This window comes from Micromonospora inositola, from assembly GCF_900090285.1.
Classification (GTDB): domain Bacteria; phylum Actinomycetota; class Actinomycetes; order Mycobacteriales; family Micromonosporaceae; genus Micromonospora; species Micromonospora inositola.
In genome coordinates this window covers 6,065,896-6,523,202 of sequence record NZ_LT607754.1, presented here as the reverse complement: position 1 = coordinate 6,523,202, position 457,307 = coordinate 6,065,896, and the positions used below count along the sequence as shown (strand labels likewise).

At 70.9% G+C, this 457,307-nt stretch carries 404 protein-coding genes, 10 pseudogenes and 1 riboswitch (1 of these 415 running past the window's edge); of the genes and pseudogenes, 226 read left to right on the top strand and 188 right to left on the bottom strand.

The window, feature by feature from the left end; genetic code table 11:
- The 3 genes from GA0070613_RS30940 to GA0070613_RS30930 all read left to right on the top strand — a co-directional run.
- A protein-coding gene (locus GA0070613_RS30940) for an IS30 family transposase (protein WP_089014945.1) crosses the window boundary here: on the top strand, nt 1-1,241 show its 3' portion. 160 nt of this gene lie to the left of the window's left edge; 1,241 of the gene's 1,401 nt are visible here — the last part of the coding sequence; the start codon falls outside the window, past its left edge; it ends in the stop codon at nt 1,239-1,241.
- Nucleotides 1,222-1,542, top strand: coding sequence for an integrase core domain-containing protein (locus GA0070613_RS30935; protein WP_089015505.1), 321 nt, complete (start codon nt 1,222-1,224; stop codon nt 1,540-1,542). The genes GA0070613_RS30940 and GA0070613_RS30935 overlap by 20 nt, the downstream gene beginning before the upstream one ends.
- A gap of 332 nt (nt 1,543-1,874) precedes the next feature.
- Nucleotides 1,875-2,258, top strand: a complete 384-nt coding sequence (locus tag GA0070613_RS30930) for a hypothetical protein (RefSeq protein ID WP_146228237.1) — start codon at nt 1,875-1,877, stop codon at nt 2,256-2,258.
- Nucleotides 2,259-3,503: 1,245 nt separating this feature from the next.
- Here the strand turns inward: GA0070613_RS30930 and GA0070613_RS30920 are convergent.
- Both GA0070613_RS30920 and GA0070613_RS30915 read right to left on the bottom strand, forming a co-directional pair.
- Nucleotides 3,504-3,926, bottom strand: a complete 423-nt coding sequence (locus GA0070613_RS30920; protein WP_089015502.1) for a hypothetical protein — start codon at nt 3,924-3,926, stop codon at nt 3,504-3,506.
- Between the two features lie 7 nt (nt 3,927-3,933).
- Nucleotides 3,934-4,749, bottom strand: a complete 816-nt coding sequence (locus GA0070613_RS30915; protein WP_157746606.1) for an AlbA family DNA-binding domain-containing protein — start codon at nt 4,747-4,749, stop codon at nt 3,934-3,936.
- A gap of 640 nt (nt 4,750-5,389) precedes the next feature.
- Between GA0070613_RS30915 and GA0070613_RS30910 the strand changes: the two genes are divergently transcribed.
- From GA0070613_RS30910 to GA0070613_RS30895, 4 genes are all read left to right on the top strand, one after another.
- Nucleotides 5,390-6,082, top strand: coding sequence for a DUF6218 family protein (locus tag GA0070613_RS30910; protein WP_089015500.1), 693 nt, complete (start codon nt 5,390-5,392; stop codon nt 6,080-6,082).
- A gap of 9 nt (nt 6,083-6,091) precedes the next feature.
- The gene (locus tag GA0070613_RS30905) at nt 6,092-7,315 is read left to right on the top strand and encodes an exonuclease domain-containing protein (RefSeq protein WP_089015499.1); all 1,224 of its coding nucleotides are present in this window, start codon (nt 6,092-6,094) and stop codon (nt 7,313-7,315) included.
- Nucleotides 7,316-7,608: 293 nt separating this feature from the next.
- Nucleotides 7,609-8,610 carry a protein NO VEIN domain-containing protein gene (locus GA0070613_RS30900; RefSeq protein ID WP_089015498.1) on the top strand — a complete coding sequence of 334 codons (1,002 nt, stop codon included), beginning with the start codon at nt 7,609-7,611 and terminating at the stop codon, nt 8,608-8,610.
- Nucleotides 8,611-8,737: 127 nt separating this feature from the next.
- Nucleotides 8,738-9,316 (top strand): SLATT domain-containing protein, encoded by a 579-nt coding sequence (locus tag GA0070613_RS30895; protein WP_157746605.1) that lies wholly within the window; start codon nt 8,738-8,740, stop codon nt 9,314-9,316.
- A gap of 586 nt (nt 9,317-9,902) precedes the next feature.
- Here GA0070613_RS30895 and GA0070613_RS34245 read toward each other — a convergent pair.
- Nucleotides 9,903-11,018 (bottom strand): NUDIX hydrolase, encoded by a 1,116-nt coding sequence (locus GA0070613_RS34245; RefSeq protein WP_331716710.1) that lies wholly within the window; start codon nt 11,016-11,018, stop codon nt 9,903-9,905.
- Complete coding sequence (locus tag GA0070613_RS30885) at nt 11,015-11,236, bottom strand: hypothetical protein (protein ID WP_089015497.1); 222 nt, start codon at nt 11,234-11,236, stop codon at nt 11,015-11,017. Before GA0070613_RS30885 ends, GA0070613_RS34245 begins: the two co-directional genes overlap by 4 nt.
- Nucleotides 11,237-11,801: 565 nt before the next feature.
- Between GA0070613_RS30885 and GA0070613_RS30880 the strand changes: the two genes are divergently transcribed.
- The 3 genes from GA0070613_RS30880 to GA0070613_RS30870 all read left to right on the top strand — a co-directional run bounded on the left by GA0070613_RS30880 (nt 11,802) and on the right by GA0070613_RS30870 (nt 13,598).
- The gene (locus tag GA0070613_RS30880; protein WP_089016301.1) at nt 11,802-12,515 is read left to right on the top strand and encodes an IS6 family transposase; all 714 of its coding nucleotides are present in this window, start codon (nt 11,802-11,804) and stop codon (nt 12,513-12,515) included.
- A gap of 270 nt (nt 12,516-12,785) precedes the next feature.
- Nucleotides 12,786-13,199 (top strand): cupin domain-containing protein, encoded by a 414-nt coding sequence (locus GA0070613_RS30875; protein ID WP_197699018.1) that lies wholly within the window; start codon nt 12,786-12,788, stop codon nt 13,197-13,199.
- A gap of 180 nt (nt 13,200-13,379) precedes the next feature.
- Nucleotides 13,380-13,598 carry a hypothetical protein gene (locus GA0070613_RS30870; protein ID WP_089015496.1) on the top strand — a complete coding sequence of 73 codons (219 nt, stop codon included), beginning with the start codon at nt 13,380-13,382 and terminating at the stop codon, nt 13,596-13,598.
- Between the two features lie 124 nt (nt 13,599-13,722).
- Here the strand turns inward: GA0070613_RS30870 and GA0070613_RS30865 are convergent.
- Nucleotides 13,723-14,279: pseudogene (locus GA0070613_RS30865) on the bottom strand (dihydrofolate reductase family protein).
- Between the two features lie 355 nt (nt 14,280-14,634).
- Here GA0070613_RS30865 and GA0070613_RS32560 point away from each other — a divergent pair.
- Nucleotides 14,635-14,766, top strand: a pseudogene (locus GA0070613_RS32560) (transposase); the annotation flags it as partial.
- A 393-nt stretch (nt 14,767-15,159) separates the two neighbouring features.
- On the opposite strand, the gene GA0070613_RS32555 reads toward GA0070613_RS32560, so the two are convergent.
- Together GA0070613_RS32555 and GA0070613_RS30850 are read right to left on the bottom strand one after the other, a co-directional pair.
- Nucleotides 15,160-15,495, bottom strand: coding sequence for a carboxylesterase family protein (locus GA0070613_RS32555; RefSeq protein WP_231929594.1), 336 nt, complete (start codon nt 15,493-15,495; stop codon nt 15,160-15,162).
- A gap of 179 nt (nt 15,496-15,674) precedes the next feature.
- Nucleotides 15,675-16,502, bottom strand: coding sequence for a helix-turn-helix transcriptional regulator (locus GA0070613_RS30850; RefSeq protein WP_231929593.1), 828 nt, complete (start codon nt 16,500-16,502; stop codon nt 15,675-15,677).
- Between the two features lie 85 nt (nt 16,503-16,587).
- Between GA0070613_RS30850 and GA0070613_RS30845 the strand changes: the two genes are divergently transcribed.
- On the top strand, nt 16,588-17,598 hold the full coding sequence (locus GA0070613_RS30845; protein ID WP_089015492.1) for an aldo/keto reductase: 1,011 nt from the start codon (nt 16,588-16,590) through the stop codon (nt 17,596-17,598).
- On the opposite strand, the gene GA0070613_RS30840 is transcribed toward GA0070613_RS30845, so the two are convergent.
- Nucleotides 17,501-19,294 carry a low temperature requirement protein A gene (locus GA0070613_RS30840; RefSeq protein ID WP_157746604.1) on the bottom strand — a complete coding sequence of 598 codons (1,794 nt, stop codon included), beginning with the start codon at nt 19,292-19,294 and terminating at the stop codon, nt 17,501-17,503. The genes GA0070613_RS30845 and GA0070613_RS30840 overlap by 98 nt on opposite strands.
- Before the next feature lie 129 nt (nt 19,295-19,423).
- Between GA0070613_RS30840 and GA0070613_RS34580 the strand changes: the two genes are divergently transcribed.
- Both GA0070613_RS34580 and GA0070613_RS30830 read left to right on the top strand, forming a co-directional pair.
- Entirely contained in the window at nt 19,424-19,624 is a 201-nt protein-coding gene (locus GA0070613_RS34580) for a transposase (RefSeq protein ID WP_089015490.1), read from the top strand.
- Between the two features lie 1,094 nt (nt 19,625-20,718).
- Nucleotides 20,719-21,891, top strand: a complete 1,173-nt coding sequence (locus GA0070613_RS30830) for a glycosyl hydrolase family 28-related protein (protein WP_157746603.1) — start codon at nt 20,719-20,721, stop codon at nt 21,889-21,891.
- 363 nt (nt 21,892-22,254) lie between these two features.
- Here GA0070613_RS30830 and GA0070613_RS30825 read toward each other — a convergent pair whose 3' ends face one another.
- The gene (locus GA0070613_RS30825; RefSeq protein ID WP_157746602.1) at nt 22,255-22,986 is read right to left on the bottom strand and encodes a LamG-like jellyroll fold domain-containing protein; all 732 of its coding nucleotides are present in this window, start codon (nt 22,984-22,986) and stop codon (nt 22,255-22,257) included.
- 104 nt (nt 22,987-23,090) lie between these two features.
- Here GA0070613_RS30825 and GA0070613_RS30820 point away from each other — a divergent pair, with 104 nt between their 5' ends.
- Nucleotides 23,091-23,453 carry a LysR substrate-binding domain-containing protein gene (locus GA0070613_RS30820; protein WP_231929592.1) on the top strand — a complete coding sequence of 121 codons (363 nt, stop codon included), beginning with the start codon at nt 23,091-23,093 and terminating at the stop codon, nt 23,451-23,453.
- 39 nt (nt 23,454-23,492) lie between these two features.
- Here the strand turns inward: GA0070613_RS30820 and GA0070613_RS30815 are convergent, their stop codons facing one another.
- Nucleotides 23,493-23,792, bottom strand: coding sequence for a GRAM domain-containing protein (locus GA0070613_RS30815; RefSeq protein WP_197699017.1), 300 nt, complete (start codon nt 23,790-23,792; stop codon nt 23,493-23,495).
- A gap of 400 nt (nt 23,793-24,192) precedes the next feature.
- On the opposite strand from GA0070613_RS30815, the gene GA0070613_RS30810 reads away from it, so the two are divergent.
- The 3 genes from GA0070613_RS30810 to GA0070613_RS32550 all read left to right on the top strand — a co-directional run bounded on the left by GA0070613_RS30810 (nt 24,193) and on the right by GA0070613_RS32550 (nt 35,343).
- The gene (locus GA0070613_RS30810; protein ID WP_408631024.1) at nt 24,193-28,104 is read left to right on the top strand and encodes a LamG-like jellyroll fold domain-containing protein; all 3,912 of its coding nucleotides are present in this window, start codon (nt 24,193-24,195) and stop codon (nt 28,102-28,104) included.
- Nucleotides 28,105-28,315: 211 nt separating this feature from the next.
- Nucleotides 28,316-34,894, top strand: a complete 6,579-nt coding sequence (locus tag GA0070613_RS30805) for an RHS repeat-associated core domain-containing protein (protein ID WP_408630968.1) — start codon at nt 28,316-28,318, stop codon at nt 34,892-34,894.
- A gap of 92 nt (nt 34,895-34,986) precedes the next feature.
- The gene (locus GA0070613_RS32550; RefSeq protein ID WP_157746601.1) at nt 34,987-35,343 is read left to right on the top strand and encodes a hypothetical protein; all 357 of its coding nucleotides are present in this window, start codon (nt 34,987-34,989) and stop codon (nt 35,341-35,343) included.
- Between the two features lie 283 nt (nt 35,344-35,626).
- On the opposite strand, the gene GA0070613_RS30795 is transcribed toward GA0070613_RS32550, so the two are convergent.
- Complete coding sequence (locus tag GA0070613_RS30795) at nt 35,627-36,940, bottom strand: ISL3 family transposase (protein WP_089015482.1); 1,314 nt, start codon at nt 36,938-36,940, stop codon at nt 35,627-35,629.
- A gap of 145 nt (nt 36,941-37,085) precedes the next feature.
- Between GA0070613_RS30795 and GA0070613_RS32545 the strand changes: the two genes are divergently transcribed.
- From GA0070613_RS32545 to GA0070613_RS30785, 3 genes are all read left to right on the top strand, one after another.
- Nucleotides 37,086-37,532, top strand: coding sequence for a VOC family protein (locus GA0070613_RS32545; RefSeq protein ID WP_157746600.1), 447 nt, complete (start codon nt 37,086-37,088; stop codon nt 37,530-37,532).
- 94 nt (nt 37,533-37,626) lie between these two features.
- The gene (locus GA0070613_RS30790; RefSeq protein WP_089015481.1) at nt 37,627-38,295 is read left to right on the top strand and encodes an HAD family hydrolase; all 669 of its coding nucleotides are present in this window, start codon (nt 37,627-37,629) and stop codon (nt 38,293-38,295) included.
- Between the two features lie 35 nt (nt 38,296-38,330).
- Nucleotides 38,331-38,576, top strand: coding sequence for a VOC family protein (locus tag GA0070613_RS30785; protein WP_089015480.1), 246 nt, complete (start codon nt 38,331-38,333; stop codon nt 38,574-38,576).
- Between the two features lie 435 nt (nt 38,577-39,011).
- Here the strand turns inward: GA0070613_RS30785 and GA0070613_RS30780 are convergent, their stop codons facing one another.
- A complete protein-coding gene (locus tag GA0070613_RS30780; RefSeq protein ID WP_157746599.1) occupies nt 39,012-39,329 on the bottom strand; it encodes an integrase core domain-containing protein in 318 nt (105 codons plus the stop codon).
- 52 nt (nt 39,330-39,381) lie between these two features.
- Here GA0070613_RS30780 and GA0070613_RS30775 point away from each other — a divergent pair.
- From GA0070613_RS30775 to GA0070613_RS30765, 3 genes and pseudogenes are all read left to right on the top strand, one after another.
- Nucleotides 39,382-40,159, top strand: a pseudogene (locus GA0070613_RS30775) (transposase); the annotation flags it as partial.
- A gap of 768 nt (nt 40,160-40,927) precedes the next feature.
- Nucleotides 40,928-41,380, top strand: coding sequence for a hypothetical protein (locus GA0070613_RS30770; RefSeq protein ID WP_172875931.1), 453 nt, complete (start codon nt 40,928-40,930; stop codon nt 41,378-41,380).
- Between the two features lie 423 nt (nt 41,381-41,803).
- Nucleotides 41,804-42,709, top strand: coding sequence for a septum formation family protein (locus GA0070613_RS30765; protein ID WP_089016298.1), 906 nt, complete (start codon nt 41,804-41,806; stop codon nt 42,707-42,709).
- Between the two features lie 199 nt (nt 42,710-42,908).
- On the opposite strand, the gene GA0070613_RS30760 is transcribed toward GA0070613_RS30765, so the two are convergent.
- Nucleotides 42,909-43,217 (bottom strand): hypothetical protein, encoded by a 309-nt coding sequence (locus tag GA0070613_RS30760; RefSeq protein ID WP_089015478.1) that lies wholly within the window; start codon nt 43,215-43,217, stop codon nt 42,909-42,911.
- Between the two features lie 714 nt (nt 43,218-43,931).
- Between GA0070613_RS30760 and GA0070613_RS30755 the strand changes: the two genes are divergently transcribed.
- Nucleotides 43,932-44,594 (top strand): HIRAN domain-containing protein, encoded by a 663-nt coding sequence (locus GA0070613_RS30755; protein ID WP_089015477.1) that lies wholly within the window; start codon nt 43,932-43,934, stop codon nt 44,592-44,594.
- A 185-nt stretch (nt 44,595-44,779) separates the two neighbouring features.
- Here the strand turns inward: GA0070613_RS30755 and GA0070613_RS30750 are convergent, their stop codons facing one another.
- From GA0070613_RS30750 to GA0070613_RS30725, 5 genes are all read right to left on the bottom strand, one after another.
- Nucleotides 44,780-45,106, bottom strand: a complete 327-nt coding sequence (locus GA0070613_RS30750) for a hypothetical protein (RefSeq protein WP_089015476.1) — start codon at nt 45,104-45,106, stop codon at nt 44,780-44,782.
- A gap of 308 nt (nt 45,107-45,414) precedes the next feature.
- Entirely contained in the window at nt 45,415-45,600 is a 186-nt protein-coding gene (locus GA0070613_RS30745; RefSeq protein WP_089015475.1) for an SHOCT domain-containing protein, read from the bottom strand.
- A gap of 30 nt (nt 45,601-45,630) precedes the next feature.
- Nucleotides 45,631-46,443, bottom strand: a complete 813-nt coding sequence (locus GA0070613_RS30740) for an IS5 family transposase (protein ID WP_089015443.1) — start codon at nt 46,441-46,443, stop codon at nt 45,631-45,633.
- 152 nt (nt 46,444-46,595) lie between these two features.
- Nucleotides 46,596-46,958 (bottom strand): DUF4429 domain-containing protein, encoded by a 363-nt coding sequence (locus GA0070613_RS30735; RefSeq protein ID WP_089015474.1) that lies wholly within the window; start codon nt 46,956-46,958, stop codon nt 46,596-46,598.
- A gap of 504 nt (nt 46,959-47,462) precedes the next feature.
- Entirely contained in the window at nt 47,463-48,662 is a 1,200-nt protein-coding gene (locus GA0070613_RS30725) for a low temperature requirement protein A (RefSeq protein ID WP_157746597.1), read from the bottom strand.
- A gap of 403 nt (nt 48,663-49,065) precedes the next feature.
- Here GA0070613_RS30725 and GA0070613_RS32540 point away from each other — a divergent pair, with 403 nt between their 5' ends.
- The gene (locus tag GA0070613_RS32540; protein ID WP_157746596.1) at nt 49,066-49,476 is read left to right on the top strand and encodes a hypothetical protein; all 411 of its coding nucleotides are present in this window, start codon (nt 49,066-49,068) and stop codon (nt 49,474-49,476) included.
- A gap of 466 nt (nt 49,477-49,942) precedes the next feature.
- Here the strand turns inward: GA0070613_RS32540 and GA0070613_RS30720 are convergent, their stop codons facing one another.
- A complete protein-coding gene (locus tag GA0070613_RS30720; RefSeq protein WP_157746595.1) occupies nt 49,943-51,598 on the bottom strand; it encodes an XRE family transcriptional regulator in 1,656 nt (551 codons plus the stop codon).
- Nucleotides 51,599-51,646: 48 nt separating this feature from the next.
- Entirely contained in the window at nt 51,647-52,888 is a 1,242-nt protein-coding gene (locus GA0070613_RS30715) for an IS701 family transposase (protein ID WP_157746638.1), read from the bottom strand.
- A 317-nt stretch (nt 52,889-53,205) separates the two neighbouring features.
- Here GA0070613_RS30715 and GA0070613_RS32535 point away from each other — a divergent pair, with 317 nt between their 5' ends.
- On the top strand, nt 53,206-53,577 hold the full coding sequence (locus GA0070613_RS32535; protein ID WP_157746594.1) for a hypothetical protein: 372 nt from the start codon (nt 53,206-53,208) through the stop codon (nt 53,575-53,577).
- A gap of 773 nt (nt 53,578-54,350) precedes the next feature.
- Nucleotides 54,351-55,138 (top strand): IS5 family transposase gene (locus GA0070613_RS30705; RefSeq protein WP_197699092.1). Its coding sequence is split into 2 segments (ribosomal slippage): nt 54,351-54,684 and nt 54,684-55,138, totalling 789 coding nucleotides; the frame shifts between segments, so codons are not numbered across the junction.
- Between the two features lie 150 nt (nt 55,139-55,288).
- Here GA0070613_RS30705 and GA0070613_RS30700 read toward each other — a convergent pair.
- Nucleotides 55,289-56,088, bottom strand: a protein-coding gene (locus GA0070613_RS30700) for an IS5 family transposase (protein ID WP_172876011.1) whose coding sequence is annotated in 2 segments (ribosomal slippage) — nt 55,289-55,743 and nt 55,743-56,088 — 801 coding nt in all. Because the reading frame shifts where the segments join, the coding sequence is not laid out codon by codon here.
- An 89-nt stretch (nt 56,089-56,177) separates the two neighbouring features.
- Here GA0070613_RS30700 and GA0070613_RS30695 point away from each other — a divergent pair.
- On the top strand, nt 56,178-57,053 hold the full coding sequence (locus GA0070613_RS30695) for an IS5 family transposase (protein WP_197699148.1): 876 nt from the start codon (nt 56,178-56,180) through the stop codon (nt 57,051-57,053).
- Nucleotides 57,054-57,073: 20 nt separating this feature from the next.
- Here the strand turns inward: GA0070613_RS30695 and GA0070613_RS30690 are convergent, their stop codons facing one another.
- Nucleotides 57,074-57,991, bottom strand: a complete 918-nt coding sequence (locus GA0070613_RS30690; RefSeq protein WP_089015469.1) for an NADP-dependent oxidoreductase — start codon at nt 57,989-57,991, stop codon at nt 57,074-57,076.
- A gap of 360 nt (nt 57,992-58,351) precedes the next feature.
- Between GA0070613_RS30690 and GA0070613_RS34630 the strand changes: the two are divergent.
- The 3 genes and pseudogenes from GA0070613_RS34630 to GA0070613_RS30675 form a co-directional block, all read left to right on the top strand.
- A pseudogene (locus GA0070613_RS34630) lies at nt 58,352-58,660 on the top strand (IS701 family transposase); the annotation flags it as partial.
- 205 nt (nt 58,661-58,865) lie between these two features.
- Nucleotides 58,866-60,047 carry a low temperature requirement protein A gene (locus GA0070613_RS30680; RefSeq protein WP_089015468.1) on the top strand — a complete coding sequence of 394 codons (1,182 nt, stop codon included), beginning with the start codon at nt 58,866-58,868 and terminating at the stop codon, nt 60,045-60,047.
- A gap of 446 nt (nt 60,048-60,493) precedes the next feature.
- Nucleotides 60,494-61,150, top strand: a complete 657-nt coding sequence (locus GA0070613_RS30675; RefSeq protein ID WP_089015467.1) for a TetR/AcrR family transcriptional regulator — start codon at nt 60,494-60,496, stop codon at nt 61,148-61,150.
- On the opposite strand, the gene GA0070613_RS34575 is transcribed toward GA0070613_RS30675, so the two are convergent.
- A complete protein-coding gene (locus tag GA0070613_RS34575; protein ID WP_089015466.1) occupies nt 61,107-61,496 on the bottom strand; it encodes an Ada metal-binding domain-containing protein in 390 nt (129 codons plus the stop codon). The genes GA0070613_RS30675 and GA0070613_RS34575 overlap by 44 nt on opposite strands.
- 398 nt (nt 61,497-61,894) lie before the next feature.
- Here GA0070613_RS34575 and GA0070613_RS33895 point away from each other — a divergent pair, with 398 nt between their 5' ends.
- Complete coding sequence (locus tag GA0070613_RS33895) at nt 61,895-62,104, top strand: OsmC family protein (RefSeq protein WP_231929588.1); 210 nt, start codon at nt 61,895-61,897, stop codon at nt 62,102-62,104.
- Between the two features lie 384 nt (nt 62,105-62,488).
- Here the strand turns inward: GA0070613_RS33895 and GA0070613_RS30660 are convergent, their stop codons facing one another.
- Entirely contained in the window at nt 62,489-62,974 is a 486-nt protein-coding gene (locus tag GA0070613_RS30660; protein ID WP_089015465.1) for an SPL family radical SAM protein, read from the bottom strand.
- A gap of 26 nt (nt 62,975-63,000) precedes the next feature.
- On the opposite strand from GA0070613_RS30660, the gene GA0070613_RS30655 reads away from it, so the two are divergent.
- The 4 genes from GA0070613_RS30655 (at nt 63,001) to GA0070613_RS30645 (ending at nt 66,458) form a co-directional block, all read left to right on the top strand.
- The gene (locus GA0070613_RS30655; RefSeq protein ID WP_089015464.1) at nt 63,001-63,249 is read left to right on the top strand and encodes an MFS transporter; all 249 of its coding nucleotides are present in this window, start codon (nt 63,001-63,003) and stop codon (nt 63,247-63,249) included.
- An 80-nt stretch (nt 63,250-63,329) separates the two neighbouring features.
- A complete protein-coding gene (nhaA, locus tag GA0070613_RS30650) occupies nt 63,330-65,222 on the top strand; it encodes a Na+/H+ antiporter NhaA (RefSeq protein ID WP_231929587.1) in 1,893 nt (630 codons plus the stop codon).
- Between the two features lie 169 nt (nt 65,223-65,391).
- Nucleotides 65,392-65,721, top strand: coding sequence for a hypothetical protein (locus GA0070613_RS33890; protein ID WP_231929586.1), 330 nt, complete (start codon nt 65,392-65,394; stop codon nt 65,719-65,721).
- Between the two features lie 8 nt (nt 65,722-65,729).
- Entirely contained in the window at nt 65,730-66,458 is a 729-nt protein-coding gene (locus GA0070613_RS30645) for an integrase core domain-containing protein (RefSeq protein ID WP_231929585.1), read from the top strand.
- Here GA0070613_RS30645 and GA0070613_RS32530 read toward each other — a convergent pair.
- From GA0070613_RS32530 to GA0070613_RS30625, 4 genes are all read right to left on the bottom strand, one after another.
- A complete protein-coding gene (locus GA0070613_RS32530; protein ID WP_157746593.1) occupies nt 66,433-67,401 on the bottom strand; it encodes a hypothetical protein in 969 nt (322 codons plus the stop codon). The two genes, GA0070613_RS30645 and GA0070613_RS32530, sit on opposite strands and share 26 nt — an antisense overlap.
- A gap of 341 nt (nt 67,402-67,742) precedes the next feature.
- On the bottom strand, nt 67,743-68,138 hold the full coding sequence (locus tag GA0070613_RS30635; RefSeq protein WP_197699016.1) for an MmcQ/YjbR family DNA-binding protein: 396 nt from the start codon (nt 68,136-68,138) through the stop codon (nt 67,743-67,745).
- A 122-nt stretch (nt 68,139-68,260) separates the two neighbouring features.
- The gene (locus tag GA0070613_RS30630) at nt 68,261-68,911 is read right to left on the bottom strand and encodes a nitroreductase family protein (RefSeq protein WP_089015462.1); all 651 of its coding nucleotides are present in this window, start codon (nt 68,909-68,911) and stop codon (nt 68,261-68,263) included.
- A gap of 43 nt (nt 68,912-68,954) precedes the next feature.
- The gene (locus GA0070613_RS30625) at nt 68,955-69,497 is read right to left on the bottom strand and encodes a carboxymuconolactone decarboxylase family protein (RefSeq protein WP_089015461.1); all 543 of its coding nucleotides are present in this window, start codon (nt 69,495-69,497) and stop codon (nt 68,955-68,957) included.
- Between the two features lie 262 nt (nt 69,498-69,759).
- Here GA0070613_RS30625 and GA0070613_RS30620 point away from each other — a divergent pair, with 262 nt between their 5' ends.
- Both GA0070613_RS30620 and GA0070613_RS30615 read left to right on the top strand, forming a co-directional pair.
- Nucleotides 69,760-70,404: a TetR/AcrR family transcriptional regulator gene (locus GA0070613_RS30620; RefSeq protein ID WP_089015460.1), complete on the top strand. Its 645-nt coding sequence runs from the start codon at nt 69,760-69,762 to the stop codon at nt 70,402-70,404.
- Nucleotides 70,405-71,269: 865 nt separating this feature from the next.
- Entirely contained in the window at nt 71,270-71,983 is a 714-nt protein-coding gene (locus GA0070613_RS30615; RefSeq protein WP_089016295.1) for an IS6 family transposase, read from the top strand.
- Between the two features lie 121 nt (nt 71,984-72,104).
- Here the strand turns inward: GA0070613_RS30615 and GA0070613_RS30610 are convergent, their stop codons facing one another.
- The 3 genes from GA0070613_RS30610 to GA0070613_RS30600 all read right to left on the bottom strand — a co-directional run bounded on the left by GA0070613_RS30610 (nt 72,105) and on the right by GA0070613_RS30600 (nt 75,692).
- Complete coding sequence (locus GA0070613_RS30610; RefSeq protein ID WP_089016294.1) at nt 72,105-73,781, bottom strand: esterase/lipase family protein; 1,677 nt, start codon at nt 73,779-73,781, stop codon at nt 72,105-72,107.
- A gap of 187 nt (nt 73,782-73,968) precedes the next feature.
- Complete coding sequence (locus tag GA0070613_RS30605) at nt 73,969-74,907, bottom strand: NADP-dependent oxidoreductase (RefSeq protein WP_089015459.1); 939 nt, start codon at nt 74,905-74,907, stop codon at nt 73,969-73,971.
- Nucleotides 74,908-75,053: 146 nt separating this feature from the next.
- Nucleotides 75,054-75,692 (bottom strand): HD domain-containing protein, encoded by a 639-nt coding sequence (locus tag GA0070613_RS30600; protein WP_089015458.1) that lies wholly within the window; start codon nt 75,690-75,692, stop codon nt 75,054-75,056.
- A gap of 544 nt (nt 75,693-76,236) precedes the next feature.
- On the opposite strand from GA0070613_RS30600, the gene GA0070613_RS30595 reads away from it, so the two are divergent.
- The gene (locus GA0070613_RS30595) at nt 76,237-77,211 is read left to right on the top strand and encodes a GlxA family transcriptional regulator (protein WP_231929584.1); all 975 of its coding nucleotides are present in this window, start codon (nt 76,237-76,239) and stop codon (nt 77,209-77,211) included.
- Nucleotides 77,212-77,478: 267 nt separating this feature from the next.
- Here the strand turns inward: GA0070613_RS30595 and GA0070613_RS30590 are convergent, their stop codons facing one another.
- A complete protein-coding gene (locus GA0070613_RS30590) occupies nt 77,479-77,991 on the bottom strand; it encodes a tetratricopeptide repeat protein (RefSeq protein ID WP_231929583.1) in 513 nt (170 codons plus the stop codon).
- Between the two features lie 133 nt (nt 77,992-78,124).
- On the opposite strand from GA0070613_RS30590, the gene GA0070613_RS34240 reads away from it, so the two are divergent.
- Nucleotides 78,125-79,108 (top strand): ArsR/SmtB family transcription factor, encoded by a 984-nt coding sequence (locus GA0070613_RS34240; protein ID WP_089015455.1) that lies wholly within the window; start codon nt 78,125-78,127, stop codon nt 79,106-79,108.
- Between the two features lie 968 nt (nt 79,109-80,076).
- Here GA0070613_RS34240 and GA0070613_RS30580 read toward each other — a convergent pair.
- On the bottom strand, nt 80,077-80,736 hold the full coding sequence (locus GA0070613_RS30580) for an HAD family hydrolase (protein WP_197699015.1): 660 nt from the start codon (nt 80,734-80,736) through the stop codon (nt 80,077-80,079).
- A 135-nt stretch (nt 80,737-80,871) separates the two neighbouring features.
- Nucleotides 80,872-81,189, bottom strand: coding sequence for a cold-shock protein (locus GA0070613_RS30575; RefSeq protein WP_089015453.1), 318 nt, complete (start codon nt 81,187-81,189; stop codon nt 80,872-80,874).
- Nucleotides 81,190-81,382: 193 nt separating this feature from the next.
- On the opposite strand from GA0070613_RS30575, the gene GA0070613_RS30570 reads away from it, so the two are divergent.
- The 4 genes from GA0070613_RS30570 (at nt 81,383) to GA0070613_RS30555 (ending at nt 84,673) form a co-directional block, all read left to right on the top strand.
- Complete coding sequence (locus tag GA0070613_RS30570) at nt 81,383-81,646, top strand: DUF1883 domain-containing protein (protein WP_089015452.1); 264 nt, start codon at nt 81,383-81,385, stop codon at nt 81,644-81,646.
- A 349-nt stretch (nt 81,647-81,995) separates the two neighbouring features.
- Nucleotides 81,996-82,658: a Type 1 glutamine amidotransferase-like domain-containing protein gene (locus tag GA0070613_RS30565; RefSeq protein ID WP_089015451.1), complete on the top strand. Its 663-nt coding sequence runs from the start codon at nt 81,996-81,998 to the stop codon at nt 82,656-82,658.
- Between the two features lie 239 nt (nt 82,659-82,897).
- Nucleotides 82,898-83,803 (top strand): NAD-dependent epimerase/dehydratase family protein, encoded by a 906-nt coding sequence (locus GA0070613_RS30560; protein WP_197698976.1) that lies wholly within the window; start codon nt 82,898-82,900, stop codon nt 83,801-83,803.
- A gap of 9 nt (nt 83,804-83,812) precedes the next feature.
- Complete coding sequence (locus GA0070613_RS30555; RefSeq protein ID WP_089015450.1) at nt 83,813-84,673, top strand: RNA polymerase sigma-70 factor; 861 nt, start codon at nt 83,813-83,815, stop codon at nt 84,671-84,673.
- A 228-nt stretch (nt 84,674-84,901) separates the two neighbouring features.
- On the opposite strand, the gene GA0070613_RS32525 is transcribed toward GA0070613_RS30555, so the two are convergent.
- Nucleotides 84,902-86,065 carry a hypothetical protein gene (locus tag GA0070613_RS32525; protein ID WP_157746592.1) on the bottom strand — a complete coding sequence of 388 codons (1,164 nt, stop codon included), beginning with the start codon at nt 86,063-86,065 and terminating at the stop codon, nt 84,902-84,904.
- Between the two features lie 917 nt (nt 86,066-86,982).
- Here GA0070613_RS32525 and GA0070613_RS30550 point away from each other — a divergent pair.
- The 5 genes from GA0070613_RS30550 to GA0070613_RS30530 all read left to right on the top strand — a co-directional run bounded on the left by GA0070613_RS30550 (nt 86,983) and on the right by GA0070613_RS30530 (nt 92,345).
- On the top strand, nt 86,983-87,462 hold the full coding sequence (locus tag GA0070613_RS30550; RefSeq protein ID WP_089015449.1) for a hypothetical protein: 480 nt from the start codon (nt 86,983-86,985) through the stop codon (nt 87,460-87,462).
- 159 nt (nt 87,463-87,621) lie between these two features.
- Nucleotides 87,622-89,562, top strand: a complete 1,941-nt coding sequence (locus GA0070613_RS30545; RefSeq protein ID WP_172875930.1) for a sensor histidine kinase — start codon at nt 87,622-87,624, stop codon at nt 89,560-89,562.
- Nucleotides 89,559-90,221, top strand: a complete 663-nt coding sequence (locus tag GA0070613_RS30540) for a response regulator transcription factor (protein ID WP_089015447.1) — start codon at nt 89,559-89,561, stop codon at nt 90,219-90,221. Before GA0070613_RS30545 ends, GA0070613_RS30540 begins: the two co-directional genes overlap by 4 nt.
- A 369-nt stretch (nt 90,222-90,590) precedes the next feature.
- Complete coding sequence (locus GA0070613_RS30535; protein ID WP_089015446.1) at nt 90,591-91,484, top strand: IS982 family transposase; 894 nt, start codon at nt 90,591-90,593, stop codon at nt 91,482-91,484.
- 81 nt (nt 91,485-91,565) lie between these two features.
- Nucleotides 91,566-92,345 carry a transposase family protein gene (locus GA0070613_RS30530; RefSeq protein ID WP_089016293.1) on the top strand — a complete coding sequence of 260 codons (780 nt, stop codon included), beginning with the start codon at nt 91,566-91,568 and terminating at the stop codon, nt 92,343-92,345.
- Nucleotides 92,346-93,382: 1,037 nt separating this feature from the next.
- On the opposite strand, the pseudogene GA0070613_RS30520 reads toward GA0070613_RS30530, so the two are convergent.
- Nucleotides 93,383-93,559, bottom strand: a pseudogene (locus tag GA0070613_RS30520) (IS3-like element ISMyma3 family transposase); the annotation flags it as partial.
- Between the two features lie 430 nt (nt 93,560-93,989).
- Nucleotides 93,990-94,802, bottom strand: a complete 813-nt coding sequence (locus GA0070613_RS30515) for an IS5 family transposase (RefSeq protein ID WP_089015443.1) — start codon at nt 94,800-94,802, stop codon at nt 93,990-93,992.
- 1,362 nt (nt 94,803-96,164) lie between these two features.
- Between GA0070613_RS30515 and GA0070613_RS30505 the strand changes: the two genes are divergently transcribed.
- Together GA0070613_RS30505 and GA0070613_RS30500 are read left to right on the top strand one after the other, a co-directional pair.
- A complete protein-coding gene (locus GA0070613_RS30505; RefSeq protein WP_089015442.1) occupies nt 96,165-96,665 on the top strand; it encodes an inorganic diphosphatase in 501 nt (166 codons plus the stop codon).
- A 164-nt stretch (nt 96,666-96,829) separates the two neighbouring features.
- On the top strand, nt 96,830-97,936 hold the full coding sequence (locus GA0070613_RS30500; protein ID WP_231929581.1) for a fatty acid desaturase family protein: 1,107 nt from the start codon (nt 96,830-96,832) through the stop codon (nt 97,934-97,936).
- A 48-nt stretch (nt 97,937-97,984) separates the two neighbouring features.
- Here GA0070613_RS30500 and GA0070613_RS30495 read toward each other — a convergent pair whose 3' ends face one another.
- Complete coding sequence (locus GA0070613_RS30495; protein WP_089015440.1) at nt 97,985-99,148, bottom strand: low temperature requirement protein A; 1,164 nt, start codon at nt 99,146-99,148, stop codon at nt 97,985-97,987.
- A 289-nt stretch (nt 99,149-99,437) separates the two neighbouring features.
- On the opposite strand from GA0070613_RS30495, the gene GA0070613_RS30490 reads away from it, so the two are divergent.
- A complete protein-coding gene (locus tag GA0070613_RS30490) occupies nt 99,438-99,857 on the top strand; it encodes a sigma-70 family RNA polymerase sigma factor (RefSeq protein WP_089015439.1) in 420 nt (139 codons plus the stop codon).
- A gap of 163 nt (nt 99,858-100,020) precedes the next feature.
- Here the strand turns inward: GA0070613_RS30490 and GA0070613_RS30485 are convergent.
- The 3 genes and pseudogenes from GA0070613_RS30485 to GA0070613_RS30475 form a co-directional block, all read right to left on the bottom strand.
- Nucleotides 100,021-100,428, bottom strand: a pseudogene (locus tag GA0070613_RS30485) (slipin family protein); the annotation flags it as partial.
- A 128-nt stretch (nt 100,429-100,556) separates the two neighbouring features.
- The gene (locus GA0070613_RS30480; RefSeq protein WP_157746589.1) at nt 100,557-101,120 is read right to left on the bottom strand and encodes a DUF5994 family protein; all 564 of its coding nucleotides are present in this window, start codon (nt 101,118-101,120) and stop codon (nt 100,557-100,559) included.
- 3 nt (nt 101,121-101,123) lie between these two features.
- Complete coding sequence (locus tag GA0070613_RS30475; RefSeq protein ID WP_089015437.1) at nt 101,124-101,561, bottom strand: LapA family protein; 438 nt, start codon at nt 101,559-101,561, stop codon at nt 101,124-101,126.
- Between the two features lie 550 nt (nt 101,562-102,111).
- Here GA0070613_RS30475 and GA0070613_RS30470 point away from each other — a divergent pair.
- The 9 genes and pseudogenes from GA0070613_RS30470 (at nt 102,112) to GA0070613_RS30425 (ending at nt 110,870) form a co-directional block, all read left to right on the top strand.
- Nucleotides 102,112-102,834 (top strand): GAF and ANTAR domain-containing protein, encoded by a 723-nt coding sequence (locus GA0070613_RS30470; protein WP_089015436.1) that lies wholly within the window; start codon nt 102,112-102,114, stop codon nt 102,832-102,834.
- Nucleotides 102,835-102,929: 95 nt separating this feature from the next.
- Nucleotides 102,930-103,658 carry a GAF and ANTAR domain-containing protein gene (locus GA0070613_RS30465; RefSeq protein ID WP_089015435.1) on the top strand — a complete coding sequence of 243 codons (729 nt, stop codon included), beginning with the start codon at nt 102,930-102,932 and terminating at the stop codon, nt 103,656-103,658.
- 255 nt (nt 103,659-103,913) lie between these two features.
- Nucleotides 103,914-104,138 (top strand): annotated as a pseudogene (locus GA0070613_RS30460) (sigma-70 family RNA polymerase sigma factor); the annotation flags it as partial.
- A 487-nt stretch (nt 104,139-104,625) separates the two neighbouring features.
- On the top strand, nt 104,626-104,799 hold the full coding sequence (locus GA0070613_RS32865) for a hypothetical protein (protein ID WP_231929580.1): 174 nt from the start codon (nt 104,626-104,628) through the stop codon (nt 104,797-104,799).
- Nucleotides 104,796-105,809: a glycosyltransferase family 4 protein gene (locus GA0070613_RS30445; protein WP_089015431.1), complete on the top strand. Its 1,014-nt coding sequence runs from the start codon at nt 104,796-104,798 to the stop codon at nt 105,807-105,809. The genes GA0070613_RS32865 and GA0070613_RS30445 overlap by 4 nt, the downstream gene beginning before the upstream one ends.
- Before the next feature lie 197 nt (nt 105,810-106,006).
- Complete coding sequence (locus GA0070613_RS30440) at nt 106,007-107,143, top strand: glycosyltransferase (RefSeq protein ID WP_089015430.1); 1,137 nt, start codon at nt 106,007-106,009, stop codon at nt 107,141-107,143.
- Nucleotides 107,143-108,204: a glycosyltransferase gene (locus GA0070613_RS30435; RefSeq protein ID WP_408631023.1), complete on the top strand. Its 1,062-nt coding sequence runs from the start codon at nt 107,143-107,145 to the stop codon at nt 108,202-108,204. The genes GA0070613_RS30440 and GA0070613_RS30435 overlap by 1 nt, the downstream gene beginning before the upstream one ends.
- Nucleotides 108,201-109,691 (top strand): glycoside hydrolase family 130 protein, encoded by a 1,491-nt coding sequence (locus tag GA0070613_RS30430; RefSeq protein WP_089015429.1) that lies wholly within the window; start codon nt 108,201-108,203, stop codon nt 109,689-109,691. The genes GA0070613_RS30435 and GA0070613_RS30430 overlap by 4 nt, the downstream gene beginning before the upstream one ends.
- Nucleotides 109,692-110,297: 606 nt before the next feature.
- On the top strand, nt 110,298-110,870 hold the full coding sequence (locus GA0070613_RS30425; protein WP_089015428.1) for a methyltransferase family protein: 573 nt from the start codon (nt 110,298-110,300) through the stop codon (nt 110,868-110,870).
- A gap of 425 nt (nt 110,871-111,295) precedes the next feature.
- Here the strand turns inward: GA0070613_RS30425 and GA0070613_RS30420 are convergent, their stop codons facing one another.
- Nucleotides 111,296-112,012 (bottom strand): TMEM175 family protein, encoded by a 717-nt coding sequence (locus tag GA0070613_RS30420; RefSeq protein ID WP_197699014.1) that lies wholly within the window; start codon nt 112,010-112,012, stop codon nt 111,296-111,298.
- Between the two features lie 351 nt (nt 112,013-112,363).
- Between GA0070613_RS30420 and GA0070613_RS30415 the strand changes: the two genes are divergently transcribed.
- The 3 genes from GA0070613_RS30415 to GA0070613_RS30405 all read left to right on the top strand — a co-directional run bounded on the left by GA0070613_RS30415 (nt 112,364) and on the right by GA0070613_RS30405 (nt 116,287).
- Nucleotides 112,364-113,341, top strand: coding sequence for a HEAT repeat domain-containing protein (locus tag GA0070613_RS30415; protein WP_089015427.1), 978 nt, complete (start codon nt 112,364-112,366; stop codon nt 113,339-113,341).
- A gap of 397 nt (nt 113,342-113,738) precedes the next feature.
- On the top strand, nt 113,739-114,452 hold the full coding sequence (locus GA0070613_RS30410) for a GNAT family N-acetyltransferase (RefSeq protein ID WP_089015426.1): 714 nt from the start codon (nt 113,739-113,741) through the stop codon (nt 114,450-114,452).
- Between the two features lie 938 nt (nt 114,453-115,390).
- Nucleotides 115,391-116,287 (top strand): alpha/beta fold hydrolase, encoded by an 897-nt coding sequence (locus tag GA0070613_RS30405; RefSeq protein WP_089015425.1) that lies wholly within the window; start codon nt 115,391-115,393, stop codon nt 116,285-116,287.
- 689 nt (nt 116,288-116,976) lie between these two features.
- Here GA0070613_RS30405 and GA0070613_RS30400 read toward each other — a convergent pair.
- Nucleotides 116,977-117,444: a hypothetical protein gene (locus GA0070613_RS30400; protein WP_089015424.1), complete on the bottom strand. Its 468-nt coding sequence runs from the start codon at nt 117,442-117,444 to the stop codon at nt 116,977-116,979.
- Nucleotides 117,445-117,773: 329 nt separating this feature from the next.
- Complete coding sequence (locus tag GA0070613_RS30395) at nt 117,774-118,103, bottom strand: hypothetical protein (RefSeq protein ID WP_157746588.1); 330 nt, start codon at nt 118,101-118,103, stop codon at nt 117,774-117,776.
- Between the two features lie 350 nt (nt 118,104-118,453).
- Here GA0070613_RS30395 and GA0070613_RS30390 point away from each other — a divergent pair, with 350 nt between their 5' ends.
- On the top strand, nt 118,454-119,656 hold the full coding sequence (locus GA0070613_RS30390) for a D-alanyl-D-alanine carboxypeptidase family protein (RefSeq protein ID WP_231929579.1): 1,203 nt from the start codon (nt 118,454-118,456) through the stop codon (nt 119,654-119,656).
- A 380-nt stretch (nt 119,657-120,036) separates the two neighbouring features.
- Here GA0070613_RS30390 and GA0070613_RS30385 read toward each other — a convergent pair whose 3' ends face one another.
- Nucleotides 120,037-120,303, bottom strand: coding sequence for a hypothetical protein (locus tag GA0070613_RS30385; RefSeq protein ID WP_231929578.1), 267 nt, complete (start codon nt 120,301-120,303; stop codon nt 120,037-120,039).
- Between the two features lie 148 nt (nt 120,304-120,451).
- Here GA0070613_RS30385 and GA0070613_RS30380 point away from each other — a divergent pair, with 148 nt between their 5' ends.
- Nucleotides 120,452-121,231 carry a class I SAM-dependent methyltransferase gene (locus GA0070613_RS30380; RefSeq protein WP_231929577.1) on the top strand — a complete coding sequence of 260 codons (780 nt, stop codon included), beginning with the start codon at nt 120,452-120,454 and terminating at the stop codon, nt 121,229-121,231.
- 169 nt (nt 121,232-121,400) lie between these two features.
- On the opposite strand, the gene GA0070613_RS30375 is transcribed toward GA0070613_RS30380, so the two are convergent.
- Both GA0070613_RS30375 and GA0070613_RS30370 read right to left on the bottom strand, forming a co-directional pair.
- Nucleotides 121,401-121,751: a VOC family protein gene (locus GA0070613_RS30375; protein WP_089015420.1), complete on the bottom strand. Its 351-nt coding sequence runs from the start codon at nt 121,749-121,751 to the stop codon at nt 121,401-121,403.
- A gap of 64 nt (nt 121,752-121,815) precedes the next feature.
- Nucleotides 121,816-122,148, bottom strand: coding sequence for a hypothetical protein (locus GA0070613_RS30370; RefSeq protein ID WP_197699013.1), 333 nt, complete (start codon nt 122,146-122,148; stop codon nt 121,816-121,818).
- A gap of 118 nt (nt 122,149-122,266) precedes the next feature.
- Between GA0070613_RS30370 and GA0070613_RS30365 the strand changes: the two genes are divergently transcribed.
- The gene (locus tag GA0070613_RS30365; RefSeq protein WP_157746587.1) at nt 122,267-123,217 is read left to right on the top strand and encodes a hypothetical protein; all 951 of its coding nucleotides are present in this window, start codon (nt 122,267-122,269) and stop codon (nt 123,215-123,217) included.
- A 184-nt stretch (nt 123,218-123,401) separates the two neighbouring features.
- Here the strand turns inward: GA0070613_RS30365 and GA0070613_RS30360 are convergent, their stop codons facing one another.
- Complete coding sequence (locus GA0070613_RS30360) at nt 123,402-124,469, bottom strand: serine hydrolase (protein WP_157746586.1); 1,068 nt, start codon at nt 124,467-124,469, stop codon at nt 123,402-123,404.
- Nucleotides 124,470-125,018: 549 nt separating this feature from the next.
- On the opposite strand from GA0070613_RS30360, the gene GA0070613_RS30355 reads away from it, so the two are divergent.
- From GA0070613_RS30355 to helR, 5 genes are all read left to right on the top strand, one after another.
- The gene (locus GA0070613_RS30355) at nt 125,019-125,420 is read left to right on the top strand and encodes a PPOX class F420-dependent oxidoreductase (RefSeq protein WP_231929576.1); all 402 of its coding nucleotides are present in this window, start codon (nt 125,019-125,021) and stop codon (nt 125,418-125,420) included.
- A 91-nt stretch (nt 125,421-125,511) separates the two neighbouring features.
- Entirely contained in the window at nt 125,512-125,787 is a 276-nt protein-coding gene (locus GA0070613_RS30350; RefSeq protein ID WP_197699012.1) for a hypothetical protein, read from the top strand.
- Complete coding sequence (locus tag GA0070613_RS32520; RefSeq protein ID WP_157746585.1) at nt 125,784-125,930, top strand: hypothetical protein; 147 nt, start codon at nt 125,784-125,786, stop codon at nt 125,928-125,930. The genes GA0070613_RS30350 and GA0070613_RS32520 overlap by 4 nt, the downstream gene beginning before the upstream one ends.
- The gene (locus GA0070613_RS30345) at nt 125,930-127,084 is read left to right on the top strand and encodes an MFS transporter (RefSeq protein WP_408630967.1); all 1,155 of its coding nucleotides are present in this window, start codon (nt 125,930-125,932) and stop codon (nt 127,082-127,084) included. The genes GA0070613_RS32520 and GA0070613_RS30345 overlap by 1 nt, the downstream gene beginning before the upstream one ends.
- Nucleotides 127,026-129,203, top strand: coding sequence for an RNA polymerase recycling motor ATPase HelR (helR, locus tag GA0070613_RS30340; RefSeq protein WP_089015417.1), 2,178 nt, complete (start codon nt 127,026-127,028; stop codon nt 129,201-129,203). The genes GA0070613_RS30345 and helR overlap by 59 nt, the downstream gene beginning before the upstream one ends.
- Here helR and GA0070613_RS30335 read toward each other — a convergent pair.
- The 3 genes from GA0070613_RS30335 to GA0070613_RS30325 form a co-directional block, all read right to left on the bottom strand.
- Nucleotides 129,149-129,610 carry an enoyl-CoA hydratase/isomerase family protein gene (locus GA0070613_RS30335; protein WP_157746584.1) on the bottom strand — a complete coding sequence of 154 codons (462 nt, stop codon included), beginning with the start codon at nt 129,608-129,610 and terminating at the stop codon, nt 129,149-129,151. The genes helR and GA0070613_RS30335 overlap by 55 nt on opposite strands.
- A gap of 200 nt (nt 129,611-129,810) precedes the next feature.
- Complete coding sequence (locus tag GA0070613_RS30330) at nt 129,811-130,119, bottom strand: hypothetical protein (RefSeq protein ID WP_157746583.1); 309 nt, start codon at nt 130,117-130,119, stop codon at nt 129,811-129,813.
- Nucleotides 130,109-131,911 (bottom strand): multicopper oxidase family protein, encoded by a 1,803-nt coding sequence (locus GA0070613_RS30325; protein WP_231929575.1) that lies wholly within the window; start codon nt 131,909-131,911, stop codon nt 130,109-130,111. Before GA0070613_RS30325 ends, GA0070613_RS30330 begins: the two co-directional genes overlap by 11 nt.
- A 16-nt stretch (nt 131,912-131,927) precedes the next feature.
- Here GA0070613_RS30325 and GA0070613_RS33875 point away from each other — a divergent pair, with 16 nt between their 5' ends.
- A complete protein-coding gene (locus tag GA0070613_RS33875; RefSeq protein ID WP_231929574.1) occupies nt 131,928-132,140 on the top strand; it encodes a hypothetical protein in 213 nt (70 codons plus the stop codon).
- Nucleotides 132,141-132,147: 7 nt separating this feature from the next.
- Here GA0070613_RS33875 and GA0070613_RS30320 read toward each other — a convergent pair whose 3' ends face one another.
- Together GA0070613_RS30320 and GA0070613_RS30315 are read right to left on the bottom strand one after the other, a co-directional pair.
- Nucleotides 132,148-132,630: a DUF6220 domain-containing protein gene (locus GA0070613_RS30320; protein WP_089015413.1), complete on the bottom strand. Its 483-nt coding sequence runs from the start codon at nt 132,628-132,630 to the stop codon at nt 132,148-132,150.
- A 66-nt stretch (nt 132,631-132,696) separates the two neighbouring features.
- Nucleotides 132,697-134,979 (bottom strand): MMPL family transporter, encoded by a 2,283-nt coding sequence (locus GA0070613_RS30315; protein ID WP_089015412.1) that lies wholly within the window; start codon nt 134,977-134,979, stop codon nt 132,697-132,699.
- Between the two features lie 142 nt (nt 134,980-135,121).
- Here GA0070613_RS30315 and GA0070613_RS30310 point away from each other — a divergent pair, with 142 nt between their 5' ends.
- From GA0070613_RS30310 to GA0070613_RS30300, 3 genes are all read left to right on the top strand, one after another.
- Nucleotides 135,122-136,360 carry a sensor histidine kinase gene (locus GA0070613_RS30310; RefSeq protein ID WP_089015411.1) on the top strand — a complete coding sequence of 413 codons (1,239 nt, stop codon included), beginning with the start codon at nt 135,122-135,124 and terminating at the stop codon, nt 136,358-136,360.
- The gene (locus GA0070613_RS30305; RefSeq protein ID WP_089015410.1) at nt 136,357-137,058 is read left to right on the top strand and encodes a response regulator; all 702 of its coding nucleotides are present in this window, start codon (nt 136,357-136,359) and stop codon (nt 137,056-137,058) included. Before GA0070613_RS30310 ends, GA0070613_RS30305 begins: the two co-directional genes overlap by 4 nt.
- 162 nt (nt 137,059-137,220) lie before the next feature.
- Nucleotides 137,221-137,691, top strand: a complete 471-nt coding sequence (locus GA0070613_RS30300) for a UPF0158 family protein (protein ID WP_089015409.1) — start codon at nt 137,221-137,223, stop codon at nt 137,689-137,691.
- A 230-nt stretch (nt 137,692-137,921) separates the two neighbouring features.
- Here GA0070613_RS30300 and GA0070613_RS34095 read toward each other — a convergent pair whose 3' ends face one another.
- Nucleotides 137,922-138,542 carry a TetR/AcrR family transcriptional regulator gene (locus GA0070613_RS34095; protein ID WP_089015408.1) on the bottom strand — a complete coding sequence of 207 codons (621 nt, stop codon included), beginning with the start codon at nt 138,540-138,542 and terminating at the stop codon, nt 137,922-137,924.
- 76 nt (nt 138,543-138,618) lie between these two features.
- Here GA0070613_RS34095 and GA0070613_RS32515 point away from each other — a divergent pair, with 76 nt between their 5' ends.
- Complete coding sequence (locus GA0070613_RS32515; protein ID WP_157746582.1) at nt 138,619-139,341, top strand: hypothetical protein; 723 nt, start codon at nt 138,619-138,621, stop codon at nt 139,339-139,341.
- 433 nt (nt 139,342-139,774) lie between these two features.
- On the opposite strand, the gene GA0070613_RS30280 is transcribed toward GA0070613_RS32515, so the two are convergent.
- Nucleotides 139,775-140,125 (bottom strand): DoxX family protein, encoded by a 351-nt coding sequence (locus tag GA0070613_RS30280; protein ID WP_089015405.1) that lies wholly within the window; start codon nt 140,123-140,125, stop codon nt 139,775-139,777.
- Between the two features lie 727 nt (nt 140,126-140,852).
- On the opposite strand from GA0070613_RS30280, the gene GA0070613_RS30275 reads away from it, so the two are divergent.
- Together GA0070613_RS30275 and GA0070613_RS30270 are read left to right on the top strand one after the other, a co-directional pair.
- Entirely contained in the window at nt 140,853-141,920 is a 1,068-nt protein-coding gene (locus GA0070613_RS30275) for a hypothetical protein (protein WP_089015404.1), read from the top strand.
- 410 nt (nt 141,921-142,330) lie between these two features.
- Nucleotides 142,331-142,516, top strand: a complete 186-nt coding sequence (locus GA0070613_RS30270) for a hypothetical protein (RefSeq protein ID WP_089015403.1) — start codon at nt 142,331-142,333, stop codon at nt 142,514-142,516.
- An 83-nt stretch (nt 142,517-142,599) separates the two neighbouring features.
- Here the strand turns inward: GA0070613_RS30270 and GA0070613_RS32510 are convergent, their stop codons facing one another.
- On the bottom strand, nt 142,600-142,812 hold the full coding sequence (locus GA0070613_RS32510; RefSeq protein ID WP_157746581.1) for a hypothetical protein: 213 nt from the start codon (nt 142,810-142,812) through the stop codon (nt 142,600-142,602).
- 500 nt (nt 142,813-143,312) lie between these two features.
- Here GA0070613_RS32510 and GA0070613_RS30265 point away from each other — a divergent pair, with 500 nt between their 5' ends.
- On the top strand, nt 143,313-143,738 hold the full coding sequence (locus GA0070613_RS30265; RefSeq protein WP_089015402.1) for a VOC family protein: 426 nt from the start codon (nt 143,313-143,315) through the stop codon (nt 143,736-143,738).
- Between the two features lie 344 nt (nt 143,739-144,082).
- Here GA0070613_RS30265 and GA0070613_RS30260 read toward each other — a convergent pair whose 3' ends face one another.
- Nucleotides 144,083-145,000, bottom strand: a complete 918-nt coding sequence (locus tag GA0070613_RS30260) for a LysR family transcriptional regulator (RefSeq protein ID WP_089015401.1) — start codon at nt 144,998-145,000, stop codon at nt 144,083-144,085.
- A 73-nt stretch (nt 145,001-145,073) separates the two neighbouring features.
- On the opposite strand from GA0070613_RS30260, the gene dapA reads away from it, so the two are divergent.
- The gene (dapA, locus tag GA0070613_RS30255; RefSeq protein ID WP_089015400.1) at nt 145,074-145,982 is read left to right on the top strand and encodes a 4-hydroxy-tetrahydrodipicolinate synthase; all 909 of its coding nucleotides are present in this window, start codon (nt 145,074-145,076) and stop codon (nt 145,980-145,982) included.
- A 134-nt stretch (nt 145,983-146,116) separates the two neighbouring features.
- On the opposite strand, the gene GA0070613_RS30250 is transcribed toward dapA, so the two are convergent.
- From GA0070613_RS30250 to GA0070613_RS30240, 3 genes are all read right to left on the bottom strand, one after another.
- Complete coding sequence (locus tag GA0070613_RS30250) at nt 146,117-146,830, bottom strand: protein phosphatase 2C domain-containing protein (protein ID WP_231929573.1); 714 nt, start codon at nt 146,828-146,830, stop codon at nt 146,117-146,119.
- A gap of 303 nt (nt 146,831-147,133) precedes the next feature.
- Nucleotides 147,134-147,376 carry an aldo/keto reductase gene (locus GA0070613_RS30245; protein ID WP_089015398.1) on the bottom strand — a complete coding sequence of 81 codons (243 nt, stop codon included), beginning with the start codon at nt 147,374-147,376 and terminating at the stop codon, nt 147,134-147,136.
- Entirely contained in the window at nt 147,373-147,741 is a 369-nt protein-coding gene (locus GA0070613_RS30240) for an aldo/keto reductase (RefSeq protein ID WP_269459021.1), read from the bottom strand. Before GA0070613_RS30240 ends, GA0070613_RS30245 begins: the two co-directional genes overlap by 4 nt.
- Nucleotides 147,742-148,122: 381 nt before the next feature.
- Between GA0070613_RS30240 and GA0070613_RS30235 the strand changes: the two genes are divergently transcribed.
- Nucleotides 148,123-148,308 carry a ribonuclease gene (locus GA0070613_RS30235; protein WP_089016290.1) on the top strand — a complete coding sequence of 62 codons (186 nt, stop codon included), beginning with the start codon at nt 148,123-148,125 and terminating at the stop codon, nt 148,306-148,308.
- A 411-nt stretch (nt 148,309-148,719) separates the two neighbouring features.
- Here the strand turns inward: GA0070613_RS30235 and GA0070613_RS30230 are convergent, their stop codons facing one another.
- The 7 genes from GA0070613_RS30230 to GA0070613_RS30200 all read right to left on the bottom strand — a co-directional run bounded on the left by GA0070613_RS30230 (nt 148,720) and on the right by GA0070613_RS30200 (nt 157,130).
- Complete coding sequence (locus GA0070613_RS30230) at nt 148,720-149,328, bottom strand: hypothetical protein (protein WP_089015396.1); 609 nt, start codon at nt 149,326-149,328, stop codon at nt 148,720-148,722.
- 325 nt (nt 149,329-149,653) lie between these two features.
- The gene (locus tag GA0070613_RS30225) at nt 149,654-150,598 is read right to left on the bottom strand and encodes an FAD-dependent oxidoreductase (RefSeq protein WP_089015395.1); all 945 of its coding nucleotides are present in this window, start codon (nt 150,596-150,598) and stop codon (nt 149,654-149,656) included.
- Between the two features lie 210 nt (nt 150,599-150,808).
- Nucleotides 150,809-152,056: a MalY/PatB family protein gene (locus GA0070613_RS30220; RefSeq protein ID WP_089015394.1), complete on the bottom strand. Its 1,248-nt coding sequence runs from the start codon at nt 152,054-152,056 to the stop codon at nt 150,809-150,811.
- 150 nt (nt 152,057-152,206) lie between these two features.
- Nucleotides 152,207-152,545, bottom strand: coding sequence for a hypothetical protein (locus tag GA0070613_RS32505; RefSeq protein ID WP_157746580.1), 339 nt, complete (start codon nt 152,543-152,545; stop codon nt 152,207-152,209).
- A 221-nt stretch (nt 152,546-152,766) separates the two neighbouring features.
- A complete protein-coding gene (locus GA0070613_RS30210) occupies nt 152,767-153,879 on the bottom strand; it encodes an alpha/beta hydrolase (RefSeq protein WP_089015392.1) in 1,113 nt (370 codons plus the stop codon).
- A 173-nt stretch (nt 153,880-154,052) separates the two neighbouring features.
- Nucleotides 154,053-154,997, bottom strand: a complete 945-nt coding sequence (locus tag GA0070613_RS30205; RefSeq protein ID WP_089015391.1) for a sugar phosphate isomerase/epimerase family protein — start codon at nt 154,995-154,997, stop codon at nt 154,053-154,055.
- A 21-nt stretch (nt 154,998-155,018) separates the two neighbouring features.
- Nucleotides 155,019-157,130 carry a PQQ-dependent sugar dehydrogenase gene (locus GA0070613_RS30200; RefSeq protein WP_089015390.1) on the bottom strand — a complete coding sequence of 704 codons (2,112 nt, stop codon included), beginning with the start codon at nt 157,128-157,130 and terminating at the stop codon, nt 155,019-155,021.
- 802 nt (nt 157,131-157,932) lie between these two features.
- Between GA0070613_RS30200 and GA0070613_RS30195 the strand changes: the two genes are divergently transcribed.
- The 3 genes from GA0070613_RS30195 (at nt 157,933) to GA0070613_RS30185 (ending at nt 161,508) form a co-directional block, all read left to right on the top strand.
- Nucleotides 157,933-159,210 (top strand): ROK family transcriptional regulator, encoded by a 1,278-nt coding sequence (locus tag GA0070613_RS30195; RefSeq protein ID WP_231929572.1) that lies wholly within the window; start codon nt 157,933-157,935, stop codon nt 159,208-159,210.
- A gap of 136 nt (nt 159,211-159,346) precedes the next feature.
- Nucleotides 159,347-160,132 carry a ThuA domain-containing protein gene (locus tag GA0070613_RS30190; RefSeq protein WP_089015388.1) on the top strand — a complete coding sequence of 262 codons (786 nt, stop codon included), beginning with the start codon at nt 159,347-159,349 and terminating at the stop codon, nt 160,130-160,132.
- Between the two features lie 302 nt (nt 160,133-160,434).
- Nucleotides 160,435-161,508 carry a L,D-transpeptidase gene (locus tag GA0070613_RS30185; protein ID WP_231929571.1) on the top strand — a complete coding sequence of 358 codons (1,074 nt, stop codon included), beginning with the start codon at nt 160,435-160,437 and terminating at the stop codon, nt 161,506-161,508.
- A gap of 21 nt (nt 161,509-161,529) precedes the next feature.
- On the opposite strand, the gene GA0070613_RS32500 is transcribed toward GA0070613_RS30185, so the two are convergent.
- On the bottom strand, nt 161,530-161,745 hold the full coding sequence (locus GA0070613_RS32500; protein ID WP_157746579.1) for a hypothetical protein: 216 nt from the start codon (nt 161,743-161,745) through the stop codon (nt 161,530-161,532).
- 439 nt (nt 161,746-162,184) lie between these two features.
- Between GA0070613_RS32500 and GA0070613_RS32495 the strand changes: the two genes are divergently transcribed.
- The 11 genes from GA0070613_RS32495 (at nt 162,185) to GA0070613_RS30140 (ending at nt 180,027) form a co-directional block, all read left to right on the top strand.
- Complete coding sequence (locus tag GA0070613_RS32495) at nt 162,185-162,445, top strand: hypothetical protein (RefSeq protein ID WP_157746578.1); 261 nt, start codon at nt 162,185-162,187, stop codon at nt 162,443-162,445.
- An 827-nt stretch (nt 162,446-163,272) separates the two neighbouring features.
- On the top strand, nt 163,273-163,566 hold the full coding sequence (locus GA0070613_RS32490) for a hypothetical protein (protein WP_157746577.1): 294 nt from the start codon (nt 163,273-163,275) through the stop codon (nt 163,564-163,566).
- A 67-nt stretch (nt 163,567-163,633) separates the two neighbouring features.
- Nucleotides 163,634-164,302 (top strand): response regulator transcription factor, encoded by a 669-nt coding sequence (locus GA0070613_RS30180; protein WP_089015387.1) that lies wholly within the window; start codon nt 163,634-163,636, stop codon nt 164,300-164,302.
- Nucleotides 164,274-165,365, top strand: coding sequence for a sensor histidine kinase (locus GA0070613_RS30175; RefSeq protein ID WP_089015386.1), 1,092 nt, complete (start codon nt 164,274-164,276; stop codon nt 165,363-165,365). The genes GA0070613_RS30180 and GA0070613_RS30175 overlap by 29 nt, the downstream gene beginning before the upstream one ends.
- A 431-nt stretch (nt 165,366-165,796) precedes the next feature.
- Nucleotides 165,797-170,944: a peptidase associated/transthyretin-like domain-containing protein gene (locus tag GA0070613_RS30170; RefSeq protein ID WP_172875929.1), complete on the top strand. Its 5,148-nt coding sequence runs from the start codon at nt 165,797-165,799 to the stop codon at nt 170,942-170,944.
- 58 nt (nt 170,945-171,002) lie between these two features.
- Nucleotides 171,003-172,259 (top strand): multicopper oxidase domain-containing protein, encoded by a 1,257-nt coding sequence (locus GA0070613_RS30165; protein WP_172875928.1) that lies wholly within the window; start codon nt 171,003-171,005, stop codon nt 172,257-172,259.
- Between the two features lie 36 nt (nt 172,260-172,295).
- Nucleotides 172,296-174,305, top strand: a complete 2,010-nt coding sequence (locus GA0070613_RS30160) for a multicopper oxidase domain-containing protein (RefSeq protein WP_157746576.1) — start codon at nt 172,296-172,298, stop codon at nt 174,303-174,305.
- Between the two features lie 29 nt (nt 174,306-174,334).
- A complete protein-coding gene (locus GA0070613_RS32485) occupies nt 174,335-175,315 on the top strand; it encodes a multicopper oxidase domain-containing protein (RefSeq protein ID WP_157746575.1) in 981 nt (326 codons plus the stop codon).
- 14 nt (nt 175,316-175,329) lie between these two features.
- Nucleotides 175,330-175,875 (top strand): hypothetical protein, encoded by a 546-nt coding sequence (locus GA0070613_RS30150; RefSeq protein ID WP_089015382.1) that lies wholly within the window; start codon nt 175,330-175,332, stop codon nt 175,873-175,875.
- Entirely contained in the window at nt 175,859-177,757 is a 1,899-nt protein-coding gene (locus GA0070613_RS30145; protein ID WP_089015381.1) for a copper resistance CopC/CopD family protein, read from the top strand. Before GA0070613_RS30150 ends, GA0070613_RS30145 begins: the two co-directional genes overlap by 17 nt.
- Nucleotides 177,754-180,027: a S8 family serine peptidase gene (locus tag GA0070613_RS30140; protein ID WP_089015380.1), complete on the top strand. Its 2,274-nt coding sequence runs from the start codon at nt 177,754-177,756 to the stop codon at nt 180,025-180,027. The genes GA0070613_RS30145 and GA0070613_RS30140 overlap by 4 nt, the downstream gene beginning before the upstream one ends.
- A 219-nt stretch (nt 180,028-180,246) precedes the next feature.
- Here GA0070613_RS30140 and GA0070613_RS30135 read toward each other — a convergent pair whose 3' ends face one another.
- Both GA0070613_RS30135 and GA0070613_RS32480 read right to left on the bottom strand, forming a co-directional pair.
- Entirely contained in the window at nt 180,247-180,855 is a 609-nt protein-coding gene (locus tag GA0070613_RS30135; RefSeq protein WP_089015379.1) for an SGNH/GDSL hydrolase family protein, read from the bottom strand.
- Nucleotides 180,852-181,454: a hypothetical protein gene (locus GA0070613_RS32480; protein WP_157746574.1), complete on the bottom strand. Its 603-nt coding sequence runs from the start codon at nt 181,452-181,454 to the stop codon at nt 180,852-180,854. The genes GA0070613_RS30135 and GA0070613_RS32480 overlap by 4 nt, the downstream gene beginning before the upstream one ends.
- A gap of 150 nt (nt 181,455-181,604) precedes the next feature.
- Here GA0070613_RS32480 and GA0070613_RS32475 point away from each other — a divergent pair, with 150 nt between their 5' ends.
- The 3 genes from GA0070613_RS32475 to GA0070613_RS30125 all read left to right on the top strand — a co-directional run bounded on the left by GA0070613_RS32475 (nt 181,605) and on the right by GA0070613_RS30125 (nt 185,806).
- Nucleotides 181,605-181,754, top strand: coding sequence for a hypothetical protein (locus tag GA0070613_RS32475; protein WP_197699011.1), 150 nt, complete (start codon nt 181,605-181,607; stop codon nt 181,752-181,754).
- Nucleotides 181,754-184,219 carry a glycosyl hydrolase family 95 catalytic domain-containing protein gene (locus GA0070613_RS30130; RefSeq protein WP_089015378.1) on the top strand — a complete coding sequence of 822 codons (2,466 nt, stop codon included), beginning with the start codon at nt 181,754-181,756 and terminating at the stop codon, nt 184,217-184,219. Before GA0070613_RS32475 ends, GA0070613_RS30130 begins: the two co-directional genes overlap by 1 nt.
- Nucleotides 184,220-184,633: 414 nt before the next feature.
- The gene (locus GA0070613_RS30125; protein ID WP_089015377.1) at nt 184,634-185,806 is read left to right on the top strand and encodes an ROK family transcriptional regulator; all 1,173 of its coding nucleotides are present in this window, start codon (nt 184,634-184,636) and stop codon (nt 185,804-185,806) included.
- 38 nt (nt 185,807-185,844) lie between these two features.
- Here the strand turns inward: GA0070613_RS30125 and GA0070613_RS34235 are convergent, their stop codons facing one another.
- The 3 genes from GA0070613_RS34235 to GA0070613_RS30115 are packed head-to-tail and all read right to left on the bottom strand — an operon-like array spanning nt 185,845 to nt 187,428.
- Nucleotides 185,845-185,931: a hypothetical protein gene (locus GA0070613_RS34235; protein ID WP_331716743.1), complete on the bottom strand. Its 87-nt coding sequence runs from the start codon at nt 185,929-185,931 to the stop codon at nt 185,845-185,847.
- A 22-nt stretch (nt 185,932-185,953) separates the two neighbouring features.
- Complete coding sequence (locus tag GA0070613_RS30120; RefSeq protein ID WP_089016287.1) at nt 185,954-186,325, bottom strand: heterodisulfide reductase-related iron-sulfur binding cluster; 372 nt, start codon at nt 186,323-186,325, stop codon at nt 185,954-185,956.
- The gene (locus tag GA0070613_RS30115) at nt 186,274-187,428 is read right to left on the bottom strand and encodes an ROK family transcriptional regulator (protein ID WP_089015376.1); all 1,155 of its coding nucleotides are present in this window, start codon (nt 187,426-187,428) and stop codon (nt 186,274-186,276) included. The genes GA0070613_RS30120 and GA0070613_RS30115 overlap by 52 nt, the downstream gene beginning before the upstream one ends.
- A 133-nt stretch (nt 187,429-187,561) precedes the next feature.
- On the opposite strand from GA0070613_RS30115, the gene GA0070613_RS30110 reads away from it, so the two are divergent.
- Nucleotides 187,562-188,518, top strand: coding sequence for an acetylxylan esterase (locus GA0070613_RS30110; RefSeq protein ID WP_089015375.1), 957 nt, complete (start codon nt 187,562-187,564; stop codon nt 188,516-188,518).
- A gap of 68 nt (nt 188,519-188,586) precedes the next feature.
- Here the strand turns inward: GA0070613_RS30110 and GA0070613_RS30105 are convergent, their stop codons facing one another.
- Nucleotides 188,587-190,680 (bottom strand): alpha-galactosidase, encoded by a 2,094-nt coding sequence (locus tag GA0070613_RS30105; RefSeq protein ID WP_089015374.1) that lies wholly within the window; start codon nt 190,678-190,680, stop codon nt 188,587-188,589.
- 278 nt (nt 190,681-190,958) lie between these two features.
- Here GA0070613_RS30105 and GA0070613_RS32465 point away from each other — a divergent pair, with 278 nt between their 5' ends.
- The 14 genes from GA0070613_RS32465 (at nt 190,959) to GA0070613_RS30040 (ending at nt 210,231) form a co-directional block, all read left to right on the top strand.
- Entirely contained in the window at nt 190,959-191,129 is a 171-nt protein-coding gene (locus GA0070613_RS32465) for a hypothetical protein (RefSeq protein WP_157746573.1), read from the top strand.
- Entirely contained in the window at nt 191,129-192,139 is a 1,011-nt protein-coding gene (locus GA0070613_RS30100) for an ABC transporter permease (protein WP_089015373.1), read from the top strand. The genes GA0070613_RS32465 and GA0070613_RS30100 overlap by 1 nt, the downstream gene beginning before the upstream one ends.
- A complete protein-coding gene (locus tag GA0070613_RS30095; RefSeq protein ID WP_231929570.1) occupies nt 192,136-193,074 on the top strand; it encodes a carbohydrate ABC transporter permease in 939 nt (312 codons plus the stop codon). Before GA0070613_RS30100 ends, GA0070613_RS30095 begins: the two co-directional genes overlap by 4 nt.
- Before the next feature lie 31 nt (nt 193,075-193,105).
- The gene (locus tag GA0070613_RS30090) at nt 193,106-194,770 is read left to right on the top strand and encodes a type 2 periplasmic-binding domain-containing protein (protein ID WP_089015371.1); all 1,665 of its coding nucleotides are present in this window, start codon (nt 193,106-193,108) and stop codon (nt 194,768-194,770) included.
- A 112-nt stretch (nt 194,771-194,882) separates the two neighbouring features.
- The gene (locus GA0070613_RS30085) at nt 194,883-195,980 is read left to right on the top strand and encodes a mandelate racemase/muconate lactonizing enzyme family protein (RefSeq protein WP_089016286.1); all 1,098 of its coding nucleotides are present in this window, start codon (nt 194,883-194,885) and stop codon (nt 195,978-195,980) included.
- Nucleotides 195,981-196,032: 52 nt separating this feature from the next.
- On the top strand, nt 196,033-197,010 hold the full coding sequence (locus tag GA0070613_RS30080) for an aldo/keto reductase (RefSeq protein WP_089015370.1): 978 nt from the start codon (nt 196,033-196,035) through the stop codon (nt 197,008-197,010).
- Nucleotides 197,007-197,855 carry an amidohydrolase family protein gene (locus tag GA0070613_RS30075; protein WP_231929569.1) on the top strand — a complete coding sequence of 283 codons (849 nt, stop codon included), beginning with the start codon at nt 197,007-197,009 and terminating at the stop codon, nt 197,853-197,855. The genes GA0070613_RS30080 and GA0070613_RS30075 overlap by 4 nt, the downstream gene beginning before the upstream one ends.
- The gene (locus GA0070613_RS30070; RefSeq protein WP_089015368.1) at nt 197,852-198,691 is read left to right on the top strand and encodes a fumarylacetoacetate hydrolase family protein; all 840 of its coding nucleotides are present in this window, start codon (nt 197,852-197,854) and stop codon (nt 198,689-198,691) included. Before GA0070613_RS30075 ends, GA0070613_RS30070 begins: the two co-directional genes overlap by 4 nt.
- Nucleotides 198,691-200,049, top strand: a complete 1,359-nt coding sequence (locus tag GA0070613_RS30065; RefSeq protein WP_089015367.1) for an enolase C-terminal domain-like protein — start codon at nt 198,691-198,693, stop codon at nt 200,047-200,049. Before GA0070613_RS30070 ends, GA0070613_RS30065 begins: the two co-directional genes overlap by 1 nt.
- Before the next feature lie 16 nt (nt 200,050-200,065).
- A complete protein-coding gene (locus GA0070613_RS30060; RefSeq protein WP_231929568.1) occupies nt 200,066-200,797 on the top strand; it encodes an SDR family NAD(P)-dependent oxidoreductase in 732 nt (243 codons plus the stop codon).
- Nucleotides 200,798-200,839: 42 nt separating this feature from the next.
- Nucleotides 200,840-203,731, top strand: a complete 2,892-nt coding sequence (locus tag GA0070613_RS30055) for a glycoside hydrolase family 2 TIM barrel-domain containing protein (protein ID WP_089015365.1) — start codon at nt 200,840-200,842, stop codon at nt 203,729-203,731.
- Nucleotides 203,732-204,411: 680 nt separating this feature from the next.
- Nucleotides 204,412-205,209 carry a right-handed parallel beta-helix repeat-containing protein gene (locus GA0070613_RS30050; protein ID WP_157746572.1) on the top strand — a complete coding sequence of 266 codons (798 nt, stop codon included), beginning with the start codon at nt 204,412-204,414 and terminating at the stop codon, nt 205,207-205,209.
- A gap of 235 nt (nt 205,210-205,444) precedes the next feature.
- Complete coding sequence (locus GA0070613_RS30045; RefSeq protein ID WP_197699010.1) at nt 205,445-207,409, top strand: alpha-galactosidase D; 1,965 nt, start codon at nt 205,445-205,447, stop codon at nt 207,407-207,409.
- A 293-nt stretch (nt 207,410-207,702) separates the two neighbouring features.
- Nucleotides 207,703-210,231, top strand: a complete 2,529-nt coding sequence (locus GA0070613_RS30040) for an alkaline phosphatase D family protein (RefSeq protein ID WP_089015363.1) — start codon at nt 207,703-207,705, stop codon at nt 210,229-210,231.
- Between the two features lie 137 nt (nt 210,232-210,368).
- On the opposite strand, the gene katG is transcribed toward GA0070613_RS30040, so the two are convergent.
- Nucleotides 210,369-212,585 carry a catalase/peroxidase HPI gene (gene katG, locus GA0070613_RS30035; protein WP_089015362.1) on the bottom strand — a complete coding sequence of 739 codons (2,217 nt, stop codon included), beginning with the start codon at nt 212,583-212,585 and terminating at the stop codon, nt 210,369-210,371.
- A gap of 34 nt (nt 212,586-212,619) precedes the next feature.
- Nucleotides 212,620-213,027 (bottom strand): Fur family transcriptional regulator, encoded by a 408-nt coding sequence (locus GA0070613_RS30030; protein WP_269459069.1) that lies wholly within the window; start codon nt 213,025-213,027, stop codon nt 212,620-212,622.
- A gap of 304 nt (nt 213,028-213,331) precedes the next feature.
- On the opposite strand from GA0070613_RS30030, the gene GA0070613_RS30025 reads away from it, so the two are divergent.
- Both GA0070613_RS30025 and GA0070613_RS30020 read left to right on the top strand, forming a co-directional pair.
- Nucleotides 213,332-214,507: a low temperature requirement protein A gene (locus GA0070613_RS30025; RefSeq protein WP_157746571.1), complete on the top strand. Its 1,176-nt coding sequence runs from the start codon at nt 213,332-213,334 to the stop codon at nt 214,505-214,507.
- Nucleotides 214,508-214,710: 203 nt separating this feature from the next.
- Nucleotides 214,711-216,303 carry an FAD-dependent monooxygenase gene (locus GA0070613_RS30020; RefSeq protein ID WP_089015359.1) on the top strand — a complete coding sequence of 531 codons (1,593 nt, stop codon included), beginning with the start codon at nt 214,711-214,713 and terminating at the stop codon, nt 216,301-216,303.
- A 13-nt stretch (nt 216,304-216,316) separates the two neighbouring features.
- Here GA0070613_RS30020 and GA0070613_RS30015 read toward each other — a convergent pair whose 3' ends face one another.
- Nucleotides 216,317-217,549, bottom strand: coding sequence for an RNA-guided endonuclease InsQ/TnpB family protein (locus tag GA0070613_RS30015; protein ID WP_089015358.1), 1,233 nt, complete (start codon nt 217,547-217,549; stop codon nt 216,317-216,319).
- Nucleotides 217,550-217,572: 23 nt separating this feature from the next.
- Between GA0070613_RS30015 and tnpA the strand changes: the two genes are divergently transcribed.
- The 3 genes from tnpA to prfH all read left to right on the top strand — a co-directional run bounded on the left by tnpA (nt 217,573) and on the right by prfH (nt 220,159).
- On the top strand, nt 217,573-217,989 hold the full coding sequence (gene tnpA / locus GA0070613_RS30010; protein WP_089015357.1) for an IS200/IS605 family transposase: 417 nt from the start codon (nt 217,573-217,575) through the stop codon (nt 217,987-217,989).
- A 380-nt stretch (nt 217,990-218,369) separates the two neighbouring features.
- Complete coding sequence (locus tag GA0070613_RS30005; protein WP_089015356.1) at nt 218,370-219,518, top strand: RNA ligase RtcB family protein; 1,149 nt, start codon at nt 218,370-218,372, stop codon at nt 219,516-219,518.
- Nucleotides 219,515-220,159 carry a peptide chain release factor H gene (gene prfH, locus GA0070613_RS30000; protein ID WP_089015355.1) on the top strand — a complete coding sequence of 215 codons (645 nt, stop codon included), beginning with the start codon at nt 219,515-219,517 and terminating at the stop codon, nt 220,157-220,159. The genes GA0070613_RS30005 and prfH overlap by 4 nt, the downstream gene beginning before the upstream one ends.
- Before the next feature lie 41 nt (nt 220,160-220,200).
- Here prfH and GA0070613_RS29995 read toward each other — a convergent pair whose 3' ends face one another.
- Both GA0070613_RS29995 and GA0070613_RS29990 read right to left on the bottom strand, forming a co-directional pair.
- On the bottom strand, nt 220,201-220,656 hold the full coding sequence (locus tag GA0070613_RS29995) for a hypothetical protein (protein WP_089015354.1): 456 nt from the start codon (nt 220,654-220,656) through the stop codon (nt 220,201-220,203).
- Nucleotides 220,657-220,834: 178 nt separating this feature from the next.
- Complete coding sequence (locus GA0070613_RS29990; protein ID WP_089016284.1) at nt 220,835-222,040, bottom strand: ROK family transcriptional regulator; 1,206 nt, start codon at nt 222,038-222,040, stop codon at nt 220,835-220,837.
- An 89-nt stretch (nt 222,041-222,129) separates the two neighbouring features.
- Between GA0070613_RS29990 and GA0070613_RS29985 the strand changes: the two genes are divergently transcribed.
- Nucleotides 222,130-223,428 carry a DUF1479 domain-containing protein gene (locus tag GA0070613_RS29985; protein WP_089015353.1) on the top strand — a complete coding sequence of 433 codons (1,299 nt, stop codon included), beginning with the start codon at nt 222,130-222,132 and terminating at the stop codon, nt 223,426-223,428.
- A gap of 71 nt (nt 223,429-223,499) precedes the next feature.
- Here the strand turns inward: GA0070613_RS29985 and GA0070613_RS29980 are convergent, their stop codons facing one another.
- From GA0070613_RS29980 to GA0070613_RS32860, 5 genes are all read right to left on the bottom strand, one after another.
- Complete coding sequence (locus tag GA0070613_RS29980) at nt 223,500-224,726, bottom strand: MFS transporter (RefSeq protein ID WP_089015352.1); 1,227 nt, start codon at nt 224,724-224,726, stop codon at nt 223,500-223,502.
- A gap of 106 nt (nt 224,727-224,832) precedes the next feature.
- The gene (locus GA0070613_RS29975; protein WP_089015351.1) at nt 224,833-225,459 is read right to left on the bottom strand and encodes a response regulator; all 627 of its coding nucleotides are present in this window, start codon (nt 225,457-225,459) and stop codon (nt 224,833-224,835) included.
- Nucleotides 225,456-226,739 (bottom strand): sensor histidine kinase, encoded by a 1,284-nt coding sequence (locus GA0070613_RS29970; protein ID WP_089015350.1) that lies wholly within the window; start codon nt 226,737-226,739, stop codon nt 225,456-225,458. Before GA0070613_RS29970 ends, GA0070613_RS29975 begins: the two co-directional genes overlap by 4 nt.
- Before the next feature lie 99 nt (nt 226,740-226,838).
- Nucleotides 226,839-227,768, bottom strand: a complete 930-nt coding sequence (locus GA0070613_RS29965) for a hypothetical protein (protein WP_089015349.1) — start codon at nt 227,766-227,768, stop codon at nt 226,839-226,841.
- A gap of 166 nt (nt 227,769-227,934) precedes the next feature.
- Nucleotides 227,935-228,135 carry an aldo/keto reductase gene (locus GA0070613_RS32860; protein WP_089015348.1) on the bottom strand — a complete coding sequence of 67 codons (201 nt, stop codon included), beginning with the start codon at nt 228,133-228,135 and terminating at the stop codon, nt 227,935-227,937.
- Nucleotides 228,136-228,392: 257 nt separating this feature from the next.
- Between GA0070613_RS32860 and GA0070613_RS29955 the strand changes: the two genes are divergently transcribed.
- The 5 genes from GA0070613_RS29955 (at nt 228,393) to GA0070613_RS29935 (ending at nt 235,699) form a co-directional block, all read left to right on the top strand.
- Nucleotides 228,393-229,913 (top strand): glycosyltransferase family 39 protein, encoded by a 1,521-nt coding sequence (locus GA0070613_RS29955; RefSeq protein ID WP_089015347.1) that lies wholly within the window; start codon nt 228,393-228,395, stop codon nt 229,911-229,913.
- 391 nt (nt 229,914-230,304) lie between these two features.
- Nucleotides 230,305-231,954 carry a glycosyltransferase family 2 protein gene (locus GA0070613_RS29950; RefSeq protein ID WP_231929567.1) on the top strand — a complete coding sequence of 550 codons (1,650 nt, stop codon included), beginning with the start codon at nt 230,305-230,307 and terminating at the stop codon, nt 231,952-231,954.
- Between the two features lie 23 nt (nt 231,955-231,977).
- On the top strand, nt 231,978-233,084 hold the full coding sequence (locus GA0070613_RS29945) for a glycoside hydrolase family 26 protein (protein WP_231929566.1): 1,107 nt from the start codon (nt 231,978-231,980) through the stop codon (nt 233,082-233,084).
- Between the two features lie 212 nt (nt 233,085-233,296).
- Nucleotides 233,297-234,400, top strand: a complete 1,104-nt coding sequence (locus tag GA0070613_RS29940; RefSeq protein WP_231929565.1) for a glycoside hydrolase family 26 protein — start codon at nt 233,297-233,299, stop codon at nt 234,398-234,400.
- 144 nt (nt 234,401-234,544) lie between these two features.
- Complete coding sequence (locus GA0070613_RS29935; protein WP_231929896.1) at nt 234,545-235,699, top strand: glycoside hydrolase family 26 protein; 1,155 nt, start codon at nt 234,545-234,547, stop codon at nt 235,697-235,699.
- Nucleotides 235,700-235,721: 22 nt separating this feature from the next.
- On the opposite strand, the gene GA0070613_RS29930 is transcribed toward GA0070613_RS29935, so the two are convergent.
- A complete protein-coding gene (locus GA0070613_RS29930) occupies nt 235,722-236,303 on the bottom strand; it encodes a TetR/AcrR family transcriptional regulator (RefSeq protein ID WP_089015342.1) in 582 nt (193 codons plus the stop codon).
- Nucleotides 236,304-236,514: 211 nt separating this feature from the next.
- On the opposite strand from GA0070613_RS29930, the gene GA0070613_RS29925 reads away from it, so the two are divergent.
- A complete protein-coding gene (locus GA0070613_RS29925; protein WP_089015341.1) occupies nt 236,515-237,969 on the top strand; it encodes an MFS transporter in 1,455 nt (484 codons plus the stop codon).
- A 27-nt stretch (nt 237,970-237,996) separates the two neighbouring features.
- Here the strand turns inward: GA0070613_RS29925 and GA0070613_RS29920 are convergent, their stop codons facing one another.
- Complete coding sequence (locus tag GA0070613_RS29920) at nt 237,997-239,070, bottom strand: CapA family protein (protein ID WP_157746569.1); 1,074 nt, start codon at nt 239,068-239,070, stop codon at nt 237,997-237,999.
- 51 nt (nt 239,071-239,121) lie between these two features.
- Nucleotides 239,122-239,208, bottom strand: a pseudogene (locus tag GA0070613_RS34625) (class III lanthionine synthetase LanKC N-terminal domain-containing protein); the annotation flags it as partial.
- Between the two features lie 242 nt (nt 239,209-239,450).
- Here GA0070613_RS34625 and GA0070613_RS29915 point away from each other — a divergent pair.
- The 7 genes from GA0070613_RS29915 (at nt 239,451) to GA0070613_RS29885 (ending at nt 246,878) form a co-directional block, all read left to right on the top strand.
- Nucleotides 239,451-240,185 carry an FkbM family methyltransferase gene (locus GA0070613_RS29915; protein ID WP_089015339.1) on the top strand — a complete coding sequence of 245 codons (735 nt, stop codon included), beginning with the start codon at nt 239,451-239,453 and terminating at the stop codon, nt 240,183-240,185.
- Nucleotides 240,186-240,343: 158 nt separating this feature from the next.
- Nucleotides 240,344-240,907 carry an alpha-ketoglutarate-dependent dioxygenase AlkB gene (locus tag GA0070613_RS29910; protein WP_089015338.1) on the top strand — a complete coding sequence of 188 codons (564 nt, stop codon included), beginning with the start codon at nt 240,344-240,346 and terminating at the stop codon, nt 240,905-240,907.
- A 124-nt stretch (nt 240,908-241,031) separates the two neighbouring features.
- Nucleotides 241,032-241,727 carry an SDR family NAD(P)-dependent oxidoreductase gene (locus GA0070613_RS29905; protein ID WP_089015337.1) on the top strand — a complete coding sequence of 232 codons (696 nt, stop codon included), beginning with the start codon at nt 241,032-241,034 and terminating at the stop codon, nt 241,725-241,727.
- Entirely contained in the window at nt 241,721-243,355 is a 1,635-nt protein-coding gene (locus GA0070613_RS29900; RefSeq protein WP_089015336.1) for an MFS transporter, read from the top strand. Before GA0070613_RS29905 ends, GA0070613_RS29900 begins: the two co-directional genes overlap by 7 nt.
- 308 nt (nt 243,356-243,663) lie before the next feature.
- Complete coding sequence (locus GA0070613_RS29895) at nt 243,664-244,614, top strand: SRPBCC family protein (RefSeq protein ID WP_231929564.1); 951 nt, start codon at nt 243,664-243,666, stop codon at nt 244,612-244,614.
- Nucleotides 244,615-244,621: 7 nt separating this feature from the next.
- The gene (locus tag GA0070613_RS29890) at nt 244,622-245,797 is read left to right on the top strand and encodes a zinc-dependent alcohol dehydrogenase (protein ID WP_089015334.1); all 1,176 of its coding nucleotides are present in this window, start codon (nt 244,622-244,624) and stop codon (nt 245,795-245,797) included.
- Nucleotides 245,798-246,128: 331 nt separating this feature from the next.
- Nucleotides 246,129-246,878: a hypothetical protein gene (locus GA0070613_RS29885; RefSeq protein ID WP_157746568.1), complete on the top strand. Its 750-nt coding sequence runs from the start codon at nt 246,129-246,131 to the stop codon at nt 246,876-246,878.
- A 157-nt stretch (nt 246,879-247,035) separates the two neighbouring features.
- Here GA0070613_RS29885 and GA0070613_RS29880 read toward each other — a convergent pair whose 3' ends face one another.
- Nucleotides 247,036-247,914 (bottom strand): alpha/beta fold hydrolase, encoded by an 879-nt coding sequence (locus GA0070613_RS29880; protein WP_172875926.1) that lies wholly within the window; start codon nt 247,912-247,914, stop codon nt 247,036-247,038.
- Nucleotides 247,915-248,047: 133 nt separating this feature from the next.
- Here GA0070613_RS29880 and GA0070613_RS29875 point away from each other — a divergent pair, with 133 nt between their 5' ends.
- Together GA0070613_RS29875 and GA0070613_RS29870 are read left to right on the top strand one after the other, a co-directional pair.
- Complete coding sequence (locus GA0070613_RS29875; RefSeq protein WP_089015331.1) at nt 248,048-251,461, top strand: BTAD domain-containing putative transcriptional regulator; 3,414 nt, start codon at nt 248,048-248,050, stop codon at nt 251,459-251,461.
- Nucleotides 251,462-251,595: 134 nt separating this feature from the next.
- Nucleotides 251,596-252,924, top strand: coding sequence for an MFS transporter (locus GA0070613_RS29870; protein WP_231929563.1), 1,329 nt, complete (start codon nt 251,596-251,598; stop codon nt 252,922-252,924).
- A gap of 106 nt (nt 252,925-253,030) precedes the next feature.
- Here the strand turns inward: GA0070613_RS29870 and GA0070613_RS29865 are convergent, their stop codons facing one another.
- Both GA0070613_RS29865 and GA0070613_RS29860 read right to left on the bottom strand, forming a co-directional pair.
- A complete protein-coding gene (locus GA0070613_RS29865) occupies nt 253,031-254,446 on the bottom strand; it encodes a coiled-coil domain-containing protein (protein ID WP_231929562.1) in 1,416 nt (471 codons plus the stop codon).
- Nucleotides 254,447-254,599: 153 nt separating this feature from the next.
- Nucleotides 254,600-255,874, bottom strand: coding sequence for an MFS transporter (locus tag GA0070613_RS29860; RefSeq protein ID WP_089016283.1), 1,275 nt, complete (start codon nt 255,872-255,874; stop codon nt 254,600-254,602).
- 121 nt (nt 255,875-255,995) lie between these two features.
- Here GA0070613_RS29860 and GA0070613_RS29855 point away from each other — a divergent pair, with 121 nt between their 5' ends.
- From GA0070613_RS29855 to GA0070613_RS29845, 3 genes are read left to right on the top strand one after another with little or no spacing between them, the layout of a single operon-like run.
- Entirely contained in the window at nt 255,996-256,808 is an 813-nt protein-coding gene (locus GA0070613_RS29855; protein ID WP_089015329.1) for a (Fe-S)-binding protein, read from the top strand.
- On the top strand, nt 256,805-258,259 hold the full coding sequence (locus tag GA0070613_RS29850; RefSeq protein ID WP_089015328.1) for a lactate utilization protein B: 1,455 nt from the start codon (nt 256,805-256,807) through the stop codon (nt 258,257-258,259). Before GA0070613_RS29855 ends, GA0070613_RS29850 begins: the two co-directional genes overlap by 4 nt.
- Entirely contained in the window at nt 258,256-258,882 is a 627-nt protein-coding gene (locus tag GA0070613_RS29845; RefSeq protein WP_089016282.1) for a LutC/YkgG family protein, read from the top strand. Before GA0070613_RS29850 ends, GA0070613_RS29845 begins: the two co-directional genes overlap by 4 nt.
- A 90-nt stretch (nt 258,883-258,972) precedes the next feature.
- Here GA0070613_RS29845 and GA0070613_RS29840 read toward each other — a convergent pair whose 3' ends face one another.
- The 3 genes from GA0070613_RS29840 to GA0070613_RS29825 all read right to left on the bottom strand — a co-directional run bounded on the left by GA0070613_RS29840 (nt 258,973) and on the right by GA0070613_RS29825 (nt 261,550).
- The gene (locus tag GA0070613_RS29840; RefSeq protein WP_089015327.1) at nt 258,973-259,935 is read right to left on the bottom strand and encodes a sensor histidine kinase; all 963 of its coding nucleotides are present in this window, start codon (nt 259,933-259,935) and stop codon (nt 258,973-258,975) included.
- Nucleotides 259,935-260,762, bottom strand: a complete 828-nt coding sequence (locus tag GA0070613_RS29835) for an MEDS domain-containing protein (RefSeq protein WP_089015326.1) — start codon at nt 260,760-260,762, stop codon at nt 259,935-259,937. Before GA0070613_RS29835 ends, GA0070613_RS29840 begins: the two co-directional genes overlap by 1 nt.
- A 272-nt stretch (nt 260,763-261,034) precedes the next feature.
- Nucleotides 261,035-261,550: a 2'-5' RNA ligase family protein gene (locus tag GA0070613_RS29825; RefSeq protein WP_089015325.1), complete on the bottom strand. Its 516-nt coding sequence runs from the start codon at nt 261,548-261,550 to the stop codon at nt 261,035-261,037.
- An 81-nt stretch (nt 261,551-261,631) separates the two neighbouring features.
- Here GA0070613_RS29825 and GA0070613_RS29820 point away from each other — a divergent pair, with 81 nt between their 5' ends.
- From GA0070613_RS29820 to GA0070613_RS29810, 3 genes are all read left to right on the top strand, one after another.
- On the top strand, nt 261,632-262,141 hold the full coding sequence (locus tag GA0070613_RS29820; protein WP_089015324.1) for a mycothiol transferase: 510 nt from the start codon (nt 261,632-261,634) through the stop codon (nt 262,139-262,141).
- Between the two features lie 127 nt (nt 262,142-262,268).
- Nucleotides 262,269-262,646: an SCP2 sterol-binding domain-containing protein gene (locus GA0070613_RS29815; protein WP_089015323.1), complete on the top strand. Its 378-nt coding sequence runs from the start codon at nt 262,269-262,271 to the stop codon at nt 262,644-262,646.
- Complete coding sequence (locus GA0070613_RS29810; RefSeq protein WP_089015322.1) at nt 262,643-264,700, top strand: amylo-alpha-1,6-glucosidase; 2,058 nt, start codon at nt 262,643-262,645, stop codon at nt 264,698-264,700. Before GA0070613_RS29815 ends, GA0070613_RS29810 begins: the two co-directional genes overlap by 4 nt.
- Nucleotides 264,701-264,740: 40 nt before the next feature.
- On the opposite strand, the gene GA0070613_RS29805 is transcribed toward GA0070613_RS29810, so the two are convergent.
- The 3 genes from GA0070613_RS29805 to GA0070613_RS29795 form a co-directional block, all read right to left on the bottom strand.
- Complete coding sequence (locus GA0070613_RS29805) at nt 264,741-265,484, bottom strand: Pr6Pr family membrane protein (protein ID WP_089015321.1); 744 nt, start codon at nt 265,482-265,484, stop codon at nt 264,741-264,743.
- Nucleotides 265,485-265,563: 79 nt separating this feature from the next.
- The gene (locus GA0070613_RS29800) at nt 265,564-266,343 is read right to left on the bottom strand and encodes a hypothetical protein (RefSeq protein WP_089015320.1); all 780 of its coding nucleotides are present in this window, start codon (nt 266,341-266,343) and stop codon (nt 265,564-265,566) included.
- A 114-nt stretch (nt 266,344-266,457) separates the two neighbouring features.
- The gene (locus tag GA0070613_RS29795) at nt 266,458-266,964 is read right to left on the bottom strand and encodes a DinB family protein (RefSeq protein ID WP_089015319.1); all 507 of its coding nucleotides are present in this window, start codon (nt 266,962-266,964) and stop codon (nt 266,458-266,460) included.
- 133 nt (nt 266,965-267,097) lie between these two features.
- On the opposite strand from GA0070613_RS29795, the gene GA0070613_RS29790 reads away from it, so the two are divergent.
- Nucleotides 267,098-267,997: a DUF72 domain-containing protein gene (locus GA0070613_RS29790; RefSeq protein ID WP_089015318.1), complete on the top strand. Its 900-nt coding sequence runs from the start codon at nt 267,098-267,100 to the stop codon at nt 267,995-267,997.
- Nucleotides 267,998-268,069: 72 nt separating this feature from the next.
- On the top strand, nt 268,070-268,276 hold the full coding sequence (locus tag GA0070613_RS29785) for a GTPase activator (protein WP_089015317.1): 207 nt from the start codon (nt 268,070-268,072) through the stop codon (nt 268,274-268,276).
- Between the two features lie 71 nt (nt 268,277-268,347).
- On the opposite strand, the gene GA0070613_RS29780 is transcribed toward GA0070613_RS29785, so the two are convergent.
- The 5 genes from GA0070613_RS29780 to GA0070613_RS29760 form a co-directional block, all read right to left on the bottom strand.
- A complete protein-coding gene (locus GA0070613_RS29780) occupies nt 268,348-268,743 on the bottom strand; it encodes a hypothetical protein (protein ID WP_089016281.1) in 396 nt (131 codons plus the stop codon).
- Between the two features lie 151 nt (nt 268,744-268,894).
- A complete protein-coding gene (locus GA0070613_RS29775) occupies nt 268,895-269,524 on the bottom strand; it encodes a hypothetical protein (protein WP_089015316.1) in 630 nt (209 codons plus the stop codon).
- Nucleotides 269,525-269,660: 136 nt separating this feature from the next.
- On the bottom strand, nt 269,661-270,524 hold the full coding sequence (locus GA0070613_RS29770) for an alpha/beta hydrolase family protein (RefSeq protein ID WP_089015315.1): 864 nt from the start codon (nt 270,522-270,524) through the stop codon (nt 269,661-269,663).
- Between the two features lie 102 nt (nt 270,525-270,626).
- Nucleotides 270,627-271,844: a glycosyltransferase gene (locus GA0070613_RS29765; RefSeq protein ID WP_089015314.1), complete on the bottom strand. Its 1,218-nt coding sequence runs from the start codon at nt 271,842-271,844 to the stop codon at nt 270,627-270,629.
- Between the two features lie 353 nt (nt 271,845-272,197).
- Nucleotides 272,198-273,409: a globin domain-containing protein gene (locus GA0070613_RS29760; protein ID WP_231929561.1), complete on the bottom strand. Its 1,212-nt coding sequence runs from the start codon at nt 273,407-273,409 to the stop codon at nt 272,198-272,200.
- A 160-nt stretch (nt 273,410-273,569) separates the two neighbouring features.
- Here GA0070613_RS29760 and GA0070613_RS29755 point away from each other — a divergent pair, with 160 nt between their 5' ends.
- The 4 genes from GA0070613_RS29755 (at nt 273,570) to GA0070613_RS29740 (ending at nt 279,582) form a co-directional block, all read left to right on the top strand.
- Nucleotides 273,570-274,007, top strand: a complete 438-nt coding sequence (locus tag GA0070613_RS29755; RefSeq protein WP_089015312.1) for an RrF2 family transcriptional regulator — start codon at nt 273,570-273,572, stop codon at nt 274,005-274,007.
- A 52-nt stretch (nt 274,008-274,059) separates the two neighbouring features.
- Nucleotides 274,060-274,692 carry a class I SAM-dependent methyltransferase gene (locus tag GA0070613_RS29750; RefSeq protein WP_089015311.1) on the top strand — a complete coding sequence of 211 codons (633 nt, stop codon included), beginning with the start codon at nt 274,060-274,062 and terminating at the stop codon, nt 274,690-274,692.
- Between the two features lie 199 nt (nt 274,693-274,891).
- Nucleotides 274,892-277,060: a DNA gyrase/topoisomerase IV subunit B gene (locus GA0070613_RS29745; protein ID WP_408631022.1), complete on the top strand. Its 2,169-nt coding sequence runs from the start codon at nt 274,892-274,894 to the stop codon at nt 277,058-277,060.
- Between the two features lie 32 nt (nt 277,061-277,092).
- Complete coding sequence (locus tag GA0070613_RS29740) at nt 277,093-279,582, top strand: DNA gyrase/topoisomerase IV subunit A (RefSeq protein ID WP_089015309.1); 2,490 nt, start codon at nt 277,093-277,095, stop codon at nt 279,580-279,582.
- A 79-nt stretch (nt 279,583-279,661) separates the two neighbouring features.
- Here GA0070613_RS29740 and GA0070613_RS29735 read toward each other — a convergent pair whose 3' ends face one another.
- Nucleotides 279,662-281,005 carry a uracil-xanthine permease family protein gene (locus tag GA0070613_RS29735; RefSeq protein ID WP_089015308.1) on the bottom strand — a complete coding sequence of 448 codons (1,344 nt, stop codon included), beginning with the start codon at nt 281,003-281,005 and terminating at the stop codon, nt 279,662-279,664.
- Nucleotides 281,006-281,100: 95 nt separating this feature from the next.
- On the bottom strand, nt 281,101-281,736 hold the full coding sequence (locus GA0070613_RS29730; RefSeq protein ID WP_089015307.1) for an alpha-ketoglutarate-dependent dioxygenase AlkB: 636 nt from the start codon (nt 281,734-281,736) through the stop codon (nt 281,101-281,103).
- Between the two features lie 228 nt (nt 281,737-281,964).
- Here GA0070613_RS29730 and GA0070613_RS29725 point away from each other — a divergent pair, with 228 nt between their 5' ends.
- The 5 genes from GA0070613_RS29725 (at nt 281,965) to GA0070613_RS29705 (ending at nt 287,090) form a co-directional block, all read left to right on the top strand.
- On the top strand, nt 281,965-283,167 hold the full coding sequence (locus GA0070613_RS29725) for an acyltransferase family protein (protein WP_089015306.1): 1,203 nt from the start codon (nt 281,965-281,967) through the stop codon (nt 283,165-283,167).
- Between the two features lie 177 nt (nt 283,168-283,344).
- A complete protein-coding gene (locus GA0070613_RS29720) occupies nt 283,345-283,791 on the top strand; it encodes a hypothetical protein (RefSeq protein WP_157746567.1) in 447 nt (148 codons plus the stop codon).
- A gap of 152 nt (nt 283,792-283,943) precedes the next feature.
- On the top strand, nt 283,944-284,735 hold the full coding sequence (locus tag GA0070613_RS29715; protein WP_089016280.1) for a hypothetical protein: 792 nt from the start codon (nt 283,944-283,946) through the stop codon (nt 284,733-284,735).
- A gap of 288 nt (nt 284,736-285,023) precedes the next feature.
- A riboswitch (cyclic di-AMP (ydaO/yuaA leader) is annotated at nt 285,024-285,165 on the top strand.
- 229 nt (nt 285,166-285,394) lie between these two features.
- A complete protein-coding gene (locus tag GA0070613_RS29710; RefSeq protein ID WP_089015304.1) occupies nt 285,395-286,216 on the top strand; it encodes a C39 family peptidase in 822 nt (273 codons plus the stop codon).
- A gap of 121 nt (nt 286,217-286,337) precedes the next feature.
- Complete coding sequence (locus GA0070613_RS29705) at nt 286,338-287,090, top strand: alpha/beta fold hydrolase (protein WP_089015303.1); 753 nt, start codon at nt 286,338-286,340, stop codon at nt 287,088-287,090.
- Between the two features lie 24 nt (nt 287,091-287,114).
- On the opposite strand, the gene GA0070613_RS29700 is transcribed toward GA0070613_RS29705, so the two are convergent.
- From GA0070613_RS29700 to GA0070613_RS29685, 4 genes are all read right to left on the bottom strand, one after another.
- On the bottom strand, nt 287,115-288,818 hold the full coding sequence (locus GA0070613_RS29700) for a CDP-glycerol glycerophosphotransferase family protein (protein ID WP_089015302.1): 1,704 nt from the start codon (nt 288,816-288,818) through the stop codon (nt 287,115-287,117).
- A 29-nt stretch (nt 288,819-288,847) separates the two neighbouring features.
- A complete protein-coding gene (locus GA0070613_RS29695; protein WP_089015301.1) occupies nt 288,848-290,356 on the bottom strand; it encodes a bifunctional cytidylyltransferase/SDR family oxidoreductase in 1,509 nt (502 codons plus the stop codon).
- 118 nt (nt 290,357-290,474) lie between these two features.
- Nucleotides 290,475-291,290, bottom strand: coding sequence for an ABC transporter ATP-binding protein (locus GA0070613_RS29690; protein WP_089015300.1), 816 nt, complete (start codon nt 291,288-291,290; stop codon nt 290,475-290,477).
- On the bottom strand, nt 291,283-292,179 hold the full coding sequence (locus tag GA0070613_RS29685) for an ABC transporter permease (protein ID WP_089015299.1): 897 nt from the start codon (nt 292,177-292,179) through the stop codon (nt 291,283-291,285). Before GA0070613_RS29685 ends, GA0070613_RS29690 begins: the two co-directional genes overlap by 8 nt.
- Before the next feature lie 191 nt (nt 292,180-292,370).
- Here GA0070613_RS29685 and GA0070613_RS29680 point away from each other — a divergent pair, with 191 nt between their 5' ends.
- The 4 genes from GA0070613_RS29680 (at nt 292,371) to GA0070613_RS29665 (ending at nt 297,942) form a co-directional block, all read left to right on the top strand.
- Nucleotides 292,371-293,006 (top strand): TetR/AcrR family transcriptional regulator, encoded by a 636-nt coding sequence (locus tag GA0070613_RS29680; RefSeq protein ID WP_172876038.1) that lies wholly within the window; start codon nt 292,371-292,373, stop codon nt 293,004-293,006.
- Nucleotides 293,007-293,091: 85 nt separating this feature from the next.
- Entirely contained in the window at nt 293,092-294,201 is a 1,110-nt protein-coding gene (locus GA0070613_RS29675; RefSeq protein WP_089015298.1) for a DegT/DnrJ/EryC1/StrS family aminotransferase, read from the top strand.
- Nucleotides 294,198-295,226: a Gfo/Idh/MocA family protein gene (locus GA0070613_RS29670; protein ID WP_089015297.1), complete on the top strand. Its 1,029-nt coding sequence runs from the start codon at nt 294,198-294,200 to the stop codon at nt 295,224-295,226. Before GA0070613_RS29675 ends, GA0070613_RS29670 begins: the two co-directional genes overlap by 4 nt.
- 88 nt (nt 295,227-295,314) lie before the next feature.
- On the top strand, nt 295,315-297,942 hold the full coding sequence (locus GA0070613_RS29665; RefSeq protein WP_089015296.1) for a glycosyltransferase family 4 protein: 2,628 nt from the start codon (nt 295,315-295,317) through the stop codon (nt 297,940-297,942).
- Nucleotides 297,943-298,021: 79 nt separating this feature from the next.
- Here the strand turns inward: GA0070613_RS29665 and GA0070613_RS29660 are convergent, their stop codons facing one another.
- The 6 genes from GA0070613_RS29660 to GA0070613_RS29635 form a co-directional block, all read right to left on the bottom strand.
- On the bottom strand, nt 298,022-298,555 hold the full coding sequence (locus tag GA0070613_RS29660) for a hypothetical protein (RefSeq protein ID WP_157746566.1): 534 nt from the start codon (nt 298,553-298,555) through the stop codon (nt 298,022-298,024).
- Entirely contained in the window at nt 298,552-299,781 is a 1,230-nt protein-coding gene (locus tag GA0070613_RS29655) for a glycosyltransferase (RefSeq protein WP_231929560.1), read from the bottom strand. Before GA0070613_RS29655 ends, GA0070613_RS29660 begins: the two co-directional genes overlap by 4 nt.
- A 35-nt stretch (nt 299,782-299,816) precedes the next feature.
- Complete coding sequence (gene wecB / locus GA0070613_RS29650) at nt 299,817-300,902, bottom strand: non-hydrolyzing UDP-N-acetylglucosamine 2-epimerase (protein WP_089015294.1); 1,086 nt, start codon at nt 300,900-300,902, stop codon at nt 299,817-299,819.
- 111 nt (nt 300,903-301,013) lie between these two features.
- Complete coding sequence (locus GA0070613_RS29645) at nt 301,014-301,769, bottom strand: hypothetical protein (protein ID WP_089015293.1); 756 nt, start codon at nt 301,767-301,769, stop codon at nt 301,014-301,016.
- A 10-nt stretch (nt 301,770-301,779) separates the two neighbouring features.
- Nucleotides 301,780-302,421 (bottom strand): class I SAM-dependent methyltransferase, encoded by a 642-nt coding sequence (locus GA0070613_RS29640; RefSeq protein WP_089015292.1) that lies wholly within the window; start codon nt 302,419-302,421, stop codon nt 301,780-301,782.
- Nucleotides 302,422-302,450: 29 nt separating this feature from the next.
- Entirely contained in the window at nt 302,451-303,572 is a 1,122-nt protein-coding gene (locus tag GA0070613_RS29635; protein ID WP_089015291.1) for an acyltransferase, read from the bottom strand.
- A 200-nt stretch (nt 303,573-303,772) separates the two neighbouring features.
- Here GA0070613_RS29635 and GA0070613_RS29630 point away from each other — a divergent pair, with 200 nt between their 5' ends.
- The 5 genes from GA0070613_RS29630 to GA0070613_RS29610 all read left to right on the top strand — a co-directional run bounded on the left by GA0070613_RS29630 (nt 303,773) and on the right by GA0070613_RS29610 (nt 311,870).
- A complete protein-coding gene (locus tag GA0070613_RS29630) occupies nt 303,773-305,338 on the top strand; it encodes a glycosyltransferase family 4 protein (RefSeq protein WP_089016277.1) in 1,566 nt (521 codons plus the stop codon).
- On the top strand, nt 305,335-306,891 hold the full coding sequence (locus GA0070613_RS29625) for a glycosyltransferase family 2 protein (protein WP_089015290.1): 1,557 nt from the start codon (nt 305,335-305,337) through the stop codon (nt 306,889-306,891). Before GA0070613_RS29630 ends, GA0070613_RS29625 begins: the two co-directional genes overlap by 4 nt.
- A 5-nt stretch (nt 306,892-306,896) precedes the next feature.
- Nucleotides 306,897-308,180, top strand: a complete 1,284-nt coding sequence (locus GA0070613_RS29620; RefSeq protein WP_089015289.1) for a nucleotide sugar dehydrogenase — start codon at nt 306,897-306,899, stop codon at nt 308,178-308,180.
- A gap of 295 nt (nt 308,181-308,475) precedes the next feature.
- Nucleotides 308,476-309,675, top strand: coding sequence for a glycosyltransferase (locus tag GA0070613_RS29615; protein ID WP_231929559.1), 1,200 nt, complete (start codon nt 308,476-308,478; stop codon nt 309,673-309,675).
- Nucleotides 309,672-311,870, top strand: coding sequence for a glycosyltransferase (locus tag GA0070613_RS29610; protein ID WP_089015287.1), 2,199 nt, complete (start codon nt 309,672-309,674; stop codon nt 311,868-311,870). Before GA0070613_RS29615 ends, GA0070613_RS29610 begins: the two co-directional genes overlap by 4 nt.
- Before the next feature lie 52 nt (nt 311,871-311,922).
- Here the strand turns inward: GA0070613_RS29610 and GA0070613_RS29605 are convergent, their stop codons facing one another.
- Nucleotides 311,923-312,462, bottom strand: coding sequence for an acyltransferase (locus tag GA0070613_RS29605; RefSeq protein WP_089015286.1), 540 nt, complete (start codon nt 312,460-312,462; stop codon nt 311,923-311,925).
- A gap of 162 nt (nt 312,463-312,624) precedes the next feature.
- Nucleotides 312,625-312,963 carry a DUF952 domain-containing protein gene (locus GA0070613_RS29600; RefSeq protein WP_089015285.1) on the bottom strand — a complete coding sequence of 113 codons (339 nt, stop codon included), beginning with the start codon at nt 312,961-312,963 and terminating at the stop codon, nt 312,625-312,627.
- 103 nt (nt 312,964-313,066) lie between these two features.
- Here GA0070613_RS29600 and GA0070613_RS29595 point away from each other — a divergent pair, with 103 nt between their 5' ends.
- The 3 genes from GA0070613_RS29595 (at nt 313,067) to GA0070613_RS29585 (ending at nt 315,656) form a co-directional block, all read left to right on the top strand.
- On the top strand, nt 313,067-313,378 hold the full coding sequence (locus tag GA0070613_RS29595; protein ID WP_089016276.1) for a hypothetical protein: 312 nt from the start codon (nt 313,067-313,069) through the stop codon (nt 313,376-313,378).
- A 172-nt stretch (nt 313,379-313,550) separates the two neighbouring features.
- Nucleotides 313,551-314,207 carry a response regulator transcription factor gene (locus GA0070613_RS29590; RefSeq protein ID WP_089015284.1) on the top strand — a complete coding sequence of 219 codons (657 nt, stop codon included), beginning with the start codon at nt 313,551-313,553 and terminating at the stop codon, nt 314,205-314,207.
- A gap of 9 nt (nt 314,208-314,216) precedes the next feature.
- Nucleotides 314,217-315,656 carry a sensor histidine kinase gene (locus GA0070613_RS29585; RefSeq protein WP_089015283.1) on the top strand — a complete coding sequence of 480 codons (1,440 nt, stop codon included), beginning with the start codon at nt 314,217-314,219 and terminating at the stop codon, nt 315,654-315,656.
- On the opposite strand, the gene GA0070613_RS29580 is transcribed toward GA0070613_RS29585, so the two are convergent.
- From GA0070613_RS29580 to GA0070613_RS29565, 4 genes are all read right to left on the bottom strand, one after another.
- Nucleotides 315,653-316,612 carry a TAXI family TRAP transporter solute-binding subunit gene (locus tag GA0070613_RS29580; RefSeq protein WP_269459020.1) on the bottom strand — a complete coding sequence of 320 codons (960 nt, stop codon included), beginning with the start codon at nt 316,610-316,612 and terminating at the stop codon, nt 315,653-315,655. The two genes, GA0070613_RS29585 and GA0070613_RS29580, sit on opposite strands and share 4 nt — an antisense overlap.
- 126 nt (nt 316,613-316,738) lie before the next feature.
- The gene (locus tag GA0070613_RS29575) at nt 316,739-317,401 is read right to left on the bottom strand and encodes a hypothetical protein (RefSeq protein WP_089015281.1); all 663 of its coding nucleotides are present in this window, start codon (nt 317,399-317,401) and stop codon (nt 316,739-316,741) included.
- 95 nt (nt 317,402-317,496) lie between these two features.
- Nucleotides 317,497-318,294 (bottom strand): peroxide stress protein YaaA, encoded by a 798-nt coding sequence (yaaA, locus tag GA0070613_RS29570; RefSeq protein WP_089015280.1) that lies wholly within the window; start codon nt 318,292-318,294, stop codon nt 317,497-317,499.
- A gap of 22 nt (nt 318,295-318,316) precedes the next feature.
- Nucleotides 318,317-319,930: an ArnT family glycosyltransferase gene (locus GA0070613_RS29565; protein WP_172875924.1), complete on the bottom strand. Its 1,614-nt coding sequence runs from the start codon at nt 319,928-319,930 to the stop codon at nt 318,317-318,319.
- 122 nt (nt 319,931-320,052) lie between these two features.
- Between GA0070613_RS29565 and GA0070613_RS29560 the strand changes: the two genes are divergently transcribed.
- A complete protein-coding gene (locus tag GA0070613_RS29560) occupies nt 320,053-321,093 on the top strand; it encodes an App1 family protein (protein ID WP_089016275.1) in 1,041 nt (346 codons plus the stop codon).
- Between the two features lie 394 nt (nt 321,094-321,487).
- On the opposite strand, the gene GA0070613_RS29550 is transcribed toward GA0070613_RS29560, so the two are convergent.
- The 4 genes from GA0070613_RS29550 to glgA all read right to left on the bottom strand — a co-directional run bounded on the left by GA0070613_RS29550 (nt 321,488) and on the right by glgA (nt 328,486).
- Nucleotides 321,488-322,975: a M48 family metallopeptidase gene (locus GA0070613_RS29550; RefSeq protein ID WP_089015278.1), complete on the bottom strand. Its 1,488-nt coding sequence runs from the start codon at nt 322,973-322,975 to the stop codon at nt 321,488-321,490.
- Between the two features lie 77 nt (nt 322,976-323,052).
- Entirely contained in the window at nt 323,053-325,155 is a 2,103-nt protein-coding gene (glgB, locus tag GA0070613_RS29545; RefSeq protein ID WP_089015277.1) for a 1,4-alpha-glucan branching protein GlgB, read from the bottom strand.
- Nucleotides 325,143-327,239 carry an alpha-1,4-glucan--maltose-1-phosphate maltosyltransferase gene (locus GA0070613_RS29540; protein WP_089015276.1) on the bottom strand — a complete coding sequence of 699 codons (2,097 nt, stop codon included), beginning with the start codon at nt 327,237-327,239 and terminating at the stop codon, nt 325,143-325,145. Before GA0070613_RS29540 ends, glgB begins: the two co-directional genes overlap by 13 nt.
- Nucleotides 327,240-327,277: 38 nt before the next feature.
- A complete protein-coding gene (gene glgA, locus GA0070613_RS29535; RefSeq protein ID WP_089015275.1) occupies nt 327,278-328,486 on the bottom strand; it encodes a glycogen synthase in 1,209 nt (402 codons plus the stop codon).
- Between the two features lie 72 nt (nt 328,487-328,558).
- On the opposite strand from glgA, the gene glgC reads away from it, so the two are divergent.
- Together glgC and pgm are read left to right on the top strand one after the other, a co-directional pair.
- A complete protein-coding gene (gene glgC / locus GA0070613_RS29530) occupies nt 328,559-329,791 on the top strand; it encodes a glucose-1-phosphate adenylyltransferase (RefSeq protein ID WP_089015274.1) in 1,233 nt (410 codons plus the stop codon).
- A 49-nt stretch (nt 329,792-329,840) separates the two neighbouring features.
- The gene (gene pgm, locus GA0070613_RS29525) at nt 329,841-331,484 is read left to right on the top strand and encodes a phosphoglucomutase (alpha-D-glucose-1,6-bisphosphate-dependent) (protein WP_089015273.1); all 1,644 of its coding nucleotides are present in this window, start codon (nt 329,841-329,843) and stop codon (nt 331,482-331,484) included.
- 20 nt (nt 331,485-331,504) lie between these two features.
- On the opposite strand, the gene GA0070613_RS29520 is transcribed toward pgm, so the two are convergent.
- The 9 genes from GA0070613_RS29520 to GA0070613_RS29480 all read right to left on the bottom strand — a co-directional run bounded on the left by GA0070613_RS29520 (nt 331,505) and on the right by GA0070613_RS29480 (nt 343,864).
- Nucleotides 331,505-332,428, bottom strand: coding sequence for an NAD(+)/NADH kinase (locus GA0070613_RS29520; RefSeq protein WP_089015272.1), 924 nt, complete (start codon nt 332,426-332,428; stop codon nt 331,505-331,507).
- A gap of 92 nt (nt 332,429-332,520) precedes the next feature.
- The gene (locus GA0070613_RS29515; RefSeq protein ID WP_089015271.1) at nt 332,521-335,631 is read right to left on the bottom strand and encodes a M14 family metallopeptidase; all 3,111 of its coding nucleotides are present in this window, start codon (nt 335,629-335,631) and stop codon (nt 332,521-332,523) included.
- A gap of 146 nt (nt 335,632-335,777) precedes the next feature.
- The gene (locus tag GA0070613_RS29510) at nt 335,778-336,968 is read right to left on the bottom strand and encodes a glycosyltransferase family 4 protein (RefSeq protein WP_089015270.1); all 1,191 of its coding nucleotides are present in this window, start codon (nt 336,966-336,968) and stop codon (nt 335,778-335,780) included.
- On the bottom strand, nt 336,965-338,164 hold the full coding sequence (locus GA0070613_RS29505; RefSeq protein WP_157746565.1) for an O-antigen ligase family protein: 1,200 nt from the start codon (nt 338,162-338,164) through the stop codon (nt 336,965-336,967). The genes GA0070613_RS29510 and GA0070613_RS29505 overlap by 4 nt, the downstream gene beginning before the upstream one ends.
- A gap of 179 nt (nt 338,165-338,343) precedes the next feature.
- Complete coding sequence (locus GA0070613_RS29500) at nt 338,344-339,690, bottom strand: lipopolysaccharide biosynthesis protein (RefSeq protein WP_157746564.1); 1,347 nt, start codon at nt 339,688-339,690, stop codon at nt 338,344-338,346.
- Nucleotides 339,687-340,346, bottom strand: coding sequence for a sugar transferase (locus GA0070613_RS29495; RefSeq protein ID WP_089015267.1), 660 nt, complete (start codon nt 340,344-340,346; stop codon nt 339,687-339,689). Before GA0070613_RS29495 ends, GA0070613_RS29500 begins: the two co-directional genes overlap by 4 nt.
- Before the next feature lie 152 nt (nt 340,347-340,498).
- A complete protein-coding gene (locus GA0070613_RS29490) occupies nt 340,499-341,569 on the bottom strand; it encodes an aspartate aminotransferase family protein (RefSeq protein ID WP_089015266.1) in 1,071 nt (356 codons plus the stop codon).
- The gene (locus tag GA0070613_RS29485) at nt 341,566-342,654 is read right to left on the bottom strand and encodes a lipid II:glycine glycyltransferase FemX (protein ID WP_089015265.1); all 1,089 of its coding nucleotides are present in this window, start codon (nt 342,652-342,654) and stop codon (nt 341,566-341,568) included. The genes GA0070613_RS29490 and GA0070613_RS29485 overlap by 4 nt, the downstream gene beginning before the upstream one ends.
- Before the next feature lie 22 nt (nt 342,655-342,676).
- The gene (locus GA0070613_RS29480; RefSeq protein WP_089015264.1) at nt 342,677-343,864 is read right to left on the bottom strand and encodes an aminotransferase class I/II-fold pyridoxal phosphate-dependent enzyme; all 1,188 of its coding nucleotides are present in this window, start codon (nt 343,862-343,864) and stop codon (nt 342,677-342,679) included.
- Between the two features lie 249 nt (nt 343,865-344,113).
- Between GA0070613_RS29480 and GA0070613_RS29475 the strand changes: the two genes are divergently transcribed.
- Nucleotides 344,114-345,088: a DUF389 domain-containing protein gene (locus GA0070613_RS29475; RefSeq protein ID WP_089015263.1), complete on the top strand. Its 975-nt coding sequence runs from the start codon at nt 344,114-344,116 to the stop codon at nt 345,086-345,088.
- Here the strand turns inward: GA0070613_RS29475 and GA0070613_RS29470 are convergent.
- Complete coding sequence (locus GA0070613_RS29470; protein WP_172875923.1) at nt 345,051-345,482, bottom strand: hypothetical protein; 432 nt, start codon at nt 345,480-345,482, stop codon at nt 345,051-345,053. The genes GA0070613_RS29475 and GA0070613_RS29470 overlap by 38 nt on opposite strands.
- A gap of 231 nt (nt 345,483-345,713) precedes the next feature.
- On the opposite strand from GA0070613_RS29470, the gene GA0070613_RS29465 reads away from it, so the two are divergent.
- Nucleotides 345,714-346,682 (top strand): LCP family protein, encoded by a 969-nt coding sequence (locus GA0070613_RS29465; protein ID WP_231929558.1) that lies wholly within the window; start codon nt 345,714-345,716, stop codon nt 346,680-346,682.
- 174 nt (nt 346,683-346,856) lie between these two features.
- Here the strand turns inward: GA0070613_RS29465 and GA0070613_RS29460 are convergent.
- The 4 genes and pseudogenes from GA0070613_RS29460 to GA0070613_RS29450 form a co-directional block, all read right to left on the bottom strand.
- Nucleotides 346,857-347,153 (bottom strand): annotated as a pseudogene (locus GA0070613_RS29460) (RNA-binding transcriptional accessory protein); the annotation flags it as partial.
- A 162-nt stretch (nt 347,154-347,315) separates the two neighbouring features.
- The gene (locus GA0070613_RS29455) at nt 347,316-349,187 is read right to left on the bottom strand and encodes a polysaccharide biosynthesis protein (protein WP_089015262.1); all 1,872 of its coding nucleotides are present in this window, start codon (nt 349,185-349,187) and stop codon (nt 347,316-347,318) included.
- Between the two features lie 252 nt (nt 349,188-349,439).
- A complete protein-coding gene (locus GA0070613_RS32455; RefSeq protein ID WP_172875922.1) occupies nt 349,440-349,622 on the bottom strand; it encodes a sugar transferase in 183 nt (60 codons plus the stop codon).
- Nucleotides 349,623-349,718: 96 nt separating this feature from the next.
- Nucleotides 349,719-352,124 (bottom strand): Tex family protein, encoded by a 2,406-nt coding sequence (locus tag GA0070613_RS29450; protein ID WP_231929557.1) that lies wholly within the window; start codon nt 352,122-352,124, stop codon nt 349,719-349,721.
- 97 nt (nt 352,125-352,221) lie between these two features.
- Here GA0070613_RS29450 and GA0070613_RS29445 point away from each other — a divergent pair, with 97 nt between their 5' ends.
- The gene (locus GA0070613_RS29445) at nt 352,222-353,733 is read left to right on the top strand and encodes a deoxyguanosinetriphosphate triphosphohydrolase family protein (protein WP_089016271.1); all 1,512 of its coding nucleotides are present in this window, start codon (nt 352,222-352,224) and stop codon (nt 353,731-353,733) included.
- Between the two features lie 24 nt (nt 353,734-353,757).
- Here the strand turns inward: GA0070613_RS29445 and GA0070613_RS29440 are convergent, their stop codons facing one another.
- From GA0070613_RS29440 to GA0070613_RS29420, 5 genes are all read right to left on the bottom strand, one after another.
- On the bottom strand, nt 353,758-354,900 hold the full coding sequence (locus tag GA0070613_RS29440; protein WP_089015261.1) for an MBL fold metallo-hydrolase: 1,143 nt from the start codon (nt 354,898-354,900) through the stop codon (nt 353,758-353,760).
- A 49-nt stretch (nt 354,901-354,949) separates the two neighbouring features.
- A complete protein-coding gene (locus tag GA0070613_RS29435) occupies nt 354,950-355,489 on the bottom strand; it encodes a hypothetical protein (RefSeq protein ID WP_172875921.1) in 540 nt (179 codons plus the stop codon).
- 321 nt (nt 355,490-355,810) lie between these two features.
- The gene (locus GA0070613_RS29430; protein WP_089015259.1) at nt 355,811-356,572 is read right to left on the bottom strand and encodes a succinate dehydrogenase/fumarate reductase iron-sulfur subunit; all 762 of its coding nucleotides are present in this window, start codon (nt 356,570-356,572) and stop codon (nt 355,811-355,813) included.
- The gene (locus GA0070613_RS29425; protein ID WP_089015258.1) at nt 356,569-358,506 is read right to left on the bottom strand and encodes a fumarate reductase/succinate dehydrogenase flavoprotein subunit; all 1,938 of its coding nucleotides are present in this window, start codon (nt 358,504-358,506) and stop codon (nt 356,569-356,571) included. Before GA0070613_RS29425 ends, GA0070613_RS29430 begins: the two co-directional genes overlap by 4 nt.
- A 1-nt stretch (nt 358,507) precedes the next feature.
- Entirely contained in the window at nt 358,508-359,239 is a 732-nt protein-coding gene (locus GA0070613_RS29420) for a succinate dehydrogenase cytochrome b subunit (RefSeq protein WP_172875920.1), read from the bottom strand.
- A 35-nt stretch (nt 359,240-359,274) separates the two neighbouring features.
- Between GA0070613_RS29420 and GA0070613_RS29415 the strand changes: the two genes are divergently transcribed.
- Nucleotides 359,275-360,204 carry a LysR family transcriptional regulator gene (locus GA0070613_RS29415; RefSeq protein WP_089015257.1) on the top strand — a complete coding sequence of 310 codons (930 nt, stop codon included), beginning with the start codon at nt 359,275-359,277 and terminating at the stop codon, nt 360,202-360,204.
- A gap of 156 nt (nt 360,205-360,360) precedes the next feature.
- On the opposite strand, the gene GA0070613_RS29410 is transcribed toward GA0070613_RS29415, so the two are convergent.
- A complete protein-coding gene (locus GA0070613_RS29410) occupies nt 360,361-361,926 on the bottom strand; it encodes a Rieske 2Fe-2S domain-containing protein (RefSeq protein ID WP_089015256.1) in 1,566 nt (521 codons plus the stop codon).
- 371 nt (nt 361,927-362,297) lie between these two features.
- On the opposite strand from GA0070613_RS29410, the gene GA0070613_RS29405 reads away from it, so the two are divergent.
- A complete protein-coding gene (locus GA0070613_RS29405; protein ID WP_089015255.1) occupies nt 362,298-363,551 on the top strand; it encodes an MFS transporter in 1,254 nt (417 codons plus the stop codon).
- On the opposite strand, the gene hrpA is transcribed toward GA0070613_RS29405, so the two are convergent.
- Nucleotides 363,518-367,558: an ATP-dependent RNA helicase HrpA gene (hrpA, locus tag GA0070613_RS29400; RefSeq protein ID WP_089015254.1), complete on the bottom strand. Its 4,041-nt coding sequence runs from the start codon at nt 367,556-367,558 to the stop codon at nt 363,518-363,520. The genes GA0070613_RS29405 and hrpA overlap by 34 nt on opposite strands.
- Before the next feature lie 160 nt (nt 367,559-367,718).
- On the opposite strand from hrpA, the gene GA0070613_RS29395 reads away from it, so the two are divergent.
- Nucleotides 367,719-368,186: a cytidine deaminase family protein gene (locus GA0070613_RS29395; protein ID WP_231929556.1), complete on the top strand. Its 468-nt coding sequence runs from the start codon at nt 367,719-367,721 to the stop codon at nt 368,184-368,186.
- Between the two features lie 6 nt (nt 368,187-368,192).
- On the opposite strand, the gene GA0070613_RS29390 is transcribed toward GA0070613_RS29395, so the two are convergent.
- Nucleotides 368,193-368,552 carry a YciI family protein gene (locus GA0070613_RS29390; RefSeq protein WP_089015252.1) on the bottom strand — a complete coding sequence of 120 codons (360 nt, stop codon included), beginning with the start codon at nt 368,550-368,552 and terminating at the stop codon, nt 368,193-368,195.
- 191 nt (nt 368,553-368,743) lie between these two features.
- Between GA0070613_RS29390 and GA0070613_RS29385 the strand changes: the two genes are divergently transcribed.
- From GA0070613_RS29385 to GA0070613_RS29370, 4 genes are read left to right on the top strand one after another with little or no spacing between them, the layout of a single operon-like run.
- The gene (locus tag GA0070613_RS29385) at nt 368,744-369,790 is read left to right on the top strand and encodes a FecCD family ABC transporter permease (RefSeq protein ID WP_089015251.1); all 1,047 of its coding nucleotides are present in this window, start codon (nt 368,744-368,746) and stop codon (nt 369,788-369,790) included.
- Entirely contained in the window at nt 369,787-370,851 is a 1,065-nt protein-coding gene (locus GA0070613_RS29380; protein ID WP_231929555.1) for a FecCD family ABC transporter permease, read from the top strand. Before GA0070613_RS29385 ends, GA0070613_RS29380 begins: the two co-directional genes overlap by 4 nt.
- A gap of 26 nt (nt 370,852-370,877) precedes the next feature.
- Nucleotides 370,878-371,747, top strand: coding sequence for an ABC transporter ATP-binding protein (locus GA0070613_RS29375; protein WP_089015250.1), 870 nt, complete (start codon nt 370,878-370,880; stop codon nt 371,745-371,747).
- Nucleotides 371,747-372,691, top strand: coding sequence for an ABC transporter substrate-binding protein (locus GA0070613_RS29370; protein WP_089015249.1), 945 nt, complete (start codon nt 371,747-371,749; stop codon nt 372,689-372,691). The genes GA0070613_RS29375 and GA0070613_RS29370 overlap by 1 nt, the downstream gene beginning before the upstream one ends.
- A 166-nt stretch (nt 372,692-372,857) precedes the next feature.
- Here GA0070613_RS29370 and GA0070613_RS29365 read toward each other — a convergent pair whose 3' ends face one another.
- The 3 genes from GA0070613_RS29365 to trmB form a co-directional block, all read right to left on the bottom strand.
- The gene (locus GA0070613_RS29365) at nt 372,858-373,502 is read right to left on the bottom strand and encodes a hypothetical protein (RefSeq protein ID WP_089015248.1); all 645 of its coding nucleotides are present in this window, start codon (nt 373,500-373,502) and stop codon (nt 372,858-372,860) included.
- 120 nt (nt 373,503-373,622) lie between these two features.
- On the bottom strand, nt 373,623-376,136 hold the full coding sequence (locus GA0070613_RS29360) for a DEAD/DEAH box helicase (RefSeq protein ID WP_089015247.1): 2,514 nt from the start codon (nt 376,134-376,136) through the stop codon (nt 373,623-373,625).
- Between the two features lie 134 nt (nt 376,137-376,270).
- Nucleotides 376,271-377,005, bottom strand: a complete 735-nt coding sequence (gene trmB / locus GA0070613_RS29355; protein WP_089015246.1) for a tRNA (guanosine(46)-N7)-methyltransferase TrmB — start codon at nt 377,003-377,005, stop codon at nt 376,271-376,273.
- 129 nt (nt 377,006-377,134) lie between these two features.
- On the opposite strand from trmB, the gene GA0070613_RS29350 reads away from it, so the two are divergent.
- Both GA0070613_RS29350 and GA0070613_RS29345 read left to right on the top strand, forming a co-directional pair.
- Nucleotides 377,135-377,710, top strand: coding sequence for a hypothetical protein (locus GA0070613_RS29350; protein ID WP_089015245.1), 576 nt, complete (start codon nt 377,135-377,137; stop codon nt 377,708-377,710).
- 7 nt (nt 377,711-377,717) lie between these two features.
- Nucleotides 377,718-378,398, top strand: coding sequence for a class F sortase (locus GA0070613_RS29345; RefSeq protein WP_089016268.1), 681 nt, complete (start codon nt 377,718-377,720; stop codon nt 378,396-378,398).
- 6 nt (nt 378,399-378,404) lie between these two features.
- Here the strand turns inward: GA0070613_RS29345 and GA0070613_RS29340 are convergent, their stop codons facing one another.
- From GA0070613_RS29340 to GA0070613_RS29330, 3 genes are all read right to left on the bottom strand, one after another.
- Nucleotides 378,405-378,731: an antibiotic biosynthesis monooxygenase family protein gene (locus tag GA0070613_RS29340; RefSeq protein WP_089015244.1), complete on the bottom strand. Its 327-nt coding sequence runs from the start codon at nt 378,729-378,731 to the stop codon at nt 378,405-378,407.
- Nucleotides 378,732-378,790: 59 nt separating this feature from the next.
- On the bottom strand, nt 378,791-379,588 hold the full coding sequence (locus GA0070613_RS29335) for an exodeoxyribonuclease III (RefSeq protein WP_089015243.1): 798 nt from the start codon (nt 379,586-379,588) through the stop codon (nt 378,791-378,793).
- A 147-nt stretch (nt 379,589-379,735) separates the two neighbouring features.
- Complete coding sequence (locus tag GA0070613_RS29330) at nt 379,736-380,656, bottom strand: proteasome assembly chaperone family protein (RefSeq protein WP_089015242.1); 921 nt, start codon at nt 380,654-380,656, stop codon at nt 379,736-379,738.
- A gap of 433 nt (nt 380,657-381,089) precedes the next feature.
- On the opposite strand from GA0070613_RS29330, the gene GA0070613_RS29325 reads away from it, so the two are divergent.
- From GA0070613_RS29325 to GA0070613_RS29320, 3 genes are all read left to right on the top strand, one after another.
- Entirely contained in the window at nt 381,090-381,977 is an 888-nt protein-coding gene (locus GA0070613_RS29325; RefSeq protein WP_089015241.1) for a peptidase M23, read from the top strand.
- A gap of 112 nt (nt 381,978-382,089) precedes the next feature.
- Entirely contained in the window at nt 382,090-382,236 is a 147-nt protein-coding gene (locus GA0070613_RS32855) for a hypothetical protein (RefSeq protein WP_172875919.1), read from the top strand.
- Nucleotides 382,237-382,274: 38 nt separating this feature from the next.
- On the top strand, nt 382,275-383,012 hold the full coding sequence (locus GA0070613_RS29320) for an EcsC family protein (protein WP_089015240.1): 738 nt from the start codon (nt 382,275-382,277) through the stop codon (nt 383,010-383,012).
- A gap of 84 nt (nt 383,013-383,096) precedes the next feature.
- On the opposite strand, the gene GA0070613_RS29315 is transcribed toward GA0070613_RS29320, so the two are convergent.
- Nucleotides 383,097-383,936, bottom strand: a complete 840-nt coding sequence (locus GA0070613_RS29315) for a GDSL-type esterase/lipase family protein (RefSeq protein WP_089015239.1) — start codon at nt 383,934-383,936, stop codon at nt 383,097-383,099.
- 116 nt (nt 383,937-384,052) lie between these two features.
- Entirely contained in the window at nt 384,053-384,655 is a 603-nt protein-coding gene (locus tag GA0070613_RS29310; RefSeq protein WP_089015238.1) for an antibiotic biosynthesis monooxygenase, read from the bottom strand.
- A gap of 172 nt (nt 384,656-384,827) precedes the next feature.
- Between GA0070613_RS29310 and GA0070613_RS29305 the strand changes: the two genes are divergently transcribed.
- The 5 genes from GA0070613_RS29305 to GA0070613_RS29285 are packed head-to-tail and all read left to right on the top strand — an operon-like array spanning nt 384,828 to nt 389,427.
- Nucleotides 384,828-385,091: a DUF6343 family protein gene (locus GA0070613_RS29305; RefSeq protein WP_089015237.1), complete on the top strand. Its 264-nt coding sequence runs from the start codon at nt 384,828-384,830 to the stop codon at nt 385,089-385,091.
- Nucleotides 385,092-385,103: 12 nt separating this feature from the next.
- Complete coding sequence (locus tag GA0070613_RS29300) at nt 385,104-386,516, top strand: NADP-dependent succinic semialdehyde dehydrogenase (protein WP_089015236.1); 1,413 nt, start codon at nt 385,104-385,106, stop codon at nt 386,514-386,516.
- A gap of 41 nt (nt 386,517-386,557) precedes the next feature.
- Nucleotides 386,558-387,535 carry a TIGR03885 family FMN-dependent LLM class oxidoreductase gene (locus tag GA0070613_RS29295; protein ID WP_089015235.1) on the top strand — a complete coding sequence of 326 codons (978 nt, stop codon included), beginning with the start codon at nt 386,558-386,560 and terminating at the stop codon, nt 387,533-387,535.
- A gap of 25 nt (nt 387,536-387,560) precedes the next feature.
- A complete protein-coding gene (locus GA0070613_RS29290; protein WP_089015234.1) occupies nt 387,561-389,141 on the top strand; it encodes a Na+/H+ antiporter in 1,581 nt (526 codons plus the stop codon).
- A gap of 28 nt (nt 389,142-389,169) precedes the next feature.
- Nucleotides 389,170-389,427 (top strand): UBP-type zinc finger domain-containing protein, encoded by a 258-nt coding sequence (locus GA0070613_RS29285; RefSeq protein WP_089015233.1) that lies wholly within the window; start codon nt 389,170-389,172, stop codon nt 389,425-389,427.
- A 172-nt stretch (nt 389,428-389,599) separates the two neighbouring features.
- Here GA0070613_RS29285 and GA0070613_RS29280 read toward each other — a convergent pair whose 3' ends face one another.
- From GA0070613_RS29280 to GA0070613_RS29270, 3 genes are read right to left on the bottom strand one after another with little or no spacing between them, the layout of a single operon-like run.
- A complete protein-coding gene (locus tag GA0070613_RS29280) occupies nt 389,600-390,133 on the bottom strand; it encodes a GNAT family N-acetyltransferase (protein WP_089015232.1) in 534 nt (177 codons plus the stop codon).
- Between the two features lie 13 nt (nt 390,134-390,146).
- Entirely contained in the window at nt 390,147-391,466 is a 1,320-nt protein-coding gene (locus GA0070613_RS29275) for an MFS transporter (protein WP_089015231.1), read from the bottom strand.
- A 57-nt stretch (nt 391,467-391,523) separates the two neighbouring features.
- Nucleotides 391,524-392,132, bottom strand: a complete 609-nt coding sequence (locus tag GA0070613_RS29270; RefSeq protein ID WP_089015230.1) for an HAD family hydrolase — start codon at nt 392,130-392,132, stop codon at nt 391,524-391,526.
- A 71-nt stretch (nt 392,133-392,203) separates the two neighbouring features.
- Between GA0070613_RS29270 and GA0070613_RS33860 the strand changes: the two genes are divergently transcribed.
- The 3 genes from GA0070613_RS33860 (at nt 392,204) to GA0070613_RS29255 (ending at nt 394,397) form a co-directional block, all read left to right on the top strand.
- A complete protein-coding gene (locus GA0070613_RS33860) occupies nt 392,204-392,542 on the top strand; it encodes a GNAT family protein (RefSeq protein WP_231929554.1) in 339 nt (112 codons plus the stop codon).
- Entirely contained in the window at nt 392,503-392,715 is a 213-nt protein-coding gene (locus GA0070613_RS33855; RefSeq protein WP_231929553.1) for a hypothetical protein, read from the top strand. The genes GA0070613_RS33860 and GA0070613_RS33855 overlap by 40 nt, the downstream gene beginning before the upstream one ends.
- Nucleotides 392,716-393,671: 956 nt before the next feature.
- Nucleotides 393,672-394,397: a PP2C family protein-serine/threonine phosphatase gene (locus GA0070613_RS29255; protein WP_089015228.1), complete on the top strand. Its 726-nt coding sequence runs from the start codon at nt 393,672-393,674 to the stop codon at nt 394,395-394,397.
- Nucleotides 394,398-394,401: 4 nt separating this feature from the next.
- On the opposite strand, the gene hrpB is transcribed toward GA0070613_RS29255, so the two are convergent.
- From hrpB to GA0070613_RS29240, 3 genes are read right to left on the bottom strand one after another with little or no spacing between them, the layout of a single operon-like run.
- Nucleotides 394,402-396,981: an ATP-dependent helicase HrpB gene (gene hrpB / locus GA0070613_RS29250; RefSeq protein ID WP_089015227.1), complete on the bottom strand. Its 2,580-nt coding sequence runs from the start codon at nt 396,979-396,981 to the stop codon at nt 394,402-394,404.
- Nucleotides 396,982-397,004: 23 nt separating this feature from the next.
- A complete protein-coding gene (locus tag GA0070613_RS29245) occupies nt 397,005-397,205 on the bottom strand; it encodes a DUF397 domain-containing protein (RefSeq protein ID WP_089015226.1) in 201 nt (66 codons plus the stop codon).
- A gap of 40 nt (nt 397,206-397,245) precedes the next feature.
- Nucleotides 397,246-398,088 (bottom strand): helix-turn-helix domain-containing protein, encoded by an 843-nt coding sequence (locus tag GA0070613_RS29240; RefSeq protein WP_089015225.1) that lies wholly within the window; start codon nt 398,086-398,088, stop codon nt 397,246-397,248.
- Nucleotides 398,089-398,226: 138 nt separating this feature from the next.
- On the opposite strand from GA0070613_RS29240, the gene GA0070613_RS29235 reads away from it, so the two are divergent.
- The 4 genes from GA0070613_RS29235 (at nt 398,227) to GA0070613_RS29220 (ending at nt 401,834) form a co-directional block, all read left to right on the top strand.
- Nucleotides 398,227-398,853 (top strand): GOLPH3/VPS74 family protein, encoded by a 627-nt coding sequence (locus GA0070613_RS29235; protein WP_089015224.1) that lies wholly within the window; start codon nt 398,227-398,229, stop codon nt 398,851-398,853.
- A gap of 41 nt (nt 398,854-398,894) precedes the next feature.
- Nucleotides 398,895-400,418 carry an APC family permease gene (locus GA0070613_RS29230; protein ID WP_089015223.1) on the top strand — a complete coding sequence of 508 codons (1,524 nt, stop codon included), beginning with the start codon at nt 398,895-398,897 and terminating at the stop codon, nt 400,416-400,418.
- The gene (locus tag GA0070613_RS29225; RefSeq protein ID WP_089015222.1) at nt 400,415-401,005 is read left to right on the top strand and encodes a GNAT family N-acetyltransferase; all 591 of its coding nucleotides are present in this window, start codon (nt 400,415-400,417) and stop codon (nt 401,003-401,005) included. The genes GA0070613_RS29230 and GA0070613_RS29225 overlap by 4 nt, the downstream gene beginning before the upstream one ends.
- Nucleotides 401,006-401,102: 97 nt before the next feature.
- On the top strand, nt 401,103-401,834 hold the full coding sequence (locus GA0070613_RS29220; protein ID WP_089015221.1) for a class I SAM-dependent methyltransferase: 732 nt from the start codon (nt 401,103-401,105) through the stop codon (nt 401,832-401,834).
- Between the two features lie 89 nt (nt 401,835-401,923).
- Here GA0070613_RS29220 and GA0070613_RS29215 read toward each other — a convergent pair whose 3' ends face one another.
- Entirely contained in the window at nt 401,924-402,748 is an 825-nt protein-coding gene (locus GA0070613_RS29215; protein WP_089015220.1) for a SigB/SigF/SigG family RNA polymerase sigma factor, read from the bottom strand.
- A 376-nt stretch (nt 402,749-403,124) separates the two neighbouring features.
- Here GA0070613_RS29215 and GA0070613_RS29210 point away from each other — a divergent pair, with 376 nt between their 5' ends.
- Nucleotides 403,125-403,868, top strand: a complete 744-nt coding sequence (locus tag GA0070613_RS29210; protein ID WP_089015219.1) for a hypothetical protein — start codon at nt 403,125-403,127, stop codon at nt 403,866-403,868.
- Here the strand turns inward: GA0070613_RS29210 and GA0070613_RS29205 are convergent.
- Nucleotides 403,817-405,406 carry a phospholipase D family protein gene (locus tag GA0070613_RS29205; RefSeq protein ID WP_089015218.1) on the bottom strand — a complete coding sequence of 530 codons (1,590 nt, stop codon included), beginning with the start codon at nt 405,404-405,406 and terminating at the stop codon, nt 403,817-403,819. The genes GA0070613_RS29210 and GA0070613_RS29205 overlap by 52 nt on opposite strands.
- Nucleotides 405,407-405,540: 134 nt before the next feature.
- On the opposite strand from GA0070613_RS29205, the gene GA0070613_RS34090 reads away from it, so the two are divergent.
- Nucleotides 405,541-405,669 carry a hypothetical protein gene (locus GA0070613_RS34090; RefSeq protein ID WP_269459019.1) on the top strand — a complete coding sequence of 43 codons (129 nt, stop codon included), beginning with the start codon at nt 405,541-405,543 and terminating at the stop codon, nt 405,667-405,669.
- 52 nt (nt 405,670-405,721) lie between these two features.
- On the opposite strand, the gene GA0070613_RS29200 is transcribed toward GA0070613_RS34090, so the two are convergent.
- Both GA0070613_RS29200 and GA0070613_RS29195 read right to left on the bottom strand, forming a co-directional pair.
- Nucleotides 405,722-406,708, bottom strand: coding sequence for a pirin family protein (locus GA0070613_RS29200; protein ID WP_089015217.1), 987 nt, complete (start codon nt 406,706-406,708; stop codon nt 405,722-405,724).
- A 10-nt stretch (nt 406,709-406,718) separates the two neighbouring features.
- Nucleotides 406,719-407,201, bottom strand: a complete 483-nt coding sequence (locus GA0070613_RS29195; protein WP_089015216.1) for a MarR family winged helix-turn-helix transcriptional regulator — start codon at nt 407,199-407,201, stop codon at nt 406,719-406,721.
- A 160-nt stretch (nt 407,202-407,361) separates the two neighbouring features.
- On the opposite strand from GA0070613_RS29195, the gene GA0070613_RS29190 reads away from it, so the two are divergent.
- Together GA0070613_RS29190 and GA0070613_RS29185 are read left to right on the top strand one after the other, a co-directional pair.
- Nucleotides 407,362-407,925, top strand: a complete 564-nt coding sequence (locus GA0070613_RS29190; protein ID WP_089015215.1) for a GNAT family N-acetyltransferase — start codon at nt 407,362-407,364, stop codon at nt 407,923-407,925.
- Complete coding sequence (locus GA0070613_RS29185) at nt 407,918-408,505, top strand: DUF1684 domain-containing protein (protein ID WP_089015214.1); 588 nt, start codon at nt 407,918-407,920, stop codon at nt 408,503-408,505. Before GA0070613_RS29190 ends, GA0070613_RS29185 begins: the two co-directional genes overlap by 8 nt.
- Nucleotides 408,506-408,548: 43 nt before the next feature.
- Here the strand turns inward: GA0070613_RS29185 and GA0070613_RS29180 are convergent, their stop codons facing one another.
- The gene (locus GA0070613_RS29180) at nt 408,549-409,136 is read right to left on the bottom strand and encodes a general stress protein (RefSeq protein WP_089015213.1); all 588 of its coding nucleotides are present in this window, start codon (nt 409,134-409,136) and stop codon (nt 408,549-408,551) included.
- A 166-nt stretch (nt 409,137-409,302) separates the two neighbouring features.
- On the opposite strand from GA0070613_RS29180, the gene GA0070613_RS29175 reads away from it, so the two are divergent.
- The 3 genes from GA0070613_RS29175 (at nt 409,303) to GA0070613_RS29165 (ending at nt 412,533) form a co-directional block, all read left to right on the top strand.
- Nucleotides 409,303-411,135 carry a glycoside hydrolase family 15 protein gene (locus GA0070613_RS29175; protein ID WP_172875918.1) on the top strand — a complete coding sequence of 611 codons (1,833 nt, stop codon included), beginning with the start codon at nt 409,303-409,305 and terminating at the stop codon, nt 411,133-411,135.
- Between the two features lie 11 nt (nt 411,136-411,146).
- Nucleotides 411,147-411,926 carry a glucose 1-dehydrogenase gene (locus GA0070613_RS29170; protein ID WP_089015211.1) on the top strand — a complete coding sequence of 260 codons (780 nt, stop codon included), beginning with the start codon at nt 411,147-411,149 and terminating at the stop codon, nt 411,924-411,926.
- 103 nt (nt 411,927-412,029) lie between these two features.
- A complete protein-coding gene (locus GA0070613_RS29165; RefSeq protein ID WP_089015210.1) occupies nt 412,030-412,533 on the top strand; it encodes a metallophosphoesterase family protein in 504 nt (167 codons plus the stop codon).
- 189 nt (nt 412,534-412,722) lie between these two features.
- On the opposite strand, the gene GA0070613_RS29160 is transcribed toward GA0070613_RS29165, so the two are convergent.
- The 3 genes from GA0070613_RS29160 to GA0070613_RS29150 form a co-directional block, all read right to left on the bottom strand.
- The gene (locus GA0070613_RS29160; RefSeq protein ID WP_089015209.1) at nt 412,723-414,018 is read right to left on the bottom strand and encodes a cation:proton antiporter; all 1,296 of its coding nucleotides are present in this window, start codon (nt 414,016-414,018) and stop codon (nt 412,723-412,725) included.
- A 184-nt stretch (nt 414,019-414,202) separates the two neighbouring features.
- Nucleotides 414,203-414,880 (bottom strand): HAD family hydrolase, encoded by a 678-nt coding sequence (locus tag GA0070613_RS29155; RefSeq protein WP_089015208.1) that lies wholly within the window; start codon nt 414,878-414,880, stop codon nt 414,203-414,205.
- A gap of 41 nt (nt 414,881-414,921) precedes the next feature.
- Complete coding sequence (locus GA0070613_RS29150) at nt 414,922-417,060, bottom strand: SpoIIE family protein phosphatase (RefSeq protein ID WP_089015207.1); 2,139 nt, start codon at nt 417,058-417,060, stop codon at nt 414,922-414,924.
- A gap of 202 nt (nt 417,061-417,262) precedes the next feature.
- Here GA0070613_RS29150 and GA0070613_RS29145 point away from each other — a divergent pair, with 202 nt between their 5' ends.
- Complete coding sequence (locus GA0070613_RS29145) at nt 417,263-418,144, top strand: mechanosensitive ion channel family protein (RefSeq protein ID WP_089015206.1); 882 nt, start codon at nt 417,263-417,265, stop codon at nt 418,142-418,144.
- A 57-nt stretch (nt 418,145-418,201) separates the two neighbouring features.
- On the opposite strand, the gene GA0070613_RS29140 is transcribed toward GA0070613_RS29145, so the two are convergent.
- Nucleotides 418,202-418,564, bottom strand: coding sequence for a DUF6401 family natural product biosynthesis protein (locus tag GA0070613_RS29140; protein ID WP_089015205.1), 363 nt, complete (start codon nt 418,562-418,564; stop codon nt 418,202-418,204).
- Between the two features lie 165 nt (nt 418,565-418,729).
- Here GA0070613_RS29140 and GA0070613_RS29135 point away from each other — a divergent pair, with 165 nt between their 5' ends.
- Nucleotides 418,730-419,179, top strand: coding sequence for a hypothetical protein (locus GA0070613_RS29135; protein ID WP_089015204.1), 450 nt, complete (start codon nt 418,730-418,732; stop codon nt 419,177-419,179).
- Here GA0070613_RS29135 and GA0070613_RS29130 read toward each other — a convergent pair.
- Nucleotides 419,176-419,388 carry a hypothetical protein gene (locus tag GA0070613_RS29130; RefSeq protein WP_089015203.1) on the bottom strand — a complete coding sequence of 71 codons (213 nt, stop codon included), beginning with the start codon at nt 419,386-419,388 and terminating at the stop codon, nt 419,176-419,178. The two genes, GA0070613_RS29135 and GA0070613_RS29130, sit on opposite strands and share 4 nt — an antisense overlap.
- A 160-nt stretch (nt 419,389-419,548) precedes the next feature.
- On the opposite strand from GA0070613_RS29130, the gene GA0070613_RS29125 reads away from it, so the two are divergent.
- On the top strand, nt 419,549-420,793 hold the full coding sequence (locus tag GA0070613_RS29125; protein WP_089015202.1) for an MFS transporter: 1,245 nt from the start codon (nt 419,549-419,551) through the stop codon (nt 420,791-420,793).
- Nucleotides 420,794-420,799: 6 nt separating this feature from the next.
- On the opposite strand, the gene GA0070613_RS29120 is transcribed toward GA0070613_RS29125, so the two are convergent.
- The 4 genes from GA0070613_RS29120 to GA0070613_RS29105 all read right to left on the bottom strand — a co-directional run bounded on the left by GA0070613_RS29120 (nt 420,800) and on the right by GA0070613_RS29105 (nt 423,199).
- Nucleotides 420,800-421,060 carry a hypothetical protein gene (locus tag GA0070613_RS29120; protein WP_089016267.1) on the bottom strand — a complete coding sequence of 87 codons (261 nt, stop codon included), beginning with the start codon at nt 421,058-421,060 and terminating at the stop codon, nt 420,800-420,802.
- A 165-nt stretch (nt 421,061-421,225) separates the two neighbouring features.
- Nucleotides 421,226-421,687, bottom strand: a complete 462-nt coding sequence (locus GA0070613_RS29115; protein WP_089015201.1) for an SRPBCC family protein — start codon at nt 421,685-421,687, stop codon at nt 421,226-421,228.
- Nucleotides 421,688-421,739: 52 nt separating this feature from the next.
- Nucleotides 421,740-422,156 carry a DUF2795 domain-containing protein gene (locus tag GA0070613_RS29110; protein WP_089015200.1) on the bottom strand — a complete coding sequence of 139 codons (417 nt, stop codon included), beginning with the start codon at nt 422,154-422,156 and terminating at the stop codon, nt 421,740-421,742.
- A gap of 65 nt (nt 422,157-422,221) precedes the next feature.
- Nucleotides 422,222-423,199 carry a YihY/virulence factor BrkB family protein gene (locus tag GA0070613_RS29105; RefSeq protein ID WP_089015199.1) on the bottom strand — a complete coding sequence of 326 codons (978 nt, stop codon included), beginning with the start codon at nt 423,197-423,199 and terminating at the stop codon, nt 422,222-422,224.
- Between the two features lie 151 nt (nt 423,200-423,350).
- Between GA0070613_RS29105 and GA0070613_RS29100 the strand changes: the two genes are divergently transcribed.
- On the top strand, nt 423,351-423,755 hold the full coding sequence (locus GA0070613_RS29100; RefSeq protein WP_089015198.1) for a ChaB family protein: 405 nt from the start codon (nt 423,351-423,353) through the stop codon (nt 423,753-423,755).
- 53 nt (nt 423,756-423,808) lie between these two features.
- Here the strand turns inward: GA0070613_RS29100 and GA0070613_RS29095 are convergent, their stop codons facing one another.
- Complete coding sequence (locus GA0070613_RS29095; protein WP_089015197.1) at nt 423,809-425,242, bottom strand: aldehyde dehydrogenase family protein; 1,434 nt, start codon at nt 425,240-425,242, stop codon at nt 423,809-423,811.
- Nucleotides 425,243-425,314: 72 nt separating this feature from the next.
- Between GA0070613_RS29095 and GA0070613_RS29090 the strand changes: the two genes are divergently transcribed.
- On the top strand, nt 425,315-426,919 hold the full coding sequence (locus GA0070613_RS29090; protein ID WP_089015196.1) for a phytoene desaturase family protein: 1,605 nt from the start codon (nt 425,315-425,317) through the stop codon (nt 426,917-426,919).
- A gap of 168 nt (nt 426,920-427,087) precedes the next feature.
- On the opposite strand, the gene GA0070613_RS29085 is transcribed toward GA0070613_RS29090, so the two are convergent.
- Nucleotides 427,088-427,855: a polyprenol monophosphomannose synthase gene (locus tag GA0070613_RS29085; protein WP_089015195.1), complete on the bottom strand. Its 768-nt coding sequence runs from the start codon at nt 427,853-427,855 to the stop codon at nt 427,088-427,090.
- Nucleotides 427,856-428,172: 317 nt separating this feature from the next.
- The gene (locus tag GA0070613_RS29080; RefSeq protein ID WP_331716708.1) at nt 428,173-428,610 is read right to left on the bottom strand and encodes an SRPBCC family protein; all 438 of its coding nucleotides are present in this window, start codon (nt 428,608-428,610) and stop codon (nt 428,173-428,175) included.
- A 205-nt stretch (nt 428,611-428,815) separates the two neighbouring features.
- Between GA0070613_RS29080 and GA0070613_RS29075 the strand changes: the two genes are divergently transcribed.
- Genes GA0070613_RS29075 through GA0070613_RS29040 form a run of 8 tightly spaced genes read left to right on the top strand, consistent with a single transcriptional unit; the run spans nt 428,816 to nt 437,576 of the window.
- On the top strand, nt 428,816-430,531 hold the full coding sequence (locus GA0070613_RS29075) for an HAD-IIIA family hydrolase (protein WP_089015193.1): 1,716 nt from the start codon (nt 428,816-428,818) through the stop codon (nt 430,529-430,531).
- Nucleotides 430,528-431,502 (top strand): glycosyltransferase, encoded by a 975-nt coding sequence (locus tag GA0070613_RS29070; protein WP_089015192.1) that lies wholly within the window; start codon nt 430,528-430,530, stop codon nt 431,500-431,502. The genes GA0070613_RS29075 and GA0070613_RS29070 overlap by 4 nt, the downstream gene beginning before the upstream one ends.
- Nucleotides 431,487-432,704 carry a glycosyltransferase gene (locus GA0070613_RS29065; protein ID WP_089015191.1) on the top strand — a complete coding sequence of 406 codons (1,218 nt, stop codon included), beginning with the start codon at nt 431,487-431,489 and terminating at the stop codon, nt 432,702-432,704. Before GA0070613_RS29070 ends, GA0070613_RS29065 begins: the two co-directional genes overlap by 16 nt.
- Entirely contained in the window at nt 432,704-433,429 is a 726-nt protein-coding gene (locus GA0070613_RS29060; RefSeq protein ID WP_089015190.1) for a D-sedoheptulose-7-phosphate isomerase, read from the top strand. The genes GA0070613_RS29065 and GA0070613_RS29060 overlap by 1 nt, the downstream gene beginning before the upstream one ends.
- Complete coding sequence (locus GA0070613_RS29055) at nt 433,426-434,946, top strand: PfkB family carbohydrate kinase (RefSeq protein WP_089015189.1); 1,521 nt, start codon at nt 433,426-433,428, stop codon at nt 434,944-434,946. Before GA0070613_RS29060 ends, GA0070613_RS29055 begins: the two co-directional genes overlap by 4 nt.
- Nucleotides 434,943-435,644, top strand: a complete 702-nt coding sequence (locus GA0070613_RS29050) for an SDR family oxidoreductase (RefSeq protein WP_089015188.1) — start codon at nt 434,943-434,945, stop codon at nt 435,642-435,644. The genes GA0070613_RS29055 and GA0070613_RS29050 overlap by 4 nt, the downstream gene beginning before the upstream one ends.
- Nucleotides 435,641-436,609: a glycosyltransferase family 9 protein gene (locus tag GA0070613_RS29045; RefSeq protein WP_089015187.1), complete on the top strand. Its 969-nt coding sequence runs from the start codon at nt 435,641-435,643 to the stop codon at nt 436,607-436,609. The genes GA0070613_RS29050 and GA0070613_RS29045 overlap by 4 nt, the downstream gene beginning before the upstream one ends.
- Nucleotides 436,593-437,576: a DNA topoisomerase IB gene (locus GA0070613_RS29040; RefSeq protein WP_089015186.1), complete on the top strand. Its 984-nt coding sequence runs from the start codon at nt 436,593-436,595 to the stop codon at nt 437,574-437,576. Before GA0070613_RS29045 ends, GA0070613_RS29040 begins: the two co-directional genes overlap by 17 nt.
- Nucleotides 437,577-437,843: 267 nt before the next feature.
- On the opposite strand, the gene GA0070613_RS29035 is transcribed toward GA0070613_RS29040, so the two are convergent.
- The 4 genes from GA0070613_RS29035 to GA0070613_RS34085 all read right to left on the bottom strand — a co-directional run bounded on the left by GA0070613_RS29035 (nt 437,844) and on the right by GA0070613_RS34085 (nt 441,616).
- Nucleotides 437,844-438,347 carry a hypothetical protein gene (locus tag GA0070613_RS29035; protein ID WP_089015185.1) on the bottom strand — a complete coding sequence of 168 codons (504 nt, stop codon included), beginning with the start codon at nt 438,345-438,347 and terminating at the stop codon, nt 437,844-437,846.
- A 69-nt stretch (nt 438,348-438,416) separates the two neighbouring features.
- Nucleotides 438,417-440,048: a RecQ family ATP-dependent DNA helicase gene (locus GA0070613_RS29030; RefSeq protein WP_089015184.1), complete on the bottom strand. Its 1,632-nt coding sequence runs from the start codon at nt 440,046-440,048 to the stop codon at nt 438,417-438,419.
- Nucleotides 440,049-440,447: 399 nt separating this feature from the next.
- Entirely contained in the window at nt 440,448-441,398 is a 951-nt protein-coding gene (locus GA0070613_RS29025) for a TIGR03557 family F420-dependent LLM class oxidoreductase (protein ID WP_089015183.1), read from the bottom strand.
- A 95-nt stretch (nt 441,399-441,493) separates the two neighbouring features.
- Entirely contained in the window at nt 441,494-441,616 is a 123-nt protein-coding gene (locus GA0070613_RS34085) for a hypothetical protein (RefSeq protein WP_269459018.1), read from the bottom strand.
- Between the two features lie 138 nt (nt 441,617-441,754).
- Between GA0070613_RS34085 and GA0070613_RS29020 the strand changes: the two genes are divergently transcribed.
- On the top strand, nt 441,755-443,263 hold the full coding sequence (locus tag GA0070613_RS29020; RefSeq protein ID WP_089015182.1) for a glycoside hydrolase family 3 protein: 1,509 nt from the start codon (nt 441,755-441,757) through the stop codon (nt 443,261-443,263).
- 18 nt (nt 443,264-443,281) lie between these two features.
- Here the strand turns inward: GA0070613_RS29020 and GA0070613_RS29015 are convergent, their stop codons facing one another.
- A complete protein-coding gene (locus GA0070613_RS29015; protein WP_089015181.1) occupies nt 443,282-443,569 on the bottom strand; it encodes a GNAT family N-acetyltransferase in 288 nt (95 codons plus the stop codon).
- Nucleotides 443,566-444,792: a cysteine desulfurase-like protein gene (locus tag GA0070613_RS29010; protein ID WP_089015180.1), complete on the bottom strand. Its 1,227-nt coding sequence runs from the start codon at nt 444,790-444,792 to the stop codon at nt 443,566-443,568. The genes GA0070613_RS29015 and GA0070613_RS29010 overlap by 4 nt, the downstream gene beginning before the upstream one ends.
- A gap of 76 nt (nt 444,793-444,868) precedes the next feature.
- Between GA0070613_RS29010 and GA0070613_RS29005 the strand changes: the two genes are divergently transcribed.
- The 7 genes and pseudogenes from GA0070613_RS29005 to GA0070613_RS28975 all read left to right on the top strand — a co-directional run bounded on the left by GA0070613_RS29005 (nt 444,869) and on the right by GA0070613_RS28975 (nt 449,358).
- Entirely contained in the window at nt 444,869-445,234 is a 366-nt protein-coding gene (locus GA0070613_RS29005; RefSeq protein WP_089016266.1) for a hypothetical protein, read from the top strand.
- Between the two features lie 60 nt (nt 445,235-445,294).
- Complete coding sequence (locus GA0070613_RS29000; RefSeq protein ID WP_089015179.1) at nt 445,295-446,116, top strand: DUF1206 domain-containing protein; 822 nt, start codon at nt 445,295-445,297, stop codon at nt 446,114-446,116.
- Nucleotides 446,117-446,195: 79 nt separating this feature from the next.
- Nucleotides 446,196-447,392, top strand: a complete 1,197-nt coding sequence (locus GA0070613_RS28995) for a mechanosensitive ion channel family protein (protein ID WP_089015178.1) — start codon at nt 446,196-446,198, stop codon at nt 447,390-447,392.
- Nucleotides 447,393-447,726: 334 nt separating this feature from the next.
- Nucleotides 447,727-448,161, top strand: a complete 435-nt coding sequence (locus GA0070613_RS28990; RefSeq protein ID WP_089015177.1) for a phage holin family protein — start codon at nt 447,727-447,729, stop codon at nt 448,159-448,161.
- Nucleotides 448,158-448,349, top strand: a pseudogene (locus tag GA0070613_RS33850) (DUF3618 domain-containing protein); the annotation flags it as partial. The gene GA0070613_RS28990 and the pseudogene GA0070613_RS33850, both read left to right, overlap by 4 nt.
- 245 nt (nt 448,350-448,594) lie before the next feature.
- Entirely contained in the window at nt 448,595-448,867 is a 273-nt protein-coding gene (locus tag GA0070613_RS28980) for a DUF4235 domain-containing protein (RefSeq protein ID WP_089016265.1), read from the top strand.
- Between the two features lie 287 nt (nt 448,868-449,154).
- Nucleotides 449,155-449,358 (top strand): cold-shock protein, encoded by a 204-nt coding sequence (locus GA0070613_RS28975; protein ID WP_011905669.1) that lies wholly within the window; start codon nt 449,155-449,157, stop codon nt 449,356-449,358.
- 127 nt (nt 449,359-449,485) lie between these two features.
- Here the strand turns inward: GA0070613_RS28975 and GA0070613_RS28970 are convergent, their stop codons facing one another.
- Both GA0070613_RS28970 and GA0070613_RS28965 read right to left on the bottom strand, forming a co-directional pair.
- The gene (locus tag GA0070613_RS28970) at nt 449,486-449,683 is read right to left on the bottom strand and encodes a hypothetical protein (protein ID WP_089015175.1); all 198 of its coding nucleotides are present in this window, start codon (nt 449,681-449,683) and stop codon (nt 449,486-449,488) included.
- 73 nt (nt 449,684-449,756) lie between these two features.
- Complete coding sequence (locus tag GA0070613_RS28965; RefSeq protein ID WP_089015174.1) at nt 449,757-450,749, bottom strand: aldo/keto reductase; 993 nt, start codon at nt 450,747-450,749, stop codon at nt 449,757-449,759.
- Between the two features lie 86 nt (nt 450,750-450,835).
- Here GA0070613_RS28965 and GA0070613_RS28960 point away from each other — a divergent pair, with 86 nt between their 5' ends.
- Both GA0070613_RS28960 and GA0070613_RS28955 read left to right on the top strand, forming a co-directional pair.
- The gene (locus GA0070613_RS28960) at nt 450,836-451,630 is read left to right on the top strand and encodes a trans-aconitate 2-methyltransferase (RefSeq protein WP_089015173.1); all 795 of its coding nucleotides are present in this window, start codon (nt 450,836-450,838) and stop codon (nt 451,628-451,630) included.
- On the top strand, nt 451,627-452,652 hold the full coding sequence (locus GA0070613_RS28955; protein WP_089015172.1) for an adenosine deaminase: 1,026 nt from the start codon (nt 451,627-451,629) through the stop codon (nt 452,650-452,652). Before GA0070613_RS28960 ends, GA0070613_RS28955 begins: the two co-directional genes overlap by 4 nt.
- Here the strand turns inward: GA0070613_RS28955 and GA0070613_RS28950 are convergent.
- From GA0070613_RS28950 to GA0070613_RS28940, 3 genes are all read right to left on the bottom strand, one after another.
- Nucleotides 452,609-452,896, bottom strand: a complete 288-nt coding sequence (locus GA0070613_RS28950; RefSeq protein ID WP_089015171.1) for a hypothetical protein — start codon at nt 452,894-452,896, stop codon at nt 452,609-452,611. The two genes, GA0070613_RS28955 and GA0070613_RS28950, sit on opposite strands and share 44 nt — an antisense overlap.
- 242 nt (nt 452,897-453,138) lie before the next feature.
- A complete protein-coding gene (locus GA0070613_RS28945; RefSeq protein WP_089015170.1) occupies nt 453,139-454,530 on the bottom strand; it encodes a HAMP domain-containing sensor histidine kinase in 1,392 nt (463 codons plus the stop codon).
- Nucleotides 454,531-454,559: 29 nt separating this feature from the next.
- Nucleotides 454,560-455,249: a response regulator transcription factor gene (locus tag GA0070613_RS28940; protein ID WP_089015169.1), complete on the bottom strand. Its 690-nt coding sequence runs from the start codon at nt 455,247-455,249 to the stop codon at nt 454,560-454,562.
- A gap of 73 nt (nt 455,250-455,322) precedes the next feature.
- Here GA0070613_RS28940 and GA0070613_RS28935 point away from each other — a divergent pair, with 73 nt between their 5' ends.
- Nucleotides 455,323-456,246, top strand: a complete 924-nt coding sequence (locus GA0070613_RS28935; RefSeq protein ID WP_089015168.1) for an ADP-ribosylglycohydrolase family protein — start codon at nt 455,323-455,325, stop codon at nt 456,244-456,246.
- A gap of 41 nt (nt 456,247-456,287) precedes the next feature.
- Here GA0070613_RS28935 and GA0070613_RS28930 read toward each other — a convergent pair whose 3' ends face one another.
- Entirely contained in the window at nt 456,288-457,235 is a 948-nt protein-coding gene (locus GA0070613_RS28930; protein WP_231929552.1) for a DUF1775 domain-containing protein, read from the bottom strand.
- Nucleotides 457,236-457,307 lie beyond the last annotated feature (72 nt).

The window sequence follows — 457,307 nt, the reverse complement described above, 5'->3', positions numbered from 1 at the left end:
CGTCGCCGGTTGGGTTCCGGTGGTTCCGGCACGCTGGCGGCGTGAATCCTGCGTTGCCGCCGACGGTGTCAGGCCGCTATCTGTCGTTCAGCGAACGAGAGGACATCGCTCTGTCGCGAGCGCAAGGCATGGGCGTTCGTGAGATCGCACGCCAGCTTGGCCGAGACCCGTCGACGATCTCGCGGGAGTTGCGGCGCAACGCCTCGACCAGGACGTACCGGTTGGACTACAAGGCTTCGACCGCGCAGTGGCATGCGGAACGTCGAGCCCGCCGGCCGAAGACCGCGAAGCTGCTGGCCAATGAGCGGCTCCGAGAGTACGTCCAGCAAAGGCTTGCGGGTGCGATCCGGACAGCGGATGGCCGACTGGTCACCGGCCCGCAGGGCCCGCAGTGGAAGGGCCGGAACAAGCCCCACCGGGCCGATCGGGCATGGACAACCGGGTGGAGCCCGGAGCAGATCTCCCGCAGGCTCAGGGCCGAGTTCTCGGAGGATGAGTCCATGCGCATCAGCCATGAGGCGATCTACCAGGCGCTCTATGTCCAGAGCCGTGGTGCCCTCAAGCGCGAACTCGTCACCTGCTTGCGGACCGGTCGCGCGCTTCGGGTTCCCCGAGCCCGCGCGAAGCAACGCGCATGGGCGCACGTCACAAGCGACACGCTGATCAGTGAACGGCCCGCTGAAGTCGCGGACCGTGCCGTCCCCGGGCACTGGGAAGGGGATCTGATCATCGGGTTGCAGCGCTCCGCGATCGGGACACTGGTCGAGCGGACGACGAGGTTCACGATGCTAGTCCACCTGCCTCGTGAGGCCGGCTGGGGTGTGATCCCGCGGACGAAGAACGGTCCTGCTCTCGCCGGCTATGGGGCGATCACGATGAGCAAAGCCCTCGCCGAGACGATCACCCAACTGCCCGAGCAGCTGCGCCGGTCGCTGACGTGGGACCGCGGCAAGGAGTTGTCTGCGCACGCACGCTTCACGGTCGAAACCGGCGTCCCGGTGTTCTTCGCCGACCCCCACAGCCCCTGGCAACGCGGCACCAACGAGAACACCAACGGGCTGCTGCGGCAGTACTTCCCGAAAGGCACCGACCTATCCAGATGGAGCGCCGACGAGATCAACGCCGTCGCCCACGCCCTCAACAGCCGACCCCGGAAAACCCTCGACTGGAAGACTCCAGCCGAAGCCCTCGACGAACACCTACGATCGCTCCAACAACCCGGTGTTGCGACCACCGGTTGAATCCGCCGAGTACACCTCGGCCGAGTTCGCCCGGGCCTGCGCCCGATGGAAGGTGCGCCAGTCGATGGGCCGGGTCGGGTCGTGCTTCGACAACGCCGTCGCCGAGGCCACCTTCTCCACCATCAAGGTCGAGTACATACACCGCCGCATGTTCCGCACGCGCACCGAGGCGCGACTGAAGATCGCCACCTGGATCACCGACTTCTACAACCAGCGCCGCCGGCACTCCGTCTGCGACTGGCGGTCCCCCATCGACTACGAACGATCAACGGCCAGCGCCCTGGAGGCCCAGGCCGCATAACGGAACCCTCCACGATTCCAGGGGATTGACAGTCTCAACGAAGTCTCGGGCGAAGAGGGTCCCGAAATGGCCAAAGATGGTCGACCGCGCGGACGATAGCGCGACCAACGCGAATTGTCGATCATGGCGAAGCCGCGCGGCCTCTGCGTGGTAAGTCACGTCGAGGAGTCCTGTTGTATCGTTCTCAGCTCGCCACAACCAGCGCCGTCGCTGCTCTGGCCCTCGCTCTGGCAGGCTGTGGCAACAGCCAGCCTCCAGCCGCTGCAGGGCCGTCGACGGTTGCGAGTGCCACCACGCCAGCCCCCCCCGTGAGCCCCAGCGAGAAGCCGGCGATGGGCGCCAAGGACGTGGTCGAGGCCCTCACCGCTGCTGGGCTTCCGCTGTCGAACATCGCCGAGCAGGATGAGGACACTGATCCCAATGACAAGCTCGGCCGCCCTGGCCAGTACACGTCCCGTGCATCAGCGGACGTGCCGGGAGGCGACAAGGACGCCGAGAAGTACGGCATCGACCGCGGCCTGGTGGTCGAGGTGTTCGCGACGGCAGGGGACGCCGATGCCCGATCGACGTTCATTCAGGACGCCCTGAAAGGCGCACAAATCCTCGGCACCGAGTACCACTATCGACCGGCGGACGGGCGGGTCCTTGTGCGGCTGACCGGGAAGGTGAAGCCGTCGCAGGCGAAGAAGTTCGAGGACGCAGTCGCGAAGTTGTGACCGCAGCCGGCGGACAGGTCCAGCCCGTCTCCCCGACGGGACCGCACCTGCTCGCCCCTCTAAAAGATCGATAGCAGCGGTAACAGACATCCCATGAGAGCTGAGGTCGAGCAGCGACGCCACCCTCCCGCCTTCGTCTCACTTGTCGTCTCGTTCGTGACCGTGCGGGGGCGACCGTAAACGAACGACTGGTCGAGTTCGCCTTGGTAGCGAACCGCCCCGGTCAAGCGCGTACGGGGACGAGCAGACTTGGAAAGCGTGCTTGGCGGAAGGGCAGTCGACAGCAACGCCGACAGCAACGGTGCCGAACGGCAGCGCACAGACGTGCGCTGGGCATGGACGAAGCCCCGAGCGTGGGGCCGTTGCTGGACGCGTGCGGATGCGACGCACAGATCTTGTAAACGAGATGTCGCGGGTCGAGCCGAGAGCCGTCCGGGGTATGGCGACGCGGATGCGACACAGGGGCCGCCAACTAAGATCCGGTAGCCACGCCGGGAGGGGTCAGATGGAGACATGGCGAGTCCTGGCGGGTGCCGCCCTATGCCTGGCTATGAGCCTCGTAGGTGTCGGCCTGGCCACCAACTTTCGCGGCATGACGGAGTGGCACGTACGGCGGTCGATGTCCACCGCGAGCGGGCTACGGCAAGTTCCGCACGAGGAGCGTATAGCGCGCTTCATCCTGCTGGAACGGGTGATGGGCGTAGCCTTCGCTGTGGTCGGCCTTATGTGCCTGGTTGTTCTCGTCTACAACATCTTGGCCGGTTGGCCGATGCGGTTGGTGAAGTAGGCAGCCTTGATGTCAGCCGCCGGCCAGTCGATCGGCACTCCGTCTCGTGTTCGCTTTCGTCATGACCACATGGCATGGATTCGGCGCAGCCGAGCGCGAGTAGCGGCGAAGAGGCCGGTCCGGATCACGTTAAGCTTCCCCGTGGTCGATGGGCACGTGTCCCGCGCCATGTGCCAGCGATGATCGCAGAGGAGTCGGGGATCTGCCGAGCAGCCAAGTAAGCAGCCAAACCGGCGAGCAAGAGCGGACGTTCGCGGACGCCGACGCCACGTCGAGCACGAGCATCAGGCGGTGGACCAGCGCCCGGGGACCGACTCGTAATGCGTAGGTCGTGGTCGACCGCAGCGGCGGCAGCAACCGAGAGTCGTTGCGCCAGGTAAGACGGGGCCTCAGCCGTCACGACAGCCCCGCGGCGACAGTCATCGCCCGGTGTGCGTCTCTTAATCCGGTGGCGTGCTTCAGAGAAGGAGTTGCTGGTAGCCGTGTGCGCCCGTCCCGAGCCCGCGCAGCAGTCGGCGGACAAGCCGATGGGTCACGGCACCGGGCTGGGCGAGCAGTTCCGAGGTGACCACCTCTGTGGACTCGAGGTAGCGCTCGGCGCTGTAGGGAACGTAGCCGCCCCCAAACCTGTTGAGGGCAGCGCTGGTCATCTTGCCAGTGAGGTTTGTGAGACCCAGGGCGAACATCCACCGGCCGCTGTAGCCGTGCTCTCGCCCAATCTGGCCGGCTAATTCCACGATTCCCCGAGTGAACAGCGCCGCTACCGAATCGAGCACGAACTGTTGGTCTTGTCCCCTGGAAAAGTCGGAGCCGCGGCCGCAGAACAAGATCAACCGCCCATCGTCACCGATCTCCAGGTCGACGATGTTCTCCTCCTTCACGTCGGCGTCAGGATTCCGGCCGCCCGCCGAACATTCTGTAGGACCGGAATCCCCAGCCGGCGGCACGTGGTTCCTCAGATTCCAGGTAACCCCAGTGCGGGGAGGCAGGCGTACCGAGTTTGTGGTTCAGGCCGCGAACCATATCGCCCAGCGCTCGGTTTTCGATTGCTTCGGCAAGCAAATCCGGTGGCGTAGCCAGGGGTCGCGCTACTACATAAATGTGGCTAAGTTTGCGGAGTTGCGGTGGCACGGGGTCCCGTGCGATCTCCTGCTCGATGAGCTGTTCGGCGCTGAGCTGTCGCATGGTCCGTACGGCATGCAGACGGGCCACCTCTGGGTCAGTCAACTTGCGGCGCGTCGTGTCGCCTCGGCCGTAGTAGCGACCGTCGACCATGTGTGGCGATGCAGGGCTGGGCGGAATCTCCACAAGTAGGAGGCCACGGCTCCGGTCGTTGGGGTCGATCGGCAAGGGGTGGCACGCCACGTAGAGGGGTGGGTCGCAGCGTGAGCGGGCGATTTCGTCGATCCGTTCGGCCTGCCCGGCGAGGTCGATGGGGGCCAACGAGAGAGTCTGGGATGCTTTGTCCTCGCTCACTCCGTAGATCAGCGCCCCGCCGTCATTGGCGTACGACGCAAGGTCGCAGGCGATCTCCTTGTTGTGTGAGGAACCGCCGAGCGTGAGCTTGACGTCGAGCCAGTGTCGCTCGGTCAACGTGCCGTTGTCGATCGCTGCCTGGACGTCGGCGGCAGTGCGTGGCTGCCAGCGTGGCAGTTGGGGGCCGAGGTACAACGGCAGCGGCAGGGTGGTCATCGGTTCTGTCACGGAGTAGATGGTGAACCACAGGTACGACGGAAGGTTCGCGCCCAAACATCCGACAACTACTCGGGGAGCAGCACCGCGTCATCGTAGGTCGGCGGCCCCCCTCGCCCATGGCATCGGCCTGTCGGCAAGCTTTGGTGCCCCTCGACAGCTTGCGCCGGCATCTCCCCGACGGGGGTCACCCTCCCGAGCAGGGAGCCGGCAGCGGACGCGACCTGATATCAGTTGTTGACATCAACGGTGGCGACCGAGGCTGGACGAGTGCGGATGGATCTCGCCTCGGCCCCGCACCCCGTGGACGTCAGCGGACGCTACGACTCTTGCCGAAAGCGCCTTACAAGCGAGTGGTCGTCCGTCGTGAGCTGACTCGTGACTAGACCACGGCGCGCTCGCACGGTGGGTGGGGCATGGCAAGCGGTCCTTGAGAGGCAGCCGATTGGCAACGCCAACGCGCTGCTCACCGGTCGTAGGCCAATCCCGATCGCTTCCGAGGCAAGCGGAAGTGGAGAGTGGACGCCAGTGCGAACGTGAAGTGCGGTCTGGGCAAGAAACCCGTCCAGTTGACCGACCCCGGATGTCACCGACGGCCGCTACGGTGATCATCCCGCTGTCAACTATTGAGGACCTGCAAGGAGCTTCTGCCGTGGAGGCATCCGAGAACGAGCTCTCAGTACCGGTCGACTATGTGCCCGGCGCGCGCGGCCACGGGGTTCTTGCCGTCGGTCCGGATAGCGGCGGCGGCGACGCCTTGGCCGTGTGGCGCCTCAGCCCGACCGGTCGCGCCGGTGGGGCGTGGGTGGTGCGCTTCGACGAAATCGAACGGGACCCCGAGCAGCTGCGCCGCATCATGTCGATGTTGCAGGACCGATGCCTGGTCGACTGGGACAGAGACATCCCTATCGGCGTCCTGGCCAGGATCGCCGAGGTCGTGCCGGCCGATCAGCTCACCGCCCTCCAGGGCAACATCCTCACCATCCCCGAGCTGCTGGCCGAGATCAGCGAACACAGGTCCACCTACACCGCGGCGGTCGAGCAGCACAGGGCGAGCACCAGGTCGAAGCTCGCTCCGCTTGCGTGGCCCACCGAGATGCCAGACCAGCAGGACCTCGCCGCCTGGGCCGCACGGGCTGATTGCACGGCTGCCTCACCGGTCGCGGCGACGGCTCTGGCGCTGACCGCCGCCATTGCCAGTACCGCCCAGCTTTGGCAGGCCACCGAGCAGGCGCGTTACCGCCGGGTCTACCTGCGCTCGCTGGGTGACCCGCAGCCGCTGCCGCCGCGGTGGTTGGCGAGACTGCGCGAGGCCGTCGCCAGCACCTCGTTGGTCTCGGCGTAGGGGAGCGACGTGTACGCAGTCATCGACCTCGAAACCACCGGCCTTCGCACCAGCTGGCACGACAAGATCGTCGAAGTGGCCGTTGTCCACGTCGACAAGAACGGTCGGATCACCGACGAGTGGTGCAGCCTGGTCAACCCGGAACGGGACCTCGGGCCACAAGCCATCCACGGCATCTCTGCTGCGGAGGCACGGCGGGCACCCCGCTTCGAGCAGGTTGCTGGCCACCTCGCCGGCAGGCTGCGCGGCCGGGTCCTAGTCGCCCACAACCTGACCTTCGACGCGCCGTTCCTGCACGCCGAGTACCAGCGCGCGGGGATCCAAGCACCGATCGACCAGGCCGCTGGTCTCTGCACGATGCGGCTGGCCTCGCACTTCCTGCCCTCGGCTGGTCGCAGCCTGCACGACTGCTGTCGTGCGGCTGGGCTGCCGCCGTTCCAGGCGCACTCAGCGCTGCATGACGCCCGCGCCGCCGCCCAACTCCTCGCTTACTACCTCACAGCAGCTGGCAGCCCGCCCCCGTGGGCAGCTGTAGTAACGGCGGCTGCGGGACTTACATGGCCGTCGTTTGCCGCTCATCCGGTGGTGGCAGTTCAACGGCGCGCCGCAGGCCAGCGGGAACAGCACTTCCTGGCCCGACTGGTCGACCGGCTGCCCCGGCTGCACGAGCCGCAGGGCGACGCCTACCTGGACCTGCTCGACCAGGCGCTCCTTGACCGGCACATCTCTGCCACGGAGGCCGACGCGCTCGTTGCCACAGCGGAGACCTTCGGGCTCGCCCGCGTTGACGTCGAGCACCTGCACCGGACCTACCTGGCGAGCCTGGCTGAGATCGCGCTTGAAGACGGCATCCTGACGCCCGATGAGCGCCACGACCTGGACGAGGTGGCCGGGTTGCTCGGCCTCCAACAATCCGACGTCGACCAAGCTTTGGCCGCCGCAGCTACAAGCATCCCGCAGCAGCGCCGGCCCGACACGTGGCGGCTTCAACCCGGGGACACAGTCGTCTTCACTGGCGCCATGGAGCCTCCGCGGTGGGAGTGGGAAGAGCAAGCCAGAGCTGCCGGCCTCCAAGTGGGCAACACCGTCACGAAGAAGACGCGGCTCCTAGTCGCGGCAGACCCAGACACGATGTCAGGCAAGGCAAAGAAGGCCCACCAGTACGCCATCCCGATCGTCCATCCCACCGCCTACCAGAAACTACTGGCCGGACTCACCGCTGCCGTCTTCTAGTTACCCAGACCAGGAGAGGCAGCCACGAGGCAGCGCGAAGGCCAAGAACGGGCGGTAGGAGACCGTACCGGGCGGCACCGAAGCCTTGCTCTGCGGCCTAAGACGGCATCCGAAGGCATCAAACGCAGCTCCGTGCCCGCGTTCACACCGAAGCGTCCGGGGGGTTTCGCGCCCCGTCACCCCCCGCTTTCCGAACTCGCGCAGGCGCTGCTCACGCGGTTGCGAAGATCCGGTAGACATGTGGCGTGGCTATCAATGAGTGGTGGCATGGCGAACCAGCCGAGCGTTACTGGATGGAGATCACCGATCGCACGGACCTGGGTGCCGACCTCCATGCTCCCCAAGTCGACGATGCTGGACGCGAATACTGGTCATACGCCCTGGTGACCGCTGTTCAGCCCGGAGACATTGTCCTCCACTGGCACAAGTCTCTCCTTGGCACGCCGGGTGTCGTAGCCTACTCAACCGCCGCCGAGGGACCGACCGCCGACGAGATCCTCTGGGCCTCACAGGGCACCTACGGCCGAACCCGTCCTCTCGCCGGCCCAGAACCATCGTGGCGCTACGCCCTAACCGGCTACACCCCACTGGCACGCCCAGTTACCCAGGATGCCTTTCGAAAGGCGGAGCCTAAGCTCCGCAAGATCAAAAAGCACTTGGAGGAAAGACATGCGGGAAGCCTGTACTTTCCCTTTGCCTTCTCCGACAAGCGCCCGGTTCGGGCGGCGCAGGGCTACCTAGTAAAGCTGCCGGCTGCAGTCATCTCGGCGGTCCCCGAACTGAAGCAGATCCCTCTGACAAGGCGGCGGGTCCCGACTCAACGGTCGAGCTCGTCCGACCTCGCGGCCGTCGCCCGGAAGCGACGAGGAGCGGGATACCTACGCGACGAGGTGGTCCGGCTGGCGCTTGAACGGCATGCTGTCGACTGGGTGCTAGAGCACTACAGCAACCACGGCTATGACGTGAAGGACGTGGGCAGCACGGAGTCGTACGACGTGCTGGCCCTATCCGGGCGGCGTGAGCTTCACATCGAGGTCAAGGGATCCTCAGGTGATGCTGACACGGTCGAGCTCACGGCCAACGAAGTAGAACATGCTTCCGTGGCGAGTACACACCTCGTAGTGGTGGACCTCATCGATTGGCGACGGTTGCCGGACGGCACCGTCGAGACCTCAGGCGGGCGCGTGCGGGTCTGGGAGAAGTGGACACCGGCGAAGATGTCGTTGAAGCCGTCGCGATTCCGGTATCGCCTACCGGCCGGAAGCGATCACCTCTACAGCTCGACCGACACATGAACCTGCGGCACGTGCTTGACGCGTGGGGACCGCTCGGGGGCCACACGGCATCAGCGCGGTCGCACTGACGTCGGTGTGTCCGACATCTGACCTTGTCACCTTTCGTCTCGCCGGGCACCGTGACCTTGTGAACCCACAGGACGCGGAGCCCCGTGAGGCGAGAAGCGCAGAGGATGGCCAAGAACTTCTTCTTCGGTGGCGCGTCGGCATACGCACGCTGCATATCGGCCACAACCTCGCTGGAGAAGCGTTCGACAAGTGGGCCCGCGTGACGGGGGTGGCCTCAGCCGTTATCGGCTCTATCGTCGGTACCGCCATCTTTGCGTCGTTGGCAGCTTCTACGCGTGTTGAGATCCGGATCGCCACTGGCGTTGCGAGTCTTGTTGCGGCCGGCTTAAGTACTGCCCAGCTGATATGGAACTATCCCCAGCTGGCTCAGCGGCACAAGTGCGCTGCAGTGAAGTACGGGACGCTACGTCGGAGAACTGAGGAGATCCTCGCGGGCCCGCCAGCTTCGTCCGCAACGCTACAAGACGTATCTCGAATCTGGGAACAGGTCGAGGACATTGCGCCGCCGCTCCCGGAACGCTTCCGGCGCCGTGCCCGGTACATGATGGATGTGGCAGACCGAAAGATGATCGGACCTCAACCGGCGGCGAAGACGGGACCACCGAACAACCGGCCAGCTAACCTCCCGAAGCCCTGACCCTTAGCCGGCCGACACACGAGTTGCCCGGGCGGAGATCCGGCCCGCAACCAAGCCGTGGCCGTCCATGAGGTTGGGGACCAGATGGGGACCACACGGCGTGCACGATGCCGAACCCAGCACAGCAGCCGGCACGTAGTTCAAGGAAGTCGATTCGGGTTGACGTGCGGCAGCGCCCGACGCAACGTCCTGGGGGTCAAAGGGGCCATCGGCTTGCCAGTCGGGACGACGTCGAGTGCTTGGAGCGGCAGCTGCCGCGGACTCGACCGCTGTCATGCGACAGAGGCAGCCAGGAAGCAGCGAGAGGGCCGGCGGCGGGCGGTAGAAGACGACACAAGACAGCAACGAAGCCTTGCTCATCGGCGCAAGACGGCATCGGATGACATGCAACGATGCGTCGTGCCTGCGTTCGCACCGAAGCGTCTGGGTTAGTCGAAGCAAGAATTACGGCCATTGCTCAAGCGCCCGGTCGCCTCTCGGCCTTATCGGGGCCGCCGATGAACCAGCAACAAACTGTTTTGTCCGGAGAAGCACGGGTTGGCTCACCGGCCATCATCCGCCCCGCCGGCATGGCGTACCGTCGCTGTCACCCCTGGCTCGGCCGCAGCATTGGCGGATAGAGGATTTGAGCAGGGCCGCGCCGAAACAACTCGGCTGGTCGGCCAGGCTGTTTCGTCCGTTTCCTGCCGGTGTCTACGAGGAAGCCCTCCGTGCCTCTTACCTTCCGATGGAAGTTCTGAGGATTGAGTCCGATTCCCCAAACCGCCTCGTAGACCTGCCGGAGCTCGCCGATCGTGAACTCCTTCGGACAGAAGGCTGCTGCGATAGTGGTGTACTCCAACAACCTGCGGGCATGCTCAAGCGTCTGCAACAGGATCTGCTCATGGTCAAAGGCGAGGCGAGTGCCGAGTGACTCCTCGATTTCGACCCAGTCCGCACGCGACGCGTCCGTGCCACCCGTGACTTCTGGCAGGTTCGGGGCGATCGCGAGGAAGACCGTTGTCACGATCCGTCCTCGAGGATCGCGGTCGGGCATTGAGTACGTGTGCACCTGCTGCAGCGGGAGTTTCGAACTGTCTAACCCAGACTCTTCTGCGAGTTCCCGCCTTGCCGTGTCCTCCAAGGATTCCCCCGGCCGGACAAAGCCACCAGGGAGCGCCAGCATCCCGCGGTACGGCTCCTTCCCGCGAACGACCAGCAGGACGTTAAGACGCTGCTCACGGATCGTAAGGATGACTAGGTCCGCAGTCGGCAGCGCCGCGACCCGTGGACGTCTAACGGTCTGGACCCTCAGGCCACCTTCGACGACAGCAGCTACCAGATCCCGAGGGTTCAGTACCGTTCCGGCAGGCACCTGAATCGGCAGGTCCATTGGCCTCTCGGCGAAGTAGACCGCCATGCCGCGCTCGTGGACTCGCCCTAACTCATACGCCGTGGTGCGGCCAATGTATCCGCCGGGATTTACCACGTACACAAAGTCCGAGGAGAAGATCTTCTCGAAGGTCGCGGCTTGGATGTGGTGGTCCAAGGACAACGGCTGGTCGGACTCGAAGCGGACGAAGTTTCGCCCCGGATTCGTAATCCGTGAAATCGGCGGCGACTTCACCGTGACACCGGCGGCGGTGAAGATCTCGGCGGCTGCCACGACCTCGGCATAGTGCTGCCGGAAGCTACCCACGAGCGACACCGACGGCGGAATCACGAGCCCACCTCACGCTTGTGGTGCGACTCAGTAGGGGCCGACGTAGACTCTCGGAGCCGGCGCACGAGTTCGGCCGCTGCGAGGCTCGTCCCGGTAACCACCGCGGTGATCACTGCGGGGTCGTACCGCTTGAGGACCATCAGTACCGCGAGCCCGAAGACGATCGCGATCGCGACCAGGCCGACTGCGCTCGGGCCGATCCACTGCTTTGCTCTCATGCGCAAGATGGTGGCATCTCAAACATGCGAAGCGCCGATCCGCATATCGCCGGCGTGACGAAAACCGGTCCTGTTTTCGCAGGTCGAAGGGCACTCGAAGCCATAGCGTCAGCCTGACGCAAAGCCGGGCTCGCGTTGCGGCGCCGGGAGCGTCAACCTGCAGCGGTTGAGGGAGATGTGGCCATTGGCCGCCATAGTTGCGACCGGGCCGGTCGCAGTGTGGCTGAGGTCCCGCTGCCCACGACGGGGATTGGGCGGCGGTGGCAGCAACCGGGGCCGATGCGCCGTCCGGCCAGCACGACCGCTAAGCCACCTGACCAGGTCCAAGCCAGGCAAGGGCGAACGAGAGCATGACCGCCAGCCGGTCGTCCTCATCGACAGATCCGGTGAGCGCCGGTGTAGCAGCGTCTGTAGCAACCGTGACGGACAACGACGCACGATCACGTGCTTGTGGCGCGCCGAAGCGAGGCGGGCTGGGCGCAGGTGGATGCGGACTGCGGGTTGCCCAGAACGGGTCTGTTGCATTGCCCGTGCCCAGGGATCGAGGCAGGTTTGACGGGTGCAGCTGTCGAGTCCTGGTCGTCCCTGGTCGCCGCCGAAGTCGGCGTTCACCGGGTTCCGGTTTCCCGCAGAGGTGATCGTCGTCGCGGTGCGCTGGTACCTGCGTTACAACCTGTCCTACCGGGACGTGGAGGAACTCCTGGCTGAGCGCGGTGTCGAGGTCGACCACGTCGCCGTGTTCCGGTGGGTGCAACGGTTCACCCCATTGCTGGCCGACGCGGCCCGGTTCGCTCGCCACTCGCCCGGTGACCGGTGGTTCGTCGACGAGACGTACGTGAAGGTCAACGGGGTTTGGCGGTACGTCTACCGGGCGGTCGACCAGCACGGGCAGGTCATCGACGTGCTCGTCTCGGCCCGCCGTGATGCCGCCGCGGCCCGGCGGTTCTTCCAGCGTGCATTGCGGATGCTGAAGGTGACGCCCAGCGAGGTGGTCACCGACGCCGCCCCGGTCTACCCAGCGGTGCTCGACGCCCTGATCCCCTCGGCCTGGCACCATGTCGAGCGGCACGCGAACAATCCGATCGAGGCCGATCACAGCCAGCTCAAGCACCGGTTACGACCGATGCGTGGGCTCCGGACCGACCCAACGGCACAGGTGATCATCGCCGGACACGCGTTCATGCAGAATGTCCGCCGCGGACACTACGAACTCGGGCTCGACAGTCAGCCCAAGCTCCGAGTCGTTTCGGCGTTCAGTGAACTCGCCCGGGTGATCTGACCGCGGACCCGACCCGGGCGTGCCGCGTCTCCCGATCAGATAATGCAACGGCACCAGGCCCTCCTCTTCTCCTCGTCCGGTCGAGGTCGGCCGGAGACGCAGCGCGAGGCGCGCCAGCCTCTCGGCTCCGACGGGGGACAATCCGGCAAGAACCGAACCAGCATTACGGACCAGCAGTACCGTCGCACCCGTACCGGATTTTCAGCGCCGGTCACATGATCATGTTGACTCGGGATCCATCTTGTGAGCGCACGCCGGAGGGGCGAGGGAATGGACAAGTTCGGGACGGTCTCAGCGGACGGGGCGGATCCCGTTCCCGACGAACTGAGGAGCTTGTTCAACAAGCCGGACAACGTACGGGTCCAGATGCTCCCGAATGAGCTGCCAGACTGGGGATCGTTGGCGGTGCATTTCGGCGCCGGAGCGAGGACCGTGCCGCACCTGCACCGCAACGGTCAGCACCTGATCGTCACCGACGGCGTCGGCGTGGTCGCCGACGAGCAAGGCGTGCATGTGGTCCGAGCGGGGGACGTCATCAGCAACCCACCTGGGACGTGGCACTGGCACGGTGCGACTCCGAGCACAGCGATGACTCATGTCACCGTCGAGACTCCCGGTGACTTCGACCTCGACGTGGAACGTCGGGACTGGGAAGAGAACTACTCTCCTGATCTCGGCAAGTGACCAGACGTCGTCCACATGCGCCAGCTTGATCGGCCCGAATCCCCAACTTCGGTCGCGCCGTCTCCAGTTCGCGTGCATCCGTTTGCTTCCCCGTGACTGCCCGGGCACGGGCTCGGTGGCGCACCAACCATCCGCCTGACTGGTGCGGTCGCCTAGGTCAGACCTATCGACGGACGGATCATGGCGGTCGAGGCCGCGGCCGAGGGACTGTTACCCGACGTCGTCAGGGTGCCGCAAACGGGCATGCATGTCGGCGCAAGCGACGTCCCGGCACCCGCCGTGGAACACCTCTACGGCCGGGTCGGTGAGTTGGCCGGCGAGGTGGTGTACCAGTACCGCGGGATGTCGTCCGTCGGCGGCGAGCTGATACCCGACCCGCACGCCGGTCCCGCACGCTGACCTCTTCGTCCCGAACTGTCGGCGGCTTGATCCGATTAGGTTCCGCGCGACGTCATCCGGCCCGTTGGGACCGCTCAGGCCTGGTTCGGCGTGGTCCGTTGCTGTACTTGGCTGCTGTGCTCATCTAGCCGACCCGGTATCGCAGGTAGACCGCGCCGTTGCCGAACCGGCGCTCGTCCAGCAGTTCCAGCTCAAGGTGGAGACCAGCGGGTAACGCGCGCGTCCCACCGCCCACCACGACGGGATTGAGGAAGAGGTGGCACTCGTCCACCAGGCCGGCCGCGAGCGCGTGCGCCGCGAGCCCCGGACCCCCGACGGTGACGTCCCGCCCCGCGGTTTTTTCAGCCGGCGGACTGCGTCCGGGTCGAACTCCCGCTCGAGCCGGGTCCGCGCGCTGGAAACCGCGTCCAGCGTCGACGAGTAGACGACCTTGTCGGCCGCCTGCCAGATCCGCGCGTAGTCACGCACGACGGCCGGCTGGTCGTGGCCGGTGAAGGCGGTCTCCCAGTAGACCATCGTCTCGTACATCCGGCGCCCGTAAAGGTAGGTGCCGACCGGCCGTTCCTTGTCGTTGACGAAGGCGTGCACCTCCTCGTCGGGCGCCGCCCAGTCGAAGTCGCCGTTGCCGTCAGCGGTGAAGCCGTCGAGCGAGGCGATCGCCGAGTAGATGAGGTTGGCCATTGCGCAATCGTGCCACTGCCCACCGCGTTCAACTACTACAAGCGCGACCAGACCGGGACGGCCGCTACCAAACCCGGGGCGGTTGATTCGCTGCCGTACCGGCCCTGATCGCGGCGACAGCGATCCCGGTCAGGGCCGCTGACCTGCGGAGGAGTGGGCCGCCAGGGACTCGAACCCTGAACCCCTCTGGCTTGGCGTTGATCATCCCAGACCGGGCGGATCGGCGTGCTGAGCTGGGCGATGCCTCTCGTTGCCTTAGCTTGTTCTTTAACCTCCGGTGTCCGGGCGGGGGGGGTCTCGAGGGCATCGAGGAGTTCCTCGAGACGCAATACGTGGGCATCGCGCCCTGAGCGGGGCGGCCAAGACCTTCGCGCAGGCGTTGATGTCCGCCGAGGCGGACGCGATCTGCGGCGCGGCGTACGGGCAGCGCAGCGACGAGCGGGTCAACTCCCGCAACGGCTGCCGGGCGAGGGAGTGGGACACCCGGCCGGCACGATCGACGCACAGGTCAGGCGGCATGTTCGTACTGGTGGAGGATGCCGCCGAGCCGATCACGTCGGCGTATGTCGAGATGGGGGATCTTGTGTGGATCGGCGATCGGCGCGGGTAGCGAGCGGAGCGGATGTGCGTTCGCAATGCCCTGGTGGGGGCGGTGCCCATTGTAGAACTGTTCGAACTCGTGCAGGGCGTGGAGCAGGTGGCGCTGATTCCAGATCACGCGGCGAACCGTCTTGCACAGATCAGTCTGCCCTTTGCGATCAGCACCGTTGCGGCTCCGCTGGGGGTTTTGGGGATCTTTTGGGGAATGCCCTCCTGCTTTCGGGCGCAGTCGTCATCGTCGCCAAGGCAGCCCGTTAACAAATGGCCAGCGTCGACGGCCTCAGTGCATCGCGTTCCAGAGCCCACACCGGTGAGCACGGCTGAAGTCGGTCGGGACAATGCCTCCTGGGTCTGCGGCCAACGAAAGTAGCCGTCCATTGCCTCCATACGCACGCCAGGTGGGCAGGCCCGCCCCATTGGGGTCGCCGGTGGCGGCGAAGTTGGTCCAGTAGGTGATCATCTGATGGGAGAGTTGCTGTTCTTGCGGGTTCAGCGACGGCGCCCCGCCGGGTCCGTTGAACGCCCCGTCGAACAGGTACGTGCACGCGACCCGCCGGCACCACGAGCCGGTGCGGCAGATCGTCGGGGACTTCCTCGGCATCGATGCGTTGACCACGGGGGCACCCGTCGGGTAGCGAGGTCCACCCGACGGAAGCGGGCGGCGGGGTCGGTGGCCCGCCGCCCGCTCGGGCACCACCGACGCCCTGATCGGCGTGGTCGGCGCTGATCGGTCGCGGCGACGCGTAAGGGCGGGGCCGGGCGGGCACGATCTCCGGCCGGATGATCAACGGAAGGTCAGATACGACCCGCCCCGCTCGAACTCGCGAGCCTGCCAAGTCGCTCGGCGGTAACCGAGGAAGACGCGGCGGTATAGGTGATCAGCGAGTATTCGGGTTCACCGGAGATCACCAGGCGCTCGTACCAGAGCTCGAGATCTCCGGCGAGGGGGTGATGGATTCGCTTGGCGCCGTGGAGTTTCTCTCGGACGCCATAGTCCGCCCAGGCCGCGCGGAACTCGGCGCTCTTGATGCAGAGCTCTCCGATCAGCGAGGTCAGGCCAGGATCGTTCGGGTATCGGCCGGCCAGCAGGCGCAGGTGTGCGACGACGATGTCGGCGTCGGCATGCCAGTCGGGGAAGAAGGTGCGCGCGTGAGGATCAAGGAAGAAATACCGAGCGCGGTCGCGTGAGGCGGGTTCGTCCGTCAGTTCGAACAACGCCTTCCCTAATGCGTTTGCGGTCACGATGAACATCCGGTGGTCGACGACGATCGCGGGCGTGTTCGGCATGCTCTCGAGAAGCAAGCGGATGCCGGCTCGTACCGGGTGACGCTGCGCCACGCCCGCTTTTCGGGACGGCCGAGCGAGGTCGTACAAGTGCGCCCGTTCGTCGGCACTCAGACGAAGCGCCCGACCCACGGCGTCGAGAACCGATTCAGACACATACTGACTGCGTCCTTGTTCGACCCGGACGTAATAGTCGGTGCTTACGCCCGAGAGCAGGGCGACTTCCTCGCGTCGCAAGCCGGGGACGCGTCGCCGGCCATGAGTGACCAGACCGACGTCCTCGGGGGATATCCGGGCACGGCACGACCGGAGGAACTCTCCGATCGCCGACCTGCCCATGCGTTCAAGCATAGGTCGGGCGCCAGGCCGAGCCTGGTTCTGTCAGACCCAGGTTGGCTGGTCAGGCACAACTTAGGGTGGAAACATGACACACACAGTGATCGAGCAAGTACGCCTTGGCGGCGAAGGGCCGCTGGTCGGAATACAGGGATTCGGCGCGATGGGCATCGGAACGTCGTATTACGGGCAAACCGATGAGGCCGAGGCCCGCGCCACCCTGGACCGCGCACTTGAGTTGGGGATCACTCTCTTCGACACCGCAAACGCCTATGGTGGCGGTGCCAACGAGGAGTTCCTCGGCCCTTTCGTTGCCGCGAATCGCGAACGCGTCGTGATCGCGACGAAATTCGGTCTGGGTTCCGAGCGGCTACCCGCGGGCCATATCGACAACAGCCCCGCCTACATCCGTGCGGCGATCGATGACAGCCTGCGCCGCCTGCGCATCGAGCAGGTCGACCTCTACTACATGCACCGTCGTGACGAGCAGATCCCGATCGAAGACACGGTGGGCGTCATGGCGGATCTCGTCGCCGCAGGCAAGGTCGCACACCTCGGGCTAAGTGAGGTCACCGCTGATGAGCTCCGAGCGGCAGCGTCCGTGCATCGCATCGCCGCTGTGGAGTCGGAATGGTCCCTCTTCAGCCGCGACATCGAGAATCGAGTGGTGCCAGCCGCGGCGGAGCTCGGCGTCGCGCTCGTGCCCTACTCCCCTCTGGGGCGAGGGATCCTCACCGGTGCGCTCGCCGCCGCGACCACGCTGGATGCGGACGACGTGCGCCGCAACCTGCCCCGCTTCGCCGGGAACAACGACGACGCGAACCGTCGACTCCTCGATCCGTTGCGGACGATCGCGACATCACGGCAGGCCACGTTGGCGCAGATCGCGCTCGCCTGGCTCCACGCACAGGCCGACGTGTTTGGGCTTCCGGTGGTTCCCATCCCGGGGACTCGCAGCCGCACGCGGCTGGAAGAGAACACCGGAGCGACACGCATCCACCTCACCCCAGACGAACTCGACCAGCTTGACCGCATCGCCGATCAGGTCGTCGGCGATCGCTACGCGGACATGAAATTCGCATCCGGAGGCCGCGAGTAAGGAACCAACCGTGCAATGTTGGAGAGCGTCCGGGAGCTTGGTGCGGTGAGGATGTCACGGACCGGTGACGTCGGCGTGTGATGGCGGTGGATGAGGCGAACTCCTGATAGATCGATGGATGTCTAAGTCGGTGATCACCAGGAGTTCGCTGTGTCATTGTCACCCGTGGTCGCGATATGGGACTTACCAGCATCCAAATACTTGGGCGAGGATCATGGTGATATCGGGAAGCCCCGATGCGAAGGTCATCACGACGGGCCGGGGGTCCGCGCGGGGCGACCGCGCGGGGGGCACCGGAACCTTGCCTGCGTTTGGACACCGCCTCGTTGCTGACAAGGACGACGAGGAACGCGGTGAGCAGGCCGAGAGCGACCAGGCCGGGCAGGAACCGGCCGGCGGGAAGTAACAGCAGCACCGCACCGGGGGCGAGGAGTTGTCCCGGTGGCACGGATCGGATGCTGAGGCTTAGAAACGTTGCCCTGCCCGCGAGGTACAGGGCGGTCCCGCCGAACAGTGCGACGGCCGGGGTCCAGTCCAGGCGCAAGTCGGCGGTGTCGTGGGACTGATCGTGTGCCAAGCGGGCGAGCACCTGCTCGACCCCCAGTGCCAGGTAGATGGTCCCGGCGATCAGCGGGAAATGGGCAACACTGTAGGCGTTGGCGGCCAGCCGGCCGCGTCGTAGGCCGGACTCCATCCTCAGCGCCTCTCCGGCGGTCGCCGCGTTCTCGGAGTACAGCCGGTACAGGCATACCGTGACGGCGAGAGTGAGTAGCGCGGCGAGCAAGATCGGTCGACGGATCATCTCAGCCCCGACCCCGGCGCCGACCGAGACCAGGGATTCGCCGAGCGCGATGATCAACACGAGGCTGTGCCGCTCCATGAAGTGGCCCGGGCTGCGTACCGGCCACCCGCTCAGAATGGAGGCGACCACCCCGCCGGCTAAGTCGACGGCGAGCGCTGCTGTCCAGAACAGGATCTGCGCGGCGCCGCCGAATACGGCACCGAGGACGAGTGGAATCCAGGACAGCGCGGTGGAGAGGGCGTAGAGGCGAATGGTCCTGCGCGTCCGTCGGTCGCCCGCCGCCGCCCAGTAGTAAAGGGCCAGATGAATCACCCTCACCACGATGTAGGCCAGCACCAGGATCAGCCGCGGTTCCGACGTTCCCGAACCGGATCCCCAGACGTTGGGGATGACAAGAGCGGCGAGGAAGACGGCCGCCATGGCGACAGTGGTACCGGCACGCATCGGCCCGACATCAGTTCGGGCATAGTTTCCCAGCCAGGAGTAGACCAACCAGGAGATCCATAACAGCAGGAGGACGAGGAATCCCTGTGCCAGGGTCACCGGCGCAGGCCGCGCGCTCATGAACGCGGTGACCCTGATGAGAGCGAAGACGAACACCAGATCGAAGAAGATCTCGAACAAAGTCGTTCGATGTGTCTCTTCGGTCACCACCGGCCGCGACCGGAAGATCTGCCCCATCACCTCATCTTCATCGTTCGCCGCGCCGCGCTTGCGGCAATTCACGTAACCTTGAGCTGATGTTCTCCGGGTTGGATGAGTTGTCGGCTCCGCGTGAAACCGGCTCTGACACACATTTTGTGCGTGGTCATGGCTCGCGTTGGGCGGCAGGCCCGGTGCCCGGCTCGCGCAACGGATGGCGGTGCCGGTCTCCTGGATGACGTTGATCCGCATCATCCGCCGCCTACCAGACTCACCGCCGGTCGCACCAACGGTCCTCGGGGTGGAGGGCCCTGCCCCCTGATCTTGGACACCTGAGACTCGGATCTTGATGGTCCGGGTTGAGAGGAGTCCTGGAACAGGATGGTGATGAAGCACTACCCGCCGGAGTTCAAGGCCGACGCGGTGGCGTTGTACCGCTCGCGACCGGGCGCGACGATCGCGCAGATCGCCGATGACCTCGGTGTCAACCGGGAGACCTTGCGTAGCAGGGTCCGCCTTGACGACCAGCGGCGCGGGGGCGCGGGGGCCACGCGGGGATCGGCTTCGTCACCGCCTCGGTAAGCGGCTACGTCGGGCAGCAGCTCCCACAGCAGTCGCTCGTCACGGTGGACTACGACGGTGCCCCAGAAGCCCATCCCCGACTCCGATCCAGCTTCTCCCGGCGAAGGCGCCCGTGCGTCAACGTTCGCCGATCATGCCGAACCGGCATCCGCTCATGGCCGCCGACAGAGCTTCACGTCCCATCCAGGCCGCCAGCCGGGCAGGAGGATCGGGGAGCGAGATGGGAGCAGACGGGTGCACTCAACGGCAGTCAACTGCATCCAACGGCACCGAACAGCACTCAATGGCACCCGCGTCCACCTGCGGTTCTGCGTCTCCGCAGGTCAGAGTCGGTGCAGCGTCCTGCTTCACACCGGAGCGCTCAACGGCGCCGAGCGGACTCCAACGGTCCTCAATGTCCGCTGGTAGGGGAGTATCTGCAGGTCACAGCGGTAAGGAGTTCCGACCGGCCGACACCTTGCAGGGTGGGTGCAGATTGGGAGCACCTCGCCGAAGTGGTCACCGCGTCCGAAGTGTTCACCCACACGCGATGGCCGATGGTGCCCTGACCAGCGACGATGCGGGCAGCCTGGCGGTTGTGACCTCCCAGAGAAGACCGAAGTGGTCACACTGCTGTCCCTGCGGAGCCGACTCGCGTCGGCGGCCCGGACGACCGCTTGGGCGGCCGATCAGGGAAGCCGTCGGATCGGTGTCCGTCTTTGCGAGCGGCGGTCTAAGCTTCGGGACGCGTCCCGCGAAATGAGACTTCAATCCCACATGTGCTGCGTTGATCAGGGCTTTCTGCTCGGTGACCTCTTCGGCGGACCCGAAGTGGTCAACGCCCTTATGACGCGGATAGCGGTTGCTGCGCGGCAGGGGTCCCGTGAGTCCGCTCGCGGGGCAGACGGTTCGCCGATCGAATGCAATGATGGCCCGCGATGCAGCGCGGGACCCGCCGCTGCCACGGGGGATCGTCACTGACGGAGAGACTGCCCGCAGCCCGGCGCACGCTGGGCTGCTGGTCTGCCCGTCCGCTTCCTTCGTGCGTCGCTGGGCACTGCCGCGGCGCCTCGTCCCTCCAGGGGGCCGAGGGCCGACGCCCCTCAGGAGGAAGCATGCAGGACAAGCGTTCCGACCGGCGCCATTTGCTCCGGGCTGCGGCGGTCACGGCGGGCGCCGCCGTCGCCGCGCCGGCGCTGGGCGGCATCACGCCCGCCCAGGCCGCCGCTCTCGCGTCCACCGGCGCGATCCCGTGGGTCGGTCCGGCAGGCTCTGGCGCCACGTATGAGGTGGACCCGACCGTCGGCGCCCAGGATGCCATCAACGCTGCGCTGGGCAGCACCAGCCAGCGAGCCGTCTTCGTCGCGCCGGGCACTTACACCGTCAAGGCGCCGGTGATGCTGTACGACAAGCAGGCCCTGATCGGTGCCGGTCCGCTGGTCACGATGCTGCGCGCCGGTTCGGGCTTCAGCGGGTCGGCCCTGGTCTCCACTCCGTCCGGCACCTTCACCGGCTCCCGCCAGTGCGTGACCGACATCGGCCTCGACGCGGCGAACCTGGTGGCCAACGGGATCAACCTCCAGATGAACAGCACGCCGTCCACGTACGGGCCGGATCCGGCGCCGTGGGTGACCCGGGTCTTCGTCACCCGGACCACCGGCGACGGCATCTACCTCGGTGGCACGTATGCCGGCGGGCAGCGCGAGTTCAAGCTGACCGACTGTCGCGTGGAGGACTCGGGCGGCTGGGCCTACAACCTCCAGTCCTCCGATGGCTTCGTCAGCGGCTGCTCGTCGCAGGGCTGCTCGGGCGGCGGCTACCTGATCAGCGGCGGCAACATCAAGGTCTGGGGCAGCAAGGCGTACGGCACCGGCGCCCCGGGGGCGCCGAAGCCAGCGTTCCGACTCGAATCCGCCCGCGCCACGGTCGTGGGCTGCGAGGCCCAGGACACCGTGGGCAACGGATTCGAGATCGTCGCCGCGAACTGCACGGTTTCCGGTTGCACCGCCGACTCCACCGGGGTCGGCAGCACCGGCACCGACGACAACTCGGCGGGCTTCTACGTCGCCACGTCCGCGCTGAGCCTAGAGGGCAGCGCCTTTCAGCGGAGCGGCGGCGGCGCCTCCTGGCTCGTCTCCGGAGCCGGGATGCGGTGCGCGCTGTACCTGGCCAGCGGCGCCGACTACCTCTCGGTGCGGCTGGTCACCGGCGCGGGCCGGGCAGCGCCATTCCAGCGCCTGATCAGCGGCACGGCCGGCACACACTCGTCGGTCTCGGTCCTCGGCTGACAGTAGGATGTGCGAGAGAGTCCTCCCGGCCTGGTCTGACCCTTCGGCTGACCGACTATGGGTCTTCAACGGGATCCGTCGACCGGGCTGGAAGGACTGCTCGTGCACTCACCGGACCGGGTGGTTATGACTTCATAGGGTCTTTGGCCTGGTGTTCTACACCAGGCCAAAGCCGTTTCGTGTCGCCTGCCGTGATCGGTGCTCGCTCGGGGTTCGGGAGTGGCCTGCCCTGGATACACGCGCCGGATCCCCACCACGGCCTCATCGCGCACTTCCCCTTGGGAGCCGCTGCACGCCGTCAAGGTCCTCTTGACGCCGAACGGTGGGCGGGCGCTGGGCCCGCCGACCGAGCACAACGAAACCTCAACCGACGCTGAAGAGGGCGTTGTCCATCTCCCCGCGGAACTGGTCGTTGTTGGTCAGGCCGGGGCCCTTGGCACCAATGTTGACCTTCGCGGTGCTGGTGATGTCCATGGTGGCGCCGGCCCCGGTCTTCACCACCTGGCCGCCGACGATCAGGCTCAGCACGTCACCGCGCCGCTTGCACTGGACGAACGTCCAGCCCTGGTCGGCGATGGCGGCGTCCGCAGTGAGCAGTAGTGAGGTTGCTCCGCTGGCACCAGTGCCGGCGATGCGGCAGCCCGGCGTGCCGTTGTCGAGCTGGAGCTTCCACTGGGCCGGGTCGGCGAAGAAACCCTTCTGCATCAGGTTGGCCCCACTGGTCACCTGGCTCGAGGCGATCTTCACCAGCGCGCTGACCGTGAAGTCCTGGGTACCGGGGTTGAGGTTGGCGGCGTCCGGCACCTGGATTACGGCGCTGCCGGAGGCGGGGAAGGCGATCGCCGGGCTGGCGCCGGTGCCGTTGGGGCGGGTCGCCCGGGAGATGCTGCCCGGGTCGCTCACCGCGATGCACCCCGAGTCGCCGGGGGTGGCGACATCGGCGAAGCAGCCGGACGTCCACGGCCCGGGCTCGACCTGCCCGCTTGGTGTGGCATCGAAGTCGAGCCGCAGCTGCTCGGTTGCTGCATACGCGGGCGCGGTGTCCACCAGCACGGCGGCGGTGAGAGCGGTGACACCCAGGGCGAATGTGGACATAGCGCGACCCATGAAGGTCCTCCGGAGATTGGGCCGCGAGCCCCGGTACGGTCGCAGCGTCCCAACATGATCATCGCGCCTGCGACCGCTGTCAATGTCTGGAAGTGGACGACCTTGTCCGGCAGACCGACGGCGGCTTTCTCGCCTCACGACCCAAGCATTCAGTCACTCTCTGTGAGGAGGCCCTGCTGCGGGCCACCCTGCCGGCGGGGTTCACGCCGCGCGTCGACATCGTGGCGGCCGAGTGGACCGGCAAGCTCGGCTGCGTCGCGGCCGGGTTGGGGGTCGCCTTGGTGCCCGCGCTCGCCGTCCGGGCCACTCCGCCCGACCTCGCCCTGCTCCGCCTGCACCGCGACGACGTCTCGGCCCGGCGGGTCTTCGCCGCCACCGTGGCCGGGCGGAGCCGGCCGCCCGCGGTGCAGCGGTTCCTCGTCCACCTGCGGGACGCGGCAGCCGGGTTGAAGTGACCCGGCCGCGGCCCGGGACGAGTCCGGTCGGGGCGGTGACTACGAGGTCAGTTCGGCGATCCGGTCGATCCACCGGTCGCGTTTGCGCACCACGAACCGGTACTCGGTGCCCGACCGGGTGGTCACCGCCAGCCCGTTCGGTACCAGTCCCATGTTGCGGTAGCGACGCGTGCCGGCGATGTCCGAGAGCGGGATGTCGAGAGGTGCGGTCTGCAGGTTCAGCGCGTGCGCCCGGAATGACAGATATCGATCGGTGAGGGTCAGTCGGCCACCCACGGACTCCGCTCCGCGCCAGAGGTTCGCCATGGCTCGGAGCACCACCTTGTCGTCGCTGGTCATCGACATCCTTCTGGTCGTCGAGCGGTAGCGGAAGCTGAATGATATGGCCCGGCCCGGGTGGTGGTGGGGCGCGGACTGACGGGCCTGCGCAGGGTGGACGCCGGATATCCCGGCGGCATTCGGGACGGGTGTGGCTTGATCAGCTGTAAGCGGGCGATTGGCAGGATCGGCACCTTTCGGCGTTCCGGTACACAAGCGGGCTGTCTGTGATTCAAGTCACATCTGCTGCTCAGTGCTTCACCTTCCGTGATGCGCCCAGGTCGACCGACTTAAAGCATGTCGATTAGTCGATGTAACAAGATCTGGCGTTCGGTGAAGGTGTCTGCAAGGGACAGCGGTGGAACCGGCGCACTCCCTATCGTCCCTGCCACTACTTCTCGGAAGATCGATTGGGTGGGCCGTGAGCCGTCGATGGCGTCGTGGGCTAGCTGGATGGGTGGCGGCTTCCGTGGCCGTCACCGCGATTGCGGTACCGGGGTCGGGTCCTGCTGCGGCAGCCCCGGCGTGTACCGGTGTGGCGGGTTCGGAAGCGGGGGCGTTGGCGCTGGCCGCCTCCTGCGGTGAGCCCGTGGTGGTGGACGGCACGCGCACCGAACTGGCGCAGGTGGTCGCGCAGCCGGACGGCCGCCTGCGGTACGAGGCGTCGGTGGTCCCGCAGCGCACCCGCAAGGCCGGCCGCTGGGCGGACGTCGACCTCGATCTTGCCCGCGACGGGGACGGGTCCTGGCGGCCGTCGGTGTCGGTGGCCGACGTGACGTTCTCCGGCGGCGGCACGGGTCCGCTGGTGACGCTGCGCCGCAGCGGCAGGACGATGACGATGTCGTGGCCGGGTGGACCGCTGCCGGTCCCCACCGTCTCGGGTGACTCGGCCACCTACGCCGACGTGCTCGCCGACGTCGACCTCGTGGTGCGCGCCACGCCGACCGGCTTCACCCATGCGCTGAAGGTCAAGTCGGCGAAGGCGGCGGCGAACCCAGCGGTGCGCGAGGTGCGGTTCGGCCTCGGCGGCGACGCCGCGGTGAGCGCCGGCCCGGACGGCCGGCTGCGCGCGATGGTCGGCAGGAACGTGCTCGCCTCGTCGGAGTCGGCGGTCATGTGGGACTCGCGGACGAGCACGGGAGGCGCCGGGTCGGCGGCCCTGCGGGCGGGGGAGGCCGCCTCGCGGTCCACCGCCGCGGCCGCCGGTGATGCGGCGCGGCTCGCCGCGGTGGCCGTGGAGGTCGCCGGCCGCGATCTCGTGCTGCGCCCGGACGCGAAGCTGCTGAACGCGCCGGACGCCGTGTTCCCGCTCTTCGTCGACCCCGCCTGGTCGGTGTACAAGACGAAGTGGGCGTACGCCACCAACAACGGCTCCTCGAACACCGACTACACCGTGGCGCGGGTCGGCCTGAACCCGGACACCGGAGCGCTGTACCGGTCGTTCTTCGAGTTCCCGACGACCGCGAACGGTGTGTCGCTGAAGGGTAAGCACATCGAGTCGGCGTATGTGCAGATGAACCTGGATCACTCGTGGTCGTGCGGCAGCACGGTCGCCTCCATGTACCTGACGCCGGCGATCAACGCGACGCCGAAGGCCAGCTGGTCGAGCATGAGCCTGTCCAAGTTCCTGGATGACGCGTCGGGTCATGCGAACGAGGCCGGGGGCTGCTCCTCCATCCAGCCCGACATGATCATGAACTTCTCCGGCACGACGGTGACCAGCCAGGTTCAGGCCGCCGCGACCGGTAACTGGAACACGTTCACCGTCGGCTTCACCGCGCGTGCCGCGGACGGGTCGGGTGAGTCGACCCAGGATCGGTGGAAGAAGTTCCACCCGGGCGACGCGAAGCTGATCGTCGACTACGACACCAAGCCCGGTGCGCCCAACGGCCTCCAGGTGGCCCAGGTGGCCTGCCCCACTTCCGGCATCCTGACCGTGGGCACGCTGAGCCCGACCTTCTCGGCGGTGTTCCCGGACGGCGACCCGTCGGACTCGCTGACGGCCTCCTGGGAATGGATCGAGGTGCCCAGCGGCGGCATCAGCACCGTCACCGACACGTACCCGACCCGGAAGACCCCACCGCCGGCCAAGAGCGGCATCAGTCCGAACACCCGGACGACCAGCGCCGCGGTATCGGTCGTCAGCGGCAAGACCTACGCCTTCCGTGCGAGGGGCACCGACAAGAGCCCGTACAACATCACCGGCTCCTGGTCGGTGTGGTGCCAGTTCGCCGCCGACACCACCCGGCCGCCGGTGACGGCCCGGATGGTCACCGTGCCCGCCGGGCCGGGCATGACGGGCCGGGTCCGGATCGAGTCGACGGCGACCGACGTCACCAAGTTCCGGTACGGCTGGGACGCCGCGACGAAGGAGGTGGCGGCCCAGGGCACCAGCCCGAAGTACGCCGAGGTCGACCTGACCGCCCTGAGCTTCGGCACCAATGTGCTCTATGTGAAGGCCATCGACGGCACGTTGAACGAGGGCAACGGGTCGGTCGAGTTCAACGTCCGGCACCCCTCCGGACCGATCGCCAAGTGGGGCCTGGAGACGTACCCGGGCATCAACCAGGCGGCCGCGTTGGCCGACGGTGAACCCGCCCCGGTCAACTCCCCGCTGACCGCGACGAACGTCAGCTGGCCCAGCAACGTACGCATGGTCGGTGGGCAGACCGCCACCTTCAACGGCACCTCGTCGGCGGCGACCACACCAAGCCTGGTGTCCACCACCGGATCGTTCAGCGTGGCCGCCTGGGTGCGGCTGACGGCGATGCCGACCGCCGACACGGTCGCGTTGACCCAGGACGGTACCGACGCCGCCGGGTTCCTGCTGGGTACCCGGATGGTCGGCTCGCCGGCTGTCGCCAAGTGGTCGTTCTCGATGAAGGACAGCTCGGCTCAGTCCAGCACCACGCGGGCCGCGACCAAGAGCATCGCGTCGACGGAACTCGGCCAGTGGATGCACCTGGCGGGCGTCTACGACAAGCCGGCCGGGAAGATCCGCCTCTACGTCAACGGTGAACTCGCCATGGAGTCGGCCGGGCCGAGCACGCCGTGGCAGGCCACCGGTGTCTTCGCGGTGGGGCGCGGCTTCGTCGGCGGGGCTGAGGACAAGTGGTGGAACGGCTCCATCGCCGATGTACAGGCCTTCGATCGGGTGCTGGTGCCGCACGACTTCACCGGCCAGCTCGCCACCGAGCCCGGATCGAGCGGGTTCAACGAGCCCGGCATCGTGTCCCCGGTGCGGGTGGGCGACTGGGACTTCGAGGCGGCGGTGTCCTGCTACACCGCTGACTTCACGGACACCTGCGAGGCGCCGGACTCGGTGACCGCGTGGGGTCGTTGGTTGGCGCTGACCAAGGGCTCCGAGGTGGCTGCGGGGTACGGCGGCGGCCAGGGTCTCTGGTTGGACTACCAGTACTTCCCGGACGACGGTTACAACGAGGCCACGCAGGAGTACGGGCGCAGCGCGATCAAGCTGGACCCCAACGACGACGACGGCAACGGGATCACCGAGTGGCAGGACACGCCGGTGGTGCGCACCGACGATTCGTTCACCATGTCGGCGTGGGTGATGCTGGGCCTGGACGGGATGCGGACTGCGTTGTCCCAGCGGGGTGTGCACGAGAGTGCCGCCTGGTTGAAGTTCAAGTCCGATACCGGCCAGTGGCAGTTCGTTGTCAGTGACGAGGACGTGACGACGACGTCCACGGCGAGTGTGCAGTCCGAGAATCCCGCCGCCAGTGGGGTCTGGACACACCTGGCCGGTGTGTACGACGCCGGCCGCAAGGAGATTCGCCTCTACGTCAACGGCGTCCTGGAAGGCACTCAACCCCTCACCTTCACGCCGATGGCGTCGAACGGGCCGCTGCTGGTGGGCCGCACGTGGTGGCACGACCAAATGGTGGACCAGTGGGTCGGCGGCATCGACGACGTCGCCGTGTTCCAGGGCGCGATGACCGACACCGCCGTCTTCGACTGGTACAACTCGCAGGTTCCGTCCACCCCTGGCACGAACATCCTGGCCGAGGGCGAGAGCCTCACTGCTGGTCAGTATCTGCGGTCGGATGTCGGTAACTACCAACTACTGATGCAGGACGACGGCAACCTCGTGCTCAGCCAGGCGGGCTTCCCGATCTGGGACACCGGGACCTGGGGCAATCCTGGGGCGTACACCCGGTTCCAGACGGACGGAAACGTGGTCGTCTACAGCAGCGATAGCACACCGCTGTGGGACACCAAGACCTGGGCCACAGCGGCGAGCCAACTGGTGCTGCGCGACGACGGCGACCTGGTTCTGCTCGATCCAGGCGGAACGGTCCTCTGGCGCCGGTGACCCGGCGGTAGGCCTTTCTCCTGCTCGGCCCGGCTCCCGCCGGGCCGAGCAGGAGGACCCAACGCAGCCTCAGTCCGGCAACGGCCGGTCGCCTCCTTTCGAATGTTCAAGCTTTGTAGCGGTTGTCGGAGAGGAACAGCTCATGTCGGCACGGTCTGTGCGCGGCCTACGGCGGGTGCGTCGGAGTCTTCTTGGTACGGGTGGTCGGCGGTTGACGCTGGTCGGTTCGGTGGTCGCGTCGTTGGTGCTGTCGCTGGTGCCGTACGTGCCGGCGCAGGCGGCGCCGCCCCGCCGGCCGTCGAAGCCGCCGGCGGAGAAGTTGGACCATGACGGCGGCCCGGTCGCCGCTGGTAAGGCATGGCAGCAGAACCGGGTGAAGTCCGGTCCCACGCAGGCCCCCGAGTGGCCCGCGGCGGCGGCCGCCCGGGTCGACCTCGCTCCGGCCAGAGCGCGTACGGCCAGGAGCCGGGGCGTGCAGGCAGGCTCCCTGCCGGTCTGGGTCGACCGGGGCACCGGCAAGGCCGGCGAGCGGCTCTCCCAGCTCGACGTGAAGATCGTGGACCGGGCAAGCCTCCCGCAGGCATGGCGCGACGGCCTGGTGCTTAAGGTGACCGCCCCGCAGGGCGCACCGACCGGCGTGGCGAAGGTGTCGGTCGACTACGACTCCTTCCGGTACGCCGCAGGCGGCTCGTGGGCGTCGCGCCTGCGATTGTGGCAGGTGCCGGAATGCGCGATGACCACCCCAGCCAGCCCGAGCTGCCGGTCGGTGCCGCTGCGCACCGCCAACGACACCGCCGCAGGGGTCGCCACCGCCGACGTGAGCGTCACGTCCGCCCCCGCCGCAGCGGCGGGATCCGGATCCCTCCTGATGCTGGCCGCCGGGTCTTCCGGATCGGACGGTGATTTCGGCGCGACCGGCCTCGCCCCCTCGTCCACCTGGTCGAGCGGCGGTAGCGCCGGTGACTTCTCGTGGAGCTACCCGCTGCGCATCCCGCCGGCGACCGGCCCGGCCCCGTCGATCGCCCTGAGCTACTCCTCCTCCGCAGTGGATGGTCGGTCGGAGGTCACGAACAACCAGCCGTCGTGGATCGGTGAGGGCTTCGACTACTCGTCCGGCTACATCGAGCGGCGGTACGTGCCCTGCGCGGACGATCTGAAGAACGGGGCGAACAACACCGCGAGCAGCGGGGACCAGTGTTGGCGCTCGGACAACGCGACCATGAGCCTCAACGGGCAGGGCGGTGAACTGGTCTTCCAGGCGGGGAAGGGTTGGCACTCCCGCGCCGAGGACGGGTCGAAGATCGAGAAGCTGACGGGTGCGACCAACGGCGACGCGGGTGACCCGAACTACGGCGATGTCGGCGAGTACTGGAAGGTGACCACCACCGACGGCACCCAGTACTTCTTCGGCCTGCACAACCTGCCGGGCGAGACGACCGGCACGAACTCCACCCTGACGATGCCGGTGTTCGGCAACCACACGGGCGAGCCGTGCCACCAGAGCACCTTCACCGGGTCGGACTGTGTGCAGGCGTGGCGGTGGAACCTCGACTACGTCGTGGACGTGCGCGGCAACACGATGTCGTTCTGGTACGGCAAGGAAACCAACAAGTACGCCCGTAACGCCACCGACTCCGACGACGTGACCTACGACCGGGCCGGATACCTGACCCGTATCGACTACGGCACCTACGACCGGACGCTCGCAACGCACGGCGTCACCGAGCGCAACACCACCCCGTACGCGCAGGTCGTGTTCGACACGGACTTCCGCTGCTTCTCCAACTGCGGCACCGAAGCCGCGCCGGTGACCGCCAACTGGAAAGACACTCCCTGGGATCAGGAGTGCAAAGCGTCGGCGACCTCCTGCCCCCAGCAGTACTCGCCCACGTTCTGGACCGCCAAGCGGCTGAAGAAGGTCACCACGAGGGTGTGGGACACGACCAAGCCGACGCCTGCCTGGCAGGACGTGGAGTCGTGGACGTTGTCGCACACGTTCTCGGCCACGGCGGACTCCACACACGAGGGTCTGTGGCTGGACCGGATCGACCACGCGGGCCTGGTCGACGGCACCATCAACCTGCCGCCGGTGACGTTCGGGGCGGAGTCCCTGCCTAACCGGGTCTACACCGAGCACGGCACCACCGACAACTGGCTGCGGATCTCCAGCATCGTCACCGAGACCGGCGCCCAGATCAAGGTCGACTACTCGCGGCCCGAGTGCACCGCGGCCATCGTCGACACTCTGGCCCCGCACACCAACACGAGGCGCTGCTACCCGGTGAAGGTGCCGGATCCGGCCGACCCGACCGGCCAGGCGCTAATCACCGAGTGGTGGCACAAATACCGGGTCGAGCACGTGGCCGAGGACGACGTGCAGCTCCAGGGCGGGCACCAGTCGCCGACCAAGCACACGTGGTACGAGTACGTCGGCTCCCCGGCGTGGCACTTCGACGACGATGACGGTCTGACCAGGCCCGACCGCAAGACGTGGGGACAGTGGCGCGGCTACGCCCAAGTCAAGACCCGGGTCGGCGACGACGGGAATCCGCAGACCCTGGCCGTCACGACCTTCATGCGCGGTATGCACGGTGACAAGCTCAGCCCGACGGGCGGTACCCGCAACGTGACCGTGCCCGCATCGCTGGGTTCGGAGACCGTGTACGACGAGGACCAGTTCGCCGGCCAGGTCCGGGAGCAGGTCGTCTACAACGGTGTCGACACCAAGCCGGTGTCGAAGACGGTGAACGTGCCGTGGCGATCGAGTGCGACCGCGAGCCGCACGATCAACGGCGATCTCGTGGAGGCGCGGTTCGTCAACACCCAGACGACCTACGGGGCCACCGCACTGGGGGTGGACGGCTCCCGAGGCTGGCGTACCTCGCGAGGAACGACGAGTTTCGACAACACCTACGGCACCTTGAACTGGTCGCAGGACGACGGTGACATCTCGAAGACCGGTGACGAGAAGTGCGTCACCTACACCTACAACCGTAACCTCGGCAAGAACCTCACGCAGTTGGTCAAGCAGACAACGACCACCGCCCTGGCCTGCGGCACGAGCCCAACCAGCGCCGATGACGTCATCTCCGACGCCCGGACCTACTACGACGACGCGACGAGCGTCGACGCCACACCGAAGTTCGGCTCCACCACCAAGACCGAGCAGCTCAAGGACTGGATCGCCGGCACCGGCACGGTGTGGCAGACGACCTCCCAGGCCACCTACGACTACGCCGGCCGGCAACAAACCTCGACCGACATCAAGGGCAACGTCACCACCACCGCGTACACCCCGGCTGTGGGTGGACCGGTCACCAAGGTGACCAGCACCAACCAGCTGAGCTGGCAGTCCGTGGTGGAGTCGAACCCCTACTGGGGCTCGGCCACGAAGGCCACCGACCCCAACGGCAAGATCACCTCAGAGGTGGACTACGACGCGCTCGGCCGCGTCGTGAAGGTGTGGACGCAGGGCTGGACCAGAGCAGCCAACCCGACCCAACCGTCGGCCCAGTACGCCTACACGTTCGCCCCGAACCGGGACAACTACCCGTACGTCACGACGCAGAGCTTGAACCCGGACGGCAACTACCTCACCTCGTACCAGATTCTCGACGGGCTGCTGCGTCCGCGGCAGACCCAGTCGCTGTCCGCAGGAGGCAGCGGCGATCGGGTGGTCACCGACACCATCTACGACGAGTACGGGCGCGCCGCGGCCAGCTACGGCGTCCACGCCGAGCTGGGGGCGCCGTCCGGCGCGCTGTGGTGGGAACCGGAGTGGTCCCTGCCCGCCGTGTCCAAGGTCGTCTTCGACCAGGCGTCCCGGCCCACGAACGGCATCCTCCTCGCCGGTGACAACATCACGAACCTGGTCGAGAAGTCGCGTACGGTCACCAGCTACGAAGGCGACCTGACCAAGGTCACCCCGCCGGACGGCGGCACGCCCACCACCACGGTCACCGACATCGAGGGCCGCACCGTCGCGCTGCGGCAGCACACCACGACCTCCGGCGTCAACGGCGCCTACCTGGAGACCACCTACGCCTTCAACCGCAAGGGCCAGCCGACGAAGACCACCGACTCGGCCGGCAACGAGTGGGTCAACGAGTACGACGTCAAGGGCCGCCTCTGGCGGACCACCGACCCGGACAAGGGCACCACGACCAGCACCTTCTACGACGACGACGCGTTGCAGAAGACCGTCGACGCCCGCGGTGAGACGCTGTGGTACGTCTACGACCAGCTCGGTCGCAAGACCCAGCTCCGCGACGACTCGGCAACCGGCCGCCTGCGTGCCGAGTGGAAGTACGACACCCTCTACAGCGGGCAGGGCGGGTTCAAGGGCCAGCTGACCCAGTCCATCCGCTACGAGTACGACTCGGCCGGCACGGCGAGCGCCTACAAGTGGCAGGTCCGCAACTTCAACGAGCGCTACCAACCCAGGGGCGTCAACTACGTGATCCCGCCGGTCGAGACCGGCCTCAACGCCACCTACATCTACGCCTACGAGTACTCCCAGTTCACTGGAGCGCCGACGTCGATCTCGTACCCGGCCGGCGGCGGCCTGGTCACCGAGCAACTGACCACTGACTACGACGCCACGACCGGTATGCCGGTCCGGTTGGACACCAGCCTGACCGGCTCCGCGGGCACCATCGCGACCGCCACCTACACCGCCTACGGCGAGCGCAAGAGCTCGATCTACCAGGTTCCTGGCAGCAGCAACTTCGCCCAGGACATCGTCTACCGGGACGAGGCGACCCGCCGGGTCGACCGGGTCACCGTCGAGCGCTCGACGGTCGACGGCACGGTCGCGGACCGGAACTACGACTACAAGGCGGCCGGCAGCATCAAGTCGATCGCCGACACCCCCGAGGTCGGTCAGGCGGACGTCCAGTGTTTCCGCGACGACGCCCTGGGGCGCCTGAAGACCGCGTGGACCCCGAAGACCGGGGTTTCCTGCGACACCGATCCCATCCTCGAAAACCTGGGCGGGCCGGCACCCTACTGGCAGGACTGGACCGTCGACGACACCGGTACCCGGCGTATCGAAACCAGCCACACCAGCAGCGGAGAAACCACCCGCAACTACCTCGTGCCGGACGGCGGCCAGAATGTCGTGCGGCCGCACGCCGTCACCCAGATGAGCACTGACGCCCCCGGGCAGCCGACGGTGGTCGCCAAGTACGAGTACGACGCGACCGGCAACACCACCTGCCGACCGTCGGGCACCACCGCGAACGACTGCGGCACCGCAAAGACGGGCAGCCAGACGCTGACCTGGGACGCCGAAGGTGAACTCGCCACCGTCAGCAACGCCGGGAACGCCATCGAGACCAACATCTACGACGCCGACGGTGTCCGGCTCATCCGCCGCGACGTCAGCGGCACCACCCTCTACCTGCCCGGGCAGGAGATCCGCCGGGAAGGCACGGTCAACACCGGCACCCGCTACTACAACTTCGCGGGCGTCACCTGCGCCAGCCGCAAGGCGGGCTCGGCGGCCACCGACCTGACCTGGCTGTACGACGACCACCAGGGCACCCAACAGATCGCCATCAACGCCGGCACCCAGAACATGACCATCCGCCGGCAAACCCCCTATGGAGGGTCCCGGGACTCGAACACCGCCTGGGTCAACGGCAAGGGCTTCGTCGGCGGCGACGTCGACCCCACCAACCTCGTCAACATCGGTGCCCGGCAGTACGACCAGGTGCTCGGACGGTTCATCTCCGTGGACCCGGTCATGGACCTGTCCGACCCCCAGCAGTGGAACGCCTACTCGTACGCCAACAACTCACCCATCACGCTGAGCGACCCCACCGGCCGCAACCCCTTCGACGCGCAGTGGGACGGCCCGCCGCCGTCGAAACACTCCCAGCAGAACATGGAGAACGCCTACGGCACTCCCGAATACAACTCCTCCACCCGGCCACCGTCGCCCGAGGACATCGTCGCCGCTCAGCAGGCCCACCAGCGCCAGGAGGCCGAGCACAAGCAGCGCGAATGCCAGGCCAGCTTCTGGTGCCGCCACGCCGGAGCGGTCGGCGCGGTCGCCGGAATCGCCGTCGGTGTCATCGTGGGTGGAGCCTGTACGGCTGCCAGCTTCGGCGTTGGTGCCGTCGGATGTGCGGCAATCGGCGGGTTCCTCGGCGGAGCAGTCGGCTCCCTCACCACCAATCTGCTCGACGCCGACGAGGAAAGCGGGTGGCAACTGACCGGCGAGGCCCTGGTGGGTGGACTGTTCGGAGCAGCACTCGGTGCAGGTGGTGCCCTTCTCGGCGCTGCAGCCTTCGGCGCCGGAGTAGCGATCACATCGGGGATGGGGCTGAAGGCTGCTGGCCAGATGGCGATGGCGGGAATGCGCTCCAGCCTCGCGGGTACCGGCGGTGGCATCGGAGCTCTCCGAAATGGGGCTAACGATACATATCTCGGACGTCGGTTGATGGGGCGCCCGATGGAGCCATGGCGCGGCAACCGTGCTCTGCACCGTCAGCTCGGAGGTAGATCTCCGGAACCTAACGCGACCGTTCGAGACCTCCTTGATATGACGCCAGGAAATGGATCCATCTCCTACAAGGCAGCCAGTGCGGGAGGCCGTTCGGACGCGGACCTTATGGCCTCTGTCTTCAGCCCGCGGGACGGACAGTACATCGCGACGTGGGCGGGTCGGCCAGGTGTGATAGGACAAGGTAACCACAGGGCCATGCAGTTGATCGAGCGCGCGGGGAACCCGAACAACAGGGAAATTCAGTGGGATACTCGAATATTTATTCACCACGTGGGGTAGTGATGAAGATAACAAGAAGGTCTAGCCGTTTTAGATGGCCAAAGATCGAGGTTTACGGTTTTCGCTCCCGTGGCGATATAAAGCTCCTCTCAGTGCAGGAATTGGAGCGGCTTACAGCTCTGGCCACCGCCAATCCGAAATGGAGCGCCAATGGTCGCCCTGAATGGCTCCAGAAGCAGCGAAATCAGATAAAGACCTTGGTGCTAACGGTCTTCGGCTCAGAGGGACGGTCCGTTTACCGATGTCTGGTCATGGCCATCCTCGACGATAAGTCCAAATGCAACTTCACCCTCGATGTTTCCGTCGACGACTTTGACCGTCTGCCGGATGCGCCACTGGAAGAGGTCGTTGCTCTGGCCCACAGGTACCTTGCCGGCTTCCCACCACTCGAGCTCGACCCAGCCCAGAAGGAGTCGTGGCGTCGGTCGATGAAAAGTTCCGATGGCTAAGCTCTTGAGCGTGCATTCAAAACCCGGTGCCCATGCTCGCTAGATGTACTGCCCAGGGAGGTTGGTTGAGTCGCGTGACGACACGGTCTGAATCTGCGTGATGACGAAGGCCTCCGGGTATGGAGTGGAGCTGCCGAGAACCGCTCCGCCAACCTGGAGGCCTTTGTGTCACACGCTGACGCCGCCTTGACTCTTCGCGCACGTCCTCGCCCGGCGCGCCTGATCGTGGATGAGGGGAGCCGGTCGCTCGCACCGCGGAGCGCGCTATGAGGGCTCTACGAAGTTAGCGGGGGCTGAGGTGCCCCCTGGCTCGGCGAGTGGTGGCGCAGCGGGTGCGTAATCGCTGGTTGGCGGGGTTGCGGAAGCCGTAGGCGTCGCGGGCGACGGTTTTGATGACCCGGTTGGTGCCTTCGGAGCCGGCGTTGGTGATGCCGGTGTGGATGAATGCCAGGATTTCTGGCCACCAGGTTTCGACCGTGGTGGCGAGTCGTTCCAGCTCGGGCAGGCCGGATTGGGCGCATCGGTGGTAGAACCGGAATAGCAGATCGGCGATGTCTTCGCGGTTGGGGTGGGTGCGGGCCAGGGCGAGTAGATCGAGCAGGTCCTCCTTGGCGTTCCAGGCGGCCAGGATCGGCGTGCCGATGCGTGGGGGCAGGTCCTTGAGTTCTCCTTCCAGGTCGGCGACGTGGTCGCCGTGCATTCGGGATGCGTTGCGGGTCAACCGGTTCCGTAGTTCCCATTCCCGGTTGCCCTTGCGCCCTCGCCGGCCGCGGACCTGTACGGTGACCCGCCGGCGGATCTCGGTGACGGTCTGATTGGCCAACTGCACGATGTGGAAGTGGTCGGCGACCAGGACAGCGCCCGGCAGGGCTTGACGCACCGCCGACTTGAAGATGGTGCACATGTCGATGGCCACGAAGCGTACCGCGTCGCGCCACGCCTGGGTGCGCTCGGCCAGCCAGTCGCAGACGACCGCAGCGTTGCGGCCTTCGACCTGACCGAGCAGGCCCTGCCCGCCGGACAGATCCACAAATCCGACGTGCCACCGGTCGACGGTCGTCTGCCACGTCCCGGTGGTCTCGTCCCACACCCATTTCGGACGGCCCCGGCGGATCTCGTCGATGCCCAGTACCTGCACCGGGTCGGGCTGGGCGGGCAGCACCGCTGCGGCGTGGGTGGCGAACGCCGCCGCTGCCACCGGCCAGGACACATGGTGGTCCCGCGCGGACTGCACGATCGTGCGACCGCCGTCAGCGATTGCCGCACCGGCCGAGGTCCGCAAGCGCAACGTGAGCCGCTTACGCGCCGGAACCTGCGCGACCGTCTCGGTGAACGACTTGCGTGGACAGCCCGATTCGTCGCAGCGCCACCGGTGCTTGCGCCACACCAGCCGCGGGTGGCGTCCGCCCACCGCGAGGTCTCGTGGCCGGGTCACCCGCCAGCCTTTCGACCGACGTGCGCGGGTACCGCAGTGCGGACACCGGCGGGCCTGATCGTCGGCGGTGACCAGATACACCACCGGCCCATCCGGCCCATCCTCAACCCTGGTGACCGCCAGACCTGCCAGGCCCAGCAACCGGGACGTATCCTCGTTCATGCCCGTGGCTCTTCTGTTGTGACCAGCTTGCTTCGACAACAAGATGGTCATGGAGAGTCACGGGTATCTCAACAGGACAGTCCGCTCCGGACGACCACAACGGACGATCGAACCCCTATCGACCCGAATAGCCTTGAGTCAACGGATGAGCGATGGCCGTCCGCGAGGACTGCGGCTGCCCGCGGTCTGGATTACGGTCGCAGGCATGATTCCCGGCATACACATCGTGTTCGACTGCGCCGATCCGGACCGGCTGGCTCGTTTCTGGATGGTGGCGCTACCTGGCTACGACTTCCCGCACGGCCCTCCGGACGGCTTCGCCGCATGGGAGCAGTGGGCGGATGCGAACGAGGTCCCCCAGGAGCAGCGCAACGCCGGCCGGACCCTGGTTGACAAGCAGGGCCACCGACCAGACATCTTCTTCCTCCGAGTTCCGGAGGGGAAAGCCGCTGAACCAAGAACCGGTCGCCGAATGCATATCGATGTCATGCCGACCGACGGGACACGCGATGAGGAGGTCGTGCGGCTGAAGGGCTCGGGCGCGACCCGAGTACGAGGATCATCGCAAGCCCCAACGGCCCCGGTTGGGTGACCAGGGCCGACCCGGAGGGCAACCTGTTCTGCGTCGAGCGCAGTCAGAAGCATCATGGCCCACGTCAATCGTCCCGCTGATCTAGGGTGACCTGGTGCCTTCGAAACCCGTGACAACCGTCCTGTTCGACTTCGCTTGGACCCTGTTCGCCAGAGACCCCAACCGCTGGGTCGGCAGCGCGGCGGCCTTAGTCGGCCGGGAGGTGGCCGTCGGTGAGGCGCAGCGCATCGCCGCGGATTTCGCTGAGTTGTTGCGGACAACGGCTACGGACCCTGCTCACATCGCCCGGGACTTGGACCCACAGGTGTGGGACCGGGCGATTCTGGCTGTCCTGCAGCAAATCCGTGGGGTGGACCTGCCGTTTGCGCGAGCCCTGCACGAAACGCACGCCGAAGCACTCGAGCCGTACGCGGACACGTCATCCACTCTCGCCGCCCTGAGCGCCCGCGATATTCGCCTTGGCGTGGTCAGTAACGTCGGCTGGGACATTCGCAAATGCTTTGCGAGGCACGGGCTTGACCGCTACATCGATGCATTCATACTTTCCTACGAGGTCGGCTTCGTCAAACCCGATGTACGGATCTGGCGCACCGCACTCGACGCCCTGGCGGCACAGCCAGATCGAACGCTGATGGTCGGTGACCATCCCAGCGGCGACGGCGGTTCCGTGACCGCCGGGGTACCGGCCCTGGTACTGCCGATGGTGAGTTCGCCAGCCCAGCTTCGCGGATTCGATCACGTGCTGACGTTGGCCGGAATTTGAAGCTGGTTCGGTTCTTGGTTTGTCGAGGTTGCCCTATGCACTTCGGGAAAGATGTCCGATTCTTCCAGTATGAAGTCGAATCGAAGATCACAAAGAACCGAGTCCACCTCGACGTGAAGGCCGGCGGCCCGCCACCGGACGCCGAGCGCCGGGCACGGATCGAGGCGGTCGGGAACCGGCTGATGGCTGCTGGTGGGTCCATCTACCGGCGGGTTGACAATGAGGAGGGCTTCTGGCTCGTCATGCAGGACCCGGAGGGCAACGAGTTCTGCGTTAACTGATCCGAAAGCCACACCACGAACGATCACCGCATGGCACGGACATCCTCACACCGCGTCCGAAGCTGGCGGCCGCGAAACTCGTCCCCCACCAAGTTCGTAGAGCCGCTATGAGGTGTTCTGGCCGACGGCGAAGTGCCGGGCAGTGCGGTTCTGGCATGGTACACGCCGGACAAGCACGCGCCCCAGCGGCGGCATGGCCGCTACGGGTGGCGCGGCGGGGCCTCCGACCAGACGGGGTAGACGCGGCTGAGCACGCTTTTCAAGATCACGCCAGTGAAACGGAGCCTATCGGCACCGACGGCGTAGCCGGCCCGATTGTCGGTACTACCAATGCCTTCTGGGGCCGCCCTGCCGTCACCCTTGGCGGAATGCCCGCTCTCAGGGCGGGCAGGTGCCAATACGCTCTGTCAATCTCCTGGAACCGTGGAGGGTTGTTTAAGCTGCCTGGGCCCGGCGGGCTTCGGCGACGAAGTGTTCGTAGTCGATGGGTGACATGCCGTCGCAGGCGCTGTGACGTCTGCGGGTGTTGTAGAAGCCGACGATCCAGGTGACGATCTTGAGTCGGGCCTCGGCGCGGGTGTGGAACCGCTGCCGGTGGATGTACTCGACCTTGATGGTGGAGTTGAACGCCTCGGCGGCGGCGTTGTCCAGGGCGCAGCCGACGCGACCCATCGACTGCAGGATGCCCAACCGCCGGCACGCCTTGGTGTATTCGGCGGCGGTGTATTCGGCGAATTCAACCGGTCGTCGCAACACCTCGATCGTGCGGGAGGATGTTGTGGCGCAAGGAAGGGCGCGTGAGGCGATTCTGGCTGGTCGGCCGCCGCTTCGTCACCTGGGCGGCCCCCGGTCAATCGGCGTGAGGAACGGCAACGGTTCTGGCGGCTGATCGCCGAGGGCTGTCGAGCGAGGACGCCGCTGTCGCGTGTGATGTGTCGATGCCGTTGGGGCCGCGGTGGTTCCGTGAGGGTGACGGCATGCCGTCGATCAGCCTGGACCCGCCGTCTGGCCGCTACCTGTCGTTCGCCGAGCGTGAGGAGACCGCCGTGCTGCGCGCCCAGGAGCGCGGAGTGCGGGAGATCGCCCGCCATCTGGGGCGGTCCCCGGCGACGATTTCGCGGGAGCTGCGGCGTAACGCGGCCACTCGTTGCGGCCGGTTGGACTACCGGGCCTCGGTCGCGCAGTGGCACGCCGACCGCCAAGCGCGTCGGCCGAAGGTGAGCAAGCTCGCCGCGAATGACCGGCTGCGGCAGTATGTGCAGGAGCGGCTGGCTGGCACGGTCCGCGCTCCGGACGGCAGCGGGGTTGAAGGACCGCAGGTCCGCTGGATCGGGCGTCGTCATGGGCGTCGTCAGGACCGGCGCTGGGCGACGTCATGGAGTCCGGAGCAGATCGCCAACCGGCTCCCGGTCGACTTCCCCGAGGACGAGACGATGCGGATCTCGCACGAGGGCATCTACCAGGCCCTATACATGCAGGGCCGCGGAGCGCTACGCCGTGAGCTGACGGCCTGTCTGCGCACCGGCCGTGCGCTGCGAGGGCCCCGGGCCAGGACCCGGGGACGCGGGAAGAAGTTCGTCACCGAACTTAAACAACCCTCCACGCTTCCAAGGGACTGACAGGTTGAGCCCGTGATCGGGGAGCGGATTGGGAGCAGCGGGATGCGCTGAACGGCGCTGAACTGCGTTCAACGGCGCTCAACTGCACTCAACGGCGTCCGCGTCCACCTGCGGCTTTACGCTTTTCCAGGTCAGACGCATTGCAGCGTCCCGGTTCACACCGGAGTGCTCAGCGGTTTTGCGCAGCAGTCGACAGCAATCTATGTCGCCTGGCAGGGGAGTATGCGCAGGTCAGGGCGGTAAGGAGCCGCTGGATGGCCTGGCCTTGCAAGTGGGAGTAGATTGGGTGCAGGTTGGCGAAGTGGTCACCGCGCCCGAAGGGCTCACCGACACCGGACAGGGACGACGGCTTTGACCTGCGGTGATGCGGTCGAGCGGTGCGGCGTGACCTCCCAGAGAAGACCGAAGTGGTCAGGTTTCGCTGCTCCCCGCCTGGCTGGTGCCGGCTGTCGGCCTGGGGCCTGCCAACGCCGATCACGAGGGCCATACCGCATCGACGTACGGCTCTGGGCGCCGTCGTGATGGCGTCGGTATGGATCCCGCGAGTTGAGACCCGAATCCCACCGGCAAACCTCTGAGCAGGGCTTCCTGCTCGGTGACCTCTTCGGCGGATCCGAAGGCGTATGCCATGCTGGCTTCCGAGTGTCAGGCGGGCGACGACCTCCGCTCACTGCTGATGGGCGGTCGGTGCGCCGAGGAGATTATGCCGGTCGGTCCACAGACATTGTCTGGATGGAGCTGCGTCCCGAACTCTGCCCGCCGGTGGCCCCGGAGCAACGCATCGCCGACCTATCTACCGCCATAGCGACCATCGCGAAGCTGCTGGAGCGCGGCGAGTCGGCCGACTCGGCAATCGCCGCGTTCAACGCCGGCACCGGCCACGCCTACACCGCCTACGACTTCCGCATCTACTGGAAGTCTCGTAACGTCGAGGACTTTGCGATCGAGGCCGCCCGATCCGCTTCGCCGAAGGTCGAGAACGTCACCCGCGACGAGCTGTTCGAGATCGTCCGCCGGATACAGCGCGCCGACGACGGCACCGACTACTACGTTCGCCTGCTGCACAGCCACGTCCTGCACCCACGAGTCAGCAGTCTGATCTTCTTTCCACCACCGGAGCTGGTCGATGCGTCCCCGGAGGACATCGTCGACGCCGCCTTGAGCTATCAACCCATCGCGCTGTGACAACGCCGCTTGCCGTCTCGATGGCTTGTCCTCGGCGAGCCGGCGTGCACTCATGCCGCCGGCCCATGGCCGCCGTCTTGGCCATCGGTCACGCTGAGGGACAAGACGCTCGTGCTGCACCTTGGAAAATGCGGCGAAGTAGAGCGTTAGGTGCCGGGGACGCTACGGCCGCCCCGCCGGGGATCGGGAAGCACGTGGGGAGCAGCCAGGTAAGTGGCTGCAGCGTCTTGCGCGGGGCGGGAGTGGTCAGCATGCGGTGTGACGAAAGACCGGGACCGCCCCTGAGCCGTTGGCCGTCGGGGTCGTCACGGGCCGCCCGCGCCCTCTCAGCGCCTGGCCTCCGCCGGATGTCGCACGACGGACGGGGACCCTGGCGATGCCTCCGGGTGGCATATGCTGCGCCGGCACGACGGGGAGGGTGACATGCGACGGTGGCGGGTACGGGTGGCGGTGGCCGCCCTGGCCGGGGTGACGGCGATGGCGGGGTGCGGGGCACCGGCCGGGCTGGACGGCGACCTGACCGACGACTGGCGGCCCGCCGCGGCGGCCGTGCAGTTCACCCCGAAGGTGGGCGACTGCCACGTGATTCCCGAACCGTCGAGTTACCTGACCAGCTACCAGCCGGTCGACTGCACGCGGCAGCACCTGCTGGAGACCTTTTACCTGGGCACCTTCACCGGCGCGGTAGCCGAACGGGAAACCCCGCCGCCGGTGGGCTCGGCGGTGCTGCGACCAGCGTTCGCCGAATGCGACGCGAAGGCGACCGCGTTCGTCGGTGGCGACTGGCGGGGCGCTCGCCTGACGGTGCAGGTCGCGCCCCCGTCCCCGGGCGGATGGCAGGGTGGCAGTCGCTGGTTCCGGTGCGACATCTTTGAGCTGGACACGGCCGACGGCGGCTCCGCGCAACGGCATCCGGACGACCACCCCGTGCAGCACACCGGCAGCCTGCGGGACGCACTGAAGGGCCCGTCACCGCTGGCCTTCGGGTGCCTGAACGAGGACCGGTACGGCGCCTTCGAGCAGACCGCCTGCGCCCGGCCGCACACGTTCGAGTACGTCGGCTCGTGGACGGCGCCCGACACCTCGTACGCGGACGCGAGCCGTGACGAGGACGGCGTGCACGCGAAGTGCCGGGCCCTCGTGGCCCGGTACGCGAAGGTCCCGGTCGACGGCGTGCTGCGCTACCGGACGGGCACCTCGTACCTGGTGCCGGCCGCGGAGGCGTGGGCGCGCGGTGACCGGGGGATCCGCTGCTTCTACTGGTCGGGGGGTCCGAAGGTGACCCACTCGATCAAGGGCGGTGGCACGAAGGCGCTGCCAGTCCGCTGAACGCGGTGCGCCGGCGGAGGCGGGCGGGGCAATCGGGTGAGCCGGGCCGGTCTGGCCGTCCACCATCGACCGGTGCCCCATCATCGCGCTCGGTCGCAGCGGCCTGCCGTCCGGCGTGGGGGTGTTTCGCGCTCGAATCCTCAGCACCGGCACCTGAGCCTGCACGGACCCCTTGCCGCAGATGCTTCTTTAGCTGAGGTCATAGCAGCGCGTCGGCCGTGTGGTCAGCCGGCTCGAACAGACGCCGGATTGCCTGCTGAAGGCCAAAAGTCTCGCTGGCCAACCTGAACACCTCGTCCTTGAGCCGCCGCCGAAACCCGCCAGAGGCAGGCGGAGTCCGGTCCTCGAACGAATGCTTGTTCAGGTCCTCGAGGACTTCGTAGAGACGCATGAGGGCCTGCCTGGTCTCGCCCACCACCACAAGAGCTTGCTCCTTGGTGACCACCTTTGCGTCGAGCTCCGACGCGAGAGCGCCCAGCTCGTCGGCCTGCAGCTCCGCACACTTCACCGCCCAGACGCAGTGGGCCGCACGCCATACTCCGGTCGCGGCCCGCCGGAATCCCAGAGCGTGTCGCGCATCTCCACAGCCAAGGACGATCGCAGCAGGTCAACGCTGACGGCGCTCCAGGTCATCGGGCAGCGTTGGTTGCCTGGGGGTCAAGGAGTTCCTGACGCCGACGACCGCCGCGTCGTGTTCGTTGGCCACCAGCACCCACCCGACCCTTGGGATATGCGGGATCCGATCCATCCTGACCGCCTACCACCACTTCGGATACCACCGCAGCACCTTTTCGGCGGGCTCTGGATCTTTCTGGACGCGCGCCCATTCCGGTCGGCGGAAGCCACGCGACCACTGAATGGCGAGCAGACCTGCGCCCGTGAGCAACCAGACTCCCAAGTCCCATCTGAACCACAGCCCGACGCCCGCCGTGAGGTAGAGCAGCCAGCCGACGACCGCCGACAGTCTCCGGAGGCGAGGGTGGGTCATGAAACAACCTTAGGGCCGGCTCGCCAACCATGCTGTGTCCTGGCAGCCGAACCCGCCGCTTTGCTGGACGTGGTGCGTGGGATGCACTGCCGGTCAGGCGGCGTCCTCGGCGTCGTCCGGGGCGCCCACGCCATCCGGCGCGGCTTGCGGGGGACGATGACGCGACCGTCGGGTATCCGACGCGGCCGGGGACTCGGGGTAGAGGACCGGCGCCTCGGCTGACAATGTGTGCCGATGGGTTTCATGGACAGGCTGCTCCGGAGGACAAGCCGGCTGGACGAGGCGAGCGGGGAAGCCACGCAGCGGACGACGCCAGTCCAAGCCATATCGAGTCAGACGGGAGAGGGCGAGGGCCTACCGGATCGGTGGTATGCGCCGCAGGACGGCAGCCGTGATCGGTTCGTCGGTGCGGACGGCCTGCCGACGCTGCGTCTGATCCCCTACCGGGACATGGGCGGCGAGTACGTCCTGCGGCTCTGCGAGGACGATACCGGCCTACTCGTCGGACCGACGGATCGCCGACTGCCTCGCGCTGGCATCTACATTTCCCAGCTACGCGGTGAAGCTCACCACCAGGCCGAGTGCCGGGCGGGCAACTTCCACCCCGGCGACCCCGTAAGGCTCGTCCGCGAGCCGGAAAACCCCTACGACCCAAACGCGGTGGCGGTGTACGACGCCACAGGGCAGTACATGGCCGCGTATGTCAACAAGCAAAAGGCCCGGACGCTGGCGAGGCTGATCGACTCGGGCACCGAGGTAGAGGCAATCTCAATCCGCGGTACCCGCCCCGGCGTCGGGTGTGATCAGGTGGCCGTTCTAGCGGCGAGCCCCGATGTTTTGCGGCACTTGCTGAGCCAGCGTCCGGCGGGCGCGCCCCGGCCCGCGCACGAGCGGTGAACCTCCATCGGATGAGGTGCCAGGTGTCAATGACGGCGCAGCGGCATCCGGACTTGCCGAGCAGCCAAGCAAGCAGCCAAACCGGCGAGCAATAGCGAACGATCGCGGACCTGGACACCATGTTGAGCAGGAGGACCAGGCGGCGGACCAGCGCCTTGGAGCCGACTCGTAATGCGCAGGTCGAGTCAGCTGGCCTCCGGAGCCAGGCGGTAGCTGCTACAGATGCCGAGCAATAGAGCGGCCCTGATCTCGAACGACTCGTCGGTGCCGTCCAACTCCAGGTCGACCAACACCTGGTCGTCCGTGCCCGCGAAGTGCATCTCGACGCGCGGCTGCCCGTCTAGGACGAGCGTGAACCAGAGGTCGTTGTTGGCGTCGGAGTCCTCGACTCCCGCGGTGAGCCCGCTCTCGTCGAGCCGGCACCGCACAAGGTCAGCGATCGTCTCGACGAACGGCAGCAGATTCGCGCGCCAGATCCACCCATGCATCGTGCCGCGCGGCTCGGTCAGCATCCGTGCAGGCTAAATTTTCGGCGCGGAGCGGCGCAAGGAAGCAGCGAATAGGCAGCGAGACGACCACCAGCGGACGGCAGGAGACGACGCAAGGCAGCAGACGCCGCATGCTCCGAGGCGTAGGACGACACCGGATGTGATCCGACGACGTCCCGTACCCGCGTTCGGGATGAAGAGGTCAGCCAGAGAGCCACGTTCACCCCTCCGAGATCCGAAAGACGGGACCCGGACCTCGCGGGCGTGGCGCCGTTGGAAATCCGGGTCCGTTGGGTCGCAGTCCGCTTCGTGTCCGGGCTACAACATCACCTTCAGCCGAGCAGCCGGGCCTTCTGCTGCTCGAACTCCTGGGGAGACAGCAGTCCCTGATCCCGTAGCGCGGCGAGTTTTGCCAACTCGTCGGCGACCGACACTGGTGCGGCCGTTTGTGACGGCGCGTTGTGGCGGGCAGCGATTGCCTGCTCGATCACAGCGCGCAGCCGCTCGAACTCGGGCATCTGCTTCTTAGAGCCTGGTAAATAATGGTTTCAGGTGGGTTGGTGGCGGGCGAGGCGGCGGGTCATGACGATGATCATGGCCCATTGGACCATCGCGGCGTGGTGGTCGGGTAGCCGTTCGTAGTCGCGGACGGTGCGTCGGCACCGGTTGATCCAGGAGAACGTGCGCTCGACCGCCCACCTGCGGTGCAGGAGGACGAACGTGGTCTGCCCGGCGAGTTTCGCGACGATGCGTACGGTCAGGGTGAGGTGGGCGGTGGCCCAGTCGACGAGCCGGCCGGCGTAGCCGCTGTCGGCCCAGGTCACGCTGATGGTGGGGAAGCAGGCACGTAGCGCCCGTAGCAGGGGTCGGGCGGCGTCGCGGTCCTGCACCTGCGCGCCGGTGACCAGGACCGCCAGCAGCAGTCCGCAGGTGTCCACGGCGATGTGGCGTTTGCGGCCGTTGACCTTCTTCCCCGCGTCATAGCCACGCCCGCCCCGGCCGACGGTCTCCGCGCCCCGTACCGACTGGGAGTCGACCAGCGCGGCGGTCGGCTGCCGGTTGCGGCCCTCGACCTGTTCGCGGACCTGTTCCCGCAGGCTGTTGTGCATCCGGTTCAACGTTCCGTCGCGGGTCCAGGCCGTGAAGTAGTGGTAGACCAGCTTGTGGTGGGGGAAATCGGCGGGCAGCGCATCCCACTGGCAGCCGGTCCGGTCGAGGTAACGGATCGCGTCCACCACGTCCCGGCGGGGGTAGATGATCGGCCGGCCGCGTCCGGTCCCGGCCGGCACGTGCGGGGCCAGGACGGCCCATTCGGCATCCGTGGTGTCGGACGGGTAGTGCCGTGGCCGGGCGGTCGGCAGGTGATCGGCGAGGCTGGCCGGGGCGGTAGATGCGGCGACACCGGCGACAAGGTATACAGACAGGGTTGGGCCTTCGGTCGTGCTGGTTTAGTCGCCTTTGCTCGTACCGAAGGCCCTTCCCCATGTCACGCCGCCACGCCGGCCCGGCGGAATCATCGATCTCTTGCCCGGCCATCCAGCCGACCCAAACCCTTATTTACCAGGCTCTTAGTGAAGACCACGGAGTTCTCGTCTCGAGCCGCATCGGTTGTCTGCTTACCGAACGCCGACCGAGACCCGCCCTGCCCGGGGATCTCGAACTGAATGAATCCGTTGACCAGGCCGCCTGCAGGTTTCCACTGCACACTGCTGACCGAGCCGAGTGGTATCCGCTTCTCGCCCTTGCCCACTGAGGCGCGGGCGAGGAAGCCCTTGCGGGTGATGGTGATGTAGGTGCCGTCGAAGTGAACCTGCCCGGTGTGGCCGTTGGCGGTCACCGCGGCTGGCTGGGCGTGGGGTGCATATGTCACGGTCATGAGTGTTGCTTGAATTGTCCTACGTGACACCCGGGCGATCGGAGGACCACCCATCAACCGGGCAGAGGTATCGACACCGCGGCGGCGTCCGAGTGAGCAAGGCTTGCCCGATCAAGCTCGTCCAGCCGCTGGGTGCTCAGCCCTGTCGCAGGCGGTGGCCTCGTCGTAGGTGGTGCCTGTTTTGAGGCAGCCGTAGAGGATGCCGACGAGGCGGTTGCCGAGTTCCGATAGGCGGGAGGGCGTGTCGCACGTGGCGTCTACTCTGCTTGCCAGCGAGTGACGCCTGAGGCGAGGGGACGCGAAACCAGCTTGGCGACGTTGCGCGACACCGGCTCTTCTCGCATGGCATCTTGCAGGGCGTTCCGGAGCACCGCGTGCACGAGCTGGATCTAACGGGTACTCGGATAGCGCTCGCAGCAGCGGCCGACGGAACAGCACCGCCGGTCAACCGGACGGATCCTGTCGCGGCCGTTAGTGCAGCAGAGGTGGGGCAACGGGCACGCGTCAGCGGGGCGGCGAGGCCTGCTCCAGTGGGCCTCCGTGGGCTCGGATCGCGTCCGAGACGGCGACGCCGAGCAGGACGGCGGCAGCTGCTGCGGCGACCCCGAGTGGCGGCAGGCCGACCATCACCGGCGCTATGGCCGCGAGGACGAGGATCCCGATCGGCCGTGGCCGGGACACGCGGGCGAAGGCCACGTGCTCGAATACTGAGCGCCCGGCGAGGTAGAGCGCGGGCCCGCCGAGCATGGCGGCGACCCAGGCCGGTTTGGCGTGTCCGGATGGATCTATGAGGACGAGTTCGGAACCGGCTGAGGTGGCGACGATGCCGAGCGCCATGAGCAGGTGGGAGAGCTCGGCCGACCGACCGAGCCGGCCAGGATCGGCGGATGCCGCGATGGCCTCGCCCAAGATCTGGCCGGCTCGGTAGAAGTAGATCCGCCACAGCAACACCGTGGTGACGAACAACAGTACAAGGGCCAATGTTCGTTCAGCCACGATCGGACCGTGTAGAAAAGCCGTTCCGGCGGTCAGGATCGTCTCACCAAGCGCGACGATGATGAGCAGCCAGTAGCGTTCGGCCAGGTACTCGCCCGCGACGGCCCACGGGGACACCTGCGAGCGCCCCAGCCGCGGTACCGGCCAGCCGAGTGTGCCGCCCAGGTAGTCGATCGCCAAGGCCAGCAGCCACAGCAAATTGCGCGTCAGCTCTGGTGCGAAAGCTCCGGCGAGCCACGGTACGGCTGACGCGCCGAACCAGACGAGCGCCAGCATGTTGACGCGGCGCAGATCGTGGCCCCGCATGGTGAGTACGAAGAAGAGGGTGCGGCCCACCTGGATCGCGGCGTACGTGCTCGCGAAGAGCAGGCCGGTCTCACTGAGAGCCCCGGATATCGCGACCGCCAGTAACAGGCTCCCGAACATCGTCGCGAGGACAACGAACTGGATCGCCGGCTGAAACGGGTCGAATCTGCTGGTCATCCACGCCGTCTGGGTCCAGATCCACCAGATGGCCAGGAACAGCAGCAGAGTCTCGCCGTTTTCCGAAAGGGAAGTGGTCAACGTCTCGGCGACGCGGCCCCTGGTGTAGTCCAGCACCAACTCGTTCACGACCCGGGTGAGCGCGAAGACGTACACCAGATCGAAGAACAGTTCCAAGAAGATCGGCCGCTGCGGACTCTCACCCTTGCGCAGCAGGTTGGCCACTCTGTTCGTCGTCACCGGCCCGCCCGCTTCGTCGGCTTGTCACTGAAGCAGTCGTACCACGTCGCCGCGCCGCCCACGGATAAGACGCACCACCCGATGGCTGAAGGGCCTGACCGCCGGCGAGGGCTGCTGAGGCGCCCAGCGTCGTGCTCTCCCAACCAGGCAACGGCCAGCTGACCGACGTGCTATGCGCGTTCCGGTGGATAGGTGGCTTGTCAAGATCCGGAACATGCGCGGAATGATCAAGCGCCGTGCTGGCGGCCTGGCGGGCGGATGCCCTGGTGGAGTGATAGTCCGCCCAGCGGGCGCTACACCTTTCCTAAACCGTGTGCCGTCTGCCCGGGTTCCAGCGGTTCGTCGACGGCGTCTACCAACAGCGATGGGTTCGGTCTAGGGTCGGCGCATGACCGAGGCAAAGAAGCCGCGGTGGCCGCATGCGAGCGTCTTCGTGCTCGTCGACGAGCACGGCAAGGTAGTCGTTTCGTTTGACCGGTCGCCTGACTCTCAGAAGGAGAGCTTGGAGCTTCCGCACCAGGCCGACAGACTCGTCGCGTTGCACGCCGCCGTCATCAAGGCTGCACGAGCCCTCACGGGTGCCAAGAGCGATGAGGAAGCCGTGCCGAAGCTCCTGGAGTATGCAAAGGAAGAAGAGCGGAAGCGCCTCCAGCCTCCAACTGCTGTCCCAACACCGCCGTCAGGCACCTGGCGGGCCAGTCCTCAAAGGAACGTCGGACGCGAGTATCCGGTTGGGTCGGACAGTAGTCGTCGGGAAATCCCTAGCGGGCTCCCTGATAGCAAGCGTCGGCGGCATTGAGACCGTAGCCGGCCAACGAGCAGCCGACCAAGCAGGCAACCAACGACCACTGGCAGACGGCCGGGGGCGTGATCAGCAACAACCGTCTGTCGAGCACCAAGGCAACCAGCAGTCGGGAACCGACTCGTAATGCCCGGGCCGCAACCTGGGGGCTAGCGATGGACTGGCGTGATCATCGGGCACAGGCCGGGCACAACTGACGCCGACAAGGGCTGGCAACCGCTGTAAGGCAACGAGAGACCTCGCCCAGGTCAGGACGTCGATCGGCCCGATCTGAGCTGATCCACCGCCGGCCGGGGGGATTCAGGGTTCGAGTCCCCGGCGGCGCACCAGCAGTACATCTCAGGCCCGGATCGACAGGAGTTGGCGACCCCTTTCTGGCCCCTCGCAGGCACGGGACGCAGCGCGGGCCAGACAGCTGCTGTCCTCACGAGACGGTCAGCCCGATGCGCCCGCCGTTGGGGCGCTAACGATTTGCGCCCTCGTACACCCACCTCGGCAGGTTGAGCCACCAGCCTGCGGCGACTCGGGCGGGAGAGGGGATACCAGGGTGCGCGTGGACGAGTCGGAGCAGGGGGATGTTGCGTGTGATGCCGAGGCCGTAGATCAGTCCGTCCAACGCAGAGGCGCTCGTCCTGCTCCCGGTACTCCGCCAGACTCGGAGATGGTGTTCGATCGCAGTCGTCCAGTAGCGGTCGGGGCTGCTACCGCCGATGTGTCCGATCGTTGAGGCCGCCGCGAGGGTGACAACGGACGGCAGACCGGCCGCGATGGTCAATCTCTCGACTAGGGGGCGCTGCTCGCCGCTTCCCAGGATCCGGAGTGCTTCGAGCAGGGTGCGGGCTAGGTTGGTGCCGCCGGTCCCGACCTGGCTTTGGAGCTCAACTGCCAGGGCGGTCGCCAGCGGTGAACGGTACGGCGTGCCGAACAGGAGGATCGCCGCGTACAGCCGTACGTCGAAGACAGGACTGAACAACATCTCCCGGACCAAGGTCGGTAGCAGCGTGTCCGGAAAGCGGGGAGCCTCCCTGGCCATGCCGGCCACCGAGGTGTTGGCGATCCGCTCTGCCAAGGCCCACTGCGAGTCGGTCCCAAGCGGTGGGTGGTATGGCCCGCGGGCCGGGTAGGCTGCGTGGCGCAGCCGCAGGCGAGCGTCGGTTGGCAGATCCGCCGGGATCCGACGGAGCAGCTCGGTTGCGAGCCGGCGGGTGTCCTCGTAGTGAACGGGGTCGGCGGCGAAGTTGTTGACGATTGGTACCAGTCGTCGTACCTGGGACTCGGTGAAGTGCCCGTAGCGCAGCTTACGGACGCAGGCGAGGAGAGCGCCGTACTGGGAGCGGTCGTTGGTGGGATGGACGAGCTGTGCCATTACGTGTGCGGCAGCATCGGGGTGGGGGCTGCTGTCTAGTGCGCTGACCGTCTCGACGAACACTTGGTTGGTGCGGTCGGCCGCGAGGCTGGCGCAGGCCGCGACCGCGGGTTGCTGTCCGAGCGGATGGGCGAGCAGGCGGTTGAGCGCCTCGTAGCGCTGGGCCCAGGCCACGCCGTCGGCCACGATCATCTCGGCCAGGAGTCGCTCCGCCAAATGGGCCCACGTGGATCGGGGCAGAATCACCTGGCCGGCCCCGCCGAGCAGGGCCGTCAGCTCGTCCCATTGCACCCCGGTCACCACGTCGTCGGACTGCACGGCCTCCACCAGCTCTTCCATCCGGTCGACACTTTCCGGAACATCCCGGAACGGCTGCCTCTGTAGCAGGGGCGCGGCGCCGGAGACCGCGGCGGAGTAGCGGTAAACGGTGTCGATCAGCACGACGAGCCGATGCGCCGGCAACTGCAGGAGTTCCTCGTACCGCCGAACCGCCAGGTAGGGCACACGGACAGCAGCTGTTTCCCAGCGGGAGATCCGGTAGACGCTCGTCCGCTCAGGCCAGCAGCCGCCATGGAAGTCGGCGGCGAATTCCGACTCGCGCTGCCAACGCTCGTCGCCGCTGTAAAGGCGGTTGACCCGGAGCAGCCAGCCGACCCGGTGCTGCTGCTCCGACCATCCGGCGCGTGCCGGCGTCGGCCTCGGCGGGCGGTACGGCCGACCACGACGACCCCCGGAACCGCTCTGGGCATCCATTGGCCATTTATTGCACTCAGGGGCTAGTACTCCAGCCGGAGATCGTGATCACGGTTCGGTGAGGGCTTGTCGGGCGTAGTGGCTGGCTTTGGCTCGGGCTTGGTGGCGCCGTCGCCAGATCGACCACTTGAGCTGGTCAGCGTGGCGTCGGCTGGGTTCGATGACCAGGGCGTTGAACAGGCGATGGAGTTCGTTGACGGTCAGTGGGATCAGCCCGGACGGGCTCGGTTGGGTTCGGCGAGCGGTGGCGGTGGCAAGGAAGGCGTGGGCGAGGATCGCCAGGGTGGTCCATCGGTGCCAGGAGGTCCAGCGCCGGTTCTGGTGTTGGTCCAGGCCGAGGGCGGTCTTCGCGGTCTGGAACGACTCTTCAATCTTCCAGCGGCGGCCGGCCACGGACACCAGCGCGCCCAGTGGCGCGGGCTCGGGTGACCAGCAGCGGTAGAAGGCCAGCTCACCGGTGCGGCGGTGGCGGCGGATCAGCAGCCAGTGGTGGCCGGCGTGTGCGTCGGCGTGCGCGGGCAACGGCATCCAGGCCCAGTCGTAGTAGCGGTGCCCCTTGGCGCCGGCACCGGCCGAGACGCGCTGCCAGGCGGTACGGGTCAGGCCGGCGGCGAGGTGGTCGACCCGCCGGCTGCCGATGCCGGTGATCACCTGATGGGAGCAGGCCACCGCGAGGACGTAGCCGAGGCGGTGACCGCGTAGCGCGGCGGCCAGCCGCGGGTCACCGCCGTAGGCCTCATCGCCGGCCACCCATCGACACGGCAGGCCGGCGGCGACAGCCTCGTCGATCATCCGTGCCGCCAGCTGCGGCTTGGTGGCGAACCTGATCTCGTCGGGGACACCTGCCTCGCTCCTGCGTGACGGGTTCTCACACCACACCTTGGGTAGGTAGAGCGCCGCGTCGATCAGGGCGTGCCCGGCCTCGGTGGCGTAGACCAGATGCACCGCCAGCTGACAGTTCTCGATCTTCCCGGCGGTGCCCGAGTACTGGCGCTGCACCCCGACGGTGTGATGGCCCTTCTTCAGATCTCCTGTCTCGTCTACGACCAGAACCGCGTCGGGGTCACCCAGGTGCTCCGCGACGAACCCCCGCACGTCCGCGCGGACCTGCTCGTCGTCCCACTTCGCCCGGGCGAGCAGGTCCTGCATCCCGTCCGGCGAGGCGTCCCCGGCGTGCTCGGCGATTGTCCAACAGTTCTTCCGCGGCAGCGGCGCCAACAAGCCCCGCACGAAGTCCCGCACCCGCCGACGCGGCTCCGGCCTGCGGAAACGCGATCCCACGGTCAACATCAGGTCGTCGAACAACACACGCCACCGCTGGGCGTCTACCCTGTAAGCCGCAGCCACCGCCGCGTCATGGTCAGTCCACACAACCGTCCATGCTCGACGGTGGCTGCACCCACTCCAGCCCCGGGGGAACCTCGCCCCGACTCAGATCAACATCTCCGGCTGGAGTACTAGACGTGCAATCAGTCGTCCGCATCCGCCAGCTCATCCGATCATCGACGGTGACGAAAGCGTCCATACAACTTAGGCCCGATGGACTGGGCGCACCTAGGGAGGAAGGACGACTACGTCGGCATCAATGGCCTGAAAGAGGAGGAAGCATGGGAGTCAATGCGAAGCGTCGAATCGGTACGGCGCTCATCGGCCTGGGAGCCTTGGCCGGCAGTGTTCTCGCTGCCAGTCCGGCCCAGGCAGCACCGGACGGGTGGGTTTACGTCGTGATCGGCAACTGGAACTGCCCAAATGGGGGCACAATTACGCAGATCACGGGGGCGGTTTGGACAACTTGGACCTATCGCCAGATGTGGAGTGGCGGAGACGCTGGCGACAACATCATCTACCCGAAGGTGGAGCTCAAGGTCTCGAATACCTTCGACGGACGCGCCTTCTGCGCCAAGGGAACAGCAAGCCAGTGGATCAACGTCTATCGAGACTTCACGCCTAGCTACACGAAGCAGACCATCTGGCTCTGATGGTGCCCTGGCCTGGTCGATGCCGATCGCGTCGACCAGGCCCCTTATGTTTCACGACATCAGCACATCAGGACGCCTGCGACAAACGGGCGCGCACGGACCCGGTTCAGAAGCCGCACTGTCGGCCCGACCGGCGCGACAGGATCCGGAACATGCCCCTCAACCAAAGTCGTAGGGATCCCGAGCAGCCAGTGCCTCAGCCTCCGACAGCCCAAGGCGGCTGGCGACCCGCCTCCGCATCCGGACTTGCGCGCGCGTTCGTGGCCGGAACTTCGGCTCCCGCGAACACCCGCACACCTCGAAACCCTCGTAGCGCAATCCCGCCCCGAGAACTGCCGCAACCGCGGCCCACCCAGAGTCGTTCCGGCGACGGGGCGCCGCGAAGTCGTGCCCAGCAAAGACCATCGGCTGTCGACACGACGTACATGGGTGCTCCGCACCGTCCCAGGCGTACTTGTGACTACGACGGCACGACACGCACACGTAGTGGACCTTGTAAGTGATCTCGGAGTACCGGCACACGTCCGCATGTTAGCGGCGTGCCGGGTGCGCGGCGGGAGAAGCTGACGACAGCAACGGCGACAGCAACCGAGGCGCATGAGGCCAGCCACAGGCGGGAGTTGCCAGTCGCGGCAGCCGAGGCGGCACGCCGTCAGTCATCGTTCGGCCTGTGCCTCTTAGAACTCCTATCAGAATGATCTAGGGGTCTTCTGTCCCTCATAGACGATCAACTACAGTGCTCGGTCGTGAGGCGAGGTGAGCAGCCGCCGTGGATCGTGTCGGACGGGCTGTGGCAGCGCGTCGAGCCGTTGCTGCCCCAGATCGAGCGACGACAGCGTTATCCCGGCCGTAGGCGGATCCCGGATCGGCAGGTGCTGTGCGGGATCCTGTTCGTGCTCTACACGGCGATCCCGTGGGAGTTTCTGCCTCAGGAACTCGGGTTCGGCTCAGGCATGACGTGCTGGCGGCGCCTGGCCGAGTGGCACGCCGCCGGCGTGTGGCAGCGTCTGCACGAGGTCCTGCTCGCCGAGTTGCACGCCGCCGGCAAGCTCGACTGGTCCAAGGCGGTGATCGACGCATCCCACGTACGGGCGCTCAAGGGTGGCCCAAAACCGGTCCGAGCCCGGTCGACCGCGCCAGGACCGGCTCGAAACACCATGTGATCACCGAAGGCGCGGGCATCCCGCTGGCCGTCAGCCTCACCGGCGGCAACCGGCACGACGTCACCCAACTACACACTCTCATCGAGGCCATCCCACCCGTGCGCGGCAGACGCGGACGGCCCCGCCGCCGACCCGACCGGCTCTACGCCGACCGCGGCTACGACTACGACACCCACCGCCGCGCCGTCCGGGCCAAGGGGATCACCCCACACATCGCCCGCCGCGGCACCGAACACGGCTCCGGCCTGGGCGTGCACCGGTGGGTCGTCGAACAAACCATCGCACTGCTGCACTGGTTCCGCCGGCTGCGCGTGCGGTGGGAAATCCGCGACGACATCCACGAAGCGTTCATGAGTCTGGCCTGCGCGATCATCTGCTACCGCAGACTCTTCAGATGATCATTCTGTTAGGAGTTCTAAGAGCCTGGCAAATAAGGGTTTCAGGCCATCGCTGGGCGTAACGAAGATCGACTACGGCGGTGGGGCCGGCGTGGTGGCGTGACATGAGGAAGGGCCTCCGGTACGAGCAAAGGCGACTAAGGACGCGTCTCATTTGGTGAGGCGGCGGTAGCAGATCAGGGTGCTGGCGATGGTGGCAAAGGCTTCGAAGTGATCGCCCTTGCGGTCATAGCGGCGAACGAGGCGCCGGTAGCGCATCAGCCAGGACATGCAGGCTTCAACGACCCAGCGGTGCCGGCCCAGACGCGTGGAGGACTCGATGCCCTTACGGGCGATGCGTACCTTGATCCCCCGTCGCCGGACCTCGCGGCGCAGCTCGCGGGCGTCGTACGCCTTGTCGGCGTGCAACTTGTCTGGCCGCCACCGGCGGCGCCCGTTGGGTGTGCGGATCGCCGGGACGCTGTCGAGCATGGGCAGCAGCAGTTGGCTGTCGTGGACGTTCGCGGCGGTGACCAGCACGGCCAGGGGCAGCCCCTTCCGGTCGCAGATGACGTGGAGTTTGCTGCCTGGTTTGCCGCGGTCGACCGGGTTTGGGCCAGTCAGATCGCCCCTTTTTCCGCCCGCACACTGATCGAGTCGACCACCGCCCTCGACCAGTCGATCCGCCGGTCGGCGCCGAGCCGGTCCAGGGTCGCCTCGTGCAGCCGGAGCCAGAACCCGGCCGCGGTCCACTCGGTGAACCTGCGGTGCGCGGTGGCCCTGGTGACACCGAACGACGCCTCAGGCAGCTTCCACCAGGAACAACCCGCCTGGGTCACGTACACGATCGCGGCCAGCACCGCCCGGTCATCCACCCGCCGGCGACCACCACCCTGCCGACGAACCGGCGCGGGCGGGATCAACGGCGCCGCTATCTCCCAGAGATCATCCGGCGCCCAGGTGCGGATCATGGCCTCGTCCACGGGAGCAAATCATGCCCCCAGGCCAACGACCATCCAAATGAGACGCGCCCTAAACCAGCACGACCGAAGGCCCAACCCTGTCTGTATACCTTGTCGCCGGTGTCGCCGCATCTACCGCCCCGGCCAGCCTCGCCGATCACCTGCCGACCGCCCGGCCACGGCACTACCCGTCCGACACCACGGATGCCGAATGGGCCGTCCTGGCCCCGCACGTGCCGGCCGGGACCGGACGCGGCCGGCCGATCATCTACCCCCGCCGGGACGTGGTGGACGCGATCCGTTACCTCGACCGGACCGGCTGCCAGTGGGATGCGCTGCCCGCCGATTTCCCCCACTACAAGCTGGTCTACCACTACTTCACGGCCTGGACCCGCGACGGAACGTTGAACCGGATGCACAACAGTCTGCGGGAACAGGTCCGCGAACAGGTCGAGGGCCGCAACCGGCAGCCGACTGCCGCACTGGTCGACTCCCAGTCGGTACGGGGCGCGGAGACCGTCGGCCGGGGCGGGCGTGGCTATGACGCGGGGAAGAAGGTCAACGGCCGCAAACGTCACATCGCCGTGGACACCTGCGGCCTGCTCCTCGCTGTCCTGGTCACCGCCGCCGGCGTGCAGGACCGCGACGGCGCCCGCCCGCTGCTGTGGGCGCTGCGCACCTGCTTCCCCGCCATCCGGCTGACCTGGGCCGACAGCGGCTACGCCGGCCGGCTCGTCGACTGGGCCACCGCCCACCTCGCCCTGACCGTACGCATCGTCGCGAAACTCGCCGGGCAGACCACGTTCGTCCTCCTGCACCGCAGGTGGGCGGTCGAGCGCACGTTCTCCTGGATCAACCGGTGCCGACGCACTGTCCGCGGCTACGAACGGCTACCCGACCACCACGCCGCGATGGTCCAATGGGCCATGATCATCGTCATGACCCGCCGCCTCGCTCGCCATCAACCCACCTGAAACCCTTATTTACCAGGCTCTTAGGAGCGAACGCGGATGATCGTCTTCCCGGTGATCCGCTCGGTCGGATTGAAGGCGGCGACGGCGTCGTCGAGGGTCGCGACGTTGCCGATGTTCGTCCGCAGCCGGCCATCCCTGATCCGCTGGACGATCTCACCCAGTTCGGCGCGATCGGACACGACGACGAAGTCGACCGCCAGGCCGTCCGCGGGCCGCGCCTCGGGCGGCCCGACGACGGACACCAGCGTTCCCCCGGCTCGAATCAGGCCTGCGGACCGCTTCCCGATGTCGCCGCCGATGACATCGAAAACCAGATCGACTCCGCCGACGTCTTCGAGGACGTCGTTCTCGAGGTCGACGAACTCCTGCGCGCCGAAGTCGAGCGCCTTCTGACGGTCGGCAGCGCGTCCGGTGCCGATGACGTAGGCGCCGAACTCACGCGCGAGCTGCGTCACCATCGAACCGACTGCGCCGGCCGCGCCGTGCACGAGGACGCTCTGCCCCGCCTGAAGGCGGCCGTGCTCGAACAGTCCCTGCCATGCGGTCAAACCCGAGATCGGCAGGCTCGCGCCCACCGTGAAGTCGACGTCGCCGGGCAGCGGCGCGAGGTTGCGTACCTCGACGGCCACATACTCCGCCAGGGTGCCGTCGCGATTCCAGTCCGTGAGGCCGAACACCCGCTGTCCCACGGACAGTCCCGTCGTGCCATAGCCGAAAGCGGTGACCACTCCGGCCAGCTCGTGCCCAGGGATCGACGGCGTCCGGTCACGGCCGAGGCGATCGGTCCAGGTCGAGGGCCACGCCATCTCAGTCGGGACGAATCCCGACGCATGAACCTGAACGACGACGTCGTTCAGCGCCGGTTCCGGCTCAGGCCGCTCCACCAGCCTCATCCCGGCCGTTCCCGCAGCCTTGTCCGTCACCACGATCGCTTTCATGGGAATTGTCTCCTCGGTCATTTGTCTCTTTGGTGGAAATGTTGCAGGGATGGAAAGCCCGTTTCGACATCTAATGCCAGGGGCCACAGGACGCAGCCGGCCGATCTGGACAGCGCCGGCCCGCCACGTGCATCGATGGGCGCGTGTCGCTCACGGACGAACGCGGATGATCGTCTTCCCAGTCGGACGCCCCGAAGCTAGTCGCGCTGGAACTGGTCTGTCAAGTCCACTCTTGAGGTCAAGCCGGCACTACAGTGGCGGCGACCTACCCCAGGCCACCTACCCTAACGACGGCACCCAGCCGGCCACTTCCGGACATCTTTTACGGACTCAATGGTCCATAAAAGGTAGAGCCCGCACGCCGGTGTCCCCGTCGGTTGGGTGACCGGCGACGAGGTCTACGTCGCCGACCCCGGCCTGCGCGCTGACCTGGAACGCCGCGGGATCGGCTATGTCCTGGCGGTCGGCTGCGACCGACGAATGCACGTCAACGCGGCCGCACCCTCATCCGCGTTGACGACCTCGCCGACCGGATTCCCCCCGCGAGTGGCAACTACACAGTTGAGGCCGGGAGCGAAAGGACCCCGTGACTACCTGTGGGCCTGGGTCACCACCGCCACCCACCCCGATGAGCACCGATGGCTGCTCATCCGCCGCAACACGGTCACCAAGCCAGCCGAAAGATCAAGTGACGTTGGAGTACTAATCCGATCCAGGGGCGACGGATGGAAGGAACTCACCGCCTCGACCGTCGCCCGTCCGTGTAACGCGGGTCGCTCGATCCAGTCCACGGCAGCACGTCCGCGGTCACCGCCGCTGTCACATGTCAGAATACTCCCAAACCTGGAGCAGAGCTGGCAGAACGGGCGAGCCGATGACGACGAGCAGAGCGGCCGAGCTGCTGCGGAAAGCCGGGGATCCACAGCGGGCTACGTTCCTGGAACTCTTCTTCGACCTGGTGTTTGTCCTCGCGCTCGCTCAGCTCTCGCGCGGCCTGGCCGAGGATCTCGGGTGGAGCGGTGCCTTCCGGACGCTGGTGCTGTTGGGGGCCATGTGGTGGGTCTGGTCCAGCACCGCGTGGCTAACCGACCGGACGGACCCGCAACAACCGGCAATCCAGGCACTGGTCATCGCGACCATGGTCGGCACCCTGGTGATGGCGGCCGCGGTGCCCGAGGCATTCGGCGACACGGGCCTGATCTTCGCGGGCGCCTACGTCGCCATCCAGCTCGGCCGCGGGCTCGTCCTCGTGGCCTTTCTGCGTGGCCACGAGCTGCAGCGCATCGGCGTGCGCGGGCTGTTCTGGTACGGCCTGTCGGCGCTGCCGTGGATCGCGGGGGCGCTCGTGCACGGTACGGCGCGTGGCGCGTTGTGGGCACTCGCGGTGGTCCTTGACCACACGGCAGGCAGAATCGGCTTCCCCACCCCGGGGGCGGGCCGTACGCCCGGCCAAGACCTTGTGATCTCGGGCGAGCACATTGCCGAGCGCCACCGGCAGCTCTTCATCATCGCGCTCGGCGAGCTGATCCTGGTTACCGGACTGGCGCTGAGCAGCAGCGGCTTCGCGCCTGATGAAACCGCAGCGTTCGCAGTGTCGATCGCGACCACCGTGCTGCTGTGGCGGATCTACATCTACCGCTCTGGGCAAGTCCTGGCGGAAGCGATTGCCGTGTCCGCCGACCCGATCCGCCTCGCCCGATCGACGTCATACGCCCACCTGACCATGGTGGCCGGCGTGGTCGCTGCAGCCGTCGGCGCCGAACTTGTCATCGCCCATCCACTCGGGCACACCCCACCGGCCTGGATCGCCGTCATCCTCGGCGGACCCGCGCTGTACCTGGCCGGGCGCGCCCGCTTCGAGCACGCGGTATTCGGCCGCGTGTCCCGGTCCCGACTGATCGGCGTCCTTGCCCTGGCCGCCCTGACACCGGCGATGCTCCCCCTGCCGCCAGTCGTGGTCGCCGCCGCTGCTGCCCTCGTCCTGACCGGGATCGCCATATCCGACGCAGCCCGCGCCCGCAGACGCCCGCCCGAGCCGCCGTCACCACCCGGCTAGCCGGACGTGTCACCCATGTCTTGAGACTGTTCTGTCACGCAGGTCCTGAGACCCGACACCGTGCATGCCGGCGAACTGTGAGGACTTTCAGTACGTTCCTCAAGGCGGCCCTTGACGGGCCGCACCCGCCGCCGCGGATCAGCTGCGGGTGATGCGTGTGACGTGCAGACGCACGTCACACGAGCGTTGACACACGCTGACCTCCGGCGCGCCGCTCACGACGCATCGCCGAGCAACTCCTGAGCAGCAGCTTGCGCGCGGCGAGGGCCAAATAGTCCAGGAAAACTCGCCCTATCGATGATCTCGCGGACATACCACCCGTTCAATCAAGCGGGCGGCGCATGCGTTCGTCCCTCACCATCACGCGAATGCGACATAACGCCGGATGGACTCCAAGGTCCCATTCTCCATGGACTATCTGGCGCGCCGCTGGATACACTTGACCGATGACCGACGACCAGGTGGTTGCGCCGACGAAGCAGCGGAGGATCAGTCAACGGGGCATCGCGACCCGAGAGCGGATCCTCGAGGCGGCGAACCGGCTGATGTTCGTGCGCGGAGTGAACGCGACGACCCTTGACGACGTTCGCGAGGCAAGCCAGACGAGCAAGTCTCAGCTTTACCACCACTTCGCCGACAAGCAGGAGCTCGTGCGCGCGTTGGTCAAATATCGAGGCGCGCTTGTGCTTCAGCGCGAGCGCGGAGGGCTCGAACGACTGAGATCGTTCTCAGGGCTGGTCCGGTGGCGTAACGCGCTGGTCCAGGCCAACTCGCTGAACAACGGCAGATACGGGTGCGGCCTCGGGTCGATGGCTGTCGAGCTGTCCGATCAAGATGAGCAGGCTCGATCGATGCTGTCGGAGACGTTTGCGGCATGGGGAAAGCTGATCAGTGATGGTCTGCACCGGATGCGGGACAGCGGTGCACTGCGTCAGGACGCCGACCCGGAGAAGTTGGCCACGGGGTTGATGGCAGCCTTGCAAGGCGGCTACTTGCTGGCGAACGCCGCGCACAACGTCGCACCCATGGAAGTTGCTCTGGACATGGCGCTGGAACACATCAAATCGTTCCTCTTGGAGCCGTCCGGCGAGCCGACCCGTTAATTGAGCCCTTTTCATCGTGATCAGGCTGGTCACGGCGTGTGCGAGCAGGGTTGACCACGCCGTCTTCGATGAGCGCTCCAGCACGCCCGACGAGCGTCGACTGGCCAGGCGCCGGCCGGGCCGGGGGCGCTGCGTCGGGGGAGGAACGCTTGCAGGCTCGGTATCCAGCGAGCTGGGCGCTGGCCGCTGTCGGGTGAAAGTCGACGTTTTCCGTGCGAGGGGTCTTGGCGCGACACGATGGCCGACAGTAGGTGCCGGTCGTCTTCACCGCGGTGAGAAAGCTGCCATCGAGTCGTTCCTCGCGTCGTTGGATCGCCTCGTACTGCGACTGCGGATCACTGAGCATCGATGTTCCTCATGTTGTCCGGATTTGAGTCCGCCCGAGTCGCGGGAGGCGACGACGATCGCCGCCCTGATGCGTCAACGACGGCATATCCTGGCCTTACCGGACTGATGAGTCCATCTCTGGGTTGGCGCTGAGCGAGTTCAGCTGGGGGGTGCCTTGGTCCTAGCCGCCTCTCAGTGTGCAGCTCAAAACACCCGGAGGTGATGGCTCACGAGGGCCGAGCGGTTCTGGCAACGAGCGATCAACTGGACTATCCAGTCCGCGAAGGCTAGCCTCCGGAGGTACTCGGTCACGGGGTGATACGCCCGGCCACAGCCCCCGCTCAGACTGCGGCTCGGCTGCTGCTGGATCCGCGTATCTGGACCGTCACTACCAGGATCTACAGGAAGGCGCGGCTGATGGAAACCGATCGGGATCGTGTCGTCGCATCCGCCCGAGCTGTCCTTTCGGCCAGTGAGCGCCGGCGCACGGACATGACCACCCGCGGCTTCACGTTCGTCGCCGATGAACCGCACAACGGCGCACTCGGCGAAGGCCCGACGCCGACGGAGTACCTGTTGATGGCGCTCGCGTCGTGCTCAGACGCTGCGGCAGTACGTCGACTATAAGTACGACACCGCCGGTGACATCACCGTCGAGATCGACTACCACGAACCCGAGCAGGAAGGCGCAGAGCGTTACCTGCAGCGCACGATCACGCTGAGCGAAGAACCTGACCCCGACGACTTGAAGGTGATGCATGACATTGCCGAGAAGTCCCCGGTGACCCTGCTGATTCAGTTCGCATGGAGCGTGAGGACCGAGTTCGTCGGGCCGCGCTGAAATCAGGCCGCTTGCTGCTCGGCGATCACGGCCGAGCAGCAAGCGCTTGTCGTTCCGCCCCAGGCGGCGACAGTGTTTCCGTCGACCGCGACAGCTTGAACGCGATGCGACGCCTTGCCTGCGGCGCAGGTCCTGGTCCTGGCGGATGGCCGGTGACTCGTGCCGGCAGCTCAGAACAGAGTCGGTGCGGTCGGCTCGGTGACGGTGGAGCGTCTGCCGAGCAGGGCGAAGTTGTCGGAGGTCGTGTCGTCGGGGATCGGCAGCCCGTGGCGCTGCAATGCCTGGTTCACCCGTGCCCGGACGAGGTCGCGGTAATGACGGGGCGTGCGCGAGCCGTGCGCGTAGAATTCGGCGTACGTGGAGAGCAGTTCGGGATGCTGGCGGCGCAGCCAGGCGAAGAACAGGTCTTTGACGCTGCGCATCAGGTACAGCGGTGTCGGGAGAATGTTGCCTGCCCCTGCGTCGGCCAGGGTGGCGATCAACTCGTCGATCTGCTCGGTGCTGTCTGTCAGTTCGGGCAGGATCGGCGCGACGAACACGGTGGGGGTGAGGCCGGCGTCGCGCATGGCTCGCAGTGTGATCGGCCGGGCCGCGGTGGACGGTGCGCCGGGTTCGAGCGAGCGTTGCAGTGCCTCGTCGAGGAAGGCGATGGACATGCCGAGCTCGACGTTGACGCGCTGAGCTGCGACAGCGAGCTGATCCAGGTCGCGGCCTGGCCGCGCTGATCCTGCTGGCCGGCGCGCTCGGCGACCGCTACGGCCGCAGGCGAATCTTCCTCGTGGGTATCGCCGGGTTCACCATCGCGTCGATCATGTGCGCGGTCGTCCCGACCATGAGCTCACTGATAGTCGCCCGCATCCTGCAGGGCATCGGCGGGCCTCGTCGCTCTCTCCGCAGCCGGCCACAGCTGGGGCCGCGCGATCAGTACTGAACCGAGGGGTCGCGTGCCCGCATTGCGGCACGTGAGCTAGCTATCCATGCTGGCCCGGCCAGCGCGTCGGAAGGTGACGTGTGACCGAAACCAAGATGAGCGGCCGAACGATCTGGAAGCGGAATCTAGCGGCACCGCTGCGAGCCTTTCTGCGAACTGAGTCCGGCAGCGCCGGCGTGCTCGTGGCCGCCATCGTCGCCGCACTGCTCTGGGCCAACATCGACCTCGGCTCCTACGAAGCCGTCTGGCGCACCCAACTGTCCCTGCGCCTCGGGCACCTCGAGCTCTCCCGCGACCTGCACACCTGGATCAACAGCGGCTTGATGACGTTGTTCTTCCTGGTCGTCGGCCTTGAGGCGCGGCGCGAGTTCGACCTCGGCGACCTACGCGACCGGCGACGTTTCGTGCTGCCCAGCGTGGCCGGCGTGATCGGCATGCTGATCCCGGTGCTGATCTTCCTGGTGATCAACCACGGCGGGCCGGGCGCGCATGGCTGGGGCGTGGCTATGTCGACCGACACCGCCCTCGCGTTGGGCCTGCTGGCACTGCTCGGCCGGGGCGTGCCCGACCGGGTCCGGATCTTCCTGCTCACCGTGTTCGTGGTCGACGACTTGATCGCACTCATCGTCATCGCCCTGGTCTACAGCGACGACATCAAGATGATGCCCATCGTGGTGGCCGTAGCGGCGTTCGCGGTCATGCTGGCCATCCGCGCAGCCGGCGTCCGACGTGGCTCGGCGTACGTGCCGGTCGCCATCGTGATGTGGGGCGCGCTCCTGGTCAGCGGAGTCGACCCGGTGGTGGCCGGACTGGCCATCGGGTTGACCGCGTTCGCGTACTCTCCCGGCCGCGCTGAGCTCGAGCAGGTCAGCGGGCTGTTCCTGTCGTTTCGTGAACAGCCGACGCCCAAGCTCGCGCGTACGGCTTCGATCGGCCTCGCGAATACGCTATCGCCCAACGACCGCCTTCAGCGCATCTACCACCCTTGGTCCAGCTACGTCATCGTGCCGCTGTTCGGCCTGGCCAACGCTGGCATCAGCATCGACGGTCCGTTCCTGGCCCAGGCGTTCGCGTCGCCTGTCACCTGGGGCGTGCTGCTCGGGTATGTCGTCGGCAAGCCGCTCGCCGTGATCGGCACCTCGGTCGGGCTCACCTGGATCTCACACGGCCGCATCCGTCCGGCCGTGGGCTGGGCGGGCGTGCTCGGCAGCGGCACGATCGCCGGTGTCAGCTTCACGGTGTCGCTGCTGATCGCCAGCCTGGCCTTCACCGGCGACCAACTGGCCGAGGCCAAAGTCGGGGTGCTCAGCGCCGCGATCGTATCCTCAGCGCTGACCTGGACCGCGTTCCGCGTCACCAACATGCTGCCCAAGGACAAGCGCACCCGGGCGCTCTTCGGCGACATGACGGAGCTGATCGACCTCATCCCAGACGTCGACGAGAAGCAGGACCACGTCCGCGGCCCAGCCGGTGCGTCGGTAACGCTGGTGCAGTACGGCGACTTCCAGTGCCCGTACTGCGGGAAGGCCGAGCCAGTCGTCCGGCAGTTGCTGGGCCACGCCGACCTGCGTTTCGTGTGGCGTCACCTGCCTCTGTCAGACGTGCACCCGCAAGCCCGGCTAGCAGCCGAGGCCGCCGAAGCAGCGGCCGCTCAGGGCAAGTTCTGGCAGATGCACGACCTGCTGCTCGACCACCAGGACAAGCTGAATCTCAGTGATCTAATCAAATACGCCGGCGACCTCGGTCTGGATCAGAAACGCTTCCACGACGATCTGATAAGCCAGGCCCACTCCGGCCGCATCGAAAGCGACATCGACTCGGCCGACAACAGCGGAGTGTCCGGCACCCCGACGTTCTTCATCAACGGCCGCCGCCACTACGGTGCCTACGACATCACGACCTTGACCGCCGCCATTCGTATCGCCCGAGCCCGGGCCCGCCTCGGCCGCGAGGCACAAGCGACCCGTAAATAAGCGCGTTCCGTTGACTCGACAGCACGCCGGTCGGCCGGCAGATCCTGCCGCGCGAACTCTTGCCTTGACGCGAAGCGGATGACGGCGAAGCCTGTCGGGTGCCAAAACCCGCTTACCGTGGTTGATCAGGCGCAATGGCCTGCACTGCTGTCGGGCAGGATCGTTGCTCGTGTACCTACGCATGCTCTACCTCGTGTTCTGCCGCATCGTCGAGTGGCTGACCCTGCTCACCGAGACCAGTGCGGCCAAGGACGTGGAGATCCTGGTCCTCCGCCACGAGAACGCAGTGCTACGCCGGGCCAACCCGAGGCCGCGGTTGGACTGGGCCGACCGGGCTACGCTCAGCGCCCTGATCAGGCTCCTCCCCCGCGCTCTGAAGATGCACCGGCTCGTCACTCCCGCCACGGTCCTTGCCTGCATCGCCGGCTGGTCGCCCGGCACTGGACCTACCCAAACCGGCCGGGGCGCCCATCGATCGACCCGGCCATCGCCGCTCTGATTGAGCAGATGGCCCGGGATAATCCCGGCTGGGGCTACCAGCGCATCCAGGGTGAGCTGCTCGGCCTTGGCTACCGCGTCGGCGCGTCCACCATCCGGCGGATCCTCCGACGCTGCGGGGTACCACCAGTGCCGCTGCGACGTGACCACACCACCTGGCGGCGGTTCCTGTCTGCCCAGGCGTCGACCCTGCTCGCCTGCGATTTCTTTCACGTGGACTGCGCGCTCACCCTCAAGCGCCTGTACGTGTTCTTCGTGCTCGAGGTCGGCAGCCGATACGTCCACATTCTCGGCGTCACCGCCAATCCGGACGGGCCGTGGACAGCGCAGCAAGCCCGCAATCTGCTCATCGACCTCGGCGAACGGGCCGCGCAGTTCAGATTCCTCATCCGCGATCGGGCCGGGCAGTTCGCCGCCGCCTTCGACGCCGTGCTGGCCGACGCCGGCATCACCGTATGCAAGATCCCACCACGTAGCCCACGAGCCAACGCCTACGCCGAAAGGTTCGTCCTCACCGCCCGCAGCGAGGTCACCGACCGCATACTCATCTTCGGCGAACGACACCTACGCCAAACACTCGGCGAATACGCCCGCCACTACAACGGGCGACGGCCACATCGAGCCCTGGCGCTGCAGCCCCCACGATCCGACCGACCCGCCGTCGACCTGACACACGAGCGGATCAAGCGCCGACCCGTCCTCGCAGGGCTCATCAACGAGTACGAACGAGCAGCATAGAAGTCCAGCTCACCACCGGTGACAGCGTTTTGGAACCCCACACGGTGGGGGCGGTTCTTGGCGCCGAAGATGGTGCGTACCGCGGGCACGTCCAGGCGGGAGCGGGTGCGGTCGACCACCCGGTCGAACAGGTGCTGCATCCGCGCGCCGGAGCGGAACAGCAGATTACGGCTGTACTCCACCTGGTAGATCGAGTAGGCGTAGCTGAAGCCGGATCGGCGTTGTTCGTCGGCGTCAAGAGCGAAGCACAGGCACGCGGTGTAGATCCACCGGTCGCAGACCTGGCCCAGGCCCCTACAGCCGCATCCTGCGACAAGGCATCTGCGACCCGGGCCAGGCCCGCCGGGTCGGCAACCATGGTGAAGCAGTTGCCGTCCTTGCCGGAGGCTATCCCCGCCCGGCGCGCCTGGCAGGCCACGTACTCGTGGCCGTTGAGGATGACCTGCGCGCCGAACGGCGGATGCCCCGACATCTTGATCGTCACATGGCCCCAGTCGGGATCCATGATGTGGAAGGAGTAGTGGTTGACGTACTCGCTCTTCTTCTCCAGATTCGTGATCACCCCGCTCGCTGACCGTTTCACCTTCCACACCGTGGCCGGGGCCTTGGCGACCAAGACCAGGAACACCCCCGGCCCGGTGAGCTCATGGGTGGCCAGGTACTGCTCGGCGATGCGGTGCTTACGCTCGCCGGCCTTACAGAAGATGACCGGCACCCCGTGGGCCGCGCCCCACGCTTTGACCCGCCGCGCCAACCGGCCGGCCATCCGCATCAGATGAGTGTCATCGAGCTGGTCATCAGACCCGTGCAGCCGCCGCCACCACGTACGAATCCCACCCGGACCGTGTCCCAGCGGGTAGTAGGCGTTGAGCACGATCCGGTCCACACAGTCGTAGGAACCCGTTACCAGGTCCGCGTACCGCGCACTGAACTCATCGATCACTCTCACACCGTACGGACCGCCTGGCCGGCACCGCACCTACCCGCCAGGCGAAGCTGCCCCGAAGGGGCCACTGATGTTGGGCGAAGTCCCAAGATCGGCATAGGTTTCTGGCTTGTCGAAGGTCAGGCACCGAAGATCGGAACACGGCGTGCGTTTGACCAGGGTATTTCATCGGCAGGTGGGGTTCGATCGGGCGGTCGTCGAGGACGTGTGCATCGATGAGGACGCCGACGGTGAGGTCCTCGTCGTTGCGGCCGGCCACGTAAGGGCGCCATGCGCCGGTGCGGGCGCTGCTCGGATGAGGGGCAACAGCGCTCTGGGCGCGGTCGGCGTCAGCGTGATCAGTCGGCGGAGGGCGGGACGCGGAACGAAGCGGGATTGACGGGTCGGCTCTGCTTCGGCAGGCCGGCGACGACGAGGAGGTACGACTCGGTCACGAGATTGTCGACAAGCGCGGGCTCGACGTCCGCACCCGCCCGCACCGTGATCCAGTGCTTCTTGTTCATGTGGTAGCCGGGCGAGATGCTCGCGTGAGCTGCGCGGAGCGCCTCCGCGTCGGATGGATCCGCTTTCAGGATCACGACGGGCTCGCCGGGCATGGACGTCTGCAGCATGAACACCTTGCCGCCGACTTTCCATACCTCCCAGTCGCCGGTGAACTGGTGTGTGTGCTCGGAGCCGGGAAGCTCGGCGGCGCGGGCCGCGGCTCGATCCTGCACTGCCTTATCCATCTGCATCTTGACCTCCTCGAAGTCCTTAGGGGGTCGATTGCCCTGCGTCCGTCGAGGAGGTGCGGACGTCGGGCAACCGAGTCGAAGTGAACGGGGCCGGCACCGCGGTCCGATGTCCGCCCCGTCCGTCACATGTGCGTGAAGATCTTCTCCGCGTCGAACCGCGAGACCGGCTGGCGGGAGACCCGAGCCTCGTCGGGGTAGCCGAGCACCAGAAGCAGCGTGGTCGTGTAGTCGGTGTCGGTCAGGTCGAAGGCCGCGTCCACGGTCGTGCGGTCGAAGCCCTCCATCGGCGTCGCGTCCACCCCGAGGGATGCGGCGGCCATCATCGTGGCGCCGACGACGAGGTAGGTGTTCTTCTCAAGCCAGTGGAGCACGTTCCCGCCATAGTTCTTTGTCTGGATCTCCACGAAGTTGGAGGCGCCCGCCTCCCATCCCTTCTGGATCTCCGGGTCGGCGAAGCGCCTGTCGGCGCGCTCCTTCTCGAAGATCTCCTGCAGGTGCGTGTCGGGGATGTCCTTGCGCGTCGTGAAGATGATGGCGTGCGACGCGTTGCGCACCTTCTCCGCGTTGTCCGCGAAGCGGCCGACCAGTGCGTCCGCGAGCTTGTCCTTGCCATCCTGCGTCTCCAGCACGTGGAAACGGTTCGGCTGGATGTTGATCGTCGTCGGCGAGGTGCGCAGGTAACGCAGCAGCTGCTGGAACGTCTCCTCCGGGATCCTCTTGCTCGGGTCGAAGTAGCGGGTGAGGTGCTTCGTGATCAGCTTGTCGAGATTCAACGTCGCGCTTTCTTTTCGTTTGAACGGCGGGTGGAGAGGAAAGTCAGGCCGACTGGTGGTCGGCGCCGGGGACGTCGACGACGGCGTCGCTGACGTTGTTGAGGTAGTTCGTGAGCAGGGTGACGACCACGATCGTGACGATCGCCTGGATCTCCGGGTCGATATACCCGACCTCGCGGATCGCTGCGAGGTCCTCGTCGCTGACCTGGCCACGCGTCTCGATCACGTGCTGCGCGAACTTCGCGACGGCGGCGCGCTTCGGGTCGCTGGACGTGCCCGTGCGGGCGAGCTCAATCTCCTCCGCCGACATACCGCCGAGGTTCGACGAGATGAAACCGTGGAGTGCCTGGCAGTAGTGGCAGCCGTTCGACTGGGAGACCGCGAGGGCGATCGTGTGGCGCGTCTTCGCGTCCAGGAGCTTCGCGATGCTGCCCTGCAGGCCCATCACGATCTCGAGCACGGTCGGGTTCGCGGCGAGCGTGGTGAACATGCTGGGCGCGAAGCCGAACTGCTTCGCGATGGCGTCGAGGGCGCCCTGCGTCTTCGCGTCGATGTCGGCGGGCGCGGGAGCGGTCAGGCGAGACATGGCGATGAACCTCCGCGTGACGTTACTGGACGATTTCGTCCACTCGCTTGAGTGAACACCATCGAAAATGGGCTGTCAAGCCCAGTTTGTGTTACGTTGATGACATGCAGGTGAACAGCGGGGATGTCGGCGGGCGCGGGAGCGGTCAGGCGAGACATGGTGATGAACCTCCGCGTGACGTTACTGGACGATTTCGTCCACTCGCTTGAGTGAACACCATCAAAAATGGGTTGCCAAGCCCAGTTTGTGTTATGTTGATGACATGCAGGTGAACAACGGGGCGGATGCAGCCCAGAAGCTCACTCCCAAGGGCCAGGCCACGCGCGAGCGAATACTGGAGCACGCGGCCGCGTTGATCTACGGCAAAGGGGTCCACGCAACCAACAACGAGCTCGTCCGCCGCGCTGCAGGCGTGAGTGGATCGCAGCTGAGTCACTACTTCCCCACCAAGGAGAGCCTCGTCCTGGCGGTCATCGACTGGCATGCCGACAGCGTCCTCGGCTTCCATCGCAGCGAACGGTTTGCCAGCTTCGACACCGTCGAGGCGTTCCAGGACTGGACGGACTTCTACGTCCTCTCGGGGCGTCCGTTCGAGGACGGCTGCAGCCTCGGCTCGCTCGCGAGCGAGATCGTCAAGACCGATCTCGACGTGCACGACCGGCTCGCGGAGGTGTTCGCGCAGTGGCGCGAGATATTCCGCGTCGGGCTCGATCGCATGCGGCAACTCGGCCGCATCGACGCGTCCGCCGACCCCGCGCGGCTCGCCGACATGTTCCTCGCGGCGTATCAAGGCGGCATGCTCCTCGCTCAGGTCGCCCGGGACATCGGCCCCCTGCAGGACGCGCTCTCTGCGGCGGTTGACCATCTGCGGACGTTCGTGACGTCTGACGACCAGCACATGGGCTGACGCGGCGCATCCGAGCCTCGGGTGTCGGAGCGCGGAAGAAGGTCTGGCGAGCTGGTAAGACGACCACGTCGGGCGACGCGAAAGGGCGTCCGCTCTGTTAGCAGAACCGGACGGCTCGCCGACATCCAGCCTCACGAACTCATGGGCTCGACGTGATGGCTGATTGCCGGCCCTGACGTGAAGGAGGTGCCGTCCTACCTGGAATGATCTGGGTTGCCTAGATCGAGAATCTTCCAGAAGGGCGCATGCCACTTACGCTCGGTGCCGTCGGGTGAGACACACTGTCGCCACTCGATAGCGAGGTCGACGGGCCCTATGTGGCCGCAAGGTAGAGCAGGCCAGCGCCGACGCCCTGATCGAGCATCCCCCGAGGCTTCCCAACGCAGGTAAACGGGGAGGCCGATTGAACGCGCCTCCCCAGTGGCGACTTCTTCTCGATCCACAGCGAGTCCACATTTGAGCCAGGAGCCCTGCGAGCTCGCGTTCCCGATCTTCCCGGCAGTGGCGGCCTTCGTCGCTCCACCAGCAGGCCCACCCCGCCTGCCTGCTGGTGGCCGGTGGACGGGATTCGGCATCAACAACGCCCCTGCTCCCAAACTGCTCCCAATTTAAGGGGCAACAGGGGAGAAGCCCGTTACCGGTGGTTCCGGCGACGGGCTTCCTACCTGCATGTATCTATGGTGGGCGATACTGGGATCGAACCAGTGACCTCTTCGGTGTGAACTCTCGGCGAGCGGGTCGGATCGGTCTTGATGCGAGGTCATACGGCCTGCTGGCGCGCTTCTCGGCTCGGTTCGGCTGGCACGGCTGCTGGGTCTGTTGCATTGCCCGTGTCCTGGGATCGAGGCAGGTTTGACGGGTGCAGCTGTCGAGTCCTGGTCGTCCCTGGTCGCCTCGGAAGTCGGCGTTCACCGGGTTCCGGTTTCCCGCAGAGGTGATCGTCGTCGCGGTGCGCTGGTACTTGCGTTACAACCTGTCCTACCGGGACGTGGGGGAACTCCTGGCTGAGCGCGGTGTCGAGGTCGACCACGTCACCGTGTTCCGGTGGGTGCAACGGTTCACCCCGCTGCTGGCCGACGCCGCCCGGTTCGCTCGCCACTCGCCTGGTGACCGGTGGTTCGTCGACGAGACGTACGTGAAGGTCAACGGGGTTTGGCGGTACGTCTACCGGGCGGTCGACCAGCACGGGCAGGTCATCGACGTGCTCGTCTCGGCCCGCCGTGATGCCGCCGCGGCCCGGCGGTTCTTCCAGCGGGCATTGCGGATGCTGAAGGTGACGCCCAGCGAGGTGGTCACCGACGCCGCCCCGGTCTACCCCGCTGTGCTCGACGACCTGATCCCCTCGGCCTGGCACCATGTCGAGCGGCACGCGAACAATCCGATCGAGGCCGATCACAGCCAGCTCAAGCACCGGTTACGACCGATGCGTGGGCTCCGGACCGACCCAACGGCACAGGTGATCATCGCCGGACACGCGTTCATGCAGAATGTCCGCCGCGGACACTACGAACTCGGGCTCGACAGTCAGCCCAAGCTCCGAGTCGTTTCGGCGTTCAGTGAACTCGCCCGGGTGATCTGACCGCGGACCCGACCCGGGCGTGCCGCGTCTCCCGATCAGATAATGCAACGGCACCGTGAGAGTTCCTGCGTGAGCCATCGGTCGAGCGGCAGGATCAGTGCCTCTTCTCGCCCGGATGTCCTCAGGGCTGAAGGCATACGTCTGCCTCGTAGTTGCGGGTTGACCGGCCGGCAACGGTATGCCATACCGGGTTCAGCGCTACCTTCAGCGCCGGTGCTTGCCAGGCCCCGCCCGCCCGCTGGAGGACCGAATAGTCCCACCGGCGGTGCTCATGCCGCTGTCCGTCGTTGAGAAAGCTGATCACCCGCTGTTGGGTAACGGGGTCGTTGAGCCGCAGACCATGGAGGCCGGGCACGTGTACCACCGGAGTCTCGGTTTGGAGTCCGGGCGGGTTCGTGGCGGCATCGAGGGTCGGCACGAAGGCGATCATCTGGACTCCCTCGATCGGGCAGATCACCTGCTTTCCGCGAAACAGCGGCGCGTTGTCCATGAATGATCGGATGAATGGCTGATCGGGGCTGTTCGGTCGATCCCCGACCGCGCCGAGGGCGGCGAAGATGGCCCGCAATTGCCAGCCGGTGGCGATTCCCCAGCCCGTGTTTGCCTGTGGGGGCGGGTAGTAAATCCTTCCCGAGCGCAGCAGCGGGCTGACCATTACGACCATGTCGATGTGCGGGTGCGGCATCGTCGTCAGGTAGTAGCGGGTGATGAGTGTGCCTTCGCTATCGGCTAGCAGCGCCACTTTCTGACCGGTACGGCGGTGGACCTGGTCCACCTGAACGGCGAGCAGTTGGGCGCTGGTAACCAATGACTGGTGCGTGGCGAGCGCGTTGTAGGGCCTTGGCCGGCCGTTCGGGTCCAGGCCATTGTAGGAGTACCGCATGATCGGCGGGGTGAAGCCGCTGGGCTGCCCGCCGTAATGTGAGTCGTAACCGGCCAGGAAGATCACGGGACGCTTCGTCCGAGCCTCCACCTTGGCGAGCGCAGGCGGCTCGCTCGGGCTCTGGTCAATGCCCGGTCGGGCAATGCTGCCGATGGTGAACATCGGTCCGATGACGACGGCGAAGGCGATCGGGGTGATCGGGGTCCTTCGCCACCGTACCGTCTCGTGCGCCAGCACGATACGCACCGCGCGTTCCCACAGGATTCCGTTGGCCCCTCCAGCGAGTGCAGCCGCCGCGATCCTCCAGCCTCCCGGAACGACCGCGACCAGCGCGCTGCCCGCAGTCAGGGTGACGAAGTTGAGGACGGACAACGCGACCGTGCCGGCCGGTGGCAGGCCGCGCCACCAGCCCCGAACGATCCCGCCCCGCTGCAGGAACGGTGCCAGAATCAGCATCGGAGCAATTTCGCCGAACAGAAACCAGGTCAACGAGACGGCCGCGACGACGACCGACAGTGCCGCCCACGGAGAGAGTACTGCCCCGACCAGGGCCGCGAACCCCACATTGCGGGCGGCCAGCCGCGGCAGCGACGGCCGCGGCATGTTCGACGGCCAGGCCAGGGCGATCAACACGGTGCAGAACAGCCCACGCATCACGATCGCGGCTATCGACTCGCCGACAAACCCGGCCCAAGATCGGTGATACACCAGCACCCAGCGCAGGTCGTGGAACGTGCCGTACGGCCAGAGTGCGCTGGCCTGCGGGGAGATGTTAACGGTGGCGGTGAGGCCCGACTGACGCACCAGAGCGGCCTCTACCCCGGGTGGCACCGCGCACAAAACGACCAGCAGGAGCAGCCGCCCTGACCTGGACTGCGTCGCGAAAGTCCCCCAAGTTCGGATCACCCGTTCCATCATTGCCGGCGCTACCCACCGGATGCTGAAGAATGCGCAATGCGGCGCCCGATTTTCCCCGAGTTCTGCAGTTTGTAGTTAGGGTCGTGTGTCCACGCCCGGAGCGTGTTGCTCGGTCGCAGGGGCGCATCCGACGACCGCGGCAGCCGTGCCGGCGATCAGCACGCCGCTGGCATTCGCACACTGATCACGAGTGCTGCGTTCCTTGTTCTTCCGCGACCTGAATGATCGTCTTGCCGGGCGTGCGGCGGTGGCGGGCGAACGCGGAGGCCGTTTCGGAAAGCGGTCGCACGGCGCCGACGATGGGGTTGAGCCGTCCGGTCCGGAGGCGCTGGGCGAGGTCGGTCAGACGGGCGCGATCAGGTTCGACGACGAAGAAGATGGCTCGCCCGTCCTTGGGCTGCACGGTAGGTGGCATGGCGATGGTGACGAGGGTGCCGCCCGGGCGTACCAGGTCGGTCGATCGCTCGAGGATGTCGCCGCCGATGGCGTCGAACACCACGTCCACCTCGCCGACGTGCTGCAAATCGTCGGCGTCCAGGTCGAGGAAGGTCTGCGCGCCGAGGCCGAGCGCGACATCACGGTCGTCGGCTCGGCCGGTGCCGATCACGCGGGCGCCCACCTCCCGCGCGAGTTGAACGGCGATCGAGCCGACGCCGCCCGCGGCGCCGTGAATGAGGACGGTCTGGCCGGTCGTGAGGTGGGCGTGGTCGAACAGTCCCTGCCATGCGGTCAGTCCGGAAATGGGCAGCGCGGCGGCCACGGTGTGGTCGATGTCGGCCGCGAGGGGGGCGAGGTTGCGAGCCTCCACCGCGGTGTATTCGGCCAGGGATCCGTTGCGGGTCCAGTCGGTCAGTCCGAACACCCGCTGGCCCACGGTGAGGCCGGTGGTTCCGTAGCCGAGCTCGACCACAACTCCGGACAGCTCGTGCCCGGGGATGCTGGGTGTCCGGTCGCGACCGGCGCGATCGGACCACGTTCCCGGCCAGTCAAGCTCTCCGGGGGTGAAGCCTGCGGCGTGCACGCGCACGATGACGTCGTTTTCCGCAGCGTGGGGGTAAGGCATGTCGGTCGGGGTGAGCCCGCTGACACCCGCGTCACGGTCTCGCACGGTGATCGCTCGCATGCTCGAATCCTTTCCAAGAAAGTTCGTCGGTATGGGGTGGTTGTGGGGGCTCAGCACGGGGTCCGCTCGTGGCGCGCGTGGTGCCGGCCCCGGCCGCGGAGGTCGCGGATCGCCCGTCGTCGGTGCGCTGGTGAGCCTGGGTCCAATCAGCTAGGCCAGGGCGAACCGACGATGCGCTCGACCGTCGTCACGCGCTGGAAGCCGGGGATGAAGTGTTCGAGCACGTCGGAGTTCACGGTGCCGTTCGTGGTTTCGGGGCGGTTCTTCAGCCCGTCGACGTAGGCTCGCAGAAACTCGTTCTTGAAGTCCCCTCGTGGATGGACGGCGAGGATTTCGCCCAGCTGATCGTGTTCCAGTCCGTCTAGGCCGAAGCCGAGCACGTCGGTCAAGACACCGAGGTACGTGGTCGCGATTTCCGGGGCCATCCGGTCGGGGATGCCCGGCGTGGTGTGCAGCGCGATCGCCGTCCAAACGGTCTCGGCGGCGGCCGTCGAGAATCCCCGGTCCAGGAGGAACTTGCGCGCGTGGTCGGCGCCATCGACTTCGAAGCGCTGCTCGACGTCGGAAAAGGGAGTCAGGAGGCCGGTGTCGTGGAACATGGCCGCCAGATAGAGCAGCTCCGGGTCCGGTTTCACGCCAAGCTTGTGAGCGTGAATCAGGCTGAAGAAGAAGACCCGTCGGGAGTGGTGGTAGATGAGGGGGCTGGTCGTCTCCTGGATGCGCCTGGTCGCTTCGGCGACCGCCGCTGTCTCAGGAATCTCCAACCCCGCGATGACCTCTGGCATGATCTCTGACCTTCCGGGAAATGTGTGCGGGCCGTGTTTCCGACCTACATGCTGCCCACCGATCGTCGTACGGCGCCGCCTTCGTCCGGCCAGGAATCACTTATATCCGGACAGGGCGAAATCGCAGTCGTGTGCTCCACCAAGCGCGGCACCACGTCCCGCAGCCGGGTCCAGCGCGTGGCCTGCGACTTCGCGTCGTCCGTCACGGCCCGTTCCACGCGACGCCTGGTGTCGGGTTCATCGCGTGAGTCAACCGGGCATCGGTTGCGGCACGAGGATTTCGTAGACCAGCCTTTGCAACGGCTCCGGCGTTTCTTGAACAAAACCGCTGTGCCCGTAATCAGCCGAAGATCACGGAGAGTTCGTTTACATGCAATAGTCGTAACGTGAGCAACCCCGCCCACGAGGATCCGCGTCATCTCCGGTAATGGCGTGCTACCAATAAACGGTGTCCATGCCTCCTGTTTCGCCGACCCAACGGCGGTCAGTGCCGCCGGGGTCCGGCCGCTCACCGCGCGGATCCGGCTCCGAAGGGACCGGAGTGGTGAACGCTGGCGCCCATCGCGTCGCGATCTTCGTCTACGACGGAGTGACGTTGCTGGACGTCGCCGGTCCCGCGGAGGTGTTCAAGGAGGCGAACCGGTTCGGTGCCGACTACCGGATCGTGCTGCTGTCGCCGGCCGGTGCGGACGTCACGTCGAACCTCGGGGTCCGGATCGCGGTCGACGGCGCCGTCTCCTCGGAGCCGGCTTTCGACACGTTACTGGTGGCCGGGTCCGACCTCTATCCGCGCGCCCGTGTCCCCGCCGACCTGGCGGACGCCGCACGGATACCGGCGGCTGTGGCCGGCCGGGTCGCGTCGATCTGCACCGGGGCGTTCGTCCTCGCCGCCGCCGGCGTCCTCGACGGCAAGCGCGCGACCACGCACTGGCAGGTCGCGCACGAGCTTGCCGCCCGGTATCCGACGTGCCGCGTCGAGCCCGACGCGATCTACGTTCGCGATGGCACCACGTACACGTCGGCAGGGGTGACGGCCGGTATCGATCTGGCGCTCGCTCTCGTCGAAGACGACCACGGGCCCGACCTGGCGCGCGACGTCGCACGCGCCTTGGTGGTGTACATGCAGCGTGCGGGCGGCCAGTCCCAGTTCTCGGCACCGCTGCAAGGACCGCCGCCCCGCTCGCCGGCTCTCCGCAAAATCACCGACTTGGTGACGGCGAACCCCCGCGGGGACCACTCGCTCGGTGAACTCGCGAAACACCTCAACGTGAGCACCCGGCACCTCACCCGGCTTTTCCACGACGAGCTGTCCACGACACCGGCCCGCTACGTTGAAAACATCCGATTCGACATGGCCAGGGCACTGCTCGACCAAGGACACACCGCGACGCAGGCCGCGACCCTCGCCGGGTTCCCCAGCTACGAAAGCATGCGACGGGTTTTCGCCAGGAAGCTGTCGACCAGCCCCGCCGCCTACCAACGCCGGTTCAGCACGGCCCGCCGCGCCAACGCGGGTTAGTACTCCAATTGCAGTTGAGGGAGCTGGTGTCTTCGCTGGTAGTGGCAGATCTGGGCGCGGTATTGGCGGCTCCGCCGAAGCCGTTTGCTGGTCCCGCCATCTGCGACTCGGATCCCACCCGCAACGTCATGACCAGCGCTTCCTGCATGGTGATCTCTTCGGCGGACCCGAAGGCGTCACGGTTCGTGGGTGTCCTTCGCAGCGGAGGTGTCCTCATCTAGCCGAGATGAGGATGTGTACGGTCAGTCAGCTGCCGCATCCGTGCAGCTACGCCGGGTCCCCCTCGACGAGCAGCCGGGCATAATTGCCCATCGACCGCTGGTAACGCGCCAGGTGCGGGGCGAGTGCGCCCAGCGCCAGCGCGACGGCCTCCCGGTCGCGCCCGACGTCGACCAGCGCCAGAGCCAGGAACCCCGCGACCGCGTCGTCGAGCTCGTCGCTACCGGCGTCCCGTTCGGCCGTCAGGAGCGCCACGCTCTCCCCGGCGCGACCGAGGTTGCGCAGCGAGCTGGACATCTGGATGATCGTCCGGCGCCGCCGCAGCCCGGTGAGCCCAGCCTGCAGTGCCTGCCGGTAGAGCGGGACAGCCAGATCGGAGTGCCCGGTCGAGTCCCACGCGCAGGCGCGCTCGAACAGGCCGACCGCGCTGTCGGCGGGTAGTTCAGCGGCGAGCTCGCCGATCCGACTGACGAAGTCGTCCTCGGCGAAGCTGTCCATCGTCGCCCACGCCTCGGCGACCCGCCGCTCCCAGTCGGCGCTGATCTCGCTCTGGCTGGTCACGTCATGCATGGTGATCTCCCTCGTTGCGGGCGGCCGGTCGGCTCGCGCCCGCCCATCCTGGGAGAGTCGCTAGACTCGAACCACTGATTCGGTTACAACCGAATCTCTCAGACTCTGCGGGGAGGAGCCAGCCATCGCGGCAACCCTCCGATTCAGCACCGCCGACCTGCTGCGCTGCCGCTTCGCAATCTCGCCGGCCTTCGAGACGCTGTCGGCGATCCGGCTCACCCTGCCGGCGGAGTCCCCCGGGCAGCACCGGCGCTGGCTGGACACGGTCGCCGGCCAGGTCGCCGGAATCGACCTGCGGCCGATCACCCTGCTGCAGCCCCGACGCGGCTACACCCCGGACTTCCTGGCCCCGCCCCCAGCCGGGCCGCTCGCAACCTTCGAGGACGATCTGGCCCGGATCGCAGACACCCCGCCCAGCCAGGTCGCCGCCGAGATCGCCCGATCCCTGCACGACACCCCGGGTGCGGCCGACAGCGAGATCGGCCGATACCTGCTCGGCGATCCCGTCGAGGTCCTCGCGACGCTGACCGGCCTGATCCGTACCGCGTGGCAACAGCTCGTCGAACCCAGCTGGCCCCGCGTGCGTGCCCTGCTCGACGCCGACGTGGGCTTTCAGACCAGGCGGCTCGCGGAGGGTGGCCTCGACCGGCTCTTCGCGGAACTGCATCCCACCCTGCGCTGGCACGACAACACGCTCATCCGCGAGTACGGCGACGACGACCACCGCGACCTCGCCGGTGCAGGACTCGTCCTGATGCCCAGCGCGTTCAAGTGGGACCAGGTGGTTGTGGTGATGGACGAGCCGTGGCAGCCCACCGTGATCTATCCCGTCCGCGGATCCGGCACACTCTGGCAGCAGCTCAGCGGCACGCCCGACGCCGCACTGGGTCGCCTGATCGGGCGGACCCGGGCCGCGCTGCTGATCGGGCTGACCGAACCCGCGACGACGACCACGCTCGTCCACCGGCACGCTCTCGCCCCGGCCACCGTCTCGGAACACCTGACGGTGCTGCGCGACGCCGGGTTCATCATCGGCGAACGCCACCGGCACGAGATCCGCTACCGGCGTTCGGCGCTGGGCACCGCCGCGGTCGACCGGCGGTCTTGAGCACCCACATCTGCCGCTGACAAGGCGCGGTGACCGTGAGCGCTCCAGTAGGACCGACGGGCTGTGAAAGCAGGTCGGGAATCCTTGGGCTTGCTGTCACTGGCCCTCGGCAGCGAAGGCCATTCGCCCAGTACACGACATCATCCGGGTCCCGCGCGCCCAGACCATCAGTGCCACAGCGGGCCGGTGCGAACCCAGGACCGGGGGAGCAGATTGGGAGCAACAGGGTGCCCTGAACGGCCTTGAACTGCGCCCAACGGCGTCGAACGGCCCTCAACTGCACCCACCCCCACCAGCAGCTTCTCGTTTGCGCTGGTCAGAGTGGTGCGGCGTCCTGGTTCACACGGAGTGCTCAGCCGTATTGAGCAGCAGTCGACGGCGCTCTATGTTGCCTGACAGGAGAGTATGCGCAGGTCAGAGCGGTAAGGAGCCGCTGGATGGCCTGGCCTTGCAGGTGGGTGCAGATTGGGAGCAGTTTGGCGAAGTGGTCACCGCGTCCGAAGTGGTCACCGGGGTCGGACAGGGGACAGCGCTCTGACCTGCGGTGACGTGGGTGAGCGGGCCGGCGTGACCTCCCAGAGAACACCGAAGTGGTCAGGATTCGCTGCTCCCCACCTGGCTGGTGCCGGCTGTCGTCTGGAGCCCGGAGGCACACAGCTAGGAGGGCCTTGCTGCATCGACGTATGACTCTGAGATCTGCCATGCCCGCGCCCGTATCGGTCCCGAGAGGTGAGACTCGAATCCCACCGGCAACCCTCTGACCAGGGCTTCCTGCGCGGTGACCTCTTCGGCGGGCCCGAAGGTGTCAGCCCCAGCGGATTACATGATCACTCGGATGACGTCCTCATTGCCGAGAACAGTGCGTCGAGCGGGAGCGACACTCTGGGTAGTCCGGCGCCCGACATAGGGAAGCTACGGTCGTTGGCGTCTGCCCGGCGTCCGTCTGCGGGTGCAATTCGGCGCGCTCGTCATTCCCGCGATGTATGCGCGGCGTTCAGCCATGCGCCGAGGAGTGGCAGCACGGCGCGCAGATCGGTTCCGTCCACTGATATGTGGGCGGCTGCGCGTGCCGCCGGGGTTGCGTTGAAGGCGATGGCCAACCCGACCGCGGCGAAGAGCGGCACGTCCGAGCGGCCGTCGCCGACGGCCGCGCAACGCTTCGGGTCCACGCCCAGCTCGGCGGCCACGCTCACCGCGAAGTCGCGCTTGCCCAGCTCGTCGAGCTGCTCGGCGACCTCCCCGCTGTAGCGGCCGTCGATCAGCTCCAGGCGCGGTCCGCAGGCGCGATCGAAGCCGAAGCGGTCGCACAGATGGGCGCCTACGACGTCCCACGCCAGCGTGGTCAGTACGGGCGTCAGCCCGCGCCGACGGCACCACAGAACCGTCTCGGCAATGCCGTCCACCAGCGGCAGCGACTCCAGAAACCCGCGCACCTCCATGGGCGTCCGTCTTGCCCAGCCACGAGCTTCGAGGACGGCAGCCTCCTGGCTGCTCAGGGTTCCGGCGCCGTAGCCGGCCTGCACCTCTTGAATGACCTTGGCATGGCCGAGGACCTCCGCCAGGTGTTGCCCGCTGCTAGCCGGCGTCAGCGTTCCGTCCACATCGAAGAACACCGCTCCACGGATCACGGTCGAACGCTACCGGCCGCCAGGGGCAGCCGAACTCCGGCGCAGCAACGCGCGATCATGCCGCGAAGCGCTCGGCAGGTCCCGGGACCTCGTCTGCACGTAGCCAAGGGCGGAGCCAGAAAGGGGCTCTCGCTGTCAGCGCCCGCTGGGCTCCGGCGGCTCGTCGAAGGTCAGAGTCAGGGTGCTGTGGAAGGCGGAGGATTCGGTGCCTTCTCGTCGTTGGTCGTCTGGCTCGGTGTCACCCGTCCACACCTTCACCGCCCGGTACGCGAACCCGTCCTGGGTCGCAGCCTCGGCCAGGAACGAGACCCTCTGCCCGGCGGCGAGCTGCCTAAGCCCATTCATGGCGATCACCGAGAAGTGGACCCAACACCCGCCGGGCACACCCGGACCGTCGATGATGCCCCATCCCTCGTCGCTTTGATAGGTCCGAACGACTCCCGAGCTTGCCATCCCTTGATTTTGTGTGGAGCCGACATCGCGAAGAGCAACGCCCCGCCGGCATCCTCAACTGCCGCCGACCGTGTGCTGCACCGTGTCGGTGATTGTCACGGTCGGCATATCGGTTCCGCGACCACCTGAAGGCGGGCCTGGCTCTCAGTCCGTCACCCTAGACAGCATGTGCGGGAGTCGCTACTAATAGCTGATGGAGCACTTGTACTGGGATCTCGGATCTTTTGCCGGCGGCGCCCAGTTCGAAGTGTGCCTGCGCGGCTCGACGGCCAGAGTCTGCCTCATGGACGTTGAGCACTACCAGGCTTATCTCGACGGCGACGAGTATGAGTATCACGGCGGCTTCTGGGACGTCAGCCCTGTCGTCCTGGAGGTGCCTTACGACGGATACTGGTACCTCGTTGTCGACAGCAACGTCCGGCGGATCAGCGTCGAGGTCGCCCAGATCTTCGACTGACCGCATGGTTTGGGCGCTGCCGCATTGAACGGTTGTGCCGACGAGCGGCGGGGCATGCTGATGCTCAGGAGGCGATCCTTCCGGCGTAGCCGCACCCCTTGATCACCTGCGCGCCCATGCCGCTGACTGTGCACGGATCTGCCGATGAGCGGTCGGCGCGACATGCGCATCCTGCGTGCGTCGGTCGGGTGCACGTGTTGTGCGGGGTAGGACCGGGTGGAGGATTAGTGGGCAATCGCACCTGGCGACCTGAGGGACCTCTGAAGAGGTTGCCCGACCTCCGATGAGTTCCAGCACGGTCCCGGGTCTTCAGGCACATCCACCTTCCGCGCGCGAATTTGGAGGCACCTTGAAGCTCTTGCTTACGTCAGGCGGCGTCACGAACCCAAGCATCCACTCGGCGCTCGTGCAACTCCTCGGCAAGCCGATCGCCGAGTGCCACGCCCTCTGCGTACCGACAGCACAGTGGGGTCACCCGATGTGCGGTCCGAAATCGGTGCGGGGCTTCGTAGCCGCCGAGCCCGTCTTTCAGTACCTGTCCGGCCTGGGTTGGGCGTCGCTCGGTGTCCTCGAGCTCACCGCACTGCCCACCATCGGCGCGGAGCGATGGGTCCCCTGGGTCCGCGAGGCTGACGTGCTCCTGGTCGACGGCGGCGACGCGACGTACCTGTGCCACTGGATGCGGGAGTCCGGGCTGGCCGATCTGCTGCCATCGCTGCCCGACACGGTCTGGGTGGGAGTGAGTGCCGGAAGCATGGTGATGACGCCCCGGATCGGAACGTACTTCGTCGAGTGGCCGTCCGCGCCGGACGACCGCACCCTGGGAGTCGTCGACTTCTCGATCTTCCCGCACCTGGACGCTTTCCCAACAAACACCCTGGCCGACGCAGAGCGGTGGGCCGCCGAAATCGGTGTCCCGGCCTACGCCATCGACGAACAGACGGCCATCAAGGTCGTCGACGGCTCCGTCGAGGTGGTCTCCGAAGGGCAATGGAAGAAGTTCGGGTCATAGCCGTCCGACATCCGTGACGTCGCGTCGTTGGACGTGACCCCGTCGACTTGCAGCTTTTCCGAGTGCGCCCGCCCATGTCGCAGGTCGCGTGCGCTTTCGGCACCGAGACGACTATCGAGCTGCCACAAGATCCTCTCACTGTTGGAATCAAGGCCCGGAGTGGAGGACTCGAGTGACCGGGGTCACGCCCGGGTATGTCACGGATCGGAAGGCCGCCTTGTCCCATGGCCATGACGGAGATGAAGAACCAGAGTGTGATCGTGGCCGGAGCCAGTGGTGTTTTCGGCCGGCACATCCGCGAGGCGCTGACCGACGCCGGGCACACCGTGCTAGGCGTGGGCCGCGGCGAGGGCAACGAGATCCGCGCCGACCTGCTCGACCGCGACGGACTGCTGCGGGCGTTCGAGGGGATCAAGGCCGACGTCGTGGTGCACGCCGCGACCGCGTTGCGCAAGCCGCCGATGACGCACAAGGGCATGTTCGGCACCGACGACCTGCGGGTCACCGGGACCGCAAACCTGATCGAGGCGGCCAAACTTGCGGGCGTACGCCGCTTCATCGGCGAGAACGTCGCCGTCGGCTACGGCTACCGCGACTTCGGCGACCGCGTTCTGACCGAGGCCGACGAGTTCGGGGCGTCCGTGACGGACCCGAACATCAACCGGCACCTGGAGGGCATGCGGGAGAAGGAGCGCTTGCCCCGGGAGTCGGGGCTGGAGGCGATCTCACTGCGATTCGGCTTCTTCTACGGGCCGGGGGGCACCGAGACGATGGTGCACATGCTGCGGAAGCGACAACTGCCGGCGTTCAACGACCACGGCCACATCTCGCCGTGGACGCACCTGGCCGACGCGGCCGCCGCCGTCGTCGCGGCGATCGATCGCGGCCGGCCCGGTGAGGCGTACAACGTCGTCGATGACCACATGGGCTTCGGGGAGATGATCCGGGCGATCGCCGAGACCTTCGGCACACCCAAGCCGTTCACCGTGCCCACGTGGATGATGGCGGTCGCGCCCTACATGCACCTGATGCTCGGCGTCACCATGCGGGTCTCGAGCGAGAAGGCCCGCCGCGAGCTCGGGTGGCAGCCCGCGTACGCGACGGTGCTGGACGGGCTGCGGGCGCAGGCGCTCGGTCACGTCTAGCCTGTTCCCATGATCGATAGCCAGGTCTTCGCTCAGCATCGGCGGCTGCTCTTCGACGTCGCGTACCGGATGACGGGGAGCGTCGCCGATGCCGAGGACATCCTGCAGGAGGCCTGGCTGCGGTGCCGCGACGTCGACGGCGGCCAGCTCGCGAACCCCCGGGCGTACCTGGTCAAGACCGTCACCAACCTCTCGCTCAACCAACTCACCTCGGCCCGCGCCCGCCGCGAGACGTATGCCGGGCCGTGGCTGCCCGAGCCGGTGCTCACCGCGCCCGACGCGGGCCAGGAGGCCGAGATGGCCGAGTCGATCTCGATGGCGATGCTCGTCGTCCTGGAGACGCTCACCCCCGCCGAACGCGCGATCTTCCTGCTCCACGACGTTTTCGGCTACAACCACGCCGAGGTCGCATCCATTCTGGACAGGTCCGAGGTCGCGGTGCGGCAGACCGCGGTCCGAGCGCGGGCGCACGTCGCGGCCCGCCGGCCTCGCTTCGACGTCGACCAAGGCGTACGCCGAGAAGCAGTGGACCGGTTCCGCAAGGCCTGTGCCGGAGGCGACCTGAACGCGATGATGGAACTCCTGGCGCCCGAGGTGATCTGCTGGTCGGACGGCGGTGGCAAGGTGACCGCGGCCCGCCGGCCGCTGGAAGGCGCCGACAACGTCGCCCGCTGGCTGCTCGGGGTCTTCGCCAAGCCGGAGACGCAGAACACACGGCTCGTGATCACCGAGATCAACGGCGGGCCGGGCATCCTCGGCCTGGCCGACGGGCAACCGGCCGGGGCGATCTGCCTCGACTTCGACGGCGAGCGGATCACCGGCGTACGCATGCAGGGCAACCCGGACAAGCTCCGAGGCCTCACCCGCTGATCCCACCCCCCCGTCGATCATGAACCTAAGATGATCCTCAACGGAACAGTTCCGGATCACCGTTCCATTCAGCCAGCCACATCAACGAGTACGCCGACAAGCGGTAAGTTGAACAGCCAGCGACCTGGTCGGCCACCGCAAACACGGCCACGTCGCCCTCAACGCACGGATTTGCCGAGATGAGTTCGCTGGCCCCTGAAGACGTTTGAGGGTAGACGGCAGCCGACCTCAAGCCATTCTCGCCTGACTCAAGGTCTCCTTTAGGTCGGCGATGTAAGAGCCGGGTCGCCAACCATGGGCGATGCGGTCCAGGAAGAAACCATCGAAGATTGAAAGTCCCACCCCTGTGGCGGTACCTAGGCCGCCCGCGCCGAGGATGTCGAGGGCCAATCCGCTTCCTGTGAAGAACGCCCAACGCGCAGTTTTCGCGGGCAATCGCTCCAGAATACGGTTACTGCTTAAGGAGCGCAAATACTCCTGTAGCAGTTGAGTGTCTGGACTCAACGATCCGACCCAAGCCCTAAATCGTCGACCATCCTCGAACAACTTAACGAACGTCGGCCATTGCTCCTCCTCGCTCAGATTGTTAAACAGCTGCGAAATGGAGGGGACTCCAACGACCGATTCGACGAACGCGTCGGCCTCTCGCCCATTCTTCAATGTGGCGTTTGATAAGCTGCGCGAGACTAGGGCTTGTATTGTCATGGCATCATTCATTCCGACGCGGGCCTCCGTCGCCGATGCTGCCCACATGGGTAATTCAGCCGCAACGCCGGCGACGCTTGCCGCTCCGACGAAGCGTCGTCCCGGACTTTCCTCCAGCCTGTGGTAACGGAGACCCTCTTCAGTCACACGAACCCGATAGTCAGAGAAATCTAGGTTCCCTGATCCAACTTGCGCTCCAATCAAGACGTTCGCAGAGATAACGGTCGAGCGCAACGCCTCTTGGTCGCTCAGTAGAGTGTCGTACAGCTCCAGCGAGCCGCGATACTTACGCGCGAGGCGAATAAGTCTTCGACTGTAGCCCCTTACTAGCTGCCCTCGATATGGTAGTAGGTCATCATTGGCCAGCTGGTACCAGTACGGCTTGAAAGCTAGTTCGAAGGACTCCGTATCCTCATCATCAATGACGAGATGTGTTCCAGAGTCGCTTCCTCGCGCTGAGACAGACGCGGAGAAAGATACCGTGCCGCTTTGTACAATCCGAGCCAGGGTAACGGTGGCTGCGTTCTGCTCAAAGAACTCTATCCAGCTCTCGGGGTGGGTGACTCGGCCGAGCGTATCGATCGACGTTTCATTGATTACGAGCGTGACTCTTGGGTAAATGAGAAGAGCTTCGGCCGTTGTACCGAAGTCATCGAATGCATCCCGTAGGAAAACGTGGTCCAGCATCCTGGCCTCCTGACTCCGCTCCTTCTACCGAGTATAAACGGGCGCTTCAACGCTGGCGGCACTAGCGGCGCGGGCCGATTTTCAGTGCGCCCACGGGTGAAGAATATGATCGCGATTGAGGGACGACGTCACCACAAATCCGAGCTACACCGACGGAGACATTCTGGGGGGAGGAGAGCTAAGGCCGGGGGCGAACAAGCAAACTTAGCTTGGTTTCGCCACCGCGCCTTCTAAATGGTCGGGTCTCGTCGACGAACGCAACGGCCTGCAACGGGCCGTACGCGTTCGCGACATCACCTTTCACATCACCTCACCTCGGCCGCAGGCCGCATCGCCTTCGGGCGGTGATGGCTACGGCTTCGCGATTGGCGTGCCACTGCGGTCGACTGCGGGACGAGGGTCGTCGGGAGCGCGTTACTCTCATGCCGCTGACAAAGCGCGGCGTCCGCGACCGCTCGTCACCGTCCGTACCCACTGTCGGATCGCTCGCCTCGTGCCAGGCGGACGGCCCTGCGTTAGGCAGACCGTCCTGGCTGACCGTGTGGGTCCATGTACGGCGGGGTCGGGGAGCGGGTTGGGAGCAGTCCGGTGTACTGAACGGCGTTGAACTGCATTCAACGGCGCCCAACGGCATACGCCCCGACCTGCGGTCTTGCGTTTCCGCAGGTCAGAGTCGGTGCAGCGTCCTGCTTCACACCGAAGAGGTCAGTGAGCATCTGAGACGCACGGTCTCGGAGTGGGGTCAACCTGATCACGCGGCGGCCGGGCAACGGATCCGCCCTGGAACAATACGACCCTCAGGTGCGCCGCGGGCGTGGCGGATTCCCGCTCGTCTGGGACATGCGGCTCATGACGGCGGGACGTGGCGTCGGCGAGAGTCCTTGGTCAGGAGAACATCTGGCGAAGGAGAACTCGACATGTCCACTACCAACATCGGCGTCACTACGTCCCCCCGCACCACGGCCGCCCGCGGCGTGGCCGCAGCGGTCGTCGCCGTCCTCGGCGCGGCGGTGACCGCGATCTACGGCTCGTACGGCGGCCCGTCGCCCAGCCCGTCGCAGGAGCAGGCCGTTCCCTACGTCGTGGGCGCCGACATCGTGGTCGCGTTGCTCGTGTTCGGCCTGCTGCTGCCGTGGGCTCGCCGGTCCGACAACCGCGCCTCAGGCTGGGGCCTCGGGTTGAGCGTGCTCGGGCTGGTCGCGATCCCGATCGCGTTCTGGAGCGGTGTCGTCATCGTCATCGCCGTCGCCGCGATCCTGCTCGGGGTGCACGCCCGGCGTGCCGCGGCGCAGGCCGCCCGCCCGGCGAAGCTGGCCACGACGGCGGTCGCCGTCGGCGCCGCGGCGCTCGTGCTGTCCACGGCGCTGCTGATCCTCGGCAACACCGTCCTCGTCTAGGACGAACGTGATCTCAGGAATACAGTGCTCGCACGCGTCACGGCCACGCAGGCGCCGGGTCCCCGGAAAAGGATCTCGATGATAGGACCAGCACCATCCAAGCGGCAGGCACGCAACATCGTGCCTGCCGCGTCGGTCGTGGTCACGGTTGCGCTGTTCATGGCCGCCGTCGCGCTGGCCGGCATCGGTGATCGGTTCGTGTACGTCCTGCCCGGGCTGGCCCCGGTCGCGTACGCCGTGGTCGGTGCCGTGATCGTGCATCATCAGCGCGGCAACCGCATCGGCTGGCTGCTGTGTGCGGGATCGATCCCGTTCGCACTGCTCAACACCGGCTCGGAGTACGCCTACCGCGCGGTGATCGGCGAATCCGCATCCTTGCCGGCGGTGACGTTCGTCGAGTCGTCGATCAATGTGCTGCCGTTCCTCGGGCTGGGCCTCCTGGTCGCGCTGCTGCCGCAGCTGTTCCCGACCGGAACCGCGATCTCGCAGCGGTGGCGCCCGACGCTGTGGGCGGCATGGGGTTTCATCGCCACCGGCACGATCTCCAACCTGCTCATCGCGGAGAAGATCCAGGGCCTGCCGGACGTCGACAACCCGACCGCGATCGCCGCCGCACAACCACTGGCGTCCGCGCTCGGCGTGGCCGCGCTGATCTGTCTCGTGCTGTCGGTGGGCGCAGGGCTCGCAGGTCTCGTTGTGCGGTGGCGGCGATCGGCCGTTGACGAACGCCAGCAGCTCAAATGGTTCCTCGCCGGTGTCGCGCCGCTGCTGGTCCCGATGGCGCTGCACGACGTCCTCCCGGTCCTTGCCGGTGCCGTCATCGCGCTGCTGCTGCCGCTGGTGCCGATCACGATCGGCGTGGCCGTGCTGCGCTATCGGCTCTACGACCTCGACATCGTCATCAACCGCGTGCTTGTCTACACCACGCTCAGCACCATGATCGCCGCCGTCTACCTCGCGATCGTCGTGGTCGTCGAAACCGTCGTCGGCTGGGGGCAGGGCCTGGGCGTCCAGGTCGCGGCCACCGTCGCGTCCGCCGCGCTGTTCCAGCCGCTGCGCGCGCGCGTGCAGCGCGGCATCGACCGGATGTTCTTCGGCGACCGGGCCCGGCCCTACGAAGCGTTGACCCGCCTCGGCCGCCGGCTGGAACGCGCACCGGCACCGCAGGCCACGCTGTACGGCGTCGTGGACACCGTCGCCGACGCCATGCGGGTCCCGTACGCGAGCATCGAGCTCGCGATCGCCGACACCATCGTCACCGCGGCCGAGCACGGAACCCCGACCGATGAACCGGCCCGCTTCCCGATGATCTACCAAGATGAGATCATCGGGCACCTCACCGTGTCACGACGCGGCCCCGGCGCGGACTTCAGCGCCGCAGACCGCCGACTTCTCGCTGACCTCGCCCGCCACGCCGGTGTCGCCGCCCACGCCACCCAGGTCACCACCGCCCTGCAACAGGCGCGCCTTGCCCTGGTCACCGCGCGGGAGGAGGAACGACGACGGCTCCGCCGCGACCTGCACGACGGACTCGGCCCGGCACTGGCCGGCGTCACCCTCGGACTGCATGCCGCCCAGGCCACCATCCCGACCCGCCCGGACCACGCCGCCGCGCTGCTCGCTGGCATCCAGACACAGGTCGAGGACGTCGTGCGCGACATCCGGCGCCTCGTCTACGGCCTGCGGCCACCGGCCCTCGACGAGTACGGCCTGTACCGGGCGCTGCAGCAGCATGCCGCAAAGATCGAGAACGAGGACAGAGCCAACGGACTGGCGATCACAGTCGCGGCGCCAGCGACCGGGCTCGGCGCACTTCCGGCCGCAGTCGAGGTCGCGGCGTACCGCATCGCGACCGAGGCGATGACCAACGTGTCCCATCACGCGCACGCCCGTGCCTGCCACATCAGCCTCAACCTGGACGGGGCGCTGCAACTGGACATCATCGACGACGGTCGAGGGCTGCCCGCCGGGACGCCAGCCGGTGTCGGGCTCAACGCCATGCGCGAACGCGCCGCTGAACTCGGCGGCGACCTGTCGATCACCGCCAGCGGCGCCGGTACACACGTCCGCGCCCGCCTTCCCATCCCGGAGCTGTCATGACTTCGCTGCGGGTCGTCATCGCCGACGACCACCCCGTCTTCCGCAGCGGATTGCAGGCGCTGCTCGCGGTGCAATCCGGCATCGAGGTGGTCGGCGAGGCCGCCACAGGTGTCGAGGCCGTCCGCCTCGCCGCTGAGCTGCAACCCCACGTGGTGCTGATGGACCTTCAGATGCCGGACCTCGACGGGGTCGCCGCCACCAAACAGATCACCCGTGACAGCCCCAGGATCGCTGTGCTGGTGTTCACCATGTTCGACGACGACGATTCGGTCTTCGCCGCGATGCGTGCCGGCGCCCGGGGTTACCTGCTCAAGGGCACCAACCATGCCGAGGTCGTGCACGCCGTGCATCTCGTCGGCTCCGGTGGTGCCATGTTCGGCCCGGCCGTCGCGCAGCGTGTCATCGAATTCTTCGCCCGGCCACGGCCCATCGGCGTTGCGCTGGCATTCCCCCAACTGACTGATCGGGAACACGAAATCCTTGACCTGCTTGCCCAAGGCCAGTCGAACACCACTATCGCGAACAGGCTGCGCATCAGCGACAAGACCGTACGCAACCACGTCTCCAACATCTTTGCCAAACTCGCCGTCGCTGACCGTGCCCAGGCCATCGCCCGCGCCCGTGACGCTGGCCTTGGCCAACCGCACCGCGACCGTTGACCCCGACCTGCCCGCGTTACCGTCAGCGGTGCTGGCCGTCGTGGGCATGCTGCTCGGCTGAGCGCACCCCGTCGAGGCCTGGGCTGGGGATCTCCTCGGGCCCAGGCTCTGGCTCGTCATCGTCTCGTGACCGCCGGTTGGGGAACGTGATCTAGGCCGCCGGACCTGGGTCCTTGAGCTTGCGCGGGATGCGGGCTCGTCGATCTCGCCCGGCGTCAGTCGTGCCAGCTCGGGGGCGAGGGCTGACGCGCCTGATCCGGAGCCCGACCTATTCGACAAGGCCGGCCGCAAGCCACTCATCCTCTAGACGAGTAAGTCCTAACTCGGGACGGGGCTGCGGACGCAGCGAAGGGTGTTGATGATCCGTTTGTGACGACAGACATCAACACCCTTCTCACCGCACTGTACGTGAAGATCGACGACTGGCTCGGGCGGCCTGCCCGGGTCGGACGGCCGCCGAAGCTGTCCGATGCTGAGCTGTTGACCCTGGCCGTGGCGCAGGTGCTGCTCGGCGTGCGGTCCGAGGCCCGCTGGCTACGGTTCGTGCCCCGCCACCTGCCCGGGGCATTCCCCTACCTGCCGGGCCAGTCCGGCTACAACAAGCGGCTACGCGCGGCGTTGCCGTTGCTCAAGAAGGCGATCCGGGCGGTGGCCGCGGACACCGACCTGTGGACCGACGGCGTGTGGCTGGTCGACTCCACCCCGGTCCGGTGCGCCCGTTCCCGACCTACCGTCAAGCGCTCCCAGCTGGCCGGCTGGGCCGGCTACAGCTACTGCGCCTCCCACTCCCGCTGGTTCTGGGGCTTACGTCTGCACCTGATCTGCACACCAGCCGGACTGCCGATCACCTGGGCCCTTGCCGACCCGAAACTCGACGAACGCCAAGTCCTGACCGCTGTGCTCGAACACGACCCGGGCCTGCTCCGCGACCGTCCCCAACTGCTGATCATCGCGGACAAGGGCTACGTCTCCGCCGAGCTGGACCGCTGGCTGGACCAACGCGGGGTGCGGCTGCTACGACCGTCGTACCGCAACCGCACCCCACGCCCCGACGAACACCTGCTCAAACCGATCCGGCAGCTCATCGAGTCGGTCAACCACACGTTGAAAGGCCAACTCGACCTGGAACTGCACGGCGGCCGCAGCATCGAAGGCGTCGGCGCCCGCATCGCGCAGCGCCTCCTGGCCCTGACCGCCGCCATCTGGCACAACAGAGCCACCGGCCAACCCGTCACCCGGTCCCTGATCGCCTACGACCACTGACCAGGGTTAGGACTTACTCGTCTAAGGGACGTCTCGTAACCCGGCTTCTGTCCCCTGAGGACGATCACCGATGATGTCGTGGTGCAGGTGATCTCCTCAGCCCGGCCGGAGTGGATCTTCCCGTTCACCGGTCTGCAGCCCGCCCAGTTCCGCCGGCTGGTCCGGCTGGTCGCCGAGCGTGGCGGGGACGCCATCGCTGACGGCCGACCGGGCCGGCAGTGGGCCCTCGACCTGCCCGACCGGGTGCTGCTGGTGGCCACGTACTGGCGCACCAACCTGACCATGCGCCAGATCGGGCCGCTGTTCGGGGTGTCGCACTCCGCCGCCCACCGGGTCATCGACACCCTCGGACCGCTCCTGGCCCTCGCCCCGGTGCGGCGGCGTCCGGTCGATCAGATCGCCATCGTCGACGGCACGCTGATTCCGACCCGGGACCACCGGCTGGCAGCCCCGAGCAAGAACTACCGCTACTCGACGAATCTGCAGGTCGCCATCGACGCCAGCACCCGCCTGGTGATCGCCGTCGGTGACCCGCAGCCGGGCAACCGCAACGACACGATCGTCTACCGCACCTCCGGGATTGACCAGAAGCTGGCGGGCAGACCGGTCATGGCCGACGGCGGCTACCGCGGCAACCCCGACGTGATCATCCCGTACCGCAAGCCCCGCGACGGCAGCCCGCTACCGGCCTGGAAGGAAGACCTGAACGCCCAGCACCGCACCGTCCGCGCCCAGGTCGAACACGCCCTGGCCAGGATGAAGTGCTGGAAGATCCTGCGTGACTACCGCCGCGCGGCCCGCACATTGACCGACACCGCTCCCGCCATCGCCCACCTCCACAACATCGCCCTCGTCGGATGAGCCCCGACCCGGTCACGGGCAACGCCTTCACCGAGTTACGAGACGTCCTCTAGGTGGCGAACCGGCCCGTTCAGGCGCGTACGGGGCCGAGCAGATTTGGAAAGCGTGCCTGGGGTGCTGCTCACGGGGACGAAGAGCGCGAGCTGGTGAGGGGCCTCGGCCGAGCAGCAAAACCAGCGAGCATGAGCGGACGATCACGGATGCAGACGGCCAGCCGACCAGCAGGAGCACCTGCTGGAGCAGGCGTCTGGAACCGATTCGTAATGCGCAGGCCACCGTTGAGGTGAGGGCGGGACGGGACGCAGCGGCGACATCGTCCTCGCCCCTTGCCACCGCACGCCGGATTCTGACATGCCCACGACGGTTGACAACCCTGGTTGTCGAGTGGACTCTGAAGTCGGAGACCACTGATGGGGAGCCGATCATGCGGGAACTGACGTCGGACGAGCGACGGGAACTTCGGCGGGAACTGGGTGCTGTTGCGGCTGAGTGGGCGCAGCGGCTGCACAACTCCGATGTGGATGCCCGGGGCAGTGCTGCCCAGGAGCCAAGCTCCGCGGAGAGGATGCGGACTCACCTCGCGCGGATGGCGGCAGGTGAGCAGATGCGTCTCCTCCTCGCTGACCTCGTGTCCGCCAGTGCCGAGGAAGCGGTGCAGTACGGTGCCGGCTATCCCGAGCTTGGCGCAGCGGTAGGCGCCAGTCGGCAGGCCGCGCGTAAGCGATGGCCTGGCCTGTCGAAGAGGCGCGCCACCGAGTGGAAACAACCGCCCGGGGGCATCGGTTGGGCCGGCAACCAACCGGGGTACCCGGGACCGTTCTCGGGGACCTGAGGGCTCGGCTTGACATCCGTGGCTGACATCAACGGTGGCGGCTGAAGCCGGACGAGCGTGGACGGCTATCGGATCTGAGCCGAACCCGCTGGACGTCAGCGGACGTTGCGACCCTTGCCGAAAGCGCCATACATGGTCAGTGGTCGTAGGCGATCAGGGACCGGGTGACGGGTTGGCCGGTGGCTCTGTTGTGCCAGATGGCGGCGGCGTCGACCTGGGCCTGGCGCACCCACTTACGCAGCGTCTTTGCGGTGCGAATGCCGAGCTTGTGGGCCACCGCGCCGATCGCTGCGTACTCCGACTCGTAGTTCGGCAGCACCTCAGCGATCATCCGCACCGCTCGCTCACGCAACTCACGGGGATAAGGGGAAGGGCGTGACATAGGTCGATCGTCCACAAGAGGTCGCGCCACCACCAAACGCGGGGCGGTTCATCAGTCGGTGGGATTGGATGGAGTGTCGCCCGCGCACACAGGCTTCTACCGCCGAGCGGTGGGCTGTCGGAGCGGGCCGGGAGCGGCGGGGGTGCGCTGACCGAGGCCGGGCTTGGCCACAACGGATGCGGCTGCGCCCGGCGGCACATGATCAGGATGGCGAACAACCTGCGGGATCAGTGCAGCCGCGGATGACCGATGGCGGCCAGGTGCGGGCCCCGGACTGGGAGAGCCCGGTTGGGAGCAGGTGGGCGTACTGAACGGCTTGGAACTGCATCCAGGCGCATGTTGGAGCCCAACCGCACCCGCCTCTACCTGGGGTTTCCGTTCTCCCGGGCCGGAGCCGATTCAGCGTCTTAGAGCCTGGTAAATAATGGTTTCAGGTGGGTTGGTGGCGGGCGAGGCGGCGGGTCATGACGATGATCATGGCCCATTGGACCATCGCGGCGTGGTGGTCGGGTAGCCGTTCGTAGTCGCGGACGGTGCGTCGGCACCGGTTGATCCAGGAGAACGTGCGCTCGACCGCCCACCTGCGGTGCAGGAGGACGAACGTGGTCTGCCCGGCGAGTTTCGCGACGATGCGTACGGTCAGGGTGAGGTGGGCGGTGGCCCAGTCGACGAGCCGGCCGGCGTAGCCGCTGTCGGCCCAGGTCACGCTGATGGTGGGGAAGCAGGCACGTAGCGCCCGTAGCAGGGGTCGGGCGGCGTCGCGGTCCTGCACCTGCGCGCCGGTGACCAGGACCGCCAGCAGCAGTCCGCAGGTGTCCACGGCGATGTGGCGTTTGCGGCCGTTGACCTTCTTCCCCGCGTCATAGCCACGCCCGCCCCGGCCGACGGTCTCCGCGCCCCGTACCGACTGGGAGTCGACCAGCGCGGCGGTCGGCTGCCGGTTGCGGCCCTCGACCTGTTCGCGGACCTGTTCCCGCAGGCTGTTGTGCATCCGGTTCAACGTTCCGTCGCGGGTCCAGGCCGTGAAGTAGTGGTAGACCAGCTTGTGGTGGGGGAAATCGGCGGGCAGCGCATCCCACTGGCAGCCGGTCCGGTCGAGGTAACGGATCGCGTCCACCACGTCCCGGCGGGGGTAGATGATCGGCCGGCCGCGTCCGGTCCCGGCCGGCACGTGCGGGGCCAGGACGGCCCATTCGGCATCCGTGGTGTCGGACGGGTAGTGCCGTGGCCGGGCGGTGGGCAGGTGATCGGCGAGGCTGGCCGGGGCGGTAGATGCGGCGACACCGGCGACAAGGTATACAGACAGGGTTGGGCCTTCGGTCGTGCTGGTTTAGTCGCCTTTGCTCGTACCGAAGGCCCTTCCCCATGTCACGCCGCCACGCCGGCCCGGCGGAATCATCGATCTCTTGCCCGGCCATCCAGCCGACCCAAACCCTTATTTACCAGGCTCTTATGGAGGACCGAAGTGGTCAACGGGTGGTGCTGCGGGTTGAACTCAGCCCGGCGACCAACCTTGCGGGCCTCGGCGCCCCAGCCGTGCAAGCGTCCGATCGACGCGCATCTCTGCAGCGTGCTATCTGGTTGTCGGCGCCCGTCTCACCAGATGGTACCCGATCTCATTCGCAACGCACTGACAAGGGGTTTCTGCTCGGTGACCTCTTCGGCGAGGGCGAAGAGCTCGCCGTACTTGGCCCGATGCTCCATGAGCCCGAACCTCCCGCTCGTGGGGTCACACCACTCCTTGACCAGGAGACACACCGTTCGTTGTACAGACCCGTCGACCGATGCGTGCAGGCGGGGCGCGCCCGTACCGCAATCACTGACGGCCTCGTCGCTGGATGGCGGCACCTGAGTCAAGCAGTGAGTCGGTTTCGAGATACCCGAGTCGGTGAGGGCGTCGCGGGTGTCGGCACCGGGCGCTGACGGTGGGCGTTGTACCGCCGCGACGGCGTACTGGATCGCGAGCGCGCCGGCAGGCCAGTCTTGCGGCCGGAACCACCGACGTCAGGGCTTGACGGCGAGGACGGGCCGGTCGGCATCGATGAGGATGCGCTGCGCCGCGCTGCCCATGAGCAGCTTGCCGACCGGTGAGCGGCCCCCGGGGGCCGCGCTGGTGATCGTCACAGGCCCACGGGATCGCTCGCGACGGTTGGCACGATACGGCGACGATGTAGCCGTCTGGGAAACCGAAGGCGGCCACCTTCAGCCCGATCGACAACTCACAGCACCGGTCCAGATCTGAACGCTCCAACCGGTCCGGACCGGCGGCACGGGGGCCGGTCTGGCGCGCGATACGCCGCCGCGCCGGCCGCATCTGGGTACTTCTCTTGGTACTCGCCCTGCTCCTACCTCTGTTGATCACCTCACTCCTGGGCGAACTGACCTAACCGCGGCAGTCCCGCGTCGGTCGGATGCCGGCGGTCTCCAACCGCGGCGGAACATTATCGGGTGCCCGCATTCGCCCCGCCGAACCAGTCGTTACAGCTACTGGCCCACCGTGTCGTAGTCAGTGTTCGACATGCACGGCAGCGAGATCGCCGTGTTCATCACCGATCGGGGCCGATAGCCGGTCACCACCTGAAGGTCCGAGGAGTGGAGCAACCGCATGGAGTTCGACGTCACCATCGAGATCCCCAAGGGAACCCGCAACAAGTATCAGATGGATCGCCAGACAGGTCGGATCCGGTTGGACCGCACCCTGTTCACCGCTACCCAGTACCCGGCCGACTACGGCTTCATTGAACACACCCTCGGCGAAGACACCGACCCCCTCGACGCGCTGGTGCTGGTACAGGAACCGACCTTTCCCGGCTGCCTCATCCGATGCCGGGCCATCGGCATGTTCCGCATGCGAGACGAGAAGGGGCCCGACCCGAAGGTGCTGTGCGTGCCCACGGCTGACCCCCGCCTCGCGCACCTAGGCGACATCACGGACCTGGAACACTTCCACAAGCTGGAGATCAAACACTTCTTCGAGGTGTACAAGGACCTGGAGCCGGGCAAGAGCGTCGACATCGAACGCGGGATCTGGGCCGGCCGGACCGAAGCCGAGGCGGAGATAAGACGCTCACAAGATCGCGACCGCCAGCCGACCTCTGCCAGATGACGACACCAAGTCAAGCCCCCGGAGCCCTCGTCCGGCTACTCGCTGACTGGCCGGGCGTCTGGTAGCGCCGTTCAGCTATGCCGTACGGCTGGCGGAGTAGGCTGATGGAAGCGTTTGCTCCAGACCCCGGCGGCGTGCTTGATCGTCGATTACCGGGAGGACTCGTGAGCGGCATCGATTCGAGCATCGCGCAGGTGCGGCCAGGGCCGCAGCGCCGTCGCGGCAGCGAGTATGCCGAACTCTTGACCCGGGTGCGGCAGGCCGGCCTGCTCGACCGGCGTCCGGCCTACTATGCAATCAAGATCGCGATCAACGCCGCGTTGGTTGTCGCCGGATGGACGATCTTCGTGCTGCTGGGGGACTCGTGGTGGCAACTGGTCACCGCGGCGTTCCTGGCCGTGGTCTTTACCCAGACCGGGTTCCTCGGCCACGACGCCGGCCACCGGCAGATCTTCCGATCCCGACGCGCCAACCAACTGGTCGGGCTGCTGCACGGCAACCTGGCGATCGGTCTGGCCTTCGGCTGGTGGGTCGACAAACACCACCGCCACCACGCCCACCCCAACCAGGAGGGCCTCGACCCCGATATCTCGGGCGAAAGCATCGTATTCACGCACACGCAGGCCAGTGCGCGGCGCGGTGCTGGACGACTGCTCGCCCGCTACCAGGGCCTCCTGTTCTTTCCGATGCTGCTGCTCGAGGCAGTCTCCCTCCACGTCGCCGGTGTCCGGGCGTTGTCGCGGTCTACCTATCGGGAGCGTGGCCGGGAGGCGCTGTTGCTCGGGCTGCATGCCGCCGCGTACCTCACCGCGGTCGTCGCGGTGTTGTCCCCGCTGCGGGCGTTGGTCTTCGTCGTCGTTCAGCAGGGCCTTTTCGGGGTCTACCTGGGATGTGCCTTCGCCCCCAACCACAAGGGCATGCCGATCCTCACGGAAGACGACGACACGGACTTTCTTCGCCGCCAGGTCCTCACCTCCCGCAACGTCCGCGGCAACTGGCTGATCGACTTCCTGCTCGGCGGCCTGAATCACCAGATCGAACACCACCTGTTCCCCAGCATGCCCCGCGCATCACTACGCCACGCCCGGCCCATCGTCCGCGCCTACTGCCTCGAGCACGGCCTGCCCTACGTCGAGACCACCCTCCTCGACTCCTACCGGCAAGCGCTGCACCACCTGCACACGGTGGGTCGCAGCGGACAACCGGTTCGAGAACCCGAACCGGCCGACGTACCCGACGCCGGCCTCGTCGCAGCCAACGGCCGCCGATGACGTTCCAGGATGTTGGTCGCGCCGACTCGGACTGGCGGGGGTCTACAGCTAGAGGGCGGGTGATGGTGGCTCGGGCGGGCCTCCATGGGCGCGAACGGCGTCCGCGACGGCGATCCCGGCCAGTACGAGGGTGCCCACGACGGCGACCACCAGTGGGGGTACGAGCACCATCGCGGGCGCCGCGACGGCCAGCACGAGCAGCCCGACCAGCCGGGACGGCGACACCCGGCTGAAGACCTCGTACTCGAATCGGGCCCGCCCGGCCAGGAACAACGCGGGTCCGCCGAGAACGACGCCGACCAGCCCGGGCGTGGTGTCCTCGGTGGGATGGGCGATGACGATTTCGAAACCGGCGGCGGCGGCGACCACGCCGGCCACCATGAGCAGGTGCGTGTAGGGTGCGGACCTCACGAATCGGCCCGGGTCGTGGGAGGATTCGATGGCTGCCTGCAGCAGTGCCCCGGCGCGGTGCACGTAGATCTGCCACAGCAACACTGTCGTGGCGACCGCGACCAGGAGCGCCCCGGTCCGGCCGGCCGTGAACTCGTTATCGGCGTAGATCAGAGTGGTGACGAGGATGAGATCGCCGAGGGCGAGGGTGAAGAACTGCTGGTAGCGCTCGGCCAGGTGGTCGGCTGCCACCTCGTACTGTGACGTGGGCACCCGACCGAGTCGGGGCGTGGGGTAACGACGCCAGGCCGTTCCGTAATCGATGGCGAGCGCTGCCGACCACAGTAGGCCGCGCGCCGTGCCTTCCACGAGACCGCCAGTGAGCCACGGCACGGCGGAGACAACAAACCAGAAGATGAACCGCATGGCGTGTAGTTGCGCCATGCGGCCGTGGAGCGCGGACGCCAGGAAGACGCCTCGGCCAACGTGGATCGCCACGTACGCGCCCACGAACACCATGGCGTGGTCGGAGAAGGCTGCGGGCAGTGCGGCAGCCATCAGGATGGTGCCGAGCATGACCCAGAGCGTCATGAGAAAGATGGGCGGCCGCTGTGGATGGTAGAGGTCGGTTGCCAGTGCGGTGACGGACCAGACCCACCAGATCGCCATCAGCAGCACCAGGGTTTGAAAAATGCCGCCCCAGTCGAGATTCCTGGCCAGCGTCGGTGAAGTCAGAGCGAGTGCGGCGACGAATACCAGATCAAGAAGCAACTCCAGCAGGGTCGCTCGCTGCGGACCCTCGCCCTTGCGCGCCAGCCCCACCGCTCGGTTGGTCGTCACCGGCTGCCCGCTCTGGTCGAGCGCAGGCTAGCGGGAATCGGTGGCACCCTTCGGTGGCGAAATTTCGCCGGCCGGATGAACTCAGACGCGGCCACACCTAACAATAACGGCGCTTCTCGGCCTAATAGGATGAAATACGCGCGCCGCCGCGCTGCGGAAGCTGTACAACGGAGCGCTCCGTCGTTTGACCGGTGGCGTAGGGTGAGGGACGCAGTAGCTGCCCTGGTCCCAGGCGGTGCCCCAACCGCAGGCACACCACCAGGAGCATCGGATGCCTGTCCCACGCATCTACGTCGTGCCGGATACTGAGTCCGTCAACGATCTCGTCAAGCGGATCGCCGACCGCGACCAGGCCGCTTTCCGCCGTTTCCACCGTCGTCTCGTCCGCGCGGTCTTCGCTCAGGTGTGTGAGAGCCTCGGCAGCCCGGCGCTCGCCGTGGCGGTGACCCGGGCGGTGTTCGTCGAGGTGTGGCGGCTCGCGCCGATGCCCGCCTCCCGCCAGCTCGACGGCACCGCCTGGGTGACCGCCATCGCCGCTCGCCGGGCCGCAGACCGGCTCCGCGGGATCAACGGCCCTACGCCGACCCTCGGCACCGCCTATGACGATCTCCTCGGTCGTGAACTCGCCGTCGCGCTGGGCACCGAACCGCCGGCACAACCCAGAACTTCCTTCCACACACCGACCGAGTGATTGACTGCCTGCCGCTTGCCGCCAACTGACTCGCGACTCGCGGCTCGCTGCCAGCCGTCGTCGCCGCACAGCCCATCCCGGGGTTGGCGAGCACCCGGGTCGTAGCCGATCCCACCGGCGCCGACCCGGTGACGGGGGGACGCCGGGCGGGCGCCGCGTCCGGTCAGCCCACCGGTATCGGCGTGGCCTCGGGATCGGGCTCGCTGTTCACGCGTCGCGCGCCCGGCATCGTCACGGTCTCCGGGGCCCGCGGGCGGGTCGCGACGGCCGGTGCCGGTGTGCTCGCGGCGGGCGTGACGCGGTCCAGGAGGCGCAGGAGTTTGACGGGGAACGGCATGACGAGGGTGCTGTTTTTCTCGGCGGCGACCTCCACGATCGTCTGCAGCAGTCGCACTTGCAGGGCGGCCATGGTGGCGGCGGCCTGGGCGAGTTTGGTGGCAGCCTGGTATTCGCCATCCGCGGCGATGACCCGGGCGCGGCGTTCGCGTTCGGCCTCCGCCTGGCGGGACATGGACCGCTTCATGGATTCGGGCAGAGCGACGTCCTTGACCTCGACACGTTCGACCTTCACACACCCGGCCGAAGCGGAAGACCACCCGCGTTCGTACCGCTGGACGACGCGCACCGCCCGGGCGGCGGTGATGAGGCCGATGATGCAGACCGCCACGATCGCGATCACGATGGTTGTCTGCAGAGTGTTCATGCGGGCACACCAGTGCGGGGACGGGTGGTGGATTCGGTGTGGCCTCGATGGAATCCGCCCGACGCGGCGCTGCCGCCCTCGTTGTCCCACACCGCGTACGGGTCGGAGTCGGTCGTCGTTGTCGCCTGCTGCCGGGTCGCTCGGGCGGTGAGGATGTCGGGTGCGTGCCTGAGGTTGGTCGGGTCGGCGGCGGTGGCCATGGCCCGCTCGGCTGCCTCGGGTGTCGTGTCGGGTGGCACGACAAGCAGGTCGACCTGGTCGTCTCGGCCGGTGGTGGCAACCAGGAGGGCCGGGTCGAGGGTGTCGAACCAGCCGATCCGGACCACGTCCGGCCCGACGGCCAACCGGCGGATCCGGCTGTCCCAGGTGTGGATGTTGAGCATGATGTGCCGGATCCGGCCATGCCGTTCGGTCAGGGCGAGGACGAGGCCGGGGAGTTCGGCCACTGGATCCCAGGAACGCGGCCACCATCCACCGTCCAGGACCGCCTGCCCCCGGGCGGGGGCGAGGGACAGTCGGGGCTGGGAGGGCGGTGACGGGGGGATCACGATGGTGGGCATGGCTCACCTGTCCTGGTGGTACGTGCGCGACGGCGTAACGCGGGCGGTGCCGGTCACCGTCGGGGAGAGCGAACCGGGCCTGGGCAGGGTGTCGGGGTTCCCGGCGGGACGGCGTTGGAGCATCCGGAGCTGCACGATGCGGGCGGTGCCGGGGAGGGCGACGAGCAGGATCCCGAAGACCGCGGCCAGCAGCAGCGCAACGCCCATGGGCAGGTGTCCGTGCGTGCCGAGGAACGACACCTCGGCCCGCTGGCCGTTCTGCAGTACGAAGATCAGGAGCAGCAGGAGCACGAACGCGAACACCACGGCGGCGACCCACAGGCCGCCCATCCGCGAGCGTGCCGTCGCCGGTCGGTCCGGCGTAGGGCGGGAAGCGGTGTCGTTGCCGTCGTGGCCGTTGATCGGGGGAGCCGGATCAAGATGGTTCTGCGGTGCGGTCATCACAAACCGCCGCCTTCCAAGGAGCAGCTGACATGCCTGAATGCCGTGGGGAGCCAGCGCAGGCATGGGCGATGGCGGGCGTGTGACGCGGTGTCCGAGTCCGGAACGCCGGTGCGACGGGAAGGGCCGGGCCCAGGGGGCGCACGAGGAGGCCGGCGACGTGGCCAGTTGATGTCGTGCGTCGGGCGGCCAACACGGTGACCTCGATCGGTGGGGTGCGTCCGCCGGCGGCGAACTGTCAGCCACCGGGGTCCCGAGCGACAACTATCATCGTACGCTTCTGCGGTCCCGGCGGCGATCGTGTCGGCGACCGCCTTGGCGCCCCGCGCCGCCTGCCGCCAGCCAGGAGTACGGTGAGAGCGTCGCCCGGGACCCCGGTCAGCCGCACGGCATATGTCCGCTTCGGACGACCCGGGTCGGAGTCAGTCTTGGACGAGCGAATCAGCGGGACCAGTCCCCGCTTCCGAGTCATTTCTCGCATCCGCGTGCCTGTGCTCCGACTGACCGCGTCCGATTGTGGTCGCGGTGCCGATCCCGGTACGGCGAACCGATGAACTCCGATCGCAGGATCCGGCTGTGGACCCTGGTCGTGGACGTGGCCCGGGGTGGGACGGTCGCGGTCGAGCACGTCTGCGCCGCGTCGGTGGCGGTCGCCGGCGTCGACTCTGCCGCTGTCGCGGTGACGCTGCGCGCCACCCCACGCGAGGTGCTGTATGCCAGTGACCGGACCGCGTCGGAACTGGAGGACCTGACCCTCACCCTCGGAGAGGGTCCGTGCGTGGACGCGATCACCGGCGGCCCGCATCTGGTCGCCAATCTGGCCGCTCCGGAGTGCCTGGCCCGCTGGCCGGTGTTCGCCCCGGCGGCGGTACTCGCCGGGGTCCACGCGGTGTTCGCCCTGCCGCTCCAGGTCGGCGGGATCCGCCTCGGTGTACTGGACCTCTACCGTGCGCGGTCTGGCGGCCTCGACGGCGAGCAGCTGGCCGACGCCCTGGTGTTGGCTGACACGGCGTGCGCGGTGCTGCTCGATGACGCGCGGCCGGACCGGGACGAGCGTTGGCCCGAGCAGGCCGGTCTGCAGCATCCCGAGGTGCACCAGGCCACGGGGATGGTCACGGTCCAGTTGGGGGTGACCGCGGCGGTGGCGCTGATCCGGTTACGCGCCTTCGCCTTCTCCCATGGCCGGCGGCTGCGGGATGTGGCAGGTGACGTGGTTGCCCGCCGGCTGCGTTTCGACTCCACCGACGACGCGTGCGACGGCGGGGCCGGGTGAGAGTCCGACTGCGGCCGTCGCGAGGCGGCGGCGCCGACCACGGCCCCGTACCGCCGGAGAGCCGGCGGGACTATCATACGACCAGGGTGAGTGACATGGGCGAGAGCCAGCTGGCGCACGTGTTCGTGGAAATGGCCGACACTCTCGTCGACGATTTCGACGTGATCGAGTTCCTGCACGTGCTGACCGAGAGGTGTGTCGAGCTGCTGGGTGTGTCGGCGGCCGGGCTGCTCCTGACGGACCAGCGGGACACGCTGCAGGTGGTCGCCGCCTCCTCCGAACGCACCCGACTGCTGGAGCTGTTCCAGCTCCAGACCGACCAGGGTCCCTGCCTGGACTGCTTCCGTACCGGTCAAGCGGTGTCGGTGGTCGACCTGCCAACCGCCAATCGCTGGCCAAGGTTCACCGCCGCCGCGGCCGGGGTGGGCTTCGCTGCGGTGCACGCCCTGCCCATGCGCCTGCGCTCCGAGGTCATTGGCGCGCTGAACCTCTTCGATGTCCAGCCGGGGGCCCTCGACGAGGGCAAGCTCCGCATCGGTCAGGCGCTCGCCGACGTGGCAACCATCGGACTGCTGCAACAGCGCGCCATCCACCGGCGTGACATCCTCGCCGAACAGCTGCAGACCGCACTGAACAGCCGTGTCCTGATCGAGCAGGCCAAGGGGGTCCTGGCCGAACGCCTTCGGGTGGACGTGGGCGAAGCCTTCGCGCTGCTGCGCGACGGCGCCCGCAGCCGCAACCGGCGGCTGTCCGAACTGTCCCAGGCGATCGTCGACGGTTCCGAGCAGTTCGCGCCGGGACCGGCCGTCGACCGGCCAGGCTGACGACCGGCCCCGGGCCGGGGCCCCGCTGAACAGCCGGCTCTCCGGAGTGCTGCCGGCGGAGGGTGCCGATCCGCGAGATGAGGCGTACGGTGGGCATGTCGCCCGGGTCCCCGGTGGCCGCCAGTCTCGCCGCCACCAGCCCGTAAGGGGCGTTGAACAATGGTCACCCCCATCGCGACAGCGACGGCAGTTTCCCCTCCTCCGCCTCCGAACGCGGTAACGGGGCACAGCGAACAACTGCTGCGTCGACGCGCGGTGACACTCCGGCTGGTCCTCGCGGCGCTTCCCCCGCGTGAGCGTCGGATCCTGACCATGCGGTTCTACAGCGACCTGACCCAGGCGCAGATCTCCAGCCGGGTCGGGTTGTCACAGATGCACGTCCCCCGGCTGCTGAAGCGCTCCCTGGCCCAGCTCAGGGCCGGGATGCTCAGTGACCGGTCATCCTCCCGGACCGCTCAGGCACCAGGGCCGGATCGTTGAGATCACCAGGAGAGGGTGTGATGGCCGTTCGTCCGATCGCAGCGACCGGGCCTTCCCCGCCCGTCAAAGGGGAATCCGTCCCCTCGACATTCGGTGTACGGGTCAGGCGGGCCGTCGACGTCCGCGCGCTCCGTATGCGGGTGTTCCTCCTGGTGACCGTCCTGCTCCTGCCTTTGGTGCTCATCACGGTGTTCGCTGACCGCTGACCCGTTTCAGGGGTCACCTCAGTGACGCCCGGCACGCCGGGCCGGACCGGCGTAGCCTGGGGTTGTCCCAGACTCGACGACATTCCACATCTGAGGCGCCCGCCACGCCGGCTCCGCCCCCTGGGGATGCCACGTCCGTACCGCACGATTCGCCGGTCACGGTGAGAGCTCGAAGGCCCGCCGCACACCTCGGCGCCCCGGTGATGGGGATTCGACCAGCGCCTCCACACCGCTACCCGGTGACCATGACCGTCCCGAACGGCTTCACAAGGGAGCAGACGATGAGGATCGCCAAGCACAGGATCGTTGCAGCCCTACGCGAGCGCGGCCAGCAGGCCAGGGCCGACTGGGTCGAGCGCGAGCTGCCGGAGCGGGTGGACTCCGACAAGCACGTCGGGCTGCTCGCGACCCTGCGTCTTGATCCGGCCGACCTCGTCGAGGCGACATCCCCGTGAGAGTGGCTCTGCTCGGGCCGGTCGCCTGGCGGACACCCCCTTACCACTATGGCCCCTGGGAGCAGGTGACCGGCCTGCTCGCCGAAGGGCTGACCACACGCGGCGTTGACGTGACACTCTTCGCGACGCTGGACTCGGTCACCTCCGCCTCCCTCGACGGTGTATGCCCCCGCGGGTACGCCGACGACCCGAGCATGGACGGCCGGGTGTGGGAGGCGATGCACGTCTCGCACGCGATGGCCCGCTCGGCGCAGTTCGACCTGGTGCACAACCACCTCGACTGGCTGCCGCTGGCCTTCGCCGAGCACTGCGGCGCTCCGCTGCTCACCACCGTGCACGGCTTCTCCGGTGCGGGAATCCTCCCCGCCTACACCAGGGCCCGCTCGTCCTACGTGTCGATCTCCGACGCCGACCGGATCGCCGGACTCGACTACGTCGCCACGGTGCACCACGGCGTCGACCTCACCGGGCTGCCGTTCACCCGGGACGCCGGCCCCGGACTGGTCGCCTTCGGCCGGATCCATCCCGACAAGGGCATCCACACCGCCATCGAGATAGCCCGGCTCGCCGGCCGGCCCCTGACCATCTGCGGCATCGTGCAGGACGAGCGGTACTTCACCGAACAGGTGGCCCCGCACATCGACGGCGATCAGGTGGTCTTCCTCGGCGCGGTGGGCCCCCGACGACGCGCTGAGATCCTGGGCGCCAGCACCGCCCTGCTGCACCCGATCGCCTTCGACGAGCCGTTCGGCCTGTCGGTGGTGGAGTCGATGGCCTGTGGCACGCCGGTCGTGGCGTACGCGCGGGGGTCCATGCCGGAAGTCATCGACGAAGGGGTGACGGGATTTCTCGTGCACACCGTCGAGCAGGCCGTCGACGCCGTCACCCGGGTCACCGGCCTCGACCGTGCCGGCTGCCGGGCCCGGGCCCGGCAGCGCTTCGGCGCGGACCGGATGGTCACCGACTACCTGGCCGTCTACGACGACCTCACCCACCGACCGCAACGCTGAACCTGCTGAACGACCGACGATCCCTGACGAATCAGGCCCCGCTCGATCCGGTTCACCCCGGCCAGGTCCCGCACCCGCGGTGGCCCGGCCTCGAACCCGTTCCGCCGGTCACACACGCTGGCCGGCGTGCGCCGTCACCGCGTGAGGTCCGCCGCCGTTCCACTTGCGGCGGCCGACAACCGGAAGGCCCAACACCCATGCCCAGCTACGGTTTCCTCAGCACCCACCCACCGACCCGGTGCGGACTGGCTACCTTCAACTCCGCCCTGGCCGCCCACCTGACCGCCGACGGCACGCGCGGTGGCGTCGTGCGGGTCACCGACGGAAGCAACGACCAGCGCGCCCTGCCCGGGGTCGTGCACACCTGGTCGGCGCGCACCCCGGCCGGCTGGCGGGACGCCGCCGCCGCCCTGAACACCTTCGACGTGGCCATCGTCCAGCACGAGTACGGCATCTACCCCGGTAGGGACGGGGAGGACGTTCTGCCGCTGCTGCGCCGGCTGGCCGTGCCGAGCATCGTGGTCCTGCACACCGTGCTCCGTCAGCCCTCCGCCCGGCAGAAGTCCCTGCTGGAGCAGATCGTCGCCGCCGCCGGGGCGGTCGTCACGATGACCGACACGGCTCGCGACCGGCTACTGGTCGGTTACACCGCGGACCCGGCGAAGGTCACGGTCATCCCACACGGCGCCGCCGACCAGGTCGGCGTACCCGTCCTACGCCGTACCCGCCCGCACCTGCTCACCTGGGGGTTGCTCGGCCCCGGCAAGGGCATCGAGTGGTCGTTGCGAGCCCTCGCGCGGTTGCAGGACCTCGATCCGACACCCACCTTCACCGTCGCGGGCCGGACCCACCCGAAGGTGATCGAGCACCAGGGGGAGGCGTACCGGGCGGGCCTGCACCGGCTCGGCGCGCAGTTGGGTGTAGCGCACGCCGTGGACTACCAGCCGGTCTACCACGACCCGGCCGCGCTCGGCGCGCTGATCCGCTCCGCCGACGTGGTCCTGCTGCCGTACGACTCCCGTGAGCAGGTCACCTCGGGGGTTCTCGTCGAGGCGGTGGCCGCCGGGGTTCCCGTCGTGGCCACGCCGTTCCCGCACGCCGTCGAGTTGCTCACCGGCGGGCCCGGCCTGGTCGTACCCCATCAGGATCCGGCGGCGCTGGCCGCGGCGGTCCGGCGGATCCTGACCGAGCCGGGTCTGGCCGCCCGGCTGGCCGGCCGCGTCCGACCGGCGGCCGCGGAGCTGCGTTGGCCGGCGGTGGCGGCCCGGTACGACGTCCTCGCGGAGCGGCTCACCGCCGCCCGCCCGCCCGTGGTCAGCGCGGCGTCGGCGTGATCGCGACCGACGGCCGTCCCACCACGACGGCCGGCAGCCCGGTCACCGGCCACCGCCTGGACGTGCCCGCGCCGAGCTTCGCTCATTTGGCCCGGTTGAGCGATGACACCGGGCTGTTCGAACACGCCCGGCACGCCATCGTCCGCCGGGAACACGGCTACTGCACCGACGACGTCGCCCGCGGACTGGTCGTCACGAGCCGGGAGCCGGAGCCGACCGGCGCCGTGCTCCGGCTCGCGGAGTGCTACCTCGCCTTCCTGACCCACGCGCAGGACGCCCGCGGCGCCTTCCACAACAGGCTCGGCCACGACCGGCGCTGGGCCGACGAGTCCGGGCTCGGTGACTGGTGGGGCCGGGCGCTGTGGGGCCTGGGCACCGCCGTCGCCCGCAGCCCCGCGGCCTGGATCCGGGAGGAGGCACTGGTCGCCTTCAGCGCGGGCGCCGTGCGGCGCAGCCCGGCCCCACACGCCATGGCCTTCGCCGGGCTCGGCGCCGTCGAGGTGCTGCGCCGCCACCCCACGCACCCCGCCGCGGCCGCGCTGCTGGCCGACGCGGCCACCACGATCGGCACCCCGCAGGGGGACCCGCGATGGCCCTGGCCGCAGCAGCGCCTTACCTACGCCAGCGCGGCCCTCGCGGAGGTCGTCATCGTCGCCAGTCAGCTGCGCCACGACGGTCCCCTGCTCGACAGCGGCCTGCGGATGCTGGCCTGGCTGCGCGACGTCCAACTGCGCGACGGGCGGCTGTCGGTCGTACCGGCCGCCGGTTGGGGACGTGGTGCGGTGCGGCTCCGCCACGACCAGCAGCCGATCGAGGTTGCCGCCCTCGCCGACGCCTGCGCCACGGCCGCCACGGTCACCGGTGACCCCGGCTGGGAGACCGGGGTACGGCAGGCCGTCGGGTGGTTCCTTGGCGACAACGACGTCGGCACACCGATGTGGGATCCGGCGACCGGCGGCGGCTACGACGGGTTGACCCCGCACGGACCCAACCTCAACCAGGGCGCCGAGTCGACCCTCGCCCTCATCTCCACCCTGCAGCACGCTCGGCGGTGGTCGTGACCGGGACCCTGGCCATCCGGCAGGACCTCACCCTCAGCCCGGACCCACGCCGGGTCATCGTCAAGCTCTTCGTACCCGGCGAGGACGCCGCCGTCGCACGCACCCGGGCGCAGGCGCTCATCGACCGCGTCGCGCAGCTTGACGACGAGGAGACCGGCCGGCTGCTGCGGGACACCTTCCACCGCTTCGGTGCGCGGCACCGGGACCTGGACGCCACGTTCCACCACCACTACGACCTCGTCCGGCACCGCATCGCCCGGGCTCGGGACCTTTCCCCCACCACCCGGCTGCTGGTCGGCGCGTACTTCAGCCACGAGTACGCGGTCGAGGCCGCCGCGCTATGCAACCCGTCGATGGTGGCCCACCCCGACCAGACCGATCTGGGTGCCGGGCAGCTGCGCGTCGCGGTCAGCCTGCGCCAGATTGGCGAGGGCCACCTGTCGTCCATCGGGTTCGCCACCGCGGTCCTCGGACCCGGGCGCCGGCTCACCGTCGCCGACCGGTCCGGCCGCCTGGCTGTCGGTCAGCGGGTGGGCGTACGGCACCGCCGGGATCTGCTCGCTGCCGGCTTGGCCGAGGAGGCCTGCGACAACGAGATCACGGCCACCGTGCTGGACGCCCTGCCCGACCGGTACGACGAGGCCACCTTCGAGCGGGTGCTCGGCAACCTGCCACCGGACCTGCTCTCCCGCAGGGCCGGGCTGGGCACCCTCGAACAACTGCGCCGCACCAACGCCGCCAGTTACGCCACGACCTTCCCCGCCGACACGGCTCTGCATGAACGGGTGCTCTGGCCGGCCACCCCGGCGGAGAGCAACGGCTTGGAGGACGCCCGGTTCGTCAGGTTCGTGGACGAGTCGGGACCGGTGTACCGGGCCACCTACACCGCCTACGACGGACGGCGCATCACCGCCCGCGTGCTGGCCAGCCGCGACCTGCGCCGCTTCGAGATCACCCCGATGCGCGGGCCGGGCGCCCGCAACAAGGGCATCGCGCTGTTCCCCCGTACCGTCGCCGGCCGTCACCTCGCACTGTGCCGCGCCGACGGCGAGACCATCGGTCTGACCTGCCTGGACGGCGAGAACCGGTGGAAACCCCCGGTGCCCCTGCACGCCCCCCGCGACAGCTGGGAACTGATCCAGGTCGGCAACTGCGGATCCCCCATCGAAACCGATGCCGGCTGGCTCGTGCTCACCCACGGGGTCGGCCCGATGCGCCGGTACGCCATCGGCGCGCTGCTGCTCGACCTGCATCGACCGGAACGGGTCGTCGCGCAGCTCCCCGGTGCGCTCCTGTCACCCGACAAGGCCGACCGGGACGGATACGTACCTAACGTCGTCTACTCCTGCGGCGGGCTCGTCCACGCCGGCGAGCTGTGGCTGCCGTACGGGGCCAGCGACGCCCGGGTCGGTTTCGCCACCGTGCCAGTGGCCGCCCTCATCGCCGCGATGATGGAATCCCCGGCGCCGGACGGCCGGGACGGGTGAGCGCCGGCCGTCACTCCGGCGACGCTGCCGGCGCCCGCCTCCGCGGACTCGGGCAGCGTGCTTCTCATAGCCGAGGTGCTCGGTCCGTTGAGCGCGGTCTCGAGGACTGTTTTGGTCAGCTGCTTGAACAGGCCGTCTGGCCCGGTCAGCGACAGCCCTTGTTGCCAGGCCGCGGAGATGCTCGGCTGAGGCGGCGAAGAACTGCCGGACGGTCATGCCCTCGGTGTCGAAGCAGCAGCTCGGCTCCCGCTGAGCGTCTCAACCGCACCCGCCGATCTGCCCGAGGCTCGGCGATGCGGGCTGAAGAAGCCCCTCCGACACGAGCAGGTACGCGTCGCCGTTGTCCGGGTCGGTCGCCACGCCTGTCCATCCGTCCCGCCTAACCTGATCTTGAACCTTCGTCTCACCGGCGGACTTCAACACACAGCTGCGGGACGACCCCTACCGGCGAGCCCTCCCCGGCAGGACCGCCTGCGGCCCCAGGACTGTGCATGCACGTCGGTGAGATCGGCACCCAAGGCTGGCCAGCATCCTGAGTATTGGCCGCTGACCTCGCAGGCCAGGTCGAGTTGAGTCGGTTGAATCGGTGAGGTTACGGTGCGAGGCATGTCCGCGTTGTCCACGCCGTTCCAGGTGTCGACCTTCTGCTGGTTCGCATTCGAAGTGAGCCTGCTCGTACGTGATCTTGTTCGGCGTAAGGTCCGGCCGAGCCGCGACCGCGGAACCCGCTTGATCGTCTCCTTGTCGCTCGGGGGTGCGATCGTCCTCGGCTGGCTGCTGCACGGTTGGGTTCCGGCGTCGAGTACGCCCGCGCCGAACGCGTTCGCCCTCGCCGGACTCGTCGTGATCTGGATCGGCCTAGCCCTACGGATCTGGGCTGTGCTGGCACTGGGCGGCTCGTTCAGCACATATATTCAGGTCGAAGGAGACCAGACAGTCGTCACCCGCGGCCCCTACCGATGGGTGCGCCACCCCTCCTACACCGGCCTGCTCCTGATCGCCCTCGGATTCGGCATCGGTGCAGGCAGTTGGCTGTCCCTGCTGATCTGCGCCATCGTGCCACTGCTGGGACTGCTGCCGCGCATCGCGGTCGAAGAGTCCGAGTTGGTCCGGGTGCTCGGTGAGCAGTACCGCAGCTACCAGACCACCACCCATCGCCTCGTGCCGGGACTGTGGTGACCGGTCCGCCGATAAGCGCGTCCGAAGGCTCGGGCACGTCGGCCACCGGCAAGCCAACCCGTCGCCGCTGGCGCGGCGGCCTTCGGTTCGTGCGGGGCAGAGCTTCGCGGTGGTAAGCGGTCGGGCCGAAGTGCGCCAGGCGCGCCGAGCCGACCACTGCTGAACGGCTCGGCGCGTCATTCGTTGAAACACACAGGTCGCTACACGACCCCCACTGAAGAGCAATCCAACTATCAACCAAGTGATGCCCGCTGGTTTGAGTGGCAGGCCGCAGCGCAGCGGCGTGCTGTGCCCGACGCCGCGCGGGTCCACGGCGACCAGGTCAAACCTTCGGGTAAGCGCGCCGCTCAGGAAGGTGAGGCCACCACGCATCGCGTAGCGAAGCTGCTCGATGCTGGATGCACATGGATGACGTTCCTCTGTTCTCAGGGGGCGGATTTTCCGCCAGCGCGCTCGCGGGAACGTTTGATGCTGGCAATCTCGCCCTTGATTGGCCACCAATAGAAAGGAATGAACGCGGCGAGCACTGCCACGCCGAGAACGGGATGCCATGCGCCCAGCGCGGTGCCTACGGCAATCCATACGGGCGCCGGATGAAAGCGTCTGCTGATCGCCGCCGCGCTGGCCGAGTCGGTGGTCGGAGCCAGCAGGCGGCGGCCGTGCCGCGCGTATTCCCAGATGACGTTGAACTGGATGGCCGCTACCTCGTAGGAGATCCCGTAGAAGACGACGGCAGTTCGCTTTCCATGACCGGACTCAAACGCGTTGGCTAGGACAGCGGAGGCGAATGGAAGGAACGCGATCTGCATCAAAAGGAGGGTGTTGAAGAGCAGTACCAGGCGGTCTGCGGAGCGCATGTGATCAAACATGACGTGGTGGTTGACCCACATCTGGCCGATGAGCAGGAAGGTGAGGAAGTATGCCGCATATGAGGGCCAGAGTTCACGGAGGCCCTTCAACAGGTGTCGAGTGTCCTCGGGCGGGCGGATTTCCAAGATAAGCAGCGTGACGGCGATGGCAATGACCGCGTCACTGAACGTGACGACTCGACTGGGGTCTCGCTCCGCACCTACCGGATTGCTTAATCGGTCCTCGTGATCGCCGGCGGTCGAGTTGTTGCTGGCGGTGCGAAACCAGGGCATGCGCTTTCGCCCGACTGCTCAGGAGCCATACGTCGCGCAGCGACGGTGGCAAGCGAGGGACGTCCGCCATCGCCCTCTGACCTGCCTGGGCAGACTTTCTCGTACTTTCCTACGAGCCATCTCGGGCCTCCTCGGCGCGGAAATGGTTGACTCCAACCTGGCAGCCTTTCCCGCGGTTATAGGTAACAAACCCGCACTCGACCCGCCCCTCGCCTGCCGCGAGCGGGGCGGCGGGCATACAGCATTGCCACGGTCCGCTGACGATCAGGTACGCTGGCCCCCGCCATGCGGGCATTGGACCGGCGGGAAACAGGTCCCCGGTCTGCGCCTCACCTCGGGTAGGAGGTCCAGGTGACACTGGCCGACCTGTTCCGGTACGCAGGCGGCACGCTGGATGGTGATCCGTGGCCGCTCGTGCGGGAGTTGGCCGTGAGCGGTGACCGCTCGGCGGCAGCGTCCGTGCAGGCCGCGCTGGAACGCTACGCGCGCGAGCGCAACTGGTACGGCCGGGACCTGATGGCGCACGTCTTGGCCGGACTGTCCGGGGCCGAAGTGTTCCCGCTGCTCCTGCGGGTCTTCGCTGGCGCGCTGCGCAGCGAGGACGACGATGACGGGGAACGGCTGGGCATGGCGTTGAGCGCTGTCATGCGAGCCGATCCGGCCGGCTGCCGGGCCGTCATCCTCCCGGTGCTCGCCGGCGATGATCCCGACTTGCGCAGAGCCGCGCTGTGGGCGCTGCGCGATGTGTTCGAGTCGTCCGACATGGGGACGCTGCGCGAGGCGCTGGCCGATCCCAATCCGGCAATCCGGCGGACCGCCCTCAACTCACTGCCGAGCGTGAACAACAACCCACAGGCATGTGAGCTTGTCGTCACGGCCTTGCAGGATCTGGACGCCTGGGTCCGGCACGATGCCGTGCTCCTGCTGGCCTGGTCCGCCCCGGCGGCGGTCGTGGATCATCTGGTTTCGCTGACCTCCGATCCCGTCTGGTACGTCCGTTCGGTGCTGGGCGAGGCGATCGGCCGCAGGGCCGCGAACTCCGACCGCGCTCCGGCCGCAGCCGCCGCCCTGCGCGAGCTGCTCGCCGACTCCGAGCCGTCGGTGCGGGCCGGGGCGGTCCGCGGCCTTGGCATGCTGGGCGTGTCGCTCGACGCACTGCAGTCCAGGACGGACGACCCAGACTGGTGGGTACGCGCCGCAGTCGCGGATGTCCTCGCCGTCAATCTGCGACGCTGGCCGCCCGCACGTCCGCTGCTAGCCCAACTGACCGGCGACGCAAATGCGACCGTGCGGGAAACCGCAAAGAAAGCACTTCACGCCTCCGAATAGCGCCCGGCCAGAACTACTAACAGAGCCATCCGGACGCAGTCCACGGCGGCCAACCCGGCACGCGCTCATAGCCGCTGACAAAGCGCGGCGTCCGCGAGGCGCTCGTCACCGTCCGTCCCCACCGCCGGATCGCTCGCGTCGTGTCGATCTGGGGCGGACGGCCCTGCGTTAGGCAGACTGTCCCAGTCCGCGTACGACCTGCCCCTGCTGCGCGGCGAGGACGCCGACCCGTCCTGGGACGCCGCAGCCGGTGTGTAAGCACCGGGTGGCTCAACGTCCGACCGCCTGGTCATCAAATCTGGTGTTTCCCGAGCTGTCGGCACATTAGTCCCCGGGCTTCCTCGTGGGCTGGCGGATTTGGGTGGACAGGGGATGCGACTCGCGGTGAGGTGTTCGGATGGGTGACGCTGCTGTGCGGATCTCGGCCGCCCACGCGGATACCGCTGATCTCACCCCAGCCGGCGACGACTGGGCTGTCGTATCCGGTGTGCCATGTCAGCACATCGCGCTGCCCTACCCGTGGGCGACCATCGGGCGGGTCCTCGCGTTGCCCGGTCCGCCCACCGCCGACCAGGTGATTCAGGTGGCCGACTGGCTGCGCGCCAGGTCACGACAGTGGACGCTCATGGTTCGGGCCGAGGACGAGCACCAGGTCGCCGGCTTCCAGCGGTGGGACCTGATGCCGGTATTGGCCCTGCAAGGTCAGCCTCCATCGCGCCCTCGATCGGTGGCCGACATCGGACCGGCCGGCGACCGCGACGAGTTCCTCGTGCCCTATGGAGGCGAACTGGCGCCCTTGGTCACCGACGCTCACCTTGCCTCCGGACGGATGCATCACCTGGTCGCGCGGGTCGGCGGCGAACCAGTCGGCTGCGCGCGGGTGCGGCTCATGGCCGACACCGCGTACCTGGGAGCCATCACCGTGCTTCCAACCTGGCAGGGCAAGGGAATCGGCACGGCGCTGAGCATCGCGGCGGGTGAACTTGCCGGCAGGTACTCAGACCTGGTCTGGCTGCACTGCACCCCAGGTTCACGGGCCCTCTACGAACGGCTCGGGTACCGCCAGGTCGACGACCATGCCCTACTCGTGCCCGTCCAGGGACCTAGTTGACGGATCGGTGTGCAAGTTGACGGCCTTCCGTGATATCCCGAGGTCGACATTGCTGCTTGTGATGGGTGAGCAGGTTGGGAGCAGTGGGCTGCGCTGAACTGCACCCAACGGCGCTCAACTGCACGCAACAGCGCCGGCTCCCACTCTGGTACTCCGATCTCACGGGTAACGCTCTGACCAGGGGTTTCTGGTCGGTGAGCTCTTCGGCCGGACCGACTGGTGGCTACACACCCGCATGGCAGCCCTCAACCTCCGCCGCCTGACCAACCTCTGCCTGCACCACCCGCACGGCACCTGGACACTCGCCCCGATCGCGTGACACCCCCACCGACCCCCCCACATCCGGCCGCTTGACCGCCGCCGCCGACCCGGGACATCCTGACCAGTGGTGGGCGGGTGACCACGTTGTCGACCCCAGGGTCTGCCGCCGCTGCGACCTGCTGCTCTGGTCCATCCGCCGACGCCGTCACCAATCCCGAGCCAAGACCAGCCACTACGCCCGACAAGCCCTCATCGAGCCATGATCACGATCCCCGGCTGGAGTACTAGTTGTACTGCCGGCGGTTGGACTCCTGCCGGATCGCCTCGGTGAGATCCCGCCAAGTGCCGGCCGAGGTCTTCATCACGACCATCGACCGGGCGGAGGCTTCGTTGCACGGACGCGGCCGGACGAGGCGCGCAGTTCTTACAAGCGAGGGGTCGCAGGTTCGAAGCCTGCCGCCACCATCAACTACCAGGCGAAACCCGCCCGGCCTCTGCGCCGTCGGCGCGCCGGCCCTCGTCGCCACGCGGATAGTGGTCGTCGAGGTCATACCCGCCCCGAGCGGCCCCCGACCGGGCAGTATGAGGAAAGTACGGCATATGAGCTGTCCGACCGCGCAGCCGGCTGGTCCGGCCCATGAGCATGTCGGGTCGGCGGGGCAACCGGAGGGGGATCCATGGTTGGCGGCACACACCACCGGACCGCGACTGTCGACGGCCTCGACGTCTTCTACCGTGAGGCCGGCCCGCCGGACGCGCCGCCGCTCGTCCTGCTGCACGGCTTCCCGACCAGCTCGCACATGTTCCGGGAGCTGATCCCGGCGCTGGCCGACCAGTACCACGTGGTGGCTCCCGACCACATCGGGTTCGGCTACTCTTCGGCGCCGTCGCTGGCCGACTTCCCGTACACCTTCGACGCGCTCACCGACGTCACCGCCAGCCTGCTGGACCAGCTCGACATCCGCCGGTACGCCGTCTACATGCAGGACTACGGGGCACCGATCGCGCTGCGGCTGCTGCTGCGCCGCCCCGAGAGCATCTCCGCGATCATCACCCAGAGCGGGAACGCGTACCAGGAAGGTTTCGTGGAGGCGTTCTGGAAGCCGCTGTTCACATATGCCAAGGAGCCCGGACCGAAGACGGAGGCTGCCGCGCGGCAGGCGTTCACCGAGGAGATGGTCCGCTGGCAGTACGAGACCGGTGTACCTGACGTCAGCCTGGTCAGCCCGGACGCCTGGCGGCACGCTATGGAGGTACTCGCCCGGCCGGGCAACGACGAGAACCAGCTTCAGCTCTTCCGGGACTACAAGACGAATCTCGACATCTATCCGCAGGCGCAGGAGTGCTTCCGGCAGACCCAGTTGCCGCTGCTCGCGGTGTGGGGAGCCAACGACGAAATCTTCGGCCCCGACGGTGCCCGCGCCTTCGCGCGCGACCTGCCCGACGCCGAGATCCACCTGCTCGACACCGGGCATTTCGCCCTGGAGACCCACGTCGGCGAGATCGCCGGGCACATCCGGGAGTTCCTCGGCCGGCTGCAGCTCCAACCGATGATGGCAGTTTCCAAGCGGTGACCCCTGTTCATGAGTTGCGCGGCGCGCGACCCCCTGCCGGATCAACATGAGCGCGGGCGACCCAGGCTGCCTGTCGTGGGGGCCAGGCTCGGGGGAGCGAGATGGGAGCAGACGGGTGCACCCAACGGCAGTCAACTGCACCCAACGGCGCCGAACAGCGCTCAACGGCACGCGCGCCCAGCTGCAGCTCTGTGTTTCCGCAGGTCAGAGTCGGTGCAGCGTCCTGCTTCACACCGAAGAGGTCACTGGTTCGATCCCAGCATCGCCCACCATGAATATTCGCAGGTAGCGAGCCCGTCGCCGGAACCGCCGATAACGCGCTTTCGCGCTGTTGCGCCTCACTATCCGTCGATCCCCGAGTAGCGCCGTTGCGGAGTTACGGCGGATCTTGGGCCGGACGCGCCTTGATTAACGGCCGGGCGGCTGGTGTGTCGACTGGCCGACGGGACTCATCAAGTTCGGCCCGTTCCGCCGCGCTGGCGTGAGCGATAGTTGGTGAGGTTCCGGTGGATGGGCGGGTTCCCCTGCTATGGGCGAACCCCCTCTGTGGCCGGCCGGCGATGCGGTCACCAGGGCGGCCGGGCGTGAACGCCAGGGGTGTTCAGCGGCAGCTCTGGCGGCGACCCCGACCCGCGGGAACGGTTCCGGGAACTGGCCACAGACCTGGGGCGCTGAACATCTGACCGGTTTCAGTCGACGCGCAGGCTCACCAGCGCGCCGGTCAGCTCCTGTTCGGAGTACTGGCGGAGGTCCCGGTCGGCGACCATGACCAGGTAGGCGTTCTGCCGGGTCGGCACCCCGCGGACGGAGAACCAGAATCGGCAGGTGCCGTCGGTGAGCGCCCGCGGATCGGCCAGCCTCCCGGCGGCCAACCCGCCTGTGGTCGTGATGAGCACCGGGGCACCGTCGATGACGTCGGCGTGGGCCCCGGTGCCGGCGCAGCCGCCGTGGTCGTCCCTGGTGAAAGATGCGCCGTCGCCGAGCACCACCGCGCCGGAGACCACGAAGGTACCGGTGGTCGGCCGGCTCGCCGCGGCGCGGGTGCGCGGTCCGCTGTTGTTGAGGAACATGGTGAGGGCGAGTCCGAGCCCCGCAGCGGCGCCGGCCCACATCCAGACCGGGTGCCGTGAGGTCGGCTCCGGGTGCAACGGCTGCATGGGATCCCCTGCGCGGTCAGGCCCGCCGGTGTCCGGCGGGACGGTCAGGGGAGTGTCGTCGAAGATCGTTTATCTTCGCAACCCCGCTCAGCGCATCGAGGGGGGGCCAGCAGAAGGCCCGTCGCAGCGCTCCGCGGGGTCGCCCGTGCCCTCAACTGCCAGCCGGCGCCACGCCCGGGGCCGTGACTCAACCCGATCCCCAAGCTGACAGTGCTCTGACGGTATCGGGACGCGAAGGTTGTGGCCGAGAGGCTCCTCGCAGTCGGTTTCCTCTGGAGTGGAAGGATGTCCTGCAGGCGCGTGGCCAGCCGCGCTCAGCATCGTGGCGCTCAACAGGAACTCACCCGCTCGATCGGGACCACCAGGGCGGCGCTGAAGACCAACCCCAGCACGGAAACGGCCAGGCATGGCCAGGGGCGCCCGCGGGGGCTCGACACTCCGCGCCAGGCGACGGCGATCGACAGGACCGCCGTCAGCGCCATCAGTGCGCTGAGCAGGATCCGGGCGAGTATCGCCCATTGGAACCGGTCCATGGAGTCGTCCGGACATGGTTCCGAGGGGGCGAAGGCCACCAGGCTGTAGAGGCAGCCGAGAAGCGCGGGCAGGGTTAGCAGCACGGTCATCGACGTCGCCGTCACCACAGCCGCGCGGGATCGCATGGACCGGAGGTTAGGCATCCACGGTCGCGGCGGCAGCACGACCGGGCGACAGGCCGGTACCCATTCCCAGCAGGACGCCGCCCGGAGCACCTACCGCGCCTCTCTGAACTGACCGGTAGGGCCGACAACATGGGTCCGGCTCCTCTGGGGTGGTCTGGTTTCGGTGGGCATGCCGTCGGGATGGTCCGTTTGCACGGGCCAAACCTGCTAACATGCTGCGGTTTTGTCACGGGGGAGGAAACGCGATGTACGGGGAAATGCGGACCGTGGAGTTCAGCCGTATACCACCAGCCCCGCCACCAGCGCCACCACCGCCGCCGGTCCGGCGCGGCCGGCGTCGCCTGCCGTGGGTGCTGAGCGGTCTGCTGGCGCTTCTGCTCCTCGGCGGCGCGCTGTACGCCGTCACGCCACTGCGGCACCCGCTGCCCAACCCGACGGTCGAGCTGACCCTGCCCGTGTCGATGACCATCCCCGGTACGGCGCCGCGACTGCCCTGGCCGCGTTCGGGCCAGGCGATGATCTCGATCGACGGGCTCGGCACGCTCGGCACCTCCGGCGGATCGAAGTCGCTGCCGATCGCGAGCGTGACGAAGGTGATGACCGCCTACGTAATCCTGACCGAGCACCCCCTCGCCGTCGGCGCGCAGGGGCCGAAGCTCACGGTCAGCGCCGAGCAGGCCGCCGCGTACCCGGCGGAGAAGGCGCGCGGCGAGTCGCTCGTCGAGGTGCGGGCCGGTGAGGTGATCACCGAACGGCAGGCGCTGCAGGCGGTACTGCTGCCGTCGGCGAACAACATGGCACGCATCCTTGCCGCCTGGGACGCCGGCAGCGTGGCCGCATTCGTTGAGAAGATGAACGCCACCGCGGACCGACTCGGCATGTCCGGCACTCACTACACCGACCCGTCCGGCCTCGACCCCGACACCGTGAGTACCGCCCGGGACCAGGTGGTCCTGGCGAGCAAGGCGATGGCGTTGCCGGCGTTCGCGGAGATCGTCGAGCAGAAGCAGGCGACCCTGCCGGTGGCCGGTACGGTGAAGAACTACAACGAGCTGGTCGGCCGCAACGGCGTGGTGGGAATCAAGACCGGCTCCACCGACGAGGCCGGCGGCTGCCTCGTCTTCGCGGCGGTGGTCAACGTCGGCGGCCGGAAGCTCACCATCGTCGGTGCCGTACTGGGCCAGCCAGGCGCCGACACCCCGGTCCAGCTGGACCGGGTGTTCGCGGTGACCCGGTCGCTGCTGCGGTCCACGGTGGCCGCGCTCGCCGTCCACACGCTGGTCGAGGCCGGCGAGCAGGTTGCCACCGTACGGGGCCCGCTGGGCACCGGCACCACCATCAACGCCGCCGAGAAGGTCGACGTGGTCGGCTGGCCGGGCCTGCAGGTGCGGATCGACGCCCGGATCCCGGCCGTGCCGTGGCGGATCGCGGCCGGAGCCGAACACGGCAAGCTCACCGTCACCGCCGGAGGTAAGCCGGTCGGCACGGCGCTGCGCACCGGTACCGGTATGGAACCGCCGAGCACCTGGGAACGCATCCGCCACCACCGCTGACCATCGCTGCCGGCGCGGGTATCACCGTCAGCCCGTCCCAGCCCGCCATGTGCGGCGTGCGGTCAGGGAGAGCACCCGGACCCGGTACCGCGTCTCCTCAACAGCGGCCTTTAGCCTGGGCTGAGGATCACCAAGACTAGGCGAATCCCCGTTTCGTTGATCCAGTTACTGCAAATGCGGGGACCCAGTGGGCGCCACGCGCGGTGGTTGCGTCACGCCCAGTCAGGGTGGACGCGCCGGCTCAACGTCCGGTCGTGCCGATGAGCGAATCAGCGGAGCCCATCCGTGTTCCTGGATACGACCGGGCCGGACGCGCTTGGCGCGCAAGCGTTGCCCGCGGTCCTGGGGTCACACCGACCGTCCGGCCGTCGACGTTGGCGTCATTTGTCGGGACCCGGTCGGTCAGAGGTAGCTGAACAACGGAGGAAGACCAGGAGATTGGCCAGCAGGATGACGTTCTCCCCGAGCGCCGCCGCCTTGTTGGGTGTGGTGCCGTACTCGGTGATGTGCCCGGTGCTTTCCAGCAGCACCAGCACATCAATGGCCAGCGCGCTGACCGCGAGGGCGAACTGCAGCTTGTCGAACAGGCCGGGCGGGGCCAGCGGATCGCGGGCTGAGATCGAGTAGAGCAGCAACCCCAGCACCACGACCAGCAGGAGGTTGAACAGGGTCAGCGCTCTCGCGACGTCCGACTTTGCCGATGAGCGATCGTCGTTGCTTCAGACTTCTGCTGCCCATGATCGGGCGGCTGGGTCGCGCGAAAGACCGAGCATTGACGGTGCAGATCGTGTCAGGATGCTCGGCATGTCTCGTCGCGCACTGAGCTTCGGAGTGATGGCGGAAGCATACGAACGGTTCCGGCCGGGGTATCCCGTGGAGCTTTTCGACATGGTGATGACGTACGTGGGTCAGCCGGTTCGGACTGCCCTCGAGATTGGCGCTGGTACCGGCAAAGCAACCCGTCTGTTCACTCAACGGGGGGTCACGGTCACCGCGACCGAGCCCGACGGGGCCATGCTCGCCGAGTTGCGTAAGCACGTGCCAGCAATCGTCAAGACCGTGCAAGCCGCGTTCGAGGACTTGCGACCGGGCGGGAGCTACGGGCTGGTTTATGCGGCAGCGGCGCTGCATTGGACGAACCCGGAGGGTCGGTGGTCGCGCATGGCCGCGCTGCTGGAGCCGGGTGGCGTGTTTGCCTCGTTCGGTGGACCAGTCCAGCTCGCTGACCCGGCTGTGGAGGAAGCTGTTCGCGCGGCTCGGGCACCGTTCTTGGAGAGCGACGAGGTTCCGTCTCCAGATGGGACGCCTCCGGGACGTGACATGCAGTGGCCGGGTACGGAGCTCCAACGGTCTGAGTGGTTCGCCGATGTTCAGCAGTCTGTGATCGAGCGGCGCTTGACGATGAGTGGTCGCGACTACGTTGGCCTTCTCTCGACCATCTCGGCTTATCTCGAATTGCCGACCTCGGAGCAAGAGCAGGTATATAGCCGGATCATGCAGGTCCTGCCCGAGACGGTCGAGATTGCCGCCGACATCACCGTCCATCTCGCGCGTCGGCGGCGCTGCGAGCAGTAATGCCTCGATGGTCAGATGTCCACCCCTGCCAACGGTCACTCGGACATCTGCTGATCGCGCGTCGCGTAGGCACGACTTTGCCGATGTCAGGATGTGCCAGGAACCGCGATCAGGGTCCGTGGAGGGAGTCCGCAATGCTTGGCATGTGCGGGTCAGTGACAGCGCTCGGTCAGTTCGGACCGAGCGGCGAGGGATGGGTCGGTTGATAGACGCCCAGGGAGCCCCCACCAGGGAGCGAGACACGGGTAAGGGTCCCCCATCGCTCGGCCTTCAGTTCTGAGCAGGCGACGCCCCGTTCAGACATCTGCCTCACGAACGCCCCGACGTCGTCGCACATCAGATAAAGCTCATGCCGGTCGCCGGCGTCCGCCGGATGTACGGCGAGCTCCGCGGGCGGTAGGGCGAAAATCAGCCAGTCATGGCCGGCATCGACGTAGGGATACTCCATCACGTCACGGAAGAAGTCGCGATCGGCCGTGGCGTCCTCGCTATAGATGATGACGTGTGCTCCTCGGATCACGTCCTGACTCTACTGGGGCCTCGCTCATGCCGAGCAGAACATCCGCTCATGGCACCCCTGCATGTCAAGGCGCCGCCGAAGCCAAGGGTCTGGGCTGGTTGGTGGCGGGTCCGGGAAGTGGCTTGTCCGAAGGGCCGATGTCCGGGGTCAGGTCGGTCACGCTGGATTGCAGAGTCGTCCCCGAGTGCCCTCCCGGGCCTGCCACCTGCCGTCGTTTCTGGTCGGCGATCATGCGGGCGTAGGCGACGTTGGACAGTCGCCGTTTCAGGGCGCGCATGGCTTCAATCGAGGTCTTTCCGGCCGTCTTCTTCGCGTCGAAGTGGGCGCGGCCTTCGGTGCGGTTGCGCAGCTGAACGACGGCCATGATGTGCAGGGTCCGGTTGATGCGGTGAGCCATTCCGGGCAAGGCCATGGTGACGTTGCGTGATGGTGGACCTGTGGCGTGCGGAACCGGCGCGGACCGGCAACCGTCTCGCAGCAGCTGGCGTCGAAGGCACGTGGACACACTTCTGGACGTGCTTGTGTTTCTCGCGGTGGCGCTGCTCGGATATTTCATGGGGCAACGCTTCCCGCATCCGGGTGAGTGGATCAGGCGGTGGGGCAGTCGTTACCGCGCGGCCGTGGTTCGGCCGCCAGGACCGTGGCGTTGGTGGTCACGGCTGCTGCTCGTGGTAGGTGCGCTCGCCGCCACGGCGCTGGTGTGGCCGATCATCCAGCCGGGAGATCCCGTCGCGGACGAGATGTTGGAGCCGGCTGAGGTCGCCGTGATCGTCCCTGTGGTCCTTGTGTTCCCGGTCGCATGGGCCCTACTGGGCCGGTCCAGGCCGTATGCCTGGCGCGTCGCTATCGCGCTCGCCGCGTGTGTCGCCGGGTGGTCGCTGTGGAGCGTCACGTTCGCCAGTTACGGCACGCCGCCCAACATCGATGACGGACTGCGCTGGTACTTGGTGGGGACAGGCGTCATCGTCGCGTCCGCGACCGCGGTCGAGTCGTGGCAGCGGCGGCCGCGGGACCTGTTGACCATGCGCTGGGCGGCCGGCGCGCTCGTATGGATGATCGGCGTGGCTGCTGCCTTCGCAATACCGGTCGTCGGCGACCAGCAGGTGCCGCCGCGCGACACGATCCTACCGCTGCCTCCGGCGATGACCGTGGTCCACGAGGAGGCGCGGTGCGCCATGCCCGAGAACTTCGGTTTCGGTTCCCGCTCCTGCTTACGCCGATTCACGGTCGCCGCCACCGACGGGGCGAACGTGCGAGAGTTGGCCCGGCGGCTCGGCGAGCATCTGCAGCGAACCAAGGGCTGGCCGGCCACATGGTACGACTCGTCTACCGCCCATTTCCCATGCCGACGGATCGGCTGGCTCAACCCCTACGAACTCTGCCTCGAACTTCGGCGCGACGAATCGACGTCGACCGTGAAGCTCGAGCTCGCGTACTACAACGGACGAGAGCGTGTCGTCTACTGAGCCATTTCGCGCCGGGTGTTGATCGCTGAATGTTGTCATGTGGTGCGGGCGTGGTCGAAGTGGAGGAGCACGAGGGCTGCGGCGACGATCTTCCCGAGCCGCCAGGGATCCTGGCTGAGTCGACGGACGTGGCCGGGTGGCGTTTCGGCATACCCCGCATCGGGCTTGACGCACCGCACCGCGCTCAACCTGGGGTGCACCCTGGGGTGACGTAGTCGTGGACGGTGCGCGCGAGTTGTCGAACCGTCTCGCTGCCGCTCTGGAATGGGCCGGCGGTGAGGAACGCGACGGCGATCTCTGCGCGCGGAGTGAGGCAGTAGCCGACGTCGTGGGAGACGTCGGACAGGTCGCCCGTCTTGTGTGCGAGGGGGGTACGGGGCGGCAGGGCGGCGGGGATCTTGGTGTTGAGGGTCTGCTTGCGCATGAAGTCGATCATCAGGTCACGGGAGGACTCGGTGAGGATCTGGGCGTCCCAGACCGCGCCGAGCAGCGAGATGACGTCGTCCGGGCTGGTGTAGTTCTCCCCGCCCCGGTCGTTGGCGTCGTCGAAGAACTTGTGGGCCAGGACCGTCTCGCGCTGGTTCATCGAGTCGATCAGGGCATTGACGGGCGCGAACCCGCCGAGCTGGTCGATCAGCACGTTGGCGGCGGTGTTGTCACTGTACTCAATCATGTATTCGGTGAGCCGGTGGATGGTCACCACCTGCGGGATCGCCTCGAACTTCAGCTTGCCCGTGCCGCCGACCACGTCGGCGCGGGTGACCAGCACCCCTCGGTCGAGCGACAGTTGCCCGCAGTCGACCCGGCGCAGCAGCTCGACGAGGATCCACAGCTTGATCACGCTGGCCGCCTTCGGCCGGAACGTGCCGTTGACTGCGATCTGCTGGTGGCCGTACCGGCCGGAGAGGTCGCGCACGGTGACGCCGGCCCGGTTGTTGGTCGTGCCGGCCGCGACCCGGGCGAGTTGCCCGGTCAGCGGGGGCAGGCGACGGCCGGCGGAGTCGGTGGGTGGCTGCGGATCGGTGACCACCTCGCCGACCAGCCGATCCGGTTGCCGGTGCCGGCGGAGCACCTCGACCACGCCCCGGGTGCGGCCGGCCAGCGGCACGCGGTAGGCGTAGGTGGTACCCCCGGCGGTGACCACCCCGCTCGCGGTGCCGCCAGCGACCCGCATCCGCGGGTCGGCGACCCGGCCGGTGTCGCCGTCGCAGGCCCGGTAGCGGACGGTGCGGTGGCCGGTGTCGACTGACAAGACCCCGCCGGCAAAGGCCAGCCACGCAGCAGCGCTGACCGGCCCCCGTACTGGCCCCCATGCGGCCGCCGGCTCGACGCCGTCAACTGCGGTCGGCCCCGAGGTGCCGACCAGCGCGAGCAACGCGGCGGCCCCGACCGCCGTCCATCGCCGCCATTTCGGTGGTACGCGGACAGGCCCCTCCCGTGACCGCGAAGATGAGTGCCGGGATCGCATCTTCGCCATTTCCATACGATATCTGTCCTCCCGGGTTGGGTCCCGGGATCCGACGTGGCCAGCTTCCGGAACTCGTCGGCGCGGACGGGTGACACCGGCACCGGCGCTGCCGACGGGACGGTGAGCTGCATGGAGGTTGTCCGTCCAGCGGACGATCAAGGGAAAGGGAGGCACCCACTCCCTTCCACTCTCAACATATACCGCACCGGGGGACTTGCGGCAAGACCCGGGTCGTGCCGCAGAATTGCCGCCCGAGGCCAGAACCTACGGAAATGGGAGTCGCGAAATGCGTCTGTTGCTGTCGACGATCGGGTCGCGCGGGGACGGGGTTTCATGCTGATGTGCATAGTCTTCACCCAAGCAGAACTCGACTACCTGGCCACGCAGCGCATCGGGCGGCTGGCCACCGTCTCGCCTGACGGGCAGGTGCAGAACAACCCGACCAACTTCTTCGTCGATGCCGGCACTGGCACGATCGTCATCGGCGGGGGCGCGCTGGGCTCGTCGAAGAAGTTCAAGAACGTCCAGCAGGGCAGCACGGTCGCGTTCGTCGTGGACGACCTGGCGACGGTCGATCCGTGGGCGCCCCGAGGCATCGAGATCCGGAGCACGGCGGCGGCGCTGACGGACCACGAGCCGCCCCTGCCGCACCTCTCCCGGGAGATCATCAGGATCACACCTACCAAGATCGTCTCGTGGGGGCTGGACGGGCCGCGAGCGAGCCGTACGGTGTGAAATCTCGCTAGGACGGGGCCACACAAGCCTGAGCGGGTGGGGGATGGCGACGTAGCACACGCGGTGGAGCGGCCTGCGCAGGCCGCTCGCCATGCTGTCGCGCCTGGACCGGTTGGGCGACGTGCCGGTCGTGGTCATGCTGCCGTCGCCGCACCACCCGCCGCACCCGCTGCCGAGCCAGCCGTTTCCGCCGGACGTGACCGACAACCGGGTGCTGTGGGACCTGGACGCCCAGAGCTATAACGCGCTGTTCGGCGCGGCGCTCAACATCCACCGGGCGTCGATCGGCCTGCCCCCGGTGGACAACGTCCGCGGCCACGTCCTGGGCGGCGCGACGACGCGTACGCGCAGGTCGTCGCGGCCGTGACGGGCGCCGCGTTCCGCACCGCGATGATGCGCTGGGCCACGGCGGGCTACGGCGCGGCCCCGCTCGCCGACCAGGTGGACGAGGCGTTCGCGATGCTCGCCGACGGCCTGGCCACACCCACCCCTAACACCGAGGAGAGCTGATGACCGTTCAACCCGAGCCGGGCGCGGCCGGCACCCCGGCGGCGATCGCGCCGGACAACCTGGCCGTGGCCGGCGTGCCCGTGGCCGCCGAGGCGGCCGCCCGCGACGAGGTGCCGGCCGAGCAGTCCGGGCGGATGTCGCACGCCGAGGTGATCCAGGCGCTGATCGTGATGGCCGCGATGATCCCGCCGCGCGAGCTGGGCCGCTACTCCGGCGTCTTCGGTGCGATGTTCGGCGCGGCCACGATCGCCGGCCCGCTGATCGGCGGAGTGCTGGTGGACACCTCGTGGCTGGGCTGGCGCTGGTGCTTCTTCATCGGCATCCCGTTCTCGCTGGCCGCGATCGCCCTGCTGCAGAAGACGCTGCACCTGCCGGTCGTCCGTCGGCCCGTGAAGGTCGACTGGCTGGGCGCGCTGCTGATCATGGCCGGCGTCTGTACGCTGCTGATCTGGTCCAGCCTGGCCGGTCAGCACTTCGCCTGGGGCTCGTGGCAGACCGCGGCGTTCGTCTGCGGCGGCGTGCTCCTGCTCGCGCTCGCGGTGTGGACCGAGTCGCGGGCCGAGGAGCCGATCATCCCGCTCGGCATCTTCCGCAACCGCACGGTCACGCTGACCGTGGTGGCCAGCACGCTGGTCGGCGTGGCGCTGTTCGGCGGTACGGTGTTCCTGTCGCAGTACTTCCAGGTAGCGCTCGGTAAGTCCCCGACGGTGGCCGGCCTGATGAGCCTGCCGATGATTTTCGGGCTGCTGGTGTCCTCGACGGTCGCCGGACAACTCATCACGCGGTTCGGGCGTTGGAAGGCATACCTGGTGGTGGGCTCGCTCGTGATGACTGGCGCGTTCCTGTTGCTCAGCACGATCGACGCGAAGACCAGCGTGGTGCTGCTGGCGGCGTACATGGTGGTGCTCGGGATCGGGGTCGGCATGCTCATGCAGAACCTCGTGCTCGCCGCGCAGAACGGCGTGCCCGCTGCCGAGTTGGGCGCGGCCACCTCGACGCTCACCTTCTTTCGCAGCATGGGCGGCGCGATCGGGGTGAGCGCGCTGGGCGCGGTGCTCACCAACAGGGTGACCTCGCTCTTCGTCGACCACTTCGGTGCGGCGGCGACCGGGGGCGGCAGCGCCAAGGTGCCCGACCTCGAGATGCGCGTTTGATCTTCCCGAACGCCTTTCCCCCAAGGCCGGCCCGGCGCTGATCGCCGGCGACGAGCAGCACTTCGCGGCCATCGCGGAGAGCCTCGAGCAGTCGATCGCCGACCTGTCCGACCGCCTCGATGCCGCGCGCAAGGCGGCCGGCGGCAAAGGCCAGGCGGCGATGGACCGGGACCTGGAGATCCACCGGCTGACCGCCCGCCTGCGCGCCCTGCGTCGCTTCGGTCTGGACCTTTGCCTCGGCCACATCGTCAGCGCAGACAACCCCGAGCCCGTGTACGTCGGACGACTCGGCCTCACGGACAGCGCGGGTCGTCGGCTGCTGCTCGACTGGCGCTCCCCGGCCGCCGAGCCGTTCTTCGGCGCGACCCACGCCAACCCGATGGGTCTGGCACGCCGCCGCAGGTATCGCTGGACCCGCGGCCGGATCACTGACTACTGGGACGAGGTGTTCACCTCGGACGGGTTTGAGGGGCATGCCGCGCTCGACGACCAGTCCGCCTTCATCGCCAGCCTGGGCGGCAGCCGGTCGGCCCGGATGCGAGACGTGCTCGGCACCATCCAGGCCGACCAGGACGCCATCATCCGCGCCGGATCCCGCGGAGCTCTCGTCGTCGACGGCGGTCCGGGTACGGGGAAGACCGTCGTCGCTCTGCACCGCACCGCCTACCTCCTCTACTCCGACCCTCGCCTCGGCCACCGCCGGGGCGGCGTGCTGTTCGTCGGTCCGCACCAGCCCTACCTGGCCTACGTCGCCGACGTCCTCCCCAGCCTCGGAGAGGAGGGCGTGCAGACCTGCACCCTGCGGGATCTCGTCGCCGAGGGAGCTTCGGCGACCATCGAGGCCGACCCGGACGTGGCCCGCCTGAAGTCGTCCGCGAACCTGGTGGAGGCGATCGAGGCGGCCGTCAGGTTCTACGAGGAGCCGCCTGCCAAGGGGATGACGGTCACGACCCCCTGGTCCGACATCCGGCTGAGCGCCGACGACTGGGCCGATGCGTTCGACGCACCAGAGCCCGGTACCCCGCACAACGAGGCGCGCGACCAGATACTGGAGGAGCTGCTCACGATCCTGACGGACAGGCACGACGACGACGTCCCGGCCGACCAGCTCCGGACGTCGCTGCTGCGAAACAAGGAGCTGCACACGGCCCTCAACCGCGCGTGGCCGCTGCTGGAAGCGGCCGACCTCGTCGGAGACCTGTGGTCGGTACCCGCCTACCTGCGCAAGTGCGCTCCCTGGCTCAGCACCGACGACGTCCGGCGACTGCAGCGCAAAGACGCCCAGGCCTGGACGGCGTCCGACCTGCCGCTCCTGGACGCGGCACGGCAACGGCTCGGCGACCCGGAGGCGTCACGACGTCAGCGTCGGCACAGCGCCTCGGTCGCCGCCGAACGCGAGCACATGGCCAGGGTCGTCGACGACCTGCTCGAAGCCGACGACGACGGTGAAGGCGTGGTGACGATGCTGCACGGACAGGACATGCAGGACGTCCTGGTCGACGAGACCGCACTGCCCGGCACCAACCCGGACCGGCTCGCCGGCCCGTTCGCGCACATCGTCGTGGACGAGGCTCAGGAACTGACCGACGCAGAGTGGCAGATGCTGCTGCAGCGCTGCCCGTCCCGCAGCTTCACCATCGTCGGGGACCGCGCCCAGGCCCGGCACGGCTTCACGGAGTCATGGCAGGAACGGCTCGAGCGGATCGGGCTCGACCGGATCAACCTGGCCTCCCTGACCATCAACTACCGGACGCCGGAAGAGGTCATGGCGGAAGCCGAGCCGGTCATCCGGGCCGTGCTCCCGGACGCCAACGTGCCGACCTCCATCCGCACCAGCGACGTTCCGGTCGTACACGGATCTGTTTCGGATCTGGGGTCGATCCTCGACACCTGGCTCGCCGCGCACGCCGACGGGATCGCCTGCGTCATCGGCGATGCCACGTTCCGGGCGACGTCCCGCGTCCGATCGCTGACCCCGGAGCTGTCGAAGGGGCTCGAGTTCGACCTGGTCGTCCTCATCGACCCCCAGGCGTTCGGCAAGGGCATCGAAGGAGCGGTCGACCGCTATGTCGCGATGACCCGAGCGACCCAGCAACTCGTCATCCTCACGAGATCCTGACAACGTGAACGCCGCCTGACGATCATGAGGACCGCTACCTGCTGCAACCCGTTCTCGAACAGGGTCGCCAGGCGCGAACGTCCGGCACCCGGCCGCGCCACGATCACCTCCTTGTCGTAATTGACGATCCGACGGGCGAAGGTGTCGACGAACGTGTCGAGTTCCGTGTCGGGCAGGGCACGGTTGACCCATCCGTACCGTTCGGCCAGCTCGGCCGGGAAGTCGTCGCCGCCGAGCAGCGCCTCGAGCGCCCGTCCGCGGCCGAGCAGGCGGGGCAGGTGGGCGGTGGAACCACCGCCCGGTACGGCGCCCGACAGCGATCTCGAACTGCCCGAAGACCGCCCGCGACCGTGTCCCTGGGTGACGTCACCGCAGGGCATCACTCGCAGGCAGGGGACAACGGCCATCGCGGCCGAGGCCGCCTGGCTAGGACCAAGACCGAGACTGGGCCTCTTGATCCGCTGGTCCGCATGGTTTGGCTGGAGCCGGAAGGGCCTTACCGGTTACCCAGCCGGCGCGCCAACTCGCGACCCAGCACACCGAATCGCCGGTGACCAGTGCTCTCCTTGCCCAGCTATCCTTCGTCCCAGCCCTCCTGCGCCGTGCCTCACGAAGTTTTCCTCGCGGTGCCGAAGAGGCGTTTCAGCCGTGTGGTGTGCTGGGGCAGGCCGCGCAGCCGGGCCAGGAGCAGGGACTCCACCAGCTCGTCCAGAGCCGCGTCGATGACCTCCAGGTCGTCCGCACGCAAGCACGGGTTCCGGCGGGCCAGCCTGCGCAGCTCCGCTGCGGTGACGGCGCGGCTGTAGTGGTGCACCTGCGCGACGAGATCCGAGGTGGGGTCGTTCGGGTCCGGGCCATCGTCCGGGCTTGGGGCCGGGATCGATCGACGAGCCTTCGGTGGCGGGTCAGTGGCCATGGCGCCCGCTCCTGAGCGTGCCGGCCCCGTGGGCGGTGTGCAGGCCGCGGAACGGCGTGGTGACGCCGTCGTAGCGCAGCCGCAACATCATTCCCTGATGTGCGTGCGGCAGGTTGTGGCAGTGGTTCATCCAAATCCCGGGATTCGTGGCCCTGAACGCTACCTCCCACACCTCCCCTGGACGGACGTCGAACGTGTCCATCCACAATGGGCTACCGGACGCCGGCGTACCGTTCCTGGACAGGACCAGCACGGAATGTCCGTGCAGATGCCAGGGGTGCGTCTCGAGACTCCGGTTGACCACGGCGAACCGGACGAGATCGCCCTCGGCGACGAGCTGATCCGCGATCGATGGGTGACCATGGCCGCTCACCGTCTGCCCATAGGCCGGCCGGCCGTCGACCATGGCGACACCACGGTCCAGAACCATGGTGAAGTGCCGGTCGGCGCGGCTGCCGGCATGGAACGGCACGGCGGCCGGTGTTCCGTAGCGCAGCAGGTCGAGTTCGGGCCATCCGGAGGTGTCCTCGACGGCCGTGTCCTCGCCGGCGGTACCGGCCTGGTTGCGCGGACGCAGCCGGAGGCCGCCGGCGTGGTCGTTGTCGAGGACGAGCGCCACCGGAGTGTCCGGCATGACGAAGACCAGGTCGGACCGTCCACCCGCGGGCAGGCGCAGTCCGGCGTCGCTGACCTCGCCGGGCTGGTTGAGATCGCGGCCGTCGACGGCCGTCACCCGGAAGGGCGTTCCGGCGAGCGCGAACCGGTGGGGATTCGAGTCGGTGTTGACCAGCCGCAGCCGCGCCTCGGTGCCGGCCGCCGCGGTGTGTTCTGTGCGCCCGTCCTGATCGGCGAGCACGGCAGTGTCGTCGAACGTGTGCACGGGCAGCGTCAGATCCAGTTGCTCGGCGTTGTCCACCCGCTGTCCGCGTGGTGTCACGACGAGGGTCCCGAAGAGTCCCCGGCGCACGCCACGGTGAGACGCCTGGTGGGTGTGGTACCAGTAGGTTCCCACCTGATCGGCGCGGAAGCGGTAGACGAACTCGTCGCCGGGTGCCACCGCGTCCTGGGTCACGCCCGGTGCGCCGTCTTCACCGCACGCCACGTCGTAGCCGTGCCAGTGCAGGGTCACTCCGTCTTCGATGTCGGTGTTGCGCAGCGTCACCTCGATCAGATCGCCGGCGGTGGCGGTGATCGGCGGACCGGGTACCCGGCCGTTGTAGGTCCATGCCTGGATCTCACGTCCGGACGGGAGCCGGACGGTGGCGGTCCGCGCGGTGAGCGTGTACTGCCGCCTCGTGCCGCCGGGTGCCGGTGCGCCGGCCCCCCGCAGATCGGCCACCGACACGGGCGGTCCGGGGCGGGGCGACCGTCCCGGACCGCCTCCGGTTGCGACGGATTCAGCCGGCACGAACAACAGACCGACGCCGGTTGCGCCGGTACTCGCCACGACCGCTCCGCCCGCCAAGCCGATGAACCGACGGCGCGGGATCCCGGGCGTTCCGTGCGGTGCCTGGGTGGGTGCGATGTCGGGGTCGCCGGTGGTGTCGACCGGCGCCGCGACGACGCGCGCGGTCAGCAGCGCGCCCACGCCGACGACGGAGGTGGCGATCAACGCGGTGCTCCAGGTCAGGGGATAACCGACCACGAGGGTCACGACGAGCCCGGCCAGGGCCGCGTATCCGGCGGTGAGCAACAGGACCACGCCGGTCGCCGCCCGGTTGGTGGGTGCCCCGGCTTCCGGCGCTCGCCGCGCCGCGAGCAGTCGCGGGCCGGCGATCAGGACGGCGGCCAACCCGACGGTACCGAGCATGGGCAGACCCAGCAGCACCTTTTCCTGTACGAACCACCAGCCCCGACCGGCGAGCATCGCCACGGTGGTGACCCGGGCAAGAGTCACCAGCACAGCCGCCGCGAGGAGGCCGAGCGCGAGCTGGGTCCGCCGGGTGGCCGCGGTGGCGCCGGTCGCGGACCACGCGGCGGCGCTCAGCAGCGCGACCACGTGGTCCACGATGATCAACTGACCCGTTGTCATGACGCCGGGTGAGCCGGTCCGGCTGCTGGTCCGAACGCCCCGGCGCCGCCGCCCGGGCCGGCCGGTCGACCGGCCACCATGGGCCTCGACAGCGCTCGCGCCCGCCGGGCGACGGTCTCCGCCACGGCCAGGATGATCAGACCGTCGACCGCGTGCAGACCGAAGACCAGCTTGCCGGCTGTTGTGCTGGTGTCGCCCGTGTCGTTGAATGCGGCGGCGATGGCCCGGATCAGACCTTGTCCAACGGCCAGTCCGACGACCAGACCGGTCATCCCGATGAGCCGGCCGGGCATCCGGGCCAGCGCGGCGACGATCGTCAATACGATCGCGAAGAGGACGATTCCGTAGCCCAGTGCACGATGCGTCTGGAAGGATTCGTCGTTGGGCGCCGTGTCGAAGGCAGCGCTCGCGGCGAGATAGAACTGTGCTACGACCACCAGCACCAGCAGGGTGGCAAGGAGGGCGAATAACCTTCGCAAAGTATGCTCCTTCAGGTTGTCACGACGTTGATTCCGGGCGTCGCCGCTTTCCTGGACGACGCCGCTTCACCGGGAGGGGACCGGCTCCGCGTCATCGAGGGGGCGTGCGGACGTGATGGGTGGTCCTTCGATGTGCAGCTGAGGCAGGCGCCGCGCCATGCTGCGGGGCAGCCACCAGTTGCTGCGGCCGAGCAGGTGCATGACCGCCGGCACGAGCAGCATCCGGATAATGGTCGCGTCGACGAGGATGGCCGCGACCATGCCGACTCCGAAGACCTTGATGAAGACCTGGTCGCTCGGGACGATTGCCGCGAAAACCACGATCATGATGGCCGCGGCCGCGGTGATCACCCGTCCGGTGCTGGCCAATCCGGTGGTGATGGCCTGACTGTTGTTCCGGGTGCGCACCCACGCCTCGCGTAACCGGCTGATCAGGAAGACCTCGTAGTCCATGGACAGGCCGAACAACAGCGCGAACATGATGACGGGGACGAACGCCGCCATCGGGGTGGCGGTGTCGATGCCGATCAGCTTGCCGGCCCAGCCGCCTTCGAGGAAGAAGGCAACCACCCCGTAGGCCGCCGCCACCGACAGCAGATTCATCACGGCAGCCGTGATCGCGATGACGACGCTGCGGAACGCCACCAGCAACAGGAGCATCGACACGACGACGACGCCTCCGATGAGCAGCGCGAGCCGGTCGGCGATAGATGTGTTGATGTCGATCGTCGCCGCGGTCGCACCGCCGACGTGTACCTCCGCGCCGGTGCCCTTGGTCGCGGCCGGGATCACGTCGTCGCGCAAGGTCTGGACGAGGTCTTCGGTGGCGGCCTCCTGCGGTCCGGTGGTGGGCACGACGGTGATAAGCGCCGTGTCACCAGCGGGATTGAGCCATGGCGGCGACACCGCCGCGACTCCCGCCGTGCTGCCGAGTTCGGCCTGCAGCCGCCGGAGGACCGCGCCGTCGCCGCGTGACATGTCCGCCACCACGAGCAACGGCCCGTTGGCGCCGGGGCCGAATCCCTCGGCCAGCATGTCGTACGCCTGCCGGCTCGACGTGTTCTCGGGGTCGTTGCCCGCGTCGGGGAGGCCGAAGTGCACGCCGAGGAACGGTGCGGCCAGCACCAGCAGCAGAACGACGCTCGCCACGGTGGCGAGTACCTTGTGCCGCCGCACCAGCCGGCTCCACCGTGTCCAGCCGGCCGCTGGCACCAGGTGGCCGTCGGCGGAGATCTGGGCGGCGCGACGCCGTCCCAGCGGCACCCGGAGCCGGTCGATTCGCCGCCCCAGGTAGCCCAGCAACGCGGGGAACAGGGTGATGGCGGCGACCATCACGACCAGCGTGGCGACCATGGTGACGACGGCGGTGCCGTTCATGACGGGCAGGCCCACCGCGAACAGCCCCGACATGCTCACCATGACCGTGCCACCCGCCACGAGGACCGCCCGGCCGGCGGTGTCGAGCGTCGCCACGGTCGCCGCTTCGGGGTCGAGGCCCACCGCCCGCCATTCGCGGAACCGGGTCACCATCAGCAGCGCGTAGTCGATGCCTAGCGCGATGCCCAGCGTCATGCCGATGATGGGCGCGAACTCGGGCACGTCCACCACCGCCGCCGCGAGGCCGACCAGGCTGGAGCTGATCGCCAACCCGCCGATCGCCATCGCCAGTGGCAGCCCGGCCGCCACCACCGAACCGAACATGAGGAGCAGGATCACCGCGGCCGCGAGCAGCCCGACCATCTCGGAGCCGGACTGATTCGCCTCGGCGAGTTGCACAGCGCGTCCGCCGAGCGCGATATCCAGCCCGTCGCGCTCGGCCGCCTCCGCGGTGGCCAGCAGCCGTTCGGTGTCGTCGATCGGCATGTCGTTGGGGTTGATGACATCGAGATAGACGCGAGCGACGAGGGTCCGGCCGTCTGCCGTGATGGATCCCTTGGTGGCATAGGGATCCTCGACGGACGTTACGTGCGGCATGCGTCCCAGCTCACCGAGTAGCGCGTCGACTCCACCTCGCACCTCGGCGCTGGTGACGTCGCCGGCACGCACCACCACCCTCACCGTGTCGCCGGACTGGGTCGGGAACCGCTTGCTCAGCAGGCGCTGCGCCTGCTCGGAGTCCGAGCCCGGCGCGGAGGAGTCTGTTACGAACTCGCCGCCAAAGGCCGCTGACAGCCCGAAGGCGATGGCGAGCGCTACGGCCCAGGCGATCAGCACTCTTCCCCGCCGGCGAAAGGCCAGGCCGCCGAGCCTGCCCAGCGGCCCCGGCCGCGGTGCATCCGGGGTAACGCCTTGGCGATTGTCGCGCGTGGATACCCCGTCAGCTACTGGACCTGTCGTTGGTTGAGTCACGGAAGCGATCGTCGCGTCGCCGACCGGGGTGTGTCCTCGGACAGCGGACGGCAGTACCTACGCACATCTGCGTAGGCGGCCCGCCCCTGGTCGCGCTCGCTGTCGTAGCCGGTCACCCACGCGCGGCCACTATCATCGCAACATGACACGCCGAGCGGTGCCGTTCCGCCTGCCTGTCCTGGCGCAGGACGTCCTGCTCGGACTTGTCGTCGCCGTGATGCAGGTCCAGGGCGCCGTCGCGAAACCCGCGGAGGTGGGGTCGCGGCCGCTGACCGACCTCGGACATCTGGGATACGTCCTACTGATCGTGAGCGGCTTGGTGCTCATCATGCGCCGCCGGTGGCCGGCGCCGGTGTTCATCACGGCCGCCCTCGCCAGCCTGGTGTACTACACCGTCGACTTCTCGGACGGGCCCGGATGGATCGGGCTCTTCATCGCCCTGTATACGCTGACCGCGTACGGCGACGGGCGCAGGTCGCCGGTGATCGCCGGCGTGGGTATCACCGTGCTGGCCACGGGCTGGCTCATCGCCGCGGCCGACATCGAGCCGAGGGCCGCCCTCGGATGGGTGTTCTTCCGGATCGCGGCGTCGGTCATGGCCGCCGCACTGGGCGAGTCGGTCCGGTCGCGGCGGGCCGTCGCAGCCGAAGCGCTGGAGCGTGCCCGACAGGCGGAACGGACCCGGGAGGAGGAGGCGCGTACGCGGGTCGACGCCGAGCGGCTCCGGATCGCGCGCGAGGTCCACGACACCGTCGCCCACGCCATAGCCATCATCAATGTGCAGGCCGGCGTCACCGCGTACCTGCTCGACAAGCGACCGGAACGGGCGCGCGAGGCGCTCGTGACGATCGAGCAGACAAGCGCCCAGGCGCTGCACGAGATGCGGGCCGTCCTCGGCGTGCTTCGCGACCCGGACAACGGGCGGGTGCCGCACCCCGGCCTGGGACAGGTCAATGCGCTCACCGCAATGGCACGCGAGGCCGGACTCGACATCAAACTCGAGGTGACCTCGTCCACCGCGCCATTGCCGAGCGCGGTGGACCACACCGCCTACCGGATCCTGCAAGAGTCGATCACCAACGTGATCCGCCACGTCGGCCCGACACGGGTGACGGTCGCGCTCGACTTCGGCACCGATGTCCTGGAGGTCCGGGTGACCGACGAGGGTGGCCGGGATGCCTCTGGTGATGACGCCCGCGGTCCGCAGCCACCGGCCGGTAGTGTCCACGGCAGTTCGGCCGAGCCGGGCCGTGGGATCGTCGGCATGCGCGAGCGCTGTGGGCTGCTGGGCGGGGAGTTGGCCGCCGGGCCGAGGCCGGGCCGCGGGTTCGAAGTCACGGCGCGGCTGCCGCTGGCTCCGGCCGGAACGGTGCACCTGTGAGCACGGCGGCCGCCGCTTCGACGTCCGGCAGTAACCCGATCAAGGTGCTGCTCGCCGACGATCAGATCCTGGTGCGGTCCGGGTTCAAGATGCTGCTCGACGCCGAAGACGACATCAGGGTCGTGGGAGAGGCCGCCAACGGGGCCGAGGCCGTGGAGCGGGCCCGGGCCACCCGGCCCGACGTCGTACTCATGGACATCCGCATGCCGAAGTTGGACGGAATCCAGGCCACCAGCGAGATCGTCAGGACGCGCGGCCTCGAACAGGTTCGGGTTCTGATCCTGACCACGTACGACACTGACGAGTACGTCTTCAATGCGCTCCAAGCCGGCGCAAGCGGCTTCCTGCTCAAGGACGCCGGACCGGCCGAGCTGTTGCACGCCATCCGGGTGGTCGCCGCGGGAGAGGCGTTGCTCGCGCCGCGGATCACCCGACGCCTCATCGCCCAGTTCACCGCGGAACGGATCGCCACCCAGGTCGCGGAGGACCGGCTGGTGGTGCTGACCCAACGCGAGCGCGAAGTACTGGCCCTGGTGGGACATGGGCTGAGCAACGACGAGATCGGCGCTGAACTGTCCCTCAGTCCGGCGACCGCCCGCACCCATGTCAGCCACGCGATGGGGAAACTGGGTGCTCGCGACCGCGCGCAGTTGGTCGTCATCGCCTACCAGACTGGGTTGGTCAGCCGCCTGCCATGATCACGGGCGACGCCGATACACCCGTTCTCCGCTGCCGCCCGCGCGGGCGACGTGCCGTGGTAGCGGTCATGCGGCGCGGAGCGCGGGCCGTGCTCATCCTGGGCTCTGGGTGCGGGGTGCTTCGTTCGAAGCCCTGTTCGCGAGAAGGACTATCGTGGCCCGATGCTTGACTTGAGCAGTTTTGACGTGGAGGAGATCGCCACCGCGCTGGCGGACCAGACCGACTACGAGTACCGATGGCTGATCAACCCGCAGACGGGCGAGATCGTGTTCTGGACGGCGGACGGTGGAGTTGATGGGCGAACGCCGGTTGACCTCGACGACCTGGATCTCGTTTGCATCGAGCCGCTGCCGTCCTACGTCTGGTATCAGGACATGGCGGACTTCGCCGCGAGGATCAGCGACGAGGCAGTCGGGCGGAGACTGGCGCGAGCCATCCAGGGCAAGGGTGCCTTCCGCCGGTTCAAGGACGAGCTGCACGAGGAGTATCCCCACCTGCTGCCGGTGTGGCACACCTTCCGGGCCGTCCGGGCCCAGCGTCGGGCAGTTGAGTGGCTCGCCGACAACTCGCTCGTCGACGACGAAGCGGCCACGCGATTCGTGACCGAGCACCCGGACCCCGACCTGCCCTGAGCGGCTGCCCTGGTGGAAGATGTTGCCGTACGTGCATCGCAGCGCTCCGGACCTCGGCCGTCGGATGACCGCAGCTCACGGATTGAGCAGCGACGGACGTAACGAGTCCTCGGCTTCGACCCACGGGTCGGTCGCCGACCCGGTGAACCGCCCGGCGGGGCCCGCGGTTCGCTGGCGAGATGGCGGCGACCTCTCTCGACGATCGCGCCGCCAGGTAGCTGATCGGGCGGCTAAACCGGGTTCCGGCGCGCGCGCAGTAGTTGCGTCGCCAGCGTGTCGAACAGCCACGTTTCGCATTTGCCGTACGACCAACCGTGGCTGGTCAGGCCGTCGTACACGGGGGTGCCAGTGAGCGTGGCGAACACCGCGACGGCGTCCGGCTCGGCCAGACCCGGGGCCAGAGCGCTGAGGGTGACGAGACGGCGGATCGTCGATGCGGCGCCGGCGCGGTGCTTGGCCAGCCCTTCCGCGTAGGCCTGCCCCATCTCGGGCTCCGAGCCGGCGGCCGACGCAAGCACCTTGATGATCGTTGAGCCGCGTTCGGCGACCTGCCGGGTGATCCGCACGCCGAGCGCGAGGACCTCCCGCGGGTCCGTGGCCGTGCCGAGCGCACGGGCCAGCTCGGGCACCCCCGCCTGAAGATCGATGGTTTCCAGCAGCCGGCCTAGGAGCAACGGTTTCGCGCCGACGCTGGCATAGACGGTCGGGACCGCGACCCCGGCTTCGGCGGCGATGTCAGCGATCGTCGTCCCGGTGTACCCCCGCGCGGCGAACAGACGCAACGCCGCGTCGAGGATGTCGCGCCTAGTTTCTTGCGCCTGGCGCGCACGCCGGCTCAGGGGCCTTGACATGCCGACAGCCTAGATGTCTTCTGAGTAGAAGATGCTTCCATTAAACATAAGCAGCCTATATCGAGATGAGGTCACTATGACAACCGAGACGAATCGCGCAGAAGGCCGGCTGTCGCCGGCGATGCTCGGCAGCGCCGCACTGGGCTTTCTCGTTCTGGTCGTGCTGCAGAACGTGCTGCACGGCGTGCTGGGTCCTTCGCAGCAGGCGTCTGGGGCGGACCTGTCCGCTCTGACGCACGAGCACGCGTGGATGGTGCACCTGTTCGCAGTCACATACGTGCTGGGCCTGCCCGCTCTGTTGTTGTTCAGCACGAACATCGGCGCCTGGTGCCGGCGGCGCAACCCCGCCGCGGCGCCGTGGGGCCGGCTGGGTGCCGCGGCGTCGATCGTGGTCGCCGCCCTCTTCGCGATCGTCAACGTCGTTCAGGTGACGATGGTGGCCGCCCGCGACGAACTCGTGGCCGCCCCGGCGCTGGCGAGTGTGCTGTGGACGTTCCACAACGCCGTGTTCACATTCAACATGGCCGCCGTCGGCGTCACGCTCTTCGCTCTCGGTCGCGCTGCCACCCTCGCCCGGCTTGTCCCGGCGTGGATGTCGCCCACGAGCGCGGCAGGCGCGGCGCTGCTCATCGTGGCCGCCATGCCGGCGGTCGCGGTCACCAACGGATCATTCTGGTTCGCCGTCGGAGCTACCGGATTCGCCGTCTGGCTGCTCTTCCTCGCGGTCGCCGGCGTCTCGCTGCTGCGCCGGCCGCGGGTTGACGCGGAGGAAACCGGGCTGGTCGGAGCGACGGCATGAGTGGGCTGCCCCGAGTCTGACCTGGTGATGATGAGCGTCCTGCACGACGCCTTCCGCCGCCCTCTGTTTCACGATCAGGTGCAAGGTCGGAAGGTTTGGTGGCCGGCCGCCTTTCGATCCCTTCTTGCGGCGGTTGGCGGCCTGGTCAGCCTTGATCAGGATCGTGGCCTTGATGGCACGCCGGCACAGGTAGGCCCGTGCGGACGCGAACCGGAGCTCCGTAAACTCGCTACCAGCAGCAGGCCAGCGGGACAGCCGGCCCGGACGAGTCGATGGCAAGACGCGCGCCTCTGCGGCTGACAAAGCGCGGCGTCCGCGAGCGCATGTAGTCGACCCCTCGGACTTGCACGTCGCGGTGGAGGTGCCGGTCCCCGCGGCTTCGGCGAGTTGGCCGTCCTCCTGTTCGATCTCTGGCGCCAACTGCCTCCACGGATCACCAGTGGTAGCCCAGGTTCACAGCTAGTGCGGCCACCGCAGTGGAGAAGAATACGGCCCATCCCACGAGCTGGCGGGAACCCACCCGCAGGTGCGCAAAGAGCGCGCCGAGGAAGTACAGCACGAGGCCAGCCGCGGCGAGTGTCCCCAGCAGTGGCACGGCGAACCCGGCCAGCAGCCCCAGAGAGCCCGCCGCCAGCAACATGCCCAACACCGGTACCCACGACCGTGGCACGCGCTTCATGTCTGCCTGGGCCTTTGGATAGTCGTGCCCGATCAGGTACGTGACGGCGGCGATGCCGTTGAAGACCGAGGCGAGGATGGTGACCGTGACGTAAGCGGCGGACATCGCGCTCCTTTGTGGTTGTCTGCTTCAAGGACGAGCTAGCCCTGTGGATGTGACGTGCTGTGCTGTGATCTGAAGCACAAGCATCGGCGTGGCCGCGCTATCGCCTTCCGTTGAGAAAGCCGGCCAGTGCATTGGAACCAGCGCTGCTGATGACATGACCGATGGGTGGCTCGTCGTCGGCTCGGTGGGGTTGTAGCCACCGAATATCGCCGCGCTCGACGGCCCGTCGACCGCTCCGGTGGTGACGAAGCGGGAGCGCGCTGGCGGAGGCGCCCACGGCTCTTCGACCCGGCCCAATCCTCTACCCGCCACGAGGTGCGAGAACGGTCCCTGAACAGCAGAAACGCGGTCGGGGGCCGATCTTGTCTGGTCCCGCTGAGTCCAGCCATTACCCGCCGCCGCTCACGATCCGGGGGCGTATCGGGGGGAGGATTGCGACGCCTGGTCCAGCGGTCGGGAAATCGGACGACAGTCGCCGATCCAATCAGCTGCGGTCGCTCGTCCGGCCTAGGGCGGCGGGCGCGCAACCTCGACGGAGCGGCTCACCTCTTCCGGCGGTATTGATCCCGCGCGTCGCACTCAGCGAGATATGCGCGTCGCACTCAGCGAGATATGCCAGCTCGTTCGCGCGGTCGACACCTTGCGGCAAGGTATCGGGCCGGAGCTGTGCACGCGGGACCACGAAGCTGCCGTTGAACTCTTCCCTGCACCGATTGGAGCCTCAGACATGCGTAGCATCTGGCGTGGTGCGATCGCGGCGGCCGTAACCACGGCGGTCCTGACCAGCATCATGGGCGCGGGCAGTGCCTCCGCCAACCGCGACGACGACCACGAAGACGGACATGCCAAGGGCCGCGCGTACACGGTCGGCCTCTTCGGCGACATGCCGTACGGCGCAAAGGGGCGGGTCGAGTACCCGCGCCTGATCGCGGACATGAACAATGCCAACCTGGCCTTTTCGATCTTCGACGGTGACCTCAAGGCCGGCGGCGACGGCGCCTGCACGGACGCGCTGTACACCCAGTCGCTCGACTGGTTCAACAGCTTCGACCGCCCGGTCGTCGTGGTACCGGGCGACAACGACTGGACGGACTGCTGGGGACGGTACGGCGCGGGCACCGGAGGGTTCGACGCGCTTGAGCGTCTCGACCACGAGCGGCAGGTCTTCTACCCGACCGACCAGAGCCTCGGGCGTACGACAATGACCATGCGGCGGGAGAGCGAGGAGCCCGGCTACGAGAAGTACCGGGAGAACGTCCGCTGGACCGAGGGCCAGGTGATGTTCATCGGCCTCAACGTCCAGGGCTCCAACGACAACCTGCCGCACTCTGGCGTTGATGGCGAGACCCGGCCGGACAGCGAGATCACGCGGATGGCCGCCGAGCACCGGGAGCGGGAGGCGGCCAACATCCACTGGCTGCAGAACTCGTACGCCGAGGCCACCCGGCTCGGGCTCAAGGGCGTGCTCGTGGACTGGCAGGCCGACCCGAACTTCAACAACGAGCAGAAGCTGCAGCCCCTGCAGTACGACGGCTACAACGAGATCCTCCCGGAGCTGCGCAAGCAGGTGCTCGCGTTCCCCGGCCAGTCGGCGCTCGTCCACGGCGACAGCCACTACTTCAAGGAGGACATGCCGTTCAAGTACGACAACGGCCAGGTCGTGGCGAAGTTCACCCGGGTTGAGACGTTCGGCGACGGCAACACCCACTGGGTGGCCCTGACCATCGACCCGAACGACCCGAACCTGTTCGAGTTCAGCCCGCGGATCGTGGCCGCCAACGTCAACGACCGCTGATACCCGCTGGCCAAGCAGCCCGCTTCGATCATTCGGGCAACACGCTGACGGGTCCGCGTCGACTGACTCGGGCCCGTCAGCCCGGCAAAGGTTCAGGTCAGGGCTACTTCCAACGGTATTGATCGCGGGTCCAGGCGTAGTCGATCAAACCGGACGAGATGTCCAGTGATCGGCGGTTACGCCGATCACCGGTGGTCAACGAGGCCACCCTTGGTTCGCCTCTGACGGCCTGTGGCCCGCCGGTATCCCTTCGTCCCGAACTCCCGGCGGCGCCCTCTCGTGCGGGTTCCGAATCACCGCGCCCAGCACGGCGGACAGTGCTGGCCGCGACCATGCCGACCGTGAGGTCGCCACCAACGCGAAGGATTGCCTCAGCGGGGGACAATGGAACCCGACGAGGGAGGTCGGCGATGAGTGAGGATCGAGGGCGCACCGCGCGGTCAACGGACGAGGAGTTCGCCCGCCTGCGGCACGTCAGGTTCGGCGAGCTGCCCGCCCGAGTCACGCCGGCCGAGGACCTGGTCGAAACCGTAGACACAGATCCCGCGCACGAGGAGCCGCCGCAGCCTCCAGTGCGCCGGGAGTGGGGGGCGTAGGAGCTGCAGCGAGCACGAATCGAGGAGGGCGGGTCGATGGCAAACGGGATGGCAAGTGCCTGTGTCCTGGTGCAGAGGCTCGCTCAGGTGGTGGGCGGTGACTTGCCGCGCCGCCACAACTCGCCCTGATCTCCATAGCGCTCCGCTGCGTACCGCTCCTGCGCGGCCGCCGCCTCACGGGCTGCAGCGGAATCCTCCGGGGAAGATAGCCGCCTTCGATCCCGCCACCCGACGAAAACGAATGCCGCGATCATCAGCGCCACGGCCACTCCGAGAGACACCAACACCGTCGCCATGCCGTCGACAGTAGAGCCTGTTCGCCAGGCCGTCCCCAGGGCCTCCAGCGCGGCCAGTACGGCAGCCGCCGTTTGAGATCTTGGTGCTCCGGCGGGGTGGACACGCGACGGCCACCGCGTGATCGCCTGCGCATTGTGGACACGACATCAGATCTGACGGTGGCCGCGTGCCACAGCGTAGCCGTTGCCGGGTGCGAGCGGTCGAGTTGCCTCGGTGGAGTGGTGGCCACATGCTGTCCCGGCTGGAAGGGGCCAACCTGCTCTCCGGGCTGGTACCGACCCCGCTCGCCGTCGGCGACCGGCTACCGCTCGCTGAGGTCGGGCCGGGCCGCCCGCCCCGGGCACCCCGATGCGGTTCCACCTGGTGCATTCCGGTTCCAGCCCGTGTATAAGGAAGGGCCACGCTCCACCGCGTGTGGTAGCGGCAGGGCCGGTTGTCATACCCCTCGAAGCAAGGGGCGGGTCCGAACGGGCGCGCCGGTTACGAGAAGGAGCAGATGATGACGACCCGTCCCGGGTTCCACCTCGCGATTCCGGTTGATGACCTGGCGCGGGCCCGCGCCTTCTACGGCGGCGTACTCGGGCTCGCCGAGGGTCGCTCGGCCGACGCCTGGGTCGACTGGAACTTCTACGGCCACCAGGTGGTGACCCACGTCGTACCGGCGGCGCGGCAGGCCGACGCGGGTCGCAACCCGGTCGACGGGCACGACGTACCGGTGCCGCACTTCGGACTCATCCTGTCGGTCGAGGACTTCCACGCTCTGGCGGACCGGGTCCGCGCCGCCGGCGCCGAGTTCGTGATCGAGCCGTACCTGCGGTTCGCCGGCGAGCCGGGGGAGCAGTGGACGATGTTCTTCCGCGACCCGGCCGGCAATGCCATCGAGTTCAAGGCGTTCCGGGACGAGTCGCAGATCTTCGCCAAGTAGTGGCGGGCCTGCGAAGACGCCGACTCTGGGCAGGATGCGCGGTCGCCGTCGGCTCGTCCGTGCTGACCGCGACCGGTACGTCGGTACGCCTGCTGGACGTACTGGAGGGGGGCGAACTCGGCCGATGGACCCTGCCGGAACCCGTTTGGGTGCGCTCGCCCGCACAGTGCTGCAGCACGTGGCCAAGAGCTTGTTGCTCATAGCGGATAAGCCGCGTGACGTCCTTCTTTTGCCGAGTGGAGGACGTTCAATCGATTGGGCTGCGCTGGCGGTCGAAGCGGCGGTGGTCGTAAGGCGCACCAAGCTCAGCGTTCTTCCGGGTGGTTCCTACTGCGACGTTTGCGCTATCTGAGGGCGTCCTCAGGGCTGATTGCGGAGCCTAGCTCCGCGAGCACCGCTTGGATCGCTGGGCTGGCATTGGCGCTGCGCCGCCACGCCGCGTGTACCTCGCGCTTCGGTTGCCGCCGCAGCGACCGGGAGACGAGCCCTTCTTCCAAGGGCGGGCGAGCAAGGCGAGGGATCAGGGCGATAACGCCGCCTGAGGCGACCAGCGACAGCTGGGTGGCGAAATCGTCAACCAGATGGCGCACGTCGGGGTCTTCGGGGACGTCCGCGAACAGTCGTCGGAACCACTGGTGGCACACCGAGCCAGGCGGGCTGGTCACCCACGCGTGGCCGGCAAGGTCGGCGCCGGCGAGAGGCGGGTCGAGCCGCGCGAGCGGATGCGTCCGATTCATGACGACGTCGCCGACGTCGGTGTGCATATGGCGCTGGGTCAGGGACGATGGCAGAGGGGCTGGCAGCCCGTCGGCGTCGTGGACGAGGGCAAGGTCGGCTGAACCGGCATCGACGCTGTGGAGGGCTTGGTCAGGGTCCTGCTCGGTGATGTGCACGCGTAGGTCTGGGCAGCGCGTCGACAGTCGCAGAATGGTGGGCGCGAGCAGCCCGCGGACAGCAGTCGAGAAGGCAACCACGCGGAGTATGCCGCGCGGCGCGCCCTCCGAGACTGACTGGGCCGCTTCGGCGCAGCGCTCCAGCGCGTGGAACACTTCGGGCGCTGAGTCGACGATGGCCTGGCCGGCCGGAGTGAGCACGACCCCGCGTCCCGCCGGCGCGAGGACGGGCACACCGACCTGGCGTTCCAGCCTCTTGATCTGCTGCGACACCGCCGAGGCCGTGAACCCGAGCTCATCGGCCGCCCGCGCCAGCGTCCCGAGAGCAGCCACCGACCGCAACGCCTGCAAGGCCCCGACATCAATCATGAAGCCAGGCTACGCAATATTGGCAAGAAAGCATCGCTGGACCACACTTATCGGGTCGAGGCAGGATCGAACCATGACCGACCCGCAGCGCCCTGCTCACCTACTCTTCGGCTCCAACCTTGTCGCCATGGTGACCCCGATGCACCCTGACGGCACGATCAGCGAACCTGGGCTCGCTAACCTCGTCGACCACCTGCTGACCACAGGGTGCGATGGCATCGTCGTCGGCGGGACCACCGGTGAGTCGCCCACCCTGACCGAGGTCGAGGCAGCCCGACTCGTCCGTGCCGTGGCGGCCCGGTCGAAGAACCAAGCTCGGGTGGTCGCCGGTATCGGCACCTACGACACGGCCGTCAGCATTCATCGGGCACGCGAAGCCGAGGCTGCTGGCGCGGATGCGCTGCTGCTCGTCTGCCCCTACTACTCCAAGCCGACTCAGGCCGGGGTGGTGGCCCATTGCGTGGCGGTGGCCGATGCCACCGAGCTACCCGTGATGCTCTACGACGTCCCGGCACGCACAGGCATCGCAATGGAGGCGCCCACGCTGATCGAACTCGCCGGCCACCCCCGGATCCGAGCGGTCAAGGACGCCAAGGGCGACCTGTTCGAAGCGATGTCCGTCATGGCCCGCACGTCGCTGGCCTACTACTGCGGCATCGATGAACTCAACTTGCCCTACCTCGCGTGCGGCGCCACCGGTTTGCTCAGCGTCGTGGGCAATGTCGTCGCCGACCGCAACGCCGAGCTCATACGAGCGGTCCGCAGCGGCGACCTCGACTCGGCGAAGGCGATCCAAGGTTCGCTGATTCCCTTGGTGGACGCCATCATGCGCACATCCCAAGGGGCCATAATGGCCAAGGCCGCTCTGGCTGAGCTCGGGATCATCCCGCACGCGACGGTGCGCCTTCCGCTGCTCGAGCCGCCGCCGCCTCACCTCCAGCGGCTAACGGATGCTCTGGCAACCATCGCCGTGCCTGTCTGACCGAACATCCGCCAGGCGGCGGATCAGGATGCGCGACGACACTCGACACCTAGGCGGTCCACCGCTGCCCCAGGGTGGCCGGCGGCAGTAAGTCACGCCATGCCAAGCGGCCGGGCACGCTCCGCTGGCGACGGTCAGGCCTCGCCGAGGTCGGTACAGTGTGCGATCGTCGCATCGTCCGCCGCCACCGCGTGGCGCGCCTCCGCCTGCCGGACACGATGGATGATTTCGGTGGGTCCGCTCGACGCTAGGACGGCCATGACCCCTGGCCAGTCGGCGAGCCGGAACCGGTCCACGATGCGGCTGGCCCCATTGCTGAGCAGGACGGCACCGGTCAGCTCGGAGATCGGACAGCTTCCGGTGATCGCCTCGTCTGCCGCCTGCGGGTCGTCCTTGGCCACCCAGAAGCCGCCCGGCTGGTTCCGGTTGGCGCGCAGTTCTCGGAGGACTCGGTGGTACTCGTCGCTGCCCTCGGCGGCGGCCTCGAGCACGGACCGGTACGACCGGCTGATGATCACCTCCCGGGGATCGGAGACGACGAGCGGCGCACCCTCTGCTCTGTCGAGCACGAGGACCGAGTCACCGAGCACCAGGTGCTCGATGAGGCCGTCGGACAGGCGCAGGATGGCTACGGTCGCTGACGGACTGATGGGGTCGGCGACGTCGCAGGTGTCCCGGTGATCGTCCGTCACCTGCTCGATGGCCTCGGCGAGCAGCGCCGAAAGGCTGCGGTCCCGCGCGAGTGACAAGAGGCTGAGGAGGCTGCCTCCCAGGCGGCTGGCGTACCAGGCCACGCCGTGCCGGCAGATCGATTCGGTGCCGGAGATGCCGGCGCCGTCGATCAGCACCGCTGCCGTCGGTACGGCGCCGGTGAAGTCCTCGTTCGCGTGGCCAGTCCGTGCCGCAGCGCTCGTCATCCTCACCCGCATGTCCTGCGGCCGCCCTCCCGCCGGTTGAGGCGTCGACTTTAACAACCGCCGACGCGCTTGGGGCGCACACATCTGCCGCCGCGCAGACGCGTCGGGCCCACAGTCTGGCCCCTTGATCAGTATCCGGATTTGCCGCGACGGCGTGCGCCTCGTTCGCCTTCCCCGCCGGCTCCTGGGCGCCCCGCTTCATCGTCCCGGCAAGGTGTGCGCGGCTGGTGTCCGTCAGCTCTCCGGGACGAGTGCGGTGATTGCTTGCACCTCTTCGGGCGTGAGCTGGATCGCCTCGGCGGCCAGGTTCTCCTTCAGGTGGGTGAGGCTTGTCGTCCCCGGGATGGGCATGGTGACTGGCGAGCAGCGCAACTGCCACGCGAGGGCGACCTGGTGCACGGTGGCATCGTGCCGCTGAGCGATGGGCGCGAGGGCCTCGGTGATACGTGCCGGGTCCCCGCCGTCAGCGAGGCTCACCGGGTGCCAGGCAACACCGCGCCTGACGCCTCGGCGGCTTCGAGCAACGCCCCTCCGACCCGGTTACTGACATTGTAGAGCGCGGAGACCGCGGCGATGTCGACGATGCTCTGCGCGGTACGAAACTGCTCGACCGAGACGTTGGAGAGGCCAATTTGGCGGATCAACCCCTGCTCACGCAGGTCGGCCAGGGTGGCGACCTGGTCCTCGAACGGAGCGTCGGTGGCCCTGCCGCTGTGTAGGTAGTACAGGTCGATCTGCTCGACACCGAGTCGACGGGCGCTCATGTGCGCGCTCTGCCGCAGGTACCTTGAAGGTTTTGAGTGTGGTGTGGTGGGTCGGCAGCCGGCCGGGCCGCGCGCCAAGACCCGCGGCGCAGGGGAGTGCAACGCCGGCCACGTCGGCGAGCTGGCTGCGGTCGCGGGGTTGCGGTTGGTGCGCCTCCGGCGGGGCCGCTCCGGCTCCAGGATGGCCGGGGCTCTGTCGGCGGGTCACGGCCCGTGGGTGGTCGCGGTCGCGGTAGGCCATCCCGCCTGCCATCGACCCGGGCAAGCAGAGCAGACCACCGCCCGACGCGCCAGCGTCCGTACGAGGCGTCAAGGTCCGCTTGATGGCATGAAGGAGTGGGGCCTGCTGGTAGCCACACCGCCCCGCTTCAAGATGTTGTTGCCGGTGTTGCCGCTTAAGTCTGATGTTGTCGCCGGTGCGGCCGTTTGCTGGCGCGAGTGCAGGGTAATTGGGTGGCCATGACCACACCCGAGAGTCGGCGGCAGGAGGAGCAAGCGCTCGAGAGCGGCGAGGTGTATCAGGACGCAGAGGGACGCCGAACCACCGACCCGGGCACCGCGGCTGCGCACGCACACAGCGAAGCCGACCGCAACGCCGAGCACTTGAAGCGCGGCGAGGTTGGTCCGGGCACCCCGGAGAAGTAGCTGCCGAGTGGGTTAGCGGCCGACTTCGGCGCCGCCTTCTCGCGGCCGTGCCCAGTAGCGATCACCGTCCCTGTAGAGCCAGACGTCGCGGTAGGCCGGAGGCCTGTCAAGGCTCCAGGTCTGCCACGCGGGCCGGCCTTCGCCGGACGCCGATCAATGCGTGGGTGGCTGCCGACAGCAACGGTGACAGCAACGAGCCCGGACGACGACAGCGGCCAGCGGCTGCGCGCGGACACTCGTCCAAAGGTCGCGGACGCGGACGGACCCGGCGGTACGACGCGCCCAGACCTGACAATCGAGGGGGCGGCTGACCTGGTGGGCGACGGACGAGCCGACACCCGTATGCCGGAACTGTGCCATCTTCATCGTGGGTAGCGGACGTCTTCGGCGGCTTGGAGGACGAGGATGGCCCTACCCGGGCTGGGAGATCGACACGCGGTTGATGTAGGCGACCTGGGCGGCGAAGGCCAGCAGAGCCAAGACGGTGCCGACGCCGATCGCGAACCCGGACGACAGCCCCGCGAGCCCGGCCAGCAGCGTGACCGCGAGCCCCACCAGCAGCGCGTTCACCGCGCCCACCATCGCCGCCGTAGTCAGCAACAGCTGCGCCCGCCGGGGCGCGTTACCGACCGCCGCCCAGGTCGCCCGCATGATGCCCTCGCCCTGCACCGCGTCGGCGAAGAAGTCGTGCTCGCCGGCCAGCCGGCGGTGGTAGTACGCCCGGATGCGCTGGATCCGCGCGAGATCCAGCTCGTTCTCCACCATGTTCTGCACCAGCCGCAGGAATGTGAGCAGTCCGGTGATCACCAGCGTCGGCAGCACCGCCCCGAGGTACGGCCGGACGAGCGCGGCGTTGCTGGCGACGAAACCGAGCCCGATCAGCGCGGCAGAGAGCATGGACAGGAAGACGGTCGCCCGGCCCACCGACTCGGTGACGGTCGCGCTGCGCGAGGTCTGAAGCACGAAATGCTCGGTGGTCAGGGCGGTGAGCAGCGCCTGCTCGCGTTCTCCGTCGTCCATGCACCTTTCAACGTACGAGTGGCCCTGCCGACGCTCCGTAGTCTCGACTCATGCAGATTCAGCTTGGTCGGGGCGATGACTCCCCTGGAGCCGTTCGGACCGACCCTCGCGCTGGCATCTCGCTCGATCGGACACACGTTCTTGCCGCCGACCGAGGGCCACGGTCGGTCACGAGTGGTTGGGCAGCGAACACCAGACCCTGCCGACGAACGTGTTCCACGTGCCACCGGCCGAGATCTCATCGAGTGGAGTGAGGAAGTAGTCGGTAGCAATGGCACACCCCACAATGTCGGTCGTGAGTTGCCCTACCAAGGCCAAGGTCGTGTCACGACAGTCCCGACACGAGTAGGGCGACGTCCTCGGCGCAGCCGTAGGACAGCGTGACTCCGGCGCCACCGTGGCCATAGCAATGCACGACCGGGCCGCGGTCGATGAACTCGGTTTCCAGCCGCACGGTCGGGCGCCCGGGACGTAGGCCCACGCGGTGGCTGAGGATGCGGGCCTTGTCGAGCGCGGGTACGAGCTCGATGCACCGTTTCAGCATGTCCGCGGCCGTTTCCGGCCTGACGTTCAGATCCTCGTCGCCCTCCTCCGCGGTGCCGCCGAGCAGCACCGTGTCACTCCTGGGTACGACGTAGATCAGGTGTTCGGGATCGTTTTGATCGAGTTGCCATTCGGTCAGGCCGAACTGTGCGACGACGATCACCTGTCCCCGCACCGGTGTGAGGGTCTCGTCGTCGATCAACTCCCTGGATCCCAGCCCCGTGCAGTTCACCACGGCGTCCACGTCCTCGAAGGCCTCGGCTAGATGATCCACGTGCCGGGTCCGGACGGCGACCCCCGCCGTTTCCAACTGACCGAGCAGCCATGGCAGGTGCATCGCCATGTCCACCACCGGAACGCTCAGTTCGTAACCGTCGACGTAGCCGGTCGGCAGTCGCTCGACAGCAACCCGACCCAGCTCGGGAACCGCTTCCCGCCACCACGGGTCGGAGGTGTGCTGGCGGAACAACTCCTGCCCGAGGCGCATCCGAACGCCGGCGGACGGATCGGAGGTCAGGTCACACAGCACCTCGTAGGTGGTCGCCGACCATCGGGTTACGTCCACCTCTGGGTATGCGCGGTAGGGATACCAAAGTGCGGCGGCGACCGACGATGTGGTGCCATTCCCCATCTTCGCGGCAACTACCTCGACCTCATGACCGGTTTGCGCCAGACGGAGTGCACTGGTCAAGCCCACAACACCGGCGCCGACGACCCTGACCTTCATGCCTTGAGATCACACCACATCGGAGTGCCCTTACGCGTAACGGACGCATGCGCAGAGCGCGCATCCGCGGCGCCTCAGATTTGCTCGAGGAAGCGGGCAGATCAACACCACCTCCTACTCGGTGCCCATCAGCTGACGTCCGTACGCCCGACCCGGCGGCTGGTCGATCCAGCGTCGGGTCGTGGAGGCACGGCGCCTGGGACCGAGGGCTCAGCCCGCAGACGGGTGGTGTGCGTCGACTGCCCGGCCCATGCGGGTGACGGCGTCGGTGAGGATCGCGGGTGAGGTGGCGAAGTTGAGTCGTACGAAGCCTGCCCCGCCGGTGCCGAACACGTGCCCGGAGCTGAGGGCGACCCGCGCGCGGTCGAGGAACATCTTCGCGGGTCCGGCGACCTCGCTGGCCACGCCGGGTTCGCCGTCCGGCTGCGCTGTGGCGATGCCCAGCCCGGTGCAGTCCAGCCAGGCGAGGTAGGTGCCCTCGGGGCGGTGGTACGTCACGGACGGGAGGTGCTTCGCCAGCAGCGTCGCCAGAAGCGTGCGGTTGGCGTCGAGGCCGGCGAGGAGGAGGTCGAGCCACGGCCCGCCGGCGCGGAACGCGGCGGTGTGCGCGATGACGCCCAGGTGGCTGGGCCCGTGGCTGACCTCTTCCGGCATGCGGTTGAGGTCGGCGGCGGCCTGCGGCCCGGCGACCGCGAGCGCCGCCTTGAGACCGGCGAGGTTCCACGCCTTCGAGGCGGAGATCAGGGCGAACGCGTTCTCGGCGCCAGCCACCGTGAGGTACGGGGTGAAGTGCGTCCCGGGGAGCGCGAGGGGGGCGTGGATCTCGTCGGAGATCACTCGCAGGCCGTGCCGGTCGGCCAGTGCGGCGACGGCCTCGAGCTCATCGCGGCGGTGGACGACGCCGGTCGGGTTGTGCGGGTTGCACAGCAGGAACGCCGGCCGGCGGCCGCAGGCCCGGGCCCGGCGGAAGGCCTCGTCGAGAGCGGCGCGGTCCATCCGCAGGTCGGGTCCGAGTGGGGCCTCGATCACCTGCCGGCCGGCGTGGGTGACGAAGGCGTAAAAGGGCGGGTACACGGGGGAGCAGACCACCACCGCGTCTCCGGGGTCGGTCACGAGCCGGAGAGCCTCGACGATGCCCATCATCACGTCGGGTACGACCGCAGTGTGGTCGACGCGGAAGTTGTGCCAGCCCCAGCGCCGGGCGGCGAAGTCGCCGAGCGCTTCGGCGTACGCCGTACCGTGCGCGTAACCGGTGTCACCGAGGTCGATCGCGCGGCGGAGCGCGTCGGCCACGGCTGGAGCGAGGGGTACGTCCAGCTCCGCGACCCAGAGGGGGAGCACGTCGGGCGGGTGCATGCGCCATTTCACGCTGGTGCGCTGCCGGAGTTCGTCCAGCGTGAGCAGGGTGAGCGGATTCTGGGCCGCGGAGCCGTCGGCGGAGGGGGCAGGGCTTGCCATGCCGCCCACCCTAAGCCGTACGTCGACGTCACCGTCCGGTCCGGCGCCGAGGAGCGCGACGCCCGGTGCTGTTCCGCTGTGGCTGCAACGGCCGGAGGGCTGCATTCGATGGTCGATACGCCGATCTTGGTGTTGGGGGCGACCGGCGGTCTACCAGGCCTTTCCGCGGATCGGGGGGACGTCGATGTCGCGCTCGCCGCCGCGGTGCTCGGCGAGGATCTGCCGACGGATCGCATGCCAGGCGACGCGCTCCTGCCGGCGGGCCAACTTCCGGTGCGACTGAAAGGTGCAAAGCTGGCACCCGCACAGGTTCGGAGCCTGGGCCGACGGCTGTCGGTAGCAGCGGGTCCGGTTCCACCCGGGCGAGGCGAGGAACTCGTCAAGGTCGCAGGGGCCGGAGCCGTGCTCGTGGGTGTCAGTAAACCAGTGACGAACCAGCGGGTCTCGCTGCTGCACTCGCTCCGGTCGGTGAATGTCGGTACGGGCCATGTGACGACCGCCTTCCGGCCGCCCGCGCACCGTGCGCGGGACTAACGCCTGTCTGGCATGTCGATCACCTCCAGCATGGGGGTGGACGCTGGTACGCGAGTGGTCGGGGGGTGCCCGTCTCCCGGCTCAGCAGAGGACACCCGTTTCAGCATCTTGGTTATGCCGTACATGGTAGGCCGGGCCCCCGACAGGATCCGACCACCGTGGCCCGGCCGGCGTCGTCATCTGCCGAGCAAGTGGCTGGCCGGCGACTGACCGGGGGAGCAGATTGGGAGCAGCGAAGTGCGCTGAACGGCCTCATCGAGGGAGTGGGTAGCCACACCGCGCCCCGTCTCGAGCGCGTGGAGAAGCATCGGCAGCGCCCGGTGCAGTTCCCGCTGCCAGTACGGCCAGCTGTGGGTGCCGGGGCCGTAGAAGTCGGTCGCGACGGAGACGCCCACATCGCGCAGTTGATCGACGAAGTCGACGTTTTCCTGATAGATGAGCGCCTCCAGGCTGTTGGTGCGCCCCGGCGGGTCGAACGGCCCGCCGGGGGTGCCGTCGCCGCTGGCCACGAAAAGCGCAGTGTGTCGAAGTTGCTTCGCCAGGTAGTGCGGGTCGTGGGCTTCCCAGATGTCCTGCTGCGCCACCGGGTCGCCCCACAGCGCGTACGGGTCCAGCCCGGTGCGCCCGAAGAACGGCAACCAGTACGACGGGTCCCGCAACGGATGCACGACCCCGCTGAAGGAGGCCGCCGCCCGGAACATGCCCGGGTTGCGGGCGGCGTACGACATCGCCCCGAAGCCGCCCATCGAGAGGCCGGCCACCACGCGCTTCGGGCCTGCGCCGTACCCCCGCTCGATGATCTGGCGCACCTCGCTCAAGTGGAACGTCTCCCACGCCGGGGCACCGCCCTGGCCGCCGTTCCACCAGTCGCTGTACCAGCCGGCGGCACCGGCCTCCGGCATGACGACCAGGACGTCCCGGAGTTCGGGGATGGTCGCGACGTCGGTCGAGCGGGTCCAGCTGACGTACGAGTCGCAGCAGCCGTGCAGCAGGTAGAGCACGGGCCACCGGTCCCCGGGAGCCCGCTGCTCCCACCCGTCCGGCGTCAGCAGGCGTACGTTGGCGGCTCGGTCGAGTGCTGGCGACTGGATCGTGAGATCGACCAGGCGCGGCCCGACGGTCGTCTCCTTGGCCACGTACGCGCCGTCGGAGGCATGGACGAGTGCGAGGGCGGCGACACCAGTGGTCGTCGCCGAGTCGGTCGCCGCGACGGCCGTTGCCGGTGCGGAGAGTCCGGCCAACGCGAGCCCGACCGCGACGGCGACGCTGAGCGCCGATGGTCTCCTCATGACTCCTCCTCCTGACTTCGGGCTGCTTGCTGCTGGGCGATGCGCTGGCGAACACCAGGGCCGGCAGTTCTGGCATGTCTGCAGTCGGGACGGCGGTCGTGGCGACCGAGCCGCGAGCTCCCACGAACCAGACGCCGACCCTGGTGTCCGTCAGCACCCCTGACCGGGGTTCCTCAGAACCGCAGGTTGCGCAGGTAGCGGTAGCCGACCTCGGCCGTCTGCTGCGGTGTCACATCGGGGGTGTCGTTTTCGACGATGTACTCCTGCACCGAGTGCTCCCGGAAGATCCGGGCAAAATCGATCATCCCGGTGCCCAGGTCGGCCATGTCGCCGTCGGACTCGTGCCGGTCCTTGACGTGGTACTGCAGGACACGCTGCGGCGCGGAGCGGATGACGTCCAGCGTGAAGCCCTCCGGGTCCGCCACTCCATCGCCTGAGTTGATGCCGCCGGTGACGGCCCAGTAGATGTCGACCTCCAGGTGTACGAGCCCGGGATCGAGCTCCTCGGTCAGCACGTCCCAGGGGCGCCGGCCACCTCCGAGGTCGATGGTGAACTCGTGGGCGTGGTTGTGGTAGCCGTAGCGCAGGCCGGCCGCGGCCGCCGCGGCGGCCTCGACGTTCATCTGTTCCGCCCAGCGCTTCCAGTCGTCCTCGCGGTCGGAGTTCAGGTATGGCACCACCATGAACGACTGGCCCAGGGTGATCGCGTTCTGGATCTTCTGTTCCAGGCCGGCGGCGTCACCGCTGATCCCGTCGTGGCTGGAGCTGGCCTTGATGCCGATGCCGTCCAGGAACTGGCGCAGCTGGGCAGCGGTACGCCCGAAGTAGCCGAGCGCCAGCTCCACCTTCGGGTAGCCGATCTTGGCGAGGTGGGCGAGGGTGGCGTCGTACCCCGGCGAACCCCACAGCGCGTCGCGTACCGTCCACAGCTGGATGCTGATGAGGCCCGGGGGCACGTGGTGCCGCCCGGTTGTGCGGGTGGTGGCCGACGCGGCCGTCGCGCCGATCCCCGACGCCAGGCCGACACCGGCGAGCGCCGCCAGTGAACCGCGCAGCAGGCTCCGTCGGTCAATGACGGACCGCCGCAGCGCGGCCTCTCCGTCGTATCCGTAACACATGGTGACTCCCTCTTCCTAGGTCTAGGCGGTGGGGACCAGGACGACCTGGTCCGATCCGGTCAGGGCGGGCAGACCGTTCCCACCGGCGTCGGTGTAGGACGCGACGAACACGGCGGTCAGGTGGTCGTTCGCCGGGTCGTGGCCGGACGGCACCGTCGTCTGGATCGAGCCGGTGCAGCCGTTGGCGGTGGTCTGCGGGTGCCCGTGCGTGTCGTGGCCGAGGACGTACGTGACGCTGACCCGGGAGCAGTCCACCGGCTGGTCGTCGGTCACCCGTACCTCGAACTGCACGGTGTCGCCGAATTTGAAGGGCTGGCCCGCGACCGGCTTGACCAGCTCCACCACGGGCTGGGCGTTGCCGACCACGACCCGGACCGATGCGGAAGCCGACAGTCCTCCTGGGTCGCTCACCTTGAGCGTGGCGTTGTAGAGGCCGTTCTTCTGGTACGTGAACGTCGGGTTCGCCGCGTGCGAGTCGACCTTGCCGTCGTTGTCGAGGTCCCACGCGTACGACAGCCGATCGCCGTCGTAGTCGGTGGTGCCAACACTTTCGAACGTGACGGTCAGTGGCGCGAGCCCGTTGGTGGGCGTGGCCGATACCTGGGGCACCGGGGTGTGGTTGCCCTTCCAGCCGGTGTAGTCGATCCGGGCCAGCTGCGCGTCCGGGTTCTCGCTGAAGAAGCCGTCGCCGTACTCGAGCACGTAGAGCGCGCCGTCCGGGCCGAACTCCAGGTCCATCGGGTTGTCGAAGGTGAACGAGGAGAGCACCGGCTCGATGCCGCTGAGGTCACCGCCGGAGTCCAGCCGGAAGCCCTTCACGTAGTCCCGGGTCCACTCGTGGAACAGCGGAATGCCGTCGTAGTACGCGGGCCACGCCACCGGGGCGCGTCCCCGCGTCGTCGGGGAGGCGAAGTGGTACGCGGGCCCGGCCATCGGTCCGATGCCGCCGGTGCCCAGCTCGGGGAACTGCGCCGAGGGGCCGTAGCCGTACCACACGTCCGGCTGCTGCACCGGTGGCAGCTCCCGCAGCCCGGTGTTGTGCGGTGACTCATTGATCGGCGCGGAGCAGTTGAACGGTGCCCCGGACTGGCCGGTGGCGAAGTCGTAGTCCACGTACGGCAGCTGCGCGGTGGCGCAGTAGGGCCATCCGTAGTTGCCGGCCTTGCGGACGGCGGCCCACTTGCCCTGCCCGGCCGGCCCGCGCTGCGGATCGGCCTGGCCCGCGTCCGGCGAGTAGTCGGCGACGTACAGCTCGTCGGTCTGGCGGTTGAACTCGATCCGGAACGGGTTGCGCAGGCCCATCAGGTAGATCTCGGGCCGCGTGCGGGGCGTGCCCGCCGGGAAGAGGTTGCCGTCCGGGATGGTGTAGCCCCCGCCGTCGCGGACCTTGATGCGCAGGATCTTGCCGCGCAGGTCGTTGGTGTTGGCCGCGCTGCGTTGCGCGTCGTAAGCCGGGTTGCGGCCGGGGCGCTCGTCGATAGGCGTGTAGCCGCCCGATTCGAACGGGTTGGTGTCGTCACCGGTGGACAGGTACAGGTTGCCCTTGGCGTCGAAGACGATGTCTCCGCCGACGTGGCAGCAGATGCCCCGGTCGATCGGTACGTCGAGGATCTGCTGCTCGGTGGACAGGTCCAGCTTGTCCTTGACCAACCGGAACCGGGAGAGGCGGATGACCCCCTTGAACGGCCCGAAGTCCGCAGGGGTGCCCCAGGCCGGCGCGTCGCCCTCGTTGATGTTCGGGGTCGACGGGTCGTCGACCGGGGTGTTCATCGGCGGCGAGTAGTACAGATAGACCCAGTTGTTCCCGGCCTTGCCGAAGTTGGGATCGATCGCGACGTTCTGCAGGCCCTCTTCGTCGTGCCGGTAGACGTCCAGCGTCGCGGCGACGGTGTTGCGGCCCGTGGCGGGGTCGTGCAGCCAGACCTCACCCGGGCGGGTCACGTGCAGCACCCTGCTGTCGGGCAGCACGGCGAGGTCCATCGGCTCGCCCGGGTGGTCGTTGAGGGTCACCTTTTGGAAATTCGTCTCCGGGGGCGCGCTTGTCGTGCCTGGCTCGGCCATCGCGACGGTGGGCGTGGCGACGAGCGCGGTGGTAGTCAGGCCCGCTACGGCGAGCGCGAGTCGTCTCTTCATCTGCCTCTCCTTTGCTGGGGACTGATCGGGGCAGGTCGGGGACGTACGGCTTCTTCCTCCTCTGCGGGCGGTCCGATGTTTCGACGCTGCTGAGTCGCCCATCGCGTGAGGCGCGCCGCCCGCGGCCCCGACCAGCGCGGTTTGCGCCCTGCGCCGTCAGCTACGCAGGTTGCCGATGGCGTCGCAGTTGCGGTCGGCGACGAACGAAGGACCGGGGAGATAGGGGGTGGGTGTTCCGTCAGGTGTTGACCGGCCGCCAGCAGCCGTTGTCGCGCGCCGATGTCTCGTCTGCGGTAAGGCTGCTGAAGCCGCGCATGCCGTGCCGAGCAGCGCGCGGGCGAGCGGGCGGCTTGCCGTACGCGCCGGTTGGTGCCCACCGGGGGTGCAATTCCCGGTCGGGCCGTGACCTCCGGCCGGGCGGGCCGTCCGGGGCCATCGCCGAGAGGCCGACCGGGTGTCGGTTCACCTCGACGAAACACATCGTCACGCGGCCGACGCTAACAAAACTAATGTCGATACGTCTATAGCTTTCACTGGGGCGGTCCCGACTTTTCTTCAGGTCGACGAAAGTTCGTCTCGTCGATGTTCGCGCAATGGCCCGAACCCGCCAGGCTCCCGCGGAGGGCGGAGCCGCTCCCGCTGTAGTGGGGAGCATCCGGCCGTGGCCAATTATTGATGAATGTTACTTCCGGCAAAGGCCACCCCGGTCTTCCAACCAGGCCCATCCGGACAAAATGTCACTTGTGGGCGGTGCAGGTGGGTGAATAGTTTGTTCAGCGAACGGACAAACTCGGGAGCCCATGTGAGCCTCGCGACGCCACTTCGCACACCGGCTGAGCCGGCCGCGCCCGCGGGCTCGGCGACGATGCGGCGGAACAACCTCGCGCTCGTGCTGCGGCACCTGCAACACCAGGGGCCACGCTCACGCGCCGACATCGTGGTCGAGACGCGCTTGAGCAAGGCCACCGTCTCGAGCCTGGTCGCCGAGCTCGTCGATCGGGGACTGGTGCGCGAGGGCGCGCTTCGACAGGAGGGGGCGATCGGTCGGCCGGCGCGGATCCTCGAGGTCGACGGTTCGCGGGTCGGCGCTCTCGGGCTCGAAGTCAACGTCGACTACATCGCCGTGTTCGGCCGTGATCTCGGCGGCCAGATCCTCGTCCGGCGCCGCGTCGCGTTTGACGCGATGAACGCGACACCTGACGAAGCGCTGTCCCGGTTGGCTGTAATGACCCGCGAGGCGCTGGCCGAGATGACGCGGCGCGGGGCGGTGCCCGCGGGGATCACCGTCGCGATCCCGGGTCTCATCGACGTCGCGCGCGGCCACGTGCTGCTGGCCCCCAACCTGGGGTGGCGCGAGGTCCCCGTCGCGGAGCGCCTGGCGGCGGAACTCGGTGCGGGCATACCGGTGCGCGTGGACAACGACGCCAACCTGTCGGCGCTCGCCGAGTTTCGCGAGGGGAGCGCAGCCGGCACCGCCGACCTCGTCTATCTCACCGGAGAGGTCGGGGTCGGCGGCGGGGTCATCGTCGGGGGCCGGCTGCTCCGTGGTCCCGATGGTTTCGCCGGCGAGGTAGGCCACATGTCGGTCGACCCCGGTGGCATCGAGTGCGGTTGCGGCCGGCGCGGGTGCTGGGAGACGAAGGTCGGCTTGGCCGCCCTCGTGCGGCTCGCGACTCCCGACCAGGGGTACGCCGCCCCCGGTCCCGTACCGGATCCCGAGGTCAGGCTCGCCGGCATCCTCGACATGGCCGCAGCCGGCGACCAACCGACGCACCTCGCCTTCGCCGAGGTCGGCCGGTGGCTGGGCCTCGGCTGCTCGATCCTGGTCAACCTGTTCAACCCACACGTGCTGGTCCTCGGCGGCTATTTCGCACGCGTCGCCCAGTTCGTGGTCCCGACCGCGCAGGCCGAGCTCGACCGACTCGTTCTCGCGGGCCAGGCGGGAATGTGCCGGATCGAGGCTTCAACGCTCGGCTTCGAGGCGGCCGTACGCGGTGGCTGCGGCGTTGCCATCGAGCGGGTGCTCGACGATCCGACGAGCGTTCCCCCGGTGACCGTTGTCCAGAGCGGGATCAGATGAGCGTCTTCCCACCCACCCCTTTCCTCTCGCCGGGCACGTCGGCGCACACCGCGACAGGAGGGAGGTTGTCGAACGTCGAATGCGGCGTCAGCCCGAGGACGGCGCACCGAATCATCCGCACAGCAGAGGGAGAGTCATGAAGGCATTGTCAAGAGTGCTGGCCGTGTTGGCGCTCGTTGTCGGTCTGGTCGCGCCCGCGGTCCCGGCCGCAGCGGAAGCCGCGCAATACAACGTCCTCGTCTTCTCGAAGACGACTGGCTACCGCCACGCCTCCATTCCCGACGGCATCGCCGCCATCAAGAAACTCGGCCAGGACAACGGCTTCGCGGTCGACGCGACCGAGGACGACACACAGTTCACCGACGCGAACCTGGCGAAGTACGACGCGGTCATCTTCCTGTCGACCACCGGCGACCCGGTGACCAGGCCGGAGGCGAAGGCCGCGTTCGAACGCTACATCCAGGCCGGTGGCGGCTACCTCGGCGTCCACGCCGCTTCGGACAGCGGCTACAACTGGGCCTGGTACGGCGGCCTCGTCGGCGCCTACTTCCGCGACCACCCCGCCATCCAGCCGGCTCTGGTCCGCGTCGTGGGACAAGGCACGGAGGCCACCCAGGACCTGCCGAACAAGTGGTGGCGCACGGACGAGTGGTACAACTTCCAGACCAATCCGCGCGCAGCGGTCCGGGTCCTCGCCAGGATGGACGAGTCGACCTACAACCCGGTCGGCTACACCGGCGGATACATGGGGGCGGACCACCCGATGGCGTGGTGCCACCGCTATGACGGCGGGCGCGCCGTGTACACGGCACTCGGCCACACCAACGCCTCGTACACGGAACCGCTCTTCCTGAAGCACCTGCTCGGTGGCATCAAGATGGCGGCCGGCCAGGCCAAGTTCAACTGCGATCCGGAGGACTGACCAGTGCGGTGGCCGGGGCCCTCCCACGGGGGGCCCCGGCGCGCTGACCGCCGACGGCGAACCTGAAGGGTTCATGATCAACCTCTAAGAATTCGACACCGTCCCCCACAGGCGTCCCGTCGGCACGTACTCTCCGGGCGGAGAGGAACATGATGATCACTCGTCGAAAGTTGATCGCCACCGGTCTGGGTGTCACGACCGGCCTGGTGACGGCAGGTTGCAGCCGTGAGTCCTCGTCCGGCGCCGCGTGGTCGCAGCCCGGTCTGGCCGCGGCGAGTGCGCCCCCCGCGGGCGATGTTGGAGTGACCGTCACGCCGGCTGCGGATGCCACGAAGGTCTCGCCGATCGAGCAGGTCGTCGTGGCGGTGGAGAACGGCACGCTCAAGGGCGTCTCGGTGGCCGCGGGGGGTAAGACCGTCGCCGGCAAGCTGGGCAGCGACGATCAGACGTGGCGTTCGACCGGCAAGCTGGCCTATGGCAAGACCTACACGGTCACCGTGTCGGTGGCCGACTCCACCGGCGCGCTGACGGAGCACACGAGCAGCTTCAGCACCCTCAAGCCGGCCGGGACCGCCTCCGTCACGTTCCAGGCCAACGCGCTGACGGCCCTGCAGGCCGGCGGCACGTACGGGGTCGGCCAGCCGATCATGGTGAACTTCAGCAGGTCGGTCAAGAACCGCGCCGAGGCTGAGAAGGCGATGGTGGTGGAGACCACCCCGGCGGTCGAAGGACGGTGGCGCTGGATCGACGGCCAGAACGCGCACTGGCGGCCGGCGAAGTACTGGACCCCGGGCACGAAGATCTCGGTGAAGGTCAACCTCTTCGGTCATGATCTCGGCAAGGGTGTCTACGGCGGCTCCAACGCCAGCACGAACTTCACCATCGGCCCGTCCCGCATCGCCATCGCCGACGCCAGCACCCACCGGATGAAGGTCTATATCGACGGCAAGATGGTACGGGACATCCCGATCAGCATGGGCAAGGGCGGCACCGCCAAGGGCGCGAACGGAGAGGTCATCAGCTATTGGACGCGCTCCGGCCCGCACGTGGTGATGACCCGGGAGCCCGCGCACCGGATGACCTCCGCCAGCTACGGGCTCGTCGATCCCAAGGACCCCAACTACTACGACGAGATCATCAAGCTCTGTCTGCGGATCTCGTACTCCGGCGAGTTCGTCCACATGGCTGACTGGAACATCGATGCGCAGGGCGACCGGAACACCTCGCACGGCTGCATCAACGTCGGACCGGACCATGCCCGATGGTTCTACGACACGTTCCGGCTCGGTGACGTGGTCGAGGTGCGCAACACCCCTCGACGGATGGGGCTCACCGACGGGGTGGGCGACTGGACCGTACCGTGGGACAAGTGGTGACCAAAGGCGCCACGGCGCGGGTCAGTGAGCCGCCATCTGGTAGGCGGTTCTACCCCTGGCCGGCTCGTCGAAGGCGAACACCCGGTCCGGAAGCGCGGCGGTGACGTGCTCGATGCGGCGCGTTCGGCGTCGCGAAGCGTGAGCGGCAACGGCGCCTGCTCGCACCTGCGACGTCATGATTGTGCAGGCCAGAACCGATGCAACGTCCCGCTTCACACCGAACAGGTCACTGGTCACGCCCGAGCGCCCCGATCGAGTCGCCCAGCGCGGCCGGTCGGGGCGCTCTCTCCGTATGCGGGCCGCCGGACAGGGCGGGCGAGCGCCTGGACGACGCCGAGGGCGACGCCGGAGAGGGGCGCGCAGCTCGAGGCAGTGTAGGAACACCCGAGAACATCGACGAGCGGGCCACCCTCGTCGTGTGGCCGAGGTACGCCTACGCCGACGCTCTGCCCGCTGGATCGCCGCGCCCGGGGCCGAGAGCTGGTGGTCACCAGGGTCCGCTACTGATCCAATGGGCCCTCACCCCGCCGACGAGAGGCGTGGCCCATCACCTTGTGCCTGACCCCAAACTCGGCATTACCAAGGTGCCCACCGTAGCGAACCCTTAACTTATAGCTGCTGCCCAGGCTTCCCAGGGTCGACCGCTCCCGGCCGAAGGCAGCAGAACGGGGGAACCATGCGGAGACTCGCAGTCGCGTTGGCGGCGGGCGGCATTGCCGTAATCGGCTTCGCGGCACCAGCCCAGGCCGACCCTGGCGACAACTGGACCTACGGGCACTGCGTCACCGCGGGCTATGCAAACCCTTCTGGCGGCTCAATTGGGCCGACCAAGATGAACCCGCAGGGTAATTACAAGGGCGCCGTTAACGCCTTTTACGCCAGCGATGGCCACGCCCACTTCAATGGCGCCGGCATGGTCTGCCCCAAGCCTGAATAGCGCTGATCGCACTACCCCGAAGAGGCCCCGCTCTCGCGGCCCGCGCATCGCCCCGCGCCGACCCCGAGGGCGGGGCCGTCGTGCGTTTGAGGCAGGTCAGCGTCTACACGCTGCTCCCCGCTGTTCCTTGGCGGCTCAACGGGCTCTCTGACGAGTGCCAAAAAGTGGCCGACCAGTCGGTGTACTCGTGCGCATGCTCTGCCGTCCGTTCGTGCCGAGTCAAGTAGCGTAGCTGGCGAAGCCGCTCAAGAACCCCAGCCGCTCCTGGATGAGCTACCCGGAGACGGAATCCGGGCCTATCAAATCTTCCGTCTTCCCCGTAATCGTCCAGTGCCCAAACTACCGCCGACCATGGGAAGCGCATTGCTACTTGCGGGTTGAACTGTACGAACCTGCGGGCCCGCCTGAAGCAGTGCAGCACTTCGGTCAGCCGGGCTGCTGCTGACGTCCGAGACAGTGTCTGCCGCTTCGATCGTTGCCCGAGCCTCCTCGGCGGTCTTCTCCCACTCGGCCTCGATCGGCCCTGCCTTGAAGCGGCGCAGGTTGTCGCCGAGGAGTTGGGCCACCCGCGCTGAGCTGGATCGGGCGCAGGCGCAACCGGAGGCTGCTGCTGTGTGAGCTGGCGGTGAGCCGGCTGTGAGCAAGGCCGGGCATCCTTGGTCCTTGTTGGTGACAATCGAGAGGTCTCCTACTGGAAGGTATTCGGCCGTGATGGGATGGATCGTCGGGTCGTGCAGGAGCGCCTCGCATGGTCTCCATGCTGCCTGCCGCCTCGTCGAAGCCGCCGCTGGTGGTGCGGCCTTTCTCGTCGACCCGGCAGGGTCGTGATGATCGGTCTGTTGTCCCAGGATCGCTCACTGCACGACGTGTCGCTGCCATCGCGCCGGACGATCGTGCCCCGCCTGCTGAGCGTCCCTGGCGTGGCCAACGTGGCCGTCTGGGGGTTCCGTGACCGTCAGCCACAGGCGCAGGTCGATCCCGCCGGGCTGACGCAGCACGGGGCGGCGCTGGACCAGGTCCTGCGCACGTCGGCGAACACGCTGTGGGTCTCGCCGCCGACCTCGTGGAGGCGTCGACACCCGGCCTGGGCGGTTTCATCGACACCGCCAATCGGCGCTTGACTTACGACAGAAGTCTTGGCTATCCGGGGTTGGGTGGATATGTTGCGGTCGCCGACGGAGGTGTCCGGTGGGGCTGGTACTTGTGGTGGAGGACGACGACCGAATCGCTCGGCTTGTGTCGCGCGCGCTGCGTGACGACGGGCACGTCGTTGAGCGGGCAGGAACCGGGCGGGACGGTCTGGATACGGCTCTCGCCACAGAGTTTGATCTTGTCATGCTGGATCTGATGTTACCCGGCATCAGCGGTGTCGAGATCCTTCACCGGCTCGTTGGCTCCCGCCCCGACCAACGTGTCTTCATACTGTCCGCGGTGCCGGAGATCGGCACCAGGGTCGCCTGCCTGGAGGCGGGCGCGGCCGACTTTCTCGTCAAGCCGTTCGCGGTGGCGGAGCTGGTGGCCCGGGTGCGGGCGAGGATGCGCGCCCCCGCCCCGGGTCCGGCGCAGCGTTCCTTGTCCGTGGGGCCGATCTGCCTGGATCTTCGGCTGCGCCGCGCCTCGGTGTCCGGTCGGCAGGTCGAGCTGTCGCTGCGGGAGTTCCTTTTGCTTCAGCACCTGATGGAGCGAACCGGGCAGGCGTGCAGCCGGGCCGAGCTGTTGGCCGACGTCTGGGGACTTCTGTTCGACCCGGGCAGCAACGTGGTCGACGTGTACATTCGCCGGCTCAGAACCAAGCTGGACACCCCCGAGCGGGTGGAGACAGTACGCAATGTCGGGTATCGATTCATCGCGGAATGACCGCCTTTTCCTCGCCGGCTGGGCACTCACAGCCGTTGTCAACAGCTACCTGATGTACGTCCTGCCGGGAAAGGAGACCATCCCTTTCCATCTCGTGTGGATTGGGCTCTCGGTCGTGTATGGACTGACCTTCTGGCGCCCTATTGTCATGGCCGCCGTGCTCGCCGCCGTCGCGCTCACCACGGGATATATCCTCGTCCACCACGCCTCGGTGGCCGCCATCGGGTGGGAGGAGACCACTGAGGTGCCGCTGATGGCTGCGGTCTTCGGCGTTATGGTGTGGCATGTGCGGCGGCGCCAGCAGATGGTGGCCGAGGTCGCCCGACTTGCCGATGTCGAGCGCCGGCGCGCCGATTCCCAGGACCGCTTCGTCAGGCTTGCGTCGCATGAGCTGCGAACCCCGATCACGATCGCTCGCGGATACACCGAGCTGGTGCGGGCTGCCACCGGCGACCCCGAGATCCAGGAGGACACTCGGATCGTGCTGGAGGAGCTGGATCGGCTGGCCGGCATAACCCAACGGCTCGTGACGCTCATTCAGATGGACGGGCGGTACGTCCGGGAGATGCGAGACGTCGACCTGGTGTTGGCTGGCGTCGTGCGGCGTTGGCGGCCCGCCGCGGATCGGCAGTGGAGTGTGCGTTCCACGATTGGCACGGCGTCGATCAACCAGGACCGGCTGGAGGTGGCGCTGGACTGCCTTCTGGAAAATGCGGTCAAGTTCACTAGGCCCGGTGACCGGATCGAGGTCGGGGGGAGTGGCGCGCGGGACAGCTGGACCATCGTGGTCGCGGACTCGGGCACGGGAATGTCACCGGAGCGGGTCGAGGCGCTGAGTAAGGCGGGTGTGCCACCGGCTCCTCCAGGAATCTTCTCCGGCACCGGGCTCGGCTTGGCGATCGTGCGAGCCGTTGTCGGGTCGTGGGGTGGGTCGCTCCGGTTGAACAGCGAGCCCGGTGTGGGCACGACGGTCTCGCTCGTCTTCCCGCGCTTCGCCGCACAACAGGCGTCTACGGATATGGCGCCCGCGCCTCAGCAGCCGAGGTCTGCGGCAGGCGGTTGAGCCCTCCGAACAGGCGGCGCAGGGCACCTGCGGGGGATCGCGGTCGGCGTACCTGTGGCATGACAGCCAGATGACAAACCTGTCACGAACGTCCCGTGCCGACCGCGCGACGCCATCATCGGGGTGATGCACGACACGTCCTCTGACCTGCTGATACGTGCCGAGCATCGCGCCGGGAGGTGGAACCGATGCGACCAGGCCGGTCGAGCCGGACGATGAGAAGCGCATTGCGTACAGCGTGGAAGGCGTGGGGTTCACGGCTTTCTGTCAGGCGGTCGGCCGCCACACCGGCCGCTCGCCGTTCAGGGCGAGTCGATCCACGGACGGGGCCAATCCTTCTCCTCCCGGTACGGAGGCGACCCGGGCGAATTCGTCGAGTGATCGCACCATCGGCGGTCGTCCTCATGGTCGCCGCTCTCCTTCCACCGGTCATGGGACTCACCGGTGTCGTCTCTTCGGCGCTGGCGGCTACCGCGTGCCCGGCCGGGGGCTGCGCGGTCACCGTGGACGCGCGCGACTTCGCGACCGCTCGGGACAACCCGGCCGCGGGGCAGCTCGGGAACTTCACGTACATCATCAACGCGGACAACACGAAGCTGCCCAGCGATCCGCTCGCCTTGAACACCGAGAGCAACAGTCCGATCGTGGCGGAAGGTGACCAGAGCCGCCCCACGGTCAAGCTGCCCGCGGGACGTTACCTGATCTCGGTCCGCTCGCTGAACCACAAGATGTGGGGCAAGCACATCACGCTGCCCGACGACGCCGCAGCTGACGGAACGCTGGCCGCGCGGATCGATCTGACCGAGCAGAGCGAGGACCACCCCCTGCCACTGGGCAAGATCCGGGTGTTCGTGTTCGAGGACACCGCGTGGGCCAACGGCGCCCCGGACACCGAAGAGGGGGGCCTGGAGGGCTTCAAGGTCGGGCTCGAGGAGCAGACCGGCAACGCGGTCACCGTCGACTACAACAACAATCCGCTCTGCGGCGGGAACTGTCTGACCGACGGCACCGGGTTCACCCAGCTCGACGACCTGGGGCCGGCTACGTACTTCATCGACGTCCATCCGCCGGACCAGCCCTGCAACAGCGACCCGGACAGCCGGTGGTACCAGACCACGACCATCGACGGTGGGTTGCAGCTGCTGGCCCCCGTCGAGGAGGGCAGTGACGGCACCGGCGCTCCGGGCGAGCAGCTGTGGGAACCGCCGAACAACCGCACCGCGTACTGGTTCGGCTTCGTATGCTCTCCCGCCCCGTTCACCAGCAGCGGCACGGGCGAGATCACCGGCAGAGCGCGCAACTGGGTGGAATGGGCGCCCTACACCACCGGCACCTACAACGAGCCGGTGGAGAACCCGTTCGTCGCGCTGTCCGACAGCACCACCGACCGGACCGTGTACGTCGGCCGGGGCGACGCCGCGGGCAACTTCGACATTCCGCACGTCCCCGCCGGGACCTACAACCTGGCCGTCTGGGATGAGCAGCTCAGCTACATCATGCGCTTCAAGCCCCTCACTGTGGGCGCAGGACAGACCGTCGACGTCAACGACACCGGCGACGACGGTGAGGTCGGACTCGGCGTCTCCCGCTGGTTCGGCTGGCTGGACGGGCACGTCTACAAGGACCTGAACAACAACGGCCGGTACGACGCGGGCGTCGACCCGGCGATTGCGAACACCGACGTGGACCAGCGGTGGCGCGACGGCTCGATCAAGGAGGCCACGTTCACCAACGCCAACGGCCACTACGAATACCCGACGGCGGAGGGCGGTGCGCTCGGCCGGTGGATCGTCAACGAGCAGGGCTTCGCCCGCTTCACCGCCTACCCTGGCCCGTCCGTGCACGACGAACACACCGGAGCGGTCACCCCGTCCTGCAGCGTGGCGCCCCCGGCGGTGCCGGCCAACCCGTGCGTGCCGACGAACCAGGGCGGCGGTCTGCTGCACAACCAGCTCCTGCTCGAGGGCCACCGCGCGACGGTCGACTTCGGGAAGCGCGACTACCCGGCCGGTACGCCCGGCCAGATCGTCGGCATCACCTTCAACGGCACCACCCGCAACGAGTTCGACGCGCGGTTCCAGGCCGCCGAGGACTACGAGCCGGGCATCCCCGACGTGACCGTCCTGCTCGAAGGCCCCGGGCCCGACCGCCAGCCGAACACGGCCGACGACGTCGTCCTCAACCGCTACGTCACCGACCACTGGCAGCAGCCGAACGCGAGCCAGGACCCGCAGCCCGACGGCAACACGTTCAAGCAGAGCTGCAACCCGATCCGGGACTTCAGCGGAGCGGACATCACCGCGCAGTTCAACCCGAAGATCGGGCCGAACTGCCTGGAGGTGCCGCTGACCGGCGAGCAGGCCAAGGACGGGGCGTTCGACGGCGGCTACGCCTTCGCCGACTACTGCCCGAGTGGCCTGAACCTGGGCACGGACCTGTGCACGGACGGGTCGGATCCTTCGGATCACCCGCTCGTGGCCGGCACCTACATCACCCATGTGGTCATGCCGAAGGATGTCGCCGACACCCGTGCCTGCAACCCGTCGGGTGCCACCCAGCGGGTCAGCAACCCGAAGGGCGCCGTCCCCGGCGGCGGCCAGGGATGCCTGTACCACATCGTCCGGGAGGAAGACGTCAACGTCGATCTCGGCAACCAGTTCGCCCCGCAGATCCCGCCGCCGCCGTGCGCCGGCGACGGCCACGTCATCGACCAGTCCACCCTGACGCCCCGGAGCGTCTACTACACCGGAAACCAGGCCACCAGCACCTCCCGACCGCTGTGCGACAAGCGCCTGGTCGTCCTAGAGAACGGCCAGAACGCCAACGCCGACTTCTTCCTCATGACGAACTTCCGGACCGACCCCAACGGGACGAACGCCGCTGACAACCGGACCGGCGACGTGCAGCCGCCGGGCCGCCTGGTCGGGCAGGTCTTCAACGACATCTACTTCGAGCGCAACAAGCTGTCCCCGTGGTACGGCGAGCCGCGGCCGATCGCCGGCATCCCGGTCGGCATCTACGCCCGGGTGGACACCGTGCCGAACGTCAACCAGCCGTACGACCCGAACACCTGGCGGCTGCTGACGACCGTGACCACCAGCCCCGACGGCTCGTTCGAGGTGCTGGTGCCCTCGACCGAGACGTTCAACTGCCCGATCCCGCAGGGCCCGTGCCCCGGCATGTACCTGGTCAAGGTCGACGACCCGGGGACCAAGGAACACCCGAACGCCAACTTCAACCCGAACCTGCTGGTCGCCACCACGCCGGCCGAGGCGTGGCCGGGCCTGACCACGCAGCTCGACCTGCCGCTGGACCCGATCTCCGGCACCGCATGCGAGGACCCCGCCGTCCCGGCACGGCCCGAGCTGCTGCAGGTCTCCCTCCCGGTCGTGCCGGCCACCGGCAGCCGGCAGATCACCGTCCAGGCCGACTTCATCGGCGCGACCGGCACGGCCACGGGCACGACCGGCGTGCGGGCGACGCTGACCGACGGCCGCACCAGCCAGGTGCAGACCCTGACCCGGGCCAACGGCGGCATCGTCAGCTGGACCCCGGGCAGCGGCTCCACGCCCGACACCATCGTGCTGAACGTGCCGGCGCTCAGCTCCACCTTCCGACCCGGGCCGAAGCAGCTGACGATCACGACGGCGGACGCGAACGGTGGCGTGTCGAGCGTCAACGGCATCACGCTGCACGTGCTGGGCAGCAACGGCTCCGGCACGGACATCGTCACCTACACGCCGACCGTGGTGAACGTGCCACCGCCACCGCCAGCCGCTGGAAACGGCGGAGCGCACGCGCTGCAGAACGCGATCAACAGCGCCGCGCCCGGTAGCCTGCTCGTGCTCTCGCCCGGCGTATACAACGAGAACGTGCTGCTGTGGAAGCCGCTCAAGCTGCAGGGACGGGGTCCCGGCGGCATCATCGGCGCCCACGAGCTGCAGGCCCGCGACCCCGAGGACCCGCGGTTCAACGTCCCCGGCACCGTCATCGACGGCCGGTACTTCCAGCAGAACGCGACAGACTACGACGCGACGATCAGCGCCAACTCGCCCTACGCCGGGGTGACCGGCAATCACCCGGTGCTGCGCGGCGCGGACATCACCGTGCTGGCCAAGACCACGACGGCGTACGACATCGGCACCGGCCTCACCGCGGCGTTCAACCGGGCCCGCATCGACGGCCTGGGCCTGACCACCGGTCAGGGCGATGGGGCGGGCGGCATTCAGCTGCAGGCCTCCGCCAACAACATGCAGCTGACCAACAACGTGCTGGAGAACAACGGCGGGATCGTCGCCGGTGGCATCGCGCTCGGCCAGCCGTACGACGCCGGGCCGCGCGGAACCGGCGCGCGGGTGAATCACAACTACAACGTGCGGATCGCCAACAACCGGCTGACCGGCAACGGCGGCCTGACCGAGGCCGGCGCCGTGGGGCTGTTCTACGGCTCCAACGGGTACGAGCTCGCCAGCAACATCATCTGCTCGAACTTCAGCGTGAACTACGGAGCCGGCGTCGCCCACATCGGCCTCAGCCCCGGCGGCCGAATCCACGACAACCAGATCTACTACAACGACTCCGTCGACTCCGGCGCCGGCATCGCCATCGAGACCGAGCTGCCGGTGGGCTCGCCGGCCTCGCTGGGCAACGGGACCGGGACGGTGGATGTCGACCGCAACCTGATCCAGAGCAACTACTCCGGCGACGACGGCGGCGGGCTGTTCGTGCTCGACGCCCTCACCGCGCGGATCAACATCCGCAACAACATGATCAACAACAACGGCGCGGCCGACGTCGGCGGGGCCATCACGCTGGACGACTCGTCCAACGTGTCCATCGTCAACAACACCGTGGCCAACAACGTCTCGACGGGATCGTCCGAGGACTCGGACGGCAACCCGCACTCCGCGGGCCTGGCCTCGGAGGCGAATGACCCGCTGTTCCAGGCGATGCTGCCCGCCGGTTCGCCGCGCTTCTCGAACCCGGTGGCGCTGTTCAACAACATCTTCTGGAACAACGACGCGTTCACCCTGAGCCAGCCCGGCCCGGGGGCGACCCTGGTCGATCAAGGGTTCATCGACTTCGAGGTGCGCGGGACGACCACCGACACCGACACGTTCACGGCGCGGTACTCCACGCTGACCACCGGCCAGATCCTGGGACCGGACGGCGTGCTGCGGCCCCTGCCCGGTGGCCAGGCGAACCGCATCGGCGAGAACCCGCTGTTCACGACGCCGTTCGTCAACGAGCTGACCGTGTCCGGGTCGCGGCTGGACCCGCAGACCGCGGCGGTGACGATCACCGGGCAGGATCCGCCGGTGGGACTCACCGGCGACTACCACCTCCAGGGCACCTCGCCGGCGATCGACCGCGGCGTGCGCTGCTCGAACACCCCGGTCCCGGCGACCATCTCGGCATGTTCCGCCACCGCGATCGGCGCTCCCACCGGAACCCCCGGCGACATCGACGGTCAGAGCCGTCCGCAGCTGCGGGTGTCGGGGCGGGACACCACGCCGTGGGATCTCGGCGCTGACGAACTGGCCGGAATACCGGTGATCGTCGCCCCGAGCGGCCAGTGAGGAGTCCGATGTGAAACCTATGGCGCGAGCCTCGACACGGAGAGAGTTCCTCAGAGCGGTGGGCTGGGGCGCGGCAGGAGCCGCTGCCGGCGGACTCATCGGCACGGTCGCGGCGTACGGCCCCTTGGGCGCCCGCCGCGCGGAGGCGGCAACGAGCGAGCTGTCCCTGGTGGCCACGGACGGGTACCTCAGCGTCCCCGGCCGGGAGGGCAACCCCCTCTACATCTTCGGCTTCGTCCCCGTCGACCCTTCCCTGTCCGTGACGCAGCTGACCGCCACCTACAAGGGGCACACCAAGCACACCGCGCCGCCCCTCGAGTTCCTGCAGAACGACGAGATCAAGATCACCCTGACCAACCTGGGTCTGGTGCAGCGCCCCGACCTGACGGACTCCCACACCATCCACTGGCACGGCTTCGACCTGCCGTCGCCGTTGAACGACGGCGTGCCCGAGGTGTCCGTGGCGGTGCCCATCGGCAAGCAGTTGACCTACTTCTACCGCCCGCACCGCGAGGGCACCTACATGTACCACTGCCACTTTGAGGACGTCGAGCATGTACAGATGGGAATGACGGGGATCGTCTTCGTCCGGCCTTTGCAGGACGGCACCTCGATCGGCGGGTTCACCCGGTTCGCCTACAACGACGGGGACGGGTCGACCGGCTATCACCGCCACTTTGCCATCCTGCTCAACGAGCTGTGGACGAACTTTCACGACGGTGACCGGGACATCCAGGAGTCCATCGCGACGGACTACGACCCGCAGTGGTTCACGCTCAACGGGCGGGTCTATCCGCAGACCGTGCTGCCCAACGACAGCGGCAGCCTGCCTGCGACCATGCGGATCGCCACCCCGAACCCGAACTACGACGACGCTCCGGACTACAGCCAGCCGAACTCCGCGCTCATCCAGGTCAACCCGGGGGACCGGGCCCTGTTGCGGCTGGCCAACCTCGGCTACCAGCAGCACAGCATGCAGTTGCCGGGGATTCCGATGCACGTCATCGGGCAGGACGCCGCGCTGCTGCGCAACGGCGCCGTCGACACGTCGTACTGGACCAACACCCTGTACCTCGGCCCCGGCGAGGCGCGCGACGTGCTGTTCGACGCGCCGGGCTACGACGCGGCGCGACCGTCCGGTTCGGACGGCTGGGGAAGCTACAACGTCTACTACTTCAAGAACCGGGACTGGCGAAAGCTCGCGAACTTCGGCTCCATCGCCCCGGGGCCCGGGGGAATGATGACCGAGGTCCGGGTGTACTCGCCGGCGCGTCCCCTGCCAGCCCAAACCGTTGTGAGCCAGACCTATGTCTGAGCGGGCGCGGCCGCGCGTCGCGGAAGGAAGGCCATGATGAGGCAGAAAGCCCAACGGCTGGCCGCCGTCGTCACGCTCGCCGCCGGCTCGGCGCTGCTGGCTCCCGGACACGCCGACGCGCTGCCCGCCGGGGCGCCCAGGATCGGCATGGTGTGCACACCCGGCGCCGTCTCGGGCGGCACGCACACCTTCAACCTGGTGGCGAAGACCGGCTACATCGGGACACCCGACGGCAACAGCGTCTTCATGTGGAGCTACGCCAACGCCGACGCCCCCGACAGCGGTCAATTCCAGAGCCCCGGACCGGTGCTGTGCGTGACTCAGGGGGAGACGGTCGTCGTCAACCTCACCAACAACCTGCCGGAGCCCGCGTCCATCGTGTTCCCGGGCCAGGACGCGGCGGTGGCCGCCACCGGCGGCGCCGCGGGTCTGTTGACCACCGAGGCGGCGGCGACGAACGGGACCGTCAGCTACCGCTTCACGGCCGGCAGTCCGGGCACCTACCTGTACGAGAGCGGCTCGGACATCGCCAAGCAGATCGAGATGGGCCTCTACGGCGCGCTGGTCGTGCGCCCGAGCCTCGGCCCGGGCTACGCCTACGACGCCCCGACCGCGTTCGACCCGGCGCGCGAGTACCTCCTGCTGCTCAGCGAGATCGATCCCGATCTGCACCACGCGGTGGAGACCGGCGCGACGTACGACGTGAACGCCCGGCGCGACCGCTACTTCGCCATCAACGGGCGGGAGTTTCCGGACACCATCCAGGACAACGGCTCCGGGCTGCTGCCCAACCAGCCGTACGGGGCCCTGGTGCGGATCCGCCCGACGTCGCCCGGCACTCCGCCCGCTCTGGTCCGGATGATCAACGTGGGTGCCCTGAACCATCCCTTCCACCCGCACGGCAACCACACGACCCTGATCGCCCAGGACGGCCGGCCCCTGCGCGCGCCCGGCGGTGGTTCGGCATCTACCGAGCACTTCGGCGAGACCATCGGCTCCGGGCAGACCGAGGACTTCCTCCTGCGCTGGGACGACCAGGACAACTGGGACCCCAACACCCACCCGTTGCCGGTGCCGCCGCCCAACTACCGCAACGTCGCCTTCAAGGACGGCAACACCTGGTACGGCGGCAGCCCGTACCTGGGTTACCAGGGCACCCTGCCCACCGGGGTGGTGTCGCAGAACATCTGCGGCGAGTGGTACTTCCCATGGCACAGCCACGCGCTCAACGAATTCGCCAACTTCGACGAGGGCTTCGGTGGCATGGCCACCCTGCTGCGGGTCGACCCACCCGGCGGGTGCACGGGCTACCCGACATCGAGCACCATCGCCGGCGGTGTGCTCAAGGGCGGCACCGTGGCCGACCTCGGCGTGGACGACACCAGGTACTACATGGTGAACCCGAGGACGACGACCCGGCCGACGGCGACGACCGCCACGCAGACGAGCATCACCGTCGCCTCGGCCGCCGGCTTCCCCGCCTCGGGCACCTACCACGTCCGGATCGACAACGAGGTTCTGCTGGTCACGGGTGGACAGGGCACCACGACGTGGACGGTGGCACGAGGGCAGCTCGGCACGGTGGCGGCGACCCACCTGAGCGGTGCCACCGTCACCGGGCTGGCAACCGACTGGTACGCCGCGTTCACCGGACTTCCGGCCGGAGCCCAGAACCTCAAGGTGACCTACAAGGGCAAGAACTGCGGCAGCACGACCGCCACCACATGCGTGACCATCAGCTCGAACCAGCCGCAGCAGATCGTCAAGATCTGCAACTGGACCATCGCGGGCGCGGTGGGCTGCTCGTCCGCGACCTCTGCCGGGTGGGTGACCCTGCCGCCACCGCCGACGCAGCCGCAGACCGTCGGTTCCAGCGACATCACCTCGACGTGGACGCTGCCCGGACCCGCCAGCGCCTACGTCGGCACCGGGGCAAACGGCGGCCAGGTCCGCGTGCTCGTCCACACCCAGCGATACACGGCCCCCAACCCGACCCCCTTCTCGACGTTGGGCAACCTCATGGCGCTCACCTACGACGCGCCATGACCGGCCGCGAGGCTAAGGAGAGATCGGCGATGCGCGCACGCACGTGGAAGACGACGACCAGGGCCCTGCTCGTGCTGGTCCTGACCGCCGCCGGGCTCGGGGTTGGCAGCTCGAGCGTCTCGGCCGCACCGGTGTCCATCAACCTGTGCGCGACGGCCGGTACCGCCATGCTGGCCGGCGGAGTTAACGTCCCGATCTGGGGCTTCGGCACCACCGCAACGCCCGGAAACTGTACCGGCGTAACGCCGGGCCTGCCGGGGCCGGTCCTGACCGTCAACGTCGGGGACACCGTCACGCTCGCGGTCACCAACGACCTCCCCGCCGGCCACCCGCTCTCGTTCGAGATCCCGGGCATCGCCTTCAACGCGGGACCGGCCGACGCCGCCGTCGGCGCCACGGTCACCCGTACCTTCACGGCCAGCGCGCCCGGCACCTACCTGTACGGCAGTGGCGGTGATGCCGGACGCCAGGCGGCGATGGGGCTCCACGGCGCGCTCGTTGTCCGGCCGGCGACGCCCAACCAGGCCTACAACTCCGCGACGACCGCGTACGACGTGGAGGCCGTGCTTGTCCTGAGCGCGATCGACCCCGCCTTCAATGCCGCGCCCGACACCTTCGACATGCACGGCTACCGGGCGACGTACTGGCTCATCAACGGCAAGGCCTACCCGGAGACGGCACCGGGCATCACGGCGGCAGGCGGGCAACGCGTGCTGCTGCGCTATCTGAACGCCGGCTACGACAACACGACGATGGTGCTGCTCGGCATGCACGAGCGGGTGCTCGCCCGCGACGCCCGGCCGCTGAACGTCCCCTTCGACGCGAACGCCGAGACGATCCCGGCCGGCGCGACGGAGGACGCCATCGCCACCGTCCCGGCCGGTTCCGGACCGAGCCCGCACGGATTCCCGCTGTACAACCGCCAGCAGCACCTCACCAACGGCGTCCAGGCCGGCGACGGCCCGACCCCGGCCACCGGCGGCGGGATGCTGACCTTCATCCACCACTGAGGCGAGGTACCGCCATGAGCGATTCGCTCGGCCCGGCCGGCACGCGGGTTCCCCCGCCAAGGGGCCGGTGGCGCAGGAGCGGGCGCCGCGCGCGCCTCGCCGGGGGGCTCACCGGCGTCGTCCTGGCGATCGCGCTGACGGGGTTCGCCCTGGCGGCCGGGCGCGCATCGACCGACGGCGCGAAGACCGCCGACAACCCCGTCCCGGCGGCCTGGGCACGGCCGGTCGTGGACGCCGACAGTCTCGGCCAGCGCAGCGGGGTTCGGATCACCCGCGTGGCGGTGACCGGTGGCGGTGGCCTGGTCGACCTGCGCTTCACGGTCGTCGACCCGGAACTGGCCAACACCCTGCACGACGACGGCACGCCGCCGGCGGTGGTGGACGAGCAGAGCGGTCTGGTGGTCCACGAGCTGCTGATGAACCATTCCCACACCGGCGCGTACAAGACCGGCATCACGTACTACCTGGTGTTCGAAAACCCGGGAAACTGGATCCATCGCGGCGGCAGGGTCAGTGTGCTGCTGGGTAACGCGCAGGTGGAGCATGTCGCGGTCCGGTGACCCGGCCCGCTGGCCGGCTGCCAGGAACTGGTTACGGCTGCTCGGCGCAGCCGCCGCGCTCCTCTTCGTCCTCCTGCCGGCGCGGCCCGCGGCCGCCCACGCGGTCCTGATCGAGTCGCAACCTGCCAACGGCACGACCGTCACTCAGGTGCCCCGTGTCGCGCTGCTGCGCTTCAGCGAGGACATCTCGCCCGAGTTCAGTACCGCGTCGCTGCTCGACAGCACCGGCCGGACGGTGGAGGGAACCCGCATCGCGACCGACCGTCTCGGCCCTCGCCAGCTCGCGCTCCAGCTGCCGACGCTCGCACCGGGGACGTACGGCATCGCCTGGCGCGTCCTCGCCGAGGACGACGGGCACACGACGGGCGGCGTCGTGGTCTTCACAGTCGGGAACCGGCCGCCCGGCGGGCCGGCGCTGCAGGCCTTCGAATCGGGCGACGACCCGCCTCCACTCGATGTCGTCCGTCGGTGGCTCGGCCTGTGCCTGCTCGCCGGGTTGATCGGGGGACTGGCGGTCGCCGGAGTGGTGCTCCGACCGGTCGACACGGCGGCGGCCGAGCCGGTCCGCGTTGCCGTCGACCAGGCGCGCCGGCGGGCGCTCACGCTCGCGGCCGCAGCGGGCGGGCTGGCGGCGGTCGTCGGCGGTGCCGACCTGGTCGTCCAGACGTACCGGTCCGGTCCGCTCGGATTGTCGACGGCCGTCAGCCTGCTGTCCGACACCCGCTGGGGCCACCTCTGGCTGGCCCGCGAGGCGATTCTTCTCGCCCTCGCCGCGCTCGCCTTCGCCCTGCGATCCCCGGCCCGGGCGCCACACACTCGAAACCTGGGACCGTGGACGGCTGTCGGGGTGCTCGTGTCGGTCGCCGTGACGGTCGAGGCACTCGGCGGCCATGCCGCATCGGTTGGGCCGGCGCGCACCGTGGCCGTCGCCGCGGTCGCCGTGCACGCCCTCACCGCGTGCCTGTGGCTCGGCGGCGTTGCCACGCTGGCGGTGGTGCTCGCCCGCCCTGATAGATCGGCTGCCGGGCGGGGCGACCTGCTGAGGGCCGTCGGGTACCGCTTCACGGTGCTGGCCGCCGTCGGCGTGGCGCTGGTCGTGGTGACCGGGCTCTACAGCGCGGGGCGCGAGGTCGAGTCGGTGCGCGCGCTGGTCGACACGACGTACGGCCGGCTGCTGATCGCCAAGGGCGTGCTGCTGTCGGTGGCGGGCGGCCTCGGCCTGGTCAACGCCGCCCGAGTGCAGGGGCGGTTGGCGGCCCGGCTCGCCGCGCGGCCGTCACGGCGGCTCCTCGCGGCCGAGGCCGCGGCGGGTGTCGTGCTCCTGCTCCTGGCGGGAGCGCTGGTCGAGACACCTCCGGCCAGGCAGTCCGCGGCACCCGACACTGGCGTGCCGACCGCCGTGACCCGGAACGAATCCGTCGGCGACGTCGTGGTCTCGCTCACGGTCACACCCAACCGGCCCGGCACCAACGGGTTCACGGTTCTCGCCGCGAGCTCGCGCCGTCCGCCACCGGCGGAAATCGAGAGCGTCACCGTTGAGCTCGACGGCGGATCAACTGCCGTGCCGCTGCGCGAGATCGAGCCTGGCCGGTACTTCGGCACCGGCGACCTGTCGGGCCCCGGCGTCGCGCGGGCCACCGCCGTGATCCACCGCGGCGGAGCGCGCCTGGCGGTGCCCCTCGAGTGGTCGGTGCCGCCACCGGCGGCCTCGCCGCCGCGGTCCCGCGACCGTCTCGCCCCGATCGCAAACGCGGCGGCGGCCGTCGTGATCGGCGTGCTGGCGGTGCTCGCCGGCTGGCGCCTGACGAAGGTGCGGCGCCGCCGGCCGGTCGCGGTGCCGGCCGGCGAGATCGAGCAGAGGATCCGGGAGGACGTCCGATGAAGCGCAAGGTCATGGCGGCCGCTCTCGTCACGGCGTTGGTGGCCCCCGCGACGGCGGGCCTTCCGGTCGCGGCGTCGCCCGCCGAAGCCGGTCCAACTGCGTCCGCGGGACGCGCCGGAATGGTGAAGGCCATCGTGGTGCTCAGGTCCCAGCTCAACCCGAGCACCGTCGTGACGCCGTCCCGCCGGCAGCGCCAGGTCGCGCTCGTGCGTGCCCTGCGCGCTCGGGCGGCCGCCGATCAGACCGGCGTGCTCGGCCTGCTCGCCAGGCGACGGGCACAGGGCCTGGTGGCTGACGCGGTGCCCCTGTGGGTGGTCAACGCGGTCGCGGTCGTCGCCCAACCGTCGGTGATCGCCGAGCTCGCGGCACGGCCGGACGTGCGCGAGATCGGTCCCGACCGTACAGTCCAGGCCCCGCCGTCGACGGTCGGCTCGTCGACCGCCGACGCGCCCGTGGAGCCGAACGTCGAGGCGGTCAACGCCCCGGCGCTGTGGAGCCTCGGCCTCACCGGCCAGGGGACCGTCGTAGCTACGATGGACACCGGAGTGGACGGCAGCCATCCGGAACTGGCCGCGAGCTGGCGCGGCGGCAGCAACAGCTGGTACGACCCGAACGGCGAGCACCCGGCGGTTCCGACCGATGTCAACGGGCACGGAACGGCGACGATGGGCGTGATGGTCGGAGGTTCGGCGGGGGGCACGTCGATCGGCGTCGCGCCGGGCGCGAAGTGGATCGCCGTGAAGATCTTCAACGACCGCGGCAGCACGACCACGTCGCGGATCCATCTGGGCTTCCAGTGGCTGCTCGACCCGGACGGCAACCCGGCCACGCCCGACGCGCCCGACGTGGTCAACAACTCGTGGAGCGGCAGCATCGGCGGGTGCAACCTCGACTTCCAGCCCGATCTGCGCAACCTGCGGGCGGCCGGCATCATGCCGGTGTTCTCCGCCGGCAACTACGGGCCCGATCCCTCCACCGTGCTCAGCCCGGCCAACAACCCGGAAGCCCTCGCCGTGGGTGCCGCCGACGACGCGGGGGTCATCGATCCCTCGAGCAGTCGCGGCCCGTCCGCCTGTGACCAGGCGATCGCGCCGCGGCTCAGCGCGCCCGGCGTCGGCGTTCGGACCACCGACCTGTACGGGGGCTATCGCGACGCGTCCGGCACGTCGCTGGCCGCGCCGCACGTCGCCGGTGTGCTCGCCCTGCTGCTCGGCGCGTTCCCGGATCTGAACGCGGACCGCCAGCAGGGCGCGCTGGAGAGCACCGCGGTGGACCTGGGGGAGCTCGGGCCGGACAACACGTACGGGTACGGCCGGGTGGACGCTCTCGCCGCCTACCAATGGCTGTCCACGGCGCCCGACTTCAGTGTGATGGCGTCGCCTTCCGAAGCGATGACCGTCCCGGGCGGCGGTGTCACGTACACCGTCGCCATCGCGGGCGTGAACGGCTTCGCCGACGACGTCGCGCTCGCGCTCGGCGGCCTCTCCGGCACACAGGCCACCTGGACGATCACCCCTGCCGCCGTCGCGGGTGGGACGGGCTCCGCACGGGTGGCCGTCACCACCGCGCCCACGATCGCGGCCGGTACCTACCCGCTGACCCTCACCGCGACGAGCGGAGGGCTGAGCCGGCCGGCTGTGGTGCTGTTGGTGGTGACCGCTCCGCCCGACTTCGGCCTCGCCGCGACGCCGACCTCCGCCAGCGTCGTCGCCGGCTCCAGCGCCTGCTACACGATGGGCGTCACCGGCCTGAACGGCTTCACCGGCACGGTTGCGATGAGCCTGGGCGGCGTGCCGGATACGGTCAGGACGGCATCGTTCTCGCCGTCGGTTGTCGTCGGATCCGGCAGCGCCACCCTGACCATCGGGACCTCCGGATCGGCGCCGCCGGGGACGTACGCCCTGACGGTGACGGGTACGAGCGGCTCGACCAGCCACTCGATCGGGATTACTCTGGTGGTCACCCCGGCACCGGGCTTCTCGCTGACCATCTCGCCGTCGTCGGCGACCGTGCTGCGGGGCCACACCGCCACCTACACGGTGTCGACCTCGGCGGTCGGCGGGTCAACGGGCGCGGTGGCATTGTCGACAGCCGGCCTGCCGGCTGGCTCGTCAGCCAGCTTCACGCCGAACCCCGTCAGCGCCTCCGGCGCCTCCACCCTGCGGGTGAGCACCACCAACCGGACTCCGCGCGGCACATTCACGATGCTCATCACGGGCACCAGCGGCTCGGTGGTCCACCAGGCAACGGCCACGCTGGTGGTCCGCTAGCCCCCGCTAACAAGGCCACGCCGGCGTCTCCGCTACCCCGGTGGCCGAAGACGCGTCGGGGCGGTCTCGGGGATCCTGGGCTCGCGATGTCGCGGGGGACACGCCGGCGACCGCAACCTGCCCGACCCGGCCCATCAATGAAACACGGCCTGAGGCCCTGTCCTGCCGATCATTTCGCGGGCACCGAGCTTCGGGCATGGGGCGAGGCGGCGCGTTACCTCAACGTCGGAGCACCGCCGTCAACTGGGAAGCCGCGTGTTCCAGCCACAGCGTCGCAAGCACCTCGTGACCGCGATGACTTGGGTGTACGCCGTCGGGCGCGAGGCCGGCTGCGTCGCCGACGGCGTTGAGGGCCGTGTCCGCCGGCACGAGCGTGGCCTCATACTCCCGCGCGAGGCTCCGCACGATCGCGATCTTCGGTTCGAGGTCGTCGCGCCAGCCGGTCTGCTCCGCCCGCACCGGGAGCAGGAAGGGCTCGATGAGCACGAGTCCGACGCGGTCGGCGGCGAGTGGCTCGAGCAGCGCGCGGTAGTTCGCCTCGAAGTCGGCCGCCGGGGTCGGGTCGTCGCTGTCGTAGCGTCGCCAGGTGTCGTTGACGCCGACGAGCACGCTCACCAGCGCCGGCCGCGCCGCCAGCACATCTCGGTCCCACCTTTCGCGGAGGTCGCGGCTCCGGTCGCCGCTGATCCCGCAGTTGAGCCAGTGCGCCTCGCTCCCCAGGGTCTCGGCGATCCGGAGGACGTACCCGTTTCCGAGCCCGGCTGGGTCTTCACGCCGCCCGCAGTCAGTGACGCTGTCGCCGGCGAAGAGGATGGTCGGCTCGTTCATGAGATCCTTCCGATGTCGATGAGCATCGCCTGCTGCGGGTTGAGCGTCGGCATGGGAACGCCGGCCCCCGCGAGCACGGCGCCGGAGAGTTCGATCGGGTGTTCGGCGGCGCGGGCTACCCACTCGGGGTCTCGCCCCTGGTGCCGGCTCGCCGCGCCGAGTTCCTCTCGGATGACGACCCGGTAGCGGGCGGTGCGGTCGAGTCCGGGGAAGCGGACCCGACCGGACTGACCGGGCGGAGGTCTGGAATCGCACCCAGGTGAACAACGCCGTCGAGCCGTCGCGGGCGACGGTGCCGTAGAGCGCGGTCGCGTTGGCCGCGGGGTCGTCGCGTACCCCTGCGCGTTCCCCGATTGCGCGGTGGTGCCCGACCAGCCGTCGTACTCGCTCGGCCACACGGACAGGACCCTGGGTTCGTCGGGCGAGTTGTTGAGGATGGCGGATTCCGCGGTGAGCCGAAGCTCCTCGTTGCGGCCGTCCGTCGGGCCTCCGAGATCCGCTCCCCAGTGCAGGACTCGGGGGGTGGGATGGTGCACCTCGACGATGAAAGCCGTGCCTCCGGCACGGATGGCGATTACGGCGTCGGTGCCGGAAAGCATCGGTGACGGCCTCCGTGGACGGCTACCGGAAGGTTACTTGACGCCGTAAATTAATCATGTTTACGCTGTCGCGGCAAGCGAAGGACGAGATCGGGCACCTCGCCGTCGAGCACGGCGCGACAGGTCGAACATGCGGGAGCGGGAAGACCAATGGCGCTCTTGGAAACAACGGCTCGCGAAACGCGGCCACCGCAGCAGGCGATGGCGGCGACGCTCGTCGCGGCCCTGCCGATGCTCGGGCTGTTCATGGTCTTCGGCCGGCGCATCGTCAACTCCATCGGCTTCTCCGGGATCAAGTGATGGCCGAGACGCTCCGCCTCGCCTGGCGGCAACCCGCACGCGAGTGGGTCGAGGCCACGCCCCTCGGCAACGGCCGCATCGGCGCGATGGTCTTCGGCGGCGCTCAGACCCGCATCCAGGTCAACGACGCGACCATCTGGTCTGGCCGCCCCGACGGGCCGGCCGACGCGCTCGCCGATCTCGTCGCTGGCGGAGCCGGACCCGAACGCCTCGCCGAGATCCGGTCGGCGGTCGACGCCGGAGACCTCCGACGTGCCGAAGCGCTCCTGATGAGTTTCGAGGGCCCGTACTCCCAGGAGTTCCTGCCGTTCGTCGACCTGGAACTCGAGACGCACGGCGCGGCCATCGCGAAAGGCCGGCCCGCCCGCATCCTCGACCTCGACGAGGCGCACGTGACCGAAGCGCTCGCGATCGACGGCGCCACCGCCACGCGCCGCACCTTCGTCTCCGCGCCCGCCGGTTGCCTGTTCGTCGAGTACCTCGCCGACCGTCCGGTGCTCGACGTCGACGTACGCCTGTCGGCGCGCCTTCGCGAGGCGGGACGCGACACCGCCGCGACCGGTATCACCCTCGACGTGGTCGCGCCGGTCGACGGTGCCCCCCTGCACGAACCGGCGGTGGAGCCGGCTCATCGCTACCTCGCCCTCGAGGCCGACGGCTTCGACCACTTCGCGGCCGCGGCGCTCGCGGTGCGAAGCGACGGAACCGAGGGGTTCGCCGGCGAGACCCTGCGGATCCGCGGGGCGAGCCGGCTGCTGATCGCTCTTTCGACGTCGAGCAGGGCCGGACTGTGGTGGGCCGACCCTGACGGCGCCGACTGGCGGAGTTCCTCCCGCGAGGAGATCCGGGAGCGCGCGCGCTCGAACGCGACGGCCGCCCTGCGGCAGACGGCGCACGAGCGGTTTTCCGAGCACCTCGCGGACGTGCGGGACCATGCCTCGGGGGCGCGCTTCGCGATCGGCGGTCGGCGCGCCGGCACCTGGGACGTCGAGCGCGACATCCTCCAGGGCGACGACGAGGGCCTCCGGGCGTCCGCGCTCGCCGAGTACGGCCGCTACCTGCTCGCAGCGTCGTCACGCTCGGGCAACCCCGCCGCGAACCTGCAGGGGATCTGGAACGACGAGCTCAGACCGCCGTGGTCGTCCAACTACACGATCAACATCAACACGCAGATGAACTACTGGGCGGCACCGGTGGTCGGACTCGACGATTCGACCGACCCGCTGACCGCACTCGTGCGGCGAATCGCGAGCACCGGCTCCGACGTCGCGGCCCGCCTCTACGGCGCCCGCGGCTGGGTCGCCCACCACAACAGCGACTTCTGGGGCTGGAGCCTGCCGGTCGGCATGGGTCACGGCGGCCCGAGCTGGGCGATCTGGATGATGGGCGGCGTCTGGCTCACTCACAACCTCTGGGACCGCTACGAGTTCACCGGCGACCTCAAACTGCTCGAGCAGACCGTATGGCCGCTCATGCGGGGGGCAGCGCTGTTCTGCCTGGACTGGCTCGTCAACGACCCTGCGACCGGCCAACTGCGCACCATCCCCTCGACCTCGCCCGAGAACCTGTTCGTCGGCCCCGATGGACGGCCCGAAGCGCTCAGCGTCTCGACAACGACGGACATCGCCCTCATCCAAGCGCTGTTCGAGCGCGCCCGCTCGGCCATCGCCGTGCTCGGCCTCGACGACCCGCTCGACGGCGACCTCGCCGCCGCCCTCGAACGGCTCCCCGAGCTCGAGGCCGGCCCCGACGGCCAGCTGCGCGAATGGTCGACGGATGTCGCGGACGAGGACCCGCACCATCGGCACCTGTCTCCGCTCGTCGCGCTCTACCCGCTCGATCTCATCGACCCCGTCCGCACGCCCGAGCTCGCCGACGCGGCGCGCCGCTTCCTCGACGCCCGCGGACCCGGGGCGATGGGCTGGTCGTGGGCGTGGAAGATCGCGCTCCGAGCCCGGCTCGGCGACGCCGCCGAAGCCCGAGCACTACTGCTCGAGGCGATCACCGCATTCGACCGCGACCACCGCAGGCTCGCCCCCGTCGACGGATCCGAGTGGGGCGGTCTCCTGCCGAACCTGTTCAGCACGCACCCGCCCTTCCAGATCGACGGCAATTACGGGTTCACGGCGGCGATCGCCGAGATGCTCGTGCAGAGCCACCACGGCCGCATCCGGCTGCTGCCCGCACTGCCTGCGGAATGGCCGTGCGGCCGGGTAGCGGGGTTGCGCGCCCGCGGCGGACTCGAGGTCGACGTCACGTGGGCGGACAGCACCGTCGAGAGCGCCGTGATCCGCGACGTTCGCGGCGCCCCGCACCGGATCGCCGTCGAGCACGGCGACCGGCTGCTCGAACTCGAGCTCCCGGCACACGGTGAGGTCTCGCTCCGGCCCTCCGACCTTCGCCGCCGAGCGCATGAACGCGCCAGCACATCAAACCCACCACACTGTCCGACCGAGCGTCAGTGACGGCGCCCCGCCACCCCCCATAGTGAGGAAACTCGTAAAACCGCAGGGAATCGCATCGGCGCCAGCGCTCGTCGTCATGACCGTCACAGCGCTCACCGGCTGCTCGAACAGCGACGACTCCAGCAGCAGCACGGTCAGCATCAACCGTCAAGATCTCCCAGGCGCTGCCGACGGCCAACGGCCAGGAGCCCGCCGACACGATGCAGCCCCTCTTCGAGGCCTACTTCAACAGCGATCGTGACGAGAACGTGTTCCCGGAGATGGCGACGAAGACCGAGAAGGTCCTGGCCGAGTAACACCGATGCCGGGGCGGAGTCGGCGCATGCCGGTTCCGCCCCGCTCGCCGACCACCGTAGTGTCCGGAACGACGCGTGACCACGCCCTGACCGGCGTCGAACCAAGAGGGATCCCGGAATGAACGAAGCAGCTGCCGCAGTCTCGCTTCTCCGAGGGGCGTCCGCGGCGGCGGCCGAGGTCTTCAAGAGCATCCTCACACGGGGCCCGATCAGCCGCATCGACATCGCCCGGCTCACGGGCCTCTCGCAAGCGGCGGTCACGAAGGCGGTCGCACCGCTCATCGGGGCCGGCCTCGTCTCCGACCACCTCGAGTCGCAGCGCGACGGGCAGCCAGGGCGGCCGGCGAACCCGCTCATGGTCGTTCCCGATGCGCTGGTCTTTGTCGGCATCAAGGTCAATGCCGACGAAATCGTCGGCGTCGCGACCGATCTGACGACGAGCATCCTCGCCAGCGACCGGCGCCCGCTCTACTCCACCGAGCTCGACGTCGTCGTTGACGCCATCGAGGCGACCGCGACCAAACTCGTAGACCTGCTCGGCGTGCGAGCCGAACGCATCTGCGCCGTCGGGGTCACCGTCTCCGGCGACGTCGACGCGCAAAGCGGCATCGTCCGCGAGTCTGCGATCATGGGCTGGATCGATGTGCCGCTCGGTAAGATCCTGACCGGCCGCCTCGACCGCGACGTGCTGGTCGAGAACGACGTTCGAGCCCTCACGATCGGCGAGCACTGGTTCGGCGTCGGCGTCGGCACCGCCTCGTTCGCGATCGTCACGATCGGCCGCGGCATCGGCAGCGGCCTACACGTCAACGGCGAGGTCGTCGAAGGCGCCTACGGCGTCGCGGGCGAGATCGGGCACCTCCCGCTGACCTCGCCGGACCGGATCTGCCCCTGTGGCCGCCGCGGCTGCGTCGAGGCGGTCGCAGGCACCCCCGCCATCGTCGCCGAGATCTCCCGCGGACACGGCAACGATCTGTCGATCGACGAGGTCGTCGACCTGGCGCACAGCGGCGACCCGATCGCCGTCCGGACGTTCGAGCAGGCAGCGACCGTGATCGGCACCGCGATCGCGACACTGGTGAACCTCGCCGGGCCCGAACTCGTCATCATCGGCGGCGAGGCGGTGAGCGACTTCGACCTCTTCGAGGAACACCTGCGTGCCGCATATGCCGAGCACGCCTTCGGCGCGGCTAGCCGCTGCCGGATCGTCACGCGCCCGCACACCTTCGAGGACTGGGCACGCGGCGCCGCAGCCTCGGCTGTCCGCCGGCTGGCGGAGAACCGGGTCTGAAGCGCGGCCGGGAGCCCCAGGCCCGGCCGTGCCTTCGGTCAGCGGCCGGATGCGGTCGCGGTGTCGTCGGGGACCAGGACGACCTCCAGTCGGCGGGGTCCGTGCACCCCCTCCACCCGGTCCAGCTCGATGTCGCTGGTCGCCGACCTACCGGAGACCCAGGTCTGCGGCGCGCGGGTCGAGCCCGGCGACGGCCTCGGGCACCAGGCCCACGATCTGGCCGGTCGCCCGTACGCCGGAGCGGGCGCGGTCCAGGCCGCCGCCGATGTGGGCCAGGCAAGAGTTGTCCGCCGCCGCGAGCACCGCCGCGCCCGTCTCGCGTACCCGGGCGCACTTGTCGGCGAGCATCGCGGTGGACACCGCAGCGTTCTTCAGCGCGAAGGTGCCGCCGAAGCCGCAGCACTCGGTGGCGTCACCGAGCTCGACGAGGCGGATCCCGCGGACGTGGCGCAACAGGGTGAGCGGATTCAGGAAGCGACGAGCGCCTGGATGCTCACCGTGGCCGCTCCACGCGCCCATTCCTCGAATGGCAGCGGGCGGATCGACAACGGGCACTCGGCGGCGGCGCCGAAGGCCTGGCGCTCGAAGCCCGCGCGGATGTGGGTCTCGAACAGGTCGTAGGCGGCCAGGCCTTCGCCGGACACCACGATCCGGGCTGGCCCGACCAGGTTCGCGACCGCGGCGATGCCGCAGCCGATCGCGTTGCCGGCGCTGGCGAAGACGGCGCCGACGCGCTCATCGCCGCGGCGCGCCAGGACCACCGCTTCGTCGAAGGTGAGCTCCGGCCGGCCGGAGCGTTCCCGCGCCTGTCCGACGATGGCATCAGTGCCGGCGATGGCCTCCACGCAGCCGCGTCCGCCGCAGTGGCAGGTGGGGCCGTTCGCGTCGATGCCGATGTGGCCGATCTCGCCGGCGACGCCGTGCGAGCCGGAGACGAGCCGGCCGCCGATGACCAGGCCACAGCCGATGCCGGTGCCCACCGTGACGAGGGCGAACGACTCCGCGCCCACGCCCTCGCCGAACCAGTGTTCGGCGGTGGTCAGCGCCTTCACGTCGTTCTCGACCGTGACGGTGAGCCCGGTGAGCCTTTCCGCGCGTTCGCGCAGCGGCACGTTGTGCCACCGCAGAAATGGCGAGTACCGGACCAGGCCGGTGGTGGGGTCCACGTCGCCCGAAACGGCGAGCCCCAGTCGGCGGGTGCGCGCCCGGTAGCCGCCCGGGCTGTCGAGCAGTTCGTCGACGAGGTGGCCGAGCTCGGTGAGGACGGCCTCGACGTCGGGGTCGGTCAGCGGCCGGTGGATCGCGGTGCGTACCTGTGCGCACAGATCGCAGACGACGCCGATCAGCTCGTCAGCGGTGATCTTCACACCGACGAAGAACTCGCGGTCGGCCCGGACGGCCAGCGGGCTGGCCGGCCGCCCGGCACCCGGTCCCGTACGCTCGGTCGCGGCCAGCTCGTGCAGGTAACCCATCTCGATGAGTGGCCGTGCGGCCTTGGTGACGGCGGCGGAGGACAGCCCGAGCCGGCGAGCGAGCCTGACCCGACTGAGTGGTCCTTCGGTCAGCACCGCGGTGAACACGGCGGTTACCGCGGGCGCGACCATGTCCGCCTGGTGATACATGGCCCCTAACCTAGGCTTAATATTTAACTTCGTCAAGTATTGATTTCGGCCCTTCGGAAATCCTAGTCTCGGCGGCACTCATCCGCCCGTCACCGCCCTGCCTCGTCGCCCGTCTGAACCGGAAAGGCACAGCGTGGCCCTCTTCGATCTACCCCTCGCCGAGCTGCTCACTTACCGCCCGGAACGCGTCGAGCCGGACGACTTCGACGCGTTCTGGCGGGCGACGCTGTCCGACGCGGCGCGGCACGAGCTGAAACCGGAGTTCACCCCGTACGACGCGTTGCTGGCTCGCGTGCGGGTGCAGGACGCGCGGTTCAGCGGCTACGAGGGACAGCGGGTGGCCGCCTGGTTCCTCGCCCCTGCGGAGGTGGCCGGGCCGCTGCCGTGCGTCGTGCAGTTTATCGGCTACGGCGGCGGCCGGGGCCAGCCCCACGAGTGGCTGCTGTGGCCGGCGGCCGGGTACGCGGTGCTCGTGGTGGACTCCCGCGGGCAGGGCAACGGCGACACCCCCGACCTGCCTGGCGACGACACGCCGCAGCACTCCGGCCTACTGACGCGCGGCGTGCTGGACCCTGAGCAGTACTACTACCGCCGGTTGTTCACCGACGCGGTGCGGGCGGTGGACGCGGCTGCCGCCCACCCGGACGTGGACCCCACCCGGATCATCGTCGCCGGCGCCAGCCAGGGCGGCGGCATCGCGCAGGCGGTCGCCGGCCTGCACCGCCAGGTACGGGCCGCGCTCATCGACCTGCCGTTCCTGACCCACTTCCGGCGCGCCACCGAGATCACCGACGCTCACCCGTATCAGGAGCTGGCCGACTTCTGCGCGACGAACCGTGACCGGATCGAGCAGGTGTTCCGCACGCTGGGCTACTTCGACGGCGTCAACTTCGCGGCGCGGGCCACCGCACCGGCGCTCTACTCGGTGGCGTTGATGGACGACGTCTGCCCACCGTCGACCGTGTTCGCCGCGTACAACCACTACGCGGGCCCGAAGGAGCTTCAGATCTGGCCGTACAACAGGCACGAGGGCGGCGCGACATTCCAGCCACCGATCCAGTTGCGCTGGCTGCGCGACCTGTTGGCGTGACGGGTGCAGGTTCAGCCCGTCACGGCCGGCCCCGAACCTGATCCGTGGATGCGGCCGTGAGCCCTGGCTCAGCCCACCGGCCGCAGGTGGACGAGCGTGCTGGCGTGGTCGCCTGACGGCAGGTCGAGGGGCAGGCCGGACCGGAGCAGCACCGCACCCGGGTACGTCGCCCCCGTGTCGGTGTCCCGGTACACCGCCTCGGGCCGCACCGCGGCCAGCCGCAACGGGGCGGTTGCGTGGCCGTAGGGGCGGGTCGGGCACCAGGCGAGCACCACGTGCTCGTCGCCATGGGCGAACTGCACCGCGGTCAGCGTGCCGTCACCGCGCAGCCGGTAGGCCGTACCGTGCTGGACGACCGGCCGGATGCGCTTGTACGTGGCGATCAGCTCGACGGCCTCCTTGAGCTCGTCCTCGGTCCACGCGGTGAGGTCGCCGCCGATGCCCAGAACGCCGGCCATGGCGACGTGGAACCGGAACCGCAGCGGAGTCTCCCGGGCGGTGGCCGCGTTCGGGCTGTCGGTGACCCAGGCGCCCATGACCTGGGCCGGGTAGAGCTGGCTGAAGCCGTGCTGGATGTCGATCCGGTCGACCGGGTCGGTGTTGTCCGACGTCCACACCTGGTCGGTACGGGCCACGATGCCCAGGTCGGCCCGCCCGCCGCCGCCGGCGCACGCCTCGATGCGCAGGCCCGGGTGGTCGGCCCGCAGCTGGTCCATGATCCGGTAGACCGCGCGGGTGTGCTCGATCCACAGCCGGTCGGGATCGCCGTGCCCGGGCCACCCGGCCTCGGTGAACGGCCGGTTGGCGTCCCACTTGAGGAAGTCGATGTCGTGTTCGGCCACCAGCCGGTCGAGCCAGGCGTGGGTCCACTCGGCCGTGTCCGGCCGGGCGAGGTTGAGTATCAGTTGGTTGCGCAGCTCGGTGCGGTCGCGGTTGGTCATGTGCAGCACCCAGTCCGGGTGCGCCCGGTAGAGGTCGCTGTCCGGGTTGACCATCTCCGGCTCCACCCACAGGCCGAAGCGCATGCCGAGCCGTCGCACCTCCGCTGCGAGCGGGCGCAGCCCGTTGGGGAATCGGACCGGATTGGGCACCCAGTCGCCGAGGCCCACGTGGTCGCCGGTGCGGGCGCCGAACCAGCCGTCGTCCATCACGAACAGCTCGACGCCGAGGCTCGCGGCGCGCGCCGCCAGGGCCATCTGGCCGACCTCGTCCACGTCGAACCCGGTCGCCTCCCACGAGTTGTAGAGCACGGGTCGCGTCTCGTTCGGGTGGGACAGCACGTGCCGGCGCACGTACCCGTGCCAGGCGCGGCTGGCGGTCCCGAACCCGCCCGCCGTGTAGAGGCCGGCGAACACCGGGGTGTCCAGCGCCTCGCCGGGGGCCAGCGACCAGGTCAGGCCCTCGTGGCCGAAGCCGCCCGTCCAGGTCGTGCGGCCGACCGGGTCCCGGTGCAGGGCGATGCGCCAGCTGCCGCTCCAGGCGAGCGCGGTGCTCCAGACTTCGCCGTGCTCCTCGCCTGCCGTGCCGTCGTCTACGGCCAGCCAGGGATTGGCGTGGTGGCTGGTCATCCCGCGCCGGCTGGTGAAGACCGTCTCGGCCACGGCGACGTCGGTGCGTCGGAGCTGGAACTCGCTGTTCCAGCCGCCGACGAGGTGGCTCACCCGGTAGTGCGTCCGGTGCGGTGCCGCCCAGGCAGCGGAGTCGCAGCGCAGCACCGTGATCGGGGTGCGGTCGTCGTGGTTCTCGACGGTCGTCCACCGCTCGATCACGTCGCTGTCTGCGCATACCCGGTAGTGCAGGGTGAGGCGCAGTGGGTAGTGCCGGTCGTGCAGCCGGATGCGCAGGTGGCCCCCGTCGATGTCGTGGCCGGCGTACCGCCACTGGACGCCGCGGGTGCCGTCGGCGAAGCGCACGAGCAGGCTGGGCGGTCCGAAGCGGGCACCGCCTTCCACCGCCAGTTCGTCCACCGCGGCCACCGCCTCGAAACTGCTCGCCGCCGGGGAAATGCGCTCGGCGACCTTCACCGCCTCGGCCAGCGTCAGCATCGCTCCCCAGTGGACATTCCGCACGCTGTCGTCCTCGGCGAGCCGGATGGCGTACGCGGTGGTCGGGCCGCACAACAGCCACAGGCGGTGATCGGGATCGAACAACACAGGGGGCATCAAGTCCTCGGCGGTGGTGGGCGACGGGCAGATGAGTGCCGCCGAGAGTAGGACCCACGCCAGCCCAAATCAATACTTGACGAAGTTAAATATTGGCCCTAGGTTTCGGCCATGTTTCCCCCGGACCGTCACGGGTCCAGCCGCAACCCCGGCCCCCACCGGAATACCGCGGATTCTTCAGTCGCTCGTCGTTCCCTGGCACCACCCGCGTCAACTCGGCCATCGGCCGGCCACATCGCAATCGGCATCACCCCCACCCACCAGTAGGAGGTGTGACTGTGAGGTCACCGTCACGCAGCCCCGGCCAACCCGGCGGCCTCCCCGGGCGAGCGAGCCGCATCCGTACCGGCCCCTCGGCCCTGGCCGACCCGCTGGGCGCGACGCCCGCTGCGGGCGTCGTCGCGGCGCAGGCTGCCCCACCCGCCACCGATGACCTGCGGGTGGCCTGATGACGATCACCACGCCGCGCCCGAGTCCGCCGGCTGACGCGGCCCGGCCGCGGGTCCGGTCCCCCTGGCGCCGGACCGCGCCGAAGCGTCGGCGTAGCCGTTGGGCGCAGGCGCAGCGGTCCTGGCGGCTGCACTGGCAGCTGTACCTGCTGGTGATCGTGCCGGTGGCGTACTTCGTCATCTTCAAGTACATCCCGATCAGCTTCGCCGTCATCGCGTTCAAGGACTACAACGTCATCCAGGGGCCGTGGGGCAGTGACTGGGTCGGGTTCAGGAACTTCGAGCTGTTCTTCACCAACCCGGTCTTCGGCACGCTGCTGGAGAACACCTTCATCCTGGCGTTCTATCTGGTGCTGGCGAGCTTCCCGATCCCGATCCTGCTTGCCATCGCGCTGAACGAGATCGGCAACGGCTGGTTCAAGCGCACCGTGCAGATGGTCACCTACGCGCCCTACTTCATCTCCACCGTCGTGGTGGTGTCGATGACGATCCTCGTGCTGTCGCCACGGCTCGGCATCGTGAACGACGGGCTCGGGCTCTTCGGGGCCGAGCCCGTAAACTTCCTCGGCGATCCGAACTACTTCCGGCACATCTACGTCTGGTCCGAAGTCTGGCAGACCGCGGGTTACTCGGCCGTCATCTACCTGGCCGCGCTCGCCGGCATCGACCCGGCGCTGCACGAGTCGGCCAAGATCGACGGCGCTAGCCGGCTGCAGCGGATCCGGCACATCGACCTGCCGGGAATCATGCCCACCGCGGTGATCGTCCTGATCCTCGGCGTGGGGAACATGATGGCGATCGGGTTCGAGAAGGCCTACCTACTGCAGAACGATCTGAACCTGGCGCAGTCGGAGATCATCCCGACCTACGTGTACAAGACCGGCCTGATCAACGCGGACTTCAGCATGGCGACCGCCATCGGCCTGTTCAACTCGTTGGTCAACCTCTGCCTGCTGCTGCTGGTCAACTTCGCCGCCAAGCGGATCACCGGGAACGGACTATGGCGATGAGCACGCTGACGACATCGAGGCTGTCCAGGCTGCGGCGCAAGCCGGCGGCCACGCAGAAGATCCGTGAGCCGTTCGGCGACCGCGTGTTCCTGGTCGTCGTCACGCTCATGCTTGCCGTGCTGCTGGCGCTGGTGCTGCTGCCGTTGATCTACATCGTCGCCAGCTCGTTCAGCAGCGCCCCCGCAGTCAGCGCAGGCCGGGTGACGTTCTGGCCGGTCGAGTTCTCGGTGCGCGCCTACCGGGTCGCCCTGAGCAACCCGCAGGTCCTGCAGGCGTACTACAACTCGCTGATCTACGCCGTCGCCGGCACCCTGATCAGCGTCACGCTGACCGTGGCCATCGCCTACCCGTTGTCGCGCAAGGCGTTCTTCGGGCGCAACGTGCTGATGACCGCCCTGATCTTCACCATGCTGTTCTCGGGCGGCCTGATCCCGACGTACATGGTGGTCCAGGACCTCGGCATGCTGAACACCCGCTGGGCGCTGCTGATCCCCAACGCGATCGGCGTCTGGCAGGTGATCATCGCGCGCACCTTCTTCGCCCACTCGATTCCGGACGAGCTCTATGAGGCGGCGACGCTGGACGGGGCGAGCGAGCTGCGGTTCCTCAGGTCGGTGGTGCTGCCGCTGTCGAAGCCGCTGCTGGCCGTCCTCGCACTGATGTACACGATCTACCAGTGGAACTCCTACTTCGACGCCCTGATCTACCTCAAGGATCCCGATCTGTATCCCCTGCAGATCGTGCTCCGGAACATGCTCCTCACCACGGTCAGACCCGGCGCCGGGGACCTGGCGCAGCAGCTCGAACAGCAACAGCTCGCCAACGTCCTGAAGTACGCCCTCATCGTCGTCTCGAGCCTGCCCGTACTGATCATCTACCCGTTCATCGCCCGCCACTTCACCAAGGGCGTGCTGGTCGGCGCCGTCAAGGGTTAGCAGTAACTCACGATTGGAAGGGATTATGAAAATGAGCTCCGTCAACAGAAAAGGCATCGCACTCACGCTCGCCACGATGCTGGCGATAGCGGGGTGCTCCTCCGGCGACAAGGACGACGCCCCCAAGGCCGAAATGGGCCCCGAGGGCAAGGTCATCATCGATGTGTTCTCGCCGGCCGACGCGGACACGAACCTGGACACGAACCCGGTCACGAAGAACATGAGTGACAAGTTCAAGATCCAGTTCCGGTGGCAGACCACCACCTACGACGCCGGGCCGGCCAAGGAGAAGCGCCAGGTCGCGCTCGCCAGCGGCGACTACCCGGACATGTTCTTCCTGATCCCGTGGGTCGACGGGTTCAACAAGGCCGAGGTCCAGAAGCTGGGCAAGCAGGGCGTCGCCGTGCCGCTGGAGGACCTGATCAAGGAGAACGCGCCGAACATCCAGAAGGCGCTGGACTCCAACAAGACGCTCAAGGCGATGTCGACCGCGCCCGACGGGCATATCTACGCGTTGCCGCAGTGGGCCGACTGCTTCCACTGCACGTACCCGGACAAGCTGTGGATCAACAGCACCTGGCTGAAGAAGCTGAACCTGCCGATGCCGAAGACGACCGAGGAGCTGCGCACCGTCCTGCGAGCGTTCAAGACGCGGGACCCGAACGGCAACGGCAAGGCCGACGAGATCCCGATGACCACCGACACTCAGGACGGCGCCCTGATCGCGTACCTGATGGGCGCGTTCGCCTTCGACCCGGTCGGCGCGAACAACGGCGTCCGGTCGTTGCTGGTGCTGAACGGTGACAAGGTGGACACGCCGGTCAACAAGCCCAACTGGCGCGAGGGTCTGAAGTACATCAACTCCCTGTACAAGGAAGGCCTGATCGACCCGGCCTCGTTTACTCAGAACGCCGAGGCACTACAGGCGACCGGCAACAACCCAGCGGCCGTCCAGATCGGCTCCTCGCCCTTGCTGCATCCCTACATTTTCGTCTCGCCGGGCTCCAAGGACGGCCGGGACAAGCAGTACGACGCCGCGCCGCCGCTGACCGGCCCCGATGGCAAGAGCTACACCGGATACAACTACCCGACCTCGACCGGGTACACCTTCATGCTGACCAACAAGTCGAGCAACGAGGCGCGGATCGCCGCGATCAAGATGCTCGACTACATCTACACCGACGAAGGCCAGCTCCAGACGTGGGGTGGACCCGAGGGGGTCGCCTGGAAGAAGCCCGGCCCCGGCGACGTCGCGCTCGACCCGAACACCACGCCGATGTACAAGCCGTTGCCTGACGCGAGCGTCCCGAAGAACGTCCGGTGGGCCGCGCTGGCGCAGTACAACAACACCCTTGCCTTCCGCAATGCGCAGGTCGTCCCGCAGGACATCTACTCCGACACGGGGTACGAGCGGCGGCTGTTCCAGGCGACGAAGCTGTACGAGGGCCACGAGGACAAGGCGCAGGTCTTCCCGGAGGCCTCGGTCTGGGGAGACCCGAGCGTCAGCGCCGAGCTGGCGACCCTGAAGACCAACCTCGACAGCTATGTCAACCAGGGCCAGCTGGCCTTCATCACGGGGTCGAAGAAGATCGACACCGACTGGGACGCCTGGGTGTCGGGTCTCGACGGCGTCGGCCTGAAGCGGTACCTGGAGCTGAACCAGCAGGCCTACGACAGGTACAAGAACGGCAAGTGACACCGCGCCCAGCTGGTCGGCGCCGGTCGCAGTGCAGGCCCAGGCCGCTGCGGCCGGCGACGGCCGGCTGGGCACGCCGGTGTTCCGTACCACCACCAGCGGAGTACCTGAGATGCCAGTGAGGTCCCCGATCACGCATGCCGAGGCGTACCTGGTCGATATCGCCGTCGAGACCGTCCGCACGGATGCGGTGCAGGCGTTCGTCAAGCAGGAGACGGTTTTCGTCGAGATCCGCACGGCCGACGGCCAGCAGGGTACCGGCTACTCGTACACCATCGGGACCGGCGGCACCGCTGTGCTCGCGCTCCTGCGCGACCATCTGGTGCCCCGCCTGATCGGCCTGGACGCGGCCCGGGTGGAGGCGGTTTGGCGTGATCTCTACGCCAGCACCCGCGCCACCGCCGTCGGCGCGATCACCTCACTGGCCCTGGCCGCTGTCGACACCGCCCTGTGGGATCTGCGCGCCAAGGCCGCCGGGCTGCCCCTGTCGGTGCTGGCCGGCGGGGCCAAGGACCGCATCCCGCTCTATGACACCGAGGGCGGCTGGCTGCAGCTCAGCACCGAGGAGCTGGTCGCCGGGGCGAAGGCGTCCCAGGCGGCCGGCTGGCCGGGCGTCAAGCTGAAGGTGGGCAAGCTCGACCCGGCGGAGGACACTGAGCGGATCGCTGCGGTCCGAGCCGCCGTGGGCGCCCGGCTCGACGTGATGGTCGACGCCAACCAGTCGCTCACCACCGCGGAGGCGATCCGCCGGGCGCGGCTGCTCGAACCGTACGGGCTCGCCTGGTTCGAGGAGCCGCTGCCTGCCGACGACGTCGCCGGGCACGAGCTGCTCGCCCACTCGACGAGTATCCCGATCGCCGTTGGCGAGTCGATGTACTCGATCGGGCAGTTCGCCGAATACCTGCGCCGCCAGGCTGCGGGCATCATCCAGGTCGACGTCGCCCGGGTCGGCGGAATCACCCCCTGGCTCAAGGTCGCTCACCTGGCAGAGGCGTGCAACGTGGCAGTGTGCCCGCACTTCCTCATGGAGCTGCACGTGAGCCTGTGCGCCGCGGTGCCCAACAGTCGGTACCTCGAGTACATCCCGCAGCTGCGGGCGGTAACCCGGTCCGAGATCGCCGTCGCCGACGGCCACGCTCTCGCGCCGACCGCCCCCGGCCTCGGCATCGACTGGGACCGGGACGCGGTCGAGGACAGGAGAGTCGCGTGACCACGCCATTCTGCGTCAACCCACGACTGATCCACGGTTCGCAGGAGGGCGCGTGAAAGCGACCGAAAGGGTCCGGCTGGGGCGTACCGAGGTGGAGGTGACCCGGCTGGGCTTCGGGCTCGCACCGATCGGGGGACTGTTCACCGCCGTCGGCGACGAGCTTGCCAGGGCCACGGTCGAGGCGGCCTGGAACCTTGGGCTGCGCTACTTCGACACCGCCCCGCTCTACGGCTGCGGCCTTTCCGAGCGCCGGGCCGGCGCGGTGCTGTCGGGCAAGCCGCGCGAGGAGTTCACGCTGTCGACCAAGGTCGGCCGGCTGCTCGTGCCGGGCGGTGCCCCGGAGCAGGAGTTCTGGGTGGAGCCGAGCGAGCTCAGTCCGGTCTTCGATTTTTCGTTCGACGGGGTGCTGCGTTCGCACGCGGAGAGCCTGCAGCGGCTGGGTCTGGCCCGGGTCGACATTGCGCACATTCACGACCCGGACCACCATTTCGACGAGGCGGTGAGCGGGGCCTACCCGGCGCTGGCCGAGTTGCGTGCGCGGGGCGACATCGGCGCGGTCAGCGCAGGTATGAATCAGGCGGAGATGCTGGTCGATCTCGCTCGGGCCGGTGACTTCGACTGTTTCATGCTCGCGGGGCGGTACACGCTGCTGGATCAGTCAGGGCTGGCCGAGCTGTTGCCGCTGTGCCTGGAGAAAGGCATTTCTGTTCTCGCGGCCGGGGTGTACAACTCGGGGCTGCTCGCCGATCCGACGCCGGGCGCCCACTACGACTACGCCCCGGCCGAGCGGAGTCTGATCGATCGGGCGCTGGCGATCCGGGCGGTGTGCGAGCGGCACGGGGTGCCACTGCGGGCGGCGGCGATCCAGTTCCCGCTCGGCCATCCGGCCGTCGCCAGCGTCGTGGTCGGCGCCAGGGATCCAGAGCAGATCACCGACAACGCCGACATGTTCGAATGGGAGATCCCGGACGCCATGTGGGCCGATCTGAAGAAGGACGGCCTGCTGCCGGAGGAGGTGCCCACACCGTGATCGTCGATGCGCACCACCACTTGTGGACCGCCGACTACCCGTGGCTCGCCGCGCCGGGTCTGGCGGCGATCCGGCGCGATTACACGGTCGCCGACCTCACGCCCCGGCTGGCGGGGGCAGGCGTCGCGGCTGGTGTTCTGGTCGAGGCGGGCCGCTGCGACGCCGCCGAAACCGCCGCGTTCCTCGCCTTGGCCGCTGCCACTCCGCACATCGCGGGCGTGGTCGGCTGGGCGTCCCTCACCGATCCGGACCTGTCCGCCACCCTGGCCGGCTACCGCGGCCTGCCCGGCGCAGCGAAACTCGTCGGTATCCGCGACCAGGTGCAGGGCGTCGACGACCCGGCGTTCCTCGCCCGCGCGGACGTGCGGGCGGCGCTGGCCACCATCGGCGCAGCGGGGTTGACCTACGACCTGATCGTCCGGGTCGGACAGTTGCCCGCCAGCGCCGCGGCGGCGCGCGCCACCCCGGGCACCGTCTTCGTGCTCGACCACCTCGGCAAGCCGCGGATCGGCGCGGGAGCCGAGGGGTTCGCCGAGTGGCGCGCGGCCGTGGCAGGACTGGCCGCCTGTGGCAACGTCGTGGCGAAGCTGTCCGGTCTGCTGACCGAGGCCGGCCCCGGGTGGAGCGTCTCCACCATCCGGCCGTACGTCGATGCCGCCCTGGACCTGTTCGGTCCCGAACGGCTCATGGTCGGCTCCGACTGGCCGGTCTGCGAACTCGTCGCCTCGTACCCCGCTGCCCTGGAGGCGATCGGCAGTTGCCTGAGCGAGCTGTCGGCAGGCGAGCGGGCCGCCGTCGCGGCCGGCACCGCGATCCGTACCTATCGTCTGGAGGTTGGCTCTTGAAGCTCATGCGGGTTGGACCGGTGGGGGAGGAGAAGCCCGTTCTGTACGCCGACGGCCGTCACTTCGATCTGTCGTCGGTCGCCGCCGATCTCGACCCGGCGTTCTTCGCGTCGGACGGGCTCCGGCGCGTAGGCGATGCGACCGGCCTGCCCGAGATCGACATCGCGCGACAGCGAATCGGGGCACCGATCGCGCGCCCCGGCGTGATCCTCTGCGTCGGCCAGAACTACGCCGCCCACGCGGCCGAGTCCGGCGCACAGCCGCCCACCACGCCGATCATCTTCTACAAGGCCCCGAACACCGTGGTCGGCCCGTTCGACGACGTGCTGATCCCGCGGGGATCGGCGAAGACCGACTGGGAGGTCGAGCTGGGCGTGGTGATCGGCCGGCGCGCCCGGTACCTGTCCTCCCCTGCGGACGCGCTCGCGCACATCGCCGGGTTCGTACTGTCCAACGACGTGTCAGAGCGGGACTTTCAGCTCGCGCGGTCGGGCGGGCAGTGGTCGAAGGGCAAGTCGTGCGAAACCTTCCAGCCGCTCGGACCGTGGCTGGTGACGCCCGACGAGATCACCGACCCGCAGGCGCTGCGGCTGCGCTCATGGGTCAACGACGACATTCGGCAGGACTCCTCCACCAAAGACATGATCTTCGACGTGGCATACCTGGTGTGGCACCTGTCCCAGTACTCCGTCCTGGATCCGGGGGACCTCATCAACACCGGCACGCCGCAGGGTGTGGCGCTCTCCGGCCGCTTCCCGTACCTGGCGCCGGGTGACGTGATGGAGGTCGGAATCGACGGTCTCGGCCGGCAGCGTTCGCTCCTGAGGAGCGCCTGATGGCCGTGATCGTCGCCGTCGACACCTTCGACGTACGGTTTCCGACCTCGCGCGAGCTGGACGGCTCCGACGCGATGAACCCCGACCCGGACTACTCGGCCGCCTACGTCGTCCTGCGCACCGACGAGGGGCCCGACGGGCACGGGTTCACGTTCACCATCGGCCGCGGCAACGACATCTGCCGGGTGGCGATCGAGGCGCTCGCTCCGTTCGTCGTCGGCGTCGATCCCGACGTTCTCGACCTCGGCGCGTTCGCCCGCAGCCTCACCCACGACTCGCAACTGCGCTGGCTCGGGCCGGAAAAGGGGGTCGTACACCTCGCCGCCGCAGCGCTCATCAACGCGATGTGGGACCTGGTCGCCAAGCGTGCCGGTAGACCTGTCTGGCGCTATCTCGCCGACCTGACCCCCGAGCAGATCGTCGATCTCGTCGACTGGCGCTACCTCACCGACGCGCTCACCCCACAGGAGGCGTTGCGGATCCTGCGGGACGCCGAGCCCGGCCGGGCCGGGCGGATCGCAACGCTGCAGGCCCGCGGGTACCCCGCCTACACCACCTCACCCGGCTGGCTCGGGTACGACGACGAGAAGCTGGCCCGGCTGGCGAAGCAGGCCGTGGCCGACGGGTTCACCCAGATCAAGCTGAAGGTCGGCGCTGATCTGTCCGACGACGTCCACCGCTTCCGGATCGCTCGCGAGGCCGTCGGCCCGGGCATCCGGATCGCGGTCGACGCCAACCAGCGTTGGGACGTCGGAGTGGCGGTCGAGTGGATGACGGCGCTGGCCCCGTACGACCCGTGGTGGATCGAGGAGCCCACCAGCCCCGACGATGTGCTCGCCCACGCCGCGATCCGCGCCGCCCTGGCCACCGCGGCGCCTGAGGGCAGGCCGATCCGGGTCGCGACCGGTGAGCACGCGCAGAACCGGATCGTGTTCAAACAGTTGCTGCAGGCGGGCGCGGTCGACTTCGTGCAGATCGACGCGTGCCGGGTCGGTGGCGTCAACGAGAACGTCGCGATCCTGCTGCTGGCCGCGAAGTACGGTGTGCCGGTGTGTCCGCACGCCGGCGGCGTCGGCCTGTGCGAGCTCGTCCAACACCTGTCGATGTTCGACTTCGTGGCCGTGTCGGGAACGACCGAGAACCGGGTCCTCGAGTTCGTCGACCACCTGCACGAGCACTTCCTCGCCCCGGCGATCGTCCGCAACGGCCACTACGTCGCGCCGACCCAGCCCGGCTTCTCGGCCGAAATGAGCCATGACAGCATCGCCACCTACTCCTACCCCGACGGCCCGGCATGGGCGTCCTCGACGTCAATCCCACCGGGCGGATGTGAAAGCGAGAGCACTCTTGTTGTTTGACGGTTTGGTGGCAGTGGTGACCGGTGGCGCCTCGGGGATCGGGCGCGCCTGTGTGGAGGCCTTCCACGCCGCCGGCGCCCGGGTGGGGGTGCTCGACCTCGATCCGGCGGGAGCACCCGAGGACCCGCGCGTCCACGGGGTACGGGCCGATGTAGCCGACCGCGCCTCGCTCACCGCGGCGATAGCGTCGGTCGCGCACGCGTTCGGTGGGGTGGACATCCTGGTCAACAACGCAGGGATCTCCGCCGTCGGCGAGGTCGAGGCCAACGATGACGCGCAATGGGCACGCGTCCTGGACGTGAACGTGACCGGAGTCGCCCGGGCCACCGCTGTCACGCTGCCGTACCTGCGCCGATCCCGAGCGGCCGCGATCGTCAACATCTCCTCGATCGCGGCCGGCGCCGGTCTGCCGAAGCGGGCGCTGTACTCGGCATCGAAGGGCGCGGTACACGCGCTGACGCTTGCCATGGCCGCCGACCTGGTCGGCGAGGGAATCCGGGTCAACTGCGTCGCGCCCGGCACGGTGGACACGCCGTGGGTGGCCCGGCTGCTGGCCAACGCCGCCGACCCGCAGGCCGAGAAGCGCCAGCTTGCCGCCCGCCAGCCCACCGGCCGCCTGGTCACCGCGCAGGAGGTGGCGGAGGCTGTGGTGTATCTGGCGTCGCCGACCGCCGGCGCGGTGACGGGCACGTCGCTCGCCGTCGACGGGGGCATGTCGGGCCTTCGCCTGCCGGCCCGCGCGACCTGAGCGGCGAAGGCGGGGGGTGACTACCAGCGAAGGGAGCAACCGGTGACCGGAGTTCACGAGATCATTTCGCCGCCCGTCGGAGCGCAGCCGCCCCGGGCCCGGACCCGCTCGGACGCGGGTGAGCTCTCGCTTGACGGGCGATGGCGGTTCGCGTGGTCGCCGACCGCGCTTTCCGGCAAGGACCCCGCGGATCCTGGGGACACCTGGGACGAGATCCAGGTTCCCGGGCACTGGCAGCTGTGCGGCTATGGCGCCCCCGCCTACACGAACCTGCGCTATCCGTTTCCCATCGACCCGCCGCACGTGCCTGAGGCGAACCCCACCGGCGAGTACCGCCGAATCGTGCGGCGTCCGCCCGGCTGGGACGGTGGACGCTTGCTGCTCCGGTTCGACGGCGTCGACTCCTGGTTCGAGGTGTGGCTGAACGGTTCGCCCGTCGGTCGGGCGTCGGGCAGCCGGCTCACCGTCGAGTTCGACGTGACCGAGCTACTCACCGGGGGCGACGACCTCCTGGCGGTGCGGGTGCACCAGTGGAGCTTCGCCAGTTACGTCGAGGACCAGGACCAGTGGTGGTTGTCAGGCATCTTCCGTTCGGTCGCGCTGCTCCACCGCCCCGCGGGTGGGATCGACGATGTCCACATCGTCGCGGACTACGACCAGCACACCGGCGACGGCCTCCTGCGGGTCGAGGCGCGCAGCGGCGAACCGGTGACGGTGGAGCTGGCCGAGCTCGGCGTTCGCGGCGTAGCCGGTGAGACCATCCGCGTCCCGTCGGTCGAACCGTGGTCGGCCGAGCTGCCGCGGCTCTACCGGGTCCTGGTCGCCACCGGGGCCGAGACGATCTCGGCCGACATCGGCTTCCGCACGGTCCGCGTCGACGGGGGCCGGCTCCTGCTCAACGGCGCGCCACTGGTGTTCCGCGGGGTGAACCGGCACGACTTCGATGCCCGGTCCGGGCGTGCGCTGACCAGGGACGCGCTGGAGCGCGATGTCATCGGAATGAAGCGGCACAACGTCAACGCGGTGCGGACCAGTCACTATCCGCCCGACCCGTACTTCCTCGAGCTCTGTGATCGGTACGGCCTGTACGTGCTGGTCGAATGCGACCTCGAGACGCACGGCTTCTCGCTGGTGGACTGGCGGGGCAACCCCTCCGACGACCCCGCCTGGGGCGAGGTGTACCTCGACCGGATGCGGCGAACGGTCGAGCGCGACAAGAACTCGACGAGCGTCGTGATGTGGTCGCTCGGCAACGAGGCTGGGTGGGGCGTCAACCTTGCGGCGAACGCCCGGTGGACGTCGGATCGTGACCCGAGCCGGCCGATCCACTACGAGCAGGACGTCGAATGCGAGGCGGTCGACGTCTACAGCCGGATGTACCCGACCTTCGACGAGCTGGACGCGATCGGACGGCACGACGAGCCCGCGCTCGCCGACCCCGCCCGCGACGTTCGCCGACGCGGGCTGCCGATGCTGATGTGCGAGTACGCGCACGCGATGGGGAACGGGCCGGGCGGGCTGGCCGACTACGAGGCGATCGTCGACGCGTATCCGCGGCTGGCGGGCGGCTTCGTCTGGGAGTGGACCGATCATGGCCTGGCCGGCGAAGGCCCGGACGGACGCCGCACCTACCGCTACGGCGGGGACTTCGGCGAGCCCGTACACGACGGCTCGTTCGTGATCGACGGCCTGCTCTTCCCGGATCGGACCCCATCGCCGGGACTTTCGGAGCTCGCGGCCGTCGTCGCGCCGGTGCGGATGCGCCTGGACGGGGACCAGCTTCGCGTGCGGAACCGCTGGAGCTTCTCCACCACTGAAGAGGTGGACTTCCGCTGGCTCCTGGAGTTGGACGGCGAGGTGATGGACGCGGGACGGCTGGACCGGATCGTGGTCGGGCCGCTGTCGGAGTCCCGGGTCACGCTCCCGCCTGCCGTACGCCGGGCGGAGCGGGACGCACCGGCGGGCGGGGAGTTGTGGCTGACGGTCACGGCGGCGACCGGGAGCGCACGCCCCGGGGTGGACGCCGGGCACGTGCTGGCGCGGACGCAACAGCGGCGCCGCGCCGCTGCTCCGTCACGGGAGGCGGAGCCGCTGCCACCGGCGGCAGAGCCCCGTCCGGCCACACTGGACGGGCGGTTCGACCACGCGGCGCGACCGAAGGCGCTGGGTCCGTTCGCGGTCGCGCAGGTCGGCCTCGATGTCTGGCGCGCGCCGACGGAAAACGACCGGTACCCGGGACGCGGCGCGCAGGTGTCGCTGGAAACCCGCTGGCGGGCGGCGGGCTTCGATCGCCTGGTGGATCGTACGGTCGAGGTTCAACTGGGCGAGGCGTCCGTACGACGCGTCGCGCGCTACGGTTCCCCCGGTATCGACAGCGGATTCGACGTGGATTGCCACTGGACGGCCCGGGATGATCGCCTCCGGCTCGACGTCGTGATCGAGCGCCGTGGCGAGTGGCGGCTGCCGCTACCCCGGTTGGGGGTCGTCCTCGCCCTGCGCTGCGCCGATCCGGGTGCGGCGGAGCTCGAATGGCTCGGGCTGGGACCGGGGGAGAGCTACCCCGACTCGCGTTCCGCAAACTGGTATGGCCGGCACCGCATGACGGTCCGGGACGCGCAGGTCCCGTACGTCGTGCCGCAGGAGAACGGCAACCGGTCCGACGTGCGCTGGCTGCGGTTGACCGGGCCCGAGGGCGGCCTGCGCATCGAGGGTGCCCAGCCATTCGAGGTCGCGGTGCGGCCCTGGTCGACCGAGCAGCTCGAGCGCGCCCGGCACGCGGCGGAGCTGGACGAGACGGGACTCCTGTGGGTGCACCTGGCGGCGGGCGTCACCGGACTCGGCTCGGCGAGCTGCGGTCCACCGGTCCGGTCGTCCGGGCAGTACCGCGCCGCCCGGGTGCGGCTCGGCTTCGACTTCGTCCCGGAGGCAGGTTAGCGATGGCGGTGCCCGTCACCCGGGCCGGGGCGTGACGCACATGCCGGCACTGCTCGACGTCACCGACTTCGGGGCGCTTCCCGACCAGCCGCACACCGACGCCGCGCCCGCCGTCCGGGCGGCGCTGCGCGCCGCACGGGCCGCGGCCGGCCCGGTGCGGCTCCGCTTCCCGCCGGGCGCCTACCACCTGTGGCCGGACCGCGCGCACGGACGTGAGCTGTACGTGTCCAACACGGTGGGGGACGACCCGCGACACCGCGTCAAGTCGATGGCGCTGCTCGTGGAGGCGACGGACGATCTTGTCATCGCCGGGGAGGGCGCCCGTCTCGTCCTGCACGGGCTCCAGACGACCTTCGCCGTCCTCGACTCGCAGCGGGTACGCATCGAGGGGCTCGAGTTCGACTTCGCGGTGCCGACGGTCGTCGATGCCACCGTGGTCGGCGCGGGCGTCGTTGCAGGCCGGGCCTACCGCCTGATCCGGGTGCCCGCGGCGTCGTCGCCTGGTCCGGGCGCGACGCGCTCGCGTACACCCAGGTCCACGATCCCGCCACCCAGCGGACGTGGCGCGGCCCGAACCCCTTTTCGAGGACGTCCGGTCGATCCGGGTGGTGGGGGAGCGCGACATCCGGATCGACTACGAGTACGCCGACGAACCGGCCGACCTGGGACTGGTCTACTCGATGCGGTCGACGACCCGCGACCACCCCGGCGCGCTCGTGCTCGACAGTGCCGAGGTGACGCTGTCGCGGATGCGGTTCCGCTTCCTGCACGGCTTCGGCGTGGCCGCGCAGACCAGCCGGGACGTCACCGTCGAGGGGTGCCAGTTCCAGGCTCCGCCGGACAGCGGGCGGCACAGCGCCGGCTTCGCCGACTTCATCCCAGTTCTCCGGTTGCTCGGGACGAGCTGTCGTGCGCGACTGCCTCTTCGACGGGAGCTGCCGGACGGTCTCGTCGGGTGGACCGCCGTGGAGAACGTCACTCGGACGCCGACCGTGCAGATCGTCCGCAACATCTTCCGCAACGTCCCCACGCGCGGAGTGCTCGTGACCAGCCGCCGTGCCGTGCTGATCGAGGAAAACCGTTTCGAGCACACGGGAATGGCCAGCATCTACGTCTCCGGCGACGCCGCCGAATGGTGGGAGTCCGGGCCAGTGCGTGACGTGACGATCCGCGGCAACGAGTTCGTCGAACCGGGGGGACCGGCAATCCACCTCGATCCGAGGAACACCCAGTGCGATCAGAGACGTGCGGTCCACAGTGGCGTGCTCGTGACGGAGAACCAGTTCGTGCTCGACGGCGTGCCCGCGCTCGACGCGAAGAGCACACGCGGGATCCGCTTCCGGGACAACAGCATCGTCCAGCGCGGCCAGGAGACGCCCGACATCATCCTCCGGTCCTGCTTCGACGTGCGCATCGAACTCGACAGTGCCGGCCGGAAGCGGGCGCCGAGCGGAGGACTTGGGGAAATCAATGCTTGACGAAGTTAATTATTGATTCTAGGTTTCCTCCATGTATCCCGACTCCGGCGCGGGTTCGCTTCGCCGCGGCCCCCAGCGGCAATGGCCGCTGCCTCTCGAGGAGTGGGCGCGCGGAGCGGCTGCCGTGAGTATTCAGTCGCTCGTCGTTCCCTGACCCACCGGCGCCATCCGGCCCCCGGCGGGCGATGTCGCAACAGGCACCACCCCCGGCTCCCCCCAACCAGGAGGTGTGACTGTGAAGTCACCGTTACGTGCCACCGCGCAGCGAGTCGAACCCCCAGCCCGGCGCCAGAGCCGGGTCCGCACCGGCGTGGCACTTGCCGCCACCCTCGCCGTGGCCCTCGGCGCGGGCGCCATCCCGGCGCAGGCTGCCGCACCCGGCCCGAAGACGCAGACTGCCGTACCCGGTCCGAAGCCGAGCCCCGCGCCGGGCAGCGCGACGCCCGGCGCCACCACGAAGGACCCGTCGGCCGCCGACCGCGCGGCCGCGCAGAAGGCGGCCGCCGCGGCGGCCGCGCAGGGGATCGCGGACCGCCCCTACATGGGGTGGAGCAGCTGGAGCCTGCAGGCCAGCAACTATCCCGGACTCAACCCGAACGGGGGCGCGAGCTGGCTCAACGAGGCCAACCTGCTGCCGCAGGTCGATGCGCTCGCCACCAGGCTCAAGCCGTACGGCTACGAGTACGTCAACATCGACGCCGGCTGGTCGAACACCTACAACTGGACGTCGAACTTCGACCAGTACGGGCGCGAGATCGCCGCGCCCGAGCGGTTCCCGCACGGCATGCAGTACGTGGCCGACTACATTCACGCCAAGGGCCTCAAGGCCGGCATCTACCTCGCCGTCGGCTTGGCCAAGCCCGCGTACAACAACGGCACGACGCCGATCTGGAACGCCCCCGCATGCACGACCGCCGACATTGTGTACCCGGACCTGCGTACGACGAACGGCTGGGACAGTTCATACAAGATCGACTTTTCGAAGCCCTGCGCCCAGAAGTACATCGACTCGCAGGCACAGCTGATCGCCGACTGGGGCTACGACTTCCTCAAGTTCGACGGCGTCGGGCCGGGCTCGTTCCGCGGCGGCGACAACTACAACAACGTCGCGGACGTCGCCGCCTGGCAGGCGGCCATCGCCAAGACCGGGCGCCCGATGGAGTTTCTCCTGTCCTGGTCGCTGGACCGGAACTACGCCGCCGACTGGAAGCGGTACTCGAACGGCTGGCGGATCGACACCGACGTGGAGTGCTACTGCGACACCCTGGTGACCTGGAACAACTCCGTCAAGATCCGGTGGGACGACGTACCCGGCTGGACGCCCTGGGCCGGCCCCGGCGGCTGGAACAACCTCGACTCGCTCAACGTCGGAAACGGCGAGATGGACGGCATCACCGAGGACGAGCGGCAGAGCTACATGACGCTGTGGGCGATCTCGGCGGCCCCGCTCTACGCCGGTGACGACCTCACCAAGCTCGACGCCTACGGCCTATCCCTGCTCACGAACCGCGAGGTGATCGCGGTCGACCAGCAGGGCATCCCGGCCCGCCCGGTGACGCCCACCGGCTCCGCGCAGGTCTGGGGCATGAAGAACGGCGACGGCACGTACACGATCGCATTGTTCAACATGGGCAGCTTCCCGGCACAGGTGAGCGCGAACTGGAGCAGCTTCGGCTTCGGCGGCAAAGCCACCGTCCGTGACCTGTGGCAGCACAAGGAGCTCGGCGTCTACGACGGCAGCATCGCAGCGACCCTGCCGTCGCACGGTTCCCGGCTGTTCAAGGTCACGCCCAAGGACGGGGCCGTCAAGATGACCAGCTACGAGGCGGAGGCCAGCACGAACAGCCTCGCGCGTGGCGCCTCGGTCGCCGGCTGCGCCAACTGCTCCGGCGCCGCGAAGGTCGGCAGCCTCTACAACGGCGGCGCGCTGCGCATCAACGGCGTCACCGTGCCGAAGACGGGCACCTACCAGGTGAACATCCGCTACACCACGAACGACCCGCGCTCGGCGACCGTCTCGGCCAACGGCCAGAACGCCGTCACGCTGGCCTTCCCGCCCAGCGGTGGTTGGGACATCCCGGCCACCCTGACCGTGGCCCTGCAGCTGCACGCCGGCGCCAACACGATCGAGATCGACAGCACGACGCCGGTCTACTCACCCGACGTCGACAAGATCGAGGTGCCACTGACCGTACGGTAGGCACGGCTCGTCGTGGGGGCCGGAGCGGCACCGCCGCCCCGGCCCCCACGCCATCCGGACTCATGTCGCGCGCGCTGCGGGTCGTCCCGCCTCGGCGGCCCCGGCGGCTGCCCTCAGTGGCCCAGCAGGTAAGCCGCTGAATCGGTGTACGTCTTTGCAATCCACAATCCAGGCACGTCGAGCGGGGTTTGCCACCCGCCGTACCGCTGCCCTTCACATGATCGTCATTGGCCGGGCAGCCGGACTGTCGACGCTGTCGGGACGACTACGTCTCGATCAAGGCAGGTGTGGCAGTGGCGGACGCATCCCCCATCAGCCGGCGACGGTTCCTGGCCATCGCGGGCGGTACCGCCGGCATGGTTGCCGTGAGCCAACTGGTTGCCGAACTCCCCGCGGCATACGCGGACGAACTGGATCCGGCGCCGTTCGCCCTCGGTGTCGCGTCCGGCGAGCCGGACCACGAGAGCGTCGTGCTGTGGACGAGGCTGGTGCGGGATCCGCTGAACGCGGCCGACGGCGGCATGCCGCCAGATCCCGTCCAGGTCCAGTGGGAGGTCGCCCGCGACCCGCAGTTCCGCCAGCTGGTCCGGTCCGCTGAGGTGACGGCGGCGCCGAACTCGGCGCACACGCTGCACGTGCTCGTGGGCGATCTGGCCCCTGGCCGCTGGTACTGGTACCGCTTCCGGGCCGACGGGGTGTACAGCCGCACCGGGCGTACCCGGACCATGCCGCCGCCCGGCGACACGACCGACCACATGCGGTTCGCCTTTGTCTCCTGCCAGTCCTGGGTGGGTGGTCCCTTTCCCGCCTACCGGGACCTGGCCGAACAGGACCTCGACTTCGTCATCCACCTCGGCGACTACATCTACGAGACCACCAACGGCAGCCTGACCGAGTTCCGTCGGCTGCACGCCCTCTACAAGACCTCTCCCGACCTGCGCGCCGCCCACGCCCGGTTCCCGTTCATCCTCACCTGGGACGACCACGAGGTGCAGAACAACTACGCCGGCCCCATCCCGCCCAACCCGGCCGACGGCCGGCCCTTCCTGGAGCGCCGCGCCAACGGCTACCAGGCCTACTACGAGCACCTGCCGCTCCGCCCCGAGCAGCGCCCCAGCGGGCCCGACATGCTCATGTACCGCCGGCTCAACTTCGGGCGACTGGCCCAGTTCAGCGTGCTCGACACCCGGCAGTACCGCAGCGACCAGGCGCTCGGCGACGGGCGTAAGGAGCCGACCGGCGAGGTCTTCGATCCGACCCGCACCATGACCGGCCCCGAACAGGAGAGCTGGCTGCTCGACGGGCTGCTCCGGTCGAAGGCGCGCTGGAACGTCGTCGCCCAGCAGACCATCATGGCTGCCTTCGACTACGACCTCGGGCCCGGGCAGATCGTCAACCTCGACCAGTGGGACGGATACCCACCGGCACGGTCCCGCATCCTCGACTTCATCGCCACGCACCAGGTACCGAATCCCGTCGTCCTCAGCGGGGATTGGCACACGCACTGGGTCAACGACCTGAAGACCGACTTCGCCGACCCCGGCTCGAAGACAATCGCCACCGAGTTCGTCGGCACGTCGATCTCCTTCGGCGCCGGCTGGGACGCCGACGTCCGGGCCGGCCTCGCGGCCAACCCGCACGTCAAGTTCTACAACGGCGGCTACCGCGGCTACGTGATCTGCGACGTCACGGAGAAGCGCTGGCGCGCGGACCTGCGCATCGTGCTGAGCGCCCGCGATGCCGCCTCACCGGCGTACACGATCGCGGCGTTCGAGGTGCGCGACGGCGTACCGGGGGCGTACCGGATCGACGCCGGCGACGGCATCGTCGGTCGGGTCACCGACGCGGCCACCGGCGCGGCGCTGCTGAACGTGCAGGTGACCGTGACCAGGACGGACGGCAGCCAGCTGGTGGCGAGTACCACGGACCCGTCGGGGGAGGTCCTCGCCTTCGCGCCGCCGGGCAACTACACCGTTGCCGTGAACGGCGTCGGCTATGAGCCGGTGAGCCACCCGGTGACGGTGGTCCAGGGCATACCGACAGAGCTCGACCTGCGGTTGCACCGGGCATCGACCAGGGCAGGCACCGGTCGCATCGTCCCCGGACCGCAATCCGAGGCCGGAACGTCCGACCTGGTACTCGGCAACGACCTGGTGGCCCTGGCCGTCTCGGCCGGCACTGACGACCCGCAACTGTCCGGGGTCACCGTTGGCAAGCCACTGGACCTGGCCGCGGTCGGACGCCTCGACCAGCTCGACTGGATCAACCTGCCGTACGCCTCGGCGACCCAGCCCCGCGGCGGCAACGCCTGGCAGCAGCGCACCGTCCGGTCCACCGCCGTGGAGGTGCTCTCCGCCACGGCGCCGGTGGCGAGCGTACGAGCCATGGGCACCAGCACGGCCTTGCCCGACCTCCAGGTCGTCACGACGTACACCATCCGGCCGAATGAACCGTGGGTGGCGGCGGAGAGCGTCTTCACCAACCTCGGCACGGTGCCGCGCAGCTTCTGGACGGGCGACGCCCTCGACCACGACGGCGCCGGTCAGCGCAGCGGTGTCGCCGGACACGGAACCATCACCAGCGGTACCCCGGCCGACTACCCGCCCACCGCGCCCTGGATCGGCATGACCGGCTCGGACCGGCAGACCTACGGACTGCTCTACGAGGACACCAGCTTCGTCGCGTACGCCGCGTACAACTGGGTGATGAGTCAGCGTCAGGTGACCCTCGCACCGGGCGAGACGTTCACGCTGCGGCGGCGGATCGTCGCCGTCGACAGCGGTGACGGCGCCGACCCGTTCGCCGTGCTCGGCCAGCTCTGACGGTTCATGTGGGCGGGCAGCGGCGAGCTGCCCGCCCACGTCATCTCCGGTACCTCGTCAGCCCGGTGGCGTCGGAGTACCGGAGATCATGGAAGCGCAGCGCGGCTGGCAGGCCGGCGCGTTGCAGCCCCGTCGCATCAGGCGAGGTCGTACCGGTCCAGGTTCATGACCTTGACCCACGCCGCCACGAAGTCCTGGACGAACTTCTCCTGCGCGTCGTCACTGGCGTAGACCTCTGCGATGGCTCGGAGCTGGGAGTTCGAACCGAAGAGGAGGTCAACGGCGGTGGCGGTCCACTTGACCTCGCCCGTGGCGCGATCCCGCCCCTCGAACACGTTCTCGGCCGAGGTGGCTGCCTTCCACTCCGTGCCGATGTCGAGCAGGTTCGCGAAGAAGTCGTTCGTCAACGTCTCGGGCCGGTCGGTGAAGACGCCGTGTCGTGCCTGCCCCACGTTGGCGTTCAGGGCCCGCATGCCGCCGATCAGGACCGTCATCTCGGGAGCGGTCAGCGTCAACAGGTTGGCCCGGTCCAGCAGCAGGGTCTCCGGCGACAACTTCTCTCCGGCTCGCAGGTAGTTGCGGAACCCGTCTGCCTTCGGTTCGAGCACGGCGAACGACTCCACGTCGGTCTGCTCCTGGGAGGCGTCCGTGCGCCCCGGTGCGAACGGGACCGTGACGTCATGCCCGGCGTTCCTGGCCGCTTGCTCGACGGCCGCGCATCCGCCGAGGACGATCAGGTCGGCAAGCGAGACCTTCTTCCCACCGGACTGTGAGTTGTTGAATTCCTGCTGGATCTGCTGCAGGGTCTGCAGCACCGTGGCGAGCTCGGCCGGGTCGTTGACCTCCCAGTTCTTCTGCGGTTCGAGGCGGATCCGCGCTCCGTTGGCCCCGCCACGGTTGTCGGTGCCGCGGAAGCTCGCCGCCGACGCCCACGCGGTCAAGGCGAGCTGCGAGATGGACAGTCCCGACGCGAGGAGCTTGGCCTTGAGGGCAGCGATGTCCTCGTCCGCGATGAGCTCGTGATCGACCGCCGGGACGGGGTCCTGCCACAGTTGCGGCTCCGGAACCCACGGGCCGAGGTAGCGCGAAGCGGGTCCCATGTCGCGGTGCAACAGCTTGTACCACGCCTTTGCGAACGACTCCGCGAATTCGTCCGGATTCTCTAGGAAACGCCGCGAGATCTGCTCGTAGATCGGGTCGACCCGCAGCGCGAGGTCGGTCGTCGCCATCATCGGGGCGTGCCTGACCGAGGGGTCGTGCGCGTCGGGCACGGCGTCCGCCCCGGCGCCGTCCTTCGGCTTCCACTGCTTCGCGCCGGCAGGGCTCTCGGTCAGCTCCCACTCGTAGCCGAACAGCGTCTCGAAAAAGCTGTTGTCCCACGTGATCGGGGTGGGCGTCCACGCCCCCTCGAGCCCGGCGGTGATCGTGTCCTTGCCCTTGCCGCTGCCGAAGGTGCTCTTCCAGCCAAGGCCCTGATGGTCGACGGGGCAGCCCTCGGGCTCGGGGCCGACCAAGCTGGGGTCGCCCGCACCGTGGGTCTTGCCGAACGTGTGGCCGCCGGCGATGAGTGCGACCGTCTCCTCGTCGTTCATCGCCATGCGACGGAAGGTCTCCCGGATGTCCCGGGCGGACGCCAGCGGATCCGGGGTGCCGTTGGGACCCTCCGGATTCACGTAGATGAGGCCCATCTGCACAGCACCGAAAGGACCGGTGAGTTCCCTGTCGCCGCTGTAGCGCTCGTCTCCGAGCCACGTGTCCTCAGGCCCCCAGAAGATTTCCTCGGGCTCCCAGATGTCCTCTCGCCCGAAGCCGAAGCCGAAGGTCTTGAAGCCCATCGACTCCAGCGCAACGTTGCCGGTGAAGACCAGGAGGTCCGCCCAGGAGATCTTCCGGCCGTATTTCTGCTTGACGGGCCAGAGCAACCGGCGGGCCTTGTCGAGGTTTGCGTTGTCGGGCCAACTGTTGAGGGGGGCGAAGCGCTGGGCCCCGTCGCCGGCACCGCCACGGCCGTCCTCGATGCGGTACGTGCCGGCGGCGTGCCAGCTCATCCTGATGAAGAGCGGCCCGTAGTGGCCGTAGTCGGCCGGCCACCAGTCCTGCGACGTCGTCATCACGTCGAGGATGTCCTGCTTGAGCTCCTCCACCTTGAGGGTCTTGAGCTCCTCGGCGTAGTCGAAGTCCGCGCCCATCGGAGTGGCTCGCGGCGCATGCTGGTGGAGAACCTGCAGGTTCAGCTGATTCGGCCACCAGTCCTGGTTGGTCCTCGGCCGCCGGGTCGGCTTGGGAGCCGGGGAGGGGATTGCTGGGTTCTCGCTTTCGCTGACGCTTTCAGTCGCGGCCTTCTTGTCAGACACGTCGGTCCTTCTCCTGTCTTGATGTCTCGTTCTGTCAACTGGTTGCTGGTGCCGCGAGACACTCGGGGCACACGCCCCAGTAGGTGACCTCGGCCTCGTCGATCGAGAAGCCCTGGTCCTCGGACGCGGTCAGGCAGGGAGCCTCGCCGACGGCGCAGTCGACGTCGGCAATGGCACCGCACGACCGGCACACGACGTGGTGGTGGTTGTCCCCGACCCGCAACTCGTAACGAGCCACCGAGCCGGACGGCTGGATGCGCCGCACCAGCCCGGCGGCGGTCAGCGCACGCAGCACGTCGTACACGGCCTGGTGGGACACCTCGGGAAGCTCCCTACGCACGGCACCGAAGATCGAGACGGTGTCGGCGTGCGGATGCGCGTGCACCGCGGTCAGTGCCGCCAGCCGCGGACGGGTCACGCGGAGCGCGGCCCCGCGCAGCATGCGCTCGAAGTCCGAGGTCGTAGGCACCCTGCGCAGTTTGCTCTACTTTCTTGAATGCATCAAGAATCCGGTGGCGGCGCGTGGCGAGATGGGGAGTAGCGGGGAGCATGCGGCGGGGCGGCGAGCCTTCACCGCCGGCAGTCCGGCCGCCGGGCGGAATTGCTGATCCGGGGACGGGCCACCCCGTCGGCACCGATAATCCTCGAGGATGCGACGCCCGGGAGGCCGTACGCCCGGCGGCCGGCGCGCAACGCGGCGCCGACGTCGCCCGCGACCGGGTGTGACGGGCGACGGGAGGCCGGGCATGACGACCGGAGGCAGCACCGAGCTGGTGCGCCGGCCGAACGGGTCGCCCCGGGCGACCCTGCTGGAGCTGCTCTTCGACGTCGTCTTCGTGGCCGCCCTGGCGCTGACCTCGATGTTGATCGCCGAGCGGGACTCGTGGGCCGGCGTCGGGCCGGTCGTCCTCATGCTGATGGCGGTCTGGTGGACCTGGTCGGTCACCTCGACCACCACCGACTTCTACGACCCCGAGCGGCGTCCGATCCAGGCCATCCTGATGGTGACCATGCTCGGTGCCGTGGTGACGGCGGCGGCGCTGGCCTCCGACGCCCACGCGCTGATCTTCGCCACCGGATACGTGACCCCGCACGTGTGGCGGGGTCTGGTGCTGGTCAGCGTGTTGCACCGGCACCAGCGTCAGGCCGAGGAGCGTGCGGCACGCTTCCTTTTCTGGTTCCTGGTCTCCGGCGTCTTCTGGATCGTCGGGGCGCTGCTGCCGGACGCGCCGCGATGGACGCTCTGGACCGTCGCGGTGGCGATCGACTACGTCGCGGCCGCGGCGCGCTACCCCACACCCTGGCTCGGCCGGGTACCGGTCGGGCAGTACGAGAAGACGACCGAGCACCTGGGCGAGCGGTACCAGCAGTTCGTCATCCTGGCGCTCGGCGACATCATCCTGGTACCGACCCTGGAGATCAGCACCGCGGAATTCACCCGCGCCCGGCTGGCCGCCTTCCTGGCCGCCTTCGTCGCCATGCTGCTGCTCTGGCAGATCTACGTCCTGGGGGCCGGCGCCATCCTGCGGACGTTCTCCGGGCAGTTGCTCCGGCGGGCGACCCGGCTGGCACCGTACACCCACCTGGTGATGCTGGCCGGCGTCGTCTGCACCGCCGCCGGTTTCGACCTGGTCATCGAGCGGCCCACCGGCGACACACCGGCGCGCTGGACCGTCCTGCTCCTCGGCGGGCCCGCGCTGTTCCTGCTCGGGCGAACCCTGTTCACCTACCGGATCATCGGCGTGGTCCCGTGGCACCGGGTGCTCTGGCTGCTGGTGCTGGCGGCGGCGGCACCGTGGGTGGGCGGCTGGCCCCCGGTGCTGGTCACCGCCCTCCTCGTGCTGGTGCTGACCGGGGTGGTGGTCGGGGACGCCATGGGCGGGCGGTTGACCCGGCCCATGCTGCGGGGGCGCCCCGGCTGACCGCACGCGCTCGGGACTGGGGTGGTCGCTGATCATCGATCACGCAGCTGCCTGAGCGGGTATCCTCGGGCCCGAGGGGCCAGTCGCGAATCGCGTCGGGGGATGTGGATGGTCGGCATCGCGTACGTGATCGGGTCAATGGCCCCCGCCGGCACGGTGGCGGTAGCGGCCACGGTCGTGTGTCCTCGACGTGTCCTCGGCTGATGAGCGCGGTCGAGGTGTTGGTGGTCGGGGCGGGGCCGACCGGGCTGGCGATGGCCGGGCAGTTGGCCGCCTTCGGCGTGCGGGCTCGGGTGGTCGACCGGGCGCTTGACCGCGTCCACGAGTCCCGGGCGCTGGCGATTCAGCCCCGCACCCTGGAGGTTCTCGCGGGTCTCGGCGTGACGGCCGAGTTGGTGGCCTCCGGCAACCGGGCGGTCCGCCTGTGCCTGCACGTGCGCGGCCGGGAGCGCAGTGTGCCCTTGTACGACCTGGGCCTGCAGGACACCGCGTACCCGTATCTGCTGTTCCTGTCTCAGGCGGACACCGAACGGATCCTGGGCGAGCATCTCGCCGCGGCGGGCCTTGCCGTCGACCGTGGTGTCGAGCTGGTCGGATTGGACCGTACCGCTGACGGCGCAGTGGCGACGCTGCGGCACTCCGACGGCCGCGAGGAGCCGGTGTCGGCCCGGTACGTGGTGGGCTGCGACGGCGCGCACAGCACGGTACGCCACCTTGCCGGGATCGGGTTCGAAGGCGGTGCGTATCCGCAGACGTTCGTGCTGGCCGACCTCGAGGCCGACGGCGTCGAGCCCGGGTCGGCGCACGGGTTCCTGTCCGAGCGGGGGATGCTGTTCCTCTTCCCCCTCGGCCACCCCACCAGCTGGCGGCTGCTGGCCATGCGGCCGCCCACCGACCTGACTCCGCCGGACGCACCGGTCACGCTCGACGAGGTGCAGGCCCTCGCCGACACCTACACCGCCGCGACCGTGCGACTGCATGACCCGGTGTGGATGACCAACTTCCGGCTGCACCACCGGGCTGCTAACCGTTACCGGTCCGGGCCGGTGTTCCTGGCCGGCGACGCCGCGCACATCCACAGTCCGGCCGGCGCGCAAGGCATGAACACCGGCATCCAGGACGCCGTCAACCTCGGGTGGAAGCTCGCCCAGGCCCTGCGGGGCGACCCCGATCCGGCGCTGCTGGACACCTACGACACGGAGCGGGCGCCGGTCGGCCGGATGGTGCTGCGCTTCACCGACCGGGCGTTCACCGTCGCGACCTCCTCCAACCCGGTAGTCCGTTTCGCCCGCGCGCGGATGGCCCCCGCCCTCATCCCCGCCGTGCTCGCACCCAGGCTCGTCCGGGCATTCGCCTTTCGCACCGTGTCGCAACTGGGCATCAGCTATCGGCACAGCCCGCTGTCGGCGGAGGACCCGAGCGCGCCCCGCAAGGGCCCCCGGGCCGGTGACCGGCTGCCCGACGCCTCCGTCCCGGGCGGCGGGGCGAGCGGCACGCTGCACCAGCTCACGGCCGCGCCCGGGTGGCACCTGCTGCTGTGCGGGCCACCCGGCGCCTGGCCGGCCGCCGCGACCGCGTCGCTGGATCAGTACCAGCTGACCATCCACCAGCTGACCGAACCCGACGCCACAGCAGCCGCGTCCACGTCCGCCTCTCCCGCGCTGCGCCGTCTCGGCGTCACCCCCGGCGCCAGCGGCCTCTTTCTGGTCCGCCCCGACGGGCACATCGGCTACCGGGCCGGCGGCAGCGACCTGGCCGGGCTGCTGGCCTACATGGACCGGTGGGTGCGTTCTTGACGTTCTCTCCGCCCTAAAGGACGGAGATTCCCTCCACGCTGCGTGTGGAACACGCGGCGTCCGGGTGGATTGCCGCTTCGCCGCGCGGTGCCACCATTGCTGGTGGTCTTACCTGCGCTCCACGGTCGTTTGAGTTGTCCGCCCGTCCGGCGGCCAACACGTTCATGGCGGCGTTGATGTCCCGATCGTGGGCTGCTCCGCAGGGGCAGTTCCACGCTCGGGTATTCAACGGCAGCTTGTCGTTGATGCGTCCACACTGCGAGCACATTCGGGTCGATGGGAAGAACCGGTCGATCCGGCCGAAGGTCCGCCCGAGCCGGGCGGCCTTGTATTCCAGCATCGCGGTGAAGCTGTCCCATCCGGCGTCGTGCACCGATTTGGCTAGCCGGGTCCGGCCGAGACCGACGACGCCCAGGTCCTCGACGTACACCGCTTGGTTGTCGCGGATGATCCGTGTCGAGAGCTTGTGCTGCCAGTCCCGCCGGGTGTCGGCTACCCGGGCGTGCGCCTTCGCCACCATGACGACGGCCTTCTTGCGATTCGCGCTGCCCCGCTGCTTGCGGGACAGGTCCTGCTGCAACCGGCGCAGCTTGCGGGCCGCCCGGCGCAGGAACTTCGGCGCCGCGACCCTCTTGCCGTTGGAAAGGACGGCGAAGTGCGTCAGGCCCAGGTCGATGCCCACCTCGGACTCGACCGTAGGCAGCGGCTCATCGGTGGTCTGCACGACGAACGAGGCGAAGTACCGGCCCGCCGCATCCTTGATCACCGTCACCGAGCTGGGCTCGGCCGGCAGGGGCCGGGACCAGCGGACCGGCACGTCGCCGATCTTCGGCAGGCGCAGCCGGCCGTTGTCCAGCACCGCGAACCGGGCGTTCTTGGTCAACCGGATGGCCTGCCGGTTGTCCTTGCGTGACCGGAACCGCGGCGGCGCGACCTTGCGGCCCTTGCGCTTGCCCGACAGCGAGGCGAAGAAGTTGCGGTACGCGGTGTTCAGGTCCGCGAGAGCCTGCTGGAGCACCACCGACGACACCTCGCCCAGCCACGCCCGCTCGGACGTCTGCTTGGCCTGGGTGATGACCCGCTTGGACAACTCCCCGTCGGAGACGTACGGCCCGCCCGCGTCGTGGGCCTGCTGCCGTGCGCGCAGCCCGTCATTGAACACCACCCGCGCGCACCCGAACGCCCGCGCCAGCGCTTCCTGCTGGGCGGGCGTCGGGTTGACGCGGTAGTTGTACCGAAGCTGCACATCGGACAGCCTAGCATTGGTCTATGACTGAGTTGGAGAATGTTCGTACCGGCAGACATTGCGTTTTCGTGCTGCACACCCACTTGGTCTTCGTCACGAAGTTCCGGCACACGGTGTTCACCGACCGGCACCTGGTCCGACTGGAAGAGATCATGCGGGCGGTGTGCGCCGACTTCGAGTGCGAACTGGTCGAGTTCAACGGCGAGAGCGAGCACGTGCACCTGCTGGTCAACTTCCCACCCAAGGTCGCCATATCAAAGCTGGTCAACAGCCTCAAGGGCGTGTCCTCGCGCCGAATGCGGCAGGAGTTCCCCGACCTGGTGCGCCACTACTACCGGGCCAACCGGCTCTGGTCGGCCTCGTACTTCGCCGGCTCCGTCGGCGGCGCCCCCTTGACCGACCTGCGCCAGTACATCGAGCAGCAGAACCGGCCGGGTTAGGTCACGCTCGGGGCTTGACGGCCCTCCCGCGCGGGCCTTCACCCCCGCCCTAGAGGGCGGAGCGCTGGCCCGCATCTCGGTAGCACGATGGTTGGTATCGGCGGCCCGTGCTGGCCTCAGCCCCCTTCCCGCGCAGCGGGACTCGACGCCGTGGAGCACAAGGCATAGGGCCGGTACGGCCGAAACCGCTTGCTGTGCCCGGTGGGCTCAGGGAAGGTGGTGTCCATGACGTTCTGACGGACAGCACCCCGGTACTCGAAGGCCTCACGGCGACGACCCACGCCGTAATGCCGCCGTCCGTCCATACCCTTTCCAGGGAAGAGAGCGTCTTGTCTCAGCAACACTCCCGGCAGGAGTCCCCGCCGCGGTCCACCCCGGCAATGTGTTCGGCGACCGTCACCGTGTTCGCCTCCCCGACCAGCTGGATCGAGTCCGATGCCCTCGCGCAGTGCCACCAGGTGGCCGCCCTCGACGGCATGATCCACGTCGCTGCCATGCCGGACCTGCACCCCGGTAAGGGCGCCCCCATCGGCGCCGCCATGGCGTCGACCGTGTTGTACCCGTTCCTGGTGGGCTCCGACATCGGTTGCGGCATCGCCGTGTTCCCCATCAAGCTCAAGCGCGCCGTACCTGCGAAGCTTGCCGCCCGGTTCCCCGACCTCGACCGCGCACTGGACCCCGAGCAGGATGTCGACGACCCGGCCTGGGCCGTCGTGGAGGGCGATATTCCCGCCGGTCATGGGGAGGGCCTCGGGACGGTCGGCCGGGGTAACCACTTCGTCGAGCTGGCGCGGATCGAGACCGTCTTCGAGCCGGGCCACGCGATCCGTCTCGGGCTCGCCGCCGGCGACCTCGTGCTCATCGTCCACAGCGGTTCCCGAGGACTGGGCGAGCGGATCCTGCGGGCCCACACCGAAGTCCACGGCGCGGGCCCCGCGCCTGATGCCGCCGCCTACCTGGCGATGCATGACGACGCCGTACGCTGGGGATCACTCAACCGGCGGCTGATGGCCGCCCGGGTCGCTCATGCCCTGGGGACCGAGCCCACCGAGCCGGTCGTCGACCAGTGCCACAACCTGGTCGAGATCCGCGACGGGGTCTACCTGCACCGCAAAGGGGCGGCGCCGGGTGACGGCCGCGACGTGCTGATCGCCGGTACGCGAGGCACCCATTCCTATCTCGTGTCCGCCCACGCCGGGCCGGATGCCAACCATTCAGTGGCGCACGGCGCCGGCCGCAAGATGTCCCGCGCCGACGCCCTGCGTCGGAGCCGGGCAAAGCACACGGTCGAGGAGCTACGCCGCACGCCGGTGGGGTCGCTGGTGGTGTGCGGCGATCGCCAGCTGCTGTTCGAGGAGGCACCAACGGCCTACAAACGCATCGAGCAGGTGATCGCCGACCTCGTCGAACACGACCTTGCCACGCCCGTGGCCACCACCGTCCCCCTGGTCACGTACAAGACGCCCGACCTCAGGTCCACGCCCCAACGGGACCGCCGGGACCACCGCCGCAAGCGAGGCCGGCCGTGAGCATCCATCTGCTCATGTCGGCCGGGCGCGGGCCGCAGGAGTGCGCCTGGGCGCTGGCCTGGCTGCTGCGCCGCCTGGAAGCCGACGCCACCCGGCAGAATCTGGAGACCCATCGGGTCCAGACCGTCCCCGGTGACCGGCCCGGCACCTACCGATCGGTCCTGGTCCAAATCGCTGGAGCCGGCGCCGACGCGTTTGCCGCCTCGTGGAGCGGAACCCTGTGCTGGCGGGCCCCCAGCCCCTACCGGACCGACAACGGCCGAAAGAACTGGTACGTCATCGCCCAACCGTGCCAGGTCGACACCCCGCGCACGACGTTCACGGAGGCGGATGTCGACATCGTGGCCTGCCGCACCGGCGGCCCCGGCGGTCAACATCGAAACAAGGCCAGCACGGCGGTACGGGCCACCCACCGTCCCTCGGGCATCGTCGTCGTGGTCGACACCGAGCGGCAGTTCAGCCTCAACCGCCGGATCGCCATACAGCTGCTGCGACAGCGCATCGAGCACGGCGACGAGGAGGCGGGGCACGCCGTCGCCACCGCCCGCTGGCGCATCCACGACGAGCTCGTACGCGGCAACCCCACCCGCGTCGAACGTCCGGAAGCGTCAGGATCGAACCTACCCTCGCCTGCGCCGTGATCTGCTGGCGCAGACTCCGACACTCAGGGAGCCAGGAGCTCTCAGTTGGCCGCGCAGGCGGCCTGGAACTGCTTGACGGCGGTGCTCAGGGTCGTCTTGCTCGGCGTCTCTTCGGGGGCCGTTGCGTACGTGTCGGCGAGGTCCGACATGGCGGTCGCGACGTGCTTCGCGGCGTCGTTGACCTTGGTGCTTGCGGTGAACATGTGCGCGTAGAGCCCTGCGGCGCCAGCGGAGTATTCGGCGCTGACAGCGGAGTGCCCAGCCGGAGGTCCGATCTTCTCCGCCTTGGCGACCTTCGCCATGGTGGTCTCGATGTCACCGCTGATGGTGGTGCAGGCGGTCCTGGTGTCGGCGTTCATGCCCGGAGCGCCGTCTGGGGTGGCGCTCGCAGAGGTCGACTCCGCTGTGGCCGCCGTGTTACCGCCGCCCGCTTTCGCGGAGTCGCTCGCCGAGTCGGTGCCATCGGTGCAGCCGGCCACGACGACGGCTACCGCCATGATGACCGAGCTGAGTAGTCCAAGCCGAGCCGAGCGCATGGTTTGCTCCCCCGTGTGCCGCAGCGTTCGCTGCGGCAAAGTACCAGATCATCGAGTTGCACTTTGGGCCGGAGCCGCGTCACCGGGTCTTCGGGCGCTCTGCCATGCGCCTGCGATCGCTCCCTCGGCGGCGCGGGTTTTACACGTGGCCATGCGTCGGCTCGTTCAGAGAGCCGGTTGCCGAAGTGCGGGTTGCTGAGGAAGGTGCCCGGTGGGGGATGGCGATGATGGCTGAGCGGAGGCGGTTGAGCGCGTCGGTCCGTGCGCCGGTCAGCGACGGTTCCTCCGTCAGCTGCGCCCCGCGAACCTCGACGTGGCGGGGCATGCGGGTGAAGGCTGCGGTGATGGCGTCGAGGATCGCCGGGTGGCTTCCCCAGGGGCCGCCGAGGATGACCAACCGCGGGTCGGTGAGCGCGACGATGGCGGCGAGGACGCCACTGATGGCGTGCCCGACCGCGTGGCGAGCGGCCGTCGCCGAGGGTTCCCGAGCGTTGGCGAGCTGGAGAAGGCGGTCGACGTCGATGGCTGTCGTTCCGGCGCGGCGCAGGTCGAGTTCGGCGAACACTTCGATGAAGCGGGTTGCCTGGCCGTGTGGGCCGATGGTGATGAGGTGCGCGATCTCGCCGGCGACGCCGGCATGCCCGCGGCGTATCTCGCCGTCGCTGACGACCGCGCACCCGAGTCCTTCGCCGAGGAAGACGTAGGCGAAGTCGCTCAGGTTCGTCGGATCGGTGTCGCGTTCGGCCTGTGCCGCCCAGTTGACGTCATTGTCGACGGTGACCGGCCCGGCGACCTGTGGCGCCAGAACGTCGACCGGGTCGAGTTCGCCGAGTAGGAACGGCGCGTCGGGCAGTCGGATCAGTCGACCGGTGGCGCGCTCAACCGGGTCGGCGGCGCTGACGACCGCCAGCCGACTCGGTCCTCCGGCGTCCTCCTGCGCCTGTGCGGCGGCGGTACGCAGTGCGGCCGCCACCTGCTCCGGTCGGGCCGGCCGGCTGATGTCGTGCCGGGTCCGCGTGAGGACGTCTCCGTGGGCGTCGATGCGTTCGGCCACGACGCCGCCGGGAGCGATGCTGATGGCCAGGGCGGTGCCGACGGTGTCGGCGAGGGCGTAGTACGAGCCGACGCGACCGCGGCCGCGCCCGCCGGGGGTCCGTTCCCCGGTGTCCACCACCAGTCCCGCTCCGGTGAGCCGGCGCACGCTCTCGCCCACGGTGGGCTTGGACAGGCCGCTGCGGGCCGCCAGGTCGGCCCGGGTCAGACGGTTGGCCTGCATCAACTCCCGGAGCACGTGCTCGTCGGTCAGCGAGCGGAGCAGCTCCAGCGAGGGCTTGGCGGCGGTCACCACCCAATTCTAGGCAGGAGTCTTGCCTAGAAAGGGTCCGCCCCCTACAGTTCTTCAAAGAAGGAGCCCTAACTAGAAGGAGTCGTGCCGTGAGCGCCCACCCCGTCCTCGCCACCGCCCCGCTCCCGCCGCTGCCGCACTGGGAATCGACGCCGGCGGACCTGCCCGGCGCCATCCGGCGGATCAAAGCCGCGCTGCGCGCCCGCATCGAAGCCTCCGGCCGGACGGTCGAGGAGGTGTTCGCCGTCGTCGAGCAGCGGATCCGGGTCGAGGTCGATGAGATCACCGCCGCCCGTGAGCGGGGCGAGACGATCTGGCCGGTCGTCGACTACGCCGACCTCGAAGCCGGCACCGTCCCGGCGCACGCGCTGGCGAAGCTGCGCCGCCGCGGTTGCCTCGTCGTGCGCGGGCACTTCGATCGCGAGCAGGCGCTCGGCTGGGACCGCGACATCGTCGAGTACGTCGAGAGCAACGCGTTCTTCGACACGTACCGCGGGCCCGGCGACGACTTCTTCGGCAGCGTCGGCTCCAAGCCGGAGATCTACCCCATCTACTGGTCGCCGGCGCAGATGCAGGCCCGCCAGAGCGACCGGATGGCCCGAGTCCAGGCGTTCCTCAACAGCCAGTGGAAGCACGAGTCCGAGGGGGTGCGGTGGTTCGACCCGGACCGCGACTCGCTCTACCCCGACCGGATCCGCCGCCGGCCGCCGGGCGTGGACTCCAACGGCCTGGGCACCCACCTCGACCCCGGCACCCTCGACCTGTGGATGACCGAGGCGTACCAGAAGGCCTTCCGCCACCTCTTCGACGGCACCGTCGAGCAGTACGACCCCTGGGACGCCGCCTACCGCACCGCCGGACCGCAGTACCCCGGCACCACCATGTGCTCCGCCTTCCGCACCTTCCAGGGCTGGACCGCCCTGTCCGACATGGACCACGACCAGGGGGTGCTGCACACCGTCCCGATCCCCGAGGCCATGGCCTACCTGATGCTCCGGCCGCTGCTGGCCGACGTGCCCGAGGACGACATGTGCGGCGTCACGGTCAACCAGGTCTTCCCCGCCAGCGAGACCTGGCACCCGCTGCTCATGCGAGCCCTCGCCGGCATCCCCGACGTCAGGGCCGGTGACTCCGTCTGGTGGCACAGCGACATGATCCACAGCGTGGCGCCGGTCCAGAACCAACAGGGCTGGGGCAACGTCATGTACATCCCCGCAGCCCCCTGGTGCCCCCGCAACGAGCGGTACGCGGCCACCGTCCGGGAAGCCTTCCACACCGGGTCCAGCCCCGCCGACTTCCCCGAGGAGCACTACGAGCGCACCTGGCCCAACCGCTTCCAGCCCGAGGCTCTCAACGCCACGGGGCGACGCGGCCTGGGCCTCGACTGACCGCAGGCACCCACCAGGGGAGCGAGCATTCCCGGCGCGCGGGAGCACGCCCGGACCAAGGGCTGGTGGCGTCAACGAGCAGCAGCGGTCGTTTCGTCCCCTTCACGGCCCGCTGCGGGGCGTGCCGCCGGCACCGGAGGGGCCGGTGCGCGTCGGGCGTCGACGGCGAGCACCCCCAGCGCGGCCAGCGTCAGCAATCCGCCGACCAGCGCGAGCAGCTGGGGCCCCGGGCCGGGCAGCAGCGCGCCGCCGAGCAGCGAGCCCGTCGCGATGCCGGCGTTGAAGGCTGTGCTGACCCCGGCCGACGCGAGGTCGGTGCTGCCGGGGGCGAGTTGCAGCATCCGGTTCTGCACGGCGGTGGCGAACGCCGCGTAGGCGAACCCGACGCCGGCGAGCAGGCAGACCGTGGCGGGCTCGAGCGCACCGAGCGCGTACAGGCCGAGCAGGCTGGCCGTACCGATGCTCAACGGCGCCACCAGCGAAGCGATCGGGTGGGCGTCGAGGGTGCGGGCCACGGCAATCGTGCCGGCGACGCCGGCCGCGCCGGAGACGAACAGCAGCGGCGCCAGCGCGGCAGCGGTGAAGCCGCTGACGTCGAGCAGGAACGGGGTGACGTACGTCTGCAGGGTCAGGAAGCCGGTGACGCCGAGGGCGGTCGCGACCAGGAGCATCGCGAAGCGCCGCGCGTCGGGCGCGGTGCCGCGGGCGGCACCGCCGGCGGCCGGCGGGTAGGTCGGGATCAGCACGACCACCGCGGCGGCCGTCGCCAGGCCGACCCCGGCCAGGACGGCGAACGACGCCCGCCAGCCGGCCTGCTGCCCGAGCCAGGTGCCGAGCGGGACCCCGAGCACCGGGGCGAGCGCCGCCCCGGTCGAGAACAGCGCCACCACCCGGCCGCGCACGGCGACCGGGAAGGGGCCGGTCACGGTCGCCGAGGCGACGGACCAGAACAGGGCCTGGGTGAGGGCGGTCACCAGGCGGGCGCCGGCCAGCACGGCGTACGTCGACGCGAGCGCGGCCACGGCGTTCGCGGCCGCGAACAGGACCATGGTGACGCCCAGCAGCCGGCGGCGGGGGATCCGGTGGGTCAGCCGGGTCAGCGGCACGGACGCCAGCACGACCACGACGGCGTACCCGCTGACCAGCAGGCCCACCTGCGAGCGCGAGCGGTCCAGGTCCGGTGCGATGAGGGTGAGCAGGCCGATCGGCAGCAACTCGGTCGTGATGAACGCGAACGCGGTGAGGGACAGCACGACGAGCGACGCCCTGGCCCTGCCCGGCGAAACCTCCGGCGTCATCTCCCACCCCTCCCGTCGCCACCGCATCGTCCCACGGAGGCGCTGACGGGGCGCCGCCCGCAAAATCACCGGTCGGTCGGTCGGTCGGTCGACCGGCCGGCAACCCTCAGGTGCCGTGGGCGAACAGGGCCAGGCGTACCCGGTTGGGGCTGTTGGTCTTGGTCATCAGGCTGGTGATGTGGGTCTTGACCGTGGTGACGCCGATGTGGAGCCGGTCGGCGATCTCCGTGTTGGACAGACCCTCGGCGACCAGGTTCAGCACGTCCTGTTCGCGCGCGGTCAGTCCCTGGGCCGGCCGCGGCGTCTCGGCGCGGGCGTGCACCGCGCGCTGGACCAGGCGCTGCAGCACCTCCTGGCTGAACGGGCTGTCGCCCGCCGCGGCCCGGCGGACGCCGTCCAGCAGGTCGGCCGGCGGCGCGTCCTTGAGCAGGAACCCGCAGGCACCGGCGGTCAGGGCCGGATAGAGGTGATCGTCGTCGCCGAACGTGGTCAGCACCAGGACCCGGGTGGCGGGGCGGTCGGCGAGGATGCGGCTGGTCGCGGTGATCCCGTCGACGCCGGGCATGCGCAGGTCCATGACGACGACGTCGGGGACGAGCCGCGCGGCGAGGGAGATCGCCTCCCGGCCGTTGTCGGCCTCGCCGACCACCTCGATGTCGGGCTGCGCGTCGCAGAGCATGCGCAGGCCCGCGCGGATGAGGTGCTGGTCGTCGACCAGCAGGACGCGGATCATGCCGGCTCCGGCGCGGCCGGTGCCGGCGAGGCCCCGCTTTCGCGGGGCGCCGACGGAGCCGGCGCGCCGGCGGGCGGGAGGGGAGCAGCCGTCCGCGCGGAGGCGGACGCGGAGACCGCGGCCGGGAGGACGGTACCGACCTGCCAACCCGTGCCGGTGGGACCCGCCTCCAGTTGACCGCCGAGGACTTCGACGCGCTCGCGCATGCCGGTGATGCCGTGGCCGCCACCGGACGGCACCGCCGCCGGCACCCGGCCGCGGCCGTTGTCCGTGACCTCCCAGTGGACGGCCCCGTCGACCACGGAAACCGACAGGCGCGCCAGCGCGGACGTACCGGCATGCTTGGCCACGTTGGTCAACGCCTCCTGGGTCAGTCGCAACACCGCCAGGCCCCGAACCGCATCGAGCGAACCGACCGCCGGGTCGATGTCGGCCTCCACGGTGACACCGGCCTGGCGGGCCCGATCGACCGCCGCGCCGAGTGCCGCCGGAAGCGCCGACGGCTCGATCGCGGTCAGCGCCGCGTCACCGCGTACCCCATCGGGGTTGCGCAGGACCGCGACCAGCCGGCGCAGATCCGCCAAGGCCGCGGTCCCCGTGCCGTGCACGTCGTCGAAGACCTCGCCCACCCGCGGATCCAGGTCCGTGAGCACATGCCGGGCCACGCCGACCCGCAGCACCATCGACGCCACGTGATGTGCGACCACGTCGTGCAGTTCGCGGGCGATGGCGCTGCGTTCGTCGGCGCGCGCGGCGCGGCTCTCCGACTCGCGCCGGCGCTGCTCCTCCGCCGCCCGCTCCTCGGCCTGCCGGCCGAGTTCCCGGGTGGTCCGGATGACCAGACCGAGCAGCAGCGGCACGCCGACCTCCACCGTCAGCCCGAAGACACCGGAGAGGAACCGGCGGAACGGGTCGCCGATCGAATCGGTCAGGTCGACCGTGGCCAGCAGCCCGGCGGCCAGCCAGATGATCCGCGGCCGGTGCGCCCACATGGCCAACTCGAGCAACGCCCAGCTGGCACCCACCTGATTGATCGTCGTGTCGTCGAGGACGGGGATCGCGACCGCCAGCAGCGCGACCTGTCCCACCAGGTTGACCAGCGGCCGGCGGTGGAACACCAGCGCGACGCCGAACGCGACCGCCGCGAGGATCCACTGTGTGGCCGTCGGCGAGCCTCCGGCCTGGGTGCCGAAGACCAGATAGCCGACGCCGCTGAGGTCCAGCAGCAGCATCCGCGCCAGCTTGTCGCGCGCGTCGAACAGTCGCCCCACCCAGCCCACCGGATCAGCCTAGGCGCTGCGGCTCGCGGGCCGGAACGACCGCCGGCCGGACCCACCTCCGGACCCCGAGGTAGGGGCCCAGGCCGAACAGCCTTCCGGTCATGCGGCCAGCGCCAGTTCCGGGCGGCGTCGGCGAGCCACGATCACGCCGGCGGCGGTCACGGTCACCACCACCAGGGCCGCCACGGCGGCGAGCGTGAGCGCGTCCGGACGCAGCAGCGGCTGCCCGCGCAGTGCCTGCCAGGTCAACAGCATCGTGAGTACGCCGTAAGCCCCGCCCGCGACGACCAGCAGCCGCACGCGGCTGCGCTCGTCCAGCCGCGTCCCGAGGAACCGGCTCAGCAGGATCGCCAGGATCGGCAGCGCCTGCAGGGCGTGCAGTCCCACGAAGTGCCCGATCCGCAGATCCCCGCCGGTGGTGCTCCAGCCGACCAGCGGCAGCCCGGGCCCACCGTCCGGTACGCCCACGCTGTGCGCCCCGCTGATGCCCTCGATCCCCGGGGCCTGGCTGGGCAGCAGCATCGGTACCGCCGCCAGCATGCCCAGCAGGGACAGGCCGAACCCCAGCCCGACCGCGTACGCGGCGGCCCGGTCCGCGATCGGCTGACGCAGCACCACGATCCCGATGACGAAGTGCGCGGCGAACAGCACCATGATCAACGCGCCCATCGCCTGCCACAGGGCGGCGTTCAGCGGGGTCGTCTCGTTGTAGTGGCTGGTCGTGCCGCGCAGCACCTGACCGACGATCACCACCATCTCGGCCAGTGACATCGCGACGATCACCGTGCCCGCCCACTCCGCGACCCGGCTACGCCGCGGCAGCAGGGAGAGCATCCAGGCGAGGGTGGTGCCGTACAGCACGAAGGACACGGAGAACTTGAACGGCTTGAGCCAGATCGGCACGCCGGTGAGGACGCGTGGGTCGGCGAAGATGCCGACCGCGGAGACGACGGCGAGCACCGCCATCGCCGACACGAAAACCATCATTGGGCGGTGCCAGCGAGCCGCCCGGCGCAGCGCGGTAGTCATACCTGTAGATGCTGGTGAACCGATCTCCGGACCGCGCCCGACCGCAGGCCCCGGTTGCGGCCGGCGGTCGGAGCGCCGCCTCCTCCCTGGGGAGGAGAGGCGTACGCCATCACCGGGTGGTGCTGGCGCAGCCACGGCAGCAGGTCGTACTCCGGACCTCGACGGGTCAGGTTGTAGAGGATGGAGGTCGATGTGGTCGACGCCGAGCCTCGCCGACCAGTTCCTCCGAGGTGCCGTCGCCGTACATCTCGGCGGTGTCGATCATGGTCATGCCGAGGTCGGGCCCGGCACGCAGGGCGACGATCTCGTCGCGCTGCTTCGCGGGGCTCTCGCCCGGGTACCAGGTGCCCTGGCCGAGCACCGGCATCGTCTTAGCCGACGCCAACTTGATCGCGCGCAGCGCGTCGGCGTTATTTGCCCGTTTAGTGGCTTTTGACGCGTCTCGCCACCCTTGGTGAGGCTCGCTCAATATGCTCCAAAGCGACATCCAGTACTCGACCCCAGGGGCTCCTGGCGCGGGTTCGTGCTGCCCGATTCGCACACCACGAGGACGCCGGCTTGGCGTCGCCGCGGTGCGGCTCCGGGCCCGCGACCGTCGGAACCCACGGAGATGCGTGAGACACGATGATGGACGCGGAAACCATGGCCCTGCCCCAGCTCGGGCCGGCGGAGGTCAGTGTCGAGGACCCCTGGGGAGAAGACCAGGGCGACGAATCCGTCAGTCCGGCGACCGACGCCCAGCGGTGGCGCGTCGCCGCGTCGCTGGTACCGGCGCTGCTGATGGGCGTACTCGGCGCCGTCCGAGCCGGCGCGCCCGGACTGCGGACGGAAGAACTCGTGACCTGGGGCAGGGCTGCGTCGTCCTGGCGGGACAACTGGTCGATGCTCCGCTCGGGCGACGTCGCCGTCGGGCCGTACCACCTGCTGATGCGGGCGTGGGCGGCGGTCTTCGGCACCTCCGACCTTGCCCTGCGGGTACCTTCCATCCTGGCCATGACCGCGGCGGCAGCGCTCGTCGGAGCGCTCGCGGCCCGGCTGTTCGCGCCGGGCACCGGTGTCCTGGCCGGTGTGGTCTTCGCGCTGCTGCCGACGTCGGCGCGGTACGCGCAGGAGGCCCAGCCGTACGCGTTTACCCTGCTCGCCGCGGTGCTGGCCACGTCGCTCCTCGTGACGGCGATCGACCGGCCGAAGTTCTGGCGCTTCGCCGGCTACGGGGGCGCGGTGGTGGTCCTGGGCCTGTGCAACGTCGTCGCGCTGCTGCTGCTCGTCGGCCACGGCTGGGCCATGTTCGCCTTCCGGCGCACGGTGGTGGTCCGATGGCTGGTCGCCGCGTCCGTGGGCGCGCTACCCGTGGCCGCGCTGCTCTGGTTCGCCACGCGGCACGGCGCGCAGCTCGCCCCGGCCTCGAACCCGAGCCTGACCGTGCTGGCCGCGACCCCCCGGGAACTGTTCGGCGTCACCGCGCTGGGGGCCGTGCTGCTCATGCTGGCGCTGTTCAGCCTCCCGCTGCGGCACAACGCTGCCATCTACACGGCCTGGGCGGTGGTACCGCCGCTCGTGCTGCTGCTCATCGCGCAGGCGACACCGATCTGGCTGCCGCAGTGCCTGCTCTTCACGCTTCCGGCGTGGGCGACGCTCGGCGCGGTCGCCCTCGCTCGGGCCGGCGCTCGATGGTCGGTGGGTGTGCTGGCGGCGATCGCCCTGATCGTTGCGCCGGCACAGGTTGTCCTGCGGGAACCCGATGGACATCAACAGGCCACCCGTCAGCTCGTGGAGATCATCGGACCTCGGCTGCAGCCCGGTGACGGCGTCGTCTACAGCTCGTCGGACGCCGGAGGTGGACGGGTCGGCCGGAACGTGGTGGCGCACTACCTTCCCGCCGACCGCCGGCCGAAGGACGTGCTCGCCACCGGTCCAGACCGCGTCGACGGTCGACTCCCGGTCCCCGAATGCGCCGATGTCGCCAGGTGCCTGCAGGGGACGCGGCGACTGTGGGTGGTTCGCCTCGGTGAGCAGCCGGACCCGGTGCGCGCCATCGGTGGCGCGAAGGAGCAGCTGCTGCGAACGAGGTATCGGGTGGCGCAGGTCTGGCGTCCGACGGGGCTCACGCTGGCCCTGCTGGTGGACGAGCGAACGGATCTCTGACCGGTCGCCGCTCCCAGGAACGACTGCCGTGGCCCTCTGCCGTGATTAGAGCAACTCGCGTTTTTTGACCGTATTGCACGTTTAGGCTCAGCCACAGTCGAGTTCGTGGCGAGCAGGACTCACACCCTTGGGGGACAACGTGGGCGTCGTCGCCGATACGCGCCTGTCTTCAGCCACAAAGGAAGGGACGTCCGGGGGAAGGACTCCGGTCGTCAACCCGGCCCAGCCGCCATCTGGTCAGGGCCCCGATCGTCGCCAGCTGAACATCAGGGCTCGTCTCGCGTACGCGAAATGTGGCGCCACCGCCGGACCCCTGGTCGCGCCGCGGCACCCGCAGGCGGCGGTCGAGTTCCGCCATGCCGTCTCGCCCGCGGCACGGCTGGTCCTGACGTTGCTCGTCCTCGTCAACAGCGCGGCCGGGCTGCTGCTCGTCGGATGGCTGCTGCTTCCCGAGCACGTACCCGGATCAGGCGTGATCGGGCTCGGAAGCTGGCAGACCGTGGCGGCCCGGCTCGGCTTCTGCGTGGTCGTCGGCGTCGAGCTGATCCGCCTCGCGCAGAACGTGGTCGTCTGGGTGTTCGCCTTCAACGCCAAGGACCCGGTCCCGGTCGATCCTCCGGTCGGCCTACGGGTGGCCCTGCTCACCACGATCGTGCCCAGCAAGGAGCCGATCGACGTCGTCGAGCGGACCCTGTGGCGGTTGAAGCAGATCGTGTACTGCGGTCGGGTCGACGTCTGGATCCTCGACGAGGGTAACGACCCGGCGGTGCGGGAGATGGCCGCGCGGCTCGGGGTGCGTCACTTCAGTCGCAAGGGTCTACCGCAGTACAACCAGCCGACCGGTGAGTTCCGGGCCAGGACGAAGTCGGGCAACCACAACGCCTGGCGGGCCGAACACGAGCACGACTACGACGTGGTCGCCAACGTCGACCCGGATCACGTGCCGCTGCCGAACTTCCTCGAGCGGACGCTTGGCTACTTCCGCGACCCGGACGTCGCCTTCGTGGTGACGCCGCAGGTCTACGGCAACATGCACCAGAACCTGGTCGCGCACGGCGCCTCGGTCCAGCAGTACCTCTACAACGGGCTCATCGCGCGCGGCGGAAACGGTCTGGACGCCCCACTGCTCACCGGCACCGGCCACCTCTACCGACCAGCGGCGTGGCAGAGCATCGGCGGCTACCAGGACTCGATCATCGAGGACCACCTGACCAGCATCCGCATCCACGCCGCTGTGAACCCGGAGACGGGCAACCAGTGGAAGGGCGTCTACACCCCGGACGTGGTGGCGATCGGGGAAGGCCCGACGTCGTGGGCGGACTACTTCAACCAGCAGAAGCGGTGGGCGGCCGGCATCTGCGAGATCCTGGTACGTCGCGACCTGCGCGCGCCCCGCGAACTGCCGTCACGGCGGCGCTGGCAGTACCGCCTGCTTCAGTTCTACTACCCGAGCGTGGCGGTCAGCCTGTTGCTCGGCAACTTCGCCACGGCCATGTCTCTGCTGACCGGGGTGAGCGCGGCCCAGCTCGACGTCACCGTGTGGTCGGTGCTGTGGGGCTCGACCATCGGCACCTGGCTCGTGCTGTGGCTCTGGCTACGCCGCTTCAACATCGCCCCGCACGAGCGGGAGGAGATCGGCGTGGTCGGCATGGCGCTGGCGCTCTTCGCCGGTCCCATCTACGTGGCCGCCGGTGTGGGTGCGCTGCTGCGGCGGAAGCTCGGGTTCGTGGTGACGGCCAAGGGGAAGCTGCGCACCACCGAGTCGCTCGGCACCTTCCGTCTGCACTTCTGCTGGGCCGCCTTCGCCGCCGGCCTGCTCGGCGCGAGTTTCCTGCTGGGCAACGACTTCACCCTGCTCCGGGTGTGGCCGGTCCTGACCCTCCTGACAGGTCTGGGCCCGCCGCTGATCGCGCTCGTGTCGAGCGTGCGGGCCCGCCGCGAGCAGCAGGACGACACGGCCGAGCTCACCGCTCGCGCCGCTGCAAGCGAGGAGCGCCACCCGCCGAAGTCACGGGTGGCGGCTGACGGGGTTCTGCAATGATGAGGTTGAGCGTTCCGCGGGTCATGATGGTGTTGACCGGCGCACTGCTGCTGACCTATGCCTTCGCCATAGCGCCCGCCACCACCTCCGAGGGCCGGGGCAGGGCGGTGACGGCCGAAGCAAAGGCGCCCGCCCAACCCAGTGCGTCGCCCCGACCTCGAGAACTCTTCCCGCCAGCGGGAAAGACGTTCATCGGTATCATGACCGACAAGGGCCCTCACGACTTCAAGCCGGTGGACAGCTTCACCGCGGCCGCCAAGCACCAGCCGCAGGTCATGCTCTTCAGCGAGGGTTGGGCGTCCGCCACGTTCGACCGGACGCTCTTCGACCGGATTCGTGACCGCGGCATGATGCCGATGCTGGGCTGGGAACCATGGGACTACCAGCTGGATCAGGGGGCTCGGAAGCAGAAGTTGGCCGCCGCCGAGATCGACAGGATCCGGTCGGATCAACCTCGCTACCGACTGTCCCGCATAGCGGGCGGAGACTTCGACAGCTACGTGCGGTCCTGGGCTGAAGGGATCAAGTCACTCGGCTACCCGGTGGCCATCCGGTTCGCCCACGAGATGAACGGCTACTGGTACCCGTGGTGCGAGCTGGTCAACGGCAACCAGCCGGGTGACTACGTGAAAGCCTGGCGCCACGTACACGATGTGTTCAGGACGGCCGGGGCCACGAACGTCACCTGGGTGTGGAGCGCGAACGTCAGATATACCGACTTGACCCCCAAGCTCTCCACTTACTACCCGGGCGACGACTACGTGGACTGGCTCGGCGTTACGGGCTACTACGGCAAGTGGGACTTCGCCCAGTACCTCTCCTTCGACGAGATCTTCAAGAAGACCATCACCGAGATCCGCACCTTCAGCAGGAAGCCGATGGTCATCACCGAGGCCGGTGCTTCCGACCACAACGGGCGCAAGGCCGAATGGATCAAGAAGGCGTTCCAGACACTGCGCAGCTACCCGGACATCATCGGGCTGATCTGGTTCGAGGTGAACAAGGAACTCGACTGGCGCATCGTGAGCTCCCCGGCCGTGGCCACGGCCTTCGCCCAGGCGGTCGCCGCCCCTCGCTACCAGGTCACCTGGTCGCCGGACATGCTCCTGCGCACGAAACTGGAGGATTAGATGTTCCGTGCCCTGCCTCGTCCCCGACCGATGTCGACGACCGCACCGGCAGGACGGGCGACCTGGAGCCGGGCTGTCCACTCAGGTCACGCCCAGCCAGATCAGACCGAGCCGGTCGCTCGCGCCGACAGCGAGGATCGCCACCCGCCGAAGTCACGGGTGGCGGCTGAGAAGGTTCTGCAATGATGAGGTTGACCGTTCCGCGGGTCCTGATGGTGCTGATCGGCGCGCTGCTGCTGACCTACGCGGTCGCCATAGCACCGACCACCACGTTTGGGGGCCGGGCGGACGGCCAGTCCGACCGGCTTGCGAAGGCCGAGCCGGGTGCATCGCCCCGGCCGGCTGCGGAACTCTTCCCGCCGGCCGGCAAGGCGTTCATCGGTGTGATGACCGACAAGGGCCCGCACGACTTCGCGGCGCTGGACACGTTCACGGCGGCCGCGAAACACCAGCCGCAGGTGATGCTTTTCAGTTCGTGGTGGGCGTCCGACACATTCGACCGGACGCTCTTCGACCGGATCAAAGGCCGGGGCATGCTGCCGGCGCTGGCCTGGGAACCATGGGACAACAAATTGGACGAAGCGGCCCGAAAGAAGGGTTTGCCCACCCGCGAGATCGACAAGATTAGGTCCAACCAACCGAACTACCGGTTGTCCCGCATCACGGGCGGGGACTTCGACCCCTACCTGCGGTCCTGGGCCGAAGGGATCAAGTCACTCGGCTACCCGGTGGCCATCCGGTTAGCGCACGAGATGAACGGTGACTGGTATCCGTGGTCCGAGGCGAGCAACGCCAACCGGCCGGGCGAGTACGTCAGGGCCTGGCGGCACGTACATGATCTTTTCCGGGCGGCCGGGGCCACCAACGTGAGCTGGGTGTGGAGCCCGAATGCCAGATGGGACGACTCGACGCCGAAACTCTCCAGGCTCTACCCGGGCGATGACTACGTCGACTGGGTGGGCCTCTCGGGCTACTACGGCATCGGGGTCTATACGGACTACAGGTCCTTCGATGAGATCTTCGGCCCCACCATTGCCGAGATCCGCACGTTCAGCAGGAAACCGCTGGTCATCACCGAGACCGGTGCCTCCGACGCCAACGGGCGCAAGGCCGAATGGATCCGGGAGACCTTCCAGTCGCTGCCCACAAACAAAGACATCATCGGACTCATCTGGTTCGAGGTGGACAAGGAGCGGGACTGGCGCATCGTGAGCTCCCCGGCCGTGGCAAAGACCTTCGCCCGGGCGGTCGCCGCCCCTCGCTACCAGTTCACCTGGTCGCCGGAGATGCTCCCGCGTACCCAGCTCGTCCGTTAGGCCAGCTGTATCAGGCTGACGAATAAAGCAACCAGGCAGTAGCTGGCGAACGGGGTGAAGGTGTCAAACGAGGAGCGCCACCCGCCGAAGTCACGGTGGCGGCTGAGGGGGTTGCCCATGGTGGGACTGACAGTTCCGCGGGTGATGATGATGTTGACCGGCGCGCTGCTGCTGACGTACGCCTTCGCCATAGCGCCGGCCACCACGTTCGGGGACGGGGACGGGGTCCGGTCCGACCGGCTCGCGAAGGCCGAACCGGGCACGGTGGTGACGGTCGAAGCACACGCGGCGGCGACGGCCGCACCAGCCACGCCGCCTCGAACGGCTCCCGAACTCTTCCCGCCGGGCGGGAAGACCTTCATCGGCGTGGCGACACTCGAAGGCCCGTACGACTTCACGGCGGTGAACAAGTTCACGACGGCCGCGAAGCGTCAGCCGCAGGTCATGCTCTTCAGCTCGGGATGGGCGACCGGCAAGTTCGACCGTGCGCTCTTCGACCAGATCAGCGGCCGCGGCATGCTGCCGATGCTGGCCTGGGAACCATGGGACTACCTGTTGGACGAAGCCGCCCGCAAGAAGCGGTACGCGGCCCGCAAGATCGACAAGATGCGGTCGAACCAACCCAGCTACCGGTTGTCGCACATAGCGCGCGGGGACTTCGACAGCTACCTGCTGTCCTGGGCCGAAGGGATCAAGTCACTCGGCTACCCGGTGGCCATCCGGTTCGCGCACGAGATGAACGGCAACTGGTACCCGTGGTGCGAGATGGTCAACGGCAACCGACCGGGCGACTACGTCAAGGCCTGGCGCCACGTACATGATCTGTTCCGGGCCGCCGGGGCCACCAACGTCACCTGGGTATGGAGCCCGAACGCCAGATGGGCCGGTTCCACCCAGAATCTCCGCCCGCTCTACCCCGGTGACGAATACGTCGACTGGGTGGGCCTTTCCGGCTACTACAGCACCGGGTCCACCACGAAATACCGGTCCTTCGAAGAGATCTTCAACGACACCATCAAAGAGATCCGCGGCTTCACCAGCAAGCCACTGGTCATCACCGAAACCGGTGCCTCCGACGCCGTCGGGCGCAAGGCCGAATGGATCAGGGAGACCTTCCGGGTGCTGCCCCGTCACAAGGACATCATCGGCCTCATCTGGTTCGAGGTGAACAAGGAGCTGGACTGGCGCATCGTGAGCTCCCCGGCCGTGGCAAAGACCTTCGCTCAGGCGGTCGCCGCCCCTCGCTACCAACTCACCTGGTCGCCGGGCATGCTCCCACGCACCGCGCTCGACGATTAGCGGTCCCGCGCCCTGCCGGCGTTCAGCGGGGCGCCGGTGGGGGGCGCAGGCCGTCGAGGGCGACGCCGAGCACCCGGTCGCGCTGGTCCGGCTCCGGGAACTGCGCCATGGTGAGGCCGCTGACCAGCCGGACCACGTCGTCGAAGCTGATGTCGTCGCGTACCGCCCCGGCGGCCTGGGCGCGGCGCATCATCGGCTCGCCCGCGCTGTAGATCTCCGTCCGGCAGCTGCGGAAGACCTCGGAGTCGTGCAGCAGCTCCTCGGCCAGTGCCCGCTTCGTGGCGGCGTACCCGACGAAACGCCGCAACCAGGCGACGAGGGCGTCCCACGGGGGCAGGTCGGCGAGTTCCGCGGCGGACTGGCTGAGCGCCCGGACCTCCTCGACGTAGACGGCCTCGAACAGCTCCCGGCGGCTGGGGAAGTTCCGGTAGAGGGTGCCGATGCCCACGCCGGCGCGCCGGGCCACCTCCTCCAGCGAGGCCGACGCGCCGTTCTCGGCGAACGTCTCCCGGGCCGCCGCGATCAACGACTCGTAGTTGCGCCGGGCGTCGGCCCGTTTGGGTCGGCCTGCGAAGACGTCGGGCAGCTGCCCCGCGCTGGTCATGACGTGCGTCACCTCGCTTTGGTTGCATCCGGAGGAAGGCCTCCGGTAGTGTAGCGGAGGAACCCCTCCAGAAAGCCCGGAGCCATGCCTCCGGATAGCTTACCCCGATCCTTCGAACGGATCCGGCGGAGCGGTGACCGGCAAACAGCCCCGGCACGACCACCGAGAGCTGGCCAGCCTCCTTTCCCCGTACGCAGATGGAGTTTTCTCTGTGACAGAGACCGTCCGGCGCGGCTCGCGCCGGCTCACCTTCTTCGTCCTGGCGGCCGGCGCCGGGTTCTTCGCGATGCTCCAGTCGCTGATCACCCCGGTGCTGCCGACCATCCAGCACGACCTGCACACCTCCCAGAACACCGTCACCTGGGTGCTGACCGCGTACCTGCTGTCCGCGTCGATCTTCACGCCGATCCTCGGCCGGGTCGGCGACATGGTCGGCAAGGAGCGGATGCTGGTCGTCTCCCTCGCCTCGCTCGCGCTCGGCTGCCTGCTGGCCGCCGCCGCGCCGAGCATCGGCGTGCTCATCGTCGCCCGGGTCATCCAGGGCATCGGCGGCGCGGTCTTCCCGCTCTCGTTCGGGATCATCCGCGATGAGTTCCCCGCCGCGCGGGTGACCTCCGCCGTCGCCGCCATCTCGGCGATCGTCGCGGCCGGCGGTGGTCTGGGCGTCGTGCTGGCTGGTCCGATCGTCACCGCCCTCGACTACCGGTGGCTGTTCTGGATCCCCATGGTCGTCGTCGGGCTGACCGCCCTCGCCGCGCACCTGTTCGTCCCCGAGTCGCCGGTCCGCACCCCCGGCCGGATCGACTGGCGAGCCACCGTCCTCCTCTCCGGCTGGCTGGTCGCGCTGCTGCTGCCGATCAGCAAGGGGTCGGCCTGGGGCTGGACCTCGGGCCGGGTGCTCGGCCTGCTGGCCCTCGCCGTGGTGCTGCTGGCCGGCTGGTTGGTGGCGGAGATCCGCTCCACCAACCCGCTGATCGACATGCGGATGATGCGCCTGCCCGGGGTCTGGACGACGAACCTGGTCGCCCTGCTCTACGGCGCGTCGATGTTCTCCGTCTACGCGTTCCTGCCGCAGTTCGTGCAGACCCCGACCGTCGCCGGCTACGGCTTCGGCGCCAGCATCACCCAGGCGGGGCTGCTGATGCTGCCCATGCTGGTCGCCATGTTCGTCGCCGGCATCCTCGCCGGCCGGCTGGCGTCGCGGTTCAGCGCCAAGGCGCAGCTCGCCACCGGTGCCGCCTTCAACGTGCTCGCCACCGCGATGCTGACCGTCGCGCACGACACCCGCTGGGAGATCGGTGTCGCCGGTGGTCTTGTGGGCCTCGGCATCGGGCTGGCGTTTGCGTCGATGGCCAACCTGATCGTCGGGAACGTACCTTCCTGGCAGACGGGCGTGGCCACCGGCATGAACGCCAACATCCGCACCATCGGCGGCGCGATCGGCGCCGCCGTGGTCAGCGGCGTGATCACCGCCCACCCGCAGGCGAACGGCCTGCCCCGGGAGGCCGGCTTCACCATGGGGTTTCTGGTCCTCACCGGCCTCGCCCTGGCCGCCGCGCTCGCGGCCCTGGCCGTCCCGTCCGCGCGGCGCGCGGCGGCCGGCCGACGTCCGTCCCCCGCGACGGAGCCGGTCGGGGAGCTGGTGACCGTCCCCGCGGGGCGCTGACCCGATCGGTACCCAGGCGGTCCACACCTAGCGCGACCGGTCGGTCGGCGTCGCGGCGAGTCCGGTGCAGGCGCGCAGGCTCGCGTACTCGTGGGAGATCCGGGCCGCGTCTTCGGCATCGGCGAGCTGGGGCTGACCGGTACGCCGAGAGATCAGCGCGGGCACCAACTCGGTCCGCACGACCGTCGGCCCGTGCAGGGTCACCCGCAGCACGCCCGTGTCGTTGCTGTAGGCGTCGTCCCGCCACCACAGGAAGTTGCCCAGCCCGTACTGGACGAAGGTTCGACCCAGCCAGCCGTCGCCGAGCAGCAGATGGGCGTGGGTGCCGACGACGATGTCGGCGCCGGCCTCGGCCATCGCGCCGGCGAACTCACGCGCCTCGTCCGGTGGGCACGATTCGCCCTCCACGCCCCAGTGGACGTAGACGACGACCACGTCGGCCTGCTGCCGGGCGGCCCGCACCGCCGCGACCGCGCGGCTCAGGTCCCGCGTCATCGCGATGCCGGCCTGGCTGTCCGTGGCCTTCCACGACGACCACAGCTCGGAGACCTGGCTGAAGGCGAGGAACGCCAGTGACGTACCGCGTATCTCGGTGATCCACGGCGCGTACGCCGCCGCCGCGTTGACGCCCGCCCCGACGGCCGGGACCCCACTGGCCCTGGCCGCACCCAGCGTGTCGCTCAGCCCCACCCGCCCGTAGTCCAGCGTGTGATTGTTCGCGATCGACACGACGTCGATTCCGGCCGCCCGCACCGCGTCGTACGCGCTCGTCGGCGCCCGGAAGTGGAACTCCTTCGGCTCCGGGGTGCCCCGCGTGGTGACGGCGGTCTCCAGGTTGACCATCGCGAGGTCTGCGTCGGACAACGTGGACGAGATCGACCCGAAGGCGGTTGCCGGGTTGCCCAGCAGGCCGGCCGTCCGGTCGGCGAAGTGCACGTCGCCCGCGAAGTCCAGGGTGATCTCGGCGGGTCCAGCCTGCGCCGGGGATGCCGCCACCGGGGCGGATCGGGCCGGCGCACCGGCCGGCCGGGTCGGTGCGGCATCGCACGCCGTCAGGGTCAGGGTCGCCGCCACCGCGACGAGGGATCGTGCCCAGTTCACTTGCGGCAGCGTACGGCGGGAGCGCCTGACGTTCGGCCTACTTGGGCAGAACTGGAACTTGAAGGACAGGCCACGGGGGACGCAGTAGGACCAGACGGCGTCCAGCACCCGCTCGGCGTTCGCCAGACCCGCCGACACGTGGATCTTCGCTGCTTCCGGCGACGGATTCGAGTCTCATCGGCGGGACGGGTCCGGCTCCAGTGCGCTTGGTCATGACGCTCGATGCGTGACGCACCGGTACACATGACAAAAGTCAGCCCCGACCCGTGCGGGCGTCACTAGCGGGTAAGCACCCCTGGTCCCGGCCGCATCGGAGGAGGTGGCGAACGCCAGTGAGCGCTCATATCCGCTCAATCCAGGCACTCAAGGCCGAGCCAGCCATGTCCTCGCTCCGTCGCTCGCTCGACCTCTCCTACGGCGATCCGGCGTGCGGGGCCGCGCTGGACGAGTTGTACGCGCGGTTCGTCACGGCGGGAGACCTCGTCTTCGACATCGGGTCGCACGTGGGCGACCGGATCGGCAGCTTCCGCCGGCTCGGCGCGCGGGTCGTGGCCGTGGAGCCCCAGCCGCTGTGCACCCGCGCCATCCGTGCCATCTATGCCGGCGACGACGAGGTCACGCTGGTGGAGGCGGCGTGTGGTGCGTCCGCCGGGACCGTCCGCCTGCACGTGAACTCCCGCAACCCCACCGTCTCCACCGTCTCCACCCACTTCCTGCAGGCGGCGAACGGCGCGGACGGTTGGGCGCACGAGGTCTGGGACGCCGAGATCGACGTACCCTGCGTCACCCTCGACTCGCTGCTGAGCCGGTACGGCAAACCGTCCTTCGTGAAGATCGACGTCGAAGGCTTCGAGGACGCCGTGCTGGCCGGCCTGAACCGCCCCCTGCCCGCGCTGTCCTTCGAATTCACCACGATCGAGCGTGCGCTCGCCCGCCGGTGCGTCGACCGGCTCACGTCGCTCGGCTTCGACGGCTTCGACGTCGCGTTGGGCGACGACACGTCGTTCGCGTTCGGGGAGTGGGTGTCCGCGGAGCGGATGATCGCCCACCTGCTGTCACTGCCGCATCGCGCCAACTCCGGCGACGTGTACTGCGTCGGGAAGCCGGTCGGGTGACCCCGCCACCGCGACATTCTGCCTGACGCCGCGCCCCGCCGGGACCGTTTGCTGGTCCCGGCGGATCTGTCACGGCCCGTGGTCGCTGGTCGAGACCGGGATGGCCGGCTCGGCGATGCCGCCACGCCAGCGGCTCGTCGACGGCTACCGTCGGGCTGATGGGGCGGATGCGCGGCACCCACGAGCGACCGGCGGGACTGACCTACCAGCCCGAGCTGGTGAGCGACGACGAGGAGCGGTCGTTGCTGACCGCGCTGGCGGCGTACGACTTCCATGAGGTCCGGATGCACGGGCAGATTGCCCGGCGTACGGTCCGGCATTTCGGCTTCGACTACGACTACGGCTCCTTCCAGCTCACCGAGACGGAGGCGTTGCCGGTGGAGCTGCGCGAGGTCCGCGAGCGGTGCGCCGGGCTCGCCGGCATGCCGGCGGCCACGCTCGCGCAGGCCCTGGTCACCCGCTATCCGCCTGGCTCGGTCATCGGCTGGCACCGCGACGCCCCGGCGTTCGGGCCGACGGTGGTCGGGCTCTCCCTGGGCTCCACCTGCCTGTTGCGCTTCCAGCGCGGCCGGGCCGACGAGCGCCGGGTGTACGAGGTGGAGCTGGCGCCCCGCTCGGCGTACGTGCTCGCCGGGGCGGCGCGGTCGGCCTGGCGGCACAGCATCCCGTCGGTGCCGGAGCTGCGCCACTCGATCACCTTCCGACAACTGCGCGGATCGTGACGCTCCGGGTCGGGCGTTCCGACTCGGCACAACCGAGACCTCGGTGGGCCGACCCGGGGCGCGACGTGTGGAAGCTCCGACAGCGGGAAGGCAGGGCCGTTGCGCAGTCGGCAGCGGGAGGGACATGGGCGCCAGAACCTTCGTGGTGGTCGGCGGCACCAGCGGCCTCGGCCTGGCGGTGGCCCGCCTGCTCGTCGACGAACACCAGGTCGCCGTCTTCGGTGATGTGCCCGACGAGGTCGCCGCGGTGGTTGACGAGCTGGGCTGCGCCGGGTCGATCTGCGACGTCTCCTCGTACGACCAGGTCCGGGACGCGTTCGTCGAGGTGGTCGACCGGTACGGCGTGATCGACGGGGTGACGGCGTGCGCCTCGATGTGGGCGGGCGGTGACCTGGCGGACCTTTCCCCGGAGCGGATCCGGCGAGCCGTGGAGATCAACGCGCTCGGCACCACGTACGTGTTCAAGGAGGCGCTGCGCCACCTGCGCGGGCAGGGCCACGGCAACGTGGTGTACGTCGGGGCGATGGCCGTGACGAAGCCCCGGCCGGGCATCCCGATCTACCGGGCCACCAAGAGCTACGGCAGCAGCTTGGTCGAGTCGCTGGCCGAGGCCCAGCACAGCAACCGGATCAAGGTGATGCAGCTGCATCCCGGGCCGATGCCGACCCGGTTGCAGGAACGGGTCGGCGACGAGTTCCTCGACGAGATCTACGCATTGCCGGAACAGGTCGCCACGGAGGTCGTACGGCTGCTGCTGCTCGCTCCCGACGACCTGTACGTCTCCGGCGAGCGCGTGCTACGCGCGGACGGGCGGTGGTGACGCCCGGAGGCGCCACAGCCGAGATCACGGTCTCGGCGTGGGCGCCGTTGCGCACCGCGGTCTACCGCAGCCTGTGGCTGGCCCTGCTCGCCGCGAACATCGGCACCTGGATGCAGACGGTCGGCGCCCAGTGGCTGCTGATCCATCAGTCGAACGCCTCGACGCTGGTCGCCCTGGTGCAGACCGCCAGCCTGCTGCCGACGCTGCTGCTGGCCCTGCCGGCGGGCGCGCTCGCGGACACCTTCGACCGACGGCACCTGCTGATCTCGGTGCAGCTGTTCCTGGTGGTGGTGGCCGCGGCGCTGACGCTGCTCACGGCGACCGGCCGGATGCCACCGGCGCTGCTGCTCACCCTCACCTTCGCCTTCGGCGTGGGGCAGGCGCTGACCCTGCCCGCGTGGGCGGCGGTGATCCCGGAGCTGGTGCCACGGGACCAACTGCGGGCAGCCTCGGCGCTGGGCTCGATCAGCGTCAACGTGGCCCGGGCCGTCGGACCGGCCGCGGCCGGCGTGCTGATCGCCCACACCGGGGTGGCCCCGGTCTTCGCCCTCAACGCGGTGGCGTTCCTGGTCTTCGCGCTGGCGCTGGTCCGCTGGCGGCCCGGCGACGCCCGCGCCGTTGAGGTGCCCGAGCGGTTCACCGCCGCACTGCGGGCCGGCGGCCGGTACGTGCGGCACTCGCCGATCGTGCGCCGGCTGCTGCGCCGCGCGCTGGTCTTCGTGATCCCGGCGAGCGCGCTCTGGGCGCTGCTGCCGCTGGTGGCCGCCCGCCGGCTCAACATGGACTCCAGCGGGTACGGCCTGCTGCTGGCCGCGCTCGGGGTGGGCGCCATCATCGGCGGCCTGCTGCTGCCGAGGATCCGGACCTGGATGTCGGCCAACCAGTTCCTGCTGGTGGCCGGGGCGCTCTACGGCGGGACGCTGATCGTGGTGGCGTCGGTGCGGATCGTCCCGGTGGTACTGCTCGCGCTGCTGCCGGCCGGGGTGGCCTGGGTGACCGTCCTCGCCAACGTCAACGCCGAGATCCAGCTCTTCCTGCCCGGCTGGGTACGCGCCCGCGGCCTGGCCGTGTACCAGATCGTCCAGGGCGGCGGGCAGGCCGTGGGCGCGTTCGCCTGGGGTGTGGTGGCGGACGTCGCCGGGCTGGTCGCCGCGTTCCTCGTGGCGGCCGCGCTGATGCTGATCGGCGCGGTGACGTCGCAGATCTGGCCGCTGCCCGACCTGCGCGGGACGAACAAGGACCCGACCACCTACCGGCCACCCCTGGAACTGGCGCTCGAACCGGATCCGCGGGTGGGCCCGGTGCTGGTGGTGGTCACCTACACCGTCCGGCCCGGGCGGGAGGCCGCGTTCCTGGACGCGATGGACCACATCCGCGGGTTCCGGCAGCGTACCGGGGCGATGCGGTGGGGACTGTTCCGCGAGGGCGAGAGCCCGGCCCGGTTCGCGGAGGTCTACCTGGTGCCGTCCTGGGACGAGCACCTGCGCCAGCACGGGGGCCGGCTGACGAGCGTCGACCGCGAGGCCGAGGAACGGGCCAAGGAACTCGCCGAGGGCGAGCCGGAGGTTCGGCACCTGCTGCCGGCCGCCGCCGGCCCCGCGATGACGGACAACCGTGACCTCCCCTGACCCCGCCCCGCCATTCGCCGGGCCGATCCGTCGTCCCACCGCGAGCCGCCAAACCCTGCGGCTCGAACGGGAAGCGTGATCGGGTGCATTTCGGGAATGACCGGCCATGGCGAGGGGGGCGAAGTCCCCCGGTGCCGCGACCGGGCGATATCGCCCGTCACCACCAGCCGCGACGAGCCGCGGGCGGACCCCTGCAGCGGGCGGGTCCGGCGCGCCGTGCCCGGCGTTCGGCAACGGCCGACGGAAGCAACCCATGGGGGAATGGAGTGAGCAGGATGGCTCGAAAGGGCACGATGGGGGTGCGGTCGGTGACCGACGCCCTGGGTATCGAACGGGCGAGTCAGGACCGCCCGTCCGAGGGGCTGGCCCGGTTCCTGGGCTGGTTCAGCCTCGGGCTGGGCACCGCTGCCCTCGGCGCGCGATCTCGGGTCAGCCGGCTGTCCGGGGTCGACGACTCCCGCACGGCGCAGACCGTGCTGCGGATCGCCGGGGTGCGGGAACTGGGCCACGCCGGGGCCCTGCTGATTCCACGCCGGGCGGGTTGGGGGGCGTGGACCCGGGTCGCCGGCGATGCCATCGACCTCGCCGCGTGTGGCCGGGCGCTGCAGGGTCGGCGCGGGGAACGGCGACGGCGGCTGACGTACACGACGTGGGCGATCGCGGGGATCACCGCGGTCGACCTCTACACCGCCGTACGGGTCGCCCGGCGGCGCCGGCGCGCGGACGGCAACCAGGTGCACGCCGCGGTGACGGTCAACCGGAACATCGAGGACGTCTACCGGTTCTGGCACGACTTCGAGAACCTGCCGCGCTTCATGTACCACCTGCAGTCGGTGCGGATGACGAGCGGCCGGCGGTCGCGGTGGATCGCGAAGGCGCCGGCCGGGAAGAGGGTGGAGTGGGACGCCGAGATCGTCGACGACCGCCCGAACGCGCTGATCAGTTGGCGCTCGGTGGCGGGCGCGCGGGTGCCCAACTCCGGGACCGTCCGGTTCATGCGCGCCGCCGGTGGGCGGGGCACCGAGGTGCGCGTCCAGATCAGTTACCGGGCGCCGGGCGGGATGCTCGGGGCGAAGGTCGCCAAGCTCTTCGGCGAGGACCCCCAGCAGCAGGTCTGCGACGACCTGCGGCGGTTCAAGCAGGTGATCGAGACGGGCGAGATCGTCCGCTCCGACGCCAGCCCGAACGGCAGCAGCGTGCAGCAACAGGCAAAACAGCGTCCGGCGCGACCGCTGGCGATGCGTGGGGCGGAGAGGTGAGGAACCGATGAAAGCCAACTGCTGGATCGCGCCGAACAGCCTGGCCGTCGAGGACGTCCCCGACCCGCAGATCCTCAACCCGCGGGACGCCATCCTGCGGATCACCTCGTCGGCGATCTGCGGATCCGACCTGCACCTGCTGAACGGATTCATCCCGGCGATGAGGAAGGGTGACATCCTCGGGCACGAGTTCATGGGCGAGATCGTCGAGCTCGGCCAGGGCGTACGGGACGGGCTGAGCGTCGGTGACCGGGTGGTGGTGGGCTTCCCGATCGCCTGCGGTGACTGCATCTCCTGCCAGCGCGGTCTCTACTCGATCTGCGAGAACTCCAATCCCAACGCGGCGATCGCGGAGGCCGCGATGGGCCACTCGCCGGCCGGCATCTTCGGCTACTCCCACCTGCTCGGGGGCTACGCCGGGGGGCAGGCGCAGTACGTCCGGGTCCCCTTCGCCGACGTGGGCGCTCTCAAGATCGAGGACGATCTGCCCGACGAGCAGGTGCTGTTCCTGTCGGACGTGCTGCCGACCGGCTACATGGCCGCCGAGATGTGCGACATCAAGCGCGGCGACATCATCGCCATCTGGGGCGCCGGGCCGGTCGGGCAGCTCGCCGCCGCCAGCGCGTTCCTGCTCGGCGCGGAGCGGGTCATCGTCATCGACCGGTACCCGTACCGGCTGCGGATGGTCCGGGAGAACACCGGCGCGGAGACCATCAACTACGAGGAGTCCGACGTCCCGGACGCGCTGCGGGAGATGACCGCCGGACGCGGGCCGGACGGCTGCATCGACGCCGTCGGCATGGAGGGGCACCACGCCTCCGCGGCGCTGCACGCGTACGACCGGGCCAAGCAGGCGGCGAAGGTGGAGACCGACCGGCCGCACGCGCTGCGGGAAGCGGTGCTGGCCTGCCGCAACGGCGGCACGATCTCGGCGGTCGGCGCGTACGGCGGCTTCATCGACAAGTTCCCGATGGGCTCGTTCATGAACCGGTCGCTGACCATGCGGTCCGGGCAGGCCCACGTGCAGCGTTACATGCGGCCGCTGCTGGAACGGATCCGCAAGGGCGAGATCGACCCGAGCTTCATCATCACCCACACCATGCGGCTCGACGACACGCCCCAGGGCTACGACATCTTCAAGAGCAAGCAGGAGGATTGCGTCAAGGTCGTGCTCAAGCCGTAGCGGAACCATCCGCACCGTCGCGCCGGGCAGCGGGCCCGGCGCGACAATGCGTGCGCGCCCGGCCCCACGGACTGGGCGATCCGCGGCTGATCCTTCGCTGGGTCGAGTGGGTTCCGTGCAGACGAGCCCGCGCCCGTGCGGTCTCCCACCCCGGTGGCGCCACCCGGGGGAGTCGGACGACGCCCAGCAGTAGGGCTTGCCGACCGGTGGGTCTGGCCCACCCGCCCGGCGGCCGCCACAATGACGGCATCGGTGTCGCGACCCCGGCGGCGCTCCGGCCGCGCGGGCTGAAACGTCGACCCTTCCCAGAAGGGACGACGGCATGCACCCGATGCTCCGACGTCTGGACGACCTCGCCGCCCACCTCGCCACCCGGCCGGACGCCGTCGCCCTGCTCGGCCTCGGCTCCGCCGGAGCCGAGCACGACCGGCTCGACGCCCACTCCGACCTGGACTTCTTCGTCGTCGTCGCGGACGGCGCGGTGCCCCGCTACGTCGACTCCGTGGCCTGGCTGGCGGCGCCCTGCCCGGTGGCGTACAGCTTCGCCAACGAGCGCAACGGCCGCAAGGCGCTGTACGCCGACGGCGTCTTCGTCGAGTACGCGGTCTTCACCGTGGACGAGCTGGCCGGGTTGCCGGTCAGCGGCGCGCGGGTGGTCTGGCAGCGACCCGACACGCCCGCCGGGCTGGCCGAGTGCGGCCCCCCGCCACGGCCGGCGACGCCCTACGACACGGTCGAGTTCCACCTGAACGAGGCGCTGACCAACCTCTACGTCGGCCTGCACCGCGAGCTGCGCGGCGAACGGCTCACCGCGGCGCGGTTCATCCAGTCGTACGCGGTGGACCGGGTGCTCGCGCTGCTGCGGCTCACCTCGCCCGGCGCCGCGCACCGGCGCGACCCGTTCGACCCGACCCGGCGGGTGGAGCAGGCGTACCCCCCGGAGGCGCTGCCGCTGGCTGAGATGGTGCCGGGCTACCGGGCCAACCGGGCGGCCGCCCGGACCACGCTGGCCTGGCTGGCGGCGCGGTTCCCGGTGGACCCGGTGATCGGCGACGCCATCCGGCGCCTGCTGGTGGCGTAGCCCCACGGTCGGTGGGGCTGCGGGTTTCAGGCGCCGAACTTCCGTGCGCAACTGGGCGACCCGGGGCACGGGGTGACCTTCGCCGGCAGCCTGCTGGAGGTGGTCGGCCTGGTGATCGCGGTGACCTGCTGCCTCGCCACGATGTGGCAGACCTTCCTCACCGGTCCAGCAGGGCGCGCAGCGCCTTCACCACCTCGGCGGGCGCCTCCTCGGCCATGAAGTGGCCGTAGCTGACCGGCAGGTGCACCAGGTCCGGCGCCCACGCCCGCCACCTGGCGGCGGCGTCGAAGCCGAGCGCCGCCCCCCAGTCCTGCTGGAGCACGGTCACCGGCATGCGGAGCCGGTTACCGGCCCCGCGGTCGGCCCGGTCGTGCTCGACGTCGATCCCGGCCGACGCCCGGTAGTCGGCGACGATGGAGACGACCGCCTCCCGGGAGGCCCGCAGGTAGGCGGCCCGCACGTCGGCCGGGATCGCCTCCGGATCGCCCGCCCAGACGTCCAGGAAGTGGCCGAAGAAGGCGTCCGGGCTGGCCCCGATCAACCGCTCCGGCAGGCCGGGCGGCTGCGCCATCAGGTAGAGGTGGAACCCGACGGCGGCGCTGGTGCCGTGCATGACGTCCCACATGTCGAGGGTGGGCAGCACGTCGAGTGAGGCGAGGTGGGTGACCGCGCCGGGATGGTCCAGGCCGGCGCGGACCGCGACCAGGGCGCCGCGGTCGTGCCCGGCGAGGGCGAACCGGTCGTGCCCCAGCTCGCGGGCCAGCGCGACGACGTCGGCGGCCATGGTGCGCTTCGCGTACGCCGTGCCGTCGGTGTCCGCGGGCTTGTCGCTGGCGCCGTAGCCGCGCAGGTCGGGGCAGATGACGGTGTGGTCGGCGGCGAGGTCGGCGGCGACGTGCCGCCACATGAGGTGGGTCTGCGGGAAGCCGTGCAGCAGCACGATCGGGCTGCCGGAGCCGCCGACGGCGGCGTTCAGGGACACCCCGTCGGCGACGGTGACGCGTCGGTAGTCGAACCCACTGATCCTGGGATCCACGGTAGGCCTCTCTGTTGGGATGTCCGGTACGCGCCGAGCCTGCCCGGGGCGGATCAGCGGCGGATCAGCGTCCGATGAGTGGCCCGGCCGGCGCACCGGTGCGGCGACCCCTGCGGTGCCTAGAGTGGGCGACATGACCAGCCAGACCTCGGTGCGGTTCGGCGTGCTGGGGCCGGTGGAGGCGGTCGGCGAGCGCGGCCCCGTACCGCTGAAGGGGACCCGGCAGCGCGCCGTGCTGGCCCGGCTGCTCGTCGCCCGGGGACGGGTGGTGCCGGTCGATCGGCTCGTCGGCGACCTGTGGGCCGAGCCGCCGGAGGGGGCGGTGGCCGCCATCCGCACCTTCGTCGCCGACCTGCGCCGCGCCCTGGAGCCCGACCGGCCGCCGCGGCAGCCGGCCCGGCTGCTGGTCACCACCCCGCCGGGGTACGCGCTGGCCGCCGCGCCCGACGCCGTCGACGCCTGGCGGTTCGAGACGGCGGTCGCCGACGCGGGCGCGCTGCTGGCGGCGGGACGCCCCGGACCGGCCCTCGCCGGCCTGGACGCGGCACTCGCCCTGTGGCGAGGGCCGGCGTACGCGGAGTTCGCCGACCAGGGTTGGGCCCGGGGAGAGATCAACCGGCTCGACGACCTGCGGATGCTGGCCGTGGAGCGGCGGGCCGAGGCGCTGCTGGCGCTGGGCCGGGCCGCCGAGGCCGCCTCCGACCTGCGCGCCCACACGACCGCCCAGCCGCTGCGGGAGGACGCCTGGCACCTGCTGGCCGTCGCCCTCTACCGTGCCGGCCGGCAGGGCGACGCGCTGGCCGCGCTGCGCCGGGCCCGGGAGACGCTGGTGGGGGAGCTGGGGTTGGACCCGGGCCCGCGGCTGCGACAGCTCGAGGCCGACATCCTCGCCCAGGCGCCGCACCTGCGCCCGACGCCGGTCACCGCGCCCGCGCCAGGCGAGCCGCCGACGCTCGCGCCTGCCGCCGCCGCGGTGTCGGCGCCCGCCTGGGCTGCGCGGCCGGCCGCCGGCGCTGCGGTGCCGACGCCTGCCGGCGGCGAGGCGCCGGTGCCGGTGTCCGGTGAGCGGCGCCCGTTCGTCGGGCGCGGTGCGGAGCTGGCCGGCCTGGTACGAGCGGCCGACGAGGTGGCCCGGCGCGGCGGGCCGGGCCTCGCCCTGGTCTCCGCGGAGGCGGGCGGCGGGAAGACCGCGCTCGCCGAGGCGCTCACCGAGCGGTTGGCCGCCGCCGGCTGGAGCACGGCCTGGGGCCGCAGCCCCGAGTACGACGGTGCGCCGGTCGCCTGGGCGTGGGGGCAGGTCACCGCCGCGCTGACCGCCGGCTCGTCGCCGCGCGATCCCGGTTCGCCGGCAACCGGAGCGGACGCCGGATCCGGCCCGGACGCGCCGACAGGCGCGACCGGTGGACCGTCCTCTGCCGGGGACGCCGCAGGGGCGGCGGACCCCGCCGTGGCCCGGTTCCGGCTGTACCGGGCCGCCGCGGCCCGACTTGCGGCGGCGGCCGGCCGGCGGCCGGTGCTCGTGATCCTCGACGACCTGCACCGGGCCGACGCGGACACCCTCGACCTGCTGACCGCCCTGCTGGGCGGCCCGGAGCCGGTCACCGGGCCGGTGTTCGTCGTCGGCACGTTCCGCGCCACCGAGATCTCCCCGGAGCTCACCGCGACCCTGGCCCGGCTCGCCCGGACCGAACCCGTCCGGGTCTATCTCGGCGGTCTGCCCGAGGCGGCGACCGGGGAGGTCGCGAGCGCCGTCGCCGGGCGGGAGCTGGACCCGCCGACCGTGCGGCTGCTCCACCGGCGCAGCGGCGGCAACCCGTTCTTCGTCCGGGAGCTGGCGAGGCTGCTCGCGGCCGAGGGCGACGCGGCCCTGGCGGCGATCCCGGCCGGCGTGCGGGACGTCATCCGGCACCGCCTGGGACAGCTGCCGGAGGCCACCCGGAACGTGCTGCGGCAGGCCGCGGTGATCGGCCGGGACGTCGACCCGGAGGTGCTCGCCGCCGTCGCCGGTGAGGACGCCATGCTCGACGCGCTCGACCGGGCCGTGCCGGCCGGCTTCCTGACCGGGCCGGGCACCCGCTTCACCCACATCCTGGTCCGCGACACCCTCTACGGGGACCTGTCCGCGCCGCGCCGGGCCCGCTGGCACACCGAGGTCGGGGAGGCGATCGAAGTGCTGCGCCCGGACGACGTCGCCGCGCTGGCGCACCACTTCGCCCAGGCCGGCGGCCGCGCCACCGCCCCGCGCGCCGCCCGCTACGCCGCGGCCGCCGCCGAACGGGCCGAACGGCGCCACAACCCGCACGAGGCGGCCCGCCTCTGGCAGCAGGCGGTCGCCGCCCACGACCGGGCGGGCGGGCAGGACGTACGCGGGCGGCTGGCCGCGGTGATGGGGCTGGGCCGGTCGCTGGCCGTGACCGGACACCTGGCGCAGACCCGCCGGCTCCGGGCCGAGGCGGTCGCCACCGTCGAGCGGATCGACGATCCGGTGCTGACCGGGACCGTGCTGGCGGCTTTCGACGTGCCGGCAGTCTGGACCCGCAACGACGACGAGGACCTCTCCCGCCGGGTCGTCGAGGCCGCCGAACGCACCCTGGCGGTGCTCCCCGCCGATCAGGCGGACCAGCGCAGCCGGCTGTTGAGCACCCTGGCCCTGGAGCTGCGCGGCACCACCACCGACCGTGGCCGCCGGGCTGCCGCCGAGGCGGAGGCGATCGCCCGGCGACTCGACGACCCGGCGCTGCTGGCCTTCGCCCTCAACGCCCGCTTCATGCACACCTTCCGGCGGACCGGCCTCGCCCCCGAACGCGCCCGCCTCGGCGCGGAGCTGGTCGACCTGGCCGCCCGGCACCAGCTGGTCACCTTCGAGGTGCTCGGGCACCTCATCGGCCTGCAGGCGCGGTGCGGGCTCGGCGACCTGGCCGCCGCCGACGGCCACGCCCGCGCCGCCGACCGGCTGGCCGAGCGGTACGACCTGCCGCTCGTCGGCGTCTTCACCCGGTGGTACGCCGCCCTGCGCCCGGCCGTCGAGGGGGACCGCGCGGCGGCGGAGGTCGCGTATCGGGCCGCCGCCGCCACGCTCGGCGGCAGCGGGATGCCGGGCATGGCCCGGGGGCTGCCGCCCCTCGCCCTGCTCGGCCTCCGGCTGTCCCTCGGCGACGACGAGCGGCCGGCGCTCGACGCGGGCGCGGACTGGGGCCCGTACGAGCCGTGGGTGCGCCCGCTGATCCTGCTCGCCGCCGGTCACCGCGCCGCGGCCGCCACCGCGCTACGGGAGCAGCCCGACCCGCCGCACGACCTGCTGCGCGAGGCGCGACTCTGTCTGGCCGCCCGCGTGGCGCTCGCCCTCGACGACCGCGCCACGATCGAGCACCTGTACGCCGAACTGCTGCCCGCCGCCGACGAGTTGGCCGGGGCGGGAAGTGGCGTGCTCAGTCTCGGGCCGGTGGCCGGGTATCTCGGTGAGCTGGCCGCGGCGCTGGGCCGTCACGACGCAGCCGCGGCCCATCAGCGGAAGATGCGGGGATTTCGCGTGCGGGGGAATCGTTGATCCGCATCCCGGCTCATCGCTGAAGAAATTTTAGCATTGTCGGTTTCGCGCCGGTATCCACCGTCGGACCGATGCGCCGGACCCACCCCGGTTGGCAGTATCGGCGATCGTTGCCGACGGGGAAGGAACAGGGCTTGTCAGAGACCGCGCAGAGGGAAACGAACGAGCGGAACGCGGAGAACGACACGGCCGAAGCGCCGAGGCACACGGGATCCTGGCTGGTCTCCAGGGGGCTGATCCCCGAATCGCGACCGCAGCGCGTTCTCGCGCTGGCCACCTTCGTCAACATGGTCGGCAGCGGCGTGTTCATGGTGAGCGCCGCGCTGTTCTTCACCCATTCGGTCGGGCTGTCCGTGGCGCAGGTCGGACTGGGCATGGGCATAGCCGCCGTGACCGGTCTCTTCGCCGGGGTGCCGGTCGGGCATGTCGCCGACCGGCGTGGACCACGCGAGGTCTACCTGCTGATGCTCGGCGTCCAGGGCACAGCCATGGCGGCGCTGGTGTTCGTGCACTCGTTCTGGCCCCTGGTGGCCGTGCTCTGCGTCGGCGAACTCGCCCGCGCGGCCGGCGCGGCGGCGCGTGGGCCGCTGGTACGCGCCGTCGGCGGTCGGCAGCTCACCCGCTACCGGGCGTACCTCCGCTCGGTGGCCAACCTCGCCGGCAGCGGCGCCGCGGTCGTGGCCGGTCTCGCCCTCCAGCTGGACACCCGGTCGGCGTACCTGGCCCTGGTGCTGGGCAACGCGGTCAGCTTCGTGGCCTGCGCCGCGATCGTCGCCGCGCTGCCGGCGCTGCCACCGGTGCCGGCGCCGGCCGAAGGCAGCCGGTGGGCGGCGCTGAAGGACCGCGGATACGTCGCGGTGACCGCGCTCGACGGGGTCATGTCGGTCCACCACCAGGTGCTGCTCTTCGCCCTGCCACTGTGGATCGTGGGGTACACCGACGCCCCCCGCTGGCTCATCGGCATGGCCGCGCTCGTCAACACGGCGCTGGTCGTGCTGCTCCAGGTGCGGGCGAGCCGAGGGGTCGACGACACCGCCTCAGCCGGCCGGGCGATGCGCCGCTCAGGCGTGGCGTTCCTCGTCGGCATGGCGGCGATGGCCGCCGCGGCCGGGCTACCCGGATGGCTCGCCACCACCGTCATCGTCCTCGGCATCTGCGTCCACACCGTCGGGGAACTCTGGCACTCCGCCGGCTCGATGGAACTACGGTTCAGCCTCGCCCCCGCGCACGCCCAGGGCCAGTACTCGGGGCTCTTCGGGTTCGGCACCGGCCTGGCGAACGTGGTCGCGCCCTCGGTCCTGGCCCTGTTCTGCGTCACCTGGGGCGTACCCGGGTGGCTGCTGCTCGGCGGCATCTTCGTCGCGGTGGGCCTGGTCATGCCGACGGTCGTGCGGTTCGCCGAGCGGACCGGGCCGCTCGCCGGTGTTCCGGCCGCACCGGTCGTTGGCGCGGTGCCCCGCTAGAGGGCCGGTGAGGGCCGGGAACCGGTCTCACCCGAGCGCCGCAGGCAGGTCGCGGCGCTCGGGTGGCGGTTCAGCCGTACGGGCGGCAGCAGTCACACCATCGGGCTCAGGCGGTGGCCGGAACCTCCGCGGCCGGCTGCTCGGCCGGCTCCTCGGCGGCCCGCTCGGCGGTCGTTTCCTCGACGGGCGTCCGCACGGCGAAGGCGTCGAAGGGCTCCCGCGGCCCGGGCACCCGCTCGGCGGGAGCGGGCTGGGCGGGCGGCTGGTCGGCGGCCGGTCGGACGCCCACCTGCGGGTACTCGGCGGTCTCCCCGCCGCCCGCGGCGGCCGCCATCACCGCCGCGGCGGCCAGGTCGGCCACCCGCTTCGCCTCCCGCTGCACCCGGGCGCGTACCTCCTTGGCGTGCTGCTCGGCGAGGTCGGCGGCCCGGCGCGCGTCCTCCAGCCGCTTCGTCTCGGCGGCCAGGTCGCGGCGGACCTCCAGCAGGCGCTCCTCCAGCTGGGCGCCCTCCTGCTCGATGGCGGCGATCTCCTGCCGGGACCGGTCGAGCTGCTGGCCGGCGGTCTCCAGCTCGGCCTGGAGCTGGGCCAGCGCCTCCTGCCGCTGCTGGAGCTCCTGCTGCACGGTGGTGAGCTGCTCCTGGTGCGCGCTCGTCTGCTCGTCGGCGCGTTCCCGGACCTCGGTGGCGTACTGCTGGGCCTCGGCGACGAGTGCGGCGATGTCCCGCTCCGCCGCGGTGGCCCGGTCGGCCAGCTCCTGCTCGGCCGCGGCCCGCCGCTCCTCCAGCTCGCGGGCCATGTTGGCCTGCCACTGGGCCAGCTCCTGCTGGGCCTTGCCGCGGGTCGCCTGCACCTCCTGCTGGATCTGCGTCCGGGCCGCCTTCACCAGCGCCTCCGAGGCCGAGCGGGCCTGCTCGACCTGCTGGTTGCTCTGCTCGGCGATTCGCTTCGCCTCCTGCTGGGCACGCTCGTGGGCGGCCTGACCCTCGGTCCGCAGCTTCTCCGCCAGCTCGCGGGTGGCGGTGAGTTCGGCCTGCGCGGCTGCCCGCCGCTCCTCGTGCGCCTGCTCCTGCTCGGCGCGCCGGGCGTCCAACTCCTCGTCCAGCTCCCGCAGCTCCCGGGCGGCCTGCTCCCGCGCCGCGTTGAGCGCCTTCTCCGCTTGGACATGGAGCTCGGCGGCACGCTTCGCGGCGGTCTCGCTGATCACCCCGGCCTGCTTCTCGGCCAGGTCGAGGATCTGCTCGACCATCGGGCCCAGGTCGCGGAAGGAGGCCCGGTCCACCTGCGCCGGGCGCTGCCGCAGCTCCGTCGCCTCGGTCTCCGCCCGCTGCAACTGCACGGTCAGCTCCTGGACCTGCCGGTACGCCCGGTCCCGGTCGGCGGTCAGCGTGGACACCTCGCCGTCCAGCCGCTTGACGTAACGGTCCACCTGCCGCTTGTCGTAGCCGCGCAGCGCGAGCTCGAAGCTCGGCCGGGCCGACGCGTCGTCCTGTGGTGCGAACGCGTCCTCGCCGTTGGACATGCGCCATCCTCCGTCGGTTCGCCAGCGCCAGGCCGGCGGATGACCGCCCCGCAGGGCATGATGAGGCGCAACGGTACCGCCACCCCGGAGCGGCCCGGCGGCGTGCCCCACCACCGTCCCGGTGGGATGCCGTGACCGTTCGGCTGGTAACGCTCAGCCCGGCACCGGCCGCAGGTCCCGCTCGCCGGCCACCGGCGCCGATCCCGCCCGGCGGACCGGGCCGCAGCAGCCGCCGACGGCCACCAGCAGGCAGCCCGCCCCCGCCACCAGGCAGACCGAGGCGGCGCCGTATCGCCCGGCCGCCCAGGTCAGCAGGGCGGCGCCGGCCGGCCCGAGCGAGAAGTGCGTGCTCCAGAAGGCGGAGGTCACCCGGCCCAGCAGGTGATCGGGGGTGATCTCCTGGCGCAGCGACATCGAGCAGATGCCACCCACGCTGACGCAGCAGAGGTGGACCGCGGCCACCACGGTGAGGATCGGGACGGTGCCGGCCAGCCCTAGTCCGGCGACGGCGACGCCGCTGACGCCGACCGCGCCGATCCAGGTGGCGCCGAAGCCGAGCCGGCGGCGCAGCGGGGCCACCAGCAGCGCCCCGGCGACCGTGCCGAGGGTGGCCAGGCCGAGCACCGTGCCGACGGTCCGGTCCGAGCCGCCCAGGTCGTGCTTGACGTGGTAGATCAGCACGTCGGTGAGGCCGAACGTCAGGAAGATGAAGACCGCCAGCAGCGCGGTCAGCGACCGCAGCACCGGCTGCCGCCAGAGGAACCGCGCGCCGGCCAGGAACTCGGCCAGCGGCCGCTCCCGGGGCGGGGTGGCCGCGTCCGGGTCCGGCCGGCGGAGTCGGACCAGCCGGAGGCCGACGGCGGAGAGCGCGAAGCTGCCCGCGTTGACGCCGATCGCGGCGGCGGGACCGAACCGGGCCGACACCAGGCCGGCGAGCAGCGGCCCGACCACCGCGGCCGCCGCGTACGTCGCGTGCAGCCGCCCGTTGGCCTCCGTGATGCGCTCCCGGTCGACCAGGTTGCGCACCGCGGTCACCGAGGCGACCCGGCAGACCATGCCGACCGCCTCGCAGACCGGCAGCACCACGAAGAGCAGCCACACCTGCGGGCCGGCGAGCCAGGCGAGCGGGATCAGCCCATAGAGCACCAGCCGGACCAGGTCGCCGACGATCATCAGGGTGCGCCGGTCGAACCGGTCGACGAGCACCCCGCCGAACACGCCCGCGCCGACCGACGCCACCCCGGCCACCGCGGTGAGCAGGCCCATCCGGGCCACCGAGCCGGTCGCGTGCAGCACCAGCAGCGGCACCGCCAGGTAGGCGAAGGAGTCGCCGGCCGCGGAGACCGCCTGCGAGATCCAGTACGTGAGGAAGGAGCGGTCCCGCCCCAGCGAGGGCCGGGCCGGGCCGGGACCTCGGCGCGGGCTCACCACCCGAGGTTAATCGCCGCGCCGCAGCCGGTGGCGCCCGCCCGGTCTCTGAGGGACACTCGACGGATCGTGTGCACCGCCGCGCGACGGGCCGCCGGGACGCGAACTGGAAGGGCTGGACATGCGGATCGCCCTGTTCGTCACGTGCCTGGCCGACACCCTCTTCCCCGAGGCGGCCAAGGCGACGGTACGGCTGCTGGAACGCCTCGGTCACCAGGTGGTCTTTCCGGAGGAGCAGACCTGCTGCGGGCAGATGCACGTCAACACCGGCTACCCGGACGACGCGCTGCGGCTGGTGCGCCGGCACGTGCGGACCTTCGCCCCGTACGACGTGGTGGTCGCCCCGTCCGGCTCGTGCGTCGGCTCGGTGCGGCACCAGCACGCGATGGTGGCCCGCCGGGCCGGCGACGAGGGGCTGGCCAGCCGTGCCGAGGAGGTCGCCGGGCACACGTACGAGCTGTCGGAGCTGCTCGTGGACGTGCTCGGGGTGACCGACGTGGGCGCGTACTACCCGCACCGGGTCACCTATCACCCGACCTGCCACTCGCTGCGGATGCTGCGGGTGGGGGACCGGCCGCTGCGGCTGCTGCGCGAGGTCCGCGGCCTCGACCTGGTGGAGTTGCCGGAGGCCGAGCAGTGCTGCGGCTTCGGCGGCACCTTCGCGGTGAAAAACGCGGACACCTCGACGGCGATGCTGGCCGACAAGATGCGCCACGTGCTGGCCACCCGGGCCGACGTCTGCACCGCCGGGGACGCCTCCTGCCTGATGCACATCGGCGGCGGGCTGTCCCGGCTGCGCGCCGGGGTACGGACCGTGCACCTGGCCGAGATCCTGGCCGGCACCGAGGCGGGGCCGGACGGCGACCGGACCGACCGGAACACCGAGGGGGTGGCCCGGTCGGTCCGGGCGACAGGCAGGGGGGCACGGCGATGACGGAGACGTTCCTCGGCATGCCCGCGACCGCCCCGGCGGGGGTCGGCAACCTGCGTGGCGACGAGCCGTTTCCGGTCGCCGCCCGCCGCGCCCTGGCCGACGCCCAGCTCCGCCGCAACCTGCGGCACGCCACCGGCACCATCCGGGCCAAGTCGGCGGCGGTGATCGGCGAGGTGCCCGACTGGCCGGAGCTGCGGGCGGCCGGCCGGGCGATCAAGAGCGACACCATGGCCCGCCTGCCCGAGCTGCTCGAACAGCTGGAGGCGGCGGTCACCGCGGCCGGCGGCACCGTGCACTGGGCGACCGACGCGGTCGAGGCGAACCGGATCGTCACCGACCTGGTCCGGGCCACCGGCGCCGACCGGGTGATGAAGGTCAAGTCGATGGCCACCCAGGAGATCGGGCTCAACGAGGCACTGGAGGACGCCGGGATCGAACCGGTCGAGACCGACCTGGCGGAGCTGATCGTCCAGCTCGGACGGGACCGGCCCAGCCACATCCTGGTTCCGGCGATCCACCGCAACCGGGCCGAGATCCGCGAGGTCTTCCTGCGCGAGATGCCCGGGGTGGACCCGGCGCTGACCGACGAGCCGGCTGCGCTGGCCGCCGCGGCCCGCCGGCACCTGCGCGCGACCTTCCTCAGCACGAAGGTGGCCGTCTCCGGGGCGAACTTCGCCGTCGCCGAGACCGGCACCCTCGCGGTGGTCGAGTCCGAGGGCAACGGGCGGATGTGCCTCACCCTGCCGGAGACCCTGATCACCGTGATGGGCATCGAGAAGGTCATCCCCACCTGGGCCGACCTCGGGGTCTTCCTGCAGCTGCTGCCCCGCGCGTCGACCGGGGAGCGGATGAACCCGTACACCTCGATGTGGACCGGGGTCACCCCGGGCGACGGGCCGCAGCAGGTGCACCTGGTGCTGCTGGACAACGGCCGCAGCGCGGTGCTCGCCGACGAGGTGGGTCGCCAGGCGCTGCACTGCATCCGCTGCTCCGCCTGCCTCAACGTCTGCCCGGTGTACGAGCGCACCGGCGGGCACGCGTACGGGTCGGTCTATCCGGGGCCGATCGGGGCGGTGCTCTCCCCACAGCTCACCGGGGTCGAGGAGAACGCCTCCCTGCCGTACGCGTCGTCGCTCTGCGGGGCCTGCTTCGATGCCTGCCCCGTGATGATCGACATCCCGTCCGTCCTGGTCCACCTGCGCGCCCGGCACGTGGCCGAGCGACGTGCGGCGCACCGGACGCCGAGCGCCGAGGCGGTCGCGATGGCCGCGGCGGCGTACACGATGGACCATCCCCGGCTGTACGCGGCCGCGCAGCGCGCCGCGGGGCTGGGCCGGGTGGCCGGGCGGGCCCTGCCGCCGCCGCTGAACGGCTGGACCGCGAGCCGGGACATTCCGGCCGCGCCGCCGCAGACGTTCCGGCAGTGGTGGTCGCAGCGGAGCGGGTCGTGACCGCCCGCGACACCGTGCTGGCCCGGCTCCGGTCCGCCCTGGCCGCCGCGCCACCCACGCCGGTACGCCACCGGCCGGGCCACCGCCGGCAGGGCGAGCTGCCCCCCGGCCACCCGGAGCTGGTCGACCTGCTCGCCGAGCGGCTGACGGACTACCGGGCCGAGGTCCATCGGGCCACCGGCGCCGCCGTCGCCGACACGGTCGCCGGCATCCTCGCCGCCGAGGGCGCCACGGCGGTCGTGGTGCCGCCCGGGCTGCCGGCCGGCTGGCGGCCCGGCGGGTTGGAGGTGGTGGTCGACGACGATCTGCCCGCCGACCGGCTGGCCGAGCTGGACGCCGTGGTCACCGCGGCGGCGGTCGCCGTCGCCGAGACCGGCACGATCATCCTCGACGCCGCAGCCGACCAGGGCCGGCGGATCATCAGCCTCCTGCCCGACCGGCACGTCTGCGTGATCCGCCCCGAGCAGGTGGTGGCCACCGTGCCGGAGGCCCTCGCCCGGCTCACCCCGGGCCGCCCACTGACCTGGATCAGCGGCCCCTCTGCCACCAGCGACATCGAACTGAACCGGGTGGAGGGCGTGCACGGCCCCCGCCGCCTGCACGTCGTCGTCACCGACGCCTGACCCGCCGCCGGCTGACGACGGGTGACCGGTCGACGCGGCCCACCGGTTGTTGCGTGGCGGTGGACGACCGGTCGCCGCGGGTCCGCCGGGTCAGGCCGGGAAGTGCGGATTGCCGGCCGTCAGCCGGACCATGAAGCCGTCCGGACCGCGGTGCAGCGCCACGTGGTTGCAGGATTGGTGGGAGATCCACAGGCCCAGCCCGCCGCTGGAGCCGTTGGTCGCCGGGAGGAGGCCGGCGAACGGGTCCTTCGGCCCGTCCCCGCCGTCGCTCACCGCGACCACGATGCGGTCGGCGCCGCTCCACAGCCGTATCCGGGCCGGTGGGAGACCGTGCCGCAGGGCGTTGGTCACCATCTCGCTGACCGCCACCACCAGGTCCTCGACGTCGTCGGCGGGGAGCTGCCCCCGGTCGGCGGCGTAGACGGCGGCGCGGGCCTGCGCGGGCGTCGGATCGGTCAGCTCGACCACCGGCGCCGTCCGCTGCACCGGGTCGGGCAGCAGCGGCCGCGGCTCGGCCAGGTAGCTGGTCGGCTCGGTGTAGACGCCGGTCGGGACGTGACTGCCGTCCGGCCGGGCGACCCGGGGGTGGGTGCGCGCCACGTCCGCCAGCACGCCGGCCGGGGTGACCCGGGTGTCGTACGCGCACATGCTCCAGAGCGGGAAGTCGTCGTAGGCGTGGTTGATGGCCGACTCGTACCGGGCCCACCAGTCCCACGTCGAGCCGAGCGCGGCGGGGGGCAGCTCACCGACGATGCGGATCTGCTGGGCGCCGTCGGCCACGTACGAGGTGAGCAGCTTGCGGTAGGAGCGGATCGCGGCGGTCGGCCGGGCGTAGACGTCGCCGCCGGGCAGGAACGTCACGCCGGAGCCGGCGGGCAGGGCCCGCCGGACCAGCTCGGCGTTGCGCCCGCCGAAGCCGACGACGGCCGGCTCGCCGGCCTCGACGCCGCCGAGCAGGAAGGGCAGCACCACGGCGAGCAGGTGCTCGTCGGAGTCGAAGAGGATGGCCTCGTGGTAGTAGCCGACGTGACCGGCGGCGGCACCCGTCCTCATCACGCGACCTCCACCCGCACGTGGGAAAGCTCCAGCAGCTCGACCAGGCGGGCCGCGGCCGGCCGGGTGGTGCGCAGGACGGCGGTGACGCCGCGACGTCGGGCGTGGTCGCCCAGGTGGATCAGGCAGCGGTGGTCGATGAACCGGAGCCCGGTCCCGTCGACCACCAGCCGGCCGTCGACCGGCTGCGGGTCGACCCGGTCCAGCGCGGCGGCGAAGAGCCGGTGGTTGGACGGGTCCAGCTCGCCGGTGAGCGCGACGGCGCCCTCGTCCGGATCGGCGGCGTACAGGCGGAACAGCACGTCGACGTTGGTCTCGGGGTGCAGGCAGGCCAGCTCGGCGATGGCCGGGTCGCCCAGCTCCCGCCGGTCGTAGGCGCAGATGGCCGACATCGGGTGAGCGCGCATGTAGCGGTCGATCAGGTGCTCGTACCGGGTGAACGCGTCCCGCTGGGCGGGCGTGCGGACCAGTGAGGTCGCCTCGGCCACCACCCGGAAGCCGGTATAGCCGTTGGCGAGCGCGTCCGCCGTGGCAGCCGCATAGTGCCGCACCTGGGTCTCCGGGTCGACGACCTCGTCGAACCGGTAGGCGTCGTCGGTGGGGACCATCCGGGCGGCCCCGCTGCCCAGCGCGTCAGCGAGGCCGGGGAGGCCGTCCAGGCGGTGGGTCAGCGAGCCGGGCGTGCTGGGCGCCGCGAGCCAGACCCGCTCGCCGGCCGCGAGACCGGCGGCGAGGAAGGCCATCGCGCGGGAGTCGAGCACCGTCGGGTCGTCGTAGGCCCAGCAGATGTGACCGTACGCCGAGAGGGGCGCGGCGATGCGGGTCAAGCGGGGTTCCTCATGGCGCCAGTCTATGCCGCTCCACCGGAACGGCCATTCGTGCCGTCCCACGGTGCCGCGGAGCCCCGGGAGGTCAGACCGCCCGGGCGTACTCCCGGAGACCGGCCGGCCAGCCGCCGTCGCTGGCCACCGCGTCCCGGACCCCCTCCCAGCCGGGGCCGTGCGCGTCCAACCGATCGTGCACGAGGTCGACCCGGGTGCCACCGTCGACCGGGGTGAAGCGGCGGCGAGGAGCTCGAAGACCGCGCGCCGGTCGACGCTCAGGGCAGCGGGTGGGAGATGCCCCGGGCGTGGTCGGTGATCGCCGCGCCGACCACCGTGGCGGTCAGCGGCAGCACCTCCAGGCAGCGGCGCACCGCCGCGGCCATCAGCGCGTTCGGCACCCGCATGGAGAGCGTGCAGTGCGGCACCCAGCGGCCCGGCTGGTAGTGCTCGACCAGGGTGATGCCGGCGCTGGCCAGCCGGTGGTGCACCTGGGCGTGGTGGGCGAGCAGTTCGGCGGTGGGCGTCGGCCCGAGCCAGAGCACCCGGCCGACGAACTGGCCGGCGTGCTGGAACTCCAGCCGCAGCGGCGCGGCCACCATCATCCCGGCGAGGGCGTCGGCGACCTGGCCCGGGTCGAAGCGGGCGGCGACGGCGAGCGAGACGTGCGGGCGGTGCCGCTGCTCCAGCAGCGACCGCATGCTCTGCACGCCCTCGGACTCCAACGCGTCCCACAGCACCCGGATCCGCCGGGTGGCGTCGGTGTCGAGATACAGCTCCAGCGCCGCGACCACATCGCTCACCCTAGAGGTGAGGTTTGTCCGCCCCCGTCGGCGGTACTGCCCAGACGGCACCGAGGTGGAGGAGAGTGGACCGTGGACGTGAACGACCTGCTGGCCGAGGCGTACGGCCGGCTGCCCGACCTGGTCGGCTCGGCGGTCGAGGGGCTCGGTCCCGAACAGCTACGGCAGCCTCCGGCGCCGGGGGCCAGCACGGTGGGCTGGCTGGTCTGGCATCTGACCCGGGTCCAGGACAGCGGCGTGGCCGACCTGCTCGGCGAGGAACAGGTCTGGGTCTCCGGGGACTGGGCGAGCCGGTGCGGGTTGACCGCCGACCCGAACGACACCGGCTTCGGGTACACGCCGGAGCAGGTCCTCGCCGTTCGCCCGGAGAGCGGACGGGCGCTGGTCGACTACCACCGGGCGGTGGCCGAGCGGACGGCGGCGTACCTGCGTGGGCTGCGTCCGGCGGACCTGGACCGGGTGGTGGACGAGAACTGGGACCCGCCGGTGACTGTCGGCGTCCGGCTGGTCAGCCTGCTGGAGGACGACCTCCAGCACGTCGGTCAGGCCGCCTACGTGCGCGGGCTCATCGAGCGGGGTTGACCGCGGGCCCGGGCGGTCCAGCTCCGCGCGGTCTGCCCGGGCGGCTCCACTCACCCGGATCGGGTGAGTTGAACTCACCCCGCCGCCGGGGATCCTGCGGGGACGACCGGGGACGGGAGGGGGACCGATGGGCGCCGCGGCGGAGGAGCACCTGGAACGGCGGGTGGCGGGCCGGCATCCCGAGCTGCCGGAGACCACCGCCGGCACGCTCCGCCTCGACCTGCACGACGGCGGGCAGACCGAGCACTGGTACGTGATCATCGACCACCAGAACGTCGAGGTGGTCCGCTCCGCCGACGAGGCCGAGCTGATCGTCCGTGCCGACCGCGGGGTCTTCGACCGGCTGGTCGCCGGCCAGCTCCACCTGGCGGCGGCGCTGCTGCGCAACGACCTCACCGTGCAGGGGAACTTGCGGTTGTTCATGACGCTGCGCCGGCTCTTCCCGGGGCCGCCCGGCGCCCGGCAGCCGCGCGAGGCGGCCTGCGGGCGGGGTGCTGCGGCATGAAGCAGGAGCTGGTGCACGTCATCGCCGGCAACTCCTTCGCGGTCAGCGACTCGCAGGGCGACATTGAGGTGGACCCGCACGCCCCGATCGGGCTCTTCTCCTTCGACACCCGTTTCCTGTCCCGTTGGGTGCTGACCCTCGACGGGCAGCGGATGCACGCCCTGTCCCGGGACGAACTGGCCTACTTCGAGACCCGGTTCGTACTGGTGCCCGGCACCGCCAGTCACTACATCGACGCCGACGTGTCGGTGATCCGGCACCGGTCCATCGACGACAGCTTCCACGAGCGGATCACCGTGCTCAACCACTCGGCGGAACCCGCCGAGTTCGTCCTCCGGCTGGAGATCGGCAGCGACTTCGCCGACACCGCCGAGATCCGCAATCCGGCGCCCCGCCGGATCACGACCACCGCCGACTCCGCCCGCGGCGAGGTGCGGCTGCGCTACCAGCGGGAGCGGTTCACCCGGGAGACCGTCGTGTCCAGCACCGCGCCCGCAAGCGTCGACCAGGGCGGGATGACCTTCCGGATCCGGGTCGAGGCCAACGGCCAGTGGAGCACCGACCTGCACGTCGGCACGGTGCTCGCCGGGGCGGGCGGGCGGGACCTGCGGGCCAGCCTGGATTCGCATCGGCGCGAGATGCGGCACGGGACGCATGGGGACCTGGCGGGGTGGCTCGACCGGGCGCCGCAGCTCGTCGCCGACCGCGACTCCCTGATGTCGGCGTACGAGTGCGCGCTGACCGACCTGGCGGTGCTGCGGTACGAGCCGCTGGCGTACACCGAGCGGGTGCCGGTGGGCGGCCTGCCCTGGGCGATGGCGCTCTACGGCCGGGACGCGATGATCACCTGCCTGGAGACGCTGCCGTTCACCCCGGAGCTGAGCCCCGCCACGCTGCGGCTGCTCGCCCTGCTGCAGGGCGGCCAGCTCGACGACTACCACGACGAGGAGCCGGGCAAGATCCTCGTCGAGCTGCGGTACGGCGAGGCGGCCGCCTTCGACGAGCAGCCGACCGCGCTCTACTACGGCGCGGCGGACACCACCCCGCTCTTCGTCATCCTGCTCGACGAGTACGAGCGCTGGAGCGGGGACGCCGCGCTGGTCCGGGAGCTGCGCCACCCGGCCCGGATGGCGCTGGACTGGATCGACGACTACGGCGACGCGTGCGGCGACGGTTACCTGCGCTATCAGCGGCGCAACACCCGCAACGGGCTGGTCAACCAGGTCTGGCGGAACTCGCCCGAGGCAATCGTGGACCGGCACGGGCGGCAGCCCGCCTTCCCCCGCGCCACCTGCGAACTCCAGGGGTACGCGTACGACGCGAAGATCCGGGGGGCCCGCCTCGCCCGGGAGTTCTGGGACGACCCGGCGTACGCCGACCGGCTGGAGGCCGAGGCCGCGCGGCTGCGGCAGCGCTTCAACCGGGACTTCTGGCTGCCCCAGCGGGAGTACTACGCGCTGGCGCTGGAGCCGGACGGCACTTCGGTCGACGCGCTCACCTCGAACCTCGGCCACCTGCTCTGGAGCGGGATCGTGGAGCCGGAACGCGCCGGCGCGCTGGCCGCCCACCTGTCCGGCCCGGAACTGTTCAACGGCTGGGGCGTGCGGACGTACGCCGCCGGGCAGCGCCCGTACAACCCGGTCGGCGCGCACCTCGGCGCGGTGTGGCCGGCGGACAACGCGCTGATCGCGACGGGCCTGCGCCGCTACGGGTTCGACGTCGAGGCGGCCCGGATCGCGGCCGGCATCGTCGCGGTGGCGGAGACGCTCGGCGGGTCGCTGCCCGAGGTGATCGCCGGCTATCCGCGCCCGGTCACGAAGTACCCGGTCCAGCTGCCCGCCGCCGGTCGGCCGCAGTCGTGGTCGTCCGGGGCGCTGCTGATGCTCCTCAGCACCGTCCTCGGGCTGCGCCCGTGCGAGGACAACCTGCTGGTCAACCCGGCTTTGCCGGCGGGGTTCGGCGGGATCGAGCTGCTCGACGTGCCGGGCCGCTGGGGGTGTGCCGACGCCTACGGGCGGGACCGGGCCCCCGGCCGCCGACCCCGGATGCGCTGAGCGGTCCGTCAGCCCGCGACGGCGACGGTGAGGGCGACGGTCACCGGTGCCCGGCGGCCGTCTCCGCCGGCTCGGTCCGGGCGGCGGGCGCGGCGTCCGGACCGGGTGCGGCGGCCACCGGCGCGGGATCCTCGTCGACGGTCGCCGGGCGGGTCGCGCCGCGCCGCGCCAGTCCTCGGTCGACGCCGACGAAGAGCAGACCGAGCAGCCAGAAAGCGACCGCGAAGAAGAGCGAGCTGACCCCGACACCGTCGTAGCCGAGCTGCCCGGCGTCGATGAACGGGTACGGGTAGCGGTGCACGATCAGCCCGCGCACCAGGGCGAACCCGAGGTACGCCAGCGGGAAGGCGAGCCACCAGGCCGCGTACCGCGGGCGCAGCCGGCCGCGCCGGTCGAACAGCGCCCAGTCCGCGATGGCGAGCAGCGGCACGATGGTGTGCAGGAAGTGGTTGCCCCACGCCTCGCCGAGCGCGCGGTCCGGCTGGACCACCGCGAACGGGCTGGCCGGGTTCGCCAGCACCAGGTGGTAGACCACGCCGGTGATGGTGATGTAGAGGGTGACCGCGCCCTTGAGCGCCGAGGGCGGCTCGGGGCGGTCCCGCCAGGCCCGCCAGGCGGCGTAGCCGGCGAAGAGCCCGACGGCCAGGTTGCTCTGGATGGTGAAGTACGGCAGCAGGCCGGTCACCGTGGCCGGGCCGAGCGCGGTGAGCACGATCCCGGCCAGCACACTGACTACGATGGCCACCCGGAAGGTGACCGCCAGCCGTCGACGCCGCAGGCTCATCCGGGCAAGCTATCAGCTCCGCCCGTCCCGATCGCCGGCGCCGCAGCGGCCGGTGCCTGGGGCCCGCGGGTGGCCGGGTTCAGGGTGTGGTCGGGCCGGTCGGGGCCGGTGGCTTCGCCGAGGGGCCGGTGGCGCGCCCGGCCGGGTTCCCGGGACCTTCCGGTGTGGACGTTGCGCGGTCCGGCCGGCCGGTGGTCCTGCCGGTCGGGCCGCCGCCCGGGCGGTCCGTCCCGCTGGTGGCCGTCCCGCGCGGCCCGTCCCGGCCGGCGAGCAGCCGGTCGCACCAGTCCTGCACCCGCTCCCGTCCACCGGCGGCCGAGACCAGCTCGGCGAAGCGGGGACTCTCCAACTCCCGCTGGCGGTTGCCGTTCTCCGCCGCCCGGTAGGCGGTGCAGAGCCCGACCAGGGCGGGTGAGCCGGTGGGCGGGTCGGACGGGCCGGCGTCCGCGGTGGGCGAGACGCTGGGGCCGCCGGTCGGCGTGGGGCGGCCATCGGCGCTTGCGCTCGGTGGCGTCGTGCTGTCGCCGGCGCCACCCACGGATCCGGGCAGGGTGCCGGTGGCCGCGGCCAGCGCCACGCCGCCGGTGGCGGCCAACAGGGCCGCGAGGGCGACCTTCGCGCTGAGCAGCCCGGCGAGGATCCGCCGCTCGGGGCGGGCGGCCGGGACCGGAACCGAACCGGCCCGGGCCGTCCGGAACGCCTCCAGGGCGGCCCGCTCGCCGGCCAGCTCGCGCGGGCGCGGGGCGGCCCGGACGGCGGTGAGGAGTCGGACGAGCGCCTCCGGACCATCCGGCGGGTCGGCGATGGGACCGACGAGCAGTCGCTCGACGGTCTTCTGGTCCATGCGGTGTGCGTTCATCTCGTGTTCCTCAGCGCCGCCGCTCGACGTGACGTCACATCGGAACCCTGCGTACGCCCGGGATCGCGCGGGTGAGCTCGATCACCGCGTCGGGGAGCCGGCGGGTGGCCCGGCTCAGCCCATGGTCTTCGCCCCGTCGATCGACTCGCGGAGGATGTCCGCGTGCCCGGCGTGCTGGGCGGTCTCCGCGATCAGGTGCAGCAGCACCCGGCGCACCGACCAGCTCGCGCCCGGCTCGAACCAGGGCGCGCTCGGCAGCGGATGCGCGGCGTCGAGGTCGAGGGTGGCGACCAGTTCGTCCGTCACCCGGGCCACCCGGTCGAACTCGTCGAGGAGTCCGGCGAGCGTCTCGCCCTCCTGCATGTGGAACTGGCCGACCCAGTCGATTGGCGCGCTCTGCATGGCCTCGGTGCCGCCGACGGCGAAGAGCATCCAGCGCTCCTCGGTGGTCGCCACGTGCTTGATCAGGCCGCCGAGGCAGAGCTCGCTGACCGTGCTGCGCCGCGCCGCCTGCTCGTCGGTCAGCCCGTCGACGGTCTGTCGGAGGAAGCCGCGGTGCCGCCGCAGCGTGGCGAGCAGATCCGCCCGCTCACCGGTCACGACCTGGTCGGAGACGCTCATGATGCCTGCCCTTCGTTGACGACTGCGACCACGGTAGGACCGGCCACCGACAGTCTCGGCCCACGCCGCAGCGGACGGCCCCATGTGTTCCCAGCGGTTGCCGATCGGCCCGGCACGCGGTGCACTGAACTACATGGGTGTAGTCAAGGTGGGAACCTCGTCCTGGGCCGACCAGCAGCTGGTGCGCTCGGGCTGGTACCCGCGGGCGGTCAACACCCCGGCCGGCCGGCTCGGCTGGTACGCGGAGCGGTTCGGGCTGGTGGAGGTGGACACCTCCTACTACGCGATCCCGCTGCCGGAGACCGCCGAGGGCTGGGTGGCGGCCACCCCGCCCGGCTTCACCTTCGACGTCAAGGCGTTCAGCCTCTTCACCGGCCACCACACGCCGGTGGCGGCGCTGCCGCGGGACCTGCGCCCGGCCGGCGGCCCGAGCCGGATCCGCTGGCGCGACCTGCCCGCCGGGACGTACGACAAGCTCTGGGACCGGTTCCGGGCGGCGCTGGCGCCGATCGCGGCGGCCGACCGGCTCGGCGCGGTGCTGCTGCAGTTCCCGCCGTGGCTGTCCCGGAGCGCGGCGGCGAAACGGCGGATCGTCGAGCTGGCCCGGCGGTGCCGGCCCTGGCGGGTCGGCGTCGAGCTGCGGCACTCGTCCTGGTTCACCGAGGACGCCGTGGTGGACACCGTGGCCTTCCTGCGCGAGCAGGGGCTGACCTACGTCTGCGTCGACATGCCGCAGGGGCACGTCTCCTCGGTGCCGCCGATCCTGGTGGCCACCGCCGACCTCGCCGTCATCCGGTTCCACGGGCACAGCACCGACTGGGAGAGCGGCGACAAGCAGGACAGGTTCCGGTACGCCTACGGCGAGGAGGAGCTGCGCCGCTGGTCGGTGCTGCTGACCGAGCTGGCGGACCAGTGCGCCGAACTGCACGTGCTGATGAACAACTGCTGCGGCGGCCAGGCCCAGCGCGACGCCGCCCGGCTCGCCGGGCTGCTCGGCGTCGACGTCACCCGGGCGCCGGCCACCGCGCCCTGACGCCGTCGCCGGAGGTTTCCCCGGGTTCGGGCCGGGTACCGGCGCTGCCGAGGCACGACGGAAGGGGAGCGCGTGAGCGAGCGGGACGAGGCGGCGACGGGCCGGCCGGACGACCGGGACCCCCGGGCGACCCGGGAGGCCGAGGAGGCCCACGGCGGCAGCATGGCGCCCGGCCTGGTGGACGACACCGGTCACCCGGTGACCGAGCCGCCCGCGCCGGACACCGCACCCGAGCCGTCCGCGATGGGGACGCCGGGGGAGGACGGAACCGGCTCCTGACCGGCGGTACGACGGACGCCCGGAGCGGTGGTCACCGCCCCGGGCGTCGTGCCGTCAGCGGACGGGGCCGCTCAGCCGCGCCGGCTGACCCCCTCCGGGTGCATGCCGGTCGACTCCTCCAGGGCGTTGTCCGGCAGGTCCTCGCCGGCCCGGTCGTCGGGGAAGGTCCGCCCGCTCGGCGCGGGGTCGGGCGGCGCACCGGGCCCCGCCACGGCCGTACGGGTCGGTTCGACCGGGCCGAAACCGTGCCGCCCGGCCGGGTTCCCGTCGGGGGCCGGGGCCGCGGCCCGGCGTTGCCCGCGCCGCCCCTCGGGCACCCCGCTCTCCTCGCTGCCCTCGTCCATCGGCGAGTCCTCGCCCGCGCCCCACGGCGCATCGGCGTCGTACCCGTCGGTCGTGCCCCACGGCTCGGTCGACTCCGGCCCCCGCCGCTCGCCACCCGTGCCCGGTCCGTCGTTGCTGGTCATGGTCACCTCGCCTGGTCGGTCAGCCCCTGCCGGCGTTGATTGCCCGCCACCGCGCCGGTCATGCCGCCCGCCTCGACGGCGGATCGCCGGCGGCGGCGCAGTGCCGGACGGCCGGCATCCCGGTGGGGCTCCGGCCGTCCGACCCGGCCGATCAGCGGCCGGACATCGCCATCTGCCGTTTGGCCGTGGCCATTCCGGCCACCTTGCCCATCGCCCTCGGTGCGGCCATCAGGCCGCCGGCCCGGCCGAGCATCCCCCGGAACACCTGCCCCGGCTTCTGCTGCTCGCCCATGTACGCCGTCACCACCACCAGCGCGCCGGTCAGCGCCGGGATCGCCCACTGCAGCATCTTCAGCTGGCGCTGGCTGGAGGCGACGTTCGCCGGTGTCTGGTAGCTCGGCTCGGTGGCCCCCTCGACGGGCGGGCCGCCCGCCTTCTGCAACCTCATGCCGAGCAACCGGCTGTACCCGGTCACCGCGAGCGCGCCGACCGTCAGCGCCGTCTTCACCGCGCTCGTCTTCGCGACCCCCGCCTGGGCGGTCATGCGTGGGCTCTCGGTGACCAGCTCACCCACCGCGCCGGCCAGGTGGGCGCCGATCGCCGCGGCGTTCACCGGGGTCCACCGGGCCCAGCCCGCCGAGGCCACCGGCAGCCGCTGCGTCGAATCGTTGACCTGTGCCGCCGCGCCGTTGACGCCGAGCGCTCCCATCAGCGAGCCACCGAACCAGGCCGCCAGGCCCAGGTCGTGCATCGAGCGTAGTGCGGTGTGCCGTTCTGACATCTGGATCCCCCTCCGCCGTGTTCGGGCGGTGCCGCTTACCCACCATCGGGGCGGCTACGCACCGCACTTCGCACGGTTTCGAGGCATCTAGGGTCCGCGCAACGGGAAAGCGTCGACACCGGGGCGGAGCAGGCGGTCAGCGGCGGGGCAGCGCGGCGGCGAACCCGGCCACCCGGGCGGCCAGCGGCGCCGCGGCGCGGACCCAGGTGAAGTGGTCCAGCGGCGCGCCCGCCTCCGCCACGGTGTACCGGTGCCGGGTGACCGCCGCGGCGCTGAGCTTGGCGCAGAGGTGGTCGAGGGTGGCGTGCGGGGTGTACTGGTCGTCGTCCACGCTGACCGCCAGCACCGGGGTACGCACCGACCGGACGGCCGCCTCGGCGTCCACCCCGTCGAGCGTCGGGAAGCGGCCGGTCCGCGCGGTGTACGCCCAGTCCCGGATCACCCCGCGCGCCTGCCGCCCGCCGAACCCCCAGCCCGGCCAGACGCCGAGCAGCCGCGCGGTCGCCGCGATCCCCTGGGTGTACGGCAGCACGCCCCAGCCGCGCAGGCCCGGATAGCCGCGCCACCACGGCATACCGACGGCGACCAGGGCGAGGCCGTCGACCGCGTCCGCGTCGTGCAGCGCCTGGTGCAGCACCGCCATTTGCCCGCCCAGCGAGTGTCCGAGCAGCAGCCGGGTCCGGCCGTCCAGCCGGGGTTTGAGCGCGGCGAGGACGGCGCCGACGTCGCCGGCCAGCTCGGCGTAGCCGTACCGGCAGGAGCGGCTGGGGACGGGGGTGCTCTCGCCGGTGCCGCGCAGGTCGGCCACCACGACGCCGAGGCCGGCGGCCCGCAACGCGGCGGCGAACGGCCGGTAGTAGCGGGCCCGGACGCCCATGGCCGGCCACATCACCACCACCGGCGCGTCCGGCGCGCCGTCCGGATCCGGGTACGTCTGTACGCCGATCCGGGCGCCGTCGACCTCGATGAACTCCTGGCTGTACTCCGGCTCCCCGCTCACCGGCCCAGCCTACGGCCGGAAGCTACCGGCGGGCCGGCCCGGCCCTACCCGGAGCGTCTGGTGCCATGGCCGGTCCGGCGGCGGGTGACGAGCTGTCCGTCATCAGGCCAGCGCCGGTGCCGGACGGGCGACCGTGGCCACCGTGGCGTACACCGCGCCGAGCTGCTCGGCGCAGCGCTTCCACGAGTACCGGCTGCGGATCCGGTCCAGCGCTGCCGTGCCGTACGCGAAACGACGGACCTTGTCGGTGAGCAGCCGGCGGATCGCGGTGCCGAGGGCACGCGGGTCGCGCGGCGGGACCAGGTCACCGGTGAGCCCGTCGACGACGGTGTCGGCGATGCCGCCCACGTTCGTGCCGATCACCGGCACGCCGCAGGCCATGCTCTCCAGCGGGATGAGCCCGAATGGCTCGTACCAGGGAGCGGCGGCCAGGACATCGGCGGAGCGGTACCAGGAGGCCAGTTCTTCCCGGGGCACCCCGCCGACCAGCTTGACGCGGTCGGCCACGCCGCAGGACTCGGCGAGGGCCGAAAGCCGGCGGGCGAAGGAGTCGGCGGGAAGCAGCTCGGCCGAAGGGCCGCCGACCACCACGCACTCGGCGTCCGGCACGGCCGGCAGCGCCCGGACCACGTCCAGGAAGCCCTTGCGTTCCACCATCCGGCCGACGGTGAGGATTCGGGGCCGGGCCGGGTCGCGCGGGGCGACGGGGCCGTCCGGGCGGAACACGTCCTGGTTGACGCCGGGGGGGACCAGCGCCATCCGGGACCGGGGCACGCCCATCCGGACCAGCTCGGCGACCTCGTCCGCGCACTGCACGATGACCCGGTCGGCGGCCCGGCCCAGCGCGCGCTCGTAGCCGACCCGCCCTGGTGGGCTGGTGTCCCGGCCGCCCTGGTGCCGCCGCTTCACCGTGCCGAGGGCGTGGTAGGTCAGCACGGTCGGCACTCCGGCGCGCCGACCGGCGTGCACGGTCGCCAGGCCGCTCATCCAGAAATGGGCGTGCGCCACGTCGGGCGTCCAGTCGCCGTGCCGCCACCGGTCGGCGAGCCAGCCGCCGAACTCGCCCAGGTACGGCAGCAGCTCGTCCTTCGGCACCCGGCGGGCCGGGCCGGCCGGCACGTGCCAGACCTCGTAGCCGTCCGGCGTGGACACCGACTCGGCCAGCCGGGCGGAGTCCCGGCGGGTGTAGACGCGGACGTCGTGCCCCTCGCCGACCAGCGCGGACGCGAGCTCCGCCACGTGGGTGCGCTGCCCTCCGACGCCAGCCTCCCCGAGGACCGCGAGTGGGCTGGCATGCTCCGAGATCATTGCGATGCGCATGTTTCCTCCTCCGTCAGCCGGTCCCCGTCAGCGGGGGGCCGGTCGAGCCCGAAGCGTTCCTTCGTCACCTCGCGTGCCCGTGCCCCCAGCCGGTACGCCGCGTCGCGGGCCGCCCATGAGCAGTCCCTACCCCCGCCTCCACCGCCTAACCTGTAGGTCGTCGACTTCTCGGCGGGAAGTGGTCGTCGGCTGGCGGCGCGGAGCCACCCCTACCCGAGCCGTCCGGAGGTCCGCCCGTGTCCCCATACCCGCTTCCCGAGCTGACCGAGGAGCGACTGCTGGCCGCCAGGGTCGTGCGCTGGGCCTGACGGCCCGGTCCGGCGGCGCAGGTCGCGCCGCCGGACCGGGAAGGATCAACCCCGCAGCATGCCCGGGCCGAACACCTCGTACGCGATCCGCTCGACCGGTACGCCCCGGCGCAGCAGCCCACCCCGGACCGCGTTCATGAACGGCAGTGGCCCACAGAGGTGCACGTGCGCGTCGGGCGAGAGCGGGATCAGTTCGGGGTCGACCAGACCGGTGGCGATCTCGGCGGCGAGCCCGGCCAGCTCCGCGTCGGTGGCGTCCTCGTACCAGAGGCTCATCCGCAGGTTGGGCAGCTGGTCGCAGAGCCGGGGGAGTTCGTCGCGCAGCGCGTGCGCGGCGCCGGCACGGTCGGCGTGCACCAGCACCACCGGACGCTCGGGTTCGGTGACCGCCAGGTGCTCCAGCGCTGACATCGCCGGGGTGAGCCCGATGCCGGCGCTGACCAGCAGCAGCGGGCCGTCGCCGGGCACCGCGCTGACCTCCCCGAAGGGTGGGCTGAGCCGCAGCGTGTCGCCGACCGCCACCCGCTCGTGCAGGAAGCTGGAGACCATGCCGTCCGGCGCGCCGCCGGTGCCGCGTACCCGCTTGACGGTGATCCGCCAGTGGTCGGCCCCTGGCCGGTCGGAGAGGCTGTACTGCCGGATCTGCTGGCCGCGACCGCCGTCCAGGTCGACGGCCACCGACGTGTACTGGCCGGGGGCGAAGCCCGGCACCGGACCGCCGTCGGCGGGGACCAGGGTGAACGAGACCACGTCGGCGGTCTCCCGGACCTTGTCGGTCACCCGCCACTCCCGCCAGACCGAACCGTTCTCCGGCACTCCGGCCTCGGTATAGAGGCGCGCCTCCCGGGCGATCAGCTCGCAGGCCAGAAGCCAGTACACCTCGTCCCAGGCCGCCGCGACCTCGGGAGTCACGGCGTCGCCGAGCACCTCGCCGACCGCGGCCATCAGGTGCCGGCCGACGATCGTGTACTGGGTGGCGGTGATCCCCAGCGAGACGTGCTTGTGCGCGATCCGGTCCAGGATCGGCCCCCACGGCACCGTGCTGCCGCCGGTCAGGTGCTCGGCGTACGCGACCACGGCGGCGGCCAGCGCGGCCTTCTGCTGCCCGGTGGCCTGGTTGCTCCGGTTGAAGATGTTCAGCAGCTCCGGGTGGGCGTCGAACATCCGCTGGTAGAACCGGCCGGTGATCGCTTCGCCGTGGGCCTGCACGGCGGGCAGGGTCGCCGCCACCACTGCTGCTGAGGATTCCGAGAGCACGACTACTCCTTCGGGGATCGGTTGGGTCGACCCCACTGAACAGGAATCCACGATTCCCCTTTAAGGCCGAAGGTCCCGGGTCCGGAGTAGCCTCGATCACATCCGCGGACCGGCCCATCGGCCCGTGTTACGGGGCGTTCGCGCTGGCTAGGGTCGTGGTGTGAAGCTCAACCGGTCCACCGACATGGCCCTGCGGATCGCCATGCTCACCGCGGCCGCCCCGGCGCGTACCACGGTGGACGAGCTGGCCACCCAGCTCGCGCTGCCCCGCAGCCACGTGGCGAAGGTGGTCCAGCGGCTCCAGCGGATCGGCGTCCTGGTCACCATCCGGGGTCGGTCCGGCGGGGTGGCCTTCGCCGAGCGGGCCGGTCAGCTGACCGTCGGCCACGTGGTCCGGGCCTTCGAGGGGGACGACGAGGTGGTCGCCTGCGAGCAGCCGGCCTGCCCGCTGGTCGCCGGCTGCCGGCTGCGCGGCGAGCTGCGCCGCGCGCAGGCCGCCTTCCTCGCCGTGCTCGACGGGGTACGCCTCGGCGATCTCGTCGACGGCCCCACCGGCCCCCTCCTGCTCACCCTCGGCGCGCCGCCCGCCCATCGCTGACCACTTCGATCGGTAGGCTGCCGGGGACTGGTCCCGAGGGCGGGGAGGGCCGATGTCCGTTTCGCATCCGATCTTCGCGCGGTTCTTCGCGCGGGCCAGCGTGGCGCTGGACCGCGCCGGCGCGGCCGAGCACCGACGTCACCTGGTCGCCGGGCTGCGCGGCCGGGTGGTCGAGGTGGGCGCCGGCAACGGCCGGATGTTCCCGCACTACCCGTCGACCGTGGCGTCGGTGCTGGCCCTCGAGCCGGAGCCCCGGCTGCGGGCCGCCGCCCGGGCCGCCGCGGCGGAGGCCCCGGTGCCGGTCACCGTGGCCGCCGGGCTCGCCGAGACGCTCCCCGTCGCCGACGGCACCGTCGACGCGGTGGTGATGTCGCTGGTGCTCTGCTCGGTGCCGGACCAGGCGGTCGCGCTGCGGGAGGCCCGACGGGTGCTCCGCCCGGGCGGGCAGTTGCGGTTCTACGAGCACGTGGTTGCGGAGACTCCGAAGCTGCGCCGGGCCCAGCGGTGGGCCGACGCTACGGTCTGGCCGGCGGTCTGCGGCGGCTGCCACACCGGGCGGGACACGGTCTCCGCGATCGGCGCGGCCGGATTCACCGTCGTCGAGCTGGACAGGTTCCGCTTCCCGCCCAGCCGGATCCCGGCCCCGGCCGCCCCGCACGTGCTCGGCGCCGCGGTCCGGCCATGACGCCGGCAGTTGTGTGACGACTGGCAGAGACGCGGCCGGTCCATGGGGTCGCTCGACCGGGAAGACAAACGCCTGGTCGGATCGTTGTCGTCCACTGACGCCCCCTCGCCCGGCCGCCGTCCCGGGGCCCTCGCCCGGGGGCGGGCACGGCACGGGCCACAGCGCAACCCCGCGGCTCACCCGCCCGGGTGCCACGGCTCTGTCGGAGCGCCGGGCTAGGCTCGCTCCGGCGCGCCGCGCGTGGCGATCGAGTGGGACTGATCGAGACGGTGAGCGGCACCACACCGCCGAGACCTGGGAGTACGACCAGTTGACCGCACAGCCTGAGACCCTGTACGGGGCCGACGACCTGACCCACCTGGAGGGCCTGGACGCCGTCCGCAAGCGCCCCGGCATGTACATCGGCTCCACCGACAGCCGTGGCGTGGGTCACCTCGTCAACGAGATCCTCGACAACTCCACCGACGAGGGTGTCGCGGGTCACGCCACCAAGGTCGAGGTGATCCTGCACGCCGACGGCTCGGTGCAGGTCGACGACGACGGCCGGGGCATCCCCACCGACGTGCACGCCAAGTCCGGCATCTCCGGCGTCGAGCTGGTGCTCACCCGGCTGCACGCCGGCGGCAAGTTCGGCGGCTCGGGCTACAAGACCTCCGGCGGCCTGCACGGCGTGGGCGCCTCCGCGGTGAACGCCCTCTCCCGGCGGTTCGACGTCACCGTACGGCGCGGCGGCAAGGTCCACGCGATGTCGTTCCGGCACGGCGTACCGGGGATCTTCGACGGCCCCGGCCCGGACGCGCCCTTCACCCCCGGCCCCGGCCTGCAGATCGTCGGCGCGATGAAGCGCGGCCAGCGCGCCGGCACCTCGATCCGGTGGTGGCACGACACCCGCTACTTCGAGACCGGCGCCCGGCTGGACACCGAGGCGGTCCGGCTCAAGCTTCGCAACACCGCTTTCCTCGTCCCCGGCGTGGCCTACCTGCTGCGCGACGAGACGGGGGAGGAGCCCACCAGGGAGAGCTTCCACTTCCCCAAAGGCCTCACCGACATGGTGGAGTTCCTCGCCCCGGCCGGTGACCGGCCGGTCTCCGGCACGCTGCTGATCACCGGCGAGGGGACGTACCGGGAGAACGCCGCCGACGCCAACGGCGTGATGCAGTCCAACGTGCAGCGCCGCGCCGAGGTCGAGGTCGCGCTCCGCTGGGGCACCGGCTACGAGCGCACCGTGGAGTGCTTCTCCAACACCATCCGCAACGCGCACGGCGGCACCCACCGCAAAGGCTTCGAGCGGGCCCTGGTCCGCACCCTGGCCGAGGCGGCCCGCAACACCCGCGGCATGCTCCGCCCCAAGGAGGACGCGCCCACCCTGGACGACGTCCTCGAGGGGATGACCGCCGTGGTGCACGTCCGCATCCCGGAGCCTCAGTTCACCTCGCAGACCAAGGACGAGCTCTCCACCGCCGGCATCACCAAGGTGATCCAGGGCCTGGTCGAGCAGCACCTCAAGGCCTGGCTGGAGGACCGGCGCACCAAGGCCGAGGCGCGGACGGTGCTCCAGAAGATCGTCGACGCGGCCCGGGTCCGGCTGACCCAGAAGCAGCAGAAGGACGCGGCCCGGCGCAAGACCGCCCTGGAGGGCGCGTCGATGCCGGCCAAACTGGTCGACTGCCGGGCCACCGGGGTGGACCGCAGCGAGCTGTTCATCGTGGAGGGCGACAGCGCCCTCGGGACGAGCAGAATGGCCCGATCATCCGAATACCAGGCCCTGCTGCCTATCCGCGGCAAGATCCTCAACGTGCAGAAGGCCAACCTGCAGCAGGTGCTGGACAACGCCGAGTGTGCCGCGATCGTGCAGGTGCTCGGCGCCGGGTCGGGGCGTACCTTCGACCTCTCCGCGCTGCGGTACGGCCGCGTGCTGATCATGGCCGACGCGGACGTCGACGGCGCGCACATCCGGACCTTGCTGATCACCCTCTTCGCCCGGTACATGCGCCCGCTGATCGAGGCCGGCCGGCTCTTCGCCGCCATGCCGCCGCTGCACAAGATCACCACGAAGGGGCGCAACCCGCAGACCATCTACACGTACACCCAGGCGGAGATGGAGGCGACGCTCCACAAGCTGGAGAAGGCCGGCAAGCAGATCGTCACCCCGATCCCGCGGTTCAAGGGCCTCGGCGAGATGGACGCCGACGAGCTCTGGGAGACCACGATGAACCCGGCCACCCGGGCGGTCCGCCGGATCACCCTCGACGACGTCGAGGCCGCCGAGCGGATCCTCGAACTGCTGATGGGGGAGAAGGTCGAACCCCGCCGTAACTGGCTGATCGACTCGGCCGACCGGGTTGATCGGGAAGCGATCGACGCATGAGCACCGGGTTCGTTCGAGGGGAAAGCTGAGCCATGGCACGCCGCAAGGAAGACCGCACCAAGGCGGACCTGTCCGCCTTCGACCAGGCCGGCGCGCGGGTCTTCGACAACCCGCTGGTCACCGAAGTTTCCGACTCCTACCTGGAGTACGCCTTCTCGGTCATCCACTCCCGGGCCCTGCCCGACGCCCGCGACGGCCTCAAGCCGGTGCACCGACGGATCCTCTGGTCCATGCACGAGGCGGGGCACCGCCCCGACCGGGCCCACGTGAAGTCGGCCCGGGTCGTTGGCGACGTGATGGGTCGCTATCACCCGCACGGTGACACGGCGATCTACGACGCCATGGTCCGCCTGGCTCAGGACTTCTCGCTCAACGCACCGCTCATCGACGGGCATGGAAACTTTGGAAGTCCGGACGATGGACCGGCTGCGGCGCGTTACACCGAGGCGCGGATGTCCCGGGAAGCGATGCTGCTCGTCGGCGAGCTGGGCGAGGACACGGTCGACGTCGAGCCGAACTACGACGGCTCGCTGACCCAGCCCACCGTGCTGCCGGCCGCCTTCCCCAACCTGCTGGTCAACGGCGCGTCCGGGATCGCGGTCGGGATGGCGACCAACATGATCCCGCACAACCTCGGCGAGGTCGTCTCCGCCGCCCGGTGGCTGATCAACCACCCGGACGCCGACCTGGACAAGCTCATGGAGTTCGTCCCCGGACCCGACCTGCCCACCGGCGGGCTGCTGCTCGGCCTGGACGAGGTGCGCCGGGCGTACGAGACCGGGCGCGGCGTGGTCCGGATGCGCGGCCGGGTGGAGATCGGCCCGCTCGAGGGCAGCCGCGGCCGGCAGGCCATCACGGTCACCGAGCTGCCGTACGGCATTGGCGCGGAGAAGGTCATCGCGGCCGTCACCAACGAGGTCAACAAGACCAAGCGACTCACCGGCATCGCCGACGTCAAGGACCTCACCGACCGGGAGAACGGCACCCGCCTGGTCATCGAGTGCAAGGTGGGCGTCAACCCGCAGGCGCTGCTGGCCGACCTCTACCGGCTCACCCCGCTGGAGCAGTCCTTCGGCGTCAACAACCTGGTCCTGGTCGACGGCCAGCCGCAGACCCTGGGGCTCAAGGCGCTGCTGGAGGTCTTCCTCGCCCACCGGTACGACGTGGTGACCCGGCGCACCTCCTACCGCCGCCGCAAGCGCGAGGAGCGGCTGCACCTGGTCGACGGCCTGCTGATCGCCCTGCTCGACATCGACAAGGTGGTCAAGCTGATCCGGGGCAGCGACGACGCGCAGGCCGCCAAGGACGGCCTGATGCGCCAGTTCAAGCTCTCCGACATCCAGGCCACCTACATCCTGGACACTCCGCTGCGTCGACTGACCAAGTTCGACCGGATCGAGCTGGAGGCCGAGCAGGAAAAGCTGCGCGGCGAGATCGCCGAGCTCTCCACCATCCTCGACGACTCCAAGGTGCTGCGGAAGCTGGTCTCCGACGAGCTGGCGGCCGTGGTCAAGCAGTTCGACGCCCCGCGCCGGACCACGCTGGTCGACGGCGACCTCAAGGAGGTGCTGGCCGCCTCCGCGCCGGCCGGCCCGCTGGAGGTCGCCGACGACCCGTGCCAGGTGATCCTCTCCGCGACCGGGCTGGTCGCCCGGACCGCGGCCGAGTCGGAGGAGGCCGCCGAGGGGCGGCGGCGCAGCGGCCGGATCAAGCACGACGCGGTACGCGCGGTGGTCCACTCCACGGCGCGGGGCCGGGTGCTCCTGGTGACCAGCGCCGGCCGGGCGTTCAAGATCGACGTGCTGCCGTTGCCGGTGCTGCCCGAGCAGTCCGGCACGGTGTCGCTGCGCGGCGGGATGTCGGCGGCCGAGCTGGTGCCGCTGGAGCCGGGCGAGACGGTGGTCGGCCTCGCGCCGCTCGGGCCGTCCGCCGAGGGCTCGCCGGGCCTGGCCCTGGGCACCCGCCAGGGCGTGGTCAAGGTCTGCGCGCCGGAGTGGCCGGTCCGCTCCGACGAGTTCGAGGTGATCTCGCTGCGCGAGGGGGACGAGGTGGTCGGAGCGACCTGGCTCACCGACGGCGCGGAAACCCTCGCCTTCATCTCGTCCGAGGCGTCGCTGCTGCGCTTCGCCGCGTCCGTGGTCCGGCCGCAGGGCGTCAAGGGTGGCGGCATGGCGGGCATCAACCTGCCGACCGGAGCCCGGGTGGTCTTCTTCGGCGCGATCCGCACCGACGACCCGGGGCACGGCGAGCCGATGGTGGTCACCTCGACCGGGGCCACGGTGAAGGTGACGCCGTTCCGGGCGTACCCGGCGAAGGGGCGGGCGACCGGTGGGGTCCGCGCCCAGCGGCTCCTCAAGGGCGAGCTGGACCTGGCCGTGGCCTGGATCGGCTCGCGCCCGGTCGGCGCGACGGCCACCGGCGACCCGGTCGAGCTGCCCCCGGCGGACCCGCGCCGCGACGGCTCCGGCTTCGCCGTCATGCTCGGCCCGACGGTCGTCGGCCACCTCGTCGTACGCGACTGACCTCCGGTCTCTGCCCGCACCGCGCCCCGGACCAGCCGGTCCGGGGCGCGTCTCTTAGCGGCGGGGAGGGAGGCGTGGGTCAGAGTTCGGGTTCGGGGCCTCGGCGGGACTCCGCGGTGGTGCCGCGGAGGCGGGCGATCAGGCGCATGCCGTGGTGGATCACCAGGGCGGCGGCGGTGCCGAGGGCGATGCCGTTGAACGAGAGATCGCCGGCCGTCAGGGTGTAGTTCGCGGCGCCGATGATCACCGCTACGGCGGCGGTCATCAGGTTGACCGGGTCGTGGAAGTCGACCCGGTTCTCGATCCAGATCCGGGCGCCGAGGATGGCGATCAGGCCGTACAGCGCGGTGGTGGCGCCGCCCAGCACCCCGGCCGGCACGGTGAGGATCAGCGCGCCGAACTTCGGGCTGAGCCCGAGCAGCACCGCCGCCAGCCCGGCCACCCAGTACGCCGCCGTCGAGTAGACCCGGGTCGCCGCCATCACGCCGATGTTCTCCGCGTACGTGGTGGTGCCGGAGCCGCCGCCGGAGCCGGCCAGCACGGTGGCGATGCCGTCGCCGAGGAACGCCCGGCCCATGTCCTTGTCGAGGTTGCGGCCGGTCATCGCGGCCACCGCCTTGACGTGCCCGGCGTTCTCCGCGATCAGCACCAGGATCACCGGGATCACCAGCACCACCGCCCGCAGGCTGAAGCTGGGCGCGTGGAACTGGGGCAGCCCCACCCAGGCCGCCGCCTTCAGCCCGGTCACCGCCTTCGGGTCCAACTGGCCGAGGACGGCGGCGAGCACCCAACCGACCACCACGCCGAGCAGGATGGACAGCCGGGCCAGGAAGCCCCGGAAGGCCACCGTGGCGACCAGGATCGCGACCAGGGTGACCACCGCGATTAGCGGCTGCGCCTTCACCCCGCCGCTGCCGCCGCCGTCCCAGGCGACCGGCGCGAGGTTGAGCCCGATCAGCGTGACGATCGCGCCGGTGACCACCGGCGGCATCAGCGCGTCGATCCACCGGGCCCCGGCCAGCTGCACCACCACGCCGACCAGCGCGAGCGCCGCGCCGGCCACCACGATGCCGCCGAGCGCCGGGCCGATGTCGCCGCCGGCCTTCGCGGCCAGCACCGGCGCGATGAAGGCGAACGACGAGCCCAGGTACGACGGCAGCCGGTTGCCGGTGATCAGCAGGAAGAGCAGCGTGCCGAGCCCGGAGAAGAAGAGCGTGGTGGCCGGCGGGAAGCCGGTGATCAGCGGCACGGTGAAGGTGGCGCCGAACATCGCGACCACGTGCTGCACGCCGACCCCGACCGTACGCGGCCAGGAGAGCCGTTCACCGGGGTGGACCACGTCGCCCGGTCGGATGGACCGGCCGTCACCGTGCAGGCTCCACGGTGACCGGCGGGTGCGCGGCGGGGTGGGGGACTGGGTCATGGTGCGCCCTTCGCGTCGTCAGGTGACGGGGGCGTGATCGACCCTGAGAGTTGTTTCTAGCACGGCCCCGGTCGGCGTCCGGGGCCGGCTCGGGTTCAGGCGACGCCGGTGGGACGGAACTGGACGCTGACCCGGGGGCCGACCGGGCGGGTGGTCTTGGGGATGGCGTGCTCCCAGGTGCGCTGGCAGGAGCCGCCCATCACCACCAGGTCGCCGTGGCCGAGCGGGAAGCGCAGGCTGGCCCCGCCGCCGCGCGGGCGCAGCAGCAGCGGACGCGGCGAGCCGAACGAGACGATGGCGACCATGGTGTCGGTGTGCGCGGAACGGCCCATCGTGTCGCCGTGCCAGGCGACGCTGTCCCGCCCGCTGCGGTAGAGGCACAGCCCGGCGGTGACGAAGGGCTCGCCCAGCTCGGGTGCGTAGTGCCGGGTCAGCGCCTCCCGGGCCTCGGTCAGCACGGCGTGGGGCAGCGGCCGGCCGGCGGCGTACCAGCAGAGCAGGCGGGGGACGTCGACCTCGGCGTCGTACATGGTGCGGCGTTCGGCCCGCCACGGCACCTCGTGCAGGAGGGTGTCGAGCACCGTGTCGGAGCCCCGCACCCAACCGGGCAGGTGGTCGACCCAGGCACCCCGGCTCAGCTCGTGCCGGCGCAGCCGGCCGGCCAGCGGGCCCAGGCTGGCGCCCTGCTCGGCGAAATCCAGCATCGAGGGCTGGTAGGCGACGTCGGACACGCCGCCGATCCTACCAACTTCTCGAACAGGCGTACGATGTCCGGCGTTCCGCCTGCCGACCGCCACGTCGGCCCGGCGGCGGTCCGGGATACCAACCGGTAGCGTGCCCGGCGGCGGCGTCGACCCTGGGGCGCCGTCGGGGGGTGGTCCCGGTGGTCCGCCCGCCGCCGACCCCGCCGAGGAGGAGACGCGCGTGCTGGTGACCCTGGTGACGGTCGGGTTTCCGGCATGACCGCCGCCCCGACCACCGGTGCCGCCCCGGCCCCCGCCGTGGCCAGCCGGCTGCCGTCCCTGACCGGGCTGCGCTGGGTCGCCGCCCTGCTGGTCTTCGGATTCCACGTCGACACCATGCGGATCGTGGCCGAGCCGGACTACCGGGCGGTCGTCGACTGGCTGTTCACCCTCGGCCTCTCCGGCGTGGAGTTCTTCTTCATCCTCAGTGGATTCGTGCTGGTCTGGTCGTACCGGGACGGCGAGCGCCGCCGGGCCTTCCTGCGCCGGCGGCTCGCCAAGATCTACCCGAACCATCTGCTGATGTGGGTGGTGGTGCTCCTCGTCGGGCTCTGGTTCGCCGACCCGGTCAACGTCTGGGCGGCGCTCGGCAACCTGGCCCTGCTGCAGGCGTGGAACCCCACCCGCGGCTACTTCTACAGCGTCAACACCGTCAGCTGGTCGCTCTCCTGCGAGCTGTACTTCTACCTCTGCCTGCCGTTCGTGCTGCCGGTGCTGCGCCGGCTGCGCCCCGCCGCCCTGTGGGCGGTGGTGGTCGCCGCGCCGCTGCTGATCGTTGCGCTCTGGCCGGGTCAGCGCCTGGTGCCCGAGGAGAGCCGGTGGTGGTTCACCCAGATCTTCCCGGTGGTGCGGTCCCTGGAGTTCTGGATGGGCGTGGCCGCGGCCGAGCTGATGCGCCGGGGGCGCTGGCGGGGGCCGGGGCTGACCGCCGCCAGCCTGCTCTTCCTGGCCACCTGGGCGGTGGCCGCGCAGTGGATCCGGGCGGAGCTCTGGGCGGGCCTGCTGGCGGTGGCGTACCTGCTGGTCATCACGGCCGCGGCGGACGCGGACGTGCGCGGCCGGCGCACCCCGTGGCGGTCCCGGCCGATGGTCTGGCTCGGTGAGGTGTCCTTCGCCTTCTACCTGGTGCACGTCTTCGTGATGGTCACCGTGCTCCGGCTGACCGGCCACTATGGGATCGGGCTGCCGGGCTGGTGGGGCCCGCTCGCCGTGCTCGGCTTCCTGCTGGTGAACCTGGTGCTCGCCGGCGCCCTGCACCGGTACGTCGAGACGCCGATGATGCGCCGGCTGGGACCGCCCCGCCGGGCCCGCGCGCAGACCCTGCCGACGATCCCGACGCAGCGGCCGCCCGGATCCGCCGGCGGCGTCGCCCCGCGGCCCCGACCCATCGAGTACGCCGGGCGGCGCGACCCGGTCTGAGCGGAGCGCGCCGCCCGGGCGCCGGTCCCGGTCATGCCCGTCTCCACGTCGCCGAGGTGGTGGTTCCGGCGGGCTCGGAGACCGCCACGTCGGGGATGTGCCGGCGTACCGCGATCCGGCTCCTGCGACACGCCCGGCGGCGATGCGACGCTGCGCCGCCGGCGGTAGCGTGGGATCGTGCTTCCGGTCGCGCTCGCCTGTCCTCTGTGGTGGGTGGCGCGCTGGACCGCCCGCATGCTGGCCGGGCTCGCCGCCGCGGTCGCCTGCTCGCTCGGCGCCGCCACCCTGCCCGTCGGCGCGGCCGCCGCCGCCCAGGCGGCCCAGGCCGCCGCGGTGATTTCCGCCGCCCCCGCATCCTCCGGGGCGACCGCCCCGCCGGCCCTCCTCGATGCGGGCCGCGTATCGCCCGGAGCGACCACCGCCGACCGGGGCCGCGCCGCGAAGGCGTCGGTCGACGCGGCCGGCGGCGACCTCGTGGCCGGGACCGACCAGCAGGCCCTGCCGGTCGGCATCGAGTCCCCGCCGGCAGCGCTGCGGACCGTGGTCGTCGCGGTTTCCGGGGACCGCGTCCCGGGCGGGAGCGTCCCGGCGGCCCTCGGCTCCCGGGCCCCGCCGTCCCGCTGACCGCCCGCGGGCCACGCCCGCAGCCGCTCTCCACCGAACCTCACCCCCGCACCCCGCCCGACGGCGGCCCGGTGGCGCCCGTTCCTCCCCGCGCCCCGCCGCGCCGGGGCGTGCGGACCTCTCCTCCGCCACATCGCTCCCGTGAGGTGCCGATCATGCAGACCGTGCTCTACCAGTTCCTGATCGAGGTCCCGCAGGCCGCCGCCATCTGGTCGGCCCTGGTCCTGCTCGCCCTGGCCCTGCTCGCCGCGCTGGTCGCCCGCCCCGAGCGGGAGACCCCGTCCGACGCCGAGCCGGTCCCCGACCCGGCCGCCGAGGAGGCGGCCCGCCTCGCCGACCTGCGCCGGTACGCCGACGAGGTGGCGGTGGCCGCGGCCGGGGCGGCGCAGACCGCGCGTCGACGGCGGGAGCAGTGGCTGCGGGCCCAGGACGAGGCCGACCGGGCCTGGCGGGCGTACGACGAGGCGGAGAGCGTCGCCCGTCGGCTCGCCGGCGCCGCCGTGCTGCCCGCGCCGCGTACCCCGCGGACCCCGGCGGAGTACGCCGCCCGGGAGCGGTGGCTGCGCCACGCCGCGATGGCGGCGCACTGGCGGGGTGAGCTGTCGGCGCGGCAGCTCGCCGACGTCCTCGCGCACCGCAACGGGTGGGACCCGCGCCGGCACCCGGCGGAGCAGGAGATCGTCCTGGCCCGGGTGGTACGCGACGGCCGGCTGGCCGGCTACCGCACGGCGGCCGAGCGGGAGCAGCGGGCCTGGCGGGACGCGGAGCTGGCCGCCGAGGCGGCCCGTGCGCTGGCCGTGGAGGCGTACGCCGCCGCGGCGGCGGTGCGCCCCGGACCGGTCCCGGTACGCCGTGCGGAGGCGGTCACCCAGACCCTCGCCCCGGTGGTGGTCGCCACCGCCCCGGCCCGCCCGGCGCGCTGGCGGCCGGCGCGGGTTGGCTGAATTGTGACCTGAATTCGGTGAGCCTCGTCACGCGAATCGGGAAACGGTCATCCGGGCCGGTTCCGGCGATCGACCCCCGCAATTTCCGGGCCACTCGCCACCCGATGTCCGAATTTCGCCCGATGGTTCCGTCATAACTGCATGTCCCATTGAGTGACGTCAGTGACGGGCTGTTCCGGTCAGAGTAATGGTGACCGAGGTTTAAGCAGGTGGGGCCGCTTGGCAGGGCGGATACCCGCCGGTAGTGTCAGCGCGTCCGGTGCGGTTTCCGATCGCAAGAGGCGACGCCGCGCCGACCCGCTCAATCGTGATGTCACGAACCGGGGACCCAGTGCACGTCCGGGGTGAATCCGCGAGCCACGGCCCGCGGTAGGGCGATCTTCCCGCCCGAATCCGTCAGCTAACCCGGTAGGCGGTGTCGGAAGGAGTTCCCATCCTCGTGGAGCCAGATCCCATCCCCCGTTCGTCCCCCCGCCTCCACGGCGCCGCGGTGCCGTCGCCCGCCTCACCGGCGCGCTGATTCCGGCATCCGCCCTGCCGCCCGGTTGACCGGGCGCCCCCGTTCCCGCGGTCGCACCGCCCACGATCCCTCGTCGCGCGTGAGTTCCTCCGCGCGTCGGTCCGGCGTGCGCCGCTCCCGCCCCCCGTGGAGGACCAACGTGAAGCACACCCTGAAGCGGCAGTTGCGGCGCCTCGCGACCGAGCGCCCGTACCAGATCGTCGCCGGCTCCGCCGCCGCGCTCGTGCTGGCCTCCGGCACCGGCGCCCTGCTCGCCAACACCGACGACGCGCCCGTCCGCCAGGAGACCACCGCCGCCGTCTCTGAGCTGGCCCCGCGTCTCGGCGACGTGGCCACCCGCAGCCAGGAGCGGATCGCCGCCGCCCCGTCGACGTCGTCCAGCCCCAAGCCGTCGGCGTCGACGACCTCGGCGAAGCCGAACCCCGACCTGACCCGGAAGGCGGCGCCGAAGCCGCCGTCGACCAAGGTCCTGGACTACAACTACGAGGCGCAGCTCTACTTCTACAACTGCGGCCCCGCCGCGGTGCGGAACGCGCTGAGCGCGGCCGGCATCGAGCGGACCCAGGACGAGATGGCCGGCCCGCTCGGCACCACCGAGAATGGCACCAACTCGGCCGAGGACACCACCCGAGGGCTGAACCAGATGGTCAAGGGCAACCCGTACCGGACGCATATGATCCCGGGTGCGGCCACCCCCGCACAGATGGACCAGCTGCAGGCCGACGTCGTGAAGGCGATCACCGACGGGCGGGGCGTCGTCGCCAACGTCGCGGGCGACGCCACCGACACCGACGGCGGCTGGCACTCCTTCCCGGGCGGCCACTACATCGCGGTGGTCGGCTACAAGAACGACGGCCGGACCGTGCGGATCGCCGACTCGGCGAACCCGGCGCTGCCGGAGTACTGGATCACCACCATCGACCTGGCGAACTGGATGGCCACCCGCGGCTACTCCGCCTGATCCACTCCGCGTCACCCGTCGGGCACCGGCTCCTGGAGCCGGTGCCCGACGTCGTATGCCGACCGTACGGCCCGCCGCTGGCTCTCGCGCGTCGCGTCCGACCGGTGGCACACTGCGCCGTATGGCCGACGAGACGGGTACCCGCCAGCTGTTGCTGCTGCACGGCCTGGGCGCCACCGGCGAGGTGTGGTTGCCCTGGGCGCCGCTGCTGGAGCGCCGGTGGGCGGGGCGTTGGCTCGCCCCCGACCTGGCCGGACACGGTTGGTCGCCGCCGCTGCCGGCGTACACCTTCGCGGCACTGGCCCGGCGGGTGGTGGCGGGCCTGGGGCCGGTCGCCGACCGGCTGGGGCCGCGGGACCGGCTCGTGGTGCTCGGGCACTCGCTCGGCGGGGTGGTGGCGCTGGCGCTGGCCGCACGGCACCTCGGCCTGCCCGTCGACGCGGTGGTCGGGCTCGGCATCAAGGCGGTCTGGTCTCCCGCCGAGCTGGAGAAGGCCCGGGAGTTGGCCGAGCGGCCGGTCACCTGGTTCGCCAGCCGGGACGAGGCGGCCCGCCGGTACCTGCGGGTCTCCGGCCTCGCCGGCCTCTTCGCGCCGGACCACCCGGTGGTCGACGCCGGACTGCGCCGGGAGGACGGCCGCTGGCGGCTGGCGATGGACCCGGCCGCGTTCGGGGTGGGGGAGCCGCGGCTGCCGGCCCTGCTCGCGGCGACCGACGTGCCGGTGCTGCTGGCCCGCGGGGAGCAGGATCCGATGGTGACCGACGCCCAGCTCAAGGAGTTCGGCGTCCCGGTGGCCACCCTGCCCGGTCTCGGGCACAACGCCCACGTGGAGGACCCGGAGACCGTCCTCGCCCTCCTCGACCCGTTCCACTGACGCCCGCCTCCCGGCGGAGGTTGGTCAGGCGCTGGGGGACAGGGGCGCACCGGCGTCGGCAGCCCGGGGCGCCGGCGGGTTCCAGTCCGGTTCGAGCTGCCGGCGGGCGGCGTCGAGGAACGCCTCGGCGTACGAGTCAGCCGGGAAGTCGCCGAGGTAGCGGCTCCGGGTGGCCCAACGGTCGGCCGCCTTCGGGTCGGTGTCGAGCAGCCGGGTCAACACCTCGTCCACGTTGGACATGTCCCGGCGCAGCACGTAACCGGAGCCGGCCAGCGGGAACCGCTCGACGAAGTGCTCGCCGTCGACGCCCATGTCGGTGACCGCGTACGGCTTGCCGGAGTAGAGGTAGTCCGAGATGACCCCGGAGACGTCCGAGACCAGCGCGTCGGAGCGGTTGACGCACTCGGTCAGGGTCAGCTCGCGGGCGGCCGCCGCGCCCCACAGGTGCGCCCGGCCGGTCTTCGCCTGGTCCGCGGCGAGCAGCTCCGTCAGCCGGGCGAGCTGCCGGGCCGAGGTCGGGTTCTGCGAGGTGTACGGGTGGGCCCGCAGGATCACCGTGGCGCCGCGGTCGAGCAGCCGGCGGATCACCGTCTCGGCCACCGGCAGCGAGCAGTAGTTGGCGTCGGCGTGGTGCCCGGTCCAGGTCGGGGTGTAGAGCACCGTCGGGGCGGTCAGGTGGCGCGCCGGCTCCCGGCGCACCTCGATCGCCTCGACCTGAGGGCGGCCGACCACGACGAACTTCTCCGCGGGGATCTCCACGCCGGCCCGGGCGTACCGGTCGATCGCGGCCGGCCCGGCCACGAAGATCCGGTCGAAGATCGCCGAGACGGGGTTGGCGCTGGGGGCCTTGTCGCTGTCGCCGTGGTGCAGCTGGACGTGGGTGAGCTGGGAGAACCGGATGCAGTGGCTGTTCTTCGCGCCGTGGTTGACGTAGAACGCCGCCCGCAGGCTCGGCACCAGCGCCTCGTCCATCGCCTTGAGCGTCGGGCAGAAGACGACCGGGGCGCTGGTGGCGGCCGCGATGGTCGGCAGGAACTCCGGCTCGCGCAGCAGCACCAGGAACGGCCGGCCGATCCGTTCCAGGTAGGGCAGCCACATGGTGACCTGGTACTCCGACCCGGGCGGGGCGGAGAAGTAGAGCACGAACTCGGGTTGGTGGCGGCGCAGCGCCCGGCCCACCGGACCGCCGCCGGCCGGCGGCCGGAACCGCCGTCGGGCGAGGTCCAGGCCGACCGCCGCGCAGCCGGCCCCGACCAGCAGGGCGGCCACCAGCGGCACCCAGGCGGGCAGGGCGGCACCGGCGGCGACCGCGACGAGCCCGAGCAGCACCAGCAGCGCGTCGCCGAGCCGTTCCGCGACCAGCGGCGTCCAGGTGCGCACCGGCAGGTTGGCGGCGCGGATCTCCAGGGCGCCCGCGGCGCGCAGCGGCCCGGCCACCAGGACCAGGCCGAGCAGGACCAGCGCGGTGGCGGCCAGCGTCGGGTCGAAGCCGTCGTCGAGCCGGCGGGCGTACCCGACCAGGATGCCGGCGGCGACCAGGACCGACTCGGCGACTCCGTCGGCGCCCGGCCGGATCCGGCGTTCCACCGCGGCGGCCGCGAGGGCGGCCACCGCGATCGCCAGCCCCCACCCCGTCGCCCCGGTGAGCGCCACGACGAGGAACGCCAGCACCGCCAGCCCGGTGGTCAGCACTCGGGCGAGCAGCTTCCGGACCAGGTCACCACGCATGTCGGTCGTCCGTTCCGCTGATCGGGTGGTCAGGCGTCGACGTCGGCGGGGAGCTGCTCGGACGGGTGCGCGCCCGGCTGGGCGGGTACCGCCGCGACCTGCTCGCCGGGCGCCCGGCGGACGTCGATGACCTGGCCGGTCAGCTCGGAGATCAGCACGTCCAGCGACGCCTGGGCGACCGCCTCGGAGGAGAGCAGGGTGTGCTCCGGCTCCTCGCCGAAGGCCTTCGTGCGCATCGGGGTCGCGGTGCGCTCCGGGTTGACGCAGTTGACCCGTACGCCGAACTCCGCCCACTCGTCGGCGAGCGCCTGGGTCAGGTTGACCAGGGCGGCCTTGGTGGCCGAGTAGAGCGCGTACCGGGCCCGGCCACGGGTGTACGAGCTGGAGGTGTAGAGCAGCAGCTGACCCTTGGTCTGCTGGAGGTACGGCAGCGACTGCCGGGCGATCGTGACGGGGCCGACAAAGTTGACGTGCAGGAGCCGGTCCATCGTCTCCTCGTCCATCTCGGCCAGGGCGCCCTTTTCCAGGATGCCGGCGGTGACCACCACGTGGTCGATCCGGCCGGTGGCCTCGAAGGCGGTCTTCAGCGCGGCCGCCACGTCCTCGGCCCGCTCGACGTGGGTGCCGGTGGTGGAGCGGCTGAACGGGAAGACCTGGGCGCCGTAGCGGCGGGCCAGCTCGGCGAGGTCGTGGCCGATGCCGTAGCTGCCACCGAAGACCACGATGGTCCGGCCGGTCAGCTCCTCGGTGTAGCTGCGGTGGTCGGTCAGCCGGGGCGCCTGCGCGGCGGCGAGCTGGAAGAGCTTGTCCGCCAGGTGCACGTCGACCGGGTGGGTGACCTTGATGTTCTCGTCCGAGCCGTCGATCACCTTGATCGGCGTGCCGGGCAGGTAGCGCAGCACCACGCCGCAGTCGTCGGTGGCGGCGAAGTCCGGGTCGCCCTCGGCCCGCCGGTACGCCTCGCGGATGGTGCCGGACCGGAAGGCCTGCGGGGTCTGCCCGCGCCGCAGGGTGGCGCGGACCGGGATGTCGGTGATGCAGTCGTCCTCGTCGACCTGGATGATCGTGTCGGCCGACGGGATGGCCACGTCGACCGCCGAGTAGGTCCAGAGCGCGTTCACGCACTCCCGCACGATCCGGGCGCTGACCAGTGGGCGGACCGCGTCGTGGAAGAGGATGTTGACGTCGCCCTCGCCGATCGCGTCCAGCGCGATCCGGGTGGTGGCGTTTCGGGTGTCGCCGCCCTCGATCACCTGGCTGACCTTGCGGAACCCGGCGTCGGCCACGATCCGCTGCGCGTCGGCGACGTGGCCCGCGGCCATCAGCACGATGATCTCGTCGATCTCCGGCGCGGCCTCGAAGACGGCCAGGGTGTGCTCGATGATCGGCTTGCCGGCGATCTTGATCAGCTGCTTCGGGATGCCCAGCCCGAGGCGCGTCCCGGTACCCCCGGCGAGCACGACGGCGATGGTCCGTGACGGCCGCCACGGCGCGCTGCCCTGCGCGGCGGTCTCCGGCACCGGGACGCGCTCCTGCATCTTTGCGATCCTCACTGATCCACGAGCTGTTGCCATGGCTCCTGAAAGACGCCGGCCCGACGGCCGGCGTCGCCTCAGGCCCGCTGAGGACTCCGGCCGTCGGGTCCGACCGCCGGGCTCACCGGCTGGCCATGTAGTTTTCGTACGTCTTGGTCACCTCGTCGGTGGGCCCGTCAGCCCGGATGACCCCCGACTCCAGCCAGATCGACCGCTCGCAGGTGTCCCGGATCGAACTGATCGAGTGGCTGACAAGGAACACGGTACCCGCGTCCGCGCGCAGCTCTCGGATGCGCTGCTCGCTGCGACGCCGGAACCGCGAGTCGCCGGTGGCGAGCGCCTCGTCGATGAGGAGCACGTCGTGCTTCTTGGCCGCCGAGATGGAGAAGCGCAGCCGGGCCTGCATGCCGGACGAGTACGTCCGCATCGGCAGCGAGGCGAAGTCGTCGCGCTCGTTGATGCCGGAGAAGGCGAGGATCTCGGAGGTGGCCTTGCGGGCCTGCTCCCGGCTCATGCCCATGGCCAGGCAGCCGAGCACGACGTTGCGCTCGCCGGAGAGGTCACCGAGCAGCGCGGCGTTGACGCCGAGCAGGGAGGGCTGCCCCTGGGTGTATATCGCGCCCCGGTTGACCGGCATCAGCCCGGCGATGGCGCGCAGCAGGGTCGACTTGCCGGAGCCGTTGCTGCCGATCAGGCCGATGGCCTCTCCCCGGTACGCCGTGAAGCTGACGCCCTTGACGGCGTGCACCTCCCGCAGGGTCGGCTTCTGGGGCTCACGGGTGACGATCCGCCGCAGCGCGCTCGCCGGGGAGCCGGCAACGCCCGAGCCGGCGCCGTAGATCCGGTACACGAGGTGTGCGTCATCGACGATCACCGTGGGGATCGGCTCGCCGCCCGCCGTGGTGGCGGCGTTGACCGGCACGTTCAGCTCAGCCACGACCGTACTCCTGTTCGCCGCGCCAAAAGTAGACGAATCCGCCGACGCTCATCACGACCGCCCAGACGACCGCCATCAGCCAAAGCTCCGGTGCGGGCGAGGTCAGCGGCGTTTCTTCCAGCAGCGCGTGCCTGACCAGTTCGATGTAGATCAGCAGCGGGTTGGCGTGCACCAGCGAGGCCAGCGCCGCCGGCATATTCTGGGCGAACTTGTCCACGCTGTAGAGCACCCCGGAGCCGTACATCCAGGTACGCATGACGAACGGCATGATCTGCTTCATGTCGGTCAGCTTGGAGCCGAGGCGGGCCAGCACCAGCGCCAAACCAGCGTTGAAGATCGCCATGAGCGCCATCGCCGGGATCACCAGCAGCCATTCGAGGTTGATCGGCTCGCCGGTGGCCAGCACGATCACCACGAGGACGCCCATCGCGTAGAGCAGGTTCCGGAACTGGGTGACGGTCACCGCCAGCGGCAGGCTCGCGCGGGGGAAGTGCAGCGCCCGGATCAGTCCGAGGTTGCCGGTGATGGCCCCGGTGCCGCCGAGAGCCGCGGTCTGCCCGAAGTTGAAGACGAAGACGCCCACGCAGAGGTACGCGATGAAGTTGGGCACACCGGACCGCGTGTTCAGGATCATCCCGAAGATCAGGTAGTAGACCGCCGCGTTGGTCAGCGGGGTCAGCACCTGCCACAGTTGGCCCAGGCGGGCCTCACTGAACGCGGAGACGGCCTTGGCGTTGGCGTACGTCGCGATGAAGTGCCGGTAGAACCACACCTGCCGGACGTACGCGGCCAGGGTCGGCCTCGCGCCGGCGACGGTCAGGCCGTACCGGGTGGCAAGCTGCGCCCGGGTGAGTCCTGAGTCGGCGTTGGCCACCGCCGTGTTGGCCATGGGTAGGCGCTCCGATCTCTAGGGCTGGAAAAAGATCCTCGACGGTAGAGGGCGTGGCCGCGCGGTGGGGGCCGTCGCTCCGTCGCTGCGTGGACGGTAGTTCAAAACACGTCGGGACGCAACCGTACCGTCGCTGCGGTACATTGTTCCACGTGACGACCGAGAAGAGGCGTGCTCCCGCGGGAGCGGCGGTGCTGCGTGGTGACATCACCACCGCCATCCGCGGCGCCGTCATGCAGGAACTCGCCGCGGTCGGGTACGGAAGGCTCTCGATCGAGGCGGTGGCCCGCCGGGCCGGGGTGAGCAAGACCGCCATCTACCGGCGCTGGAGCTCGAAGCTGGAACTCGTCCTCGAGATCGTCTCGGCGGCCGCGGGGCAGAGCCTGCCCTTGCCGGACACCGGCGAGCTCCGGGGCGACCTGGAGATGCTGTTCCTGATCATGTCCCGGGCGCTGCGGCACCCGCTGGCGGCGCAGATCATTCCCGACCTGCTCGCCGAGGCCGCCCGCAATCCGCGCATCGCGCAGACCCTCGAACAGGCCCTGCGGGCCAACCAGCGCGACATCGGCGGCCAGCTCATCGGCCGGGCGATCAAGCGTGGTGAGCTCGGCCCCGACGCCGATCTGGACCTGGTGGTCGATCTCATCGTCGGCCCGCTCTACTGGCGACTCGCCGTCTCCCGGGCGCCCCTGTCCGCGGCGGACGTGCCCCGACTGGCGACCGTTGTCGCCACCGCACTGGAGGTAGCATGCCAACCGGCAGTCCGGACAGACCCGGACGTTCACCCATCCCCCATGACCGTGAGTATCGACCCGATCGGATCATGACCGCTCCCGTACCCCCCATTCCGGTCTCCACCAGACCGGCTAGCATCGCGTCCCGAACGAGCTCCCTGTCGACAGGAGGAAGCCCATGTCTGGGCTGAACGCAGAATTCATCCCCCCAGCCCGGCCGGTAATCGGTGAGGCCGAGATCGAGGCGGCTGTCCGGGTGCTGCGCAGCGGCCTGGTGGTGCAGGGGCCTGAGGTCAAGGCGTTCGAGGAGGAGTTCGGCGAGCTCGTTGCCGGCCGGCACTGCGTCGCGGTGAACTCCGGCACCTCGGCGCTCCAGCTGACCCTGATGGCGCTCGGTTTCGGCCCCGGTGACGAGATCATCGTCCCCTCGTTCTCCTTCGCGGCCAGCGCGAACGCCGTCCGCCTGGTGGGCGCCGAGCCAGTCTTCGTCGACATCGAGCCCGACAGCTTCTGCGTCGACCCGGAGGCGGTCGCCGCCGCGGTCACCCCGCGCACCGTGGCGATCATGCCGGTGCACCTCTACGGCCACCCGGCCGCGATGGACCGGATCATGCAGATCGCCGAGCGGCACGGTCTCGCCGTGGTCGAGGACGCCGCCCAGGCGCACAGCGCCGCGCTGAACGGCCAGCCGGTGGGCTCGTTCGGCACCGCGGGTTGCTTCAGCTTCTACCCGACCAAGAACATGCACTCCCTCGAGGGCGGCATGGTCACCACCGCCGACCCCGAACTCGCCCGGACCCTGCGCCTGCTGCGCAACCAGGGCATGGAGCAGCGGTACGCCAACGAGATCGTCGGCGCCAACATGCGGATGACCGACGTGGCCGCGGCCATCGGTCGGGTGCAGCTGCGCCAGCTGCCGGAGTGGACCGAGCAGCGCCGGGCCAACGCCAAGTTCCTCGACTCGAAGATCACCGGCATGGTGACCCCGCCGGTGGCCGACAACGCGAAGCACGTTTACCACCAGTACACGGTCCGGACCCAGGGCAACCGGGACGCCGCCCAGAAGCGGCTGACCGAGCTGGGCATTGGCAACGCGGTCTACTACCCGACCCCGATCCACCGGCTCAAGCCGTACCTGAACGAGGACGGCAAGCCGGGCCCGTGGGACCTGCCGGAGACCGAGCGGGCCGCCGCCGAGGTGATCTCGCTGCCGGTGCACCCGGCGCTGAGCCCGGCCGACCTCGAGCGGATCGCCGAGGGTGCGAACCTCGCCGGGGGTGCCCGATGAGCGCGGGACGCAAGCTGCGCGCCGGCCTGATCGGCCTCGGCGCCATGGGCCGCAACCACGCCCGGGTCCTGTCCGGCCTGGACGGCGTCGAGCTGGTCGGCATCGTCGACCCGGCCGGTGACGTCACCGGCACGCTGCGCGCGCCGGTGGTGCCCGACCTGGGCGAGCTGCTCGCCATGGGCATCGACTACGCGGTGGTGGCCTGCCCGACCGCGCTGCACGAGCAGATCGGCCTGGAGCTGGCCCGCAACGGCGTCTGCGCGCTGATCGAGAAGCCGCTGGCCCAGTCGGTGGAGGCGGCCAGCCGGCTCGTCGAGGCGTTCGAGACCGCCGGCCTGGTGGCCGGGGTCGGCCACATCGAGCGGTACAACCCGGCCCTGCAGAACCTGCGCCTCCGCCTGGAGGCGGGGGAGCTGGGCGAGGTGTTCCAGGTGGTCACCCGGCGGCAGGGTCCGTTCCCGCACCGCATCGCCGACGTCGGCGTGGTCATGGACCTGGCCACCCACGACATCGACCTGACGAGCTGGGTCACCGGCCAGGAGTACGTGTCGGTGTCCGCCCGGACGGTGTCGCGCAGCGGCCGGCTGCACGAGGACATGGTCGCCGCCGTGGGTCAGCTCTCCGACGGCACGATGGTGAACCACCTGGTCAACTGGCTGAGCCCGCTGAAGGAGCGGTCGACGGTGATCACCGGTGACCGGGGCTGTTTCGTCGCCGACACCCTGACCGCCGACCTGACCTTCTACGCCAACGGGGCCATCGACACCGAGTGGGAGGCGCTGCGCGCGTTCCGCGGGGTGGCCGAGGGCGACATGGTGCGGTACGCCATTCCGAAGCGGGAGCCGCTGCTGGTGGAGCACGAGCGCTTCCGGGACGCGGTCGATGGCAAGGAGAGCGACATCGTGACCCTCCGGCAGGGTCTGCGGACGGTCCAGGTCGCGGCGGCGCTGCTGGGCTCCGCGGCGGACGGCAGCACGGTCGACGTGTCGTCGCGCGACGTCCCGGCCGTACCGGCGGCTTCCTGACGATCCGGGCAGCGCGGTGGACGGCCGGAGGGCGGTCCACCGCGCGGCTCGCACTGACTGAGCCCCACCACCCTCTGGAGGACATGGAATGGAAGCTCCCGCCCGTCGGCCCCGGCTGGCGGTGATCGTCGGAAACGGCATCACCGGCGACTCCCGCGTGCAGAAGACCGCGCTCGCCGCCGCACGTGCCGGTTGGGACGTGACTCTCATCGGTGCCGGGGGACGGGTCCGTCCTCAGCGCTCGATGATGGGCCCCGTGGAGGTCGTGCGGCTGCCCGTCGGTAGCCATATGCGCGAGCGCGCGAAGGGCCACCCGATCCGACGGAAGCTCACCCAGTTCGGCATCGCCGACAAGAGCAGCCTGGCTCGCCGACGGGCGGCCCACCAGGCGTGGGTGCGCCAGACGACCGCCCGGATCGGCTGGCTCCGCGACGAACAGCACCGGCCCCGGGCGATCGGTCCGGTCGCACAACCGGCGAGCAGGGCGCTGGGCGCGGTGGTCCGGGCCAGCCGAGCGGTGCACCAGTTCCGAGTGCGGGCGTTCCAGTGGGAGCAGCGGCACACCCCCGCGCCGACCGGCAACTGGCGCCGCGACTACCCCTTCCTCCTTGACCTCGACCTCGCCTTCGGGCCGGTGATCGAGGAGCTCAAGCCGGATGTGATCCACGCCAACGACATCACGATGATCGGCACCGCAGCGCTGAGCGTCGCCCGGATGCGAGCGCGGGGCGAGAAGGTGGCGTGGCTCTACGACGCGCACGAGTACGTCAGCGGCGTTGACTGGCCCACCCCGCTGCAGGGCAGCGCGTACATCGCGTACGAGAAGGAGTTCATCAACCTCGCCGACGCGGTGGTCACCGTGTCCCCGGAGATCGCCGAGCTGCTCCGCAAGGACTTCCACCTGCCCGAGACCCCCCTGGTCGTGCGGAACACGCCGATCCGGGAGACCATCGGCGTCAGCCCCAACCCGCCGTCGGTGCGGCAGGCCTGCGGACTGGCGCCCGAGGTGCCGTTGCTGGTCTACTCCGGGTGGCTGGCTGCGGAACGCGGGCTCGGCACGGCGGTCACCGCCCTGCCGGAGCTGCCCGAGTTCCACCTGGCCATCGTCTCCGGGCGTAACAGCCCCGAGCGGGAGCTGCTGCTGGAACGGGCGCAGGCACTTGGTGTGCGGGACCGGATCCACGTGGTGCCCTACGTGCCGCAGCACGCGGTCCCGGACTACCTGTCCACTGCGGACCTGGGGCTGATCTGCTCGCAGCGGACCATCAACTACGAGATCTCCCTGCCCACCAAGCTGGCCGAGTACCTGCACGCCGGTATGCCGGTGGTCGCCAGCAACGTCAAGACGCTCGGCGCGTACGTCAACGAGCACAAGGTCGGCGCGGTGTTCACCGCCGACGACCCGGTGAGCTTCGCCGCCGCAGTCAGGCACGCTTTCGCGCACCGCTCCGAGCTGGTTGGCAACATCACCGAGCCGATCCTGCACGACCTTTCGTGGGAAGAGCAGTCCGCCGGGCTGGTGGAGCTCTACCGGAAGATCTCCCCGGTCGCGCCGCCGGCCGAGGGGCGTGCCGACGTGTCGTGGGCGGTGGACGAGCGACCGGTCACCGCGGCGGCGACCGTCGACACCTCGGCTCCGCCGACCGCCCTGCCCACGTGGCGGAAGCTGGACGTGACGCGGGTGCGGCTCGGCCTCGGTCCAGCCAACTACGCCGGACAGGCGGCCGCCTTCGCCCAGGCCATCTGCCGCGACAACCCGGACGTCTCGGCCGAGGTCCTGATGCGGAAGACCTCGCCGACGCTGGTCTACCCGGCCGACGTGTACCTCGACCCGGAGCGACTGCTGCACGATCTGGACGTGCAGGTCGAACAGCTGCACCGGGTGGTCGGCCGGTACACCCACCTCGTGGTGGACGCGTTCATGCCGATCTTCGGTTCGCTCAACGGCGACAACATCGAGTTCGACCTGCCGGCGCTGCACAGAGCCAAGATCAAGGTGGGCCTGCTCGCCCACGGCAGCGAGGTCCGGCACCCGCTGCGGCACATGGAGCGGCACGAGGACTCGCTCTTCTTCGACGCGCCCGCCGGGTACGTCGAGCGGTTCACCGCCCGTGCCGAGCGCAACCGGCGAGTGGCGGAGGAGTCGGGTCTGCCGCTCTTCGTCACCACCCCGGACCTGCTCGACGACCTCCCGTGGGCCACGTGGGCGCCGCTGGTGGTCGACGTCAAGGCGTGGACCTGCGATGAGCCGGTGATGCAGCGGTCCCGTCCCGTGGTTCTGCACGGCCCGTCGAAGCGGTGGACCAAGGGCACGGACCGCATCCTGCCGGTGCTGAACAGCCTGCACGACGCCGGCGCCATCGAACTGCGGCTCGCCGAGGGCGTCCCGTGGGCCGAGATGGCGGAGATGGTCAAGGGCGCGGACATCGTGGTCGACCAGATCACCACGGGCAGCTACGGCACGTTCGCGGTGGAGGCGATGGCCGCCGGGAAGCCGGTCGTGGCGTACCTCGCGCCGAGCGTGGAGCAGACCGTCGGTGAGCGGCCGCCGATCGTCAACGCCACCGCCAAGACCCTCCGGCCGGTGCTGGAGGGCCTCCTCGACGACCGGGACGGCACGGCCGAACTCGGCCGTCGCGCGGTGGACTACGTTCGCCGGGTGCACGACGGTCGGCGTACCGCCCGTGGGTTCGAGGAGTTCCTCGGCCAGTCCTGACCGGTCCCGGGTCCAGACAGCGACCGGCCGGTGCCCCGACGGGGACACCGGCCGGTCGCTCTTTCGGCCGCCGTACGGTTCAGGCGCCCGTGGCGAGGTAGGGAAGCCCGTAGCCGACCCGCGGCGCGACCGGGGCCTGCCGGACGATCCGCGCGGCCAGTGGAATCGACGCCGGGTCACTGACCACGAGCAGGTCGGCCGCGACCTCGGCGACCACCTGATCGGCCAGTCGCTGCGGCAGGTCGCTCCGGCGCATCCGGTGGTACACGGGCTGGAAGAGGCGTCGGTGCACCCTCTCCGCGATGCGCCGCTCGTACGCCCGGCCGGCCCGCTTCGCCCAGCCGCTCAGCGGGCCCCGCCCGATCACGCGGAAGGCCCGCCCGGGGGCGCGGAACAGCACCGCACGCTCGGCGCGCAGCGCAAACCGCCGCCCCTCCAGCGCGGCCAGGTCCACCACCCGTACCCCCGGTGCAAAGCGCTCGCGCCGCCAGTCGGCGGCCGACGAGATCAGCACCGTGACGCTGCCGCCGCCCGCCACCACCTCGGCGGCGTCCTCCACCACGGCCCGTTTCCGGGTGGCGCCGAGGGCGAGGATCAGCACCCGCTCAGTCATCGTCCTGTCCCTTCGACCTGCACCGCGCCGGCCACCGGCTCTTCGCCGAACCACACCCGGTCGTGGGCGTCCGCCACGGCGGGATAGCTGTACCGGTCGGCGAGCGCACGCTGAGCGCCCGCGACGTCGAGCCGGTCGAACCGCTCGCGCAGCCGCCAGTAGCCGGCGATCAGGGCGTCGGCACCCTCCTCCACCTCGACGAGCTCGGCGACCGCGTCCTCCACCCCGGCGAGGGTCTCCTCGGGACCACCGCAGCGAGTCACCAGCACCGGCAGGCCGGCGGCCACCGCCTCGACCACGGTCATCCCGAACGTCTCGAACCGGCTGGGGTGCACCAGCAGGTCGTGCTCGCGCATCAGCTCCAGAGCACGGGCCGGCGGCACCGCTCCGGTGAAGGTGATCGCGTCGCCGACGCCGAGTTCCGCCGCGCGCTGCTGCAGCGGACCACGCAGCTCGCCCTCACCGACGAAGGTGAGGGTCAGCTCGGGGTCCCGCGCCCGGCAGGCGGCGAATGCCTCCAACAGCCAGCGGACCCCCTTGCGCGGGATCAGGCCACCGACGAAGAGCCAGCGAAGCAGTCCGGTGACCGGCGCCGGACGGTGCTGGTCGAACGAGATGGGGTTGGGCAGATAGCCGACGCGGTCGGCGTGCTGGGGAAATGCCTCGACCAGCGGGCGCCGGACGGCCTCGCCGACCGCGTAGAGGCCGGCGCACCGCTGCAACAGCTCCTCGTACATCGCGCGGGCCTCCGGCTGGGCCAGGACGAGGTCGAGGAAGGTGGCGTGTTCGGTGACGAACACCCGGGCGTCCGGCCGCGCGTTGTGCAGCGCCGCCCACCCGCCGGGCAGACCGACGTGGGCGTGCACCACGGGCGAGTCGATTGGTCGACCGCCGAGGACGCTACGCAGGGTCTCCTCGTGCCGTCGGGCGATGGCCGCGTAGTCGGTGGTGACCGGCAGCGGTACCGGAAGATGGACCAGTTCGGCCCCGCCCACGGTGCGTCCGGGATGCACGGTGTGCGGGATCAGTTCGCGGTAGCCGCGGTCGACGGCGGCACTGGTCTCCGGCGGGAGCCGATGGCCCCACTCCTCGCAGTGGTACAGCCGTGCCCGCTGGTGCCGAGGGGCCGTCGCCTCGACCATCGCCTGCACGAAGGCCCCGAGAAAGGGGCGCTGCCGGCTTGGATACCACGGCGTCACGATCGCCACGTCCACCGGTCCAGACACCGGCTGTCCTCCCGTTCGTTCCGGCTGTGTCCCGCTCACAGGTGCTGTTCGAGCAGCTGAAGGACACGCTCCGCGGCGCGCCCGTCGCCGTAGGGGGTGCCGCGCGGGGCGTCGGGGGCGGGACGGATCACCGTCGCTGCCCAGGCCGCGGCGTCCATCAGGTGCGGATCGGGGACCAGCCGGTTCCAGTCGCCGTCGAGCGTCTCCACCCACTCCGTCTCACCGCGCAGCGTGGTGCCGGGACGGCCGAGCAGGTACGCCTCCTTCTGCAGGCCACCGGAGTCGGTCACCACCCCGACCGAGCCCAGCACGGCGCTGATCATACCGGCGTAGCCCAGTGGCCGGCCGGACCGGATCGCGCCCTGGTCGAGCTTCAGGCCGTAGGCCTCGGCCCGGGCCACCAACCGGGGGTGGGCCAGCAGGGCGACCGGAAGGGGAGCGGCGGCCAGCGCCCCGAGCAGGGCCGCCAACCGCTGCGGGTCGTCGGTGTTCTCCGCCCGGTGCAGCGTGGCCAGCAGGTACGGCCCCGCCGGGTCGATGCCCTCGGGCAGCGCCACATCGGGCTGCCTGCCGGCGAGGACCTCGTCCCGGATGCGCAGGCAGACGTCGACCATCACGTCCCCGGCCAGCACCGCGCGAGCGGCCAGCCCCTCCGCCGCAAGGTGGCGCATCGCCTCCTCGGTCGGCGCGAGAAGCAGATCGGCCGCGTGGTCGGTGAGCACCCGGTTGTGCTCCTCGGGCATGCGGCGGTTGAACGAGCGGAGTCCCGCCTCCAGGTGGGCCACCCGAAGATGCTGCTTCACCGCGGACAGCGCTCCGGCCAGCGTCGAGTTCGTGTCGCCGTACACCAGCACCCAGTCGGGATTCTCCTCGGCCAGCACTGGGTCGATGGCGGTCAGCACGCCCCCGGTCTGGACGCCGTGGCTGCCCGAGCCGACGCCGAGGTGCACATCCGGATCGGGAATGCCCAGGCCGGAGAAAAAGACGTCGGACAGGTCCGCGTCGTAGTGCTGACCGGTGTGCACGATGACGTGCTGGTGCCGGGTGCCCCGGAACGCGGCGGCGATCGGCGCGAGCTTCACCAGCTGCGGGCGGGCACCGACGACACTGACTACCTTCACGGCATGTTCTCCCGTTTCTCGTGACCTGCTGCGACCGGTTGATGGAGCGCGATGCCCCGGCACGGGCGGCGGTGGCCGGCCCCTGGCGCCAGACACCGGACTCTGGACACCTTACTTGGGGCGCCCGGCGGGGCCGAAGAATCCCTCCGAGGGCTCGCCGGCCGGCGGCTGTCCCGTCCCCGGCGCTTCGCCGCCGCGCAGCGCGGCGAGCTCGCCCTCGAGCGCGGCCAGCCGGTCGTCCCGTTCGGCGATCACCCGCCGTTGCTGTTCGACCTCGTCCTCGAGAGCCTGCAGCCGCCGGCGTACCGACCGGGTGACGAGGCCGGTGAGCTGGTGCTCGTTGGCCATGCGCAGCATCGTGCGCAGCTCGTCGACCGGTTCCGGCAGCGGGTGGGCGGCACGCCTTTCCACGGTCATGTCCACCAGGTGACCGCGCGGCGGAAGCGGACGGTCGACGCGTTGCGCGATGAGGGCGGCGGACACCCCGCGGATCCCGGCGGTGCTCAGCGGGATCGCGTCCACGATCTGGCACCGGGCCGCCACCAGCGGTCCGACGAGCAGGTGCGCGGGCAGTTGGTCGACAGGCCAGGCGAGCAGCAGGACCGCGCGGGTGCCGGGTGCGGCCGCCGTCAGTGCCTCAGCCACCTCTCGTGGGTTCAGATGCACCGAGGGCTTCGGTCCGAGGAGCCCGACGAGGAGCCGGTCCGGAGTGCCGACCAGCGCGCCGGCGTCCGCGATGGCGCACCGTCGGTGGCGTACGTCAGCGGGGAGGTGGTACCGCCCGGCGAGGTCCACCCCCTCGCGGCTGGCGTCGACGACCTCCCGCACGCCGGAGAGGTGCAGGGCCAGGACCTCGGGCAGGCGCATCGTGTCCCTCTCAGTGTTCCCGGACGAAGACGTGGAAGCCGATGGGGTTCTGCCGGAATGCGTACGGCCGCCAGCCTTCGGCCCGCAGTCCGCATTCCCGCAGCATCGCCAGGTAGCGGTCGGTGCCGCGGACGACCTGGTAGTCGCCGAAGACCCGGTCGCCGGGCTCGCCCCAGTCGCTGAGTACGAGCCGTCCGCCCAGTCCCACCAGCGAGGCGAGGTTGCGGACCGAGGCCTCCCATTCGTCATCGTCGAGGACGTGGAAGAGGACGTCCACAGCCAGGACCACGTCGTAGAACCACGGGCTGCGCCACGCCGACAGCGCGGCGAGGTGAAACCGGGCCGGGCCGCCCTGCGCCCGGCAGTGCGCGATGGCGCTTTCGCTGGCGTCGATGCCGTCGACCTGGTGGCCGAAGCGGGCCAACTGCCGGCTGAACCAGCCCTTTCCGCAGCCCGCGTCGAGCAGCTGCAGCGGGGCCACCGGATCGGCGTTGTGCCCGATGATGTCGAGCAGCAGCCCCAGCCGCAGGACGTAGAACATCCGGTTCGTGCCCTCGTCGTACGACATGTCGCCGCCGGAGCGCAGGTCGCCTTCCGTGAGGTGCCGCCGGTTCCAGTAGGCAGCGTTGTCTTCAGCTGACAACAGGGTCACGGCGTCGCACCCCCCGACATGGCAACTCCTCAGAAGACGGCTCGGACGTAGGGGATGCGGGCTGCGCCGAGAGAGATGGCGAAGGAGGTGACCAGCACCACGACGAACGTGCCGAGCATCACCGGCAGGGACTCAGCGGACCGGACCGCCGGCAGGACGTACCGGAGCAGCTCGAAGACCAGCAGGTGTACAAGGAACACCCCGAAGGACGCCTCGGAGAGCCGGACCACCCATCGGGCGGCGCCGGGGGACGGGGTGTGCCGGGCGCCGAGGCTCACCCCGACCAGGAAGATGCAGATGGTCGCCAGGGCGACGCTCGCGCCCAGGTAGCCGATCGGCATCAGGATCTGCAACAGGGGTCGCTCCGCCCGGGTGCCCCACTGCCACACTGCCTCGATCAGCAGGACCAGGGCGGCGACCGACGCCAGCGCCGTGGCCCGCGGCCCGAGCCGGACCGTCCGCAGCGCCCACCCGGCGACGAAGTAGCCCACGTACGGCCACCACATCGTCAACGCGCCCAGGTGGATCGGACGGGACACTCCCAGCCGGGTGGCGACCGCCGACACCACGAAGGCGACCAGGGTGAACCCGAGCGCGACGGCCGAGAGGATCAGCGCGCGACGCTGGCCGCCGTCGCGCAGGAACGCGACGAGCACCGGCGCGATCACGTACAGCCCGGCGATCAGCCACAGGAAGTACAGGGCGGTGAAGACCCGTGCGTCGATCAGCAGCACGGCGAGCCCCTCGATGGTGAGCCGTTCGCCCCGCAGCCCGACCCGCGCCACCACCAGGTAGATCACATGCCACACGACCAGTGCGGGCAGGATCCGGGTGAACCGCCTTCGGTAGAAGGCGCCGGGGCCGTCGGCATGCGCGCGGGGGGAGAGGGTGAGCGCACCACTGATCATTACGAAGAGGGGCACGGTCCAGGTCGCCCCGATGTCGACGCCGGCGGCGAGCCACCACTGGAGCGTTCCCCGCAGTTCGTCGTGGGCCACCACCGCGCCGACGGTGTGGATCGCCACCACACCGCAGATGGCGAGCATCCGGAGCACGTCGAGTGAGTACTGCCGGCCGGGTCGGGCGGCGTCGGTCGGCGGGGGCGTGGCGGGGGCCGAAGCCGCCACGGCGGCCTGCGGGGTGACGGACACCGAGCAATAGTACCGGCCGGCCGGTCGGACCTTTACGACCCGTTACCGCCATCTCGTCCGACGCCCGGCTCGTCACATCGGTGGTTGCCGTACACTCGCCGAGGTCCTGCGGCAGGAGTCGGGTCCCCCGACGGGAGAGGCGAAGACGCATCATGAGGTTCGACGGCGCCGACGGCGCGACCGCCCGTGGTCGGGTCGTCATGCTGGTGGACAACGCCGTCAACGGTGACTCGCGGGTGCAGAAGGCCGCCCGGTCCGCGGCCGAGGCTGGCTGGGAGGTGATCCTGCTCGGTCGGTCGCCGGTGACCGAGCCACGTGAGTGGCTCCTCGGGCAGGCTCGGGTGCGGCTGCTGCCGATGCCCGACCCGCTCGCCCGGCGCCGGCACGAGTTCCGGCGAGCCTGGCTGCGCTGGCCGCTGGCCTATCCGCCGAGCGGCATCGCGGCGCACCGGGCCCAGTCGGTCAGGGCGTGGCGGGCCGACCTCGCCGTACGGGCCGCCCAGCTCGCCGTGGCCGCTCCCAGGACCCCCCATCTGGAGCTGCGTCGTCGGTGGCTGCGCGCCGAGGAGCTGGCCGCCGGGCTCACCGGGAAGTGGGTCTCCTTCCGGTACTGGCAGCTCACCCGCGCCCGCAAGGGGCGCAAGTTCCGCAACCCCTGGGACCTCGCGTACACCCGGTTCTGGCAGCTGGTCAAGGGCGACGGTGCCTGGCGGCGGCTGGAGCCCGGCCTGTGGGACTACGAGCTGGCCTTCGGGCCGGTGCTCGACGAGCTGCGGCCTGACCTGATCCACGCCAATGACTTCCGGATGCTCGGTGTGGGCGCCCGGGCCAAGATCCGTGCCGCCGCACAGGGGCGCAAGGTCAAGCTGGTCTGGGACGCCCACGAGTTCCTTCCCGGCGTGCAGCCCTGGAAGGACAACGCCCGCTGGCTGCCCGCCCACCGGGCGCACGAGCGCGAGTACGCCCCGTACGCCGACGCGGTGATGACCGTCTCGGCGGGCCTGGCCGAGCTGCTGCGCCGAGAGCACGGGCTCAGCGAGGACCCGGCGGTGGTGCTGAACGCCCCCGACCTCGGTCCGCCGCCGGCCGGCGCCGAGGACGACGCGCCGGGCCTGCGCGAGCGCTGCGGGATCGGTCCGGAGATGCCGCTGCTGGTCTACAGCGGGGTCGCCGCGCCGAAGCGTGGACTGGGGATCATGGTCGAGGCGCTGCCCGAGCTGCCCGGCGCGCACGTCGCCCTGGTTGTCAACAAGCCCGATTCACCGTACGTGGTGGGTCTTCGCGCCCGGGCCGCCGAGCTCGGCGTCGCCGACCGGCTGCACGTCCTGCCGTACGTGCCGCACTGGCAGGTGGTCCGGTTCCTGTCCGCCGCCGACGTCGGGGTCATCCCGATCCAGCACTGGCCCAACCACGAGATCGCGTTGATCACCAAGTTCTTCGAGTACTCGCACGCCCGCTTGCCGCTGGTGGTCAGCGACGTGCGGACGATGGCGGACACGGTCCGCTCGACGGGCCAGGGAGAGGTGTTCCGCGCCGAGGACGTGGCCGACCACGTCCGGGCGGTCCGCGCGGTGCTTGCCGATCCGGCACGGTACCGGGCCGCCTACGACCAGCCCGGTCTGCTGGAAAGCTGGACGTGGTCGGCGCAGGCGGCGGTGATGGACGAGGTCTACACGCGCCTGCTGCCCGAGCGGCCAGCGGCCGTCAGGATCGGGGACCCGCGTGCGACGAGCGAGGTGCAGCCGTCGGTGGGAGCGAACACGTGACCACACCCGACGTCACTGTCATCACCGCCGTCTACAACACCATGCCGTACCTGACCAGGTGCCTGACCTCGCTCGTGGAGCAGACCATCGGTCCGGACCGCCTGGAGGTCATCGCCGTGGACGACGGGTCCACCGATGGCAGCGGGCGGGAGTTGGACCGTTTCGCCCGGCTTCACCCGGGCACGGTCAAGGTGCTGCACCAGCCCAACTCCGGTGGTCCCGCGGCTCCCAGCAACCGGGCCCTCGACCAGGCCACCGGCCGCTACGTCTTCTTCATCGGCTCGGACGACCATCTCGGCCCGGAGGCGCTGGAGCGGCTCGTCACCGCCGCCGACCGGTACGGCTCGGACGTGGTGCTCGGCCGGACGGTGGGGGTGAACAGCCGCTACATCCACCAGGCGATCTTCGCCGAAAACGCGGTCGACGTGGACCTCTTCGACTCGGCGCTGCCCTGGTCCCTGTCGAACACCAAGCTGTTCCGGCGCGAGCTGATCGAACGGTACGCCCTGCGCTACCCGGAGGACATGCCGGTGGGCAGCGACCAGCCCTTCACCATCGAGGCGTGCGTCCGAGCCAGCCGCATCTCGGTGCTGGCCGACTACGACTACTACTACGCGGTCCGGCGGCTGAACGCCCGCAACATCACCTATAAGAGCCGGCATCTGGAGCGGCTGCGCTGCGCCGAGTCGATCATCGAGTTCGTGGCCGGCCTGATCGAGCCGGGGAAGCGCCGCGACGTGGTGCTGCTGCGGCACTTCACCTGGGAGGTCGCCAAGCTCCTGGAGAACGACTTCCTGCGGCTGGACCGGAACGTCCAGGAGCGGATCCGCGTCGGAGTGCGGAATCTGGCCGAGCGCTACCTGACCGATGACATCCGGGACCGGCTGCCGATCGAGTCCCGGGTGCGGCTCGGCGCCGCCTGGCACGGCGGGCTGGACGACCTGCTCGCGGTGATCCGACAGGACGCCGAGGAGGGCATCCCTCCGGCGTTGGTCGACGGCGACCGCTGGTACGCCGGCTATCCCGGCTTCCGCGACGACCGGCTCGGCATGTCGGACCGCTGGTTCGAGATCACCGACACGGTGGCGGACTGGATTGCGCGGCTCGACACGATCTCCGTGGCGTTCGAGGGAAACCGCGCGCTGGCCGTCACGGCCCGCAGCCCGCGCCCGGACCTGCCGCGGCTCGCCCCCGTGATCCGGCTCTGCGCGGGGGACACGCCCGGCGTCACCATCGCCGTCGACTCCGACGGCACCGGCACCACCGTGCGGGCCCGGATCCCCCTGGCGGGATTGCTGGCCGGCATCGCCCCCGGCGGCGAACTGCGGCTCATCCGGGCCGAGGTCGAGGCCTTCGGCACCACCGGCGGGGCCGCCCTGCGCGGCCCGGCGCGGCCCGTGCCGCAGCGTACGCTTGTGCGTCGCGGCCCCCGTCTGCACGTCATCACCACCACCGCGAACCACAAGGGTCAGCTCGTGATCGCCGTAGCACCTGTGACGCCGCGCCGGCTGATGGCCCGCCTGCGGCGCAGGTTTCCACTAGGAGGAAAGTAGCAGTCATGAACATCTGCGTCGTCGCCCTCGGGAAGATCGGACTGCCGCTCGCCGTGCAGTTCGCGTCGAAGGGGCACCGGGTGATCGGGGCGGACGTCTCCGAGCGGGTCGTACAGCTGGTCAACGACGGCGCGGTGCCGTTCCCCGGCGAGACCGACTTGGACACCAAGCTCAAGGAGGTGGTCTCCGCCGGGCTGCTCAGCGCCACCACCGACACCGCCGCGGCGGTCGCCGAGTCCGAGGCGGTCGTCGTGGTCGTGCCGCTGTTCGTCGACGGGGAGGGCGTGCCGGACTTCGGCTGGATGGACGACGCCACCCGGGCGATCGCCGCCGGCCTGAAGCCGGGCACCCTGGTCAGCTACGAGACCACGCTGCCGGTCGGCACCACCCGCAACCGCTGGGCGCCGATGCTGGAGGAGGGCTCCGGGCTCACCGCCGGCAAGGACTTCCACCTGGTCTTCAGCCCGGAGCGGGTGCTCACCGGGCGGGTCTTCGCCGATCTGCGCCGCTACCCGAAGCTGGTCGGCGGCATCGACGAGGCGTCGGCCGCGCACGGCGTGCGCTTCTACGAGGCGGTGCTGGACTTCGATGAGCGGGCCGACCTGAACCGCCCGAACGGCGTCTGGGACCTGGGCTCCGCCGAGGCGTCCGAGCTGGCCAAGCTCGCCGAGACGACCTACCGGGACGTCAACATCGGCCTGGCGAACCAGTTCGCGCGGTTCGCCGACACGGTGGGCGTCGACGTGACCAAGGTCATCGAGGCCTGCAACACTCAGCCGTACAGCCACATCCACCAGCCGGGCATCGCGGTCGGCGGGCACTGCATTCCGGTGTACCCCCGCATGTACCTGTGGAACGACCCGGCGGCCACGGTCGTCCGGTCCGCCCGCGAGGCCAACGCGGCCATGCCGCGGTACGCCGTGGACCTGCTCGCCGCCGCGTACGGCGACCTGACCGACGTCGAGGTGCTGGTGCTCGGCGCCGCGTACCGGGGTGGGGTCAAGGAGACGGCCTTCTCCGGCGTCTTCCCCACCGTGGAGGAGCTGCGGGCCCGGGGTGCAAAGCCGTACGTCTCGGACCCGATGTACACCGCGGAGGAGCTGACCGCGCTGGGACTGCCGGCATACGACGGCCAGCGGGTCACCGCGGCGGTCGTGCAGGCCGACCATGTCGAGTACCGTACGCTCGGCCAGCAGGACCTGCCCGGCGTGACGGTGCTGGTGGACGGGCGCCGGGTGACCGACCCCGCCCGTTGGTCCGAGGTTCGCCGGGTCATCATCGGCGGCTGACCAGATTTCCGGGCGGGTGCGTCCCGCCCGGGCTCACAGACCCATGGGACCTGATCCGAGACCCGAACCGCCGGACCTCCCGGGCCGGTCGCGGCGCCACCGCGGCCGGCGCGGGAGGCCGGGGGGGTCGGGCCAGACGAGGAGTGGCAGCGCCATCGACGCGGCAACTGGCGCGACGGAAACGCGCCCCCGAATTCTCTACCTGTCCTTCTACTTCCCGCCCAGCCGGGCCAGCGGCGTCTTCCGGGCCCGCGCCACCGCCAACCACCTGGCCGAGGCCGGCTGGGGTGTGACGGTGCTGACGGCGCCGAGGGAGTTCTTCACCCACTATCTGGACGGCGCCAGCGACGAGACGCTGGAGGCGACGGTCGACCCGCGGGTACACGTGGAACGCCCGGCGATGAACATGCGCCACTGGGAGACGGACCTGCGCAAGTTCGGCCGGCTGCGGGCGAACTTCCCGATGCTCTCCGACCGGCTGCACGGGGCGCTGCAGAAGGCCATCTTCCCCGAGCCGTATCTGGCCTGGATGCCCGGCGTCTTCCGGACCGCGCTGCGGCTGCACCGCGAGCAGCGGTTCGACCTCGTCATGGCGACCGGCAACCCGTTCGTCTCGTTCGCGGCGGCGCGGATGCTGGGCCGGATCCTCCGGGTGCCCTATGTGGTCGACTACCGGGACGCATGGACCATCAACCAGTTCACCGAGGAGCTCTCGGTTCCAGAGGGCGGCAAGGCGATGCGGTGGGAGGCCAAGGTCCTGCGGGACGCGGCCGAGATCGTATTCGTCAACGACGGGATGCGGCGCTGGCACGCCGAGCGCTACCCGTTCGCGGCGGACCAGATGCAGGTGGTGCCGAACGGCTGGGAGCCGGAGATCCTGGGCCGGCATGAGTACACAATCCCGGACCCGAACCGGCCACTGCGCTTCGGCTACATCGGCACGGTGACCTCGTACCTCCCCCTCGACGTGCTCTTCGAGGGGTGGCGGCGGGCTCGGCAGCACCCGCTGATGGCCGCTGCCGAGCTGAACATCCACGGCCACCTGGGCTTCTTCCCGGACAACGCGCCGCCGCTGCGGCAGCGGATCGCCGAGGAGGAGGAGGTGGGCGTGCGTTACCGGGGCCCCTTCGGCAAGGCCGAGGCGGCGAGCGTCTACGCCCAGACCGACGCGCTGGTCTTCTGTGTGCCCGGCGCCCGCTACGTCACCTCCGGAAAGGTCTTCGAGTACATGGCTTCCGGCAAGCCGGTGGTGTCGGTGCACCAGCCGGAGATCGCGGCGGTGGACGTGCTGGAGGGCTATCCGCTCTGGTTCGCCGGCCCGCGCCTCGACGCCGACTGCGTCGCCCACTCGTTCGTGGCCGCGGCGAAGGCCGCCCGGGACGTCGACCGGGAGACCCATGAGGCGGCGCTTCGGCACGCACACAACTACACCCGGGCCGCCACCCTCGGCCCGTGGGAGGCCCGGCTGCGCCAGCTCGCGGAGGGATCGCGGTGACCAGTGCCGACCACACCGTCGTCTATCTGGCGCTCGGTAGCACCCGCGTGAGCGCTGCCGCCGCCCATCTCAACCGGCTGGTCGCCGAGGGGCGACAGGTGCTGGCCGTGGTGGCCGACGTACCGCAGTGGAGCGGAGTTGACCTGCCCGCCGCCGCCACCGTGCATCGGGTTCCGCGGAACGCCCGGCAGGCGGTGCGGGCCGCCCGCCGCTTCGTGCTGGGTCGGGGCGGTCCGCTCGCCGGAGCCGATCTCCTCGTCGCCGGTGATCCGGAGGCGGTGCCGGTGGCGTACGCGGCGCGCCGCCGGCGGCGGGACCTGCCGATCCGTTTCGAGCCGGTCGCCGACGAGGTGCGCCGACCGGCCGCCGCAGACCTCGCCGTTGTCACTCCCTGGTATCCGTCACCGGCGGATCCGCTCGCCGGGACGTTCGTCCGCGCCGCGGTTGCCGCACTCGGGCAGCGGTACGACCGGGTGTCGGTGCTGCACACGGAGGCGTGGAGGATGCCCTTCTCCTCGCCGGCGGCGCCCCTGGTCACCGTGACACTGGAGCGGCTGGCCCGGCTCGTCGACGCGGCGGTGGTGGTCGACGAGCCCGAGGCCGAACTGACCCGGATAGCCGTACCACAGCTGGCCAGGCCCCGGGAGTTCGTCGTCCGGGCCGGCGCGCAGCTGGACGCGGCGCGCGCCGCGCTGCCCACCGGCCGGATCGAGGCGCCCGTGGTGCACGCTCACGGCGGCATGTTCGGTGGGGTGGTGGCGACCGCCCTGGCCCGGCCCGACGCCCGGGTCGTGGTGATCGAGTCCTCGCCGCAGCTGGCGAGCATGCTGGCCCAGCCGGCGGCGCGGGAACGCTACGAGCAGGTGCTGAAGCGGGCCGATGAGCTGGTCTGCACCAGCCCCCACCTGTACGACACTCTCGCCCTGAACTTTCCCGCACACCTGGACAAGCTCCGGGTCGTGCCGAAGATCGTCGACTTCGACGTTCTGCCGGCGCGGTCCACGCCGCCGGCGGAGCTGCTCCGCTGGCTGCACGTCGGCCCGCTGCTCGAGCGGCGGGGTCTCTCGGTGGCCCTGGAGACGTTCGCCGAGGTCGCCGCGGCGGATCCGCGGGTCACGCTGACTCTGGTCGACGGCACTGCGATGCCGCAACGGGTGTCGGACCGGATCAGCGAGCTCAAGCTACGCAACCGCATCACCGTTCGACCCCGCGAGTCGCACGCCACCTTTGTCGAGCTGCTGCACGAGCATGACCTGCTGCTGCACGGCGGCCAGGCGGAGGAGTTCGGAGAGCTCCTGGTCGAAGCGGCGGCCGCTGGCACGCCCGTGCTGGCGGCCGCTGAGCCGGCCACCGAGCAGACGCTGGCCGTCCTGTCCGAGGTGGCCCGGACGCTGGTCGAGGTCGGGCAGGACGCCGGTGGGATGGTGGACAGCTACCGCCGCCTGGGCGCACACCTCGGCACGGCAGACGTGACCGCCGCCCGGGCGGCGCTGCAGGCGCGGTACGGAGCGGCAGCCGTACTGCCACAGCTGATCGGCGAGGATGTACCAGCCCCGGCTCCGGCTCCGGCCCCGGCTCCGGCGGGCAGTCCGGCGCCGGCGGGTCCCGAACGGTCGGCGGCCGCGGGTCCCGCATCGCTGACGACCGCCGCGGAACGGATCGTCCTCGTCGCGATCAACGCGCCCCGGTTCTACCCGGCCCGGGACTTCGCGTTGCGAGCCGCCGCGGCCGGGTTCGGCGTCGACGTCATCACCCACGACGCGAACCTGTGGCGGGAGGCGGCCCGGGCTCCGCGGCTGCGCATCCACCCGATCGACGTGGCGGAGTCCCGCCGTCCGATGCTCCGGGCCGAGCAGGCGATCGTCTACCGGGCGCCCGGTAAAGTGCTGTCGGCGATGCGCGAGCGCACCCGGCGGCAGGAGTCGATCTGGCCCGAACTTGGCGCCCTGAACGCGCAGCGGGCGCACCAGAAGCTGGCGGGGCTCGTGCACAAGTCCGGCTTCGAGCGGGGTTATCGGATCGTGCGACCGAGAATCATGTGGCGAATCGTCCGACGCGACGTGCTGCCGAAACTGGACCTGACGCGCACCCGCCGGGTGGTGGTGGCCGGCGCGAACGGCGTGACGATCGGCTGGCAGCTCGCCCGCCGGCACCCCGGCCTCGTCGTCACCACCTCGCTGCACGGCTTCGAGTAGCCGCGGGGCCGGTGGCCGGCCGGGGGAGCCCCTCGGCCGGCCACCGGTGCCGTCAGTCCTGCGCCGGCGGGTTCTCGACGTCGCGGGAGACGACCTCACCCTTGGCGTTGACCCAGCCCTTCGGCCGCGCCGGGTTCCCGGCCACCAGCTGGTACGGCCGCACGTCCTTGGTCACCACGGAACCGGCGGCGATCATGGCGTACTCGCCGACCTCGATGCCGCAGACCAGGGTGGCGTTCGCGCCGATCGAGGCGCCCTTGCGGACCATGGTCGGCGTGATCTCCCAGTCCGGGTTCTGGGCGCGCGGCCGGAAGTCGTTGGTGAAGACGGCGGACGGGCCGACGAAGACCTCGTCCTCGAGCGTCACGCCCTGGTAGACCGAGACGTTGTTCTGGATCTTGACCAGGTCGCCGACGGAGACTCCGGCGTCGACGTACACGTTGCGCCCGATGATGCAGCCGGCGCCGACCTGCGCGGTCGAGCGGATGTGGGCCAGGTGCCAGACCTTGGTGCCGTCGCCGACCTTGGCGCCCTCCTCCACGTCGGCCGTCGGGTGGACGAAGACAGGGGACCGGTCGTTGGTGTCAGTCATCCTTCAACTCGCATCGTCGCAGGGCGCTCCGTCGCGCCGTCGGTGCCACGCGCCGGGTCCGCGCCGGGTGACCGCCGCGGCCCGCGCGGGCCAGGACCGCCCGGCCGCCCCGGCTCTCGCTGTCGAGGCCGGGACACGGGCTCGCCGTAGCATAGCGAGCGGTCAGGCGAGCAGCGCCGCCACCGCGTCGGCGGCGGGGGTGTCCGCCGGCAGGGCCTCCGCCGCCACCACCGCGCCCACCGGCAGCACCCCGTAGAGGTGCGGGAAGAGCGCGCCGCCCCGGGTCGGCTCCCAGCGCAGCGCGTCGCCGAGCCGGTCGGGGTCGACGGTCAGCAGGGTCAGCCCGGTGACCCCGGCGAACACCCGCCGGGCGGTCGCCACCACCTGGTCGCCGCCGGAAAGGTGGATGTACCCGTCCTGCAGGTCCATCGCGGTGCCGGTGAAGTGCCCGGCGGCGCGGGCCTGGTGCCACTCGTCGGTCGACAGAATCTTGTAGATCATCACCGCAGCCTAGGGCGGGCGCGACGGCCGGTTCACCGGTACCGCCCCGACCGGGCCCGCCCAGGCGGCATGCTCGCAGGGGAACGCCCGCGGAGGGATGGCGATGGAGAACTACGACGACGACTGGACCGACGGCCAGCGAGCCGTCTACGACGAGTGTCACCAGGCCGGCACCGAGTGGGCCGGCGACCCGGACACCCCCAGCGAGGACGTGCAGCACGTGATCAACCTGGCGGAGGCGGACGACGACACCTTCGGGGACGCGGAGAGCGACTATCCGCCGCTGGTCGATGCGGTCACCCAGGCCACCGGCGTGACCGTGACCAGCGTGCCCGCCAGCCACGACGACCCCGGCTTCCGGGGCTTCGTCGACGGCGTCCGGGTCGCCACCGCCGACGAGGTCTTCGGCCTCTGACCCGCAGGCCGTCCGGCGTCGGCGACCCCGTCAGGGGGCCACGCGTAGGTTACGGCGACCATTTCCGGACCAGGCTCCGCGATGGGCGCGGTGAAGAGGGGACGGGGACTCCCGCCGCGCCGACCCGTCTGCCACCATTCGTGGGCAGCAGGTCGAGCGAATTGGGGGCACGGTGCGGATCCTCCTGATCGAGGACGACCGTCGGGTCGCCGCCGCCCTGTCGTCGGCGCTCACCCGGCGCGGGTACGAGGTGGAACACGCGGCGACCGTCGCGGCCGCGCTGTCGGCCGCCCCGTGCGACCTGGTGCTGCTCGACCTGACCCTGCCCGACGGGGACGGCACCGACCTGTGCCGGGAGCTGCGCCGGCGCAGCAGTCAGCTCGGCATCATCGCGGTGACCGCCCGGGGCGAGGAACGGGACCGGGTGCTCGGCCTGCGGCTGGGCGCCGACGACTACGTGGTCAAGCCGTTCTCGATGGTGGAGCTGCAGGCCCGGATCGAGGCGGTGCTGCGCCGGGCGGCCCACACCGTGCCGGAGCGGAACCTGATCGAGGCCGGGGTGGTCCGCATCGACGTGGCCGGGCGGACGGTGAGCGTGGCCGGTCAGCCGGTCGCCCTCACCCGCAAGGAGTTCGACATCCTGGTCTCCCTCGCCCGGCAGCCCGGGGTGGCCGTCCCGCGCGACCGGATCCTGCTCGACGTCTGGGGCACGACCTGGGCCGACCGGCACACCGTGGAGGTGCACGTGGGCTCGCTGCGGGGCAAGCTCGGCGACCCGACCCTGGTGGAGACGGTCCGCGGGGTCGGCTACCGGCTCCGCGGCGAGTGAGGAGGCCGGATGCGTCGTCGGCTGGTGATCAGCTACCTGCTGCTGATGGTGCTGGTGCTCCTGGCGCTGGAGACGCCGCTGGCGGCCACCCTGGCCAGCCGCGAGACCGACCGGGTCCGCGCGGACCGGCTCGCCGACGCCACCCGCTTCGCCTCGCTGGCCGGTCCGGCGCTGCGCGGCGGGGGAGCCGGCCCGCTCGACGGTGAACTGGGCGCCTACGACGAGCTGTTCGGCATCGGCGCGGCCGTGGTAGACCGGGACGGCCGCACGGTGGTCGCCTCCAGCAGCTGGCGACCCGGCCAGGGCACCGCGTCGGCGCTGGACACCGCGCTGTCCGGGCAGCAGTTCAGCGGGCCCGAGTCGGTGTGGCCCTGGGCGGACGGGCCGGTGGTGGTGGCGGTCCCGATCAACGACGGCGGCGAGGTGCTGGGCGCGGTGGTGACCGCCACCCCGGTCGACCGGGCCCGGCGTACCGTCACCTCCTGGTGGCTGCTGCTCGCCGGGATCGGCCTGCTCGCGGTGCTGGCCTGCGTGTCCACCGCCTTCGGGCTGGCCGGCTGGGTGCTGCGTCCGGTCACCGAGCTGGACGCGGTCACCCACGAGATCGCCGAGGGCGATCGGGGCGCCCGGGTGCGCCCGCGTCTGGGGCCGCCGGAGCTGCGCCGGCTGGCGGGGAGCTTCAACAACATGGCCGACGCGGTCTCCGACGTGATGGACCGGCAGCGGGCCTTCGTCGCGCACGCCAGCCACCAGTTGCGCAACCCGCTGACCGCGCTGCGGCTGCGGGTGGAGGAGTTGGGGCCGAGCCTCACCGACCCGGACGGCCGCGCCGAGCACCAGTTGGCGCTGGAGGAGACCGACCGGCTGGCCCGGGTGCTCGACGCGTTGCTCACCCTGGCCCGGGCCGAACGCGAGGAGAACCAGCAGATCACCGTGGACGCCGGTGCGCTGGCCGCCTCCCGGGTGACCGCCTGGCAGCCGCTGGCCCGGCACCGGTCGGTCGTCCTCCGGCTGGTCACGGTCGACGCCCCCGCGTACGCCCGGACCGTCCCCACCGCCATCGACCAGGCGCTCGACGCGTTGATCGACAACGCGGTGAAGTTCAGCGGCGCCGGGGGAGAGGTGACGGTGACCGTCCGCCCGGCCGACGGGGGCACCGCGCTGGAGGTGCGGGACACCGGCCCGGGCATGACCGCGAGCCAGCTCGGCCAGGCCACCGAGCGGTTCTGGCGGGCCCCGGACGTGCAGAACGTCGACGGGGCCGGGCTGGGGTTGACCATCGTCGCGGTGCTGGTGGACGCCTCGGACGGCCGGCTCACCATGCGCCAGGGGGAGCCCCGGGGGCTGGTCGCGGAGCTGTGGTTCCCGGCCCCCGAAGAGGTCGGCGTCGACGACGTGGGCGCCGACGAGGCCGAGTCCGCCGAGCCGGTCGGCTCCGACGCCGGCTAGGGCTTGCTGGCCCGGTACCAGTCGGCGGCGCCGGGATGCAGCGGCAGCGGGGTGGTGGCGATCGCCGAGCGGGGGCTCATCCGCCCGGCGGCCGGGTGCGCGGCGGCCAACTCCGCCCGGCGCTCCATCAGCAGCCGGGTCACCTCGCGGACCAGCGCCTCGGGCAGGTCGGCGCGGACGATCAGGTAGTTCGGGTTCGCCACCGTGCTGACCGGCGGCACCCCGTACACCGACCGCGGGACGTCCCGGGTCACGTAGACCTGCCCGTACCCGCGGCGCAGCGGCTCGGTCCACTCGCCCAGGTCGACGATCCGGACGGCGGTGGTCGCGGCCAGCTCCTCGACGGCGCGTACCGGCAGGCCACCGGAGAAGAAGAAGGCGTCGATCCGGCCGGCGCGCAGCGCGGTGACCGAGTCGTCCAGGCCGAGGTGTTCCTGACGGACCTCGTCGCCGCCGAGCCGGGCCACGTCCAGCAGCCGGGTGGCGGTGACCTCGGTGCCGGAGCCCTCCGCGCCCACCGAGACGCGTCGCCCGCGCAGGTCGGCCAGCGTCCGCACCGGCCCGCCGGCGGTGGTGACCAGGTGCAGCAGGTCGTCGTAGACCCGGGCCACGGCGAGCACGCCGGGGTGCTCCGGCGGCGCGGTCGGCAGCACGTCGGCCTGGGTGAAGCCCAGTTCGGCCTCGCCGGACCCGACCAGCCGGACGTTCTGCGCGGAGGCGGCGGTGACCACCACGCTGGCCCGCACCCCGGGCAGTTCCCGGTTGAGGACGGCCGCCAGCGACTGCCCGAAGGCGTGGTAGACCGCGGTCGGGCTGCCCGTCGCGATCCGGATCCGCACCGGCTCGGCGCGCTCGTCCCGGCAGCCGCCGACCCCGGCCAGCGCGGTCATCAGCATCAGCACCATCAGCGGCGCGGCGGCCCGGCGCCGACCGCGGACAGACCAGCTACGGCTCACGGGCTGCACTGTGCGCCGTGCACCGCCCCGCGCGCAAGCCCGGCCGGTCCGGCAGGTGCCCGGCTGCCGCGCCGGCGCCGTCCCCCGACTTGCGCGCGTCCGGCCGGCGTCCGCGGCCGGCCGGGGTCAGCAGGCGGGGGCGAGGGCGACGCTGTCCAGGATCCGGTCCCGGTGCGGGCCGTGCGCGACGCTCACCACGAAGCAGCCGGCGCCCGGGCGGAGCAGCGCCGGGACGTCCAGCAGGGTGGCGCCGCGGACCAGCACCGCCGCCAGTTCCCGGTCGGTCAGCCGGACACCGAGGATGTGCCGGCGGACGTGCCGGCCGCCGGCCAGCAGCGCCGAGCGCCAGGCGGCGGCGGCCAGCCGGGTGCGCCACAGCCGCCGGGCGGTGGACGCGCCGGGCACCGGCCCGCCGAGCAGTTCCCGGCGGCCCTGTCGCCAGCCGGCCTCCAGCAGCGTCGCGTACGCCGACCGGTGCTCCCGGGGCACGTACAGCCGGTGCAGCTCGTACCGGCGGCGCAGGCCGCCGGTGGCCAGTTCGTGCTCCACCGGCACGTTGAGCCGGCCGAGCAGCTGCCGCATCCGGCGCGCCGCGTCCTCCCGGTTGAACTCGGCGACCCCGCCCCGGTACGTCGCGACCGTCGGCCGGCGGCCGTCGGTGGCCGGTGGCGGGGTGCAGCGCACCAGGCAGGCGACCTCGAACGCGTCGGCCAGGGTCAGCCAGTCCAGTGGCGGCGGTGTCGACGGTAGGCGGGGCCGGTCGAGCACGGTGGTGGGTTCGAGGGCCATCGGACCGCTCCTTGTCGGCGTCGGGGTCCCCTAACCGTGGCCCGGTGCCCGGTGCGGCGAAACCGGTCCGCGCCAGCCTTGAGCAAAACTTGCGGCTACAGCTCCGTCACCACGACGTCGAGCTGGCGCGGGCGGCCGGCCGCGACGGGCTGCTCCTCGACCGGGTACTTGAGGTCCCGCAGCGCGGCGACCAGGCCGTCGGCGGTCCGCGGCCGGACCCCGGCGGTGAGCAGGTCCCGGACCAGTCGGCCCTTCGTCGCCTTGTTGAAGTGGCTGACCACCGCGCGGGTCGGCACCCCGTCGACCGTCCGCTCGTGCAGCACCCGGACGGTCACCGTCCGGGCGGCCAGCTCGCCCCCGGGGGCCCAGGTGGCCGCGTACGCCCCGGACCGCAGGTCCAGCACCGGCCCGGCCCCCGCAGCCGCCGCCAGCGCCGGGCCCAGGGCCCGCCGCCAGTACGCCGACAGCGCGCCGACCCCGGGCAGCCGCGCCCCGATCGGGCAGCGGTACGGCGGGATCCGGTCGGTGAGCCGGACCGCGCCCCACAGGCCGGAACTGATCAGCACCGACCGGCGGGCCAGCCGCTCCGCCGCGGGCGGCAGCGTGGCCAGGTCCAGCGCCTCGTAGAGCACCCCGGTGTAGATCCGGCCGGCCGGCGCGGTGGCCGCCGCCCGCAGCCGGGCGTTGCGGCGCAGCTCGCCGCGCTGCCCCTCGCTGAGACCGAGCGCCGCCCGGGCCGCCGGCTCGTCCGGGCCGGCGCAGAGCGCCACCAGGGCGGTCAGCACCTCCTCCCGGGCGGGAGTGAGTTCCGGCAGGGAGAGCCGGGACGGGTCGAGCCGCCGGCCGGTGCCGGCGTCGGCCTTCCCCTCGGAGGGCGGCAGCAGGATCAGCACCCGGCCAGCGTACGGCCCGGGCTCAGCGCCACGGCCGGACGGCCGTCTCCGGGTGGTACACGCGATAGCCGCCGACCTCGGCGACCACGGCGGCGTCGGCCCGGTCGCCGAGCAGCCGGCGCAGCCCCCGCTCCGCCGACGACCCCACCGCCAGCACGTACCCCGGCCGGTCCGCCCGGCCCACCCGCTTCCAGTACGCCGGGTAGCGGTTCTGCCCCGGGGTCAGGCTGCCGTCGAGGACCCCGCAGACCACCGCCTCGCCGGTGTTGAAGATCAGCCGGTTGCAGGTCCAGTAGTCGCCGTACACCTCGCGCAGGCCCGCCCCGCGCACCGCGTCGGCCAGCCCGCGGGTGTGCCGCTCCTCGGCGCGCAGCGAGCCGGCGTCGGCGACGAAGAACCCGGTGGCCGCCAGGGCGGTGGCCGTCAGCGCGACCAGCGCGGCGGCGGCCACCGCGCCCCCGAGCCGGCCCGCCGTCCCCGCCACGCCCCGCCAGGCGCGGGCCGCGGCCAGCCAGATCGGCCAGAGCACCGCCGGCAGGGAGATCTGCAGCACCGACAGGTAGCGGGAGTTGCCCAGCGGATCGGTCGCGGCGAGCGGGCTGCGGACGTACGCGAGCAGGGTCAGCGCGGCGCCGGCGACCAGGGCGAGCTGCGCGACCGCCCGGACCCGGTCGGCCCGGCGGCCGGCCCGCCGGTACGCGACCAGGGCGAGCAGCGCGGCGGCCACCAGCAGCAGCGGGTAGAGCAACCCGAACCACTGCTGCCAGCGGGCGCAGCCGTCCATCGGGCAGAGCCCGGAGGCCAGCGGCACCCCCTCCAGCAGCCCACCGCGCAGCCGGTCCGACCACGGCGGCGCCGGCCCGGCCTTGGTGCTGATCTCCCGGAACACCGACAGCGAGTCCTGCCCGTCCGGGGCCACCAGGTTGTCCTTGATCATCGGCGAGACGCCGAGCACGAACCCGGCCACCAACAGCACCCCCGGCCAGCCCACCAGGTCGCGCGGCGCCGCCCAGACCAGCAGCAGCCCGGCCACCGCCAGGTACGGCACGATCAGCCAGTCCGACCAGAGCGCCAGCCCGGCGGCCAGCCCGAACAGGCCGGTGGCCAGCCAGCGGTGCCGGACCCGACGCTCGGCGAGGGCCACCGCGATCAGCAGCATCGCCACCACCGCCGGCTTCACCTCGGGCCGGCCGCCGACCACGGTGAGCTGGTCCCGGACCACCCGCTCCGAGCCGAGCGCGAGCAGGCCGACGACCAGGACGGCGAACCAGGGGGAGCAGAGCCGGCGGGTGAGGCGGTACATCAGCCAGACGAAGAGCGCGTACAGCGCCAGCAGCGGCAGCCGCAGTACCGGCCAACTCGGCCCGGCCAGCCCGATCAGGGGCGCCGCCAGGTAGGACTCCAGCATCCCCATGTAGTGCTGGCCGTAGAGGAAGACCGGCCGGTCCCGGCCGGCGGCGATGTGCATCGCGGCCAGGCCGAACGTCGCCTCGTCGCTGTTCGAGGCGGGCAGCGTGAGCAGTGTCAGGACCAGCCGGTAGCCGACCCCGGCCAGCCCGAGCAGCAGCGCGACGAGCGCCGGCCGGTCGAGCGTCGGGCGCCACCGCCCGTCCTGCACTGGTGTCGACACGACCAACGCCCCCGTCGTCGTCCCGACCGCAGTTTTTCACGGTGGCGGCCGGCGGCGGGGTGGATCGGCGGAGTCCGCCCGGGTCGACTCGCGTGGCCGCCGTCGCCCCGGTGTGGCAGGGTGACAGCGTGCCACCCACACCCGCTGGCGAGCTTGCCGTACCGAACCTGCACCGGGCCGCGCGGATCGAGGACGCCGTGCACAACCTGGTGGAGCGTCGGCTGCGGCGCACCGGGTGGCGGGTCAACATCATCGCGTACGCCGGCTACGGCGCCCCGGGCTGGGCGCGGGTGCTCTGTCGGGTGCTGCTCGGCCGCCCGGACACCCGCCAGCGCGGCCGGCTGGACAAGGTACGCGGCTGGCGCAGCTTCGCCACCCTGCCCGCCAAGCACGCCACCGTCACCATCGAGGCCGGCGGCGTACGACAGGAGGTGACGGCCGACCGCAGCGGCTTCGTCGACGCCGTCATCGAGGCCGACTTCGCCCCCGGCTGGGCCTCCGTACTCCTCACCGTGCCCGACGCCGAGCCGGTCGAGGCGTTGGTCCGCATCCTGGACCCGGAGGTCCGGTTCGGCATCCTCTCCGACATCGATGACACGGTCATGGTCACCGCGCTGCCCCGGCCGCTGCTCGCCGCGTGGAACACCTTCGTCCTCGACGAGCACGCCCGGGCCGCGGTGCCAGGCATGGCGGTGCTCTACGAGCGGCTGGTCACCGCGCACCCCGGCGCGCCGGTCTTCTACCTGTCCACCGGGGCGTGGAACGTCGCCCCGACGCTGACCCGGTTCCTCTCCCGGCACCTGTACCCGGCCGGGCCACTGCTGCTCACCGACTGGGGTCCGACGGCCGACCGCTGGTTCCGCAGCGGCCGGGAGCACAAGCGGGCCACCCTGGCCCGGCTGGCCCGGGAGTTCCCCGACGTGCGGTGGTTGCTGATCGGCGACGACGGCCAGCACGACCAGGAGATCTACCGCGAGTTCGCCGCCGCCCACCCGGACAACGTGGCCGGGGTGGCGATCCGCCGACTGTCACCGACCCAGTCGGTGCTCGCCGGCAGCCTGCCCGCGCCCGCGGGCATACCGTCCGCCGGACCGGTGGGGCAGAAGTGGCTCTCCGCGCCGGACGGCGCCGGCCTGTGGAAGCTGCTGCGGGAAGCGGGCCTGGTCTGACGTACGGCCCGACCCGCGTCCGCGGTGCCCGGCGTCAGGAGGCGCCGCCGAAGTCGACATCCCGGGTGTCGACCGTCCCAGCCGTCCGCCCCGGCGCCGTCTGGTAGGCCCAGTACAGGTTGGTGTGCGCGATGACCTGGTCCGGCGGCGGCGCCCCCCATGCCGTCTTGTCCCCGGCCGTGTGCGCGTCGCCGACCAGGGTCGCGTCGTACCCCCGCAGCGTGTTCCTGGCCCGCCGGATTGGTCACGCTCCGCACGGGCGTGCGGGATTGTGGCGGCCAGGTCCGCGACCTGGCGGTATCCGCCAGGCCGCCATGCCGCCGGAGCGGCGACCTGGAGTGGATCAAGGGACGGGACGTGGGCCGGTGCGTCGACCGGCGCCGGGTGGCCGCCGCTACGCGGGGGCCGGCGACGCGGGTTCGACCGACACCCGGATCCCGAGCGCCCCGAGGCGCTCCCGGGCGGCGGGCACCGTGAGCGGATCGGCGGCCAGTTCCACCAGCTCACCGAGGGGCAGCGGTTCGCCGGTGCCGGTGAGCAGCTCGGGCGGGCCGGACCAGGCGTGCCGCCAGGCGGCCGCGCCCGACTCCACCGCCGCGGCCTCCACCGCGCCCTCGAAGGCCCCGGTCAACTCCCGTAGGCCGTCCTCGCCCTCGGCGTCCGGGTTGAGGGCCCGGGCCAGGTCGTCGTACCGGTCGGCGGCGAAGAGGTCCAGCAGCAGGTCGAGGTCCGCATCCGCACGGCCGGTGAGTCGGCTCGCCGCCTGGAAGAGCGGGTGGGCCAGGCCCCGGGCGGACTGGTCCGCCAGGGTCGGGGTGAGCCGGTCCCAGGGGAGCACCTTGATGCCGGCCTTTTCGAAGACGCCCGCCTGGAGCTGCCGGCTCGTCGCGTCGACGTCGTGGATCAGCACGGTCGCGGGTCGGCCGTCCTCGGCCACGGCGACGTCCGGGACGAACCGCAGCGCGGCGATGCGGTCTCCGATCGGCGGATGGCTGTCCCACCAGCCCGGCTCGACCGGCGCCACCTCGACGCTGCGTTCGCGGATCCCCTCGCGGCACGCGGTCAGGTACGCCTCGAACCCGCCGAACAGGTCCTCCGGCAGGTGGCCGCGGTCGTACGCCGGCCGCACGTGGCGCTCCAGGTACTCGTCCCAGCCGGTGGCCACCACCCGGATCTCGCGCAGCGCGCTGACCATCGCCTTCTTCCCGCCGGCGGCCACGGCGTAGCGGTCAGCCTCGTACTCCAACTCCCGGCTGACGGACTGCTCGACGGCGACGTACAGGTGGGCGTAGCCGGAGAGGACGGCGCGCAGCACCCCGAAGGTGGTGCAGCGGACCGTGTCGACGATGACCATCCGGCCGCGGTGGGCGAGCCGCACGGTCGCCGTGTGCCGGCCGGAGAAGTGGCCCATCTCGTGCGCGAGGACCGCCCGGAGCTGGTCGACGCGATACGCGCGCAGCAGCGGCAGCCCGACGATCACCGTCCGCCAGCCGGGGATGAGGCCGAACAGCTTCGAGTCCTCGGTCACGGCGGCGTTGGCCTCGGCGACCAGCCGGATCTCGTCCGGCTCGCGGGTGCCGACCCGGGCGGCGAGCTCGCGCACCAGCTCCCACAGCTGCGGTGCGCGTTCCGGGGTGAGCCGGACCCCCTCCGGCGGGGTCGACCGGAGGGTGAGCACCCGGCCGAGGGCGAACAGCAGCGTGAGGAGCAGTAAGAGAGCGGCCCCGGTCACGAACGGCCGGTATGTCATGGTGCCGGAGCCGTCCCAGTCGCCGCCCACCTCCAACCCGAACGCGCCAACCACCACGACCAGCCCGAGCGCCAGTGCGTAGAAGCCGATCAGCAGGACGACGGAAAGCACCGCCCGCAGCGACGTCCTCATCTGCTCTTCCTCCCCCGTGTGCGGCGAGCAGGTTATCGACGGGGGAGGAGGCGCGACAAGACCCTTTCGGCGCGGATTCAGTCGCGGCGGAGCCAGAGCACACCGAGCGGGGGCACCCGCAGCGGCGCCGAGGCGACCATCCCGTGCCAGGGGACGTCCTGGGCGTGCACCGCGCCGAGGTTGCCCACCCCCGAGCCGCCGTAGTGGTGCGCGTCGGTGTTGATCACCTCGGTCCAGGTGCCGCCCGCCGGCAGGCCGACCCGGTAGTCCTCCAGCGGCAGGGCGGAGAAGTTCGCCACGCAGACCAGGGTCGCGCCGTCCGGGGCGATCCGGATGAACGAGACGGTGTTGTGGGCGACGTCGTCCCCGGCGATCCAGCGGAACCCCGCCGGCTCGGTGTCCTGCGTCCAGAGCGCCGGGGTGGCCCGGTACGCGGCGTTGAGGTCGGCCACGAGGCGCTGCACGCCGGCCCGGGCCGGGTCGTGCGTGAGGTACCAGTCGAGGCCGCGTTCCTCGCTCCACTCCCGGTCGTCGGCCAGCTCGCAGCCCATGAAGAGCAGCTGCTTGCCGGGGTGCGCCCACATGTACGCGAGGAGTGCCCGGACGTTGGCCAGCTTCTGCCAGCTGTCGCCGGGCATCTTGCCGACCAGCGAGCCCTTGCCGTGCACCACCTCGTCGTGGCTGATCGGCAGCATGTAGTTCTCGCTCCAGGCGTACGCCAGGGAGAAGGTGAGCTGGTGGTGGTGATGCTGCCGGTAGATCGGGTCCTTCGAGGTGTAGAGCAGGGTGTCGTGCATCCAGCCCATGTTCCACTTGAAGCCGAAGCCCAGCCCGCCCTCGGCGGTCGGCCGCGTGACGCCCGGCCAGGCGGTGGACTCCTCGGCGACCATCACCACCCCGGCGTGGTGCTTGTAGACGGTGGCGTTCACCTCCTGGAGAAAGGCGATCGCCTCCAGGTTCTCCCGGCCGCCGTGCACGTTGGGGGCCCACTGCCCCTCCTGCCGGGAGTAGTCCAGGTAGAGCATCGAGGCGACGGCGTCGACCCGCAGCCCGTCGACGTGGAACTCCGCCAGCCAGTAGAGGGCGTTGGCGACGAGGAAGTTGCGCACCTCGCGGCGGCCGAAGTCGAAGACGTACGTGCCCCAGTCGGGGTGCTCGCCGCGGCGCGGGTCGGGGTGCTCGTAGAGGGGGGTGCCGTCGAAGCGGGCCAGGGCCCACTCGTCCTTGGGAAAGTGCGCGGGCACCCAGTCCAGGATGACGCCGACGCCGGCCTGGTGCAGGCGGTCCACCAGGTACCGGAAGTCGTCCGGGTCGCCGAAACGGGAGGTGGGGGAGTAGTAGCCGGTGACCTGGTACCCCCACGAGCCGCCGAACGGGTGCTCCATCACCGGCAGGAACTCGACGTGCGTGAAGCCCAGCTCGGTGACGTACGCGGTCAGCTGCTCGGCCAGCTCCCGGTAGCCGAGGCCGGGCCGCCAGGAGCCGAGGTGCACCTCGTACACGCTCATCGGCGCCTGGTGCGGCTGCCGCTTCGCCCGCCGCTCCAGCCAGGCCGCGTCGTGCCACTCGTACGTCGAGTGGTGCACCACCGAGGCGGTGGCCGGCGGCACCTCCGCGTACGCGGCGAGGGGGTCGGCCTTGTCCCGCCAGTGCCCGTCGGCGCCGAGGATCCGGTACTTGTACCGGGCGCCGACGTGCGCGCCGGGCACGAAGATCTCCCACACGCCGCTGGAGCCGAGGGAGCGCATCGGCCAGCCGTCGTCCGGCCCCCAGCCGGTGAAGTCGCCGACCACCCGCACCCCGCGCGCGTTCGGCGCCCAGACGGTGAACGCGACGCCCTCGTCGAAGACCCGCGCGCCGAGCGCCTCCCAGAGCCGCTCGTGCCGGCCCTCGCCGATCAGGTGCAGGTCCACCTCGCCCAGCGTGGGCGGATAGCGGTACGGGTCGTCGTGGGTCGTGCCGTCCACCTCGACCCGGTAGTCGAGCACCTCGCCGGGCACGGTGACCTCGAAGACGCCCACGTCGTGCACCCGCTTCATCGGATGCCGCTCGTCGCCGACCAGCACGGCCACGTCGGCGGCGCCCCGGCGCATCGTGCGGATGGTGGTGTGCCCGTCGGCCGGGTGCGCGCCGAGGACGGCGTGCGGGTCGTGCGTCTCGCCGGCGATCAGCTGGTCCATCGTGCGTCGTCCTTCTGGGCCGGTGCGGTCGGGGCGGTGCCGCCCGAGAGGTCGGCGGGTACGTCTTCCACGGTCAGTTCGGCCGGCGCGGTCGTCGCGGACACCGACCCGTCGGGTACGGCCGGGCGGCGGACCGTCAGCACGTGCGCGGGCTGCAGGTACGGGTCGAGCCGGACCGCGTTGCGCTGGCCCCAGTCGTAGCTGGTCCCGGTCAGCTCGTCGTGCACGGTGAACCGGTCGTGCCAGTCGAAGCCCAGCGCCGGCATGTCCAGCGTGGTGTTGCCCCACTGCACGGTGTGCGAGTCGAACGAGCAGATCACGATCACCGTGTTGCCGGTCTCCGGGTCGTGCTTGGACCAGCAGAGCAGCGCCGGGTTGTCGATGTCGTGGAAGCGCAGGTTGCGCAGCTGGTGCAGGGCCGGGTTGTCCCGGCGGACCCGGTTGAGGGTGGCGATGTACGGCGCCAGGGAGCGGCCCTGCGCCTGCGCGCCCGCCCAGTCCCGGGGGCGCAGCTCGAACTTCTCGTTGTCCAGGTACTCCTCGGCGCCGGGGCGGGCGACGTGTTCGAAGAGCTCGTAGCCGGCGTACATGCCCCAGGAGGGGGAGAGTAGCGCGGCCAGCACCGCCCGGATCTTGAACATCGGCGGGCCGCCGTGCTGCAACGACTCGTGCAGGATGTCCGGCGTGTTGGGCCAGAAGTTCGGCCGCATGTAGTCGGCCGCGGCGACCAGTTCCTCGCAGTACGCCCGCATCTGCGCCGCCGACGTGCGCCAGGTGAAGTAGGTGTACGACTGGGTGAAGCCGATCTTGCCGAGCCCGTGCATGATCGCCGGCCGGGTGAACGCCTCGGCCAGGAACAGCACGTCCGGGTCGACCTGCTTCACCGCCCAGATCAGCCAGTGCCAGAAGTCGAACGGCTTGGTGTGCGGGTTGTCCACCCGGAAGATCCGGATGCCCTCGCCGACCCAGTGCAGCACCACCCGGAGCACCTCGGCCCGGATGCCCTCGGGGTCGTTGTCGAAGTTCAGCGGGTAGATGTCCTGGTACTTCTTCGGCGGGTTCTCCGCGTACGCGATGCTGCCGTCGGCCCGGGTGGTGAACCACTCCGGGTGGTCGGTCACCCAGGGATGGTCCGGGGCGCACTGCAACGCCAGGTCCATCGCCACCTCCAGGCCCTGCTCGGCGGCCGCGGCGATGAACTCCCGGAAGTCCGCCGGCGTACCCAGGTCGGGGTGGATGGTGTCGTGGCCGCCCTCGGCGGCGCCGATCGCCCACGGCGAGCCGACGTCGTCCGGCCCGGCGGTGAGCGAGTTGTTGCGGCCCTTGCGGTTGACCCGGCCGATGGGATGGATGGGCGGCAGGTAGAGCACGTCGAAGCCCATCGCCGCGACGCCGGGCAGCCGGTCCGTCGCGGTGCCGAAGGTGCCGGACCGGGCCGGGGCGTCGACGGTGGCCGGGACGGCTCCCTCCGAGCGGGGGAAGAACTCGTACCAGGCGGAGAAGAGCGCCCGGGGCCGGTCCACCCAGAGCCGGCGCTCCTCGCCGGTGGTGACCAGCTCGCGCACCGGGTGGTCCCAGAGCAGGTCGGCCAGGTCGAGGGCCGGGGTGACCCGCCGGGGCAGCGGAAGCTTGCCGTCGCGCAGCGCCCCGGCCGCCGCGCGGACCCGCTTCCGGTCGGCGGCCGGGACCAGTTCGAGGGCCGCCTCCAGCACCCGGGCGCCCTCGGCCAGGTCGTTGGCCAGTTCGGCCGGCCCCTGGCCGGCGGCGATCTTCTTGGTGACCGCGTTCTGCCAGGTCAGGTACGGGTCCTGGAAGGCCTCCACGGTGAACACCCAGTCGCCGACCGCGTCCGGCCGGATGGTGGCGTGCCAGCGGTCCTGCCCGGGCTCGCCGGGGCGCATCCGGGTGAACGGGCGGGCGGCGCCGTCCGGACCGAGCCAGACCACGTTGCAGCCGAGCGCGTCGTGCCCCTCGCGGTAGGCCCGGGCGGACACCGGCACGATCTCCCCGAGCACCGCTTTGGCCGGGTAGCGACCGCAGGCGACGACGGGGGAGACGTCTTCGATCGGGAACCGTCCAGTCACCCCGTCAACCTACTGCGCGAGATCGCTTCGCGCTCGGGTCAGCCTGCCGCTCCCACCGACCGGTACACCTCCATCGTGCGGGCCGCGACCGTGTCCCAGGAGAAGTGCTCGACGGCCCGCCGGCGGCCGGCCCGGCCGAACTCGACGGTCCGCGCCGGGTCGGCCAGCAGCTCGTTGATCGCCGCGCCGAGGTCGGCCACGAAGCGCTCCGGGTCCAGCGGCCGGCCGCTGCCGTCGGTCGCCTGCTCGATGGGGACGAGCAGGCCGGTCTCCCCGTCGGCGACCACCTCGGGAATGCCGCCGGTAGCGGTCGCCACCACCGCCGTCTCGCAGGCCATCGCCTCCAGGTTGACGATGCCCATCGGCTCGTAGACGGACGGGCAGACGAAGATCGTGGCGTGGGTGAGCACCTGGATCACCTCGTGCTTGGGCAGCATCTCGGCCACCCAGACCACGCCCGACCGGTTGGCCCGCAGCTCGGCGACGAGGCCCTCCACCTCGGCGGCGATCTCCGGGGTGTCGGGCGCGCCGGCCAGCAGCACCAGCTGGGTGTCGGCGGGCAGGTGGCGGGCCGCCCGCAGCAGGTACGGCAGCCCCTTCTGCCGGGTGATCCGCCCGACGTACACCACGCTCGGGCGGGCCGGGTCGATGCCGAGCCGGTCCACCACGTCGGTGTCGTGGTCCGGGGCGTACTGCCTGGTGTCGATGCCGTTGTGGACCACCCGGACCCGGTCCGGGTCGACCGCCGGGTACGCGGTCAGCACGTCCCGCTTCATCCCGGCGCTGACCGCGATCACCGCGTCCGCGGCCTCCACCGCCGTCCGCTCGCACCAGGAGGAGAGCGCGTAACCGCCGCCGAGCTGCTCGGCCTTCCACGGCCGCAGCGGCTCCAGGCTGTGCGCGGTGACGACGTGCGGCACCCCGTGCAGCAGCTTCGCGGTGTGGCCGGCCAGGTTGGCGTACCAGGTGTGGCTGTGCACCACGTCGGTGCCGGCGCAGCCGGCCGCCATCTCCAGGTCCACGCCCATCGTGCGCAGCGCGGCGTTCGCGCCGGTCAGGCCGGGCGGTTCGGCGTACGCGGTGACGCCCGGCTCGGTGCGCGGCACGCCGAAGCAGTGCACCCGGACGTCGGCGAGCCGGCGCAGCTCGCGGGCCAGGTACTCGACGTGCACCCCGGCGCCGCCGTACACCTCCGGCGGGTACTCCCGGGTGAGCAGGTCAACGCGCAGGCGAGCGGATTCCGTCATGCCCCCGCACCCTAGTCCAGAAGTCCGTCCGTACGAGTGGTGAAGTTGCAGCCGGATGGATAGCGTCGTGACATGGCTGCCAAGGTGCTCGCGATCGTCCTGGCCGGCGGGGAGGGCAAGCGCCTGATGCCCCTGACCACCGACCGGGCGAAACCGGCCGTCCCCTTCGGCGGGATGTACCGCATGGTCGACTTCGTCCTCTCCAACCTGGCCAACGCCGGCTTTCTGAAGATCGTCGTGCTGACCCAGTACAAGTCCCACTCGCTGGACCGGCACATCACCCAGACCTGGCGGATGTCGACCATGCTCGGCAACTACGTGACCCCGGTGCCGGCCCAGCAGCGCCGCGGCCCGTGGTGGTTCGCCGGCTCGGCCGACGCCATCTACCAGAGCTTCAACCTGATCAACGACGAGCAGCCGGACCACGTGATCGTCTTCGGCGCCGACCACATCTACCGGATGGACCCGCGGCAGATGGTGGAGGACCACATCGCCTCCGGCGCCGCGGTGACGGTTGCCGGCATCCGCCAGCCGCTGTCCACGGCCGACCAGTTCGGCGTGATCGAGGTCGGCGAGGACGGGCGGCGGATCCGGGCGTTCCGCGAGAAGCCCACCGACGCCGTCGGGTTACCCGACGCGCCGGACCAGATCTATGCCTCGATGGGCAACTACGTCTTCACCACCGGCGCGCTCTGCGAGGCCGTCGAGCGGGACGCGGAGGACAAGACCAGCAAGCACGACATGGGCGGCAGCATCATCCCGATGCTGGTCGAGCGCGGCGAGGCCAACGTCTACGACTTCAAGGACAACGAGGTGCCCGGCAGCACCGACCGGGACCGCGGCTACTGGCGCGACGTGGGGACGCTGGACTCCTTCTACGACGCCCACATGGACCTGATCAACGTGCACCCGGTGTTCAACCTCTACAACTTCGACTGGCCGATCTACAGCATGCAGCCGCCGTACCCGCCGGCGAAGTTCGTCCACCAGTGGGGCGAGCGGGTCGGCCGGGCGGTCGGTTCGATGGTCTCGCCCGGCGCGGTGATCTCCGGCTCGCTGGTGGAGAACTCGATCGTCTCGCCGAAGGTGAAGGTGCACTCCTGGGCGCACGTGGACGGTGCGGTGCTCATGGAGGGTGTGGAGATCGGCCGGCACGCGGTGGTCCGCCGGGCCATCCTGGACAAGAACGTGTACGTCCCGGAGGGCGTCGAGATCGGCGTCGACCTGGAGAAGGACCGCCAGCGCTACACCGTCTCCGACAACGGCATCGTCGTCATCGGCAAGGGTCAGCGCGTCGAGCCCTGAGCCCCGCCCGTCCCCGCAGACCGCAGCAACCCGTCAGGAGGTCCCCGCAGTGGCCCATCCCCGTGCCGGCCGGCCCGCCGAGCCCGCCGACCTGGTCGACGTGCCCCGGCTGGTGACCGCCTACTACGCCGAGCACCCGGATCCGGCGGACCCGGCGCAGCAGGTCTCCTTCGGCACCTCCGGGCACCGCGGGTCGTCGCTGAAGAACGCCTTCAACGAGGACCACATCCTCGCGGTCACCCAGGCGCTCTGCGACTACCGGCGCCAGCAGGGTCTCGACGGGCCGCTCTTCCTGGCCCGGGACACCCACGCGCTGTCCACCCCGGCCGAGGTCAGCGCGCTCGAGGTGCTCGCGGCCAACGACGTCACCGTGCTGGTGGACAGCCGGGACGGCTACACCCCGACCCCGGCCGCGTCGCACGCGATCCTCACCCACAACCGGGGCCGCACCAGCGGGCTCGCCGACGGCATCGTGATCACCCCCTCGCACAACCCGCCCGACGACGGCGGGTTCAAGTACAACCCGACCAACGGCGGCCCCGCCGACACCGACGTCACGAAGTGGATCCAGGACCGGGCCAACGCGATCCTCGCCGCCGGTCTCAAGGAGGTGAAGCGCATCCCGTACGCCCGGGCGCGCGCCGCCGACACCACCGGGACGTACGACTTCCTCGCCCACTACGTCGACGACCTGCCCGCCGCGATCGACATCGACGCGATCCGGGACGCGGGGGTGCACATCGGCGCGGACCCGCTCGGCGGAGCCAGCGTCGCCTACTGGGGGGAGATCGCCGAGCGGCACCGCCTCGACCTGACGGTGATCAACCCGACGGTCGACCCGACCTGGCGGTTCATGACCCTGGACGGCGACGGCAAGATCCGGATGGACTGCTCCTCGCCGAACGCGATGGCCTCGCTGATCGCGGCCCGCGACAAGTACCAGGTCTCCACCGGCAACGACGCCGACGCCGACCGGCACGGCATCGTCACCCCGGACGGCGGGCTGATGAACCCGAACCACTACCTCGCGGTGGCGATCGGCCACCTGTTCCGGACCCGGTCGGCCTGGGGGCCGGCGGCGGCGGTCGGCAAGACCCTGGTCTCCTCCTCGATGATCGACCGGGTGGCCGAGGACCTGGGCCGTCCGCTGCTGGAGGTGCCGGTCGGCTTCAAGTGGTTCGTGCCGGGGCTGCTCGACGGGGCGGTCGGCTTCGGCGGCGAGGAGAGCGCGGGCGCGTCGTTCCTGCGCCGCGACGGCAGCACCTGGACCACCGACAAGGACGGCATCCTGCTCTGCCTGCTCGCCTCGGAGATCATCGCGACCACCGGGCGGAGCCCCAGCGGGCACTGGGCGGAGCTGGCCGAGCGCTTCGGCGCGCCCGCGTACGCCCGAATCGACGCCCCGGCCAGCCGGGAGCAGAAGGCGGTGCTGGCGAAGCTCTCCCCGGAGCAGGTGACGGCGACCGAGCTGGCCGGTGAGCCGATCACCGCCACCCTCACCACCGCGCCCGGCAACGGCGCCCCGATCGGGGGACTCAAGGTGACCACCGCTTCCGGCTGGTTCGCCGCCCGCCCCTCCGGCACCGAGGAGGTCTACAAGATCTACGCCGAGTCGTTCCAGGGCCCGGAGCACCTGGCCCGGATCCAGGAGGAGGCCAAGTCCCTGGTCGACGGGGTGCTCGCGCAGGCCTGAGCAGGGTGGGCGGGGCCCGGTCAGCAGGGCGGCTCCAGCTCGCGCTGGTCGCGCTCCCGCCGCAGCTCCTCGGGGAGCAGCTCGCGCAGCTGGTCGGGCAGGAACGGCAGGTCGAGCAGGCTCAGCTTCAGCTGGTTGCGCTCCTGATGGCGCAGCGGGTCGAAGCGGACCACCAGACCGGCATCGCGGCGGTAGCTGATGTCCACGGTCCCCTCGGTCGCCGCGTCCCGGATCACCAGCCCGTCCATCTCGACGGCCACCGCCGCCGAGTGCGGCTGAAGTTCCAGCCGGATCTTCTCCTCCGGGGAGAGCACCACCGCGCGGGAGATGCCGGCCATCGGCGCCGACGGGGTCACCACCACCGCGTCCGCCGCCGGGGAGACCAGCGGGCCGCCCGCGGCGTAGCTGTACGCGGTCGAGCCGGTCGGCGTGCTGACCACCAGGGCGTCGCAGCGGTAGTAGCCGTACCGCTGGCCGTCCACGGCGAGGGTGGCGGTGACGAAGCCGGAGCCGGGCTGGCGGACCAGCGCGATGTCGTTGAAGGCCACCACGTCGTCGCCGCACACGTCGCAGGCCAGGCAGGCGTGCGACTCGACGGTGAAGTCCTGCCTGCTGAGCCGGTCCAGCGCCGAAGGCAGGTGCGGCGGCTCGACCTCCACGAGGAACCCCAGCCGCCCCAGATGCACCCCCAGCACCGGCTTCGGGTCGCGCACGGCCATGCGCAGCGCGCCCAGCATGGTGCCGTCCCCGCCGATGCTGATCAGCGCGTCCGCGCGGACGGCCACCTCCCCGGCGGGGACCGGCTCGACGCTGGACGGCACCCGGTGCGCGTCCTCCGCGCGCACGATCAGCGTCTTGCGGTGGCGCGCCGCCCACCGCTCGACGATCTCGACCACCTCGGAGACGTCCCGGGTGGGGTGCAGCACCAGACCCAGTCCCGCCACCCGTACAGCTCACCACATCGGCGTCGGACGCGTCGGACGTACCGGAAGGTGCGCCGGCGGTGGCTCCACCGCCGGCGCACCCCCGCGGACCGCTACCGGCGCGGCGCGCCGGTCAGGTGGGTCAGCGACCGGGCGACCAGGTCGTCCCGGGCCGCCGGGTCCAGCCCCTCCAGGCCGAAGCCGAGGTAGACGCTGTCGTCGGTGACCACCGCCGAGCCCTCCTCGAACGCCTGCTGGCTGCGCGCCCAGTCGTTCGGCGCGCCGGCGGACCCGGCCGGCGGGCCGGCCACCGTCCAGCCGCCCAGGTCGGCCGTCTCGAACGAGGTCTCCGAGACCACGGTCCCGTCGGCGATCACCCGGGCGTCGTCGAGGAACACCCCGAGACCCTGCGTGCCCCAGTCGGAGACGTACGAGATGGAGACCTCCACCTTCCTGCCCGCGTACGCCGACAGGTCGACGGCGAACTCCTGCCACCCGCCGGACGCGCCGGTGGCCGCGTTCCAGGCGCCGGTGCTGCCCGTGGGGGAGCAGTCGGCGCCCTGGTAGTGGCCCAGGAACGGGTGCAGCTGCGCCACCCAGCCGGACTGGCAGCTCTCCCCGGTCGCCGTCCCGGTATGCCCGTTGAGGTCGGGCAGCGTGGTCCACCGGTCGCTGCCCACCTCGTGCGCCTCGACGATCAGGTAGTCCCAGTCCCGCTCGACGTCGTACGAGGTGAAGAAGCGCAACTGGCCCGCGGACGCCGCGGTCAGGTCGACGGTCCGGGTGAGCCGCTTGTACGACTCGTCGGCCCGGCCGCTGTACAGGTACCAGTCACCGGTCCGGGGGTCGAACGGCGCCGCTCCCGGCCGCGCCCAGTCCACCGCCGCGGAGCTGGCGAACTGCGGGAACTGCTCCGGCGGCAGGAAGCTCGACGTGGTGAGGAACGACGCCGTGTGGTCCTGGTTGCCCGCCGACCCGGCCGCGTTGAGCTGCCCGTCAAAGCCGGCGAACGCGCCGTCCGAGCCGCGCACCGGGTACGGGTCGCCGTCCGGGTCGGTGCCGCCGTCGCTGACGTAGTTGTACGCCCCCAGGTAGTACTGCTGGAAGTCGTTGAGCAGCGGCAGGCAGGTCACGTCGTCCGGGTCGGTGCACTCCGGCGGGGCGTCCGGCCGGTAGACGTAGCTGCCGTTGGCGCCCTGGGCGAAGAGCGCGTACTTGCCGCTGACCAGCACCTTGCCGCCCTCGTTGAGGTAGTCGCGGACGGCCAGTTCGGTGGTGAGCGCGGCCTCGGCGGCGGTGCCGCCGACCTGGCCCGGGGAGCGGAGGATGATGTCGTCCCCGGTCTCCCAGACCACCGCCCTGTAGTGCGACAGCACACCGAGCGGGTGCGGCGCCTGCCGACCCATCGCGTCGAAGTCGTACACGTCGGCGTGGTGGCCGGCGGCCTCGACGGAGGCGGCGATCTGGCCGGCGTACTTCGCGGTGGTGGCGTTCTGCGCCGGGCTCAGCCCGGTCACGTCCTCCGCGGCGAGCACCAGCACGTCACCGCCGATGTCGGCGTGCACCCGGTAGGTGAAGTGCTCGCTGGCCACCGGGCCCTTGCGGGGCTTGACCCCGGTGAACCAGACCTCCACCCGGTCGCCCGGTTTCGTGCCGGTCACGGTGCCGCGCAGCTCCGCGTAGTAGTCGTCGTTCGTGTCGCCGTACCGCTCGCCGCCCCGCCACTCGCGGACCTCGACCGTCTTCGGCCGGCCGCCGTTGACCACGTAGTGCATCCGGACGTCCTTGAGCGCCCGTCGGGTGGTCGAGGCGACCTGCTGGGTCCGCCCGTACGAGGTGTCGAAGGCGTCCACCCGGAAGTCCGGGGTGCTCCGGCCGACCACCGAGACGGGGTCGTCCGGGTCGGCGGCCGACTTCGCCACCGCGAGGGCGAAGGGCAGGTTCTTCGTCACCTCCTCGGAGATCAGCTTCTCGTCGTCGGGGAAGATGAAGCCGCTGACGCAGTCCTCCGGCCGCCACTGGTCGTCGGGGTCGGAGGCGGCGGCCGTCTGGCAGGTCGACATCTCGGGGGTGAAGCCGAGGGTGCCGTACCGGACGTGGGCGTGCGAGTCGGTGTCGCCGTTGGTGGTGTACAGCTCGGCGGAGATGTCCGGGTCGTAGCCGGGCACCGCCGGGTGGGCGTCGTCGCCGGCCATCGCCTCGTAGATCACGTCGTCCGGGGTCGGCGTGCTCACCTGCCAGCCCACGCCGTAGAGCAGCAGCTGCGCGGCCGAGTGGTAGTTGACGAAGAACTCGAAGCCGACCCGCTGGAAGAGCCGGTCCAGGGCCTTGGTCTCCGGCTCCGAGTTGGGGCCGGCGCCGCGGTAGGTGTCGCTGTTCGGCTCGGGCGAGGAGCCCTCGTCGTCGTACCCCCACTTGAAGCTGAAGTTGCGGTTCAGGTCGACGCCGTCGGCGCTGGTGATCCGGCCGTCACCGTCGTTGTCCCGCAGGTTCTTGCGCCACAGCCGGTTGCCCGGGGTGAAGGTGTGGTCGTAGCCGTCCGGGTTGGCCACCGGCAGGAACCACAGCTCGGTGGTGTTCACCAGCCGGGTGATCTCCGCGTCGATGCCGTAGTTGTCCAGCACGTGGTGCAGCAGCCGGCGGGTCATCTCCGGAGTGATCCACTCCCGGGCGTGCTGGGTGCTGGCGTAGAGCACCGCGGGACGCTTCCCGTCCGCGACCGTCCGGGCGTTCTTCGTGACCTTGACCGCCAGGATCGGCTGCCCCTGCACCGTACGGCCGAGGGTCTCCACCTTGGCCAGCCCGGGGAACCGGGCGGCGGTGGCGGTGAGCTCGTCCCGGATGCCGCCGGGCTCGCTGTACGAGCGGAACGCCTGCCAGCCGGCGGCGGCCTGCTCGCGCAACGCCTGGGAGGCGTCCTTGCCGCGCACCTTCTTGACCCGCAGTGGGACACCCTGGCCGGTGAGGCGGGCGGCCTCCCGCCGGGTGAGGACGGTCTCGATCGTCGTGCCACCGGCCGCGTCGACGGACCGGTGGTCCTCGTCCAGGTCGACCCCGGCCGCCCGCAGCCGATCGAGCTGCTGGGCGTTGACCGTGCCGACGTACACCTCCAAGCTGTCGCGGCCGCCCGGATCGGACGGTGGCCGCGCGCTCGCCGGTGCGGTCAGCGCCATCGCGCCGACCAGAGTGAACACGCCGGCGATCGCCAGCCGTGTCGGTCTCATCGCGCCCCCTTTGGTGGAAGGACCTGTACGGCGAGCCTTCCCGGTGGCGGAGACCGATGTCAATGAGACGGCCGGGCGACATTGACCGTGGGTGCCCGGACCGGTGCCGGACTTCCTGGGGTCGGAGACGCGCGTCAGTGGTTTGGTCAGCCGCCGGTGACCTCGTCGAGGACGCGCTGCAGGCGAGCGGACATCACCGTCCGGGACCGGTACTTCGCGATGTACTCCCGGCCCTGGCGCCCCATTTCCCGCAGGGTGGCGTCGTCCAGCCCGGCGAGCTTGCGGATGCCCGCGGCCAGTTCTCCCACCCCCACCGCCATACCGGCTCCGCACTCCATGACGATGTCGTGCGGTTCGTCGGGGGAGTTGGTGACGACGGGTAGGCCCGCCGCCAGGTAGTCGTACAGCTTGTTCGGGCTGAGCCCCAGCCGGAAGACCGCCGCGTCGGCGAGCACGTGCACGCCGATGTCCGCGCCACCGAGAATGCCGGCGAGTTCCCGCTTGGGCAGCACGTCGAGGAAACGGACGTTGTTCAGCCCCTCTGCCCTGGCACGATGAACCAGCCGCTGCTTCTCGATGCCGTCCCCGATCAGGGCGAAGGTGTGCTCGGGCAGTTCCGCCGCGGCGTCCAGCAGGAGATCGAGACCGTTGGTCGGTCCGTGCGCGCCGGCGTAGACGATCAGCCGGCCGTGCGCGTCGCACCGGTCACGGAGGGGGATCAGATCCTGGCGGATGTCGAAATCCTCGGGCTCGGCACTGTTGCTGACCCACTCCACGATGGCGTCGTCGATGCCCCGCTGCTGGAAGTAGGATCGCCATCCGGACGCCACGATGACGATGCGGTCGGCCCGCCGGTAGAGCCAGGTTTCCAGTTGCCGCAGGCCACGGTGGACGAGGGAGCCGGCACGCAGATGGCCGGTGTCGATGATCGACTGCGGCCAGAGGTCGCGGATCTCCAGGACGAATCGTGCCCCGCGCAGGCGAGCCGCCAGCCAGCCGGCAACCGGGCCGAAGATGTGCGGCGAGGAGGCGTAGACGACGTCCGGCCGTGGTCCGCGCAACGCCTCCCACAGGGCGGTCACGCAGTAGGTCAGGCAGCTGATCACCCTGCGGTGGTCGTTCCCCCGGTACGCCGATACGGGTACGAGTGCGAAGTGCGGGTCCTGGGTCCGGTACCGCTGCCCCGACGCGTGGTCGAGATTTCCGGCGATGATCAGGTGTTCCCAACCTCGCACGCGCTCGAAGAGCTCCGTGTGCCGCGTACCGCCACCCTCCGAGCGGGGCTTCGCGTACTGGTTCAACACGATGACCCGACGGGTCCGGTCGGTGCCGTTCATGGGACGTTTCCTCTCGATTGAACAGGTGTGGTCGATCGGTACCCGCTGCCGGCAGGGCGGCCGGAACGCAGGCCGTTGCCGGGATCGGGTCTCGCCTGGCGGGGCCGGATGACCGCAGCCACCGCGAAGATCCACAGGAACCGCGTGTCGTAGTAGTCGCCGGAGAAGCTGCTGGCGAACGCGACGTAGATGGCGACCACCGCGCAACCCACCTGCTCCTTTGGCGTGGTGGACCAGGGGCGTCCGCCTCGCCACCAGGACACGGCGATGAGCACCAGGAGACACACCGCCGCGATGCCGCTCTCGGCGGCGAGTTGGAGGAAGTAGTTGTGCGGATAGTCGATGCCGTACGTCGCGAAGAAGCCGTCAAGCCCGCCACCGGAGAGCGGATGCTCGGCGAACATCGACCACGCGAACGACAGGAGCATCGGACGATCGGAAAAGCCGGTCTGCTGCAGCCCGCTCAACGAGTACCGCCGGCTCACCAGCGTGGCGATGTCGCTGCCGAAGAGCGTCCAGGCCGTCCAGCTGAGTACGGCACCGACGATCACGGTGCTGGTTAGGTAGAGAAGCCGGCGGCGTCGGACGAAGAGCAGGAAGAACACCACGGCGGCCCCGACGAGGGAAACCAGTGCACCGCGTGATCCGGACAGCACCGCGGCCGGTGCCAGGATCGGCAGCGGCAGGAGCAGCAGTTTCCGGCGGTGGACCACAGCCAGCGTGACGTTGGCGATGATTCCGGTCGCGATCACCCGGGCGAACACGTTGGGTCCGCTGCCGAAGGCCGAGTACCGCCCCTGGCCCTGCGGCCCTTCCAGGAAACCCTTCGCCGCGTACAGGATGGCGGTGGCCAGCAGCAGCACCAGCAGTACGCGGGCCGCCCGCCTCGGATCGCCCGCCGCGAACACGGCCGTCGCGATCACCAGGACCCACAGCACCACGAGATCCCACGACACCCGCTCGAGACGAGCACCGGTGGGGGACCAGAGGGCCGACAGGAGTTGAAAGCCGATCAACGCGCTGAACAGCAGTGCCACCCCAGGCATGGGCTGGACCTCGCCCCGGGCCGCCCGCCCGGCCTGCCAGACGAGCACAGCGACCACGAGGAAGACGCATCCGGCCATACGTGGATCGGACACCCCCTGGATGGACAGCCCCAGCCGATCCAGGGAGAAACGCCCGGCGAGCGCCAGCACGAAGACGGCCGCGATCAGCGTCCACGAGAACGTCCGCTCCGACGTGCTTCCCGCGGTCCCCTGAAGTGCCGCGGCCCCGGGGCGCTGTGGAGTGGATTGCTTCCGGCCGCTGGTCGTCGCAGGCAGGTCAATGACTGGTTGCATGGCAGCTCCGCATCGAGCGTGGGAAGGGGGACGGCTTACCGCCGCGGTAGGGACTGGAGAGGCACGACGGGACTGTCCGGTGCCGCGACCGCGACCCGTCGTGCCACCGTGAGGCAGAGGAGAACGGCCACGGCGGCGCCGACCCCGTAGGCCAGCGCTGACGCCACCGCGGCGCCCAGCGCGCCATAGCGGGGGATGAGCAGGACGCACGCGGCGAGGCAGACGACCATCGCGGGAATGTCGGCGGCCAGGGCCACCCGGGCCCGGCCGGCCGCGACACCGAGGCCGATGGCGGCCCTGCTGACACTCAGAAAGGCGGTGCCGATGGACAGCGGCACGAGCAGCACGGTCGAGGCCCGGTACTCGACCCCGAATACCGGCACCACCAGCAGGTGGCCGGCAGCCAGCAGGACGAGCCCCGCCACGGTCCCGTAACCGAAGGCGATCAGCAGCGGCCCTCGACACCGCATCTCACCGGCGAGGAACCGCTGGTGCCACCGGGGCGCCTGAGCATCCAGGTGATTCTGGATCGGCCAGATGGCGAGCTCGGACAGAGTCGCCACGACGATGTAGATACCGAGGTCGTCGTACGAACCCAGCCAGGGTAGAAGCAGACGGTCCCCACGGAGCAGCACCATGCTCGCCAGTGCCGCCGGTAGCAGTCGGAGACCGAGCCGACGTGCGGCGAAGAGGTCACGCGTCGCTCGTGCCGGCGGCCCGCCGGAGCGACGCAGGAGCAGCCAGGCGGCGAGCGGGCCGACGCTGAGCGCCGCCCCGTAGCCCAGCAACCAGAGGTCGGATGACCCAACACCGGCGGCGGTGAGAAGCGCGGCCGAGGCCAACAGGGTGACCTGGCCGACGAGGGCCGACAGCACGTAGGGCCGGGTCACCCCGGTGGCTGTCGCTGCCGTACGCAGCGTCGACGCGGCCACCAGGGACGACGCGGTCAGCACGAGACCGGTTGCGGCCAGCAATCGCTGGTGCCGACCGCTGCCATCGATCCACCAGGCCACCGCCGCCGCCCCCACGATTACCACCGCCGCCGTCGGCGCGACCAGCCTGACCATGTCCCGAATGGCGCTGCGTACACCGTGTTCCGGCGGCACGGTCGCCGCGTACGACCGGTCCACGCCGGCGACTGCGATGAGGTTCGCGACATACGTGATCTGCAGCAGCAGCGCCAGGTCCCCTCGCCCCGCCGGCCCCATGGTCCTCGCCGACATCGCGTTGATGACGAGGCTGACCGCGCCCACGACGACCTGGGCGGTGATGAGGTGGCCGGCGGTCACCATGGGGGAGAGGCGCCGCAGCTGCCAGGAGCCGTACGTGGCGTCGCCCGGCCGGCCGCCGGTCCTCGCCGGTGGCGCGCCTGACCGCCTCACCCTGCTCCTCGGGACGCACCACCGCGGTCGACCTCCAGCAGAGATCCGGCCGTGCCCATGAACTCAGGACAGGTGGGGTGGCCCTCCGCGGAGACGCCCTCGCGGTGGAGAACCTTTCCCACCGTCACGAGAAGGATCCGCAGATCCAGCCGGAAGCAGCGGCTGTCGACGTAGCGGACGTCGTAGGCAAACTTCTCCTCCCAGCTGAGTGCATTGCGGCCGGATACCTGCGCCAACCCGGTGACCCCCGGTCTCACCTCGTGCCGGCGCGCCTGTTCAGGCGTGTACCGGTCCAGGTACTCCGCAAGCAGCGGGCGCGGCCCCACCAGGCTCATGTCGCCACGCAGGACGTTCCACAGCGTCGGCAGCTCGTCGAGGCTGGTCTTACGGAGCCAGGCACCCAGCGGAGTCAGCCGTTCGCCGTCGCCGACCCTGCCCCGGCCCACCGGGTCCATCGTCCGGAACTTCCGCAGCGTGAACAGCCGTCCGTTCAGCCCCGGCCGGATCTGGCGGAAGAACACCGGGCGCCCCATCTTCCGCATGATCGCCACGCCGACGGCGAGCAGGACCGGGGACAGCGCCACCAGCCCGAGGCCGGCGACGAGGACGTCGAATCCCCGTTTGATCCGGTCGTATCGAAGCTGTCGGGAGGTCACGCTTGCTCCATTGGCTTGTCGTGTCGCCGGCGTGCCCGCGCTCCGGTGGGGCGCGGGACACGCAGGGGTGCGCCAGCCAGCTTCGGCAGAGCGTGGACCCCGTAGAGGGAATTTTAAGTATCAAACGGGCCAAAATGGTCCGAATCGGTGATTCAGCTTTCGGTCGGGTGCGACGACAGGGCGGCGTGCCGCTCACGCGCGGCCGGGCACCCCTCGGACACCCGGCGCACGATGGCCGCCACGCGTCGCATGTCGTCCTCGGTCCATCTCGCGTCCGTATGCAGGTGGAGCATCCGCCGGGAGAAGTCGACCTGGTGCGGCGGAGCCTCCGGAGCCCTGAGGTCCCAGAGCACGGCCGGGTACACGTACCTGGCGACGAGACCCCGACGGACGGCTTCCCGCCGCTCGGGGGAGTCGAACTCGAGCACCACACCGAAGGTGTGCTCATGGATCCGGGCACCGGCAATCTCCCGTAGCCCGGACGCCAGCTCCGCCGCGTTCTCGACGCGCCGCCGCCGCATCTCCACCGCCGGCAGCAGGCGGAGTGCCTCGCGGGAGAAGTCCGAGATGCCACTCACCAGCGTCGAGCGGAAGCCCTGCTCGCCGGCCGCGTACAGCGGAAGGAACTGTTCCTTGGTGACCGGCGCGCCGTCCCGGTAGGCCGCCTTCAGGCACATGGCGGACAGGATCCGGCTCACCGTGGCGAGGTGGTTCTCGGTCGGCGGCACGACGGACGGCAGCCCGTGGCCGGTGCCGGACCAGAGCAGCCCTCCGTCGGGCAACGGCAACGTCTTGTGCAGCGAGGCATAGTAGTAGTCGGCGCGGACCTGCTCGATCCACGGAGCGACCGGATCGTGGGTCACGTCGACGACCAGGGTTCCCGCCGTCACCGGCAGGGCCGGTGGCGCTCCGAAGTAGGACATGGCGACCACCACGTCCGAGGGCCCGGCGAGAGGACGCGGCGGCGGACCGAGCGGTCCGGCGTCGTACCGCCGGACGGGCAGCAGGTCGCTGATGTGCGGAGCCACCGAAGGGCTGTAGTAGGTCGGCAGATGTACCGCTTCCCAGCCGTACTCCCGCCGGCCGAACTCGAGCAGGGCCCGCAACGCCTGCCGCCCAGAACCGAAGAGCCGGTTGTCCCCGGCCGGTTGGAGTCGACCGCTGCCGGAGGGCAGCATCAGCGGGTACGCGGAGCCCACCTCCCAGCGGCCGCCGTCGCTCATGACGCTGTCTCGCAGGGGAGCTGCTGCCGGTACGCCGGGAAGAAGTCGGGGTCTGGTTCCCAGCCGGGCAGTCGGCGCTGTCCGCGAGCCCGGTGCGCGGCCACCAGGCGGTCGTACCTGTCCTCGTCGAACACCCGGCTGCCGACCAGGTAGGGAACCAGGCCGTGGGGAGCGAACGCCCGTTTGTAGCGGAAGATCCCGTCGTCGGACGCGTGGCCCCCGCCAAGCACGAAGTGCGTGTGCCCGGTCTGCTGCCCCCATCGGATGACCTCGTACTTGAGCAGGTCGTTGGGGCGAAGGTCGAACGCGGACCGTACGGTGCCACCCAGGAACGAGTACAGCGTTCCGCCGGATCGGAGGACCAGCTCGGTCGAGACGACGTCCGCTCCGTGGCGGGCGTGGAAGAAGACGAACTGCCCGGGCAGCTCCCGGACGATGGTCTCGAAGAACTCCCGCGGGAAGTAGTAGCTCGACCTGGCGTGCCGGCGATCCATCGTGTCCTGGTAAATGCGCTGGAAGTCATCGAGGCGTGACCCGGTCTCGTCGATGTCGATCCGGATACCCGATCGCCTGGCCTTCTGCACGTTCTTCCGGACCTTGTGGTCGAACTCCCGCCACATCTCGTCCGGCGGCACCCGCAGGTCCCGGACGACGTTGACGAGCTTCTGCTCGGTGCGCCCCGGGTAGGGCAGGCGGCGATCCTCGAACAGGCAGAGCCGGGTGAACTCGGAGACGACTCCGCGGGACCGGCAGAACTCGTCGAAGGTCGACCAAAACTCCTTGGCGTCGATCTCGGTGGCGCCGCTGTGGAACGCTCCGCCGTAGCCGTAAGGACTCACGACGTCCACCACCGGCCGCTGTCCGCCGGTGAGGTGGGGCGGGGTGATCGGCCGTAGCACGAACGGGTACAGGATGAACCCGGACGCTGTCTCCGCGTACGCGGCGAGCGGCTCGTCATGGTCCTCGGCGAACAGACGCACGTAGGCGGGAGCGGCGAAGACCTCTCGTCCGGCCCAGGCCCGGTGCACGGCCTCCCAGCGGCTCACGTCGGCGGCACGCCGGGCGTTCCAGATTTCGAGCTTCATCGCGTCGCTTCCCCGCGTCCCCTCAGCGGCCGTCTAGGAACTGCCGCGTCGCGGTGAGGACGCGGACGATCTCGCGCTCGCTCAGCGCGGAACCACTGGGCAGGACCAGACCGTCCGCGAAGAGTCGTTCCGACGCTCCGGTGAGCAGTGACCGCGCGCTGGCGAAGACCGGTTGCAGATGCATGGGTTTCCACACCGGCCGCGTTTCGATCCTCCGTTCGTCGAGATGGTCGGCGAGATCCCGCGCCCGCCAGCCGGCGACGGCCGGATCGACGACGATCGCAGTGAGCCAGCAGTTGCTCCCCTCGTCCTCGTCCGCGAGCAGGCGGACCCCCGGGACCGCGGCGAACAGTTTCGCGTAGCGCTCCCGCAGGCGCCGGCGCCGGGCGATCATCTCGTCCAGGCGGCGCAACTGGGCCCTGCCCAGGGCGGCGAGCAGGTTGCTCAACCGGTAGTTGTAGCCCACCTCGGTGTGCTCGTAGTGGGCGACCGGCTGCCGGGCCTGGGTCGACAGGTAGCGACAGCGGGCCGCGAGAGCGGCGTCGTCGGACAGCAGCATTCCGCCGCCCGAGGTGGTGATGATCTTGTTGCCGTTGAACGAGACGACCGCCGCCCGGCCGAAAGAGCCGGCGGCGCGTCCGGCGTGGACCGCGCCGAGCGCCTCGGCGGCATCCTCCACCACCGGCACTCCGGCCTCCGCGCAGAGCGGCAGGATCCGGCCGTAGTCGGCGCAGCTGCCGAAGATGTCCACGGGCAGCACGGCGGCGACCCGGCGGCCCCGTAGCTGCAGGTCACGGAGCAGATCGTGGAGAAGGTCGGGATCCAGATTGCCCGTTGCCGGCTCGCAGTCGACGAAGATCGGTTCCGCTCCCGTGTACACCACGGCGTTGGCCGTCGCCGCGAACGTCAGGGTCGGCACCACCACGACGTCCCCGGGGCCGGCGCCGAGCGCGACCAGCGCCAGGTGAAGTCCTGCGGTGCCGGAGGCAAGCGCCACCGCGTGCGCGCAGCCGACCCGGTGGGCGACCTCGCGTTCGAAGGCGTCGAGGTCGGGACCGGCGGGCGCCACCCAACCGGACCGGAGCGCGTTCAGGACGTACGACTCTTCGAGCGCGCCCACGTCGGGGGGCGACAGAAGGATCCGCTCGGCCACCGGATCGGGCCCGGGTTGGCGGACCACAGGTGCGCTCACCCGGTCCGGGAACGTCATCGGTCGACCTCCGGTGCTGTTCGCGTTGCCCGGCACACCGGTCGGACCGGCCGGGCGGGTTCTCGCTGACCTAACGAGACAAGGGACGCTTTGTGACTAATTTACCCGCAGTCATGACAATGCGAGCGATTCGGTCACCACCACCTGGCTCCCGGCTGCGGGCACCGGCCCGTCCGCGATGCCGCTCGACCGGGCGTCGCCCCGTACAGTGGTCCGGCCGGACCTGCCGTGCGTCAGGACGGGGGAGGAATGCTGCACCTGAGGATCATCGCCCCGACCGACGAGGCGAAGGCGGTGACGGATCTGCTCGCCGAGGAGGCCGGCGTGGCCCATCTGGCGGTGCTTCCCGGTGCCGCCCGACGGCCCCCGGGGGACCTGATCCTCTGTGACGTGGTGCGGGAGAGCGCCGACCAGGTGCTGCGCCGGCTCCAGGAGCTCGGGGTGGAGGCGCGCGGCGGGATCTCCGCCGACGACGTCGAGCTGACGGTTTCCGCCGCGGCGGAGAAGGCCGCCCGCGAGGCTCCGGGGCACGGCGAGGACGCCGTGGTGTGGGACGAGATCGCCGCGAAGACCGGCGAACAGACCGTGCTCACCGGCACCTACCTCGTACTGATCATGGTCGCCACGATGATCGCCGGCGTCGGCGTCCTGCTGGACCAGCCGATCCTCATCGTCGGCGCCATGGTGGTGGGTCCGGAGTTCGGGCCGCTCGCCGCCCTCTGCGTCGCGCTGCTGCGGCGCAACCGGCGGATCATCGTTCGCTCGGTGCAGGCCCTGGTGGTCGGCTTCCTGGCGGCCATGGCGGTCACCGTGCTGAGCACGTGGGCGCTGACCGCGGCCGGCCTGGTCGGGCGGCAGATGCTGCTCGCCGAGCGTCCGCTGACCGACTTCATCTGGCGGCCCGACGCGCTCTCCTGGGTGATCGGGCTGTTGGCCGGGGTCGCCGGCATGCTCTCCCTGACCGCGAAGAAGTCGGGTTCGCTGGTCGGCGTGCTGATCTCGGTGACCACCGTGCCAGCGGCCGCGAACGTCGCCGTCGCCGCCGCGTACGGGGTGTGGCACGAGGCGGCCGGCTCGGCGCTGCAACTCGTCATCAACCTCTGCGCCATCGTCATCGCCGGGCTGCTCACCCTCGGGGTGCAGCAGCTCTGGTGGTGGAACGTGGCGCGGCGGACCACCGGGCCGGTCAGGGCCAGTCGTCCCCGGCATCCAGTCGGCGGGTGAGCAGCGCGCGCAGCGGGATCGACTCGCCGTCGCGTCCACCCTGGCCAACGACCAGCGGCGCCGGCTGCGGTCGGGGGTCGGCGCCGAGCAGTCGCGCCCGGAGGCTCGGCGGGGCGGACAACAGATAGAAGTTTCCCCGCGCGTCGACAGCCCGGGTCAGGGCCCGGTCGACGTACCACCCGGTGAGTCGGCTCCGGTACCGGCCGCCGCCGTCGTACGGCTGGACGGCGAGCCGGGTGCGGCGCAGGCCGCGCCGGTTCGCCTCGGCGGCGAACCAGGCCACGATCCGGGCGGCCTCCGCCGCCTCGGCGGTGCGGCGCCGCTCATCGGCGGCCGCGTGCGCCCGCACCGCCCGCTCCCGTTGCTCACGCCAGCCGCGTTCGCCGTCGTCCATCGACCAGACGGTACGCGACAGGAGTTGGCCCGCCGTCGTGGAGGTCGCGGGCAAACGTCCTGTTATGACGTCTTTGTTACCCCCTATGGCGTAATCTCCATGTCCATGGTGGAACAGGTTCATCCTGGTGAGGCAGGGCAGACGTCGCGACCGCCGTGGAATCCCCGTGGCGACGACACCGGCCCGGGCCGGCGCCGCCGACGGTGGTGGCCGCGGCGGCGGTGGGCGCGGGTGACGGCACTGGCCGTGGTCCTCTTGTTCGTGCTGATCGGCGGCGGTGGCCTCGGCAGCTGGCTGTACGTGCGATCGCTGGAGAACGACGTCGACAAGGTCGACGCGTTCCAGGGTCTGCAGGACGAGCAGCGACCGGTCCGCGCCGCGGATTCCGCGCTCAACTTCCTCGTCGTCGGCAAGGACCAGTCCGAGCCAAGCGACACCGTCTCGCGCACCGACACGATCATGCTGGTCCACGTGCCGCACAGCCGGGACCGGGCGCAGCTCATCTCGATCCCGCGCGACACCTGGACCACGATCCCGCAGTCGCTGCCCGAGGACGGTGGCGGGCCGACCAAGGCGAAGATCAACGCGGCGTACGCCTGGGGCGGGACGCCGCTGCTGGTCCGCACGATCGAGGGCTTCACGGGCGTCCGCATCGACCACGTCGTCCTGCTGGACTTCGCCGGCTTCGGCAAGGTCATCGACGTCCTCGGTGGCGTGGACGTCACCGTCGACAAACCGTTCACCCCGATGGCCGTGCCCGGCAGGGTCTACCAACCGGGCGTGCACCACATGGACAGCGTCATGGCGCTCGACTACGCCCGGCAGCGCAAGCAGTTCGCCGACGGCGACTTCTCCCGGATGCGGCACCAGCAGGCGATCATCGCCGCGGTGATGCGGGACGCGAGCCGGAAGGGCGTTCTGGCCAATCCGGCCCAGCTCAACGACTTCCTGCGGGCCACCGCCGGTGCCGTGCAGGTGGACCGGGGCCTGTCAGTGTTCGACACCGTATGGGACCTGCGTGAGATCCGCGCCGACGACCTCACGATGCTGACGAGCCCCACCACCGGGGTGGGCATGGTCGGCGACCAGAGCGTCATGTTTCCCGACATGGCCGCCTCGGCGAAGCTCTTCGCGGCGGTGAAGAACGACAAGATGAACGACTGGTTGGCCGCGCACCCCTCGGCCGTCAACCCGAACTGAGGCCGGGGGTGCGGCGGCCCTGGCCCACCCGAGGGTGGGTCCGGGCCGCCGTCCGCTCAGGTCAGGCCGGCCCGGCGCAACGCGTCCGCCATCGCGCCGTTGGCTGGCGGTGGGGTGCCGCCACCACGCCCCTGCCGCTGCTGCGACCCGCCCCGCGCACCGCCCTGGCCACCGCGCCGTCTTGAACGCCGGGCGCGGGTCCCGGCCGGGCTTCTCGAGCTCGCGCAGGATGTCGGTGACGGTGGGCAGGCCGAAGGTGTCGTTGACGAAGTCGGTCGCCTTCGGTCCGCGCAGGATGGCCGACTTCCCGATCAGCGAGCGGAGGTCCCGCCCGGTGCTGGCCAGTATCCGCCGCACCACCGGGTACGCCTCGGGGTGCACGCTGGAGGAGTCCAGCGGGTCGTCGCCGCCGGGGATCCGGAGGAAGCCGGCGCACTGCTCGAAGGCCTTCGGGCCGAGCCGCGCCACCTTCTTCAGCTCCGGCGACGGCGTCGGAGTCGCGCCCTCGGCCTCCGAGTTCATGGTCAGGTCGTGCCCGTGGGGTGCGGCGTGTGCCCGGCGATGCTGGCGTGCCCTGCCGTGCCGGGAGGCCCGGCCGATGGCGGATCACCACGGCCGGGCCCCTGCCAGCAGTCAGTGGGAGTGCGGCGGCTGGACCGCACCCCTGACGGACGGGGCGGCCGGCTGGTCGCAGAGCAGGGCGAGCTGCGCGACGGTCTTCTCCGGATCGTCGTACGGGTCGAGGCGGCTGAGCTCCATCGGGTCGAGCACCGGCACCGTCACGTGGGAGACCAGCGGGTGCAGCGGCCGGGTGTCGGTCTCGCCGGCTCCGAAGAGGTTCTCGTGCAGCTTCTCGCCGGGCCGGAGCCCGGTGTAGACGATCGGGACGGGGCTGGCCGCCTGCTCGGCCATCTGCCGGGCCAGGTCGGCGATGCGGACCGGCTCGCCCATGTCCAGCACCAGCGCCTCCCCGTCCCGGCCGATCTCGGCGGCCTGCAGCACCAGGTGCACCGCCTCATGCACGGTCATCAGGTAGCGGGTCACCTCGGGATGGGTGACGGTCAGCGGGAGACCGGACTCGATCTGCCGCTGGAACGCCGTGACCACTGAGCCACGGCTGCTCAACACGTTGCCGAACCGGACGCTGAGGAAGGTGCCGGGAAAGCGCGAGGCGGCGTGCGCGGTCAACCGCTCGGTGATCCGCTTGGAGTAACCGAGGACACTGACCGGGTCGGCCGCCTTGTCGGTGGAGATGTTCACGAACCGGCCCACATCGCGGCAGGCCTCGAGCACCGAGAGCGTGCCCCAGACGTTCGTCTTGACCGCTTCGCCCGGATGCCGCTGCAGCAGCGTGAGGTGCTTGAGCGCCGCGGCGTGGAAGATCACGTCCGGCCGCCGCTCCCGGATGATCCGCCGGATGCCCTCGTCGTCCCGCAGGTCGGCGAGGATCAGTTCGGGGCCGTCCAGCAGGGCCCGGCCGGACAGCGACATCTGAAGGCTGTGCATGGCCGACTCGTCCCGGTCCAGCATCATCAGCTCACCCGGGTTCGCCTTCATCAACTGCCGGCAGAGTTCTGAGCCGATCGAGCCGCCGGCGCCGGTCACCAGCACGCGACGGCCACGCAGTCCGTCGTCGTTGATGAACAGGTCGGTGACCACCTGCCGTCGGCCGAGCAGATCCGCGATGTTGGGGCTACGCACGTCGGCCACGCTGACCCGTTGATCGACGAGTTCCCGGACGGGAGGGAGCACCTTGAACTCGGCGCCGGTCGACAGGGTCAGCGTTCGGAGTTCCCGGATCAGCGCGGCGTCCGCGTTGGCCACCGAGAGGATCAGCGTGGTGGCGAAGGTCTGCCGGACGGCGGCGGCGATCTCGCCGCGGCCGCCGAGCACCGGTACACCGTCGACGCGCAGGTGCCGTTTCTCCGGGTCGTCGTCGAGCAGCCCGACCGGCAGGTACCGGCCGCGCGGGTCGCTGAGCATCGCCCGCAGCAGCCCCTGGCCGGCAGAGCCGGTCCCGAACAGCAGCACCGGAGTCGCGAAGCGCGCATCGGGGCGTAGCGCCCGGTCGTTGTGGCGGCGGTACGCGCAGCGAATCGCCAGCATGCAGAGCAGGGCGATCGCCGCCCCGACCAGTGGCGAGCTTGCGGGCACGGGCCGCTGGACCAGTGGGATGACGGCGAGCAGCATTGCGATGCCGGTACTGGCGGCTGTCGCCGCCAAGGCTTGCGCCTCCTGCACGCTGCCGACCGGGTAGCGGCCCCAGTGCCTGCGCTGCGCCCAGGAGATGGCCACGTGAAGCAGGGCCGCGGCCAAGCCGGCGCCGACGGCCCGGGTGAGCTGGCCGGCGGTGACGTTGAACTCGTATCTCGTCCAGGCCGCAGCGGTCAGGCCGGCCACCCAGCCCGCGGTGTCGCCGACGAGCAACGCAGCTGCGGTCGGGCGCCGGACTCTTCGTCGCGGGAGTGCGTCCGAGGTGTGCTGGAGTGCGGTGCTGGGCGGCATCAACGGGTCCCTTCGGTACTTCGACAAGTCAGGCGACGCGGTCGGCTAGGAACCGCACCCCTGGTTTTAGCGGGACAAACCACCACCTACCTCAGATTTCACCTTTTATTGGCTGGAAGTGAGCATTTCGGAGCCTCTGTGGCCGGTGGCTCCATGCCTGCCTCACCACCTGGTGCCCGCCGGCACCGGCACGGGGCGCCAGCGGGGCCGCGAAACAGGCGGTCCGCGGGGCGTGCGACTGGAGTGGGCCGATCAGGGTCGATCTTCGAGAAGGCCGTTGTACCGACCGGTTCGGACGGTGTAATCCAGCAGGATGCGCAGATCGAGTCGGAGACAGCGGGTGTCGATGTACCGCACGTGGTAGGCGAAATTCTCCTCCCAGCTGAGCGAGTTGCGACCGCGTAGCTGGGCCCGACCCGTCAATCCGGGCCGCACCTCAGCCGGTCCCTTTCGGGCGACGGCCCCGGGTGCCACGGTCGTGGTCCCGGGGCCGTCGCCCGTCGTCGTTGGATGCTGGCTGGCCGGAATGTGTCAGGCCAGCCCGGCCCGGCGCAGGGCGTCGGCCACCGCGCCGTTGGCCGGGGCTGGCGTAGCTCCGCCGCGACCCTGACGCTGGGCTCCCCGGGCTCCGCCGCGGTCGCCCCGACCACCGCCCGCGCCGCCTCGGCCGGTGCCGCCGTCGCGGCCGCCCCGGCCGCCGCCGCGCTCGCTGCGCCCGCCGTCGGACCCTGGCCGTCCAACTCCCGACGGCTTCTCGTCCTCCAGCCGCAGGGTCAGCGAGATCCGCTTGCGCGGCACGTCGACGTCGAGCACCTTGACCCGGACCACGTCGCCGGACTTCACCACGTCCCGCGGGTCCTTGACGAAGGTGTTCGACATCGCCGAGACGTGCACCAGGCCGTCCTGGTGCACCCCGACGTCCACGAACGCGCCGAAGGCCGCCACGTTGGTGACCACCCCCTCCAGCAGCATGCCGGGGACCAGGTCGCTGATCTTCTCCACGCCCTCGGCGAAGGTGGCGGTCTTGAACGCCGGCCGCGGGTCCCGGCCCGGCTTCTCCAGCTCGCGCAGAATGTCGGTGACGGTGGGCAGGCCGAACGTGTCGTCGACGAAGTCGGTCGCCTTCAGCCCACGCAGGATGGCCGACTTCCCGATCAGCGAGCGCAGGTCCTGCCCGGTGCTGGCCAGTATCCGCCGCACCACCGGGTACGCCTCGGGATGCACGCTGGAGGAGTCCAGCGGGTCGTCGCCGCCGGGGATCCGGAGGAAGCCGGCACACTGCTCGAAGGCCTTCGGGCCGAGCCGGGCCACCTTCTTCAGTTCCGACCGGGTGCGGAACGGCCCGTTGGCGTCCCGGTGCAGCACGATGTTCTCGGCCAGCCCGGCGCCGATGCCGGAGACCCGGGTCAGCAGCGGAGCAGACGCGGTGTTGACGTCCACCCCCACCCCGTTGACGCAGTCCTCGACCACCGCGTCCAGCGAGCGGGAGAGCTTCACCTCGGAGAGGTCGTGCTGGTACTGCCCGACGCCGATCGAGCGCGGGTCGATCTTGACCAGTTCGGCCAGCGGATCCTGGAGGCGGCGGGCGATGGAGACCGCGCCGCGCAGCGACACGTCCAGCCCGGGCAGCTCCTGCGAGGCGTACGCGGAGGCGGAGTAGACCGACGCGCCGGCCTCGGAGACCACCACCTTGGTGAGGTTGAGCTGCGGGTACCGCTTGATCAGGTCACCGGCCAGCTTGTCGGTCTCCCGGCTGGCGGTGCCGTTGCCGATGGCGATCAGGTCGACCCCGTGCGCCCCGGCCAGCTTGGCCAGGGTCTCGATGGACGCGTCCCACTGCCGGCGGGGTTCGTGCGGGTAGATCGTGTCGGTGGCGACCACTTTGCCGGTAGCGTCCACCACGGCCACCTTCACGCCGGTCCGCAGGCCCGGGTCGAGGCCCATGGTGGGGCGGGAACCGGCGGGCGCGGCGAGCAGCAGGTCGCGCAGGTTGGTGGCGAAGACCCGGACCGCCTCCTCCTCGGCCGCCTGCCAGAGCCGCGTCCGCAGGTCCGCGCCCAGGTGGATGAGGATCCGGGTACGCCAGGCCCAGCGCACCGTGTCGGCCAGCCACCGGTCGGCGGGCCGCCCCTGGTCGCTGACGCGGAACCGGCCGGCGACCGCGGCCTCGTACCGGCTGGGGCCGGTCGGCAGGGCGTCGGCGTCGCCCTCGGACTCCGGGGCCATGGTCAGGTCGAGCACGCCCTCCTTCTCGCCCCGGAACATGGCCAGGATCCGATGCGAGGGGAGCCGGGTGTACGGCTCGGCGAAGTCGAAGTAGTCGGCGAACTTGGCGCCGGCGGCCTCCTGGCCCTCGCGTACCCGGGAGACGAGCCGGCCCCGCGACCACATCTGCTCGCGCAGCGTGCCGATCAGGTCGGCGTCCTCGGCGAACCGCTCGACGAGGATGGCCCGCGCCCCGTCGAGGGCGGCCGCGGCGTCCGCGACGCCCCGCTCCGCGTCGACGAAGCCGGCCGCGGTCGCGCGCGGGTCCTGCGCCGGGTCGGCCAGCAGCGTGTCGGCGAGGGGCTCCAGCCCGGCCTCGCGGGCGATCTGCGCCCGGGTCCGCCGCTTCGGCTTGTACGGCAGGTAGATGTCCTCCAGCCGGGACTTCGAGTCGGCCGCCATGATCTGGGCTGCCAGGGCCTCGTCGAGCTTGCCCTGGCTCCGGATGGACTCCAGCACCGCGGCGCGCCGCTCGTCCAGCTCGCGCAGGTAGCGCAGCCGCTCCTCCAGGGTGCGCAGCTGGGCGTCGTCGAGTAGGCCGGTGGCCTCCTTGCGGTAGCGGGCGATGAACGGCACGGTGGCGCCGCCGTCGAGCAGCTCCACGGCCGCTCGTACCTGCCGTTCGGCGACGCCGAGCTCGTCGGCGATCCGCTGGTGCACAGACTGGGTCACGATCTGATCCGCCTTTTCGGGTGGGTTCCGCTGAGCATTGTGCCGGTCCGCCCGGACGACTGCCGCCGCCCCCGCCGGCTGCGCTAGCGTGGCGATCATGGAACCACCTGCCGACCCGCGGGCGCGGCGACTCTTCGGGGGCAGCGCCCGGGCCCTCGGCGACCTGGCCGCCAGCCCGTTCCGGGCCGACCGGGACCGGATCGTGGCCTCGCCCTTCTTCGCCCGGCTGAACGGGGTGACCCAGGTGGTCAGCCCGGGCGGGTCCGGCCTGCTGGTGCACAACCGGCTCACCCACAGCCTGAAGGTGGCCCAGGTGGCCCGCGCGGTCGCCGAACGGCTCACCGCCGACGCGGAGCACCGCGTCCTGCTGGAGAAGCTGGGGGGCTGCGACCCGGACGTGGTGGAGGCCGCCGCGCTCGCCCACGACCTCGGCCACCCGCCCTTCGGGCACCTGGGGGAGCGGGTGCTGGACCGGCTGGCCCGCCAGCGGCTCGGCCTGGCCGACGGTTTCGAGGGCAACGCGCAGTCGTACCGCATCGTGACCAGCACCGAGATCCGGGGCGCGGCGACCACCGGGCTGGACCTCACCGCCGCGGTGCGGGCGGCCATGCTGAAGTACCCGTGGACCCGGCTCGACCACCCGGACCCGCACCCGCGCCACCTCGGCCCGGCGCCCCGGGGCGCCACCCCGCCACCGGACGACCCGGAGAGCGGGTCGTCGAAGTTCGGCGCGTACCGGACCGAGGTGGACGACCTGCGGCAGGCCCGCGAGCCGTTCGCCGGGCGGATCCCGGGCTGGCAGCAGACCCCCGAGGCGTCCATCATGGACACCGCCGACGACATCGCGTACGCCATCCACGACGTGGAGGACTTCTACCGGGTCGGGGTGCTCCAGCAGGGCACGGTGGCCGCGGAGCTGATGGCCTGGCAGCGGGAGTGCGGGCACTTCCGGGCGATCACCGACGCCGCGCTGGCCACCGCGGCGCGCCGCCCCGGCTCGGCGATCGAACGGCTGCGCCGGCAGCTGCACCGCAAGGACGCGTGGATCGCCGACGACGACGCGTTCGCCGCCGCGGTCGAGCACGTCCGCGAGGAGCTGGTGGAGGGGCTGCTCGCGCTGCCCTTCGACGGCTCGATCGAGGCGGAGCAGTACGTGGCCCGCTTCTCCGCCCGCTGGTCCACCCGGTTCGTCGAGTCGATCACCGTCACCCCGGAGCCCAACATGCGCTCCGGGTACGTGCTGCTGGCCAAGGCGCAGTGGCACGAGGTGCAGGTGCTCAAGTTCGTCCACCACCGGTTCGTGCTGGCCCGCCCCGACCTGGCCCTGCACCAGCGGGGGCAGGCTCGGCTGCTCGGCACGCTGGTGGAGGCGCTGTGGGAGTGGCTGCTCGACCCGGAGGAGGAGTCCCGGCTGCCCCGCCGGCTGCACGACCTGGTCGAGCTGGCCGAGGCGGAGCTGCACCCGCGTACCCCGGACCGGATCGGCCGGGCCCGCGGCCGGGCCATCGTCGACTTCGTCGCGCAGCTCACCGACGGCCAGGCGGTGGCGCTGCTGGACGCCCTCTCCGGCCGCTCCGGCGCCCTCTGGACGGACGCCTTCGTGCTGTAGGCCACCGGGCCCCGGCCGGACCGCTCAGGCGATCGCCTGCCACCAGCCGTCCACGGCCGGCGGCTCGTCCACCACCACCCGTTCGCCGGGCCGCGGCACCGCCAGCCGGACGTCCCGGGCCTTCGCCTCCACCCAGAGCCGGTTCACCGGCTCGGCCCAGTCGTGCAGGGCCAGGTTGAACGTCGCCCAGTGCACCGGGATGAACAGCCCGCCGCCCAGGTCGAGGTGGGCGGCGACCGCCTCCTCCGGGAACATGTGGATGCTCGGCCAGGCCCGGTCGTACGCGCCGATCTGCATCAGCGTGACGTCGAACGGACCGTGCTCGGCGCCGATCTCGGCATACCCGTCGAAGTAGCCGGAGTCGCCGGTGTAGAAGACCCGGCGGTGCGCGCCGGCCACCACCCAGGAGCTCCAGAGCGTGCCGTCGCGGCGCAGCCCCCGGCCGGAGAAGTGCTGGGCGGCGGTGGCCGTGACGGTCAGGTCGCCGATCTGATGGCTCTCCGACCAGTCCAGCTCGACGATCCGCTCCTCGGGCACGCCCCACCGGTCGAGGTGGGCACCGACGCCGAGCGGCACCAGGAACGGCGCCGACTGGTGGGCCAGCAGCCCCCGCACCGTCTCCAGGTCCAGGTGGTCGTAGTGGTCGTGGGAGATGAGGATGGCGTCCAGCGGGGGCAGCTCGTCGAGGCGTACCGGGGGCTCGTGGATCCGGCGCGGGCCGACCCGGGTTGACGGGGAGCACCGGTCGCTCCAGACCGGGTCGAGCAGCACCCGGCGCCCCTCGATCTCGATCAGCGCCGAGGCGTGGCCGTACCAGACGACGTTGAGCTCCCGGGCCGGGTCGGCGGGGGGCGCGGCGGACGGGCGCAGCAGCGGCACCCCACCGTCGGGCCGCCGCTTCTGCTTGCCGAAGATCAGCTCCTTGACCAGGTTGCGGCCCGGGTCGGCGACCATCGTGCGGGTGCTCGTCGGGTTGTGGAAGGTGCCGTCGCGGAACTGGGGTGAGCGGGCCGCCCGCTCCGCCCGAGCGCCGGTGAGCCGGCCGCCGAGCTGCGCCGGCACGTCGCGCCCCACCCAGGCCACCCCGGCCAGCGCCGCCACCCCGGCCATCCGCCACAGTCGGCGGCCGAGCGCCCGCTCCACCGCCCGATCCGCTGTCTCACCCATCGTCGTCCCCTCCGCCGTGTCCCGCAGTACACGGTAGCCACCGTCCGGGTCACGGCGCGAGCACGACGTTCACGCAGCCGTCCTGCTTCTTCTGGAACATCTCGTACGCCTGCGGCGCCTGCTCCAGCGGCATCCGGTGGGTGCGCAGGTCCTCGACGCCGAGTGGGTCGTCGTCGCCGGCGAGCAGCGGCGTGATCTCGTCCACCCAGCGCCTCACGTGGCACTGCCCCATCCGCAGCTGGATGCCCCGGTCGAACATCTCCATCAGCGGCATCGGGTCCTGCTCGCCGCCGTACACGCCGGAGATGGAGACTGTGCCGCCCCGGCGGACCGATTTCAGCGCCGCGTGCAGCACGACGAGGCGGTCGACGCCGGCCTTGTCGGTCATGGTCCGCGCCAGCTTGTCGGGCAGCAGCCCGGCGGCGGTCTGCGCGACCTTGCCCAGCGGCGCGCCGTGCGCCTCCATGCCGACGGCGTCGATCACCGCGTCCGGGCCGCGCCCGATCGCGTCGGTCGGCTCCTCGATCCGGGGGTCCGGGACGTCCTCGACCCGGACGTCACGCTTGCCCTGCCACGTCAGCACCTTCATCCCCGAATGTCCCCTCTTCGTGCCGTCCATCGGACTGCTACCCGCGCTGGGACGCTTGAACCGGCGCCCGCCGGCGCCGCGGCACGGCGGACAGGAAGCCGGGTGGGCGCTACGAACCTGATGACGCAGACGACTCACCCCCGGTGGCGCGGCGAGGACGCTCCGGCCAGCGTGATGACGTTGACGTCATCAGGTTCGTAGCGTGTCGGGGGGATGTCGTCGGCCGCCGCGCGGTGCGCGTACCCGGAAAGCGGCCGACCGCCGCACCCCGGGCGGGGTACGGCGGTCGGTGGGGGTGGGGCGGGCGGACCCGCCGCGGCCTCAGGAGCCCGGGGTGTCGCCGCGCTTGGCGGTGGCTGCGAGGTAGTCGCGGTTGAGCCGGCCGATGGTGTTCAGCGGAATGCCCTTCGGGCAGACCACGGTGCACTCACCGGCATTGGTGCAGCCGCCGAAGCCGGCCTCGTCGTGCGCGTCGACCATGCCGATCACCCGGGTGTACCGCTCCGGCTGGCCCTGGGGCAGCAGCGAGAGCTGGGTGACCTTGGCGGCGGTGAAGAGCATGCCGGAGCCGTTCGGGCAGGCCGCCACGCAGGCGCCGCAGCCGATGCAGGCGGCCGACTCGAAGGCGGCGTCCGCGTTGGCCTTGGCCACCGGCGTGGAGTGCGCCTCCGGGGCGCTGCCGGTCGGCGCGGTGATGTACCCACCGGCGGCGATGATCTTGTCGAAGGCGTTCCGGTTGACCACCAGGTCCTTGATGACCGGGAAGGCGCGGGCCCGCCACGGCTCGATGTCGATCGTTTCGCCATCGGAGAACTGCCGCATGTGCAGCTGGCAGGCGGTGGTGCCGCGCTGCGGCCCGTGCGCGTCGCCGTTGATCATCAGGCCGCACATGCCGCAGATGCCCTCGCGGCAGTCGTGGTCGAACGCCACCGGCTCCTCGCCGGCGAGGATCAGCCGCTCGTTGAGCACGTCGAGCATCTCCAGGAACGACATGTCCGGGGAGACGTCGTCGACCTGGTAGGTCACCATCCGACCCTTGTCCTCAGGGCCGGACTGGCGCCAGATGCGCAGGGTCAGGTTCACTTGTAGCTCCGCTGCGTGGGGTGGACGTATTCGAACTTCAGGTCTTCCTTGTGCAGCACGGACGGCTCGCCGCTGCCGGTGTACTCCCAGGCCGCCGCGTACGCGAAGTGCTCGTCGTCGCGCTGCGCCTCACCGTCGGGGGTCTGGTGCTCGGCCCGGAAGTGGCCACCGCAGGACTCCTCGCGGTGCAGGGCGTCGATGCACATCAACTCCGCCAGCTCGAAGAAGTCGGCCACCCGGCCGGCCTTCTCCAGCGACTGGTTGAGGCCCTCCCCGTCGCCCGGGACCCGGACCCGCTGCCAGAACTGCTCGCGCAGCGCCCGGATCTCGTCGATCGCCTTGCGCAGACCGGCGTCACTGCGCTCCATGCCGCAGTGCTCCCACATGATCTGGCCCAGCTCCCGGTGGAACGAGTCCACCGTCCGGTCGCCGTTGACGGCCAGCAGCCGCTGGATCCGGTCCTCGACGTCCGCCCGCGCCTCCACCACTGCCGGGTGGCTGGCCGCGACCTTGTCGAACGGCCCGGAGGCCAGGTAGTTGGCGATGGTGCTGGGCAGCACGAAGTAGCCGTCGGCGAGGCCCTGCATCAGCGCCGAGGCGCCGAGCCGGTTCGCGCCGTGGTCGGAGAAGTTCGCCTCGCCGATCACGAACAGGCCCGGGATGGTCGACTGCAGGTCGTAGTCGACCCAGAGGCCGCCCATCGTGTAGTGCACGGCCGGGTAGATCCGCATCGGGACCTCGTACGGGTCCTCGCCGGTGATCCGCTCGTACATCTCGAAGAGGTTGCCGTACTTGGCCTCGATCGCCTTGCGGCCGAGCCGGTTGATCGCGTCGCCGAAGTCGAGGTAGACGCCGAGCTTGGTCGGCCCGACGCCACGGCCGGAGTCGCAGACGTTCTTCGCGGCGCGGGAGGCGATGTCGCGGGGGACCAGGTTGCCGAAGGCGGGGTAGATCCGCTCCAGGTAGTAGTCCCGCTCGTCCTCGGGGATGTCCTTCGGGTTGCGGTCGTCGCCCTTGGCCTTCGGCACCCAGACCCGGCCGTCGTTGCGCAGCGACTCGCTCATCAGGGTCAGCTTCGACTGGTGGTCGCCGGAGACCGGGATGCAGGTCGGGTGGATCTGCGTGTAGCAGGGGTTGGCGAAGTACGCGCCCTTGCGGTGCGCCCGCCAGGTGGCGGTGACGTTGCAGCCCTTGGCGTTGGTGGAGAGGTAGAAGACGTTGCCGTAACCGCCGGAGGCGAGCACGACCGCGTCGGCCATCTCGGTGGTGATCTCGCCGGTGACCAGGTCCCGGACGACGATGCCCCGGGCCTTGCCGTCGACGATGATCAGCTCCAGCATCTCGTGCCGGGCGTTCATCTCCACGTTGCCGAGGCCGATCTGCCGCTCCAGCGCCTGGTACGCGCCGAGCAGCAGTTGCTGGCCCGTCTGGCCCCGGGCGTAGAAGGTGCGCTGCACCTGCGCGCCGCCGAAGGAGCGGGTGTCCAGCAGGCCGCCGTACTCGCGGGCGAACGGCACGCCCTGGGCGACGCACTGGTCGATGATGTTGACCGAGACCTCGGCCAGCCGGTGCACGTTCGACTCCCGGGAGCGGAAGTCGCCGCCCTTGACGGTGTCGTAGAAGAGCCGGTGCACCGAGTCGCCGTCGTTGCGGTAGTTCTTGGCCGCGTTGATGCCACCCTGCGCGGCGATCGAGTGGGCCCGGCGCGGGCTGTCCTGGTAGCAGTAGGACTTGACCTGGTAGCCCTGCTCGGCCAGGGTCGCCGCGGCCGAGCCGCCGGCCAGGCCGGTGCCGACCACGATCACGGTCATCTTGCGGCGGTTCGCCGGGTTGACCAGCTTGGCCTCGAAGCGGCGGCGGTCCCAGCGGGTCTCGATCGGGCCCTCGGGAGCCTTGGCGTCGGCGATCGGGTCGCCTTCCGTGTAGAGATCCATGTCAGGACACCAATCCGGTGAGTACGGCGAACGGAACCACCAGGTAGCCGGCGCAGAGGACGACGGCGAAGACCAGCGCCGCGGTCCGCGCCCGGCGCTCACCCTTCGGGGTCTGCTGGCCCAGGCTGCGGAACGCGCTGAAGGCGCCGTGGCGCAGGTGGAAGCCGAGCGTGACGATCGCCAGGACGTAGAAGAGAGTGACGTACCAGCGCTCCGGGGCGAAGTCGGCGACCACGTTGCCGTACGGGTTGCTGGCGTCGCCCTGGGGGTTCAGGTGACCGGTGGTCAGGTCCAGGATGTGGTAGATCACGAAGAGCAGGATGATCACCCCACCCCAGCGCATCGTCCGGGCCGCGTAGCTGCCCCGCACCTTCTTGCGGTGCGCGTACCGGACCGGGCGGGCGGCGCGGGCGCGCATCGCGAGCACGGTCGCGGCGCCGATGTGGGCCAGCACGGCGACGGTCAGCACGGTCCGCTGGATCCACAGGTACCAGGTCGAGGGGAGCAGCGGCGTGCCGATGTCGCGCAGCCAGTGCGCGTAGTGGTCGAACGAGGTCTCCCCCGTGAACACCTTCAGGTTGCCGAGCATGTGTGCGATCAGGAACAGCACCAGGAGAATGCCCGTCACCGCCATGACGGCCTTGAGACCGACGCTGGAGCGGATGGGCGACCGAGTTTTCGTGATTACCACGCGATCGACGCTAGGAGCAGTTTGATCAGTCGTCCAATGCATCGACCTCGCAGTCTTGATAGCCGTAGGCTATGTAGATGCAGCTCCATCAGCTCCGGTACTTCGCCGCGGTCGCAGAAGTACGACATTTCACCCAAGCCGCCGACCTGGTAGGCATAACCCAGCCCTCGTTGAGTAAGCAAATTCACGCCCTGGAGACCGACCTCGGGGCCCCGCTCTTCGAACGGGTAAGGGGCAACATCGCCCTCACCGCCGCGGGCGAGGTGCTGCTCCCGCTGGCCAAGCGGATCCTCGCCGACGTCGACACGGCCACCCGGGAGGTGCAGGAGTTGGTCGGGCTGCGCCGGGGCCGGGTGCGGCTCGGCGCCACCCCCAGCCTGGCCACCTCGCTCGCCCCGCCGGTGCTGCGCCGGTTCCGCGACGCCCACCCCACCGTCGACCTCCGGGTGGAGGAGGGCGGCTCGCAGGACCTGGTCCGCGACCTGGTCCGCGGCGACCTCGACCTGGCCCTGATCATCATGCCGGCGGCGGGCACCGATCCCGGCCTGCGCGCCGACCCGATCCTGCGGGAGAGCCTGGTGGTCGCCTCGGTGGACCCGCTGCCGGCCACCTCGGGCACCGGCGAGGTGCGCATCACCGACCTGCGCGACCAGCCCCTCGTCATGTTCCGCGAGGGCTACGACCTGCGCGACGCCACCCTCCAGGCCTGCCGGGAGGCCGGCTTCGAACCGACGTTCTCGGTCGACGGCGGGGAGATGGACGCCGTGCTCAGCTTCGTCGAGGCAGGGCTCGGCGCCGCCCTGGTGCCCGGGATCGTGGTCGCCCGCCGGCCCGGCATCCGGGTCACCCGGCTCGCCCCGCCGGGCGTACGACGGACCATCGCGGTGGCCCGCCGCAAGGACGTGGTCCCCACCCACGCCGGCCGCGAACTGCGGCGGATCCTGCTCGAGTACGTCCACGACGCCACCGGCAGCGACGACCTGCCGCCCGGGGTGGAGCCGCTCTAGTCCCAACGCCGTTCAGTTAGGCAGGGCAGGTCGGTGTCAAGAGGATGTTGATGTTGGCTTTGTAGCTGGTTCGGTCGATGTTCGGTCCGCGGGCCTGGCATTTGGAGATGGCGCGTTTGACGATGCGTCGTCTGGTGCGGACGTCGGCCACGTGCATCAGGAGTCTTCCAGCCCGATCGCCTCGATCGTGTGGGAACTCGTGTCGGCCTGGCCACCGTCGAGCAGATCGAACCGCCAGCGGTGCCTCGCGCATACGAGATACCGGTCCTCCTCTATCCAACCCTGGGCCAGATCGGCTCCTTGATGCGGGCAGAACCTGTTGACGGAGTACCGGCACCCCTGGGCCTCGACGATGATCCGCTCGGTACTTGCTTCCAGATCGAGCAGGCGCGCGCAGAAGTGGTTGAGATCCTCGGACTCCATGATGAGGAAGCCGTGAACGAGGGTTTGGTAGATGTCCGGTTCGCGGCTCAGGCGCATCCGGAACGTCAGTGAAAAGTCTTCCCAGCTCAGCCGCCCGTCAAGCACCCGCTCGATCTCCCACGACGGGGCTGACATCGAATAGTAGTTGTCTTTTTCGTCGATTGTGTCGACCGGATCGACGCACCCGCTGCAGAAATCAACCCGCAGGAGCTTCCGTGGGCGGTCAAGGAGCCCTACGTACAGGATCCTGTCGATCCGCTCCCGTAGCGTGAACGCATCGAGCTTGCGCTCGAGTTCCCCCTGCAGGCGCTTCAGGACAAGGTCACTGCCGCCGGGTGCGTCGACGTAGCGGCGCGCACGGAAGAAGCCCTCGTATCGGGCGACGTATGCCCGCATGTAGCTCTCGTAGTTGTCCTCGTTCACCCGATCGGGGGCCAGGTGGACCAGGGATGCCGTGGCCACGTCGACGACATCCCCCGGCATGATGTCGGGGATCTCAGCCTGGTGCGACCTCCTGAGCCTCTTGTCGAGATAGGACAGGAACCGGGGGGCACGTGGGAAGGTGTTCACCTCCTCGAAGTTGAGATGGGACAGCAGGGGGTCGAGGAAGACCGCCGGACCTGCTGACGGCAGAAACATCCGAGGCTCGACGACTTCGATCGCCTTCGCCGTGGCCTCGAACTTGCTCATCATCTTCTTGCGCGAGATCCTGCGGTAGGTCTCCTCCGAGTACTCGTAGCAGGTGGGATGCCACGTCGCTCCCGAGAACTGGCACGCGAAGACGTCGATGTCGCCCGCGTTCTGCCGGATCTCCGGCAGGCGGTCGTGGATTTTGCAGTCGTTCATGTTCAGGAAGCTGTGGCCATCGGCCGTCACGAGGATCGCGGAGTCGCGGTCCAACTCGGAGTCGTCCAGATAGAGCGTCACCCTGCCGCCGGCAATCGGGATTTCCTGACCGTCGTGGCAGGCGATGAGGCCGTTGCACTGGTAGTCCGCCAGCAGTTCACGGATCGCCGGACGGCGGTAGTGCGGAACGATGAGCGTGAAGTCCCGCGCCGGGAGGCTGTTCAGGAACGGCAGATCGAAGTGGTCCTTGTGCTCGTGGCTGATGTAGAGGTACCGGTGCTTCGTCGTGTCCTGGAGCTTTTCCTGAACGAGGGCGGCGAGATGATGATTGCAAGGGAACTGGAACCACGCCGAGTCGAAAGCTCCGGTCGGGGACATCCAGGGATCCATGACGACAATCGACTGAGAAGTCTCCACGCAGAACCCGGCATGCCCGAGATAAGTGATCTGCATCCGTTGCCGCTCCGTTCGACATGTCATAGCTGTTTCCCACGCCCTTGACCAGCCTGTCGTTCCCGGGGATCGACCCGCTTACGAAGGGGCCTGTTCGCTGGCCAGGCGCTTGGTGCGAGCTGGCGGACCAGCCTCGTAGTCGCCCGGGCTTCGTCGAGGAAGCGTAATGCACCAGACGCGTACATTGTGCGGTTTCAGGCGTTTTGAGGCTGCGGGGTGAGTCACCTCGCGCCGAGGGTCAGGGGGCCGTCCTCCGCCGGCTGGCGGTACCACCTGACGTGGATTCTTCGCCGAGCGGCGGCCGGCTACAGTCGCACGGCCACCGGAGGTCGGTGGGACCCCTCTCCGACCGGAAGGACCTTCCCGCAGGTATGGGACAGAACGCGCGAAGGTCCACCCTGCGGGCCGACGGCGACGTCTTCGTGCGGGACGGGCTGACGCTGCTGACCTACAGCGCCCTCGGTGCCTACACCTTCTGGCTGTACGCCTTTGGTCCGGCCCTTGCGCTGCTTCGCCAGGAACTCCACTTCTCCTACACCGTGCTCAGCGTCTACTCGGCGCTCTGGGCAGCCGGTTCCGTGCTGTCGGGAGCCGCTTTCGCCCGGTTGGCGGCGAGGATGGGCCGCCGTGCGGTGCTGTGGCGGTCGGCACTGGTGACCACCGCAGGCGCCGCCCTGTTCACCACCACCCAGAGCATCCAGCTCACCATGCTGGGCGCACTCGTCATGGGCTTTGCCGGCACCACCGTGCAGACCACCACCCAGTCGCTGGTCGCCGACCATCATGGCCCGCGACGAGACCAGGCACTGGTCGAGATGAACATCGGGGCCGGCCTCTGCGCCGTCGTCGCTCCGCTGGCCCTCGGAATGAGCCATGCGCTCACCAGCACCTGGCGGGTTGCCATGGCTCTCCCCGCCGTCATCCTGGTCGCCCTGGCCGTCGTGCACCGGCACCAGCCGTTCCCGTCAGTGCCGCGCCCACCCGCCGCGCAGCGGGGCGGACGCCGCGCCGGGCTCTCCGTGGTCTGTCGGTTGCTGGCTCTGCTGGTGGCGGTCGGCATCGGGGTCGAGTTCTGCGTCGTGTACTTCGGCGCGGAGCTGTTGAGCGCCGCCAGAGGGTTCTCCACCTCCACCGCGGCGACAGCCATGACGGTGTTCTACGCGGGCATCCTGCTGGGTCGGCTCGCCGGTGCTCGTCTCACCCGCCGTCCCGGGCGCGCTGCCTTTCTGATGGGGTTGTCCCTGGCGGTCACCCTCGCCGGTCTGGCTGCCCTGTGGCTTCCCGGGGGCGTCGTTCCCGCCCTGCTCGGTCTCTTCGTCACAGGTCTGGGCATCGCCAACCAGTTCCCGTTGGCCCTCGCCCTGACCCTGGCCGCGGCCCCGGACGACACCGACGCTGCCAACGCCCTCGTCCAGCTGCTCGGCGGGGTGCTGGTCCTCGGCGCCCCGTTCCTGCTGGGCCTTCTCGCCGACCACGTCGGACTGACCACCGGTTTCGCCGTGGCGCCCGTCCTGACCGCCCTCTCCGCTCTGCTGCTGTACGTGGCGCTTCGCGGGGCGAGCTCAGCTGATCCGGACGGCATGCCCCCCGGTCAGCGTGCCTCGGCGTCGTCCATCGCCCGGTAGATCCGCTGCTCGGACACCGGGTACGGGGTGCCGAGGCCCTGGGCGAAGACGTTCACCCGCAGCTCCTCGATCATCCAGCGGATCTGCGGGACCGCCGCGGACTGCCGGCGGCTCGGCGGCAGCGCGGCGAGCATGTCCGCGTACTCCTTCTGCACCACGGCGATCCGGTCCTGCTGCTGTTTGTCCCGCTGCGGGTTGCCGGGCAGCCGGTCCAGCCGGCGCTCGATCGCGGTGAGGTAGCGCAGCAGGTCGGGCAGGCGGGCGTATCCGGCCTCGGTGATGAAGCCCTTGTGCACCAGGCCGGAGAGCTGGTTGCGGATGTCGGCGAGGGCGGCCACCACGGCCAGGTTCCGGGTCGCGCCGAGCCGCTGCTCCACCGCGTAGGCGGCGGCGAGCACCCTGCGGACCCGGTCCATCACCTCGACCACGGTGTCCACCAGGTCGGCGCGGACCTTGTCGCGCAGCGCGGCGAAGCCCTCGGCGTCCCAGGCCGGGCCGCCCGCGTCGGCGATCAGCTTGTCGATGGCCGCGCCCGCCGCGTCCTCGATCAGTTCCTGCACGCCGCCGTGCGGGTTGCGGCTCAGCGCCAGCTTCGCCTCGTTCGACAGCCGCCCCTGAAGGAACTTCGCCGGCGACGGGACGGTCAGCCGCAGCAGCCGGCGGCTGCCCGCCCAGTGCGCGGCGGCCTGCTCGGCCTCGGAGTCGAAGACCTTCACCCCGACCGTGGCGCCCTCGTCGACCAGGGCCGGGTACGCGGTCACCGCGTAGCCGGCGCGGACCTGCTCGATGGTGCGCGGCAGGGCGCCGATGCTCCACTGGGTCAGGCCGGTCCGGGCCACGTCCGGCGCGGCGGCGGCGACGACCTGGCGTACCTCCTGGCGGAGCTCGCGTTGCAGGGCCGGCAGGTCCTTGCCCTCGGCGACCGGCGTGTCGTCCTCGCCGAGCACCCGGAACGTCACCCGCAGGTGCGGCGGCAGCTTGGCCACGTCCCAGGCGTCCCGGGGCACGGTCACCCCGGTCATCCGGCGCAGCTGCCGGGTGAGCGCGTCGAGCAGCGGCTCCTCGCCGGCCGGCATCGCGGCCAGGGCCGCCCGGGCATAGTCCGGCACCGGCACGAAGTTGCGACGGACCGCCTTGGGCAGCGACCGGATCAGCGCGACCACCAGCTCCTCGCGCAGCCCCGGCACCTGCCAGTCGAAGCTCTCCGCCGGCACCTGGTTGAGCATCGGCAGCGGGATGTCGACCGTCACGCCGTCGGTGGGGGTGCCCGGCTCGAAGCGGTAGGTCAGCGGCAGCGCCACCCCGTCGGCCTGCCACTCGTCCGGGTAGTCGGCCTCGTCCACCCCGCCCCGGCCGGCGTTCACCAGCAGCTCGCGGGTGAAGGTGAGCAGGTCGGGCCGCTCCCGGCGGGTCGGCTTCCACCACGAGTCGAAGTGCCGCCCGGAGACCACGTCGGCGGGGATCCGCTCGTCGTAGAAGCCGAAGATCGTCTCGTCGTCGACCAGGATGTCCCGCCGCCGGGCCCGGCTCTCCAGCTCCTCGATCTCGGCCAGGAGCCGCTGGTTGTCCCGCCAGAACTGGTGGTGGGTCTGCCAGTCGCCCTCCACCAGGGCGTGCCGGATGAACAGCTCCCGGGACAGCGCCGGGTCGATCCGGCCGAAGTTGACCTTGCGGGAGGTGACCAGCGGGATGCCGTACAGGGTGACCTTCTCGTAGGCCATCACCGCGGCCTGCTTCTTCTCCCAGTGCGGCTCGCTGTAGCTGCGCTTCACCAGGTGCTGGGCGAGCGGTTCGACCCACTCGGGCTCGATCCGGCCGTTCACCCGGCCCCAGAGCCGGGAGGTCTCCACCAGCTCGGCCGCCATCACCCAGCGCGGCGGCTTCTTGAACAGCGCCGAGCCGGGGAAGAGCGCGAACTTCGCCCCCCGGGCGCCCAGATACTCGTGCTTCTGCGCGTCCTTCAGCCCGACGTGCGACAACAGGCCGGGGAGCAGCGACTGGTGCACCTTCGGGGTGTCGATCTCCTCCGGCAGGTCCGCGGCCGGGCCGCGCCGGGCGCCGTCGGCGTCGCGCGCCGGTCGCCCTCCTTCGGGGGTACGTATCACCTGGCGCAACTGGCTGACGATGTCCTGCCACTCGCGGACCCGCAGGTAGTTCAGGTATTCCGCCTTGCACATCCGGCGGAACGCGCTGGACGACAGCGCCCGCTGCTGCTCCCGCAGGTAGCGCCAGAGGTTCAGGAACGCGACGAAGTCGGATTCCTTGTCGGCGAACCGGGCGTGCGCCTGGTCGGCCTGAGCCTGCTTCTCCGCCGGCCGCTCCCGCGGATCCTGGATGGAGAGCGCGGCGGCGATCACCATCACCTCGGTGGCGCAGCCGTTGCGCTCACCCTCCAGCACCATCCGGGCCAGTCGGGGGTCTACCGGGAGCTGGGCGAGCCGCCGGCCCAGCGGGGTGAGGCGCTTCGCCGGGTCGCTCTCGGTCGGGTCCAGCGCGCCCAGCTCGTGCAGCAGGTTCACGCCGTCGGTGACGTTGCGCCGGTCCGGCGGGTCGATGAACGGGAAGGCGCCGATGTCGCCCAGCCCGATCGAGGTCATCTGGAGGATGACCGAGGCGAGGTTGGTCCGCACGATCTCCGGATCGGTGAACCCGGGGCGGGAGAGGAAGTCCTGCTCGTCGTAGAGGCGGATGCAGATGCCGTCCGAGGTACGACCGCAGCGGCCCTTGCGCTGGTTGGCCGAGGCCTGCGAGACCGGCTCGATGGGCAGCCGCTGCACCTTGAGCCGGCTCGAGTAGCGGGAGATCCGCGCCGTGCCCGGGTCGACCACGTACTTGATGCCGGGGACGGTCAGTGAGGTCTCCGCGACGTTGGTGGCGAGCACCACCCGGCGTCCGGCGTGCGGGGCGAAGACCCGGTGCTGCTCGGCGGTGGAGAGGCGGGCGTACAGCGGCAGGATCTCGGTGCCGAGCAGCGACCGCTTCTTCTGCACCAGCTTGCCGAGCGCGTCGGCGGTGTCCCGGATCTCCCGCTCGCCGCTGAGGAAGACCAGGATGTCGCCGGGCCCCTCGGCGGCCAGCTCCTCGACCGCGTCGCCGATGGCCTGGATCTGGTCGCGGACGTTCTCCTCGTCGGCCTCGTCGGCCTCGTCCTCCTCGGCCTCGCTGACCTCGACCAGCGGCCGGTACCGCACCTCGACCGGGTAGGTCCGCCCGGACACCTCGACGACCGGCGCGGGCACGCCGTCCGGCGCCTCCTCGGTCGGCGGCCCGGCGAAGTGCCGGGCGAAGCGGTCGGTCTCGATGGTCGCCGAGGTGATGATCACCTTGAGGTCCGGTCGGCGGGGGAGGAGCTGCCTGAGGTAGCCCAGGATGAAGTCGATGTTGAGGCTGCGCTCGTGCGCCTCGTCGATGATCAGCGTGTCGTACTGGCGCAGCATCCGGTCGGTCTGCAGCTCGGCCAGGAGGATGCCGTCGGTCATCAGCTTGACCAGGCTGTTGTCGCCCACCTGATCGGTGAAGCGGACCTTGTAGCCCACCACGTCGCCCAGCTCGGTGCCGAGCTCCTCGGCGATCCGGTCGGCGACCGTACGCGCGGCGAGCCGGCGTGGCTGGGTGTGCCCGATCAGTCCGTTCACCCCGCGCCCCAGCTCCAGGCAGATCTTGGGCAGCTGGGTGGTCTTGCCGGAGCCGGTCTCGCCGGCCACGATCACCACCTGGTGGTCGCGGATGGCGGCGGCGATGTCGTCCTTGCGCTCGCTGACCGGTAGTTGCGCCGGGTAGGTGATCACCGGAACGGCGGCGCGCCGGATCGCCAGCCGCGCCTCGGCGCGCGTGACGTCGGCGTCGATCTCGGCGAGCGCGGCCTCCCGGCGCTGCGGGTCGCGCAGCTTCCGGACCCCGTCCAGCCGGCGCTGCAGCCGGCGCTGGTCGCGGAACATCAGGGTGGGGAGGCGGCGGTGCAGCTCGCGAACAGTGTCGGGCGCGGCGGGTACGGCTGGATTCTGCATGTCGTCGCCAAGAATAGGCAGCCCCGCGCCGAACCGCCGCCGGGTTACCGCCCCCGCCGGCGTCGTCCGGGACCGGCTCCGCGCGCGCCCTCCGAGTTCGGTGCCGGTCGTCGCACTAGAGTGGCCGCCGACCGACATCGCTCGACGGGACGGGATGATCATGCGGGACACGGACCGGGCGCTCGTGCAGGCGGCCACCGCCGTCGCCAAGCTGCGCTGCCGCAGCGAGAACCACACCGTCGCCGCCGCCGCGCGCAGCGCCGACGGGCGGGTCTTCACCGGCGTGAACGTCTACCACTTCACCGGTGGACCGTGTGCCGAGGTGGTGGCGATCGGCGCCGCCGCCACCCAGGGCGTGACCGAGCTGGAGACCATCGTCGCGGTGGGGGACCGGGGCCGGGGCGTCATCCCGCCGTGCGGCCGCTGCCGGCAGGTGCTGCTCGACTACTTCCCGTCGATCAAGGTGATCGTCGGCCCGGCGGACGGGCTGCGCGCGGTCCCGGTGGCCGACCTGCTGCCCGAGACGTACGTCTGGGCCGACCAGCAGGTGGAGCTGGCGACGGTGCCGCGGACCGGGGTGTGGCCGATGCCCGTCGTGCCGGGCAGCCGCCCGGCCGCGGAGGACTGACCCCGGTCAGTCTCCGGACGCCGCCTCCAGCATCGACCGGGGGACCGGCACGTCCTCGAAGCGCAGGTTGCCCTCCGGCACCATCCAGCTCATCACCTGCGCGACCAGCCGTCCGGCCCGGACGGCCGGGTCGTTGGCGTACAGCTCGCGGGCCATCTCCGGGTCCACCGAGAGCACGGCGAAGCCGCGCAGCCGTTCGTCGTCGGCGCCGAGGAGCGGGCCGGCGGCGAGGAGCGCGCCCTGCTCCGCCAGGCCGGCCTGGTGCGCCAGGTGCGCGTCCTGAAGGCGGTCGATCGCGTCCAGCGGCAGCTCGGGCGGATCCGACGGACGGGCCAGGAGGACGACGGTGTGCTGGTCGAATCGCATGCCGCCAGCGTAGGGGCGAGAACACCCGGATTGTCCGCCTGTTGCCGGTAGCGGCCCCGTCCGGGCGGCGTCCATTGTCCGGCGCGCCGCCGGCCGAGGGGCGACGCCGCATCGACGAATCCGAGTTAGGTACACCTAACCCGATCGGCTAAGGTAAGGCGATCCTAAGCCGAGAGGGGCGGAGTGCTGCCGTGACCACCGTCGCCACCCGACCCGACCGTGCCGGCGTCCCGAGCCGCCGGCGGTCCGGCCGCCGGGCGGCCGTCGCCGCGACGGCGGCCCTGCTGCTGGCCGTTGCCCTGCTGGCCAGCCTCGCCCTCGGCAGCCGCCCGCTCGCCGTCGACCAGGTGTGGCAGGCGCTCACCGCCCCGGACGGCGGCGAGGCCACCACCATCGTCCGGGAGCTGCGCCTGCCGCGTACGGCCCTGGGGTTGACCGTCGGGCTCGCGCTCGCCGTCGCCGGGGTGCTCTTCCAGGCGCTCACCCGCAACCCCCTCGCCGAACCGCGGATTCTCGGCATCAGCGCCGGCGCCTCGTTCGGCGTGGTGCTCGCCATCGCGGTCTTCGGCGTCGCCAGCCTCGCCGGGTACGTCTGGTTCGCCGTCGCCGGCGCGCTCGCCGCCGGCCTGCTCGTCCTCGCCGTCGCCAGCGGCACCCGCGAGGGCGCCAGCCCGGTCACCCTCGCGCTGGTCGGCGCGGCCCTCGACGCCAGTCTCGCCGCCGGGGTGTACGCCATGCTCAGCATCGACGCGCGCACCTTCGAGGAGTACCGCTTCTGGGTGGTCGGCGGGCTGACCGGCCGGGACGTCGGCGTCGCCGGACAGGTGCTGCCGTTCGTCCTCGCCGGGCTGGCGCTGGCCGCGCTGGTCGCCCGGGGCCTCGACGCGCTCGCCCTCGGCGACGACGTCGCCCGCGGCCTCGGCCACCGGATCGGCCTGGTACGCCTCGGCGGCGGCGCCGCCGCCGTGCTGCTCACCGGCGCCGCCGTGGCCGCCGCCGGGCCGATCGCCTTCGTCGGGCTCGCCGTGCCGCACCTGGCCCGGGCACTGGTCGGCGCCGACCACCGGTGGACCCTGGCGATCTCCGCCCTGCTCGGGCCCGCCCTGCTGCTCGGCGCCGACGTCGTCGGCCGGCTGGTCGCCCCGCCCGGCGAGGTGCCGGCCGGGATCGTCACCGCGCTGGTCGGCGCCCCGCTGCTGGCGTACCTGGTCCGCCGGGCGAAGGTGATGACCGCGTGACCGCCGTCGAGTCGTCCCGCCCGACGTACGCCGGGCTGCCCGGCCGGTCGCTCCTGCGGCTCGGACCGGTCAGTGTGCAGGTCCGCCGCCGCGCGGTGCTCGTCGCCGCCGTGACGGCCGTGCTGCTCGCCGCCGCCGTAGTGCTCAGCCTCTCCCTCGGCACCCCGTACGTCGCCCCGGCCGACGTGCTGCGGTCGCTGTCGGGGGCCGGCACCCCGTACGACCTCGTGGTGCGCGACCTGCGGCTGCCCCGGATCGTGCTGGCCGCGACGGCCGGGGCGGCCTTCGGGATCGCCGGCACGCTCATCCAGAGCGTGGCTCGCAACCCCCTGGCCAGCCCCGACGTCATCGGCATCACCCAGGGCGCGGGCCTGGCCGCCACCGTCGCGATCACCACCGGCGCCGCCGCCGTGCTGGTCGCCCCGGCGGCGCTGCTCGGCGGGCTGGCCGCCGCGCTGCTGCTGCTCGCCCTCGGCGCCCGGCACGGCCTGGCCGCCCAGCGGTTCGTGCTGGCCGGGGTGGCCGTCGCGTTCGCCCTGCGGGCGCTGACCGAGGTGGTCATGCTCTCCGCCGACCCGATCGACGGGCTGCGGGCGCAGATCTGGCTGATCGGCACCCTGGCCGGCCGGGGCTGGTCCGAGACGTCGTGGATCGCGCTGACCCTGGCCGTCCTGCTGCCGGTGCTGGCCTGGGCCGGGTGGGCGCTCAACGGCACCGCGCTGGACGACGACACCGCCCGGGGGATCGGGCTGCGCCCGGTGGCCCGGCGGGTCGGCCTGGCCGTCACCGGCGTCGTGCTGGCCGCCACCGTCACCGCCCAGGTCGGCGCGGTCGACTTCGTCGCGCTGGTCGCCCCGCAGGTGGCCCGCCGACTGGTCCGCGCCGAGCGGCCTCCGCTGGTCTGCGCCGCCCTGGTCGGCGCGCTGCTGCTGGTGCTGGCCGACCTGGCCGGCCGGCGGCTCTTCGCCCCCACCCAACTGCCGGCGGGCGTGCTCACCGCCGCCATCGGCGGTCCGTACCTGATGTTCCTGCTGGTCCGACGTCGGCGGAGGTCCGCGTGAACCGCACCCCTGACACCCGAGGCGCGATGCTCTCGACCCGCGACCTGACCGTCGGCTACGACGAGCGGACCGTGCTGGACGGGCTCGACGTGGACCTGCCCACGGACGCGTTCACCGTCATCGTCGGGCCGAACGCCTGCGGCAAGTCCACGCTGCTGCGGACCATGGCCCGGCTGCTCACTCCGCGCCGCGGCGCCGTGCTGCTGGACGGCACGGCGATCCGGGAGCTGCCCACCCGGGAGGTCGCCCGCCGTCTCGGCGTGCTGCCGCAGAGCCCGCTGGTGCCCGAGGGGGTCACCGTGGCGGACCTGGTCGGCCGAGGCCGGCAGCCGTACCAGCGGTGGTGGCGGCAGTGGTCGGAGCAGGACTTCGCCGCCGTCGACCGGGCGATGGCCCAGGCCGACGTCGCCGGGCTCGCCGACCGTCCGGTGGACACCCTCTCCGGCGGGCAGCGGCAGCGGGTCTGGATCGCGATGACCCTCGCCCAGGACACCGAGGCGCTGCTGCTGGACGAGCCGACCACCTTCCTCGACCTGGCCCACCAGGTGGAGGTGCTGGACCTGCTGCACCGGCTGCGCGCCGAACGCGGCCGGACCGTGGTCGCCGTGCTGCACGACCTCAACCAGGCCGCCCGGTACGCCGACCACCTGATCGCCATGCGCGAGGGCGGGGTGGTGGCCGCCGGCCCGCCGCGCGAGATCCTCACCGCCGACCTGGTCCGCGACGTCTTCGGGCTCGACTGCGTGGTCGTGCCCTGCCCGGTGACCGGCGCGCCGCTCGTGGTGCCGGCCCTGACCAGCCCGTCCCTGGCGCGCCCGACCGCCCCGGCGGCGCGCCCCTCCGTCGCCGACGCGGACTCCCCGCGCGTCGACTCGTACCCGTCGAAAGGAATCTGATGCGTCGTCTCGCCGCCGCCCTCACCGCGGCCCTGACTCTCGGCGTCGGTCTCACCGCCTGCGGTGAGAGCGACCCGGCCCCGGGTGCGGCCACCGGGGAGACCCGGGAGATCACCCATGCCATGGGCACCACCAAGGTCCCGGCGGACCCGAAGCGGGTCGTGGTGCTCGACACCGACAAGATCGACACCGCGCTCTCGCTGGGGGTCACGCCGGTGGGCGCCGCCACCGCCGGTGAGGCGAAGAGCTGGCCGACCTACTTCGGCGCGGAGAAGCTGGCCGGCATCAAGGAGGTCGGGGTGCTCACCGAGCCCGACCTGGAGGCGATCACCGCGCTCAAGCCGGACCTCATCCTGGGCAGCAAGTTCCGCCAGGAGAAGTTCTACGACGAGCTGAGCGCCATCGCCCCGACCGTCTTCACCGAGAAGGTCGGCATCACCTGGAAGGAGAACCTGCTCCTCGACGGCAAGGCCCTCGGCAAGGAGCAGCAGGCCCGTGACCTGCTGGGCACGTACGAGAAGCGGGCCAAGGACTTCGGCGCGAAGCTCGGCGACGCCGCCACGCGGGAGGTCTCCATCGTGCGCTTCATCCCGGGCAACATCCGGGTGTACGGCCCGGACTCGTTCTCCGGCATCGTGGTCGGCGACACCGGGCTGGGCCGTCCGGCGCGGCAGCGGCTCGACGGCAAGGAGGACAAGCGCTTCGACCTGGTCAGCCCCGAGCGGATCAACGAGGTCGACGGCGATGTCATCTTCGTGACGGCGTACGGCGAGAAGGCCGCCGCCGAGCAGGCCAAGGTCACCGGCGGCACCCTCTGGCAGGGTCTGCCCGCGGTGAAGGCCGGCAAGGCCCACGTGGTCTCCGACGAGGTCTGGATGACCGGCATCGGTGTCGGCGCCGCCAACAAGATCCTCGACGACCTGGAGAAGTACCTGGCCGCCTGATCGTCGGGACGCTGGCCAACCCGCTCGCCCGCTTCGCCCCGGACCCGGTCGGCTGAGCCGGCGGCGGGCGCCCGCCGCCGGTCCGCCCAGGTGGATGCACGGAGAGAGGGTCCTTTCTCCGTGCATCCGTTCGGGCGGGCGGTGGGCCGGCGTTGTGTGTGGGGGGTCAGGCGGCGGTGGACCAGATGGCGCGGAAGGCCGCCGCCTCGCCGGCCAGCCACTGCTCGACCTGCTCGGGCTTGATTGTCTCGGGCATGCGGTGGGCCTTGCCGCGCCGGACGTCGACCAGCACCGGCTCGGCGTGCGGGAGCACCGCGTCCATGTGGCGGGCCATCAGGTGCAGAGTCGCTAGGGTCGCCTCCTCGCTGGGCGGGGCCTCGTCGAAGTGCAGGCGGACCGCCTCGGCGCGGCCGTCGGCGTACCGGACGCCGAAGTGAGGATTGATCTTGACGGGCAGGTCGCCGAGCATCGCGAGGGCGTCGCGGGTCTGGGCGAGGTCGACATTCACCGGCTCGCCGAGCGACTGGAGCCAGGCCGTGGCGCCGGGGACGAGCGCCTGGTAGAGCGGGCGCCAGCGGGGCTTGACCAGGTCGGCCACCTGGGCGAGGTGGGTGCCGCCGGTGTGGAACGCGACGTCGGCCTTGAGCGCCTTGACGAACTGGCCGTGCGGGTTGAACCCGTGCCGGCTCGCGCGCTGCTTGCGCAGGCCGCCGACGAAGGTGGCCTTGGTGGGCCCGGTGCGGTCGACGTACCGGGTGAAGCCGAGGAGGGTGGCGTACGGCGACAGGGGGGTGGAGATGGGCGCGGTCACGAGCATCCTCCCAGGTCAGGAACTCGATTAGTACATACATTCTAATCGACGGGCCTGACATCGCCCAGGGCACAAAAGGGGCCGTCCGGACGCACCGGACGGCCCCTCGCGGAGAAATTTCTACAGCTGCCCGACGGCGGTGATCCGGACGACCGCGGCGCCCACCTCGTCGGAGGCGGCCAGATCGACCTCCGCGCTGATGCCCCAGTCGTGGTCACCCTCCGGGTCGTCGAGGATCTGCCGGACGGCCCACCGGTCCCGACCCTGCTCGATCATGAGCAGCGCCGGCCCGCGCGCGTCCGGCCCCACCCCGATGGAGTCGTACGACTCGAAGTACGGCTCCAGCGCGTCCGCCCAGGCGTCGGCGTCCCAGCCGTCCCCGGCGTCGAGTTCGCCGAGCAGGTCCCAGCGGCGCAGGGCGGCCAGCTCGACCCGCCGGAACAGCGCGTTGCGCACCAGCACCCGGAACGCCCGCGTGTTGCGGGTGACCGCCGGCGGCCGGTCGTCCAGGGCGGCGTGGGCCTGGGCCACCTCCGCCACGTCGGACGGGTTGCGCAGCCGCTCCCACTCGTCGATCAGGCTGGAGTCGACCTGGCGGACCAGCTCGCCCAGCCACTCGATGAGGTCGACCAGATCCTCGGTCTTGGCGTCCTCGGGCACGGTCTGCCGCAGCGTCTTGTATGCGTCGGCGAGGTACCGCAGCACCAGGCCCTCCGACCGGGACAGCCCGTAGAACTGCACGTACTCGGTGAAGGTCATCGCCCGCTCGTACATGTCCCGGACGACGGACTTGGGGGAGAGCTGGTGGTCGGCGACCCAGGGGTGCCCCTGCCGGTACATCTCGTACGCGCCGTCCAGCAGCTCGGCGAGGGGCTTGGGCCAGGTCACCTCGTCGAGGAGCTCCAGCCGGGCCTCGTACTCGATGCCCTCGGCCTTCATCGCGGCGACCGCCTCGCCGCGCGCCTTGAACTGCTGCGCGGAGAGCACCTGGCGCGGGTCGTCGAGGATCGACTCGATCACCGAGAGCACGTCGAGGGCGTACGACGGGGACTCCTGGTCCAGCAGCTCGATCGTCGCCAGGGCGAGGGGGGAGAGCGGCTGGTTGAGCGCGAAGTCGAGCTGGAGGTCGACGGTGAGCCGGACCCGGCGGCCGGTCTCGTCGGGCTCGTCGAGCTGCTCGACCACGCCGCCGGCCTTGAGCGCCCGGTAGATGGCGATGGCCCGGCGGATGTGCCGGCGCTGGGCGGCCGGGTCCTCGTGGTTGTCGGTGAGCAGGTGCCGCATCGAGGCGAACGCGTCGCCGGGGCGGCCGATGACGTTGAGCAGCATCGAGTGGCTGACCTGGAAGCTGGAGGTGAGCGGCTCCGGCTCGGCCTCGACCAGGCGCTGGAAGGTCGGCTCGCCCCAGCCGATCGAGCCCTCCGGCGGCTTCTTCTTGACCACCTTGCGGCGCTTCTTCGGGTCGTCGCCGGCCTTGGCCAGGGCCTTGGAGTTCTCGATGACGTGCTCGGGGGCCTGCACCACGACCCGGCCGAGGGTGTCGAAGCCGGCCCGTCCGGCCCGGCCGGCGATCTGGTGGAACTCGCGGGCCTTGAGCAGCCGGGTGCGCGTCCCGTCGTACTTGGACAGGCCGGTGAAGAGCACGGTGCGGATCGGCACGTTGATGCCGACGCCCAGGGTGTCGGTGCCGCAGATGACCTTGAGCAGCCCGGCCTGGGCCAGGGTCTCCACCAGGCGGCGGTACTTGGGCAGCATGCCGGCGTGGTGCACGCCGATGCCGTGCCGGACCAGCCGGGACAGCGTCTTGCCGAAGCCGGAGGTGAACCGGAAGTTCCCGATCGCCTGCGCGATCATGTCCTTCTCGGCCCGGGTGCAGACGTTGACGCTCATCAGCGCCTGGGCGCGTTCCAGCGCGGCGGCCTGGGTGAAGTGCACGACGTACACCGGGGCCTGCTTGGTCTGGAGGAGCTCCTCCAGGGTCTCGTGCAGCGGGGTCATCGCGTATGAGAAGAGGAGCGGGACCGGCCGCTCGGCCGAGCGGACGACGGCGGTCGGCCGGCCGGTGCGCCGGGTGAGGTCGTCGACGAACCGGGTGGTGTCGCCGAGGGTGGCGGACATCAGGACGAACTGCGCCTGCGGCAGTTCGATGATCGGCACCTGCCAGGCCCAGCCCCGGTCCGGCTCGGCGTAGAAGTGGAACTCGTCCATGATCACCTGGCCGACGTCGGCCCGGGCGCCCTCGCGCAGCGCGAGGTTGGCCAGGATCTCCGCCGTGCAGCAGATGATCGGGGCGTCGGCGTTGACGCTGGCGTCGCCGGTGAGCATGCCGACGTTCTCCGCGCCGAAGACCTCGCAGAGGGCGAAGAACTTCTCCGAGACCAGGGCCTTGATCGGCGCGGTGTAGAAGGTGGTCCGGTCATCGGCCAGGGCGGCGAAGTGGGCGGCGATCGCGACCAGGCTCTTGCCCGAGCCGGTCGGCGTATTCATGATCACGTTCGCGCCGGAGACGATTTCGATGACCGCCTCCTCCTGGTGGGGGTAGAGGTCGAGGCCGCGCTCCTTCGCCCAGCCGGCGAACGCGTCGAAGAGGGTGTCGGGGTCGGCGCTTCGAGGCAGCGCGGCAGTGAGCGTCATATCGCCCCCCATGGTGCCTGGATCATGGGTCGCCGCGCCAACCGGGGCGTCCGCGGCGCCCGCCGGGCGCGCGGTCCGTCCCACGCGTCCCGATCCGCGCCTAGCGCCGACCACCCGAGGGGTGCGCCCGCGGCTCAGCCCCGGACGGGCGCGGGGGTGGGGGCCACCCGGCGGTGGATCAGGTCGAAGACGGGACGGCCGGCGGTGACGGCGCGGCGCTCGAACTTGGTCACCGGGCGGTGGGCGGGGCGGGGGGCGAAGCCGCCGTGGGTGTCGACCAGCTCCGGGTCGGCGGTCAGGGTCTCCCGCATCGACTCGGCGTAATCGGCCCAGTCGGTGGCGCAGTGCAGCGTCCCGCCCGGGGCCAGCCGGGAACGCAGCAGCGCCACGTGGCCGGGCTGGATCAGCCGGCGCTTGTGGTGCCGGGCCTTCGGCCACGGGTCGGGGAAGAAGACGTGCACCGCGTCCAGCGAGCCCTCCGGCAGCGCCCGGACCAGGTCCAACGCGTCGCCCCGGGCCACCCGGACGTTGCCCGGCGCGTGCCGGTCCGCCAGGTCGAGGAGGTTGGCGATTCCGGGCGTGTGCACCTCAACCGCCAGATAGTGTCGGTCCGGATCGGCCGCCGCCATCGCGGCGGTGGCGTCGCCCATGCCGGACCCGATCTCCAGCACCAGCGGGGCCTGCCGGCCGAAGAGCGCCGTCGGATCGAACGGTCCGTCGAGGTCGGCGATGTCCAGGCCGTACGCCGGCCAGAGCCGGTCCAGCGCGTCGAGCTGGCGGCCGCTCATCCGCCCCCGGCGGGGGTGGAAGGTGCGGATCCGCGCGGCGTGTGCGGGCGGGGCGGCGAGGTTCTGGTCGGTGGAGGTCACAGCGACCCGAGCCTACGCGAGGGTTCGGCCGATCGGATGTGAGGTGCGGCCGGGGGTGAGAGGATTCATCCCGTACGGCAGGACGGGCGGCCCGCTGCCCGGTACCGCCCTACCGCGCCGGGAGGGGTCATGGTGTCAGTCACGCGCCGCGCGGCGCTGGTGATCGCGGCTGCCGTGTTCGCCCCGCTGCTCGGGGCGGTACCCGCCCTGGCCGCCCCGTTCCCCGTCGCCGAGCCGGCGCCCGGCCAGCCGCAGTCGCAGCCCGAAGACGTGATCTTCGTCGAGGTCACGCCGAGCACCGTGGAGCCCGGCTTCCTGGTCGGCATCCGGGCGAGCTGCCGGGACAACTCGGTGCCGGCCATCGTGGTGTCGGACGCCTTCGGCCGGGTGCAGGTGCAACCGCAGCGCGGGCTGCTGACCGCCTCGCCGATGGTCAGGGAGCGGACCCGTCCCGGCAACTACCGGGTCAAGCTGGAGTGCCCGGGCGGCCAGACCGCGTCGACGATGCTGCAGGTGGTCAAGCGGGTCGAGTCGAGCCGTGGGCCGAGCCGTGGGCCGGCGACCGGCTTCGGCGGCACCGCCGGCGGGCTCGGTCTCGGCGGCCTGCTCGTGCCGGTGGGGCTCGCGCTGACCCTGGCCGGGGCGACCGTCGGCGTGGTGGCGTCCCGCCGGCCCCGTACCGTCCGTGGCGCCGCCAGCCGCTGAGTACGCCATGGCCTCGCATCCCGCTCCGCAGCCGGCCGCCCGCTCGGCCCGGCGTGACCCGGGGGCGGGGCGCAGCCGCTGGTCGGCGCCGTTGGCCGTGGTGCTGGTCCTGATCGGGGTCTTCGCCACCGGGGCCGGGCTCGGCCGCACCGCCGGGCCGTTCGACTGGGCCGCCGATCCGGCGCGCCCCGCGCAGGGCGACCCGCAGCCGGAGAACCGGCTGCCGGCGAGCCGCCCGGTCAGCCTCTCCGTGCCGGCGATCAAGGTCAGCGCGCCGGTGATCCCGGTCGGGCAGGCCAGGGACGGCTCGATCGCCGTGCCGCCGCTGAGCAAGCACAACCAGACCGGCTGGTACGACCGCGGCCCGACGCCGGGGGAGCCGGGCCGGGCGATCATCGTCGGGCACGTGGACACCAAGAGCGGCCGGGCGGTCTTCTACGAGCTGGGCAAGCTCAAGCCCGGCGACCGGATCGAGGTGACCCGGTCGGACCGGAGCCTGGTGACCTTCAAGGTCGACACGGTCGAGCACTTCGACAAGGCGAACCTGCCGGCCGACCGGGTGTACGGCGACGACGGGCCGCCGGGGCTGCGCCTGATCACCTGCGGCGGCGATTGGCTGGGCGGAAGGACCGGCTACGCGGACAACGTGATCGCGTTCGCCTCACTGGTCGACACCCGCCGGCCCTGACCGGGCTCAGCCCTTGCCGGGCACCTGCTGGACCACCTCGAACTCCAGCAGCGTCGCGCCGCTGGCGACCGGCCGGCGCTGCTCGCCACCCTCGCCGCCGCCGCCGGCGTGCGCGGCCCGGGACGGGCCTGCCGCCCACGCCCGGTACGCCTCCTCGGACTCCCAGCGGGTGTAGACGAAGTAGCGGCTCTCCCCGGCGACCGGGCGGAGCAGCTCGAAGCCGAGGAAGCCGGGTGAGTTCTCCACCGCGCCGGCCCGGGCCGCGAACCGCTTCTCCAGCTCCTCACCGGAGCCGGGCGGGACGTCGATCGCGTTGATCTTCACGACTGCCATGCCTTCACACTAACGACCGGCCCGGCCGCCGGTCCGGGCCGCGACGACGGCGGGGCGGCTCAGAACCCCTCGACGGCCGGTACCAGGTCGGCGTCCACCACGATCGGGGCGTGGTCGGAGGGGCCCTTGCCCTTGCGCGCCTCCCGGTCCACGTAGGCGGAGCGGACCGTGCGGGCGAACGGCGCGGAGGCGTACACCAGGTCGATCCGCATGCCCTTGTTCTGGTGGAACATCCCGGCCCGGTAGTCCCAGTAGGTGAAGGGGTGCGGGCCCTTCATCGGGGTGGGCACCACGTCGCTGAGCCCGAGGTCGCGCAGCGCGGCCAGGGCCGCCCGCTCGGCGGGGGTGACGTGGGTGGAGGTGACGAAGAGCGCCGGGTCCCAGACGTCGGCGTCGGTCGGTGCGACGTTGAAGTCGCCGCAGACCGCGAGGGGCAGCCCGCCGGTCAGCTCCGGTTCGAGCGCGTCGCGCAGCGCGGCGAACCAGGCCAGCTTGTACGCGTAGTGCGGGTCGTCGGGGGCGCGGCCGTTCGGCACGTACACCGACCAGACCCGCAGCCCGTCGCAGGTCGCCGAGATGGCCCGGGCCTCCGGCTCGGGGAAGCCGGGCTCGCCGGGGAACCCGACGGCAACGTCGGCCAGCCCGACCCGGGAGAGGATGGCCACCCCGTTCCACCGGCCGTCGCTGTGGCTGGCCACCTCGTAGCCCAGCTCGCCCACCTCGGTGACCGGGAACGCCCCGTCGGGGCACTTGGTCTCCTGCAGGCAGGCGACGTCGGGCTTCGTGGTGGCCAGCCAGTCGAGCAGCCGGGGGAGGCGGGCCTTCACCGAGTTGACGTTCCAGGTCGCCAGGCGCATGCCTTCAGCCTGCCGCATCGCCGCCCGCCGCGCCGCCTCGGCCGCCCCGGGTGTCGCGGCCCGAATCGGCCGGGCGGGCCCCGGCGGTCACGAGCCGGGGCGCGGTGGCCGGCTCGGCAGCCGAACCGACCGGGCCCGGCCCGGCGGTCAGGAGCCGGGGGTGTCGTTCGGCCGGGTCTGTTCGGCGAGGAAGCGTTCCAGCTCGGCGCCGAGTTCATCGGCGGTGGGCAGCGGGCCGGTCTCGGCGGCCAGCAGGTTCTTCTCGCCGCGGCCCCGGGCGAACGCGTCGTACTGCTCCTCCAGGGCCTGGACCAGGGTGGCCGCCTCCTCGGTCTGGGCGACCTGGCGGTCGATCTCCACCCGGACCACCTCGGCGGCCGCGCGCAGCCCGTCGCCGGGCAGCAGCAGGCCGGTGCTGCGGGACACCGAGGCGAGCAGGGCCTCGGCGGCGGCCGGGTACTCGGTCTGGGCGACGTAGTGCGGCACGTGCGCGGCGAAGCCGAGCGCGTCGCGGCCCTGCTCGCCGAGGCGGTACTCCAGCAGGTGGCCGACGCTGCCCGGCACCTGCACCCGTTGCAGCCACGGCTCGTAGCCGGCGATCAGCTCCCGGCGGGTGGCGTGCGCGGTGACCCCGGTGGGACGGGTGTGCGGCACCGCCATCGGGATGGAGTTGAGCCCGACGGTGAGCCGGACGTCCAGCCGGGCGGAGAGCCCGGCGACCGCGGCCACGAAGCGCTCCCACTGGACGTCCGGCTCGGGGCCGGTGAGCAGCAGGAAGGGCGTCTCGTCGTCGTCGTGGAGCAGGTGCAGCTCCAGCGCCGGGGCGTCGTAGTCGGTCCAGCGGTCCTCGACGAAGGTCATCACCGGGCGGCGGGAGCGGTAGTCGAAGAGCTGGTCGACGTCGAACCGGGCGATCGGCCGCGCCTGGAGGGAGGTGAGCAGCTGCTCACGGGCCAGCCGGGTGGCGTTGCCGGCGTCGACGAAGCCGGTGAGCGCCTGGATCAGCACCGGTTGACCGAGTTCGGGCAGCTCGTCGGTGAGTTCGTAGAGCTCGTGTGGGTCGAGCACCGGTCGGGACCTCCCTGGATACGCGCGTACGGGTGGCCGTGCGCGCACGGCACCCGGTTCGGGCAACGTACCCGCAATCCTGATCCATTCCGGCGGGACCCGGCTCGGCGGCCGCTGGATGATCACAATTCGGCGCATCGGGTGATCAATTCGGGGCGAATACGCTGATCTTGCACCGCCTGTCGCCGTAAGGGTGAATGGTGGATCGGCCGAAAGGACTAGTTAGTCGTTCATGGCGTGGTCGCCCGCCGGGCGCGTGCTACCTCCCCCGGGCAGCGCGACTCGTGGCCCGGCGGAGGTTTGACCGATCCGCGAGGATCCTCCCGTCCACGCAGGGGACGGCCCGGCCGGTCCGGTTCGGGCGGGCGCAACTGTGAGCAGGGCCACTCGGTGACGCTGGGTGACCCGTGGTCCACCCGCCTAGCCTCGTCGAATGCGTGACGACGGCACCCTCGACGACCAGTGCGGCCTCGGCGGTTCGGCTGACCGTTCGGACGATAGCTCCTCCACCGTTCGGTCAACCAGCCCCTGCGAGCCCTCCGCTTCCCGGCTCCCCGGCCTCGGCTTCCTCCGTACCCGCCTCGGCGGCTTCGCTAACCCCCTCGCCCCCCGGCCCGGCCGGACCCGGCTGGCGGTGGCCACCGGCGCGGTCTGCTGCCTCGGCCTGGTCGGCGTCACCCAGGTCGGCGCCGGCGCGGTCGACGGCACGAATGCCCCCGCCCAGCCGGCGCAGGTCGCCGAGCGGGCGACCCCGGACGCGGCGTCCCGGGGCAGCGACCGGCAGACCCCGGCGCCGGTCCCGCAGACCGCCGACCCGGACGTCTCCCCGTCGGCCACCGAGAAGCCCGTGGCCAAGCCCAAGCCGAAGCCGAAGCCGAAGCGGATCGCCCCGGTGGCCGGCCTCGACGAGGACCAGATGGACAACGCCAAGGCGATCGTGCGCGCCGGCCGGGACATGGGTGTGCCCCGCCGCGGCCTGGTCATCGCGGTGGCCACCGCGATGCAGGAGAGCAACCTCTACAACTACGCCAGCGCGGTGCTGCCCGAGTCGCAGAACTACCCGCACCAGGCGATCGGCTGGGACCACGACTCGGTCGGGCTGTTCCAGCAGCGTCCCAGCAGCGGCTGGGGGACGGTGGGCGACCTCATGAGGCCGGAGTACGCCACGAAGCAGTTCCTCACCGCACTGGAGCAGATCCCCGGCTGGCAGGACATGGCGCTCACCGACGCCGCCCAGGCCGTGCAGGTGTCCGCCTTCCCGTGGGCGTACGCCCAGCACGAGTGGCGGGCCGACGAGGTCGTCGACGCGATCCTCGGCTGACCGGGGCGGGTGTCGCGGGCGCACTGTGGACGCGTGCCGGACGGCGGCTCCGGGTACCAGGGGTTGCCGCTCCCGGGTACACATGACGGGGGACCGCCGACAGGAGGACGACATGTCACTGGTGCAACGGATCAGCACGTTCCTGCGTTCGCCGCGCGGTCAGCAACTCGTCGAGCGGGGACGGCGCGAGTTGGCGAAGCCGGAGAACCAGCGCAAGCTCAAGCAGTTGGCGTCGCGGCTGTCCAGCCGCCGGCGCTGACCCCGTACGCCGCGAACCGACCCCCCCCGGGAGCCCTGGTGACCGACTCCGCGCCCGTCGACGGCGAGCCCACCGTCCCCACCCCGCCCACCGCCCCGGCCGACGCCCCCGAGACGCCGCCGGCCACGCTCTGGGACCGGATGCGGGACGACCCCCAGTACGCCCCGGAGCACCTGGCCCTGGAGGCCGTCCGGCGGCTCGGGCCGGAGGCGGCGCAGTGGGCCGCCCGGGAGCGCGCGGAGCGGCCCGACGTCTCCGGTGACGAGCTGGCCGACCAGGCGGTCCGCAAGTTCGTCAACCACGCCCGGCTCTCCGGCGCGGTCTCCGGCGCCGCCGGGCTGGCCGGCGCGGTGGTCGACGTGGGCGTGCTGGCCTGGACCCAGGCCCGGCTGGTGCTGCACGTCGCGGCGGCGTACGGCGTCGACGCGGTGCACCCCGACCGGGCCACCGACCTGCTGGTGCTGCAGCGGGTGCACAAGGTCGCCGAGAGTGCTCGGCTCGCCCTCGGGGTGGCCGCCGGGCGGGAACGCGCCGGGGCGCTCTTCGGCATGGCCGGGGAACGCCCGCTGGGCCGGGTGATGCTCCAGCTCGGCGTACGGCTGGCCCAGATGGCCGGGATGCGGGCGGCGAAGCGGGTCGTCGCCAAGGTGGTCCCCGGCGCGGCGATCATCCTCGGCACCTGGGCCAACTCCTCGGCGACCAGGGATCTCGCCGAGCGGGCCCGCGCCCTCTACCGCAACGGTCCGGACGGCCTGCCCCGGCAGCGCCGCCCCTGACCCGGCCGCCGCCCAGCGTTTTCCCCCGCAACGCCGGGCAGCGGCACCGGGCCGGGCCGGGTCGGATCGAACGGCCGGCGCCGCTCAGCCCGACCAGCCGGCGGCCGGCCAGCTCACCTCGGAGAGCCGGTCCTGGCCGGAGGCGTTCGGGTGGAACCAGTCCAGGGAGTTGACCAGGTCGAGGCCGAAGCGCAGCCGGTGCGCCGCACCGCCGTCCCACCGGCAGCGTGACCCGTACGCCCGGCAGGCCGCGCGGAGCTGGGCGTTGTAGTCGTCGATCCGCTGCCGGAAGCGGGTCCGGCGGGCCACCGCGACGGGCGCCGTCGAGGTCGGGTCGGCCAGCAGTGCCGGGCAGATGCCGTACGCCCAGGCCCGCACCGCCCGGGGCTCGGTGTGCCCAACCTGCCAGAGCCGGTACAGGTCGGGGATGCTGACCACCAGCACCCGCGCCCTGGGCCGGCCCTTGCGCAGCACTCGCAGGCCCCGGTCGACCTGATCGCGGAAGGTGGCCACCGGGGTCATCGCGTCGATGCCGCCGTGGCAGGCGTCGTTGGCGCCGATCAGCACCGTGACGTAGTCCGCCTTGTCGCGGACCGCCGCGCCGGCCTGCCCGGCCAACGCCGTGGCCCGGGCCCCCGCCGCCGCCCGGTCGTACGCCCGCAGCGCCGGGTTGCGCTCGCGCAGCCGCCGGTAGTGGCTCTCCACCCGCAGGCCGTCCCCAGTGGACCAGGAGTTGCGTTCGCAGGTGACCAGCACCAGGCAGGAGGCGAAACCGGTGGTGATGGAGTCGCCGAGCGCCGACATCACCGCCGGCGCGCCGGGGCGCGCGGAGTCCGACGGTCGCGGCGAGGCGTCGGCCCCGTCGCAGGCGATCGCGACCAGCGCCGCCAGGCACGCGAGGGCGGCGACCCAGCGTCGAGGCATCACGTCCCCCGTCCGACGGCGCAGAGCAACGGCACGGTGACCCTATGCGCGTCGCGCGATGGGGAACGACTCCGGTCAGCTTTCAGGCATTGACAACTGTCGTTAAAATGGGCGTGCTACCGACCGTTCCGCCAGGGGGCCGGCTGGCCGTGCAGCCACCAGTGCAGGGCCCGGGTGATCCGGGGCAGCACCAGGTAGGTCATCAGCGGGGTCAGGCAGAGCGTCATCAGCAGGGTCCGCGCCGCCAACGGCACGCCGGCGATGAACCGGGCGGTGAGCAGCGTCGCCGTGAGGCTCAGCGGGAAGAACGCCAGCCAGATCGTCACCGCCTGCTTCCACCTTGGCGGCGCGGCGGCCTCGGCGGCGGCCGGCGTCAGCGTCTCCACCACGCGGTCGACCGGCTGCTCGAACCAGCCCTCGATGCCGGTCCGCCGCTCCACCCGGGTGTGCTCGACGATGCCCTGGGCCGAGGTGAGCCACCAGTGCCGCTGCGGGGACTCCTCCCACCGGCGCAGCGTCTGGTCGTCGGCGAAGCGGTACATCACGTGCCACTCGGGCGACCCCGGCGCACTCCGCACGAACCCGGCGCCCAGGAAGCCGGGGAAGCTCTCGGCCAGCGCCGTGCCGGCCCGCATCCACGCCACCATCTCCTCGGTGCGCGCCGGATCGGCGCGCCGGGCGATGGCGACGGTCACCGGCACCGCGTGGGTCATGGTCATGCCCTCATCCTTCCCGCCGTCGTCGGGATCGGCCCGTCGCGGCGTAGCCGGTGTAACGCAACCCACCGGGGGTGTGGCAGCCGCCGGATACCCGCTCAGTGGCGGGGATCACCGGGGTCCACCGAGGCGGTTCGGCCGGTTAGCGGCGCTCGTGCCGGGGTAGCCCGGAGGAATGACGAGATCGCAGCCCCGGCGTGCCCGTGGCACGGTCGGCCACGCGTACAGCGCGCTGAACCTCCGGTTCGCGCTGGCCCTGTTCGGCCTGGTCAGCATGACCGTCTTCGCGGTCCTGGCGTTCCGGGTGCACCTGGCATGGCTGGGCGTCGTCTGCGCGGTCCTCGCCGTGGTGGCCGTGGTCGACCTGGTCGTCATCCAACGCCGACGCGCGGCCCGCCACCGCGAGGAGCCGGGCTCGCGGCACTCACTGTTCGAGTGACAGGAGTACGACATGCCCATCGCCACCACCAATCCCGCCACCGGACAGGTGCTCAAGACGTACGACCCGATGTCGGACGAGCAGATCGACGCCGCCATCGAGCGGTCCGACCTCGCCTTCCGGGAGCTGCACCGCACCACCGTCGCCCAGCGGGCCCGGTGGATGAACGCGGCGGCCGACCTGCTCGACGCCGAGCGCGACGACACCGCCCGGCTGATGACCACCGAGATGGGCAAGACGTACGCGGCGGCGAAGGCCGAGGTGACCAAGTGCGCGACCGCCTGCCGCTTCTACGCCGCGAACGCCGAGCGGATGCTCGCCGACGAGCTGGCCGACGCCGGCGCGGTGAAGGCGAAGCGGGCGTTCGTCCGCTACCAGCCGCTCGGTCCGGTGCTCGCGGTGATGCCGTGGAACTTCCCGCTGTGGCAGGTGATCCGGTTCGCCGCGCCGGCCCTGATGGCCGGCAACACCGGCCTGCTCAAGCACGCGTCGAACGTGCCGCAGACCGCCCTCTACCTGGAGGACGTGTTGCGCCGGGCCGGTTTCCCCGAGGGCGCGTTCACCACCCTGCTGGTCGGCTCGGACGCCGTCGACCGGATCCTCAGCGATCCCCGGGTCCGCGCCGCCACGCTGACCGGCAGCGAGGGCGCCGGTCGCTCGATCGCCCAGATCGCCGGCCGGGAGCTGAAGAAGACGGTGCTGGAGCTCGGCGGCAGTGACCCGTTCGTGGTGATGCCCTCGGCCGACCTGGACCGGGCCGCCGAGGTCGCCACCACCGCCCGCTGCCAGAACAACGGCCAGTCCTGCATCGCCGCGAAGCGGTTCATCGTGCACACGGACGTCTTCGACGCCTTCGCGGACAAGTTCGCCGCCAACATGGCGGCGCTGAAGGTCGGCGACCCGATGGACGAGAGCACCGACGTCGGTCCTCTCGCGAGCGAGCACGGCCGGGGCGAGGTGGACGCCCAGGTGCGGGACGCGATCGACCAGGGCGCGACCGTCCTCTGCGGCGGCGAGCAGCCCGCCGGCGACGGCTGGTACTACCCGCCGACCGTGGTCACCGACCTGACCCCGCAGATGCGGATGTGGTCCGAGGAGGTCTTCGGCCCGGTCGCCGGCCTCTACCGGGTCGCCTCCTATGAGGAGGCCATCGAGGTGGCCAACGGCACCAAGTTCGGCCTCGGCTCCAACGCCTGGACCACCGACCCCGCCGAGCAGGAGCGCTTCGCCACCGACCTGGACGCCGGCAACGTCTTCCTCAACGGCATGACGACGTCCTTCCCGGAGCTGCCCTTCGGCGGCGTGAGGAACTCCGGCTACGGCCGGGAGCTGTCCGCCGTGGGCATGCGGGAGTTCTGCAACACCAAGACCGTCTGGATCGGCGAAGGCGCCGCCTCCGCCGGGGCCGGCGCGCACGCCGAGTAGCCGCGATTGGCCGGGCACCGTCATGGGTAGGAGGTGCGCCCATGACGGTGTTCGGCTTCCACGCGTCCCACGAGCAGATCCACCCCGGCAAGCTGCTGGCAGCGGTGATCCATGCCGAGCGGGCCGGCTTCGGCGCCGCCATGTCCTCGGACCACTTCTCACCGTGGAGCGCCCGGCAGGGCCACTCCGGCTTCGCCTGGTCCTGGCTGGGCGCCGCCCTCCAGGCCACCAACCTGCCGTTCGGCGTGGTCAACGCGCCCGGGCAGCGCTACCACCCGGCGATCATCGCGCAGGCCATCGGCACCCTCGGCGCGATGTACCCGGGCCGGTTCTGGGCGGCGCTGGGCACCGGCGAGGCGAGCAACGAGCACATCACCGGCGACGGCTGGCCGCGCAGGGACGTCCGCACCGCGCGGCTGCGCGAGTGCGTCGACGTGATCCGGGCGCTGCTGGCCGGCGAGGAGGTCAGCCACGACGGGCTGGTCCGGGTCGACCGGGCGAAGCTGTGGACCCGTCCCGAGCAGCCGCCGGCGCTGATCGGGGCGGCGGTCAGCGTGGCCACCGCCCGCTGGTGCGCCGAGTGGGCGGACGGCCTGATCACCGTCAACGCGCCGGTCGACCACCTGCGGCAGATGATCGACGCGTACCGGGACGCCGGCGGGCGAGGGCCGCTGCACCTCCAGGCGCACGTGAGCTGGGCGCCCGACCAGGCGGCGGCCGAGGCCATCGCGTACGACCAGTGGCGCAGCAACGTCTTCGCCCCGCCGGTCTGCTGGGACCTGGAGATGGCCGAGCACTTCGACGTCGTCAGCCAGGACGTGCCGCTGGAGAAGGTCACCTCGACCGTGAACGTCTCCGCCGACCTGGGCCGGCACGTCGGCTGGCTGGAGGAGTACCTGGCGCTCGGCTTCGATCAGATCGCCCTGCACCACGTCGGGCAGGAGCAGCGGGCGTTCATCGACGCGTTCGGCGCCGAGGTGCTGCCGAAACTGCGTACCGCGGCCGGATCACGCCGGTAACGCGGGCCGCCTAGGCTCGTACCCCATGGAAGCTCTGTTCCAGGTCGTGGTCTTCCTCGCGATCGCCACCTTCGGCGCGGCGCTGGCCCGCCGGTTGGGCCTGCTCGCGCCGATCCTGCTGGTCGTCCTCGGCCTCGCGCTGTCCTTCCTGCCGTTCTTCCCGCAGGTCCGGCTGGACCCGACCCTGGTGCTGGTGGGCATCCTGCCGCCGCTGCTCTACGTGGCGGCCCTGGAGACGTCGGTGCCGGCGTTCCGGCTCAACCTGCGGCCGATCCTGCTGCTCGCGGTGGGGCTGGTGCTGTTCACCGCTTTCGTGGTGGGCACGGTCGTGCACCTGTTCCTGCCCGACCTGCCGTACGCGATCTGCCTGGCCCTCGGCGCGGTGGTGGCGCCGCCGGACGCGGTGGCCGCCACCGCGGTGGCCCGGAAGGTCGGGCTGCCCCGCCGGATCGTCACCATCCTGGAGGGGGAGAGCCTGGTCAACGACGCCACCGCGCTGGTGCTGCTCCGGGTAGCCATCGTCTCGGCCACCGTGGCCGGCGGCGGGGTGGGCGTCGGGGACGTGGCCCGCGAGGTGCTGGTCGCCACCGGCGGCGGCATCCTGATCGGACTGCTCGGCGTCGTCGTCTTCGGCTACCTGCACAAGCGGACCACCGATGCGGTGCTGGACAACGCGCTGTCGCTGATCGTGCCGTTCGCGGTGGTCTTCGCCGCCGAGGAGATCCACGCCTCCGGGGTGGTGGCCGTGGTGGTGACCGGGCTGGGCATCGGCCACAAGCTGCCGCTGCTGATGTCGGCCGCCTCCCGGCTCCAGGTCGCCGCGTTCTGGCGGCTGATCCGGTTCCTGCTGGAGGGGCTGGTCTTCCTGCTGGTCGGCCTGCAACTGCGGGAGGTGGTCCGGGACCTGAACGAGCCATTCGGCTTCCTCGCCGGGATCACCGTCGCGGTGCTGGCCGCCGTCTTCGTCACCCGGTTCGTCTGGCTCTTCCCGTCCACCTACCTGGCCCGGCTGGTGCCCCGGGTCCGGCGCCGGGACCCGGCGCCGCCGGTGCGGGTCCCGATCGTCCTCGGCTGGGCCGGGATGCGCGGGGTGGTCACCCTCGCCGCCGCGTTGGCCCTGCCGCTCACCCTGGCCGAGGGGCGGCCGTACCCGCGGCAGCTCTTCATCTGGCTGGCGTTCGCGGTGATCGTGGTCACCCTGGTCGCCCAGGGCGCCACCCTGCCGGCCGTCGCCCGGCGGTTGAAGCTCCCGCCGGACGACCCGGTGCAGGACGCGCTCTCCGCCGCGGCTGTGCAACAGCAGGCCAGCCGCGCGGCCCGGGAGCGCCTCGACGAGCTGGCCGACGGGGCGCCCCAGGCCGTCGTCGAGCGGTTGCAGCGACTCGTGCAGAGCCGCACCAACCTGGCCTGGGAACGGCTGGGGGGCGCCGGGCGGGAAACCCCGTCCCAGGCGTACGGTCGGCTGCGGCAGGAGATGATCGACGCCGAGCGGGAGGTCTTCCGGGCCGCCCGGGACTCCGGGAAGATCCCCGAGGAGGTGCTGGTGCGCGCCTACCGCGACCTGGACCTGGAGGAATCGTTGCTGCGCCGGGAGAACGACGAGTGAGCAGCCGAGTCGAGTGGGGGGATGACCGATGAGCTGTCCGCATCTGGCCGAAGGGGCCCTGGTCGAACCGAAGCCCACCGACGAGTGCCCGGACTGCCTGGCCATCGGCAACGCCGACTGGGTGCACCTGCGGGGCTGCCTGACCTGCGGGCACATCGGCTGTTGCGACTCCTCGCCGAACCAGCACGCGACGAAGCACTTCGAGGCCACCGGGCACCCGGTGATGCGGTCGATCCAGCCGGGGGAGACGTGGCGCTGGTGCTTCGTCGACGAGGAGATCGGCTGACGCCGCGCCCGGCCGGCGCGACACTGGGAGCGGCCGCCGTCGGGGCGGTCACAGCGCTTCCGGGAGGGTCGGCAGGCGGTGGAGCAGGCGTTCGCCCGAACTCCCGAGCCGGTCCGGCGGGCCGTCCGCTGGCTGCCGCCGGGCGTCCCCGTCGACGTCGACGTGTGAGCGCTCAGCCGAGGCGGCGGGCGAGGACCTGGCCGGGCCAGGGCTCCCGACCCGGGCGCTCGACGGTGAACGGGTCGGTGGCGGTGAAGCCGCAGCCCTCGTAGAAGCGGACCAGCGCCCGGTCGTCCCCGCCGTAGCAGTCCACCCGCAGCAGCCCCAGCCCGCGCGCCCGGGCCAGCTCCGCGGCGTGCTCCAGCAGCCGCGCCCCGATCCCCAGGCCGGCGTGCGCCCGGTCGGTGACCAGCAGGTTGACGTACAGCTCGGGCTCGGTGGCCGGGGGGACGTAATCGGTGGCGGAACCGACCACCAGCGCGCCGACCGGGATGTCGTCGAGCACCGCCAGGTGCAGTCCGCCGCCCGTCGCCCAGGCGTCGGCCTGGGCGATCCGGCGCGGGTCGGTCGACGCCGGCTCGGTGCCCCACTGGCCGGTCCGGCCGTGGGCCACCAGCCAGGCGGTGGCGCGGTCGAGCAGCCGCAGCACGGTGGCCGCGTCGTTGGCTCCGCCGGGCCGGATGGTGATGGTCCGTTGATCGCTCATGGCCGACATGCTGCTACACCGGGTCCGCGGGTCCGTCGTCGGTCTTCCCGGCCGCGACCGCCGACCGCCGGCCGGCCAGCGCCCACCTGGTCAGCGGCGGGACGGTCACGCCGACGACGGCGAAGAGCGCCGCCACCGCCAGCCAGCCGGGCACCCCGCCGTCGAGGATCACCAGGGTCAGCAGGGCCGGGCCGACCGCCCGGGCCAGGCCGGCGAGCATCCCGTCCGCCCCCTGGTAGGCGCCGACGGCCTCCGGCGGAGCCAGGTCGTAGGCCAGCCCGGCTCCGGCGGTGCCGTGCCACAGGTCGCCGACGGTGTAGACGACGGTGGCGCCCAGCAGGAGCGCGACCGCCAGGGCGGTGGGCAGCCCGGCGGTGGCGGCGTACAGCAGCATCGCCGTGGCCAGCGCCAGGCCGGCCCGGCGCAGCTGCCGGGCCGCCGGCACGGCGGCGTCCGCGCCGCGGCTCAGCCGCACCGCCAGCAGCACGGTGAGCACCGTGTTGGTCAGCAGCACCGCCGACACCACGGGCGGGGGCGCGCCGGCCCGGGTCACCGCCCACAGCGGCAGGACGAGCGTGAGCACCGTCCAGTGCAGGGCGAGCACCGCCGACGCCCCGCTCACCGCGAGGAAGCGTCCGTCGCGCAGCGCCCGCCCCCGGCGCGGGGCGGCCGTGCCGTCGCGCGGGGCCGGTGGGTAGGCCGGCAGCCGCAGCAGCAGCGCCGCCGACAGCAGGTAGGTGGCCGAGTTGCCGGCCACCAGCACCTGGTACGCCAGGTGCGTGTCGGCGGCCAGCGCGAACCCGGCCAGCCCCGCCCCGACCGCGATGCCCAGGTTCGCCACCGCCCGCAGCGTGGCGAAGGCGTGCACCCGTCCCTCGGGACCGCCGACGGCGGCGACCAGCGCGGCGCGGACGGCGAGGTTGCCGGAGGTGAGCAGCGCGTCGAGCACCGCCACCACGAGGAACACCGGGAACGAGCCGACCAGCAGGTACGACGCGGCGACCGCGGCCTGGCACAGCTGCAGGACCGCCCGGAGCGTACGCGGGTCGCGCCGGTCGGCGAGGCTGCCCAGCGGCACGCTGGCGGTCAGCCCGACCAGCCCGGCGACGGTGAGCCCGGCGCCGACCGAGGCGGCGGAGAGCCCCACGTCGCGGGTGAGGTAGAGGGCCGCGCCGGCCAGCCACAGCCCCGAGCCGACCGTGTTGGCCAGGGTGGCCAGGGAGAGGGTGCGCAGCCGCCCGGGCGGCGGGATCGGCGAGGCTGGCCCGCCCAGGATTCTCCTCAGCCCACGCGGCGGCCGTGGCGGAGCTGCGGCGTCCTCATCGACGGCCATGCCACCGACCCTAGGCAGGGCCGGCCGGACCGGCCGTCCCTGGCGACGCGACGCCGGTCACAGGAGACCGGTCACGGCCCGCTCTGCGGGCTGCGGTACGCGGACCGACGCCATGCCGGCCGCGGTGGCCGCCGCGATACCCAGGTCGGTGTCTTCGAAGACGAGGCAGGACTCCGGGGGTACGCCGAGCAGCCGGGCGGCGACGAGGAAGGCCTCCGGGTCGGGCTTGGCCCGCGCGTAGTCGCCGGCGCAGACCAGCACGTCGAACCGGTCGAGCAGGCCGAGCGTGGTGAGCGAGGCGGTGACGGACTCCCGGGTGCTGCCGGAGACGACCGCGAACGGGTACCGCCCGTGGGCGTCCTCGATGTGCGCGAGCACCTCGGGTACGGCGGTCAGTTCGGGCAGCGACCGCTGGTACAGCGCCTCCCGCCGCCGCGCGACCGTGTCGACCGGCATGGCCAGCCCGTGCCGCTCGTTGAGCGTGGCGACGATGTCGGCGACCGGCCGGCCGCCCCAGGCGTAGAACAGGTCCTCGGGGAACTCGCAGCCCCACTCGTCCAGCGCCGACCGCCAGGCGGCGTAGTGCAGCGGCATCGAGTCGGCGATGGTGCCGTCGCAGTCGAACAGGTACGCGCGGAAGTGGCCGGGCGGCAGGGACAGGAGCACCGGTGCACGGTACGGGATGGGGCGGAAAAACACGCTGGCCCGGATCGCGCCGCTCTGCTTGGCTCGGCGGCGTGGGGAGCATCAGGATCGCCCGGCCGGACGAGTTGATTGAGGTGCAGCGGATGGAGCCGGCCTCCGGGGCGCCGTTCCGGGAGATCGGCATGGTCGACGTCGCCGACATGCCACCGCTGCCGCTGGACGTGCTCGCCACCTGCCAGCGGGCCGGGCGACTCCGGGTGGCGGTTGACGCCGCGGACCGGCCGCTCGCCTTCGCCGTGCTCGACCTGGTGGACGGCTGCGCGCACGTCCAGCAGCTCAGCGTCGACCCGGCGTACGCCGGCGGGGGATCGGGCGGAGACTGCTCGACGACGTGGCCGGGTGGGCCGCCGACCAGGGCCTGCCGGCGTTGACGCTGACCACGTTCCGGAACGTGCCCTGGAACGGGCCGTACTACGCCCGGTGCGGGTTCCGGGAGTTGACTGGGGCGCAGGTCACGCCGGGGCTGACCGAGCTGCTGGCCGCCGAGGCCGCGATGGGACTGGACCCGGCCGAGCGGGTCGCCATGCGCCGGACCGTCGGCTGACCCGTCAGCGTTGGCCGGGGCGTGGACCCCCGTAGAGGTGCACCCGGTGGTCCACGTCGCGGGCGTACCGCGCGGCGTGAAAGAGGCCGGGGCGTGGGCGACCTGCACGGTCCACTGTTCGTACCACCAGCGGGCGGAGCAGGCGCATCCGGTGAAACGGAAGTTCGCCCGCCAGCGTCCGCGCTGGCCCGGCGCGAGGGAGAACAACCGGGTGCGGGCCCGCCGGACCGGGTACGAGGCCCGGCTCGGGAGGTGGTCCACCGCCGCCGCGCCGCCGCGCCACTCGACCCAGAGGCCCGCCTCGCGGACCGCCGCGTCACCGGACCCGAGGCGGTCCGTCGGCCGGTAACCGGTGGCCTCGTCCAGCAGCACGTCGTGCACGGTGATCCCGTCGGCCGGCGCGTCCGGGAGCGGGTACTCCTGGACGACCCCGCGGCGGACGGTGGCCGCGGCGGCGTCGCGGCTGGTCCAGCGGAGCCGGGTGGCGACGACAAGTCCCTGATGGAACACCCCGTGTCACCGACCGAGAAGGAGAAACACCATGAAGAAGATGAACTGCTCTTCGCCTGGTGCCGGCGCGCGGTGGAGCTGATGTCGTGGGTGAATCAGGGAGGGGCCCCGGCCACCGTCGGCCGGCCGGGTCCCGCGCCGCTGAATCGTTCACGTCATCAGCTCTGTAGCGTCCGGCCAGAGGGTCCTCGCTCGGCGCCGCGCCAGGTCAGGAGACGATGCAGGCGGTGCCGTTCAGCCGCTCGTGTGGGAGTGCGGCGGGGAATCCGGGAGCGCTCCCACAGCAGCCCGATGTTTCCAGCGCGTCTCGCCGCTGTCAATCGATCCGACCCGATGAGCTGAGCGACGGGTCGGCCGCGCGACGGACAGTGAGATTCACCGCGCCACACGGCATCGTCCTGATCTCCTAGAGACAACTGCGCCCTTCGCCTGGCAGGCTGCCTCCCATGACCCTGAAGCTTCGTTCCGTGGGGGCGAGCGACCGTGGGCTGATCCGTAGCGGGAACCAGGACGCGCTCCACGCCGGCAGCTGGCTCGTCGCCGTCGCCGACGGCATGGGAGGCATGGCGGCCGGTGACCTGGCCAGCCGGATCGCGATCGACGCGGTCGGGCCGCTGGACGTGGAGACCCCCGAGGACGCGCTGGTCGCCGCCCTGCAGAGCGGGATCGAGCTGGCCACCGCGGGGATCCGCCAGGCGGTGGAGGAGGATCCGGAACGCCAGGGCATGGGCACCACACTGACCGCCCTGCTCTTCGCCCGGACCGGGAGCTGCCTGGCCCTGGCCCACGTCGGCGACTCCCGGGCCTACCTGTTCCGCGAAGGGGTGCTCAAGCAGGTCACCCGCGACGACACCTTCGTGCAGATGCTCGTCGACCAGGGTGTGATCACCGCCGAGCAGGCCAGCAGCCACCCGCGCCGGGCGGTGGTCACCCAGGCGTTGCAGGGCGACGAGGTCTCCCCGACGTACGCGACGATGGTGCCGTCGGCCGGCGACCGCTGGCTGCTGTGCAGCGACGGCCTCTCCAACGTGGTCCGCCCGGACACACTCGCCGAGGTGCTGCCCGGCCAGGCCGACCGGGAGGCGTGCGCCCGCCAGCTGATCGACCTGGCCCTGCGCGCCGGCGGCCCGGACAACGTCACCGTGGTGATCGCCGACATCGTCGACGAATAACCTCTCAGCGCCGCCGGGGCGCCGCCCGCCGGGTGGGCTCCGCGGTGGTCGGGTCCTCCGGCCACGGGTGCCGCGGGTAGCGACCCCGCAGCTCCGCCCGGACCTGCGGATAGCCGGACCGCCAGAAGGACGGCAGGTCTGCGGTGACCGCGACCGGCCGGCCGGCGGGGGAGAGCAGGTGCAGCAGCACCGGCACCCGGCCGTCGGCGATCCGGGGCGCCTCCCGCCAGCCGAAGGTCTCCTGGAGCTTCACCGCGAGCACCGGCGCGGCCGGGTCGGCATAGCCCACCCGGACCCGGGAGCCGCTCGGCACGGCCAGCCGCTCCGGGGCCAGCTCGTCCAGCCGGGCCGCCTGCCGCCAGTCCAGCAGCCGGCGCAGCGCCGACGCGACGTCGATCCGGGCGAGGTCGACCCGGCGGCGGGCCCGGGCCAGCTCCGGGCCGAGCCAGCGCCGCGCCTCCGCCAGCAGCGCCGCGTCGCCCACGTCCGGCCACTCGTCGCCGAGCGCCCGCCGGCAGAACGCCAGCCGCGCGCGCAGCGCGGTCGCCGCCGGGGTCCAGGTCAGCAGCCCCAGCCCGCCCTCGCGCAGGCCGGTCAGCACCGCCGCGGCGACCAGCTCAGGCCCCGGCGCGGCCAGCGGCCGGTCGACCAGCTCGACCGCGCCCAGCCGGACCACCTCCCGGGCCACCACGTCCCCGCCGGACCAGCCCACTTCCCGCTCCGTGTGCAGCAGCGAGCCGCCCGCCTCCCGCGCGGTCGCCTCGTCCACCGGCGCGGCGAGCCGGACCCGGGCCGACGGCGCGCCGGGAGAGCGGTCGGCCACGGCCACCGCGAGCCACGCCGACCCGGCCAGGCCCGACCCCGGCGCCAGCTCCGCGGCGGTGCCGCCCGCCATCAGGTACGCCGAACCGCCGGCCCGCCGCGCCCGGGCCAAACGTTCCGGGTACGCCAGACCCACCACCAGCCCGGCGGCCAGGTCGTCGGGGAGGCGGCCTCCCCGCGCGGCGGCGGCCCGCGACGATCCGTCGCCGGCCCGCGCACCGTCCGCGCCGTCGGGGACGCGGTCGGCGGGCGTCCCGGCGGGCAGGGCGGACCGGAGCCGGCGTACCTCGGCGCGCCAGCGCGCGGTGGCGGCCGGGTCCACGTTCGTGCGCAGCCGGCGCCAGGCGGCCGTCAGGTCGTCGCCCGGCCCGGCGACGGTCTCCTCGGCGAGCAGCGCCACCACCTCGGCGGCGCGGTCCGGGCCCACCCGGTCCGCCCCGTCGAGCAGCGCCCGGGCCAGCCGGGGATGCGCCCCGACCGACGCGATGACCCGGCCCCGGGCGGTGATCCGCCCGTCCGCGTCAACCGCCCCGAGGGCGGTGAGGGTCTCCCGGGCGACCGCCATCGCGGCCGGCGGCGGGGGATCGGGCAGGGCCAGCCCGGCGCCGTCCGGGTCGCCCCAGGCCGCCAGCTCCAGCGCGAAACCGGTGAGGTCGGCGGTGGCGATCTCCGGCTCCGGATGCGGCGCCAGCCGGGCGTGCGTCGCCTCCGACCAGCACCGGTAGACCGCGCCCGGGGCCTCCCGCCCGGCCCGGCCGGCCCGCTGGGTGGCCGCCGCCCGGGACACCGGGACGGTCACCAGCGCGCCGAGTCCCCGGGCCAGGTCGGTGCGGGCCACCCGGCTCAATCCGGCGTCCACCACCACCCGGACCCCGGGCACGGTCAGGCTGCTCTCCGCCACCGCGGTGGCCAGCACCACCCGGCGCCGATCGGCGGGGCGTAGCGCCGCGTCCTGCGCCGCCCCGGGCAGCCGGCCGTGCAGCGGCAGCAGCGCGATCCGGTCCCGCAGGTCGGCCAGCCGGCCGGCGACCGCGCCGATCTCACCGGCGCCGGGCAGGAACACCAGGACGTCCCCGTCCCGCTCGCGCAGCGCCCGCCGGACGGTCGCCGCCACGTGGTCGAGCAGCGCCGGGTCGACCCGGCCCGCGCCCGGCGCGGCCATCGGCCGGGGCGGCGGCGCCCAGATCCGGCTGACCGGGTGCAGCGCAGCCTCCGCCCGGACCACCGGCGCGGGCCGCCCGTCGGCGCCGAGCAGCGCGGCGAACCGGTCCGCCTGCGGGGTGGCCGACATCGCCAGCAGCCACAGGTCGGGGCGGAGCGTGCCGCGGGCCTCCACCGCGAAGGCCAGGGCCAGGTCGGCGTCGAGCTGCCGCTCGTGGCACTCGTCGAGCAGCACCGCGCCGACCCCGGGCAGCTCCGGGTCGCGGTGCAGGCGGCGGAGCAGCAGGCCGGTGGTGACCACCTCGACCCGGGTCGTCGGTCCGACCCGGCGCTCGCCCCGGACCGCGTACCCGATCCGTTCGCCCACCGGCTCGCCGAGCAGGCCGGCCATCCGGCGGGCGGCGGCCCGGGCGGCGACCCGGCGGGGCTGCGCGATCAGCACCCGGCCGGCGACCTCGTCGGCCACCGCGAGCGGGGCGAGGGTCGTCTTGCCGGTGCCCGGCGGCGCCACCAGCACCGCGTCGCCGGTCGCCCGCAGCGCCCCGACCAGCGCCGGGAGCACCGGCCGGACCGGCAGGTCGAGGGGTACGTCGGAGAGCACCGTCCCACTCTCGCACCCGGTGCTCAGGCCGGGCGCACCCCGTCCACGCCGGTGACGAAGGCCGCCCAGGCCGTCGGCGGGAAGACCAGCGCCGGGCCGCCGCGGTCCTTGCTGTCCCGCACGGCGATCCGACCGCCCACCGCGGCGACCTCCACGCAGTTGCCGTTGCCACTGCTGCGTGTGCTGGTGCGCCAGTCCGCCCGGGACAGGTCGAGCGCGGTCATCCCCGTACCTCTCGTCTTCCGTCGGCGTGCCGCCTAGCGGTCACGCAAAGTTACGAGAAGCCTGCTCCAGGCGGGTCAACGACGCCGCCGGATCCAGTGCCATCCGGCACAGCTCCTCATGCAACAGGCTATACCCGTGCACTTGCGCAACATCCTCCAAAGCCAGCCCCATGGTGAGATTGTCCAGGTAGACCACAGAGGCGTCGGCGGCATCGGGGAAGCTGAGGATGACGTACGGGGTGCTCATCGCCGGATGCCCACCGGCACTGAATGGAAGTACGTGAATGGTTACGTTGGGTAGCTGAGCGAGTCTCGCCATGTGGCTGAGCTGAGCCGCCATCACGGCCGGGCCGCCGACGGCGCGCAGCAGCACCGCCTCGTTGAGCACCACGGAGAGCCGGACCGGCGAGTCGCGGTGCAGCACGTCCTGCCGGTGCAGGCGGGCGGCGACCTTGCGTTCGATGCCGTCCTCGCCCGCGGTGATCCGGTAGATCTCCCGGGCATACGCCTCGGTCTGCAGCAGCCCCGGCACCGACTCGGCCTCGTACGTCCGCACGGTGGCCGCCTCGGCCTCCAGTCCGACGTAGAACTCGAACCACTCCGGCAGGACGTCGCTGTAGTTCTGCCACCAGCCGCGCTGCTGCGCCCCCCGGGCGATCTCGATCAGCGCGTCGGCGTCGGCACCGGTCACCTGGTAGAGCGCGAGCGCGGCGCGGACGTCCCGGGGCTTGATGCCGATCTGCGCGGTCTCGATCCGGGAGAGATTGCTCTTGGACATGTCGAGCTGGCGGGCGGCGACATCGAGGGTCATCCCTGCGCGTTCGCGCAGTTGGCGGAGTTCCCGGGCGATGCGGCGGCGGCGAACGGTGGGGCTGGCGGTCACCCTCCGAGTCTGTCACGCCAAGATCCGCAGGTCGCGCCGGTACGGAGTGCAACCTTCGAATGCGGGAGTTGCATCCCGAGAGTGCGGGGTGCATCCTCTGTGCGGTGTCGATCGTTTGTGGACCGCCAGGAGGATCGTTTGCTCATCGCTGATGAGTTCTTCCTGATCGCCCACAACGACAGCCGGGGCAAGGCCAAGCTGCATCCGACGGCGACCGGCCTGGGGCTCGCCGCCGGCCTGCTCGGTGAGCTGGTCCTCTTCGGACGGATCACGGTCTCCGGTGGACTGCTCACCGTGCTGGACCGCCGGCCGCCCGCCGACGCGCTCGCGCACACCGTGCTCGACCAGCTGATCGGGGAGCCCCAGCACCAGGCGGTCCGCACCTGGCTCAGCTTCCTGGCCCAGACCGGGGTGAGCTCGGTCGGCGAGCGGCTGGCCCGCGCCGGCGTGCTGCGCCGGCAGGAGCACCGCCGCCTGCTGCGGACCAGCCTGAGCTATGAGCCGGCCGACCTCAACGCGGCGGCCTGGCCGGCGACCCGGCTGCGGACCCTGCTGGAGCGCCCGGAACCCCCCTCCGTGCCGGACGCCCTGCTGCTCGGTCTGATCGTCGCCACCGGGCTGACCCGCGAGGTGCTCTGGAGCGCCGGACCGTTGGCCCACCACCGGCTGAGCGTGCTCGTCCCGGCGCTGCCGGCGCCACTGAAGGAACTGGTCGGGCACACCGAGGCCGCCGTCGGGGCCGCGGTGCTGCGTGGCGCCCCCTGACCCACCTCCCTCATCCCTCCCCTCGAACCGGAGTGGCCCCCATGCCCCCTGCAGCCACCGTCGACCGTCCCAGCAACGTCTCCGAGGCCCTGGCCCGCGGCCGGCTCGGCGTACCGGCGGTCATCTTCTTCGTGCTCTCCGCCGCCGCCCCGCTGACCGTGGTGGCCGGCGTGGTCACCACCGGGTACGCGGTCACCGGCGTCACCGGCATCCCGCTGGCGTTCCTGGTGGTCGCGGCGGTGCTCGCGCTCTTCTCGGTCGGCTACGTGGCGATGGCCCGCCGACTGACCAACGCCGGCGCCTTCTACGCGTACATCGCCCGCGGGCTCGGCCGGCCGGCCGGGGTGGGCGCGGCCTGGGTCGCGCTGATCGCGTACAACGCGCTCCAGGTGGGGCTCTACGGCGCGATCGGCGCCGCCGCCGAGCCGGTGCTCCAGCAGCTCTTCGGCGGTTCGCCGGCCTGGTGGGTGGTGGCGCTGGTCGCCTGGGCGCTGGTCGCCGTGCTGGGCGTGCTCCGGGTCGACGTGAACGGCCTGGTGCTGGCCGTGCTGCTGGCCGCCGAGATCCTGGTCATCGTCGTGTTCGACCTGGCGCAGGTCAGCCACCCGGCCGGCGGCTCGGTCAGCTTCGCCACCCTGTCGCCGGACAACCTGCTGGTGCCCGGCGTCGGCGCGCTCCTGGTGCTGGCCACCACCGGCTTCACCGGCTTCGAGTCGGCGGTGGTGTTCAGCGAGGAGAGCAAGGACCCGAAGCGGACCGTCCCGATGGCCACCTACCTGTCGGTGGCCATCATCGCCGGGCTGTACGCCTTCTCGGCCTGGACGATGACCGTCGCGACCGGACCGGACCGGATCGTCGACGCGTCCCGGGAGCAGAGCACGGCGCTGATCTTCAACCTCGCCGGCGCGCACCTCGGCGACAGCGCGGTGACCATCGGCCAGGCGCTCTTCCTCACCTCGCTGCTGGCCGCGATGATCTCGTTCCACAACACCACCGCCCGGTACGCCTTCGCGCTCGGCCGGGAGCGGGTGCTGCCGGCGGTGTTCGGGCAGACCTCGCCGCTCACCGGCGCGCCCCGGGTCGCCTCGCTGGCGCAGAGCGCCCTCGGGCTGGTGGTGATCGTGCTCTACGCGGTCGCCGGCTGGGACCCGCTGGTGCAGTTGTTCTTCTGGGGCGGCACCGGCGGCGGCTTCGGCGTGCTGCTCCTGATCGCCACCACCTCGGTCGCGGTGATCGCCTTCTTCGCCCGGACCCGGACGGCGGAGACGCTCTGGCGCCGGGCGATCGCCCCCGGCCTCGCGGCGATCGCGTTGACCGCCATCATCGTGGTCGCGGTGGACAACTTCGCCATCCTGCTCGGCGTCGCCCCGGACTCGCCGCTGCGCTGGGCGATCCCGGCGGTCTACCCGGTCGCGGCGCTGCTCGGGCTGCTCTGGGGGCTGGTGCTGCGCGGCCGCCGGCCCGAGGTGTACGCCCGGATCGGGCTCGGCGCGGAGAGCGCGGTCGCCGAGGCGCCGCCGGCCGCCGGCGAGCCGGCGCCGGCCGGCGTGGAGGTGGCGCGGTGACCGAGGTGCCGATCGAGCGGCTGGGGCCGGGGGAGAGCCGGGCGGTCGCGGAGCGGGTCGCCGAGGCGTTCCGGCTCCTCGACGTGACGCGCTGGCTGGTGCCGGACGAGGCGAAGCGGGAGGCGGTGCTCGCCGAGAACTTCGAGATCCTGGTCGACCACGCGATGCGGCACGGGATCGTGCACGGCACCGCCGACCGGTCGGCGGTCGCCGTCTGGTTCCCGCAGGCCGGCGAGCCGGCCCCGCCGCCGGTCGACTACGACGACCGGCTCGCCGCCGCCTGTGGCGAGTGGACGCCCCGGTTCCAGCACCTCGACGAGTTGTTCGAGGCGAACCACCCGCACGGCACCCACCACCACCTGGTGTTCCTGGCGGTCGCGCCGCAGCGGCAGGGGCGGGGGCTGGGCAGCGCGTTGCTCCGGCACCACCACGCCGTGCTCGACGCCGAGGGCGTGCCCGGGTACCTGGAGGCGAGCAGCGAGCGCAGCCGCGACCTGTACGCCCGGCACGGCTACCGGGCCGCCGAGCCGTTCCGACTGCCCGACGGGTCCGCGTTCCATCCGATGTGGCGGGACCCGCACGGCTGACCGTCGCGCGGCGACCCCCGGTGTCCCATCGGAGACCGGGGGTCGCTGTCGGTCTTCTCATATTGACCGGCGTGCGCGCGCCGCGTTGGCTGACCGCATGGCCCGCATCGCGTACGACGACCTCAGCGCGGCCGCCTTCGCGGCCACCCGGCACCTGGCCCCCGACGGGCTGACGAGTTGGCGGGCGGCCGTGGCGCGGCACCTGCCGACCGCGGCCGGCGCCCGGGTGCTCGACCTCGGCGCCGGCACCGGCACCTGGGCGGCCGCCTTCCACGCCTGGTACGACCTCGACGTGGTGGCGGTCGAGCCGTCGGCGGCCATGCGGGCCCGCGCCGCGTACCGGGGGATGGTCGGCGGTGGCGCGGAGGCCCTGCCGCTCGCGACGGCCAGCCTGGACGGCGCCTGGCTCTCCACGGTGATCCACCACCTGCCGGACCTGCCGGCGGTCGCCGCCGAGCTGCGCCGGACGCTGCGGCCCGGCGCGCCGGTGCTGATCCGCTCGGTCTTCGCCGGTCGGGATGGCGGGATCAGCCTGTTCCGCTGGTTCCCGGAGGCGCTGCGGGTGGTGGAGAGCTACCCCTCGGTGGCGGAGGTCTGCGCGGCGTTCGAGCCGGCCGGCTTCGCGCCGGTGGCGCTGGAGTCGGTGCCGCAGGTCAGCGCCCCGTCGCTGCGGGAGGCCGCGGACCGGCTGCGTCGGTCGGCGCACACCCCGCTGCTGCTGCTCGACGACGCCGACTACGCGCGGGGCGTGCGGCGGATGCGCGCGGCGGCCGGGCGGACACCGGACGCGCCGGTGGTCGACACGATGGACCTGCTGGTGCTGCGCTGAGCGCACGGACAGGCCCGGCCGGCGAACCGCCGACCGGGCCTGGACGCGACGTTGGCCGGGCCCGCCGACCCGGCCAACGTCTCCACCCCCTAGTACGTTCCGTCGAGCTGCCCACGCAGCTTCGTCAGCGCCCGGGCCAGCAGCCGGGACACGTGCATCTGCGAGACGCCGATCTGCTCGGCGATCTGCGACTGGGTCAGGTTGCCGTAAAAGCGCAGCGTGAGGATCTTCTGCTCGCGCTCGTCGAGCGTGGCGAGCGCCGGGCCCAGGGCCACCCGCAGTTCGGCCAGCTCGAACTCGCCGTCCTCGCCGCCGAGCATGTCGCCCAGCTCGGTCGCCCGGTCGCCGTCACCGGTCGGGGTGGACAGCGACACCGCGTTGTAGGCGCGGGCGCCCTCCAGGCCCTCCAGGACCTCTTCCTCGGTCAGCTTGAGGTGGGCGGCGATGTCGGCGACCGTCGGTGAGCGGCCGAGGGTCTGCAGCAGCGAGCTGTTGGCGTCGGAGATGGCCAGCCGCAGCTCCTGGAGGCGACGCGGCACGCGGATGTCCCAGGTGCGGTCGCGGAAGTGCCGCTTGAGCTCGCCGATGATGGTCGGGATGGCGTAACCGGCGAAGTCGACGCCCCGGGAGGGGTCGAACTTGTCGATCGCCTTGATCAGGCCGACGGCGGCGGTCTGCGCCAGGTCGTCGGTGGGCTCGCCGCGACCGCTGTAGCGGTGGGCGAGGTGGTTGGCGAGCGGCAGCCAGGCCTCGATCGCCTTGTCGCGCAGCGCGACGCGCGACGGGTGCTTGGCGGGCAGCGCTGCCATCGCGTTGAGCAGATCCGCGGCGCTGTCGGTGAGTGCGCGCGGGTCGAGCTTCTCGGTGGCGGACGGCGTTGTGGTCGCCTGCTCGCTGATCGTTGGCGCGGTCATGGGTGGTCCTCCCTGCACCTCGTCCGCGGATAAAAAGACGTGACGCTTTGGTTTAGCTTCAGGTAGCCGTTCGGGACTCACCTTAGCCTGATCGGCTCTACGAAATCTAGCCGAAAGTACGATGTACTTAAGCGATTTCGTGACATGAAACCCCCTGATGGTGGGCAAACTACCCGGGGTTGTGATCACGGTTACCGGGGCCGCCCGCCCGATCGGCCTCCGCCGGACGCCCCCGGGCTGCTGACCGCTCGGCCCGCCGTCCGCACCGACCGGCAACGAAGAAACCGACAAACGGTTCGCATTGTCGGCCATCCGTCGTTGTCCCATCCGCGGGACCGCCCGTAGCGTCCCCTGTGTACACATCTACGGAGGCCACGTGCTGGATCCCGCCGCTCCGCAACTCGTCGTCAACGCCCGGGTGCTGCTGTTCAGCTGGCTCCCGGCGGACCCCGACGCGGTCGCGGCGTTCCTCCCGGCCGGGCTGCGCCCCCGCCCCGACCTGCAGGTCTTCCTGTCCCAGTACGTGGTGGACGACGAGAGCCAGACCTCCGGCTTCGGGGCGTACTCGCTCACCTACCTGGGGATCTCGCTGGTCGGTGCGGATCCGCCCGACGGCGACATTCCCGGCGGGTGGTGGAGCCACTACTTCGCCTCCAGCCCCCGCGTCCGCGAGTACGCCGCCGCCCGGGGGGTTCCGGCGGCAGCCGGGCAGACCGCTGTCGACGTGCGGGGCGAGCAGCTCACGGCGGAGACCCGCGCCGACGGGTGGCCGATCATCCGGACCGTGGCCCGGGTCGGCCACACCGGCCACGTCGTGCGCAGCGGCCACCACCGGTACCTGACCGGCCGGGACGGGCAGCTGACCAGCGCCGACTACCCGTACGTGGCCGAGCCGGTGACGCCGTTCGAGATCGAGTCCGTGGAGTTCCTGGCGCCAGAGCACCCGGTCTACCCGCTACGCCCGGCCAACCCGCTCAACATCTGCTGGGGCTTCTACTCCCCGCGGGTGTCGTTCGCGTACCCGGCCGGCCCGAACGCGCTCGACGAGCCGCCGGCCGCCGAGCCGGCTCACCAGGTGCCGGCCCGCCGGGCCCGCAGCGGCCTGCCGTCCGGGTCGTAGACCAGCCGGTACGCGGGCAGCGCCCAGACCCGGGTGTGCCAGGGCAGCCGCTCCGGCCGGTGCGGGCGCAGCCGACCCGGCGGGCGGGGACCGACCCGGCCCCCGTCGTGCCAGCGGTGCAGCGCGTCCGCCGCGTCGGTGATCGCCTGCACGGCCTCGGCCGGGTCGAGCAGATCGTGGTCCTCGCCACCGGCCGGGTCCCGGTCCAGGTGCTCCCGCCACAGCCGTAGCCGCAGGTCCCGGGCGAAGACCCGGGCGCCGTCGCCGAGGCCGGCCGGGTCGGTGGGGGGCCGCTCGTCCCGGGTGTCGTCCAGCACCGCGCAGGACAGCTCGCTGTCGTGCGTCCAGGAGCGGCGGTTGAAGTTGTCGCTGCCGACGCTGGCCCAGACGTCGTCGATCACGCAGACCTTGGCGTGCACGTAGACCGGGGTGCCCTCGTGGTTCTCCACGTCGAAGACGTGCACCCGGTCCCGGGCCGCCTGCTGGCAGAGCGAGAGCGCCTGCTCGCGACCCACCATGTTGGGCGGCAGCGCGAGCCGGCCGTCCACGTCCGGGTGCCGCGGCACGACGGCGACCAGGTGCAGTTCGGGCTGCTCCCGCAGCGCCCGCGCGAAGAGGTCCGCCACCTCGGTCGACCAGAGGTACTGGTCCTCCAGGTAGATCAGCCGCCGGGCCCGGCGCACCGCCTTGGTGTAGCCGCGGGCCACCGTCCGCTCGCCGTCCGGGGCGAAGGAGTAGCGCGGTCGAACCGCCGGGTAGGTGCGCAGCACCTGGATCTGCTGCGGCCCGCACGGCGGGGGATCGGCGGGCTGGTCGGGGAGCGGGTCGGGGCTCAGGTCGGAGCCGCGCAGCCGGTCCCGCAGGTAGGCCAGCGGGTTCTCCGAGTCCAGCGGCATCGGATCGGTCCACCGCTCGCGGAACGTCGTGTCGAGCGCGCCGACCACCGGGCCGCGGACCGCGAGCTGGACGTCGTGCCACGGCGGGTGGGCGCCGTACTTCGGGGACATGGCGACGGCCTGCGGGTCACCCCGGTGCGCCGCGTCGTCCCGCCGGCTGTGGCAGAGGTCGATCCCGCCGGCGAAGGCGACGTCCCGCTCCGGGTCGTCCGGGTGGCGCAGCACCACGAGCTTCTGGTGGTGCGAGCCGCCGCGCCGGACCCGCTGGTCCAGCAGCACCTCGCCGCCGGCCGCGCAGATCGCCTCGCTGAGATCGCGGTTCTCCGCCTCGCTGTAGGAGAGCGCGTCGAGGTGGGACCGCCAGATCAGACCCTTGACCACCACGCCGCGCTGGGCGGCGTGGGCGAAGAGTTGCGCCACCGTCGGGCCGTCCGGACGCATCCGCTGATCCGGGTCGCCCCGCCAGTCGGTGAAGAAGAGCTGATCGCCGGCCTTCAGCGCCGCCACCTCGCTGGCCAGCCGGTCGAAGTACGCCGCGCCGTGAATCAACGGCTCGGCGAGGTTTCCCGTCGTCCAGACGGGTATTTCAGATCCCGGGTTGGCACGTTCCTGCGCGGTGAGGAACCAGTCCTGCATCGCCACGTCCAGCCTCCCGAGGTCGACAACGTCCTCACGGTAGGACCCCCACGGCGGGTACGCACGCCGACCGACCGCAGGTCGGAGCCCACGTGGTGGCCACCGGACCCCTCAACGCGACGAATCCAGGAGGCCACAGCATGCCCGCCGAGATGATGAACTCCGTGACCGAGTACCGCGAGCCGGCGGTCGAGAGCGAACGGGGCGCGGTGTTGGCGGTCTTGTTGATGGTGATCCTCGGGGTGGCCGGCATCTTCGCCGTGTCCTGACCGCCGGGTGGGCGCCCCGGACGAACCGGGACGCCCACCTCGTGCGGGTTGATCAGGGACGCGGGCCCTGGCCGCCGGTGTGCGGCAGGCGCTTCGCGGGGATCACGCCGAGCTTGCCGGCCTGGAAGTCCTCGAACGCCTGGATCAGCTCGTCCCGGGTGTTCATCACGAACGGGCCGTAGTGCGCCACCGGCTCCCGGATGGGCTGGCCGCCCATGATGTAGAGCTCCAGGGCCGGGGTGTTGCCGTCCTGCTTCGCGTCCGCGGTCACCCGCAGCGCGTCGCCCGGGCCGTGCACCGCGAGCTGCCCGGTGTGGATCGGCCGCCGGTCGGCGCCCACCGTGCCGCGGCCGGCCAGCACGTAGACCAGCGCGTTGAAGTCGGGCCGCCAGGGCAGGCTCAGTTCCGCCCCCGGCTGCACCGTCACATGGGTGATGGTGATCGGGGTGTGGGTGGAGCCCGGCCCGCGGTGCCCGGCGACCTCGCCGGCGATCACCCGGATCAGCGCGCCGCCGTCCGGCGTGGTGAGCAGCGCCGACTCCCTGGCGCGGATGTCCTGGTAGCGCGGCGGGTTCATCTTGGCCACCCGGGGCAGGTTGACCCAGAGCTGGAGGCCGTGGAAGAGGCCGCCGCTGGTCACCAGGTGCTCCGGCGGCGCTTCGATGTGCAGCAGGCCGCTGCCGGCCGTCATCCACTGGGTGTCGCCGTCGGTGATGGTGCCGCCGCCACCCTGCGAGTCCTGGTGGTCCATGATCCCGTCGATCATGTAGGTCACCGTCTCGAAGCCGCGGTGCGGGTGCCACGGGGTGCCCTTCGGCTCGCCCGGGGCGTAGTCGACCTCGCCCATCTGGTCGAGGTGGATGAACGGGTCCAGCTCGGTCAGCGGCACCCCGGCGAAGGCCCGGCGGACCGGGAAGCCCTCACCCTCGAAGCCGCTAGGCGCGGTGGTGAGCCGGCGGACCGGCCGGAAGCTGGTGGACTCGTCGAGCCGGGGCAGGCGGGGCAGGACGAGGACGTCGTCGACGGTGATGGCGGGCATCGCGGGCTCCTTAGTTGTCGGCCGGGGCGGACGACGCGTCGCGGGCGGCGCGCAGGCGCCGGCCGAGCCGCTCGAAGACCCGGGTGAGGCAGGCGACCTCGGCGTCGTCGAGGTCGTCCATCAGGTGGGTACGCACCGACGCCACGTGGTGCGGCGCGGCCTCGCGGAGGGTGAGCAGGCCGGCGGCGGTGAGCACCGCCTCGCTGCCCCGGCGGTCCGCCGGGCAGGACTCCTTGGCGACCAGACCGCGCTTCTGCATGGAGGAGATCTGGTACGTCAGCCGGCTCGGCGAGAAGACCAGCCGGCTGGCCAGCTCGCCCATCCGGAGCCGCTGCCCCGGCGCCTCGGAGAGCAGGACCAGCACGTGGTAGTCGGCGAAGCTCAGCTCGCTGTCCGCGCGCAGGTCCTCCTCGAGCTGGGTGAACAACCGCTGGCTCGACTCGATGTACGCGCGCCAGCAGGCCATCCGCTCGGGGTTCAGGCTCTCGGTCACGGGTATGACAGTAGCACTATTTCAAATTTCAACAAGTGCCTTCCATCACCGGCTGACCGCGTCGGAGCGGGCACCCATCAGAGCCCTCCTTGCAATCTGAAGAACCGCCGACGGGAGGTGGACGGGCGCCCGGCCGGCGCGGCGTGCCAGACTCCGGCCCGTGGACCACCTCGAGCTGACCGCCCCCGGCCTGCTGCTGCGACCCTGGCGGGCGGCGGACGCTCCGGCCGTCCTCGCCGCGCTGCGCGAGCCGGCCATCGCCCAGTGGAACCCGTCGCCCGGCGGCACCGACCTGCCCGGAGCCCGCGAGTGGGTCCGCCGGCGCGCCGACTGGTCCGCCGGCGATCACGTCTCCCTGGCGGTGACCGGGCCGGGCGGCGAAGCGCTGCTCGGCTCGGTGTCGCTGCACCGCATCCACGCCGGCGACGCCTCGATCGGATACTGGACCGTCGCCGAGGCCCGCGGCCAGGGCATCGCCTCCGCGGCCGTCACCGCGCTCACCACCTGGGCGTTCGCGCAGCTCCGGCTGCATCGGATCGAGCTGTGCCACGCGGTGGCCAACCCGGCCTCCTGCCGGGTCGCCGCCCGCGCCGGCTACCCCGCGGAGGGCACCCTGCGGGAGTCCTACCGGTACGGGGACGGCCGGCGGTACGACGAGCACCTGCACGCCCGGCTGATCACCGACGGCTGCCCGCCACCGGGGCTAGGGTCGAGCCGTGGATGATCTCGAAGTGCTCGACTGGCGGGAACGGGTGGCCCGGCTGTACCTCTCCGACCTCGACCTGACCGGGTTCCGGACGGAACGGGACGAGCTGTTCCGCCGGCACCCGCAGAGCCCGCTCCCAGTCGCGGACCGGCCCGGCTTCACCGGGCTGCGGTACCACCCGCCGAACCCGGACGCGGTGGTGGAGGCGCCGCTGCGCCCCGCCTCCGGTGTCGAAAGCATCGACACCGGCGGGCCGGACGGGGTGGTGCGCTACCGGCGGGTCGCGATCGCGGAGACCCCGTGGGGGCCGCTGACCCTGTGGTGGATCGAGGCGTACGGCGGGGGGCTGTTCGTGCCGCTGCGCGACGGGACCTGCGGCACCGAGGCGTACGGCGGGGGCCGGTACCTGACCGACACCGTCAAGGGCACCTTCGGTCGGGGACTGACCGTGCTGCCGGGCGGGCGGGCCCGGCTCGACGCCAACTACCTCTACAACCCCAGCTGCGCGTACGACGACCGGTGGGCCTGCCCGCTCGCTCCGCCAGAGAACCGGGTGGACGTGCCGATCCGGGCCGGGGAGCTGGCGTACCACTACTGACGCCCCGACGCGGACTGGGCGCCGGGGCGTGGCGTCGGTGCGGTCAACGGGCGGTCGCGCCCGTCGGGGTCAGGTGCATCCGACCCAGCAGCTGCCGTGCCTGATCGGCCACGTCCGCGTCCACGATCACCGCGTACTGGCCGGCCCGCAGCGAACTGGCCGAGGTGAAGTCCCGCTGCCCCCCGGTCATCGCGTGCGCCACCGCGCCGAAGACGGCGCCCCAGATCGCGCCGATCACCAGCCCGACCAGGATCACCGCCACCCAGTTGCCGGCGGTGAAGATGCCGAAGAGCAACCCGATGAAGAGCCCGAACCAGGCGCCGGTGCCGGCGCCCACCAGGGCGGCCCGGCCCGTGCTCATCCGGCCCATCACCGTCTCCACCAGGGTCAGGTTGGTGCCGACGATCGCGGTGCGTTCCACCGGGAACCGGTTGTCGGCCAGGTAGTCCACCACGCGCTGGGCGGACGGATAGTCCGGGTACGAGCCGATCGTCACGGTCGGCGGACCCGGCTGCGGTCCGTGTCCGTCCCCGCTGGGCGCCGCCGGCCGGCCGGCCGGACCGGACGGGAGGTTGTCGCCGCCCGGCATACCGGGTTGCCAGGCCGCGGTCGGAGTCGAGGGTCTGGTCATGAGCATCCTCCTTCGTCAACCGCCCGGGTTCCCACCGCAGCCGGGCGGTAACGCACGGCCGGCGTCGGATGCCCGCCGGCCGGTGCCGGCCGGTGGGACATGCGCTCGGCGCAGGTCGAATGCCCGGCGCGCGGAATGCGGCCGGTGCACCCGGGTAGACACCGGCGTGGACAGCGGACGGATAGGTGAGCACGGCTTCCTGGCGGACGGCTGCAGTGCGGCGCTGGTCGACCTGGCCGGTTCGGTGAACTGGTGGTGCCCGCCGCGCTTCGACGGGCCCTCCGTATTCGGCCGGCTGCTCGACGACCGGGCGGGGCACTGGACAATCCGCCCGGAGGACGATTTCACCAGCGAACGGTCCTATCTGGACGACACGCTGGTGCTGCGTACCGTCTTCACCACCCGGACCGGTTCGGTGGCGGTGACCGACGCCCTGGCGCTGGAACCCGGCGCGCGCGGCCACGAGATCGGCCGGCGCTCACCCCGCGTTCTCGCCCGCCTGGTCGAGGGACTGACCGGCGAGGTCCCGATGCGGGTGCAGTACCAGCCCCGCTTCGAGTACGGGCGGGTCTCCGCGTACCTCACCGAATCCGGCGGGCAGTTCGACGCCACCGCCGGCACCTGCCGGTTGAGCCTGCGCGCCAACGTTCCGCTGGACCTCGGCGACGGCGAGGCCACCGGGCGGTTCACCGCCCGCGCCGGCACTCGCCACCACTTCACTCTCGGCCACGCCGACACCTACGGGGAGCGTCCGCCGGCCGTCCCGGATGCCGACCGGGTGGTGGCCGACGCGGTCGCCGGGTGGCGGTCCTGGGCCGACCTGCATCGTGACCAGTACCGGGGCGAGTACCGGGACCAGGTGTGGCGCAGCGCGATCGTGGTGCAGGGCATGACCTACCAGCCCAGCGGCGCCGTGGTCGCGGCGCCCACCACCTCGCTCCCCGAGGAGTTGGGCGGCGACCGCAACTACGACTACCGCTTCGTCTGGGTACGCGACTTCAGCCTCACCCTCCAGGCGCTCTGGCTGGCCGCATGCCCGGACGAGGCGAACCGGCAGTTCGCCTGGGTGTCCCGGGCCATGGGCCGGATCGGCGACGAGCCGGTGCCGATCATGTACGGCGTGCACGGGGAGCGGGACCTCACCGAACACCGGTTGGACCACCTGTCCGGGTACGCCGACAGTCGACCGGTCTTCATCGGCAACGACGCGTGGCGGCAGCGGCAGACCGACGTGCACGGCGAGGTCCTCGACGCCGCCTGGCTGATGCGGCACTACCTCGACCCGATGTCGCCCGACGTGCGCCAGTTCCTGCATGCCTGCGCCGACCGGGCGGTGGTCGACTGGCGCCGGCCGGACGCCGGGATGTGGGAGGCGCGTGACGCCGAGCGGCACTACGTGTCGTCCAAGGTGCAGTGCTGGACCGCGCTGGACCGGGCGGTGCGCTTCGGAACCCGGCTCGGCGAGCCAGCCGACGTTGCCCGCTGGGCGGCGGCCCGGGACGAGATCCGGGAGACGGTGCTGACCCGCGGCTGGAACGAGCGACTCGGCGCATACACCGGGGCTTTCGACTCGGACAACCTCGACGCCTCGGTGCTGATCATGCCGCTGGTCGGCTTCCTGTCGGCCGACGACCCCCGGATGCGGTCCACGATGGACGTGGTCGAGCGCCGGCTCTGCCGGGACGGCCTGCTGCGGCGCTGGGACGACGACCCCGCGGGCTTCGTGATCTGCTCGTTTTGGCTGGTCAGCTGCCTCGCTGCGGCTGGCGAGCTGGACCGGGCGCGGCGGCTCTTCGAGCAGCTCGCCGCCCGGGTCAACGACCTGGGGCTCTACGCCGAGCAGATCGACCAGGCCACCGGCGAGCACCTGGGCAACTTTCCACAGGCCTTCTCGCACATCGGCCTGATCCACGCCGCGGGTTGGATCACCGCGGCCGCCGACCGGCTCGGCGGCTTTGCCGAGCGAGAGGCCGTGCCGACCGGTACGACGATCACGTAGGGAGCACGTAGATGACCGGACGACTGGCGGGCAAGACCGCCCTGATCACCGGCTCGGACTCGGGCATCGGCCAGGCCACCGCCATCGAGTTCGGCCGCGAGGGCGCCGACGTGGTGGTGCACTACCTGCACGACCACGCCGGGGCGAACCACACCCGGGCCGAGATCGAGAAGGCCGGTCGCCGCGCCATGGTGGTGCAGGGCGACATCAGCGTCGAACACCAGGTGGAGGCGATGTTCGACGAGGCCTTCGCCGAGTTCCCCACGCTGGACATTCTGATGAACGACGCCGGGGTGGACGCCTCCGGCATCCCGGTGGCCGACCTGGACACCGAGACCTGGGACCGGTGCATCCGGACCAACGTCTACGGGGCGTTCTTCTGCTCCCGGCGGTTCGTCCGACACCGCCGCGACCAGGGCGGGCGCGGGAAGATCATCAACATCACCTCTATCCACCAGGAGGTGGCCCGGGCCGGCGGCGCGGACTACGACACCAGCAAGGGGGCGATGTTGGAGTTCGCCAAGAGCCTCGCCCTGGAGGTGGCGCCGATGCACATGAACGTCAACAACATCGGGCCCGGCATGGTGCTCACCCCGTTCAACCAGCGGGCCATCGACGACCCGCAGTACCTGGAGGAGCAGGTGCAGAGCATCCCCTGGAAACGGGCCGCGCAGCCGCAGGAGATCGCCAAGCTGGCCGTCTTCCTGGCCAGCGAGGACGCCGAGTACGTGACCGGCTCGACGTACTTCATGGACGGCGGCCTCATGCAGAACCAGGGCCAGGGCGCCTGAACCGCCGCGCCCGGTCAGGCGACCGCGGCCCGCAGCCGCGGCCGTCGGTTGCCGGCCCTGGCGCCGGCGCGACAGATCGGGCGGCGGCGGGGAGGATCGGGGGATGCAGCTGGTGATCACCGCCGACACCCACGTACCGAAGCGGGCGCGGGACCTGCCGCCGCAGCTCTGGGCGGCGATCGACGCCGCCGACGTGGTGCTGCACGCGGGGGACTGGGTGGATGTGTCGCTGCTGGACGCGCTGGCCGCGCGGGCCCGCCGGCTGGTCGCCGTTCACGGCAACAACGACGGGCCGGAGCTGCGGGCCCGGCTGCCCGAGGTGGCCCGGGTGGAGCTCGACGGACTGCGGGTGGCGGTGGTGCACGAGACCGGGCCGAAGACCCGGCGTGAGGAACGCTGCGCGGCCCGCTTCCCCGATCGCGACCTGCTGGTCTTCGGGCACTCCCACATCCCGTGGGACAGCGTTGCTGCCCCGGGCGGGTTGCGGCTGCTCAACCCGGGGTCGCCCACCGACCGGCGGGCCCAGCCGTACCCGACCTGGCTGAGCGCGCGGGTGGTGGCGGGGCGGCTCGACCAGGTCGAGCTGCACCGCCTGCCCCCGCGCTGACTCACTGCCCGCGCCGCCTAGCTCACCGTCGACCATCCGACTTCGCCCAGGTCGCCGAGGGGTGGCAGGCCGCCGGGCTGGCCCGGGAGTGGACCGACACCCTGCTCGATCCCGCGCTCGGCGCGGCGACCCGCGCGGTCACCGGCCAGCGCTGGTCGCGCCGGCCGGCTCCGGCCCTCGGCCGCCCGGTCAGCCCCGGGCGCCGCCGAGGGCGGGCTCCTCCGCGCGCCCCCGCTCCGAGGGGTCCCGGGTGCGCTCGCCCGCCCGGTCGAGCAGCTGCATGACCGGGGTGGCGGCGATTCCGTGCACCACCACCGAGACGATCACCACCAGTCCGACGGTGGCCCAGATCAGCTCGGCCTGCGGGAAGTCGGTCCTGCTGGTGGCGTACGCCAGGTAGTAGAAGGAGCCGACGCCCCGGATGCCGAAGAACGCGATCACCCAGTGCTCGGCCGGCCGGCCGGGCGCGCCGCGCAGCGACAGCCAGCCGACCAGCGGCCGGACCACGAAGACCAGCGCCAGCCCGACCAGCGCCGCCGGCCAGGTCAGCGGGGCGAGCAGACCGCCGATCACCGCGCCGCCGAAGAGCAGCAGGAGCAAGACGGTGAGCAGCCGCTCGATCTGCTCGGCGAAGTCGTGCAGCACCGAGTGGAACTCGTGGGTCCGCTCCGCCGCCCGGATCGCCCGGGCCGCCACGAAGACCGCCAGGAAGCCGTACCCGCCGACCACCTCCACCAGCCCGTACGCCAGGAAGGTGGCGGCCAGCGCGAGGAAGCCCTCGGCGTGCCGGGCCAGCCGCAGCTCGCTCGGGGCCCGGAAGAAGAGCTTGCCGAGCAGCCAGCCGATGAGCAGGCCACCCCCCACGCCGACGGCGAGCTTGTAGAGCACGTCGACGGTGAACCAGTGCGCCAGCCACTCCGCCGGGGCGAGGCTGGTGGTGGCGATCGCGATGGCCGCGTACACGAACGGGAAGGCCAGGCCGTCGTTCAGCCCCGCCTCCGAGGTCAGCGCGAAGCGCACCTCGTCCTCGGAGTCCTCCACGTCGGTCGGCTCACCCACCTGCACGTCGGCGGCGAGCACCGGGTCGGTGGGGGCGAGCGCCGCGCCCAGCAGCAGCGCCGCCGCCGGCACCAGGCCGGCCCACCACCAGCCCAGCAGCGCCACCGCCGCGATGCAGAGCGGCATCGCGATGGCCAGCAGCCGCCAGGTCGACGACCAGCGAGCCCAGCTGAGCGGCCGGTCGATCTTCAGCCCGGCGCCCATCAGCGCCACGATCACCCCGACCTCGGTGAGATGGGTGGTGAGTTCGGGCCACCGCAGCGGGTCCGGCGTGGGCAACCCGGTCGGGAGCAGGAAGACCAGCATGCCGAGGCCGAGGAAGGCGATCGGCATGGAGAGCGGGCGCCGCTCCAGCACGCGAGGCAGGATCCCTGCCAGCAACGCGCCCACCCCCACCAGCGCGAACGCGACGTCCACCGGTTCCACGGCACCACCCTCCCGCCACCCGCGGCGCGGGCAGGTGGGGTCACCAGTGCCCCGTACTTCCGGCCGCTATGCCTCGGTGTCCGGCTTGTCCCGGGTGGGTCCGGTCACGTGTGAGCCCGGCCCTGCGCCGGCCGGCCGGGCCGCTGGTGCGGCTCGGCGGCGCGGCCGGGGTGACGCGCGAGGCTCAGATCAGGTCGGCGATGGCGCTCTCGCCGAGGCCCTCCAGCAGGGCGGCCGGGTCGTCGTAGACCGCCACGGCGCCCGCGCCGGCCAGCTCGGCGCGGCTGGTGCCGCCGCAGGTCAGGCCGATGCAGGGGATCTTCAGCTTGCCGGCCGCGGCGACGTCCCAGACCGAGTCGCCGACGAAGACCACGCGCTCCGCCCGCAGCACCGACTGCTCCAGCGCGGCCACCAGGATGTCCGGTGCCGGCTTGCTCTCGTCCGCGTCGGCCGAGGAGGTGATGGTGTCGATGACGTCGTCGGCGTCGAGAACGGCGCGCAGCGCGGCCACCTCGTGCTCGGCCGCCGAGGTGGCCAGCACCACCCGCAGCCCACGCGCCGCGCAGGCCCGCAGCAGGTCCACCGCGCCGGGCAGCGGCGCCAGCCGCTCCCAGTACTCGGCGTACAGGCTGTCGTGCGCGTCGCGCAGCTTGCCGTCGTTCTCCCGGTCGCGTTCCGGGCCGAGCAGGTGGTCGAGAAGCTTGTCGGAGCCCATGCCGATCGAGCGGTGGATCAACGCCATGGGGACCCGGTGATCGGCTTGGCGCAGCGCCTCCCACCAGCTCACGGTGTGCAGGTAGGTGGTGTCGACGAGGGTGCCGTCCACGTCGAGGAGGACGCCGCAGCGGTTGTCGGTAGGCATGGCTCCTCTTCTACCCGCCGCGGCCAGCGCCGACGCGCGGCTCATCCGGCGGCGATGAGGATCTCGAACCAGACGGTCGAGCCGCGCACCGTCGGGTCGGTGCCCCAGGCGTCGCTGAGCTCCTCGATCAGGCCCAGACCCCGTCCCCGGCTGCTCAGCGTGTCGGTCTGCGCCCGGGTCACCGTGCCGCGGGTGCCCGAGTCGGCGACCGACACCAGCAGCCGTTCGGCGCTCAGGTCGATCTCCACCCGGGCGGCGGTGCCGGCGTGCAGCAACGCGTTGGTGGTCAGCTCGCTGGTGCAGAGCACCGCGGCGCCCACCACGGCCTCCGGCACCCGCCACTCGGTGAGCTGGGCGGTCATCCAGTGCCGCACCCGGCTCGGCGCGGTCGGCTCGGCCGGGACCTCCATCCTGGCCGACCGGCTCGGCTTGACCGCGTGCTCCACCGCCAGCACCGCGACGTCGTCCTCGGTGGCCCCCGGGACGGCGGCGGTGGCCACCGCGCAGAGCGCTCGGGGGTCGCCGCTGCCGGCGGCGGTCACCGCGGCGGCCAGCCCGTCCAGCCCGGCGGTCAGGTCCTGCCAGCGCCGCTCGACCACCCCGTCGCTGAACAGCAGCAGGGTGTCCCCGGGGCGGAACGGCACGGTGGCCGTACGGGGCTGGCAGCCGAGACCCAGCGGGGCGCCGGGCGGCACGTCGACGTACTCGGCGACGGGTTCGTCCGTCGGCGAGCAACGCCGGATCAGCGGTGCGGGATGGCCGGCGCTGGCCAGCGTGATTCGCTCCCGGTCCACCTCGACGACCCCGAAGACCACGGTCACGAAGAGCTCCTGCGTCCCGCCCTCGACGCCCAGGCTGGACACCAGCCGGTCCAGCCCGCCGAGCACCGCGTCCGGGCGGGGATCGCTGAGGGCGAGCGCCCGCAGGGCCGCCCGCACCTGTCCCATCCGCGCGGCCGCCTGCACGTCGTGCCCGGCCACGTCACCGAGGACCACGCCCAGCGCGCCGCTGGGCAGCACGAAGGCGTCATAGAAGTCGCCGCCGGCGGCGTTGCCGTCGACCCCCGGGTCGTACCGCGCGGCGATGCGCAGCCGGGGCAGGTCGGGCAGTTGCTCCGGGAGCATGCTGCGTTGCAGCAGCTGGGCGGTGCCGTGCTGGGTCTCGAACCGGCGGGCCCGCTCGGCCGCCTGACCGACCAGCTCGGCCGAGGCGGCGAGCAGCGCCCGCTCCGCCGCGGACCAGGTGTGCGGGGTCTGGTAGCCGACCGCCAGCGCGCCCCGGACCACCGAGGACCGCAGCGGCAGGGCGGCCAACGCCCGGATCTTCTGGTCGTGCCGGTCCACCGCGATCTCCCGCAGCGGCTGGCCGTCGCTGGTGTAGAAGGGCACCCCGCTGCGGGCGGTCACCACGACCGGGCCGGGCGACTCGGCCGGGGCGCGCCGCCACAGCGGCGGAAGCCGCTCGTCGGCCTCGTCCAGCAGTTCGCCGCGGATCCGCCGGACCATCCGCCAGTTGCCGCCCTCGTCGACGGCGAAGGACACCCGGTCGGCGTCGAACGAGTTGATGGCGTACCGGAGGGTGACGCGGGCGACGTCGTCGAGGGTGAGGGTGCCGGAGAGGGCGGCGGCGAAGTCGCTCAGGCTCTGCAACTGCCGGGTGAGCTGGGTGGTCTGCGCCGCGACGGTGAGCACGCCGATGATCCGGCCGGCGCTGTCCCGTACCGGAGAGTTGCCCCGGGTGAACACCGCCGGCTCACCGCCGACCAGCTCCCGGTCGACCGGCAGCACCGCCTCCCGCTCGAGGAAGGACTCACCCCGCCGGTACGCGCGTTCGAGCACCTCCCCGGCGCCCGGTTCGTGCCAGACGTCCGCGAAGACCTCCGCGGCCGGCCGTCCGAGCGCCTCCGGGTGCCGGGCGCCGATCAGCTCGGCGTACCCGTCGTTGTAGAGCATCACCAGGTCGTCGCCGTAGAGCAGGGCCATCGGGACGGGCGAGGCGAGGACCAGATCGACCACGGCGCGTACCGCCGGGTCCCACCCCGCGGGCGCGCCGAGCGACGTGCCGCCCCAGGGATGGGCGAGCACGGCGGCCGCGGCGCCGGAACTGCCGGCGCCCGAGCCGGCAGGTGCTCCCGGGACGGGGGCTGATGGCGTGGGGACTCGCCCGACCGTGCCTGGCATGACCGCAGCCTATCCGGAGCGTGACGCGGACGGTTCGATCATGCGTGGGGGGGAGGGCCCCGAGCGCCGGGCCGGTCCGGCGTTTCGGCAGGTCAGGGCACCTTTCGGGAGAGATGTCGGAAAAATCCCCACCGATGGCGCGGCGTGCCCCCCGGCGGACCGGGTATGCGTGCGTCGCAGTTCACGCGACAGGAGGGACATCATGCCGAAAACCCTCGCGGCCGGGCAGGCCGACATCGGTGCCGCCGTGGCCGACATGTGGAGGTCGGTGCTGCTCTTCATCCCGAGGGCCATCGCGTTCATCGTGATCCTCGTGGTGGGTTGGCTCATCGCCCGAGCCGTCCTCAAGATCGTGGACGCGGCACTTGAACGGGTGGGGTTCGACCGCTGGGTTGAACGGGGCGGCGTCAAACGCGCGCTCGAGAGAACCAAGTACGACGCGAGTGACATCCTGGCCAAACTGGCCTACTACGCCGTCCTGCTGTTCACCCTGCAGTTCGCCTTCGGGGTGTGGGGACCGAACGCGATCAGCGACCTGATCCGGGGCGTGGTGGCCTGGCTGCCGCGGGCCTTCGTGGCGATCGTCATCGTGGTCATCGCCGCCGCCATCGCCAACGCGGTGCGGGACCTGATCACCGGCGCGCTGGGCGGCCTCTCGTACGGCAAGATCATCGCCGACGTGACGGCGATCTTCATCCTGGCGCTCGGCGTGATCGCCGCGCTGAACCAGGTGGGCATCGCCACCACGGTGACCACGCCGGTCCTGATCGCGGTGCTCGCCACGGTGGCCGGCATCCTGATCGTCGGCGTCGGCGGTGGTCTGGTGAAGCCGATGCAGAACCGCTGGGACCGTTGGCTGGACCGGGCCGCGGAGGAGTCCCACGCGATCCGGGAGCAGCGCCAGGCGCAGGGTGCCGGGCGCAGTGACTACGAGCGGCAGATGGCCGACCGGAGCCCTGCGGAGCGGACCCAGGCGGCGGCCCGTGGCCAGGAGTCGATGTCCGGCGCCCGGGGCGGGCAGGGCGCGTCCCGGTCCGGGAACGTGAGCGACGAGACCCAGCAGTTCCGCCGTCCGGGCGGCTGAGCCGGCCGGTGGCAGGGGAGGGTGTCCGCGGGGCGATCGCGGGCACCCTCCGTCGCATCAGGCCAGGTGCCGCGGGTCCAGCGCGCGGGCCAGGGCGCAGACCGCCAGCAGGCGGGTGTGCAGCCAGTCCGGCGCCGCCCAGTCGATCGGTTCGGTGGACGGCTGCCGGCCGTGGTCGAGGGCGGCGGAACGGACGCCCTCGGCGTACCCGGCGAGCGCGGCGACCGTGAGCGGCCGGCGGTCGCCGTCCAGGCTGTCCCGGACGGCGGCGGCGTGCTGGTCGACCAGCGCGAGCAGCCCGGGGCGGGCGGCGGCCGCCGCCCGCCCGGCGGTGCCGACCGAGGCGGTGAGCGCGATGAGGGCGGACCGCGCGGAGTCCGCGGCGGAGGGGGTCGCGACCCGGTTGTTCGGCGCACGCATGGAAACCGAGGCTAATCACGCCGTGACCGGGTCGACCTCGGCCGACCGGCTGAGTGCCGGTCGGCCGGGGCGGTATCCGCCCTCCTCCGCTGGGATTGACCCGGCCGGGACCGGGCACAACGGAAACCGCGCGAACCGGCGCAGGCGACCTCGCGGAGGAACGGAATGGGACAGCACACGGACGGACCCGACGAGCGGCACCGGCGCCCGGCCGGCGTGAGCGACACCACGGTCGAGGCCCTGGGCAAGCTCAGTGAGGCCCTGGAGACCGTCGAGCGGGCCCGTGGCCACCTCTACTCGCTGCACCAGCTCATCGGCCATGCCGATCTGATGCTCGACGACGCGGTGGAGCTGTTCCGGTCCGCCGGGCACGACGACATCGCCGACCGGATCGGCCGGGACCTGCTCGGGCGCAACGTGATCGGCGGGCGCTGGACCTTCCAGATCGTCGAGGACTTCGACGACGGCTACTACGCCCTGTTCCGGGAGCTGGACCGCCGGGCCCGCGACGAGCTGGTCGACGGCCGACGCCACCTGTACGAGGCGGAGATGAAGGAGCGCCGCCGCACCCCGGGGCGGCCGGGGCACGAGGCACGCCCGGGCATGGAGGGCTAGTCCGAGGAGGAGGCGCCCGCCGGCCGGCGCCGGGCGCCGTCGTCCGCGATGATCACCGTGGCCACCATCAGCGCGACGCAGAGGCTGAACAGCCAGGAGTCGTCGGAGACGAGTTTCGCGGCGACGGGCGCCTGGACGGCGGCGAGCAGGAAGCCCAGCCAAGCCAGGCGACGCTGACGTGGGGTGAGGATGCCGGAGCCATGTTGCATCCCGAAAGTCTTACGCGGCACCCCCAGGTTGCCGTCACCCGTTCGGCCGATTCTGGCTGACCTGTCCGCTTCCTCGGCCGTCCGGGCCTCACTTTTTGTCGTTTCGGGGGAGTTTGCGGTCGCCCTCAACGGGTCCGCCCGGGCGGCAGGATGACTCACCGTGTCGCACACCGCCGCCCCGCCCCGGGCGTCCCTGCTCCTGCTGGCCTACCTCGCCTTCGTCAGCCTCGGCCTGCCCGACGGCCTGATCGGGGTGGGTTGGCCGTCGATCCGGGCCGACCTCGGCGTACCGACCGAGGCGGTCGGCGTGGTGCTCACCGCGGGGACCGTCGGCTACCTCACCTCCAGCGTGCTCGCCGGGTTCACCCTGGCCCGGATCGGCGTCGGCTGGCTGCTCGCCGGCAGCACCCTGCTGGCCGGCCTGGCCCTCTCCGGGTACGCGCTGACCCCCGCGCTGGCCCTGATGGCCGGGTGCGCGCTGCTGCTCGGGCTGGGCTCCGGAGCGATCGACTCGGGGCTCAACGCGTACGCCGCCGGGGCCTTCGGACCCCGGCACATGAACTGGATGCACGCGTTCTTCGGCCTCGGCGTCGCGATCGGCCCGCTGATCATGACCGGTGCGCTCAGCGCCGGCCTGGCCTGGCGCTGGGGGTACGGCATCGTCGCGACGGCCCAGCTCGTCCTGGCCGCGGCGTTCGCGCTCACCGTGCGCGCCTGGCGGGAGCGGACCACGGCCGGCGTCGGCACGACGCTGCCGCCCGACCCGATCGCCCCGGCGGTGCTCCCCGGCCCGGACGCCCGGGCGGTGCCGCCGGGCGCGGACATCGGCCGGCCGGTGCGGATCGGGGAGACGCTGCGGCTGCCGGCGGTCTGGCTCGGCGCGCTCGCCTTCGCGGTCTACGTGGCCATCGAGGTGGCCGCCGGGCTCTGGGCGTTCCTGCTGCTCACCGAGGGGCGGGGACTGGCCCCGGCGGTCGCCGGGGTCTGCGTCTCGGGCTACTGGGGGAGCCTGTTCGTCGGCCGGGTGGTGCAGGGGGTGGTCGCCGAGCGGCTGGGCAGCGCGCGGGTGCTGCGGGGGAGCCTGCTCGGCATGGCCGCCGGGGCGGCGCTGATCGCCCTCCCCGCGCCGGCCTGCGTGGCGGTGGCCGGGCTGCTGGTGGTCGCCTTCGCCGCGGCGCCGGTCTTCCCGCTGCTGACCCTCACCACCGCCGAGCGGGTCGGCCGGGCGCACGCCGACCGGACCATCGGCCTGCAGATCGGGGCGGCCGGCCTGGGCGGCGCACTGGTCCCAGCCGGGATCGGGGTGCTGGTCGGGCGTACGTCGGTGCAGACGCTCGGGCCGGCGCTGGTGGTGCTCGCGGCGGCCCTGATCGCCCTGCAGGCCGCCGCGTCCCGGCGGCCCTGACCGGACTCAGACGTCCGGGCCGGTCCGTCCCGTCGTCGAGGGGCGGTACGCCCGCTCCGTGTCGGTCATCTCCCGACGCTCGGCCTCCGGGCCGGCGCCGCGGTCCACCGCCTCGGGACCGTGCCCGAAGGTGGCCTCTTCGCCGGCGTCGTTGCCGGTGACGTCGTCGCCCTGCCCGTCGATGGTCGACCCGGCGAGCGCCCGGTCCAGTTCGCGCAGCGGGGTCCGGTCCTCGTCGCGCCACACATGGCTGTCGTTGTCGGTCATTCCCCAGCGGTACCCGGGGGCGGTGATCGCAAACGGCCGTGGCGTCCACGGCGGTCGCGGACGGCCGCGGCGGACGCGGCGATCGCGGACGGCCGCGGCGGACGCGGCGATGGCCGCCGGATCACCGGCGGCCATCGGAGTTGTCTGATCCGGGGGATCAGGGGATCACGGCGTCGGCCGGTCGACCTTGCCGCGCCAGGCGCCGGTCTCCTGACCGCGCCGCTCGATGAACTGCTTGAACCGCGCCAGGTCGCCCTTGGCCCGGCGGTCGACCACACCCAGCTTGTCGCCGGCCTTTTCGACCACGCCGTGCGGCTCGAAGTCCATCTGCAGGGTGACCCGGGTGGTGCCCTCGTCGAGCCGGTGGAAGGTCACCACGCCGGCCTGCTGGGTGCCGCCGGTGGACTTCCAGGCGACCCGCTCGTCCGGCAACTGCTCGGTGATCTGGGCGTCGAACTCCCGCTTCACCCCGGCGATCTCCACCGTCCAGTGGGTCATCGTGTCGGAGAGCTGCCGCACCTCCTGGACGCCCTCCATGAAGTGGGGGAACTCCTCGAACTGGGTCCACTGGTCGTAGGCGGTCCGGATCGGGACGGAGACGTCCACGTGCTCGGTAACGCCGCTCATGAAGAATCCTCCTCTGCCCGCCGGTGACGCTCCGGATCGTGGGCCGATCCGGTCACCAGCGCGTCGTCTCGTTCTTGTGCCCGAGTGCGGCCCACACCTCGGAAACCGTCTGGTAACGGGTGCCCTCGGGGAGCCGCTCCAGCGCGGCGACGATGTCGGCCGGCGCCTGGTTCTGCTGGGCGTTGGCGACCAGCGCCGCCCGGTCGCCGGGCAGCGCGGTCATGGTGATGAACTTGCCGAGCCGGCTGCGCGCCTCGACGTCGTCCATGCTCATCCCCTGCGGGTTGCCGCCGCGGCTGGCGCCGGCCGTCACCGTCTTCGGCTCCGGCTGGTCCTCGCCCGCCGGCTCCGGCTGACGGGACTCCTCGACGCGCGAGCCACCGGCCCCCGGCCCCTGGACGAGCCCGGCGACCTCCTGAACCATGTTGTCGTCGACCCTCGGCGAGTGCTTGCTGTTGCCACGTTCCATGCCTCCTGACATGCCCGAGGGGGCCGACGGTAAACCGGGGTCCGCCGGGGGAGCCGGTCATTCGGTCACGAATCGGCGGGCGCCCGGGGCGGCAGCACCGGCTCGCCCGGATCCCCGCCGCCCGCCTGCAACACCCGGCCACGCTGCAGCTCCGCGTTGACCTGTACGCCGAGCAGCAGGGCGCAGTTGGACAGGTACAGCCAGACCAGGAAGGCGATGACGGCGCCGAGGCTGCCGTAGGTCACGTCGTACGAGCCGAAGTTGGCGACGTAGAGGCCGAAACCGAACGAGGCGAGCACCCAGGCGAGCAGGGCGAGCGCCCCGCCCGGGGTGAGCCAGCGGAACCGGGGCTGCCGGACGTTCGGCGCGATCCAGAACATCAGGGAGAGCAGGGTCATCATCACCAGGGCCAGCACCGGCCACTTGGTGACGCTCCACACCGTCCGGGCCAGCCCGCCGGCGTGCAGCCGGTCGCCCACCGCGTCGGTGACCGGTCCGCTGACGATCAGCCCGGTGGCGACGATCGCCAGCAGGACCAGCGACACCCCGGCCAGGCCGATCTGCAACGGACGCAGCCGGTAGAACGGGCGGCCCTCCTCGACGCCGTAGACGGCGTTGGAGGCCCGGGTGAACGCGCCGATGAAGCCCGAGGCCGACCAGAGCGCGCCTAGCAGACCGAAGCTGAGCAGCACCTTCGCCGAACCCTGCTGCTCGACCACGCCGCGTACCACCTTGACGAAGCTGTCGTTGCCGACCACCGAACCGGCGCCCAGGTCGCGGGCCAGGCCGATGACGGTGTCGACGGTCTTTTCCCCGTCCGAGACCAGCCCGACCAGGGCGACCACGACGATGGTGGAGGGGAACAGCGCCAGCACGCCGTAGTAGGTGAGCGCCGCCGCCCAGTCCGCGCAGTTGTCCTTGACGAAGTTCTTCGCGCTGCGGACCACCACCCCGCGCCAGGTGGCCCGGCTCAGCTGCCGCATCCGGCGGGGGAACCGGGCCCGCTGCCGGCCGCTGACCGCCGGCTCCGTCGTCGCTGCCATGACCGCTCCCTGTGTTCCGCCGCCCGGGCGCACCCCCCGCACGTGCTGGCCGGGCGGTACCCCGCCGGGAAAATCGACAAACCGGGTGCCGGTTTGTCGCCGGGCGGTGTGGGAACTGCACTGGGTAACCCATCGACGCGAGGAGGACGAGATGCCCGGGCGCGAGGTACTGCCCAGCACGCTGCGGCGCTCCCCGGAGAAGGCCCAGCGGACGTGGGAGAAGACGCACGACTCGGCGGTGGAGACGTACGGCGAGGGGCAGCGGGCGCACCGCACCGCGTTCGCCGCGGTGAAGCACCAGTACGAGAAGGTGGGCGACCACTGGGAGTCGAAGGGGCGCAAGGGTCCCAGCGACCAGCAGGCCGCCGGGGGCGGCCCCGCGCGGCGCGCGCCCACGGCCGCTGGCGTTGACGCGAATGCGCCCAAGGAGCACCTGATGGAGGTGGCCAAGAAGCTGGACGTGCCGGGCCGGTCCCGGATGACCAAGCCGGAGCTGGTCAAGGCGATCCAGAAGGCGAACGACAAGCAGACCCGTGAGGCGCGCGCCCGCCGTTGACCGCCCGACACGCGGGAGCCCGGGACCGACTGGTCCCGGGCTCCGTGTCGTCCTCACCAGTGGCCGCCGCCCGGCGCCTCGATGTGCACGGTCTTCACCGTGCTGAACTCGTCGAGCAGTTCCGGGCCGAACCCGAAGCCCTGCCCGCTGCCCCGGCGCGGCTGCGCGGCGCCGCCCGGGGCGCCGCCGAAGACCGCGTTGATCTTGACGGTGCCGACCGGCAGCTCCCGTGCGGCCCGCTGGGCGTGACTCATCGACCCGGTGAGCACCGTGGCCGCCAGCCCGTACGGCGAGTCGGCGGCGCAGCGCAGCCCCTCGCTGAACGAGTCGACCACGATCACCGGGGCGACCGGCCCGAACGTCTCCTCGCGGACCAGCGCCATGTCGTGGCGGCAGTCGGTCACCACCGTCGCCGGGTAGAACGCCCCTGGGCCGTCCGGCACCGTCCCGCCGGTACGCACCCGGGCCCCCTCCGCGACCGCGGCGGTGACCTGCCCGTGCACGTGGTCCCGGTGCCGCCGGTCCACCAGCGGGCCGAGCTGGGTCCCGGGGTCGCGGCCCGGGCCCATGGTCAGCGCCTCGGCGCGTTGCGCCAGGGCCTCGGCGAAGTCCTCCGCCACGTTCCGGTGCACGTAGATCCGTTCCACCGCCACGCAGATCTGCCCCGCGTTGGCGAAACAGCCGAGCGCCGCCTGATCGGCCGCCCAGACCGGGTCGACGTTCCCGTCCACCACGAGCGCATCGCTGCCGCCGTTCTCCAGCAGCACCTTTGCGCCGGTGCGGGCCCCGGCGGCGGCGATCTCCCGGCCGGTGGCGGTGGAGCCGACGTGGGCGACCACGTCCACCTCCTGGCCGGCCAGCGCCGCGCCCACCTCGGGGCCGCCGGTCAGCAGTGACAGCACCCCGGCCGGCAGCGCGGAGTCCAGCGCCTTCGCCAGCAGCCAACCCGTGGCCGGGGTGCGCTCGCTCGGCTTGTAGAGCACCACGTTGCCGGTGACCAGAGCCGCCCCGAGCAGCCCGCAGGAGACCGCCACCGGGTCGTTCCAGGGGGTGATCGCGGCGACCACACCGCGCGGCTCGGGGGCCATGAAGTCGATTGACGACTGCCCGCCGTGCAGCGTCCGGCCGCCGCGCACCGGCGCCAGCTCCGCGTACTGTCGCAGGGTGCCGACCCCCGCCGCCACCCCGCCGCGCGCGTCGTCCAGCGGCTTGCCCATCTCCGCCGTCGTCGCCTGCGCCAGCTCCTCCGCCGCGGCCGCCGCCGCGTCCGCGGCCCGGTGCAGCGCCGCCGCCCGTTCCGCCGGGGCGGTCGCCGCCCACTCCGTCGCCGTCTCCCGGGCGGCCTCGACCGCCTTGCCCACCTCGTCCGCCGTCGCCACCGGCACGGTGGTCACCGGGGAGCCGTCGGCCGGATCGTGTACGACCAGCTCCCCTCCCGCGCCACCCGCGCCCCACACTCCACCGATGAGCTGCGCAACCGTGTACATGCGGCGGTGGATGCCCCGGTCCCCGCAAGGCAAACGCGTTTCGCCCGTTGACCGGCCGGGTAGGCGGGTCGGATGACCACGACCGCCACGGCGAGCGCGGACGCCGTCGTCGTCGGCGCCGGCCACAACGGCCTGGTGGCCGCGAACCTGCTGGCCGACGCGGGCTGGGACGTCCTGGTGCTGGAGGCGACCCAGGCCCCCGGTGGCGCGGTCCGCTCCGCCGAGGTGACCGCCCCCGGCTACCTCAGCGACCTCTACAGCTCGTTCTACCCGCTCGGGTACGCCTCACCCGTGCTGCGTGGGCTGGACCTCGACCGGTACGGGCTGACCTGGACGCACGCTCCCGACGTGCTGGCCCACCTGCTGCCCGACGGACGGGCCGCGGTGGTCAACCGGGACCCCGACATCACCGCCGCCTCGCTGGAGGCGTTCGCCCCGGGGGACGGGGACCGCTGGCGGCACGCGTACGCCGACTGGCGCGAGGTGGCCGAGCCGATGCTCGACGCCATCACCACGCCGTTCCCGCCGGTGCGCGGCGGGCTCGCCCTGCTGCGCCGGCTGCGCGTCTCGGGCGCCCTGCGGCTGGCCCGCCGGCTGGTGGTGCCGGTCCGCAAGCTCGGCGACGAGCTCTTCGACGGCGACGGCGGCCCGGCGCTGCTGGCCGGCTGCGCCCTGCACACCGACCTGTCTCCCGAGGAGGCCGGCTCCGGGGTGTACGGCTGGCTGCTGGCCATGCTCGGCCAGCAGGTCGGCTGGCCGGTGCCGGTCGGCGGGTCCCAGAAGATCACCGACGCGCTGGTGGCCCGGCTGGTCCAGCGGGGGGGCCGGATCGAGTACGGCGCCCACGTCGAGCGGGTGCTGACCGCCCGGGGCCGGGCCATGGGGGTGTGCACCGTCGGCGGCGCCACCTGGCGGGCCCGGAAGGCGGTGCTGGCCGACGTCCCCGCGCCGGCGCTCTTCCTGGACCTGGTCGGCGCGGCGGCGCTGCCGCCCCGGCTGGTGGAGGACCTGGCCCATTTCAAGTGGGACGGCTCCACCCTCAAGGTGGACTGGGCGCTCTCCGCGCCGGTGCCGTGGAAGAACCGGGCCGTGGCCACTGCCGGCACCGTGCACCTCGGCGCCGACCTCGACGGCCTGACCAGCTACTCCGCCGCGCTGGCCCGGGGCGAGGTGCCCCGCGACCCGTTCCTGCTGGTCGGGCAGATGTCGGTGGCCGACCCCAGCCACTCCCCGCCGGGGACGGAGTCGCTCTGGTCGTACACCCACCTGCCGTTCCGTCGACAGTGGCGGGCCGAGGAGATCACCGGACACGTCGAGCGGATGGAGGAGGTGCTGGAGGAGGCCGCGCCCGGCTTCCGGTCGCTGATCGTGGGGCGGCACGTGGCCGGCCCGGCCGACCTGGAGCAGGGCGACCCGAGCCTGGTCGGCGGCGCGCTCGGCGGGGGCACCGGGGCCGCGTACCAGCAGCTCTTCCTCCGCCCGATTCCCGGCCTGGGACGGGCGGACACGCCGGTGGACCGGCTCTTCCTGGCGAGCTCGTCGGCCCACCCGGGCGGCGGCGTGCACGGCGCGCCCGGCGCGAACGCGGCCCGGGCGGCGCTGGCCCGCGACCGGGCGCTCACCGGTGACCTGTACGCCGGGATGATCGGCGCCGCGCATCGGGCGGTCTACGGCTGAGAGACTCCGCCCCGGCAGGCGGGCCTGGTCGCCCGGTCGACGGCGCCGCGGTTCGGTGGCTGGTGCGAAGGGGTGACCCTCCGGCGCGCGTGAGCGCGCCGAGCAGAGGACGCCCCCGCCCCGCCGTGACCGTGCGCCACGGCCACGGCGGGGGGCGGGACCTCCCGCTCAGCCCTGGATGTTGCGGTGCCGGGAGCGCAGCTTGAACGGCATCAGCGCGCTCTCGATCTTGGTGGCGGTGGTCATCTTGGAGGCGCCCTCACGGCGCTCCTCGAAACGGATCGGCACCTCCAGGATGGTGTGCCCCAGCTTGGTCGCGAGGTAGTGCATCTCGACCTGGAAGCTGTAGCCGTTGGACTGGACCCGGTCCAGCCCGATGTCGCGCAGGGCGTCGGCACGCCAGATCTTGAAGCCCGCGGTCAGGTCACGGATCCGCACCCGCAGCAGCGTGTGCACGTACAGGTTGGCCCAACCGCTGAGCGCCCGCCGATAGAGCGGCCAGTTCTCGTCCAGCTGCCCGCCGGGCACGTAGCGGGAGCCGATGACCACGCCGGCCCGGGTGGAGAGCAGCGCGCCGAGCATGCCCGGCAGCGCCTCCGGCGGGTGGGACAGGTCCGCGTCCATCTGCGCCACGTACTCGGCGCCGCCGTCCAGCGCCCGGCCGATCCCGTCCACGTATGCCCGGCCGAGCCCCTCCTTGCCCGCGCGGTGCACCACCTGCACGCGGTCCGGGTGCTCGATGGCCAGCTTGTCCGCCACCTCCCCGGTCCCGTCCGGGGAGTTGTCGTCCGCGACCAGCACCTTCAGCCCCGGCAGCGGCAGGGCGAGGAGCCGCTCGACCAGCACCGGGAGGTTCCCCGCCTCGTTGTAGGTGGGAACGACGACGGTCAGGCGTGCGTCCCGCCACGGAGCGGGCAACTGCACGGGTTCGATCATCACGGACATCCTCGGTCGGCCGACAGTGTTCACCTGAGAGGGTAGCCAGTTGCCTCCGCCGGGTCCGCACGGACGCCCGCCCGGAGGCTGCGGAGCGTCGTCGCGCCGGCCGGTCAGCGTAGCCGCCGGACCAGCCCGGTGGCCGCCATCACCAGCCGACCCAGGGGGAGGACCGATGCGGTCGGCTTGTGCGCGCTCACCCAGAGTGCGGCCGGTCTCGCCCCGGGCGATGAGCCCCAGCCGCGCCCCCGGGCCGCGTACGGCCGCGCGATCGCCCGGCCCACCCCGGCTCGTTCCGGTGATCACCACCCGTTGCGTCATCGGTCCGCCTTCTGCCGGGTGGCGATGTCGGAGAGCCGGTTCAGCGTCTCCTTGTTGCGCAGGTGCAGCACCAGGTCGTTGAGCCTGTTGCGCACCCAGCGCAGCGGCCCGGCGGCGAAGTCCTCGCCGATCCGGACCCGGGTGGCGTCGTCGCCCACCGGGTCCAGGGTGAAGACCACGGTCGCCTCGCCGGCCGGCCAGAGCCCCGCCTTGATGACGAGCTTGCGCGGCGGCTCGCAGGCCAGCACGGTGGAGGTGTCCTGCAGGGAGAGCGGCCACGGTCCGGCCCGGTGGTGCAACCGGCTGCCCACCCGGGGCCAGGTGTCGTCCACGTCCCGCACGTGCGCGGTGCCGACCACCCAGTCGCTGTACGTCCACCCGTCGGCCAGCACATCGAAGACCTGCTGCGGGGGCGCGTCGATCACTTTCTCCACAATCGCCACCGCAATCCCGTACCCCCGCCCGGTCCGCCGCTAACGGGGCCGTCGGGTTAGCTTCTCGGCGGCGGCGGGTAACGCCGGACCGGGCGGGGAAGTGGCGCGACGGGGCCCGCCGGACCGCCCGGGGCGTCGGGTGGCGGTCGAGGCGGCTCCGCCGGAGATGATGTTTACTCCTCGGGGGGTCGGGAACCCGCCCGCCGTGCGACGGGACCACGAGGGGGATCAGTGCAGGTCAGCCCGGGTTGACCCGGGTCCTGACCGGTTCCCGCCGGGGCTCTTCGACGCGGTGCTGCTGGACCGGGACGGCACGCTGGTCGAGGACGTGCCCTACAACGGCGACCCGGAGAAGGTCCGTCCCGTGCCGGGTGCCCGGGAGGCCCTGGACCTGCTGCGCGCCGCCGGGTTGCGGCTGGCGGTGGTGACCAACCAGTCGGGACTGGCCCGGGGCCTGTTCACCCACGACGAGCTGCGCCGGGTGAACGGGCGGGTGGAGGAGCTGCTCGGGCCCTTCGACGCCTGGCAGATCTGTCCGCACGGCGAGCGGGACGGCTGTGCCTGCCGAAAGCCCGCGCCGGGCCTGGTGCACGCCGCCGCCCGCGCGCTCGACACCAGCCCGACCCGGTGCGTCGTGGTCGGCGACATCGGCGCCGACATGGAGGCCGCCGCGGCGGCCGGCGCAGCCGGGATCATGGTCCCCACCCCGGCCACCCGGCCCGCCGAGATGGCCTCGGCGCCCACGGTCGTCGACGACCTGCCCGCAGCGGCGGCGCAGATCCTGGACCGGATCGGCCTGGTGGCCCCGCCCGCGTCGACCTGCCGGCGGGGCACCGTGCTGGCGGTGCGCAGTGACGCCGCCGGGGACCTGCTGGTCACCGGCCCCGGCATCCGGGCCGTCGCCGCCGGCGCCGACCGTGTGGTGCTGCTCTGCGGACCCCGCGGCCGGGCCGCCGCCGAACTCCTGCCCGGCATCGACGACATCATCGAATGGCCGCTGCCCTGGATCGACGGCTACCCCGCCCCCGTCGACCCCGACGACATGCGCCGCCTCACCGCCCGCCTCGCCCGGTCCGCCGCCGACGAAGCCGTCATCTTCACCTCCTTCCACCAGTCCCCCCTACCCCTGGCCCTGTTGCTGCGGATGGCCGGCGTACCCCGGATCAGCGCGATCAGCGACGACTACCCCGGCTCCCTGCTCGACATCCGCCACCGCGTGCCGGCCGGCGTACCCGAACCCGAACGCGCCCTGTCCCTCGCCGCCGCCGCGGGCTTCACCCTCGCCCCGGACGACGAACCGGGGCTGCGGCTGCGGACCGACCGCTTGCCGGCCGCACCGGCCGGCCCCGGCGAGCCCGGCTACGTGGTGCTGCACCCCGGGTCGTCGGTGGAGACCCGGGCCTGCCCGCCGGAGCTGGCCACCCGGATCGTCCGGGTGCTGCACGCCGCCGGGTACCGGGTGGTGGTCACCGGCGGCCCGGACGAACGGGAGCTGACCGCCCGGGCCGCCGCCGCCGGCGGACTCGACCTCGGCGGGCGCACCGGACTCGGCGAGCTGGCCGCGATCATCGCGCGGGCCGGCGCGCTCGTCGTCGGCAACACCGGCCCGGCGCACCTGGCCGCGGCGCTGGGGGTGCCGGTGGTGAGCCTGTTCGCCCCGACCGTCCCGTTCGGACAGTGGGGGCCGTACCGGGTGCCGACGGTCCGGCTCGGCGACGCGGGAGCGGCCTGCCGGGACACCCGGGCCACCCGTTGCCCGGTGCCCGGACATCCGTGCCTCTCGGCCGTCGAGCCGGGGCGGGTCCTGGCGGCGCTGCGGCTGCTCGGCGTACCCGCCGACGCGCCGGCCGGGCCGGGGGCCGTGTTCGCCGGCCCGCCGCGGGGACCGGCGGTGACCGCCACCGGTGGGGTGGCCCGATGAACATCCTGCTGTGGCACGTGCACGGCTCCTGGACCACGTCGTTCGTGCACGGCAAGCACCGGTACCTGGTGCCGGTCACCCCCGACCGGGGGCCGTACGGCCTGGGCCGGGCGCGGACCTACCCGTGGCCCGACAGCGCCGTGGAGTTGACTCCGCAGGAGCTGGGGCGGGCCGAGGTGGACGTGGTCCTGCTCCAGCGCCCCGAGGAGTTCGACCTCGCCTGCGAGTGGCTGGGCCGTCGGGTGGGCCGGGACGTCCCGGCCATCTACGTCGAGCACAACACCCCCAAGGGCGACGTGCCCAACAGCCGGCACCCGATGGCCGACCGGGACGACCTGCTGCTCACCCACGTGACCGGGTTCAACGAGCTGTTCTGGGACAACGGCGGCAGCCGCACCGCCGTCGTCGAGCACGGCGTGGTCGCGCCGGCCGTCGAATGGACCGGCGAGCTGGACCGGCTCGCGGTGGTGATCAACGAACCGGTGCGCCGCTGGCGGGTCACCGGGACGGACCTGCTGCCCCGGTTCGCCGAGATCGCCCCGCTGGACGTCTACGGCATGGGGGTGGCCGGGCTGGCCGACCACCTGGGGCTGCCGGCGGACCGGGTCACCAGCCACGACGACGTCCCGCAGCACGCCATGCACACCGAACTGTCCCGGCGGCGGGCCTACCTGCACCTGTGCCGGTGGACCTCGCTGGGGCTGAGCCTCATCGAGGCCATGACGATCGGCATGCCGGTCGTCGCGCTCGCCACCACCGAGGCCGTGGAGGCGGTGCCGCCGTCCGCCGGCGCCCTCTCCACCCGGGTGGACGTCCTGCTGGAGGCGGCCAGACGGTTCGTCGAGGACCCGTCGGCGGCCCGCCGGGCGGGCGCCGAGGCCCGGGTGGCCGCACGGAACCGCTACGGGCTGGACCGTTTCCTCGCCGACTGGGACCGGCTGCTGGAGGAGGAAGTATGCGCGTCGCGATGATCTCGGAGCACGCCAGCCCGCTCGCCGTCCTCGGTGGCGAGGACGCGGGCGGCCAGAACACGCATGTCGCGGAGCTCTCCGCCGCCCTGGTGGCCGCCGGCCACGACGTCCGCGTCTACACCCGCCGCGACGCAGTGGACCTGCCCGTGACGGTACGGGCCCCGGACGGCTTCGACGTGGTGCACGTGCCCGCCGGCCCGGCCGAGCCCGTCGCGAAGGACGAGCTGCTGCCGTACATGGCCGAGTTCGGCGCCTGGCTGGCCGAGCGGTGGCGCACCGGCGACTGGCAGCCCGAGGTGATCCACGCGCACTTCTGGATGAGCGGCCTGGCCGCCCTCGCCGCCGGCCGGCGGACCGGGGTGCCGGTGGTGCAGACGTACCACGCGCTCGGCACGGTGAAACGGCGCCACCAGGGGGCGCAGGACACCAGCCCGCCGGGCCGGGTCCGCTACGAACGGGAGCTGGGCCGGTCCGTCGACCGGGTGGTGGCCCAGTGCCAGGACGAGGTCGGTGAGCTGGTCCGGATGGGAGTGCCCAGGTCCCGGATGACGGTCGTCCCGTCCGGGGTGAACCTCGGCACCTTCGCCCCGCTCGGTCCGGCGGCCGAGCGGGACGGCGGCCGGCCGCGGATCCTCACCGTCGGCCGGCTGGTGGAACGCAAGGGCTTCCAGGACGTGATCCGGGCGACGGCCCTGGTCCCCGGGGCGGAGTGCGTGGTGGTGGGCGGGCCGCCGGCGGGGCTGCTGGAGACCGACCCGTACGCGCTGCGGCTGCGGGCCCTCGCCAGCTCCCTCGGCATCGCCGACCGGGTCAAGCTGGTCGGCGCGGTGCCCCGGGAGGAGATGGGCCGCTGGTACCGGTCCGCCGACGTGCTGGTCGCCGCGCCCTGGTACGAGCCGTTCGGGCTCACCCCGCTGGAGGCGATGGCGTGCGGCGTACCGGTGATCGGCACCGCCGTCGGCGGGCTGATCGACACGGTGGTCGACGGGCGGACCGGTGACCTCGTACCGGCCCGCGACCCGCGGGCGCTGGGCGCGGCCATCCAGCGACTCCTCGGCAACCGGATCCGGCGCTTCGGGTACGCCACGGCGGCGCTGGAACGGGCCCGCCGCTGCTACTCCTGGTCGACCACCGCGGACCGGCTGACGGAGGTGTACGGCGAGGTGGCCGCCGTGCGTCGGCCGACCCGGGTGGTCGCCTGATGACGGCGCCCGGCCGGACCGGCGACGGCGTCGGAACAGTGCTGGACACCCACCTGGGCCACCTGGCGGCGGCGCTGCTGCCCTTCCGCCGCGCGGAGCGACTGCTCGCCCGCTGGGGCACCGAGCTGGCCTGGACCCTGGCCCGGGGCGGGCGGCTCCTCGTCGCCGGCAACGGCGGCAGCGCCGCCGAGGCCCAACACCTCACCGCCGAACTCGTCGGCAAGCTCCGCGACGACCGCGAACCCCTCTCCGCCATCGCCCTGCACGCCGAAACCAGCGCCCTCACCGCCATCGGCAACGACTACGGCTACGACGAGGTCTTCGCCCGCCAGGTCCGCGCCCACGGCCGAGCAGACGACATCCTCCTGCTCATGTCCACCAGCGGCACGAGCACGAATCTCCTCACCGCCGCCCACGCCGCCCACAGCACCGGCCTACGCTGCTGGGCCTTCACCGGCCCCACCCCCAACCCCCTCGCCGACGCCTGCGAGGAGACCCTCCCCATCGACTCGCCGGACGGCCAGGTGGTGCAGGAACTGCACCTGGTCGCCACCCACGTGCTCTGCGAGTACGTCGAGAAGGCGCTGCCGGCGGCGCTCGCCGGCCGGGCGGCGCAGCCGGTGTCCACCGGACCAGCCCGATCCGGGCCGGTGCGCACCGGCGTGGAGGTGGTGCTCGCTGACGAGGCCCCGGAGATCGAGGTCCGACGAGGAGGTCGAGCGTGACGGGACCCGTGGTGGTGATCGGTGACACCCTGCTGGACCGGGACGTCGAGGGGGTGGTCAACCGGCTCTGTCCGGACTCTCCGGTGCCGGTGCTCGATGAGACCACGTACGTCGACCGGCCCGGCGGCGCCGGCCTCGCCGCGGTCTTCGTCGCCGCAAAGGGCGCGGAGGTGGCGCTGGTCACCGCGATCGCCGACGACGCGGGCGGGGCCCGGCTCAGCGCACTGCTGGCCGCCGCGGGCGTGCAGCTGTACGCGCTCCCGCTGGCCGGTGCCACCCCGGAGAAGATCCGGTTGCGGGTCCGGGGCCGGGTGCTGCTGCGGCACGACCGGGGCGGGCCGGCCGGCCAGCCGGGCGAACCGGGCGAGGCGGTGCTGCGGCTGATCGCCCAGGCGTCCGCGGTGCTGGTCAGCGACTACGGCCGGGGGGTCGCCGGGCAGCCGACGCTGCGGGCCGCGCTCGCCGCCACCCGGGCGCCGGTGGTCTGGGACCCGCACCCGCGGGGGCCGGCGGCGGTGCCGGGGGTGCGCCTGGCCACCCCGAACGAGTTCGAGGTGCGGGAGCTGGCGAAGGCGTCTCCGGGGGCCTCCCGGCTGGTGACCGCGTCCCGGGGCGCGCAGGCGCTGCGCGACCGGTGGCGGGCTGGCGCGGTGGCGGTGACCCTCGGCGGCGAGGGGGCGCTGCTCTGCCACGCCGGCACCACCCCGCTGGTGGTGCCCGCGCCGGCCAGCGCCGAGGGGGACACCTGCGGGGCGGGGGACCGGTTCGCGGCCGCGGCGACCCTCGCCCTGGCCCGGGGCGCCCTGGTCTCCGAGGCGGTGCAGGCGGCGGTCGCCGAGGCGTCCGCGTACGTGGCGGCCGGCGGCGTGGCCGCCGCGTTGCCGGCACCGGCCCGGACCCGCCCCGCCCGGCCGGCCGTCGCGGCCGGACCGGCCTTCCCGGCCGCGGCGGGCGGCGACGAAGACCGGATCGGTCCGGCCGCCGCCGGCGTGGTGATCGCCGACGTACGCGCCGCTGGTGGCACGGTGGTGGCCACCGGGGGGTGCTTCGACCTGCTCCACGCCGGGCACGTGGCCACCCTCCAGGCCGCCCGCCAGCTCGGTGACTGCCTGGTGGTCTGCCTCAACTCCGACGCCAGCGTCGCCGGCCTGAAGGGGCCGGACCGCCCGGTCGTGCCGCAGGGCGACCGCAGCCGGCTGCTCGCCGCGTTGAGCTGCGTCGACGCCGTGCTGATCTTCGACGAGCCCACCCCGCACGCGGCCCTGTCCTGGCTCCGCCCGGACATCTGGGTCAAGGGCGGCGACTACGCCACCGGCGGCGGCGAGGAGACCCTGCCGGAGGCGGAGATCCTGCGGCGCTGGGGCGGGCAGACCGTGGTGGTGCCGTACCTGGACGGCCGGTCCACCACCGACATGATCGCCGCGGCCCGCGCCGGGCGCGGGGGGACCCCCGGTGGGCAGACTGCGGCCCGGCCCGGCGCGACGGTCGTCCGGTCGACGGCGGAGGGAGCACGATGAGCGGCAGTTCCCCGGGGGCGGGGCCCACCGTCCTGGTCACCGGCGGCGCGAGCGGCCTCGGCGCCGCCGTGGTCACCGCGGTCGCCCGGGCCGGTGGTCGGCCCCTCGTGCTGGACCGGCAACGGCCCGGGGACGGGGTGCCGTGGGTCGAGTGCGACCTGGCCGACACCCGGGCCGCCGAGGCGGCGACCCGCGAGCTGGCCGAGCGCTCCGGCGGCCTGGACGCCGTGGTCACTGCGGCCGGGATGGACGTCCCGGGCAAGCTGGCCGACGTGCCCGGCGAGACCTGGGAGCGGATCGTGGCGGTGGACCTGCTCGCCACCGCGGCGGTGATCCGCGCCGCGCTGCCGTACCTGGAGGCATCCCGGGGCAGCATCGTCACCGTCGCCTCGACCCTCGGAGTGAAGGCGGTCAGCGACGCGACCGCGTACTGCGCCGCGAAGTTCGGGGTGGTCGGCTTCACCCGGGCCCTCGCGGCGGAACTCGCCGGGTCGGTGGGGGTCACCCTGCTGGTCCCGGGCGGCATGCGGACGGCGTTCTTCGACGAGCGGGACGCGCAGTACCGGCCGGGCCCGGACGCCGCGCTCAACGAGCCGGTCGACACCGCCGCCGCGGTCATGTTCGCCCTCTCCCAGCCGCCCGGGTGCGCGGTACGGGAAATGGTGGTCTGCGCCGAGCAGGAGTCGTCGTACCCGTGATCCTGGTGCTCCGGGCGCTCGGGGTCGGCGACCTGGCGGCCGCCGTTCCGGCGCTGCGCGGCCTGCGGGCCGGCTTCCCCGACCGGGAGCTGGTGCTGGCCGCCCCGGCCTGGCTGGCGCCGCTGGCGGACCTGGTCGGCGGGATCGACCGGGTGCTGCCCACGGGCGGGCTGGGCCCGCCGGCCTGGCCGGCGCCGCAGCCCGAGGTGGCGGTCAACCTGCACGGCCGGGGCCCGCAGTCGCACCGGCTGCTCGCCGCCGCCCGGCCGGGCCGGCTGCTCGCCTTCGCCAACGCCGGGGCCGGGCACGCCGACGGCCCGGAGTGGGACGACGACGAGCACGAGGTCCGCCGGTGGTGCCGACTCCTGCACTGGTACGACCTGCCGGCGGACCCCGCCGACCTGGCGCTGCTGCCGCCGCCCGCGGCGGCGGTCCCGGCCGGCGCCACCGTGCTGCACCCGGGCGGCAAGATCCCCGCCAAGCGCTGGCCGGCGAAGCGGTTCGCCGCGCTCGCCCGGGTGCTGACCGACCGGGGCCACCGGGTGGTGCTGACCGGTTCCGCCGACGAGCGGGACGTCGCCGCCCAGGTGGCCGGCGCCGCCGGGCTGACCCCGGACGCGGTGCTCGCCGGCCGGACCGGCCTGGCCGAGCTGGCCGCCCTGGTGGCCGCCGCCCGGCTGGTGGTCAGCGGGGACACCGGCGTCGCCCACCTGGCCACCGGGTACGGCACCGCCTCCGTGGTGCTCTTCGGACCGGTCCCGCCGGCCCGCTGGGGGCCGCCGTCGGACCGCCCCCGGCACCGGGTGCTCGACGCCGCGCACCGGGCCCGCATGGAGCGCGATTGGAGCGGGGCGGGCGGGGTAGGAGCACACCCGACATTGGCGGCGATCTCGGTCGACGAGGTGCTCGCCGCCGCAAACGAGGCGGAACGGGCGGTGCGGGTCTCCGGTGCGGTTGCGGCGTAGTGATCCGGGCAGGCCGGGGTACGGACGCCGCCGGCGCGGCAAGGGCTGGCTCTTCGTCGACCAGGCCGGCGAGCCGGTGCGCGACCCCGACGAGCTGGCCCGGCTCCGCGAGCTGGTCATCCCCCCGGCCTGGCAGGACGTCTGGATCTCGCCGTACCCGACCGGGCACATCCAGGCCACCGGTGTCGACGCGGCCGGCCGCAAGCAGTACCTCTACCACCCGATGTGGCGCCAGAAGCGGGACGAGGCAAAGTTCGACCACGTGCTGGAGGTGGCCCAACGGCTGCCGGTGCTGCGCCAACGGGTCGACCACGACCTGGCGTTGCGCGGGCTGCGGCGCGAGCGGGTCCTGGCCACCGTCGCCCGGCTGCTCGACATGGGGATGTTCCGGGTCGGCAGCGACCAGTACGCGACCGGCGACGACCCGACCTTCGGCGTCTCCACCCTGCGCCCCGAGCACGCCCGGTCCCGCCGGGGGTGCGTGGTCTTCGAGTTCCCGGCCAAGGGCGGCATCGACCAGGTGCGCCGGATCGAGGACCCGGAGCTGTGCCGGGTGCTGACCAACCTGCGCCGGCGGCGGCGGGCCGAGGAACGGCTCTTCGGCTACTGGGACGGTCGGAGCTGGCGCGACGTGCGCAGCGACGAGGTCAACGACTACCTCCGCGACGCCAGCGGCGGGGAGATGACCGCAAAGGACTTCCGTACCTGGCACGCGACCGTGCTGGCGGCGACGGAGCTGGCCACGGTCGGCGGGCAGCGTTCGGCCACCGCCCGAAAGAGGGCCGTCGCGGCGGTGATGCGCTCCGTCGGCGAACTGCTCGGCAACACCCCGACCGTGGCCCGGACGTCCTACGTGGACCCGCGCGTGGTGGACCTCTACCACGACGGGGTGGTGGCGCCGGTCGAGCCCGAGATGCCGCGCGGCGACGTGGAGCAGGTGGTCCTGGCGCTGCTGGCAGAGGCCTGACCGGCCCCGTCGTCTGTCCTGGGGGAAAGAACGAGGGGCCGGAGTCGGCGTGTCCGGGGCCCTGCCGGTGCGAGCGGGAGCCCTCGGACCGGGCGGCCGCCCGCGACGGACCGTCGCGGGCGCCTCGCCACGACCCCCCGATACCGGTGGGCCGTGCCGGTCTCCCGGCTGACGGCCCACGATCAGTATGTCCGCCCGGGATTGACCATGGACGCCGCGGTGTTGACGATGCGCGCCAAGGTCCGGGGCGCGGGGGCGGCCGTGCCGTCAGTCGTTGAGCACCTGGGAGAGCCGGTCCCGGAAGCGGCGCTCCGAGTCGCTGACCACGTCGCCGCCGAGGCCCAGGAGGCCGCCGCTGGACGCCGCGGTCACCACCTGGTCGGCGATCTCCACCAGCCAGTGCTTGTACGCCCCGGCCTGACCCTCGTCGACCCGGGCGGCCAGCAGGGCCGCCGCCTGGCCGGCGCGGGCCAGCACGTCGTCGATCGTCGCCTTCGGGTCGGCCGGCTCGATGACCGGCAGCTCCTCGCCGGCCTCCGGGTCGCCCACGCGGGCGACGATCTCGCCGGCGACGGCGGCCACCAGCGGGCTGGCCGACTCGCGCCCGGCGGCAATGCCCTCCAGCCCGGCGGCGTTCTCGGCCATGGTGCGCTTCGTGCCGTCCGACTCGGCCGCGCTCGCCGCGGTCAGCACCGACTGCGGCAGGCCGACCAGCAGCCCCCACTCCTCGTCGGAGAATCCGAACCCGGTGTATGCCGGCTGCTCGATCACGAGTGAGCCCCTCTCGCCCTGGTCATCGTCGTCAGTGGTGCCGGGCGCCAAGGCGGCGCCCGGGTCAGGCTAGTCGAGTGTCAGCAGGCCCTGTTCGGACACCACGCGCACGGACAGCGTCTTGTACCCCACCTCGTCGAAGAGCACCGTCATCCGGTCCTCCTCATAGCTCAGCACCAGGCCGGCGCCCCACTCCGGGTGCCGGACCTGGCTGTGCACCGGGAACGGCCCGCTCGCTCCGTCGTCGGCGACGCTGGTGCCGGCGTGGCAGTTGTCGCAGTGCCCGCAGACCTCGCTCATCTTTTCGCCGAAGTACGCCAGCAGCGCCTGCCCCCGGCACCCGGTGGTCTCGGCGAAGGCCCGCATCATGTCGGTACGCGACCGGGTGACCGTCTGCTGCCGTTCCGCCTCGGCCAGCGCCGCCGCCGCGGCGTCGACCGGCTTGGGGGAGTAGCGCGGCGCGCCCAGCTTCTGACTGGCGCGCGGCTCCACGGCCCCGACCTGCTCCAGCAGGGAGAGGTACTGGCCGAGCTTGCGCGGGCCGAGGCCGGTCAGCTCGCGCAGCTCCTTCTTGGTCCGAGCCTGCTTGCGCAGCACCGCGGCGAGGTCCCGCAGCTCGGTGGAGTCCGGCAGGCCGCCGCTGAAGTAGCGCTGCAGCCCGACGTCCTCGGCGCGCCAGAGCAGCAGCACCCGGGCCGGCTCACCGTCCCGGCCGGCGCGGCCGATCTCCTGGAAGTAGCTGTCCGGGGAGTCGGGCAGCGCCATGTGCACCACCCAGGCGATGTTCGGCTTGTCGATGCCCATGCCGAACGCGGACGTCGCCACCATGATCGGCACCTGGTCGGCGAGGAACGCCTCGTGCAGCTCGTTGCGGGCGTTGGTGGGCATCCCGCCGTGGTAGTACTGCGCCGGGAACCCGGCGTCGGTGAGCCGTTGGGCCAGCTCCTCGGCCGCCCGCCGGGTGGGCACGTAGATGATGCCGGGGCGCTCGTCGTCGCGGAGCAGCGCGACCAGGCGTCGCCAGCGGTAATCGTCGGTGGGGCAGTGGGCCACCTCGAGGAAGAGGTTGGGCCGGTCCAGTCCGGAGACCACCACCTCCGGGTCGCGCAGCCGCAGTCGGGCGATGATGTCGTCGCGTACCGGCGGGGAGGCGGTGGCGGTCAGCGCGACGACCGGCGGCCGGCCGAGGCCGTCGATCAGGTGGCCCAGCGCCAGGTAGTCGGGGCGGAAATCGTGCCCCCAGGCCGAGATGCAGTGCGCCTCGTCGATCGCCACCAGCGCCGGATTCAGCGACCGGACCTCGGCCATCCGGTCCGGGTCGCTGAGTGCCTCCGGGGTGATGAAGAGGAACTCGGCGCGTCCCTCCCGGATCTCGACGATCGCCTCGGCCTGCTGGGCCGCGGTCTCGTCGGAGCTGATCCGGACCGCCCGCAGCTCGGGGCGTTGCCGTTCGTTGAGCGCCGCGATCTGGTCCTGCTGAAGGGCCAGCAGCGGGGAGATGACCACGGTGGGTCCCGGGATCAGGCTGGCCGGGATCTGGTAGATCGCCGACTTGCCGGCGCCGGTGGGCAGCACCACCAGGGCGTCGCGTCGCTTCATCACCGCGCGCATCGCGGCCAGTTGGTTGGGCCGGAGCGCGGTCCAGCCGAAGAGGCTCCGCGCCGCGCGGCGCAACGTCGTCGAGTGCCTGGTCAGTTTCATCGGTGGCCGGAGGTACCCGGGCGGGCATCGGGCGAAACCGGCCGGCCGCCGGCGGCATCGCGTTGACCACCACCGCCGGCACGAAGCCGGCCAGCGCCGGCAGCAGCGGCAGCCGGCCCGGGCGGGGGGCGGGCAGACCAGCGCCGGGGCCCGTTCCCGTTCGGGCATGGGTACAACCGCAGTGGACCGCACCGGCCGGGCGGCCCGTCCGCCCTCCCCGGGGCGTTGACGGCGCGCCGGGCGTCGCTCAGTGGCCGGGTACGTCCGTGGCGAGCAGGGGCTCGGCCGGGTGGTGCCGACGGCCAGTCCCGAGGCGGTGGCCACGCTCGTCGTCGGGGTCTGCCACGACCTGGTCCTCGGCCACCTTCTCGACCCCGCGGGAGCGCCGCCCGAACCCGGTCACCGCACCCGGGGGAGCACCTCGCGCCGGTACAGGTCGAACAGGCCCGCCCAGTTCGGACCGATGTTCGCCACGTAGACCTCGTCGAAGCCGGCCTTGGCGTACTTGTCGATCATCTCGAGGTGAGCGTCGGCGCTGTTGCCGCAGACGAACGACTCCTTCATCATCTCCGGCTTCACCAGCTGGGCGGCCTGCTCGAAGTGGCGCGGCGAGGGGAGGACCTGGGACAGCTCGCCCGGCACCCCGGCGTTCGGCCACTTCTCGTACGCGATCCGCACGCCGGCGTCCTCGCTGTCGGCGTACGCCGCCTTGAAGCCGGCCTGGCACGGCTTGTCGCCGCCGCCGTTCTCGCGGAACCGGCGGACCATCTCGCCGTCGGGCATGGTGTTGATGTACCCGTCGCCGATCCCGGCGGCCAGGTGGATCGACTTGGGGCCGAAGCCGGAGACGTAGATCGACGGGGGCGTGTCCGGCAGCGTGTAGAGCCGGGCGTGCTCGACGGTGTAGTGCCTGCCGTGGTGGTTGACGAACCCGCCCCGCCACAGCTCGCGCATCACCTCGACCGCCTCCTCCAGCATCTCGAGCCGGACGTCGGTCTGCGGCCAGGCGTCGCCGAGGATGTGCTCGTTGAGCGCCTCGCCGCTGCCGACGCCGAGGACGAACCGGCCGTTGTGCATGACCGCGCTGGTCGCCGCCGCCTGCGCGATGACCGCCGGGTGGATGCGGACCGTGGGGCAGGTGACCGCGGTGGTCACCGGCAGCGCGCAGACCTGGCTGAGCGCGCCGATCATCGACCAGACGAAGGGGCTCTGGCCCTGCGCGTCCACCCACGGGTGGTAGTGGTCGGAGATCCAGAGTGCCTCGAAGCCGGCCCGCTCGGCGCCGCGCGCCTGCTCCAGCAGCTCCGCCGGGGTGTACTCCTCGCTGGAGAGGTGGTAGCCGATCCTCATTGTTCTCCCTCGCTGCTCGCGGTGCCGGGCGCACCGGATGGACAACGAGAGCCGTACCCGCGAGGGTGTCGGCCGAACCGGCGGGGCCGGGCGGGTCAGCGACGGAACATCGCCCGGATCGCGAGCAGCAGGAACAGGCCGCCGACCACCAGGCCGAGCAGCCGTACGCCGGGGACGTCCGCCGCGGTGGTGGCGTCGGCGAGCAGCGCGGGGTGCATGGTCGCACTCTTCCACTCCGGTGCCGGGAACCGCCAGGCGCTAACAGTAAGGTTTATTGACTATTTCGGAGCCCGATGTGACCATGGCAGCAGCCGCCGGGGCGGCGGGCCGGTGGGAAGACGGGGGTACGACAGCGCATGAGCGAGCGGATCGTGGGGGCGACCGGAGACCTGGCGGGGCTCGCCGCCGCCGTGCTGCAACCCGGCTTCGTCGGCACCACCCCGCCACCCTGGGTCTGCCGTTGGCTCGGCGAGGGCCTCGGCTCGGTGGTCCTCTTCGCCCGCAACATCGTCGACCCCGGGCAACTCGCCGCGCTCACCGCGACGCTGCGCGCCGAGCGTCCGGACGTCATCGTCGCCATCGACGAGGAGGCCGGCGACGTCACCCGGATCGAGTCCGCCCGGGGCAGCTCCCGGCCCGGCAACTTCGCCCTCGGCGCGGTAGACGACCCGGCGCTGACCGAGGAGGTGGCCCGCGACCTCGGCGCCGAGCTGGCCGCGATGGGGATCACCCTCAACTACGCCCCGGATGCCGACGTCAACTCCAACCCGGCCAACCCGGTCATCGGCGTCCGCTCGTTCGGCGCCGCCGCCGACCTGGTCGCCCGGCACACCGCCGCCTGGGTACGCGGACTCCAGGCCGGCGGCGTGGCGGCCTGCGCGAAGCACTTCCCGGGCCACGGCGACACCCGGGTCGACTCGCACCACGACCTGCCCCGCATCGGCGGCGACCGGGCCCGCCTCGACGCCGTCGAGCTGGCGCCGTTCCGGGCCGCCGTGGCCGCCGGGGTGCAGGCGGTGATGACCGGGCACCTGCTGGTGCCCGCGCTCGACCCGGAGCTGCCGGCCACCCTCAGCCCGCGCATCCTCGGCGGGCTGCTCCGCGAGGAGCTGGGGTTCCACGGGGTGGTGGTCACCGACGCGGTGGAGATGCGGGCCGTCGCCGACCGGTACGGCTTCGCCGGCGCGGCGGTGCGCGCCCTCGCCGCCGGCGCGGACGCGATCTGCGTGGGCGGGGAGCGGGCCACCGAGGCGGACGCCCGGGAACTGCGTGACGCCATCGTCGCCGCCGTGAAGGCCGGAGAGCTGCCGGAGGAACGGCTCGCCGAGGCGGCCAAACGGGTCGGTCAGCTCGCCGCCTGGACGGCCGCCGCCCGCGCCGCCCGCCCGGCCGACACCCCGGCCGCGGCCGACGGCTCGGCCGTCGGGCTGGCCGCCGCGCGACGCGCGCTCCGGGTGGTCACCGCAGCCGCCGGCGCCGACGCGCTGCCGCTGCGCCACCCGGCGCACGTGGTGGAGTTCGCCCCGCCGCGCAACATGGCCATCGGCGAGACCCCGTGGGGGATCGCCGCGCCCCTGGCCGACCTGGTCCCGGACACCACCGTCGCCCGGTACGCCGAGGGCGAGGCGCCCGCCGACCCCACCGCCGGCGCGGCCGGCCGCCCCGTCGTGCTGGTCGTGCGGGACCTGCACCGGCACGACTGGATGCGGGCCGCCGTGCGCCGTGCGCTGGCCGCCCGCCCGGACGCCGTCGTCGTGGAACTCGGCGTCCCGGAGCTGGTCACCGGCGCCGTCCACGTCGCCACCCACGGCGCCACCCGGGCCGCCGCCCGGGCCGCCGCCGAACTCCTCACCGGCGCCCGCTGAGCCGCCGGCGCGGCCCGGTCAGGACTCGGCGACCACCAGGTCGGCGTACTCGGGGTGGCGGTCTATGAAGGCGGCCACGAAGGGGCACTTCGCCACCAGCCGGCCGCCGCGCTCGCGGATCTGGTCGAGGGTGCCCCGGATCAGGGCCGACCCCACGCCCATGTTCTGGAACCGGTCGTCCACCTCGGTGTGGGTGAAGACCAGCAGCTCGCCGCGCGGGACGTACGCCGTGAATCCGGCCAGCGCGTCGTCGACCAGGATCTCGAACCGGTGCTTGGCGGGGTTCTCCTCGACCAGGAAGCTCACCGGGCCATTCTCTCCCCGCCGGCGACGATCCTGTCCAGTTCGGCGAGCAACCGGTCCACCTCGTCCACCGTGTTGTAGTGGTAGACGCTGGCCCGGACCGCCCCGCCGCCGTCGCGCAGCCCCATCGTGCGGAAGTATTCGTAGGCGTAGTAGTCGCCGGCGGAGAGGCAGAAGCCGGCCGCGCCCAGTGCCGCCGCCGTGTCGGCCGGCGCCAGCCCGGCGACCCGGAAGGACACCGTCGGGCAGCGCCGGGCCGGGGAGCCGTACACGGTCACCGCCGGCCGCGCGGCCAGCCCGGCCAGCAGCCGGTCGAAGACCGCCTCCTCGTGGGCCTGGGCGGCGGCCAGGCCGGCGCGGACCCGCTCCCGTCGGCTGCCGGTGGCGTCCGGGTCGAGCGTGGCCAGGTGGTCCACCGCGGCGGCCACCCCGGCCAGCAGCGGGAAGCTCGGGGTGCCGTACTCGAACCGGTCCGGCACCGCGTCGGAGGAGGGAAGCAGCTTCGCCGGACGCAGCCGCTCCCACCGGGCCGGGTCGGCGACCATCGCGGCCAGGTGTGGCCCGGACCACTTGTATGCGCTGGTGACCAGGAAGTCCGCGCCCAGCGAGGCGACGTCGGTCGGGCCGTGCGGCACCGCGTGCACCCCGTCGACGCAGACCAGCGCGCCGGCCGCGTGCGCGGTCTTCGCGATCGCGGCGACGTCCGGCGCGGTGCCGATCGCGTTGCTGCCGGCGGTCACCGCGACCAGCCGGGTCCGCTCGCCGACCAGGTCGGCGTACTGGCCGGCGGGCAGCTCACCGGTCGCCGGGTCGAACTCGGCCCAGCGCACGGTGGCCCCGGCGGCCTCGGCCGCCTGCACCCAGGGCCGCACGTTCGCGTCGTGGTCGAGCCGGGATACCACCACCTCGTCGCCCGGCCGCCAGGCCGCGCCGAGGGTCCGGGCCAGGGTGTACGTCAGCGCCGTGGCGCTCGGCCCGAGCACCACGCCCTCGGCTCGCGCGCCGAGCAGGTCGGCCACCGCCGACCGGGCGGCCGCGACGAGGTCCAGTGACCGCCGGCCGGGCACGAAGGCGCTGCTGCGGTTGCCGATCGCCGCGCGCATGGCGGCGGTGACCGCCTCGATCACCGGCCGGGCGGTCTGGGTGCCGCCGGCACCGTCGAAGTGGGCGAAGCCCTCGGCCAGGGCGGGGTATGCGGCCCGGGTGCGGGCGATGTCGAACGGCATGCCGGGGACCCTACTGCGCCCGTTGGGATGATCTCCGGCGGTGGTGATGTCGCCGGCGTCTCGTACCCTGGGCCGGGTGACGAACCGACGCGTATTCCCCTCGCAGACCCCCACCCGCCGCGCCGCCGGCCTGCTGGCCGGCCTGGCCCTCGGCGTCGCGCTGCTGTCCGGCTGCAGCTCGGAGGGCGCCGCCACCGACTGCGGGCTGGACGCCTGTACGGTCACCTTCGACCGTGGCGTCGACGCGAGCGCCAGCATCTTCGGCGTCGAGGCCAAGCTGATCGGCGCCCAGGGCGACCAGGTCACCGTCGAGGTCGCCGGGGAGCAGCTGTCGCTCACCGTCGGCCAGCAGGCCACCGAGGTCGGCGGCTTCGCGGTCACCCTGGACAGCGTCACCGACCAGCAGGTCAAGATCCGCGTGGCGCACAATCCCAACAGCTGACCTGGCCAGGGCGGCGGTGGCCGACGTTTGGAAATCTTCGCATCCGGAGATTCTGGCGCCATGTCACTCACCCGGAACGCCGGAGCCACCGCCGCCCAGGCTGCGAACAGCAGGTGGCTCGAACTGTTGACCCGGGCCGGCTTCATCGGCTACGGGATCGTGCACCTCCTCTTCGCCTGGCTCGCGCTGCAGATCGCCTTCGGCAAGTCCGGCGAGGAGGGCAACCAGAACGGTGCGCTGCGCACCCTCGGCGCTCAGCCGATGGGCAAGTTCCTGCTCGTCACGATCGCGGTCGGCCTGATCGCCATGGCCATCTGGCAGGCGTTCGAAGCCGCCATCGGGCACCGCGCCCTGCGCGGCCGGGACCGGCTCTTCGAGCGGATCACCTCGGTCGTGCGCACGGTGGTCTTCCTCTGGCTCGCCTGGACCGCGATCAAGGTCTTCCAGGACGCCAGCGCGAACGCCTCCGACCAGCAGCAGGCCCTCTCCGAGAAGCTGATGGCCTCCACCGGCGGTCGCTGGCTGGTCGGGCTCGCCGGCCTGGTGATCGCGATCGTCGGCATCGGGATGGTCATCTACGGCCTCAAGAAGAAGTTCGAGCGGAACCTCAAGATCGGCGAGATGAGCCCGAAGACCCACACCCTGGCCCGCCGCCTCGGCATGGCCGGCTACGCCGCCCGGGGGGCGGTGTTCGCCGTCGCCGGCCTCCTGATCGTCGTCGCCGCGGTGAAGTACGACCCGGAGAAGGCCCGCGGGCTGGACGCCGCCCTGCGGACCCTGCGCGACCAGCCCTGGGGCCCGGTGATCCTCGCGCTGATGGCGCTCGGCATCGCCGCCTTCGGGATCTACTGCTTCCTCCAGTCCCGGTACCGCAAGGTCTGACCTGGTCGATTCCGCGACCGCCGGGCACCATTGGGCCTTTGCCCGAAGCGTTCCCGCCCGGCTGGAGGGAGTAGTGCCTGTGCAGAGCTACCTCGAAACGATCGTCGCCGCGCTCGCCGCGGCGGCGATCGCTCTGTTGCTGGTCGAGGTGGTGCACCGGGTCATCGGTCGGCTCGGCCGGAGCTCGCTGCTGATGACCGAACTCACCGAGCACGCGCACCGCCCGTTCCAGGTGGCCGCCACCGTCCTCGCCGTCCAGTTCGGGGCCCGGTTCAGCACCGGGTACGCCGTCGGCACACCGTTTCGGCGGGTGGTGCTGCACACGCTCGTGCTCGCCGTCATCGCCAGCGCCGCCTGGCTGGTCGCCTCGTTGCTGGTGGTGATCGAGGACACCGCGCTGGCCCGGTTCCGGATGGACGTGCCGAACAACCGGCAGGTGCGGCGGGTCCGCACCCAGGTCGTGATGCTGCGCCGGCTCACCATCGCGGTGATCGTCATCCTGACGGTCGGCGTCATGATGATGACCTTTCCCGCCGTCCGCGGCGTCGGCGCAGGCGTGCTGACCAGTGCCGGTGTGGTCGGTGTGGTCGCCGCGCTGGCCGCGCAGAGCCTGCTCGGCAACGTCTTCGCCGGCCTCCAGCTCGCCTTCAGCGACGCGGTACGCCTCGACGACGTGGTCGTGGTCGAGGGGGAGTGGGGCCGGATCGAGGAGCTGACCCTCAGCTACGTGGTGGTGCAGATCTGGGACGACCGTCGGCTGATCCTGCCCACCTCATACTTCACCAAGACGCCCTTCGAGAACTGGACGCGGACCGAGGCGGCGGTGCTCGGCACCGCCGAGTTCGACCTTGACTGGGCCATCCCGGTGCAGGCGATGCGGGAGGAGTTGCGTCGCCTGGTCGAGTCCAGCGAGCTGTGGGACGGCCGGGTCTGCGTCCTCCAGGTGACCGACGCCACCGGCGGCATGGTCAAGGTCCGGGCGCTGGTGAGCGCCGCGGACGCCGGCAGCCTCTGGGACCTGCGCTGCCTGGTCCGCGAGCACCTGGTGGCCTGGGTGCGCGACCACCGGCCGACCGCGTTGCCCCGGATGCGCGCCGAGGTCGGCGACGCCACCGGCGCCCTGCCGTGGCAGGCGGTCCAGCCGCGCCGGCCGGTCCGCCGGCTCGCCGACACCGACGTCCCGGACGACGCCCGGCTCTTCGGCGGCAGCGACGACGGCGAGGCCCGAAGCGAGACCTTCGTGGGCCGCGAGGAGTCCGCCGACGCCCGTCGCTGACCACCGGGCCGCCGCCCGGAGCCCCCGGCCGCCCCCGCGGCGCCGGGGCCTCCGCGCTCTTCGGGCCGGCGACGCGACCTCGCCGCCCGCCGGCCCGTTGCACCTGCCGGAAGGCGTCGTACGGCCGCGTCGGGGACCCGCGAGGGTCGCCCGTTGCGGGGACTTCTGCTCCCGGTGCGTTTGTTTCGTCAGTTCCGGGGGACCTGCTGCGCACGCCCCGGCTCCGGCACGCGCCCCGCGCACCGGACGGTGGGCGGCGGGACCGGCGCTCCGGGCAGGATTGGCGGGCCGCCACTCCGGGCATACAGCGCGGTGATGATGAAAGGAGGACAGCATGGCTGACGTCGCGAGTCGCAGCGCGTCCCGGACCGGGAGCGAGCCGTCCACCGCGGAACTGGTGCAGCGGGCCACCGAGCAGGTCTCCCGGCTGGTGCGGGACGAGCTGGCGCTGGCCCGGGCGGAGCTGACCCAGAAGGGCAAGCACGCCGGGATCGGGATCGGGCTCTTCGGCGGCGGCGGGGTGATGGCCCTCTACGGGACGGGCGCCCTGGTCGCCACGGTGATCCTGCTGCTGGCGTTGGTGATGCCCGCGTGGCTCGCCGCCCTGATCGTGGCGGTGGCGCTCTTCCTGCTCGCCGGGATCCTGGCCCTGGTCGGCAAGAAGCAGGTCAGCCGTGCCGTCCCGCCGGTGCCGGAGGCGACGGTCCGCAGCGTCCGGGCGGACGTGGACACCGTCACCGCCGCGGTGAAGGACGGGAGGCGGGCATGACGGGCAACGGAACCGGCGACACGGAGGCGCTCCGCGAGGAGATCCGGCGTACCCGGGTGGAGCTGGGTGAGACGATGGAGCTGCTGGCCGCCAGGGCCGACGTCAAGGCCCGGCTGAAGGACTCCGCCGAACAGGCGAAGGCGCGGATGCGCGAGCAGGCCGCGTCGACCATGGCCCGGGTGCGCGGGCAGGCGGCGCAGAAGGCCGGCGTGGTGCGCGGGCAGGCGGCGCAGAAGGCCGGCGTGGTGCGCGGGCAGGCCGCGGAGAAGGCCGGCGTGGTGCGCGGGCAGGCCGCGGAGAAGGCCCGGGTCGCGCGGATGCAGGCGTCCGAGCGGGGTGAGGCGGTCTGGCGCGACCCGGTGCCGTGGGCGGCCGTGGCGGCCGGCGCGGTGGCGACCGTGGTGGTGCTGCTGATCGTCCAGTGGAGGCGCAGGTGAGCGGAAAGATCGGCAAGGCCGCGTACAAGCCCGTCGGGGTGCTGCTCGGTCTGGCCGCCGGCACGGTCGCCGGGGTGGTCTTCCGGCAGGTCTGGAAGGTGACCGCGGGCGACGGCGAGGCGCCCAGCGCCACCGACGAGGACCGCCGCTGGGGCGAGATCCTGGCCGCCGCGGCGTTGCAGGGTGCGATCTTCGCGGTCGTCCGGGCCGCCGTGGACCGGGGCGGCGCGGTCGGCGTACGGCGGCTGACCGGCCGCTGGCCCGACTGAACCGCAGGTGTCGGCCCCTTCCCCAACCATCGACGGGGAAGGGGCCTTTCGCATGGTCCCGCCGGCCCGCCCAGTTGATCTGACGCATCCGTCAGGTCACATGTCGGAGAATTTCGTCGCGTAGGCTGTGCAGAGTTTTCGCTACGTGATTTGCTGTTCCCCGCTGTTGAGAGATGGCGTGGGTTGAGAGAAGTCTCCTTCACCGGGGGCCGCCTCAGGCGCCGCTGCTCGAAACGGCCAATCGGCCGCACGGCGTGCTCGGCCGCCAGTTTTAGAAGGAGATACACATGGCGCAGGGAACCGTGAAGTGGTTCAACGCAGACAAGGGCTTCGGCTTCATCACCGTCGACGGCGGGGGTGCTGACGTGTTCGTCCACTTCTCGGCCATCCAGACCAGCGGCTACCGCACGCTGGAGGAGAACCAGCGGGTGGAGTTCGAGATCGCCCAGGGTCAGAAGGGTCCGCAGGCCGAGCAGGTCCGCCCCCTCTGAGCAGTGCCGGCCGGCAGTCGTCGGCCAGTGCGATCCGGCCCCCCGGATCGATGTGAAGCCCCGCAGCCCGCGCAGGGATGCGGGGCTTTCCGCGTTCCCGGCAAGCGGTTCGGGTGGAACGTGCGGGTCAAGGGCGGTGGCGGCGGGCGCGCATGCCGTACCAGAGCGCGGCCAGTCCGATGAGGACGACCAGCGGGCCGATCACCGCCCAGATCCGCTGGTCGGTCATCACGCTGCCGCCGACGTAGCCGAGGCCCTGCACGGTCCAGACCGCGCCGACGACCACCGCCAGCAGCCCGAGCGTGAGCGTGAGCCAGCCCCTCATCGAATCCCCTCCCGGCGTACCGCACCGGTCCAAGCATGCCCGCCGGCGCACCGGCATGTCGCCGCCGCGCCGGTCACCACCGGTCGTGCACCTGCGGCCGGATCAGCTCGTCGTACGTCTGCCGGACGGTGGACAGCTCCGCGCCGGTCAGCGGCGGCAGGTCGGCCGCCGCGGCGTTGCGCCGGGCCTGCTCGGCGTTGCGGGCGCCGGGGATGACCACGGTGACGCCGGGCTGGTCGAGAATCCAGCGCAGCGCGAACTGGGCCATCGTCCGGCCGTCGCCGACCAGCGGGGCGAGCCGGCGCACGGCGGCCAGGCCGAGGTCGTAGTCCACTCCGGAGAAGGTCTCCCCGACGTCGAAGGACTCCCCGTGCCGGTTGAAGGTGCGGTGGTCGTCGGCGGGGAAGGTGGTGTGCTCGTCGTACCGGCCGGAGAGCAGGCCGCTCGCGAGGGGCACCCGAGCGATGATGCCGACGCCCGCCGCCGCGGCGGCGGGCAGCACCCGTGCGAGGGGCTTGTGCCGTACCGCGTTGAGGATGATCTGCACGCTGGCCACGCCCGGCCGGCCGATGGCGGTGAGCGCCTGGTCGCAGGTCTCCACGCTGACCCCGTACCCGGCGATCCGCTGCTCGCCGACCAGGGTGTCCAGGGCGTCGAAGACCCGGTCGTCGGCGAAGACCGCGCTGGGCGGGCAGTGCAGCTGGACCAGGTCCAGGGTGTCCACGCCGAGGTTGGTCCGGGACCGGTCGGTCCAGGCCCGGAAGTTGTCCAGGGTGTACGCCTGCGGCGTCTGCGCCACCCGGCGGCCCAGCTTGGTGGCGACGGTCAGCCCGGACCCGGGGCGCTCCCGCAGGAACCGGCCGATGAGCTGCTCGCTGCGCCCGTCGCCGTACACGTCGGCGGTGTCCAGGAACGTGACGCCGGCGTCCACGGCGGCGGCCAGGACGGCCATCGCGGCGTCCTCGCTGACCTGGCCCCAGTCGCCGCCGAGCTGCCAGGCGCCGAGTCCGACGACGCCGACGTGCCGGCCGAGCCGGCCGAGCCGGTCGAAGCTGCGCTGTTCCATCCCGACGAGCCTAGTGATCCCCTTGCCCGTGCGCGCGCGGGGCCGTAGGGTTTCAACAAAACGTACGTACGGTTTGGAGGCTGTTCATGTGGGATCCGACCACCTACCTGCGGTACGGCGACGAGCGGTCCCGGCCGTTCCACGACCTGGTGGCCCGGATCCCGGCGCGTCCGCCGCGGGCCGTCGTCGACCTCGGCTGCGGACCCGGCACCCTCACCGCCACCCTCGCCGAGCGTTGGCCCGAGAGCCGGATCGTCGGCCTCGACTCCTCCCCGGAGATGATCGACCGGGCCGGGGCGCTCGGCGTGCCGGTCAGCTTCGCCGTCGGCGACGTGCGCGACTGGCGCCCCGGGGCGGACGTGGATGTGGTCGTCTCCAACGCGGTCCTCCAGTGGGTGCCCGGCCACCAGGAGCTGCTCACCCGCTGGGCCCGCGAGCTGCCCGCCGGGGCCTGGCTGGCGGTGCAGGTGCCGGGGAACTTCGACGCCCCGTCGCACCGGGCGCTGCGCGAGGTCGCCGGGCGGGACCGGTGGCGGGCGGAGCTGGCCCCGCTGCTGCGCGAGGCACCGGTCGGCGACCCGGCGGACTACGCCGCCCTGCTGATCGACGCCGGCTGCGCGGTCGACGCCTGGGAGACTACCTACGTGCACCTGCTTTCGGCCGCCGCCGACGCGGACCACCCGGTGCTGACCTGGATGGAGGGGACGGCGCTGCGCCCGGTCCGGGCCGCGCTGGACGCCGCCGGCTGGGCCGACTTCCGGACCGAGCTGGGGGTACGCCTCGCCGAGGCGTACCCGGTGCGGCAGGGTCAGGTGTACTTCCCGTTCCGCCGGATCTTCGTGGTGGCCCGCACCGGCGCCCACGCAGAGGAGAACCAGTGACCGACCTGTCCACCTTCATCGCCGGACTGCCCAAGGTGGAGCTGCACGTGCACCACGTGGGCTCCGCCTCGCCCCGGATCGTCGCCGAGCTGGCCGCTCGGCACGAGGGGCGCAGCCCCGTCCCGGCGGACCCGGACGCCCTCGCCGACTACTTCGCGTTCCGCGACTTCGCCCACTTCATCGAGGTCTACCTGAGCGTCGTCGACCTGATCCGCGACCCGGAGGACGTCTGGATCCTCACCCACGAGGTGGCCCGGGAGCTGGCCCGCCAGCAGGTCCGGTACGCCGAGCTGACCGTCACCCCGTACTCGCACGTGCACCGGGGCATCCCCGCCCCGGCGTTCTGCGAGGCCATCGAGGACGCCCGCAAGCGGGCCGAGGCCGACTTCGGCATCGCGCTGCGCTGGTGCTTCGACATCCCCGGCGAGGCCGGCCTGCCCGCCGCCGAGGAGACCCTGCGGATCGCGCTGGAGGAGCGGCCGGACGGGCTGATCAGCTTCGGCCTGGGCGGCCCGGAGGTCGGGGTGCCGCGGCCGCAGTTCAAGCCGTACTTCGACCAGGCCCGGGCGGCCGGCCTGCGCTCGGTGCCGCACGCCGGGGAGACCACCGGGCCGGAGACGGTCTGGGACGCGCTGCGCGAGCTGGGCGCGGAACGGATCGGGCACGGCATCTCCGCCGCGCTCGACCCGGAACTGCTCAGCTACCTCGCCGAGCGGCAGATCGCCCTGGAGGTCTGCCCCACCTCCAACGTGCGGACCCGGGCGGTGGCCACCATCTCCGAGCACCCGCTGCCGCAGCTCGTCGAGGCCGGGCTGCTGGTCACCGTCAACTCCGACGACCCGCCGATGTTCGGCACCACCCTCAACGACGAGTACGCGGTCGCCGCCCGGTTGCTCGGCGCCGGTCCGGAGGGGCTGGCCGGGCTGGCCCGCGCCGCGGTGACCGCCTCGTTCCTGGAGCCCGCGGAGAAGGCGCGGATCAGCGGCGAGATCGACGCCTATCTGGTCGCCGCGACACGCTGAGCGGACGGGACGGTGCCGGCCGCCGGGACACCCGCAGCGGCCGGCGCCCCCCGGCGCGGACGAGGCCGAGCCCGACCACCCCGCCGAGCGCCGTGGCGACCATGATCCCGGCCAGCGGCACGCCGAGCGGTGGCCGCCGCGCAGCGTACGCGAGCACCGGGTCCTGCCAGGCGGCGAGCGTGAGGGCGATACCCACCCCGATCACGGCGGCCCAGCGGACCAGGCGGCTGACGGTCGGCGTCATCACGGTCACCTCACGCCCGGGGTGCGGCTCGACGGGAGAGTGGCGCGCGGCGGGAGCGAGGTGTGGGGGGACCGAACTCCCGCCGCGCGCACGGCTCCGTCGGACGGTTGGTGTTACGGGCGTTCCCGCCGACGGAACTGATGGGTTCGTCCCTGATCCTGTCAGTCCGCGGTGGTCCCGACCCCGTCGTTAACCCGGATCTAAGGAAGACTTGCGCCGGCGCACAGCCGGCGGGGGGGGGGTCAGCGCGGCCGGGGCCAGCGGCGGCCGGCGGTCTTCTGCTCCCGCCCCTCCCGGGCCATCCGGCCGACCAGCCCGAACCGGTTGACCTGCCGGGGCGTCGCCTCCGGGTCGGCCAGCAGCATCACCACGCTGGCGCCGCCGAGCCGCGCCCGGTCGATGCTCACCGAGCCGTTGGCCTGCAACGCCACCCGCTTGGCGATGTCCAGTCCCAGCCCGGTCGAGCCCTGGTCACTGGTGCCGCGGCGCAGCGCGCGGTCGGGGTTGGCGATGCCCGGGCCGGCGTCGTCGATCCGGATCGCCACGTACCCGTCGCGCCGGCTGACGGCCACCTCGAAGGCGGTGCCCTGCGGGGTGTAGCGGAAGACGTTGCCGATCACCGCGTCGAGGGCGGCGGCCAGCTCGGCCCGGGGCACCGGCGCGGGGATGCGCAGCTGCGCCCCGCTGACCCGGTGCTGGCGGTTCTGGTCGCCGGCGAGGGCCGCCCAGAAGACCATCCGGTCCCGGACCACCTCGCTGACGTCGCACATCGCCGGGCCGGTCTCCTGGGTGATCGCCTTGCGGGTGGTCTTGATCAGCTGGTCGACCTCACCCTCCAGGGTGACGATGGCCTGGCGGATCCGCCGGATGCCCCGCCGGCGGTCCAGCTCCGCCTCGCTGAACGTGCCGATGCTGGTGTCGTCGGACTCCAGCGCCTCGGCGTCCAGCCGCAGCACGGTCAGCGGGGTGCGCAGCCGGTGGGAGAGGTCGGCGACGAGTTCCCGCTCGTCGGCGCGGAGCGCCACCAGCTGGCCGGCCATCCGGTTGAACGCGTGCCCGGCCTCGGCCAGCTCCCGGGGGCCGCTCGGCTCGACGCGGACGCCGAGGTCGCCGTCGCCGATCGCCAGGGCCGCCTTGACCAGCTCGCCGGTCGAGTCGACGGCGCGGGCGGCGACCCGGTCGACCACGATGACCGCGGCGCCCACCAGCGCGACGGCCACCGCGAGCAGCAGCAGCCAGCGGCCGCCGGAGCCCTCGTCGAGCACCTGGTCGGGGACGAAGACCTCCACCACGGCGACCTTGTCGCCGAGCACCACCGGGTCGAGCCGGAGCACGCCGCCGGGCACGTCGGTGACCAGCGAGCGACGCTCGTCGCCAGCCCGGGCCAGCGCCGCCGCGTCGGCGCGGCCCCCGGACTCGTCGCCACCCAGCCCGTGTACGACGGGCCGGGTCGCCGGTTCGTCACCGCTGGCCGCCACGGCCCGCTGGACGACCGCCGGGTCGGTGCTGACGGCGAGGGCGCCGGTGACCAGGGCGCTGCGCCGGGCGGCGTCCGCCAGCTTCGCCTCACGCGCCTGGTCGCCGAGGCTGATCCCGAGCGGGATGAGGAAGGCGAACGCGACGAGGCTGCACATGCCGGCCGTGAGCCAGGCCAGCGACGGCCTCAGTCGGGTGCCACCAGCCGGAAGCCGACCCCCCGCACGGTGCGCAGGTAGCGCGGCTTCGCCGCGGACTCGCCCATTTTGCGGCGCAGCCAGTACAGATGAACGTCGATGGTCTGGTCCTCGCCGACCGAAGGCTGCCGCCATACCTCCTCCAAGAGTTCCCGCCGGGACACTACCCGGCCGGGACGTGCGGCGAGATACGCCAGCAGGTCGAATTCCTTGCGGGTCAGCGCCAGCGGTTCCCCGTCGAGCAGGGCGCTGCGCTCGCCCACGTCCACCCGCAGGCCGCCGACGGTGTGCACGGCCGGCTGCACCGCGCGGCTGGCCCGGCCGGCGCGGCGCAGCACGGTGGTGATCCGGGCGTCCAGGTGCGCGCCGGTGAACGGCTTGACCATGTAGTCGTCGGCCCCCGCCCGCAGCAGCCGGACCACCGACTGCTCGTCGTCGCGGGCGGTGGCGATGATGATCGGCACGTCGGTGATGCCGCGCAGCATTCGCAGCGCGTCGGAGCCGTCCAGGTCGGGCAGGCCGAGGTCGAGCACGACCAGGTCGGGGGTCTCGGCGGCGACCCGGCGCAGCGCGTCCAGGGCCGTACCGACGGCGTGCACCGCGTGCCCCCGGTCGGTGAGGGACCGCAGCATCGCGCCGCGTACGACGTGATCGTCTTCGACCAGGAGCACGGTGGCCACCTCAAGACCGTACTTGGCGTGGCAAGTTGATCGCGTTGCGGCACTCCCGCGAACCGGGCAAGCTGGGACGGCGATGACGTTCACCTTGTTCCCCGACGCCCGGCTGGCCCTCGCCCGGGACGCGCTCGCCGGCCTGTCGGTCGGCGACGCGCTCGGGTCGCAGTTCTTCGTCCCCGGCCGGCACCCCACGGATCTGGCCGCCGGACGGCTGCCGCCCCCGCCGTGGTCGTGGACCGACGACACGGAGATGGCCTGCTCGGTGGTGGCCGCCCTGGCGGCCGGCGGCGGACCGCTCGACCGGGACCGGCTGGCGCTCGACTTCGCCGAGCGCTGCGAGCCCTACCGCGGCTACGGGCCGGGCGCGGTGACCATTCTCCGGCTGATCCGCACCGGCACGCCCTGGCCGGTGGCGGCCGCGTCCGCGTTCGACGGGCAGGGTTCCTGCGGCAACGGGGCGGCGATGCGGGTCGGCCCGCTCGGCGCCTGGTACGCCGACTCGACCCGCCGGGCCGCCGACCAGGCCCGGGCCTCGGCCGAGGTGACCCACGCGCACCCGGAGGGGATCGCCGGGGCGGTCGCGGTGGCCGTCGCCGCCTCGCTCGCCGCCCGGGCCCGCCTGGACGGCGACCGGCCCGACCCGGCCCGGCTGATCGGCGCGGTCGCCGCGGCCCTCGACCCGGCCGGGGAACTGCACCGGGGCGTACGTCGGGCGGCCGCCCTGCTGGAGCGTCCGGCGGCGGTGGTCGCCGACGCGCTCGGCAACGGCTCGCGGGTGACCGCTCAGGACACCGTCCCCTTCACCCTCTGGGTCGCCGCCACCCACCTCGGCGACTACCCGACGGCGATCCGGGTGTGCGTCGAGGCCGGCGGGGACGTCGACACCACGTCCGCGATCGTCGGCGCGGTGGTCGCCGCGCACACCGGCGTCGGCACCCCCGGCGGCGTGCCGGACGGCTGGCTCGCCGCCCGCGAGCCGCTGCCCGACTGGTTGGGCTGACCTCGCCGCCGCCCCCGTGGGGGTCCGTGCTGGGCGGTTCCTCAGCGGGCCGCCGGTTCCACCGTCGCTCCACGGGCGGCGGAGAGCACCGGTTCGCCGCCGGCGCCCCGGTCGGGCCGGGCGCGCTGGTCCGGGTCGGCCGGGATCTGGTCCGCCTCACCGGCGCTGTCGTCTTCGTCCTCGTGCCCGGCGCCGTCGGCCTGCTCCGGGGCCAGGGCCAGCTCCCCGCGTCGCCGCCGGCTGAACAGCCAGCCGATCGCCGCGCCGCCGGCCAGCCCGGCGATCAGCCCGCCGCCGAGCAGCAGGTCGGCGCTCGGCCCGTCCGGACCGTCGGCGGCTGGCGCCTGACCGGCCGCACCCGCGGCGTCGGCCGGGGCCTGAGCGGCGGCGTCGGCCGGCCCCTCGGCGGTCGTCCCGCCGTGGCCGGCGTGCCCGCCCGTGGCCGCACCGGGCGCCGCCGGCAGCAGCGCGAGCGTCGGGGCGGGGTGCGCCCCGCCCGCCGGGCCTGCCCACGGGACCACCGTGCCGTCCGCGTACGTCTGCACGACCTGGAAGGCCAGCCGGTCGGTCGCCGGCATCGGGCCCATGCCGAGGGCGAGCCGGGCGGGTCCCGCCGTCGCGCCGGGCATCCGGATCCACGTCACCGAGGCCGTCACCGTGTCCACCCCCGCGGCGTGGATGCCGGCCACCGGTCGGTCGAGGGTGCGGGTGGTGATCCGGGGGGCCCAGCCGGGCACCGACATCGGGTACACCTCCCCGACGGGCGCGTCGCCGGGCATCCTGATCTCGATCCGCTCGGTCCGCGTCCCGGACCGCTCCTCGGGCACCGCGAAGGTCACCTCGACGGCGTCGCCCTGGTGGACCTGCGCCGGGGCGGTGGTGATGGACACCCCGGCGGCCTGCGCCGGGCCGGCCCAGCCCAGCAGCCCGGCCGCCGCGGCGACCAGCAGCAGCGTCCCGCGGACCCGGTCGCGACGGGTCATCGTCATGGTCGTCCCCATCCGTCTCCACGCGGCCGGCACCGGATCCGGCCACACCTGGTAGTTCGGCCCGGAGGGCGG

Excerpts from the sequence above, each read along its gene's own strand:
- GA0070613_RS30930 (WP_146228237.1), top strand. The coding sequence starts at position 1,875 with ATGGGCGCCAAGGACGTGGTCGAGGCCCTCACCGCTGCTGGGCTTCCG.
- GA0070613_RS30900 (WP_089015498.1), top strand. The coding sequence starts at position 7,609 with ATGGAGATCACCGATCGCACGGACCTGGGTGCCGACCTCCATGCTCCC.
- GA0070613_RS30885 (WP_089015497.1), bottom strand. The coding sequence starts at position 11,236 with ATGAGAGCAAAGCAGTGGATCGGCCCGAGCGCAGTCGGCCTGGTCGCG.
- GA0070613_RS30875 (WP_197699018.1), top strand. The coding sequence starts at position 12,786 with ATGGACAAGTTCGGGACGGTCTCAGCGGACGGGGCGGATCCCGTTCCC.
- GA0070613_RS30870 (WP_089015496.1), top strand. The coding sequence starts at position 13,380 with ATGGCGGTCGAGGCCGCGGCCGAGGGACTGTTACCCGACGTCGTCAGG.
- GA0070613_RS30850 (WP_231929593.1), bottom strand. The coding sequence starts at position 16,502 with ATGGGCAGGTCGGCGATCGGAGAGTTCCTCCGGTCGTGCCGTGCCCGG.
- GA0070613_RS30845 (WP_089015492.1), top strand. The coding sequence starts at position 16,588 with ATGACACACACAGTGATCGAGCAAGTACGCCTTGGCGGCGAAGGGCCG.
- GA0070613_RS30840 (WP_157746604.1), bottom strand. The coding sequence starts at position 19,294 with ATGCGGATCAACGTCATCCAGGAGACCGGCACCGCCATCCGTTGCGCG.
- GA0070613_RS34580 (WP_089015490.1), top strand. The coding sequence starts at position 19,424 with ATGGTGATGAAGCACTACCCGCCGGAGTTCAAGGCCGACGCGGTGGCG.
- GA0070613_RS30830 (WP_157746603.1), top strand. The coding sequence starts at position 20,719 with ATGCAGGACAAGCGTTCCGACCGGCGCCATTTGCTCCGGGCTGCGGCG.
- GA0070613_RS30825 (WP_157746602.1), bottom strand. The coding sequence starts at position 22,986 with ATGTCCACATTCGCCCTGGGTGTCACCGCTCTCACCGCCGCCGTGCTG.
- GA0070613_RS30815 (WP_197699017.1), bottom strand. The coding sequence starts at position 23,792 with ATGACCAGCGACGACAAGGTGGTGCTCCGAGCCATGGCGAACCTCTGG.
- GA0070613_RS30795 (WP_089015482.1), bottom strand. The coding sequence starts at position 36,940 with ATGAACGAGGATACGTCCCGGTTGCTGGGCCTGGCAGGTCTGGCGGTC.
- GA0070613_RS32545 (WP_157746600.1), top strand. The coding sequence starts at position 37,086 with ATGAGCGATGGCCGTCCGCGAGGACTGCGGCTGCCCGCGGTCTGGATT.
- GA0070613_RS30785 (WP_089015480.1), top strand. The coding sequence starts at position 38,331 with ATGCACTTCGGGAAAGATGTCCGATTCTTCCAGTATGAAGTCGAATCG.
- GA0070613_RS30770 (WP_172875931.1), top strand. The coding sequence starts at position 40,928 with ATGGAGCTGCGTCCCGAACTCTGCCCGCCGGTGGCCCCGGAGCAACGC.
- GA0070613_RS30765 (WP_089016298.1), top strand. The coding sequence starts at position 41,804 with ATGCGACGGTGGCGGGTACGGGTGGCGGTGGCCGCCCTGGCCGGGGTG.
- GA0070613_RS30755 (WP_089015477.1), top strand. The coding sequence starts at position 43,932 with ATGGGTTTCATGGACAGGCTGCTCCGGAGGACAAGCCGGCTGGACGAG.
- GA0070613_RS30750 (WP_089015476.1), bottom strand. The coding sequence starts at position 45,106 with ATGCTGACCGAGCCGCGCGGCACGATGCATGGGTGGATCTGGCGCGCG.
- GA0070613_RS30745 (WP_089015475.1), bottom strand. The coding sequence starts at position 45,600 with ATGCCCGAGTTCGAGCGGCTGCGCGCTGTGATCGAGCAGGCAATCGCT.
- GA0070613_RS30735 (WP_089015474.1), bottom strand. The coding sequence starts at position 46,958 with ATGACCGTGACATATGCACCCCACGCCCAGCCAGCCGCGGTGACCGCC.
- GA0070613_RS32540 (WP_157746596.1), top strand. The coding sequence starts at position 49,066 with ATGACCGAGGCAAAGAAGCCGCGGTGGCCGCATGCGAGCGTCTTCGTG.
- GA0070613_RS30720 (WP_157746595.1), bottom strand. The coding sequence starts at position 51,598 with ATGGATGCCCAGAGCGGTTCCGGGGGTCGTCGTGGTCGGCCGTACCGC.
- GA0070613_RS30715 (WP_157746638.1), bottom strand. The coding sequence starts at position 52,888 with ATGTTGACCGTGGGATCGCGTTTCCGCAGGCCGGAGCCGCGTCGGCGG.
- GA0070613_RS32535 (WP_157746594.1), top strand. The coding sequence starts at position 53,206 with ATGGGAGTCAATGCGAAGCGTCGAATCGGTACGGCGCTCATCGGCCTG.
- GA0070613_RS30690 (WP_089015469.1), bottom strand. The coding sequence starts at position 57,991 with ATGAAAGCGATCGTGGTGACGGACAAGGCTGCGGGAACGGCCGGGATG.
- GA0070613_RS30680 (WP_089015468.1), top strand. The coding sequence starts at position 58,866 with ATGACGACGAGCAGAGCGGCCGAGCTGCTGCGGAAAGCCGGGGATCCA.
- GA0070613_RS30675 (WP_089015467.1), top strand. The coding sequence starts at position 60,494 with ATGACCGACGACCAGGTGGTTGCGCCGACGAAGCAGCGGAGGATCAGT.
- GA0070613_RS34575 (WP_089015466.1), bottom strand. The coding sequence starts at position 61,496 with ATGCTCAGTGATCCGCAGTCGCAGTACGAGGCGATCCAACGACGCGAG.
- GA0070613_RS33895 (WP_231929588.1), top strand. The coding sequence starts at position 61,895 with ATGGAAACCGATCGGGATCGTGTCGTCGCATCCGCCCGAGCTGTCCTT.
- GA0070613_RS30660 (WP_089015465.1), bottom strand. The coding sequence starts at position 62,974 with ATGTCCATCGCCTTCCTCGACGAGGCACTGCAACGCTCGCTCGAACCC.
- GA0070613_RS30645 (WP_231929585.1), top strand. The coding sequence starts at position 65,730 with ATGGCCCGGGATAATCCCGGCTGGGGCTACCAGCGCATCCAGGGTGAG.
- GA0070613_RS30635 (WP_197699016.1), bottom strand. The coding sequence starts at position 68,138 with ATGCAGATGGATAAGGCAGTGCAGGATCGAGCCGCGGCCCGCGCCGCC.
- GA0070613_RS30625 (WP_089015461.1), bottom strand. The coding sequence starts at position 69,497 with ATGTCTCGCCTGACCGCTCCCGCGCCCGCCGACATCGACGCGAAGACG.
- GA0070613_RS30620 (WP_089015460.1), top strand. The coding sequence starts at position 69,760 with ATGCAGGTGAACAACGGGGCGGATGCAGCCCAGAAGCTCACTCCCAAG.
- GA0070613_RS30610 (WP_089016294.1), bottom strand. The coding sequence starts at position 73,781 with ATGGAACGGGTGATCCGAACTTGGGGGACTTTCGCGACGCAGTCCAGG.
- GA0070613_RS30605 (WP_089015459.1), bottom strand. The coding sequence starts at position 74,907 with ATGCGAGCGATCACCGTGCGAGACCGTGACGCGGGTGTCAGCGGGCTC.
- GA0070613_RS30600 (WP_089015458.1), bottom strand. The coding sequence starts at position 75,692 with ATGCCAGAGGTCATCGCGGGGTTGGAGATTCCTGAGACAGCGGCGGTC.
- GA0070613_RS30575 (WP_089015453.1), bottom strand. The coding sequence starts at position 81,189 with ATGGCAAGCTCGGGAGTCGTTCGGACCTATCAAAGCGACGAGGGATGG.
- GA0070613_RS30570 (WP_089015452.1), top strand. The coding sequence starts at position 81,383 with ATGGAGCACTTGTACTGGGATCTCGGATCTTTTGCCGGCGGCGCCCAG.
- GA0070613_RS30560 (WP_197698976.1), top strand. The coding sequence starts at position 82,898 with ATGAAGAACCAGAGTGTGATCGTGGCCGGAGCCAGTGGTGTTTTCGGC.
- GA0070613_RS30555 (WP_089015450.1), top strand. The coding sequence starts at position 83,813 with ATGATCGATAGCCAGGTCTTCGCTCAGCATCGGCGGCTGCTCTTCGAC.
- GA0070613_RS32525 (WP_157746592.1), bottom strand. The coding sequence starts at position 86,065 with ATGCTGGACCACGTTTTCCTACGGGATGCATTCGATGACTTCGGTACA.
- GA0070613_RS30550 (WP_089015449.1), top strand. The coding sequence starts at position 86,983 with ATGTCCACTACCAACATCGGCGTCACTACGTCCCCCCGCACCACGGCC.
- GA0070613_RS30545 (WP_172875930.1), top strand. The coding sequence starts at position 87,622 with ATGGCCGCCGTCGCGCTGGCCGGCATCGGTGATCGGTTCGTGTACGTC.
- GA0070613_RS30540 (WP_089015447.1), top strand. The coding sequence starts at position 89,559 with ATGACTTCGCTGCGGGTCGTCATCGCCGACGACCACCCCGTCTTCCGC.
- GA0070613_RS30505 (WP_089015442.1), top strand. The coding sequence starts at position 96,165 with ATGGAGTTCGACGTCACCATCGAGATCCCCAAGGGAACCCGCAACAAG.
- GA0070613_RS30490 (WP_089015439.1), top strand. The coding sequence starts at position 99,438 with ATGCCTGTCCCACGCATCTACGTCGTGCCGGATACTGAGTCCGTCAAC.
- GA0070613_RS30480 (WP_157746589.1), bottom strand. The coding sequence starts at position 101,120 with ATGCCCACCATCGTGATCCCCCCGTCACCGCCCTCCCAGCCCCGACTG.
- GA0070613_RS30475 (WP_089015437.1), bottom strand. The coding sequence starts at position 101,561 with ATGACCGCACCGCAGAACCATCTTGATCCGGCTCCCCCGATCAACGGC.
- GA0070613_RS30470 (WP_089015436.1), top strand. The coding sequence starts at position 102,112 with ATGAACTCCGATCGCAGGATCCGGCTGTGGACCCTGGTCGTGGACGTG.
- GA0070613_RS30465 (WP_089015435.1), top strand. The coding sequence starts at position 102,930 with ATGGGCGAGAGCCAGCTGGCGCACGTGTTCGTGGAAATGGCCGACACT.
- GA0070613_RS32865 (WP_231929580.1), top strand. The coding sequence starts at position 104,626 with ATGAGGATCGCCAAGCACAGGATCGTTGCAGCCCTACGCGAGCGCGGC.
- GA0070613_RS30440 (WP_089015430.1), top strand. The coding sequence starts at position 106,007 with ATGCCCAGCTACGGTTTCCTCAGCACCCACCCACCGACCCGGTGCGGA.
- GA0070613_RS30425 (WP_089015428.1), top strand. The coding sequence starts at position 110,298 with ATGTCCGCGTTGTCCACGCCGTTCCAGGTGTCGACCTTCTGCTGGTTC.
- GA0070613_RS30420 (WP_197699014.1), bottom strand. The coding sequence starts at position 112,012 with ATGCCCTGGTTTCGCACCGCCAGCAACAACTCGACCGCCGGCGATCAC.
- GA0070613_RS30410 (WP_089015426.1), top strand. The coding sequence starts at position 113,739 with ATGGGTGACGCTGCTGTGCGGATCTCGGCCGCCCACGCGGATACCGCT.
- GA0070613_RS30405 (WP_089015425.1), top strand. The coding sequence starts at position 115,391 with ATGGTTGGCGGCACACACCACCGGACCGCGACTGTCGACGGCCTCGAC.
- GA0070613_RS30400 (WP_089015424.1), bottom strand. The coding sequence starts at position 117,444 with ATGCAGCCGTTGCACCCGGAGCCGACCTCACGGCACCCGGTCTGGATG.
- GA0070613_RS30395 (WP_157746588.1), bottom strand. The coding sequence starts at position 118,103 with ATGCGATCCCGCGCGGCTGTGGTGACGGCGACGTCGATGACCGTGCTG.
- GA0070613_RS30380 (WP_231929577.1), top strand. The coding sequence starts at position 120,452 with ATGCTCGGCATGTCTCGTCGCGCACTGAGCTTCGGAGTGATGGCGGAA.
- GA0070613_RS30370 (WP_197699013.1), bottom strand. The coding sequence starts at position 122,148 with ATGGCTCACCGCATCAACCGGACCCTGCACATCATGGCCGTCGTTCAG.
- GA0070613_RS30355 (WP_231929576.1), top strand. The coding sequence starts at position 125,019 with ATGCTGATGTGCATAGTCTTCACCCAAGCAGAACTCGACTACCTGGCC.
- GA0070613_RS30350 (WP_197699012.1), top strand. The coding sequence starts at position 125,512 with ATGCTGTCGCGCCTGGACCGGTTGGGCGACGTGCCGGTCGTGGTCATG.
- GA0070613_RS30345 (WP_408630967.1), top strand. The coding sequence starts at position 125,930 with ATGACCGTTCAACCCGAGCCGGGCGCGGCCGGCACCCCGGCGGCGATC.
- GA0070613_RS30335 (WP_157746584.1), bottom strand. The coding sequence starts at position 129,610 with ATGGCCGTTGTCCCCTGCCTGCGAGTGATGCCCTGCGGTGACGTCACC.
- GA0070613_RS30330 (WP_157746583.1), bottom strand. The coding sequence starts at position 130,119 with ATGGCCACTGACCCGCCACCGAAGGCTCGTCGATCGATCCCGGCCCCA.
- GA0070613_RS33875 (WP_231929574.1), top strand. The coding sequence starts at position 131,928 with ATGGGCAGACCCAGCAGCACCTTTTCCTGTACGAACCACCAGCCCCGA.
- GA0070613_RS30310 (WP_089015411.1), top strand. The coding sequence starts at position 135,122 with ATGACACGCCGAGCGGTGCCGTTCCGCCTGCCTGTCCTGGCGCAGGAC.
- GA0070613_RS30300 (WP_089015409.1), top strand. The coding sequence starts at position 137,221 with ATGCTTGACTTGAGCAGTTTTGACGTGGAGGAGATCGCCACCGCGCTG.
- GA0070613_RS34095 (WP_089015408.1), bottom strand. The coding sequence starts at position 138,542 with ATGTCAAGGCCCCTGAGCCGGCGTGCGCGCCAGGCGCAAGAAACTAGG.
- GA0070613_RS32515 (WP_157746582.1), top strand. The coding sequence starts at position 138,619 with ATGACAACCGAGACGAATCGCGCAGAAGGCCGGCTGTCGCCGGCGATG.
- GA0070613_RS30280 (WP_089015405.1), bottom strand. The coding sequence starts at position 140,125 with ATGTCCGCCGCTTACGTCACGGTCACCATCCTCGCCTCGGTCTTCAAC.
- GA0070613_RS30275 (WP_089015404.1), top strand. The coding sequence starts at position 140,853 with ATGCGTAGCATCTGGCGTGGTGCGATCGCGGCGGCCGTAACCACGGCG.
- GA0070613_RS30270 (WP_089015403.1), top strand. The coding sequence starts at position 142,331 with ATGAGTGAGGATCGAGGGCGCACCGCGCGGTCAACGGACGAGGAGTTC.
- GA0070613_RS32510 (WP_157746581.1), bottom strand. The coding sequence starts at position 142,812 with ATGGCGACGGTGTTGGTGTCTCTCGGAGTGGCCGTGGCGCTGATGATC.
- GA0070613_RS30265 (WP_089015402.1), top strand. The coding sequence starts at position 143,313 with ATGACGACCCGTCCCGGGTTCCACCTCGCGATTCCGGTTGATGACCTG.
- GA0070613_RS30260 (WP_089015401.1), bottom strand. The coding sequence starts at position 145,000 with ATGATTGATGTCGGGGCCTTGCAGGCGTTGCGGTCGGTGGCTGCTCTC.
- dapA (WP_089015400.1), top strand. The coding sequence starts at position 145,074 with ATGACCGACCCGCAGCGCCCTGCTCACCTACTCTTCGGCTCCAACCTT.
- GA0070613_RS30235 (WP_089016290.1), top strand. The coding sequence starts at position 148,123 with ATGACCACACCCGAGAGTCGGCGGCAGGAGGAGCAAGCGCTCGAGAGC.
- GA0070613_RS30230 (WP_089015396.1), bottom strand. The coding sequence starts at position 149,328 with ATGGACGACGGAGAACGCGAGCAGGCGCTGCTCACCGCCCTGACCACC.
- GA0070613_RS30225 (WP_089015395.1), bottom strand. The coding sequence starts at position 150,598 with ATGAAGGTCAGGGTCGTCGGCGCCGGTGTTGTGGGCTTGACCAGTGCA.
- GA0070613_RS30220 (WP_089015394.1), bottom strand. The coding sequence starts at position 152,056 with ATGGCAAGCCCTGCCCCCTCCGCCGACGGCTCCGCGGCCCAGAATCCG.
- GA0070613_RS32505 (WP_157746580.1), bottom strand. The coding sequence starts at position 152,545 with ATGGCCCGTACCGACATTCACCGACCGGAGCGAGTGCAGCAGCGAGAC.
- GA0070613_RS30210 (WP_089015392.1), bottom strand. The coding sequence starts at position 153,879 with ATGAGGAGACCATCGGCGCTCAGCGTCGCCGTCGCGGTCGGGCTCGCG.
- GA0070613_RS30205 (WP_089015391.1), bottom strand. The coding sequence starts at position 154,997 with ATGTGTTACGGATACGACGGAGAGGCCGCGCTGCGGCGGTCCGTCATT.
- GA0070613_RS30200 (WP_089015390.1), bottom strand. The coding sequence starts at position 157,130 with ATGAAGAGACGACTCGCGCTCGCCGTAGCGGGCCTGACTACCACCGCG.
- GA0070613_RS30190 (WP_089015388.1), top strand. The coding sequence starts at position 159,347 with ATGAAGGCATTGTCAAGAGTGCTGGCCGTGTTGGCGCTCGTTGTCGGT.
- GA0070613_RS32495 (WP_157746578.1), top strand. The coding sequence starts at position 162,185 with ATGCGGAGACTCGCAGTCGCGTTGGCGGCGGGCGGCATTGCCGTAATC.
- GA0070613_RS32490 (WP_157746577.1), top strand. The coding sequence starts at position 163,273 with ATGATCGGTCTGTTGTCCCAGGATCGCTCACTGCACGACGTGTCGCTG.
- GA0070613_RS30175 (WP_089015386.1), top strand. The coding sequence starts at position 164,274 with ATGTCGGGTATCGATTCATCGCGGAATGACCGCCTTTTCCTCGCCGGC.
- GA0070613_RS30170 (WP_172875929.1), top strand. The coding sequence starts at position 165,797 with ATGGGACTCACCGGTGTCGTCTCTTCGGCGCTGGCGGCTACCGCGTGC.
- GA0070613_RS30160 (WP_157746576.1), top strand. The coding sequence starts at position 172,296 with ATGAGGCAGAAAGCCCAACGGCTGGCCGCCGTCGTCACGCTCGCCGCC.
- GA0070613_RS32485 (WP_157746575.1), top strand. The coding sequence starts at position 174,335 with ATGCGCGCACGCACGTGGAAGACGACGACCAGGGCCCTGCTCGTGCTG.
- GA0070613_RS30150 (WP_089015382.1), top strand. The coding sequence starts at position 175,330 with ATGAGCGATTCGCTCGGCCCGGCCGGCACGCGGGTTCCCCCGCCAAGG.
- GA0070613_RS30145 (WP_089015381.1), top strand. The coding sequence starts at position 175,859 with ATGTCGCGGTCCGGTGACCCGGCCCGCTGGCCGGCTGCCAGGAACTGG.
- GA0070613_RS30140 (WP_089015380.1), top strand. The coding sequence starts at position 177,754 with ATGAAGCGCAAGGTCATGGCGGCCGCTCTCGTCACGGCGTTGGTGGCC.
- GA0070613_RS30135 (WP_089015379.1), bottom strand. The coding sequence starts at position 180,855 with ATGAACGAGCCGACCATCCTCTTCGCCGGCGACAGCGTCACTGACTGC.
- GA0070613_RS32480 (WP_157746574.1), bottom strand. The coding sequence starts at position 181,454 with ATGCTTTCCGGCACCGACGCCGTAATCGCCATCCGTGCCGGAGGCACG.
- GA0070613_RS32475 (WP_197699011.1), top strand. The coding sequence starts at position 181,605 with ATGGCGCTCTTGGAAACAACGGCTCGCGAAACGCGGCCACCGCAGCAG.
- GA0070613_RS30130 (WP_089015378.1), top strand. The coding sequence starts at position 181,754 with ATGGCCGAGACGCTCCGCCTCGCCTGGCGGCAACCCGCACGCGAGTGG.
- GA0070613_RS30125 (WP_089015377.1), top strand. The coding sequence starts at position 184,634 with ATGAACGAAGCAGCTGCCGCAGTCTCGCTTCTCCGAGGGGCGTCCGCG.
- GA0070613_RS30120 (WP_089016287.1), bottom strand. The coding sequence starts at position 186,325 with ATGGGCGCGTGGAGCGGCCACGGTGAGCATCCAGGCGCTCGTCGCTTC.
- GA0070613_RS30115 (WP_089015376.1), bottom strand. The coding sequence starts at position 187,428 with ATGTATCACCAGGCGGACATGGTCGCGCCCGCGGTAACCGCCGTGTTC.
- GA0070613_RS30105 (WP_089015374.1), bottom strand. The coding sequence starts at position 190,680 with ATGCCCCCTGTGTTGTTCGATCCCGATCACCGCCTGTGGCTGTTGTGC.
- GA0070613_RS30100 (WP_089015373.1), top strand. The coding sequence starts at position 191,129 with ATGACGATCACCACGCCGCGCCCGAGTCCGCCGGCTGACGCGGCCCGG.
- GA0070613_RS30095 (WP_231929570.1), top strand. The coding sequence starts at position 192,136 with ATGAGCACGCTGACGACATCGAGGCTGTCCAGGCTGCGGCGCAAGCCG.
- GA0070613_RS30090 (WP_089015371.1), top strand. The coding sequence starts at position 193,106 with ATGAGCTCCGTCAACAGAAAAGGCATCGCACTCACGCTCGCCACGATG.
- GA0070613_RS30085 (WP_089016286.1), top strand. The coding sequence starts at position 194,883 with ATGCCAGTGAGGTCCCCGATCACGCATGCCGAGGCGTACCTGGTCGAT.
- GA0070613_RS30065 (WP_089015367.1), top strand. The coding sequence starts at position 198,691 with ATGGCCGTGATCGTCGCCGTCGACACCTTCGACGTACGGTTTCCGACC.
- GA0070613_RS30050 (WP_157746572.1), top strand. The coding sequence starts at position 204,412 with ATGCGGTCGACGACCCGCGACCACCCCGGCGCGCTCGTGCTCGACAGT.
- GA0070613_RS30030 (WP_269459069.1), bottom strand. The coding sequence starts at position 213,027 with ATGCTGCGCGGGGCCGCGCTCCGCGTGACCCGTCCGCGGCTGGCGGCA.
- GA0070613_RS30025 (WP_157746571.1), top strand. The coding sequence starts at position 213,332 with ATGACGACCGGAGGCAGCACCGAGCTGGTGCGCCGGCCGAACGGGTCG.
- GA0070613_RS30020 (WP_089015359.1), top strand. The coding sequence starts at position 214,711 with ATGAGCGCGGTCGAGGTGTTGGTGGTCGGGGCGGGGCCGACCGGGCTG.
- tnpA (WP_089015357.1), top strand. The coding sequence starts at position 217,573 with ATGACTGAGTTGGAGAATGTTCGTACCGGCAGACATTGCGTTTTCGTG.
- GA0070613_RS30005 (WP_089015356.1), top strand. The coding sequence starts at position 218,370 with ATGTGTTCGGCGACCGTCACCGTGTTCGCCTCCCCGACCAGCTGGATC.
- GA0070613_RS29995 (WP_089015354.1), bottom strand. The coding sequence starts at position 220,656 with ATGGCGGTAGCCGTCGTCGTGGCCGGCTGCACCGATGGCACCGACTCG.
- GA0070613_RS29980 (WP_089015352.1), bottom strand. The coding sequence starts at position 224,726 with ATGACGCCGGAGGTTTCGCCGGGCAGGGCCAGGGCGTCGCTCGTCGTG.
- GA0070613_RS29975 (WP_089015351.1), bottom strand. The coding sequence starts at position 225,459 with ATGATCCGCGTCCTGCTGGTCGACGACCAGCACCTCATCCGCGCGGGC.
- GA0070613_RS29965 (WP_089015349.1), bottom strand. The coding sequence starts at position 227,768 with ATGACTACCGCGCTGCGCCGGGCGGCTCGCTGGCACCGCCCAATGATG.
- GA0070613_RS32860 (WP_089015348.1), bottom strand. The coding sequence starts at position 228,135 with ATGCCGGTGCTCGGCCAGGGCACCTGGTACCCGGGCGAGAGCCCCGCG.
- GA0070613_RS29955 (WP_089015347.1), top strand. The coding sequence starts at position 228,393 with ATGATGGACGCGGAAACCATGGCCCTGCCCCAGCTCGGGCCGGCGGAG.
- GA0070613_RS29945 (WP_231929566.1), top strand. The coding sequence starts at position 231,978 with ATGATGGTGTTGACCGGCGCACTGCTGCTGACCTATGCCTTCGCCATA.
- GA0070613_RS29940 (WP_231929565.1), top strand. The coding sequence starts at position 233,297 with ATGGTGCTGATCGGCGCGCTGCTGCTGACCTACGCGGTCGCCATAGCA.
- GA0070613_RS29935 (WP_231929896.1), top strand. The coding sequence starts at position 234,545 with ATGATGATGTTGACCGGCGCGCTGCTGCTGACGTACGCCTTCGCCATA.
- GA0070613_RS29930 (WP_089015342.1), bottom strand. The coding sequence starts at position 236,303 with ATGACCAGCGCGGGGCAGCTGCCCGACGTCTTCGCAGGCCGACCCAAA.
- GA0070613_RS29915 (WP_089015339.1), top strand. The coding sequence starts at position 239,451 with ATGTCCTCGCTCCGTCGCTCGCTCGACCTCTCCTACGGCGATCCGGCG.
- GA0070613_RS29910 (WP_089015338.1), top strand. The coding sequence starts at position 240,344 with ATGGGGCGGATGCGCGGCACCCACGAGCGACCGGCGGGACTGACCTAC.
- GA0070613_RS29905 (WP_089015337.1), top strand. The coding sequence starts at position 241,032 with ATGGGCGCCAGAACCTTCGTGGTGGTCGGCGGCACCAGCGGCCTCGGC.
- GA0070613_RS29890 (WP_089015334.1), top strand. The coding sequence starts at position 244,622 with ATGAAAGCCAACTGCTGGATCGCGCCGAACAGCCTGGCCGTCGAGGAC.
- GA0070613_RS29885 (WP_157746568.1), top strand. The coding sequence starts at position 246,129 with ATGCTCCGACGTCTGGACGACCTCGCCGCCCACCTCGCCACCCGGCCG.
- GA0070613_RS29875 (WP_089015331.1), top strand. The coding sequence starts at position 248,048 with ATGACCAGCCAGACCTCGGTGCGGTTCGGCGTGCTGGGGCCGGTGGAG.
- GA0070613_RS29865 (WP_231929562.1), bottom strand. The coding sequence starts at position 254,446 with ATGTCCAACGGCGAGGACGCGTTCGCACCACAGGACGACGCGTCGGCC.
- GA0070613_RS29855 (WP_089015329.1), top strand. The coding sequence starts at position 255,996 with ATGCGGATCGCCCTGTTCGTCACGTGCCTGGCCGACACCCTCTTCCCC.
- GA0070613_RS29850 (WP_089015328.1), top strand. The coding sequence starts at position 256,805 with ATGACGGAGACGTTCCTCGGCATGCCCGCGACCGCCCCGGCGGGGGTC.
- GA0070613_RS29840 (WP_089015327.1), bottom strand. The coding sequence starts at position 259,935 with ATGAGGACGGGTGCCGCCGCCGGTCACGTCGGCTACTACCACGAGGCC.
- GA0070613_RS29815 (WP_089015323.1), top strand. The coding sequence starts at position 262,269 with ATGGGCGCCGCGGCGGAGGAGCACCTGGAACGGCGGGTGGCGGGCCGG.
- GA0070613_RS29810 (WP_089015322.1), top strand. The coding sequence starts at position 262,643 with ATGAAGCAGGAGCTGGTGCACGTCATCGCCGGCAACTCCTTCGCGGTC.
- GA0070613_RS29805 (WP_089015321.1), bottom strand. The coding sequence starts at position 265,484 with ATGAGCCTGCGGCGTCGACGGCTGGCGGTCACCTTCCGGGTGGCCATC.
- GA0070613_RS29800 (WP_089015320.1), bottom strand. The coding sequence starts at position 266,343 with ATGAACGCACACCGCATGGACCAGAAGACCGTCGAGCGACTGCTCGTC.
- GA0070613_RS29795 (WP_089015319.1), bottom strand. The coding sequence starts at position 266,964 with ATGAGCGTCTCCGACCAGGTCGTGACCGGTGAGCGGGCGGATCTGCTC.
- GA0070613_RS29790 (WP_089015318.1), top strand. The coding sequence starts at position 267,098 with ATGGGTGTAGTCAAGGTGGGAACCTCGTCCTGGGCCGACCAGCAGCTG.
- GA0070613_RS29780 (WP_089016281.1), bottom strand. The coding sequence starts at position 268,743 with ATGACCAGCAACGACGGACCGGGCACGGGTGGCGAGCGGCGGGGGCCG.
- GA0070613_RS29775 (WP_089015316.1), bottom strand. The coding sequence starts at position 269,524 with ATGTCAGAACGGCACACCGCACTACGCTCGATGCACGACCTGGGCCTG.
- GA0070613_RS29765 (WP_089015314.1), bottom strand. The coding sequence starts at position 271,844 with ATGCGCATCGCAATGATCTCGGAGCATGCCAGCCCACTCGCGGTCCTC.
- GA0070613_RS29750 (WP_089015311.1), top strand. The coding sequence starts at position 274,060 with ATGTCCGTTTCGCATCCGATCTTCGCGCGGTTCTTCGCGCGGGCCAGC.
- GA0070613_RS29740 (WP_089015309.1), top strand. The coding sequence starts at position 277,093 with ATGGCACGCCGCAAGGAAGACCGCACCAAGGCGGACCTGTCCGCCTTC.
- GA0070613_RS29735 (WP_089015308.1), bottom strand. The coding sequence starts at position 281,005 with ATGACCCAGTCCCCCACCCCGCCGCGCACCCGCCGGTCACCGTGGAGC.
- GA0070613_RS29725 (WP_089015306.1), top strand. The coding sequence starts at position 281,965 with ATGACCGCCGCCCCGACCACCGGTGCCGCCCCGGCCCCCGCCGTGGCC.
- GA0070613_RS29705 (WP_089015303.1), top strand. The coding sequence starts at position 286,338 with ATGGCCGACGAGACGGGTACCCGCCAGCTGTTGCTGCTGCACGGCCTG.
- GA0070613_RS29700 (WP_089015302.1), bottom strand. The coding sequence starts at position 288,818 with ATGCGTGGTGACCTGGTCCGGAAGCTGCTCGCCCGAGTGCTGACCACC.
- GA0070613_RS29695 (WP_089015301.1), bottom strand. The coding sequence starts at position 290,356 with ATGCAGGAGCGCGTCCCGGTGCCGGAGACCGCCGCGCAGGGCAGCGCG.
- GA0070613_RS29685 (WP_089015299.1), bottom strand. The coding sequence starts at position 292,179 with ATGGCCAACACGGCGGTGGCCAACGCCGACTCAGGACTCACCCGGGCG.
- GA0070613_RS29675 (WP_089015298.1), top strand. The coding sequence starts at position 293,092 with ATGTCTGGGCTGAACGCAGAATTCATCCCCCCAGCCCGGCCGGTAATC.
- GA0070613_RS29670 (WP_089015297.1), top strand. The coding sequence starts at position 294,198 with ATGAGCGCGGGACGCAAGCTGCGCGCCGGCCTGATCGGCCTCGGCGCC.
- GA0070613_RS29665 (WP_089015296.1), top strand. The coding sequence starts at position 295,315 with ATGGAAGCTCCCGCCCGTCGGCCCCGGCTGGCGGTGATCGTCGGAAAC.
- GA0070613_RS29660 (WP_157746566.1), bottom strand. The coding sequence starts at position 298,555 with ATGACTGAGCGGGTGCTGATCCTCGCCCTCGGCGCCACCCGGAAACGG.
- GA0070613_RS29645 (WP_089015293.1), bottom strand. The coding sequence starts at position 301,769 with ATGCGCCTGCCCGAGGTCCTGGCCCTGCACCTCTCCGGCGTGCGGGAG.
- GA0070613_RS29630 (WP_089016277.1), top strand. The coding sequence starts at position 303,773 with ATGCTGGTGGACAACGCCGTCAACGGTGACTCGCGGGTGCAGAAGGCC.
- GA0070613_RS29620 (WP_089015289.1), top strand. The coding sequence starts at position 306,897 with ATGAACATCTGCGTCGTCGCCCTCGGGAAGATCGGACTGCCGCTCGCC.
- GA0070613_RS29605 (WP_089015286.1), bottom strand. The coding sequence starts at position 312,462 with ATGACTGACACCAACGACCGGTCCCCTGTCTTCGTCCACCCGACGGCC.
- GA0070613_RS29600 (WP_089015285.1), bottom strand. The coding sequence starts at position 312,963 with ATGATCTACAAGATTCTGTCGACCGACGAGTGGCACCAGGCCCGCGCC.
- GA0070613_RS29595 (WP_089016276.1), top strand. The coding sequence starts at position 313,067 with ATGGAGAACTACGACGACGACTGGACCGACGGCCAGCGAGCCGTCTAC.
- GA0070613_RS29585 (WP_089015283.1), top strand. The coding sequence starts at position 314,217 with ATGCGTCGTCGGCTGGTGATCAGCTACCTGCTGCTGATGGTGCTGGTG.
- GA0070613_RS29575 (WP_089015281.1), bottom strand. The coding sequence starts at position 317,401 with ATGGCCCTCGAACCCACCACCGTGCTCGACCGGCCCCGCCTACCGTCG.
- GA0070613_RS29550 (WP_089015278.1), bottom strand. The coding sequence starts at position 322,975 with ATGAGGACGTCGCTGCGGGCGGTGCTTTCCGTCGTCCTGCTGATCGGC.
- glgB (WP_089015277.1), bottom strand. The coding sequence starts at position 325,155 with ATGGACCAGCTGATCGCCGGCGAGACGCACGACCCGCACGCCGTCCTC.
- glgA (WP_089015275.1), bottom strand. The coding sequence starts at position 328,486 with ATGACGGAATCCGCTCGCCTGCGCGTTGACCTGCTCACCCGGGAGTAC.
- glgC (WP_089015274.1), top strand. The coding sequence starts at position 328,559 with ATGGCTGCCAAGGTGCTCGCGATCGTCCTGGCCGGCGGGGAGGGCAAG.
- GA0070613_RS29515 (WP_089015271.1), bottom strand. The coding sequence starts at position 335,631 with ATGAGACCGACACGGCTGGCGATCGCCGGCGTGTTCACTCTGGTCGGC.
- GA0070613_RS29510 (WP_089015270.1), bottom strand. The coding sequence starts at position 336,968 with ATGAACGGCACCGACCGGACCCGTCGGGTCATCGTGTTGAACCAGTAC.
- GA0070613_RS29490 (WP_089015266.1), bottom strand. The coding sequence starts at position 341,569 with ATGAGCGACGGCGGCCGCTGGGAGGTGGGCTCCGCGTACCCGCTGATG.
- GA0070613_RS29485 (WP_089015265.1), bottom strand. The coding sequence starts at position 342,654 with ATGAAGCTCGAAATCTGGAACGCCCGGCGTGCCGCCGACGTGAGCCGC.
- GA0070613_RS29480 (WP_089015264.1), bottom strand. The coding sequence starts at position 343,864 with ATGACGTTCCCGGACCGGGTGAGCGCACCTGTGGTCCGCCAACCCGGG.
- GA0070613_RS29475 (WP_089015263.1), top strand. The coding sequence starts at position 344,114 with ATGCTGCACCTGAGGATCATCGCCCCGACCGACGAGGCGAAGGCGGTG.
- GA0070613_RS29470 (WP_172875923.1), bottom strand. The coding sequence starts at position 345,482 with ATGGACGACGGCGAACGCGGCTGGCGTGAGCAACGGGAGCGGGCGGTG.
- GA0070613_RS29455 (WP_089015262.1), bottom strand. The coding sequence starts at position 349,187 with ATGCCGCCCAGCACCGCACTCCAGCACACCTCGGACGCACTCCCGCGA.
- GA0070613_RS29445 (WP_089016271.1), top strand. The coding sequence starts at position 352,222 with ATGGAACCACCTGCCGACCCGCGGGCGCGGCGACTCTTCGGGGGCAGC.
- GA0070613_RS29440 (WP_089015261.1), bottom strand. The coding sequence starts at position 354,900 with ATGGGTGAGACAGCGGATCGGGCGGTGGAGCGGGCGCTCGGCCGCCGA.
- GA0070613_RS29435 (WP_172875921.1), bottom strand. The coding sequence starts at position 355,489 with ATGAAGGTGCTGACGTGGCAGGGCAAGCGTGACGTCCGGGTCGAGGAC.
- GA0070613_RS29425 (WP_089015258.1), bottom strand. The coding sequence starts at position 358,506 with ATGGATCTCTACACGGAAGGCGACCCGATCGCCGACGCCAAGGCTCCC.
- GA0070613_RS29420 (WP_172875920.1), bottom strand. The coding sequence starts at position 359,239 with ATGCATTGGACGACTGATCAAACTGCTCCTAGCGTCGATCGCGTGGTA.
- GA0070613_RS29415 (WP_089015257.1), top strand. The coding sequence starts at position 359,275 with ATGCAGCTCCATCAGCTCCGGTACTTCGCCGCGGTCGCAGAAGTACGA.
- GA0070613_RS29410 (WP_089015256.1), bottom strand. The coding sequence starts at position 361,926 with ATGCAGATCACTTATCTCGGGCATGCCGGGTTCTGCGTGGAGACTTCT.
- GA0070613_RS29405 (WP_089015255.1), top strand. The coding sequence starts at position 362,298 with ATGGGACAGAACGCGCGAAGGTCCACCCTGCGGGCCGACGGCGACGTC.
- hrpA (WP_089015254.1), bottom strand. The coding sequence starts at position 367,558 with ATGCAGAATCCAGCCGTACCCGCCGCGCCCGACACTGTTCGCGAGCTG.
- GA0070613_RS29395 (WP_231929556.1), top strand. The coding sequence starts at position 367,719 with ATGCGGGACACGGACCGGGCGCTCGTGCAGGCGGCCACCGCCGTCGCC.
- GA0070613_RS29390 (WP_089015252.1), bottom strand. The coding sequence starts at position 368,552 with ATGCGATTCGACCAGCACACCGTCGTCCTCCTGGCCCGTCCGTCGGAT.
- GA0070613_RS29375 (WP_089015250.1), top strand. The coding sequence starts at position 370,878 with ATGCTCTCGACCCGCGACCTGACCGTCGGCTACGACGAGCGGACCGTG.
- GA0070613_RS29370 (WP_089015249.1), top strand. The coding sequence starts at position 371,747 with ATGCGTCGTCTCGCCGCCGCCCTCACCGCGGCCCTGACTCTCGGCGTC.
- GA0070613_RS29360 (WP_089015247.1), bottom strand. The coding sequence starts at position 376,136 with ATGACGCTCACTGCCGCGCTGCCTCGAAGCGCCGACCCCGACACCCTC.
- GA0070613_RS29350 (WP_089015245.1), top strand. The coding sequence starts at position 377,135 with ATGGTGTCAGTCACGCGCCGCGCGGCGCTGGTGATCGCGGCTGCCGTG.
- GA0070613_RS29345 (WP_089016268.1), top strand. The coding sequence starts at position 377,718 with ATGGCCTCGCATCCCGCTCCGCAGCCGGCCGCCCGCTCGGCCCGGCGT.
- GA0070613_RS29340 (WP_089015244.1), bottom strand. The coding sequence starts at position 378,731 with ATGGCAGTCGTGAAGATCAACGCGATCGACGTCCCGCCCGGCTCCGGT.
- GA0070613_RS29335 (WP_089015243.1), bottom strand. The coding sequence starts at position 379,588 with ATGCGCCTGGCGACCTGGAACGTCAACTCGGTGAAGGCCCGCCTCCCC.
- GA0070613_RS29325 (WP_089015241.1), top strand. The coding sequence starts at position 381,090 with ATGCGTGACGACGGCACCCTCGACGACCAGTGCGGCCTCGGCGGTTCG.
- GA0070613_RS32855 (WP_172875919.1), top strand. The coding sequence starts at position 382,090 with ATGTCACTGGTGCAACGGATCAGCACGTTCCTGCGTTCGCCGCGCGGT.
- GA0070613_RS29315 (WP_089015239.1), bottom strand. The coding sequence starts at position 383,936 with ATGCCTCGACGCTGGGTCGCCGCCCTCGCGTGCCTGGCGGCGCTGGTC.
- GA0070613_RS29310 (WP_089015238.1), bottom strand. The coding sequence starts at position 384,655 with ATGACCATGACCCACGCGGTGCCGGTGACCGTCGCCATCGCCCGGCGC.
- GA0070613_RS29305 (WP_089015237.1), top strand. The coding sequence starts at position 384,828 with ATGACGAGATCGCAGCCCCGGCGTGCCCGTGGCACGGTCGGCCACGCG.
- GA0070613_RS29300 (WP_089015236.1), top strand. The coding sequence starts at position 385,104 with ATGCCCATCGCCACCACCAATCCCGCCACCGGACAGGTGCTCAAGACG.
- GA0070613_RS29295 (WP_089015235.1), top strand. The coding sequence starts at position 386,558 with ATGACGGTGTTCGGCTTCCACGCGTCCCACGAGCAGATCCACCCCGGC.
- GA0070613_RS29290 (WP_089015234.1), top strand. The coding sequence starts at position 387,561 with ATGGAAGCTCTGTTCCAGGTCGTGGTCTTCCTCGCGATCGCCACCTTC.
- GA0070613_RS29285 (WP_089015233.1), top strand. The coding sequence starts at position 389,170 with ATGAGCTGTCCGCATCTGGCCGAAGGGGCCCTGGTCGAACCGAAGCCC.
- GA0070613_RS29280 (WP_089015232.1), bottom strand. The coding sequence starts at position 390,133 with ATGAGCGATCAACGGACCATCACCATCCGGCCCGGCGGAGCCAACGAC.
- GA0070613_RS29275 (WP_089015231.1), bottom strand. The coding sequence starts at position 391,466 with ATGGCCGTCGATGAGGACGCCGCAGCTCCGCCACGGCCGCCGCGTGGG.
- GA0070613_RS29255 (WP_089015228.1), top strand. The coding sequence starts at position 393,672 with ATGACCCTGAAGCTTCGTTCCGTGGGGGCGAGCGACCGTGGGCTGATC.
- GA0070613_RS29245 (WP_089015226.1), bottom strand. The coding sequence starts at position 397,205 with ATGACCGCGCTCGACCTGTCCCGGGCGGACTGGCGCACCAGCACACGC.
- GA0070613_RS29230 (WP_089015223.1), top strand. The coding sequence starts at position 398,895 with ATGCCCCCTGCAGCCACCGTCGACCGTCCCAGCAACGTCTCCGAGGCC.
- GA0070613_RS29220 (WP_089015221.1), top strand. The coding sequence starts at position 401,103 with ATGGCCCGCATCGCGTACGACGACCTCAGCGCGGCCGCCTTCGCGGCC.
- GA0070613_RS29215 (WP_089015220.1), bottom strand. The coding sequence starts at position 402,748 with ATGACCGCGCCAACGATCAGCGAGCAGGCGACCACAACGCCGTCCGCC.
- GA0070613_RS34090 (WP_269459019.1), top strand. The coding sequence starts at position 405,541 with ATGCCCGCCGAGATGATGAACTCCGTGACCGAGTACCGCGAGCCGGCG.
- GA0070613_RS29200 (WP_089015217.1), bottom strand. The coding sequence starts at position 406,708 with ATGCCCGCCATCACCGTCGACGACGTCCTCGTCCTGCCCCGCCTGCCC.
- GA0070613_RS29180 (WP_089015213.1), bottom strand. The coding sequence starts at position 409,136 with ATGACCAGACCCTCGACTCCGACCGCGGCCTGGCAACCCGGTATGCCG.
- GA0070613_RS29170 (WP_089015211.1), top strand. The coding sequence starts at position 411,147 with ATGACCGGACGACTGGCGGGCAAGACCGCCCTGATCACCGGCTCGGAC.
- GA0070613_RS29165 (WP_089015210.1), top strand. The coding sequence starts at position 412,030 with ATGCAGCTGGTGATCACCGCCGACACCCACGTACCGAAGCGGGCGCGG.
- GA0070613_RS29155 (WP_089015208.1), bottom strand. The coding sequence starts at position 414,880 with ATGCCTACCGACAACCGCTGCGGCGTCCTCCTCGACGTGGACGGCACC.
- GA0070613_RS29150 (WP_089015207.1), bottom strand. The coding sequence starts at position 417,060 with ATGCCAGGCACGGTCGGGCGAGTCCCCACGCCATCAGCCCCCGTCCCG.
- GA0070613_RS29145 (WP_089015206.1), top strand. The coding sequence starts at position 417,263 with ATGCCGAAAACCCTCGCGGCCGGGCAGGCCGACATCGGTGCCGCCGTG.
- GA0070613_RS29140 (WP_089015205.1), bottom strand. The coding sequence starts at position 418,564 with ATGCGTGCGCCGAACAACCGGGTCGCGACCCCCTCCGCCGCGGACTCC.
- GA0070613_RS29135 (WP_089015204.1), top strand. The coding sequence starts at position 418,730 with ATGGGACAGCACACGGACGGACCCGACGAGCGGCACCGGCGCCCGGCC.
- GA0070613_RS29130 (WP_089015203.1), bottom strand. The coding sequence starts at position 419,388 with ATGCAACATGGCTCCGGCATCCTCACCCCACGTCAGCGTCGCCTGGCT.
- GA0070613_RS29120 (WP_089016267.1), bottom strand. The coding sequence starts at position 421,060 with ATGACCGACAACGACAGCCATGTGTGGCGCGACGAGGACCGGACCCCG.
- GA0070613_RS29115 (WP_089015201.1), bottom strand. The coding sequence starts at position 421,687 with ATGAGCGGCGTTACCGAGCACGTGGACGTCTCCGTCCCGATCCGGACC.
- GA0070613_RS29110 (WP_089015200.1), bottom strand. The coding sequence starts at position 422,156 with ATGGAACGTGGCAACAGCAAGCACTCGCCGAGGGTCGACGACAACATG.
- GA0070613_RS29105 (WP_089015199.1), bottom strand. The coding sequence starts at position 423,199 with ATGGCAGCGACGACGGAGCCGGCGGTCAGCGGCCGGCAGCGGGCCCGG.
- GA0070613_RS29100 (WP_089015198.1), top strand. The coding sequence starts at position 423,351 with ATGCCCGGGCGCGAGGTACTGCCCAGCACGCTGCGGCGCTCCCCGGAG.
- GA0070613_RS29095 (WP_089015197.1), bottom strand. The coding sequence starts at position 425,242 with ATGTACACGGTTGCGCAGCTCATCGGTGGAGTGTGGGGCGCGGGTGGC.
- GA0070613_RS29090 (WP_089015196.1), top strand. The coding sequence starts at position 425,315 with ATGACCACGACCGCCACGGCGAGCGCGGACGCCGTCGTCGTCGGCGCC.
- GA0070613_RS29085 (WP_089015195.1), bottom strand. The coding sequence starts at position 427,855 with ATGATCGAACCCGTGCAGTTGCCCGCTCCGTGGCGGGACGCACGCCTG.
- GA0070613_RS29070 (WP_089015192.1), top strand. The coding sequence starts at position 430,528 with ATGAACATCCTGCTGTGGCACGTGCACGGCTCCTGGACCACGTCGTTC.
- GA0070613_RS29065 (WP_089015191.1), top strand. The coding sequence starts at position 431,487 with ATGCGCGTCGCGATGATCTCGGAGCACGCCAGCCCGCTCGCCGTCCTC.
- GA0070613_RS29060 (WP_089015190.1), top strand. The coding sequence starts at position 432,704 with ATGACGGCGCCCGGCCGGACCGGCGACGGCGTCGGAACAGTGCTGGAC.
- GA0070613_RS29050 (WP_089015188.1), top strand. The coding sequence starts at position 434,943 with ATGAGCGGCAGTTCCCCGGGGGCGGGGCCCACCGTCCTGGTCACCGGC.
- GA0070613_RS29030 (WP_089015184.1), bottom strand. The coding sequence starts at position 440,048 with ATGAAACTGACCAGGCACTCGACGACGTTGCGCCGCGCGGCGCGGAGC.
- GA0070613_RS29025 (WP_089015183.1), bottom strand. The coding sequence starts at position 441,398 with ATGAGGATCGGCTACCACCTCTCCAGCGAGGAGTACACCCCGGCGGAG.
- GA0070613_RS34085 (WP_269459018.1), bottom strand. The coding sequence starts at position 441,616 with ATGCACCCCGCGCTGCTCGCCGACGCCACCACCGCGGCGGACGTCCCC.
- GA0070613_RS29020 (WP_089015182.1), top strand. The coding sequence starts at position 441,755 with ATGAGCGAGCGGATCGTGGGGGCGACCGGAGACCTGGCGGGGCTCGCC.
- GA0070613_RS29010 (WP_089015180.1), bottom strand. The coding sequence starts at position 444,792 with ATGCCGTTCGACATCGCCCGCACCCGGGCCGCATACCCCGCCCTGGCC.
- GA0070613_RS29000 (WP_089015179.1), top strand. The coding sequence starts at position 445,295 with ATGTCACTCACCCGGAACGCCGGAGCCACCGCCGCCCAGGCTGCGAAC.
- GA0070613_RS28990 (WP_089015177.1), top strand. The coding sequence starts at position 447,727 with ATGGCTGACGTCGCGAGTCGCAGCGCGTCCCGGACCGGGAGCGAGCCG.
- GA0070613_RS28975 (WP_011905669.1), top strand. The coding sequence starts at position 449,155 with ATGGCGCAGGGAACCGTGAAGTGGTTCAACGCAGACAAGGGCTTCGGC.
- GA0070613_RS28970 (WP_089015175.1), bottom strand. The coding sequence starts at position 449,683 with ATGAGGGGCTGGCTCACGCTCACGCTCGGGCTGCTGGCGGTGGTCGTC.
- GA0070613_RS28965 (WP_089015174.1), bottom strand. The coding sequence starts at position 450,749 with ATGGAACAGCGCAGCTTCGACCGGCTCGGCCGGCTCGGCCGGCACGTC.
- GA0070613_RS28960 (WP_089015173.1), top strand. The coding sequence starts at position 450,836 with ATGTGGGATCCGACCACCTACCTGCGGTACGGCGACGAGCGGTCCCGG.
- GA0070613_RS28950 (WP_089015171.1), bottom strand. The coding sequence starts at position 452,896 with ATGACGCCGACCGTCAGCCGCCTGGTCCGCTGGGCCGCCGTGATCGGG.
- GA0070613_RS28945 (WP_089015170.1), bottom strand. The coding sequence starts at position 454,530 with ATGTGCAGCCTCGTCGCGTTCGCCTTCCTCATCCCGCTCGGGATCAGC.
- GA0070613_RS28935 (WP_089015168.1), top strand. The coding sequence starts at position 455,323 with ATGACGTTCACCTTGTTCCCCGACGCCCGGCTGGCCCTCGCCCGGGAC.
- GA0070613_RS28930 (WP_231929552.1), bottom strand. The coding sequence starts at position 457,235 with ATGACGATGACCCGTCGCGACCGGGTCCGCGGGACGCTGCTGCTGGTC.